Annotated in this window: 429 protein-coding genes, 6 tRNA genes, 1 other RNA gene, 3 pseudogenes and 2 other annotated features (1 of these 441 only partly in view); of the genes and pseudogenes, 186 read left to right on the top strand and 253 right to left on the bottom strand. The window is 54.6% G+C overall.

From position 1 onward, the window contains the following. Positions 1-1,052, top strand: partial view of a cyclic di-GMP phosphodiesterase gene (gene pdeR, locus AC6I8B_RS10635; protein ID WP_010244518.1) — the 3' portion only. Its footprint begins 934 nt before the window's first position; only the last 1,052 of its 1,986 coding nucleotides appear in the window; the start codon falls outside the window, past its left edge; it ends in the stop codon at positions 1,050-1,052. A gap of 11 nt (positions 1,053-1,063) precedes the next feature. Here pdeR and AC6I8B_RS10640 read toward each other — a convergent pair whose 3' ends face one another. From AC6I8B_RS10640 to araD, 3 genes are all read right to left on the bottom strand, one after another. After that, complete coding sequence (locus tag AC6I8B_RS10640) at positions 1,064-1,930, bottom strand: crotonase/enoyl-CoA hydratase family protein (protein WP_003853843.1); 867 nt, start codon at positions 1,928-1,930, stop codon at positions 1,064-1,066. A gap of 144 nt (positions 1,931-2,074) precedes the next feature. Beyond that, positions 2,075-3,058, bottom strand: coding sequence for a 2-keto-3-deoxygluconate transporter (kdgT, locus tag AC6I8B_RS10645; protein WP_497817430.1), 984 nt, complete (start codon positions 3,056-3,058; stop codon positions 2,075-2,077). A 218-nt stretch (positions 3,059-3,276) separates the two neighbouring features. Then, complete coding sequence (gene araD / locus AC6I8B_RS10650) at positions 3,277-3,975, bottom strand: L-ribulose-5-phosphate 4-epimerase (RefSeq protein ID WP_010244508.1); 699 nt, start codon at positions 3,973-3,975, stop codon at positions 3,277-3,279. Between the two features lie 347 nt (positions 3,976-4,322). Here araD and osmB point away from each other — a divergent pair, with 347 nt between their 5' ends. After that, complete coding sequence (gene osmB / locus AC6I8B_RS10655; RefSeq protein WP_003853848.1) at positions 4,323-4,538, top strand: osmotically-inducible lipoprotein OsmB; 216 nt, start codon at positions 4,323-4,325, stop codon at positions 4,536-4,538. 77 nt (positions 4,539-4,615) lie between these two features. Here osmB and yciH read toward each other — a convergent pair whose 3' ends face one another. The 5 genes from yciH to pgpB form a co-directional block, all read right to left on the bottom strand. Beyond that, entirely contained in the window at positions 4,616-4,939 is a 324-nt protein-coding gene (gene yciH, locus AC6I8B_RS10660; RefSeq protein ID WP_010244495.1) for a stress response translation initiation inhibitor YciH, read from the bottom strand. Continuing rightward, on the bottom strand, positions 4,939-5,658 hold the full coding sequence (pyrF, locus tag AC6I8B_RS10665) for an orotidine-5'-phosphate decarboxylase (RefSeq protein WP_022625580.1): 720 nt from the start codon (positions 5,656-5,658) through the stop codon (positions 4,939-4,941). The genes yciH and pyrF overlap by 1 nt, the downstream gene beginning before the upstream one ends. 198 nt (positions 5,659-5,856) lie before the next feature. Continuing rightward, entirely contained in the window at positions 5,857-7,026 is a 1,170-nt protein-coding gene (gene lapB / locus AC6I8B_RS10670; RefSeq protein ID WP_010244490.1) for a lipopolysaccharide assembly protein LapB, read from the bottom strand. Between the two features lie 6 nt (positions 7,027-7,032). Next, entirely contained in the window at positions 7,033-7,341 is a 309-nt protein-coding gene (locus tag AC6I8B_RS10675) for a LapA family protein (RefSeq protein ID WP_010670247.1), read from the bottom strand. A 134-nt stretch (positions 7,342-7,475) separates the two neighbouring features. After that, positions 7,476-8,234 (bottom strand): phosphatidylglycerophosphatase B, encoded by a 759-nt coding sequence (gene pgpB, locus AC6I8B_RS10680; protein ID WP_033769163.1) that lies wholly within the window; start codon positions 8,232-8,234, stop codon positions 7,476-7,478. A 227-nt stretch (positions 8,235-8,461) separates the two neighbouring features. Here pgpB and ribA point away from each other — a divergent pair, with 227 nt between their 5' ends. After that, positions 8,462-9,055, top strand: coding sequence for a GTP cyclohydrolase II (gene ribA, locus AC6I8B_RS10685; RefSeq protein WP_010244482.1), 594 nt, complete (start codon positions 8,462-8,464; stop codon positions 9,053-9,055). A gap of 343 nt (positions 9,056-9,398) precedes the next feature. Here ribA and acnA read toward each other — a convergent pair whose 3' ends face one another. The 5 genes from acnA to topA form a co-directional block, all read right to left on the bottom strand. Then, positions 9,399-12,080, bottom strand: coding sequence for an aconitate hydratase AcnA (acnA, locus tag AC6I8B_RS10690; protein WP_010670248.1), 2,682 nt, complete (start codon positions 12,078-12,080; stop codon positions 9,399-9,401). Positions 12,081-12,497: 417 nt separating this feature from the next. Beyond that, a complete protein-coding gene (locus AC6I8B_RS10695) occupies positions 12,498-12,677 on the bottom strand; it encodes a YciX family protein (protein ID WP_071778594.1) in 180 nt (59 codons plus the stop codon). A 4-nt stretch (positions 12,678-12,681) separates the two neighbouring features. Further along, positions 12,682-12,840 (bottom strand): YmiA family putative membrane protein, encoded by a 159-nt coding sequence (locus AC6I8B_RS10700; RefSeq protein WP_071778593.1) that lies wholly within the window; start codon positions 12,838-12,840, stop codon positions 12,682-12,684. A gap of 496 nt (positions 12,841-13,336) precedes the next feature. Further along, positions 13,337-14,311 (bottom strand): HTH-type transcriptional regulator CysB, encoded by a 975-nt coding sequence (gene cysB, locus AC6I8B_RS10705; protein ID WP_003853865.1) that lies wholly within the window; start codon positions 14,309-14,311, stop codon positions 13,337-13,339. A 184-nt stretch (positions 14,312-14,495) separates the two neighbouring features. Beyond that, a complete protein-coding gene (gene topA / locus AC6I8B_RS10710; protein WP_157352304.1) occupies positions 14,496-17,120 on the bottom strand; it encodes a type I DNA topoisomerase in 2,625 nt (874 codons plus the stop codon). A 371-nt stretch (positions 17,121-17,491) separates the two neighbouring features. Here topA and AC6I8B_RS10715 point away from each other — a divergent pair, with 371 nt between their 5' ends. Further along, positions 17,492-17,740, top strand: coding sequence for a YciN family protein (locus AC6I8B_RS10715; RefSeq protein WP_033757844.1), 249 nt, complete (start codon positions 17,492-17,494; stop codon positions 17,738-17,740). Between the two features lie 31 nt (positions 17,741-17,771). Here the strand turns inward: AC6I8B_RS10715 and sohB are convergent, their stop codons facing one another. Then, complete coding sequence (gene sohB / locus AC6I8B_RS10720; RefSeq protein ID WP_010244469.1) at positions 17,772-18,818, bottom strand: protease SohB; 1,047 nt, start codon at positions 18,816-18,818, stop codon at positions 17,772-17,774. Positions 18,819-18,991: 173 nt separating this feature from the next. Here sohB and AC6I8B_RS10725 point away from each other — a divergent pair, with 173 nt between their 5' ends. Both AC6I8B_RS10725 and cobO read left to right on the top strand, forming a co-directional pair. Next, entirely contained in the window at positions 18,992-19,753 is a 762-nt protein-coding gene (locus AC6I8B_RS10725; protein WP_010670249.1) for a YciK family oxidoreductase, read from the top strand. Further along, entirely contained in the window at positions 19,753-20,343 is a 591-nt protein-coding gene (gene cobO / locus AC6I8B_RS10730) for a cob(I)yrinic acid a,c-diamide adenosyltransferase (protein WP_010670250.1), read from the top strand. Before AC6I8B_RS10725 ends, cobO begins: the two co-directional genes overlap by 1 nt. 54 nt (positions 20,344-20,397) lie before the next feature. Here the strand turns inward: cobO and rluB are convergent, their stop codons facing one another. After that, complete coding sequence (gene rluB / locus AC6I8B_RS10735) at positions 20,398-21,288, bottom strand: 23S rRNA pseudouridine(2605) synthase RluB (RefSeq protein ID WP_010670251.1); 891 nt, start codon at positions 21,286-21,288, stop codon at positions 20,398-20,400. A gap of 779 nt (positions 21,289-22,067) precedes the next feature. Between rluB and AC6I8B_RS10740 the strand changes: the two genes are divergently transcribed. After that, the gene (locus AC6I8B_RS10740) at positions 22,068-22,715 is read left to right on the top strand and encodes a hypothetical protein (protein WP_010244455.1); all 648 of its coding nucleotides are present in this window, start codon (positions 22,068-22,070) and stop codon (positions 22,713-22,715) included. 10 nt (positions 22,716-22,725) lie between these two features. On the opposite strand, the gene AC6I8B_RS10745 is transcribed toward AC6I8B_RS10740, so the two are convergent. Together AC6I8B_RS10745 and rnm are read right to left on the bottom strand one after the other, a co-directional pair. Continuing rightward, positions 22,726-23,346, bottom strand: coding sequence for an L-threonylcarbamoyladenylate synthase (locus AC6I8B_RS10745; protein WP_003853883.1), 621 nt, complete (start codon positions 23,344-23,346; stop codon positions 22,726-22,728). A 12-nt stretch (positions 23,347-23,358) separates the two neighbouring features. Then, on the bottom strand, positions 23,359-24,243 hold the full coding sequence (rnm, locus tag AC6I8B_RS10750) for an RNase RNM (RefSeq protein WP_033757849.1): 885 nt from the start codon (positions 24,241-24,243) through the stop codon (positions 23,359-23,361). A gap of 153 nt (positions 24,244-24,396) precedes the next feature. After that, positions 24,397-24,498: a sequence feature (Trp leader region), on the top strand. Between the two features lie 23 nt (positions 24,499-24,521). Here rnm and AC6I8B_RS10755 point away from each other — a divergent pair. The 6 genes and pseudogenes from AC6I8B_RS10755 (at position 24,522) to AC6I8B_RS10780 (ending at position 31,549) form a co-directional block, all read left to right on the top strand. After that, positions 24,522-26,087 carry an anthranilate synthase component 1 gene (locus AC6I8B_RS10755; protein WP_157352307.1) on the top strand — a complete coding sequence of 522 codons (1,566 nt, stop codon included), beginning with the start codon at positions 24,522-24,524 and terminating at the stop codon, positions 26,085-26,087. Then, positions 26,087-27,681, top strand: a pseudogene (trpD, locus tag AC6I8B_RS10760) (bifunctional anthranilate synthase glutamate amidotransferase component TrpG/anthranilate phosphoribosyltransferase TrpD). The gene AC6I8B_RS10755 and the pseudogene trpD overlap by 1 nt, the downstream one beginning before the upstream one ends. Before the next feature lie 2 nt (positions 27,682-27,683). Continuing rightward, positions 27,684-29,045: a bifunctional indole-3-glycerol-phosphate synthase TrpC/phosphoribosylanthranilate isomerase TrpF gene (gene trpCF / locus AC6I8B_RS10765; protein WP_157352313.1), complete on the top strand. Its 1,362-nt coding sequence runs from the start codon at positions 27,684-27,686 to the stop codon at positions 29,043-29,045. Positions 29,046-29,091: 46 nt separating this feature from the next. Further along, positions 29,092-30,282 (top strand): tryptophan synthase subunit beta, encoded by a 1,191-nt coding sequence (gene trpB, locus AC6I8B_RS10770; RefSeq protein WP_010244436.1) that lies wholly within the window; start codon positions 29,092-29,094, stop codon positions 30,280-30,282. Beyond that, on the top strand, positions 30,282-31,085 hold the full coding sequence (gene trpA / locus AC6I8B_RS10775) for a tryptophan synthase subunit alpha (protein ID WP_010244433.1): 804 nt from the start codon (positions 30,282-30,284) through the stop codon (positions 31,083-31,085). The genes trpB and trpA overlap by 1 nt, the downstream gene beginning before the upstream one ends. A 149-nt stretch (positions 31,086-31,234) precedes the next feature. After that, on the top strand, positions 31,235-31,549 hold the full coding sequence (locus AC6I8B_RS10780) for a BON domain-containing protein (protein WP_010244430.1): 315 nt from the start codon (positions 31,235-31,237) through the stop codon (positions 31,547-31,549). 57 nt (positions 31,550-31,606) lie between these two features. Here AC6I8B_RS10780 and ompW read toward each other — a convergent pair whose 3' ends face one another. Then, entirely contained in the window at positions 31,607-32,242 is a 636-nt protein-coding gene (gene ompW, locus AC6I8B_RS10785; protein ID WP_029519099.1) for an outer membrane protein OmpW, read from the bottom strand. A 249-nt stretch (positions 32,243-32,491) separates the two neighbouring features. Between ompW and AC6I8B_RS10790 the strand changes: the two genes are divergently transcribed. From AC6I8B_RS10790 to yciA, 4 genes are read left to right on the top strand one after another with little or no spacing between them, the layout of a single operon-like run. Continuing rightward, positions 32,492-32,908 (top strand): YkgJ family cysteine cluster protein, encoded by a 417-nt coding sequence (locus AC6I8B_RS10790; protein WP_187506979.1) that lies wholly within the window; start codon positions 32,492-32,494, stop codon positions 32,906-32,908. A 27-nt stretch (positions 32,909-32,935) separates the two neighbouring features. Next, on the top strand, positions 32,936-33,670 hold the full coding sequence (locus tag AC6I8B_RS10795; protein WP_010244420.1) for a YciC family protein: 735 nt from the start codon (positions 32,936-32,938) through the stop codon (positions 33,668-33,670). Positions 33,671-33,721: 51 nt separating this feature from the next. Next, positions 33,722-34,261, top strand: coding sequence for a septation protein A (locus AC6I8B_RS10800; RefSeq protein ID WP_010244416.1), 540 nt, complete (start codon positions 33,722-33,724; stop codon positions 34,259-34,261). 58 nt (positions 34,262-34,319) lie between these two features. Further along, complete coding sequence (yciA, locus tag AC6I8B_RS10805; RefSeq protein WP_010670258.1) at positions 34,320-34,742, top strand: acyl-CoA thioester hydrolase YciA; 423 nt, start codon at positions 34,320-34,322, stop codon at positions 34,740-34,742. A gap of 36 nt (positions 34,743-34,778) precedes the next feature. On the opposite strand, the gene tonB is transcribed toward yciA, so the two are convergent. Next, positions 34,779-35,534, bottom strand: a complete 756-nt coding sequence (tonB, locus tag AC6I8B_RS10810; protein ID WP_497817431.1) for a TonB system transport protein TonB — start codon at positions 35,532-35,534, stop codon at positions 34,779-34,781. Between the two features lie 197 nt (positions 35,535-35,731). On the opposite strand from tonB, the gene AC6I8B_RS10815 reads away from it, so the two are divergent. Both AC6I8B_RS10815 and AC6I8B_RS10820 read left to right on the top strand, forming a co-directional pair. Continuing rightward, a complete protein-coding gene (locus AC6I8B_RS10815; RefSeq protein WP_010244407.1) occupies positions 35,732-36,028 on the top strand; it encodes a YciI family protein in 297 nt (98 codons plus the stop codon). A 77-nt stretch (positions 36,029-36,105) separates the two neighbouring features. Then, positions 36,106-36,291 carry a hypothetical protein gene (locus tag AC6I8B_RS10820; protein WP_187511963.1) on the top strand — a complete coding sequence of 62 codons (186 nt, stop codon included), beginning with the start codon at positions 36,106-36,108 and terminating at the stop codon, positions 36,289-36,291. A gap of 226 nt (positions 36,292-36,517) precedes the next feature. Here the strand turns inward: AC6I8B_RS10820 and ycgZ are convergent, their stop codons facing one another. Next, complete coding sequence (ycgZ, locus tag AC6I8B_RS10825; protein WP_010244401.1) at positions 36,518-36,760, bottom strand: regulatory protein YcgZ; 243 nt, start codon at positions 36,758-36,760, stop codon at positions 36,518-36,520. A gap of 448 nt (positions 36,761-37,208) precedes the next feature. On the opposite strand from ycgZ, the gene AC6I8B_RS10830 reads away from it, so the two are divergent. Then, entirely contained in the window at positions 37,209-37,436 is a 228-nt protein-coding gene (locus tag AC6I8B_RS10830; protein ID WP_228312651.1) for a hypothetical protein, read from the top strand. 54 nt (positions 37,437-37,490) lie between these two features. Here the strand turns inward: AC6I8B_RS10830 and AC6I8B_RS10835 are convergent, their stop codons facing one another. Continuing rightward, entirely contained in the window at positions 37,491-37,664 is a 174-nt protein-coding gene (locus tag AC6I8B_RS10835) for a YciY family protein (RefSeq protein WP_497817432.1), read from the bottom strand. Positions 37,665-37,834: 170 nt separating this feature from the next. Here AC6I8B_RS10835 and cls point away from each other — a divergent pair, with 170 nt between their 5' ends. Next, the gene (gene cls, locus AC6I8B_RS10840) at positions 37,835-39,295 is read left to right on the top strand and encodes a cardiolipin synthase (RefSeq protein WP_010244396.1); all 1,461 of its coding nucleotides are present in this window, start codon (positions 37,835-37,837) and stop codon (positions 39,293-39,295) included. Between the two features lie 45 nt (positions 39,296-39,340). Beyond that, positions 39,341-39,664 carry an HI1450 family dsDNA-mimic protein gene (locus AC6I8B_RS10845; RefSeq protein WP_003853921.1) on the top strand — a complete coding sequence of 108 codons (324 nt, stop codon included), beginning with the start codon at positions 39,341-39,343 and terminating at the stop codon, positions 39,662-39,664. Positions 39,665-39,712: 48 nt separating this feature from the next. On the opposite strand, the gene oppF is transcribed toward AC6I8B_RS10845, so the two are convergent. The 7 genes from oppF to AC6I8B_RS10880 form a co-directional block, all read right to left on the bottom strand. Continuing rightward, entirely contained in the window at positions 39,713-40,714 is a 1,002-nt protein-coding gene (gene oppF / locus AC6I8B_RS10850) for a murein tripeptide/oligopeptide ABC transporter ATP binding protein OppF (protein ID WP_010244389.1), read from the bottom strand. Next, positions 40,711-41,724, bottom strand: a complete 1,014-nt coding sequence (locus tag AC6I8B_RS10855) for an ABC transporter ATP-binding protein (RefSeq protein ID WP_010244386.1) — start codon at positions 41,722-41,724, stop codon at positions 40,711-40,713. Before AC6I8B_RS10855 ends, oppF begins: the two co-directional genes overlap by 4 nt. An 11-nt stretch (positions 41,725-41,735) precedes the next feature. Further along, a complete protein-coding gene (gene oppC, locus AC6I8B_RS10860; RefSeq protein ID WP_010244382.1) occupies positions 41,736-42,644 on the bottom strand; it encodes an oligopeptide ABC transporter permease OppC in 909 nt (302 codons plus the stop codon). A 14-nt stretch (positions 42,645-42,658) separates the two neighbouring features. Further along, a complete protein-coding gene (oppB, locus tag AC6I8B_RS10865) occupies positions 42,659-43,579 on the bottom strand; it encodes an oligopeptide ABC transporter permease OppB (RefSeq protein WP_010244379.1) in 921 nt (306 codons plus the stop codon). A 91-nt stretch (positions 43,580-43,670) separates the two neighbouring features. Then, positions 43,671-45,311 carry an oligopeptide ABC transporter substrate-binding protein OppA gene (oppA, locus tag AC6I8B_RS10870; RefSeq protein ID WP_010244375.1) on the bottom strand — a complete coding sequence of 547 codons (1,641 nt, stop codon included), beginning with the start codon at positions 45,309-45,311 and terminating at the stop codon, positions 43,671-43,673. Between the two features lie 156 nt (positions 45,312-45,467). After that, positions 45,468-47,093, bottom strand: a complete 1,626-nt coding sequence (locus tag AC6I8B_RS10875) for an ABC transporter substrate-binding protein (RefSeq protein WP_497817433.1) — start codon at positions 47,091-47,093, stop codon at positions 45,468-45,470. 582 nt (positions 47,094-47,675) lie between these two features. After that, a complete protein-coding gene (locus AC6I8B_RS10880) occupies positions 47,676-48,323 on the bottom strand; it encodes a YchE family NAAT transporter (RefSeq protein WP_010244367.1) in 648 nt (215 codons plus the stop codon). Between the two features lie 460 nt (positions 48,324-48,783). On the opposite strand from AC6I8B_RS10880, the gene adhE reads away from it, so the two are divergent. Next, positions 48,784-51,471, top strand: a complete 2,688-nt coding sequence (gene adhE, locus AC6I8B_RS10885) for a bifunctional acetaldehyde-CoA/alcohol dehydrogenase (protein WP_010670264.1) — start codon at positions 48,784-48,786, stop codon at positions 51,469-51,471. A 68-nt stretch (positions 51,472-51,539) separates the two neighbouring features. Here the strand turns inward: adhE and tdk are convergent, their stop codons facing one another. Then, positions 51,540-52,160, bottom strand: coding sequence for a thymidine kinase (gene tdk, locus AC6I8B_RS10890; protein ID WP_191919829.1), 621 nt, complete (start codon positions 52,158-52,160; stop codon positions 51,540-51,542). Between the two features lie 409 nt (positions 52,161-52,569). Between tdk and hns the strand changes: the two genes are divergently transcribed. Then, positions 52,570-52,977 carry a histone-like nucleoid-structuring protein H-NS gene (gene hns / locus AC6I8B_RS10895; RefSeq protein WP_010244359.1) on the top strand — a complete coding sequence of 136 codons (408 nt, stop codon included), beginning with the start codon at positions 52,570-52,572 and terminating at the stop codon, positions 52,975-52,977. A gap of 87 nt (positions 52,978-53,064) precedes the next feature. On the opposite strand, the gene AC6I8B_RS10900 is transcribed toward hns, so the two are convergent. The 5 genes from AC6I8B_RS10900 to rssA form a co-directional block, all read right to left on the bottom strand. Further along, positions 53,065-54,072 (bottom strand): NAD-dependent epimerase, encoded by a 1,008-nt coding sequence (locus AC6I8B_RS10900; protein WP_022625568.1) that lies wholly within the window; start codon positions 54,070-54,072, stop codon positions 53,065-53,067. Between the two features lie 14 nt (positions 54,073-54,086). After that, a complete protein-coding gene (locus AC6I8B_RS10905; protein ID WP_003852248.1) occupies positions 54,087-55,427 on the bottom strand; it encodes a UDP-glucose dehydrogenase family protein in 1,341 nt (446 codons plus the stop codon). Positions 55,428-55,449: 22 nt separating this feature from the next. Continuing rightward, entirely contained in the window at positions 55,450-56,358 is a 909-nt protein-coding gene (gene galU, locus AC6I8B_RS10910; protein WP_008925296.1) for a UTP--glucose-1-phosphate uridylyltransferase GalU, read from the bottom strand. Positions 56,359-56,551: 193 nt separating this feature from the next. After that, positions 56,552-57,568: a two-component system response regulator RssB gene (gene rssB / locus AC6I8B_RS10915; protein WP_010244345.1), complete on the bottom strand. Its 1,017-nt coding sequence runs from the start codon at positions 57,566-57,568 to the stop codon at positions 56,552-56,554. Positions 57,569-57,667: 99 nt separating this feature from the next. After that, on the bottom strand, positions 57,668-58,573 hold the full coding sequence (rssA, locus tag AC6I8B_RS10920; RefSeq protein ID WP_010244341.1) for a patatin-like phospholipase RssA: 906 nt from the start codon (positions 58,571-58,573) through the stop codon (positions 57,668-57,670). 96 nt (positions 58,574-58,669) lie between these two features. Between rssA and AC6I8B_RS10925 the strand changes: the two genes are divergently transcribed. From AC6I8B_RS10925 to xthA, 6 genes are all read left to right on the top strand, one after another. After that, positions 58,670-59,125 carry a YchJ family protein gene (locus tag AC6I8B_RS10925; protein WP_033771935.1) on the top strand — a complete coding sequence of 152 codons (456 nt, stop codon included), beginning with the start codon at positions 58,670-58,672 and terminating at the stop codon, positions 59,123-59,125. A 56-nt stretch (positions 59,126-59,181) separates the two neighbouring features. Continuing rightward, entirely contained in the window at positions 59,182-60,030 is an 849-nt protein-coding gene (gene purU, locus AC6I8B_RS10930) for a formyltetrahydrofolate deformylase (protein ID WP_003852258.1), read from the top strand. Positions 60,031-60,174: 144 nt separating this feature from the next. After that, positions 60,175-60,259, top strand: a tRNA-Tyr gene (locus AC6I8B_RS10935). 38 nt (positions 60,260-60,297) lie between these two features. Continuing rightward, positions 60,298-60,382: transfer RNA gene (locus AC6I8B_RS10940), tRNA-Tyr, on the top strand. A gap of 41 nt (positions 60,383-60,423) precedes the next feature. Then, positions 60,424-60,551, top strand: a non-coding RNA gene (locus AC6I8B_RS10945) — RtT sRNA. A 159-nt stretch (positions 60,552-60,710) separates the two neighbouring features. Next, positions 60,711-61,517, top strand: a complete 807-nt coding sequence (gene xthA / locus AC6I8B_RS10950; RefSeq protein WP_010260640.1) for an exodeoxyribonuclease III — start codon at positions 60,711-60,713, stop codon at positions 61,515-61,517. Positions 61,518-61,550: 33 nt separating this feature from the next. Here xthA and AC6I8B_RS10955 read toward each other — a convergent pair whose 3' ends face one another. The 3 genes from AC6I8B_RS10955 to AC6I8B_RS10965 form a co-directional block, all read right to left on the bottom strand. Further along, positions 61,551-61,862: a DUF1496 domain-containing protein gene (locus AC6I8B_RS10955; protein ID WP_033757861.1), complete on the bottom strand. Its 312-nt coding sequence runs from the start codon at positions 61,860-61,862 to the stop codon at positions 61,551-61,553. Beyond that, a complete protein-coding gene (locus tag AC6I8B_RS10960; RefSeq protein WP_157352328.1) occupies positions 61,859-63,775 on the bottom strand; it encodes a DNA topoisomerase III in 1,917 nt (638 codons plus the stop codon). The genes AC6I8B_RS10955 and AC6I8B_RS10960 overlap by 4 nt, the downstream gene beginning before the upstream one ends. 197 nt (positions 63,776-63,972) lie before the next feature. Continuing rightward, a complete protein-coding gene (locus AC6I8B_RS10965) occupies positions 63,973-64,524 on the bottom strand; it encodes an NAD(P)H nitroreductase (RefSeq protein WP_010260634.1) in 552 nt (183 codons plus the stop codon). A 173-nt stretch (positions 64,525-64,697) separates the two neighbouring features. Between AC6I8B_RS10965 and sppA the strand changes: the two genes are divergently transcribed. The 3 genes from sppA to pncA all read left to right on the top strand — a co-directional run bounded on the left by sppA (position 64,698) and on the right by pncA (position 68,284). Continuing rightward, complete coding sequence (sppA, locus tag AC6I8B_RS10970) at positions 64,698-66,560, top strand: signal peptide peptidase SppA (RefSeq protein ID WP_010260631.1); 1,863 nt, start codon at positions 64,698-64,700, stop codon at positions 66,558-66,560. Between the two features lie 85 nt (positions 66,561-66,645). Next, positions 66,646-67,659: an asparaginase gene (gene ansA / locus AC6I8B_RS10975; protein WP_157352331.1), complete on the top strand. Its 1,014-nt coding sequence runs from the start codon at positions 66,646-66,648 to the stop codon at positions 67,657-67,659. Between the two features lie 16 nt (positions 67,660-67,675). Then, a complete protein-coding gene (pncA, locus tag AC6I8B_RS10980; protein ID WP_010670268.1) occupies positions 67,676-68,284 on the top strand; it encodes a bifunctional nicotinamidase/pyrazinamidase in 609 nt (202 codons plus the stop codon). A 29-nt stretch (positions 68,285-68,313) separates the two neighbouring features. On the opposite strand, the gene AC6I8B_RS10985 is transcribed toward pncA, so the two are convergent. Together AC6I8B_RS10985 and msrB are read right to left on the bottom strand one after the other, a co-directional pair. Further along, positions 68,314-68,595 carry a YeaC family protein gene (locus tag AC6I8B_RS10985; RefSeq protein ID WP_003852750.1) on the bottom strand — a complete coding sequence of 94 codons (282 nt, stop codon included), beginning with the start codon at positions 68,593-68,595 and terminating at the stop codon, positions 68,314-68,316. A 5-nt stretch (positions 68,596-68,600) separates the two neighbouring features. Further along, positions 68,601-69,011 carry a peptide-methionine (R)-S-oxide reductase MsrB gene (gene msrB / locus AC6I8B_RS10990; protein ID WP_010670269.1) on the bottom strand — a complete coding sequence of 137 codons (411 nt, stop codon included), beginning with the start codon at positions 69,009-69,011 and terminating at the stop codon, positions 68,601-68,603. A 341-nt stretch (positions 69,012-69,352) separates the two neighbouring features. Between msrB and gapA the strand changes: the two genes are divergently transcribed. Together gapA and AC6I8B_RS11000 are read left to right on the top strand one after the other, a co-directional pair. Continuing rightward, on the top strand, positions 69,353-70,351 hold the full coding sequence (gene gapA / locus AC6I8B_RS10995) for a glyceraldehyde-3-phosphate dehydrogenase (protein WP_003852747.1): 999 nt from the start codon (positions 69,353-69,355) through the stop codon (positions 70,349-70,351). A gap of 74 nt (positions 70,352-70,425) precedes the next feature. Then, on the top strand, positions 70,426-71,325 hold the full coding sequence (locus tag AC6I8B_RS11000) for a D-hexose-6-phosphate mutarotase (RefSeq protein ID WP_062757780.1): 900 nt from the start codon (positions 70,426-70,428) through the stop codon (positions 71,323-71,325). Here the strand turns inward: AC6I8B_RS11000 and AC6I8B_RS11005 are convergent. Together AC6I8B_RS11005 and AC6I8B_RS11010 are read right to left on the bottom strand one after the other, a co-directional pair. Next, entirely contained in the window at positions 71,322-72,173 is an 852-nt protein-coding gene (locus tag AC6I8B_RS11005; protein WP_031592765.1) for an aldo/keto reductase, read from the bottom strand. The two genes, AC6I8B_RS11000 and AC6I8B_RS11005, sit on opposite strands and share 4 nt — an antisense overlap. A 72-nt stretch (positions 72,174-72,245) precedes the next feature. Continuing rightward, positions 72,246-72,995, bottom strand: coding sequence for a MipA/OmpV family protein (locus tag AC6I8B_RS11010; RefSeq protein WP_332837841.1), 750 nt, complete (start codon positions 72,993-72,995; stop codon positions 72,246-72,248). Positions 72,996-73,415: 420 nt separating this feature from the next. On the opposite strand from AC6I8B_RS11010, the gene yeaG reads away from it, so the two are divergent. The 6 genes from yeaG to AC6I8B_RS11040 all read left to right on the top strand — a co-directional run bounded on the left by yeaG (position 73,416) and on the right by AC6I8B_RS11040 (position 82,167). Then, positions 73,416-75,350: a protein kinase YeaG gene (gene yeaG, locus AC6I8B_RS11015; RefSeq protein WP_033757869.1), complete on the top strand. Its 1,935-nt coding sequence runs from the start codon at positions 73,416-73,418 to the stop codon at positions 75,348-75,350. An 89-nt stretch (positions 75,351-75,439) separates the two neighbouring features. Further along, the gene (locus AC6I8B_RS11020; protein WP_010260603.1) at positions 75,440-76,714 is read left to right on the top strand and encodes a YeaH/YhbH family protein; all 1,275 of its coding nucleotides are present in this window, start codon (positions 75,440-75,442) and stop codon (positions 76,712-76,714) included. 248 nt (positions 76,715-76,962) lie between these two features. After that, on the top strand, positions 76,963-78,690 hold the full coding sequence (locus AC6I8B_RS11025; RefSeq protein WP_157352334.1) for a potassium/proton antiporter: 1,728 nt from the start codon (positions 76,963-76,965) through the stop codon (positions 78,688-78,690). A 78-nt stretch (positions 78,691-78,768) separates the two neighbouring features. Continuing rightward, positions 78,769-79,002 (top strand): DUF1480 family protein, encoded by a 234-nt coding sequence (locus AC6I8B_RS11030; protein ID WP_010260598.1) that lies wholly within the window; start codon positions 78,769-78,771, stop codon positions 79,000-79,002. Between the two features lie 377 nt (positions 79,003-79,379). Beyond that, positions 79,380-80,846, top strand: a complete 1,467-nt coding sequence (gene wbaP, locus AC6I8B_RS11035) for an undecaprenyl-phosphate galactose phosphotransferase WbaP (RefSeq protein ID WP_029519111.1) — start codon at positions 79,380-79,382, stop codon at positions 80,844-80,846. A gap of 127 nt (positions 80,847-80,973) precedes the next feature. Further along, a complete protein-coding gene (locus AC6I8B_RS11040) occupies positions 80,974-82,167 on the top strand; it encodes a multidrug effflux MFS transporter (RefSeq protein ID WP_010260592.1) in 1,194 nt (397 codons plus the stop codon). Here the strand turns inward: AC6I8B_RS11040 and dadX are convergent. Both dadX and AC6I8B_RS11050 read right to left on the bottom strand, forming a co-directional pair. Further along, the gene (gene dadX, locus AC6I8B_RS11045; protein ID WP_157352338.1) at positions 82,160-83,230 is read right to left on the bottom strand and encodes a catabolic alanine racemase DadX; all 1,071 of its coding nucleotides are present in this window, start codon (positions 83,228-83,230) and stop codon (positions 82,160-82,162) included. The genes AC6I8B_RS11040 and dadX overlap by 8 nt on opposite strands. Before the next feature lie 19 nt (positions 83,231-83,249). Then, positions 83,250-84,551, bottom strand: coding sequence for a D-amino acid dehydrogenase (locus AC6I8B_RS11050; protein ID WP_010260588.1), 1,302 nt, complete (start codon positions 84,549-84,551; stop codon positions 83,250-83,252). 504 nt (positions 84,552-85,055) lie between these two features. Here AC6I8B_RS11050 and AC6I8B_RS11055 point away from each other — a divergent pair. Beyond that, positions 85,056-86,591 (top strand): SpoVR family protein, encoded by a 1,536-nt coding sequence (locus AC6I8B_RS11055; RefSeq protein ID WP_157352343.1) that lies wholly within the window; start codon positions 85,056-85,058, stop codon positions 86,589-86,591. A gap of 41 nt (positions 86,592-86,632) precedes the next feature. Here the strand turns inward: AC6I8B_RS11055 and fadR are convergent, their stop codons facing one another. After that, positions 86,633-87,352, bottom strand: a complete 720-nt coding sequence (gene fadR / locus AC6I8B_RS11060) for a fatty acid metabolism transcriptional regulator FadR (protein ID WP_010670276.1) — start codon at positions 87,350-87,352, stop codon at positions 86,633-86,635. 483 nt (positions 87,353-87,835) lie between these two features. Between fadR and dsbB the strand changes: the two genes are divergently transcribed. Continuing rightward, complete coding sequence (gene dsbB, locus AC6I8B_RS11065) at positions 87,836-88,366, top strand: disulfide bond formation protein DsbB (protein WP_010260580.1); 531 nt, start codon at positions 87,836-87,838, stop codon at positions 88,364-88,366. A gap of 632 nt (positions 88,367-88,998) precedes the next feature. Here the strand turns inward: dsbB and ycgN are convergent. The 3 genes from ycgN to AC6I8B_RS11080 form a co-directional block, all read right to left on the bottom strand. Beyond that, positions 88,999-89,445 carry a cysteine cluster protein YcgN gene (gene ycgN / locus AC6I8B_RS11070; RefSeq protein WP_010260578.1) on the bottom strand — a complete coding sequence of 149 codons (447 nt, stop codon included), beginning with the start codon at positions 89,443-89,445 and terminating at the stop codon, positions 88,999-89,001. Positions 89,446-89,510: 65 nt separating this feature from the next. Then, complete coding sequence (locus AC6I8B_RS11075; RefSeq protein WP_010260576.1) at positions 89,511-90,170, bottom strand: fumarylacetoacetate hydrolase family protein; 660 nt, start codon at positions 90,168-90,170, stop codon at positions 89,511-89,513. Positions 90,171-90,486: 316 nt separating this feature from the next. Next, positions 90,487-90,762, bottom strand: coding sequence for a YcgL domain-containing protein (locus AC6I8B_RS11080; protein WP_033757879.1), 276 nt, complete (start codon positions 90,760-90,762; stop codon positions 90,487-90,489). 155 nt (positions 90,763-90,917) lie between these two features. On the opposite strand from AC6I8B_RS11080, the gene minC reads away from it, so the two are divergent. The 3 genes from minC to minE are packed head-to-tail and all read left to right on the top strand — an operon-like array spanning position 90,918 to position 92,744. Beyond that, positions 90,918-91,625 (top strand): septum site-determining protein MinC, encoded by a 708-nt coding sequence (minC, locus tag AC6I8B_RS11085; RefSeq protein ID WP_010260571.1) that lies wholly within the window; start codon positions 90,918-90,920, stop codon positions 91,623-91,625. Between the two features lie 33 nt (positions 91,626-91,658). Continuing rightward, positions 91,659-92,471, top strand: coding sequence for a septum site-determining protein MinD (gene minD, locus AC6I8B_RS11090; RefSeq protein ID WP_010260569.1), 813 nt, complete (start codon positions 91,659-91,661; stop codon positions 92,469-92,471). A gap of 3 nt (positions 92,472-92,474) precedes the next feature. Continuing rightward, the gene (gene minE / locus AC6I8B_RS11095) at positions 92,475-92,744 is read left to right on the top strand and encodes a cell division topological specificity factor MinE (protein WP_008925314.1); all 270 of its coding nucleotides are present in this window, start codon (positions 92,475-92,477) and stop codon (positions 92,742-92,744) included. Between the two features lie 53 nt (positions 92,745-92,797). Here minE and rnd read toward each other — a convergent pair whose 3' ends face one another. The 6 genes from rnd to AC6I8B_RS11125 form a co-directional block, all read right to left on the bottom strand. After that, the gene (rnd, locus tag AC6I8B_RS11100; RefSeq protein WP_187514954.1) at positions 92,798-93,919 is read right to left on the bottom strand and encodes a ribonuclease D; all 1,122 of its coding nucleotides are present in this window, start codon (positions 93,917-93,919) and stop codon (positions 92,798-92,800) included. A 98-nt stretch (positions 93,920-94,017) separates the two neighbouring features. Beyond that, entirely contained in the window at positions 94,018-95,694 is a 1,677-nt protein-coding gene (fadD, locus tag AC6I8B_RS11105; protein ID WP_010260565.1) for a long-chain-fatty-acid--CoA ligase FadD, read from the bottom strand. Positions 95,695-95,903: 209 nt separating this feature from the next. After that, the gene (locus AC6I8B_RS11110; protein WP_157352352.1) at positions 95,904-96,500 is read right to left on the bottom strand and encodes a Slp family lipoprotein; all 597 of its coding nucleotides are present in this window, start codon (positions 96,498-96,500) and stop codon (positions 95,904-95,906) included. A 60-nt stretch (positions 96,501-96,560) separates the two neighbouring features. Further along, positions 96,561-97,259, bottom strand: coding sequence for a tRNA (adenosine(37)-N6)-threonylcarbamoyltransferase complex dimerization subunit type 1 TsaB (gene tsaB, locus AC6I8B_RS11115; protein WP_010260559.1), 699 nt, complete (start codon positions 97,257-97,259; stop codon positions 96,561-96,563). Positions 97,260-97,303: 44 nt separating this feature from the next. Beyond that, a complete protein-coding gene (yoaA, locus tag AC6I8B_RS11120; RefSeq protein WP_010260556.1) occupies positions 97,304-99,220 on the bottom strand; it encodes a DNA repair helicase YoaA in 1,917 nt (638 codons plus the stop codon). A 243-nt stretch (positions 99,221-99,463) separates the two neighbouring features. After that, positions 99,464-100,201: a carbonic anhydrase gene (locus AC6I8B_RS11125; protein WP_033771955.1), complete on the bottom strand. Its 738-nt coding sequence runs from the start codon at positions 100,199-100,201 to the stop codon at positions 99,464-99,466. Positions 100,202-102,057: 1,856 nt separating this feature from the next. Here AC6I8B_RS11125 and AC6I8B_RS11130 point away from each other — a divergent pair. After that, a complete protein-coding gene (locus AC6I8B_RS11130; RefSeq protein WP_157352354.1) occupies positions 102,058-102,732 on the top strand; it encodes a ClpP family protease in 675 nt (224 codons plus the stop codon). 382 nt (positions 102,733-103,114) lie between these two features. Here the strand turns inward: AC6I8B_RS11130 and AC6I8B_RS11135 are convergent, their stop codons facing one another. Beyond that, positions 103,115-103,282, bottom strand: a complete 168-nt coding sequence (locus AC6I8B_RS11135) for a hypothetical protein (RefSeq protein WP_497817434.1) — start codon at positions 103,280-103,282, stop codon at positions 103,115-103,117. A 350-nt stretch (positions 103,283-103,632) separates the two neighbouring features. Here AC6I8B_RS11135 and AC6I8B_RS11140 point away from each other — a divergent pair, with 350 nt between their 5' ends. After that, positions 103,633-103,992 (top strand): hypothetical protein, encoded by a 360-nt coding sequence (locus AC6I8B_RS11140; protein WP_157352358.1) that lies wholly within the window; start codon positions 103,633-103,635, stop codon positions 103,990-103,992. A gap of 67 nt (positions 103,993-104,059) precedes the next feature. Continuing rightward, the gene (locus tag AC6I8B_RS11145; RefSeq protein WP_497817435.1) at positions 104,060-104,404 is read left to right on the top strand and encodes a RidA family protein; all 345 of its coding nucleotides are present in this window, start codon (positions 104,060-104,062) and stop codon (positions 104,402-104,404) included. 11 nt (positions 104,405-104,415) lie between these two features. Here the strand turns inward: AC6I8B_RS11145 and AC6I8B_RS11150 are convergent, their stop codons facing one another. Then, positions 104,416-104,610, bottom strand: coding sequence for a YoaH family protein (locus AC6I8B_RS11150; RefSeq protein ID WP_010260545.1), 195 nt, complete (start codon positions 104,608-104,610; stop codon positions 104,416-104,418). A gap of 110 nt (positions 104,611-104,720) precedes the next feature. On the opposite strand from AC6I8B_RS11150, the gene pabB reads away from it, so the two are divergent. From pabB to pdeD, 4 genes are all read left to right on the top strand, one after another. Further along, the gene (pabB, locus tag AC6I8B_RS11155; protein ID WP_157352362.1) at positions 104,721-106,100 is read left to right on the top strand and encodes an aminodeoxychorismate synthase component 1; all 1,380 of its coding nucleotides are present in this window, start codon (positions 104,721-104,723) and stop codon (positions 106,098-106,100) included. Further along, positions 106,084-106,647, top strand: coding sequence for a CoA pyrophosphatase (locus AC6I8B_RS11160; RefSeq protein WP_033779035.1), 564 nt, complete (start codon positions 106,084-106,086; stop codon positions 106,645-106,647). The genes pabB and AC6I8B_RS11160 overlap by 17 nt, the downstream gene beginning before the upstream one ends. A gap of 182 nt (positions 106,648-106,829) precedes the next feature. Further along, positions 106,830-108,194, top strand: coding sequence for an L-serine ammonia-lyase (locus AC6I8B_RS11165; protein ID WP_010260538.1), 1,365 nt, complete (start codon positions 106,830-106,832; stop codon positions 108,192-108,194). Between the two features lie 225 nt (positions 108,195-108,419). Next, on the top strand, positions 108,420-109,982 hold the full coding sequence (gene pdeD, locus AC6I8B_RS11170) for a cyclic di-3',5'-guanosine monophosphate phosphodiesterase PdeD (RefSeq protein ID WP_033779032.1): 1,563 nt from the start codon (positions 108,420-108,422) through the stop codon (positions 109,980-109,982). A gap of 141 nt (positions 109,983-110,123) precedes the next feature. Here the strand turns inward: pdeD and AC6I8B_RS11175 are convergent, their stop codons facing one another. Further along, positions 110,124-111,704 carry a TerC family protein gene (locus AC6I8B_RS11175; RefSeq protein WP_010260533.1) on the bottom strand — a complete coding sequence of 527 codons (1,581 nt, stop codon included), beginning with the start codon at positions 111,702-111,704 and terminating at the stop codon, positions 110,124-110,126. Positions 111,705-112,211: 507 nt separating this feature from the next. On the opposite strand from AC6I8B_RS11175, the gene manX reads away from it, so the two are divergent. From manX to AC6I8B_RS11195, 4 genes are all read left to right on the top strand, one after another. Further along, positions 112,212-113,174, top strand: a complete 963-nt coding sequence (gene manX / locus AC6I8B_RS11180; protein WP_010260527.1) for a PTS mannose transporter subunit IIAB — start codon at positions 112,212-112,214, stop codon at positions 113,172-113,174. A 63-nt stretch (positions 113,175-113,237) separates the two neighbouring features. Beyond that, on the top strand, positions 113,238-114,038 hold the full coding sequence (locus tag AC6I8B_RS11185) for a PTS mannose/fructose/sorbose transporter subunit IIC (RefSeq protein WP_010670765.1): 801 nt from the start codon (positions 113,238-113,240) through the stop codon (positions 114,036-114,038). Between the two features lie 15 nt (positions 114,039-114,053). Continuing rightward, complete coding sequence (locus tag AC6I8B_RS11190; RefSeq protein ID WP_010260523.1) at positions 114,054-114,899, top strand: PTS mannose transporter subunit IID; 846 nt, start codon at positions 114,054-114,056, stop codon at positions 114,897-114,899. A gap of 91 nt (positions 114,900-114,990) precedes the next feature. Next, positions 114,991-115,449 carry a DUF986 family protein gene (locus tag AC6I8B_RS11195; RefSeq protein ID WP_022625541.1) on the top strand — a complete coding sequence of 153 codons (459 nt, stop codon included), beginning with the start codon at positions 114,991-114,993 and terminating at the stop codon, positions 115,447-115,449. On the opposite strand, the gene rlmA is transcribed toward AC6I8B_RS11195, so the two are convergent. The 4 genes from rlmA to AC6I8B_RS11215 all read right to left on the bottom strand — a co-directional run bounded on the left by rlmA (position 115,446) and on the right by AC6I8B_RS11215 (position 118,560). Continuing rightward, positions 115,446-116,255 (bottom strand): 23S rRNA (guanine(745)-N(1))-methyltransferase, encoded by an 810-nt coding sequence (rlmA, locus tag AC6I8B_RS11200; RefSeq protein ID WP_031591383.1) that lies wholly within the window; start codon positions 116,253-116,255, stop codon positions 115,446-115,448. The genes AC6I8B_RS11195 and rlmA overlap by 4 nt on opposite strands. A 137-nt stretch (positions 116,256-116,392) precedes the next feature. Beyond that, positions 116,393-116,602, bottom strand: coding sequence for a transcription antiterminator/RNA stability regulator CspE (gene cspE / locus AC6I8B_RS11205; RefSeq protein WP_003852684.1), 210 nt, complete (start codon positions 116,600-116,602; stop codon positions 116,393-116,395). Between the two features lie 656 nt (positions 116,603-117,258). Continuing rightward, positions 117,259-118,269, bottom strand: coding sequence for an MBL fold metallo-hydrolase (locus tag AC6I8B_RS11210; protein ID WP_033787654.1), 1,011 nt, complete (start codon positions 118,267-118,269; stop codon positions 117,259-117,261). A gap of 18 nt (positions 118,270-118,287) precedes the next feature. Next, on the bottom strand, positions 118,288-118,560 hold the full coding sequence (locus tag AC6I8B_RS11215) for a YebO family protein (protein ID WP_010258793.1): 273 nt from the start codon (positions 118,558-118,560) through the stop codon (positions 118,288-118,290). A 212-nt stretch (positions 118,561-118,772) separates the two neighbouring features. On the opposite strand from AC6I8B_RS11215, the gene AC6I8B_RS11220 reads away from it, so the two are divergent. Further along, a complete protein-coding gene (locus AC6I8B_RS11220; RefSeq protein ID WP_010258788.1) occupies positions 118,773-119,009 on the top strand; it encodes a YobH family protein in 237 nt (78 codons plus the stop codon). Between the two features lie 30 nt (positions 119,010-119,039). On the opposite strand, the gene kdgR is transcribed toward AC6I8B_RS11220, so the two are convergent. Further along, positions 119,040-119,831 carry a DNA-binding transcriptional regulator KdgR gene (kdgR, locus tag AC6I8B_RS11225; RefSeq protein WP_010670769.1) on the bottom strand — a complete coding sequence of 264 codons (792 nt, stop codon included), beginning with the start codon at positions 119,829-119,831 and terminating at the stop codon, positions 119,040-119,042. Between the two features lie 187 nt (positions 119,832-120,018). Here kdgR and AC6I8B_RS11230 point away from each other — a divergent pair, with 187 nt between their 5' ends. Continuing rightward, positions 120,019-121,389 carry an MFS transporter gene (locus AC6I8B_RS11230; RefSeq protein WP_022625538.1) on the top strand — a complete coding sequence of 457 codons (1,371 nt, stop codon included), beginning with the start codon at positions 120,019-120,021 and terminating at the stop codon, positions 121,387-121,389. Between the two features lie 262 nt (positions 121,390-121,651). Here AC6I8B_RS11230 and htpX read toward each other — a convergent pair whose 3' ends face one another. The 4 genes from htpX to AC6I8B_RS11250 all read right to left on the bottom strand — a co-directional run bounded on the left by htpX (position 121,652) and on the right by AC6I8B_RS11250 (position 126,135). Further along, positions 121,652-122,533: a protease HtpX gene (gene htpX, locus AC6I8B_RS11235; RefSeq protein WP_003852678.1), complete on the bottom strand. Its 882-nt coding sequence runs from the start codon at positions 122,531-122,533 to the stop codon at positions 121,652-121,654. Between the two features lie 244 nt (positions 122,534-122,777). Further along, positions 122,778-124,817 (bottom strand): carboxy terminal-processing peptidase, encoded by a 2,040-nt coding sequence (prc, locus tag AC6I8B_RS11240; RefSeq protein ID WP_031591391.1) that lies wholly within the window; start codon positions 124,815-124,817, stop codon positions 122,778-122,780. A 19-nt stretch (positions 124,818-124,836) separates the two neighbouring features. After that, entirely contained in the window at positions 124,837-125,538 is a 702-nt protein-coding gene (proQ, locus tag AC6I8B_RS11245) for an RNA chaperone ProQ (RefSeq protein WP_497817436.1), read from the bottom strand. 96 nt (positions 125,539-125,634) lie between these two features. Next, positions 125,635-126,135 (bottom strand): GAF domain-containing protein, encoded by a 501-nt coding sequence (locus tag AC6I8B_RS11250; protein WP_010258773.1) that lies wholly within the window; start codon positions 126,133-126,135, stop codon positions 125,635-125,637. Positions 126,136-126,349: 214 nt separating this feature from the next. On the opposite strand from AC6I8B_RS11250, the gene yebS reads away from it, so the two are divergent. The 3 genes from yebS to rsmF all read left to right on the top strand — a co-directional run bounded on the left by yebS (position 126,350) and on the right by rsmF (position 131,707). Further along, positions 126,350-127,594 (top strand): membrane integrity lipid transport subunit YebS, encoded by a 1,245-nt coding sequence (yebS, locus tag AC6I8B_RS11255; RefSeq protein ID WP_022625536.1) that lies wholly within the window; start codon positions 126,350-126,352, stop codon positions 127,592-127,594. Beyond that, positions 127,563-130,196, top strand: a complete 2,634-nt coding sequence (locus tag AC6I8B_RS11260; protein ID WP_010258767.1) for a PqiB family protein — start codon at positions 127,563-127,565, stop codon at positions 130,194-130,196. Before yebS ends, AC6I8B_RS11260 begins: the two co-directional genes overlap by 32 nt. Positions 130,197-130,279: 83 nt before the next feature. Continuing rightward, positions 130,280-131,707: a 16S rRNA (cytosine(1407)-C(5))-methyltransferase RsmF gene (gene rsmF, locus AC6I8B_RS11265; RefSeq protein WP_332837842.1), complete on the top strand. Its 1,428-nt coding sequence runs from the start codon at positions 130,280-130,282 to the stop codon at positions 131,705-131,707. A 1-nt stretch (position 131,708) separates the two neighbouring features. Here the strand turns inward: rsmF and AC6I8B_RS11270 are convergent, their stop codons facing one another. The 4 genes from AC6I8B_RS11270 to AC6I8B_RS11285 all read right to left on the bottom strand — a co-directional run bounded on the left by AC6I8B_RS11270 (position 131,709) and on the right by AC6I8B_RS11285 (position 136,531). Then, on the bottom strand, positions 131,709-132,356 hold the full coding sequence (locus AC6I8B_RS11270) for a metallophosphoesterase (protein ID WP_157352374.1): 648 nt from the start codon (positions 132,354-132,356) through the stop codon (positions 131,709-131,711). Between the two features lie 305 nt (positions 132,357-132,661). Then, positions 132,662-132,874, bottom strand: coding sequence for a DUF1272 domain-containing protein (locus AC6I8B_RS11275; protein ID WP_010258758.1), 213 nt, complete (start codon positions 132,872-132,874; stop codon positions 132,662-132,664). A 135-nt stretch (positions 132,875-133,009) separates the two neighbouring features. Beyond that, the gene (locus tag AC6I8B_RS11280; RefSeq protein ID WP_010670774.1) at positions 133,010-134,359 is read right to left on the bottom strand and encodes an MFS transporter; all 1,350 of its coding nucleotides are present in this window, start codon (positions 134,357-134,359) and stop codon (positions 133,010-133,012) included. A gap of 141 nt (positions 134,360-134,500) precedes the next feature. Further along, positions 134,501-136,531 carry a choline transporter gene (locus tag AC6I8B_RS11285; protein WP_010258753.1) on the bottom strand — a complete coding sequence of 677 codons (2,031 nt, stop codon included), beginning with the start codon at positions 136,529-136,531 and terminating at the stop codon, positions 134,501-134,503. A 255-nt stretch (positions 136,532-136,786) separates the two neighbouring features. Between AC6I8B_RS11285 and betI the strand changes: the two genes are divergently transcribed. The 8 genes from betI (at position 136,787) to AC6I8B_RS11325 (ending at position 143,741) form a co-directional block, all read left to right on the top strand. After that, the gene (betI, locus tag AC6I8B_RS11290; protein ID WP_010258750.1) at positions 136,787-137,380 is read left to right on the top strand and encodes a transcriptional regulator BetI; all 594 of its coding nucleotides are present in this window, start codon (positions 136,787-136,789) and stop codon (positions 137,378-137,380) included. Between the two features lie 14 nt (positions 137,381-137,394). Next, the gene (gene betB / locus AC6I8B_RS11295; protein WP_157352378.1) at positions 137,395-138,867 is read left to right on the top strand and encodes a betaine-aldehyde dehydrogenase; all 1,473 of its coding nucleotides are present in this window, start codon (positions 137,395-137,397) and stop codon (positions 138,865-138,867) included. 23 nt (positions 138,868-138,890) lie between these two features. After that, positions 138,891-140,573 carry a choline dehydrogenase gene (betA, locus tag AC6I8B_RS11300; protein ID WP_010258743.1) on the top strand — a complete coding sequence of 561 codons (1,683 nt, stop codon included), beginning with the start codon at positions 138,891-138,893 and terminating at the stop codon, positions 140,571-140,573. 429 nt (positions 140,574-141,002) lie between these two features. After that, a complete protein-coding gene (gene mdtJ / locus AC6I8B_RS11305) occupies positions 141,003-141,353 on the top strand; it encodes a multidrug/spermidine efflux SMR transporter subunit MdtJ (protein WP_061901376.1) in 351 nt (116 codons plus the stop codon). After that, positions 141,340-141,669 (top strand): multidrug/spermidine efflux SMR transporter subunit MdtI, encoded by a 330-nt coding sequence (gene mdtI, locus AC6I8B_RS11310; protein ID WP_010258739.1) that lies wholly within the window; start codon positions 141,340-141,342, stop codon positions 141,667-141,669. Before mdtJ ends, mdtI begins: the two co-directional genes overlap by 14 nt. 200 nt (positions 141,670-141,869) lie before the next feature. Continuing rightward, positions 141,870-143,012 carry an acyltransferase family protein gene (locus AC6I8B_RS11315; RefSeq protein ID WP_010258734.1) on the top strand — a complete coding sequence of 381 codons (1,143 nt, stop codon included), beginning with the start codon at positions 141,870-141,872 and terminating at the stop codon, positions 143,010-143,012. A gap of 181 nt (positions 143,013-143,193) precedes the next feature. Then, positions 143,194-143,454, top strand: coding sequence for a hypothetical protein (locus AC6I8B_RS11320; protein ID WP_122888806.1), 261 nt, complete (start codon positions 143,194-143,196; stop codon positions 143,452-143,454). A gap of 101 nt (positions 143,455-143,555) precedes the next feature. Beyond that, complete coding sequence (locus AC6I8B_RS11325; RefSeq protein WP_010258724.1) at positions 143,556-143,741, top strand: hypothetical protein; 186 nt, start codon at positions 143,556-143,558, stop codon at positions 143,739-143,741. A gap of 97 nt (positions 143,742-143,838) precedes the next feature. Here the strand turns inward: AC6I8B_RS11325 and AC6I8B_RS11330 are convergent, their stop codons facing one another. The 7 genes from AC6I8B_RS11330 to AC6I8B_RS11360 all read right to left on the bottom strand — a co-directional run bounded on the left by AC6I8B_RS11330 (position 143,839) and on the right by AC6I8B_RS11360 (position 149,896). Further along, complete coding sequence (locus AC6I8B_RS11330) at positions 143,839-143,976, bottom strand: hypothetical protein (RefSeq protein ID WP_010258717.1); 138 nt, start codon at positions 143,974-143,976, stop codon at positions 143,839-143,841. A gap of 213 nt (positions 143,977-144,189) precedes the next feature. After that, positions 144,190-145,212 (bottom strand): alcohol dehydrogenase AdhP, encoded by a 1,023-nt coding sequence (gene adhP / locus AC6I8B_RS11335; RefSeq protein WP_010258714.1) that lies wholly within the window; start codon positions 145,210-145,212, stop codon positions 144,190-144,192. 552 nt (positions 145,213-145,764) lie between these two features. Then, positions 145,765-146,205 carry a WapI family immunity protein gene (locus AC6I8B_RS11340; protein ID WP_033787634.1) on the bottom strand — a complete coding sequence of 147 codons (441 nt, stop codon included), beginning with the start codon at positions 146,203-146,205 and terminating at the stop codon, positions 145,765-145,767. A gap of 17 nt (positions 146,206-146,222) precedes the next feature. Further along, positions 146,223-146,897 (bottom strand): hypothetical protein, encoded by a 675-nt coding sequence (locus AC6I8B_RS11345; protein ID WP_223563859.1) that lies wholly within the window; start codon positions 146,895-146,897, stop codon positions 146,223-146,225. 610 nt (positions 146,898-147,507) lie between these two features. Beyond that, complete coding sequence (locus AC6I8B_RS11350) at positions 147,508-148,092, bottom strand: hypothetical protein (protein WP_497816286.1); 585 nt, start codon at positions 148,090-148,092, stop codon at positions 147,508-147,510. 11 nt (positions 148,093-148,103) lie between these two features. After that, the gene (locus tag AC6I8B_RS11355; protein WP_497817437.1) at positions 148,104-149,012 is read right to left on the bottom strand and encodes a hypothetical protein; all 909 of its coding nucleotides are present in this window, start codon (positions 149,010-149,012) and stop codon (positions 148,104-148,106) included. A gap of 41 nt (positions 149,013-149,053) precedes the next feature. Continuing rightward, positions 149,054-149,896 carry a phage repressor protein CI gene (locus AC6I8B_RS11360; protein ID WP_497816288.1) on the bottom strand — a complete coding sequence of 281 codons (843 nt, stop codon included), beginning with the start codon at positions 149,894-149,896 and terminating at the stop codon, positions 149,054-149,056. Positions 149,897-150,008: 112 nt separating this feature from the next. Here AC6I8B_RS11360 and AC6I8B_RS11365 point away from each other — a divergent pair, with 112 nt between their 5' ends. The 12 genes and pseudogenes from AC6I8B_RS11365 to AC6I8B_RS11420 all read left to right on the top strand — a co-directional run bounded on the left by AC6I8B_RS11365 (position 150,009) and on the right by AC6I8B_RS11420 (position 156,954). Then, positions 150,009-150,410 carry a hypothetical protein gene (locus AC6I8B_RS11365; protein ID WP_497816289.1) on the top strand — a complete coding sequence of 134 codons (402 nt, stop codon included), beginning with the start codon at positions 150,009-150,011 and terminating at the stop codon, positions 150,408-150,410. Between the two features lie 31 nt (positions 150,411-150,441). Next, a complete protein-coding gene (locus tag AC6I8B_RS11370) occupies positions 150,442-150,951 on the top strand; it encodes a phage regulatory CII family protein (RefSeq protein ID WP_497816290.1) in 510 nt (169 codons plus the stop codon). 75 nt (positions 150,952-151,026) lie between these two features. Next, positions 151,027-151,149 carry a hypothetical protein gene (locus tag AC6I8B_RS11375; protein WP_497816457.1) on the top strand — a complete coding sequence of 41 codons (123 nt, stop codon included), beginning with the start codon at positions 151,027-151,029 and terminating at the stop codon, positions 151,147-151,149. Then, positions 151,113-151,454: a DUF5347 family protein gene (locus AC6I8B_RS11380; RefSeq protein WP_425048376.1), complete on the top strand. Its 342-nt coding sequence runs from the start codon at positions 151,113-151,115 to the stop codon at positions 151,452-151,454. Before AC6I8B_RS11375 ends, AC6I8B_RS11380 begins: the two co-directional genes overlap by 37 nt. Positions 151,455-151,521: 67 nt before the next feature. Beyond that, positions 151,522-151,752 (top strand): DUF2732 family protein, encoded by a 231-nt coding sequence (locus tag AC6I8B_RS11385; protein ID WP_497816291.1) that lies wholly within the window; start codon positions 151,522-151,524, stop codon positions 151,750-151,752. Then, positions 151,752-151,976: a TraR/DksA family transcriptional regulator gene (locus AC6I8B_RS11390; protein ID WP_497816292.1), complete on the top strand. Its 225-nt coding sequence runs from the start codon at positions 151,752-151,754 to the stop codon at positions 151,974-151,976. Before AC6I8B_RS11385 ends, AC6I8B_RS11390 begins: the two co-directional genes overlap by 1 nt. After that, positions 151,976-152,992, top strand: a pseudogene (locus AC6I8B_RS11395) (replication endonuclease); the annotation flags it as partial. The gene AC6I8B_RS11390 and the pseudogene AC6I8B_RS11395, both read left to right, overlap by 1 nt. Positions 152,993-153,224: 232 nt before the next feature. Beyond that, the gene (locus tag AC6I8B_RS11400; RefSeq protein WP_497817438.1) at positions 153,225-153,788 is read left to right on the top strand and encodes a hypothetical protein; all 564 of its coding nucleotides are present in this window, start codon (positions 153,225-153,227) and stop codon (positions 153,786-153,788) included. Positions 153,789-153,791: 3 nt separating this feature from the next. Next, positions 153,792-154,319, top strand: coding sequence for a phage tail protein (locus AC6I8B_RS11405; protein ID WP_497816316.1), 528 nt, complete (start codon positions 153,792-153,794; stop codon positions 154,317-154,319). Continuing rightward, positions 154,316-155,491 carry a phage late control D family protein gene (locus AC6I8B_RS11410; RefSeq protein ID WP_497816317.1) on the top strand — a complete coding sequence of 392 codons (1,176 nt, stop codon included), beginning with the start codon at positions 154,316-154,318 and terminating at the stop codon, positions 155,489-155,491. Before AC6I8B_RS11405 ends, AC6I8B_RS11410 begins: the two co-directional genes overlap by 4 nt. 78 nt (positions 155,492-155,569) lie before the next feature. Continuing rightward, complete coding sequence (locus AC6I8B_RS11415) at positions 155,570-155,785, top strand: ogr/Delta-like zinc finger family protein (protein WP_187510714.1); 216 nt, start codon at positions 155,570-155,572, stop codon at positions 155,783-155,785. A 104-nt stretch (positions 155,786-155,889) separates the two neighbouring features. Next, complete coding sequence (locus AC6I8B_RS11420) at positions 155,890-156,954, top strand: phage integrase (RefSeq protein ID WP_497816318.1); 1,065 nt, start codon at positions 155,890-155,892, stop codon at positions 156,952-156,954. Between the two features lie 299 nt (positions 156,955-157,253). On the opposite strand, the gene AC6I8B_RS11425 is transcribed toward AC6I8B_RS11420, so the two are convergent. Genes AC6I8B_RS11425 through copC form a run of 3 tightly spaced genes read right to left on the bottom strand, consistent with a single transcriptional unit; the run spans position 157,254 to position 158,888 of the window. Next, a complete protein-coding gene (locus tag AC6I8B_RS11425; RefSeq protein ID WP_010258700.1) occupies positions 157,254-157,601 on the bottom strand; it encodes a YebY family protein in 348 nt (115 codons plus the stop codon). 28 nt (positions 157,602-157,629) lie between these two features. Then, complete coding sequence (gene copD / locus AC6I8B_RS11430; protein ID WP_332837843.1) at positions 157,630-158,505, bottom strand: copper homeostasis membrane protein CopD; 876 nt, start codon at positions 158,503-158,505, stop codon at positions 157,630-157,632. A 5-nt stretch (positions 158,506-158,510) separates the two neighbouring features. After that, complete coding sequence (gene copC / locus AC6I8B_RS11435; protein WP_022625524.1) at positions 158,511-158,888, bottom strand: copper homeostasis periplasmic binding protein CopC; 378 nt, start codon at positions 158,886-158,888, stop codon at positions 158,511-158,513. A gap of 151 nt (positions 158,889-159,039) precedes the next feature. Between copC and AC6I8B_RS11440 the strand changes: the two genes are divergently transcribed. Both AC6I8B_RS11440 and exoX read left to right on the top strand, forming a co-directional pair. Beyond that, positions 159,040-159,273, top strand: coding sequence for a DNA polymerase III subunit theta (locus AC6I8B_RS11440; RefSeq protein ID WP_010258692.1), 234 nt, complete (start codon positions 159,040-159,042; stop codon positions 159,271-159,273). After that, a complete protein-coding gene (gene exoX / locus AC6I8B_RS11445; protein WP_022625523.1) occupies positions 159,270-159,941 on the top strand; it encodes an exodeoxyribonuclease X in 672 nt (223 codons plus the stop codon). The genes AC6I8B_RS11440 and exoX overlap by 4 nt, the downstream gene beginning before the upstream one ends. Here the strand turns inward: exoX and AC6I8B_RS11450 are convergent. Continuing rightward, positions 159,935-161,998: a prolyl oligopeptidase family serine peptidase gene (locus AC6I8B_RS11450; protein ID WP_157352381.1), complete on the bottom strand. Its 2,064-nt coding sequence runs from the start codon at positions 161,996-161,998 to the stop codon at positions 159,935-159,937. The genes exoX and AC6I8B_RS11450 overlap by 7 nt on opposite strands. A 126-nt stretch (positions 161,999-162,124) precedes the next feature. Beyond that, a complete protein-coding gene (locus tag AC6I8B_RS11455; RefSeq protein WP_157352905.1) occupies positions 162,125-162,781 on the bottom strand; it encodes a tellurite resistance TerB family protein in 657 nt (218 codons plus the stop codon). 166 nt (positions 162,782-162,947) lie between these two features. Between AC6I8B_RS11455 and purT the strand changes: the two genes are divergently transcribed. Beyond that, the gene (purT, locus tag AC6I8B_RS11460; protein WP_157352383.1) at positions 162,948-164,126 is read left to right on the top strand and encodes a formate-dependent phosphoribosylglycinamide formyltransferase; all 1,179 of its coding nucleotides are present in this window, start codon (positions 162,948-162,950) and stop codon (positions 164,124-164,126) included. Positions 164,127-164,159: 33 nt separating this feature from the next. On the opposite strand, the gene AC6I8B_RS11465 is transcribed toward purT, so the two are convergent. Next, positions 164,160-164,798 carry a bifunctional 4-hydroxy-2-oxoglutarate aldolase/2-dehydro-3-deoxy-phosphogluconate aldolase gene (locus AC6I8B_RS11465; protein ID WP_157352385.1) on the bottom strand — a complete coding sequence of 213 codons (639 nt, stop codon included), beginning with the start codon at positions 164,796-164,798 and terminating at the stop codon, positions 164,160-164,162. 214 nt (positions 164,799-165,012) lie between these two features. Beyond that, entirely contained in the window at positions 165,013-166,488 is a 1,476-nt protein-coding gene (zwf, locus tag AC6I8B_RS11470; RefSeq protein WP_010258671.1) for a glucose-6-phosphate dehydrogenase, read from the bottom strand. Between the two features lie 364 nt (positions 166,489-166,852). On the opposite strand from zwf, the gene AC6I8B_RS11475 reads away from it, so the two are divergent. The 3 genes from AC6I8B_RS11475 to AC6I8B_RS11485 all read left to right on the top strand — a co-directional run bounded on the left by AC6I8B_RS11475 (position 166,853) and on the right by AC6I8B_RS11485 (position 170,598). After that, the gene (locus AC6I8B_RS11475) at positions 166,853-167,731 is read left to right on the top strand and encodes a MurR/RpiR family transcriptional regulator (protein ID WP_198346847.1); all 879 of its coding nucleotides are present in this window, start codon (positions 166,853-166,855) and stop codon (positions 167,729-167,731) included. Between the two features lie 107 nt (positions 167,732-167,838). Continuing rightward, entirely contained in the window at positions 167,839-169,281 is a 1,443-nt protein-coding gene (pyk, locus tag AC6I8B_RS11480; protein ID WP_033757915.1) for a pyruvate kinase, read from the top strand. Between the two features lie 84 nt (positions 169,282-169,365). Next, a complete protein-coding gene (locus tag AC6I8B_RS11485; protein WP_022625519.1) occupies positions 169,366-170,598 on the top strand; it encodes an MFS transporter in 1,233 nt (410 codons plus the stop codon). A gap of 120 nt (positions 170,599-170,718) precedes the next feature. On the opposite strand, the gene lpxM is transcribed toward AC6I8B_RS11485, so the two are convergent. The 3 genes from lpxM to znuA all read right to left on the bottom strand — a co-directional run bounded on the left by lpxM (position 170,719) and on the right by znuA (position 174,111). Next, positions 170,719-171,693, bottom strand: a complete 975-nt coding sequence (lpxM, locus tag AC6I8B_RS11490) for a lauroyl-Kdo(2)-lipid IV(A) myristoyltransferase (protein WP_022625518.1) — start codon at positions 171,691-171,693, stop codon at positions 170,719-170,721. Between the two features lie 125 nt (positions 171,694-171,818). Next, a complete protein-coding gene (gene mepM, locus AC6I8B_RS11495) occupies positions 171,819-173,150 on the bottom strand; it encodes a murein DD-endopeptidase MepM (protein ID WP_010258653.1) in 1,332 nt (443 codons plus the stop codon). Between the two features lie 13 nt (positions 173,151-173,163). Further along, positions 173,164-174,111, bottom strand: coding sequence for a zinc ABC transporter substrate-binding protein ZnuA (gene znuA, locus AC6I8B_RS11500; RefSeq protein WP_033757918.1), 948 nt, complete (start codon positions 174,109-174,111; stop codon positions 173,164-173,166). A gap of 77 nt (positions 174,112-174,188) precedes the next feature. Between znuA and znuC the strand changes: the two genes are divergently transcribed. Together znuC and znuB are read left to right on the top strand one after the other, a co-directional pair. Further along, a complete protein-coding gene (gene znuC, locus AC6I8B_RS11505; RefSeq protein ID WP_010258646.1) occupies positions 174,189-174,944 on the top strand; it encodes a zinc ABC transporter ATP-binding protein ZnuC in 756 nt (251 codons plus the stop codon). Next, positions 174,941-175,726 (top strand): zinc ABC transporter permease subunit ZnuB, encoded by a 786-nt coding sequence (znuB, locus tag AC6I8B_RS11510; RefSeq protein WP_010258643.1) that lies wholly within the window; start codon positions 174,941-174,943, stop codon positions 175,724-175,726. Before znuC ends, znuB begins: the two co-directional genes overlap by 4 nt. On the opposite strand, the gene ruvB is transcribed toward znuB, so the two are convergent. From ruvB to aspS, 6 genes are all read right to left on the bottom strand, one after another. Further along, entirely contained in the window at positions 175,727-176,731 is a 1,005-nt protein-coding gene (ruvB, locus tag AC6I8B_RS11515; protein ID WP_010258640.1) for a Holliday junction branch migration DNA helicase RuvB, read from the bottom strand. 8 nt (positions 176,732-176,739) lie between these two features. Then, positions 176,740-177,354, bottom strand: coding sequence for a Holliday junction branch migration protein RuvA (gene ruvA, locus AC6I8B_RS11520; RefSeq protein ID WP_010670803.1), 615 nt, complete (start codon positions 177,352-177,354; stop codon positions 176,740-176,742). A 96-nt stretch (positions 177,355-177,450) separates the two neighbouring features. Continuing rightward, entirely contained in the window at positions 177,451-177,978 is a 528-nt protein-coding gene (gene ruvC / locus AC6I8B_RS11525; RefSeq protein WP_003849205.1) for a crossover junction endodeoxyribonuclease RuvC, read from the bottom strand. Between the two features lie 37 nt (positions 177,979-178,015). Beyond that, on the bottom strand, positions 178,016-178,759 hold the full coding sequence (locus AC6I8B_RS11530) for a YebC/PmpR family DNA-binding transcriptional regulator (protein ID WP_010258633.1): 744 nt from the start codon (positions 178,757-178,759) through the stop codon (positions 178,016-178,018). 284 nt (positions 178,760-179,043) lie between these two features. Further along, the gene (gene nudB / locus AC6I8B_RS11535) at positions 179,044-179,475 is read right to left on the bottom strand and encodes a dihydroneopterin triphosphate diphosphatase (RefSeq protein WP_031591430.1); all 432 of its coding nucleotides are present in this window, start codon (positions 179,473-179,475) and stop codon (positions 179,044-179,046) included. Beyond that, positions 179,475-181,253, bottom strand: coding sequence for an aspartate--tRNA ligase (gene aspS, locus AC6I8B_RS11540; protein WP_010258624.1), 1,779 nt, complete (start codon positions 181,251-181,253; stop codon positions 179,475-179,477). Before aspS ends, nudB begins: the two co-directional genes overlap by 1 nt. A 211-nt stretch (positions 181,254-181,464) precedes the next feature. Between aspS and AC6I8B_RS11545 the strand changes: the two genes are divergently transcribed. From AC6I8B_RS11545 to cmoB, 4 genes are all read left to right on the top strand, one after another. Beyond that, positions 181,465-182,286 carry a DUF72 domain-containing protein gene (locus AC6I8B_RS11545; protein WP_332837844.1) on the top strand — a complete coding sequence of 274 codons (822 nt, stop codon included), beginning with the start codon at positions 181,465-181,467 and terminating at the stop codon, positions 182,284-182,286. Between the two features lie 69 nt (positions 182,287-182,355). Then, positions 182,356-182,751: an MAPEG family protein gene (locus AC6I8B_RS11550; RefSeq protein ID WP_497817439.1), complete on the top strand. Its 396-nt coding sequence runs from the start codon at positions 182,356-182,358 to the stop codon at positions 182,749-182,751. Positions 182,752-182,832: 81 nt separating this feature from the next. Beyond that, the gene (gene cmoA, locus AC6I8B_RS11555; protein WP_010258614.1) at positions 182,833-183,561 is read left to right on the top strand and encodes a carboxy-S-adenosyl-L-methionine synthase CmoA; all 729 of its coding nucleotides are present in this window, start codon (positions 182,833-182,835) and stop codon (positions 183,559-183,561) included. Then, positions 183,558-184,526, top strand: a complete 969-nt coding sequence (gene cmoB / locus AC6I8B_RS11560) for a tRNA 5-methoxyuridine(34)/uridine 5-oxyacetic acid(34) synthase CmoB (protein WP_010258611.1) — start codon at positions 183,558-183,560, stop codon at positions 184,524-184,526. Before cmoA ends, cmoB begins: the two co-directional genes overlap by 4 nt. A 4-nt stretch (positions 184,527-184,530) precedes the next feature. Here the strand turns inward: cmoB and AC6I8B_RS11565 are convergent, their stop codons facing one another. Continuing rightward, positions 184,531-185,151: a LysE family translocator gene (locus AC6I8B_RS11565; RefSeq protein WP_157352390.1), complete on the bottom strand. Its 621-nt coding sequence runs from the start codon at positions 185,149-185,151 to the stop codon at positions 184,531-184,533. 154 nt (positions 185,152-185,305) lie between these two features. Between AC6I8B_RS11565 and AC6I8B_RS11570 the strand changes: the two genes are divergently transcribed. Beyond that, on the top strand, positions 185,306-186,403 hold the full coding sequence (locus AC6I8B_RS11570; RefSeq protein ID WP_010670808.1) for a glycerol dehydrogenase: 1,098 nt from the start codon (positions 185,306-185,308) through the stop codon (positions 186,401-186,403). Between the two features lie 30 nt (positions 186,404-186,433). On the opposite strand, the gene AC6I8B_RS11575 is transcribed toward AC6I8B_RS11570, so the two are convergent. Both AC6I8B_RS11575 and cutC read right to left on the bottom strand, forming a co-directional pair. Further along, positions 186,434-187,282, bottom strand: a complete 849-nt coding sequence (locus AC6I8B_RS11575; protein WP_010258604.1) for a hypothetical protein — start codon at positions 187,280-187,282, stop codon at positions 186,434-186,436. A 421-nt stretch (positions 187,283-187,703) separates the two neighbouring features. After that, positions 187,704-188,456 (bottom strand): copper homeostasis protein CutC, encoded by a 753-nt coding sequence (gene cutC / locus AC6I8B_RS11580; protein WP_157352395.1) that lies wholly within the window; start codon positions 188,454-188,456, stop codon positions 187,704-187,706. A gap of 85 nt (positions 188,457-188,541) precedes the next feature. Between cutC and AC6I8B_RS11585 the strand changes: the two genes are divergently transcribed. Further along, positions 188,542-189,687, top strand: coding sequence for a MalY/PatB family protein (locus AC6I8B_RS11585; protein WP_157352398.1), 1,146 nt, complete (start codon positions 188,542-188,544; stop codon positions 189,685-189,687). Here the strand turns inward: AC6I8B_RS11585 and AC6I8B_RS11590 are convergent. After that, positions 189,684-190,244, bottom strand: a complete 561-nt coding sequence (locus AC6I8B_RS11590) for a VOC family protein (RefSeq protein WP_332837845.1) — start codon at positions 190,242-190,244, stop codon at positions 189,684-189,686. The genes AC6I8B_RS11585 and AC6I8B_RS11590 overlap by 4 nt on opposite strands. Before the next feature lie 314 nt (positions 190,245-190,558). On the opposite strand from AC6I8B_RS11590, the gene AC6I8B_RS11595 reads away from it, so the two are divergent. From AC6I8B_RS11595 to AC6I8B_RS11620, 6 genes are all read left to right on the top strand, one after another. Continuing rightward, on the top strand, positions 190,559-190,681 hold the full coding sequence (locus tag AC6I8B_RS11595; protein ID WP_009089698.1) for a hypothetical protein: 123 nt from the start codon (positions 190,559-190,561) through the stop codon (positions 190,679-190,681). A 209-nt stretch (positions 190,682-190,890) separates the two neighbouring features. Next, positions 190,891-192,621, top strand: a complete 1,731-nt coding sequence (argS, locus tag AC6I8B_RS11600) for an arginine--tRNA ligase (RefSeq protein WP_497817440.1) — start codon at positions 190,891-190,893, stop codon at positions 192,619-192,621. Positions 192,622-192,708: 87 nt separating this feature from the next. Then, on the top strand, positions 192,709-193,632 hold the full coding sequence (locus AC6I8B_RS11605) for a LysR family transcriptional regulator (protein ID WP_157352403.1): 924 nt from the start codon (positions 192,709-192,711) through the stop codon (positions 193,630-193,632). Between the two features lie 220 nt (positions 193,633-193,852). Then, the gene (locus AC6I8B_RS11610; RefSeq protein WP_157352406.1) at positions 193,853-194,851 is read left to right on the top strand and encodes an aldo/keto reductase; all 999 of its coding nucleotides are present in this window, start codon (positions 193,853-193,855) and stop codon (positions 194,849-194,851) included. Positions 194,852-194,925: 74 nt separating this feature from the next. Next, entirely contained in the window at positions 194,926-195,243 is a 318-nt protein-coding gene (locus AC6I8B_RS11615) for a type II toxin-antitoxin system RelE/ParE family toxin (RefSeq protein ID WP_010670815.1), read from the top strand. Between the two features lie 80 nt (positions 195,244-195,323). Next, a complete protein-coding gene (locus AC6I8B_RS11620) occupies positions 195,324-195,656 on the top strand; it encodes a HigA family addiction module antitoxin (RefSeq protein WP_010258577.1) in 333 nt (110 codons plus the stop codon). Positions 195,657-195,818: 162 nt separating this feature from the next. Here the strand turns inward: AC6I8B_RS11620 and flhE are convergent, their stop codons facing one another. From flhE to otsB, 18 genes are all read right to left on the bottom strand, one after another. After that, entirely contained in the window at positions 195,819-196,211 is a 393-nt protein-coding gene (flhE, locus tag AC6I8B_RS11625; RefSeq protein WP_061703855.1) for a flagellar protein FlhE, read from the bottom strand. Further along, entirely contained in the window at positions 196,211-198,304 is a 2,094-nt protein-coding gene (gene flhA, locus AC6I8B_RS11630; RefSeq protein WP_010258569.1) for a flagellar biosynthesis protein FlhA, read from the bottom strand. Before flhA ends, flhE begins: the two co-directional genes overlap by 1 nt. After that, positions 198,297-199,448 (bottom strand): flagellar biosynthesis protein FlhB, encoded by a 1,152-nt coding sequence (flhB, locus tag AC6I8B_RS11635; protein WP_497817441.1) that lies wholly within the window; start codon positions 199,446-199,448, stop codon positions 198,297-198,299. Before flhB ends, flhA begins: the two co-directional genes overlap by 8 nt. A 188-nt stretch (positions 199,449-199,636) precedes the next feature. Further along, on the bottom strand, positions 199,637-200,278 hold the full coding sequence (gene cheZ / locus AC6I8B_RS11640) for a protein phosphatase CheZ (protein WP_003849160.1): 642 nt from the start codon (positions 200,276-200,278) through the stop codon (positions 199,637-199,639). Between the two features lie 9 nt (positions 200,279-200,287). Continuing rightward, positions 200,288-200,677, bottom strand: coding sequence for a chemotaxis response regulator CheY (gene cheY / locus AC6I8B_RS11645; protein WP_010258559.1), 390 nt, complete (start codon positions 200,675-200,677; stop codon positions 200,288-200,290). Positions 200,678-200,716: 39 nt separating this feature from the next. Then, entirely contained in the window at positions 200,717-201,766 is a 1,050-nt protein-coding gene (locus AC6I8B_RS11650; protein WP_010258555.1) for a protein-glutamate methylesterase/protein-glutamine glutaminase, read from the bottom strand. Then, complete coding sequence (gene cheR / locus AC6I8B_RS11655; RefSeq protein WP_010258551.1) at positions 201,766-202,638, bottom strand: protein-glutamate O-methyltransferase CheR; 873 nt, start codon at positions 202,636-202,638, stop codon at positions 201,766-201,768. The genes AC6I8B_RS11650 and cheR overlap by 1 nt, the downstream gene beginning before the upstream one ends. 80 nt (positions 202,639-202,718) lie before the next feature. Beyond that, positions 202,719-204,395 carry a methyl-accepting chemotaxis protein gene (locus AC6I8B_RS11660; protein ID WP_010258548.1) on the bottom strand — a complete coding sequence of 559 codons (1,677 nt, stop codon included), beginning with the start codon at positions 204,393-204,395 and terminating at the stop codon, positions 202,719-202,721. A gap of 106 nt (positions 204,396-204,501) precedes the next feature. After that, entirely contained in the window at positions 204,502-206,064 is a 1,563-nt protein-coding gene (locus tag AC6I8B_RS11665) for a methyl-accepting chemotaxis protein (protein WP_157352410.1), read from the bottom strand. A 194-nt stretch (positions 206,065-206,258) separates the two neighbouring features. Continuing rightward, positions 206,259-207,932: a methyl-accepting chemotaxis protein gene (locus AC6I8B_RS11670; RefSeq protein WP_157352414.1), complete on the bottom strand. Its 1,674-nt coding sequence runs from the start codon at positions 207,930-207,932 to the stop codon at positions 206,259-206,261. Positions 207,933-208,093: 161 nt separating this feature from the next. After that, positions 208,094-208,591: a chemotaxis protein CheW gene (gene cheW / locus AC6I8B_RS11675; protein WP_010258541.1), complete on the bottom strand. Its 498-nt coding sequence runs from the start codon at positions 208,589-208,591 to the stop codon at positions 208,094-208,096. Positions 208,592-208,614: 23 nt separating this feature from the next. Continuing rightward, the gene (gene cheA, locus AC6I8B_RS11680) at positions 208,615-210,597 is read right to left on the bottom strand and encodes a chemotaxis protein CheA (RefSeq protein WP_022625500.1); all 1,983 of its coding nucleotides are present in this window, start codon (positions 210,595-210,597) and stop codon (positions 208,615-208,617) included. An 11-nt stretch (positions 210,598-210,608) separates the two neighbouring features. Further along, the gene (gene motB / locus AC6I8B_RS11685; RefSeq protein WP_010258536.1) at positions 210,609-211,550 is read right to left on the bottom strand and encodes a flagellar motor protein MotB; all 942 of its coding nucleotides are present in this window, start codon (positions 211,548-211,550) and stop codon (positions 210,609-210,611) included. Next, on the bottom strand, positions 211,547-212,434 hold the full coding sequence (gene motA / locus AC6I8B_RS11690) for a flagellar motor stator protein MotA (protein ID WP_003849139.1): 888 nt from the start codon (positions 212,432-212,434) through the stop codon (positions 211,547-211,549). The genes motB and motA overlap by 4 nt, the downstream gene beginning before the upstream one ends. Before the next feature lie 133 nt (positions 212,435-212,567). Next, complete coding sequence (gene flhC / locus AC6I8B_RS11695) at positions 212,568-213,146, bottom strand: flagellar transcriptional regulator FlhC (protein WP_010258532.1); 579 nt, start codon at positions 213,144-213,146, stop codon at positions 212,568-212,570. Beyond that, a complete protein-coding gene (gene flhD / locus AC6I8B_RS11700) occupies positions 213,143-213,496 on the bottom strand; it encodes a flagellar transcriptional regulator FlhD (RefSeq protein ID WP_010258528.1) in 354 nt (117 codons plus the stop codon). The genes flhC and flhD overlap by 4 nt, the downstream gene beginning before the upstream one ends. A 1,019-nt stretch (positions 213,497-214,515) precedes the next feature. Then, positions 214,516-215,952, bottom strand: coding sequence for an alpha,alpha-trehalose-phosphate synthase (gene otsA, locus AC6I8B_RS11705; RefSeq protein ID WP_010258527.1), 1,437 nt, complete (start codon positions 215,950-215,952; stop codon positions 214,516-214,518). Beyond that, on the bottom strand, positions 215,949-216,737 hold the full coding sequence (gene otsB, locus AC6I8B_RS11710; protein WP_022625498.1) for a trehalose-phosphatase: 789 nt from the start codon (positions 216,735-216,737) through the stop codon (positions 215,949-215,951). Before otsB ends, otsA begins: the two co-directional genes overlap by 4 nt. 453 nt (positions 216,738-217,190) lie before the next feature. On the opposite strand from otsB, the gene eptA reads away from it, so the two are divergent. The 6 genes from eptA (at position 217,191) to AC6I8B_RS11740 (ending at position 222,376) form a co-directional block, all read left to right on the top strand. Continuing rightward, positions 217,191-218,819 carry a phosphoethanolamine transferase EptA gene (gene eptA / locus AC6I8B_RS11715; protein WP_157352911.1) on the top strand — a complete coding sequence of 543 codons (1,629 nt, stop codon included), beginning with the start codon at positions 217,191-217,193 and terminating at the stop codon, positions 218,817-218,819. After that, a complete protein-coding gene (gene pmrA, locus AC6I8B_RS11720; protein ID WP_010670822.1) occupies positions 218,819-219,499 on the top strand; it encodes a two-component system response regulator PmrA in 681 nt (226 codons plus the stop codon). Before eptA ends, pmrA begins: the two co-directional genes overlap by 1 nt. After that, positions 219,496-220,554, top strand: a complete 1,059-nt coding sequence (gene pmrB, locus AC6I8B_RS11725; RefSeq protein WP_045139876.1) for a two-component system sensor histidine kinase PmrB — start codon at positions 219,496-219,498, stop codon at positions 220,552-220,554. The genes pmrA and pmrB overlap by 4 nt, the downstream gene beginning before the upstream one ends. Before the next feature lie 310 nt (positions 220,555-220,864). Further along, a complete protein-coding gene (locus AC6I8B_RS11730) occupies positions 220,865-221,431 on the top strand; it encodes a flavin reductase family protein (RefSeq protein ID WP_022625495.1) in 567 nt (188 codons plus the stop codon). Between the two features lie 59 nt (positions 221,432-221,490). Continuing rightward, on the top strand, positions 221,491-222,024 hold the full coding sequence (msrA, locus tag AC6I8B_RS11735) for a peptide-methionine (S)-S-oxide reductase MsrA (protein ID WP_010670823.1): 534 nt from the start codon (positions 221,491-221,493) through the stop codon (positions 222,022-222,024). 264 nt (positions 222,025-222,288) lie between these two features. Further along, positions 222,289-222,376: transfer RNA gene (locus AC6I8B_RS11740), tRNA-Ser, on the top strand. A 169-nt stretch (positions 222,377-222,545) separates the two neighbouring features. Here AC6I8B_RS11740 and phoH read toward each other — a convergent pair. The 5 genes from phoH to putP all read right to left on the bottom strand — a co-directional run bounded on the left by phoH (position 222,546) and on the right by putP (position 228,852). Then, positions 222,546-223,334, bottom strand: coding sequence for a phosphate starvation-inducible protein PhoH (phoH, locus tag AC6I8B_RS11745; protein ID WP_010258505.1), 789 nt, complete (start codon positions 223,332-223,334; stop codon positions 222,546-222,548). Between the two features lie 571 nt (positions 223,335-223,905). After that, positions 223,906-225,183, bottom strand: a complete 1,278-nt coding sequence (gene efeB, locus AC6I8B_RS11750; protein ID WP_033757967.1) for an iron uptake transporter deferrochelatase/peroxidase subunit — start codon at positions 225,181-225,183, stop codon at positions 223,906-223,908. Between the two features lie 2 nt (positions 225,184-225,185). Next, positions 225,186-226,301 (bottom strand): iron uptake system protein EfeO, encoded by a 1,116-nt coding sequence (gene efeO, locus AC6I8B_RS11755; RefSeq protein ID WP_010258498.1) that lies wholly within the window; start codon positions 226,299-226,301, stop codon positions 225,186-225,188. Between the two features lie 52 nt (positions 226,302-226,353). Further along, complete coding sequence (efeU, locus tag AC6I8B_RS11760; protein ID WP_010258496.1) at positions 226,354-227,178, bottom strand: iron uptake transporter permease EfeU; 825 nt, start codon at positions 227,176-227,178, stop codon at positions 226,354-226,356. A 189-nt stretch (positions 227,179-227,367) separates the two neighbouring features. Further along, positions 227,368-228,852 (bottom strand): sodium/proline symporter PutP, encoded by a 1,485-nt coding sequence (gene putP, locus AC6I8B_RS11765; RefSeq protein ID WP_010670826.1) that lies wholly within the window; start codon positions 228,850-228,852, stop codon positions 227,368-227,370. Between the two features lie 451 nt (positions 228,853-229,303). Here putP and putA point away from each other — a divergent pair, with 451 nt between their 5' ends. Further along, positions 229,304-233,251, top strand: coding sequence for a trifunctional transcriptional regulator/proline dehydrogenase/L-glutamate gamma-semialdehyde dehydrogenase (gene putA, locus AC6I8B_RS11770; protein WP_157352417.1), 3,948 nt, complete (start codon positions 229,304-229,306; stop codon positions 233,249-233,251). 1,257 nt (positions 233,252-234,508) lie between these two features. Here putA and AC6I8B_RS11775 read toward each other — a convergent pair. The 10 genes from AC6I8B_RS11775 to AC6I8B_RS11820 all read right to left on the bottom strand — a co-directional run bounded on the left by AC6I8B_RS11775 (position 234,509) and on the right by AC6I8B_RS11820 (position 244,851). Continuing rightward, positions 234,509-235,594, bottom strand: coding sequence for an acyltransferase family protein (locus AC6I8B_RS11775; protein WP_010247569.1), 1,086 nt, complete (start codon positions 235,592-235,594; stop codon positions 234,509-234,511). A 464-nt stretch (positions 235,595-236,058) separates the two neighbouring features. Beyond that, positions 236,059-236,811, bottom strand: a complete 753-nt coding sequence (gene tcyN / locus AC6I8B_RS11780) for an L-cystine ABC transporter ATP-binding protein TcyN (protein ID WP_010247571.1) — start codon at positions 236,809-236,811, stop codon at positions 236,059-236,061. Then, complete coding sequence (gene tcyL, locus AC6I8B_RS11785) at positions 236,808-237,476, bottom strand: cystine ABC transporter permease (protein WP_003854540.1); 669 nt, start codon at positions 237,474-237,476, stop codon at positions 236,808-236,810. Before tcyL ends, tcyN begins: the two co-directional genes overlap by 4 nt. Further along, positions 237,476-238,276: a cystine ABC transporter substrate-binding protein gene (gene tcyJ / locus AC6I8B_RS11790; protein WP_010670828.1), complete on the bottom strand. Its 801-nt coding sequence runs from the start codon at positions 238,274-238,276 to the stop codon at positions 237,476-237,478. Before tcyJ ends, tcyL begins: the two co-directional genes overlap by 1 nt. 113 nt (positions 238,277-238,389) lie before the next feature. Then, on the bottom strand, positions 238,390-239,376 hold the full coding sequence (locus AC6I8B_RS11795) for a D-cysteine desulfhydrase (protein WP_010670829.1): 987 nt from the start codon (positions 239,374-239,376) through the stop codon (positions 238,390-238,392). Positions 239,377-239,594: 218 nt separating this feature from the next. After that, positions 239,595-240,098 (bottom strand): flagella biosynthesis regulatory protein FliZ, encoded by a 504-nt coding sequence (fliZ, locus tag AC6I8B_RS11800; RefSeq protein WP_010247591.1) that lies wholly within the window; start codon positions 240,096-240,098, stop codon positions 239,595-239,597. A gap of 50 nt (positions 240,099-240,148) precedes the next feature. After that, a complete protein-coding gene (locus AC6I8B_RS11805; RefSeq protein ID WP_003854529.1) occupies positions 240,149-240,871 on the bottom strand; it encodes an RNA polymerase sigma factor FliA in 723 nt (240 codons plus the stop codon). 144 nt (positions 240,872-241,015) lie between these two features. Continuing rightward, positions 241,016-241,984 carry an HNH endonuclease signature motif containing protein gene (locus tag AC6I8B_RS11810; RefSeq protein ID WP_157352420.1) on the bottom strand — a complete coding sequence of 323 codons (969 nt, stop codon included), beginning with the start codon at positions 241,982-241,984 and terminating at the stop codon, positions 241,016-241,018. A 305-nt stretch (positions 241,985-242,289) separates the two neighbouring features. Continuing rightward, on the bottom strand, positions 242,290-243,492 hold the full coding sequence (gene fliB / locus AC6I8B_RS11815; protein ID WP_157352423.1) for a flagellin lysine-N-methylase: 1,203 nt from the start codon (positions 243,490-243,492) through the stop codon (positions 242,290-242,292). Between the two features lie 159 nt (positions 243,493-243,651). Further along, positions 243,652-244,851 (bottom strand): FliC/FljB family flagellin, encoded by a 1,200-nt coding sequence (locus tag AC6I8B_RS11820; protein WP_022625486.1) that lies wholly within the window; start codon positions 244,849-244,851, stop codon positions 243,652-243,654. A gap of 335 nt (positions 244,852-245,186) precedes the next feature. Between AC6I8B_RS11820 and fliD the strand changes: the two genes are divergently transcribed. From fliD to amyA, 4 genes are all read left to right on the top strand, one after another. Then, the gene (fliD, locus tag AC6I8B_RS11825) at positions 245,187-246,599 is read left to right on the top strand and encodes a flagellar filament capping protein FliD (protein ID WP_157352425.1); all 1,413 of its coding nucleotides are present in this window, start codon (positions 245,187-245,189) and stop codon (positions 246,597-246,599) included. Positions 246,600-246,610: 11 nt separating this feature from the next. Further along, on the top strand, positions 246,611-247,018 hold the full coding sequence (gene fliS / locus AC6I8B_RS11830) for a flagellar export chaperone FliS (protein ID WP_010247609.1): 408 nt from the start codon (positions 246,611-246,613) through the stop codon (positions 247,016-247,018). Then, on the top strand, positions 247,018-247,383 hold the full coding sequence (fliT, locus tag AC6I8B_RS11835) for a flagella biosynthesis regulatory protein FliT (protein WP_010247612.1): 366 nt from the start codon (positions 247,018-247,020) through the stop codon (positions 247,381-247,383). Before fliS ends, fliT begins: the two co-directional genes overlap by 1 nt. A gap of 101 nt (positions 247,384-247,484) precedes the next feature. Further along, positions 247,485-248,966, top strand: a complete 1,482-nt coding sequence (gene amyA, locus AC6I8B_RS11840; RefSeq protein ID WP_157352428.1) for an alpha-amylase — start codon at positions 247,485-247,487, stop codon at positions 248,964-248,966. A 100-nt stretch (positions 248,967-249,066) separates the two neighbouring features. On the opposite strand, the gene yedD is transcribed toward amyA, so the two are convergent. Further along, positions 249,067-249,540 (bottom strand): lipoprotein YedD, encoded by a 474-nt coding sequence (gene yedD / locus AC6I8B_RS11845; protein WP_010247616.1) that lies wholly within the window; start codon positions 249,538-249,540, stop codon positions 249,067-249,069. Between the two features lie 254 nt (positions 249,541-249,794). On the opposite strand from yedD, the gene AC6I8B_RS11850 reads away from it, so the two are divergent. Beyond that, complete coding sequence (locus AC6I8B_RS11850) at positions 249,795-250,118, top strand: DUF6388 family protein (RefSeq protein ID WP_008926858.1); 324 nt, start codon at positions 249,795-249,797, stop codon at positions 250,116-250,118. 202 nt (positions 250,119-250,320) lie between these two features. On the opposite strand, the gene iraP is transcribed toward AC6I8B_RS11850, so the two are convergent. Next, on the bottom strand, positions 250,321-250,620 hold the full coding sequence (gene iraP / locus AC6I8B_RS11855) for an anti-adapter protein IraP (protein ID WP_010247621.1): 300 nt from the start codon (positions 250,618-250,620) through the stop codon (positions 250,321-250,323). Between the two features lie 174 nt (positions 250,621-250,794). Between iraP and AC6I8B_RS11860 the strand changes: the two genes are divergently transcribed. Further along, positions 250,795-251,034 carry a DinI-like family protein gene (locus AC6I8B_RS11860; protein WP_003854508.1) on the top strand — a complete coding sequence of 80 codons (240 nt, stop codon included), beginning with the start codon at positions 250,795-250,797 and terminating at the stop codon, positions 251,032-251,034. A gap of 38 nt (positions 251,035-251,072) precedes the next feature. On the opposite strand, the gene AC6I8B_RS11865 is transcribed toward AC6I8B_RS11860, so the two are convergent. The 3 genes from AC6I8B_RS11865 to AC6I8B_RS11875 all read right to left on the bottom strand — a co-directional run bounded on the left by AC6I8B_RS11865 (position 251,073) and on the right by AC6I8B_RS11875 (position 252,202). Beyond that, a complete protein-coding gene (locus tag AC6I8B_RS11865; RefSeq protein WP_010670837.1) occupies positions 251,073-251,339 on the bottom strand; it encodes a hypothetical protein in 267 nt (88 codons plus the stop codon). Positions 251,340-251,490: 151 nt separating this feature from the next. Beyond that, positions 251,491-251,832 (bottom strand): hypothetical protein, encoded by a 342-nt coding sequence (locus AC6I8B_RS11870; protein WP_010670838.1) that lies wholly within the window; start codon positions 251,830-251,832, stop codon positions 251,491-251,493. Continuing rightward, the gene (locus AC6I8B_RS11875) at positions 251,819-252,202 is read right to left on the bottom strand and encodes a hypothetical protein (RefSeq protein WP_031593416.1); all 384 of its coding nucleotides are present in this window, start codon (positions 252,200-252,202) and stop codon (positions 251,819-251,821) included. Before AC6I8B_RS11875 ends, AC6I8B_RS11870 begins: the two co-directional genes overlap by 14 nt. A gap of 136 nt (positions 252,203-252,338) precedes the next feature. Between AC6I8B_RS11875 and AC6I8B_RS11880 the strand changes: the two genes are divergently transcribed. Next, a complete protein-coding gene (locus AC6I8B_RS11880) occupies positions 252,339-252,971 on the top strand; it encodes a helix-turn-helix domain-containing protein (protein WP_033758049.1) in 633 nt (210 codons plus the stop codon). 65 nt (positions 252,972-253,036) lie between these two features. On the opposite strand, the gene AC6I8B_RS11885 is transcribed toward AC6I8B_RS11880, so the two are convergent. Beyond that, the gene (locus AC6I8B_RS11885) at positions 253,037-253,285 is read right to left on the bottom strand and encodes a hypothetical protein (protein ID WP_010247633.1); all 249 of its coding nucleotides are present in this window, start codon (positions 253,283-253,285) and stop codon (positions 253,037-253,039) included. A 320-nt stretch (positions 253,286-253,605) separates the two neighbouring features. Between AC6I8B_RS11885 and AC6I8B_RS11890 the strand changes: the two genes are divergently transcribed. Then, the gene (locus AC6I8B_RS11890; protein WP_010247636.1) at positions 253,606-253,806 is read left to right on the top strand and encodes a hypothetical protein; all 201 of its coding nucleotides are present in this window, start codon (positions 253,606-253,608) and stop codon (positions 253,804-253,806) included. Positions 253,807-253,844: 38 nt separating this feature from the next. Here AC6I8B_RS11890 and AC6I8B_RS11895 read toward each other — a convergent pair whose 3' ends face one another. Then, positions 253,845-254,732, bottom strand: a complete 888-nt coding sequence (locus AC6I8B_RS11895) for a glycosyltransferase family 17 protein (RefSeq protein ID WP_157352433.1) — start codon at positions 254,730-254,732, stop codon at positions 253,845-253,847. A gap of 467 nt (positions 254,733-255,199) precedes the next feature. Here AC6I8B_RS11895 and AC6I8B_RS11900 point away from each other — a divergent pair, with 467 nt between their 5' ends. Further along, positions 255,200-255,556, top strand: coding sequence for a hypothetical protein (locus AC6I8B_RS11900; RefSeq protein WP_089414061.1), 357 nt, complete (start codon positions 255,200-255,202; stop codon positions 255,554-255,556). A gap of 177 nt (positions 255,557-255,733) precedes the next feature. Here the strand turns inward: AC6I8B_RS11900 and AC6I8B_RS11905 are convergent, their stop codons facing one another. Both AC6I8B_RS11905 and fliE read right to left on the bottom strand, forming a co-directional pair. Next, positions 255,734-256,075: a hypothetical protein gene (locus AC6I8B_RS11905; protein WP_031593409.1), complete on the bottom strand. Its 342-nt coding sequence runs from the start codon at positions 256,073-256,075 to the stop codon at positions 255,734-255,736. A 223-nt stretch (positions 256,076-256,298) separates the two neighbouring features. Beyond that, positions 256,299-256,610 carry a flagellar hook-basal body complex protein FliE gene (gene fliE, locus AC6I8B_RS11910; protein WP_003854485.1) on the bottom strand — a complete coding sequence of 104 codons (312 nt, stop codon included), beginning with the start codon at positions 256,608-256,610 and terminating at the stop codon, positions 256,299-256,301. A 232-nt stretch (positions 256,611-256,842) separates the two neighbouring features. Here fliE and fliF point away from each other — a divergent pair, with 232 nt between their 5' ends. The 15 genes from fliF (at position 256,843) to AC6I8B_RS11985 (ending at position 270,719) form a co-directional block, all read left to right on the top strand. Further along, positions 256,843-258,582, top strand: coding sequence for a flagellar basal-body MS-ring/collar protein FliF (gene fliF / locus AC6I8B_RS11915; RefSeq protein WP_033758166.1), 1,740 nt, complete (start codon positions 256,843-256,845; stop codon positions 258,580-258,582). After that, a complete protein-coding gene (gene fliG, locus AC6I8B_RS11920) occupies positions 258,579-259,571 on the top strand; it encodes a flagellar motor switch protein FliG (RefSeq protein ID WP_003854483.1) in 993 nt (330 codons plus the stop codon). The genes fliF and fliG overlap by 4 nt, the downstream gene beginning before the upstream one ends. Continuing rightward, on the top strand, positions 259,564-260,259 hold the full coding sequence (gene fliH, locus AC6I8B_RS11925) for a flagellar assembly protein FliH (RefSeq protein ID WP_010247652.1): 696 nt from the start codon (positions 259,564-259,566) through the stop codon (positions 260,257-260,259). Before fliG ends, fliH begins: the two co-directional genes overlap by 8 nt. Then, positions 260,259-261,620, top strand: a complete 1,362-nt coding sequence (gene fliI, locus AC6I8B_RS11930) for a flagellar protein export ATPase FliI (RefSeq protein WP_010247655.1) — start codon at positions 260,259-260,261, stop codon at positions 261,618-261,620. Before fliH ends, fliI begins: the two co-directional genes overlap by 1 nt. 28 nt (positions 261,621-261,648) lie before the next feature. Beyond that, positions 261,649-262,092, top strand: a complete 444-nt coding sequence (gene fliJ / locus AC6I8B_RS11935) for a flagellar export protein FliJ (RefSeq protein WP_003854478.1) — start codon at positions 261,649-261,651, stop codon at positions 262,090-262,092. After that, positions 262,089-263,357: a flagellar hook-length control protein FliK gene (locus tag AC6I8B_RS11940; protein ID WP_497817442.1), complete on the top strand. Its 1,269-nt coding sequence runs from the start codon at positions 262,089-262,091 to the stop codon at positions 263,355-263,357. Before fliJ ends, AC6I8B_RS11940 begins: the two co-directional genes overlap by 4 nt. A 127-nt stretch (positions 263,358-263,484) precedes the next feature. Next, positions 263,485-263,973 (top strand): flagellar basal body-associated protein FliL, encoded by a 489-nt coding sequence (gene fliL, locus AC6I8B_RS11945; protein WP_033778945.1) that lies wholly within the window; start codon positions 263,485-263,487, stop codon positions 263,971-263,973. Positions 263,974-263,977: 4 nt separating this feature from the next. Next, a complete protein-coding gene (gene fliM, locus AC6I8B_RS11950) occupies positions 263,978-264,985 on the top strand; it encodes a flagellar motor switch protein FliM (protein ID WP_003854473.1) in 1,008 nt (335 codons plus the stop codon). After that, positions 264,978-265,385, top strand: a complete 408-nt coding sequence (fliN, locus tag AC6I8B_RS11955) for a flagellar motor switch protein FliN (RefSeq protein ID WP_010247669.1) — start codon at positions 264,978-264,980, stop codon at positions 265,383-265,385. The genes fliM and fliN overlap by 8 nt, the downstream gene beginning before the upstream one ends. 11 nt (positions 265,386-265,396) lie before the next feature. Further along, complete coding sequence (fliO, locus tag AC6I8B_RS11960) at positions 265,397-265,795, top strand: flagellar biosynthetic protein FliO (protein WP_010247672.1); 399 nt, start codon at positions 265,397-265,399, stop codon at positions 265,793-265,795. Then, on the top strand, positions 265,795-266,526 hold the full coding sequence (fliP, locus tag AC6I8B_RS11965; protein ID WP_010247675.1) for a flagellar type III secretion system pore protein FliP: 732 nt from the start codon (positions 265,795-265,797) through the stop codon (positions 266,524-266,526). The genes fliO and fliP overlap by 1 nt, the downstream gene beginning before the upstream one ends. A 26-nt stretch (positions 266,527-266,552) precedes the next feature. Next, entirely contained in the window at positions 266,553-266,822 is a 270-nt protein-coding gene (fliQ, locus tag AC6I8B_RS11970; RefSeq protein ID WP_003854466.1) for a flagellar biosynthesis protein FliQ, read from the top strand. Further along, complete coding sequence (gene fliR, locus AC6I8B_RS11975) at positions 266,822-267,607, top strand: flagellar biosynthetic protein FliR (RefSeq protein WP_010247683.1); 786 nt, start codon at positions 266,822-266,824, stop codon at positions 267,605-267,607. The genes fliQ and fliR overlap by 1 nt, the downstream gene beginning before the upstream one ends. A 628-nt stretch (positions 267,608-268,235) precedes the next feature. After that, positions 268,236-268,871 carry a transcriptional regulator RcsA gene (rcsA, locus tag AC6I8B_RS11980; RefSeq protein WP_010247685.1) on the top strand — a complete coding sequence of 212 codons (636 nt, stop codon included), beginning with the start codon at positions 268,236-268,238 and terminating at the stop codon, positions 268,869-268,871. A gap of 141 nt (positions 268,872-269,012) precedes the next feature. Beyond that, positions 269,013-270,719, top strand: coding sequence for a methyl-accepting chemotaxis protein (locus tag AC6I8B_RS11985; protein WP_179256821.1), 1,707 nt, complete (start codon positions 269,013-269,015; stop codon positions 270,717-270,719). 108 nt (positions 270,720-270,827) lie between these two features. On the opposite strand, the gene dsrB is transcribed toward AC6I8B_RS11985, so the two are convergent. Further along, positions 270,828-271,022 carry a protein DsrB gene (gene dsrB, locus AC6I8B_RS11990; protein WP_010670857.1) on the bottom strand — a complete coding sequence of 65 codons (195 nt, stop codon included), beginning with the start codon at positions 271,020-271,022 and terminating at the stop codon, positions 270,828-270,830. A gap of 62 nt (positions 271,023-271,084) precedes the next feature. After that, entirely contained in the window at positions 271,085-271,243 is a 159-nt protein-coding gene (locus AC6I8B_RS11995; protein ID WP_010247691.1) for a YqaE/Pmp3 family membrane protein, read from the bottom strand. Positions 271,244-271,559: 316 nt separating this feature from the next. On the opposite strand from AC6I8B_RS11995, the gene AC6I8B_RS12000 reads away from it, so the two are divergent. The 3 genes from AC6I8B_RS12000 to AC6I8B_RS12010 all read left to right on the top strand — a co-directional run bounded on the left by AC6I8B_RS12000 (position 271,560) and on the right by AC6I8B_RS12010 (position 274,188). Then, positions 271,560-271,793, top strand: a complete 234-nt coding sequence (locus tag AC6I8B_RS12000) for a DUF2525 domain-containing protein (RefSeq protein WP_010247694.1) — start codon at positions 271,560-271,562, stop codon at positions 271,791-271,793. Between the two features lie 352 nt (positions 271,794-272,145). After that, complete coding sequence (locus tag AC6I8B_RS12005) at positions 272,146-272,937, top strand: mannosyl-3-phosphoglycerate phosphatase-related protein (protein WP_163798639.1); 792 nt, start codon at positions 272,146-272,148, stop codon at positions 272,935-272,937. Between the two features lie 30 nt (positions 272,938-272,967). Continuing rightward, positions 272,968-274,188 (top strand): glycosyltransferase family protein, encoded by a 1,221-nt coding sequence (locus AC6I8B_RS12010; RefSeq protein ID WP_010247700.1) that lies wholly within the window; start codon positions 272,968-272,970, stop codon positions 274,186-274,188. An 85-nt stretch (positions 274,189-274,273) separates the two neighbouring features. On the opposite strand, the gene AC6I8B_RS12015 is transcribed toward AC6I8B_RS12010, so the two are convergent. From AC6I8B_RS12015 to AC6I8B_RS12035, 5 genes are all read right to left on the bottom strand, one after another. Next, on the bottom strand, positions 274,274-274,453 hold the full coding sequence (locus AC6I8B_RS12015; protein ID WP_010247703.1) for a YodC family protein: 180 nt from the start codon (positions 274,451-274,453) through the stop codon (positions 274,274-274,276). 191 nt (positions 274,454-274,644) lie between these two features. Then, positions 274,645-274,776 carry a hypothetical protein gene (locus AC6I8B_RS12020; protein ID WP_003854444.1) on the bottom strand — a complete coding sequence of 44 codons (132 nt, stop codon included), beginning with the start codon at positions 274,774-274,776 and terminating at the stop codon, positions 274,645-274,647. A gap of 33 nt (positions 274,777-274,809) precedes the next feature. Beyond that, positions 274,810-275,721, bottom strand: a complete 912-nt coding sequence (locus tag AC6I8B_RS12025; protein ID WP_033758176.1) for a DUF808 domain-containing protein — start codon at positions 275,719-275,721, stop codon at positions 274,810-274,812. A gap of 10 nt (positions 275,722-275,731) precedes the next feature. Beyond that, the gene (locus tag AC6I8B_RS12030) at positions 275,732-276,007 is read right to left on the bottom strand and encodes a hypothetical protein (protein WP_010247711.1); all 276 of its coding nucleotides are present in this window, start codon (positions 276,005-276,007) and stop codon (positions 275,732-275,734) included. A 52-nt stretch (positions 276,008-276,059) separates the two neighbouring features. After that, positions 276,060-276,539 (bottom strand): very short patch repair endonuclease, encoded by a 480-nt coding sequence (locus tag AC6I8B_RS12035; RefSeq protein WP_010247714.1) that lies wholly within the window; start codon positions 276,537-276,539, stop codon positions 276,060-276,062. Between the two features lie 190 nt (positions 276,540-276,729). Here AC6I8B_RS12035 and dcm point away from each other — a divergent pair, with 190 nt between their 5' ends. Next, entirely contained in the window at positions 276,730-278,106 is a 1,377-nt protein-coding gene (gene dcm, locus AC6I8B_RS12040) for a DNA (cytosine-5-)-methyltransferase (RefSeq protein WP_122458246.1), read from the top strand. A gap of 278 nt (positions 278,107-278,384) precedes the next feature. On the opposite strand, the gene AC6I8B_RS12045 is transcribed toward dcm, so the two are convergent. Then, entirely contained in the window at positions 278,385-278,666 is a 282-nt protein-coding gene (locus AC6I8B_RS12045; protein ID WP_010247717.1) for an Arc family DNA-binding protein, read from the bottom strand. Between the two features lie 71 nt (positions 278,667-278,737). Further along, positions 278,738-279,442: a phosphohydrolase gene (locus tag AC6I8B_RS12050; protein ID WP_337036305.1), complete on the bottom strand. Its 705-nt coding sequence runs from the start codon at positions 279,440-279,442 to the stop codon at positions 278,738-278,740. Positions 279,443-280,053: 611 nt separating this feature from the next. On the opposite strand from AC6I8B_RS12050, the gene AC6I8B_RS12055 reads away from it, so the two are divergent. From AC6I8B_RS12055 to AC6I8B_RS12065, 3 genes are all read left to right on the top strand, one after another. Then, a complete protein-coding gene (locus AC6I8B_RS12055) occupies positions 280,054-280,731 on the top strand; it encodes an ASCH domain-containing protein (protein WP_497817443.1) in 678 nt (225 codons plus the stop codon). 178 nt (positions 280,732-280,909) lie between these two features. Beyond that, positions 280,910-281,686, top strand: coding sequence for a DgsA anti-repressor MtfA (gene mtfA, locus AC6I8B_RS12060; protein WP_010247723.1), 777 nt, complete (start codon positions 280,910-280,912; stop codon positions 281,684-281,686). Between the two features lie 103 nt (positions 281,687-281,789). Beyond that, a tRNA-Asn gene (locus AC6I8B_RS12065) sits at positions 281,790-281,865 on the top strand. Between the two features lie 245 nt (positions 281,866-282,110). On the opposite strand, the gene AC6I8B_RS12070 is transcribed toward AC6I8B_RS12065, so the two are convergent. After that, positions 282,111-282,368, bottom strand: coding sequence for a LysM peptidoglycan-binding domain-containing protein (locus AC6I8B_RS12070; RefSeq protein WP_157352446.1), 258 nt, complete (start codon positions 282,366-282,368; stop codon positions 282,111-282,113). A gap of 157 nt (positions 282,369-282,525) precedes the next feature. On the opposite strand from AC6I8B_RS12070, the gene AC6I8B_RS12075 reads away from it, so the two are divergent. Together AC6I8B_RS12075 and AC6I8B_RS12080 are read left to right on the top strand one after the other, a co-directional pair. Beyond that, positions 282,526-282,786, top strand: a complete 261-nt coding sequence (locus tag AC6I8B_RS12075; RefSeq protein ID WP_010670865.1) for a GlsB/YeaQ/YmgE family stress response membrane protein — start codon at positions 282,526-282,528, stop codon at positions 282,784-282,786. Positions 282,787-282,812: 26 nt separating this feature from the next. Beyond that, a complete protein-coding gene (locus AC6I8B_RS12080) occupies positions 282,813-283,193 on the top strand; it encodes a YidB family protein (protein ID WP_010247730.1) in 381 nt (126 codons plus the stop codon). 270 nt (positions 283,194-283,463) lie between these two features. Here AC6I8B_RS12080 and AC6I8B_RS12085 read toward each other — a convergent pair whose 3' ends face one another. The 4 genes from AC6I8B_RS12085 to AC6I8B_RS12100 all read right to left on the bottom strand — a co-directional run bounded on the left by AC6I8B_RS12085 (position 283,464) and on the right by AC6I8B_RS12100 (position 287,185). Then, on the bottom strand, positions 283,464-283,685 hold the full coding sequence (locus AC6I8B_RS12085) for a SymE family type I addiction module toxin (RefSeq protein WP_045139800.1): 222 nt from the start codon (positions 283,683-283,685) through the stop codon (positions 283,464-283,466). A 478-nt stretch (positions 283,686-284,163) separates the two neighbouring features. Continuing rightward, positions 284,164-284,319, bottom strand: coding sequence for a hypothetical protein (locus AC6I8B_RS12090; protein WP_010670871.1), 156 nt, complete (start codon positions 284,317-284,319; stop codon positions 284,164-284,166). 147 nt (positions 284,320-284,466) lie between these two features. Further along, entirely contained in the window at positions 284,467-285,579 is a 1,113-nt protein-coding gene (locus AC6I8B_RS12095) for a lactonase family protein (RefSeq protein ID WP_157352449.1), read from the bottom strand. A gap of 196 nt (positions 285,580-285,775) precedes the next feature. Beyond that, the gene (locus AC6I8B_RS12100) at positions 285,776-287,185 is read right to left on the bottom strand and encodes an EmmdR/YeeO family multidrug/toxin efflux MATE transporter (protein WP_157352452.1); all 1,410 of its coding nucleotides are present in this window, start codon (positions 287,183-287,185) and stop codon (positions 285,776-285,778) included. A gap of 465 nt (positions 287,186-287,650) precedes the next feature. Between AC6I8B_RS12100 and AC6I8B_RS12105 the strand changes: the two genes are divergently transcribed. Next, on the top strand, positions 287,651-289,105 hold the full coding sequence (locus AC6I8B_RS12105) for an AMP nucleosidase (protein ID WP_010670874.1): 1,455 nt from the start codon (positions 287,651-287,653) through the stop codon (positions 289,103-289,105). Positions 289,106-290,135: 1,030 nt separating this feature from the next. Here the strand turns inward: AC6I8B_RS12105 and AC6I8B_RS12110 are convergent. Continuing rightward, a complete protein-coding gene (locus AC6I8B_RS12110) occupies positions 290,136-291,434 on the bottom strand; it encodes an NCS2 family permease (protein ID WP_212685931.1) in 1,299 nt (432 codons plus the stop codon). A gap of 422 nt (positions 291,435-291,856) precedes the next feature. Between AC6I8B_RS12110 and AC6I8B_RS12115 the strand changes: the two genes are divergently transcribed. Next, entirely contained in the window at positions 291,857-292,600 is a 744-nt protein-coding gene (locus AC6I8B_RS12115) for a response regulator (RefSeq protein ID WP_033758242.1), read from the top strand. On the opposite strand, the gene AC6I8B_RS12120 is transcribed toward AC6I8B_RS12115, so the two are convergent. The 4 genes from AC6I8B_RS12120 to AC6I8B_RS12135 form a co-directional block, all read right to left on the bottom strand. Beyond that, positions 292,601-293,299, bottom strand: a complete 699-nt coding sequence (locus AC6I8B_RS12120; RefSeq protein WP_497816328.1) for a D-lyxose/D-mannose isomerase — start codon at positions 293,297-293,299, stop codon at positions 292,601-292,603. 44 nt (positions 293,300-293,343) lie between these two features. Next, on the bottom strand, positions 293,344-294,282 hold the full coding sequence (locus AC6I8B_RS12125; protein WP_010247755.1) for an ABC transporter substrate-binding protein: 939 nt from the start codon (positions 294,280-294,282) through the stop codon (positions 293,344-293,346). Positions 294,283-294,372: 90 nt separating this feature from the next. Continuing rightward, the gene (locus AC6I8B_RS12130) at positions 294,373-295,353 is read right to left on the bottom strand and encodes an ABC transporter permease subunit (protein ID WP_010247757.1); all 981 of its coding nucleotides are present in this window, start codon (positions 295,351-295,353) and stop codon (positions 294,373-294,375) included. A gap of 10 nt (positions 295,354-295,363) precedes the next feature. Beyond that, on the bottom strand, positions 295,364-296,878 hold the full coding sequence (locus tag AC6I8B_RS12135) for a sugar ABC transporter ATP-binding protein (protein ID WP_061703818.1): 1,515 nt from the start codon (positions 296,876-296,878) through the stop codon (positions 295,364-295,366). A gap of 147 nt (positions 296,879-297,025) precedes the next feature. Here AC6I8B_RS12135 and AC6I8B_RS12140 point away from each other — a divergent pair, with 147 nt between their 5' ends. Further along, on the top strand, positions 297,026-299,641 hold the full coding sequence (locus AC6I8B_RS12140) for an ATP-binding protein (RefSeq protein WP_157352460.1): 2,616 nt from the start codon (positions 297,026-297,028) through the stop codon (positions 299,639-299,641). On the opposite strand, the gene phnE (AC6I8B_RS12145) is transcribed toward AC6I8B_RS12140, so the two are convergent. The 15 genes from phnE (AC6I8B_RS12145) to fos all read right to left on the bottom strand — a co-directional run bounded on the left by phnE (AC6I8B_RS12145) (position 299,595) and on the right by fos (position 311,551). Beyond that, positions 299,595-300,479: a phosphonate ABC transporter, permease protein PhnE gene (gene phnE / locus AC6I8B_RS12145; protein ID WP_010247767.1), complete on the bottom strand. Its 885-nt coding sequence runs from the start codon at positions 300,477-300,479 to the stop codon at positions 299,595-299,597. The genes AC6I8B_RS12140 and phnE (AC6I8B_RS12145) overlap by 47 nt on opposite strands. Beyond that, positions 300,476-301,336 carry a phosphonate ABC transporter, permease protein PhnE gene (gene phnE, locus AC6I8B_RS12150; RefSeq protein WP_010670882.1) on the bottom strand — a complete coding sequence of 287 codons (861 nt, stop codon included), beginning with the start codon at positions 301,334-301,336 and terminating at the stop codon, positions 300,476-300,478. The genes phnE (AC6I8B_RS12145) and phnE (AC6I8B_RS12150) overlap by 4 nt, the downstream gene beginning before the upstream one ends. Before the next feature lie 93 nt (positions 301,337-301,429). After that, on the bottom strand, positions 301,430-302,356 hold the full coding sequence (phnD, locus tag AC6I8B_RS12155; RefSeq protein ID WP_010247773.1) for a phosphonate ABC transporter substrate-binding protein: 927 nt from the start codon (positions 302,354-302,356) through the stop codon (positions 301,430-301,432). 26 nt (positions 302,357-302,382) lie between these two features. After that, a complete protein-coding gene (gene phnC / locus AC6I8B_RS12160; protein WP_157352463.1) occupies positions 302,383-303,213 on the bottom strand; it encodes a phosphonate ABC transporter ATP-binding protein in 831 nt (276 codons plus the stop codon). 78 nt (positions 303,214-303,291) lie between these two features. Continuing rightward, the gene (phnP, locus tag AC6I8B_RS12165) at positions 303,292-304,062 is read right to left on the bottom strand and encodes a phosphonate metabolism protein PhnP (RefSeq protein ID WP_062758074.1); all 771 of its coding nucleotides are present in this window, start codon (positions 304,060-304,062) and stop codon (positions 303,292-303,294) included. 65 nt (positions 304,063-304,127) lie between these two features. After that, positions 304,128-304,664 (bottom strand): ribose 1,5-bisphosphokinase, encoded by a 537-nt coding sequence (phnN, locus tag AC6I8B_RS12170; protein ID WP_010670885.1) that lies wholly within the window; start codon positions 304,662-304,664, stop codon positions 304,128-304,130. Then, the gene (gene phnM / locus AC6I8B_RS12175; RefSeq protein WP_157352466.1) at positions 304,664-305,800 is read right to left on the bottom strand and encodes an alpha-D-ribose 1-methylphosphonate 5-triphosphate diphosphatase; all 1,137 of its coding nucleotides are present in this window, start codon (positions 305,798-305,800) and stop codon (positions 304,664-304,666) included. The genes phnN and phnM overlap by 1 nt, the downstream gene beginning before the upstream one ends. After that, positions 305,797-306,510 carry a phosphonate C-P lyase system protein PhnL gene (phnL, locus tag AC6I8B_RS12180; protein WP_022624938.1) on the bottom strand — a complete coding sequence of 238 codons (714 nt, stop codon included), beginning with the start codon at positions 306,508-306,510 and terminating at the stop codon, positions 305,797-305,799. Before phnL ends, phnM begins: the two co-directional genes overlap by 4 nt. Beyond that, positions 306,511-307,272, bottom strand: coding sequence for a phosphonate C-P lyase system protein PhnK (phnK, locus tag AC6I8B_RS12185; protein WP_013358336.1), 762 nt, complete (start codon positions 307,270-307,272; stop codon positions 306,511-306,513). Then, positions 307,262-308,110 carry an alpha-D-ribose 1-methylphosphonate 5-phosphate C-P-lyase PhnJ gene (locus AC6I8B_RS12190; protein ID WP_010247794.1) on the bottom strand — a complete coding sequence of 283 codons (849 nt, stop codon included), beginning with the start codon at positions 308,108-308,110 and terminating at the stop codon, positions 307,262-307,264. The genes phnK and AC6I8B_RS12190 overlap by 11 nt, the downstream gene beginning before the upstream one ends. Further along, positions 308,103-309,179 (bottom strand): carbon-phosphorus lyase complex subunit, encoded by a 1,077-nt coding sequence (locus AC6I8B_RS12195; RefSeq protein WP_157352468.1) that lies wholly within the window; start codon positions 309,177-309,179, stop codon positions 308,103-308,105. Before AC6I8B_RS12195 ends, AC6I8B_RS12190 begins: the two co-directional genes overlap by 8 nt. Next, positions 309,179-309,754, bottom strand: a complete 576-nt coding sequence (gene phnH, locus AC6I8B_RS12200) for a phosphonate C-P lyase system protein PhnH (protein WP_022624940.1) — start codon at positions 309,752-309,754, stop codon at positions 309,179-309,181. Before phnH ends, AC6I8B_RS12195 begins: the two co-directional genes overlap by 1 nt. Next, positions 309,754-310,200 carry a phosphonate C-P lyase system protein PhnG gene (phnG, locus tag AC6I8B_RS12205; RefSeq protein ID WP_010247802.1) on the bottom strand — a complete coding sequence of 149 codons (447 nt, stop codon included), beginning with the start codon at positions 310,198-310,200 and terminating at the stop codon, positions 309,754-309,756. Before phnG ends, phnH begins: the two co-directional genes overlap by 1 nt. Next, positions 310,200-310,913, bottom strand: coding sequence for a phosphonate metabolism transcriptional regulator PhnF (gene phnF / locus AC6I8B_RS12210; RefSeq protein ID WP_010247805.1), 714 nt, complete (start codon positions 310,911-310,913; stop codon positions 310,200-310,202). Before phnF ends, phnG begins: the two co-directional genes overlap by 1 nt. 239 nt (positions 310,914-311,152) lie before the next feature. Beyond that, positions 311,153-311,551: a fosfomycin resistance glutathione transferase gene (gene fos, locus AC6I8B_RS12215; protein WP_157352469.1), complete on the bottom strand. Its 399-nt coding sequence runs from the start codon at positions 311,549-311,551 to the stop codon at positions 311,153-311,155. A gap of 256 nt (positions 311,552-311,807) precedes the next feature. Between fos and AC6I8B_RS12220 the strand changes: the two genes are divergently transcribed. The 3 genes from AC6I8B_RS12220 to AC6I8B_RS12230 all read left to right on the top strand — a co-directional run bounded on the left by AC6I8B_RS12220 (position 311,808) and on the right by AC6I8B_RS12230 (position 315,286). Beyond that, positions 311,808-312,437: a Vat family streptogramin A O-acetyltransferase gene (locus tag AC6I8B_RS12220; protein ID WP_157352473.1), complete on the top strand. Its 630-nt coding sequence runs from the start codon at positions 311,808-311,810 to the stop codon at positions 312,435-312,437. Between the two features lie 140 nt (positions 312,438-312,577). Beyond that, positions 312,578-313,075: a P-loop nucleotide/nucleoside kinase family protein gene (locus AC6I8B_RS12225; protein ID WP_157352477.1), complete on the top strand. Its 498-nt coding sequence runs from the start codon at positions 312,578-312,580 to the stop codon at positions 313,073-313,075. Between the two features lie 570 nt (positions 313,076-313,645). Further along, entirely contained in the window at positions 313,646-315,286 is a 1,641-nt protein-coding gene (locus tag AC6I8B_RS12230) for a methyl-accepting chemotaxis protein (protein ID WP_497817444.1), read from the top strand. 184 nt (positions 315,287-315,470) lie between these two features. On the opposite strand, the gene AC6I8B_RS12235 is transcribed toward AC6I8B_RS12230, so the two are convergent. Continuing rightward, a complete protein-coding gene (locus AC6I8B_RS12235; protein WP_157352482.1) occupies positions 315,471-316,562 on the bottom strand; it encodes a mechanosensitive ion channel family protein in 1,092 nt (363 codons plus the stop codon). Positions 316,563-316,977: 415 nt separating this feature from the next. On the opposite strand from AC6I8B_RS12235, the gene AC6I8B_RS12240 reads away from it, so the two are divergent. After that, on the top strand, positions 316,978-319,164 hold the full coding sequence (locus AC6I8B_RS12240; protein WP_157352484.1) for a putative bifunctional diguanylate cyclase/phosphodiesterase: 2,187 nt from the start codon (positions 316,978-316,980) through the stop codon (positions 319,162-319,164). A 108-nt stretch (positions 319,165-319,272) separates the two neighbouring features. Here the strand turns inward: AC6I8B_RS12240 and biuH are convergent, their stop codons facing one another. From biuH to AC6I8B_RS12255, 3 genes are read right to left on the bottom strand one after another with little or no spacing between them, the layout of a single operon-like run. Further along, on the bottom strand, positions 319,273-319,959 hold the full coding sequence (biuH, locus tag AC6I8B_RS12245) for a biuret amidohydrolase (RefSeq protein ID WP_061703809.1): 687 nt from the start codon (positions 319,957-319,959) through the stop codon (positions 319,273-319,275). Further along, positions 319,940-321,256 carry a purine-cytosine permease family protein gene (locus AC6I8B_RS12250; protein ID WP_033778901.1) on the bottom strand — a complete coding sequence of 439 codons (1,317 nt, stop codon included), beginning with the start codon at positions 321,254-321,256 and terminating at the stop codon, positions 319,940-319,942. The genes biuH and AC6I8B_RS12250 overlap by 20 nt, the downstream gene beginning before the upstream one ends. Then, the gene (locus tag AC6I8B_RS12255; protein ID WP_157352487.1) at positions 321,253-322,689 is read right to left on the bottom strand and encodes an amidase; all 1,437 of its coding nucleotides are present in this window, start codon (positions 322,687-322,689) and stop codon (positions 321,253-321,255) included. The genes AC6I8B_RS12250 and AC6I8B_RS12255 overlap by 4 nt, the downstream gene beginning before the upstream one ends. Positions 322,690-322,969: 280 nt before the next feature. Here AC6I8B_RS12255 and AC6I8B_RS12260 point away from each other — a divergent pair, with 280 nt between their 5' ends. After that, complete coding sequence (locus AC6I8B_RS12260; protein ID WP_232526429.1) at positions 322,970-323,734, top strand: hypothetical protein; 765 nt, start codon at positions 322,970-322,972, stop codon at positions 323,732-323,734. Next, a complete protein-coding gene (locus tag AC6I8B_RS12265; protein WP_497817445.1) occupies positions 323,727-324,374 on the top strand; it encodes an RES family NAD+ phosphorylase in 648 nt (215 codons plus the stop codon). The genes AC6I8B_RS12260 and AC6I8B_RS12265 overlap by 8 nt, the downstream gene beginning before the upstream one ends. A 141-nt stretch (positions 324,375-324,515) precedes the next feature. Here AC6I8B_RS12265 and AC6I8B_RS12270 read toward each other — a convergent pair whose 3' ends face one another. From AC6I8B_RS12270 to AC6I8B_RS12385, 24 genes are all read right to left on the bottom strand, one after another. After that, entirely contained in the window at positions 324,516-325,358 is an 843-nt protein-coding gene (locus tag AC6I8B_RS12270; protein WP_157352489.1) for an oxidoreductase, read from the bottom strand. Positions 325,359-325,456: 98 nt separating this feature from the next. Continuing rightward, complete coding sequence (locus AC6I8B_RS12275; protein WP_497817446.1) at positions 325,457-327,238, bottom strand: thiamine pyrophosphate-requiring protein; 1,782 nt, start codon at positions 327,236-327,238, stop codon at positions 325,457-325,459. A gap of 62 nt (positions 327,239-327,300) precedes the next feature. Further along, a complete protein-coding gene (locus tag AC6I8B_RS12280; protein WP_122458193.1) occupies positions 327,301-329,259 on the bottom strand; it encodes a hydantoinase B/oxoprolinase family protein in 1,959 nt (652 codons plus the stop codon). A 1-nt stretch (position 329,260) separates the two neighbouring features. Next, on the bottom strand, positions 329,261-331,306 hold the full coding sequence (locus tag AC6I8B_RS12285; RefSeq protein WP_157352494.1) for a hydantoinase/oxoprolinase family protein: 2,046 nt from the start codon (positions 331,304-331,306) through the stop codon (positions 329,261-329,263). Between the two features lie 18 nt (positions 331,307-331,324). After that, positions 331,325-331,771: a GNAT family N-acetyltransferase gene (locus AC6I8B_RS12290; RefSeq protein ID WP_060680517.1), complete on the bottom strand. Its 447-nt coding sequence runs from the start codon at positions 331,769-331,771 to the stop codon at positions 331,325-331,327. 271 nt (positions 331,772-332,042) lie between these two features. Further along, a complete protein-coding gene (locus tag AC6I8B_RS12295; RefSeq protein WP_497817447.1) occupies positions 332,043-332,555 on the bottom strand; it encodes an Lrp/AsnC family transcriptional regulator in 513 nt (170 codons plus the stop codon). A gap of 290 nt (positions 332,556-332,845) precedes the next feature. Further along, on the bottom strand, positions 332,846-334,162 hold the full coding sequence (gene gabT, locus AC6I8B_RS12300; RefSeq protein WP_010670905.1) for a 4-aminobutyrate--2-oxoglutarate transaminase: 1,317 nt from the start codon (positions 334,160-334,162) through the stop codon (positions 332,846-332,848). A gap of 113 nt (positions 334,163-334,275) precedes the next feature. Continuing rightward, positions 334,276-335,409 carry a M20 aminoacylase family protein gene (locus AC6I8B_RS12305; RefSeq protein WP_111533997.1) on the bottom strand — a complete coding sequence of 378 codons (1,134 nt, stop codon included), beginning with the start codon at positions 335,407-335,409 and terminating at the stop codon, positions 334,276-334,278. Between the two features lies 1 nt (position 335,410). After that, a complete protein-coding gene (locus AC6I8B_RS12310; RefSeq protein ID WP_157352498.1) occupies positions 335,411-336,337 on the bottom strand; it encodes a 2-hydroxyacid dehydrogenase in 927 nt (308 codons plus the stop codon). Beyond that, positions 336,337-337,179, bottom strand: a complete 843-nt coding sequence (locus tag AC6I8B_RS12315) for a GNAT family N-acetyltransferase (protein WP_157352502.1) — start codon at positions 337,177-337,179, stop codon at positions 336,337-336,339. Before AC6I8B_RS12315 ends, AC6I8B_RS12310 begins: the two co-directional genes overlap by 1 nt. 11 nt (positions 337,180-337,190) lie before the next feature. Next, positions 337,191-338,522 (bottom strand): NAD(P)/FAD-dependent oxidoreductase, encoded by a 1,332-nt coding sequence (locus tag AC6I8B_RS12320; protein WP_157352507.1) that lies wholly within the window; start codon positions 338,520-338,522, stop codon positions 337,191-337,193. A gap of 135 nt (positions 338,523-338,657) precedes the next feature. Then, entirely contained in the window at positions 338,658-340,322 is a 1,665-nt protein-coding gene (locus AC6I8B_RS12325) for an ABC transporter ATP-binding protein (RefSeq protein WP_157352509.1), read from the bottom strand. Next, positions 340,319-341,170, bottom strand: coding sequence for an ABC transporter permease (locus tag AC6I8B_RS12330; RefSeq protein ID WP_010247873.1), 852 nt, complete (start codon positions 341,168-341,170; stop codon positions 340,319-340,321). Before AC6I8B_RS12330 ends, AC6I8B_RS12325 begins: the two co-directional genes overlap by 4 nt. Then, on the bottom strand, positions 341,167-342,123 hold the full coding sequence (locus AC6I8B_RS12335; RefSeq protein ID WP_010247875.1) for an ABC transporter permease: 957 nt from the start codon (positions 342,121-342,123) through the stop codon (positions 341,167-341,169). Before AC6I8B_RS12335 ends, AC6I8B_RS12330 begins: the two co-directional genes overlap by 4 nt. A 27-nt stretch (positions 342,124-342,150) precedes the next feature. Next, positions 342,151-343,758, bottom strand: coding sequence for an ABC transporter substrate-binding protein (locus tag AC6I8B_RS12340; RefSeq protein ID WP_033758289.1), 1,608 nt, complete (start codon positions 343,756-343,758; stop codon positions 342,151-342,153). Positions 343,759-343,840: 82 nt separating this feature from the next. Next, on the bottom strand, positions 343,841-345,118 hold the full coding sequence (locus tag AC6I8B_RS12345) for an NAD(P)/FAD-dependent oxidoreductase (RefSeq protein WP_154210400.1): 1,278 nt from the start codon (positions 345,116-345,118) through the stop codon (positions 343,841-343,843). Positions 345,119-345,128: 10 nt separating this feature from the next. Further along, complete coding sequence (locus AC6I8B_RS12350; protein WP_031591248.1) at positions 345,129-345,797, bottom strand: haloacid dehalogenase type II; 669 nt, start codon at positions 345,795-345,797, stop codon at positions 345,129-345,131. Between the two features lie 28 nt (positions 345,798-345,825). Then, on the bottom strand, positions 345,826-347,295 hold the full coding sequence (locus AC6I8B_RS12355) for an aldehyde dehydrogenase family protein (RefSeq protein WP_157352510.1): 1,470 nt from the start codon (positions 347,293-347,295) through the stop codon (positions 345,826-345,828). Between the two features lie 443 nt (positions 347,296-347,738). Next, positions 347,739-349,196 (bottom strand): NAD-dependent succinate-semialdehyde dehydrogenase, encoded by a 1,458-nt coding sequence (locus tag AC6I8B_RS12360; RefSeq protein ID WP_157352513.1) that lies wholly within the window; start codon positions 349,194-349,196, stop codon positions 347,739-347,741. 160 nt (positions 349,197-349,356) lie between these two features. Beyond that, positions 349,357-350,316 (bottom strand): HTH-type transcriptional regulator Cbl, encoded by a 960-nt coding sequence (gene cbl, locus AC6I8B_RS12365; RefSeq protein ID WP_010247887.1) that lies wholly within the window; start codon positions 350,314-350,316, stop codon positions 349,357-349,359. Between the two features lie 1,245 nt (positions 350,317-351,561). Further along, positions 351,562-352,479 (bottom strand): nitrogen assimilation transcriptional regulator NAC, encoded by a 918-nt coding sequence (gene nac / locus AC6I8B_RS12370; RefSeq protein ID WP_010247899.1) that lies wholly within the window; start codon positions 352,477-352,479, stop codon positions 351,562-351,564. 454 nt (positions 352,480-352,933) lie between these two features. Continuing rightward, complete coding sequence (locus AC6I8B_RS12375; protein ID WP_170933484.1) at positions 352,934-353,959, bottom strand: ABC transporter permease; 1,026 nt, start codon at positions 353,957-353,959, stop codon at positions 352,934-352,936. 23 nt (positions 353,960-353,982) lie between these two features. Further along, positions 353,983-355,467 (bottom strand): sugar ABC transporter ATP-binding protein, encoded by a 1,485-nt coding sequence (locus AC6I8B_RS12380; protein ID WP_033758305.1) that lies wholly within the window; start codon positions 355,465-355,467, stop codon positions 353,983-353,985. A gap of 32 nt (positions 355,468-355,499) precedes the next feature. Beyond that, a complete protein-coding gene (locus tag AC6I8B_RS12385; protein ID WP_010247907.1) occupies positions 355,500-356,423 on the bottom strand; it encodes a sugar ABC transporter substrate-binding protein in 924 nt (307 codons plus the stop codon). Between the two features lie 505 nt (positions 356,424-356,928). Between AC6I8B_RS12385 and AC6I8B_RS12390 the strand changes: the two genes are divergently transcribed. After that, positions 356,929-357,004 (top strand) — tRNA-Asn (locus AC6I8B_RS12390). 90 nt (positions 357,005-357,094) lie between these two features. On the opposite strand, the gene proR is transcribed toward AC6I8B_RS12390, so the two are convergent. The 3 genes from proR to AC6I8B_RS12405 form a co-directional block, all read right to left on the bottom strand. Then, entirely contained in the window at positions 357,095-357,397 is a 303-nt protein-coding gene (proR, locus tag AC6I8B_RS12395) for a transcriptional regulator ProR (protein ID WP_010247918.1), read from the bottom strand. 4 nt (positions 357,398-357,401) lie between these two features. After that, a complete protein-coding gene (locus AC6I8B_RS12400; RefSeq protein ID WP_010670918.1) occupies positions 357,402-357,755 on the bottom strand; it encodes a type II toxin-antitoxin system RelE/ParE family toxin in 354 nt (117 codons plus the stop codon). A 298-nt stretch (positions 357,756-358,053) separates the two neighbouring features. Continuing rightward, positions 358,054-359,142 carry a YncE family protein gene (locus tag AC6I8B_RS12405; RefSeq protein WP_029519393.1) on the bottom strand — a complete coding sequence of 363 codons (1,089 nt, stop codon included), beginning with the start codon at positions 359,140-359,142 and terminating at the stop codon, positions 358,054-358,056. 395 nt (positions 359,143-359,537) lie between these two features. Here AC6I8B_RS12405 and fhuE point away from each other — a divergent pair, with 395 nt between their 5' ends. Next, entirely contained in the window at positions 359,538-361,700 is a 2,163-nt protein-coding gene (gene fhuE / locus AC6I8B_RS12410) for a ferric-rhodotorulic acid/ferric-coprogen receptor FhuE (RefSeq protein WP_157352516.1), read from the top strand. Between the two features lie 76 nt (positions 361,701-361,776). Here the strand turns inward: fhuE and AC6I8B_RS12415 are convergent, their stop codons facing one another. The 4 genes from AC6I8B_RS12415 to AC6I8B_RS12430 form a co-directional block, all read right to left on the bottom strand. Continuing rightward, positions 361,777-362,178 carry a cell envelope integrity TolA C-terminal domain-containing protein gene (locus AC6I8B_RS12415; protein WP_010247930.1) on the bottom strand — a complete coding sequence of 134 codons (402 nt, stop codon included), beginning with the start codon at positions 362,176-362,178 and terminating at the stop codon, positions 361,777-361,779. Between the two features lie 98 nt (positions 362,179-362,276). Beyond that, positions 362,277-362,558, bottom strand: a complete 282-nt coding sequence (locus AC6I8B_RS12420) for a hypothetical protein (protein WP_010247933.1) — start codon at positions 362,556-362,558, stop codon at positions 362,277-362,279. 185 nt (positions 362,559-362,743) lie between these two features. Then, on the bottom strand, positions 362,744-364,057 hold the full coding sequence (locus AC6I8B_RS12425; protein ID WP_497817448.1) for an LLM class flavin-dependent oxidoreductase: 1,314 nt from the start codon (positions 364,055-364,057) through the stop codon (positions 362,744-362,746). A 47-nt stretch (positions 364,058-364,104) separates the two neighbouring features. Beyond that, on the bottom strand, positions 364,105-365,175 hold the full coding sequence (locus AC6I8B_RS12430) for an iron-containing alcohol dehydrogenase family protein (protein ID WP_192033246.1): 1,071 nt from the start codon (positions 365,173-365,175) through the stop codon (positions 364,105-364,107). 252 nt (positions 365,176-365,427) lie between these two features. Here AC6I8B_RS12430 and AC6I8B_RS12435 point away from each other — a divergent pair, with 252 nt between their 5' ends. Then, on the top strand, positions 365,428-365,973 hold the full coding sequence (locus AC6I8B_RS12435) for a GNAT family N-acetyltransferase (protein WP_022624974.1): 546 nt from the start codon (positions 365,428-365,430) through the stop codon (positions 365,971-365,973). A gap of 79 nt (positions 365,974-366,052) precedes the next feature. Continuing rightward, a complete protein-coding gene (locus AC6I8B_RS12440; RefSeq protein WP_157352520.1) occupies positions 366,053-367,363 on the top strand; it encodes an MmgE/PrpD family protein in 1,311 nt (436 codons plus the stop codon). A 5-nt stretch (positions 367,364-367,368) separates the two neighbouring features. Here AC6I8B_RS12440 and AC6I8B_RS12445 read toward each other — a convergent pair whose 3' ends face one another. From AC6I8B_RS12445 to AC6I8B_RS12460, 4 genes are read right to left on the bottom strand one after another with little or no spacing between them, the layout of a single operon-like run. Continuing rightward, complete coding sequence (locus AC6I8B_RS12445) at positions 367,369-369,654, bottom strand: molybdopterin-dependent oxidoreductase (RefSeq protein ID WP_157352522.1); 2,286 nt, start codon at positions 369,652-369,654, stop codon at positions 367,369-367,371. A 33-nt stretch (positions 369,655-369,687) separates the two neighbouring features. After that, entirely contained in the window at positions 369,688-370,449 is a 762-nt protein-coding gene (locus AC6I8B_RS12450; protein ID WP_157352526.1) for an amino acid ABC transporter ATP-binding protein, read from the bottom strand. Continuing rightward, the gene (locus tag AC6I8B_RS12455; protein ID WP_010247951.1) at positions 370,442-371,365 is read right to left on the bottom strand and encodes an amino acid ABC transporter permease; all 924 of its coding nucleotides are present in this window, start codon (positions 371,363-371,365) and stop codon (positions 370,442-370,444) included. The genes AC6I8B_RS12450 and AC6I8B_RS12455 overlap by 8 nt, the downstream gene beginning before the upstream one ends. Then, positions 371,362-372,240, bottom strand: a complete 879-nt coding sequence (locus tag AC6I8B_RS12460) for an ABC transporter substrate-binding protein (RefSeq protein ID WP_010247954.1) — start codon at positions 372,238-372,240, stop codon at positions 371,362-371,364. Before AC6I8B_RS12460 ends, AC6I8B_RS12455 begins: the two co-directional genes overlap by 4 nt. A 713-nt stretch (positions 372,241-372,953) precedes the next feature. Between AC6I8B_RS12460 and AC6I8B_RS12465 the strand changes: the two genes are divergently transcribed. Further along, complete coding sequence (locus AC6I8B_RS12465; protein WP_033767721.1) at positions 372,954-374,876, top strand: methyl-accepting chemotaxis protein; 1,923 nt, start codon at positions 372,954-372,956, stop codon at positions 374,874-374,876. A 431-nt stretch (positions 374,877-375,307) separates the two neighbouring features. On the opposite strand, the gene AC6I8B_RS12470 is transcribed toward AC6I8B_RS12465, so the two are convergent. Continuing rightward, entirely contained in the window at positions 375,308-375,568 is a 261-nt protein-coding gene (locus tag AC6I8B_RS12470) for a hypothetical protein (RefSeq protein WP_497817449.1), read from the bottom strand. A 116-nt stretch (positions 375,569-375,684) separates the two neighbouring features. After that, positions 375,685-375,987, bottom strand: a complete 303-nt coding sequence (locus tag AC6I8B_RS12475; RefSeq protein WP_154210388.1) for a hypothetical protein — start codon at positions 375,985-375,987, stop codon at positions 375,685-375,687. On the opposite strand from AC6I8B_RS12475, the gene AC6I8B_RS12480 reads away from it, so the two are divergent. After that, positions 375,977-376,675 carry an RluA family pseudouridine synthase gene (locus AC6I8B_RS12480; RefSeq protein ID WP_033758322.1) on the top strand — a complete coding sequence of 233 codons (699 nt, stop codon included), beginning with the start codon at positions 375,977-375,979 and terminating at the stop codon, positions 376,673-376,675. The genes AC6I8B_RS12475 and AC6I8B_RS12480 overlap by 11 nt on opposite strands. A 16-nt stretch (positions 376,676-376,691) precedes the next feature. Here the strand turns inward: AC6I8B_RS12480 and AC6I8B_RS12485 are convergent, their stop codons facing one another. Continuing rightward, complete coding sequence (locus AC6I8B_RS12485) at positions 376,692-377,231, bottom strand: DUF2058 domain-containing protein (RefSeq protein ID WP_010247968.1); 540 nt, start codon at positions 377,229-377,231, stop codon at positions 376,692-376,694. A gap of 151 nt (positions 377,232-377,382) precedes the next feature. Here AC6I8B_RS12485 and AC6I8B_RS12490 point away from each other — a divergent pair, with 151 nt between their 5' ends. The 3 genes from AC6I8B_RS12490 (at position 377,383) to AC6I8B_RS12500 (ending at position 380,324) form a co-directional block, all read left to right on the top strand. Next, complete coding sequence (locus AC6I8B_RS12490) at positions 377,383-378,015, top strand: TetR/AcrR family transcriptional regulator (protein WP_010247970.1); 633 nt, start codon at positions 377,383-377,385, stop codon at positions 378,013-378,015. Positions 378,016-378,098: 83 nt separating this feature from the next. Continuing rightward, positions 378,099-379,481, top strand: coding sequence for a D-arabinono-1,4-lactone oxidase (locus AC6I8B_RS12495; RefSeq protein ID WP_332837846.1), 1,383 nt, complete (start codon positions 378,099-378,101; stop codon positions 379,479-379,481). 12 nt (positions 379,482-379,493) lie between these two features. Next, complete coding sequence (locus tag AC6I8B_RS12500) at positions 379,494-380,324, top strand: glycosyltransferase family 8 protein (RefSeq protein WP_157352529.1); 831 nt, start codon at positions 379,494-379,496, stop codon at positions 380,322-380,324. 71 nt (positions 380,325-380,395) lie between these two features. Here the strand turns inward: AC6I8B_RS12500 and AC6I8B_RS12505 are convergent, their stop codons facing one another. Further along, complete coding sequence (locus AC6I8B_RS12505; protein WP_157352532.1) at positions 380,396-381,535, bottom strand: Gfo/Idh/MocA family protein; 1,140 nt, start codon at positions 381,533-381,535, stop codon at positions 380,396-380,398. 333 nt (positions 381,536-381,868) lie between these two features. Here AC6I8B_RS12505 and AC6I8B_RS12510 point away from each other — a divergent pair. The 4 genes from AC6I8B_RS12510 to AC6I8B_RS12525 all read left to right on the top strand — a co-directional run bounded on the left by AC6I8B_RS12510 (position 381,869) and on the right by AC6I8B_RS12525 (position 383,972). After that, positions 381,869-381,944 (top strand) — tRNA-Asn (locus tag AC6I8B_RS12510). A 368-nt stretch (positions 381,945-382,312) separates the two neighbouring features. Then, entirely contained in the window at positions 382,313-382,657 is a 345-nt protein-coding gene (locus AC6I8B_RS12515) for a helix-turn-helix domain-containing protein (protein WP_157352535.1), read from the top strand. Then, a complete protein-coding gene (locus AC6I8B_RS12520; RefSeq protein ID WP_124890102.1) occupies positions 382,642-382,953 on the top strand; it encodes a HipA N-terminal domain-containing protein in 312 nt (103 codons plus the stop codon). Before AC6I8B_RS12515 ends, AC6I8B_RS12520 begins: the two co-directional genes overlap by 16 nt. Further along, positions 382,950-383,972, top strand: a complete 1,023-nt coding sequence (locus AC6I8B_RS12525) for a type II toxin-antitoxin system HipA family toxin (RefSeq protein ID WP_157352538.1) — start codon at positions 382,950-382,952, stop codon at positions 383,970-383,972. The genes AC6I8B_RS12520 and AC6I8B_RS12525 overlap by 4 nt, the downstream gene beginning before the upstream one ends. A gap of 125 nt (positions 383,973-384,097) precedes the next feature. Here the strand turns inward: AC6I8B_RS12525 and katG are convergent, their stop codons facing one another. The 4 genes from katG to AC6I8B_RS12545 form a co-directional block, all read right to left on the bottom strand. Continuing rightward, positions 384,098-386,317 carry a catalase/peroxidase HPI gene (katG, locus tag AC6I8B_RS12530; RefSeq protein WP_033772171.1) on the bottom strand — a complete coding sequence of 740 codons (2,220 nt, stop codon included), beginning with the start codon at positions 386,315-386,317 and terminating at the stop codon, positions 384,098-384,100. A gap of 187 nt (positions 386,318-386,504) precedes the next feature. Continuing rightward, complete coding sequence (locus AC6I8B_RS12535; protein ID WP_157352541.1) at positions 386,505-389,600, bottom strand: efflux RND transporter permease subunit; 3,096 nt, start codon at positions 389,598-389,600, stop codon at positions 386,505-386,507. Further along, positions 389,597-390,694 (bottom strand): efflux RND transporter periplasmic adaptor subunit, encoded by a 1,098-nt coding sequence (locus tag AC6I8B_RS12540; protein WP_157352546.1) that lies wholly within the window; start codon positions 390,692-390,694, stop codon positions 389,597-389,599. Before AC6I8B_RS12540 ends, AC6I8B_RS12535 begins: the two co-directional genes overlap by 4 nt. Positions 390,695-391,118: 424 nt before the next feature. After that, positions 391,119-392,141 carry an LLM class flavin-dependent oxidoreductase gene (locus AC6I8B_RS12545; RefSeq protein ID WP_010247994.1) on the bottom strand — a complete coding sequence of 341 codons (1,023 nt, stop codon included), beginning with the start codon at positions 392,139-392,141 and terminating at the stop codon, positions 391,119-391,121. A gap of 208 nt (positions 392,142-392,349) precedes the next feature. Here AC6I8B_RS12545 and AC6I8B_RS12550 point away from each other — a divergent pair, with 208 nt between their 5' ends. From AC6I8B_RS12550 to AC6I8B_RS12565, 4 genes are all read left to right on the top strand, one after another. After that, complete coding sequence (locus AC6I8B_RS12550) at positions 392,350-393,312, top strand: fatty acid desaturase (RefSeq protein WP_497816339.1); 963 nt, start codon at positions 392,350-392,352, stop codon at positions 393,310-393,312. Beyond that, positions 393,305-394,078 carry a phosphate/phosphite/phosphonate ABC transporter substrate-binding protein gene (locus tag AC6I8B_RS12555; protein WP_157352555.1) on the top strand — a complete coding sequence of 258 codons (774 nt, stop codon included), beginning with the start codon at positions 393,305-393,307 and terminating at the stop codon, positions 394,076-394,078. The genes AC6I8B_RS12550 and AC6I8B_RS12555 overlap by 8 nt, the downstream gene beginning before the upstream one ends. A 185-nt stretch (positions 394,079-394,263) precedes the next feature. Beyond that, a complete protein-coding gene (locus AC6I8B_RS12560) occupies positions 394,264-395,178 on the top strand; it encodes a ketopantoate reductase family protein (RefSeq protein ID WP_062757983.1) in 915 nt (304 codons plus the stop codon). A 129-nt stretch (positions 395,179-395,307) separates the two neighbouring features. Then, entirely contained in the window at positions 395,308-396,369 is a 1,062-nt protein-coding gene (locus AC6I8B_RS12565; protein ID WP_033772861.1) for a LacI family DNA-binding transcriptional regulator, read from the top strand. 93 nt (positions 396,370-396,462) lie between these two features. On the opposite strand, the gene tmaR is transcribed toward AC6I8B_RS12565, so the two are convergent. The 3 genes from tmaR to dacD form a co-directional block, all read right to left on the bottom strand. Next, the gene (tmaR, locus tag AC6I8B_RS12570; protein ID WP_004571340.1) at positions 396,463-396,789 is read right to left on the bottom strand and encodes a PTS system regulator TmaR; all 327 of its coding nucleotides are present in this window, start codon (positions 396,787-396,789) and stop codon (positions 396,463-396,465) included. Positions 396,790-396,949: 160 nt separating this feature from the next. Beyond that, the gene (locus AC6I8B_RS12575) at positions 396,950-398,008 is read right to left on the bottom strand and encodes an FUSC family protein (RefSeq protein ID WP_010670945.1); all 1,059 of its coding nucleotides are present in this window, start codon (positions 398,006-398,008) and stop codon (positions 396,950-396,952) included. Between the two features lie 265 nt (positions 398,009-398,273). Next, on the bottom strand, positions 398,274-399,437 hold the full coding sequence (dacD, locus tag AC6I8B_RS12580; protein WP_022624996.1) for a serine-type D-Ala-D-Ala carboxypeptidase DacD: 1,164 nt from the start codon (positions 399,435-399,437) through the stop codon (positions 398,274-398,276). Positions 399,438-399,589: 152 nt separating this feature from the next. Between dacD and AC6I8B_RS12585 the strand changes: the two are divergent. Continuing rightward, positions 399,590-399,799: pseudogene (locus AC6I8B_RS12585) on the top strand (type VI secretion system tube protein Hcp); the annotation flags it as partial. A gap of 261 nt (positions 399,800-400,060) precedes the next feature. Continuing rightward, a complete protein-coding gene (sbcB, locus tag AC6I8B_RS12590; protein WP_033778828.1) occupies positions 400,061-401,488 on the top strand; it encodes an exodeoxyribonuclease I in 1,428 nt (475 codons plus the stop codon). 58 nt (positions 401,489-401,546) lie between these two features. Here the strand turns inward: sbcB and AC6I8B_RS12595 are convergent, their stop codons facing one another. The 5 genes from AC6I8B_RS12595 to ltnD form a co-directional block, all read right to left on the bottom strand. After that, positions 401,547-402,902 (bottom strand): GntP family transporter, encoded by a 1,356-nt coding sequence (locus AC6I8B_RS12595; RefSeq protein ID WP_033758358.1) that lies wholly within the window; start codon positions 402,900-402,902, stop codon positions 401,547-401,549. Between the two features lie 125 nt (positions 402,903-403,027). Continuing rightward, positions 403,028-403,813, bottom strand: a complete 786-nt coding sequence (locus tag AC6I8B_RS12600; RefSeq protein WP_061901290.1) for an HPr family phosphocarrier protein — start codon at positions 403,811-403,813, stop codon at positions 403,028-403,030. Continuing rightward, complete coding sequence (gene otnC / locus AC6I8B_RS12605; RefSeq protein WP_022625000.1) at positions 403,813-404,457, bottom strand: 3-oxo-tetronate 4-phosphate decarboxylase; 645 nt, start codon at positions 404,455-404,457, stop codon at positions 403,813-403,815. Before otnC ends, AC6I8B_RS12600 begins: the two co-directional genes overlap by 1 nt. After that, positions 404,450-405,712 carry a 3-oxo-tetronate kinase gene (gene otnK / locus AC6I8B_RS12610; protein WP_157352558.1) on the bottom strand — a complete coding sequence of 421 codons (1,263 nt, stop codon included), beginning with the start codon at positions 405,710-405,712 and terminating at the stop codon, positions 404,450-404,452. Before otnK ends, otnC begins: the two co-directional genes overlap by 8 nt. Further along, positions 405,712-406,617, bottom strand: a complete 906-nt coding sequence (gene ltnD, locus AC6I8B_RS12615; protein WP_332837847.1) for an L-threonate dehydrogenase — start codon at positions 406,615-406,617, stop codon at positions 405,712-405,714. Before ltnD ends, otnK begins: the two co-directional genes overlap by 1 nt. Positions 406,618-406,884: 267 nt before the next feature. Here ltnD and ygbI point away from each other — a divergent pair, with 267 nt between their 5' ends. Then, positions 406,885-407,646 carry a DNA-binding transcriptional repressor YgbI gene (gene ygbI / locus AC6I8B_RS12620; RefSeq protein WP_157352562.1) on the top strand — a complete coding sequence of 254 codons (762 nt, stop codon included), beginning with the start codon at positions 406,885-406,887 and terminating at the stop codon, positions 407,644-407,646. 48 nt (positions 407,647-407,694) lie between these two features. Here the strand turns inward: ygbI and AC6I8B_RS12625 are convergent, their stop codons facing one another. Together AC6I8B_RS12625 and AC6I8B_RS12630 are read right to left on the bottom strand one after the other, a co-directional pair. Continuing rightward, positions 407,695-409,053 (bottom strand): APC family permease, encoded by a 1,359-nt coding sequence (locus tag AC6I8B_RS12625; protein WP_010248042.1) that lies wholly within the window; start codon positions 409,051-409,053, stop codon positions 407,695-407,697. A 405-nt stretch (positions 409,054-409,458) separates the two neighbouring features. Next, positions 409,459-410,874 (bottom strand): glutamine synthetase family protein, encoded by a 1,416-nt coding sequence (locus AC6I8B_RS12630; RefSeq protein ID WP_010670953.1) that lies wholly within the window; start codon positions 410,872-410,874, stop codon positions 409,459-409,461. A 204-nt stretch (positions 410,875-411,078) separates the two neighbouring features. On the opposite strand from AC6I8B_RS12630, the gene puuD reads away from it, so the two are divergent. Genes puuD through AC6I8B_RS12645 form a run of 3 tightly spaced genes read left to right on the top strand, consistent with a single transcriptional unit; the run spans position 411,079 to position 413,692 of the window. Further along, positions 411,079-411,846, top strand: coding sequence for a gamma-glutamyl-gamma-aminobutyrate hydrolase (gene puuD / locus AC6I8B_RS12635; RefSeq protein ID WP_022625003.1), 768 nt, complete (start codon positions 411,079-411,081; stop codon positions 411,844-411,846). Next, a complete protein-coding gene (gene puuR, locus AC6I8B_RS12640) occupies positions 411,839-412,396 on the top strand; it encodes an HTH-type transcriptional regulator PuuR (RefSeq protein ID WP_010670955.1) in 558 nt (185 codons plus the stop codon). The genes puuD and puuR overlap by 8 nt, the downstream gene beginning before the upstream one ends. An 18-nt stretch (positions 412,397-412,414) precedes the next feature. Further along, entirely contained in the window at positions 412,415-413,692 is a 1,278-nt protein-coding gene (locus tag AC6I8B_RS12645) for an NAD(P)/FAD-dependent oxidoreductase (protein ID WP_010248052.1), read from the top strand. A 168-nt stretch (positions 413,693-413,860) separates the two neighbouring features. Here the strand turns inward: AC6I8B_RS12645 and AC6I8B_RS12650 are convergent, their stop codons facing one another. Further along, complete coding sequence (locus tag AC6I8B_RS12650; protein ID WP_045140280.1) at positions 413,861-414,688, bottom strand: SDR family oxidoreductase; 828 nt, start codon at positions 414,686-414,688, stop codon at positions 413,861-413,863. A gap of 179 nt (positions 414,689-414,867) precedes the next feature. Here AC6I8B_RS12650 and hisL point away from each other — a divergent pair, with 179 nt between their 5' ends. From hisL to AC6I8B_RS12710, 12 genes are all read left to right on the top strand, one after another. Next, positions 414,868-414,915, top strand: coding sequence for a his operon leader peptide (gene hisL / locus AC6I8B_RS12655; RefSeq protein ID WP_100396937.1), 48 nt, complete (start codon positions 414,868-414,870; stop codon positions 414,913-414,915). Further along, positions 414,891-415,011, top strand: a sequence feature (His leader region). It overlaps the preceding gene by 25 nt. A 48-nt stretch (positions 415,012-415,059) precedes the next feature. Beyond that, the gene (gene hisG, locus AC6I8B_RS12660) at positions 415,060-415,959 is read left to right on the top strand and encodes an ATP phosphoribosyltransferase (protein WP_004571317.1); all 900 of its coding nucleotides are present in this window, start codon (positions 415,060-415,062) and stop codon (positions 415,957-415,959) included. A gap of 3 nt (positions 415,960-415,962) precedes the next feature. Continuing rightward, the gene (gene hisD / locus AC6I8B_RS12665; protein WP_010670959.1) at positions 415,963-417,267 is read left to right on the top strand and encodes a histidinol dehydrogenase; all 1,305 of its coding nucleotides are present in this window, start codon (positions 415,963-415,965) and stop codon (positions 417,265-417,267) included. Further along, positions 417,264-418,340, top strand: a complete 1,077-nt coding sequence (hisC, locus tag AC6I8B_RS12670) for a histidinol-phosphate transaminase (RefSeq protein WP_157352564.1) — start codon at positions 417,264-417,266, stop codon at positions 418,338-418,340. The genes hisD and hisC overlap by 4 nt, the downstream gene beginning before the upstream one ends. Continuing rightward, positions 418,337-419,404 (top strand): bifunctional histidinol-phosphatase/imidazoleglycerol-phosphate dehydratase HisB, encoded by a 1,068-nt coding sequence (gene hisB, locus AC6I8B_RS12675; RefSeq protein WP_010670960.1) that lies wholly within the window; start codon positions 418,337-418,339, stop codon positions 419,402-419,404. Before hisC ends, hisB begins: the two co-directional genes overlap by 4 nt. Continuing rightward, entirely contained in the window at positions 419,404-419,994 is a 591-nt protein-coding gene (gene hisH, locus AC6I8B_RS12680) for an imidazole glycerol phosphate synthase subunit HisH (protein ID WP_157352565.1), read from the top strand. The genes hisB and hisH overlap by 1 nt, the downstream gene beginning before the upstream one ends. After that, positions 419,994-420,731: a 1-(5-phosphoribosyl)-5-[(5-phosphoribosylamino)methylideneamino]imidazole-4-carboxamide isomerase gene (gene hisA / locus AC6I8B_RS12685; RefSeq protein ID WP_031591331.1), complete on the top strand. Its 738-nt coding sequence runs from the start codon at positions 419,994-419,996 to the stop codon at positions 420,729-420,731. Before hisH ends, hisA begins: the two co-directional genes overlap by 1 nt. Then, entirely contained in the window at positions 420,713-421,489 is a 777-nt protein-coding gene (gene hisF / locus AC6I8B_RS12690; RefSeq protein ID WP_010248068.1) for an imidazole glycerol phosphate synthase subunit HisF, read from the top strand. The genes hisA and hisF overlap by 19 nt, the downstream gene beginning before the upstream one ends. Next, positions 421,483-422,094, top strand: a complete 612-nt coding sequence (hisIE, locus tag AC6I8B_RS12695; RefSeq protein ID WP_332837848.1) for a bifunctional phosphoribosyl-AMP cyclohydrolase/phosphoribosyl-ATP diphosphatase HisIE — start codon at positions 421,483-421,485, stop codon at positions 422,092-422,094. Before hisF ends, hisIE begins: the two co-directional genes overlap by 7 nt. 115 nt (positions 422,095-422,209) lie before the next feature. Continuing rightward, positions 422,210-422,686, top strand: a complete 477-nt coding sequence (locus AC6I8B_RS12700; protein WP_111534028.1) for a YbaK/prolyl-tRNA synthetase associated domain-containing protein — start codon at positions 422,210-422,212, stop codon at positions 422,684-422,686. 66 nt (positions 422,687-422,752) lie between these two features. Next, positions 422,753-423,544 (top strand): ABC transporter substrate-binding protein, encoded by a 792-nt coding sequence (locus AC6I8B_RS12705; protein ID WP_157352568.1) that lies wholly within the window; start codon positions 422,753-422,755, stop codon positions 423,542-423,544. A gap of 106 nt (positions 423,545-423,650) precedes the next feature. Beyond that, on the top strand, positions 423,651-424,949 hold the full coding sequence (locus AC6I8B_RS12710) for a succinylglutamate desuccinylase/aspartoacylase family protein (protein WP_157352571.1): 1,299 nt from the start codon (positions 423,651-423,653) through the stop codon (positions 424,947-424,949). Between the two features lie 32 nt (positions 424,950-424,981). Here AC6I8B_RS12710 and AC6I8B_RS12715 read toward each other — a convergent pair whose 3' ends face one another. The 23 genes from AC6I8B_RS12715 to AC6I8B_RS12825 all read right to left on the bottom strand — a co-directional run bounded on the left by AC6I8B_RS12715 (position 424,982) and on the right by AC6I8B_RS12825 (position 458,159). Continuing rightward, positions 424,982-425,416: a GtrA family protein gene (locus AC6I8B_RS12715; RefSeq protein ID WP_305820390.1), complete on the bottom strand. Its 435-nt coding sequence runs from the start codon at positions 425,414-425,416 to the stop codon at positions 424,982-424,984. Between the two features lie 23 nt (positions 425,417-425,439). Then, positions 425,440-427,485: a glycosyltransferase family protein gene (locus AC6I8B_RS12720; protein ID WP_157352573.1), complete on the bottom strand. Its 2,046-nt coding sequence runs from the start codon at positions 427,483-427,485 to the stop codon at positions 425,440-425,442. Positions 427,486-427,492: 7 nt separating this feature from the next. Further along, entirely contained in the window at positions 427,493-428,428 is a 936-nt protein-coding gene (locus AC6I8B_RS12725; protein ID WP_122888974.1) for a glycosyltransferase family 2 protein, read from the bottom strand. Between the two features lie 36 nt (positions 428,429-428,464). Further along, positions 428,465-430,975: an acyltransferase family protein gene (locus tag AC6I8B_RS12730; RefSeq protein WP_157352575.1), complete on the bottom strand. Its 2,511-nt coding sequence runs from the start codon at positions 430,973-430,975 to the stop codon at positions 428,465-428,467. A gap of 106 nt (positions 430,976-431,081) precedes the next feature. Continuing rightward, positions 431,082-432,491, bottom strand: coding sequence for an NADP-dependent phosphogluconate dehydrogenase (gnd, locus tag AC6I8B_RS12735; RefSeq protein ID WP_157352578.1), 1,410 nt, complete (start codon positions 432,489-432,491; stop codon positions 431,082-431,084). Between the two features lie 135 nt (positions 432,492-432,626). Next, the gene (locus AC6I8B_RS12740; protein ID WP_157352581.1) at positions 432,627-433,742 is read right to left on the bottom strand and encodes a glycosyltransferase family 4 protein; all 1,116 of its coding nucleotides are present in this window, start codon (positions 433,740-433,742) and stop codon (positions 432,627-432,629) included. Beyond that, positions 433,739-434,902, bottom strand: a complete 1,164-nt coding sequence (locus AC6I8B_RS12745; RefSeq protein ID WP_497817450.1) for a glycosyltransferase family 4 protein — start codon at positions 434,900-434,902, stop codon at positions 433,739-433,741. The genes AC6I8B_RS12740 and AC6I8B_RS12745 overlap by 4 nt, the downstream gene beginning before the upstream one ends. Beyond that, complete coding sequence (locus AC6I8B_RS12750; protein ID WP_122888701.1) at positions 434,878-435,780, bottom strand: GDP-mannose 4,6-dehydratase; 903 nt, start codon at positions 435,778-435,780, stop codon at positions 434,878-434,880. The genes AC6I8B_RS12745 and AC6I8B_RS12750 overlap by 25 nt, the downstream gene beginning before the upstream one ends. A gap of 1 nt (position 435,781) precedes the next feature. Beyond that, entirely contained in the window at positions 435,782-436,816 is a 1,035-nt protein-coding gene (gene gmd / locus AC6I8B_RS12755) for a GDP-mannose 4,6-dehydratase (protein ID WP_122888700.1), read from the bottom strand. A 14-nt stretch (positions 436,817-436,830) separates the two neighbouring features. Then, complete coding sequence (locus AC6I8B_RS12760; RefSeq protein WP_157352587.1) at positions 436,831-440,559, bottom strand: glycosyltransferase; 3,729 nt, start codon at positions 440,557-440,559, stop codon at positions 436,831-436,833. Further along, on the bottom strand, positions 440,559-442,310 hold the full coding sequence (locus AC6I8B_RS12765) for a GT99 family glycosyltransferase N-terminal domain-containing protein (protein WP_157352590.1): 1,752 nt from the start codon (positions 442,308-442,310) through the stop codon (positions 440,559-440,561). The genes AC6I8B_RS12760 and AC6I8B_RS12765 overlap by 1 nt, the downstream gene beginning before the upstream one ends. Before the next feature lie 55 nt (positions 442,311-442,365). Next, positions 442,366-443,652, bottom strand: coding sequence for an ABC transporter ATP-binding protein (locus AC6I8B_RS12770; RefSeq protein WP_157352594.1), 1,287 nt, complete (start codon positions 443,650-443,652; stop codon positions 442,366-442,368). Beyond that, a complete protein-coding gene (locus AC6I8B_RS12775) occupies positions 443,652-444,446 on the bottom strand; it encodes an ABC transporter permease (RefSeq protein WP_332837849.1) in 795 nt (264 codons plus the stop codon). Before AC6I8B_RS12775 ends, AC6I8B_RS12770 begins: the two co-directional genes overlap by 1 nt. Beyond that, on the bottom strand, positions 444,443-445,825 hold the full coding sequence (gene cpsG / locus AC6I8B_RS12780; RefSeq protein ID WP_157352597.1) for a phosphomannomutase CpsG: 1,383 nt from the start codon (positions 445,823-445,825) through the stop codon (positions 444,443-444,445). Before cpsG ends, AC6I8B_RS12775 begins: the two co-directional genes overlap by 4 nt. Positions 445,826-445,839: 14 nt before the next feature. Further along, positions 445,840-447,255, bottom strand: a complete 1,416-nt coding sequence (locus AC6I8B_RS12785) for a mannose-1-phosphate guanylyltransferase/mannose-6-phosphate isomerase (protein ID WP_122888695.1) — start codon at positions 447,253-447,255, stop codon at positions 445,840-445,842. Between the two features lie 547 nt (positions 447,256-447,802). Beyond that, entirely contained in the window at positions 447,803-448,816 is a 1,014-nt protein-coding gene (gene galE, locus AC6I8B_RS12790) for a UDP-glucose 4-epimerase GalE (RefSeq protein WP_010670976.1), read from the bottom strand. Positions 448,817-448,858: 42 nt separating this feature from the next. Beyond that, the gene (gene galF / locus AC6I8B_RS12795) at positions 448,859-449,761 is read right to left on the bottom strand and encodes a UTP--glucose-1-phosphate uridylyltransferase GalF (protein ID WP_010248118.1); all 903 of its coding nucleotides are present in this window, start codon (positions 449,759-449,761) and stop codon (positions 448,859-448,861) included. A gap of 278 nt (positions 449,762-450,039) precedes the next feature. Continuing rightward, on the bottom strand, positions 450,040-451,380 hold the full coding sequence (locus AC6I8B_RS12800) for a lipopolysaccharide biosynthesis protein (RefSeq protein ID WP_332837850.1): 1,341 nt from the start codon (positions 451,378-451,380) through the stop codon (positions 450,040-450,042). Then, positions 451,377-452,600: a glycosyltransferase gene (locus tag AC6I8B_RS12805; protein WP_157352603.1), complete on the bottom strand. Its 1,224-nt coding sequence runs from the start codon at positions 452,598-452,600 to the stop codon at positions 451,377-451,379. Before AC6I8B_RS12805 ends, AC6I8B_RS12800 begins: the two co-directional genes overlap by 4 nt. Before the next feature lie 4 nt (positions 452,601-452,604). After that, complete coding sequence (gene wcaK / locus AC6I8B_RS12810; protein WP_010248124.1) at positions 452,605-453,867, bottom strand: colanic acid biosynthesis pyruvyl transferase WcaK; 1,263 nt, start codon at positions 453,865-453,867, stop codon at positions 452,605-452,607. Between the two features lie 159 nt (positions 453,868-454,026). Beyond that, a complete protein-coding gene (locus AC6I8B_RS12815; protein ID WP_033772202.1) occupies positions 454,027-456,243 on the bottom strand; it encodes a phage tailspike protein in 2,217 nt (738 codons plus the stop codon). Positions 456,244-456,325: 82 nt separating this feature from the next. Further along, positions 456,326-457,360: a glycosyltransferase gene (locus AC6I8B_RS12820; protein ID WP_157352605.1), complete on the bottom strand. Its 1,035-nt coding sequence runs from the start codon at positions 457,358-457,360 to the stop codon at positions 456,326-456,328. Positions 457,361-457,406: 46 nt separating this feature from the next. Beyond that, positions 457,407-458,159: a glycosyltransferase family 2 protein gene (locus AC6I8B_RS12825; protein ID WP_010670978.1), complete on the bottom strand. Its 753-nt coding sequence runs from the start codon at positions 458,157-458,159 to the stop codon at positions 457,407-457,409. Between the last annotated feature and the right edge of the window lie 19 nt (positions 458,160-458,178).

Consider the following 458,178-nt stretch of genomic DNA (forward strand, 5'->3'; position numbering starts at 1 on the left):
GGCTGGGTGGCGATGAGTTTGTGGTGCTGGCTGAGCACACCAGCCAGGCTGCGCTGGAGGCGATGTCCTCCCGCATTCTTGAGCGCCTGCGTCAGCCTTTCCGTATCGGACTAATCGAAGTGTACAGCGGCTGCTCTATCGGGATCGCTTTCGCGCCGCTGCATGGTGAAGATCGCGAGAGCCTTATTCGCAATGCTGACACCGCGATGTATCACGCCAAAGAGAACGGTCGTGGCAAGTTCTGTGTCTTCGCGGCAGAGATGAACCAGCGGGTCTTTGAGTACCTGTGGCTGGATACCAATCTGCGTAAAGCGCTGGAGCTGGATCACCTGCTGGTGCATTACCAGCCGAAAATCGACAGTGATGGTGAAGTCCGCAGCGCCGAAGCGCTGGTACGCTGGAACTCACCCGAGCGCGGCCTGGTCTCCCCTGCTGATTTCATTCCCTACGCCGAAGAGTCGGGGCTGATTGTGCCGCTGGGACGCTGGGTCATGCTCAATGTGCTGAAACAGATTATCGTCTGGCGCCAGCAGGGCATTTTTCTGCGCGTCGCCGTCAACGTGTCGGCACGTCAGCTGATTGATCAAAGCATCTATACTGACCTGAAACAGGCGCTGCATGAGGCGAATATCACCGACTGTCCTATCGATATTGAGCTCACAGAAAGCTGCCTGATAGAGAATGAAGCTGAAGCCCTGCGGCTGATGAAGCAGTTTCAGGAGCTGGGCGCACAGGTTCATCTGGATGACTTCGGCACGGGTTACTCATCGCTTTCTCAGCTCGCACGTGTGCCGATCAATGCCATCAAGCTCGACCAAAGCTTTATCCGCGATATTAATAAACAGCCCGTCTCACAATCGCTGGTACGAGCTATCGTCGCCGTCGCCAAGGCGCTCGATTTGCAGGTGATTGCAGAGGGTATTGAGACCCCGGATGAAGAGAAGTTTGTCCTTAACAGTGGTGTCGATGGGCGTCAGGGCTACTACTACGCAAAACCAATGCCCGCGGAACAGTTTGGGCATTGGCTGGCTAAGCATCCTGCCCGCGTTTAACTCTAATTCAATTAACCCGCTTTACGCAGTGATGCGCTGTGGCGGTTTTGTAACTGAACCAGGCGTTCCATGTAAGCAATGTCTTTAGGTTCGATGGTAAAGGCGTAATCGACCCAATCTTCGGTAATATCCATCAGCTCAGCGCGTGACAATTGCAGCACGCGCTGACGCGCTTTCAGCATTGCACGCACGCCGTTGAGTTTAGGACGTAACGTATCGATAAAGGTGCGGGTGGCGCGGTAGCTGTCGCCAGGCTGGAAGACTTTATCCACCAGTCCGCGCGTTTCATACCACTCTGCGCTGTGGGACTCCCCTTCACAAATTAACTCCTCTGCCAGTTTCATGCCGGAACGACGCGCGACCAGTGAGTAGCCGCCCATGCCGGGAAAGAGGTTAAAAGCAATTTCCGGAAAGCCCATCCGCGCGTTGTTCTGCGCCAGAATGAAGTGATGCGCCAGCGCCGCTTCGAATCCGCCGCCTAACGCACTGCCCTCAATCATCGCCAGCGTCACCGCGCCGGTATCAAATCCCCGTGCTGCCGAATGGATGCAGTCAACGCAGGCACGGGCATAGGCCCGCAGCGCCTCACGGCGGTTATTGCGAATGCACTCGACAAAGAAGCGCAGATCGCCACCAGCGTTGAACATCTGTGGCACCAGAGAGCCGGTAACCCAGAAGTCGATCGGCAGACCGGAACGCTGAGCGGCGTAGCTCAGATTCATGATCTCCTCAATCAGTTCATGGTTGAAGCTCGGACGGGGCTGTGCACGCAACATCATCCACATAGTACGACGCCCTTCTTCGTAATAGGCGACTAACTGCGTGGTGTTGCCGACTTCGGTAAATAATCTGCACGTTGCTTGGTTAATAACTGTCATTGTCTCATCCTCTGTTTATATTTGATGCGTTAAATACGCCACATCAGCGTAATGCAGAGTGAGGCCAGACCAAATGAGAGATTGATTTACAACACAAAATCCAGAGAGATCCCCGACTCGCGCGTCGGGGATTGATTAGGCGGGTTACTTAATAGCGGCACGCTGCTCCACGGCAACATGAAGACGCTTAACACGTTTTGAATAGATGGCCGTGATGATCGGCACCAGCACGGAGGTCACAATCACGGACGTCGCCACCAGCGCCGTGGCAGCAGGGGCAATCGGTTTAAACTGCGGCAGCATCTCGGCAATCAGCACCGGTGTCGCCACCGCTGCGCCTGCCGTACTGGATGCAGCTATGCCAGCCGTGCCATCCCCGCCCCCAATCAGCCGATCGGTCAGAATGAGTGGGATGCCGGTAATAATGATCACCGACACGCCCAGCATGATGCCCAGCAGTCCGGTTTCCGCAATGACACCCAGGTTAATGGTGTTACCCAGAGCAAAGGCGAAGAAAGGAATCAGCGTATGGACCGCTTTTCCGAAGAAGTCGCGCAGCTCCGGATCAAGATTCCCTAATGCAAACCCCACAATAAACGGCAGGACCGCCCCCACAAACACGTGCGGCTCGAATGAGGCGATGCCGGCGGTGCCCAGGATAACCATGGTCATTAATGGCCCGGACTCCAGAGACATCAGCACAAACGCACCGGCCTCCTCTTTGGAACCATATTGCTGCATGATCGAGGCATAAAGGCCGCCATTGGTCATATCCATGGCAGCCACCAGCGCCAGCGTCGATAAGCCGGCAAACATCCCTACTTCTACGCCATTCTCCGGCATCACCCGTGAGGCGATGGCAGCCACAACCCAGGCGACGCCAATCTTGGTAAGCACCAGCGTGCCCGATTTACGCAGTACCGTCCCGGTGGCGCTGAGTTTAATCGACGCGCCCATACAGAAAAACCAGACGGCCAGAATGGGTACCGTGCCGGTCATCAGGCCGTTGGTGAAAGAACCGAAATATTTCCCGGCGCCTGGAGAAAACGTATGACAGAGTGCGCCGATAAAGAGCGGAATGAGCATCATACCGCCCGGAATTTTGTCTATAGCACGTTTGATATGCATATGGATGTCACCTTTGCTATGCCAGAGGGTGGAGCAGGAAGTGCCCGAAGGCGATGCAAGCAAAGTAGTGACTTGGGGTAATCAAAACAGTGATCGATTCGATAAAATGAAACGCTGTTTTATTTTTAATGACCTGTTGTTTTGATAACTATGATGGAGATCGCCATACCAGTCTCAGATGAGACTAAAAAAAACGGGACGCCATCGCGTCCCGCTCGCTATTTTTGCCCGTACCAGGCATTCTCGCCATGCTTTCGCAGGTAGTGCAGGTCAAGCAGCGTCTGGTTAATCGGCGGCAGATTAGCGGTCAGCTGCTGGCTGAACAGGCCCATATACGCCACCTCCTCCAGCACAACCGCGCTGTGTACCGCAGCATGAGCGTCTTTCCCCCAGGCAAACGGGCCATGAGAGTTGACCAGTACCGCCGGGATCGCAGAAGGAGACAACCCACGTTGCGCAAAAGTCTCGATAATCACCTCACCGGTGTTCCACTCGTAGTCGTGCTGAATCTCTTCATTGCGCATCGACCGGGTACAGGGGATCTCACCATAGAAGTCATCGGCGTGGGTGGTTCCCCAGGCAGGAATCGGTCGTCCTGCCTGGGCCCAGATGGTCGCATGCCGCGAATGGGTATGGACAATGCCACCCACCTCCGGCCAGGCGAGGTAAAGCGCGCGGTGCGTCGCCGTGTCCGAGGAGGGGCGTTTATCCCCTTCCACCACGTCGCCACTCGCCAGATCGACCACGACCATATCGTCGCGCTTCATCACTTCATAGCGCACGCCGGAAGGTTTAATCACCAGCAAACCCTGTTCGCGATCAACAGCGCTGACATTGCCCCAGGTGAAGGTCACCAGGTTGTATTTGGGTAGATCCAGATTCGCTTCCAGAACCTGTTGTTTCAGGTGTTCCAGCATCTATTTTCTCCTGCTGACAATCGTCCCTGAATTTTGCGGAGTCGGACGCGAAAGGGTTATGGAGCAAATGGCTATAAACGCAGAAGGAATGGCTGTGAATGCAAAAATGTGTCGTGATTTCAGAATTTTCTATCTTCGGAATTTAACCAGAACGCTTAGAATCCTCTCAGGCAATGCGTGGCCCTGTCGGGTTTGCATTGCGACTCTCCCGCTACAAACGGTTTGTCCATGGTGATCACATTTCCATGCCGACACGGATGCGGCAATGATGCGACACAAGCGGGCTGAGGAAATATCGGAGCTATACTAAGAGTGTTGCCTCTGTGAGCACATCAAAGGAGAAGTGTATGACAACAACAATGAAACGAATCACTGCCGTTGTACTGGCGACTACGTTAGCTGTTGCACTGAGCGGCTGTTCTAACTGGTCTAAACGTGACCGCAACACCGCTATTGGCGCGGGCGCGGGTGCGATTGGGGGTTCAGTATTGACTAATGGTAGCGCACTCGGCACAGTCGGTGGCGCCGCTGTCGGTGGTATTATCGGTCATCAGGTCCACTAAAGACCTTATTAAAAGAATAATCGGCTACGCTAAGCATCTACACAACAATCGGGCTACTTCGGTAGCCCGATTTTTTTTCAGCCACCCGCCAGTTTGACCTTCATGCCTTTGGCTTCCAGCAGGCTTTTCAGTAAATCGCGCTTATCCCCCTGAATCTCGATAACACCCTCTTTCACCGAACCCCCGCAGCCGCACTTCTTTTTGAGTTCGGCCGCCAGCAGCGTCAATGCCGCGTCGTCCAGGTCGATACCGGTAATCAGGCAGACGCCTTTTCCCTTGCGACCACTGGTCTGGCGCTGGATGCGCACAATGCCATCCCCTTTTGGCCGCTCCTTCGCCGGCTCCGGCTGGGTAATGCGACCGCTGTCGGTTGAGTAAACCAGTGGATTATCCTTCGCCATTATTGTGTCTCCAGACTGTGCAGGATCGCCTGCAGAGTGGCGGCAGGATCAGCGGATTGGGTGATCGGACGCCCGATAACCATATAGTCCACACCCGCCTGCTTCGCCTGCTCAGGTGTCATGATGCGACGCTGATCGCCAGCATCACTGCCTGCCGGGCGAATCCCCGGCGTGACCAGCGCAAACTCCTGACCTAAAACCTGTTTGAAGCGGACAGCCTCATGGGCGGAACAGACCACACCATCCAGCCCGCACGACAGTGTCAGCTTCGCCAGTCGCTCTGCCTGTTCGGCAGGAGAAAGCGTAATGCCCAGCCCTTTGAGATCCTCTGCATCCATACTGGTCAGTACAGTCACCGCAATAAGCAGGGGCGCCTCTTTACCAAAGGGAAGCAGCGCTTCACGCGCCGCGTTCATCATCCGAGCCCCACCACTGGCATGGACGTTGACCATCCAGACCCCGAGATCGGCAGCGGCCGCCACGGCATGAGCGGTGGTGTTGGGAATATCGTGGAATTTAAGATCGAGGAAGATTTCAAAGCCGCGCTGCTGCAGAGTGTTAACCAGCGAGGGGCCAAATAGCGTAAACATCTCTTTGCCTACTTTAAGGCGGCAACTGCGGGGATCGATCTGGTCGACGAAACGCAGTGCGCTGTCGAGGTCATGATAATCCAGCGCTACCAGAATCGGCGAAGCGGTCACGTTGTGGGGTGAAGGCATGGCATTTCCTCTGCAACAGGCGCCCGCAGGCGCAATAGACAAACGGCAAGCATTCTACCTGCGGTGTCTGACCATCACAATCGCCATTGCCCTCCTGCCTGGCAAATTATGCACTGTCGCTGAGGTCTGTAAGCTAACCTGCTCTCTAGTATGTTGTAACTATAATGGGCTATTAACAGTGCAGCTGTAACGGCCGGTTTACTGGCCGTCGAGGCCACGGATGGGCTTTACTGAAGACCAGGTGCGGCAGGATGGGCAGTGCCAGTAGAGTGCGTGGGCGGTGAAGCCACACTTCTGGCAGCGATAGCGCGGCTTGGTGCGGATCTGTTCGCCGACCATGTCACGCAACACCATCAGGCTCTCTTTCGCGCGGCCATCTTCCGCCTCATGCAGGTTTAAATCCATCAGGCGGTGGAACACCCGCATGGTAGGATGACGCTGCAGCTGACGGCTGATGTAATTCTGGGCCGCTTCGGGCCCCTGCTGCTGCTCAAGGATGTCAGACAGATAGAGCTCCGCAGCTGCGCCGGTGTTCTCTTCAACACAGCGATGAAGAAACTCTGACCAGGCGTCGGGCTGATTGAGCTGCTGGAAACAGGTCTCCAGCATCCCCAGCGTTTCACTCACCAGCTCTTTATCCTGGTCCAGCACCCGCTGCAGATGGCCCACCGCTTTAGCGTAATCGCCTTTTTCCATCAGGATACGGCCCATCATGATCGAGATACGTGCGCTGTTGCGATCGGCCGACTCCCCTTTCTTAAGCAGGCTCATGGCACGATCGAGATCGTCGCTGCTCATCGCCTGCAGAGCCAGCTCGCAGTAGAAGTGGGCTATTTCGCCTTTCTGCTTCTCTTTGCCAAGCTTAACCAGCCGTTCCGCAACCTCAATCGCCTGCTGCCAGTCGCTGGTTGCCTGATGGATCAGCAGCAGCTGCTGCAGCGCACCCACCCGAAAGTCAGTTTCATCAGTGAGTTGCTTAAACATGTCTTCCGCGCGGTCATATAAGCCCGCCGCCATATAGTCGCGGCCCAGTTGCTGTACGGCGAGCAGACGCTGCTCATAGCTCAGGGAGGCGCTTTCCATTAAAGCCTGATGGATGCGGATGGCGCGGTCGACTTCCCCGCGCGAACGGAACAGATTGCCCAGCGTCAGGTGTGCTTCAACCGTGCCGCTGTCCTCTTTCAGCATCTCAAGGAAGAGGTCGACCGCTTTGTCCTGCTGATTGGAGAGCAGGAAGTTTACGCCAGCGACATATTCACGTGACAGTCGGTTGGCTTCCTGTTGCTTATCCTGATGCGCGCTGCGACGGCCCATATACCAGCCATACGCTGCCGCCACCGGCAGTAACAGAAACAGCAATTCATGCATCAGGGATTATTCCCGGCCAGCCGGAGAAGATGGCGTGGTCGCCAGGGTAGTACTCTGCTCGATTTGGGTCTGCATACGCTTAATTTTCCGGTTGGCATTCGCCAGGGAGACGCGGGTCCGTAACCAGAACAGACCGCAGATGATCCAGCCAAGCACGAAACCTGCGCCAAACAGGGATGCCAGTAAGGTCGAGATGCTGAACTCACCCTGCGCCAGCAGATAGTTAAATGTAATGACCTGATCGTTATGCGCACCCAGGGTGACGGAAATAATGAAAATGACCAGTACCACTAAAAAAATCAGCAAATATTTCACAGTGCATCCTGTTGTGAGGTTGTCGGGTAGAATTATGCCAAAACTCCAGCAAAAATGCTGCTCCCAGCAGCATCGGGCGGGTCGCTTTTACGCAGGCCCGTCTAATAATATGGGGTCTTACGGGTGAATTACAATCAGGGCTCCCGCTGCGCCACCTCTTTTTGCTCTTCCGGCGGCAGCGTCAGCGGGCCACAGAATCGCTGCGCCAGCCAGGTGGCAATGGTGACCAGTAGCCAGGAGAGTATGGTTGCCATCGCCAGATCCCGTGGCCAGTGCATGCCCAGCAGCAGACGACTCGCCATTACGCCGGTGGCCCACAGAAAGATCACCACCACGGTTTTATAGTGCCGACGCGGCCAGAGCAGACCCAATGCCAGCAGCGCCCAGCTGGCGGCAAACATAGTATGTCCCGACGGGAACGCGAAACCGGTTTCAAACGCCCAGTGCCGTTTCAGCCAGCCTGGGAGCTGTGTCTCATCGGCAATCAGTGAGGTTACCATCTCGCCACGCTGTTTGCGCTTCAGCTCGTAGAAGGTCTTTTCATCCAGCCCGTGATGCTGTTCCAGCCAGATCACATAGGGACGCGGCTCCTGAATCTGCTCTTTGATATAGGATTTGGTGTATTGCCCGGCCAGAATGGTGGCGTTCATGATCAGCAGCAGTAAGATAGCTGGCTTCAGCCGAAAGCGCAGGCACCAGAGCATCCAGGCACTCAGCACGACGCTGGTAACAATGCCCCAGGGGTTGGTGACGGTCTCGGTCATCCAGAAGAGACCTTTCAGCAGCGCATTGCTTTCGCCTGGTTGCCAGCGCCAGCCGCTCAGCCAGACTGCAACCGGCATGATCAGCAGCAGCAGCATTCCAAAGGTGGTACGACGTGAAATCTTAAACATCCTCTTCCCTTATCCCGGCGTCAAAAGAGAGCAATTGCATAACTTTAGCTTAAAAAAGAATAACATAACCGTTGCCGATTGGATAATTGTGCTTTATCACTGCAATTGGTATCAGAGATTACCAGCCCGCTTGCGGGTTGTGGCACAATATTGCACGTTTGTCGGGCCACACTGGCCTGTGCACTATCATGATGATAGTGCATCCTCTGAAGGTTCTGGAGAGTCACATGCAGCTTAAACGGGTGGCAGAAGCCAAACTGCCCACGCCATGGGGAGATTTCCTGATGGTTGGTTTTGAAGAACTGGCAACCGGACATGACCACGTTGCACTGGTTTTTGGCGATATTAATGATAACGAGCCGGTACTGGCGCGCGTTCACTCTGAATGCCTGACCGGCGATGCACTCTTCAGCCTGCGTTGCGACTGTGGTTTTCAGCTGGAAGCCGCTCTCAATGCCATCGCAGAAGAGGGTCGCGGCGCACTGCTCTATCACCGTCAGGAAGGCCGTAACATCGGTCTGCTGAATAAGATCCGCGCCTATGCGTTGCAGGACAAAGGGTATGACACGGTAGAAGCGAACCATCAGCTGGGCTTTGCCGCCGATGAGCGCGACTTCACGCTGTGCGCCGATATGTTCAAACTGCTGGGCGTCAATGAAGTGCGACTGCTGACCAATAACCCGCGTAAAGTGGAGATCCTCAGCGAAGCCGGTATCAACATTGTTGAACGCGTGCCGCTGGTCGTGGGACGTAATCCGAAGAATGCGCACTACCTGGATACGAAAGCGGAAAAGATGGGGCATCTGCTGCCGAAGTCATAAATAAGCTGGGATTCACTGGCATCTGACCCTTGAAGAAGCCCAATCTGAGAGAATCCTCAAGCAACGGATTAGCTCAACGCGCAGGGGGCACGGTCAGAAGAAGAAAGCGTCCCGCCGCCCGGATAAAAACGCCGGGAGCGTTTTTGAACAACGCAAAGCGTTGGCCCGGTACGGGCGCACCTCAGGGATGAGGTGCGTAATTGCGCGGGCCGGGCATGTCATGGATCACGGCTTTTGCGTCTTTCCGATCTGACCGTGTTCCGTGTGCAGCCACGGTCTCACAGCTTCTTATTACAGACGTTGTAAGCCACATAAAAAAGCCGGGTTTTCCCGGCTTTTTTTATCAGTCCAGCATATTGCGGATAACGTAGTGCAGGATGCCGTCATTGCGGTAATAGGTCAGCTCATTACCGGTATCGATGCGACAGCGAGTGTCCAGCTCTTCCTTACTGCCGTCGGCACGGGTCAGCGTCACTTTAACGCTGCAGCCAGGCGTCAGTGCCTGAAGGTTTTCCACGTCAATGCGCTCCTCACCGGTCAGCCCCAGACTTTTGCGGGTCACACCCTGCGGAAACTCCAGTGGCAGGATGCCCATCCCAATCAGGTTTGAGCGGTGAATACGCTCAAAAGATTCCGCAATTACTACCCTGACCCCCTGCAGACGTGGTCCTTTCGCCGCCCAGTCGCGACTTGAACCAGAGCCATACTCAAGACCCGCGATGACCGCCAGCGGCACGCCTTCCGCCTGATATTTCATTGCCGCATCATAGATGGCCAGCTGTTCGCCACTTGGGTAGTGTCGGGTATAACCGCCCTCCACGCCGGGTACCATCTCATTGCGGATACGGATGTTGGCGAACGTACCGCGCATCATCACTTCATGGTTACCGCGACGCGAACCATAGGAGTTAAAGTCTGTACGCTCCACGCCGTGTGACAGCAGATACCGTCCGGCCGGACTTTCCGCTTTGATGCTGCCCGCCGGTGAGATATGGTCAGTGGTGACCGAGTCGCCCAGCATGGCCAGCACTCGCGCACCGCGAATATCCTGCACCGGCTTAGGCTCTTTCTCCATATCGTCAAAGAAAGGCGACAGACGAATATAAGTCGATCCCTCATCCCAGTCGTAAGTCGCGGCTTCACTCACCTTAATCTCCTGCCACTCTGGCGTACCGTCGAAGACTTCAGCGTACTCTTTGTGGAACATGTCGCTGGTGACCTGCTGCACGGCCGTAGCGATCTCTTCCGGTGAAGGCCAGATATCTTTCAGGTAGACCGGCTGGCCCTGACGATCGTGGCCCAGCGGCTCGGTCTGCAGGTTGATCTTCATGTTACCCGCCAGCGCATAGGCCACCACCAGCGGCGGCGACGCCAGCCAGTTGGTTTTAATCAGCGGATGAATACGGCCTTCAAAGTTGCGGTTGCCGGACAGCACAGCACCCACCGTAAGGTCGCCTGCTTTGATCGCAGACTCGATCTCATCTTTCAGCGGGCCGGAGTTACCGATACAGGTGGTGCAGCCATAACCAACCAGATTAAAGCCCAGCTCGTCGAGATAAGAGGTCAGTTGCGCGACGGCCAGGTAGTCTGAAACCACTTTAGAACCGGGTGCCAGCGAGGCTTTGACCCACGGCTGACGTTTCAGCCCCCGCTCGACCGCTTTCTTCGCCAGTAAACCGGCCGCCATTAAGACGCTGGGGTTGGAGGTGTTAGTACAGGAGGTAATCGCACTGATCACCACCGCTCCATCGGTCAGCTTATGCGTCAGCCCGGTATCACTGTCGGTATACTCAACGATTTTATGGGGTTTCTGCGCCTGATTCACTTCCAGCTCATTGCTGGCATCAAACGCGGCGGGCACATCGCCCAGCGACACCCGATCCTGCGGACGTTTTGGTCCTGCGAGACTCGATTCCACCTCATTCATATCCAGCGCCAGAGTGCTGGTAAAACGCGGCTCATCGCCAGGGTTGCGCCACAGACCCTGCGCTTTGGCATAGGCTTCCACTAACGCTACCTGTTCGGCATCGCGTCCGGTCAGGGTCATGTAGCTCAGCGTGACGTCATCAACCGGGAAGAATCCGCAGGTTGCGCCATATTCCGGTGCCATGTTGGCGATGGTCGCGCGGTCTGCCAGCGGCAGATCGGCCAGGCCATCACCGTAAAATTCAACGAATTTACCGACAACGCCGTGCTTACGCAGCATCTGGGTAACGGTCAACACGAGGTCGGTTGCCGTAATGCCGGCCCGCAGTTTGCCGGTGAGTTTGAAACCCACCACATCCGGGATAAGCATTGAGACAGGCTGACCGAGCATGGCGGCTTCGGCTTCGATTCCCCCTACTCCCCATCCCAGCACGCCAAGCGCGTTGATCATGGTGGTGTGAGAGTCCGTACCGACCAGGGTATCGGGCCAGGCGTACTCTTCACCATTCACGGTTTCATGCCAGATCGCCTTGCCGAGATATTCCAGGTTCACCTGATGGCAAATACCGGTGCCCGGCGGCACCACGCGGAATTTATCAAACGCCTTCTGGCCCCAGCGGAGAAAGACGTAGCGCTCATGGTTTCGCTCCATCTCCAGCCGGACATTCTCTTCAAACGCATCATCATTGCCAAAATGGTCGACAGTCACCGAGTGGTCGATAACCAGATCAACCGGTGACAGCGGATTAACTTTCGCCACATCGCCGCCTAGCCGATTCACTGCTTCTCGCATCGCAGCAAGGTCGACTACCGCAGGCACCCCAGTAAAGTCCTGCATTAATACACGGGCTGGCCGGTAGGCAATTTCACGATCGGCGTGGGCATCTTTTTGCCAGTCAACCAGCGCCTGGATGTCCTCCGTCGTAACAGAGTCACCATCTTGATAGCGCAGTAAATTTTCCAGCAGGACCTTGAGGGATTTTGGCAGGCGATCGATATTGCCAAGGTGTTGAGCAGCATGGGGAAGACTGAAGATGTGATATTTTTTGGTGTCGACCTGCAGTACTTCCTGACTCTGCTCGCGTAGGGTAGACGACATAGCTCCTCCTTTCATTCATGGTCTTTAAACCTCAGAGAGACAAAGGTTTATGTTAAAGATAGACCACAATTTCGTTAACGTTTTGATTACAACACAAATTGCTACAATCGATCGCAAACGAAAATGCCCCGTGAAGTCACGAGGCATCATGAAAAGGTGATTTTAATTCAAATTACAGGGTTATCCACACCGCCGCAGACCAGAACGCAAAGGAGAATGCATACGCGCTGAGCCAGGACATTTTAATAATATTCATTTGGTTCACTCCTTCGCCGGAATCGGGCGTAAAAGTTTTTGCGGTCACCTTATAGAAAGAGGCGACACCCTTTGGTCGTACAGGATGTGGTAAGGGCATTTATAGGCCCACCGGAAATTCCGGTTTTAAAAGAACAGTGACGAAGAAATGGTCTGACAACGTTATTTGTTTTTAGGGTCCAGAAACGACTCAATAAAAAGTCTCTGATTATCACTCAAATCCCATGAATCGGGGATAGACACTTTTTCGTCCTTTGCAAGGGGTTCTTTTCCTTTACAGGAGACCGTCTTGTGCTGACCCGAGGTCAGGGAACGTTTATGGCTGAGTGTATTTGCCCACATGGCTTTAGCCCCAGATACGCCAAATCATTAACGCGACAACTACCCAAAACAGCGCAGAGGCAGCGAATACGGTTAACCAGGCTTTGCGACGAGTGTTGCCGGTACGCTCAACCTTGGTGCTTTTTGCCGGGAAACCCGGTTGTACAGTCAGTCGTGTATTCATAGTTTTTGATAATCACTCTCAACAAAATGATTGATAACATCGATTAAGATTTAGGAGGAATCCTAAACGCGTTAAGGCCAAAAATCCAGTTATTTTTATTGAGTACAACGATTAACGGTATTAATCAATGAGCCCAGGTAACGTAAGAAATCATTAATACCGGAACTAATATTTAATTAAAAAACCCGCTAAAAAATTTGAGTTAATTTAAAAACAGATCCACTCAAAACTATAGATAACACTTAAGAACCTTATGTTTAGTGGCTTCCCACGTTAGCTCTTAACTGGAGTATGGGAATATTCCTGGCAAGCCGCAAAGTGACATAGTTAAAAATGTGTTGTAATTCGCATTTAAGAAAGCCCGATGAGGAAACATGTGATCAATGTTTCATTTACAAAAAAATCATAAAAACTTTTGAGTCTCATTTGGCGCTAAAGCCTGGAGACAAAAAAGGCTGCACCAGGCAGCCTTATGTTTACGCGGGGAGGTTAAATTCTATTTAAACGGCAGTTTGATATCTTTAAACATCGCTTCAATGTCTTCATTGGAGCGCAACGCAACCGCAGTATCTACCACATCGCGCGTCAGGTGCGGTGCAAAACGTTGGATAAAATCATACATATAGCTGCGCAGGAAGGTGCTGCGGCGGAATCCAATCTTAGTGGTGCTGTTGGTAAAAATATCGGCGGCTTCAATGCGAATCAGGTCAGGATCGGCCACCGGATCTACTGCCATGCTGGCGATAACGCCAACCCCCAGACCTAAGCGGACATAAGTTTTGATTACGTCGGCGTCGGTCGCGGTAAAGACGATGCGTGGCGTTAAACCTGCACGATTGAAAGCCGTATCCAGTTCTGAACGCCCGGTAAAGCCAAAGGTGTAGGTCACCAGCGGATATTCGGCCAGCTCCTCAATGGTGACCTGCCCTTTTCCTGCCAGCGGATGATCGGCAGTCACCACAATCGCCCGATTCCAGTGGTAGCACGGCAGCATGATTAAATCGTCATAGAGATGCAGGGCTTCGGTGGCGATGGCAAAATCCGCATTACCTTTGGAGACGGCTTCGGCGATCTGGGTTGGAGAACCCTGATGCATGTGCAAAGAGACGCGAGGATAGCGCTCAATAAATCCTTTGATCACACCAGGCAGCGCGTAGCGAGCCTGAGTGTGCGTGGTTGCGACATAGAGCGAGCCTTTATCAGGCCAGGTGTGTTCACCGGCTACCGATTTAATCGCATCCACTTTGGAGAGAACTTCACGCGCTATACGGATGATCTCTTCCCCTGCAGGCGTGACCTGGGTGAGATGTTTACCGCTGCGGGCAAAGATTTGCACGCCCAGTTCATCTTCCAGCATTCGCACCTGTTTACTGATGCCGGGTTGAGAGGTGTAGAGACCTTCCGCCGTCGAAGAGACGTTGAGATTGTGATTCACCACTTCAACGATATAGCGCAACTGCTGTAATTTCATATCTATTCCATCCCGGTAAGTTACAGAGTCGCATCCCCGGTTGACGTATAGTCGCGAGGGTAAAGAGATGCTATGCATCAGGAAAGGTCGGAAATGCTATAACAACTATATCAGTTTAAGTGAGAGAGTAGAACGGATTGATATAAGGCTCAGAAAAAGGCCAGCGAGCGCTGGCCTTCAGGGATTACTTTTTCGCTTCCTGCCATTTGCCATCTATATAGAAGGCGGACCAGCCGGTTGCCTTGCCCTCTTTTTCTGAGGAGACATACTGCTGTTTGGTCTTGCGGCTGAAACGCACCAGCGTTTTGTTGCCTTCCGGATCGGCTGCTGGCGCGTCGGCCAGATATTTCAGCTTCTCAGGCAGACGATCTTTGAAGCGCTGAAGCTCTTCCACCAGCGGCGCACGCGTCTCGCGTGATTTCGGGAAGGTGTTGGCCGCGAGGAAAACGCCCGCCGCACCGTCACGCAACACGAAGTAAGCATCTGACTTCTCACACGCCAGCTCTGGCAGCGGAACCGGATCCTCTTTCGGCGGAGCAACTTCACCACTACGCAGGATCTTGCGGGTGTTTTTGCACTCTTCATTGGTACACGCCATGTACTTACCAAAGCGTCCCATCTTCAGGTGCATCTCCGAACCACATTTCTCGCACTCCACCACCGGGCCGTCATAGCCTTTGATGCGGAATTCGCCCTTCTCAATCTCGTAACCATCACACTCCGGGTTATTACCACAGACATGTAATTTACGTTCGTTATCGATCAGGTAGCTGTCCATGGCCGTGCCACACTTCTGGCAGCGACGACGGGCACGCAGGGCGTTGGTTTCAGCATCATCCCCTTCCAGAATATTGAGAACTTCATTTTCCGGGATCAGGTTGATGGTCTGTTTGCAGCGCTCTTTAGGCGGCAGCGCATAGCCGGAACAGCCCAGGAAGACGCCGGTACTGGCAGTTCGAATCCCCATCGGACGGCTACAGGTCGGGCAGTCAATCGAGGTCAGCACCATCTGGTTCGGCTGCATCCCGCCCTCTTCAGGATCTTTCTCAGCCAGTTCAAGCTGCTGGGTAAAATCGGTGAAGAAGTGGTCGAGTACCGCTTTCCATTGCGCCTGGTTATTGGCAACCTGGTCAAGGTTGCTCTCCATGCGGGCGGTGAAATCATAATTCATCAGTTCGCGGAAGTTCTCTTCCAGACGATCGGTGACGATTTCACCCATTTTTTCCGCATAAAAACGGCGGTTTTCAACCCGTACGTAGCCACGATCCTGAATCGTCGAGGTAATGGCGGCGTAGGTGGATGGACGACCAATTCCGCGCTTCTCCAGCTCACGCACCAGTGACGCTTCGCTGAAGCGCGCCGGTGGTTTAGTGAAGTGCTGACCGGGCAGCAGTTGTTGCAGGTCCAGAACATCACCCACGCTTACCGCAGGCAGCGTACGATCTTCATCATTCTTACGCAGCGCAGGCATCACTTTGGTCCAGCCGTCGAAACGCAGAATACGGCCTTTCGCTTTGAGCCGGAAATCACCGGCGGCAGCAGTAATGGTGCTGGAGTCATATTTTGCTGGTGTCATCTGACAGGCAACAAACTGACGCCAGATCAGCTGATAGAGTTTCTGCGCATCCGCTTCCATATCTTTCAGCTTTTCCGCCACCACTTCCACATCAGAAGGACGAATCGCTTCGTGCGCTTCCTGGGAGTTCTCTTTGCTGGCGTAAGTTATGGCGTTTTCAGGCAGATACTTTTTACCGAAATTGCTTTCGATATAGCCACGCGCCATGGCGACCGCATCCTGACTCAGGTTAGTCGAATCGGTACGCATATAAGTAATGTAGCCCGCTTCATACAGCCGCTGGGCCATCATCATGGTCTTCTTGACGCCAAAGCCGAGACGGGTGCTGGCAGCCTGCTGCAGTGTCGAGGTGATATAAGGCGCGCCCGGCTTGCTGCTGGTCGGCTTATCTTCACGATCCACGATCTCATAGCGCGCTTTTTCCAGCAGCGCGACGGCGGCATACGTCTCGTCGCGGTTGACCGGACGGAAGGCTTTATCGCCTTTGTGCGTCACGTCCATCGACAGCTCATCGCCTTTCGGCGTGGTCAGCGCGGCATTAACTTCCCAGTACTCTTCGGGAACAAAAGCTTTAATCTCACGTTCACGTTCCACCACCAGGCGAACGGCAACGGATTGCACACGTCCGGCAGAGAGACCACGAGCGATCTTTTTCCACAGCAGTGGCGAGACCATGTAGCCCACCACGCGGTCCATAAAGCGACGCGCCTGCTGAGCATTAACCCGATCAATATTCAGTTCGCCCGGCTTTTCAAACGCCTGACGAATCGCATTCTTGGTTATTTCGTTAAACACGACGCGGCTGAAGCGCGAGTCATCACCACCAATCACTTCCCGCAGGTGCCAGGCAATGGCTTCCCCTTCGCGGTCAAGGTCGGTTGCGAGATAGATGTGGTCAGCATTGGCGGCTAACGCCTTCAGTTCGGCGACCACTTTCTCTTTGCCGGGCAGAATCTGATAGTCCGCTTCCCAGCCGTGATAGGGGTCAACACCCATGCGGCTGACGAGTGCGGCCTTCTCATCTTTTTTAACTTTTTTGACTTTCTTGTCAGTCGAAGTGTCTTTGACTTTCTTATCTGTCGAGGCGTCAGCACTTTTCTTCGCGGTAGAACCACTGGTCGGCAGATCCCGGATATGACCCACGCTGGATTTAACCACGTAATCACTACCCAGGTATTTATTGATTGTTTTAGCCTTTGCCGGGGACTCAACAATAACGAGTGCTTTACCCATATTTACCTTTACCTAATGAAAACATCCTGCTTAACGGGAGAGGATTGGATGCCCAAAAACCCAATGGGTTCAATATTGCTGCGCCTGTTTAACATTTCAAGGCGGAGGGGTCAATCTCAGATCAGATGATGTGGCGTTATGCAACTGCATGATAAAGAGTGCTTTTTCTATCTGAACTCATCGCACATCCTGGTGCAAAATCCCTGAAATCGGAATCGCCCACACTCTACCTGATAAAATCTGTTACGCAACTTAATTAGCACTCAGCCCGGACTTACGCCAGGTTTTCATCGATTACACCGATTTGTCACAGCGTGTGACTCGCCAGTAATATAGAAAGGATTGGAGTACTGTCAAACAGGAGTCAATAAATGCAGAGTTCAACTCAGGCTATTTCCCGCCAGGCGTTGCTGGAAAAGGCCAATGCGCTGATCAAAGAACATGATGATTATTTAGCGGGAATGCAGGCGGATGAGGTGATTCAGCAGGGAGAAGTGCTGGTATTTCGCGGACCGTTTTTTCTCGATGCCGATGGAGTGCCGACGGCTAAAACCACGGCGGTGTTTAACGTGTTCAAACACCTTGCCGTAGTGCTGTCGCCGCTCTACCACCTGGAATGAAAAAACCCGGCGCAGGCCGGGTTTCGCATCATCAGAGCAGGGGCTTTTCGCCGCGCTGCCAGAGTTTCAGCAGCAGGCGCTCTGCCACCGAGCCGGCGCTCTGCGTAAAGCGATCCATCACCTTACGGCGGCGGGCATAATGCACGCCGAGCACGCTGAACTTATCCATCTGACGGATGATCAGATCATCGCTGGTGCCGATTTCGTCAACCAGGCCGAGGTCCAGCGCCTGGCGGCCATACCAGTGTTCACCGGTTGCCACCTGATCGATGTCGAGTGACGGGCGCATCTGGTGGACAAACTGCTTGAATAGCAGGTGCGTTTCGTCGAGATCTTCCTGGAATTTCTCACGTCCCTCTTCGGTGTTTTCACCAAACAGCGTCAGCGTGCGCTTGTACTGTCCGGCGGTATGCAGCTCAATATCAATATCGTTCCGTTTCAGCAGGCGGTTGAAATTGGGGATCTGCGCGACCACGCCGATGGAGCCAATAATCGAGAAAGGTGCCGCAACAATACGATCGGCTACGCAGGCCATCATGTAACCGCCGCTGGCCGCCACTTTATCCACGGCCGCCGTGATGCGCAGACCCTGATCGCGCAGACGCTGCAGCTGCGAGGCTGCCAGGCCATAGCCATGAACCACGCCGCCAGGGCTTTCAAGACGCAGCAGCACTTCATCGCCAGGCTGCTTGACGGCCAGCACGGCTGAAATCTCTTCGCGCAGTGAAGTCACCTCATGGGCGTCCATGCTGCCTTTGAAATCAAGTACATAGAGCGTGGGCTTAGCACTGTCTGTCTGCCCCTGTTTCGCCGCCTGCTTTTCCGCTTTGGCTTTCAGCTTTTCACTTTTCTTATGATTTTTCAGCCAGACTTTTTGTGCCTGAGGCTTCATTTTTGCCAGCTGCAAATCCTCTTTCATCTGTTGATAGTCATCATCCAGATGAGTCAGTCGAAGCTGACCGTTTTGTGCCCGTTTGCGTAACGCGGCATTCATCACAATCATGACAATCACAGCGACGGCAACCACCAGTGTCACCACTTTCGCTAAAAACAGTCCATACGTTGAAATAAAATCCATAGGTCGCCTTAGTAAACAGAGAATCAAAAACAGTTCGCCAGTTTAGCCGTTTTGCCCCGCTTCGTCGCCTGAAATGCCAGCAGCTGGCACAGAATGGGTGGGTTGGCGATTGCGCCCATTCGTAAATTCAGGCATAAAGCGGAATCATGCTGTTTTCGCTGGAGGACCCCGCTGTGCATTATCAACCGAAAAGCGACCTGCTCAATCATCGCATTATCCTGGTCACTGGCGCTTCAGATGGCATTGGCCGGGAAGCGGCGCTGACTTATGCCCGCTATGGCGCGGAAGTTATCCTGATGGGCCGTAACCCTGAGAAGCTTCAGCAGGTCGAACAGGCGATCAATCAACTCAATCTCTGCCCGGCTCACACTGTGGTGTTCGATCTGGCCGAAGCGACACCGGAACGTTGCCAGCAGGTGGCAGAACAGCTGGCACAGCAGTTTCCGCGTCTTGACGGCGTGCTGCATAACGCCGGTATCCTCGGTGAGATTGTGCCGCTGGCTGAACTCGACCCACAGGTCTGGCAGCAGGTGATGAACATCAACCTGGACGCCACCTTCTTCCTGACGCAGGCGCTGTTGCCGCTGCTGTTAAAATCAGATGCCGGTTCACTGGTGTTTACCACCTCCAGCGTGGGCCGTACCGGTCGCGCGGGCTGGGGGGCTTACGCCGTCTCTAAATTTGCTACCGAAGGCATGATGCAGGTACTGGCTGATGAGTATAAGAACCAGTCGCTGCGGGTGAACTGTATTAATCCGGGCGGGACGCGAACCAAAATGCGTGCCAGCGCGTTCCCGCAGGAAGATGCCAATAAGCTGAAAACCCCTGCCGATTTGATGCCGCTCTACCTTTATCTGATGGGTGATGACAGCCGTCGTAAAACCGGGATCAGCTTTGATGCCCAGCCAGGCAGAAAACCGGGAGCCGCTGAATAATGGCTGACGATCGTCATCAACAGCGTCAGCAGCGGTTAAAAGAACAGGTAGATGCGCGTATTGCTGCAGCCACGGAGGTTCGTGGCATCCTGATGGTCTTTACCGGCAATGGCAAAGGCAAAACGACTGCGGCCTTTGGCACGGCACTCCGCGCCACCGGTCATGGCAAACGCGTGGCGGCTATCCAGTTCATTAAAGGTGACTGGCCGAATGGCGAGCGAAACCTGCTGGAACAGCATGGTGTTGAATTTCAGGTGATGGCAACCGGCTTTACCTGGGATACGCAGAACCGCGAAACGGATACCGCCGCCTGTCTGGCGGTGTGGCAGCATGCAAAACGGATGCTGGCCGATGAGCAGCTGGATCTGGTGGTGCTCGACGAAATCACCTATATGGTCAGCATGGATTATCTGCCACTGGAAGAGCTGATAGCGGCCCTGCAACAGCGCCCGGCGCATCAGAGCGTCATCATTACCGGACGTGGCTGTCATCGCAGCCTGACTGAGATGGCGGATACGGTGACTGAGATGCGGCCGGTTAAGCACGCTTTTGATGCCGGGATACAGGCTCAGCAGGGAATTGACTGGTAACAGAAAAAGAAAACGCAGCCCTGGGGCTGCGTTTTTAGCGATCGGGCAACGTGATTAACCGGAGTTACGTTTGCTGCCCGGATTGCGGCGTGGTGCACGTGGGGTGCTGCTCACTTTACTGTGACGTTTCACGGCACGACGAATCTGGTTCGCTTTGGTGCGACGACGATCTTTTTCGACCACCAGTTTGGTAACCGTTTCATCATCCATCTCCACCAGGTTACGCAGGTAGTTAACCGCAGGCAGATCCAGTTCGGTCCAGCCACCGCGTGGCAGGCCTTTTGGTAAGGTGATATCGCCGTAGCGAACACGCATCAGACGACTGACCTGCACGCCGACCGCTTCCCATAAACGACGCACTTCACGGTTACGTCCTTCGGTCAGGGTCACGTTGTACCACTGGTTGATCCCTTCTCCACCGCCAAATTTCAGGGTTTTAAAGGCAGCCGGGCCATCTTCCAGCTGAACGCCCTTGCTCAGCTGACGAATTTTATCATCGTCGACCTGACCAAAGACGCGCACCGCATATTCACGTTCCACTTCACGGCTCGGATGCATCAGGCGGTTCGCCAGTTCACCGTCAGTGGTGAAGAGCATCAGACCACAGGTGTTCACATCCAGACGGCCAACGGCAATCCAGCGTGAACCGCGCAGACGAGGCAGACGGTCAAATACCGTTGGGCGCCCTTCAGGATCGCTGCGGGTACAGAGTTCACCTTCTGGTTTGTAGTAAGCCAGCACGCGGCAAACTTCGGTTGCTGATTCAGCAATCGAGACCAGATGGCCATCAATACGGATTTTCAGAGATTTGCTGCTTTCAACGCGGTCGCCCAGGGTGGCGATCTTGCCGTCGACGCTGACACGGCCAGCGGCAATCATTGATTCGATTTCACGACGCGAGCCATGACCGGCACGCGCTAAGACTTTCTGTAACTTTTCGCTCATTGAGCTTCCTCTTTGTCGCCTTCCCAGGCGTCACGGTAGGGTGATAATTCTTTCTGAATCAACAGGTTAACCTATTAATTCGGCCCCATTATACAGGCATTTACCCCTGAAGTAACGCGCTTTATGAGTGGGTCTGAAGCGAATTAAGAAGGGTCAGCCTCTGATAGTTTTAGATCTGATAATATCTGACGCTGATTTAAATAATCCCCGTGCATCTGACAGGAATAAGATTAATAAAATGCATGTATTAAAAACTTTATAGCTGATGACAATTAAATTTTCTAACCACTTTAGTTTCATCAACGTAATGTTCTGGTGATAAAAACCTTAACACTATCTTACACTTTCGCTGGTTTTCCCTTGCTTTTATTCTTCTTAAAAAAACATTAAAGTTAGCACAAACAACTGTTTTAATGACTTAATCCATTATAACCGCTCGGTAAATACAAAAAACCCAGATTTTTTCTAACGCAGATTTATTTAAGGCCTTATTTTCAAGGACATTTGATTCTTATTAGCTTTAATAAATTGTACGACACTATTAAGCTGATATACTTTATTCCTGTAGCACAATAAAAAGCAGGACTCACGACAGAGGGGTCTTGCAACAATGAAGTCCGGCTTTTGTTATTCGTTTATAAAAATAGTCTTTTTAGATTAATCCAATAAACCGGCGCATCCGGAGTTGTTGCGTTAATACGGTTCAGTGATGAACCTTGCTTGCATGTCAAAAATCTTCACCAGGGATTTCCCGACATGCCTGAATAAAGAAACCCATCATGAAAAACCTGTTGCTGTGCCCGGTGCTTGCTGCACTGGTGCTGAGCGGGTGTTCTGTGGGCCACACTGAGTACAGTCGTACGGCGATGCAGCACGTAGATATGAGCGTGACTGGCATTCCGACGATCCTCGGTCTCGGCACACTGGGCACCAGCATTCCATTGACGCCTGAATATAGCCTGACAGCTGCGCACGTTGCCAAAACTGCCGTGCAGCGCGTCAAGTCTTATCACCCTTATTGCGACCTTGCGATTATTTATCACAAGAATGACGCCAGCACGCTGACTAAGTTCCGCAGCAGCGACATCGGCGATCCGGTTAAAATGTATGGCTACAGTTTTATTTCAGCGATGCCGGTTGAATCGACCGGAGTTAATTTAGCCCGTACGGCTATTCGGAATAACTGGAATAAAAGTCCCTGTATAGCCATGGCCTCCAATGCAGGTGTTGTTCAGGGAATGTCGGGCGGCGGCGTTTATAACCGTGATGATACGCTGGGCGGCGTGATTGTTGGCTATTCTGACTCGATTAAAAATGGGCGTAATAACAAAGTGATCCTGAAAGATGTGTCACTTTATATTCCTTACGGCCAGTTCAAAAGCTGGTTAGAGTCGAATCTGGCCCAGACACCGACACGCGGTGCCTGAGCCTGAGGGCTTACAGGAACGGGCGGGTATCGCCCACCCCTTCACGCACAATTTCCGGCGCATCGGTGGTCAGATCGACCACCGTGGTCGGCTGCTGGCCCAGCGTGCCGCCGTCGATAATCAGATCGACCAGCTTGCCGATGCTGTGCTGGATCTCTTCCGGATCGGACTCGGTGAAATCGTTGCCCGGCAGAATTAATGAGGTCGACATCATCGGCTGATTCAGTGCTTCCAGCAGCGCCAGCGCCACGGGATTAGAGGGCACGCGCAGACCAATGGTCTTACGTTTTTCATTCATCAGGCGGCGCGGCACCTCTTTGGTCGCCTTGAGAATAAAGGTGTAGTTGCCTGGCGTGTTGTTTTTCAGCAGGCGAAACGCTGAGTTGCCCACCTGCGAATAGACCGACAGCTCAGAGAGATCCCGGCACATCAGGGTAAAGTTGTGGTGCCCGTCGAGCTGACGGATACGACAGATACGCTCCATCGCGCCCTTCTCCTCCAGCCGACAGCCCAGCGCATAGCCGGAATCGGTTGGATAAACAATGACGCTGCCTTTGTTCAGGTAGTCAACCGCCTGATTAATCAGGCGGGGCTGCGGGTTGTCCGGATGAATATGAAACAATTGACTCATAGAAACCTCGTGTCACCTTTCCGTGATTGCCAGGCTGGGAGCCAGATCCGGGAAGCGTTCCCAGACCGGCTCAACCGCCGCGGGCAGCCAGAGTTTGCGGCCCAGTTCAATCCACGGACAGGGTTGATGAAAATCAGAACCTTGTGATGCGGCCAGTTCATTATCTCTGGCGTATTGCGCCAGCGTCGTGCGCTCATTAGGCGGCTGCTGGCACTGCGCGACTTCCATCGCATCACCGCCCGCTTCGCGGAAATGGGCGACCAGCCGTTTGAGCCACTTTGCCGATAAACCGTAACGGCCAGGATGCGCCAGCACGGCGCAGCCACCAGAATGATGAATAGCATCAATAGCTTGTTTAATTGTACACCATTGTGGCGGCACGTAACCGGTTTTGCCACGCGCCAGATAATTTTTGAACACCTGCGCCATATTCTCTGCTTTACCCTGCTCAATCAGGAAGCGGGCAAAGTGACCGCGGGTAATGATGCCGCCATCAGCCAGTCGCGTGGCTCCCGCCAGCGCATCCGGGATACGTGCCTTCGCCAGTCGCTCACCAATCTCTTCTGCACGTGCTTGCCGACAGGCATGTTGTCCGGCCAGAAACGCCACCATCGCCGGATGGCGGATATCAATGTTCAGTCCCACGATGTGAATCTCATGGTTTTCCCACAGGGTGGAGATTTCTGCGCCCGCCAGCACTTTTATCGGTAAATCGTAATCGATTGCCGTTTGCTGCGCTTCATCAACCCCTGCAACGCTGTCGTGATCGGTGATCGCCAGTACGCCGACGCGCATCTCAACCGCTCGCTGCACCAGGGCGGCTGGCGTCAGTAAGCCATCGGAGGCACGCGTGTGGCTGTGTAAATCATAAACCGGGAAACGGGCGATATCGCTCAAGAGAACTCCTGCAAAAACTAAACCGGCCAGCATGATAACGATTTTCACGGTCAGTGAAAAAGTGTATTGACATTTCCGCTCTGAACCCGTTAACTAGTACACAAGTTCACACGTAACGGGTATTCAATCATGGCTGTTGTAATCACGCATTTAAACGGTTGGCGCAATGTTCCCGAAAACGGGCGACAGGGTCGTGCACACTTTGCGTAAACGCTGTGCTAATACCTGAGCCCGCCACCGAGCGGGCTTTTTTTTGAGCGAAATTCAGAGAAATCATCATGCCAAATGCGAAACCTACAGTGAAGTTGATTACCGGCACCGCACCCTACCGCGAAGATCCGGCCGCAGTGTTTCACCAGCTGTGCGGCGCACGTCCGGCAACCCTGCTGCTTGAATCCGCTGACATCGACAGCAAGCGCAACTTAAAAAGCCTGCTGATTGTCGACAGCGCGCTGCGCGTCAGCGCAATGGGCAACAATGTCACCGTTCAGGCGTTGTCAGAAAATGGCCGCGCCCTGCTGCCGCTGCTGGATGAGGCCCTGCCTGCGTCGGTCAGCAATCAGGTTCGTCCCGATGGACGCGAGCTGACTTTTCCGCAAAGCACCGACCATCAGCAGGATGAAGATTCCCGCCTCAAGGCCCTGTCGGTGTTTGATGCTTTGCGTCTGATTCCACAACTGGTCAACTCCCCTGCCGATGAGCGCGAAGCCGTGCTGCTGGGTGGCCTGTTTGCTTATGATCTGGTTGCCGGTTTTGAAACCCTGCCGGAGCTGGATAATCAGCAACGCTGCCCCGACTACTGTTTTTACCTGGCAGAAACCTTACTGGTGATCGATCACCAGACCCCCAGTGCGCGTCTGCAGGCCAGCCTGTTCTGCCCGTCCACCAGCGAGTTCCAGCGCCTGCAGCGCCGCATCGAGCAGTTGCACGGCCAGATGCTGCAACCGGCACCGGCTCTGCCGGTCCAGCCGGTAGAACAGATGACGCTGACCACCAGCCAGAGTGATGAAGAGTATTGCGACGTAGTACGCACACTTCAACAGGCGGTTCGCATCGGCGAAATTTTCCAGGTCGTGCCGTCACGTCGCTTCTCGCTGCCGTGCCCGTCGCCGCTGGCTGCTTATGAGACACTGAAAAACAGCAATCCCAGCCCCTATATGTTTTTCATGCAGGATCAGGATTTCTCCCTGTTTGGCGCGTCGCCGGAGAGTTCGCTGAAGTATGACGCCACCTCCCGTCAGATTGAGATCTACCCGATTGCCGGTACCCGCCCGCGTGGCCGCCATGCTGATGGCTCACTGGACCGCGATCTCGACAGCCGCATTGAGCTGGAGATGCGTACCGACCATAAAGAGCTGGCTGAGCATCTGATGCTGGTGGATCTGGCGCGTAACGATCTGGCACGTATCTGCGTGCCCGGCAGCCGTTACGTGGCTGACCTGACCAAAGTCGACCGCTACTCGTTTGTGATGCATCTGGTTTCCCGCGTGGTGGGTACGCTGCGCGCGGATCTCGATGTGCTGCACGCGTATCGTGCCTGTATGAACATGGGCACGCTGAGCGGAGCACCAAAAGTTCGCGCCATGCAGTTGATTGCCGGGGCTGAACGCACCCGTCGCGGCAGCTACGGCGGCGCGGTGGGCTACTTCACCGCCCAGGGCGATCTCGATACCTGTATCGTTATCCGCTCCGCCTATGTAGAAGATGGCGTCGCCACCGTTCAGGCGGGCGCCGGTGTGGTGCTGGATTCTAATCCGCAGGCTGAAGCTGATGAAAGCCGCAACAAAGCGCGCGCCGTACTGCGCGCTATCGCGACTGCCCATCACTGCAAGGAGATCTTCTGATGGCCGATATTCTGCTGCTCGATAACATCGACTCTTTTACCTATAACCTGGTTGATCAGCTGCGGACCTTTGGTCACAACGTGGTGATTTACCGCAACAATCTACCTGCCGAACTGCTTATTGAACAGCTGCAGCGGATGGAGAACCCGGTGCTGATGCTCTCTCCCGGTCCCGGCGCGCCAAAAGATGCTGGCTGTATGCCGGAGCTGCTGCGGGTGCTGCGTGGTCGTCTGCCAATTATCGGTATCTGTCTGGGTCACCAGGCGATTGTCGAAGCCTATGGCGGCCATGTGGGCCAGGCAGGCGAGATCCTGCACGGCAAAGCCTCTTCAATCGACCATGACGGCGAGGCGATGTTTGCCGGTCTGAGCAATCCGCTGCCGGTGGCGCGCTATCACTCGCTGGTGGGCAGCAACACGCCGGAAGAGCTGACGGTGAACGCCAGTTACAACGGGATGGTGATGGCCGTTCGCCATGAAACCGATCGCGTATGCGGGTTTCAGTTCCATCCTGAATCGATTTTGACTTCTCAGGGCGCGCGCCTGCTTGAGCAGACGCTGGCCTGGGCGCTGGCAAAGTAACAGGGAGAATAAACATGCAACAGACACTGGAAAAACTTTACCAGGCGCAGACGCTGAATCAGGCTGAGAGTCACCAGCTGTTCAGCGCCATCATTACCGGACAGCTGGAGCCAACGCAGCTCGCTGCCGCGCTGATCGCCATGAAGGTGCGCGGTGAAACGCCGGAAGAGATCGCCGGAGCCGCCACCGCACTGTTGGAAGATGCCAAACCTTTTCCCCGCCCTGATTATGCGTTTGCCGACATTGTGGGCACCGGCGGCGACGGCAGTAACAGCATTAATATTTCGACTGCCAGCGCCTTTGTCGCCGCGACCTGCGGTCTGAAAGTGGCGAAGCACGGCAACCGCAGCGTCTCCAGCAAATCGGGCTCCTCCGATCTGCTGGCCGCCTTTGGCATCAATCTCGATATGCCCGCTGACCGGGCGCGCCAGGCGCTGGACGATCTGAATGTCTGCTTCCTGTTTGCGCCGCAGTATCACACCGGTTTTCGCCACGCGATGCCGGTCCGCCAGCAGCTTAAGACCCGTACGCTGTTTAACGTGCTGGGCCCGCTGATCAACCCGGCACGCCCGCCACTGGCAGTGATTGGTGTTTACAGCCCGGAACTGGTGATGCCGATTGCTCAGACGCTGAAAGTGCTGGGTTATCAGCGCGCGGCGGTGGTTCACGGTGGCGGAATGGATGAGGTGGCGCTGCACGATGTAACCCATGTGGCCGAACTGCGTGAAGGTGAAATTACGCGCTATCAGCTCTCGCCAGAGGACTTTGGTTTTGGCTTCCATCCCAAAGAGGCGCTGGCGGGCGGCACGCCGGAAGAAAATCGTGACATTCTGACCTCTTTACTCCAGGGTAATGGCCAGCAGGCCCATGAGGAGGCCGTCGCCGTCAACGTGGCGATGTTGCTTAAAGTATTCGGTCAGGAAGATCTGCGTGAAAACGCACAGCAGGCGCTTAACGCCATCCGCAGCGGACAGGCTTATGAGCGTGTTGTCGCACTGGCAGCAAGAGGATAATCATGAAAGGCACCGTGTTAGAAAAAATTGTTCAGGACAAAGCGATTTGGGTTGAAGCCCGTCAGCAGCAGCAGCCTCTCTCAACCTTTCAGAACAGCATTGAACCTGCCAGCCGTCATTTCTACGACGCGCTGCAGGGTGCAAGAACCGCGTTTATCCTGGAGTGTAAAAAGGCCTCTCCTTCGAAAGGCATTATTCGCGAGGATTTCGATCCAGCCGCCATTGCCGGGGTCTACCGCCACTACGCTTCCGCGGTGTCAGTACTGACCGATGAGAAATATTTTCAGGGCGACTTCGCCTTTCTGCCGATTGTCAGCGCGGCCATCACCCAGCCGGTGCTGTGCAAAGATTTTATCATCGACCCTTATCAGATCTATCTGGCCCGTTACTACCAGGCGGATGCGATTCTGCTGATGCTGTCAGTGCTGGATGATGAGCAGTATCGTCAGCTGGCCGCCGTGGCGCACAGCCTGAAGATGGGCATTCTGACTGAAGTGAGTAATGAAGAGGAACTGGAGCGGGCTATCGCGCTGCAGGCCAAAGTTGTGGGTATCAACAACCGCGATCTGCGTGACCTCTCTATCGATCTTAACCGCACCCGGCAGCTGGCACCGCGTCTGTCACACGGCGTCACAGTAATCAGCGAATCAGGCATTAACAGCTATGCCGATATTCGCGAGCTGAGCCATTTTGCCAACGGCTTCCTGATTGGTTCTGCACTGATGGAAGAAGCCGACCTGACCGCAGCGGTGCGTCGGGTCACGCTGGGCAGCAATAAAGTGTGCGGCCTGACCCGTGCCGAAGATGCGCGCGCCGCCTATGAAGCCGGGGCAATCTATGGTGGTCTGATCTTCGCGGAAGGTTCCCCACGCCAGATTGACACCGCTACGGCGCAGACCGTGATCGCTGCGGCGCCGCTGCGCTACGTCGGCGTGTTCCGCAATGCCGCTATGAGTGACATTGTCACGCAAGCCGGTGCGCTTTCACTCTCTGCGGTGCAGCTGCATGGTAACGAGACGCCGGCGTTTGTGGCTGAACTGCGTGCGGCTCTGCCAGCTGAGATTCAAATCTGGAAGGCGCTGCGCATTGAAGGCACCTTACCGGCGCGCGACTGGCCTCATATTGACCGTTATGTGTTTGATAATGGCGACGGCGGAACCGGACAGCGTTTCGACTGGTCGCTGTTGCAGGGGCAGACGCTCAACAACGTGCTGCTGGCCGGTGGCCTGAGCGCGGATAACTGTGTTGAAGCCGCGCAGCTCGGCTGTGCCGGACTGGACTTCAACTCTGGCGTGGAAAGCGCGCCTGGCATCAAAGATGCCCGTAAAATTGCCGCTGTGTTTCAGACACTGCGAGCCTACTGATTTGCCTGGCCTGCTCAACGGCGGGCCCGAGAAAGGAAGATAAAAAATGACGTTACTTAATCCCTACTTTGGCGAATTTGGCGGAATGTATGTTCCGCAAATCCTGATGCCAGCCCTGCGCCAGCTGGAACAGGCGTTTGTCGACGCCCAGAAAGATCCTGAGTTTCAGGCCGAGTTTACCGACCTGCTGAAGAACTATGCGGGTCGGCCTACCGCCCTGACGCTGTGCAAAAACCTGACTAAAGGCACCAAAACCCGCCTCTATCTTAAGCGTGAAGATCTGCTGCACGGTGGCGCGCACAAGACCAACCAGGTGCTGGGTCAGGCGTTGTTAGCCAAACGCATGGGCAAAAACGAAATTATTGCCGAAACCGGTGCGGGTCAGCACGGCGTAGCTTCAGCGCTGGCCTGTGCGCTGCTGGGCATGAAATGCCGCATCTATATGGGCGCAAAAGATGTGGAGCGTCAGTCACCCAACGTCTTCCGTATGCGTCTGATGGGCGCAGAAGTGATCCCGGTGCACAGCGGCTCCGCCACGCTGAAAGATGCCTGTAATGAAGCACTGCGCGACTGGTCTGGCAGCTACGAGACATCACACTATATGCTCGGCACCGCAGCGGGTCCGCATCCCTTCCCGACGATTGTGCGTGAGTTCCAGCGCATGATTGGCGAAGAGACTAAAAAGCAGATTCTGGAAAGAGAGGGTCGTCTGCCCGATGCGATCCTCGCCTGTGTGGGCGGCGGCTCCAACGCCATCGGCATGTTTGCCGACTTTATCGATGAGACCAGCGTGAAGCTGATCGGCGTAGAGCCTGCGGGCCACGGCATTGAGACCGGCGAGCATGGCGCGCCGCTCAAGCACGGTCGCGTCGGCATCTACTTCGGTATGAAATCGCCGATGATGCAGACCCATGATGGCCAGATTGAGGAGTCTTACTCGATCTCTGCCGGCCTCGACTTCCCGTCTGTAGGCCCGCAGCATGCGCACCTGAACAGCATTGGTCGTGCGGAATATGTCTCCATCACCGATAACGAAGCGCTGGCCGCCTTTAAACAGCTCTGTCGCGATGAAGGTATCATTCCGGCGCTGGAGTCATCCCACGCCCTGGCGCACGCCATGAAGATGATTCAGGCCGAGCCGGAAAAAGAGCAGTTGATTGTGGTCAACCTCTCTGGCCGCGGCGACAAAGATATTTTCACCGTTCATGACATTTTGACAGCGCAGGGAGAAATCTGATGGAACGTTACAATCAACTGTTTACGCGTCTGTCAGCGAATAACGAAGGGGCTTTCGTTCCTTTTGTTACGCTGGGCGATCCGTCACCGGAGCTTTCACTGCGTGTGATTGATGCCCTGGTTGAAGGAGGCGCGGATGCACTGGAGCTGGGTATTCCCTTTTCCGATCCCCTTGCAGATGGCCCGACCATCCAGAATGCGACGTTACGCGCCTTTGCGGCGGGCACCAACACCAGCCAATGCTTTGAAATGCTGGCCACTATCCGCCGTAAGTATCCGGATCTGCCGATTGGATTGCTGATGTACGCCAATCTGGTCTTCACCAACGGTGTGGATGAGTTCTATGCCCGTTGTGCAGAGGCGGGTGTGGATTCGGTGCTGGTGGCGGATGTGCCCGTTGAAGAGTCCGCGCCCTTCCGTCAGGCGGCGCTGCGTCATGGCATAGCACCCATCTTCATCTGTCCGCCTAACGCCAGCGATGAGCTGCTGCGCGAGATCGCTTCACACGGACGGGGTTACACCTACCTGCTGTCGCGCGCGGGCGTGACCGGTGCTGAAAACCGCGCCAGCCTGCCGTTGCAGCATCTGATCGACAAGCTGCGTGAATACCATGCAGCCCCGCCGCTGCAGGGCTTTGGTATCTCTGAGCCTGAACAGGTTAAGGAAGCGATCGCCGCGGGCGCTGCGGGCGCGATCTCCGGCTCTGCGATTGTCAGAATCATCGAAAAACATCATTCAGAGCCTGAGGTGATGCTGAGCGAGCTGAAGAACTTTGTCAGCCGTCTTAAAGCCGCCAGCCGTTAATCCTGCCAGCATGCCTTATCGCGCGATAAGGCATGATTTGTTTCCTTTTTTTTCATTCCCCCATTTGCCCTTTTTGCAAAATCTGCACCACAATGACAATGCGCCGTTACGGTAACGTCGCATCCATTTTGTGACAGGGAGAGAAAGCAATGAAATTCGTTAAACTGCTGACAGGTGCTGTACTGGCGGGCGTGGTTGCGCTGACACTGAGCGCCTGTGCGCCAACCGCAACCAAAGAGGGAACCGGTGGCTATATTGATGACACCGTGGTGACCACAAAAGTTAAAGGTGAACTGCTGAAAGATGACTCGCTGAAATCAACTGAAATCAACGTAGAAACCTTCAAAGGTAAAGTTCAGCTGAGCGGTTTTGTTTCATCACCACAGATGGCTAACCGTGCCGTTCAGGTTACGCGCAGCGTGGCGGGCGTGAAGTCCGTTGTTAACAATATGCAGATCAAATAACGTCTTAACAGACAAAAAAAGGCCGCTGATTCAGCGGCTTTTTTATTATCTTTATCCTCAGAAACGGTAACCCGCTCCGAAGAAGAAGACCCAGGGATCGATGCGCATATTGATATTCTGCTGCTCGCCACCCGCTTTAAACTTCACTTCCGTATCAATATCCATGTACCACACCGACGCATTCAGCATCCAGTCACGGTTAATCTGATAATCCAGACCGACCTGACCCGCCACACCCCAGGAATCCTTCACGCTGAGATCGGTCAGGCCCGCATCGCGGCCCGTCTGGTTGAAATCGGCATCGTAAAAGGTGGTGTAGTTGATACCTACGCCAACGTAAGGACGCGCTTTGCTCTTGCTGTCAAAGAAGTAGTACTGCGCCATCAGCGTAGGCGGTAACTGGCGTACCGTTGCCAGTGTTCCGGTCGGGCCCAGGCCCACCTTGTGACGGAACGGTGTGGCGGCCAGTAATTCGACACCAATGTTGTCCGTTGCCATGTAAGTAAAGGTCAGGCCCAGCTGCGTGTCGTTGGATGCGCTGAACTCGCCCATCCCTAACACATTATCGGAACCTTCGGTGGGCCGGACGGTGGCACTACCGGCACGCATAAAGAAGTCGCCTGCTTCGTGGGCCATCGACAGCTGAGGGAAAGCCAGAGCCAGCAGCATCGCGCATTTTGCCAGTTTCATCATCACTCCTTTGCTTAATGTTAATGTCGCGAACGTCATCGCTTTTTGCTGGCAAATATTTAACGTGATTTACAGAAAATTGCACTCTGTACCCTTCACATAAATTACTTAAAAAACAATGAATTGATTTAGATCAATTTCGGCTCGGGCTGGCGCAGCAAAATTCCCCTTGCTGAATAATTTCGCCAGGCCTATTTTGCTTATCTTCTCTGGTGATTTTGGTTCGATGCCCTGGGAGGGGCGGGTGATCAAATGAGTGAAATAACTAACCCTTGTGTCAGCTGTGGCGCCTGCTGCGCCCATTTCCGCGTCTCATTTTACTGGGCCGAAGCCGATGATGCCGGCGGCCCGGTGCCGACCGCATTAACCGAACCGCTCAGCCTGTTAATGCGCAATATGCGTGGAACGAACGATCGCGCGCCGCGCTGCGTTGCCCTTGAAGGCGACATTGGCGGCTGTGTCTCCTGCGGAATTTACGAACAACGTCCGACGCCCTGTCGGGAATTTTCGATGTCGGGCGAAGCGGGTATCCACAATGAAGCCTGCGATCGCGCCCGCGCCCGGTATGGTCTTCCCGCCCTTTTTTCCCCATCTTTACCTGTCATGACAGAAAGTTATGCCACAGCGGGTGCCCGCGAGCTGCCAGAACATGTACAATCGCCGGGTTAATTAACCCGGTTCCTCAAAGGAGTGTACATGTCTATCACGGCAAGCTCGTTATACCGTGACACAGGAAATTTCGCGCGCCATCAACTGGCTACGGTGCTGTTGATGTCGCTGCTGGCCGCTTTTATCACCGTCATGCTGGTGCATGTGCTGACGCCAGGTGCCGATCAGATGGCCCTCCTGCAACAGGGTGACGATAGCGCCGGTTCGCTGTTTGAGATGGTGCAGAATATGTCACCGGAACAGCAGCAGGTGCTGCTGCGCGCCTCGGCGGCCAGCACCTTCGCTGCGCTGATGGGGAACACGCTGCTGCTTGGCGGAATGCTCTATCTGATCCCGATGGTCTCTTCCGGCCAGCGTGTCAGTGCGTTGCGGGCGATTGGTGCTTCAGCGCCGCTGCTGCCAAAGCTGCTGCTGCTCACCTTCCTGATGACGCTGGTGGCGCAACTGGGCTTTATGGTGCTGGTGGTGCCAGGCATTCTGCTGACGATTCTGCTGTCGCTGGCTCCGGTGATGGTGGCCAGTGAGAAGATGGGTGTCTTTGCCGCCATGCGGGCCAGCATGCGGATGGCGTGGAAGAATGTGAAGCTGATTGCCCCCGCTATTCTGCTCTGGCTGCTGGCCAAAGTGGTGGTGATGCTGTTCTTCTCTTCGCTGACGGTTTTACCGCTGAATGTCTCGTCGGTGATTTTCACCGCGGCAGGCAATGTGGTTTCGGCGATGTTGATTATCTATCTTTATCGGCTCTATATGCTGTTACGTTGATTGACGATGTGCCTTCGGGCACATTTGCAGCCAACTCTGAATGGAAAAACTATGAAGCAGCTACTCGACTTTCTTCCCCTGGTGGTCTTTTTCATCTTCTACAAGCTGTATGACATTTTTGTCGCCTCGGGCGCGCTGATTGTCGCGACCGGTCTGGCGCTGGTTGTCAGCTGGGTGCTCTATCGCAAGCTGGAAAAGATGACGATTTTCACCTTTGTGCTGGTGGCGGTTTTTGGCACCCTGACGCTGGTGTTCCACAACGATGAGTTCATTAAGTGGAAAGTCACGGTTATCTACAGCCTGTTTGCCGCCGCTCTGCTCTACAGCCAGTGGTTTATGGAGCAGACGCTGATTCAGCGCATGCTGGGCAAAGAGCTGCAGCTGCCCGACGCGGTCTGGCGCAGGCTCAACGTTGCCTGGGCGCTGTTCTTCTTTATCTGCGGCCTGGTAAACATCTATGTCGCCTTTTGGTTATCTCAGGCGTTTTGGGTTAACTTTAAAGTGTTCGGTCTCTCCGGTCTGACCTTACTGTTTACCCTGCTCAGCGGGCTTTACATCTGGCGACAGATGCCGCAGCAGGAACAAAAATAATCATCTGCCCGGTCCGCCGGGCATTTTTTTAGCATTCACCTGCATAGAAGTGGAAGCAATGGGCGAAAAACATAAATTGCCGAAAGGCGAAATGGTGCTGCGTACGCTCGCCATGCCAGCAGATACCAACGCCAACGGCGATATTTTTGGTGGCTGGCTGATGTCACAGATGGATATGGGTGGCGCTATCCTGGCGAAAGAGATCGCTGAAGGACGCGTGGTGACGGTTCGCGTCGACGGCATGTCATTTATGAAGCCCGTCGCGGTGGGCGATGTGGTGAGCTGCCATGCGAGCTGTCTTCGTACCGGCAACAGTTCCATGACGATTAATGTGGAAGTGTGGATCAAAAAAGTGTCGTCTGAGCCGATTGGACAAACTTACATTGCGACGGAAGCGGTGTTTATTTATGTGGCGGTCGACAATGAGGGTAATTCCCGTCCTCTGCCAGCCGGTCGCGCTAACCAGCAACCCGGCGAATGAAAAACAGGTCAGGCTGTTTCAGCCTGACCTGACGCTTTATTCTATGCTGGCCCCACCATTAAGCTTAAACACGATATTCATGGTCAGACCCTGCCCAGGCTTTCCTTTCTCATAGCGCCAGGTTTTCATCGCCTGCTTAACGCCCCGCTCAAACATATTGCTCGGCTGAGCAGAGAGGATCTGGATGTTATCCACTCGTCCGTCACTATCCACATCAAACTTCACCCGCACCCGTCCTTCTATCCGCAATGCCAGCGCGCGCTGAGGATAACCAGGTTTACTCACGGTAAGAGCTTTTGGGCCGGTTGAGGCCGATGAGGTGGGTGACGGCGTAGATTTTGGCGCCGTGGTCGGTTTGTTCTGCGTCGCCGGGGCTTCCTGCTTAAACGGATCGGCCTGCGGTTTGCTCTCCTGACGCGGCTTCACCTCGCGTTTAGGCTGCTCCCGCTTGTGCTCTGGTTTCGGTTTGGGCTTTGGCTTAGGCTCAGGTTTGGGAATCGGCACCGGCTCCGCTTTCGGCGGTTCGGGCACGGGCTGAGGTTCCGGCACCGGTTCAGGTTCAGGCTGAGGTTCTGGCTGTGGCGCAGGCGGCTCCACGATGGCCGGTGCAGGCTCAGGCTGAACTTCAGGGGCAACCATGGTAACGCTGATGGGCTGCGACGCTTTGGGCACCTCAATCACCTGCTGGAATGAAGCATACAGAATTCCGGCTATCACGGCCCCATGCAAAGCAACAGACAACAACATGGAGACAGGCGTGCGTTTAGGTAATGGCATAGTCAGCGTGGTCATAACAGTCGCAGTGATTGAATGAAGCAGCGATTTTAAATGCAAATAGCAATCAGTTTCAATAACTCCCGCCATCCCGCCTGAAGAAAAGCGCTTTTTAGCCCTTTATGCTGAGCCATTAACCACTCTGAGGTTTCGTTTGCACTCTGAGGGGCAATCCCTTAACGTGTTGCGAAATTCTGGTTAATGGGAGTTCCTTAGTGCTTTACGTCATTTATGCAGAAGATACTGCAGATTCACTGGAAAAACGTAACGCCGTGCGCCCTGCCCATCTGGCACGGCTCAAACTGCTGCAGGAAGAGGGACGCCTGATCATTGCAGGCCCGATGCCTGCTGTCGACAGCAACGATCCTGGTGTAGCGGGCTTTACCGGCTCAACCGTGATTGCTGAATTCCCGTCATTAGAAGAAGCACAATCTTGGGCACAGGATGATCCCTACTTCGCCGCGGGCGTCTATAAGCAGGTTTCGGTTAAGCCGTTTAAACGCGTCTTCTGATCGTGACTCAGCATTGAAAATGGCTTCTGTGCCTGGCACAGAAGCCATTTTTATTTTGATCGTTCAAGAGAGGAAAGATGCAGATAATCATTCTGGGGCTACTGGCCATTATCGCTTTACTGATCGGCAGCGCGGTTTATCTCTGGCGAACTCAGGGCTGGCGTAATAAAAAGCAGTGGATTGTCATGCTGATCGTGCTGGCGGCGGCACTGCAGCTGGTGAACGTAACGCTGATGATAACGACACAACGTCTCGCTGGTTAATCAGACCTGAGGTTTCATTGCGACAGAGCAGCACATCACTCTCTGTCGCAGCAACCGGCCGGTCTGAATATTCTGCCTCGCGAATAAACGCAGCGACCAATTGATCTTAATAAATTAAAGCGTTGTTCTGAACGACATTGATAATAAACCGGCAGTACACCGGCCTGGTCTTTCAGTAATACACGCTCTCTTTATTATCCCGCCACTGGCTATTTTCAGCGATGAGTTAACCGCGATCCAGAATCAGGCCAATCAGCGCATGATAGTGCTGTTCTTCTTCCGGACTGGTGACATGCTGTAAACGGCCGATCAGTTTTGAGCAGATCGCTTTACGATTCAGACTACGACCCGAACTGATAATTTCCGTCACGACGGAGCCAAGAATGGCCTGTTGTGAGGGCTGCGCGGCGCTGTGTAAATACGCGGAGATGTCAGAGACTGAAGCGGGAATACGAACGTTAGTCTGCATGGTTGACCCTCATAGGATTCATTTAAGATTAATAACCGATGCGATAAAGTTATACAACAACGAGCTATCTGTACAGATATTTAGGTTAAAAAATCAGATCGTCTTGTTTTAATGAGAACAAACCCATAAATAACAGCACATTACAACACTGTAAAGTTGTACAACTTTTTAGCCTGCTGTTTTTATCCTGTTAATATTCCCTCTTTAGTCCGCGCCTGCATGACCTGTTTTACTATTAAAAAATGATCTTTCCGTCCTTTTTTTAGTATTAAAGAGGAATTATCTCGCAGAGCTGTCTACATTTACCCCTTGTGAGTTGAACCTCTGAATGGATGCACAGCACAGTCGCGGGCACATTATGCATAAAACTTATTCTGGCCAGTCCCTTACATTGCTCGACCCGCTGTTATCCCGGCTCCTTTCTATTGTTGACCCCAAAATAGAAGTAATGAGTGGTTACCCTGCTAATTGCTCAGTGTGGCTCACTGTCTATTATCAGCGTAAATCGCGTCAGTGGTCTTACGAATGGTACGATCGTGTGGGTTACCACAGGCCGACTGAGCTGGGCAGCTCAATGGAATGTCTGATGCGCGAAGTCAGCGATCGTGGCGCGTCGCATCAGGAGCACCTGATAGCGCGACGGGCGATGGCAGAATCGGTTTTTTTTGAAGCCTGATTTGAAGTCTGAATAGCCTGCTTTGTCCGACAGGCTGAATTCACCGGGCTTTCGCTATATTATCTGCGTAATAAACATAATCGAACGACGCTGCTGTTGTGCCAGCTGATGGCGAATGCAGTGGATACGCTTATACCGCCGCGACTGCCCTTCCAGCCAGCGTGAGCGGCGGCGATGCACCTGCCGTAACATTCTCCAGCGCGCCACTTCATTTCTGCTTCGTTTCATCACTTCCTCTCTGACGTCATACACACGAGATATACGCGAGGGCATTATAGAGATCTCTGCGGTAATGCCAAATCGGATCCTTCATCGAGGATGTCCGGGATAAAGGGTTCCGTTAGCCGTCATCTGCACGTAAACTTGCCGGACGAAAGCGCGAACGGGATGTCCACTTTATGACCACTTTTTATACCCTGATCAGCTGGTTGCTGGTGTTTGGTTACTGGCTGCTGATCGCCGGGGTTACGCTGCGCGTGTTGATGAAGCGACGGGCAGTGACATCCGCGATGGCCTGGCTACTGGTTATCTATATTCTGCCGCTGGTCGGGATTATCGCTTATCTCTCTTTTGGCGAACTCCATCTGGGTAAACGTCGTGCAGAGCGCGCCCGCACCATGTGGCCATCCACTGCCCGCTGGCTTACTGACCTTAAGCAGTGCCGTGAAATTTTTGCCACCGAACACAGCGACGTTGCGCGTTCGCTGTTTGAGCTTTGCTACCATCGTCAGGGCATCGCCGGGGTTAAGGGCAACCAGCTGCAGCTGCTCACCAGCGCCGACGACGTGATGCAGGCGTTGATTCGTGATATCCAGCTGGCTCGCCACAACATTGAGATGGTGTTCTATATATGGCATCCCGGCGGTCTGGCGGATGAAGTGGCGGAATCGCTGATGGCGGCATCACGCCGTGGCGTTCATTGCCGTCTGCTGCTCGACTCTGCGGGCAGTGTTACCTTTTTCCGCAGTCCCTGGGTCGGCATGATGCGCAATGCCGGAATCGATGTGGTGGAAGCGTTGCAGGTCAGCCTGCTGCGCGTCTTCCTGCGACGGATGGATCTGCGTCAGCACCGCAAAATCGTACTCATTGATAACTACATCGCTTATACCGGTAGCATGAACCTGGTCGATCCGCGCTTCTTTAAACAGAGCGCGGGTGTCGGTCAGTGGATTGACCTGATGGCGCGAATGGAAGGCCCGGTGGCGACGGCGATGGGGATTGTTTTCAGCTGCGACTGGGAGATAGAGACCGGCAAACGCATTTTACCGCCGCCGCCCGATCGCAACATTATGCCGTTTGAACAGGAGAGCGGCCACACCGTGCAGGTGATCGCCTCCGGCCCCGGCTTCCCGGAAGATATGATCCATCAGGCGCTGCTGACTGCGGTCTATTCGGCGCGTGAACAGTTGATCATGACCACGCCCTACTTAGTGCCGAGCGACGATCTGCTGCATGCTATCTGTACGGCGGCGCAGCGTGGCGTCAATGTCAGCGTGATTGTGCCTCGTCACAATGACTCGCTGCTGGTTGGCTGGGCCAGCCGCTCCTTCTTCAGTGAGTTGCTGGAAGCGGGCGTGAAAATTTATCAGTTTGAAGATGGCCTGCTGCATACCAAAAGCGTGCTGGTCGACGGACAACTGAGCCTGGTGGGAACCGTGAATCTCGATATGCGCAGTTTATGGCTGAATTTTGAAGTGACGCTGGTGGTTGATGATGCGGGTTTTGGCAGCGATCTCGCCTGTGTGCAGGATGACTATATCGCCCGTTCCCGCCTGCTGGATGGCAAGCGCTGGGCAAAACGTGCCTGGTGGCAACGCATCGTCGAACGACTGTTTTACTTCTTCAGTCCTTTACTGTAAAACGAGCCAGATTGTGTAAATGGCCGCAGGCCGACAGGACAGACTATGGATTTAAATAATCGCCTTACCGAAGATGAAACGCTGGAACAAGCCTACGATATTTTTCTCGAACTGGCAGTCGACAATCTTGATCCGGCAGACGTCATTCTCTTCAATCTGCAGTTCGAAGAGCGCGGTGGCGCAGAGCTGTTCGATCCCTCTGAAGACTGGAAAGATCATGTCGATTTCGATCTGAACCCGGACTTCTTCGCCGAGGTGGTGATTGGGCTGGGTGAAGCGGACGGTGAACCGATCACCGACGTCTTTGCTCGCGTGCTGCTGTGCCGCGAGAAAGACCACAAACTCTGTCATATCCTGTGGCGTGAGTAAGCGTCAGATTTGTTAAGAAAACGCCGGGCGATTGCCCGGCGTTTTGCATTATAGCGGGTCGACTTTCAGACAGGAGACCGCGTGATTGAAGCTGCCTTCCAGCAGCGGCCGGGTTTTCGCACACTCCGGACCGGCAATCGGACAACGGGTGCGGAACACGCAGCCTGATGGCGGATTGATCGGCGACGGCAGCTCCCCTTCCAGTAGCTGAATCTGCTTGTTCTTCTCCTTGTCCGGATCGGGAATCGGCACCGCGGACATCAGCGCACGGGTATAAGGATGCTGAGGATTGCTGTAGACCTCTTTGTAGGTACCCAGCTCCACCGCATGCCCCAGATACATTACCAGCACCCGGTCAGAGATATGTTTCACCACCGCCAGATCGTGCGCAATGAAGATCAGTGATAAGCCCATTTCGCGCTGCAGCTGCTGCAGCAGGTTAACCACCTGGGCCTGAATTGAGACGTCCAGTGCGGAGACCGGCTCATCACAGATAATCAGCTTTGGCTCCAGAATCAGCGCGCGGGCGATACCGATACGCTGACACTGACCGCCCGAGAACTCGTGCGGATAGCGGTTAATCAGGTTAGGCAGCAGCCCCACTTTCATCATCATATTTTTGACGCGGTCTTTCACTTCCTGACGCGCCATTTTTGGATGATAGGTACGCAGTGGCTCTGCGATGATATCGCCGATGGTCATACGCGGATTCAGCGACGCCAGCGGATCCTGGAATATCATCTGGATATCGCTTCGCGCCTTGCGCCACTCCTCTTCACTTTGCCCCAGCAGATCACGGCCTAACCAGGCGACCCGACCTTCGGTCGCCTTCACCAGCCCGATAATGGCGCGCGCCAGGGTCGATTTACCACAGCCAGACTCGCCTACCACGCCCAGGGTTTCCCCCTCATACAGACGCAGGCTGACCCCATCGACTGCTTTCAGGGTTTTTGATGGCTGCCAGAACCACTGCCTGCCATCTTTGATGTCGAAATGCACCTTGAGGTCGGCGATTTCCAGCAACACTCTTTTTTCAGCTACGGTGCTCATACTAACTCCTCCACCGGCTTAAAGCAGGCGCGCAGACGGCCTTCGCCAAAGGGTTCCAGCGGTGGTGCCTGGGTGCAGATATCCATAGCGTGCGGACAACGCGGCTGGAACGGGCAGCCCTGCGGCAGACGCAGCAGGTTGGGTGGATTACCCGGAATCGTCGTCAGACTTTCCCCTTCCGCATCCAGACGCGGCACCGCATTAAGCAGACCAATCGAGTAAGGATGTGACGGCTGATAAAAGACATCGCGGGCACGGCCATACTCCATGGTGCGTCCGGCATACATCACCAGCACTTTGTCGCAGATCCCCGCCACCACACCCAGATCGTGGGTGATCATGATAATGGCGGTGTTGAACTCGCGCTTGAGGTCGTTGAGCAGCGTCATAATCTGCGCCTGGACGGTAACATCCAGCGCAGTGGTCGGCTCGTCGGCAATCAGCAGTTTGGGACGGCACAGCAGCGCCATGGCGATCATGACGCGCTGACGCATGCCGCCGGAGAACTCATGCGGATACATCTTCATCCGCTTGCGCGCTTCCGGCATTTTCACCGCATCCAGCATTCTCACCGACTCTTCAAACGCCTGCGCGTTGTTCATCCCTTTATGCAGCTTAAGCACTTCCATCAGCTGCTCGCCCACCCGCATATAGGGGTTCAGCGAGGTCATCGGGTCCTGGAAAATCATCGCAATCTGTTCGGCGCGCAGTTTATTGAGCTTGTTCTCGGGCAGATTCAGGATCTCTTTGCCATTGAACATCGCCGAACCGCCAATGCGGCCATTTTTCGCCAGCAGCCCCATCAGGGCAAAGGCGGTTTGTGATTTGCCGGAACCGGACTCACCGACAATGCCCAGCGTCTCACCGGCGCGTAGCGAGAAGTTCAGGTCGTTAACGGCGGTAACATCACCATCGTGCGTGCCAAAGGTAACGCGTAAATCTTTGACCGTAAGTAGCTGTTCGCTTCCCGCGCGGGCCGCCATTGCTGGCTGGAATTCATGAATAGTCATCGGGAAACTCCTTAACGATCTTTCGGGTCGAGGGCATCACGCAGGCCATCGCCGATAAAGTTGAAACAGAACAGCGTGACCACCAGGAAGCCTGCCGGATAGAGCAGCAGCCACGGCGACACTTCCATCGAGTTTGCCCCGTCGCTGAGGAGTGCGCCCCAGCTGCTCAGCGGCTCCTGCGTACCCAGTCCCAGGAAGCTCAGGAAGGATTCAAACAGGATCATGCTCGGCACCAGCAGCGAGGCGTAAACCACTACCACGCCCAGCACGTTCGGCACGATGTGGCGCACCACGATTTTCCAGGTCGATACCCCGCCCACATGGGCCGCTTCGATAAACTCTTTGCGCTTCAGGCTCAGCGTCTGGCCGCGCACAATACGCGCCATATCGAGCCACGAAACCATGCCGATGGCGGCAAAAATCAGCAGGATATTGCGACCAAAGAAGGTCACCAGCAGGATCACGAAGAACATAAACGGGAAGGAGTTAAGGATTTCCAGAATACGCATCATCACCGAGTCTGTTTTGCCGCCGAGATAGCCAGCAATCGAGCCATAGAGCGTCCCGACAATCACCGCGATCAGCGCAGAAGCCACGCCCACCATCAGCGAGATCCGGCCACCGATAGCCACACGTACCAGCAGGTCACGACCCGAAGAATCAGTGCCGAACCAGTGACCAGAGGTGGTATCGGGCGGCGAGGACATCATAGCCCAGTCGGTATCGTCGTAAGTGAACTGCGCCAGCATCGGCGCAAAGATCACGAACAGGGTGATCAGGAACAGCACCAGCAGGCTGATGGAGGCAGCGCGGTTATGAATAAAACGACGACGCGCGTCCTGCCAGAGACTACGCCCTTCTACTTCCAGCTTCTCACTGAACGCATCAAGAGCTTCGCTGTTTTTCTTACTTAACATCATGGCGAACTCCGCAATCAGTAACGAATTTTGGGATCGATAACGGCATAGAGCACGTCAACAATCGCGTTAAATACGATGGTCAGCAAACCCACCAGAATGGTCAGGCTCATCACCAGTGAGTAGTCACGGTTCAGCGCGCCGTTCACAAACAGCTGACCGATGCCCGGCAGACCGTAGATCGACTCAATCACCATCGACCCGGTGATGATGCCCACAAATGCCGGTCCCATATAGGAGATCACCGGCAGCAGCGCCGGTTTCAGCGCATGACGCATTACAATGCGGCGCAGCGGTAAGCCTTTGGCGCGCGCGGTGCGGATAAAGTTGGAGTGCATCACTTCAATCATCGATCCACGGGTGATACGCGCGATACTGGCGATGTAAGCCAGCGACAGCGCCACCATCGGCAGCAGCATGTAGTTCCACTGCCCGCCGTTCCAGCCGCCGCCCGGCAGCCACTTCAGGGTGATGGCGAACAGCAGAACCAGCAACGGCGCGACCACGAAGCTGGGTATCACCACGCCGGTCATTGCCACCCCCATCACCGCAAAATCCCACAAGCTGTTCTGTTTGAGCGCAGCGATAACTCCGGCCGTGACGCCAAGTACCACCGCCAGCAGAAACGCGGCCAGGCCAAGTTTGGCCGAGACCGGGAACGCATGCGCGACCAGGTAGTTGACCGAATAATCTTTGTATTTAAAGGATGGGCCGAAGTCGCCGTGCGCCAGCTGCACCAGGTAATCGACATACTGCTTACCGATAGGATCGTTGAGGTGATATTTCGCCTCAATGTTGGCCATCACTTCCGGTGCCAGGGTGCGCTCGCCGGTAAACGGGCTGCCGGGCGCCAGTCGCATCATAAAGAAGGAGATGGTAATCAGGACGAACAGCGTCGGTAGCGCTTCAAGCAAGCGACGCAGGATGAATTTTAACATTGCCGTACCTACCAGGCTGTTGCTTCACAACATATGAAAAAAGTAAAAGGCGGCGCCAGAGGCGCCGCCACTGCTGATAGCCTGAATGCTATTAGTGTTTGATGATGTAGAAGTTTTTATCCAGGGTTTTATCCAGTGGATCTTTACCGGTATAACCGCCGACATAAGGTTTCACCAGACGGGTATTCACGTAGTAGTAAACCGGGACGATGGTGCTGTCTTTATCCATGATCTGCTCGGCCTGCTGATAGTCAGCTGCACGGGCTTTAGCATCCGGGGCCTTAATCGCGTCGCGAATCACTTTGTCAAACGCATCGCTCTTATAGTGCGAGGTGTTACTGCTGCTGTTGGACAGCATGGTGTTCAGGAAGGAAGTCGGTTCATTGTAGTCCGCACACCATGCCGCACGGGAAACATCGTAGTTACCCTGATGACGGGTATCCAGGAAGGTTTTCCACTCCTGGTTTTCCAGCTTGATGTTCACGCCGATATTTTTCTTCCAGATCGACGAGGCGGCAATTGCCAGCTTCTTGTGCAGATCGGAGGTGTTATAGAGCAGGTTAAAGGTCAGCGGTTTGTCGGCGGTGTAGCCCGCTTCTGCCAGCAGCTTTTTCGCCTCGGCATTACGCTTGTCCTGTGACCATTTGAACCAGTCTGGCGGCAGAATGTCCATGCCGTCGGTCGCTGGTGGCGTGTAGCTATAGGCAGGTTTCTGGCCCTGCGCCAGCACTTTATTCACCATGATGTCACGATCCAGGCCCAGCTTCAGGGCAGCGCGCACGCGCGGATCGGTGAATGGCGCTTTCTGGTTGTTGATTTCGTAATAATAGGTGCAGAGATATGGATCGACGTGCAGCTCTTTACCGTTGTCACGTTGCAGCTTTTTAAACAGCTCAATCGGCAGGTTGTTATAGGTCATGTCGCTGCCGTTCTCGGAGAAGTAGCGGTTAACGTCACTGACTTCTGAACTGATCGGCAGGAAGGTGACTTTGTTCAGCACCGTATGCTCATTGTCCCAGTAGTTCGGGTTACGCACCAGGGTGATACGTTCGTTAATCACGTGCGCTTCAAGCTTAAAGGCACCGTTGCCGACCCAGTTCTGCGGCTGCGTCCACTGATCGCCAAATTTCTCAATCGCCGGTTTGTAAACCGGTGACATGACGGAGTTAATCAGCAGCTTATCAAAATAGGGAACCGGCTCGCTCAGGGTGACTTCCAGCGTGTGGTCATCAATAGCTTTTACGCCCAGATCGGTAACTGGTTTTTTACCGGCGATGATGTCATCGACGTTCAGGATATGACCATACTGCGGATAGCTGGCATACGGTGAGGCGGTTTTAGGATCGACCAGACGCTCCCAGCTGTAGACGAAGTCCTGCGCGGTGACCGGCTCGCCATTGGACCATTTGGCATTTTTACGTAAGTGGAAAGTCCACACTTTGAAATCTTTATTTTCATAGCTTTCCGCTACGGCCGGGATCGGTTTACCGTTGCTGTCATTGACCAGCAGACCTTCGTAAAGATCACGCGCTACGTTGTCTTCCGGCACACCTTCAATTTTGTGTGGATCGAGCGACTGCACTTCATCGCCATTGCCGCGAACCAGCTCCTGTTTTGCGGCCAGCTCAACGCCCGCAGGCACTGTTGCTGCGAAAGCCGCATTCCCTGCCAGCGCACTCACTGCGGCGAAAACGCCCGCTGCAATCAGGCTTTTTTTCGTGATGTTGTTCATTATTACACTCCAGTTTTATTATCGTCACCGTGGCGATGCTCTGCCCCGGCGTCCCCCGTCTGCGGGCTCCCTGGCCTGTTACCAGGGAGATTGACCACAAAAAAAGGTCTGTTTGCTGATGCGTTTTCCGACTGTCTCGCCGAACGGGCGATCAGATCAGTGTTTTTTGATGAAATAGTACTTCAGGTCTGTCATGTCCTGCGGGTCTTTGCCCGTGAAGCCGCCAACCCAGGGCTTCACCAGGCGCACACTTACGCGGTAGTAAACTGGCACAATTGGTGAGTCTTTGTCGAGTTGTGTTTCAGCCTGCTGATACAGGCCGGCGCGCTGCGCCTCGCTGCCCGCCGTCAGCGTCTCCGCCATCAGACGATCAAAGGTCGCGCTGCTGTAAAACGCGGTGTTGATCGAGGCGTTGCTGATCAGCATGTTCAGGAAGGTTGAGGGTTCATTGTAGTCAGCACACCAGGTGGCGCGCACCACGTCATACTGCGCCTGATGACGGGTCTCCAGCATGGTTTTCCACTCCTGATTCTGCAGCGTCACCTTAGCACCCAGGTTTTTCTGCCACATCGACGCGGCCGCAATCGCCTGCCGTTTGTTCTGATCGGAAGTGTTGTAGAGCAGCGTAAAGGTCAGCGGATGGGCAGCATCAAAGCCGGCCTCTGCCAGCAGCTTCTTCGCGGCTTCATTACGCTGCGCCTGCGTCCAGGTGAACCAGGCAGGTGGCGTGAGTTTGATACCGGCGGTGAAAGGCGGCGTCAGGCTGTAAGCCGGAATCTGCCCCTGGGCCATGATCTTATTGGCAATGACCTCGCGATCGAGGGTCATCTTCAGTGCGGCACGCACCCGCGCATCGGTAAACGGCGGCTTTTTGTTATTAATCTCGTAGTAGAAGGTGCAGAGCAGCGGGCTGACCTTCACTTCATCGCCCAGCTCTTTGCGCAGCTTGCCAAACATCTCTGGTGGCACCGCACTGTTGGTAATATCCGTGCCGCCACTGCGGTAGCGATTAATATCGCTGTTTTCAGAGGCGATCGGCAGGAATGTCCCCTGTTCAATCACGGTGTGCCCATTATCCCAGTAGCGAGGATTGCGCTTCACGACAATTTTTTCATTCACTACCCAGTCGCTTAGCGTGTAGGCGCCGTTGCCGATGTAGTGACCTGGGCGGGTCCAGGCTTCGCCCCACTGCTTAATGGCTGGCGCATAAACCGGCTTCATCGCCGTATGCGCTAACATCGCCACCAGGTAAGGCACCGGCTCACTCAGGGTAATTTGCAGCCGATGGGCATCCAGCGCCTTCACGCCCAGTTGATCGGGTGACGCTTTGCCGGCAAGGATGGCATCGATATTGGCAAAATGGGCTGCCTGCAGATAGCTGGAGTAAGGCGACGCGGTTGTCGGGTCCACCAGACGGCGCCAGCTGTAGACGAAATCAGCGGCGGTAACCGGCTCACCGTTGCTCCACTTCGCATCCTCCCGCAGATTAAAAATCCAGACGGTGGGTTGCGGGTTTTCCCAGCTTTTAGCGACGCCAGGAACGACCTGCCCGCTGTTATCGGTATTGACCAGGCCGTCCAGCAGGTTGTGAATAATGTTGGATTCCGGCACGCCTTCGGTTTTATGCGGATCCAGCGAGGAGACTTCACTGCCGTTATTGATCACAATCTGTTGCTGCGCGGTCAGTGTTGTACCCGGCGGCACCGTGGCGGCATAGGCCGGAGAAAATGCCATTAACAAAACGACTGCGAGTTTTGACCGCTGCTGCTGCAAATTCTTCATCCCAATCATGCGAAACGCCAACCTTAAATTAAGTATCCCGACAGGCTTAAGCAAAAAGCGTTCTCACTTTGGGCTTTCGGAGAAAAAATTTTACGTTGGGCCAAAAATTATCAGAAGCCGCGAAGGCGCGCCAAAGCAAAATAGCTAAAATGTTAACTAATTCTCTTTTATCATGAGAAGTCAGGCAGCGGAAGTGTTAATTTTCGTCCTGAAAATATCATATCGATATGAAAAATAGACTATTTAGCTGGAAACCCCTCTTAAGAGCGGAAAGCAGCGACAAACAGCCTCTTTTTTGGCACTTATATTGGGTAATCTGGCTTCAGCGTGATGAAATTTAAGATAGCGTGATTATTCTGGCAGTTTGTGAGGCTTACACGAAAATAGAGAGCAGAATATCGTGTGAAAATAGTGACATTATTTTGCAGAAAAAAGTCTGTGAGCCAGCGCGCAGTAATGAAATTTATAATTGCCTGATTCTGTTAAGCGCAACGAATAATTGCATCGTAATGGTGCATAAAATGCCCCTCCTGCACCATTACGGATCATTATTTCACTTCACTCTCTGAAATAAGTGAGCGTTTAATTGAGTAAGCCGGGAAAAATGGACTTCATGCCGGTGACAACAAATTCGATGCCCAGTGCCATCAGTAACAGACCCATAATACGCGTAATGACGTTGATACCGGTCTGGCCAAGAATACGCACCATTAACGGCGCGGCCCGAAAGAGTAACCAGCAGCAGAATGCAAAAATGGCAATCGCCAGGGTGAACCCCAGCAGATTTATCCAGCTGTGGTAGCGGGTGCTCCAGACAATGGTCGAGCTGATAGCACCCGGCCCCGCCATCAGCGGCAACGCCAGCGGCACAACCCCCACACTTTCACGAATCGCCGTTTCTGACTTCTCCTGCTTATTCTGCTTATCTTCGCCCAGCTTGCCGCTGATCATCGACATCGCAATGGTGACGACCAGGATCCCACCCGCGATGCGGAAGGAGTCAATCGAGATGCCAAACACATGCAGAATCGCATCCCCAAGGAACAGTGACGTCCAGAGAATAATAGCAACCGCCAGATTGGCAGTGAGGTTGGTTTTGTTACGCTCAGCCACCCCCTGATAACGGGTCATGCTGATGAAGACCGGAATAATTCCCACCGGATTGACCAGCGCAAAGAGCCCGACAAAAAATTTTATATAGCCTGATAAATCTAACAGCGCAGGGTTCACGACTTTACTCCGTACCACAGGGGGGGAAAACGCGCCTAATGTATGTGAAAACAGGCACGGACGCCAGATGCTGACTCAGCTATTTATACTGTTGAATGACGGAGCATCCAGCGCTTTACCCCAGAGATTAAAAAGTGACTGGATTTAGCCGCTACCAGGCTGGTGACGTGAAGAGGTAACCAATTTGATAAACAAAGGGCGTAAAGGGGAGCTGAAAGGTGTCAGCTTGCGGTTAAATTGATCTGCATCAAAATTGCCCTACCCCAAACCAGGTAATCTTTTCGCAACGGAAGTATTAGCGGCAGCGAAGAAAATCTCACTGACTGCAACAGAAGACTAGTTCAGTAAACAGTTGAAAATCCGGGCGTTCTAATCCAGTCCAGCGCCTTATGGCAACGTGACTATACTCAGGGCGCAGGATTGTTTACTAAAAAAGTTTAACTTCCTTCAGGAGAACACCATGGCCGTAACCAATGTCGCCGAACTTAATGCACTGGTTGAACGTGTAAAAAAAGCCCAGCGTGAATATGCCAACTTTTCTCAACAACAGGTCGACGCTATCTTCCGTGCCGCCGCCCTCGCCGCCGCAGACGCCCGAATCCCGCTTGCCAAGATGGCCGTTGCCGAATCCGGTATGGGCATCGTCGAAGACAAAGTGATCAAAAACCATTTTGCTTCAGAATATATCTACAACGCTTATAAAGATGAAAAAACCTGTGGTGTGTTAGCCACGGATGATACTTTCGGCACCATTACCATCGCCGAACCTATTGGCCTGATTTGCGGTATCGTCCCGACGACCAACCCCACTTCAACCGCCATCTTCAAAGCATTAATCAGCCTTAAAACCCGTAACGGCATCATCTTCTCTCCTCACCCACGCGCCAAAGATGCGACCAACAGAGCGGCAGATATCGTGCTGCAGGCGGCGGTGGCTGCCGGTGCGCCAAAAGATATTATCGGCTGGATCGACGCACCTTCCGTTGAGCTGTCAAATCAACTGATGCACCACCCTGACATCAACCTGATTCTCGCCACTGGCGGTCCGGGCATGGTGAAAGCGGCCTACAGCTCCGGTAAACCTGCGATTGGTGTCGGTGCGGGTAATACGCCGGTCGTGATTGATGAAACCGCCGATCTGAAACGTGCGGTTGCGTCGATTCTGATGTCGAAAACCTTTGATAACGGGGTTATCTGCGCCTCTGAACAATCGGTGATTGTGGTCGATTCAGTCTATGACGCGGTGCGTGAACGTTTCGCCAGCCACGGCGGTTATATGCTGCAGGGTGCCGAACTGAGTGCGGTGCAGAATATCATTCTGAAAAACGGCGGCCTGAATGCGGCTATCGTAGGCCAGCCAGCGTTCAAAATTGCGGAGATGGCCGGTATCAGCGTGCCACCGAGCACTAAGATTCTGATTGGCGAAGTGAAGCTGGTGGATGAGTCTGAGCCGTTCGCTCATGAAAAACTCTCACCAACCCTTGCGATGTATCGGGCGAAAGATTTCCAGGATGCGGTCGCGAAAGCAGAAAAACTGGTCGCCATGGGCGGTATCGGCCACACCTCCTGTCTCTATACCGATCAGGACAATCAGACCGAACGCGTTCACTACTTCGGCGACAAAATGAAAACCGCGCGTATTCTGATCAACACCCCCGCCTCGCAGGGTGGTATCGGCGACCTCTACAACTTTAAACTGGCGCCGTCTCTGACGCTGGGTTGTGGTTCGTGGGGCGGAAACTCTATTTCAGAGAACGTCGGTCCAAAACATCTGATCAATACCAAAACTGTCGCCAAGCGAGCTGAGAATATGTTGTGGCATAAACTTCCAAAATCCATCTACTTCCGTCGGGGTTCACTGCCAATTGCGCTGGAAGAAGTGGCAACGGATGGCGCGAAACGTGCCTTTATCGTCACTGACCGCTTCCTGTTCAATAACGGCTATGCCGACCAGGTGACCCGCGTACTGAAATCACACGGCATTGAAACGGAAGTGTTCTTCGAAGTTGAAGCTGACCCGACGCTGAGCATCGTGCGTAAAGGTGCTGAGCAGATGAACAGCTTCAAACCGGATGTCATCATCGCGCTGGGCGGTGGCTCACCGATGGATGCCGCGAAAATCATGTGGGTGATGTACGAACATCCGGAAACTCACTTCGAGGAGCTGGCGTTACGTTTCATGGATATCCGTAAACGTATCTACAAGTTCCCGAAAATGGGTGTCAAAGCGCGCATGATTGCCATCACCACCACATCCGGTACCGGTTCTGAAGTCACGCCGTTTGCTGTAGTGACCGATGATGCGACGGGTCAGAAATATCCGCTCGCTGACTACGCACTGACGCCTGATATGGCGATTGTCGATGCCAACCTGGTGATGGATATGCCGCGTTCACTCTGCGCCTTCGGCGGTCTGGATGCCGTGACCCACGCGCTGGAAGCTTATGTTTCAGTGCTGGCGAATGAATACTCTGACGGACAGGCACTGCAGGCACTGAAACTGCTGAAAGAGAATCTGCCAGCCAGCTATGCCGAAGGCGCCAAAAATCCGGTGGCGCGTGAGCGCGTACACAATGCCGCCACTATCGCCGGTATTGCGTTTGCCAACGCCTTCCTCGGGGTTTGTCACTCAATGGCGCATAAGCTGGGTTCAGAGTTCCATATCCCACACGGCCTGGCCAACGCCCTGTTAATCTCTAACGTTATTCGCTACAACGCGAATGACAACCCGACTAAACAGACCGCTTTCAGCCAGTACGATCGCCCTCAGGCGCGCCGTCGCTACGCCGAGATTGCTGACCATCTGGGTCTGAGCGCACCAGGCGACCGCACCGCGCAGAAAATTGAGAAGCTGCTCGCCTGGCTGGATGAGATTAAAACTGAACTTGGTATTCCAACCTCTATCCGTGAGGCGGGTGTGCAGGAAGCGGACTTCCTGGCGAAAGTCGATAAACTGGCCGATGATGCGTTTGATGACCAGTGTACCGGCGCTAACCCACGTTATCCGCTGATTGCTGAACTGAAACAGATTATGCTCGATACCTACTACGGTCGTGAATTTGTCGAACCGTTCTCAAGCGTAGCCGAAGCCATTGCTGAGCAGCCGGTAAAAGGTATTAAGCTTGAGAAGAAAGCCAAAAAAGTCTGATAGTGCCGTTCTGACTGTCTGATAAAAAAACCCGCCCCGGCGGGTTTTTTATTGCCTGAACAATAGGGTTAATTCAGCGGAGTCTGAGCGCCGTGGATCGCCTGCAACGATCCCCGCTCTATCGCCTGTTTATAATGCTTACGGCAGACTGAGATATAACGTTCGTTACCGCCAATCACCACCTGCTCACCCTCACTGAAAGGTTTGCCCTCGCTATCCAGTCGCAGAACCATACTGGCCTTGCGCCCACAGTGACAAATAGTTTTGAGTTCAACCAGCTTATCTGCCCACGCCAGCAGATACTGACTGCCAACAAACAGTTCACCGCGAAAATCCGTTCGCAGACCATAACAGAGCACCGGAATATCAAGGTCGTCTACGACATCTGACAGCGCTTTAACCTGCTCACGGGTCAGGAACTGACTCTCATCAACCAGCACGCAGTGGACAGGCTGAACGGCATGTTCAGCAGCGATGTCGCTGTAGAGTGATGTCTCTGCGTTGTATAGCAACGCCGGTGACGATAGTCCGATACGGGAACTCACCTGCCCGGCACCAAAGCGATTATCGATTTCAGCGGTGTAAACCAGTGAACGCATGCCGCGCTCATGATAGTTATATGAGGATTGTAGCAGTGCGGTTGATTTCCCTGCATTCATGGCAGAGTAATAGAAATAGAGTTGAGCCATCGGCGCGTATCTTCATCAGGACTGAATGGAATGGCGCGCATATTACCACAAAGCGGCGGCAATACGTTGCGGTTGATGAGTGAATAAAGTGTAACGGCTGGCCGTTTATTCCTCTGCATGCCGTTTCCAGCGCCTGTTATGTGCAGTGCCGAACGGGATAAGTTTTGCTTATTTTACCCGCAACAAAAGCAATGACGTTTTTGTTGCTGACCTGAATACATTAAATTTATTTGATATCGGACTAAAGGAAAATATTTTTATTCTGCACAACTGTGCAATTTTCTGGTGAAAATTATTTTTAGTCACCTGGGTAATTAGTGATATGCATATTTTTATGATTGCAGTTATTTTATGTCGCCACTACTATTAGCGGGCAACACAACTTTTCCCTTATTAAGAGACCAGGACAATGAGCGAAGCACTAAAAGTTCTTAATAATATCCGTACGCTGCGCGCCCAGGCCAGAGAGTATTCCGTTGAAATACTGGAAGAGATGCTGGAAAAGCTGGACGTAGTAGTAAAAGAGCGCCGCGAAGAAGAGTCTCATTTTCAGGCAGAAAATGAAGAACGCACACGTAAACTTAATCAGTATCGTGAAATGCTACTGGCTGATGGTATTGACCCGAATGAACTGATTAACACGCTGACCGACACACGGACTGCGGCAAAAGGTAAACGCTCAGTACGTCCGGCTAAATATGGTTACACCGATGAAAAAGGCGAGTCCAGAACCTGGACCGGTCAGGGCCGCACACCGGCCGTGATTAAAAAAGCGCTGGAAGAACAGGGTAAAAAGCTGGACGATTTTTTACTGTAAAAACCCGCAGTGTCACTGCCTTCCTGGCAGCCTGATGCGCAATAAAAAAGGAAGCCGGAGCTTCCTTTTTTTCTTTTAATCAGATACTCAGACGCGGTAAAAGTCGCGGTACCAGTCCACAAAGTTTTTAACGCCCTCTTCGACCCCGGTCTGCGGTTTGAATCCAATTGCCTTAAACAAGGCTTCGGTATCCGCACTGGTTTCCAGTACATCTCCAGGCTGCATTGGCATCAGATTTTTCTTCGCAGTAATGCCCAGGGCTTTTTCAATCGCTTCGATATAGCTCATCAACGTGACAGGCTGACTGTTTCCAATATTATAAACACGATAAGGCGCTGAACTGGTTGCCGGCGATCCGGTTTCAACTGTCCAGTTGTCGTCCTGTTGTGGAATAACATCCTGCAGGCGAACAATGGCTTCAGCAATATCGTCAATATAGGTAAAGTCGCGTTTCATCTGGCCCTGGTTATAAACGTCAATCGCCTCACCGGCAATCATTGCACGGGTGAATTTGAATAACGCCATATCCGGACGGCCCCACGGGCCATAGACCGTAAAGAAGCGCAATCCAGTGGTCGGCAGCTGATAGAGATGCGAGTAAGTGTGTGACATTAACTCGTTGGCTTTTTTGGTCGCTGCATATAAAGAAACCGGATGATCAACGCTATCTTCGGTTGAGAACGGCATCTTGCGATTCAGACCATAGACTGAACTGGATGAGGCGTAGAGCAGATGTTCAATTTTATGATGACGGCAACCTTCAAGGATATTGAGGTGACCCGTCAGATTGGAGTCTGCGTAGGCATGGGGATTTTCAATGGAATACCGGACACCAGCCTGAGCGCCAAGATGGATAACGCGCTGGAATTTTTGCTGATCGAACAGTGACGCCATTGCGTCACGGTCCGCCAGGTCCATCTCAATAAAAGTAAAACCAGGATCGGCCTTAATTAAATTGAGACGGGCATGCTTGAGATTTACGTCGTAATAATCATTCAGGTTGTCGATACCGACAACCTGGTGACCGGCGGCCAGCAGACGCTGGCTGACATGAAAACCAATAAAACCTGCGGCGCCGGTGACCAGAAAGTTCATAAATCCCTCGTTAATTATGCAGTTTGAATAGACGCTCCGCGGCCGATTGCATAATAAACGAAACCGCGTTTGCTGATACGCTCTGGATCATACAGGTTACGACCATCAAAAATCACGGCTTCTTTCAGTGCATTTTTGATGATGTCGAAGTCAGGTGCACGGAAGTTTTGCCACTCCGTACAGATGACCAGACCGTCAGCGCCCTGCAGTGCGGCTTCTTTGGTACCCATCAGCTTAAGATCGCTGCGGTGACCGTAGATACGCTGTGCTTCATCCATCGCTTCAGGGTCAAACGCCTGAACAGATGCGCCGGCTTCCCACAGCGTTTCCATCAGCACACGGCTGGAGGCTTCACGCATGTCGTCAGTGTTCGGCTTAAATGACAGGCCCCAGAGCGCAAACGTTTTACCTTTCAGATCGTCACCAAAATGACGTTTGATAAAGGTTGGCAGTTTGTTTTTCTGGTTGTCATTCACATCTTCCACGGCCTGCAACAGACGTGGCTGATAGCCAATTGACTCAGCGGTACGGATTAACGCCTGCACATCTTTCGGGAAGCAGGAGCCGCCGTAACCACAGCCAGGATAGATAAAGTGGTAGCCAATGCGAGGGTCGGAACCGATGCCCTGGCGTACTTTTTCAATATCCGCGCCTAAACGTTCAGCCAGGTTAGACATCTCATTCATAAAGCTGATTTTGGTGGCCAGCATGCAGTTTGCTGCATACTTGGTCAGCTCTGCGCTGCGGATATCCATCATGATCATACGATCGTGGTTACGGTTAAACGGCTCATAGAGCTCGCGTAACAGTTCTACCACGTCGTCGTTGTCAGTACCGACAACGATACGTTCTGGACGCATACAGTCATTAACTGCAGCACCTTCTTTGAGGAATTCCGGGTTAGATACCACATCAAAGGTGATGTTGGCGTCACGCGCTTTCAGCGCTTCCGTCATTACCGCACGAACTTTGTCTGCTGTGCCAACCGGAACGGTTGATTTGTCGATAACCACTTTGTGATCGTTCATATGCTGCGCAATGGTGCGCGCTACGGCGGTCACATATTTCAGATCGGCAGAGCCGTCTTCATCTGGTGGAGTACCAACTGCAATAAACTGCATAACACCATGGTTTACGCCCAGCTCAGCATCAGTGCTGAACTTCAGACGACCCGCTTCGTAATTGGACATTACCAGCGGCGTTAAACCTGGTTCGAAAATAGGAATGATGCCTTTTTTCAGATTTTCGACTTTGTTTTCGTCGACATCAATGCAGAGAACGTCATGTCCGACTTCGGCTAACACCGCAGCCTGAACCAGACCGACATAGCCGATACCAAATACAGTGACTTTCATCGAGTTATCCTGTGTTTATGAATTACTTTTTGTTGCCAACTGCGCCATCGAGCCATTCAGAAAAATCTTTGCCCAATACCGGATGACGAACACCGTACTCAACGAAAGCCTGCATGTAGCCCAGTTTGTTACCACAGTCATGGCTGACGCCTTTCAGGTGATATGCTTCAACTGTCTCTTTTTCCATCAGCATTGCAATGGAGTCAGTCAGCTGAACTTCGCCGCCTGCACCTGGAGGCGTTTTAGCCAGCAGTGGCCAGATCTCTGAAGAGAGAACATAACGACCTACAACGGCCAGGTTTGATGGGGATTCTGACGCTTTAGGCTTCTCAACCACACCGACCATCGGTGCGCTGTCGCCTGGGTTCAGTTCTGCGCCCTGGCAATCGACAACACCGTATGCAGTCACATCGGCAACCGGCTCAACCATGATCTGGCTGCGGCCAGACTCTTCATAACGGCTCAGCATCTCTGCCAGGTTATCTTTGGTTGGGTTAGATTCATATTCGTCGATGATGACGTCTGGCAGGATAACCGCAAACGGCTCATCACCGATCAGTGGGTGTGCACACATTACAGCGTGACCCAGACCTTTAGCGATGCCCTGACGAACCTGCATGATGGTGACGTGTGGCGGGCAGATTGACTGGATTTCATCCAGCAGCTGACGCTTAACGCGTTTTTCCAGCATTGATTCCAGTTCGAAGCTGGTATCAAAGTGGTTTTCGATGGCATTTTTTGATGAATGCGTTACCAGCACAATTTCGTTGATGCCAGCAGCGATACACTCGTTAACGACATACTGGATTAACGGCTTATCAACCAGCGGTAACATTTCTTTAGGAATCGCTTTGGTAGCCGGGAGCATACGCGTACCCAAACCCGCTACCGGGATTACCGCTTTTTTTACTTTGGTATTATTGGCAGACATTAAGATACCTCTCTTATAGGCCGTTCAAGTTAATACTTGATATGTCGGTTTAAAATCGGAAATGAGTATATCAGTTAGTATCGAACGGATTTATCCTGGAAGGCACCAAACCGTCGAAATTAAGACTATTACCCAACTGTAAAGCTAAACTCTGGCCCTGTCCTCAGCGCCAGAATTCCTCTGTTTTTACGGCTTATTCTTCCGTCGATAGCATCAGCCGAATGCGCCCGCCCGCGCCCCAGACGTGGCATTGCCAGTTTTCTGCGCGCTGACTGATCTGGTTAAGATGGGTGCTGCCCATAGTGCCAAGGGGGACACCATTGCTGAGCTGAATCTGATGGGCATGAACATGAAGTGTGGCGTTCAATCCGGCCGAAACCAGAATTAAGTTCTTTAATCCGCGATGATAGTACCCAACCAGTAACGGGAACTGGCCGCTCAGGTTCGCCTGGCGCAGTAACAGATTGACCTGTCTGAGCAGCCCATTGAGCTCGGGCAGACGCTGTTTCTGCCCGGTCAGTTGCTCCTGCAGCAGGCCATTGAACAGCGCCCGCAGCAGCAACGCTGCCAGCACGCCATTATCACCGGCACGGGTCACGTCCAGACAGTAGAACGCCAGATCTTTATCGGAGAGCGCCGCGATATCAAGCACCAGCCCAGGCTGCTCGGCCATCGTCAGCTGACGATAGTTAACCCGGCAGTTGGCAATAGTCTGTTGCACTGGTGGCTGGAGTTGCTTGAGCAGCTTGGCAGCCGCTTTAGGATCACGAACCAGCGCATCCCAGTCCTGGAACAGTTGTTCATCCTCTTCCACTTTCGAAGTGAACATAGAGGGATAGAGACACTCATAGACCGCTTCACGGAAGCGCTCAAAGTTTTTAAGTGGTTTAAGCAGCACATCCTGCACCCCAAGACGCAATACATGCGCAATATCCGACATGTTCTCGGTAGCTGAGATGATTAAAATCGGCACGATGTTGCCGCGGGTACGAATGTGCTCAACGAACTGGATGCCGCTCATGCGGGGCATTTCCAGATCGCAGATAATCAGGTCGACAGTATGCTGTTGTAGTTGTGCAATTGCTTCCAGACCATCTTCCGCTTGTAACGTCACAGCACCCATCGATAACAAAAATTGGTCCAGCAACGAACGGAAAACAGCCTCATCTTCGACAATGAGTATCTTTTTGCCGAGTAGTGGTTTTTCCATTCTTTCCCCCTGCGTACCAGATATTTCAATAGTGGTTCATAAAACGCAGTTGCGCCTTTAAGAATTGGCTGAAGTCACCGCTTTGAATGAACAACCTGATTATCTGCCACGGACCAGTGGTAATAGTTCATCCATTTTCTTCTCTACGGCGGCCTTGCCTGCTTCAATGGCTTCCTCAGCACGATGAAAGTCCAGCGTCGAAATTTGCGGACAGACCGGCTGAATCAAAACATCGGGCGGATCGCCTGCCATGCGATTCCGCTTCAGGCGATTTTCCAGCACCTGGATAGAGGTGGACATAATCTCCATCGCGCCAGGTGACTGAGACGCACGGCGCTGGCTGAAATTCACCAGACGCTGACGCAGCTTCCCACCCCAACTCAATGCCGCTGCGGCGGCTTCTTCTTCGCTATTCTGTGGTGTCACGGAAAAGAGATCCTGCTGCATTAAATGCGCGTCATGCTGTAAGTCAACGGCGATAACAATGTCTGCCCCCAGGGCACGGGTAAGTGAAATCGGCACCGGGTTGACCACGGCACCATCCACCAGCCAATACCCATTGTAGCCCACCGGCGGTAATAAACCTGGCATACTGCATGAAGCGCGTACTGCCTGATGCAGATCGCCCTCTGTCAGCCAGAGTTCACGACCGGTACTGAGGTTGGTCGCCACCACGCCAAAGGGTTTATGACAGTGCTCTATCGTGTCATTGGGGATCAGCTGACGAACATGGCTAAAGACCCGCTCACCGCGCAGCAGTCCGCCACGCTGCCAGGAGACATCCATCAGGCGAATAACATCCCAGTAGCGAAATGCACTGACCCATTTTTCCATCAGCGGCAGGCGGTTATTCACATAGGCAGATCCGACTAATGCCCCAACAGAGCAGCCCGCAACGACGTCGATCTCAATACCTGCACGCTCAAGCGCGTTGATCACGCCGATGTGCGCCCATCCTTTGGCCGCTCCAGAACCCAGAGCCAATCCAATTTTTACCTTTCTCATTTCTGTCTGGTCCTGCCGTCAATACGTAGCATCACAACACGGGGTCAGCTAACATAGCGCGCTTGTAAAACCGACCCATCATTCCCGGGAGATAATGTGTCAGAAACCTGCCCATGTTGTAGCGGAGAGCAGTATAGCGTATGTTGCGAGCCCTTTCTTCAGGGTAACCAGATTCCTGTTACAGCTGAACAACTTATGCGATCCCGTTATTGCGCTTATGTGCAGCATAATGCGGACTATCTGGTTGCGACCTGGCATCCTGAGAAGCGTGATCCGGCGCTGTCAGGGCTTTTATCTGAAAGTTTTCCAGGAACCGACTGGCTCAGTCTGAATGTAACCCGTTGTAATCATGGAAGCCATGAGAACGAAGCTTTCGTTACCTTTTTTGCGCGATACCGCGAGAAAACCAACATTCAGGCCATTCATGAATGTTCACGCTTTCTTCGCGAGGATCAACGCTGGTACTATGTTGACGGTACAGCACCGCCCGTGGGGCGTAACGATCGCTGCCCGTGCGGCAGTGAAAAAAAATACAAAAAATGTTGTGGTTAAGCTGACGGCTACCCCAGCGGTTTTACCCCTAATGCTTTGACAGGACTCTGATTGAGATGCAAGCGCAAACCATGCAAAGAAAAGTTTTACGAACCATTTGTCCCGATGCAAAAGGTCTGATCGCCAAAATCACCAATATTTGTTACAAGCACGAACTTAATATCGTGCAGAACAATGAGTTTGTTGATCATCGCACCGGGCGTTTTTTCATGCGTACCGAACTGGAAGGGATCTTCAACGACAACACCCTGCTCGCCGACCTCGACAGCGCCCTGCCCCAGGGTTCAGTCCGGGAACTGCACAGCGCCGGTCGTCGCCGCGTGGTGATTCTGGTCACTAAAGAGGCGCATTGCCTGGGCGATCTGTTAATGAAGAGCGCGTTTGGCGGCCTGGATATGGAAATTGCGGCGGTAGTGGGTAACCACGACACCCTGCGTTCGCTGGTTGAGCGTTTTGACATTCCCTTTGTGCTGGTGAGCCATGAGGGACTGACGCGGGAAGAGCACGATAACCGCATGGTGGAAGAGATTGACCGCTATCAGCCCGATTACGTGGTGCTGGCAAAATATATGCGCGTCCTGACGCCTGCTTTTGTGCAGCGTTATCCGAACCAGATTATCAATATTCACCACTCCTTCCTGCCCGCCTTTATCGGTGCCCGTCCCTATCATCAGGCTTATGAACGTGGCGTGAAGATCATCGGTGCCACCGCGCACTATGTGAACGACAATCTCGATGAAGGCCCAATCATCATGCAGGATGTGATAAACGTTGATCACAGCTACACCGCCGATGAGATGATGCGCGCCGGTCGCGACGTAGAAAAGAATGTCCTGAGCAACGCACTGTATAAAGTGCTGGGGCAACGCGTGTTTGTTTACGGCAACCGCACGATTATTCTTTAATCAGCCAGTGCGCTGAATTGTCTGCAGATTCAGCGCTACGCGTAAAAAGTGGGCAAACAGTTGCGGTTTTGCCAGTGGGCGCTTTACACCCTTATCGCATTTGGTATGATGCGCCCCGCTTTAAGAGAGAAAGATTCAGGCCATGGTGGGATTCCCGAGCGGCCAAAGGGAGCAGACTGTAAATCTGCCGTCACAGACTTCGAAGGTTCGAATCCTTCTCCCACCACCATCTGAATCTGAATCATCTTAAGCCACATCACTATCCCAGGTGGGATTCCCGAGCGGCCAAAGGGAGCAGACTGTAAATCTGCCGTCACAGACTTCGAAGGTTCGAATCCTTCTCCCACCACCATCTCGCATGTTGCACATCATCCCCAAAATAATACCTAAGCTTCCTGTTCTGCGGGGAGAGGGATGAGAACCTTCGATTAAGGTTCGGGTCGAGCATCGCGAGACAACGCGCTTCAGCGCGGCCCGCAGGGTGAGGCGCAACGCGCCGAATAATCCTTCTCCCACCACCATCTCGTATGTTGCACATCATCCCCAAAATAATACCTAAGCTTCCTGTTCGCCCCCACACTCCTGCCCGCTTTCACACAATCTCAGCCTGTTCCGCCATGACTTTTTCAGCAAAAATCGCTACCATCTCCGCCTGACATTTCTGAACAACGGTCGATCTCATGAAATTTGTTTCATTTAACATCAATGGGTTGCGTGCCCGCCCGCATCAGCTTCAGGCACTTGTCGAACAGCATCAGCCCGATGTTATCGGTCTGCAGGAAACCAAGGTCCATGACGACATGTTCCCGCTGGAAGAGGTGTCAAAGCTCGGCTATCACGTCTTCTATCATGGACAGAAAGGTCACTACGGTGTTGCCCTGTTAACCAAAGCTGAGCCAGTGTCAGTAAGCCGGGGTTTCCCGGGTGATGACGAAGAATCCCAGCGCCGCCTGATCATCGCGGAGCTTCCCAGCCCGATTGGCGACATCACGGTAATTAACGGCTATTTTCCGCAGGGCGAAAGCCGCGACCATCCCACCAAGTTTCCGGCTAAAGAGAAATTCTATCGCGATCTGCAACGTCTGCTGACCGAGGATCTGCCTGCTGATAAGCCGGTTCTGATTATGGGCGACATGAATATCAGCAGCACCGATCGGGATATTGGTATTGGTGAGGAGAGCCGCAAGCGCTGGCTGCGCACCGGCAAATGCTCCTTCCTGCCGGAAGAACGCGAGTGGATGGACCGCCTGCTGGGCTGGGGACTGGTTGATACCTGGCGTGAGCACAATCCGGAGGTTGCGGATCGCTTCTCCTGGTTCGATTACCGTTCGAAAGGGTTTGATGATAATCGCGGGTTACGCATCGATCTGGTGCTGGCGAGCAAAACCCTGGCGTCGCACTGCGTTGAGACCGGCATTGATTATGAGATCCGGGGCATGGAAAAACCGTCTGACCACGCACCCATCTGGTCAACCTTCCGCTTTTAACTGACGGTCGCGTGGCAGAGCGCCACGCGACGGCTATTTCACTATTTTCCAGATCAGGTTATTGGTGCCGATGGAGTGTTCATCACGGGCACATTGCAGCAACACCCCCTCTGATTTCACCACCGCGCCTTCTGTGTAGTTACGGTTCTCAAAGATACAGCAGCGGAGACAGTCTGGCTGACGTCTCTCTGCCTGTGTCCATGCCTCGGGTGGCATATCCACCACGACATCGGTGTTGCCACCGTTGCTGCCCTGCTGTGGCATCGACTGATAACGACTGTTGGCCTGCGCCACGCTGGTCGCCAGCGACAGGGCCACGACCAGTAATACTGAATAACGCCTCATTCCGTCTCCTTCACTTTACGCCTGGTTTTGCGCACCGGACGTTTCTGTCCGGTGGACGGTAATCCCCGAAATGCATGCGCCGCAGGCTGCTGTCGCGCCTGCTGGATCAGACCGGTTAAGGTCTGCACCAGCGGCTGCATGAATTCATCATAGCGGCAGGCCTTTTCGCTGATACGCGTCAGTGTCGATTCCCACTGCGCCGTCATATCCGGGCGTGCTGCCAGATCGGGCAGGGAGTGGATCAGGGCGCGTCCGGCATCTGTAGAATTGATATAGCGGCCCTTCTTCACCAGGAAGCCACGACGAAACAGTAATTCGATAATGCCGGCGCGTGTGGCTTCCGTTCCTAAACCATCGGTCGCACGCAGTACTTTCTTTAATTCTTTATCCTGAACGAAACGGGCAATGCCGGTCATTGCAGAAAGAATGGTGGCATCGGTAAACGGGCGTGGCGGCTGGGTTTGCTTCGCCAGCACCTCTCCGTGCTCACACAGCAGCTCATCCCCTTTCGCTACCACCGGCAACGGCATGCCGTCGTTCTCTTCATCACGCTCTTTGTTGCCCAGCAGCGCACGCCACCCCGCTTCCGCCAGGAAGCGCGCTTTCGCCACGAATTTTCCGCCGGCAATATCGAGATCGATGACACATTTGCGGAATACCGCATCCGGGCAGAACTGCATCAGATACTGGCGCGCCACCAGTTCATAGATATGCTGCTCGTTTTCACTGAGTTTCACCGCGCTGGCACGGGCCGTTGGAATAATGGCGTGGTGGGCATCCACTTTTTTATCATCCCAGCAGCGATTTCTGCGATCGGCATCGAAATCTGCCGGTGGGGTCAGCTGTGACTGATGCGCCTGTATCGCCTTTAACACCGCATGACGACCGGCAAAATGCTCTTCAGGCAGATAGCGGCTGTCCGAACGGGGATAGGTAATCAGTTTGTGGGTTTCGTAAAGCCGCTGGCAGGTATCCAGCACCGTCTGCGCACTCAGCCCATAACGTTTAGCGGCCTCAATCTGCAGGCTGGATAAGGAAAAGGGCAGCGGCGCCACCTCATTTTCGCGTTTGTCGCTGTAAGCGGTGACGATCGCCGGCTGGCCCGTGATACGCGCCACCACATGCTCGGCCAGCGCGCGTTTGAGCAGGCGGCCCTCTTCATCCTGCCACGGTTCACAGGCCTCACTGGGGATCCAGCTGGCGATAAATCGGGTACCGTCAGGCGTGAGGATGTGCGCTTTCACTTCGAAGTAATCTTTCGGCACGAAGTTCTCGATCTCTTCATCGCGCCGGACCACCAGCCCAAGCACCGGCGTCTGCACCCGGCCCACCGACAGTACGCCATCATAGCCTGCATTGCGTCCCAGCAGCGTCCAGGCGCGGGTCATGTTAATGCCATAGAGCCAGTCCGCCCGGGCGCGGGCCAGCGCCGAGACGCACAACGGAATAAACTCGCGATTTTCACGCAGGCGGTTTACTGCCCGGTCCACCGCCTGAGGATTGAGATCGTTAATCAGACAGCGCTGCACCTTGCTGCGTTTTTCAGCCGGCAGGTTCAGGTAGTCGAGCACCTCATCCACCAGCAACTGCCCTTCCCGATCCGGGTCACCGGCATGCACCACTTCATTCGCCTGCGCCAGCAAGCCTTCAACCACTTTCAGCTGCTTAGCGACCGAGGGACGCGGTTTTAGCTGCCATTTTTCCGGAATGATGGGTAAATCCGCCAGCGACCAGCGCGCATAACGGCTGTCATAACTGTCGGGTTGCGCCTGCTCCAGAAGATGGCCTACACACCAGGTGACGATCTGATCGTTGCCGCAGGCAATGAATCCATCACCGCGTCGATGCGGTTTCGGCAGCACATCTGCGATAGCACGCCCCAGGCTCGGTTTTTCCGCAATAAACAAACGCATTGAATCAGGTAATCCTTAACATCAGGGGGAACGCAGTGATAACCGGTTGTCCGCTGTCGGTTTGAATACTGGGGCTATGTTAGCCTGGCAGGCCCGCTGGCGTAAGTGTGATGCGCGGCGTTAGCGATCGTTCGCACAGGAACCGTGCAAAAAGCAGGGCTGAAATGCACCCTGCCGGAACCGGACAAGCATTGTAGTCAGAAGTAACGGACGAAAGGCGCCGTGTCAGGTGGGAGCACCGTAGTGCTGGATTTCAGTTGCGGGGTGCCCAGATAGAGAAAGCCGACGATGGCATCCTGTTCGCGGCAGCCAAACCCCTGGCGTACCTGCTCGTCATCGGTCCAGGGACCACTGCGCCAGATACCGTTGTAACCCTGAGCGACGGCCGCCATCTGCATGGCCATCACTGCACAGCTTGCCGAGGCGATCTGCTCCCAGCGCGGCACTTTGTGGTGCGCTTCACAATGTGCCACCACCGTAATGATCATCGGTGCGCGAAACGGTGACTGGCTCGCTTTGTTAATCGCTTTTTCATCCAGCTGTTTATCGCGTGCTGCCTGCTCCAGCAGCTGGCTCAGCCGGTCGCGACCCTCATTTTCCACAATGATAAAGCGCCAGGGTTGCAGCGTGCCGTGATCCGGGGCGCGCATACCAGCCCGCAGGATATTTTCCAGTGCGTCACCCGCAGGTGCCGGCTCAGTCAGGCGTGAGGCCGAACGTCGGTTGACCAGTAACTCCAGTGCGTCCATGTTTCTCTCCCGATCTCTGTAATGTTGCAGTTATCCTGGCACAGGCAGATTTTTTGTAACAGTGCGCAGTGATTTCCTGCTGACTTTTAACACGCCGCTCTTTAGGATGAGCTCGTCGGGGAAGTCTGGTCCGCGCGGCGGCCACTTCCTGCTACATATTTATGGAGAGTCTGATGCGCACATTGTGGCGAATAATTGCAGGTCTGTTCCGCTGGAGCTGGCGGGTACTGAATTTTATCAGGGAATTTATTCTGAATATTTTCCTGATTTTGTTGATTGTGGTGGGTGTAGGGATCTGGCTGCAGGTCAGCGGGTCGGGCGGCAGTTCAGCGCCGATTCAGCAAGGCGCACTGAAAGTGGATCTCAGCGGCGTGCTGGTGGATAAACCGTCGGTAAGCAACCGTCTGAGCAAAATTGGCCGCCAGCTGCTGGGTGCCAGCAGTGACCGTTTACAGGAAAATTCGCTGTTTGATGTGGTCGACGCTATTCGTCAGGCAAAAGATGACAGCAACATTAAAGGCATGGTGCTCGATTTACGCGAATTTGCCGGTGGCGATCAGCCTTCACTGCAATATGTGGGTAAAGCGCTGCGCGAATTCCGCGACAGCGGCAAGCCGATTTATGCACTCGGCGACAGCTACAGCCAGGCGCAGTATTACCTTGCCAGCTACGCCACCAAAATCTATCTGTCGCCACAGGGCACCGTAGATCTGCATGGTTTCGCCACCAACGGACTCTATTACAAAACCTTGCTGGAGAAGCTGAAAGTCACCTCACACGTCTTCCGTGTCGGGACTTACAAATCAGCGGTTGAGCCGTTCCTGCGTGACGACATGTCCCCTGCCGCACGGGATGCAGACAGCCGCTGGGTCGGTCAGCTGTGGCAGAACTACCTGAACACCGTGGCAGCGAACCGCCAGATTACGCCGGAGCAACTCTTCCCCGGTGCTGCTGCGATTATTGCCGGATTAAACGCCGTGAAAGGCGATACCGCGCAATATGCGCTGGATAACAAGCTGGTCGATGCCCTGGGTTCACGTGCGGCAGCCGATCAGGAGCTGGTAAAAACCTTTGGTCTGGATAAGCAGAGCAACGATTACCGTAGCGTCAGCATCTATGACTACAGCGTGAAAACCACCTCCACGCAGCAGGATGGCAACATCGCGGTAGTCATGGCTAGCGGTGCCATCATGGATGGTGAAGAGACGCCGGGCAACGTCGGTGGCGACACGACGGCGGCGCAGATCCGCGATGCGCGTCTCGATCCGAAAATCAAAGCGATTATTCTGCGGGTGAACAGCCCGGGTGGCAGCGTCACCGCCTCGGAAGCGATTCGTGAAGAGCTGGCGGCAGCGCAGGCGGCCGGTAAGCCGATTGTGGTCTCGATGGGAGGCATGGCGGCGTCCGGCGGTTACTGGATCTCAACGCCTGCCAGCTACATTGTGGCGAACCCCAGCACGCTGACTGGCTCGATTGGCATCTTCGGCGTGATCAATACGCTGGAGAACAGCCTGGACAGTATTGGCGTGCACACCGACGGTGTTGCGACCTCACCGCTGGCGGATATCTCAACCACCAAAGCGCTGCCAACAGAAGTTCAGCAGCTGATGCAGCTGACCATCGAAAATGGCTACCGCAACTTTGTCGGTCTGGTGGCGAAGTCACGTCATAAAACGCCAGAGCAGATTGATGCCATTGCACAGGGCCACGTCTGGACCGGCAGCGATGCGAAAGCCAATGGTCTGGTTGATGCACTGGGTGACTTCGATGATGCCGTGAAGAAGGCGGGCGAGCTGGCGAAAGTCAGTAATCCGCAGCTGAGCTGGTATCAGGATGACCCAAGCTTCCTGGATATGATGCTGAGCCAGATGAACGCGTCGGTGCAGGCTGTCCTGCCTGATACGCTGAAAGCCTGGCTACCAGCACCGATGCTGGATGTGATGAGTGCTATGAAAGCCCAGCCTGGTCTGTTCGACAAGCAGAACGATCCTCAGAACCGTTATGCATTCTGCCTGAACTGCGGCGAAGTGCGATAAACCTCGCAGCCCGGCCGCTGGTCGGGCTGCTTTTCCCCGCTATTCCCCTTATACTGCGCGTTTTATGGCGAGTCTGAGTTCTCTAATGCAAAAGAAAAACATCTACGTAGCCTACACTGGCGGGACGATCGGTATGCAGCGTTCGGCGCAGGGTTATATTCCCGTCTCCGGACACCTGCAGCAACAGCTGGCTAACATGCCGGAGTTCCACCGCCCTGAGATGCCTGATTTCACTATTCATGAGTATCAGCCGCTGATCGACTCTTCCGACATGACCCCGCAGGACTGGCAGTCTATCGCAGAAGATATCCGTCAGAACTACGATCGCTATGATGGTTTTGTGATCCTGCATGGCACCGACACCATGGCATTTACCGCCTCAGCACTCTCCTTTATGCTGGAAAATCTGGCCAAGCCGGTTATCGTCACGGGCTCGCAGATTCCGTTAGCGGAATTACGTTCAGATGGTCAGCAGAATCTCTTAAATTCGCTCTATGTGGCGGCCAACTATCCGATCAGCGAAGTGTCGCTGTTTTTCAATAACACGCTCTATCGCGGTAACCGGACCACCAAGGCACATGCAGACGGCTTCAACGCCTTTGCTTCGCCCAACCTCTCTGCGCTGCTGGAAGCGGGCATTCATATTCGTCGCCTCAATACACCGCAAGCCCCAGCCGGTCAGGGCGAACTGAAGGTTCACACCATTACGCCTCAGCCCATTGGCGTGGTCACCATCTATCCCGGCATTTCAGCCGACGTTGTGCGTAACTTTCTGCGTCAGCCAGTCAAAGCATTGATCCTGCGCTCCTATGGTGTGGGTAATGCACCGCAGAACAAGGAATTTCTGGCAGAATTGCAGCAGGCCAGCGAGCGTGGCATCGTGGTGGTAAATCTCACCCAGTGTATTTCCGGCAAAGTGAATATGGGCGGATACGCTACCGGCAATGCGCTGGAACATGCTGGTGTCATCAGCGGATTTGACCTCACCGTGGAAGCGGCGCTGACAAAGCTACACTTTTTACTCAGCCAGGATCTTTCGGCCGATCAAATCCGAGCCAGAATGCAGCAGAATTTGCGCGGCGAACTGACTGAAGACTGAAACGGAGCGATATGTAATGAAGCGGGCACTCATCATTATTGATATTCAGAACGATTTTTGCCCCGGCGGCCCGATGGCAGTCCATGAGGGCGACCATACGGTCGAGGTGGCAAATCGTTATGCGCGACTGTTCCGTGAAAACGGTGAATGCGTACTGGCACTGCAGGACTGGCATCCGGCGAATCACGGCAGCTTTGCCTCGGTTTCCGGCGAGCCGGTCTACACGCTGGGCGAGTTAAATGGTCTGGCCCAGATCTGGTGGCCCGATCACGGCATTCAGGGCTCAACTGGCGCTGATTTTCATCCGGGTCTCGATCGCTCACTGTTCGATGCGACGTTCCATAAGGGCCAGGATCAGGATGTCGACAGCTATAGCGCCTTTTTTGACAATGGCCATCGCCGTAAGACCGAGCTGGACAGCTGGCTGCGTGAGCGTGGGATCACCCATCTGGTGATGCTGGGACTGGCGACGGATTACTGCGTAAAATATAGCGTGCTGGATGCGCTGGAGCTGGGTTATCACGTTGAGGTGGTTAAAGAGGGCTGCCGGGGCGTCAATCTGAATCCCGAGGACAGCGAAATTGCCTTTGCCCAGATGACCGCTCAGGGCGCGATTCTGATTTAAAATGGAGCTGGCATGACGCCAGCTTTTTTTTAATGCAGATGGATGCGGGTCACGTCAGGGTCAATTCCAAACTCTTCTTTGAGCTCTTTTTTCGACTTCATCACCATTTCGCCACCTTTGCCAATGGTCATGTGCTGCGGCGCGTCGTTGTGCCGCGCCTGCCACATCATGACCAGCTGCAGGCAATTGTCGCGCTGCTCCTGGGTCAGTGCCACGCCATCCGGCCATTTGCCAATCTCAACCGCCGTGGCAAGACGCTGATAGACTTCAGGCGTCATCGATGCAAGCATTGCTTCAAGCTGTTCCTTCATCGCCATTACCCTTTGGTCTGTTCGCCCTGCTCGTCGGTGAAATTCAGCGAGGCGGAGTTAACACAATAGCGTTCGCCGGTCGGCTGCGGGCCGTCAGGGAAGACATGTCCCAGGTGCGCATCGCAGCTGCCACAGCGGATCTCAATACGCTGCATGCCGTGTGAATCATCTTCAATATAGCGAATCGCATCATCACTGACCGGCTGGTAGAAACTGGGCCAGCCACAGCCAGAGTCATACTTCGTCTCAGAGAGAAAAAGTGGCGCCTCACAGATCAGACAGTGGTAGATCCCTTCCTGCTTGTTGTGCAGCAGTGCGCCGCTGTAAGGCGGTTCCGTTCCGCGTTGCTGAGTGACGTAGCGTTGCATTTCGGTCAACTGTGCAATTTTTGCTTCGGGTGCGGTGTCTTTAGCCATTTTAGGATTCCGGGCAGTGCCATTCTGAAAAATTCGACTATTATTCTAACAAATGATCAACATAACCCGGGTCTTTTTTTGTGCTCACCCTTTCAGCCTGCTCTCTGCTAAGCGGATTTGTGACATCGATCACCTTTTATCCGGAGCATCCCTATATATTCGGCGATTGATTCAACGAAGCGCGATATCATTGGCGGCGCGCAAGCGGTTGCGCATCGAATAATTCCTCTCAGGCGAATTGATTTGTCGCAACAATTGACACGATTCCGCTTGACGCCTGGTAAGGTTTTTGTAATTTTACAGGCAACCTTTTATTCACTAACCAATAGCTGGTGGAATATATGACTATCAAAGTAGGTATCAACGGTTTCGGCCGTATCGGTCGCATCGTTTTCCGTGCTGCTCAAAAGCGTTCTGACATCGAAATCGTTGCTATCAACGACCTGCTGGACGCGGATTACATGGCGTACATGTTGAAGTATGACTCTACTCACGGTCGTTTCGACGGTACCGTAGAAGTTCAGGATGGCGCACTGGTGGTTAACGGTAAAAAAATCCGTGTTACCGCTGAACGTGATCCGGCCAACCTGAAGTGGGATGAAGTGGGCGTTGACGTTGTTGCTGAAGCAACCGGTATCTTCCTGACCGACGAAACCGCGCGTAAACACATCACCGCAGGTGCTAAGAAAGTCGTTCTGACCGGTCCATCTAAAGATGACACCCCAATGTTTGTTCGTGGTGCAAACTTCGACAAATATGATGGCCAGGATATCGTGTCTAACGCATCCTGTACCACTAACTGCCTGGCACCGCTGGCAAAAGTGATCAACGACAAGTTTGGCATCGTTGAAGGTCTGATGACGACCGTTCACGCCACCACTGCTACCCAGAAAACCGTTGATGGCCCGTCTCATAAAGATTGGCGCGGCGGCCGCGGCGCATCGCAGAACATCATTCCTTCATCAACTGGCGCAGCTAAAGCCGTTGGTAAAGTTCTGCCAGAGCTGAACGGCAAACTGACCGGTATGGCATTCCGCGTACCAACCCCTAACGTTTCCGTTGTTGACCTGACCGTGCGTCTGGAAAAAGCGGCTTCTTACAAAGAAATCTGTGCTGCAATTAAAGCGGCTGCAGAAGGTGAGATGAAAGACGTTCTGGGCTACGTTGAAGATGACGTGGTTTCTACCGACTTCAACGGCGAAATCCTGACTTCAGTGTTTGACGCTAAAGCCGGTATCGCGCTGAACGACAACTTTGTGAAACTGGTTTCCTGGTACGACAACGAAACTGGCTACTCAAACAAAGTTCTCGACCTGATTGCACTGGTTTCTGCTAAATAAGGCAGCCAGACATCATTGAGAATAAGGGCGACTTCGGTCGCCCTTTTTTTGATCCGCTCAGGAAGGAATCGAACATGCAAGATAAACTGTTTTCTCTGCCGGTGGTCACGCAGATCTCCCCTTACCTCACCCAGCGCCAGATAGGTGAACTCCCCGCCATTGTTGTGAGTCACCCTAAAGTGCGGGCAGCCATTACGCTTCAGGGCGCGCACCTCATCGCCTGGCAACCCAGCGGCGAAAAGCCGGTACTCTGGCTGAGTGATAAGAGTCTCTTTGCACCGGGTAAGGCGATTCGTGGCGGCGTTCCGATCTGCTGGCCGTGGTTCGGCCCGGCGGGCGAACCGGCACACGGCTTTGCGCGGGTTCAGCCGTGGAAGCTCACGGCGCATGATGAAAATGAAGAGGGCGTCATGCTGACGCTGGTGCTGGAGAGCAACCCTCAGACGCTGAAGCTCTGGCCGCATGAATTCACCCTGATTGCCCGCTTCCGGCTGGGCCAGCATTGTGAGATTGAGCTGGAAGCCTATGGTGACTTTGAAGCGACGGCGGCTCTGCACAGCTACTTTACCGTCAGCGACATCAACGGTGTGGAAGTCTCGGGTCTGGGCAATAGCTATATCGACAAAGTCAACAACGGCGAGGTGGCCAGCAGCGACGGCAAACAGCGTTATCCTGGACGCATCGACCGTATCTTTACCGCAGCAGAAGATTGCTCAGTGATTAATGATACCGCGGGTGAGCGGCAGATCGAGGTGTACCACCATCATCATAGTGACGTTGTCACGTGGAATCCGGGTGTGGAACTCTCCTGCAGCATGACGGATATGGCGAATGAGGGCTATAAGACCATGGTCTGTGTGGAGACGGCGCGTATCAGCAAACCGTTACGCAGCGCGGGAGAGAAACCGGCACGACTGGCCACGACGTTCCGCCTCAAAAAGAAAGCCGCAGCCAGCGACAACGTTAACGGCTAAACAATATCCAGCGGCAATTTATGCTGTGGCGCTGGCCAGGCGCGATCGATGAGCTGCAAATCCTCATCGGTCAGTTCCACCTCCAGCGCCGCCGCATTTTCCTGAACGTGGGCCACGGAACTGGCTTTAGGAATGGCAATCACCCCTGGCTGACGAATCACCCAGGCCAGCAGTAATTGCGCCACGCTGATGCCCTTCTGCTGTGCAATCTGAGTCAGCTGAGGATCGGTAAAGAGTGAGTCACGTAGCCGTCCGGCCTGGGCCAGCGGACAGTAGGCCATGACCGGTACGCCACGCTGCTGACATGCCGGCAGCAGATCAAATTCAATGCCGCGTGAAGCCAGATGATAGAGCACCTGATTGGTCGCGCAGGCCTCGCCCTTCTCTTCATCCCACAGTTCGGCCATATCATCGGTGTCAAAATTCGATACGCCCCAGTGACGAATTTTGCCCTGCTGCTGCAGGCGTTCCATGGCGCGCAGTGTCTCTTCCAGCGGAATATTGCCGCGCCAGTGCAACAGGTAGAGATCGAGATAATCGGTTTGCAGACGGCGCAGGCTGCGCTCACAGGCTGCAATGGCATCCACTTCGCCCGCATTCCACGGATAAACTTTGGAGACCAGCAGCGCCCGGTCGCGACGGCCCAGCAGTGCCTGTCCGACCACCTCTTCAGCTCCGCCATCTGCATACATTTCGGCGGTATCAATAAGCTGTAATCCGCACTCAAGACCCGCCTGCAATGCAGCGACTTCATCAGCCCGCTGCGCCGGGTTTTCACCCATATACCAGGTGCCCTGACCGATCACAGGCAGATCGCTAAAACCGGCAAAGTTAATCGTGTTACGCATTCTGCTCTCCCGCCCCATTCTGAGGCCCTGTAAAAGAACAGAGGGCATTAAATGCCCTCTTTTGGTGCGTTATCAGAAGGTATAGCTGACACCCGTCCAGATTAACGCCTGCCCGCTTTTATCAATCATCGGGCTGTCTTTGATTTCGCTGTCGAAGCGGACGTAACGTCCCATAACGCTGGCATTCCACTGCGGCGCAATCTGATAGCTGGCGCTCAGTTCCACATAAGGTGACCAGCTGTCATCCGGGTTGTAACGGCTGATGCCGGTACGGGCGCTTTCATGCCCGGAAACCCCATAGTAATAACGGTTTTGATTGGCGCTGTTCCACGTGGCCCCGATGCCCGGCGTCAGGCTGAAGTCACCCATCTGGAAGCGATAGAGGTACGTCAGGTCCCAGATCATCCCGTTGCTGTTATTGAGCACATCCCCCAGCAATGAGGTACGGACAATCCCCCAGTCAGCGGTGTGACGATAGGTTGCACCACCCATCAGCGTCATGCGGCGTTTATCCAGCCCTTTCATGTCGCCCAGGTCGTTGTCGCTGGGTTTGTACTCCTGCGGTGACCCCAGCAGCGTCAGTGACAGCTGGTTCTGGGGATCTTTCCACAGGTAGTAGCCGCCCTGCAGGCTGCGGAACCAGAAGTCTTCACCCTCATAATTGATAACCGGAACGGGGATATACCGCTCCTGGCCGCCGCGATAAGGTGATTCGGCATAGATGACCGATGCGCCAATGGAAAGCGGTGCGGCATTCACGTGCGTGGCCAGTAAATAACAGGGCAGAAGTGCAACAAGCGTCTTAAATTTGAATTGGTTCACAATTTATTCATTCCATAAATATAACAATCAAACAGGAAGTCTAACGTTTTTTCACGGCTGGATTAACTTATATCGAAATCCTTTAAGTGACTGATCGATGAAAGTGGCATTAAAGGTTAAAAACACGTTAAGTTAAAGCATCACCCATATGAACGCATCTCACAACAGACCCGCTGTACAGTTGATCTTCCCCTCATTAACCCAAACCCGTGGAGGAAATTTCCTAGAAGCCATCTACAGTTAGAAGTAACAGCAGACATTTTGTACGAGCAGAGTAACCACAAAAGTTGTGTATCCCGATAAGAAAGATCAGGTTGGCATAAGGGTTGCTGTACTCAACAGAGAATATCTTCCGGGAGCTGCTATAAGCCTCTAATTACGCTCCTTACCTGTGCTAAAAACGAAAGGACGGGCATCGCTATGAATATATTCGATCACTATCGTCAGCGTTATGAAGCTGCCAAGGACGAAGAGTTCACACTGCAGGAATTTCTTGCTATCTGTAAGCAGGATCGCAGTGCATACGCCAACGCTGCAGAGCGACTGTTAATGGCTATCGGAGAGCCGGTAATGGTCGATACTGCTCAGGAGCCACGCCTTTCCAGAATATTCTCCAACCGTGTGATGGGACGCTATCCGGCGTTCGAGGAGTTTTACGGCATGGAGGAAGCGATTGAACAGATCGTCTCCTACCTGAAACATGCCGCTCAGGGACTGGAAGAGAAGAAACAGATCCTCTATTTACTGGGGCCGGTAGGTGGCGGTAAATCCTCACTGGCGGAACGGCTTAAGTCGCTGATGCAGCGGGTACCTATCTATGTACTGAGCGCCGACGGGGAACGCAGCCCGGTTAATGACCACCCTCTCTGCCTGTTTAACCCGCAGGAAGATGCGCATATTCTCGAAAAAGAGTATGGCGTGCCGCGCCGTTATCTCGGCACGATCATGTCGCCGTGGGCCGCTAAGCGACTGCACGACTTTGGCGGCGATATCTCGCGTTTCAAAGTGGTGAAAGTCTGGCCGTCAATCCTGGAACAGCTGGCGATTGCCAAAACTGAACCGGGTGATGAGAACAACCAGGATATCTCCGCGCTGGTCGGTAAAGTGGATATCCGTAAACTGGAAAACCACGCGCAAAACGATCCTGATGCCTACGGTTACTCCGGCGCACTTTGCCGTGCCAACCAGGGGATCATGGAATTCGTTGAGATGTTCAAAGCGCCTATCAAGGTGCTGCACCCCTTACTGACGGCGACGCAGGAAGGGAACTACAACGGCACCGAGGGGATTTCGGCGCTGCCGTTTAACGGCATTATTCTGGCGCACTCCAACGAATCAGAGTGGGTGACGTTCCGTAATAACAAGAATAATGAGGCGTTCCTTGACCGTGTCTATATCGTCAAGGTGCCCTACTGCCTGCGGGTCTCTGAAGAGATCAAAATCTACGACAAGTTACTTGATCACAGTGAGCTGGCGACCTCGCCCTGCGCACCGGGTACGCTGGAAACCCTGGCACGCTTCTCTATCCTGTCACGACTCAAAGATCCGGATAACTCCAGCATCTATTCCAAAATGCGGGTCTACGATGGTGAAAGCCTGAAAGATACCGACCCTAAGGCGAAGTCATGGCAGGAGTATCATGATTACGCCGGTGTGGATGAGGGGATGAACGGCCTTTCAACCCGCTTTGCCTTTAAGATTCTGTCGCGGGTGTTTAACTTTGACCACGCCGAAGTGGCGGCCAACCCGGTGCATCTGTTCTACGTGCTGGAGCAGCAGATTGAGCGCGAACAGTTCCCACAGGATCAGGCCGAGAAATACCTTGAGCACCTCAAAGGCTATCTGATCCCCAAATATGCTGAATTTATCGGCAAAGAGATTCAGACCGCCTATCTGGAATCTTACTCTGAATATGGTCAGAACATCTTTGACCGCTATGTGACCTATGCCGACTTCTGGATTCAGGATCAGGAGTATCGCGATCCGGATACCGGACAGCTGTTTGATCGTGAATCGCTCAACGCGGAACTGGAGAAAATCGAGAAGCCCGCTGGCATCAGTAACCCGAAAGATTTCCGTAACGAGATCGTCAATTTCGTGCTGCGCGCCAGGGCACACAATAACGGTCGCAACCCGAACTGGACCAGTTACGAGAAATTACGCACCGTGATCGAGAAGAAAATGTTCTCGAACACGGAAGAGCTGCTGCCGGTGATTTCGTTTAATACCAAGACCTCCACCGATGAGCAGAAAAAACATGATGACTTTGTCGATCGCATGATGGAAAAAGGCTATACCCGCAAACAGGTTCGCCTGCTGTGTGAATGGTATTTGCGTGTGCGTAAATCGTCCTGATAAGAGTCTGTAAGCTTGCCGGTAAGTGATACCGGTCTGACGAGGTCGGGTTCGCCCGGCCTGCTTACAATGTAGTTTGGGGGAATACCATGGCCTATTTCATCGATCGCCGACTCAACGGCAAAAACAAGAGCGCGGTAAACCGCCAGCGCTTCTTGCGCCGTTATAAGTCGCAAATTAAGCAGTCGATCTCCGAGGCCATCAATAAACGCTCGGTGACCGATGTAAGCAGCGGTGAGTCTGTCTCTATCCCGATTGACGACATCAATGAGCCGATTTTCCATCAGGGACGCGGCGGCAACCGCCATCGGGTCCATCCGGGCAACGACCATTTTGTGCAGAATGACCGGGTCGAGCGACCGCAGGGTGGCGGCGGTGGCGGCAGTGGCCAGGGCAATGCCAGTCAGGATGGTGAAGGTCAGGATGAGTTTGTCTTTCAGATATCGAAAGATGAGTATCTGGACCTGCTGTTTGAAGATCTCGCCCTGCCTAACCTGCGCCGGAACCAGCATCGCCAGTTGAATGAGTATAAGACCCACCGTGCCGGTTTCACCTCTAACGGTGTGCCTGCCAATATCAGCGTCGTACGTTCGCTGCAGAACTCGCTGGCGCGTCGTACGGCGATGACGGCGGGTAAACGCCGGATGCTGCACGAACTGGAAGAAACGCTGCTGGAGATTGAGAACTCTGAACCGGCTCAGCTTCTGGAGGAGGAGCGGCTGCGCAAAGAGATCGCCGAGTTGCGGGCGCGTATCGAACGGGTGCCTTTTATCGACACCTTCGACCTGCGCTACAAAAACTTTGAGAAACGGCCGGAGCCTTCCAGCCAGGCGGTGATGTTCTGTCTGATGGATGTATCCGGATCCATGGATCAGGCCACCAAGGATATGGCGAAACGCTTCTATATCCTGCTCTACCTGTTCCTGAGCCGCACCTACAAGAATGTCGATGTGGTTTATATTCGTCATCACACGCAGGCCAAAGAGGTGGATGAACAGGAGTTCTTCTATTCTCAGGAGACCGGTGGCACCATCGTTTCGAGTGCGCTGAAACTCATGGATGAGGTGGTGAAAGAGCGCTATGACCCGGCGCAGTGGAACATCTATGCTGCACAGGCGTCGGATGGCGATAACTGGGCCGACGATTCACCGCTCTGTCACGAGATTCTGGCGAAGCATATTCTGCCGGTGGTGCGTTATTACAGTTATATCGAGATTACCCGCCGTGCACATCAGACGCTGTGGCGCGAGTATGAGCATCTGCAGTCGACGTTCGATAACTTTGCTATCGAACACATTCGTGAGCCGGAAGATATCTACCCGGTGTTCCGATCGCTGTTCCATAAACAGGCAACGGAAGCCTGATGCACTAAGCCGGCTCATCGCCGGCTTTTTTTATCTTCCGAATAACCTGCTAAAACAGTCTGTTTTCTGCCGCTTGCCTGCCAACCCCCTCATTCTTCACATTAATCTGATTCCATACGCTGTTAAGCAATTCGTATAATGATCATTTTCACAATGACAACTCCTTGATAAAACATTATCTTTCAGAGATAGCATGGATATTTGTCACCAGTCGCTGCACCGCACTGTCATATCTCAGGAGATCGGGTTTGAACCACACTATTGTCTACAGTCTGTTTATCATCGGTTCCGTGCTGGTCGCATCGAGCATTCTGCTCAGCTCTTTCTCATCCAGACTGGGTATCCCCATTCTGGTGATCTTCCTCGCTCTCGGCATGCTGACCGGGGTTGATGGTATCGGCGGCATCGCCTTTGATAACTATCCGGCGGCTTACTTAATCTCGAACCTGGCGCTGGCGATTATCCTGCTGGATGGCGGCATGCGGACCAAAGCCAGTTCATTTAAAGTCGCCCTGGGGCCAGCGCTGTCGCTGGCGACCGTCGGGGTCATGATTACCGCAGGCTTAACCGGTGTGGTCGCCGCCTGGTTGTTTAACCTGGATATGATGCAGGGCTTCCTGATTGGCGCGATCATCGGCTCCACAGATGCCGCCGCCGTCTTCTCCCTGCTGGGTGACAAAGGTCTGAATGAGCGCGTCAGCTCCACGCTGGAGATTGAATCGGGCAGTAACGATCCGATGGCGGTGTTCCTGACCATTACGCTGATTGAGATGATCGAACAGGGCCGCAGCGGCCTTGACTGGATGTTCCTGGTACATCTGGTGCAGCAGTTTGGTCTGGGTATCGTGCTGGGCCTGGGCGGCGGCTGGGCGCTGCAGCAGCTGATTAACCGTATCAGTCTGGCCGGTGGGCTCTATCCGCTGCTGGCGTTGAGTGGCGGCATTCTGGTGTTCGCCCTGACCACGGTATTAGAGGGCAGCGGCATCCTGGCGGTCTATCTGTGCGGCTTTTTACTGGGCAACAGGCCGATTCGGAACCGTCACGGCATTCTGCAGACATTTGACGGCATGGCGTGGCTGAGTCAGATTGGCATGTTCATCGTGCTGGGACTGCTGGTAACCCCGTCTGATTTGTGGCATATCGCGGTTCCGGCGATGATCCTCTCACTGTGGCTGATTCTGGTGGCGCGCCCACTGTCGGTGTTTATTGGTCTGCTGCCGTTTCGCAGTTTTACCACCCGCGAACGCGTCTTTATCAGCTGGGTCGGTTTACGCGGCGCGGTGCCGATTATCCTTGCGGTCTTCCCGATGATGGCCGGATTAGAAAACGCGTCGCTCTATTTTAATATCGCCTTCTTTGTGGTGCTGGTCTCCCTGATGTTGCAGGGCACCTCGCTGGGCTTTGCAGCGAAAAAAGCCAAAGTGGTGGTGCCTCCTACCGCATCGCCTATCAGCCGTATCGGTCTGGATATCCACCCCGAAAATCCGTGGGAGCAGTTTGTCTACCAGCTCAGCGCTGACAAGTGGTGCATCGGTGCCGCACTGCGTGACCTGCAGATGCCGCGTGAGACCCGCATCGCCGCCCTGTTCCGTGACAATGTGCTGATGCATCCAAATGATGGAACGCGGCTCAGGGAGAACGACGTCATCTGCGTGATTGGCCGTGAGCGCGATCTGCCGGCGCTGGGTAAGATGTTCAGCCAGTCGCCGCCGGTTTCCCTCGACCAGCGTTTCTTTGGTGACTTTATTCTGGATGCTGAAGCTCGCCTGCGCGATATTGCGCAGATTTACGGACTGGAACTGGATGAGAACACCAACGATCAGCAGTCGCTGGGACAACTGGTGCTGAGTATGCTGGGCGGCGCGCCGGTGGTTGGCGATCAGGTTGAGTGGAATCAGCTGACGTGGACCGTCGCGGAGAAAGAGGATAACCGTATTGTGAAGATTGGTGTCCGTCCGGCTAAAGAGAAGGAATAATCCTAATCATTCAGCCACGTTATTTTCTGTCGATACGCTAAGCTTAAAAGTCTATGCCAGCAAAAACGGGAGAAATGAATGGGACACGTGGTTAAAATTGGTCGTTATGAGATTGTTGATGCCGATCTTGACAGTGAGAACCTCGACACCGTCAGCATCCCCTGTCACACCAATCCCGGCTTAATTACCCAACTTGATGGCTGGGATCGCGATACCAGCGTTCCGGCATGGATTGACGGAGAACCGGTGGATCTGCAGATTGGTCATTACGATAAACAGCAGGACCGCTGGATTTTAAAAAAACCTGCCTGAGTCCGTTATCACGACCGCCAGTCGTAAGATGTGGCGGTAATTCCTAAAAAGCGTCTTAAACAGTTTGGTTATAACCAACTCCCGCCTTATTTTATCCAGTAAAAACCAAAACTTAGCCATTTAAAACTTTAATCACTTTTGATGTTTTCAGATTTTTTCCGTATTAACTCTGTCAAATAACTCCTGCATACTCATTCTCAATGCTGCAACATTTCGTGAGTACTATCACGCTTTAGCCGTTATCTTTTTTGCAGCTGCACTGGCTTTACTGACTGCAACAGACTGAAAATTATTTTTTAATTTTTCAGAAGCCCACCCCTGAGCGTGTACATGATTCTGGTCAGGCCATCTTTTACTTGAGAAAGAGAGCAGGTTTTATGGCAAGTACATTGATAATGAATAGCCCGAGCCGCTCGTGGAGCGGCACGCGTAAAAATATCATCGTGAAATTCGCCCTGAGCTTTTCCGATCTGATTGCACTTAACCTCGCACTGTTTTTATCTGCCGCGACGATACAGGGTATTTGGGGCGAGCTGGATACCTTTATTCCACCTCATCAAATTGAATATCGTTTTGTGGCACAGTTTATTATGTCAGTCATGTGTACCGGCTGGTTCTGGGTACGCCTGCGTCACTATACCTATCGCAAACCCTTCTGGTTTGAGCTGAAAGAGATCATTAAAACATTATTTGTTTTCTCGCTGCTCGACCTCGCGTTGATTGCCTTCTCTAAATGGGATTTCTCCCGCATGGTGTGGGTCTTCAGCTGGACTTATGCCCTGCTGCTGCTGCCGCTGATGCGTGCTCTGGTTAAACGTGCCATTCACAAGGCGGGTCAGTGGCAGAAAGAGACCATCATTATCGGCTCCGGCAGAAACGCCACCGAAGCTTACGCGGCGCTGCAGAGTGAAGAGATCCTGGGCTACAACGTACAGGCCTTTATCTCGGTCGATGATGTCCCGGCTCAGCAGAGCGTGAATGGCGTGCCGGTGATCACCTGGAAAGATATCAACTGGCAGACTATTGACCGTGACAACGTGCAGTTTATTGTGGCGATGGAGTATGAGCAGCAGCCGATGCGCGATCGCTGGCTGAAATTCCTGTCGAAGATGAACTGCCGTTCAGTTTCAGTGATCCCAACGCTGCGCGGCGTGCCGCTTTACGGCACCGACATGTCCTTTATCTTCAGCCATGAAGTGATGATTCTGCGTGTCAGCAACAACCTGGCGAAACACTCCTCCCGCTTCATGAAGCGCGCCTTTGATATCGTGGTGGCGTCGATGCTGCTGCTATTCCTCGGCCCAATCTTCGCCCTGCTCTGCTATATGGTGAAACGTGATGGCGGTAATGCCATTTATGGTCACGAGCGTGTGGGCCAGAATGGCAAAAAATTCAAATGTCTGAAATTCCGTTCCATGGTGACCAATTCCAAAGAGGTGCTGGAGAAATTACTGGCGACCAGCGAAGAGGCGCGGATTGAGTGGGACAAAGATTTCAAACTGAAGAATGACCCGCGCGTGACCCGGATTGGTAGTTTCCTGCGTAAAACCAGCCTGGACGAGTTGCCGCAGCTGTGGAACGTGATTCGTGGCGAGATGAGCCTGGTTGGCCCGCGTCCGGTGATTGAAGCTGAGCTGGAGCGTTATGCCGGTGATGTCGACTACTACCTGATGGCCAAGCCGGGTATGACCGGTCTGTGGCAGGTCAGCGGACGTAACGATATCGACTATGATACCCGCGTCTATTTTGACTCCTGGTATGTCAAAAACTGGGCGCTCTGGACCGATATTGCGATCCTGTTCAAAACCGCAGGCGTGGTGTTACGCCGCGACGGCGCTTACTAATCAGACCTCTGCGATGCCTGTTTACAGCAGGCATCGCACTTTCCGCACGACTTCCTCTATCTTTTTTGCCGCTGAATCATTACCCTCTGCGATCGTTTTTAAACAGAACGCTTACCCTCTGGTTGTTATGCAAAAATTTACTCTGCTGTTATTAAGCCTGGTGCTGCTGGCACCCTTAGGCATCGATCTCTATTTGCCCACGCTGCCACAAATCGCAGAAGGGCTGGATACGCCGGTTAATCTGGTGCAGACCACCATTCCCCTGTTTCTGCTGGTCATGGGGCTGGGACAACTGGTGACCGGCCCGCTGGTGGACAACTATGGCCGTAAGCCGATTGCCCTGCTGGGCCTGGCGCTTTACATCACGGGGAGTGCCATCGCCGCCACCGCCACCTCATTCCCGCTGTTCGTCCTTGCCCGCCTCGTGCAGGGCTGTGGCGTCTGCTGCAGCGCGGTCGTGGCCTTTAGCGGCGTGCGTGACCGCCTGAGCGGTGATGATGCCGCCCGTGCATATGGCTTTCTGAATGGCGCATTAAACATCGTCCCGGCCCTGGCTCCGCTGCTGGGCGGTTTACTGGCCAGCGCCTTTGACTGGCGCGCACCCTTCTGGTTTCTCTGCGCCTACGGCGTGCTGATTACGCTGCTGGTGATTATCTGGCTGCCAGAGACGCGCCCGGCGGATACCCTGCGGGTGAAAGGATTACCGATTAAACAGTATGCCGCGATCCTGCGTCAGCCGCGCTTTCTGGCGTTCGCGTTCGCCAATGCCGGTGCGCTGGGCATGGTGCTGACCTACGTGTCGCTGGCACCGCAGGTATTAATGACCGAAGGCGGGCTGACGCCAATCCAGTTCTCTTTTGCTTTTGGCGCCAACGGTTTCTGGATCATGTTTGTCAGCATGTTCGTCAATAAAGCGATTCGCAAAGCAGGTCGCCCTTTCTGCCTGGCGATGGGGTTTTTCACTATGCTGCTGGGCGCGGTGCTGCTGGTAGCGGGGATGCAGATCTTCCCGGCGGAGATGCAGACGCACTGGGCGCTTTACATGTTCCCGGTGGCCGTTTCAGTTGCCGGGCTGGCCTTTACGGTGGGACCGGCCACCAGCTATGCGCTGGAGCCCTATCAGCAACAGGCGGGCGTGGCGTCCGCCTTGCAGGGATTCATTCAGATGGCCGGTGGCGCGTCAGGCAGCCTGGTCATTGTGGCGCTGCCGGTGGCGGAGAAGCTGTCGTTGAGTCTGATGATGCTGCTGGGTGCAGCGCTGGCCTTTATCGCCTGGCGCTGCAGCAGAAAGATGCGCGGCAGCCTGACCGCGCTTAAATAACCGTGACCGGAACGCGGGGTGCCAGCGCACACATCAGCTCGTACCCTACCGTTCCGGCCGCTTTTGCCACCTGATCGATTTTCACCTGCTCACCCCACAGCTCCACGGCTGAGCCAATACCGGCCTGGGGACAGGGGGTCAAGTCGACGGTGATCATATCCATCGAAACCGCACCAACCACCTGAGTCATCACACCATCGACACAGACGGGCGTACCCGTCGGGGCATGCCGTGGATAGCCATCCGCGTAGCCACAGGCCACCACACCAATTCGCTGCGCTGCACTGGCGTGATAGCGGTAGCCGTAACCCACGCCATCGCCCGCCTGTAGCTGCTGGACCGCAATAATCTCACTGCTTAAGGTCATCACTGGCTTCAGGCCACTGCCTGCAATGTCCTGCCAGTCACCGCTGGGCGACGCACCATACAGAATGATGCCGGGACGGACCCAGTCAAAGTGCGCTTCAGGATGCCACAGGGTGCAGGCGGAGTTGGAGAGCGATCGCGGGCAGTTCAGCCCCTCAGCCGCCTGCTCTACGCGCTGCAGTGGCGCAATCAGACCCTGCGGATTTTCCGCATCGGCAAAATGGGCCATCAGCGTCATCTCACCTACCGTGCTTAGCGCCCGCAGCTTTTGCCATGCACCGTTGACCTGTTCCGGGCGAAAACCCAGCCGGTTCATCCCGCTGTTCATTTTGAGATAGATATCAACCGGTGCTGCAAGTCTGGCACTGGCCAGCGCGTTGATTTGCCAGTTACTGTGTACGCTGGTGGTGAGACGATAACGGTCAATCAGCTGCAGATCCTCTGGCTGGAAGAAACCTTCCAGCAGCAGAATCGGCTTTTTCCAGCCCTGTTCGCGCAGCTGGATCGCCTCTTCCATATTAAGAAGCGCGAAGCCGTCAGTGGCAGATAACGCCTCGCGCACGCGATCAATGCTATGGCCATAAGCATTAGCTTTCACCACTGACCAGACGCGGGAGGCGGGTGCCGCCTGGCGAACAACAGTCAGGTTATGACGTAACGCCTGCTGGTTGATGGTAGCGACAATCGGACGTGACATCCTCTCTCTCCCTGAATACTTAACGAGTTGCGTTGGCGTTACGCAGCGGCGATGAGGTCGCCGCGAAACCGGGTAAGTAGCGGAACACCGCTAAGTCATCCGCCGCAATGGCCGGCTTTTTACCGGAGATGAGATCGGCCAGCAACTGACCAGAACCACACGCCATCGTCCAGCCCAGCGTACCGTGACCGGTATTGAGCCAGAGATTAGAGATCGGTGTGGCGCCCACAATCGGCGTACCGTCTGGCGTCATCGGACGCAGACCGGTCCAGAAACTCGCCTGCGCGAGATGACCGCCTTCAGGATAGAGATCACTGACCACCATCTCCAGCGTTTCCCGCCGCGCTTCGGTGAGTTTGGTGTTAAAACCAACAATTTCCGCCATGCCGCCGACACGAATACGATCGTCAAACCGCGTCACCGCCACTTTGTAGGTCTCATCCAGGATAGTTGAAACCGGTGCGGCATCAGGATTTTTAATCGGAATAGTGAGTGAATAGCCTTTCAGCGGATAGACCGGAATATCGATGACATTTTTTAACAGCGCGGTCGAGTAGGAACCAAACGCCACCACATAGCTGTCCGCCTTGATGATCTCATCACCGCACTTCACGCCATAGATGCGATTGCCATCGCGCAGCAGGTGGTCGACCGGAGTATTAAAGCGGAAGACCACGCCCGCCTCTTCGGCCATTTTTGCCAGCCGCTGAGTAAAGAGCTGACAGTCGCCGGTTTCATCATTGGGCAGGCGTAATCCGCCGGTGAGTTTATGCTGGGTTGCCGCCAGTGCCGGTTCAACGCGAGACAGTTCATGCGCCTGCAGCAGCTCATAGGGCACGCCCGCGTCGCGCAGCACCGCAATATCTTTGCTGGCGCTGTCGAACTGCTGCTGGGTACGGAACAGTTGCAGCGTCCCGCCCTGACGGCCCTCATAGGCGATGCCGGTTTCACTGCGCAGCGCTTTCAGACAGTCACGGCTATATTCGGCAATCCGCACCATGCGGCTTTTGTTCTGCTGATAGTGATTGATGTCGCAGTTGCGCAGCATGTGCCACATCCACTCCAGCTGAAAACTACTGCCATCCAGGCGGATAGCCAGCGGCGCGTGACGCTGAAACATCCACTTCACCGCTTTCAATGGCACGCCGGGCGCTGCCCAGGGTGCGGCATAACCCGGTGAAATCTGACCGGCATTCCCCGCACTGGTCTCCATCGCTGCGGCGGGCTGACGATCAATGACCGTCACCTGATGTCCGGCACGCGCCAGATACCAGGCACTTGCCACCCCGACCACACCACTTCCAAGAATTACAACGTGCATAGCTCCCCCACCCGACCTGTAAAAGCATAATTCACTGTTCAACTGATGATAGTCAGCGGATTTACACAGCAGACACCACCACAGAATTTCACCATCCATTTCACATCTTTTTTACTTTTCAGGTAACTAAAATCTTGTCGCACGGCCAATTTCAGCGCTTTATGCGTCTTAATCCTTAAACACAGAAATAAATGACAACGAAGGCAGTTAAATCTGCCTGTTGCAGGAGATTCATTCAACCCCATACATTCCGCTTATAAACAGGATTAGATTCCGCAATTTATAATAAGACCAGTATTAAAGGCTGTTAAATTCTCTGCCGCACCACTCTTAATGATTTTGTGCCAAAGAATTCGTTTGAGTTCGCATTTCGGATAAGCGACAGTGGGCTATCATTGTTGTGTTCGCTCAGTTTTTTTCGGGTTCCCTTTTTCAGGATGAAGCCTTAAATAACCAGAACGGGTTGTCTTTCGGGTCAGCCGGTTTGCAAAAAAGAGGTGCGCTATGACGACAATCTTTGACGAAGCCATCAGAGACAGCAAACGACTCAATGACGGACCAGACTGGACATTCGAACTGCTTGATGTCTACTTAGCCGAGATCGACCGGGTGGCTAAACTCTACCGGCTTGATACCTACCCGCACCAAATCGAAGTGATTACCTCTGAACAGATGATGGATGCCTACTCCAGCGTCGGCATGCCAATCAACTATTCACACTGGTCATTCGGCAAAAAGTTTATCGAGACCGAGCAGCGCTATAAGCATGGTCAGCAGGGTCTGGCCTATGAGATTGTCATCAACTCTAATCCCTGCATCGCCTACCTGATGGAAGAGAACACCATGACCATGCAGGCGCTGGTGATGGCGCATGCCTGCTATGGCCACAACTCTTTCTTTAAAAATAACTATCTGTTCCGCAGCTGGACGGATGCTGGATCGATTGTCGATTACCTGTTGTTCGCCAAAAACTATATCAGTGACTGCGAAGAGCGCTATGGCGTCGAAGAGGTAGAGCGGCTGCTAGACTCCTGCCATGCCTTAATGAATTATGGCGTCGACCGCTATAAACGCCCGCAGAAGATCTCTCTGCAGGAGGAGAAAGCGCGGCAGAAAAGCCGTGAAGAGTATCTGCAAAGTCAGGTGAACACGCTTTGGCGAACGCTGCCACGGCGTGAGAAAGAGGCCGTGACCTTTGAAGCCGCGCGCTACCCCTCTGAGCCGCAGGAAAACCTGCTCTATTTTATGGAGAAAAACGCCCCGCTGCTGGAGTCATGGCAGCGTGAGATCCTGCGCATTGTGCGCAAGGTGAGCCAGTATTTCTATCCGCAGAAACAGACCCAGGTAATGAATGAAGGCTGGGCAACATTCTGGCACTACACCATCCTCAATCACCTCTATGATGAAGGCAAAGTGTCGGAACGCTTTATGATGGAGTTCCTGCACAGCCACACCAACGTCGTGTTTCAGCCGCCCTATAACAGTCAGTGGTATAACGGCATCAACCCCTATGCTTTAGGGTTCGCGATGATGCAGGATATCAAGCGTATCTGTCAGTTGCCGACCGAGGAGGATCGCTACTGGTTCCCGGATATCGCCGGTTCCGACTGGCTGGAAACGCTGCATTTTGCGATGCGCGAGTTCAAGGATGAGAGTTTTATCAGCCAGTTCCTGTCGCCGAAAGTCATGCGTGATTTCCGTCTGTTTACCGTACTGGATGATGACCGCAACAATTATCTCGAAATCGCCGCGATCCACGATGAGGCGGGCTACCGGGCAATTCGCCAGCAGCTCTCTGCGCAGTACAACCTGAGTAATCTCGAACCGAATATTCAGGTCTATAACGTCGATCTGCGCGGTGACCGTTCGCTGACCCTGCGTTATGTGCCGCAGAGCCGCACGCCACTGGATAAGAGCCGTCGCGAGGTGCTGAAGCATGTGCATCGTCTGTGGGGATTTGATGTGATTCTGGAACAGCAGAACGAGGATGGCAGCGTAGAGCTGCTGGATCGTAATCCACCACGCGGTTCATCACTCTGATGGAATAAAAACAAAAAACCGGACGCGATGTCCGGTTTTTTTTAACGCTTACTGCCGAGATCGTCGGGCAGATTCTTCTGCATACTGTGCCAGATTTCACCGCTGCGGCGGCCGTAGTTGCGCACCACGTCCACAATCTCATCCTGTCCGGGCTCTTTGTCGCACAGTTCCAGCAGTTTAAGATAGAAATCGCGCGCGACCTGACGGGCTTCCGGATTAGAGAAGTAGTGGCGGCCAACGCGGGTATAGAGCCCTTTCAGGCCATTCAGGATCAGACCGTAAATCGGGTTACCTGACGCAAACGCCAGACCGCGGAACACCCGGTAGTCGAGCTCGGTATAGGCATCAGCCTGATCGGCAGCCGCGCTGACCGTTTCCAGCACTTCGCGTGCTTTGTCCGGATGATGGCGCAGCGCCCGGCTGATAAAGATCGATGAAATGTTGCTGCGTACCGACAGCAGGTTGTCGATCAGCACCGGAACGCTGTCGTGATCGAGACGGGCCAGCGTTTCCAGAATATTCAGGCCGGACGTCTCCCAGAAATCGTTCACCCGCGTTGGTTTACCGTGCTGAATAGTCAGCCAGCCATCGCGCGCCAGGCGCTGCAGCACTTCACGCAAGGTGGTGCGCGTCACCCCAATCAATTCAGAAAGCTCACGCTCAGCAGGAAGAATCGACCCTGGCGGAAAGCGACTGTTCCAGATGCTTTCAATAATATACTCTTCAGCAAATCCCGCTGGACTCTGAGCCTTTATAACCATAGCAATGTGTTCTCGTTGCTTTTCTAATCATGATGGGCACTCATCATACCAGACGCCCTATAGCGGATATAGCCTGCGTAACCATTAAAACCGGGCGCAGGCGCATATTTCAGCATGGCTGACCGCAGTATCAGCGGCTTCGGGATCACGGGTGGGCTGAACGATTTTCTGCGCTGAAATGGCGCGTGCCACAGCATCGCTGAGTGTCAGCGTTCAGCCGCCCTGAAAGCGCAGGACGTTGGCAGCATATAACCCGCGCCTGCCGTTTCGCCTCCTGCCGCATGCGATCGCCTCTGTCGCCGCTGCGGATCTCCCCGCTCTTCACTGACGTTCGTTCTGCAGATAAGGTCCGGCTTATCCTCATTTAACCTGCTCTGGATCAGAATCAGGTCATGTTTGCACACGATTTTTCCCTGCCCCTGGCTGGTTTGCAAACGCTTTTGGTTTACACTGCGTGGCATTAACGTTTACAGGGAATGCAATATGTTGCGATATCTGAATCAATGCTCACGTGGTCGCGGAGCCTGGTTACTACTGGCACTGACTGCACTTGCACTGGAATTAACAGCACTCTTTTTTCAGCACGTAATGGGCCTGAAGCCCTGCGTGATGTGTATTTATGAGCGCAATGCGCTGTTTGGTGTGCTGGGCGCGGGTCTGGTCGGTGCGATTGCGCCGAAATCGCCGTTGCGTCTGGCGGCGCTGGCGTTGTGGATCTACAGTGCCTGGGAAGGTCTGCGTCTCTCTTATGAACATACCATGATTCAGCTGCACCCTAACCCCTTCACCACCTGTGATTTTGCTGCCCGCTTCCCCAGCGGCTTACCGCTGGATAAGTGGCTGCCGTCGGTGTTTCTTGCCAGCGGTGACTGTGCAGAACGCAGCTGGACTTTCCTGACGCTCAGCATGCCGCAGTGGATGATTGTGGTGTTCGCCGGTTATCTGCTGGTCGCGGCGCTGGTGCTGATAGCCCAGCCGCTGAAACCTAAACGCCGCGATCTCTTTGGTCGCTGAGATCAAAAAAGGCTGCCACTGGCATAATGCTGGTCAGTTAAGATTAGAGTTGTAAAGGCTGTCACGGTCAGACGTGGCAGCTTTTTTTCTGTGCGAGCGAGCCGCAGTGCGGGCCAGCGCACCTCTGCTGCTGCCGGGCCGTCCTCGCGCCGCTCACGCGGTACCTTCGGCTTTGACGGCGCGCCGACGAACCGTTCGGGGATCGGCCCTCCCTGGCCGGCCCCGAACTGTCCACGCTTCCCGGCGTGGACTTCTGGCCCACCGTCACGCCTCAGCGCTGCGGATAGCCCTTTCAGCAGCAGAGGCGCTCAGGCCTCCACTCTCGTGCCCTTTTTAACAATTCACACTGAAGTTTCAGAGCAGGCCGGGGCCGGGCAGGAGCAGGCAATCCGCAGCGCTGAACAGAATGAGTCTGCCAGGAGAGCCCGCAGGACGCGGGCGAAAGGCGGGGCGGCACAGGATGTGCCATCCCCGGCGGTCCGTCAGGCAGAGGAATGACGTGAAGGAACCGCGAAGCGGCGCGAGGACCGCCAGCCCCTGCCCGGGACCAGACTGCGTTATCACCTGTCGCTTAACTGACCAGCATTATGCCACTGGCAGCCTTTTTTCTGTTCCGATTGATAGCGCGGCACTCAGCCGTTGCGATCGGGGCGATCAATGATGTGATCTTCCCAGTCCCGCACTTCACTCTCACGCACCGCAATATAACGCACCGAAATACGCTGCGCATGCATCGCTGTTTTCGAACCGGCCCGCAGCGGATGCCATACGGGTAAATCTTTGCCCTCACCCAGCAGCCGGTAGGCGCAGGTGCGCGGCAGCCAGTTGAAGGTCGTCAGATTTTCGCGCGTTAACTTGATGCAATCCTCTTCAAGCTCGAAGCGGCGCTCATAGTTGCGGCACTGGCAGGTTTTAATATTGAGCTGATCACAGGCAACATTGGTGAAGTAGATCTCATCGGTGTCGGCGTCCTGCAATTTGTTCAGGCAACACTGTCCACAACCATCACACAAGGATTCCCATTCCTCATCGCTCATTTGTGCCAGGCGTTTTTGTTGCCAGAAAGGGGTGTCAGTCATGATGATTTGTCCGGATTGTGCCTAAACCGCACCTTATAAAGCCTATGCGACGGTGATGCAAGTTTTTAGAGTACGCGCGTGCTGATGCCGTGACCCGCCAGTGAAACTTCCAGCTGATCACCCGAGCGCATCGGGCCTACCCCTTCTGGCGTACCGGTCAGAATCACATCGCCTGCACGCAGGGTAAAGTAGTGGCTCATATGGGCAATCAGCGGCAGGATTTTATGAATCATGTCTTCGGTGTTGCCGTGCTGACGCACTTCACCGTTCACCAGCAATTTAAGCTCGACGTTCTGCGGATCGCCACTGAATTCCGTCACCGGGATAAAACCAGAGACAGGACAGGCGTTATCAAAGCCTTTGGATTTTTCCCACGGCTGGCCCGCTTTTTTCAGCCCGGCCTGCAGGTCACGCAGTGTCAGATCCAGCGCCACACCATAACCTGCAATCGCCTTAGCCACATGCGCATCGGTCGCCTGCTTCAGTGTCGCGCCGATCAGCACCGCCAGTTCAACTTCATGATGGACCTCGCCGAACGCGTCGGGAATAGAGAGCGGCTGACGTAAATCACACAGCGCCGTTTCCGGCTTGATAAAGATCACCGGCTCGGTAGGGGTTGCGCTGCCCATCTCTTTAATGTGCTTTGCATAATTACTCCCGACGCAAACCACTTTGCTGACCGGAAAATCTAACAGAGCGCCTTGCCAGTTACGATGCTGATACATGCTCATCCCCTGTTCAGGTTAGGTGTGATGCCAGCGCTGCTGGCGGGTTGATGTTTGCTCATGCGTTGATCGAAATGCCAACCTCATAGCGTGATAATAAGATCCTTTTAACGGTCCGGGGTGCGTAATTTGTCAGAAAGCGTAAATGCAGGCGTTGAAGTGCTGAATAATCGTACAAATCAGGAGAAAAAATTGAGCAGGGAATTTAAAAAGGGGTGAAACAGATAAGCTGCGCCGTTAATTTTGCGCAGCATCAGGGCAATATTATCCTGCCAGGATCGCACCGACAGGATTTATATTTACAGAAGAATCCGAGTTAAAGTTTTTTATCGGTCTGTAAATGAATGTTGAGGAGACTTTCAATCGGCGGAGGGAGCTGTAAATAATAGCCCTGCTCGCTCAATCCCTGCTTAACTTTATTGATATCCGCATTAGCCAGCCTGTCCCGCCCCGCCAGCTTAAGCACCATCGCCAGCTGCGGCTTGCCAAAGCCTTTCAGCAATTCTTCCGGAACGCGCGAGAAATCGTCCTTTTTTTCAACATAGAGATAAGTCTGGTCACGTAACGGGCTTCTGTAGATCACACAAAACATATTTTTTACTCGAATTAACCGGCGTTGAGGCTTGTCTGAATATAGCTGTAACTATAACATGCTTGCAGAACTTCGAATATTCACCGTTAGCGCTTCAACGATGATTTTATCATCGCCAGGCTTTCGGTAGTGAAAACAGGACTGAGTCGGGACAGATGTCGCAAACGCCAATCGAATTCAAAGGTAGCAGTTTCACCCTGTCTGTCGTCCATTTGCATCACCATGACCCTGCGGTGATTCGCAAGGCACTCCAGGACAAGATTGACCAGGCTCCAGATTTCCTGAAAAACGCGCCGGTGGTACTTAACGTCTCGACATTAAGTGCCGATGTTAACTGGAAACTGTTGCAACAGGCGGTTCTCGCCACCGGTTTACGCATTGTCGGCGTAAGCGGCTGCAAAGACGAAGCGCTGAAACGTATGATCGCCCGTGCCGGCCTGCCCGTGCTGGCAGAAGGTAAAGAGGCCAGACCGCAAGCCGCCGCGCCGCAGCCGATACCTGAACCTCTGCCGGCTGTAACCGAAACGGTAGCAACGAAAACCCGCATCGTGAACACCCCGGTGCGCTCGGGCCAGCAGATTTATGCGCGTGATGCCGATTTGATCATCACCAGCAGCGTCAGCGCCGGCGCCGAACTGGTCGCCGATGGCAATATTCACATTTATGGCATGATGCGCGGTCGCGCCCTGGCGGGTGCCAGCGGTGACCGCAACTGCCAGATTTTTTGTACCAACCTGGCTGCCGAGCTGGTCTCGATTGCCGGAGAGTACTGGATCATGGATCAGATCCCGCAAGAATTTTTTGGTAAAGCTGCGCGCCTGTGCCTGCAGGATGGCGCGCTGACTATCCAGACACTTAATTAGGCCCCTTTTCTTTTGTTAAGGAAATCAACATTTATGGCACGCATTATTGTAGTTACATCCGGTAAAGGGGGCGTTGGTAAGACCACGTCAAGCGCGGCCATCGCCACCGGTTTAGCGCAGAAAGGCAAAAAGACAGTTGTGATCGATTTTGATATCGGTCTGCGTAACCTGGATTTGATCATGGGCTGTGAGCGCCGTGTGGTCTACGACTTTGTTAATGTAATCCAGGGCGATGCCACACTGAACCAGGCGCTGATTCGCGACAAACGCACGGAGCAGCTCTACATTCTGCCTGCGTCGCAGACCCGTGATAAAGATGCGCTGACCCGTGAGGGTGTTGAAAAAGTTCTGAACGATTTGGCTAAGATGGAGTTCGATTTCATCGTCTGTGACTCACCGGCAGGGATTGAAACGGGCGCACTGATGGCGCTCTACTTTGCCGATGAAGCCATTATTACCACCAACCCGGAAGTCTCTTCTGTCCGCGACTCCGACCGCATCCTCGGCATCATCTCATCCAAATCCCGTCGCGCTGAAAACAGTCAGGACCCGGTGAAGGAGCATCTGCTGCTGACCCGCTATAACCCTGGCCGGGTGAACCGTGGCGATATGCTGAGCATGGAAGATGTGCTGGAGATCCTGCGCATTCCTCTGGTCGGCGTGATCCCTGAAGATCAATCGGTGTTACGTGCCTCTAACCAGGGCGAACCGGTGATTCTTGACGGCGAATCTGATGCTGGCAAAGCCTATGCCGATACCGTTGAACGGTTGCTCGGTGAAGTACGCCCCTTCCGCTTTATCGAAGAAGAGAAGAAGGGTTTCCTGAAACGCCTGTTCGGGGGATAAACCATGGCATTACTTGATTTCTTTTTATCCCGGAAGAAGAACACTGCCAACATAGCCAAGGAAAGGCTGCAGATTATCGTGGCAGAACGGAGAAGGGGCGACAGTGAGCCCCACTATCTTCCGCAACTTAAGCGCGACATTCTGGAAGTGATTTGCAGATATGTGAAGATCGATCCAGAAATGGTAACGGTTCAGCTCGACCAGAAAGGTGATGATATCTCGATTCTGGAGCTGAACGTGACGCTGCCGGAAACGGATGAAGTGACTAAATGACGCTGACCGTTTGCTGAATTTCCCCTGCGCTCTGGCAGGGGAAATTTAACCGGTTAACAACCCGCCAGAATCTCCTCAATGCCGGGTTTCAGCAGTTCTCCCCGCCATCCGGTGAGTAACTCCGGCTGACGGCCCTGTGGCTTCAGGCCCCAGTGCTGACTTAATACCTGATTAATCTGACGTCGTGACGCCAGCAGCTCCTGACTGAATCCACTCTGCTCGCTCACCTGCTGCACCAGCGCTTTCATCGCTTTAAACACCGGCTTGTAGTGCGGATGGTCAATCAGATTGCCCAGCGGAGCCGGCAGTTCGCTCTCATCCAGCGCCTCAGCTTCTGCCACCAGCGCCACCAGCGCTTTGCCGTGGAAACGAATTTCGTGGCCTGACAGCCCCAGATGATCCAGCTCGCCCAGTGAGCCGGGCATAAAGCGCGCTACTTTCCACAGATGCTCTTCGCGCACCACAAAGTTAACGGCCATATCTTTTTCACGCGCCAGCTTCAGACGCCAGGCCGCCAGTCGCTGCAACGCCGCCAGCTGACGCGGGCGCAACTGCCAGGCATTGGTAATATCCCGCCAGGCTTCTTCCGGCGACAGGCTATCCAGACGACGCTGACACAGGTTATCGCACTCACTGAGGGCCGCCGCCATATTGCCGGCCTCTTCCGTATTGATCATCAGCTGACGCGCAATTGGCAACAGATAGTGAACGTCCGCCGCCGCATACTCGCACTGACGCTGGGTCAGAGGGCGTGCCAGCCAGTCCGTGCGTGATTCACTTTTATCGAGTTCGACCTGAGTGAAATGCGCCACCATTGAGGCAAAACCCCAGGAGAGCGGCTGGCCTGAGAATGCCGCCAGAATCTGGGTATCGATCATGGGTGTCGGCAGCACGCCGAAACGGTGCAGGAAGACTTCCAGATCTTCACCCCCGGCATGCAGGAATTTGGTGACGCTGGTGTCGGTCAGCAAGGCAATAAAGGGTGACCAGTCACGGATATTCAGCGGGTCAATCAGCACCAGTTGCCGATCGTCGAACAGCTGGATCAGGCCAAGCTGAGGGTAGTAAGTGCGGGTGCGGACAAATTCGGTATCCAGGGCCACCGCCGCGTGCTGGCGCGCTTTCTGACACACGTCTGCCAGTTGATCATCCTGGTCGATAAGGGAATAGTTCACGTCTGATTTCCACCGCAGCCAACAACGCGCGGCGCTCCATGTTAAAAACAATAAAAACGCCGGACATGCCGGCGTTCAACCTCAATTTCTGCCCGGATTCAGCTCGCGCCGGGTTTCGCCTCGTCGCGCAGCTCACGCCGCAGGATCTTGCCGACGTTGGTTTTAGGCAACTCATCACGAAACTCAATGATTTTCGGCACCTTGTAACCGGTCAGCTGACGGCGACAGTGATCGAGCACCTCTTCTTTGGTGAGCGATGCATCTTTTTTCACGATGCAGACTTTTACCGCTTCGCCAGAAAGATCGCTGGGGACACCGATAGCCGCGGCTTCACGCACTTTAGGATGCTGCATCAGCACGTCTTCGATTTCATTCGGATAGACATTAAAACCTGATACCAGAATCATATCTTTTTTGCGGTCAACTATGCGAATAAAGCCTTCCTGGTCAACGGTAACAATATCACCGCTGTGGAGCCAGCCATTTTTCAGCACTTCCGCTGTCGCTTCCGGATGCTGCCAGTAGCCCAGCATCACCTGCGGGCCGCTGATGCAAAGTTCGCCCGGTTCACCCGGAGGAACTTCATTGCCGTCGTCATCCAGAATCAGCACATCGGTCGAGGGCACCGGCAGACCGATACTGCCGGTATGACAGCTGATGTCATAGGGATTGACCGACACCAGCGGAGAACACTCTGTCAGGCCATAGCCTTCCAGCAGATAGTGTCCGGTCAGTTTTTCCCAGCGCTCGGCCACCACTTTCTGCACCGCCATTCCGCCACCGGCGGAAAGACGCAGCGTTGAAAAATCGAGTTTATTAAACTGCTCATCGTTGAGTAGCGCATTAAACAGCGTGTTCACGCCGGTAATGGCGGTAAACGGAAATTTCCCCAGCTCTTTAACAAAGCCGGGAATATCGCGCGGATTGGTGATCAACAGATTCTGACCGCCCAGCTCCAGGAACAGCAGGCCATTCACCGTTAAGGCGAAGATGTGATAAAGCGGCAGCGCGGTGACGACACACTCTTTACCGTCGCGCAGCACTTTGCCGTAGGTCGCGCGGGTCTGCTCAAGATTCGCCTGCATGTTGCGATGGGTCAGCATCGCCCCTTTGGCCACGCCAGTGGTGCCACCGGTATATTGCAGGAAGGCGAGATCGTCATTGGAGACCGTCGGGCGTTGATAATTGAGCGTTTCGCCGACTTCCAGTACGTGACGAAATGAGATTGCCCCCGGCAGATGGTATTTGGGCACCAGCTTCTTCACATACTTAACGACAAAGTTAACCAGTGTCGCTTTTATCGGCGCCAGCTGATCGCCCATCCGGGTCAGGATGACGTGCCGCACAGCGGTTTTCGCCACCACTTTTTCCAGCGTATGCGCAAAATTCGAGACAATGACAATCGCACTGGCCCCACTGTCATTGAGCTGATGCTGCAGTTCGCGCGGCGTATAGAGCGGATTCACATTGACCACGACCATACCTGCACGCAGCACACCAAACAGGGCCACCGGATACTGCAGTAAATTCGGCATCATCAGTGCCACCCGGTCACCCGCTTTCAGGCCCAGCTGTTGCTGAAGATAGGCGGCAAAAGCGCGGCTCTTCTCTTCCAGCTGACGATAACTCATCTTCTGACCCATGTTCAGGAACGCGGGTTGATCGGCGTAGCGTTTTGCGGCCTGCTCAAACAGATCCACCAGCGAGGTGTAACGATCTGCACTTATTTCGGCAGGCACATCTGCCGGGTAGCGTTTCAGCCAAACCTTATTCAAGGATCCACCCCGATAATTATGTTGTATTTCCATCGCTGCCTCAGCCAATCTGGTTTGTTAACAATATTTTAACTGATTGTACCAGTTTGCCTGTTTTGGCATGTTGAGGTTGCGAAGTGCATCACTAAATTTCGTGCTGATAAAACAGGCAAATAAAAAGCCCGGCAGCGAGCACCGCGACCGGGCTGATACTTAAATGTTTTTTGCACTTACTCAGTCAGAATGGTCTGCACCTCTGTCGGCCCACTGTTCATCATTCCCCAGTAGGGATTCGGGCCCCAGTATCCGCCGCGATGGCGGGTCGGACCATACCAGATCCAGGGATCCATCGGCTGGGGTGGTGCTGTCACCTGCTGGGTAAGTCGCCAGCGCTGATAACCGCGCACATCGATGACCGCAAATTTGTAATCTGCTTCGCCAATTTTGCCCTGCTCTGTCCCTTTCAGGGTACCCAGCACCGTCACATACTGATTTCTGACATCCACCGGATCAACAAAACCGCGGATATCGGCATAAATCCGACCGACCGAGGCCGCACCCAGACGTGGTCTGGCGCTTTCATCCAGCGGCTGCGCAGCAATCTCAAGCCGGGTTTTGCCGTTCAGGTTAGTGACATTCACTACCTTGCCGCCAAAGCGCGATTCCTGCCCGACAAAGAGCGAAGGATTGCTCATGACCCGCAACAGATCCTGCTGCGGCTGAGGTGAGCTGCCCTGCAGCGTGTCAGGAATTGAGACACAACCGGTTAACGCCAGCACACAGGTCAGCAGCAGACCTGAAAGCCCTTTACCACACATTGACGACATAGACGTTCTCCCGTTAGGTAAAGAGTTAGACTGGACGCATAACAATAAGTTGCGAGCATTTTACCGGCCAGGTAATTTTTTCCAGGCGACTTCATTACGCAGATAAGTGGGCTCCGCCGTTTCCGGCAGCAGCGTCTTCCCCTGTGCCAGCGCAAGGGTTGCCAGCGGCAGCATATCTTCTGCAGCGGGCAGCGTAACGTCACTGGCGTTCAGGGTAAGTTCGTGTCCCTGCTGCAGGGCAGGATAAGCCTGCCAGCCGGTGCCTGCGGTCATCCATTCGCCAGAGAGCGCCTGCATCCGGGCCAGTGCCGCTTCGGGCGACAGCACGCTTTCGCTGGCCTCACCCTGCCAGGCACCCTGTTCATCACGCTGATATTCGGCCCAGTAGACCTCGCCCATCCGCGCATCAATAGCGGTTAATACGCGGGTAGCACCGTGCAGACGCCATGCGCCTTCCGCCAGCGTTGCCAGCGTGGAAACCGCGATCATTGGCAGAGAAGCGCCCAGTGCCAGTCCCTGCGCAATACCAATGCCAATCCGCACGCCGGTAAAACTGCCAGGGCCGCGACCAAAGGCGAGCGCGTCCAGGTCGGTCAGTTCCAGCTGCTGTGCCAGCAGTAGCTCTTCGATCAGCGGTAAAATACGCTGGGTGTGATCGCGCGGGGCAATTTCGAATCGGGCATCAATCTGTTGCTGATTCAGCAAGGCGGCTGAACAGGCTTCTGTCGCCGTATCCAGCGCTAAAATTCGGGCTGACATGACTACCTCAGAAGAAAGAAAACGGCGCGCATCTTAGCATAAAATTACGCGTCTGGTTCGGGTTGCTGGCGGATAAAGGCGATGGCGCGGGCAATGTCCCGGGTGCGCGGCGTCGGTGGCAGGCTATTGAGAAACAGCGCGCCATAAGGACGAGAAACCAGACGCTGATCGCAAATGACCAGTACGCCACGATCGTCGGTATCGCGGATTAAACGTCCCACGCCCTGCTTCAGGGTGATCACCGCATCCGGCAGCTGCACATCCGTAAAGGGATCGCCGCCACGAATCCGGCAATCTTCCATTCTGGCTTTCAACAGCGGATCTTCCGGTGAGGTGAACGGCAGTTTATCGATGATCACCAGCGACAGCGCATCACCCCGCACATCCACGCCTTCCCAGAAGCTGCTGGTCGCCACCAGCAGGGCATTGCCCTTATCGATGAACTGTTTCAGCAACTGACCCTTGCTGGTTTCACCCTGCACCAGCACGGGCAGCGTCATTGAGGCGCGAAATTCTGCGGCCAGCTCACGCATCATCAGGTGCGACGTGCACAGAAAGAAACAGCGGCCTTTATTAGCATCAATCAGCGGCTTCATCATTGCGGCCAGCTGGCGTGCACCACCCGGACGGTTAGGCTCAGGCAGATTGCGCGGAACGCAGAGCAGCGCCTGCTTCGCAAAATCGAACGGGCTGTTCAGAATCAGGCTTTTTGCTGCATTCACACCCAGCCGTTCGGCGAAGTGTGCCATTTTCTCATCCACCGCCAGGGTGGCTGAGGTGAAGATCCATGCAGCCTTACGATTATCCATTACTTCACGGAAGCGTTCTGCCACCGAGAGCGGCGTCAGCGCCAGGATAAAGTGACGTGAGGTACATTCATACCAGTAGCTGTAGCCCGGCTCGTTAATCGCCCGCAGCCGTTTTAACCGGCCACGGTAGAGCGCGGCCCGCTCGAAGGCGGCATCCAGCAGGGCTGAACGGCCCAGTGAGAGTTTGATAACGTCGTAACAGAGCTCAAGCGCATCATCCAGCAGCGTAAACATCCGCAGGATGTTGTTATCGCTCAGCAGTTCACGCAGGTTACCGCGATAGCCGGGATCGCCTAATGACAGGCGAAAATCCTGCGCGCACTGCGCCAGGCGGTCAGCGGATTTCTGCAGCTGCTGAGCATCACGCACCTCGGTGCGGTAGGCGGTAATAATATCTTTGGCGAGATCGAGTAACTGGCGGCTGGAGAGCTGCTGACCAAAATACTGACTGGCGATATCGGGCAGCTGATGGGCTTCGTCGAAGATCATCACATCAGCTTCGGGAATGAGTTCGCCAAAGCCGCCCTCTTTCACCACCAGATCGGCAAGAAAGAGATGGTGGTTCACGACCACTACATCGGCGTCCATAGCGCGCTTACGCGCTTTGACCACAAAGCACTCTTTATAGCGCGGGCAGTCAGTGCCGAGGCAGTTATCGTTGGTGCTGGTGACCAGCGGCCAGACCGGGCTGTCTTCGGTCACGCCCGCACAGCTGCTGATGTCGCCATCTTCCGTCTGCGATGACCAGCTGCGCAGCGTCACCAGATCGGTCAGCCCCTGCGCGGTGAGATCGCCGCCCGCCATCGATTGCTGTTCCATGCGTTCCAGGCAAAGGTAGTTGGAGCGTCCTTTCAGCAAGGCCGTTTTACCTTTGAAATCCAGCGCCTTGATCATCGTAGGCAGATCGCGGCCATAGAGCTGATCCTGCAGCGCCTTGGATCCGGTGGAGACAATTACTTTTTTACCGGCCCGCAGAGCGGGAGCCAGGTAGGCATAGGTTTTTCCGGTGCCGGTACCGGCCTCGACCACCAGTTCACCCTGCTGTTTTACGGCTTCAGATACCGCCTGCGCCATCTCACGCTGTGCTTCACGCGGCTTAAAGCCTGCGATCGCCAGCGCCAGCGCGCCATCCACTGCAAAATCGTCTGCCACATACCCTCACTAAGAACGGCAAAAACACTGTAATTATGTCAGTATTGGATCAACAAAGCAAAATTGATAACTATCAATAGCTTATCTATTTCCGGCCGTTGGGGGCGTGGCAGCTAAAGACTCTGGATCGCGTCTGCAAGATGGGGAAAAAGGCGGCACGTGGCCGCCTGAAGAGAAGCGCTCGCAGCACCGGGATTCCTGATGGAAAAGTTGCACCGCGAAAGGCAGCAGAAATCGCTGTGACTACTCTACAATCATGCGCCCATTGAGATGCTGCAACGGACGATTATTGGTGGTTTTCAGCGCCTGTTTAAAGGCGTCGAGCTGCGCCTGAGAGAGCGAAACCGGCTGTTTCAGCACCAGCCAGCGAATCCCTTCGCTGCAGGGTGGCGTCGTCAGGGAGCCGCTGAAACGATAATAGTGCAGATCTTCCGGGAAGAGATCGCGTAAATTTACCTGGCGATTAATGGTTACCTGCTGGTTTTCCTGTTTCGGCATAGCGTCGATCAACGGTGCCAGCGCCGGATTCTCTTCACCGACCTTAAACATCACCGCGACCACGGCCAGATCGCCATCCTCTTTGCTGTGTACAAAGTGGGCTTCAAGGGGAAAGGTGTGCCCATTGATCTGGTTCTCACTCGGCGTATGGAAGTGATACTGACGCAGCGTGAACTTTTCCCGATCCAGTACAAAATCATCTTCTTCATCAACGGTCACCTGAATCGTGTGGCCGTTGTTGATCACCTTCTCAGCCGACGTATGGTAGGCCAGATCGAGTGCCTGTAAATGTCCCTCAATCGGATCTTTAATATTGATAGGCGACTGGGACTTACCTTCGTGGCAGATGTGGAAGTCGCTGGTCAGTTCGCTCCAGTGTTCCGGGCCAGCTTTGCCTTCGTACGTCCAGTGCGGTTCCGCCGCACCGGCTACGTTGAGGGTAGAAAGCGCCACAACCAGACTTAACATTTTTGGTAATTTCATTTTTATCCCTGCTTTATAAGCTTATTTGCGGCAGGGATACTATTCCGCTGACTACTGAATCAGCAAGGTGACAAAATGCGTTAAATCAAAATCAGAACGAATAAAGAGTTTATAATTACAATCAATGTTAATTTAATTAACAAACATCACGATATGACGTTTTTAAGCACTTCAGGAAAGGGTTGATATCAATCTCTCTGAATAAAAGAGTTTCATTTTTCTGTATTTATCATTTTGATCGTCGAAACGAGCCGGGAGGGAAATTTTGCACTAAATTCAGGCGACGTAAGAAACCGCAAAACTGCACGCAGGCGGTTTTGCGGTGCAACGCGATAAAGCGTCATAAAAGACTATACAGGTGACGCTAGACATCCTTTTCTAATGGCTCCTCTTCTTCATCTTCTTCCTCATCTTCAGGATAAATCTCAGCGTCATCGGGCAGCGGTTCATCGTAATCAGGGCGTTCAGACATAATTTCCTCCAGTGTCAGATAGCAATTTTGCTATGCCCTTTGAGTGTAGCTTACTCCTGCCATCTGTTTTGCAAGGCTCGCAAAAGATATCAGAAATGCGGGCGCTGCCGCAGACTCTGCTTCGCCACTGCGTGAAACAGCCTTGCGTCACAGCCGGTGCTGATAGCGTACCGGTTAATCGGATGCCCATTCGCCTCCTCCAGCCGCGTTATCATTGACGTCAGTCGGATAGCGGGTTTAATAATTCGCCGCTGAAAAAACTGTGTTTTCAAAAAAACCTCTTACTCGTTTAATGAATAAAAGGCCGGAACTTAACTGCTATAATACAGGGACACGAAAAGTTAATGATGCGATTCAAAGCACAATTATGCACAAAGAAAGGTAACATTAAATAAAAACTCAACAGGAGTAGCATTAAACATCGTTATGTTGTTATAAGAAAAAATCCCTGATATAAAAGAGACAGAATTTAAACGTAACCTGTGAGCATTAGCGGATTGAATATTTCCTCTGATGCAGTCAGGCTGACTTAACATATGGTAGAGAGGGAATTAAAAATTCAGAAATTATGTTATCTCTCACAGGCAATAAAAAATTGTCGCTGGATGAGTCACATCACAATAGAAACCATGCCCCACGGCATCCGTCCTCTTTAAAAGGCCGTTTAAGACTATCTCGCTAAAGATATCCGTTAATGTAAATGAAGTGGGGTTTTATATTATAAGTTAAATGGGATGTAATCTGGCTGTTGCTACCCTGTTGCATCTATCCGTCAAAATGGACACCATTACCTCAACAAGGAGAAATATCATTGTTCCCTAAATTACCCCGGTATAGCTTAGTGATTCTGACGCTGAGCGGTTGCGTTACCAACGATGAGGTCAAACTTAACCCAGTTGGTCAACATAGTGAACCTGTCATGCCGCATAAAAACCAGGGAATCAGCCCTGCACAGCGGCGCGCGATTATGTCCGGCGAACAACCAGACTGGTCTGACGTTTATCCTCAGCGAATCAATAAAAACTCGTCAGCTGTCAGGAAATGATCTGCACGTCGTAGCGGTTAACGTCGTTACTCCACCACTCACATAGCGTAAAAAACACTGTGGAAAATAATCAACACGTCGATGATGTCTCCCTATGGGATTGGATTGTCACATTAATTTTAACTGGCATACCCGTATTAAATCTTTTCATGCTGCTTTACTGGTCCTTAAACCGAAGGACTAAACGTTCAAAGAAAAACTACGCCAGAGCGAGTTTATTATTGATATTCATCGTACTTATCTTCTATATCATCACCCTGGAAGTTACAACGGGCTATTTTCTTTTTAAACATTACTGATCCTTAAACTGACAGCGTCACACCCTTAAATGGAGTTTTTATGGTGCGTTATTTCACTTTTCTATTATTGGGCGTCACTTCCGCTTGCTGCATAGCAAAAACGTCAGTGGTGGTGAATAACACCCTGAAAGCGCAAGAGATAAAATCGGCAAAAATTGTTTACATTGGCGAGGTTAATGGCACTAAAGTGGCAGAATTGATGGCAGGCATCGATGATATTAATGCAAGTTACCCTGCTGTAAAAGAAATATCGCTTTATATAAACAGCTTTGGCGGCGACATGGAAGCTGGCTATATGGGCGGCCAGGCCGTCAGGGGGTCAAGGATTCCGATAAAAACCATCAATGCCGCAATGACGGGTTCGGCGGCTACCCTGATTTATTGCTCAGGGGCGCAAAGGGAAGCATTACCCAGCGCAACATTTTTAATCCATCCTGCAGCGAGTCAAAACATTCAGAGCAACTATCTGAAAAAAAATGAAGTCATTTTACTCAGCAGAGATATCGATAATGTCAGTAAACTATTCAGGGACACCTATGCATCCTGTTTCAAAGATGACGGGAAAGAGATAGATAAAGCCTTATTCAGTGAAGACAACCGTATTTACCTGCGTTTTCCAGAATCTGTAAAACAGGGTATTGCACAAAAACGTGTTGAAGGAATCGCCCCCGCTGATATCGCTTATTACATTTTCACTTCAGAGGCCAGCGGCTAGCAAAAATAACGTTATTTATGCCTGCTGGACGAATACTTTTTATCAGATATGCGCCGCCTGGACAGATGGGCGTGCTGGCGGGGAGACATATCGAGCCGTTAGCGGGTAATCCAGAGCAGAACATAATGCAGACGACGTTCAGATGAGGCGCCGCAGGATCTCACCATCAATATCACGGCGGATTTTCGCAGTAAGCGCTACCCTTGCATGGTGAGTTTTTTGAGCAGCAATAGCAGGGTTGATTCAACACTGGCCAGATAAAAAGCGGCAAATAAAGCAGGCCGCTCAGCCAGATACGGCTTATTCTGGTACAGGGCGTTTATCTGTTTCTGGCTGGTGACCTGATATCACGATCATTGGTGACGCTGCTGTTGCGACCTGCTTATAAGCGGACGTACAACGCGCCCGCCAGCATAACGATGAACAGAATAGCGAAGGTAATAAAGCCCTGCTTACTGCCACGGGACAATCCAACAAATACCGAAACCACAATAAACAGCAGCGTCAGTGCGCCGACCATCACCCAAAAAAGATACTGCGTATTCGCCATGCCTGAATCCTCATCCGTAGCGCGATTTATCTGCTGTTTTATAACATTTTTATGCCGCGCGTGCCCTCACTTCTCCCGCTCTTTCGACGCTTTATGCTGCTTTAGTGCAGCAGGGCTGCAACAGTGACAACGTCCGCGGCTCATTATCATAATGCAGACAGTGTGATGCAGTTAGCAAATGCAGAGGAACGCAGCGAGTAAACAAACGCGCGGATTATAATGATTAAATCAGCTTACCGTTGGGATGTGGCACCCGTAGGCTGACGTGCTGAGACTGGTTTAACATTGCCGTTCAGGCGGTGTAAAACAGATGGCCTTAACCCGACTGCCTGACTCAGGCGGAGGAATGTATGAACTGTTTCCGCATCGCCTCTCTGGCTGGCGTGCTGCTGCTCTGCGGCTGCCAGGCACCCACGCCTGATCAGGCTCGTCTGCAGCAGCCTGTTTTTCAGGGTCAAAGCACCCGCACCGTCCCTCAGCTCAGCGACTGTATTTATCGCGGCTGGTCCACCACCAGCGTCATTGCCAGAGATAACACCACCCACACCCAGCCCAACGGCAGCGAGATCAGCGTTTTTACCTGGGAAGATTCGATTTTTGCGGATGTGTCGCCCCGCCGAAAAGGGGCTGAGGTGAAATATTTCACGACTTTCCGGATGGCGCCTCAGGTGATGGCGGACAGACAGGCGATTGTTGAGCGCTGCCTGTAAAGCGTAAGGGGTGACAGCGATGTCGGGAGTGTGCCAGGCTAATGCGCAATTAACCAGGGAGAAACCGATGAGTATTACCCGCATTGACCCGGAACACCGTATGTCCGAAGCCGTGATCCACAACGACACGATCTATTACACCAGTGTGCCTGAGAATCTGGATGCCGACGCAGAAGCGCAGACAGCCAATGCGCTGGCAGTGATTGATGCGATTCTGACACGGCTCGGTAGCGATAAAAGCAAAATCCTTGATGCGACGCTGTTTCTGGTGGATAAGGCCGATTTCCCTGCGATGAACCGCGCATGGGACGCATGGGTCTCTCCAGGTAATGCGCCGGTGCGCTGCACGGTACAGGTCGGGCTGTTGAATCCGAAGTACAAAATCGAAATTAAAATTATCGCTGCACGTTAAAACGCCGGGCGTTATTCCTCTTCGTTTTCTTCATCTTCGTCTTCGAATAGCGCCCGAATCCGTTCGCCCTTGAAATTTTGTCGGATCTCCTGCGCCACCTGGGTGATCGCTTCACCGCTCGACAAACCTCCCGCCATCAATTCCTGAATACGTTCGACGGCCTGCTGCTGCTGCTCATGAGAGAGAGCCGGTATTCCTATAAACATGTTTCACTCCTGCGTTGGGGCAGACAGTATCCCACGCGGAACTAACAGGTGCCAGTCAGGAAAAAATATGGCAGTCTGACCGCCTCTTTGCTCTCTGATTTCTCTGCCCGATGATTGTTGAAACCCTCAGTCTTGATTATACCCCGGATGCGCTGACTCAGCGTTTTGCCCCGATTGCCCATCTGCCCTGGGCGATGCTGCTCTCCTCCGCGCAGGCGAACCACAGCGACAACCGCTTTGATATTCTGACCGCCGATCCCCGCGCTACTCTGGTGACCCGCGGTGCGATGACTACGCTCAGCGACCCGACCGGCACGACCGAATCAACCGCCGATCCCCTGCTGCTGGTGCAGCAGCAGTGTGATGCGCTGGGCGTGACGCCGGCTGCCAGCGATGCCCTGCCGTTTCAGGGCGGTGCGCTGGGCCTGTTTGGTTATGATCTGGGCCGCCGGTTTGAGTCCCTGCCTCAGCAGGCCGCAGCCGATCTCACCACGCCTGACATGGCGGTGGGTATCTATGACTGGGCACTGATTGCCGATCATCATCAGCAGACCCTGACGCTGGTGGCGTTAAAGAACGCAGAAGAACGCGCCGCCTGGCTGGCGCAATGGCCCGCGCGTGAGGCCGTACCCTTTTCACTGACCAGCCGCTGGCGCTCCAACCTGAGCTATGAAGATTACGCTGCGCGTTTTGCGGCGGTTCAGGCCTATATTCAGGCGGGTGACTGTTATCAGGTTAATCTGGCGCAGCGTTTTCAGGCCGGTTACCAGGGTGATGAGTGGCAGGCGTTCAGTATACTCAATGCGGCTAACCGCGCGCCGTTCAGCGCTTTTCTGCGTCTGCCCGAGAGCGCGATCCTCAGCCTGTCGCCGGAGCGCTTTCTGTCGCTGAATAATAAGCAGATCGAAACCCGACCGATCAAAGGTACCCGGCCACGCTGTGACGATCCGATTGCTGATGCGCAACAGGCTGAGTCGCTGCGCCATGCGGAAAAAGATCGGGCCGAAAACCTGATGATTGTCGATTTGCTGCGCAACGATATTGGCCGCGTGGCGCTACCCGGCTCGGTCACGGTGCCGGAACTGTTTGTGGTTGAACCCTTCCCCGCCGTGCACCACCTGGTCAGCACGGTGCGGGCGCAGCTGCCTGACACCCTGCAGGCCACCGATCTGCTGCGCGCCTGTTTTCCGGGCGGCTCGATTACCGGTGCGCCCAAGATTCGGGCGATGGAGATTATTGATGAACTGGAGCCGCAGCGGCGCAATGCCTGGTGCGGCAGCATCGGTTATCTCAGCCTGTGTGGCCGGATGGATACCAGCATCACCATTCGCACGCTGATCGCTGAAGGTCAGCAGCTCTACTGTGCGGCGGGCGGCGGGCTTGTTGCAGACAGCGATCCCGAAGCGGAGTATCAGGAAACACTCGATAAAGTCAGCCGGATCTTACCGGCACTGGAACAAACCGGAGGTTCAGTTGGCCCTGACGCTTGATGATTTTCGCAGCCGTTTTCTGTTGCAGCAGCCAGCCCGCAGCACACAATTGCTATCCGGGCGCCATGCGGCGGTGCTGGTGCCGATTGTGGCACGGCCTGAACCCGGTCTGTTGCTGACGCAGCGCTCACACGCCCTGCGCAAACATGCCGGACAGGTCGCTTTTCCCGGCGGGATGCAGGATGACACTGACGCATCGCTCATCGCCACAGCACTGCGTGAAGCACAGGAAGAGGTTGGCATTGAGCCGCATCAGGTCGAGGTATTAGGCGCACTGCCCGCCGTGACCAGCAGCACCGGCTTTCAGGTGACGCCGGTACTGGGGATCATTCCGGCCGATCTGCAATTAACGATTAATCCGGATGAGGTGAGCAGCGCCTTTGAGATGCCGCTGGCCGAGGCTTTGCAGCTCAGCCGCTACAGCGCGCTGGAGGTGCATCGGGCTGGCGTTCGCCATCCGGTCTGGCTGTCGCGCTATCAGGATTATCTGGTGTGGGGCATGACCGCGGGTATTATCCGCTCACTGAGTGCTCAGATCGCATTCTGAGACCTTTCTCGTTTTTCTCTCTCCAGCCCGTCAGGTTACTGGCGCGCTGCACTATAATTTTTTCTATGAGTTTTGATAAGTTTATTTCATGCGAAAAGCTGCTCTTTCCTGGTGCATGACCATTACTATGGGCGCCATAAACTGCCCCGGCAGACTGAGAATAATTGTGAGGAGTGTCACCTGTGATTAGTGTTTTTGACATGTTCAAAGTGGGCATCGGCCCCTCAAGTTCGCATACTGTCGGCCCGATGAAAGCAGGTAAACAGTTTGTGGATTTGCTGTGCGAACAGGAAAAGCTGCAGGAGGTCACCCGGATCGCCGTGGATGTTTACGGTTCTCTCTCTCTGACCGGCAAAGGCCATCACACTGATATCGCCATTATTATGGGTCTGGCGGGTGAATCGCCGGATACGGTGGATATCGATGCGATCCCCGCCTTTATTAAAGATGTTGAGCAGCGTGAGCGACTGCTGCTGGCGAAAGGCGCACACGAAGTGGATTTCCCGCGCGAAGGCGGCATGGTATTTCGCAGTGAGAACCTTTCGCTGCATGAAAATGGCCTGCGCCTGCTCGCGTTTGCGGGCGACCTGCTGATCCTGTCAAAAACCTATTACTCCGTTGGCGGCGGTTTCATTGTTGATGAAGAGCACTTCGGGCAGTCGGCACTGGATGAAGTCTCTGTGCCCTGGCCGTTCCACTCCGCTAAAGATCTGCTGGCTCACTGTCGTGAAACCGGCCTGTCACTCTCAGGTCTGGTGATGAAAAATGAGCTGGCGCTGCACAGCCGCGATGAGATCCATGCCTATTTCACTAACATCTGGCAGACGATGCAGGCCTGTATCGATCGCGGTCTGAATACCGAAGGCGTGTTGCCAGGGCCACTGCGCGTGCCGCGCCGTGCTGCCTCCCTGCGTCGCCTGCTGACCTCCTCTGACAAGCACTCCAGCGATCCAATGATAGTTATCGACTGGATCAATATGTATGCGCTGGCCGTCAACGAAGAGAACGCCGCGGGAGGCCGCGTGGTGACCGCGCCCACTAACGGTGCCTGCGGTATCGTGCCTGCGGTGCTGGCTTACTACGATCACTTCATTGAGCCGGTGACACCCGACATTTTCCTGCGCTATTTCCTCGCCTCTGGCGCCATCGGCGTGCTGTACAAAATGAACGCCTCTATTTCAGGCGCGGAAGTGGGCTGTCAGGGTGAAGTGGGTGTCGCCTGTTCTATGGCGGCGGCCGGTCTGGCTGAACTGCTGGGCGGCAGTCCGGAGCAGGTCTGCGTGGCGGCTGAAATCGGCATGGAACATAACCTTGGTCTGACCTGTGACCCGGTAGCCGGTCAGGTTCAGGTGCCCTGCATTGAGCGCAATGCTATCGCCTCGGTTAAAGCGATTAATGCGGCGCGCATGGCACTTAGGCGCACCAGCGAACCCCGCGTCTCGCTGGATAAGGTTATCGAGACAATGTATGAAACCGGCAAAGATATGAACGCCAAATACCGTGAAACTTCGCGTGGCGGTCTGGCGATTAAAGTTCAGTGTGATTAAGCGAAACGATTAACTGACTAAAAAACGTGCAAACGTAATAAAATCCGCATCCTGCGCTATCTCAGCGCAGGTTTAACCGGTAGAGTGATTTCCGCGCAGCCGTCCGGCTTACGCAACTTTCCAGACCCGCTTTTCTGCATTCCGGCCTCAATGTTGATCTGACCGTGCCGATACTCACCCCGTTGTGTTTTGCTTTTTACTGGCTTTTTGGGAAGGTGAATACAGATGTTTATGGCCCAGCAATCTGTTGGACAATTCAGACGCAAGCGTGTGCTGATAGCGCTGTCGATCGCCACCGTGGTGCTGATATTAACCCTGGCCTTTCGCTATATCGAAGAGAAGTCACGTATCGAGCAGCAGGCGATGGATTTCGCCGATAAAGCGATTATGCGGTTTGACCGGATGTTTTCACCGCTGGAGGTTTCAGCCAATAATACGCTGGGTCTGGTCGGCGTTCCCTGTCAGGATGTTCGCTTTCCACTCATCGAAAAAATCTCTTCCCTGCAGACGGTCCGGGCGATTCTGCTGGTGGATAACGACGTGCTCTACTGCTCCAGTATCTACGGGCCACGCACCATCCCCTTTAGCCAGACTTACCCTGACTTAGCCTTTAACAGTCAGCGCATGACGCTGGCAACCGATGAGTACCTGCTGAAAGGCTCGCCCATTTTACTGCTGTGGACGCCAAAGAGCCTGGATAACCGCTCCGGGATTTTGCAGGTGATCAACATCGAAATGATGAGCAATTATCTGCTGGAGCCGCAGTTGCCCTGGGTGGAACGCGCTGTCTTTAACGTCAACGGGGAGAGCCTGGAGTATGGCAATCCGCTGATCGAGCCCACGGTGCCGTCAGAAGACGAAGTAAGCTATGAGCAGGGCTCGCTGCGCTATCCGTTTACGCTGACCCTCTATGGCCCCTCTCCGACCCGCCTGGCGCTGGCGACGCTTCCCTCACAGCTCCCGCTGGCGCTGCTGCTGAGTCTGCTTATGGGTTACATCGTCTGGCTGGCGACCGCAAATCGTATGAGCCTGAGCTGGCAAATCAGTTATGGCATTACGGCCCGTGAGTTTATGGTTTATTGCCAGCCGCTGATCAACACCAAAAGTGGTGAGTGCGACGGTATTGAGTTACTGCTGCGCTGGCATAATCCCCGTCAGGGCTGGATTGCACCGGATGTCTTTATTCCCCTGGCCGAGCGACAGAACCTGATCAAACCGCTGACGCGCTTTGTACTGAATGAGGTGGTGAGACAGTTACCGCAGTTGCCCGACGATCCCGCGTTCCATATCGCCATTAACGTTGCCGCCAGCCACTTCCGCGACCACGCCATTCTGGAAGATCTGCACAACCTGTGGTGGCCTGCCAATCCGGTGCCGAAACTGGTGGTGGAGCTCACCGAGCGCGATGCCCTGCCGGTCGTGGACCAGTCGGTGATTGCGCAACTGCATGACATCGGTGTCCGGCTGGCGATTGATGATTTTGGCACCGGTCACAGCTCGCTCTCCTACCTGAAAGATCTGCAGCCAGATGTGCTGAAAATCGACAAGATTTTCACCGCAGCCATCGGCACTGACGCGATTAATGCCACGGTGACGGATATGGTGATTTCGCTGGCCCAGCGCCTGAATATCAGTCTGGTGGCCGAAGGCGTGGAGACGGCTGAGCAGGCGGCCTATCTGCGCGAACGCGGCGTGGATCATCTGCAGGGCTACTATTTTGCCCGCCCGATGCCGCTGCAGGATTTCCCGGCGTGGCTGGCGCAGCATCAGGCTGATGCCCGCAGGTGACAATCGCCTGAGCCCCGTTTCGCCCTGCCTGATGACCTTACGCCACAGACAAAAAAACAGCCGCGGCAATGAGCCAGCGGCTGTCAGAGAAATTCAGCGCGGCCGGTAAACCCGGCAGTGCCTGTGCATCAACGAGAACGATTAGCCCTCTTCATCCTCGTCATGCGGTTTATCTTTAGTGACCCGCACCAGATCGATACGGTAGTCGGTCGCTTCGATAATCTGGAAGTGCAGCGGAGTGATATCAATCACATCGCCAGGAAGCGGTAACTGCCCTTTCTGCTCAATCAGCAGGCCCGCCAGCGAGGCGTGGTCTTCTGTCGGGTCGACCAGCTCATGGAAGTCGAGCAACTGCTGCAGCGAGTGCAGATCGGTCCCCCCTTTCACTAACCAGCCATCACCATCCGCAATGATATCGGGCGTTTCATCTTCATCCGGGAATTCACCCGCAATCGCTTCCAGCACGTCCAGCGGCGTAATCAGACCCTGAACCACACCAAACTCATTGGTGACAATCACGAAGCTGCCCTTGGCACGACGCAGCACGCCAAGCAGGTTTATTGGATCCAGCGTCTCCGGCACCACGATGGTGGGTGTATTGGCCGCAAAAGTCGCCACATCCACACCGTGCTCCAGCGCCACCAGCAGCTCTTTGGCTCGCACTACGCCGACAATTTCATCCAGTTCACCCCGACAGACCGGGAACAGGCTGTGTGGCGTATCAAGCAGCTGACCGCGAATCTCATCTACCGGACGATTCGCATCGACCCAGGAGATTTCACCGCGTGGCGTCATGATGCTGCGAATCGAGCGGGAAGCCAGCGTCAGCACGCCATTAATCATATAGCGCTCTTCATCTTTAAACGCTTCCTGCGGCATCGCTTCCGCCAGTGCAGCCTCTTCGCTGCTGCTGGTGTTGCCATTGCTGGCGGTCTGGGCACGGTTGCGGCCCCCCATCAGGCGTAAAATCGCTTCGGCGGTGCGTTCACGCATCGGGCGATTTGACTGATGGCGGATAAAGTTACGACGTGCAACCTGGTTGAACAGCTCAATCAGAATCGAGAAGCCAATCGCCGCATAGAGGTAGCCTTTAGGAATATGGAAACCAAAGCCTTCTGCCACCAGCGACAGACCGATCATCAGCAGGAAGCTCAGACAGAGCACCACTACAGTCGGATGCGCGTTAACAAAATTGGTTAACGGCTTAGATGCCAGCAGCATCACACCCATCGCAATCACCACGGCGGTCATCATCACCGGCAGGTGGTTCACCATACCTACGGCGGTAATCACAGCATCCAGCGAGAAGACGGCGTCCAGTACCACAATCTGCGTCACGACAGCCCAGAAACTGGCATATCCCCGATTACCGGATCCGTCGAGCTGCCGGTTCTCCAGCCGCTCGTGCAGCTCCATGGTCGCCTTAAACAACAGGAACAGACCACCCGCCAGCAGAATTAAATCACGACCGGCAAAGCTGAAACCGCCTACGCTAAAGAGAGGCGTCGTCAGCGTCACCATCCAGGAGATCAGCGACAGCAGACCCAGACGCATGACCAGCGCCAGTGACAGGCCAATCAGGCGTGCTTTATCACGCTGCTTCGGCGGCAGTTTGTCGGCCAGGATGGCAATAAAGACCAGGTTATCAATGCCGAGTACGATTTCCAGCACCACGAGCGTCAGTAAACCCGCCCAGATTGAGGGGTCGAATAAAAATTCCATTATTTATGACTCCAGAACAGGGAACAGATCGCGGTGCCGCTTATCAGCGCAGCAATGCGTGACATGCAGGTAGTCGGGAAAGCGGTGAAAACGCCGTGAGGCGAAGGGTGACGCGCCAGCAGGCGCAAAGAACAGATTAAGCGACGTCGGTGACGATCCATAAAGGTGGGCTGAAGCCCGTTACTCCTGAGTAATAAACAGAACGTTAATGTATCAGGTCGGCGAATTGCGTCAAAAAATTTTCTTATTTTTACAATCTGCCTGACGGATGATCAGGCGCATAAAAAGGGTTACTGGCCGCTTCACAGGATGAATAGCTGACAGACATCACATAATTTATTTTTTCGATCACTAAAATAAATCGCGACTTTACCGCCTTGACGTAGTTAACCCATGTTTTTTCGACGCTATACCGATAATTCGAATCATCCGGTTAAACAGATCATCAAAGCACTTCAATACAGTTCATTGACTCAGATGAGCATCTCTAGCGAACGGAGGTAGCACGTGACCATTGCGATAGTAATTGGTACACACGGCTGGGCAGCGGAACAACTGCTGAAAACAGCAGAAATGCTGTTGGGCGAGCAGGACAATGTCGGCTGGATAGATTTTGTCCCCGGTGAAAATGCAGAAACGCTGATTGAAAAATATCAGGCACGACTGGCAGAACTTGATACGACGCAGGGAGTCCTGTTTTTAGTTGATACCTGGGGTGGCAGTCCGTTTAATGCGGCCAGTCGCATCGTGGTCGACAAACCGCAGTATGAGGTCATCGCCGGGGTCAATATCCCGATGCTGGTCGAAACGCTGATGGCGCGCGATGACAATCCCGGTTTTGACGAGCTGGTCGCAGTGGCGGTGGAGACCGGCCGTGAAGGCGTCAAAGCCCTGAAAGCCAAAGAAGAAGCGCCGGCGCCAGCCGCGGCAAAACCGGCCGCTGCGGCGCAACCGGCTAAGCCGATGGCGCCCGGTGACCACATGAAAATCGGGCTGACACGCATTGATGACCGTCTGATTCATGGGCAGGTGGCAACGCGCTGGACCAAAGAGACCAACGTTCAGCGCATTATCGTAGTCAGCGATGAAGTGGCCAACGATCATGTGCGCAAGACTCTGCTGACGCAGGTCGCTCCGCCCGGCGTCACGGCCCATGTGGTGGATGTCGATAAGATGGTGCGGGTGTGGAATAACCCGAAGTATGGTCAGGATCGCGTGATGCTGCTGTTTACCAACCCCACCGATGTACTGCGCGTGGTGGAACAGGGTGTCGATATTAAAACCGTCAACATCGGCGGTATGGCGTTCCGCCAGGGGAAAACTCAGGTCAATAATGCGGTCTCGGTCGATGAAAAAGATATTGCCGCATTCCGCAAACTCAATGAACGCAATATTGAACTGGAAGTGCGTAAAGTTTCCAGTGACCAGAAACTGAAAATGATGGATCTGATCGCGAAAGTTAACGCGTAACAGAAGCACTTATGCGCCTGCGTTTCCGGGCTCCTGGTTATCCTGCTGAGGACAAGAAGTATGATGGAAATAACCTCGCTACAAATTATTTTGATTTTTATTGTCGCCTGTATTGCCGGTATGGGGTCGATTCTGGATGAGTTCCAGTTTCACCGTCCCCTGGTGGCCTGTACCCTGATTGGTATGGTGCTGGGTGATATGAAAACCGGCATTATTATCGGCGGTACGCTGGAGATGATTGCGCTGGGCTGGATGAACATCGGTGCCGCCGTTGCGCCTGATGCCGCCCTCGCCTCCATTATCTCGACCATCCTGGTTATCGCTGGCGGTCAAAGTGTGGGTGCCGGTATTGCGCTGGCGATTCCGCTGGCCGCCGCCGGACAGGTACTGACCATTATCGTGCGTACGCTGACCGTCGCCTTCCAGCATGCGGCTGACAAAGCCGCAGAGAAAGGTAACCTCACGGCCATCTCCTGGATCCACGTCTCTGCCCTGCTGTTACAGGCGATGCGTATCGCCATCCCGGCGCTGATTGTGGCGATTTCGGTCGGCACCAGTGCGGTTCACGCCTTACTCAGCTCTATTCCGGACGTGGTGACCAACGGCCTGAATATCGCCGGTGGCATGATTGTGGTGGTCGGTTATGCGATGGTCATCAACATGATGCGCGCAGGCTACCTGATGCCGTTCTTTTACCTGGGCTTCGTCACCGCGGCCTTCACCAACTTTAACCTGGTGGCGCTGGGCGTCATTGGCGTGGTCATGGCGGTGCTCTACATTCAGCTCAGCCCGAAATACAACCGTGTGGCGGGAGCACCAACAGGTGCTGCGACCGCAAACGATCTTGATAACGAACTCGATTAAGGAACAGGTGAGCACATGGTTGATATTACGAAAGTCGAAAAGAAACTGACACCCGGTGATGTTCGCGCCGTCTTTCTGCGCTCTAATCTGTTCCAGGGTTCATGGAACTTTGAACGCATGCAGGCGCTGGGCTTCTGCTTCTCAATGGTGCCGGTGATCCGCCGTCTCTATCCTGAGAACAATGATGATCGTAAGCAGGCGATCAAGCGTCATCTGGAGTTCTTTAATACCCATCCTTATGTGGCCGCGCCGGTTCTGGGCGTGACTATGGCGATGGAAGAGCAGCGCGCTAACGGCGCCCCGATCGACGATGGCGCGATTAACGGCCTTAAAGTCGGCCTGATGGGACCGCTGGCCGGTGTTGGCGACCCGATCTTCTGGGGTACGGTGCGCCCGGTGTTTGCCGCGCTGGGAGCCGGTATCGCCATGAGTGGCAGTCTGCTGGGTCCGCTGCTCTTCTTTGTGCTGTTTAACCTGGCACGCCTGCTGACCCGCTACTACGGCGTGGCCTATGGCTATCGCAAAGGGATCGATATCGTCAGTGATATGGGCGGCGGTTTCCTGCAGAAACTCACGGAGGGGGCGTCGATTCTCGGCCTGTTTGTCATGGGGGCGCTGGTCAACAAGTGGACACACGTTAACATCCCGCTGGTGGTGTCACGTATTACCGACTCGACCGGTAAAACCACCGTCACCACCGTACAGTCGATCCTCGATCAGCTGATGCCGGGCGTGGTGCCGCTGCTGCTGACCTTTGGCTGTATGTGGCTGTTACGCCGTAAAGTGAACGCGCTGTGGATTATCGTCGGCTTCTTTGCTATCGGTATCTTTGGTTACTGGATCGGCCTGCTCGGTCTGTAATTTCACCCGGCCGGGAGCCTGCGCTCCCGGCTTTTAAGCGTGGTGAGCTGAGCCACAACCGGCTGAGCTCACCCTGTTTGAGGTAGATGTGATGTCATTAACCGACGCGCTGATTGCGTGTTGTATTGCCGCCCTGATGGGGTTTGCCATTTATCACGAGGCGATTCTGCCGCGTCGCCACGGTCCGACCCGCTTACGGGTTGCGCTGCGCAGGCAGCATAAGCTGGATAGCCTGATTTTCATCGGCCTGCTGCTGATCCTGCTGTGGAACAACGTCAGCCATCACGGCCCGCAGCTCACCACCTCACTGCTGATGGTGCTGAGTTTTCTGGCGTTCTGGCTATTCTGGCTGCGAAAGCCAACGCTGCTGATGAAAAGTGAGGGGTTGTTTTACGCCGGTGTCTGGATCGATTACCGGCGAATTCAGGGCATGAATCTCTCTGAGGATGGCATTCTGGTGATTCAGCTGGAACAGCGTCGGCTGCTGATCGCGGTACAGCAACTCGACGATCTGGAGCGCATCTATAACACCCTGGTCGAGGCGCGCTAGTCGCGCTGCCACACAGTCAGGGTAAAGTCTGCGTCGCAGCTGAACTGCTCGCTCTGCTGCAGGGTCTGCCAGACCTCTTCACGCGCCCGCCAGGCGAACGGCGTCATCTGAAGCAGGGTCGTCGCGGCTGCGCCGGTTAATGCCATCGGGTAACGCAGCGCATGCTGCGCCACCTGGCGGAATCCGGGATACGCTTTCTGCTCGGGCACATGCAACTGCACTTCGCGGTAAATCAGTGCCTTGAACTGCTGCAGATGATGCGGGCCCGGTGTCACGGTCAGTACCAGGCCACCCGGCTTCAGCACGCGCGCCAGTTCCGCTTCATTGCAGGGTGCGTAGATTCGGACAACCGCATCCAGGGCGTGATCGGCAAAGGGTAAGCGCTGGCTGGAGGCGACGCAGAAGCGCACCGCCGGATAGCGCTTTGCTGCCAGCCGGATCGCCATTCTGGCGACATCCAGTCCATAGACCTGCCCGGCCTCGCCTGCTGCGTCAGCCAGTGCGGCGGTGTAGTAACCTTCGCCACAGCCGATATCCAGGATTTTGCACTCCGGCTGGCTCAGCGCGGGCGCAAGCAGGCTGACGACCCGATCACGCAGCGGCTGGTAGTAGCCTGCCTCAAGAAATTCGCGTCGTGCCTGCATCATCTCTGCACTGTCACCCGGTTCACGCGACCGTTTATGCTGAACGGGCAGCAGATTGACATACCCTTCTTTCGCCTGATCAAACTGATGGCGATTCTCGCAGCACCAGCTGCGCGCAGTAAAGGCGAGAGGAGAGTGACAAAGAGGGCAAATCAGGGACATAGGGTGCTCCGGCATCAGATAACGCGGCGCAGTGTAACCTTAACGTTTACGCATCGGAAGCATAAAGAAAGCCCCGGCTGAGAAGCCAGGGCTTTGAGATTTCATGTCAGGGTGCAATGCACCGAGGCGGAGTTGAATCAGATAGCCGTAACGTTAACGGCTGCCGGGCCTTTCTGGCCGTCCTGAATTTCGAACTCAACGCTCTGGCCTTCAGCCAGGGTTTTGAAACCATTGCCCTGAATAGCGGAGAAGTGTACGAACACATCTTTGCTACCGTCAGCAGGGGTGATAAAACCAAAACCTTTAGACTCGTTGAACCACTTAACCTGACCTTTAATCTTTGCCATTTTGCAAATTCCTTTAGATGTTTATTTAGCCCGAAGGCTGTCGTACAGAAAAACCAGAGACATTACTGCATGAGGCACTAATTAAGGTTCGGCAAGGAAGCGGTATTCAACGTCAACGTCTTTACTCGTTCTTCTTTACAGACTTCTTTACAGAAGATGCCATGCATAAACAGAACTGTACCTCGTTTAACTCAGGATTTGTTATCACATATCCTAAAAACAATGGCAAGCCATTTTTAAGGGCCTCAGCCAGCCTGCGCACATAATTGCCAGAAGGCTCACATTGCCTGTTCTGTGGCGTTTACAAATGCCGATGCAAATTAAGCACGCTCTCCGGCCAGACCCCTCTCCGGCCTCTGTTGCCGGGTCTAACCCAATGGATACCATAAGAAATTAATATTTCACAAATATGGCAATAACAGAATGAATAAGCGAAGCGCGAAAAGTTGAAAATATCAATAATCCGGCGTCAATCCTGTACAGCGCCTTTTATTTCGTACAGATAACACTTTTTTTGCACCAAAAGCAGGAGCCAGACAGTCGTCCTGCTCCAAATAAAAGCATTGAGCACGATTTTACTTATTAAGAATTTAACTTTTGATTTGAAAAATTGATATCAGATAATAAAAACGGGCTTTTGTTTTAACTCTGAGGTTTTAGGATAATTCCTGGGCATCCTTATTCAGCCCGCGGCTTTCGCCTATTCGCCACGGTGCGAAACCGCCCTTTTGCTCGTTTGCCCGCAGCAGCGCATCCGCCAGTTCTTTGGGTGGCGCATCCAGCGACTCATCGGCCAGTTCGAACACGCCCCAGTGGATGGGCAGCGTCAGCGGCCTGCCTGCTGCCTGCCACAGCGCCACCGCCTGATCGGGATTCATATGTTGGCCAGCCATGAACCATTCAGGTGCATAAGCGCCAATCGGCAAAGCCGCCAGGCTGAACGGGCCGAGTCGGGCAGCAATCTCCGGCAGGCTATCGCTGTAGCCGCTGTCGCCCGAGAACCAGAAGCGCACGGAGGCAGAACGCACGACCCAGCCGCACCAGAGCGAACGGTTTCGATCGCGCGGCGTTCGCATACTCCAGTGACGTGCCGGCACCGCATCAAAACAGAGGTCGCCGACAGTAAACTGTTGCCACCAGTCGAGCTGATGGACCTGTTTCACGCCCCGCGCCCTGCACCATTTTTCCAGGCCCAGCGGCACAATGAAGGTCGCCTGCGGAAAACGCCGGACGATCGCTTTAACCGTTGGCCGATCAAGATGATCGTAATGGTTATGTGAAATAAGCACGACATCCAGACGCGGCAGATCAGCGATGCTAAGCGGTGCTGGCGTTTTTCGCTGCGGCCCGGCAAAAGAGAGTGGCGAGGCGCGTGACGAGAGTGCGGGATCGATCAGGATATATTGCTGGTTCAGTCGCAGCAGCACGGCGGCATGTCCCAGCCACCAGATGCGATCGTCACTGCCGCTGATATCAGCGGGCTGCCACCACTGTTCGGTGAAAGCCCTGTAGCCCTGCTGCGGTGGCAGCGGCAGTCCCTGTGCTTTGCGCTCCCTGCGCCAGCGCTGCAGATCGCCCGGCTTGCGCCGTTCCGGTTCAGGATTGCAGAATCCCTCGGGCGTGTGATGCGCTTTGCTGCTGTCATACCACGGATTTTTCCAGACCATCCCGCCTCTCTGCTGTGATTATCGTTCCGGAATCAACCGGATAAAGTCGCGTTTCTCGCGATCGTCATCGGTTTTTTTACTCTCTGCCCCTGGCTGCATCTCAATCAGACGGCGCAGCAGCTGATTCTGTTTCTTCTGCTCTTCCAGCAAAGATTCCAGTAAGCGGATTTGCTCACCGGCGCGCACGCTGGCGCGGTTGACAAAGAACCAGGCGATAAACGCCACAATCAAAATAATGACCAGCAGGCCATAGCTGACCAGTGGGCCCGAATTTGCGGCTAACTCATTCATAACTGCCTCGTAAAACTCAGTGGAAACGCCAGAACATGGCAACCGCCCATTCTACCTGTCGCCATCGCAAAAGATAATGGGGTTAACATCAATGCAGAATTTGCCGTTTCAGTTATCTCTGATCGATCCCACCAGAAAAGCGAGGCATGCTGATATCATCATAACCGGCGGCACCAGGTGGAGCGCTGAGTTATCTTTCACAAGGAGACATAATGAAACTGTTTATTCGTACGGTAGGCTTGCTGGCGGTGATCTGGCTGGCGATGCTGTTTACCGGCTATGGCGTATTAACCGGCAGTACTAAAAATGCCGCCGGCCTTGGCCTGCAGTGCAGCTATCTGACCGCTCGCGGTGTGATCAGTGCGCAGTATCTGCATACTGACAGTGGCGTGGTGGGCGTGACTGATTGTCCGTTGCTGAAGAAAAGCGGAGAAGTGATCGATAATTAACAAAACAGCGGGCCACATGGCCCGCTGTTTTCAGAACGGATAGTCGTGATAGCCCATCTCTGAGGAGAGCGTGCGCGCCGCCCGATGCAGCATGGCCACGTAATCCTGGCGGGCATCTTCTGAAAAGCGAATGGTGGGAAAAGAGATACTCAGTCCCGCAATCACCACACCAAAACGGTCAAAGACCGGCACAGCGAGGCAGCGTAAACCCTCTTCCTGCTCTTCGTTATCTTCACCATAGCCCTGCGTTCTTACCTGATCCAGCGCCGTAATCAACGCCTCCGCGCTTAACAGCGTATTGGCCGTGCTCCGTTTGAATTCGACATCCCGCAGGATCTCCTCAACCTCGCTGCGATCGCGCCAGGCGAGCAGAACTTTCCCAATTGCGGTGGTATGCAGCGGATTACGACGGCCAATGCGCGAATACATACGCAGGTTGTAGAGGGAGTCGATTTTATGGATGTAGACAATACTGTCCTCTTCCAGCGCCCCCAGATGAATGGTTTCTTTGGTCAGACGCGAAAGCTCACGCATCTGCACATCCGCACTGCGGATTAAATCGACGTTCTGCAGCGCTTTAGCGCCCAGTTCAAACAGCTTCAGTGTCAGTGAGTACTTCTCGCTCTCACCTTCCTGCGTGACATAACCCAGCGACTTCATGGTCTGCAGGAAACGGTAAACGGTGCTTTTTGACATCATCACGCGCTGCGCGAGCTCAGTAATACCGTGATCGCGCTCTTCACCCAGCGCCTGCAGAATGCCGAACACTTTAAGTACCGAAGAGACGGAATCGGGCTGTTTATCATTTTCAGCAGAGGACATCGCGCACCTTGTTAAACCTGTTTCAAAAAAAATGGAACGGACTGTCAGTATAGAGTGAGGCATACGAAGGCAGCAATGCTTTAACCATTACGTCATATTTAAAGACAGTTTTTTCTCCGTCCGATCGCTGTATTTCAGCGTTAATTTCATTAGCATGATGATATTCACCCTCTTTAGTAATTAACTTATGACACTCTCCCCTCCTCAGGATGGATTACCCGCGCGTCAGCGCTATATGGCAATCGTCACCATCGCGCTGGGTCTGACCATGGCGGTGCTGGATGGCGCGATAGCCAATGTCGCCCTGCCCACTATCTCACGCGAACTGAATGCCAGCCCGGCGCAGTCGATCTGGATAGTGAACGCCTATCAGATTGCGATTATCGTCTCGCTGCTGTCGCTCTCCTTTCTGGGCGACATGCTGGGTTATCGCCGCGTCTATCAGGCGGGCCTGGCGCTGTTTATTGCCACTTCGCTGTTCTGCGCCTTCTCCACCACCCTGACCATGCTGACTTTCGCCCGCGTGCTGCAGGGGTTAGGGGGTGCAGCGCTGATGAGTGTGAATACCGCGCTGATACGCATTATCTATCCGCAGCGTCATCTGGGACGCGGCATGGCGATCAACTCGCTGGTCGTGGCGGTTTCAACCGCGGCAGGCCCGACGGTTGCCGCAGCGATTCTTTCGGTGGCAAGCTGGAAGTGGCTGTTTCTGATTAACGTCCCGCTGGGTGCCATTGCGCTCTGGCTGGCGCTGCGCACGCTGCCTGATAATCCGCAGAAAGCGACGGCGCAGAAATTTGATGTTCCCAGCGCGATCATGAACGCCCTGTTCTTTGGTCTGATCATCTCTGCGCTGAGCGGGTTTGCACAGGGACAGAGTCATCTGCTGGTGCTGTCGGAGGTCATTGCTCTGCTGGTTGTGGGCTGGTTCTTTATTCGTCGTCAGTTAAACATGGCGGTGCCGCTGCTGCCGGTTGATCTGCTGCGTATCCCGATTTTCAGCCTGTCGATGGGAACGTCTGTCTGTTCGTTCTGTGCGCAGATGCTGGCGATGGTGTCGCTGCCCTTCTTTCTGCAAAACGTCCTGCAGCGTGATGAGGTGGCAACCGGGTTACTGCTGACGCCCTGGCCGCTGGCAACCATGGTGTTTGCGCCGATTGCCGGCCGGCTGATTGAACGGGTGCATGCCGGGCTGCTGGGCGGCATCGGGCTGGCTATGTTCGCCCTGGGGTTGTTTCTGCTCGCCTGGCTTCCGGCTAACCCGGGTGATGGCGATATAATCTGGCGCATGATGCTCTGCGGTGCCGGTTTTGGGCTGTTTCAGTCACCCAACAACCACACTATTGTCACTTCCGCTCCGCGTCATCGCAGCGGCGGCGCCAGCGGCATGCTGGGCACCGCGCGCCTGCTGGGCCAGAGTATGGGTGCCGCGCTGGTCGCGCTGATGTTTAATCTGTTTGATGAACGCGGGACGCACGCTTCGCTGCTGCTGGCGGGCAGCTTTGCCGCCGTGGCCGCGCTGGTCAGTGTGTCACGGATGACGCAGACCCGCGCCTGATGGCAGAAACAGAAAAGGCGACCACCTGACAGAGTGTGACCCGATTCGCTGTAAGGCCGAGCCTTCACAGGGAACCCGGTCAGATCGGAAAGACTTCTGTCATCCATGACGGTCGGCCCGCACCATCCATGGCGCGGGACGCTTTCCTCCTCTGCCCGGGTTCCCTGCATGTTGAGCTAAGATATTGCTGTCAGATTCAGTCTGATTATGGTTTCTAAACAGAAAAGGCGACCCAGGGTCGCCTTTTTTGCTCTGCTTAACGCTACTTCAGATACTGACCGCTGCGCAGTGCTTCAATACGCTTATCTAACGGCGGATGCGACATAAACAGCTCGCTGAACGATTTGCCCTTACCGTTGATACAGAACGCCATCATGCTGCTCGGCTCCTGCGGTTCGTAGCTGGTTTTCAGGCGCTGTAACGCCGCAATCATCTTCTCACGACCTACCAGCTTCGCTGAACCGGCATCGGCATGGAACTCACGGTGACGCGAGAACCACATGGTGATGATGCTGGCGAGAATACCAAACACCAGTTCCAGCACCATCGACACCGCAAAGTAGACCAGCGGGTTGCCGTTGCTGCTCTCCTCACCATCGCGGTTGCCGGACATAAAGCCCGCCGCGATCTGCGCCAGAATACGTGAAACGAAAATCACAAAGGTGTTCACCACACCCTGGATCAGCGTCATGGTGATCATGTCGCCGTTGGCGATGTGTGACACTTCGTGTGCCAGCACCGCTTCCGCTTCATCACGGCTCATGTTCTGCAGCAGACCGGTTGAGACAGCAACCAGTGAGGCGTTACGCCGTGCGCCAGTCGCAAAGGCGTTGATGTCAGGTGCGTGATAGATCGCCACCTGTGGCATCGCAATACCCGCCTGCTGTGCCTGACGGCCAATTGTATCCACCAGCCAGCGCTCGGTTTCGTTGCGTGGCTGTTCAATCACTTCACCGCCAACCGATCGCAGTGCCATCCACTTCGACATCAGCAGTGAAACAAACGCACCGCCGAAGCCAAACAGGCCTGCCATGATCATCAGGCCCTGAACACTGCTTGACTGGATCCCTGTCAGGCTGAGAATCAGCCCGAATACCAACATCACAGCCAGGTTGGTCATCAGGAAAAGAGCAATACGCATCATTTTTGTTAATCTTCCTCAGTAGTTCACGCGCCTATACGCGGATCCATATCCTATGGGCATTGGGCTGCTTTTCAAGCAACCTTAACGTTTAAGTGCCTAAAAAGACATAACTTTACATTCTGACACGCCTGATGAGGAGCCCAGCCTTCAGGCACCTTCACCAGCGCTAATCATTGCTTACTGGAAACTTTTCTGAGTACAAAAAAAAGCACCGCTGAGCGGTGCTTTTTCTGGCAACAGCGGATTATTTAGCCGCTGGCGCCTCTGGCTGGGATTTCTCCAGCTGCGCAAGATCGTTAGCGATCTTCACCGTCTCATCAAGATAGGGATCCGGCTCTTTATAATCTTTCGGCAACTCATCCAGGTTTTTCAGCGGTTTTTTGCCTTCGGCCTGATAGCGCGCATTGATCCGCTCCAGACGAGACGCATCATCTTCGTGATTCTCTTTCTCGCGCTGGGCAAGATTAAGCGACACGATGTTGCGCTTATCTTTCAGGGCATTGTAACGGGCAATGTCCTTCATGATGTACTGGAACTCGCGATCCTGAGCGATGCGGTCAGCATGCTGCTTAGTCAGTTGCACTACCAGCGGTTTCACATCACCAGTTTTGACATAGGTCGCCGCTTTGATGCTGTCCCACGGCAGTGCGTTATCTTCAAATTTCTCACCGGTTTCAGCCGCTTCAACGCCGGTTGGCATCAGCAGATCCGGCGTAACGCCTTTACGCTGTGTACTGCCGCCGTTAATGCGATAGAACTTCTGAATAGTGTAAGAAACGGAGCCTAACGCAGGCCACTCCGGACGCAGCATCTGATCGTAGATGCGGTTCAGGGAGCGATACTGCTGAACGGTGCCTTTACCAAAGGTTGGCTCGCCAACAATCACCGCGCGACCGTAATCCTGCATCGCGGCAGCAAAGATCTCAGAAGCTGAGGCGCTGAAGCGATCGACCAGCACCACAAGCGGTCCTTTGTAGTAGACAACGCCGTCGTTATCGCTGTCTTCACGAATCCGACCATTGTTGTCGCGTACCTGAACCACCGGACCACTCGGAATAAACAGACCGGAAAGCGAGACTGCTTCGGTCAGCGCGCCGCCGCCGTTAGTACGCAGATCGATTACCACACTGTCGACGTTCTGTTTCTGCAGTTTCTGCAGCTGTACTTTCACGTCGTCGGTGAGGCCGACATAGAAACCAGGAATATCGAGCACGCCCACTTTCTGCTTGCCGACATTTTTGATGGTCAATTTAACCGCGCGATCTTCCAGACGGATTTTCTCACGCGTCAGCGTCACAGTACGGGTTTTGGTGCCCTTACCGGCTGGCAGAACTTCCAGGCGCACTTTGCTGCCCTTAGGTCCTTTAATTTTTGCCACGACATCATCCAGACGCCAGCCGATCACATCTTCCATCGGCTTGCCTGGCTGACCCACACCGACGATGCGATCGCCAACGGTAATGGCTTTGCTTTTCGCGGCCGGGCCGCCTGCGACCATCGAGTTGATCACCGTATAGTCGTCATCCATCTGCAGAACCGCACCGATGCCTTCCAGTGACAGGCTCATTTCGGTGTTGAACTGCTCGGTGTTACGCGGCGACAGATAGCTGGTGTGCGGATCGATTTCGCGGGCAAAAGCGTTCATCACCAGTTGGAAAACATCTTCACCGTTGCTCTGGGCCAGACGACGAATAGCGAAGTTGTAACGCTTGGTCAGAACGTCGCGGATCTCGTTATCATCTTTGCCCGCCAGCTTCAGACTCAACTGATCATATTTGACCTTGGCATCCCACAGCGCATTCAGTTCAGACTGATCTTTCGGCCAGGGTGCTTTCGCGCGGTCAATGTCGATAGTGTCATTGCCGCTGAAATTCATCGGACGAGCCAGCACCGTCAGCGCATATTGATAGCGCTCAAAACGGCGTTTCTGCGCCAGATTATAAATATCGTAAAAGAGATCCAGCTTGCCACTGCGCAGCTCATCGCCGACGGTGGTTTTTTTGCTGGCAAACTGCGCCACATCTGACGCCAGCAGCACGTTGTGGCTGTAGTCGAGCATGTTCAGATAGCGATCAAAAATTTTCGCTGAAAAGTTCTGATCCAGGTCGAACTGGCGATAGTGGGAACGGGTAAAGCGCGAGGTTACGCGCTCACTGACCGTCGGATCCTGCGGATCTTCGTGAAGCTGGGGAATCTGATCGGCGCGGGTAATGTTCTCCGCGCCGAAGGTTGGGCCTGCTAATAGCAGGCCCGCAATAAGTCCAACTTTAAAAAGGGTGTTCATGCCGGGGTTAGCCTCCGTTTCAGAACTGCAAGTGTTCTGCGCGCACAATCATTGCCATGCCGGAAGCGAGCTGGACCCGAACGCCGTCTTTTGATACTTCAAGAACGGTAGCGTCCATCGCACTTTTGCCTGCTTTAACTTTAATACTCTGGCCGGGTTGCAAAGTTGAGGTATCAGTGATGGGTCGGGCTTCCTGCTCCGGACGTGGGGCTGGCTTGCGATGCTGTGAGGCGGTCGCACGCGGTGCAGTGGTCTGCGGACGCGGTTTACGCGCGGCTTCGCCTTCTGCAGGCTTACGTGCCGCGGGCTTGCGTGGACGACGCGGTGCCGCGCCCTCTTCGCTTTCGCCTGCTTCACGACGCGCGGCGCGCTGCTGGTCACGCTGCGCCTGGACGCGTGCTTTCGCTTCTTCCAGCTGCTTACGTGCATGCTCAACGTGTTGCTCATCCAGCACGCCACAGGCGTTACCGTCGAGATCGACACGGATAGCACCGGCTTTGATGCCGTACAGATAACGCCAGCTTGACGTATAGAGACGCAGCGCGGAACGCAGCTGTGTTTTGCTCAGACCCATTTCGCCCTGAACACGCTCGACCAGATCCTGAAAGATACCGATTTTGAGCGGACGCGCTTCACCTTCAGCGCTAAAGCAGTTCGGAAAGCGCTCCGCCAGAAAAGTGATGACTTCTTTACTGCTATTCAACTTAGGTTGATTTTCCATGAAATTTCCTGATTACAACGGGTTTGCCGACCAGCGCAGGCATGAACAGGCGACATTATAATGACAACATCGCTAAATGCCATGTGATCCAGTCGATTAGCTGCGCGTCAGCTGCAGATATTTTTCTAAGTCGCTGTTCGCAAGCACTTCACAAAGCCCATCAGTCAGTGTGACCAGCCCCGATTCGTCGTCGCTGTCAAAGCGATTGTACGCCACGCTGTCGATGTCCAGCACCCCAACCACAGTGCCATTCACTTTCAGAGGAATCACAATCTCAGCATTGCTGGCAGCGTCACAGGCGATGTGGCCCGGGAAGGCATGCACATCATCTACGCGTTGCACTTTTTCTTCTGCCAGCGCCGTGCCACACACACCTTTACCGACCGGAATGCGCACACAGGCGATTTTGCCCTGGAACGGGCCCAGCACCAGCGTATCCGCTTCCGTCAGCAGGTAGAAACCAGCCCAGTTCACGCCATCGAGACGTTCGTACAGCAGCGCGCTAAAGTTTCCCATCGCGGCGAGGAACGCCGTTTCTCCCGCCAGTAAGGCGCGCATATCGCGATTCAAATCGGCGTAAAAGGCAGTTTTGTTCATTATTTAACCGTTACCAATGACATCTGAACGGGGCATTAAAGACCGTTCGTTAAAAATAAGTTTTAAATATCCAGAGCCACAAGGTGAATCATAGCGTTAGTTGCTATACCCTTAGCATTCTGTGGATCGAAGCGTGATGCCCGAGACAGGCACACAGACAATGTCTTTATGACCGATATCTGTTACTTCTGAAGAGCGAAGATTGCATCACCCTATGAAAATTCACGCTATCAGCCAGACATTGCCTCACGCACGTTATCAGCGTTGCCCGCAATGCGATACCCTTTTTTCCTTACCGGATGTGAAATCGCATCAGTCGGCACATTGCCCACGCTGTAACGCCGAAATTCTCAGTGGTCGCGACTGGCCGATGACCCGTCTTATGGCGATGGCCGCCACCATGATTGTGTTAATGCCCTTTGCTTTTTCCCTGCCGCTGGTAGATATCCGGCTGCTTGGCATGCGCATCAATGCCAGCGTACTGGAAGGCATCATCCAGATGACCCAGCAGGGTGATGTACTGACGGCCTCAATGGTGGCGTTCTGCACCATCGGCGCGCCGGTGACGCTGGTGGCGGGTATCTGTTATCTCGGTATCGGCCACCGGCTGGGCATGAACCTGCGTCCCGTGCTGCTGATGCTGGAGAAGCTGAAAGAGTGGGTGATGCTCGATATCTATCTGATCGGCATCGCCGTGGCGTCAATTAAAGTGCAGGACTATGCTTCGCTGGAGATTGGCTACGGGCTGGCGGCTTACATCGCCCTGACAGTGCTGAGCGTGCTGACACTGATCCATCTGAATATGGAGCAGCTGTGGGAGCATTTCTACCCACAGACGCCTGGCAATATGGCCCGTGACGATATGCAGGTCTGCCTGAACTGTCACAACACCAGCATACCCGATGAACGGGGCCGCTGCCCGCGCTGCCACACGCCGCTCGACTTCCGACGCCGCCACAGCCTGCAGAAATCCTGGGCCGCGCTCATCGCATCGATTGTGCTGTTGATCCCCGCAAATCTGATGCCGATCTCCGTGGTCTATCTTAATGGCTCACGGCGTGAGGACACCATCTTCTCCGGTATCCTGGGGCTGGGCGAAGGCAATATTCCGGTGGCGGCGATTGTTTTTATCGCCAGTATTCTGGTGCCGTTTATCAAGGTGCTGGTGATGCTGACTCTGCTGCTCAGCATTCATTTTCGCTGTGAACAGGGGCTGAGAACCCGCATCCGCTTGCTGCGGTTTGTCACCTGGGTTGGCCGCTGGTCAATGCTCGATCTGTTTGTCATTTCGTTAACCATGTCGCTGGTCAACCGTGATCAGCTGCTGGCTTTTACCATGGGACCGGCGGCGCTGTTTTTTGGCGCGGCCGTCATCCTGACCATTATGTCTGTTGAGTGGCTGGACAGCCGCCTGCTCTGGGATGCACATGCAACAGGAAACGCCGACTACACCGACTAACGCAACGCTGCGCAATAAGCGCAAAATTTCGCCCTTCTGGCTGCTGCCGATTATTGCGATGCTGATCGCCTGCTGGCTGCTCTGGACCAATTATCAGGAGCGCGGCACCACCATCACCATCAATTTCCAGACGGCGGATGGTATCGTGCCGGGTCGCACCCCGATCCGCTATCAGGGCGTGGAAGTGGGCACCGTGCAGGGCATTAATCTCAGTGATGATTATCGCAGCATTCAGATTAAAGCCAGCATCAAGAGCGACATGCGCGATGCGCTGCGTGAAGATACGCAGTTCTGGCTGGTGACGCCTAAAGCCTCGCTGGCGGGTGTGTCGGGGCTGGATGCGCTGGTCGGTGGTAACTACATCGGGATGATGCCGGGTAAAGGTAAACCCAGCGAGTCGTTCACCGCGCTGGATACGCAGCCCAAGTATCGGGTGAATACCGGCGAATTGATGATCCATCTGCATGCGCCCGATCTCGGCTCGCTCAACACCGGCTCGCTGGTCTATTACCGCAAAATTCCGGTTGGCCGGGTCTATGACTACAGCATTAACAGCAAATCCGATGGCGTGTCGATTGATGTGCTGATTGACCGTCGCTTTATCAATCTGGTGAAAACCAACAGCCGTTTCTGGAATGTGTCAGGCATGAATGCTGACGTCAGCCTGAGCGGGGCTAAAGTGCAGCTGGAGAGTCTGGCGGCGCTGGTCAATGGCGCGATCGCGTTTGACTCGCCACAGGGTGCGGAAACGGCCAAAGCTGAGCAGAATTACCGGCTCTATCCCGATCTGGCACATAGTCAGCGCGGCGTGCAGATCACACTGGATCTGCCTAACGGCAACAATCTCAAGGCGGGCAGCACCCCGCTGATGTATCAGGGACTGGAGGTCGGCACGCTGACCAAACTGAACCTGCAGGATGGCGGCAAGGTCACCGGCGAGCTGACGATCGATCCCTCTGTTGTCGGTCTGATGCGCAGCGGCACCCGCATTGAGATGCACAGTCCGAAAATCAGCCTGACGGATACAAGCCTTAGCGCGCTGCTGACCGGCAACACGCTGGAACTGGTGCCGGGCGAAGGCGAGCCGCAGCAGCACTACACCGTGCTGGCGTCCAATGAGACTCTGCTGCAGAAGCCCAATGTACTGACGGTAAAACTCAGCGCGCCAGAGAGCTATGGTATCGATCAGGGCCAGCCGCTGATGCTGCACGGCATGCAGATTGGTCAGGTGATGTCGCGTACGCTGGATGAAAATGGCGTGAATTTCGTGGTAGCGGTCAATCCTGAAAATCGCAATCTGGTGCATGGCGACAGCAAATTTATCGTCAACAGTCGACTGGATGTGAAGTTCGGCCTTGATGGCATGCAGGTATTAGGTGCCAGCGCCCGTGAATGGGTGGATGGCGGTATCCGGCTGGATCCGGGCAAAAAGGGTGAGCCAAAAAGTGCCTATCCGCTGTTTGCCGATGCTGAAAAAGCGGAAGAAGGCATTACCGGCGATGGCCCTTCTACCACGCTGATGCTGACCGCCAACAGTCTGCCTGACGTGCAGGCCGGCTCTGTCGTGCTTTACCGCAAATTTCAGGTGGGTGAGATCGTCAAAGTCACGCCGCGCGCTGACGCGTTTGATATTGCGGTACATATTCAGCCGGAATATCGCAAGCTGCTGACCAGCGAAAGCGTGTTCTGGGCGGAGGGTGGCGCACGCGTCAGCCTTAACGGCAGCGGCCTGACGGTGCAGGCATCGCCGCTTAACCGCGCACTGAAAGGCGCGATCAGTTTCGACAATATGAGTGGAGCACAGTCGGCCAAAGGGGCCAAACGCGTCCTCTATCCGTCTGAAACCGCCGCCCGCGCGGTGGGTAGCCAGATTACGCTGCACACCTATGACGCCAGCAAGCTCTCTGCCGGGATGCCGATTCGTTACCTGGGTATTAATGTCGGCCAGGTGGAGTCACTGTCGTTAAGCAAAGATAACAATCAGGTGGTAGCGAAAGCGGTACTCTATCCGGAGTATGTCAACGATTTCGCCCGTCTCGGCAGCCGTTTCTCGGTGGTTTCACCGGAGATTTCCGCTACCGGCGTGAATCATCTGGAAACCCTGTTGCAGCCTTACGTCAACGTGGATCCCGGTAAAGGTGGCGCCGCGCGCACGTTTGAGCTGCAGGAGAGCACCATTACCGACTCCCGCTACCTTAATGGCCTGAACATTTATGTTGATGCCACTGAGGCCGGTTCACTGTCGCTGGGTACGCCGGTGCTGTTCCGTGGTGTGGAAGTGGGTACCGTGACCGGCACTTCACTGGGTAATATGGCGGATCGTGTGCAGATCGCCCTGCGCATCAGTAAGAAGTACCAGCATCTGGTGCGTAATAACTCGGTGTTCTGGCTGGCATCCGGCTATAACCTGGACTTCGGTCTGGTGGGTGGCGTAGTGAAAACCGGGACCTTCCAGCAGTTTATTCGCGGTGGCATTCAGTTTGCGACGCCGCCGACGGTGCCGCTGGCGCCACAGGCGAATCCGGATAAACACTTCCTGCTGCAGGATGAAGCGCCGAAAGATTGGCGTAACTGGGGAACGGCGATCCCGTCTCCGCGCTAAAGGCTATCTCAAACGGGCAGCCTGGCTGCCCGTTTCCTTTCCTCATGATACACTGCCGCCTTTGCCTTAACTGGAATGTGCCCGTGTCAGATGCTTCTTCGCTTTTCCCCGCCGATTTTCTCTCGTTAATGCGCCAGAGCCTGCCCGATGAGGCGAGCCTCGCGCAATTTATTGCGTATAGTCAGCAACCCCTGCGCCGCAGTATTCGCGTCAATACCCTGAAGATCAGCGTGGCTGACTTTCTGAGTCAGACCGCGCGTTATGACTGGCAGCTGACGCCGGTGCCGTGGTGCGAAGAGGGATTCTGGATCAGTCGGGAAGATGAGAGCCTGCCGCTGGGCAGCGTGGCTGAGCATCTCAGTGGCCTGTTCTACATTCAGGAGGCCAGCTCCATGCTGCCGGTCACTGCCCTGTTTGATGCTCAGCCAGAGGTCAGCGCCGTGATGGATATGGCGGCGGCACCGGGTTCTAAAACGACCCAGATTGCTGCGCGGATGGGCAATCAGGGCGTTATCCTGGCTAACGAATTCTCCTCCAGCCGGGTAAAAGTATTGCACGCCAATATCAGCCGCTGCGGCGTCAGCAACAGTGCCTTAACGCACTTTGACGCGCGGGTCTTCGGGCCAGCCCTGCCGGAACAGTTCGACGCCATCCTGCTCGACGCTCCCTGCTCCGGCGAAGGGGTGATTCGCAAAGATGCTGATGCGCTGAAAAACTGGTCGCTGGCAAGTACGCATAAGATCGCCGCGACCCAGCGCGATCTGCTCGACAGTGCCTTCCACGCCCTCAAACCCGGCGGCACGCTGGTTTACTCCACCTGCACCCTGAATCAGATTGAGAATCAGCAGGTCATTGTCTGGCTGCTGGAGCGCTATCCGGACGCTGTTGAGGTTGTAGCGCTCGATGGGCTGTTTGAGGGTGCCCGACAGGCCGCGACGCCCGAGGGCTATCTGCATGTCTTCCCGCAGATGTTCGACAGCGAAGGCTTTTTCGTTGCCCGGCTGCGTAAAACCGCGTCGGTCGAACCCTTACCGCTGCCGGGCTACAAAGTGGGTAAACTGCCCTTCTCCCACCTCAGCCGCAAGCTGGAAAGTGAGATAGCCCAGGCCGCCGCCGCTGTCTCTCTTAAATGGGATGCGTCGCTGGAACTGTGGCAGCGTGATAAAGAGATCTGGCTGTTCCCGAAGGCCGTTACTCCGCTGCTGGGCAAAGTGCGGTTCTCGCGCATCGGCCTGAAGCTGGCAGAAACCTTTGCTAAAGGCTATCGCTGGCAGCATGAAGCGGTGATTGCGCTGGCAAAACCGGATGCGGCGCAGACTTTTGAGCTCACCGCAGCAGAGGCGGAAGAGTGGTATCGCGGCCGGGATATCTACCCGGAAACGGAACCTACCCGTAATGAGATGATTGTCACTTATCAGCAGCAGCCGCTGGGGCTGGCTAAAAAAGTCGGCAGCCGTATCAAGAACAGCTATCCGCGGGAGCTGGTGCGCGACGGACGCCTGTTTCGCTGAGTCACTTTATTTGCAGCATCGTCAGATGATTGCCAAACACTGCGCCGGTATCGATGTAATGCAGATTGGCAATCGTCAGCGACTGTTTCAGCGGCGTATGTCCGAAGTAAAAGGCGTCTGCGCCACGGATGCCCGCCCGTTCGCCTGACTCCATCGCCTCCAGCCGCTGACGGCTCCAGACCACCTGCTGCCAGTCGAGTGGCTTATTCAACGCATATTCCCGGGCCGGATAATCAGCATGAGCAATCACAATAATTCGCTCATCGAGTTGCAGATGGAGAATCAGCGGCAGCTCACGGCAACGCTGCAACGCGTGACGCGCCGCAATCAACGCTGCACCACGCAGCCGAAAGAACCAGTCGCCACCGTTCATCTGCCAGAGCGCCATTTCCTGCCCCTGTAATGCTGATAGCGCCATCTCCTCATGATTCCCCCGCACGCAGCGAAACCAGGGCTCCTCCAGCAGCGCCAGACAACCCAGGCTGTCGGGACCGCGATCGATGATGTCACCCACCGAAATCAGTAAGTCCAGCTGCGGGTCAAACTGATGCTGCTGCAACAGCGCATCCAGTTCGCAGCGGCAGCCATGCAGATCGCCGACCACCCAGATCCGTCGCCACGCTGCGCCATTCAGGGATTGGTAATACATCGCTGCACCCGGCCTTTGTCTGCTGAAAACATCTTCAGAGTATAGTCAGTGCTGACCCTGTACTGGCGTGACGCGCTGGAAAGCAGAATGCAAAGGAGGCTGGCTGAAAGGGAACAAGGGAACAAGGGAACAAGGGAACAATGAGGTCGGGCCAGGCGATTAAAGAGAGGTGAAAGGTGCGTCCCTCCCGGCGCTTATCTCCGGCACTCAGTAAAGGTGGTAGCTCTGTCAGGGACGAAATACATCATAATGCGATCAGGCGCGCCAGGCTATTCTGCCCCCACCATATCTGTAGTAATTTGGGATCAGCTACGCATTTTAGCCGGATATTTCTGCAGTTTCTCTGCCGGACGCACCGGGCGGCGCACCAGCTCACCGCCGCAGTTGGGGCAAAGATGAGTGAGATGTTCAGCACAGTCAGCGCAGAACGTGCATTCAAACGAGCAGATGCGTGCCGCCAGAGAAGATGGCGGCAGATCAACGTCGCAGCGTTCACAATTGGGGCGAAGTTCCAGCATGGTGTGACTCCTCAAAAAAGCGGTATGCGCCAGCTTCGAGGTTGCTGACCCGAATGTCGAGCCAGCAACCGGACAAGAGTGTGTCAGATACGGACATCCTGCTTTAACGGTGCAGTCAGCGGTGCTTTGCCGCTGCTATTTGTCCCGCTGATCCTCAGGAAGGTCATCGGGCAAATCCTCTTCGTCAGCTGTGTCATCGAACTCAGCACTCTCCTCTTCCGGCTCCTGACCGCCCATCGACGCATGAATCACCTCCTCTTCCAGCGTCGGGATCAGCGCGGCACCCAATGGCGAGGTCGCCAGACTGTCAGGCATCACCACATGCGGCAACGGTACTTCGGTCGTCGGAAGCGGACCCGGCGCACGCACATAACTCAGTCCGCCAATCACCAGCGCACAGAGCATAAAGAAGAGATAGAGCATATTGCTGCCCAGCGGCTGCATCAGCGCACCGACCACTAGCGGGCCGATACTGGCGCCAATACCAAACGCCATCAGCAGACAGGCGGTTAACGAGACACGGCGATCGGCGGCGACCTGATCGTTGGCCAGCGCCACCTGCAATGGATAGAGCGCAAACTGCATCATGCTGGCGGCAAAGGCGATACCAATCATCCAGTGGAAGGTCAGATGCGGCAGCACCACCAGCGGCACGCAGGCCACGGCAAAGAGCATGGCAATAATGAATAACAGCCGCTGGCGGTCGTAGCGGTCAGAGAGCCAGCTTAGCGGAAACTGCGACACCAGCCCGGCAAAAATCGTGAGACTCATAAAATAACCGGTCTGGCTGGTGGTGAAGCCTTTGCTGCTGCCATAAACCGGTGCCAGGCCATAGAACGCGCCAATGGCCATGCCGGTCACCAGGGTGGTGCCGAGCAGTTTGGGAATAGTGCGGATAAAATAGCCCAGCTCCATCGGCGCCGGTGTCATGGGCCGGACGTGAGTGCGGGTGGTCAGTGCAATCGGCACCAGACAGAGCGCGAAACAGAGCGCCACAATCAGCAGCGTGCTCACCCCAAACCCCGATTGCAGGCTCAGTATCACCTGTCCGCCACTGAGTCCAAGGTAGGTGGCGACCATATAGAGGCCGAAAATCATGCCGCGCTGGGAAGATTCCGCCTGATCGTTGAGCCAGCTCTCCAGCACCATGTACTGGCACATCATGCAGAGCCCGATAATCAGACGCAGAAAGACCCACAGCGGAATAAAGTCTGTCAGCCCGTGACCTACAACCGAGGCGGTAATGATCCCGGCACAGGCCACGTAGGCACGGATATGGCCGACGCGGGCAATCAGGTTGTGCCCCACCTTGCCGCCAATCACCAGCCCGATGTAGTTGGCCGCAATAATCGCGCCGATCAGCGCACCATTAACCTGCTCACTGGCCAGCCGTAACGAGACGTAGGTAGTCAGTAAACCGGAACCCAGGAGCATCAGAAGCGTAGTGGTATAGAGCGGCAGAAACGTACTGAATATTTTTCCCATATGACTCCCTGTCTACGCTTTTCAGGCATCAGGCCAGCAAAGCCCTAAAGATAGTCGATTTCGGCAGGTGAAGCGGTATTGTTCATGACGACGGTAGCGAAAAAAAAGCCCGCCAGCAATTGCTTACTGACGGGCCCTGATTTAAGCGCTTGGGAAGCTGATGTTGCTGCCCGGCGCTTCACGGTTGAGATGGATGAAGTTCAGGTGTCGCTCATACTGATCCAGTATGTCGATGATCACCTGCTCTTTGCTGTAATCCATTAAGTCGTTACCCTGGCTGCCTTCCATCAGGAAGGTTTCCAGCCGGTAGTAGGTCGACTTACCGCTGCGAGCGCGATAGGTAAAGCCCGGAATCGAATATTGCTGCGGCCAGACCTGATAGATAAAGTCCTGCTCCTCGCCCAGATGGACGCGCAGATCCAGATAGCCAATCGGATTGCTTTCATCCGCCTCAACGCTCTCCAGCGTGACCCGGCCATCCCGCAGCTCCAGCTCTTTCGCCACTTCCTGCATCGCCGGATAGATGGTTTTTTCCATCATCTGCTGGGTATAACGCGAGCCAGGGTAGTTCATCAGGCGCGACAGACGCTTCTTCCAGGTCAGGCGATCGGTCGCATGAGCCAGATAGGGCGCGGTGTCGCGCGTGGCGCTGGCCCGACGGTGATCTTCAATCTTCAGGGATTTAAACAGCCCCGCCATGACAAAGAAGATAACAAAGCTGAACGGCAGCCCCATGATCACCGTGGTGTTCTGCAAGGCAGTGATACCGTTGGTCATCAGCATGCTCAGGGTCAGTACCCCAATCGCCACAGACCAGAAGATACGCAGCCAGTTCGGTGCATCACTGTTGATGTCTTTCAGTCGCGAGGTGAAGTTACCCAGCACCAGCGAGCCGGAATCCGCCGAGGTGACGTAGAACAGCATACCGGTGATCGTCGCGACCGAGGCGCTGAGTTTAAACGCCGGATACTGCGCCAGCAGGCTGTAGAAGCCGCGCTCCGCATGGTTCATCACTTCCTGCGCAAACTCCGTATTGCCGTGGATGATCTGATACAGCGCGGCATTACCGAACACTGACAGCCACAACAGCGTAAAGGTGAACGGAATAATCAGCGTGCCCAGCACGAACTCGCGGATGGTACGACCGCGCGAAATACGCGCCAGGAACAGGCCGACAAATGGCGACCAGGCCACCCACCACGCCCAGAAGAAGAGCGTCCAGCTGTTCATCCACTGGGTCGGACGATCAAAGGCAAAGGTATTGAGCGTCATGCCCATGAAGCGATTGATGTAATCCCCGACGTTCAGCACCAGCGCATTCAGCAGGAACTCGGTGTTGCCGAAGAACAGCACAAACAGAATCAGGCCCAGCGCCATCACCACGTTCAGCTCAGAGAGAATACGGATCCCTTTATCGACGCCCGACGTGACAGAAATGGTGGCGATCACCACGGAGAGGACAATCAGCGCGGCCTGCGCGGTCAGGCCTTCCGGGATATCAAACAGCACTTTGAGGCCATAGTTAAGCTGCACGACCCCGATGCCGAGCGTGGTGGCGATACCAAAGATGGTGCCGACCACGGCGGCGATATCTACGGTGTGGCCAATCGGGCCATAGATGCGTTTACCAAAGATAGGATAGAGCGCGGAACGGATGGTGAGCGGCAGGTTATAGCGATAGCTGAAGTAGCCCAGCGCGATGCCCATCAACGCATACATTGACCAGCCGGTCAGTCCGTAGTGGAACAGCGTCCAGACCATCGCCTGGCGGGCCGCTTCCATCGTCTGCCCTGCCCCCTCCGGCGGCTGCATATACTGCGTCACCGGCTCGGCGACCGAGAAGAACATCAGGTCGATGCCGATCCCGGCGGCGAACAGCATGGCAGACCAGCTAAGGACGCTGAACTCGGGTTTGGAGTGCTCTGGCCCGAGCTTGATCGAACCAAAGCGTGAGCAGGCCATATACAACACAAAAACAATATAGAGCGTGGCAGCCAGCATGTAGTACCAGCCGAAGGTGGCGGAAACCCAGTTTACCGCCTTGAGGATCCAGCTCGCGGCCAGTTCACTGTAGAGAATCGTCACAAGTGAAAACGTCAGAATCAATCCGGCAGAGGTATAAAATACAACGGGATTGAGTCTGTCTTTTTCACCGGCAGGTGGATTATTCATCGGTTACCTCTGGTTAATGTCCTGAAAATACGCAATGGATAAGTCTTGCCGTCCACGGCTTTCCGGCCTTGCGGCCCTGTTTCGTTCTGTCACTTCCTGTTAATCGCTCAGGCAAACCAGCCTATTTTAGCACTCATTGCCGTTTCGCTTTCGCTACATTTAAAGAACAGCATCCTAACAAAGTTTCTTTTTATATTGAACGTGCAATCAAAAAAAGTTTAAATAGGGGCTCGATTTGAGGGTGGAGCTGGAGCTATGCCAAAGGTAGGGATGCAGCCGATACGTCGTCGGCAACTGATTGATGCGACCCTGAGCACGATTAATGAAGTGGGCATTAATGATGCCACTATCGCCCAGATCGCCCGTCGGGCGGGGGTATCCACCGGCATCATCAGTCACTATTTCAAGGATAAGAACGGCTTACTGGAAGCCACGATGCGTGATGTGACGCGTCAACTGCGGGAGGCGGTACTGTCGCGGTTAGAACCGCTGGCCGGTGCCTCTGCAGAACAGCGGTTGTGTGCCATCGTTGAGGGGAATTTTGATGATACCCAGGTGCACACGGCAGTGATGAAAGCCTGGCTCGACTTCTGGTCGAGCAGCATGCATCAGCCCCAGCTTAATCGCCTGGAGCGGGTCAGCAGCCGGCGGCTCTACTCAACGCTGGTGGTCGAATTCCGGCGTGAACTGCCGCTGGAGAAGGCACGTCTGGCCGCACACGGGCTGGCTGCCCTGATAGATGGTCTGTGGCTGCGCGCCGCGCTGAGCGGTAAGCCATTTAACCCGGTCATCGCCCTCACACTGACCACCCAATTCATCCGTCAGCAACTGGCTGGCGAGCACGAATAACTGAAGGAGAAAACATGTCCCGATTCACCGAGCAGAAACTCTACATCGATGGCGCTTATGTTGCCGCAACGTCTGGCGAAACGTTCCAGACGATTAACCCGGTCAACGGCGAAGTGCTGGCAGAGGTTCATGCCGCCGGCCAGGAAGATGTCAATCGCGCCGTTGCTGCCGCCAGAAAAGGCCAGAAAGTCTGGGCCGCGATGACCGCCATGGAGCGCTCGCGCATCCTGCGTCGCGCCGTCGATATTCTGCGTGAGCGTAATGATGAGCTGGCAGAGCTGGAAATGCTCGATACCGGTAAGCCTTACAGCGAAACCTCAGCGGTCGATATTGTCACCGGCGCAGACGTACTGGAGTATTACGCCGGTCTGGTTCCGGCGCTGGAAGGTCAGCAGATCCCACTGCGTGAAACCTCCTTTGTTTACACCCGTCGCGAACCGCTGGGCGTGGTAGCTGGTATCGGTGCCTGGAACTACCCGATTCAGATCGCCCTGTGGAAATCCGCGCCTGCGCTGGCAGCGGGTAACGCGATGATTTTCAAACCGAGTGAAATGACCCCGCTCACTGCCCTGAAGCTGGCGGAAATTTACACCGAGGCGGGCCTGCCGGATGGCGTATTCAACGTGCTGCCGGGCATCGGTTCGGTCACCGGTCAGTTGCTCACTGAGCATCCTGGCATCGACAAAGTCTCCTTTACCGGTGGCGTCGTCAGCGGCAAAAAAGTGATGGCCAATGCAGCAGGTTCAACGCTGAAAGAGGTCACCATGGAACTGGGTGGTAAATCACCGCTGATCATCTTTGATGATGCCGATCTCGATCTGGCCGCCGACATCGCCATGATGGCGAACTTCTACAGCTCCGGTCAGGTCTGCACCAACGGCACCCGCGTCTTTATTCCTGCAAAACTGCAGGCCGCATTCGAGGCGAAAATCAGCGAACGCGTTGCCCGCATTCAGGCAGGCGATCTGCGTGACCCGGCGACCAACTTTGGTCCGCTGGTCAGCTTCAGCCATCGCGATAATGTGATGCGTTATATCGAATCCGGCATCGCTGAAGGCGCTCGCGTACTGTGCGGCGGCAAACGTCTGACCGGTGGCGATTTCGACCAGGGTGCCTGGGTTGCACCAACCGTGTTCACCGACTGCCGTGATGAGATGAAGATTGTGCGTGAAGAGATCTTCGGACCGGTCATGTCGATCCTGAGCTACGAAAGTGAAGATGAAGTGATCCGCCGCGCCAATGACACCGAATTTGGTCTGGCCGCCGGACTGGTGACGCAGGATCTCAATAAGGCGCACCGCGTGATTCATCAGATCGAAGCAGGAATCTGCTGGATTAATACCTGGGGCGAATCAGCCGCAGAGATGCCAGTGGGGGGTTACAAGCACTCCGGCATTGGCCGTGAGAATGGCCTGATGACGCTGCAGAGCTACACCCAGGTGAAGTCCGTGCAGGTTGAGCTGACGCGTTTTCAGTCAGTCTTTTAATCACTTAACCTGAGGAACGATGAATGGAATTTGATTACATTATTATTGGAGCCGGATCCGCAGGAAACGTTCTGGCTACCCGTCTGACCGAAGAGAGCAACGTGAGCGTCCTGTTGCTGGAAGCGGGCGGCCCGGATTACCGCTTTGATTTTCGCACTCAGATGCCTGCGGCCCTCGCCTTCCCGTTACAGGGCAAACGCTATAACTGGGCTTATGAAACCGAGCCAGAGCCTTACATGAACAATCGCCGCATGGAGTGTGGTCGCGGCAAAGGTCTGGGCGGTTCATCACTTATTAACGGCATGTGTTATATCCGCGGCAACGCGATGGATCTCGATAACTGGGCCAGCGAACCTGGGCTGGAGAACTGGAGCTATCTGGACTGCCTGCCCTACTACCGTAAAGCGGAAACCCGCGATATCGGCCCGAACGATTTCCACGGCGGCGACGGCCCGGTGTGTGTTGCGACGCCTAAAGCGGGCAATAACGTGCTGTTTGAAGCGATGATTGAGGCGGGCGTGCAGGCAGGTTATCCGCGCACTGACGACCTTAATGGCTATCAGCAGGAAGGTTTCGGTCCGATGGATCGTACCGTCACACCAAATGGTCGTCGCTCCAGCACCGCGCGTGGCTATCTCGATATGGCCAAAGGCCGCGCCAACCTGAAGATCATCACGCATGCCACCACCGATCGCATCATCTTCGATGGCAAGCGTGCGGTCGGCGTGGAGTATCTGCAGGGCGACAGCAACACCATCAATAAAGTGACCGCACGCCGTGAAGTGCTGCTGTGTGCCGGCGCTATCGCCTCGCCGCAGATCCTGCAGCGTTCTGGCGTGGGTTCTCCTGAGCTGCTGAAGCAGTTCGACATCCCGCTGGTTCACGACCTGCCGGGCGTGGGTGAAAACCTGCAGGACCATCTGGAGATGTATCTTCAGTATGAGTGTAAAGAACCGGTCTCAATCTATCCGGCTCTGAAGTGGTGGAATCAGCCGAAAATTGGTGCGGAGTGGATGTTTAACGGCACCGGTATTGGCGCCAGCAACCAGTTTGAAGCGGGTGGCTTTATCCGCAGCCGCGAAGAGTTCAGCTGGCCGAACATTCAGTATCACTTCCTGCCGGTGGCGATTAACTACAACGGTTCCAACGCGGTTGATGCCCACGGCTTCCAGTGTCACGTTGGCTCGATGCGTTCTCCAAGCCGCGGTCATGTACGCCTGAAGTCACGCGATCCGCGTCGTCATCCGGCCATTCTGTTCAACTACATGTCGCATGAGCAGGACTGGCATGAGTTCCGCGATGCAATTCGCATCACGCGCCAGATCATCAATCAGCCGGCGCTGGATAAGTACCGTGGCCGTGAAATCAGTCCGGGACTGGATTGCCAGACAGATGAGCAACTGGATGAGTTCGTGCGTAACCACGGCGAAACCGCCTATCACCCGTGCGGCACCTGTAAGATGGGTAACGACCCGATGTCCGTCGTTGATGGCGAAGGTCGTGTGCATGGACTGGAAGGCTTACGCGTTGTGGATGCGTCGATTATGCCGCTGATCATCACCGGTAACCTGAACGCCACCACTATCATGATTGGCGAGAAAATTGCCGATAAGATTCGTGGACGCGATCCGTTGCCACGCAGCACCGCCGCTTACTATGTCGCGGGTGATGCGCCCGTTCGCACGGTTCCGCAGCGCGCTGAATAATACGTGACAGCGTCACTTAATAATAGCCGGGCACTTTTATTGCCCGGCTATTTTTTTTATTACGGTTTACCACACATCCTTTTCCACACTTCATCATTCTCAAACCATCAAACCTTAACAGACATCAAACAAAGCAGCATCTGCTGTTGATTTGGTGATGTGCAGAATGCTATAAATCCAGCGTCTATTTAACCGGAGGCACTATCCGTCCACTGATGAGAAGCAACAATGTGGATGTGTTGTAAATTTTATGAGCAGAATGTTCATGTCAAACCCCCTGCATTCCCCCTCTTGCCTTTCTGGCTGGAACGCCGCCGATCAGCACTGGCGTAACGCCCTGTAGTCCCCTCACCACTTCGAACTGTTCTGAGTCTGCCCGCACGTTGTGCGTTGTTGCAGGTCGTCATTTATCGTTGCTGGAGAGCACCCATGCGCGCCTGGGTTTTATTATCACTCGCTATTGTTACTGAAATTATTGGTACCCTTTTTATGAAATGGTCCAGCCTCAATGGCAGCCATTCCGGCTACCTGATGATGCTGGGCATGATTGCCTGTTCTTATATTCTGCTGAGTTTCGCCATTAAACGTATCGCCCTGGGCGTGGCTTATGCGCTGTGGGAAGGTATCGGCATCATGCTGATTACGTTATTCAGCGTGCAGCTGTTTGGTGAAACGCTGTCAGCGCTGAAAATTTGTGGTCTGGTGACGCTGATCGTCGGAATTGTATTGATCAAAACCGGCACCCAATCATCAGCGGAGATTAATCATGCTCATCGCTGATCTTGTTCATGCGTCCTGGCTGGCGCTGGCTATCGTGCTGGAGATTGCCGCCAACATATTCCTTAAATATTCTGATGGGTTTAAGAAACCGCTTTACGGTCTGCTTTCACTTTGCTGTGTCCTGCTCGCGTTCAGCGCACTCGCTCAGGCGGTCAAAGGTATCGATCTCTCGATCGCCTATGCGGTCTGGGGCGGTTTTGGGATTATCGCCACTGTCGCGGCCGGATGGGTGTTGTTTGGCCAGCGGCTGAACCGCAAAGGCTGGGCCGGCCTGACCCTGTTGCTGGCCGGTATGATCCTGTTAAAACTGGCCTGATCCACCATTTCAATCAGTGATATTGATTAAGGGTTTGCCACTGCACGCCCTTAACTTCCTGTGCTTTCCCACCCTGTTTGGGTTGATTTCCCCCACTTACCTGTGCTCGGAATCTTCTTACTTTTGTAAAGGCCCGTTTACATATCTGTTGCCTTGAGGCTTAGTGAGCGCCGAAGGTCGGATAAAAACGAGGAATAGTTATGTCTGCAACACGAGGTTGGTCTACGGAGCTGGAGGGATTACGCGGCATCGCTTCTCTCTGGGTATTAGTTGGCCATATCAGCTTACTGGTTCATTGCCATATCACGCTTATTTCATCCCCTGGCATCGGGGTCGATCTGTTTATTCTGTTATCGGGTTATCTGATGGCGAAAAACTACGTCGAGCGTCAGCAGAAAGAGCCGTGGCAGAGCACAGAGACCATCAAGAAGTTCTGGATCCGGCGCTTCTTCCGCATCGCCCCGCTCTACTATCTGCTGTTAATCATCGCCCTGATTTATGGCCCGTGGTTTGGCGAGATGCGTGACACCATTGCTCATTTCTATTCCGGCACCGCCACAGAGTCGTCGCGTTACAACGACCAGTCGCTGGCAAACATCCTGACCCACTTCAGTTTCCTGTTCGGCCTGCTGCCCGAATATGGTTTTAATACTGTGCTGCCTGACTGGAGCATCGGACTGGAGATGCAGTTCTATCTGCTGTTCCCGTTCATCATGTTGGTGACGCTGCGCTTTGGTTATGCCGCATCGCTGATTGGCATCATGGCGCTCTGCTGCGCTGGCCGGTATGTGCTGGCAGATTATTATGAGGCGTTTGAGATGCCTTCAATGATCCTGATAAAGCTGAATATGTTCCTGTCGGGCATGCTGCTGGCCGAGGCGATCCGCCGTAAATCCCTGCTCTACGTTGCCTTTGCGCTGCTCGGCCCGGTCGCCAGCGTGGCGATGGGCCTGGGTGCGATTAAGCTGCAGGTGATTATGGAAGCGCTGATGATCGTCGGTATGACGGCGATTCTGTGGCAATACCCGCAGGGCAGCCTGATGGCAACGCTGATTGCTCTGCCGCGTAAGCTGCTGAACAACCGTCTCAGCACCTGGCTGGGCGACGTGTCGTTTTCGGTCTACCTGCTGCATCTGCTGATTGTAATCCCGCTGATCGCACTGCTGCTCAATCACACCGACATCGAGTTTAAGAGCGACATGATGCGTTTCCTGATTGTCTGCGTCTCTGCCATCCCGGTGACCTATGCGCTGGCCTCTTTACTCTATAAGTATGTTGAGAAGCCCGGCATTCAGATTGGTAAGCGCGTGCTGAAGCCGAAGCTGGCCGATCAGACCAGCTGAGTTTTTAACGCAGGCCATCCCTTTCTTAAAAGCCCCCGACTTCGGGGCTTTTTTTTTGCCAGGAAAAGCGCAATTGGCTGTGATAACGAGCCTGCTCAGGCATTGATTAAGCCCGTCGCCAGCACACCCGCTGAGGTGAACTACACTTTGCCGGTTAGCAATCTGACTCAGAGGAGAGAACATGAGCATTCAGCATCTGCTGCTATCCACCGACGGTGGCGCAGTGATCATTGAAGCAGAACAACTCGAAAGTGAGCTGGTTATCCCGCCCCACCTGCAGACCCTGACCGGCGGTGAAGCTGACAGCGATACCGGCCATCGGGTGGCGGTAACAAAGCACTACTGCAAGGGACGCTACTATGCGGTTGCCCTTGATCGCCATGCGGCCAGCAATGAAATTGATGACGTAATCGACCTGCTGCATCCGACCCCGCTTGATTAGTCTTTGTCGGACAGAACCAGTTATGTTCAGCTGATTCCCTGGCGGAAAAACTCAGTATTGCCGGTGCGCGGCATTTACCTATTCAGAAGAGGATAAGCAATATGCAAAAGAAGAAGTGGTTTGTTTCTTACGTGATTAAGCCCAAAGGTGAAAATCATGTCACGACTCACGCCTTTATCGAGGGCGACGATGTCGAGGAGGCGCTGGAAGCATTTATGTTCGAAACCAAAAAAAGCCTGTCGCTCGAAACCGAAGAGCTGACTCTGCTTTCGGTGAGCCTTGTGTAGACTCTGATTAACCTCGCGATTGCGGGGTTTTTTATGTCCTGTATCAGGATCAGTTATCTATTTATATTATTTATAATTTCCCTGGTGCGGCACTCAATTACTTACTGGGATACGGCCAGGCGTGATCAACGCCAGTTGATGACAGCAGACCGGTAACCGCCAGATACGCCAGTATCAGGACAAACAGCACAATCGCTGCAATTTCAATGGATTTGAGTAAGTGATGCTTAGCCATAAATAACCCTCCTTCAGATGTGTGTAATCAGACTTCACCCCATAAACTATAATGTTACCGGTAAAGTTCAAGTGAAAATCACATCATGAAACATAAAGCCGCGCTTATTAATGCTTTAACGGAATGTGCTCTTACGCATTCAGAGGGAGGGAACTGGCCTTACAGGCATAAAAAAGCCCGCACGGCGCGGGCTTCTGCGATTATCAGCACGGATTATTCAGCAGACTGACCGCTAAAGTCGATTACCATCCTGCCGCGGATCTTGCCCTGAATCATCTCATCGAAGATGGCATTGACCTCACCAATCTTCCTTTTGGTCACCTTCGGCACCACCTTCCCTTCTGCCGCAAACTGGAAAGCTTCCGCCAGATCGTTACGCGTCCCGACCAGCGATCCCACCACCTGAATGCCATCGAGCACCAGACGCGGAATATTCAGGCTCATCGCTTCCGGCGGCAGTCCGACAGCCACCACCCGACCACCGGCCCTGACCGCATCGACAGCAGAGTTAAACGCTGCTTTGGCAACCGCCGTTACCACAGCCGCATGCGCCCCACCGGTTTGCTCCTGAATAAAGCGAGCCGCATCTTCGCTGGCCGAGTTTACGACCAGGTCGGCGCCCATCTCTTTCGCCAGTGCCAGTTGCCCATCACTCACATCAACCGCGATCACTTTGGCGTTAAAGACGTTTTTCGCATATTGCAGAGCGAGGTTTCCCAGCCCGCCAAGACCGTAAATCGCCAGCCACTGACCCGGTTTTACCTCGGACACTTTCACCGCTTTATAGGTGGTGACACCGGCGCAGGTGACACTACTGGCGGCGTAAGGATCAAGCCCGTCGGGGACTTTGACCGAATAGTCTGCAACGACGATACACTCTTCAGCCATACCGCCATCGACGGTATAACCGGCATTAACGACCTCTCTGCAGAGCGTTTCGTTACCGGAGTTGCAGTATTGGCAGTGCCCGCAGCCCTTAAAGAACCATGCCACGCTGGCACGATCGCCTGGCTTAAGTGAGGTCACATCTGGCGCGACTTCCTCAACAATACCGATACCTTCATGACCCAGCGTCACGCCGGTTTTATCACCGAAATCCCCGTTCTTCACATGCAGATCGGTATGGCATACGCCACAGCATTCCATCCTGAGCCGTGCTTCGCCCGTTTTGAGAGGACGCAGCGTCTTCTCAACCACTTCAACCTTGTGTTCACTGTTAGCAATTGCCGCTTTCATAAACGATGCTCCTTTTGATTGAAGCTTTAAGGATAAGCCAAACCGCGGTGATGACAAGATGACAGGTAAGCTTTGGGTGCGAGGCTGGCAGGGTTGTTTCTGCTTTTGCAGAGTGGAGTGGGTTTTTGGGATGCAGACCGGGCACCTTAAGCTAGTAGGGTTATTTTGCGTTCGCTTTTCCACTCAAATTTTAAGCTCACTAATATGTCAGGATTTTATCAATACCATCGGTTAAATTTAATATACACATAAGAAACTACGATAACCCATGCAAAACTAAGAAGTGCTGCATACTGCGGAACAAAGCAGATGAAGATATACACGCCAGCCACAATAACTGCAGCAGGAACTAAATATAAAAATGACTGAATCAGCCATAAAATAGCACGCTTCATTTATTCATAATCTCATAAAGAGCGTCAGCAATTTCCCCCTGTTTGGCAGTACAGGTGCTGATACTGCCGCATCGAATATTGCATGGACGGAAAAACCTGAATAAAGACCCATTTTATGCCCAAAGCTTTCAGTTAAAACTTTTCAATGGCTAAATGTTTAATTCTGCCATTGAATCATTTCATCCAGCCTCTTCAGAATGTCGGGGAAATAGCTTTCATCAAGGCCAAAGCTGCCTTTAACCTGAACGCTGTCGGCATGAGGCTCCGGTCGAAGGATAAAATCAATAGTTACGCTATCAATAGTATTTTCATTTGTCAGTATCATATCAAGCTGATGAATATCGCTCTGATATTTAAACGACTTTAACTTTTTCTGAGCAATTATCGCCTGATGAAAAGCTGAAAATTCTTTTTTCAACATTTTCAACTCTCCAACAGTGAACTCAGTCTTAAATGCCACCTTCAGGCCGCTTACAGAGAATTCTATCCAAGACTGTATCCAATCCCAGTGATGGTTAACAGGATCGGCTTCGTTATCCACTATGCGTTCAAAAGGTGCGATTGCGAAAGTAAATTCTTCACTCCTGATATCAAACATGGAAATGTTCCTGTTAATTAATGAAAATATTGAAAATGAGATATTGTCCAGTCCGATTCTCTGACAATCACCTCAAATTTGTACTTCTGATAGACATACTCTTGAAGCTGCTTATCGAAGCGCAGCTTATAAATTTCCGTTTCGTATCGGAACATTCCCTTACCTTCACGAGGATCTGGCATTCGCTTGCCATAACGAATAGCCCTTTCCTGAATTTGCAAAGGAACATATCGAGCGGGTTCGTACATATGGCTTGCGGCTGTTTGCGTCATTTTAAGTTTGCGCGCATGTAGCCCGAATTTCAGCCGCCCACGCAAAATAGATACCGTACCCTGACTAATTTTTGCTGAGATTGCCGCACGTGAGCCAGCTTCAAATAGTACCCGTCCGGTACGAAGAATACGAAAAACACCTAACGCCAATAATGCAATATCAGTTGGATCAATTAGCGGTGTTTCAAGCGGTGCTTCTTCAAGGTGAAGAAAATGCCCCTGAACATCATAAATCTGCCACAAACCCGGAGCCTGTGCGACCGAGTAACCGATACACATACCGCTGGTTTCATCTGTTACGGGCTTTGCATTTCCTGGCAAATGGCTGGGGCGAATCTCAAAAAAAACGCCCTGAGGCAATCTCGACTCAAATGTGTAGTAACGTCCAGGCTCCTGTTTTGCTGCTGTTCCTGATATCATTCTCAATCCCTCGTTCATGATAATGGCTGTATTATAGTGCCACACTAAGATAAAACGATCACTCTCCGAAATTTACCCATCCGTCCGTCAGAGAACTATAAATACGTGAATCCCTCGGCACGAGCTGTGTCCCCTAACATACCTTCAATCAATGGACATCAGATGAATGATTAACGTCACTGTTTCTGCGTTATCGATATCAATAACGCCATACTTACCATGAAGACCTGATCCAACGTAACGCCCCAGATGCATTAATGAGAGTATTAGTCGAAGCGCGCGAAATGAGAGGTATTAAGATTGGGCCAGACCTGCCGAATTTTCATGAGATGAGACGCGCTGAAAGTCGACTATTTGATGTGAGAAGCGAAGAGGTTTTTTGTAAAGGCCATTCGACCATAAAAAACTTTTCTATGAAGAAAAAACAATCGTGATTCAAGCGATCAGGAATATGTGATGGCATAGATTGAATATTGTGATTTCGGGATTTTTCGTAACAATCACATAAAATCTTTATAAATCATAAAGCAAAAAAAGACCGAATACTATTAAATATCATATTAATCAACACCTTAAGTATTGCATTGGCGATAGATTGGCTACATTGGATTTAATGGCACGGATTGTTGTTGATCAGGATGAGATACAATCTTTTAACTATCATGACAATTGTTAGAATAATGTTTATTGTGACGACTACAATTAGAGGTGTAACAAGTGTGGTTGCCCAAGACAATTTCAAGGTGGCAGTAATACCAGGAATGTCAATGCTTGTAAAACTTGGAGTTTGTGGAAGGATGGAGTGAATGAATGTGGTAACAACAAGCATCAGGGAGCACAAGATGGCATATGAAATATTATGATAAAGTTCTTTCAACAATTTCAGCTTTGCGTAAGTCGGTGCCCCGATCTGATTTGGATGAGACGCAATTTTTTCTAATATTCGATTTTCTTGATCATAAATTAATACTATAACTGATAGCAGGAGCGCTGTAAAAATGGCTCCAAAATTAACTAATAATGAATCTAAGTCTTTATTTAAGTTAAAAGAAAAATATGCACATAACAATGCAACTCCCACAGGAAGAATAATGAATGTCAAAACATCCATCTTTGATATCTTATTATCCTGCACTCCTTTTAAAGACTTGAAATGTGCTTCGATGATACATGCAATATTTATCTTTCCGCTCATAAACAAATCTCCTACAAATTAATCGTCCGTATTATGTCAGACATTATACCACGCGACCATTTATCAATCGAATCAAAGTCAGGATTACCTGCGACAATGTCTACTTCTTCGAGGTCTATCTCAATTTGGCAAAATGCCTGCTTCCCATTATGACCGACAACAAAGGTTTTTTTACTTCCATTCATAGTTACGGTAGCTTTGACATGACTTGCTTGCTCTTCCAATAGCCCGATCAAATTATATTCGTCGGTATTTCTTCGCATAAACGCACCGAGCTTACCTAACGTCTTGTTTCTTTTTGCTTTTATAACATATTCATGTTCGATATCACCTAACTCGGCAATTTGATCTTCTATATTTTGAGGTGGTCTGAAACCAAATACTTTTATTTCTTTCATATCAGCTTCTAACCATCTGACCATAGCCTTTTCGTACGAAAGAATCTGCATTTGTACGTTTTTAGTAGTTGCATTTCTAAAGTAAGTCGAAAATTCAGATAAGAATAGAGATTTAACACCGTCACTTTTGAACGTATACATTAGGGCAATACCCTTCCTAGATTCCTTAGGAAGATAAAAATTAAAGTAATAGTTTCTGACATCTGCATGTATAGTTTCTTTTTCAAAAGCAACCTGGCTATCAACAGTGTTAATAATGTCGTTTTTAAACCCATAATCCCCCACACACATCCAGCCACTTATGATTCTTTTTTCAGCGTCTGACTTAATATTTAAGAATTTATAAGTCTGCTGTTTCTCTTCCACTTTCTTAAAGGTTTTATGTTCATCTATGAACCTCACCAATAAATCATACATATCATATTGACCAATTCGATCAATGAAATCGTATCTATTTTCAGGGTTGGCACTTTCTGAATGAGGATTGAAACAACGAATAAAGTATGGAGCTAAAGCATACATAATAAAATCCTTCTCATAAAAATGAATAATATTGCAATTAATTAATTGTCTAACTCAAGCGTTGCAATAACTTTCCCTGCAGGTTCGACTTCATCCACAGAACATGCGAAACTCGAGTTGCTTTTAGTAACATTAATTTTTTTACCCGGCAAAATTACGACATCATAAATATCATATTTACCGTCAATCGCTAGTAACCATCGGCCATTGCTAACGCTACGAATTCCGGTATCTACTATCCAAGCAGCATGATTACTGTTGATAAATATAGGCGTGGTCGGTTGCTGACTCAAAAATGAAAAATCTACATACCAAGATCCATCGTCCTCAAGAATTCCTGAGTTTAGATTTTTTTTAGGTATTGATTCTGATTGATTTTCAGGAGTAGTTTCGCGCTTATCACTTCCCTTGCCAGTAGCAAGCCACTTTAAACTCACTCCTGTATCTAGCGCACAGGCCACAACTACGTCGCCGGGGAAATAATTGCGTCTTATCCAAGTGCTTACTGTGCCAGAAGAGATATCAAGCAATTCGCAAAGCTGTTTCTGCATCGTAAATCCATAGGCATCTAGAATCCTACGAAGCACCGCTTTTCCGCCATTAGATATAACTTCTTCGTAAAGTGCTTTACCCTTGAGGTTTTCAGCTTTCACTGCTGAGCTTGCTTTTTCAAGCTCACCGGTAACTAACCAACTAATTTCAGCACCAGTGTCTAATGCGCATTGCACTATCGCATTGCCAGGCACTTGCCCCCGCTGCATCCAGCCAGCAACGTTGCTTTTAGCAATACCAAGATGCTCCGCCAGCTCTTTCTGCATGCTAAACCCGTAAGCTGAAAGCATCCGCTCCAAAACATCCGCACCAACAGCCTTTTCGATACGCATTGCACACCCTGAATTTGATTTTCTTGTTTACAGATAAGAAAAACGGATCTAGAGTGTTAACACACCACATGTAACACCATAGAACATACTTACTAACTGGAGATACTGCTTTATGCACACTGAAAATGCAAACAGTCAAATCGCATTTGACTTAGTGCAATCTCAAGATTTTATTGCCAATGTCGCAGCGATTTTGATGCCAGCTATCAGCGAAGCAGTAAACGACGCTGTAAACAAAGCTGTCACGCTGGCAACATCCCCAACAATGTCTAAGCAGGACTTTGCTGCAGCCAACCGCATTAGCCTGTCAGTGCTAGAGAAATGGATTGCTAACGGGGTTGTTCTGCTCGCCCCTACCCCATCTTTCACCTACACGCAGAACCGCACTAATCGTAAGACAGGCGAAGTAGTAGAAACCACCATGACGAAACATGGCAATCCGCTTATCAATGTTGCTGCATGGCGTGAAAAGAACCGCCAGCAGGCAATCAAATGCCGCTACATCAAACCCTAACTTGATTTTGCAAGTTAAGAAGGATCTGAGCATGTTTGATTTCAAGGTTTCTACCCATACCCATTACGACGATGCATGTCGCAAATTCGCGTTAGTTCACAACATGGAAGACGTCGCGAAGCAGTCCGGAATGCGTGCGCAAACTCTGCGTAATAAGCTGAATCCAGACCAGCCGCATCAGCTTACCGTCTTAGAGGTTTTAGCTCTTACCGATGTCACTGAGGATGCAACGTTAGTTGATGGCTTGCTGGCGCAAATCCAGTGCCTCCCCTGTGTGCCGGTAAACGAAGTCGCTGATGAAAAATTTCCCCTGTATGTCATGAAAGCTACTGCAGAAGTGGGCCAATTAGCAGCAGGCGCAACCTCTAAAGAGCCTATGACAGCCAACTGTAAACGTGGCCTTCTGCAAAACGTTAATAGCGGTATTCGCTGCTTAACACTGGCCGCAATGGCTGTACAGGCGCGTATTCAGGCTAATCCGGCCTTGTCCTCAACTGTCGATGCTATCAGCGGCATCGGTGCATCATTCGGTATGAGTTGAGGTGTAATCATGATCTCATTGGCAGCAAGACTCACACGCCAAAGCCCATCCATGTCATACGGACACGGCTGGATCATGGGAGAAAACGGTAAGCGCTGGAATCCGGCAACGCCGTCAGCTTCAGAAGTAAAAGCACAAGCATTACCTAAGAGGAACAAATCATGGCTATCGAAGGCGATTCCATGTTGGTTGAACTGACAGCCGGTCAACGTGTTGCCGCGCTGAATCATGTTGCTCTACTTCGGGCTCAACTGATGGGCGGAAATTGCGAAAAAGATGTAGCCCGTTTTATTGCTGAAATGCGCGATGTTACTGACAGCAATTATCAGGATAACAAACGAGCGTTAAGCGCTATCTTTTTCCTGGCGCACATAGGTAAAGACCGGCACTCAGCCGATTTTACTGATCTCACTACTGATGAAAGAAACGCGTTGATTCGCGCAATGAACCACCTGAAAGCCGTTGTGAGTTTGTTCCCCAAACGAATGACTATTACGAACTAAATAATCCAAAGCAATTAATTGGCGTAGACCCGCCGGGATTCGCTTTGCCTGAAGAAAGGAAAATTAGATGCTGAATAAATTACCTGGTACCAGTAAACCTGCTTCATATATTGAACTCGATATGATGCTGAATGATGCGCGCAAGGAAGAGCGTCTTGCTCGTGCAGAACTTATGGCCTCACGCCTCAATGTATTGGCATGGAAGATCCGTAGTGATGGAATGACACACATCGAAGCAGCCGAGCTACTTAATCAGGAAGCGGAAAAAATTCAGGCTCAGATTGAGGAGGCGCAATAATGGCTGACTCAATGGACATCGTGCAGCAGCGCACCGATGAAATGCTGGCTCGCAATATCGCCAATATCGTCAATCGCGCGCCTGCTATAAGCGCCTCATTTTGTGAAGACTGTGATACCCCAATTTCTGAAAAGCGCCGCCGCGCATATCTGGGTGTAACTCGCTGCCTTTTCTGCCAGGAAATTGAGGAACAGCGCAATAAACACCGGCAGGGTAATTCCTGATGCATGAGGAATTTGCTTACCCGTGGAATGCTCCACGGGAAGCCATCGCCAGCCCGTACCCCACCTATGAGGAAATGCAAAGCCGCAGTCAGACGATTGCGGCTTTAGTGCGTGCGCAGGAGCTACTTGAAAAGCAGCCGACTGTGATTCAGCTCGACGTTAAACGCCGCGTTAGTGATCTGGAAAAGACACAGGGAACAGCCCGCGCCAATGCGTACTTAACCAAAACATTTGTTGAGAGCACATTGCCACGCGTTGAAACCGTTAACGCTCAATATCGTGTAGGCGTAATGAAGGGGAGCACATTAAAGTTACTCGGCGGTAACGCAACTGAGCGTGACAATACGGCTGTAGCAGGTGGTCAGCTTTACAACCTAATGCGCCGCTTTAACCGCCTGCCGGATATGGCTCGCGCCGACGTTGATCTGCTTGCCGGGGATGTTGCTAATTTCATCCTGGCCGAGCTGGTACAGGCACACGCGCAGGCCAGTGACGAATCAGATTACAAATACACGCACCGCATTTACATGACCGCCGCCACCATCACCCGCGAGATAAGCCAGACGCCTCCACTGTGGGAAAAGGTAACGTCGCGCCTTTTTGACCCGGAGGAAGTTACTCCGGCAATCCTGCGTATGCAGACGGAAAAATGGTGGAAAGGCCGGCTGCGTCGCGTCGCCGCATCATGGCGTGAACATCTCCAAATCGCACTGGCTAACGTCAGCAAAAAGCATACCCCCTATGCCAGCAGCATGACTGTTTCTGAGTGGCGTGAGCAGAAGCGCCGTACCCGTGAGTTTTTAAAGGGAATGGAGCTGGAAGACGAAGAAGGCAATCGCATCAGCCTGATTGAGAAATACGACGGCAGCGTGGCTAACCCGGCGATCCGCCGCTGCGAGCTGATGACCCGCATTCGTGGCTTTGAAAACATCTGCAATGAAATGGGCTTTATAGGCGAGTTCTACACGCTGACCGCCCCGGCGCGCTATCACGCCACGATAAAAACCGGTCATCGGGCTGGTAGCCTGGCCGGTGATTGCGGGCGTGAATACCCTGATTGCCGGGGCGGGCTTTCTCGGCACGGCATTCAGCATCGCGGGCGGAGCTATTGCGGCCGCGCTCAGCGCTATTACGCTGCCGGCGGTGGCCGTCGCGGCGGCAATCGTGGCCGGGGCGCTACTGGTGCGCAAATACTGGGAGCCTATCAGCGCCTTTATAGCAGGCATGGCCGAAGGGTTTACCGCAGCGATGGGGCCGATCAGTGATTCCTTCGGTTCGCTGAAGCCGGTTTTTGAGTGGGTAGGTGGCAAGGTCAAAGAGCTGTGGGACTGGTTCGGCAAACTGCTGGAGCCGGTGAAATCCACGCAGACCGAACTTGCCGCCGCCGGAGACATGGGTAAGAAGTTCGGCAACATGCTGGCCGAGGCGCTGAAAATCCCGAGCCACGCGCTCGATCAGCTTATGGGCGGCATCAACTGGGTGCTGGATAAGCTCGGCATTATCGACACGAAATCCGATAGCCTCAAAGACAAAGTCCCGTCCCCGGATCCGGTAGCAACCGGTGGCGCGGGCGCAGATACCGGCGGGCTGCAATACAACATCGCCTATGGTGGCGCACCTTACCGCCCGGTTTCAGCCCCGTCAGCCGGGGGCGGATTCACCGACCGCAGCCAGAATACTTATCAGTATGAAATCAACATGCATGAGGGTATGACCAAAGACGACGCAATGGCGCTGATGGCGCAGCACCAGGCTAAAGAGCAGCGCAACCGCCAGGCACAGAACCGCAGCAAAATGGGCTGGGAGGATTAACCGATGATGATGATTTACGGCATGATGCCGTTTATGCGGCAGACCCTGCCTTACGGGGATATGCAGCAGAATATCGATTACCGCTGGCCCACTAACAGCCGGTTCGGGCAGCGTCCGTCGGCGCAGTTTATCGGTCCGGGCGATGAAAAAATTACGCTTTCCGGTGAGCTGCGCCCGGAAATCACAGGCGGCTCGGTGTCGCTGATGACCGTCCGCCTGATGGCCGACGAGGGGATGGCATGGCCGCTGATTGGCGGCAGTGGCATGATTTACGGCATGTACGTGATCGAGAGTATTTCTAACACCTTCAGCGAGTTCTACCCCAACGGAACGGCCAGCAAAATCATGTTTACCCTGAGCCTTAAGCGCGTGGATGAGTCGCTTACCTCTATGTTTGGCGATCTGAAGAAACAGGCTGACGGGCTTATCAGCGGCTCAAGCAATCTGCCAGGGCAGCTCACGTCAGCAATTGACGGCGTGAAGTCGGCGGCAGGTAGCCTGATTTCAACTGCAGGGGAGCTGCTCGGATGATCGGGATAAGCAGCCTGCCGGTGCAGGCCGGGGCGCAGCTGACGCCGGATTTCATGCTCAAGGTTAACTCCAAAGACGTCACAACCAATATCCGGGATCGCCTTATCTCGATGACGCTGACCGATAATCGCGGCTTTGAGGCTGACCAGCTGGATATTGAGCTGGACGACGCCGACGGGCAGCTGGCTATGCCGGTGCGCGGCGCAGTGATAACGCTGTTTCTCGGCTGGAAAGGCCAGACGCTTTTCGGTAAAGGTAATTTCACCGTTGATGAGGTTGAGCACCACGGCGCGCCGGACATCATGACCATTCGCGCCCGCAGTGCTGATTTCCGTGGCTCACTCAATTCCCGCCGGGAGGTGTCCTATCACGACACAACCCTGGGGGAAGTCGTGACGCAGATTGCCGGACGCAATAACTTAAAGCCCATGCTAGCCGATGGATTCGCCGGAATTGCCGTGGCTCACATCGACCAGACGCAGGAGACTGACGCCAAATTTCTGACGCGGCTCGCCACGCTGTACGGCGCGGTTGCTGCAGTGAAGGCCGGGCGGCTTCTGTTTATAAAGCCCGGTAATGGAGTCACCGCCAGCGGCAAGCCAATTCCGCAGATGACGATCACGCGGCAGGATGGCGACCGGCACAGCTTCAGCATTGCCGACCGTGGCGCATACACCGGCGTCTCGGCGAGCTGGCTGCATACCAAAGACCCTAAGCCTAAGAAAGTTAAGGTAAAGCGCAAGCCGAAAGAAAAGCACCTGCGCGCGCTGGAGCACCCGGAGGCTAAAAAGAAAAAGGCGGCTACGGTTAAAACGCCGGAGGCCAGAGAGGGTGATTATCTGGCAGGCACGGAAGACAACATATTCACGCTGACGACCGTGTATGCATCGAAAGCGGCAGCGATGCGGGCGGCTAAAGCGAAATGGGATAAGCTGCAGCGCGGCGTCGCTGAGTTCTCGCTCACGCTCGCAATGGGCCGCGCCGACCTGTACCCGGAAACACCGGTCAGGGTGAGCGGCTTTAAATCGGTGATCGATGCACAGCCGTGGATTATCAGTAAGGTGACGCATAGTCTGAGCGGCAGCGGATACACAACCACGCTTGAGTTTGAAGTGCTGCTTTCAGATATTGAATATCAGTCAGAAACAGAGGGTGAAACGGAAACAGCTTAATTCGGGTGTAATTTGCAAATTGTAATTTGCATATTCAAACTAAGTGGCTCTCCCCTGCCCTTTTTGAGGATATTAATCATGATGCACTGCCCTTTATGCCAGACAGCAGCCCACGCAAAAAGCAGCCGCTATGTTTCAAAAGAAACAAAAGAACGTTATCACCAGTGCCAGAATATTAATTGCAGCTGCACATTCAAAACGCACGAGACCGTGACTGGAATGATTGTCTCGCCTGGGCAAATCAATAAGGTGCCACTCTACACCAACCAACAGCAACCTTCCCTTCTGCATTAATTTAGCCCGCTAAGCGGGCTTTTTCATGTTTGAAAATCCATAATCAAACATTGAATACTGTTTTTATATACAGTAATTTAATCCCCTTTTATCAAGGGGGCTGCATGGCAATAAGGAAATTAAATACAGGTAAGTGGCTCTGCGAGTGCTATCTCAATGGAAGGGATGGTAAACGAGTGAGAAGACAGTTCAGGACCCGTGCCGAAGCCATTGCCTTTGAGCAATACACTCAGGACGAAATGAAGGCTAAACCCTGGCTGGCTGAGAAAGAGGATAACCGCAAGCTTAGCGAGCTTATCGAGCTATGGTACAAACTGCACGGTTGCTCGCTAAGTGACAGAAAAGGCCGACTCGGCAAACTCAATATTATTTGCAATGGCATGGGAAACCCCGTTGCTGCCTCTATCACTTCAAAGGATTGGGCACATTATCGGGAGCGGCGTTTACAAGGCCTCATACAAAACGGATACAAAACCAGTGATAAATCTTTAAAGGTCTCACCGGGTACCATTAACTGTGAACATGCATTCCTTCGCGCTCTTTTCAATGAGCTGGAACGGCTTGGCGAAATCAGCTACCCCAACCCACTTAAAAATATACGCGAGTTTGATCAGCCAGAGAAAGAAATGGCATGGTTGACTGAAGCCCAGATACAAAAGCTGTTTGCTGCCTGCAAAGTTCACGATAACCCTGATCTGACGCTGATTATTAAAATATGCCTTTCAACCGGATGCCGTTGGAGTGAAGCCGCGAATCTTAAAGCCTCACAATTGTCTCCAAACAAAATCACCTTCATCAATACTAAAGGCAAAAAGAACCGCTCGGTACCCATAGACAACGCCCTGTATAACGAATTAAAAGACAAAGAGGGCCGTTTTTTTGCAGAGTGCTATCGCCAGTTTTATCGGGTCATTCGCCTGGCCGGTATTGAATTACCCGAAGGCCAGATGAGCCATGTACTACGCCATAGCTTTGCCAGTCACTTTATGATGGCCGGTGGAAATATCATTGTGCTGCAGCGTATTCTCGGGCATTCCGATATCAGGGTGACGATGCGTTATGCGCACTTCGCGCCTGACCACCTTGAGGATGCAATTCACTGCAATCCGCTGGCGTTGATGGCGAAGAAAAATGGCGACAAAGTGGCGGCACAGAGTCCAGCAGAGTAGAACAGAAGGCAACAGGGTGGCATTTAACTCTTTGATTTTAATCTAAGATGTTGTTTTTAAATGCCAACCAAAAAAAGACCGAATACGATTCCTATATTCGGTCCAGGGAAATGGCTCTCAAGGAGCCGTGCGCTAAAAGTTGGCATTTATGAAGGCGATGTCGCCTTGCCATTTAACATTAGAACAGCACGGTGGAATTGCCAGCAAACGGGAGGCGCAGGACCATAAACCGGATCAGTTTGTGATCGCAACGGCAAAAAAGAGGGGTTGGGCGCAGCGCGGTGCTGCACCCGACAGGTTTATTTACCGCACAGCGCCTGGGTGCGCTCAACAATCGGCTGCAGACTCATCATCTGGCCCGGATGCGCTTTATCTTCAACCTGAATCACGCTGATCGGCTGCGCTTTCACCTGTTTGTTTTTGAACAGTGTGTCGGCGATATCGTTCAGGGGGTATGTCATCAGCGTGCTCGGGTTGATGGCAAACATCGCACCATCTTTCTCACAGGTCAGCATCACCTCTTCACGGTTAAACGGCCACTTCTCTTTACCGATCTCAAAGCGGCTGACGGTAATGATTTGTGCCGCCAGCGCCTGGCCGCATACGGATAACAACAGGATTGCGGGGATCACTTTCTTCAGCAACATAACTACCCTTTTCTCTCTTAAACCACATTCAGGCTGGCGACAGCGTGGCAAATACGCTGACCAGCCCAACCACTCCACACGCCAGCAGCAGTTCAAGCTGCGTCATGCGAATAAATTTTTGCTGCGTCCCGCTGCCAACCAGGCGGAATCGCGGCACCAGCCAGTATCGGTTAATCAGCGCCACCAGCACCATCAGGGCAACCAGCAGCACTTTAAACAGCAACAATACAATGTAGCGTGAATCGTGCCACGTCAGCGGCCAGCCCGCGATCATCACGCTGTTTATCAGGCCGCTCAGCAGCGTTAACGCCACCGCCAGATGACCATAGCGCGAAAAGCGCATCATGGTGCGGATAGCGTCGGTGCGGCGATCGATCTGGCGCGCCTCCCGCATCAACAGCAACAGAGGCACTAATCCGCCCGTCCAGAACGCCGCGGCAATCAGATGCAGTGCATGATTGAGCTGCTGAAACAATCCCGGCCAGCCATCGCGCATCGCGGCATGACCAATCAGAGCCATGCAGGCCAGTTGCAGCACGCCCGCCAGCAGTAACACCTGCTGACGCAGCCGCCCGGTCAGTAGCAACCCGGCAACGGCCAGCAGGCTAAACAGGATTTCCCACAGCCACACGCCACCGAAGTGCGTGCCAATCACCGCCAGCCAGATATCGACATCGGCCAGATTGGCGCTGTCGCCGCTCATCAACACATTCTGGCAGGCCAGCATCGCCAGCGCACTCAGCAGCGCCAGCCAGGCGCTCCCTTTCACCAGCGGGTTTAATCGTCGCGCCAGCAGGGGTCGATAGCGTCCGGGTGCCAGCAGCGCACTGTAACAGGCGCTGCCGGTCAGCAGCATCACGGCGGCAAAATGCAGCGCGCGCAACAGGATCCAGAGGGTGGTCACCGGAGTTACTTCACGCTAAAGCGATAGCTTCCTGCGGTTTTATGTCCATCCACCGACAGCACATGCCAGTTAACCTGATAGCTGCCCGCTTGCAGCGGCTGAGACAGGCCCACAATCAGCCGGTTTTTCTGGCCAGATTCAACGCGGGCTTTAGCGGTGGCGACGGGCTTCTGTGCACTATCCAGCAGCGTGACGCCGCTGAATGCCGCTTCAATATCTTCACTGAAGTTCAGCGTCAGCGCATCGGTGGATGTCATTACCTGCGCTTTGGCCGCCGGGATAGAAGACTGGAGATGCGCATGCGCCGCTGCCAGCGAACTGAATGTCATCAGTCCGGCTGCCGCCAGCGCAATAACCATGCGGGAAATCAGTTTTTTATGCATAAGATCATCCTTTTAACCGCCGCCAGGGCGATAAACGTGGCAAAAGGATACGCTGCTGTATTTGCACTGTCGAGGCCAGCGATGCGATCCTTTATCCTTGATTCAGACCGCCGAAAACATTACTTTTGCCCGCTATCGTCAGGAGAATATTATGAGCCATAACCTTGCCCTGCTGTCCCAGGAAGAGAAAGACAAAATTAATGTCGATTTGGCGGCAGCGGGTGTGGCGTTTAAAGAGCGCTATAACATGCCGATCGTCGCCGAAATGGTGGCGCAGGAGCAGCCCGAAGCGCTGCGTGACTGGTTTCGTCAGCGTCTGATGCACTACCGCCAGGCGTCGCTCAGCCTGTCGCGCCTTCCTTATGAACCGAAGATGAAGCAATGATATTTCGCGTTATTGATACCGAAACCTGCGGTCTGCAGGGTGGCGTGGTCGAAGTGGCGTCCGTGGATGTGGTCAACGGCCAGATTGTGAATCCGATGAGCGATCTCACCCTGCCCGACCGCCCTATCAGCCGTCAGGCGATGGCCGTGCATCGCATCACCGAAGCGATGGTCGCCGGTAAGCCGACCATTGAAGAGGCGATCCCACGCTATCACGGCAGTGCTTTTTACGTGGCGCATAACGCCAGTTTTGATCGCCGGATGCTGCCGGAAATGTACGGAGAGTGGATCTGCACCATGCAGCTGGCGCGTCAGCTCTGGCCGGGCATTAAATATGGCAATCAGGCACTGCGTCATTCGCTGAAGCTGGATGTCACGCCGCCCGCCGACCTGCATGCCCACCGCGCGCTCTATGATTGCTATGTTACGGCGGCGCTGCTGATTCGTATTATGGAGACCTCCGGCTGGAGTGCCTCCGAGATGATTGTGCGGTCACAACCGGCAGCCCAGCGCGACGACGTTCTGCCCTTTGGCAAATACCGCGGCCAGGCGATCGCGGTCGTTGCGCGCAAGGATCCGGGCTATCTGAAGTGGATGCTGGATAACGTCAGCGATCTGCGCCCGCCATTGCGGCAGGCGCTGCGTAAGTACCTGACCGAATCTCAGTAATCCTGGGCTGGCGGTAAGGTGCCCTGCGCCAGTCCCAGCAGGAAGGTGTATTCCATCGCGATCCCTTCATAGGCTTTGTAGCGCCCCGACTTGCCGCCGTGACCCGCATCCATGTCGGTGCAGAGCAGCAGCAGGTTATTGTCGGTTTTCATCGATCTCAGCTTCGCCACCCACTTGGCTGGTTCCCAGTACTGCACCTGCGAATCATGCAGGCCGGTGGTGACCAGCAGGTGGGGATAGGCTTTCGCCTCGATGTTGTCATAAGGGCTGTACTGGCGGATATAGCGATAGTACTCCGGATCGTTGGGGTTGCCCCACTCGTCATACTCGCCGGTGGTCAGCGGAATCGACTCATCCAGCATCGTGGTGACCACATCCACAAACGGCACCTGGGCAACCACGCCGTGGAACCGCTGCGGTGCCAGGTTAATTACTCCGCCCATGAGCAAGCCACCCGCGCTGCCGCCCATGGCATAGAGTCGTTCCGGGTGTCCGATGCCACGCGCCACCAGCGCGTTAGTGACATCGATAAAATCGGTGAAGCTGTTCATTTTGTTCAGCAGGCGACCGCCGTCATACCATTGCTGCCCCAGCTCACCGCCGCCGCGCACCTGTATCAGCGCATAGACAAAGCCGCGATCCAGCAGGCTCAGGCGGCTGACGCTGAAATCGGCATCCATACTGCTGCCGTAGGCACCGTAGCCATACACCAGCATCGGATTCTGACCGGGCTGATAGTGTTTGCGCTGATAGACCAGCGATACCGGCACTTCGGTGCCATCGCTGACTTTGATCCAGTGGTGCTCGCTTTTGTAATCTTCCGCGTTAAAGCCTTTCACCGCGCTCTGCTTGAGGATGCGGCGTTCGCCGGTATCCATATCCAGTTCAAACAGCGTGGTCGGCGTGGTCATCGATGAATAGCCGTAGCGCAGTTTGCTGGTGCGCGGCGTCGGATTGTAGGCCAGCCAGGTCACATAGGTCGGGTCGTCGAAGGCGATGCCGCTGGTTTCACCGCTGGCCCAGTTGATCTGCCGCAGGCTGGTTAAGCCGCGCTGGCGCTCCTCGACCACCAGCCAGTCCTGAAACAGCTGAAAATCTTCCATCACCACCTGTTCCCGTGCCGGGATCAGGGTTTCCCAGCGTGACTCGTCCAGATAGCGGCTGCGGTACAGCCCGAAGTTCTCGCCTTCCCGGTTGGATCGAATGAAGAACTGATGATCGTAGTGGTCGATGCTGTACTCATGATCGCGGCGGCGCGGCAGAAACACATGCGGCTGCGCATCGGGGAAGTTCGCATCAATCAGCTGAATTTCGCTGGTGTTGGTGCTGTAGAGCGCAATCATGATGAACTGCTTGGAGGTGGTCTTATGTACGCTGAGATGATATGTGTCATCCTGCTCTTCATAGACCAGCTGATCGTCGAACTGCGGCGTACCCAGTTCGTGTCGCCACACCTGATAAGAAAGCAGCGTCTGCGGGTGTTTTCGCACATAGTAGAGGGTGCGCGAATCATTACCCCACGCGAAGCTGGAAGAGGCGTTGCTCAGCACTTCAGGGTACCAGCTGCCACTCTTCAGGTTACGGAAGCGGATGCCATATTGCCGGCGAGACAGGAAATCTTCAGCCAGCGCCATGACCCGGTTATCCGGACTGATATGCAGCGCGCCCATGGTATAGAAATCACTGTGCGAGGCGCGCTGGTTGGCATCCAGCAGCAGGCTCCACTCGCCAGACTCATCGCTCGCGGCGGGCTGGCGGTAATAGGCCGGGTATTCGTTACCGCTCTGATAACGGCTCTGATAACGGTAGCCATTTTTCACATAGGGCACTGAGTGATCTTCAGGCGGCAGCCGATCGATAATCTCTTTTAATACCCGGTCCTGCAGTGGCTGCTGTGACGACATGATTTTTTTGCCGTAGTTGTTTTCGGCACGCAGGTAATCAAGGACCTCGCTGTTTTCGCGCTTGTCGTCGCGCAGCCAGTAGTAGTCGTCAACGCGCGTCTCGCCGTGCAGCGTCATCTCATGGGGTATTTTTTTTGCGATGGGTGCTTTCATCCATCCGTCTCCGTGAACGTAATGATCTGTAAGCGTAACACTTCAGCAGCGGGAAGCCAGGTATAGGTTGAGAAGCAGCCGCTGGCGGATCACATCCTGTGACCCACCAGCGGAATATCAGAGGGATTAACTGGCGGGTAAACGGGCTTTCTCAGCCTCAAGATCCTGCTGGATACCGTCGCGAACATCCTGGGGGATTTTCAGCGCGTCGCCCAGCGCGGAGAGATAACTGCGCTCCATGAAGTGATCAACGTCGATGGCGGCACAGCTCAGGAAGTAGAGCTCCAGCGCCTCCTCCTCGTTTTTCACATCGGCGGCCAGCCACTGCGGATCCAGCGGGCGGTTCATCGCTTTCTGGATCAGCTGTTCAGCTTCCTGACCGTAGCCAGACTGATGAATATTCTGCTCAATCGCTGCCCGTTCCTGATCGTCAATGTGCCCGTCGCTTTTGGCGGCAAACACCAGCGCCGTCACCAGACGTTCGGCCCGCAGGTTAACCGGCGTTTGCGCCACGCCAAAGTCAGGTTCATTCTGGTGTGCTTCGCTGACCCGCTGCTTGTATTTGTTCCATAGCACCGCGCCCGCAGCCGCACCACCGCCGATAATCAGCGCCTTGCCGCCATATTTAGTCAGCAGTTTGCGCGACGATTTATTGGCAATCAGCATACCGGCCAGGCCGCCCAGCGCACCCGGCGCCAGCATGTCGCTTAAGCCGCCGCCCGATTTGCCCTCACCGCCCTTCTTCGTCAGTACCGACTGAATTTGTTGCAACCAGTTATTCATCATCCACTCCTTTTAAGATGTCAGTCCGCTATCCTGACGAAAAGGATGTCAGGAAACGTCAGAGCGGGAAAAGTAAGGCAAAAGGTCGTGCCAGATGGACGAAAGATGAGAACGCAAACGTTTTCGTTTATACTTGCGCGCGAATTTTGACTGCTTAGGTGAAGAAATGACGACTCTCGGAACAGCGCTGCGTCCGGCAGCAACGCGTGTGATGCTATTGGGTTCAGGTGAACTGGGTAAAGAGGTGGCGCTGGAGTGTCAGCGTCTGGGTGTGGAAGTGATCGCGGTTGATCGTTACGCCGATGCCCCGGCGATGCACGTCGCCCATCGCAGCCATGTGATTAACATGCTGGATGGCGCGGCGCTGGCAGCGCTAATCGCTGAAGAGAAGCCTGATTTTGTCGTACCGGAAATCGAAGCCATCGCCACGGAGACCCTGGTTGAGCTGGAGCAGCAAGGCCAGCGCGTGGTGCCGACTGCCCGTGCCGCGCGGCTGACCATGAACCGCGAAGGCATTCGTCGACTGGCGGCTGAAGAGCTCTCTCTGCCGACCTCCCGCTATCGCTTTGCCGACAGCAAGGCGCGCTTTGATGAAGCGGCTACCGAAATCGGCTTTCCCTGCATTGTGAAGCCGGTAATGAGTTCATCCGGCAAAGGTCAGAGCTTTATCCGCGACGCCAGCCAGCTCGATAACGCCTGGGACTATGCGCAACAGGGTGGCCGCGCGGGTGCCGGACGCGTCATCGTCGAAGGCGTTGTCGACTTCGATTTCGAGATCACCCTGCTCACCATCAGCGCAGTCGATGGCATTCATTTCTGTGCGCCGATTGGTCACCGTCAGGAGGATGGCGATTATCGTGAATCCTGGCAGCCGCAGCAGATGAGTGATGTGGCGCTGCAGCGGGCGCAGGAGGTTGCCGCGCAGGTGGTTAAGGCGCTGGGAGGCTATGGTTTGTTTGGCGTTGAGCTGTTTGTCTGCGGTGATGAGGTGATATTCAGCGAAGTTTCGCCGCGTCCACACGACACCGGCATGGTGACGCTGATCTCGCAGGATCTGTCAGAGTTTGCGCTGCACGTGCGGGCGTTTCTCGGTCTGCCGATTGGCGCGATTCGCCAGTATGGTCCGTCAGCGTCCGCCGTTATTCTGCCGCAACTGACCAGCCAGAATGTGCAGTTTGTGAATGTCGAAGAGGCGCTGGGTGCCGGTCTGCAACTGCGTCTGTTCGGCAAGCCGGAAATCAGCGGTCAGCGTCGTCTGGGCGTGGCACTGGCAAGCGGTGACAGCACCGATCAGGCGATTGCGCGTGCCGTTGCCAGCGCAGCAGCGGTCACGGTTCAGGGGTAAAGGTGTGCGGTGAGCAGACGCTCACCGCATAACTTACTTTGCGCCTTCAACAGCTTCGCGTGCCAGGCGGGTGATGCGATCCCATTCGCCTGCTTCCAGTGCGTCGTTGGGCACCAGCCACGAACCGCCGATGCACAGCACGCTTTTCAGCGCCAGATAGTCACGGTAGTTCGCCGGAGAGATGCCGCCGGTCGGGCAGAATCGCACCTGCGGGAAGGGTCCGCCAATCGCCTGCAGCGCTTTAACGCCGCCGTTTGCTTCTGCCGGGAAAAACTTGAACTCGCGCAGACCGTAGTCCATACCGGTCATTAACTCAGAAACGGTGCTGATGCCGGGAATCAATGGCACCGGCCCTTCAACGGCCGCTTTCAGCAGCGACTCGGTGACGCCAGGGCTGATCACAAACTGCGCACCTGCATCGGTCACTTCCTGTAACTGCTGCGGATTAATCACCGTTCCCGCACCGACGATCGCATCCGGCACTTCTTTAATCATCGCACGTAAGGCATCCATCGCCACTGGCGTGCGCAGCGTCACTTCCAGCACTCTGACACCGCCTGCCACCAGCGCTTTTGCCATCGGCACGGCGTGTTCCAGTTTGTTCACAACGATGACCGGCACCACAGGTCCGGTGGTCAGAATCTGTTCTGCACTCGTTTTCCAGTTTTTCATCAGTTCCCCTTGCTTGATAACACCGGGATTGCGACCCGGTCATGGAGCATCGGCTCCTGCCCTGTAAATTGCGTCACTACCATACATGATCAACTTCCTGAGCGTCTATCATCCTGCGACCATTTTGAAACGGCAGTTCAATTTTATTCGTGTCGGTTGGCCCGGTTTAAGGGCGAAAAAAAAGCCCGCGTTGCGGGCTTCATCATCACTTCCGTTATTCGAACTCGTTCCACGAACGGCCATCGCGGGTAATCATCGCCACTGAGGCCACCGGGCCCCAGGTGCCCGCCTGATACGGCTTGGAAGAGTCACCATCCGCAGCCCAGGCGTCGATAATGGAATCGACATAGGTCCATGCGGCTTCCACTTCATCGCGGCGCACAAACAGCGCCTGGATACCACGCATGCTCTCCAGCAGCAGACGCTCGTAAGCATCGGCAAGGTGCGACTGGTTAAAGGTCTCGGAGTAGCTCAGATCCAGCTTGGTGGTCTGCAGTTTGTGCTTGTGATCAAGGCCTGGCACTTTGTTCAGGATCTCGATATCAACCCCTTCGTCCGGCTGCAGACGAATCGTCAGCTTGTTCTGCGGCAGCTCTGAGTAGGAGTCTTTAAACAGGTTCATTTCCGGGTTTTTGAAGTAGACCACGACTTCTGAACACTTGGTCGGCAAACGCTTACCGGTGCGCAGGTAGAACGGCACGCCCGCCCAGCGCCAGTTGTCGATATCGACACGTATTGCCACGAAGGTCTCTGTGGCGCTCGACTTATTGGCACCCTCTTCTTCCAGGTAGCCCGGCACTTTTTTGCCCTGCACAAAGCCAGCGGTGTACTGGCCGCGAACGGTTTTCTCACGCACGTTGGTCTGATCGATGCGGCGCAGCGAGCGCAGCACTTTAACTTTTTCGTCACGGATGCTGTCGGCGCTGAGATCGGACGGCGGCGACATGGCGATCATGGTCAGAATCTGCAGCAGGTGGTTCTGGATCATGTCGCGCATCTGGCCCGCTTTATCGAAGTAACCCCAGCGGCCTTCGATACCCACTTCTTCGGCCACGGTAATCTGGACGTGGTCGATGGTGCGGTTATCCCAGTTATTCACGAAGATAGAGTTAGCAAAGCGCAGCGCCAGCAGGTTAAGCACGGTCTCTTTGCCGAGATAGTGGTCAATACGGAACACCTGGCTCTCATCAAAGTACTCACCAACGCTGTCGTTGATCTCCTGCGAGGTTTCCAGTGAGGTGCCCAGCGGCTTCTCCATCACTACGCGCGCCGGTTTAGCATTCAGCTTCGCGGTGCCCAGACCCTGGCAGATGGCGCCAAAGGTGCTGGGTGGCATGGCGAAGTAGTTGATGGTGGTGCGATTTTTCTGGTCCAGCATCTTGCCCAGTTTCGGGAAGTGCGTGGTGTCGTTGACATCGAGGTTGCAGAAGTCGAGACGATTGCTGAGTTTGTCCCACAGCGCTTCGTCAATCTTCTCCTTCATGAAGGTTTCCAGCGCTTCACGTACCACTTTGGTGTATTCCGCTTTATCCCACTCGGCACGGCCGACACCAATAATGCGGGTTTCCTCGTGGATCTGCCCCGCTTTCTCTAACTGGTACAGTGAAGGCAACAGTTTACGGCGTGCAAGATCGCCTTTGGCACCGAAAATCACCAGATCGCATGCCTGGGCTGTTTGTGTTACCGCCATTTTCCTCTCCTCGTTGCAGGATAGTCCGGTGGTGATGCATCCTCTGCCACCGGGTCCAGGTTATTATTTTCTTTGAGCACAATGTACTTTTTTCCCCGCGCCAGGTAAACCGACTCGCCGGGTCAACCGCATTAACTCTGTACCGGATGTGCTAAGCGCGTGTGATGACACGTGCGGATTGCCGGTTTTTTCTGTGTCTGTTGGTGTCAGGAAAATCAGGCACCGGTCAAAGTATCCCAAAAAAAAGGGCAATCGACTTGTCCGCCGTTGCGCCTGGCAGGTGCTGACACGATATAGTCTCTGTTAATCGACTCTGACGACAGGGATAATTGAAATTGGTAAAAGTGATTATGGTCATCGGCTTATGAATATGCTGGAAAAAATTGACGCGCAGTTCGCCGCGCTCAGCAATGCGGAACAGAAAGTCGCCCGGCAAATTCTGGCTGCGCCGCAGGCGGCGATGCACTCCAGCATTGCGACCCTGGCGCGCGAAGCGTGCGTCAGCGAACCCACGGTGAATCGCTTCTGTCATCGACTGGGCGCACGCGGCTTTCCCGACTTTAAGCTGCAACTGGCGCAGAGCCTGGTGAAAAGCAGCAACTGGGTCAGCCGGGGCGTGGAGGACGATGACAGTGTGGAGAACTACAGCCACAAAATCTTTGACTCGGCGCTGGCAGGGCTGCAGCGGGTGCGGGATCAACTGGATAGCGCCCAACTGCAGCAGGCCGTCACCCTGCTTACTCAGGCTGACAAACTTGCCTTTTTCGGGCTGGGGGCTTCCGCTGTGGTGGCGCATGACGCCTTTACCAAATTTCTGCGCTTTAATCTGCCGGTCATCTGGTCAGACGATATTGTGATCCAGCGCATGAGTTGCATAAATAGTCGAGCCGGTGACGTTTTTGTTCTCATTTCGCATACTGGACGCACAAAAAATATGGTAGAACTGGCTCGCCTGGCCCGTGTAAACGGTTCCACCGTTATAGCCATCACCTCTGCCGATTCTCCCCTTGCCCATGAAGCAGCGATAGCTTTAGTGCTTGATGTACCGGAAGATACGGATATCTATTTGCCGATGGTATCGCGCCTGGCGCAGTTGACCGTGATCGATGTGTTGGCGACCGGTTTCACCCTGGAACGGGGTGCGCCCTTCCGGGAAAACCTGAAACGCGTGAAAGAGGCGTTGAAAGCGTCGCGTTACGAAAAGCACTCCATTCGGGAAAAGGATGATCAGCAAAAAAATTAACATCACATTTACAATGTGAGTCGTATCACAACCCGTCGATCATATAGAATAGATAACCATGCTGTGTCCACAGACCAGGGCACGCTTAAATGTTTACGGAGTCCTCGATGTCAAGACGTCTCAGAAGAACCAAAATCGTTACAACCCTCGGCCCGGCCACCGATCGTGATAATAATTTAGAAAAAATCATCGCTGCCGGCGCGAACGTTGTACGACTCAACTTCTCTCACGGCACGCCAGAAGATCACCAGATCCGCGCCGATAAAGTGCGTGAGATTGCCGCAAAACTGGGTCGCCACGTGGCCATCCTCGGTGACCTCCAGGGTCCAAAAATTCGTGTTTCAACCTTCAAAGAAGGCAAAGTTTTCCTGAATATCGGCGACCGTTTCCTGCTGGATGCCAATCTCGGTAAAGGCGAAGGCGATAAAGAGCGCGTCGGTATCGACTACAAAGGCCTGCCTGCAGATGTGGTGCCGGGCGATATCCTGCTGCTGGATGATGGCCGCGTGCAGCTGAAAGTGCTGGAAGTTCAGGACATGAAAGTGTTTACCGAAGTCACCGTGGGTGGCCCGCTGTCGAACAACAAAGGCATCAACAAACTGGGCGGCGGACTCTCAGCTGAAGCGCTGACCGAAAAAGATAAAGCGGATATCATCACTGCCGCCAAAATCCGCGTCGACTATCTGGCCGTCTCTTTCCCACGCTGTGGTGAAGATATGAATCTGGCACGGCGTCTGGCGCGCGAAGCAGGTTGTGACGCCAAACTGGTCGCAAAAGTGGAACGTGCTGAAGCGGTCGCCAGCCAGGAAGCGATGGATGACATCATTCTGGCCTCTGATGTGGTGATGGTGGCGCGTGGCGATCTGGGCGTTGAGATTGGCGATCCGGAACTGGTCGGCATTCAGAAAGCATTGATTCGTCGTGCCCGCCAGCTTAACCGCACCATCATTACCGCGACCCAGATGATGGAGTCGATGATCACTAACCCGATGCCGACCCGCGCAGAAGTGATGGACGTGGCGAACGCAGTACTGGATGGCACCGATGCCGTGATGCTCTCTGCGGAAACCGCAGCGGGTCAGTATCCGGCTGAAACTGTCTCCGCGATGGCGAAGGTCTGCCTGGGCGCGGAGAAGATCCCGAGCGTCAACGTCTCCAAGCATCGTCTGGACGTGCAGTTCGACAATGTCGAAGAAGCGATTGCTATGTCATCCATGTACGCCGCGAACCACCTGCAGGGCGTCACCGCGATCATCACCATGACCGAGTCGGGCCGTACCCCGCTGATGACCTCACGTATCACCTCAGGCCTGCCGATTTTTGCCATGTCACGCCATGAACGCACACTGAATCTCACCGCGCTCTATCGCGGCGTAACGCCGGTGTTCTTCGACAGCAATAACGACGGTGTGGCTGCCGCACACGATGCGGTTAACCTGCTGCGCGACAAAGGCTTCCTGGTCTCTGGCGATCTGGTCATTGTGACGCAGGGCGATGTGATGGGCGCCACCGGCACCACCAATACCACACGTGTGCTGCGCGTGGATTAATTGAGCCCGGGTTTACATTGTCGGTGTAGAATAAACGACGCGACTGCCTGGCAGTCGCGTTTTCTTTTCTGACAAGGAGGCCAGATGGCCCGTTTCCACCCCATCAGCCAGCTTACCGGCCGAATTTTACTCTTTCCTCTGGCGTTAGTGCTGTTCGAGTTTGCCACCTATATTGCTCATGACATGATCCAGCCTGGCATGCTGATCGTCACCAGCGAATTTTCCGTCGGCCCTGAATGGGTCTCCACCTCCCTGACCGCTTACCTGATTGGCGGCGTGGTGCTGCAATGGCTGCTGGGTCCTCTCTCTGATAAGTTTGGCCGGCGACCGGTGATGCTCTTCGGCATCCTGTTTTTTGCCGTCGCCTGCATGCTGATGCACTGGGTCAGCTCGATTGAGGAATTTGTCAGCCTGCGCTTTATTCAGGGCATCAGCCTCTGCTTTATCGGCGCGGTCGGCTATGCCGCAATTCAGGAAGCCTTCGATGAGGCGCTGGCGGTGCGCATGATGGCGCTGATGGCCAACGTGGCGCTGCTGGCTCCGCTGGCGGGTCCGCTTGCTGGTGCAGCCTGGCTCACCATTGGCAGCTGGCGCAGCATGTTCTGGCTGTTTGCCGCCTGCAGCCTGGTCGCCTTTGTGGTGCTGTGGCGTGTGATGCCCGAAACCGCAGGTGACCGCAGTCATTCCATCGCCCTGCCCAATCTTGCACGCAACTATGGCCGGCTGATGAAAGACCGGCTGGTGATGTTTGGTTCCTTCGCTATCGGGCTGGTGTTTATCCCGATCCTCACCTGGGTTGCTCTTTCGCCGGTGATCCTGATGCACGACGAAGGTCTGTCACGCATGCAGTACGCCCTGTTGCAGCTGCCGGTATTTCTGGCGATGATCGCCGGTAACCTGACGCTGAGTAAGCTGGCGGGACGCGTGCCGATTGAGCAGCCGGTGAAGTTCGCCGCCTGGCCGATTCTGATTGGTCTGAGCCTGGCGCTGGTGGCGAGCCTGATGAACAGCCACGGTTATCTGCTGATAACCGCTGGCCTGAGTCTCTACGCCTTTGGTGCTGGCATGGTCAATGCCGGACTGTATCGCCTGACGCTCTACGCCAGCAACGAAGGCAAAGGCAGCGTGGCAGCGATGCTGGGAATGATCAGTATTATGACGCTGGCGGTGGGAATTGAGCTGGCGAAAAGTGGCTACTTCAGCGGCGGCACGCTGTGGTTCTGCCTGGTCAACTTTATCAGCGGCGTGCTCTGGTTTGGCCTGGTGATCCTGTTTATGCGCGAGCGCAAACGTCGCAGCAGGCTGGAAGCGTTATAAACAGGCAGCCCAGCCACAGGTTTGCCCTGAGCAGGCCGCTCAGAAGCTCAAAGCGACGGTAGCATAAGCCTGTAGCCAATGATTAAGAGATAAGAAAAGGCCGCTTTCGCGGCCTTTTTGCTATTTGCGCGGATAGAGATCTTTGCGCGAATAGGGCTCGATGTCACCCTCTTTACGGGTCTTCAGCAGCTTGAGGATCCAGGTGTACTGCTCGGGATGCGGGCGGACAAACACTTCCACTTCTGCATTCATCTGGCGAGCCAGCTGGTGATCGTCGGCTTCCAGCAGATCGTCCATCGGCGGACGCACATAAATCTCAAGCTTATGCGTTTTGCTGTTATAAACCGGGAACAGCGGCACCACACGCGCGCGGCAGACTTTCATCAGTCGCCCTACCGCAGGCAGCGTCGCTTTATAAGTAGCAAAGAAATCGACGAACTCACTCTGCTCCGGGCCATGATCCTGATCGGGCAGGTAGTAGCCCCAGTAGCCCTGGCGGATTGAACTGATAAAGGGTTTGATTCCGTCGTTGCGCGCATGCAGCCGTCCGCCATAACCGCGGCGTGCGGTGTTCCACGCATAGTCCATCAGCGGATCGCTCTGGTTATGGAACATCGCCGCCATCTTTTGACCTTCTGACGCCAGCAGCATGGCGGGGATATCCACCGCCCAGCCGTGCGGCACCAGGAAAATCACATTCTGCTGCTCCGCTTTCATCTGGTCGATAATTTCACGACCATGCCACTCTACACGTTCACGGATACGTGCCGGATCGCGCAGCACCAGCTCGGTCATCATTGCCATCGCCTGCGGTGCCGTCGCAAACATCTCATCGACCAGCGTCGCACGCTGCGCCTCGCTGAGTTCCGGCAGACAGTAATAGAGGTTAATCAGCGCACGGCGCCGTGCACCCTTTGCCAGCTTACCGGCGAATTTGCCTAACCGACCCAGCAGAGGATCGCGCACTTTCGGCGGTAGCATCGCCATCGCGGCCAGACCACCAATCGCCAGCCAGCTGCCCCAGTATTTAGGTTTGAGAAAAGAACGTTCAAAAACGGGAATAAATTCAGTGTTATTTTTTTTACGGGTTTCCATGCACTCGCCTCAAGCAATGACCGGCTAATGATAGTGACGACCTGAAAATTTGCAATCATCCTGCGCCATATAGCAAAAAACCGACGGGAAACCCGTCGGTTTTTGCGCGATATGACGAAATTCGCTTACTTCAGACCCAGCTGAGGCAACCAGGATTTAACCTGTGCCATGTAATCGCTGCGATCTTTACCGGTCAGGCCTTCCATGCGCGGCAGTTTCGCCGTTAATGGGTTGACCGCCTGATTATTGATCCAGATTTCAAAATGCAGATGCGGCCCGGTAGATCGTCCGGTGTTGCCTGACAGTCCAATACGGTCGCCACGCTTCACTTTCTGACCTGGCTTCACCAGCACTTTCTTCATGTGCATATAGCGCGTCATATACTGACGGCCATGACGAATCGCGACATAGTTACCCGCGGCACCGCCGTTCTTCGCCACCACTATTTCACCATCACCCACTGCCAGCACCGGCGTACCGATCGGCAGCGCAAAGTCGACGCCTTTATGAGGCGCTATGCGGCCGGTAACCGGGTTGAGACGACGCGGATTAAAGTTAGAGGAGACACGATACTGCTTAACCGTCGGGAAGCGCATAAAGCCGCGCGCCAGACCGGAGCCGCTGCGATCGTAGAACTTGCCATCTTCGGCGCGGAAAGCGTAATAGTCTTTACCCCCGCTGCGCAGGCGCACACCCAGCAACTGGCTTTGCGCACTCTTGCCATCCAGCATTTCGCGTGACATCAGTACGCTGAACTGGTCACCCGCACGCAGCTTACGGAAGTCCATCTGCCACTGCAGCGCTTTGATCACGGCGCTGGCTTCGGCACTGCTCAGTCCGGCACGCTGGGCGCTGGCGGCAAAACTGCCGCGTACTTCGCCCTGCATCACGCTGTTGCGCCATTCGCCCTTCTGCATCTCCGCATCCATCTTAAAGCCACCTTTAGGGGTGCGCTCATAGGTGCGGGTTTCACGGCGGGAAATTTCCCAGCTCAGGGTTTTCAGGCCGCCATCATCATCCAGCGTCCAGCTCAGCTGCTGACCAACCTGCAGATTACGCAGATCGCGGTCGCTCATCACCAGCGCATTAATGTCACTGATGTCGATGCCATACTGATTCAGGGCACTGCTCAGAGTATCGCCGGATGAAACGGTGTAGTCGTGAACACCGGCCGTTTCGGGCACGTCGGTGTCCACATCGTCCGCAGGCAATTCTTCTTCCGGTTCCGGTGTGCTCTGATCGATAGGCTCACTGGCTTCCGGCAACAGCGTGCGGAACGTGTTCTTATCCAGTTCAATGTTTTTGACGATGGGCGTCACATCATCCGAAGGATGATAAACGTAAGGCCGCCAGACAGCGACGGCCAGAGTGACTACAGTTAAAGAACCCAGCATTACGCGGTGGGGGCGCGGCAAATTATTAAATGCGAGGGCGACAGAGCGGGCTATCTGCTGCACTTTTACCTATTCCTCATGCTCCATTCAGGCAGCTTTCATACTGGCTCGACAGTTGTGAGAGGAATTTCACATAGCTGTCTTTGGCTAAGCTGATGTCTGTTCCCAGAGGATCGAGCGTGCCTTTACGCACCTGCGTTCCGCGGGCGACAGCATCGATGACTGCTGGCCTGAATTGTGGCTCAGCAAAGACGCAGACCGCCTTTTGCTCAACCAACTGTGTTCGTATCTGATGTAAACGCTGAGCGCCCGGTTGAATTTCAGGATTGACGGTAAAGTGCCCGGTGGGCGAGAGACCGTATTGTTTTTCAAAGTACGTGTAAGCGTCGTGAAAAACGAAATATCCTTTATTTCTGACCGGAGCGAGTTGTGCGCTAACGCGTTTGTCCGTGTCCGCCAAAGCTACCTCAAACTGCTGGAGGTTGGCGTCAAGTTTGGCTTTATCTTGCGGCATAAGTTCCAATAATTTTCCATGGATTGCAACCGCGGTCTTGCGCGCAATCTCTGGCGACAACCACAGGTGCATATTAAACTCGCCGTGATGATGGTGATGGGCATCGGCCTCCTGTTCTTCGGATTTTTCCGCTGTGTGTTCATCTTCATCTTCACCACCGCTAATCAATAACGGTTTTACCCCGTCGATGTTCACCATCGCGAGGTTTTTTTGGGCCGGAAGTTCAGCCGCAGACTTCGCCATAAAGGCTTCCATTTCAGGCCCGACCCATACAACTAAGTCCGCGTTTTTTAAGCGTTTTGCATCTGAGGGCCGCAGGGAATAATCGTGTTCAGAGGCACCGTCCGGTAGCAGAACATCAACCGGTGTGACACCATCGGCAATGGCCGCAGCGATAAACCCTACCGGTTTGAGTGAAGCCACGACATTCGCCTGAGCTGGAAGGGTTAACGAAGCTGTAACGGAGAAAGCAGTTAAGGCGAAAATTGCGCCCTTTTTATTATGTAACATATTGCGTCATTCCATCGTGACCATGAGGTGGAATGTGATATTATAACATTCGAAATTCTGTGCAACCTGTAAATACTATGACCTCACTTGTCACACTCGATAATGTTTCGATAAAGTTTAACCAGCGCAATGTGTTATCCGGTGTCAGCCTGGCACTGCAGCCTGGCCGCATCCTCACCCTGCTGGGTCCTAACGGTGCCGGAAAATCAACGCTGGTGCGTGTGGTGCTGGGACTGCTCGCTCCCACCACCGGTAGCGTTCAGCGTGATCCCGGCCTGCGAATTGGCTATGTGCCACAGAAGCTGCACATCGACCCGACCCTGCCGGTGACGGTTGAGCGCTTTATGCGTCTGACCCGTGGCAGCAAAAACGCCGAGATCCTGCCGGCACTGAAACGCGTGCAGGCGGGTCACCTGCTCAACGCCCCGCTGCAAAAGCTTTCCGGTGGTGAAACCCAGCGTGTGCTGCTGGCGCGCGCCCTGCTGAATCAGCCTCAGTTACTGGTACTCGATGAGCCTACCCAGGGTGTGGATGTGAATGGTCAGGTGTCACTCTATGACCTTATCAATCAGTTACGCGTTGAACTGAACTGCGGCGTACTGATGGTCTCCCACGATCTGCATCTGGTGATGGCCAAAACCGACGAAGTGCTCTGCCTTAACCATCACATCTGTTGTTCCGGCACCCCGGAAGCGGTATCGCAGCATCCGGAATTTATCGCCATGTTTGGTCCGCGCGGCGCGGAGGAGCTGGCGATTTATCGTCATCATCATAATCACCGTCACGACCTTCAGGGACGTATCGTTTTACGCAAAGGACAGGGTCCATCATGATTGAGTTGTTATTACCGGGCTGGATAGGCGGTGTGATGTTAGCGCTGGCTGCCGGTCCGCTGGGATCGTTTGTTGTCTGGCGCAAGATGTCCTATTTCGGCGATACCCTGGCGCATGCCTCTCTGCTTGGCGTGGCATTTGGCCTGCTGTTTAACGTGAATCCTTACTACGCGGTGATTCTGGTTACGGTCTGCCTGGCGCTGGGACTGGTCTGGCTGGAGCGTCGTCCACATCTGGCTATCGATACCCTGCTGGGGATTATGGCACACAGCGCGCTGTCGCTGGGCCTGGTGGTGGTCAGCCTGATGAAGAACGTTCGCGTCGATCTGATGGCTTATCTGTTTGGCGACCTGCTGGCGGTGACGCCAGACGATCTCTGGATGATGGGTGGCGGCGTGGTGATCGTGCTGCTGGTGATGGCGTGGCAGTGGCGGTCGCTGCTGTCGATGACCATCAGCCCGGAACTGGCCCAGGTGGACGGCGTCAATATCCAGCGTACCCGTCTGATCCTGATGCTGGTAACGGCACTGACTATCGGAGTGGCAATGAAGTTCGTGGGTGCGCTGATTATCACCTCACTGCTGATTATCCCCGCTGCGACCGCTCGTCGCTTTGTGCGTTCACCGGAAGGCATGGCGGCCGTCGCCGTAGTCATCGGGGTGATTGCCGTCACCGGCGGCCTGACCTTCTCCGCCTTCTACGACACCCCTGCCGGGCCGTCAGTGGTGCTCTGCGCCGCCATCCTGTTTATTTTCAGCATGGTCCGGAAACCAGCAGTCTAATTACTCTTCGCGCGTAATGCCGAAGTGACGATAAGCGTGCTGCGTGGCCATCCGGCCACGCGGTGTGCGCTGAATGAAGCCCTGCTGAATCAGGAAGGGTTCAATCACATCTTCGATGGTTTCCCGCTCTTCACCAATGGCCGCAGCCAGGTTATCCAGCCCCACCGGCCCACCCATAAATTTGTCGATGATCGCCAGCAGCAGTTTACGGTCCATATAATCGAACCCTTCGCTATCTACGTTAAGCATATCCAGCGCGCTGCAGGAGACTTCACCGCTCAGGTCACCGTTTGCCCGCACCTCTGCGAAGTCACGAACGCGGCGCAGCAGGCGGTTGGCGATACGCGGTGTGCCGCGGGCGCGACGGGCGATCTCTAACGCCCCTTCGTCACTCAGCGCCAGACCCAGACAGGCGGCGCTGCGGCCCACGATGTGCTGCAAATCTTTAACCTGGTAGAACTCAAGCCGCTGCACAATGCCGAAACGATCGCGCAGCGGCGAGGTCAGCGAGCCAGCACGCGTAGTGGCGCCAATCAGGGTAAACGGCGGCAGATCGAGCTTGATTGAGCGCGCAGCCGGGCCTTCGCCAATCATGATATCCAGCTGATAATCTTCCATCGCCGGGTAGAGTATCTCTTCCACCACCGGTGAGAGGCGATGGATTTCATCGATAAACAGGACGTCATGCGGTTCAAGGTTGGTCAGCATCGCCGCCAGGTCGCCCGCCTTTTCCAGCACCGGACCTGAAGTAGTGCGAAGATTGACACCCATCTCGTTGGCCACGATGTTCGCCAGGGTGGTTTTACCCAGTCCCGGCGGACCGAAGATCAGCAGATGATCGAGCGCATCGCCGCGCAGTTGCGCTGCCTTGATGAAAATCTCCATCTGCTCACGCACCTGCGGCTGACCGACATACTCGGTCAGCATCTTCGGGCGAATAGCGCGGTCAATAACCTCTTCTTCGCTGATACTGGCAGCGGAGATCAGGCGGTCGGCTTCTATCATGACTTACCTCAAATGGCGGCGCGTAGCGCTTCGCGGATCAGGGTTTCGCAATCCGCATCCGGTCGACCGACTTTACTGATCATACGGCTCGCTTCCTGCGGTTTATAACCCAGTGATACCAGCGCTGCAACCGCTTCGGCTTCCGCATCATTGGTTTCCGGCTCGGCGCTCGGCGTGGTCAGCGTAAAGGCAGAATCGCCGCCAAACAGGTCGCCGTGCATTCCTTTGAAGCGGTCCTTCATTTCGACCACCAGACGCTCAGCCGTCTTTTTGCCCACGCCTGGCAGTTTCACCAGTGACGCGATCTCCTCTTTCTCAACAGCGGTCACAAACTGCTGCGCCGACATGCCGGAGAGGATCGCCAGCGCCAGCTTAGGTCCGACGCCATTCACTTTAATCAGTTCGCGAAACAGCGCGCGCTCCTGCTTGCTGTTAAAACCAAACAGCAGCTGCGCATCTTCACGCACCACAAAGTGGGTAAAAATCACCGCTTCGTGCTGAAGTTCAGGCAACTCATAAAAACAGGTCATGGGCATATAAATTTCATAGCCGACGCCGTGTGCCTCAAGCAGTACCAGTGGCGGCTGCTTTTCCAGAATATTGCCCCGTAAACGACCTATCACCTGAACGCTTCCTTAACTAACGAATGTGGCGGATTTTATAACATAAAAAAGGCTGGATGAATATCCAGCCTGTGAGTGCGACCTGAGCGATGACGGCTAACCTGAGCGTAACCGTCCGCGCGTCAGCACCAGCTTGCTGTCACTCATGCGAGCCGCATTCTGAGCCACATGACAGTGCGTAATGGCAATCGCCAGCGCATCGGCGGCATCTGCCTGTGGGTTCGCCGGCAGCTTCAGCAGGGTTCGCACCATGTGCTGCACCTGACTTTTCTCGGCGCTGCCGATGCCAACGACGGTCTGTTTTACCTGACGGGCGGCATACTCAAACACCGGCAGATCGTGGTTAACCGCGGCAACAATCGCGGCCCCGCGCGCCTGGCCGAGCTTCAGTGCGGAGTCTGCATTCTTCGCCATAAACACCTGTTCAATGGCGAAGAAGTCGGGTGAAAACTGCGTAATGATTTCACAGACGCCCGCATAAATCAGCTTCAGACGGGCGGGCAACTCGGTGGTATTAGTGCGGATACAGCCGCTGCCCAGATAAGTGAGCTGACGGCCAGTCTGACGAATAACACCATAACCGGTGATGCGTGAGCCGGGATCGATACCCAGGATAATCGACATTACGCCTCTTTGGTTAAAGTGATTACGGTAGACGCCATTACAGCGTTTCCGCTACCTCGTCGGAGATTTCACCGTTGTGATAGACCTCCTGCACATCGTCGCAATCTTCCAGCATGTCGATCAGACGCAGCAGTTTAGGTGCGGTTTCCGCATCCATCTCTGCTTTGGTGGTCGGGATCATTGCCACTTCTGCAGTGTCCGCTTTCAGGCCGAGCGCTTCCAGTGCATCACGCACCGTGCCCATCTCTTCCCATGCGGTGAAGACATCAATCGCGCCGTCGTCATAGCTGACCACATCTTCTGCGCCCGCTTCCAGAGCCGCTTCCATCACCGCATCTTCATCCTGACCCGGCGCATAGGAGATCACGCCTTTTTTGTTGAACAGGTAAGCCACGGAGCCGTCGGTGCCCAGATTCCCGCCGGTTTTGGTGAAGGCGTGACGCACTTCGCCCACGGTACGGTTACGGTTGTCACTCAGGCATTCAATCATGATGGCCGAGCCGCCAGGACCGTAGCCTTCATAGATGATGGTTTCCATGTTGGCATTGTCATCGCCGCCTACACCGCGCGCAATAGCGCGATCCATGGTGTCACGCGTCATATTGTTCGCCAGCGCTTTATCCATCGCTGCACGCAGGCGCGGGTTTGAGCCCGGATCGCCGCCGCCCAGCTTGGCCGCTGTCACCAGTTCACGAATGATTTTGGTGAAGATTTTGCCGCGCTTGGCATCCTGCGCCGCCTTACGGTGTTTGGTATTTGCCCACTTACTGTGTCCTGCCATTTTAAATTTTCTCCGATCTTTTACAGGGTGCAGGCTATCCTGCTTGCGAGCCTGTTTACCGTCCGTACGCATACAGGTGACTGACAACCTGAATACCCCGAGGGCGAGCGTCGCGAAGCATCCTCACGTACAAGCGTACGCTGACGACGTCGCGCGGGCGGTGAACAACCTCACGGTGCCGATTACGCCTGACTGTTCAATATGTTGGTGAAGTCCTGTTAAAACTCACCAGATTCATAAAATTTAATCTATCCGCCGCCGGAATACCGGGCGATGGCGAGCATTCAGATAAATTCTTCAATTGCCTGGCGGTTACTCCATGATCGGGTTAATGCTGCAGCGTCAGCGGGTGCCAGCCAGCGAAACGCCAGATGCTCGGTGAGCATCACATTGCGCTCCGTTGGCAGTTGCAGGCGAAACCAGTGCTCGTGATTATGGGTGACATCAGGGGCATAGCGATGGCGGAAATGGGGAAAGATTTCAAAGTCGATCTGACGCTGACAATCCTCCACCTCCAGCCGCTCGGCCAGCACGTCGATGCCGATTTCCTCATTCACTTCACGACACGCGGTCGCCAGCGGTGACTCTCCTGCCTCCAGGCTGCCGGTGACCGACTGCCAGAACGTGGGATCGTCACGCCGCTGCAGCATCAACACCCGGCCAGTATCGCGCGCCGAAATGACGACCAGCACTGAAACCGGGTGTTTATAGCCCATTATTTATTCTCAGGCTTTTCTTTTTTAACGACCTGAATGCCGAGCTCCAGCAGGGAAGCCGGATTAGCTTCGCTTGGCGCTTCGGTCATCATGCAGGCGGCCGCCGTGGTTTTCGGGAACGCAATGACGTCACGAATATTATCGGTGCCGGTCAGCAGCATGGTCAGGCGATCCAGACCAAAGGCCAGGCCCGCATGCGGTGGCGTACCGAACTTCAGCGCATCCAGCAGGAAGCCAAACTTCTCACGCTGCTCATGCTCTTCGATACCCAGAATGCTGAACACCGTCTGCTGCATTTTGCCGTTGTGGATACGCACTGAACCACCGCCTACTTCATAACCGTTGATCACCATGTCGTAGGCATTCGCCACGGCACGGGTTGGATCGGCGGCCAGCTCTTCTGCGCTCATCTCTTTTGGCGCCGTGAACGGATGGTGCATCGCAGCCAGACCGCCCTCTTCGTCCTCTTCGAACATCGGGAAGTCGATTACCCACAGCGGTGCCCAGGCTTTCTCATCAGTGATGTTCAGCTCGCGGCCCACTTTCAGACGCAGCGCACCCAGTGCATCCGCGACTACTTTGGCGCGATCGGCACCAAAGAAGATAATGTCGCCATCCTGAGCGCCGGTGCGGCTCAGAATGCCTTCTACAATCTCCGCATTCAGGAATTTGGCAACCGGGCTCTGCACGCCTTCCAGGCCGTCAGCACGGACGTTAACCTTCATCCACGCCAGACCTTTGGCGCCGTAAATCTCCACGAACTTGCCATATTCATCAATCTGCTTACGGCTCAGCTGTGCGCCGGTCGGTACGCGCAGCGCGGCAACACGGCCCTTTTCATCGTTAGCCGGGCCAGAGAAGACCTGGAACTCCACGTTTTTCAGCAGGTCGCCGACGTCCACCAGCTCCATCGGGTTACGCAGATCCGGTTTATCTGAACCGTAGCGATGCATTGCTTCCGCAAAGGTCATTTGCGGGAACTCACCGAGATCAACGCCCTGCACGTCCTGCCACAGATTGCGGATTAAACGCTCCATGATTTCACGCACCTGTGGCGCGGTCATAAAGGAGGTTTCCACGTCGATCTGGGTAAATTCTGGCTGACGATCGGCGCGTAAATCTTCGTCGCGGAAGCATTTAACGATCTGATAGTAGCGGTCAAAACCGGACATCATCAGCAGCTGTTTAAACAGCTGAGGTGACTGCGGCAGCGCATAGAATTTGCCTTTATGTACCCGGCTTGGCACCAGATAGTCACGCGCGCCTTCCGGCGTCGCTTTGGTCAGCATTGGGGTTTCGATATCCAGGAAACCTTCGTCATCCATAAAGCGACGAACGAAGCTGGTGATTTTTGCGCGGGTTTTCAGACGCGTCACCATCTCAGGGCGGCGCAGATCCAGATAGCGGTACTTCAGGCGCGCTTCTTCGCTGTTGGTCTGATTCGAGTCCAGCGGCAGTGGCTCAGAGCGGTTAATAATAGTCAGTGCCTGGGCAAACACTTCCACTTCACCGGTCGCCATGTCGCTGTTTTTGTTCTTCTCATCACGCGCACGCACGGTACCGGTGATCTGGATACAGAATTCGTTACGCAGTTCAGAAGCCAGCTTAAATGCGTCCTGGCGATCGGGATCAAAAAACACCTGCACGATGCCTTCACGGTCGCGCATATCGATAAAAATCAAACTGCCCAGATCGCGACGGCGGTTTACCCAGCCGCAAAGCGTGACTTGCTGACCCACATGAGACAGATTGAGCTGTCCGCAATATTCTGTACGCATAACACTATCCTTTTAACTTCGCCGCTGCATCTGACAGCATCCGGCCGCGTTACCTGTTGCGATGCTGTCGCAAAAATGGCGGTCATTATAATGGAAAAAGCCAGACAGGATAAGCAGATCCGCGCCAAAGCGCCGATTTCCTGTGTGCATTTGCCCCCCAGCCTGACCATAGCGGATAATGGGGTATCTTAATCTGCAGCCAGGAGCGCGCGTGACACTTCGTATTGGCCTGCCCCAGTGGCAGCATTCACACTGGAAACGCTGGGGCATCGAAAGCCTGGCGGACTATGCCCGCTATTTCCATTGTGTAGAGGGAAATACCACGCTCTATGCGCTGCCGAATCCGGAAACGGTGATGCGCTGGCGCGATATGACGCACGATGCGTTTCGCTTCTGCTTTAAGTTTCCCAATACCATCAGCCATCAGGCGGCGCTGCAGCACAGCGACGACCTGCTGACCGATTTCCTGCGCCTGATGGAGCCGCTGGCCGATCGCATCGGTCAGTACTGGCTGCAACTGCCTGCCAGCTTCTCTCCGACGCAGCTCGACGACCTGTGGCGCTTTCTCGACAGCCTGCCGCGCCGTTTTCACTATGGCGTCGAAGTCCGCCATCCTGCTTTCTTCGCTAAAGGGGATGCTGAACGGGCGCTGAATCGCGGCCTGCTGGCGCGCGGCATCAATCGCGTGATGCTCGACAGCCGTCCGGTTCACGCCTCTACCTCGCAAAGTCCGGCCGCGCTGGTGGCCCGCGCGCAGAAGCCCCGGGTGCCGCCTCATGCATTGCGAACCGGCTCACAGCCGATGGTGCGGTTTATCGGCAGCGATAGCGTGAAAGAGAGCGTGCCGCTGTTTCAGATCTGGCGTGACAAGCTGACAGAATGGCAGCAACAGGGCGACGCCATGCTGTTTCTGCACACGCCCGATATGGGCCAGGTCTTTCCGCTGGTGCAGGCACTCTGGCCGCAGCTGCAGCAGATCGATCCCGGCATAGGTAGCGGACCGGACTGGCCGCAGCAGACGTCACTGTTTTGATTCCTGCCCAGGACAGCGGGCTGCACGCCCGTTAGAATAGAAGCATTATGGACAGTCGCAGGGGTGGCTATGGTTAGCGCGTTATATGTGGTGATGGGTGCATTACTGGTGATGAAATTCACGCTGGACGTGGTCCGCTATCGCCGATTCTACCGTGTGGCGTATGGCGATGGCGGCTACCACGACCTGAAAATGGCGATTCGCATTCACGGCAACGCCATCGAAACCATTCCGCTGGCGCTGTTTCTGCTGGTGATGATGGAGATGAACGGCGCCGATATCTGGATGGTGCATCTCACGGGTCTGCTGTTCTTTATCAGTCGTCTGCTGCACGCCTGGGGTTTGCACAGCAGCGCAATGGCAGGCCGCAAATATGGCATGCTGCTGACGCTGTTTTCCCTATGCGGCATGGTGATTTTTAACCTGATCTATATGCCGTGGGAACTGGTGCTGACGCTGCATTAAGCTGGCCTGGGTTAAGGGGTGCAGCCCGCCCCACTTTCTGCGAGAATAGCGCCCTTTCCGTCGTCTCTTCGGATTTTCGATATGTCTGACCGCGATCAACTCTTCTCAGCGCCCATTGCAAAACTGGGCGACTGGACTTTTGACGAGCGTGTAGCTGAAGTCTTTCCAGACATGATTCAGCGCTCGGTGCCGGGCTACTCCAACATCATTTCGATGATTGGCATGCTGGCAGAACGTTTTGTTACCCCGGACAGCAAGGTTTATGACCTGGGCTGCTCGCTGGGCGCGGCCACCCTGTCGGTGCGCCGCAATATTCAGGTGCCGGGTTGCCAGATCATCGCAGTGGATAACTCCCCGGCGATGGTGGAGCGCTGTCGTCGGCATCTTGATGCGTTTCGCGCGGACACGCCGGTAACGGTGCTGGAAGCGGATATCCGCGACATTGAGATTGAGAACGCCTCTCTGGTGGTACTCAACTTTACGCTGCAGTTTCTGGAACCGCCTGCGCGTCTGGCGCTGCTGGAAAAGATCTGGCAGGGACTGAAACCGGGCGGCGCGCTGGTGCTGTCAGAAAAATTCAGTTTTGAAGATGCCGAAGTCGGTGAGCTGCTGTTTAACATGCATCACGACTTCAAGCGCGCCAACGGCTACAGCGAACTGGAAATCAGCCAGAAACGCAGCATGCTGGAAAATGTGATGCTGACTGACAGCGTTGAAGCTCATAAAGCCCGTCTGAAACAGGCCGGTTTCTCGCACGCCGAACTCTGGTTCCAGTGCTTTAATTTTGGATCTCTGGTGGCGTTGAAATGATCGACTTTGGCCGTTTTTATCAGCAAATTGCGGTGGGACCGCTGGCGAAGTGGCTGGAAGTGTTACCGGCGCAAATCAGCGAGTGGCAGCGTGAAAACCTGCATGGGCACTTCCGCGACTGGTACAAGTCGCTGGAGTATCTCCCGCTGCTGGAGCCTCAAAAGCTTGACCTGCTGCACAGTGTTACTGCCGACCGCGATGACATCAGCGATCGCCATCGTCAGGGTATTGAGAAATTACTGCGCAACCTGATGCCGTGGCGTAAGGGGCCCTATTTCCTTTATGGCACCCACATCAACACCGAATGGCGTTCGGACTGGAAGTGGGAGCGCGTGCTACCGCACATCTCTCCGCTGGCCGGCCGCACAGTGCTCGATGTGGGCTGCGGCAGTGGCTATCACATGTGGCGGATGATTGGCGCGGGTGCACATCTGGTGGTTGGCATCGATCCAATGCAGCTGTTCCTGGTGCAGTTCGAAGCGGTGCGTAAGCTGCTGAACGACGATCGCCGGGCGCATATGCTGCCGCTGGGCATTGAGCAGTTACCGGTGTTGCAGGCGTTCGATACCGTGTTCTCGATGGGCGTGCTCTATCACCGCCGTTCGCCACTGGATCACCTGTTACAGCTTAAGAATCAGCTGGTCAGCGGTGGTGAACTGGTGCTGGAGACGCTGGTGATTGAGGGCGATGTGAATCAGGTGCTGGTGCCCGGTGAGCGATATGCGCAGATGCGCAATGTCTTCTTCATTCCCTCAGCTGAAGCGCTGAAAAGCTGGCTGGAAAAAAGCGGCTTTGTGGATGTCCGGATTGTCGATTTCGCCCTCACTACCACTGAAGAGCAACGCCGTACTGACTGGATGACCAGCGAGTCTCTGGCTGAATTCCTCGATCCCGATGACCCCAGCAAAACGGTCGAGGGCTATCCGGCGCCTCTGCGCGCCGTGCTGGTCGCCACCAAACCGTAATGCCCTAGCGGCGAGACAACGCCAGTTTCGCCGCAAATCCTATAAACACGCAGCCGGTCAGGCGATCCATCACCTTCAGCACCCGCGGTTTTCGCAAATGACCGGCGAAATAGTGGCTGCCGCCAATCAGTACCGCATTCCAGATCAGCCCCAGCAGCATGTGTGCCAGCGCCATCAGACTACACCAGAGCGCCACCGACGCCCCCGCCGGGATAAACTGTGGCAAAAAACTCACATAGAAGATCCCCACTTTGGGGTTTAGCAGATTGCCCAGCAGCCCGCGGCTGAAGCAGGCAAGATAGCCCTGCTGCAGCGCCGGTTGTTGCGTGTCGATTGCTGTCTGGCGGGGTTTCAGCAACAATTTCAGCCCCAGATAAAGTAACCAGGCGGCACCCAGCCACTTAAGCAGGTTATAGGCCATTTCGGAGGCCAGCAGCAGCGCGCCTAAACCGAATCCCACCGCGACACCCCAGACCAGACAGCCGAGCGTGATACCCAGTGCCGTCACGCTGGCGCACTTTGCGCCCTGAGCGACTGCAGAGCGCAGCACCAGCGCGGTATCAAAGCCCGGCGTCAGCGTCAGTATGGTGATGGCAAACAGAAATGAAAACAGCGTGGTGGTCATGGCGTTCTCCCTGGAGGTAACAGCCGGTCAGCAGCGTATGGGTGTCCTGCCAGCGTAACAGGCCCGTCGAATTATCTCACCCTTGTCACTCTCCCTGTTCGTCAGCGTGTGCCAGGCTAAGGGCGGTTTAACTTCATATTAAGGAGCTGTGATTATGAGTAAATTTATCTTCTCTTCACCCCGTAAATATGTGCAGGGCGCGGGCGTGCTGGACGAGCTGGGCCCCTACGTGGCCGAACTGGGTGATAACGCTTTCCTGGTCGCGGATGATGTCGTCTGGAAATTGATTGGCGAACGCGCCCAACAGGCGCTGCAAAAGGCGGGCGTTACCTTCAACTGGCACCAGTTCAACGGCGAGGCGTCGAGCAATGAGATCACCCGCCTGAGCCAGCTGGCAAAAAGTCAGGGCTGTAATGTGGTTGTCGGACTGGGCGGCGGCAAAACGCTGGACACCGTTAAGGCGGTGGCGGATGAGCTGAAGCAGCCGGTAGCCATCGTGCCTACTATCGCCTCCACTGATGCCCCTTGTAGCGCGCTGTCGGTCATCTATTCTGATAGCGGCGTATTTGAGAGCTATCGCTTCTACAGTAAAAATCCTGATTTGGTGCTGGTGGACACCGCAGTCTGCGCCAGTGCACCAGCACGACTCTTTGCCTCCGGCATTGCCGATGGACTGGCGACCTGGGTTGAAGCGCAGGCGGTGGCGCGTTCGCATTCAAAATCGATGGTCAATGGTGATCCGACAATTGCCGGACTGGCGATTGCCCGTGCCTGTGAAGAAACGCTGCTTACCTGGGGTTACAGCGCCTATGTTGCCGTCACCCAAAAACGAGTGACGCCCGCCGTGGAAGCGGTGGTTGAGGCGAATACGCTGCTGTCAGGGCTGGGCTTTGAAAATGGAGGGCTGGCAGCTGCGCACGCTATTCATAATGGTTTCACTGCGATTGATGGTGATATCCACCATCTGACCCATGGCGAGAAAGTCGCCTACGGCACACTGACGCAGATGGTGCTTGAGAAGCGTCCGGATGAGGACATTGCGCGCTATATCCGCTTCTATCGCTCGATCAACATGCCGACCACGCTCCGGGAACTGCATCTGGAAAATGAGAGCTGGGAGAATCTGGTCAAAGTGGGTGCACTGGCGAACAGTGAGGGCGACACGCTGAAAAACCTTAATCCAAACCTTTCACCGGAAGATATTGCAAACGCACTGCTGGCGCTGGATGCCTTTAGTCAGACGGTTAAATAGTCACACGACAGGCGATCATCCGATCGCCTTTTACTCCGCCGCCGCCGGCTGGTCCCAGTACTCATATTTGTAGGCGGAACTGAGATGGCGCTCAATAGTGCCGCGCGTGAAGATTTCGGTCTCATGCAGATAGCTCAGGGTACAGTTACCCACCTGATCCCAGGACTGACACTCATCTACTGACCGGATGGTGCTCAGCGGTGTGGTCGCCGTGCCGTTCAGCCGCACTTCACGCCATTGGGGATCGTAGGTATAACTGTCGGTGCTGCGGGCCGATGTGGTGCGGGTCACCAGACCCTGCGGATTCCAGTGGTAATGATTTTCACCGTTGGTCAGGGGATCGCTGCCGCGTGCCACGCTCTTCTCCAGCCGGAACTGCCGATCATAACGGTAAGTCGTGTCGGTAAAGCCGCTTTTACCCATGCTGGTAAACCTGTCTGAGGCGCTGGTAATGTTGCCATGCTGACCTTTCTGCCAGTTAATCGTCCCCTGTCGGTTATCGACCACCACCTCTTTGCCCTCTTTCAGCACTTTTACCAGATACGCATATTCCGCCACCCAGCCGCCCTGCACGCGGGCAATGTGTTGCTCCATGCTGAGAATAACGTTGCGCTCACTTTTGTCATAGCTGACGTCGGCAACCGTCAGATCGCCACAGGCGTCAAACTGCCCCAACACCCGCTTTTGCGAGTTCACATCTTTACCAAACTCGCCCGCAACCACCTGCTTGACCGCGCCTTTCGCATTCCCGCCCAGCAAAATCAGGTTATTGCTGTTAGCCACAGCAGCGTTGTTCGGGCTGCATGCGCTGGCCGCAGCGCTGCCACTGCAGAGAGCAGTCAGGATCAGAGTCAGGACAGCAATCGGATTGGGTTTCATAGGATACTTTTCCAGGCGACGTTGCTTTCAGTGTAAACGCTGCGGTGATGAACAGCGGCAATCTGTGAAGATTTCAGCCTGCATCGCCTTTTAAGGTTTTAAGGACCGGAGAGGCAACATGGCATCAGCATAACGAATAAAGCGGGTGATTACGTTGCTGCCGGGCCTGAAAGTCCTGGATGACATGTAATGATTAATAAGGGGCAGGTGATTTTTATCGAGCCAGGCGAAAGAGTGATAATTTCGCTGCAGCCAGATTTAGATCCCTCTGACATCAATAACATGCCAGAGAAGCGCAAAACAATTTAACCGGGACGGAGTGTGTTTTACACAAAAAGAACCCCAGCAAGGATACTGGGGTTTGGTACTTGCAAACACCACGTCAATGATCGGCGTGCTGCGCGGCAAAATCTGTTGTAGTTCAGGCGACCCGAACGGTGCTCATCTGCATCACGCTTTTCATCGCCTCAACCACATCGCCGTCTACACAGTAGCGGCTGAACTCGTCAGTCTCGGCTTCTGAACACATGGAGACCCCCGCTTTGCGGTAGCGCATCGGCGACGCGACAAGGCGGCTGGCCGAGCTGTGAACTTCATCAATCCCCATGTCGAGAAACTTTTGCAGGTTGCTGAGACGTACCCCGGCACCCGCCATAATAATAGGACCGGTGCTGGCCTCATTTAGTTCCCTGAGTAATGCAATTCCGTTTTCAGCGCTCTGCTGCTGACCGGATGTCAGAATACGCGCCACACCCAAATCGGTTAGTTCTTCCAGCGCACGCTTAGGGCTGTGACAGAGATCGAAGGCGCGATGAAAGGTCACGGCCAGGCCGTCACACAGCGCCATAATCTGCCGCATCTGACCATGATGAATGTGAGCATCTTCATCCAGCATCCCAATCACCAGACCAGGAAAACCGAGGTCACGGATTAACGCCACATCCGATTTCATCGCTTCAAATTCGCGTGCGGTGTAACAAAAATCGCCACCACGTGGCCGGACAATAGGATGAACCGGAATCGAAACTTCTTGCCTGGCGGCATTCAGCATCCCCGCTGATGGGGTCAGGCCGCCTTCACGCGGTGCGGCACAGAGTTCAACCCGATCGGCGCCCGCCTGTTGTGCGGTCACAGCGCAATCCACGCCATAGCAGCAAATTTCCAGTGTGGTCATTCTCTTCTCCTTTACATGACTCTGGTTCAAGGCAGATTCATCAGTTAGTCTGGCTGCTGGAATGAGTTTACCGGGAAAGTTAACTATGGCATTCAATTTCGACCAACGGATAGACCGTCGTCACAGCGATAGCCTTAAATGGAACAAATATGCGGACCAGGACATTCTGCCGTTGTGGGTGGCAGACACCGATTTCCGATCGCCTGACTGCGTCATCGATGCGATTAAAACCCGTGCCGAACATGGGATTTTTGGCTATGGCGACACGCCAGTTGAATTTATCGATAGTGCGATAGCCTGGCTCGCCTCGCGCTATCAGTGGCACGTTAATCCGGAATGGATTGTGGTTTTGCCGGGTGTCGTAAGCGGGCTCAATCTGGCAGTGCGCGCTTTCACCGCGCCTGATGAGCTGACGATTGCGCCAACACCCATCTATCCGCCGTTTCGCGGTGCAGCAAAACTGGCAGAGCGCGGTCAGATCACGCTGCCACTGACGCTGCAAGAGGGACGCTGGCTGCTGGATCTGGATGCGCCGGAAGGTCAGCTGGACGATAAAGCGCGGCTGTTAATGCTGTGCAACCCGCAGAATCCGGGCGGCACCGTCTATCGCCGCGAGGAACTGCAGGCGCAGCTGGAATTTGCGCAGAAGCACAATTTGATTGTCTGTTCCGACGAGATCCACAGCGATCTGCTGCTGGAACCCGGCGTTAAGCACATACCCTTTGCTTCACTGAGCGAAGATGCAGCCCAGCGTAGCGTGACGCTGATGTCGCCCTCAAAGTCCTTTAATATTGCCGGTCTGGGGGCTTCCATCGCCATCATTCCCAATGCCGGGCTGCGCGCGCGCTTTAACCGGGTACGACGCGGCATTGTGCCAGATGTTGATATTCTGGCACTCACGGCAGCAGCAGCGGCATGGCGCGAGGGTGAGCCCTGGCTGAATGCGCAGAATGCCTATCTGCGCAGTAACCGTGACTGGCTGGTGTCGCAGGTCAATAAGATGACCGGCCTGTCACTCGCCTCGCCGGAAGCGACCTACCTGGCCTGGATCGACGCCAGCGCGCTGGGTGTGGCCAGCCCGGCGCTCTATTTTGAAAAGCACGGGCTGGGCTTAACCGCCGGACGTGAGTTTGGCAATGACCAGTTTGTCCGGCTCAATTTCGGCTGTACCCGCGCGCTGCTCGACGAAGCCGTTGCGCGCCTGAAGCGTGCGTTAGCTGCCCGCCTTTAGTTCTGTTCGCTGGCGACAATCTCCTCCAGTCGCCACGGATGGAACTTGATTGTCGTCTGCCCATCCGTAACCGCCAGGGTCGGATTGGGCAGGCGCTCATTCTCGCCCTGCGGTGAACTGGTTTTAAATGAAATACCCGGCTGCGTCAGCGCCTCATCTGACAGCAAGGCCATCGCGCGCACGCCCAGCGTCTGATGATCGCCCCGTAACACCACCTCAATATGCTCCCAGCCTTCATGGCGATAACGCTTTTCACCCGGCCATGGCAGTTCAACCACATCAATCTGCCTGCCTGCGACAATCAGCGGGTCATAGAGTTTAAACAGACAAATCTGTCTGCCGTTGATCATCGCCGCCGAAAACTGCGTGCCAATCTGCTGCAAACCTTGCTGCCAGCGCATCGCCGTCGTGTCCTGATGGCAACGCACCGCGATATGGTCCACTTCCAGATCGGTAAGACGCAAACCGAGCCGCTGCGCAAAACTTTGCAACGATTCTTCAAAACGTCCTAAATCTGTCTTTAAATCATCCAATTCTGCCGGAAAAGTTCTCGTCACTACCCCAGTTCCTCTCAATTTGTTTAGCATTTATAACCCGCCTGGCTTTTGGCGCGCCGCGTGCTGAGCATCACATAATGATAAGATTCATCTTATTTGGCCCGAAATTTAACGCTAATCCTTATAATAACATCTTTCATTTCGGATTTATCTCCTGTTTAGGACCATGAGTTCCTTGATGAAAGCATGTTAAATATATGATTTATATCAACTTCTTTAATACAATAAGATAACTCTCATTTACCTGGCAAACAATTGCAGCCCACCCCGCCTTCCTATAAATTTGACCTAACACAACCAAAAGGAATGGCTCTATGTCTATGCTCATCGTTGTCGCTGTCCTGATCGCACTGATGGGATTTGCAATCTCCCGCCATTGGAAGGTGCGTGAAGATAAAAGCGTAAAGAACCCACGCCGTCATCTGCGACGTCGTTAATGCTTCAGGGAAACATCTATTAAGCTCTGTTTCCCCGCTTCATCCAACTGCTGACGCCCACTGACATTTCACGTATACTTTTCCCCTCATTTTTTTCCGTTTTGTCTGCCCCATCCGTTTCTGCCTCTCCGTGACGCGATGCGCTCAGGCAAGATGATGACAGCCCGGCTTTCTGGTCCGGGCGTTGCTCAGCACATGAAGGTAACTCGGTGAATATTCAGGCACTTCTTTCCGCAAAAGTCAGTCAGGCAATGGTTTTAGCCGGCGCACCCGCCGATTGCGAACCCCAGGTTCGTCAATCCGCCCGGGTTCAGTTTGGAGACTATCAGGCCAACGGCATTATGGCCGTGGCGAAAAAGCTGGGACAGGCACCGCGACAATTAGCGGAAACGGTGATTCAGCACCTCGACCTGACCGGCATCGCCAGCAAAGTCGAAATTGCCGGGCCGGGCTTCATCAATATCTTCCTTGACCACAACTGGCTGGCCAGTCATGCCCGGGAAGCGCTGCGTCTGCCGCGCCTTGGCGTGCAACTGGCCGAGCCCCAGACTATCGTCGTCGACTACTCTGCGCCTAACGTTGCGAAAGAGATGCATGTGGGCCACGTCCGCTCCACCATCATTGGTGACGCGGCGGTGCGTACGCTGGAGTTTCTCGGCCATAAAGTGATCCGTGCGAACCACGTTGGCGACTGGGGAACACAGTTCGGTATGCTGATCGCGTTCCTGGAAAAACAGCAGAATGAAGATCATGCAGAGATGGCGCTGGCCGATCTCGAAGGCTTCTACCGTGAAGCCAAGCGCACCTATGATGAAGATCCTGAGTTTGCCGAGCGCGCGCGCAGTTATGTGGTGAAATTACAGGGCGGCGATGACTATTGCCGCCAGATGTGGAAGAAGCTGGTCGACATCACCATGAGTCAGAACCAGAAAATCTATGACCGCATGAACGTCACGCTGACGCGCAACGATGTTATGGGTGAAAGTCTCTATAACGATATGCTGCCTGGCATCGTCTCCGATCTGAAACAGAAAGGCTTAGCGGTAGAGAGTGAAGGTGCGACCGTGGTGTTCCTGGATGAATTCCAGAACAAAGAGGGTGAACCGATGGGCGTCATCATCCAGAAAAAGGATGGCGGCTACCTCTACACCACCACCGATATCGCCTGTGCGAAATATCGTTACGAAACGCTGAAAGCCGATCGTGTACTCTATTACATCGACTCACGTCAGCATCAGCATCTGGTTCAGGCCTGGACTATCGTCCGTAAAGCGGGTTATGTGCCGGAATCTGTTCCGCTGGAGCACCATGCGTTCGGCATGATGCTGGGCAAAGATGGCCGTCCGTTCAAAACCCGCAGCGGCGGCACCATCAAGCTCTCCGATCTGCTGGATGAAGCCTATCAGCGTGCCTACACGCTGGTGCGTGAGAAGAACCCGGAGATGAGCGAAGCGGAAGTGAAAACGCTGGCGGAAGTGGCTGGCATCAGCGCGGTGAAATACGCCGATCTGTCAAAAAGCCGTACTACCGATTACATTTTCGACTGGGACAACATGCTGGCGTTCGAAGGCAACACCGCGCCTTACATGCAGTATGCCTATACCCGCGTTCTCTCCGTGTTCCGCAAGGCGGGCATTGATGCCGATTCGCTGGATGCGGAGATTGTGATCAGCGAAGAGCGTGAAGCGCAGCTGGCCACCCGTCTGCTGCAGTTCGAAGAGGTTATTACGCAGGTCGCTCGTGACGGCACGCCACACGTGATGTGTGCCTATCTCTACGATCTGGCTGGTCTGTTCTCCGGATTCTACGAGCACTGCCCGATTCTCACCGCAGAATCAGACACAACCCGTCTGAGCCGACTGCAGCTGGCCGCACTGACCGCGAAGACGCTGAAGCAGGGTCTGGATACGCTGGGCATCGACACCGTCGAGCGCATGTAATCTCTGAAACGGAGAGGGGTTTCCCTCTCCGTTGCTGAATTCGTATATCCGCTCTGATCCCCCAAATCTTCGCAGCAGGATGGTGTTATGTCTGTAGCCGCGCACCTCATCAGCAGCCACCTTCCCACCATAAAACAGTTACAGTGCTTTCTGGCTGTTGCGCACGAGCTGAATTTTCGCCGGGCCGCAGAACGTCTCAGCATGACGCAACCGCCGCTGACCCGTCAGATTCAGAGTCTGGAAGATCTGCTGGGCCACTCGCTGTTCAGCCGCACGACCCATGAGGTAACGCTCACCGATTCTGGCCGTGCGCTGGTCGCGAAGGCGGAAGCGATCCTGACTGCGCTGAATGCCCTGAAGCAGGATGCGCAGCCCGCAGCGGCACGGCTACGCATCGGGCTGACCCGCACGCTGAACTTTGAACTGATTGCGCCACTTAACCGGCTGCTCGCCGCTTTTCATGCCAGCGAAGAGATGGAGATGCCCCGCCTGACCTCCCCTCAGCTTTTGCAAAGCCTGGCCAAAAACAGTCTGGATTTAATACTCACCGGAGAAAAGGGGTCGGATACGGAAGAGACCGTTCAGTACACCTGGGTTTACCGTGAGCCGCTGCTGATTGCCATACCGTCGGCGCATCCTGCCAGTGTGGCGGAACGGGTCTCGCTGGAAGCGCTGGCCGATCTGCCGCTGTTCTGGTTTGCCCGCAGCGCCAATCCGCTGTTTTACGATAAATGCGAGCGCTACTTCGCCACGCTCAGCGTCACGCTGAAACGGGTGAGAGAGCCGGACGATTCCCTGCTGATGCTGTCGCATATCGCCAGAGGAAAAGGATTCGCCCTGATGCCGCAGTCAAAATGCACTTTTAATCAGGCAGGTCTCTGTTACCGCCCGCTGACAGAAGATGCGGCACAGCAGCTGGCGATTGATGTTTACGCGGCGATTCGCGCCGATGAAAAAAATGAGGCCGTTCTCAATGCGCTGAGAGAACTCTCTATCCCGGGGATGCGATAAAGTCCGCATGATGCCGCGCCGCTGAAACAGAGCGAAGCATCCCCCTCTTCTTACTTGTTAATCCCCGCTCAGCCTGTTGCTGCGAGCTTAGTGTATCGGCATGCCGGATATATCTCTGAAGCCCTTTCATCCGCCTGATACCTTTTTTGCATGACGGAAAGAGCAATTCATTGCATTCACGCGGAGTGAAACAATCGCGTCTCACTTACGAGGAGCGACAATGAAAAAGCGAACGTTAACTCAGGGTCTGGACGTCAGCGCAATCGGCTATGGCGCGATGGGGCTCAGCGAATTTTATGGTCAGACCGATGACCGTCATTCCCTGCAACTGCTCAATAAGCTGCGCGATCTGGATATCACCTTTATCGATACCGCCGATCTTTACGGTCGCGGTCACAACGAGCAGTTGATAGGTCAGTTTCTTGCCGGGCTCAATCGGGCCGAACGGCTGAAGTTCACCGTGGCCACCAAATGTGGCATTGAACGTCCTGCTGACGAGGCCTATGCCCGCACCATCAACAACCAGCCGGACTACATTACCCGCTGCTGCCATGCATCACTGAAACGGCTGGGCGTTGAGCGTATCGATCTCTTTTATCTGCACCGGATCAGTCCGGCGACACCGATTGAGGAGAGCATGCAGTGTCTCAGCCGTCTGGTGCAGGAGGGAAAGATTGCCCGGATCGGGCTGTGTGAAGCGTCGGCTTCAACGTTGAATCGGGCGCAGGCGATCCATCCGCTGGCCGCGCTGCAGACGGAGTATTCACTCTGGACGCGTGACATCGAAGAAGAGATTCTCCCTATGGTGAAAAAGCTCAGTATCGGACTGGTGCCCTATTCGCCGCTGGGCAGAGGATTCCTGACGGGTAAATACCGTAAAAACAGCGATTTTGCCGAGGGTGATTTCCGCAAAAATAATGACCGTTTCCGGCAGGAAAATATCGATCACAATCTCCAGCTTCTTAACGCGGTGACGCCACTTGCTGAGAAATATCACGCCACCACCGGGCAGATTGCGCTGGCCTGGCTACTGGCACAGTATGAAAAAATTGTGCCGATACCAGGCACCAAACAGATCGCTTACCTTACTGAAAACGCGCAGGCCGCAGATATCGAGCTAGAAGAGGAAGATATCGCGATGCTGAACGCTGTTCATCAGCAGATTGAAGTTAAAGGCGGTCGCTACTCTGAGGAGGGAATGAAGGGGGTGAACGCCTGAATACAAACTACGCACTTGCGCACTGTGCATCGGTGCGTTAAATTGTCTTCAGTGTGATACAGGGAGGTAATGAGGTGGCAACGTTAAGGAATATTGAAAGTTTCAGGGATGACTGGCTTAAGGATTATTTTTTATATGGCAAATTTTCCAAAAGAATACCGTCAAGCCTCTCATCAGCGCTGGCGCGAAAGCTCGACATCATCAATGCGGCGATTAGCTATAAGGATTTAAAGTCGCCGCCAGGCAATCGTTATGAGGAACTAAACCCGCCTCTCAAGGGATATGCTTCAATCAGGGTCAATGAGCAATATCGGCTGATCTTTAAATGGATAGAAGGTAAGGCCGTTGACCTTTATCTGGATGCTCATAGCTATAAAACGCACAAGCGATGAAAACTGAGCCTGGCTGCATCAGGCGCTGTAAGACAGCATGTAACACATCAACCTCTGTCAGTAATAAAGAGAGCAAGACTATGAACCAGGCGACCCGCAAACCGACCACTGTCGGTGACGTATTACTTTACGAATATCTGGAGCCAACCGGCCTGAAGATTCTCGACTTAGCGGAGATGCTAAAAGTGCACCGCAACACCGTCAGCGCCCTGGTCAACAATAACCGGAAGCTGACGCCGGATATGGCTTTCAGGCTGGCTGCAGCCTTCGAAACCAGCGTTGAGTTCTGGCTTAATCTGCAAAACAGTGTCGATATCTGGGAAGTGATGCATGATGCCAGGGCACAGGAGGAGATCAGTCGCGTAACACCGTTGAAGGATTTTCTGGTGCAGAAAGAGAATCAGCTGGCGTGAAAAGCTTTATAACGCACTGGTCATGACGGGATTTGAAACGGGTCAATTATCTGTCAGCCGCTGGGTCAGGGTTAGCATCGGTTTACAGCCAGGGTCATCACGTAACAAGGGAGCCAGGAGGCGATCTCTGGCTCGCCTTCAGTCAATTCAGCAACGATATCCTTACTCGTAATTGACCATCACTTCACTGCTCACCACCCGTAATCCGGGTGGCAGCGCCCCGCTTCCGGCGAAACCAAACACCATATGCAGGGTCTCACTGGCGCTCAGATGTGCCAGCCCGCGCGTGGTGCCGCTGGCCCCCTCCAGGGAAGTGCAGCGCTGTTCGCCGCACAAGCGCACCTGCAGGCCAGACGGGGCCGGTCTGCTCAGCTGATAACGCCAGTTAACGACGCTGACCTCCCCGCCAATGTCGGCAGGCGGCGTCAGCGGCTGCGCCCGTTGCCAGCTGCCGCGGTTCGCCAGCAGCGGCCCATTGGCCGTGGCGCTCCAGGCACCACCGGCCGCCTGCGCCATCAGTGGCAGCATCACGAATGCCATCACCAGCCAGCGCATTATTTGCCTCCGATGGTGGCAGTCATACGGATCTGGCGGTTGTCGCTCAGCTCCAGATTAGAGAGCACCACCAGCTGTGGCAGATTGCGGCGCAGGAAACGCGCCAGCAGCGCACGCAGCGGATGATTGACCAGCAGCACCGGCGGCGCGCCCAGCATCTCCTGACGCTGTAATGCCGCCTGTGCCTGACTTAACAGCCGATCGGCCAGACCCGGCTCCAGTCCGCCACCGCCCTGCAACGCCTGTAACAGCAGGCGCTCCAGCGTGGAATCGAGCCCGATAACCTGCACTTCGTCATTACCCGGGAACCACTGCTGAGTAATCGCACGGCCCAGCGCCACACGCACCACGCTGGTCAGCTCCTGCGGATCGCTCTGCACCGGCGCATGTTCCGCCAGCGTTTCGATAATGGTGCGCATATCGCGAATCGACACCCGCTCCACCAGCAGGTTCTGCAGCACCTTGTGCAGGGTGGTCAGCGAGATCACACCCGGCACCAGATCTTCGGTCAGCTTCGGCATCTCCTGAGTCACACGATCCAGCAACTGCTGCGCTTCCTGACGGCCAAACAGCTCGCTGGCGAACTGGCCAATCAGATGGTTAAGGTGGGTTGCCACCACGGTACTGGCTTCAACCACGGTAAAGCCCTGAATCTGTGCCTGCTCTTTCAGCGCGCTATCAATCCAGACCGCCGCCAGTCCAAAGGCGGGATCAACGGTCGCTTCGCCTGGCAGACTTCCGGCAGCCGTACCCGGGTTAATCGCCATCCAGCGGCCAGGATAGGCATCACCGCTGCCAATCTCCACCCCTTTCATCAGGATGCGATAGCGCGCCGGTGGCAGCTCCATGTTGTCGCGGATATGCACTACCGGCGGCAGGAAACCGACATCCTGAGCGACTTTCTTACGGATACTGCGGATACGTCCCAGCAGCTCACCGTTTTGCTGATGATCGACCATCGGAATCAGGCGATAGCCCACTTCCATGCCCAGCGTATCTTCCAGCTGCACATCGGTCCACGACGCTTCAGTGGCGGCTGGCGTGTCCGCCGTTTTGGCGATGCCGCCCGTGACTTCTACTTTCTTCTTCGGCTGCATTTCGCGGCCACGCAGCCACCAGGCCAGACCCAGTAAGGCGGCGGTGAACAGCAGGAAGACGAAGTTCGGCATGCCCGGCACCAGACCGAGCAGACCAATCACGCCGGCGCTCAGCATCAGCACGCGCGGATCTTTGAACAGCTGGGTGACCATCTGTTCGCCGACATCCTGATCGGTGGCAACGCGCGTCACGATAACACCGGCTGCGGTAGAGATAACCAGCGCCGGGATCTGCGCGACCAGACCATCACCGATGGTCAGCAGCGTATAGGTCTCTGCGGCATGACCCACATCCATACCGTGCTGCACCACGCCCACCAGCAGGCCGCCGATGACGTTGATCACCATGATCATAATACCGGCGACGGCATCACCACGAACGAACTTACTGGCACCGTCCATCGAACCGTAGAAGTCCGCTTCCTGGGTCACTTCGGCACGGCGGCGTTTGGCGTCATCTTCACCGATCAGACCGGCGTTGAGGTCGGCATCGATCGCCATCTGCTTACCGGGCATCCCGTCCAGCACAAAGCGCGCGCCCACTTCGGCGATACGGCCGGCACCTTTGGTGATAACCATAAAGTTGATGATGACGAGGATGATAAACACCACGATACCGATGGCGAAGTTACCGCCCACCAGGAAGTGGCCGAACGCTTCAACCACCTGTCCTGCCGCGGCGGCACCCGTATGCCCTTCCATCAGGATGATACGGGTTGAAGCCACGTTCAGCGCCAGACGCAGCAAGGTAGAGAACAGCAGAATGGTCGGGAACGCCGCAAACTCCAGGGTCCGCTGGGTGAACATCGCCACCAGCAGGATCATGATCGACAGCGCAATGTTAAAGGTGAACAGCAGATCGAGGATGAACGGCGGTAATGGCAGAACCATCATCGACAGGATCATCAGGATCAGTACTGGCCCGGCCAGCACCTGCCACTGCATATCTTTAAAGTTGCCCGGTAAACGTAGTTTTGCGGCCAGGTTATTAGCCATCGTTTTTGCTCTCTCCTGCAAAGTCCATCTCTGCCGGAACCGGCAGGTTTTTTGGTTTGGTTGGGATCAGGCCGCCTTCGCGCTTCCAGCGACGCGACTGCCAGACCCACGCCAGCACCTCGGCCACGGCGGCATAGAGCGCGCCGGGAATGTGCTGACCAATTTCAGTATGTCGGTATAACGCACGCGCCAGCGGCGGTGCTTCCAGAACCGGGATGCGGTGTTCGGCAGCCAGTTCACGAATTCTCAGGGCGATCTCACCTGCGCCTTTCGCCACCACTTTCGGCGCACTCATCTTCTTCTCGTTGTACTGCAGTGCCACCGAGTAGTGCGTCGGGTTGGTGACGATGACATCGGCTTTCGGCACATCCGCCATCATTCGGCGTCGCGCTGCGGCGCGCATCTGCTGCCGGATGCGCCCTTTAACGTGCGGGTCACCTTCCTGCTGCTTATGCTCGTCGCGGATCTCCTGCATCGACATTTTCAGCTTTTTAAAGTGGCTGTGCAGCTGCCAGAAGACGTCATATCCGACCATCGGGATCAGCCCCAGCATCACCAGCGAACAGCAGACTGCGATCATCTCCATGCCGTGAATCAGCGCGGTGACGGGCGCTTCGCTGATCAGCCGCAGCATCTCGGGCCAGTGGCTCCAGATGTACCACCAGCCCACCGAGCCGACCAGAATAGTCTTAAGGATGCCTTTAAACAGTTCGGTCCAGGCCTGCGCCGCAAACATTCGCTTGAACCCAGCCATCGGGCTCATCTTCTTCGAGTCGAACTTGATCGATTTACCGCTGAAAACGATACCGCCCAGCAGCATGGGCGCGGCGATTGCCACCAGCACCAGACCGCCCATCAATGGCAGCAGCGCCATCAGTGCCTGCGTGATCAGGCTGCCGATGTGGCTGACGATAATTTTGTCATCTCTGACCATGCCGTGATCAAAACGGAGTCCGGTGGCGACCATCGCCGCCAGCCGGTGCGCCATCATGTTGCCGCCCATCCACAGGATCATGATGCCGGCCAGCAGCATCAGTACGGATGTGAGTTCGCGCGAACGCGGAATCTGGCCCTCTTCACGCGCTTTCTCAAGTCGGTGGGCCGTGGGCGATTCTGTTTTGTCTTCGTCGCTATCTTCAGCCACGACAAACCTCGGTTGGCAGGAATTCTGAGCATAGGATGCCAAATCTGGCTTAAGTTAAAGCGGAGATAAGATGAAGAAAACAGGCGTTCTTTCGGGGATGGGTCTGACAATGCGGAACGGGGCCACCCGAAGGTGACCCTGTTTATTATAACCTGCAGCTGTTTCACCCGCCCGCAGGCGGACGAAACCTAGAACCCTAAGCTGTCCAGCAGGTCATCAACCTGATCCTGGTTCGCCACCACGCCCGGTGCATCGGCGTGAATCTGCGGACCGTTCAGCAGGCTGGTGCCTTCCTGACGCTTCTCAGCGCTGACTTCTGGCATATTCTCCAGCAGCACCATTAACAGCTGGCGCTCAATTTCCTGGATCACATCCATCATGCGCTTGATCACCTGACCGGTCAGGTCCTGGAAATCCTGCGCCATCATGATTTCAAGCAGCTGCTTGTTGGTAAAGGCGGTATGCTCTGGCACGGCGGTGAGGAATGCGCGCGTATCCGTCACCAACTCCCGCGCATCACCCAGTTCAATCGGGTTCTCAAACCACTCATCCCAACGCCCTTTCAGCTGGGTTGCCCCGGCTTCCATCTTATCCTGATGGGGTTGTGCTGCTTCAACACAGTTCAACGCACGGTCGGCGGCCTGCGCCGTCATCTGCACAACATAATCCAGACGGTCGCGGGCATCAGGAATGGCTTCAGCCGCATCGGCTATGGCTTTATCCAGCCCCAGCTCGCGCAGGCTGTCGCGCAGCATGCGCGTCAGAGAGCCAATACGTGAAATGATGTCGTGTGCCGCGGCATCCTCAGTTGGTTTCGGAAAGTCGCTCATCACATCCCCTTACATGCCCAGTTTTTCGAAAATTTTACCCAGCTTTTCTTCCAGGGTTGCCGCAGTGAATGGCTTCACGACATATCCGCTGGCACCGGCCTGGGCGGCGGCGATAATGTTCTCTTTCTTCGCTTCCGCGGTCACCATCAACACCGGCAGCGAACTCATTGCCGCGTCGGCACGAATGGTCTGCAGCAGCTGCAGGCCATCCATGTTTGGCATGTTCCAGTCGGAAATCACGAAGTCGAAACCACCCGCTTTCAGTTTGCCGAGGGCGTCCACACCATCTTCCGCTTCTTCTACGTTATTGAAGCCCAGCTCTTTCAGCAGGTTACGCACAATACGACGCATCGTATTGAAGTCGTCTACTACCAAAAAGCGCATGTTTTTATCAGCCATATCTACTCCTGAGTTGTCTCGCCCGGCGGGACGGGCCTGTTAAATACGCAATGCCTGTCCGGCGCTAATTTTCGCCAGCATATGCTGGCTGATGTTGCTTAAATCCACGACTTCGCTCACGCCGCCTGTGGCAATGGCCTCACGCGGCATGCCAAATACCACACAGCTGGCTTCGTTCTGGGCAATAGTCCAGGCGCCTGCCCGATGCATTTCCAGCATCCCGGCGGCACCGTCGTTGCCCATGCCGGTGAGGATGACCCCCACCGCATTTCGTCCGGCGTAAGTTGCCACCGATTTAAACAGCACATCCACAGAGGGTTTGTGCCGGTTAACCGGTGGTCCTTCATTCAGTTTCACCACATAGTTGGCGCCACTTCGGGCCAGCTCCATGTGCATTGCGCCTGGCGCGATGTAGGCATGGCCTGGCAGAATACGCTCACCATCTTCAGCTTCCTTCACCGTGATCTGACACAACTTGTTCAGACGCTCGGCAAAAGAGCGGGTAAAGCCTGGCGGCATATGCTGGGTAATCAGCAGTGCCGGGCTGGTCGCCGGTAACGGCTGCAGCACATGGCGAATCGCCTCGGTACCCCCGGTTGAGGAGCCAATCGCAATCAGCTTCTCACTACTCAGCAGCGGGCCCGCTTTCAGCGTCGCCGGCACCGGCATCGCTGCACGGTTGTGCAGTCGGGCACGGGAAGCGGCACGAATTTTGTCGCCAATCATCTGGCTGTAAGACAGCATCCCTTCGCGGATACCGAGCTGTGGCTTGGTGACGAAATCCACCGCTCCCAGCTCCAGCGCGCGCAGGGTAATTTCAGAGCCTTTCCCGGTCAGCGATGAAACCATCACCACCGGCATTGGCCGTAACCGCATCAGTTTTTCCAGGAAATCGAGGCCATCCATGCGCGGCATTTCCACATCCAGCGTCAGCACCTGCGGATTGAACTGCTTAATCAAATCGCGGGCGACCAGCGGATCGGGCGCCGTAGCGACCATCTCCATATCCGGATGGCTGTTGATGATTTCAGTCATCAACTGCCGCATCAGCGCAGAGTCATCTACGCACATCACGGTGATTTTGCTCATCATCTTTCCTTCGTCAGTCCATAGACGGTTTGCCCGCGCAGCCAGAACTCTTTACTGATCTGACTGAAGTTTTCTGAGTGCCCGGCGAACAGAATGCCGCCCGGCTTCAGGAGCGGGACAAACCGACGCAGAATCTTCTCCTGCGTCTCTTTATCGAAATAGATCATCACGTTGCGACAGAAAATAGCGTCGAACTGACCCGGCAGCGCCCAGTCATTGGCCAGCAGGTTAAGCTGCGCGTAAGTGACCATATTGGTCAGCTCGGGACGCGCCCGCACCATACCGGCATGAGGACCGGTGCCGCGCAGGAAGTAGCGCTGCATTTGTGCGGGTGACAGCGTGCGCAGCTCCTCCTGGCGATAAACACCCGCCACCGCTTTTTCCAGCACCTGGGTGTCGATATCGCTGGCATGAACCTGGAACTTGCCCGGTCCGGTGCCCAGTGCTTCCGCCAGCGTCATGGCGATGGAGTAAGGCTCTTCGCCGGTTGACGCTGCGGTACTCCAGACGCTGAAGTTGCCCTGTCGCTTACGTGCATGCTCCGCCAGAATCGGGAAGTGATGCGCTTCGCGGAAGAACGCGGTCAGGTTAGTGGTCAGGGCATTGATAAACGCCTGCCACTCGGCACTGTTCGGATCGGACTCCAGCAGCGCCAGGTAGCGACCGAAATCATCGATATTCAGCGTACGCAGGCGACGAACCAGACGGTTGTAAACCATCTCACGCTTGTGATCGGCCAGTACGATACCGGCACGCTGATAGATCAGCTGGCTGATACGACGAAAATGCGTATCGGAGAGCGGTAAACGCTGCACCATTTGCGACAGCAGCGTTGTCGTCTCATTTTGATCTAAAATTGTCGATTTTTTCATCTCTGCACCTGGCCCGAACTCAATACATTATTTGTCTGCTGCGATGCCCGGCGGCTCAATGGCGGCCGGGCCACGGGCGATTAAAAGGTTTCCCAGTTGTCGTCGCTGCGGGTAGCAGGCGAACGACCAACGGCTAACGGTGCATCTGACTGGAGAGTTTTCATCGCCGTTGTCTTGTTAACGGCCTGAGCGACAAATTCTTTACCAATATTGAACACTGATACCGCTTGTTTTAAGTGACTTGCCTGATCTTCGAGCGCTGCAGCCGCTGCCGCTGACTCTTCGACCAGTGAGGCGTTCTGCTGGGTGACGCGATCCATCTCGGTCACGGCAAGCCCCACCTGGTCAATGCCACGGCTCTGCTCGTCTGACGCTGAGGCGATCTCACCCATGATGTCGGTGACGCGGGTGACTGCGCTGACGATGTTGCTCATGGTGTCACCGGCGCTCTCTACCAGCACCGAGCCGGTATTAACGCGGCTAACCGAATCTTCAATCAGACCTTTAATCTCTTTGGCGGCCTGGGCGCTGCGCTGCGCCAGGCTGCGCACTTCACCGGCAACGACCGCAAAACCGCGACCCTGTTCACCGGCACGTGCCGCTTCAACCGCCGCATTCAGCGCCAGAATGTTGGTCTGGAAGGCGATGCCATCAATCACACTGGTGATATCGGCAATCTTTTTGGAACTGCCGGCAATTTCTTTCATGGTGGTGACCACGCCATCCACCACTTTGCCGCCCTGCTGCGCGGTTTCAGAGGCAGTCAGCGCCAGCTTGGACGCCTGACGGGCGTTTTCGGCATTCTGCTTCACGGTCGCGGTGAGCTGCTCCATGCTGGCAGCGGTCTGCTCCAGCGAAGCGGCCTGCTGTTCGGTACGCGAAGAGAGATCGTTATTGCCGATGGAGATTTCGCTGGCACCGGTATAGATGGCATCAGAGCCGTCTCGTACGGTTCGCACGGTACGGACCAGCTCCTGCTGCATGTGCTGCAGCGAAGTCAGTAACTCACCGATTTCGTTACGTACGCTAATCTCAACCGGCTGGGTCAAGTCGCCCCGTGCGATGTGCTGGATATGCTCAATACTCTGACGCAGCGGACGGATCAGCACCGAGCGCATCACGTTCCACACCAGGATAATCATCAGCAAGGTCACTGCCAGCGTGGCGATAACGATAGTGATGGAGCGGGTATACGCGTGCTGGTTAGCTTCCACACCCTGCTGAGACAGCGCTTTATTGTGCTCAAGCCACTCGCTGTAATCTTTCTGGAACTTGTCCTGGTAGCTCTGGGTCGGCTGATCCACAAAACCTTTGAAATTGCCGGCGGTGAAGAAGACCATCAGCTCCGCCAGCGCATCGTGATAGGCCTTGTAGTTCGCCTGTAACGCCCGGACGTTTTCGGCCGTTTTGCCTTCTTCTGACAGGTTATCGTTGAATATCTGATAGCTGACTTCAGCCTGCTTCAGCTCCTCGCCCGCCAGGGCGACCAGCTCTTTCACGCTGGCACCCGAGCCCGACATCTGTGCATCCTGCAGAAAACGGATACCGGCGCGGTTAAGGGTGTTGCGCGCCTGAACCAGCGAAACCCATGAGGTGCCCATCGCCTGTTGCAGAGTATTCAGGCGTTGGTTGTAGGCAAAATTCTCTTTATCTGAACTGACAGTTTTGAAAAACATTCCGCCGGAAAACAGCTGCAGCAGCGCAAACAGCGCCAGCACACACAGCAGGCCGGAGACGACTCGTACTCGACTAAACATAAACACCTCATTGGTTGGCGATTCGTGTGTATTTATCGGCGGAGACGGGGGGAACTTTATGCATGGCGACGGCTTTACGCCGCCGCCATGTTGAAAGAGGAAAAAATCAGGCGCGGGAAATTTTGAAAACGGAGACGGCCTGGGTCAGGACGCTGGCCTGCTGCTCCAGTGCGGCCGCAGCGGCGGCAGACTCCTCAACCAGCGAGGCGTTCTGCTGGGTCACGCGATCCATTTCGGTAACGGCCAGACCGACCTGCTCGATACCGCGGCTCTGCTCATCGGAAGCCGAGGCGATCTCACCCATGATGTCGGTAACGCGGGTCACGGCACCCACAATCTCATTCATGGTGCTGCCGGCGCTTTCAACCTGCAGTGAACCGCTGTTGACGCGTGACACCGAGTCTTCAATCAGGCCTTTAATCTCTTTCGCGGCCTGGGCGCTGCGCTGGGCCAGACTGCGCACTTCTCCGGCCACTACCGCAAAACCGCGACCCTGTTCACCGGCGCGTGCCGCTTCAACCGCCGCATTCAGCGCCAGGATGTTGGTCTGGAAGGCGATGCCGTCGATCACGCTGATAATGTCCGCGATTTTCTTCGAGCTGCCGGCAATCTCTTTCATGGTTGTGACCACGCCATTCACCACTTTACCGCCCTGCTGCGCGGTTTCGGAGGCGGTCAGCGCCAGCTGGGATGCCTGACGGGCGTTGTCAGCATTCTGCTTCACTGTGGCAGTGAGCTGCTCCATGCTGGCGGCGGTCTGCTCCAGCGAAGCGGCCTGCTCTTCGGTGCGGGCCGACAGGTCGTTGTTACCGGCGGCGATTTCGCTGGCACCGGTAAAGATGGCATCAGAGCCGTCACGCACATTCCCCACCGTCATCACCAGCGACTGCTGCATCTCATGGATGCCTGCTGCCAGCTGGCTCATCTCATTACGCCCCTCAACCACAATCGGCTGGGTCAAATCGCCGGAGGCAATAGCGCGAATCTGTGCCAGCAGCTGTTGCAGCGGCTGAATCAGCACCTGACGCAGGCCAAACCAGCAGGTAATAATCACCGCAAGCACCGCAACACCAATCGCGGCCAGCAGCCACATCATCTGTTTAAAGGCTTTATGGTTCTGCGCCATTCCCTGATCGGAAAGCTCAGTCTGACGCGCACGCCATTTGTTGTAACTCTCCTGCATCGCGACCTGTTTCTGCTCAATGTTCTGTTTAAACATCCCTTCCAGGTCGCGCGCCTGCAGACTTTTTACCATCGCCTTCAGGCCGTTTTCGTAGTTAGCGTAATCCGCTTCAAGCGTGTCGCCCATGGTTTCGTCAAGACCTGACGTGGTTGGCAGATGGTAATAAATTTTAAAGTGGCGATCGGCTTCCGCTAACTGGGTATTGGCTTTGTTGATCAGCTCATCAAGCTGACCGCCGTTCATCTGCGAGGCCATGCTGGTCTGTAAGCGCAGCATGCCGCGGTTCAGCGTGGTACGGCTGTTGTTCAGTGAAATATAGGCGTCAGTCATCTCGGTGACATTGCGATTAGAGACCTGTGACAGCGCAAAGGACTCTTTGTCTTTATTGAGGGCTGACCAGAAAAGGCTGCCAGCGACTAGCTGGAGCGCGCCGAAGATGACCAGTACTGCGATTAAACTGGTCACCACTTTTATTTTTTTTAACATCTTGTTCCCCTGCAGGTTAATTTAGGTGCAGCGGCTATATCGGCGATGTAACAGGATTAATTAACGCTATTCAGCGCTTTCAGGAGAGAAGTGGCTTTTGTAATTATTTTTATCAGCATGAGCTGCTGAGTTTGGCTTTACGCAGAGGAATCGCGAGGGGTTGCTGCGCATCCCGCAGGATGCGCAGCGTGACATCAGAAGGTTTCCCAGTGAGTATCACTGACCGGCGCCGTCAGGGCTTTGCGTGGTGGCAGCGCCGCCGTAGCGGGTGCGGCAATCGGCAGATGCTTTGTCAGCGTCTGCTGCAACGCGCCGCGTTTAATTTTGAAGACCGACACTGACTGACTTAACCGGCTGGCCTGATCTTCCAGCGAGGCGGCTGCGGCAGCGGACTCTTCCACCAGCGAGGCGTTCTGCTGGGTAACGCGATCCATCTCAGTGACCGCCTGCCCGACCTGATCGATACCGCGACTCTGCTCGTCCGACGCCGAGGCGATTTCACCCATGATGTCGGTGACGCGCGTAACCGCACTGACGATATCGCTCATGGTTTCCCCGGCGGTGCCGACCAGTTGCGAACCGACATTGACCCGGTTCACTGAGTCGTCGATCAACCCTTTGATCTCTTTTGCCGCCTGGGCGCTGCGCTGCGCCAGATTACGCACCTCGCCCGCGACCACGGCAAAACCGCGACCCTGCTCTCCGGCACGCGCCGCTTCAACGGCGGCGTTAAGCGCCAGAATATTGGTCTGGAAAGCAATGCCATCAATCACGCTGGTGATATCGGCAATCTTCTTCGAGCTGCCGGCGATTTCGCTCATGGTTTTCACGACACCCGCCACCACGTTGCCGCCTTTTTCTGCGGTTTCTGAGGCGCTGAGTGCCAGCTGTGACGCCTGGCGGGCGTTTTCGGCGTTCTGTTTCACCGTGGCTGTGAGCTGCTCCATGCTGGCCGCCGTCTGCTCCAGTGACGCAGCCTGCTGTTCTGTGCGGGCAGAAAGATCATTGTTTCCGGCAGAGATCTCGCTGGCACCGGTGAAAATCGCATCCGAGCCGTCACGCACATTGGTCACCGTGCGCACCAGTGACTGCTGCATGTCATGCAGACTGGCCGCGAGCTGAGTCATCTCATTGCGCCCTTCCACCACAATCGGCTGGGTTAAATCGCCCTGGGCGATATGCTGGATGTGATTAATGCTGCTGTTGAGGGGTGTCATCACGATTTTGCGCAGTCCAAACCAGCAGAGCACGATCACGGCGACCACGACGGCCATGATGGTGGAGAGGATCCACATCATACGGCTGTAAGCAGAACTGTTCTCTTCAACACCAAGCGTAGTCAGGCGATTCTGATCGGCTCGCCATTCACGGTAAACCGTCAGAAACGCACTCTGGCTTGGCGCCACCGGGGCTTTACCGGCCGCAATCAGATCGTTTGCCTGTAGCGCCGTCTGCAACTGATCCAGCGCAGCGCCATAGTCGCTGTAGCGCTGCTCCAGCTGGTTGTTTAACTCACTATTCTGTCCCGGCGTATCGGGTGTCTCTTTAAAGACTTTGAAAAAACCGGCGGCCGCCTGCTGAAAGTTTTTGCTGTCGTCAAACAGCGTGGCGACATCGGCCGTTTTGCCTTCCAGCTTACTGGTGGCGAAACGCAGCTGAATACGGGTCAGCAGCACCCGGCTCTGGTTAAGACTCATATAGGCGTCGTTGAGCGACTGCGTATTTTGCATCGCCAGCTGCGACACGGCGAAGCTTTGCTTGTCGTGGCTTAATGCGGAGTAGAAAACAGAACCGGAGAAGGCCTGTAACAGCCCAAACACCAGCAACACCAGTAACAGGCTGGTGACAACACGGATTTTCGTTAACATGAGTAACCCTGAAGAAAGTAGGTAATTAAAGTGACTGAGGGATTATCGGCAGGTGACAGCGGGAAATTAGAGTGCAATGCGGCTTTATTCTATGAATAGAAAGGAATTATCGCTCAGTGAAACTATCACGGGCCAGCCATAACCGGCCCGTGATGATTCAATTACGCGCTACGCAGGTTATCCACCAGCGCCATCTCGTCGCTGCTCAGCAGCTTCTCAATGTCGACCAGAATCAGCATGCGATCGCCCAGCGCACCCAGACCGGTCAGGTACTCGGTGGACATGGTCACAGCGAACTCTGGTGAAGGACGGATCTGATCCTGGGTCAGCGACAGCACATCAGAGACGCCGTCAACCACGATACCGACCACGCGATTTTCCAGATTCAGCACGATAACCACGGTGTTTTCATTGTACTCAACATCGGGCTGCGCAAACTTCACGCGCAGATCGATAATCGGCACGATAACGCCGCGCAGGTTAGTGACGCCGCGGATAAATTCAGGGGTATTTGCGATACGCGTTACCTGATCGTAACCGCGAATTTCCTGAACTTTGAGGATATCGATGCCGTACTCTTCGTCGCCCAGCGTGAAGACCAGAAACTCCTGACCCACGGTTTCGCCAGCGATTTTTGTCACGGTTGCCATTCCATTCATGTTATTTACCCTTTCGTTATCAATCAGGCGGCAGCGCCAGCCACACGTTTTTCACGGTTAAGTGATTGCAGTGCTGAAACATCAACAATCAGCGCCACGCTACCATCGCCAAGAATGGTGGCGGCGGAGATGCCCGGCACTTTGCGATAGTTACTTTCCAGGTTCTTCACCACCACCTGATGCTGGCCAATCAGCTGATCGACCAGTAGCGCGTAACGTTTGCCCGCGCTTTGCAGGATTACCACGATGCCCTGAGTGGCCTCGGTTTTGGCATCCTGCACATCAAAGACGTTCCACAGCTCGACCAGTGGCAGATATTCGCCACGCACTTCCAGCACGCACTCGCCACCGGCCAGCGGTTTCAGCTCTTCGGCGCGCGGTTGCAGCGACTCCATCACCGCATTCAGCGGCAGAATAAAGACTTCATCGGCCACACGAACGGACATCCCATCAAGGATGGCCAGGGTCAGCGGCAGCAGGATACGAATGGTGGTGCCTTTGCCCTGCTTCGAGGCGATCTCGACGTGACCGCCCATCTCCTGAATATTTCGTTTCACCACGTCCATACCGACGCCGCGTCCTGAAACATCTGTCACCTGCTCTGCGGTGGAGAAGCCCGGTGCGAAGATCAGCATGCCGACCTCTTCGTCGCTCATGTTCTCGTGAACCGGCAGGCCCGATGAGAGGGCTTTAGCCAGAATACGTTCACGGTTCAGACCGGCACCATCATCAGACACTTCAATGCAGATGTTGCCGCCCTGATGTTCCGCTGAAAGCGTCAGGTTACCGGTTGCCACTTTACCGGCCACCAGGCGTTTTTCTGGCGTTTCGATACCGTGGTCAAGACTGTTACGCACCAGGTGCGTTAATGGATCGATGATGCGTTCAATCAGGCTCTTATCGAGTTCGGTTGAGCTGCCCAGCAGCGTCAGTTCGACCTCTTTGCCGAGTTTGCTGGCCAGGTCACGCACCAGACGCGGGAAGCGGCTGAAGACATATTCCATTGGCATCATACGAATCGACATCACCGATTCCTGCAGATCGCGGGCGTTACGCTCCAGCTGACCCATGCTGTTCAGCAGGTCACCGTGCGCGACCGGATCGAGTTCGCCGGAACGCTGAGCGAGCATTGACTGGGTAATCACCAGTTCGCCCACCAGGTTGATCAGCTGATCGACCTTCTCCACCGCAACACGGATGCTGGTGGATTCGCTCGATTTGGCAGGGGCCGCGACGCGCTTACTTTCACGCTTCACTGCGGCCACCGGCAGTTCGGTGACGGTGGCGGTGTGAACGTCTTCCACCACCGGTTCGGCCTCGGCTGCAACAGCAGCTGGCGCGGCAACGGCTTCGTCTGCTGCCGGGAAGCGGATCTGTGCTTCGTCGATGACGAAGCAGAGCACCGCCACGATGTCATCTTTACCGACGCCATCAATGCAGACATCCAGCGTGGTGCTGCCTTTCTGTACGTTTGTCAGGGTGCCGAGATTACTCATCTCTTCCAGCATCAGATCGACCTCTTTCTCTTTGAGATCGATCAGCTGTACACGCAGGCCGCTGGTGCTGGCCGGTTCTGCGCTGGCAGTGGCAACACTGGCCGGAACATCAACCGGCAGACCTTTGGCCTCTAGCGCCAGCTGGCGCAGCGCTTCACAGATATATTTGAAGCTCTCCGCGTTAGGCTCCTGCGCGGTTTTATAAGCATCGAGCTGTTCCTGCATAATATCTTTGGTTTCCAAAAACAGGTTGATGATGTCGGTGCTGAGCTGCATCTCGCCGCGACGAGCACCATCCAGAATGTTTTCCAGGATATGAGTCGTTTCCTGTAATACCGTAAAACCAAAGGTTCCGGCCCCACCCTTAATGGAGTGAGCGGCACGGAAGATGGCGTTAAGCTGTTCCGAATCTGGCTCCTGCGGGTCTAAGCCCAACAGGTGTTGTTCCATATCCGCTAATAGCTCATCGGCTTCATCAAAAAACGTCTGGTAAAAATCGCTGATGTCCATACTCACGGGAATCACCTCGGCTGTGAGGGGGCTGCTGTATTCACCGCGCCGCCTGGTGTTGCAGGTGCGGTAATCTGTTCAATGGCCGCCGGATCGCTGATCTGGACGGCATCACTTTCTGCGTTCTCTTTTTCTATTGCCGCTTCGGTGTCGTGGTTCAACACCAGCAGGCTGATGCGGCGGTTAACGGCGTCATTACCGCCACGATTTTTCAGGCGCATGGTGTCGGCCATACCCAACACCCGTAAAATTTTTCCGCTGTCTAAGCCGCCCATCACCAGTTCACGGCGTGAGGCGTTAGCACGGTCTGTCGACAGTTCCCAGTTGCTGTAGCCTTTGTCACCGCTGGCATACTGAAAATCATCGGTATGTCCGGCCAGGCTGATGCGGTTCGGAATGTCGTTAAGGACTGGCGCTATCGCACGCAGAATATCGCGCATATAGGGCTCAACCTCGGCCCGACCGGTCTTAAACATCGGGCGATTCTGGCTGTCGATAATCTGAATACGTAGCCCCTCTTCCACCATGTTGATGATCAGATGCGGGCGCAGCGCTTTCAGACGCGGATCCGCTTCAATCAGCTGGTCGAGCTTTTCACGCAGCCGGTTAAGACGAATCTCATCCAGCTTGCGTTTCTGGGCGTCCATATCGACGACTTTGTTCACTTCGCCAATCTTTTTGGTCGGATCATCACCGCCGCCGGGGATCGGGCTCTCGCTGTCGCTGCTGCGCGCCCCGCCGGTAATCGCTACCTTCAGCGGTGTTTTGAAGTAGTCTGCTATCTGCACCAGCTCCTGCGGGTTGGCAATTGAGAGCAGCCACATCACCATAAAAAAGGCCATCATCGCCGTCATAAAGTCGGCGTAGGCAATCTTCCACGATCCGTGGCTGCCTTCATGGCCTTTATGTTTGCGCTTTTTGATCAGCACAATTGGGCGATTGCCGTGTTTCATGAAGCCTCGTCTGAAGTCTGTTTAGCCGGGTTCTTGGCGTTACGTACGTGCTCTTCCAGTTCGCTGAACGACGGACGCTCGGCGGAATAGAGCGTCTTACGACCAAATTCCACCGCAATCTGCGGCGCGTAACCATTCAGGCTCGACAGCAATGTCACCTTAATGCACTGCATCATCTTGGTGGTTTCCGCACACTTCTGACGCAGCACTGACGAGAGTGGAGAGACAAACCCGTAGGCCAGCAGGATGCCCAGGAAGGTGCCCACCATCGCATGCGCGACCAGCGCACCGAGTTCAGCGGCTGGACGATCGGCCGAAGCCAGTGCATGGACCACGCCCATTACCGCGGCGACGATACCGAATGCCGGAAGACCATCACCCACTGCAGCAATACTTTGCGCTGGTACGTCACACTCGTGTTCGTAGGTCTCAATCTCTTCATCCATCAACGCTTCGATTTCAAAAGCGTTCATGTTGCCGCTCACCATCAGGCGTAAATAGTCAGTAATAAAATCCACTAACTGTTTATCGGCAAGAATGCGGGGATAATTAGCAAAAATTTCACTCTGGCTGGGATCTTCAATATCGCGTTCCAGCGATAACATACCCTGCTGACGCGACTTCGCCATCAGGCGATAAAGCAGCGCCATCAAATCCATGTAAACCGCTTTGTTGTACTTGGAGCCGCGAAATAACTTAGGCAGCGCCTTCAGCGTTTTTTTAATCGACTTACCGTTGTTGCCGACTAAAAAAGCACCGGCACCGGCACCGCCGATCATTAATAATTCGGCTGGCTGATAAAGCGCGCCCAGATGGCCACCTACCAGCGCATATCCGCCCAACACGGAGCCTAAAACAATCAGGTAACCTATAATTATCAGCACAAAAAAATCCTTACGTCCGTAACGTGTTGGTGGAAGTTAAGCCAGAGAGCCGCAGATGTTATTCCTGAACCGCAAGCAAAAAAAAAGCAGCGGTATTAACCGCTGCTGGATGGCTTCCACAGTGCGAACAAACTTAAACGGCGTGTTTAACCTGTTCATCCAGCAGTTGTGGAAACATATCGGCAGGTTCTGCAGAAAGTTTACGTCTTTTTACTGCCCGTGATGGTGGCTGGCACAGGCTGCAGGTAAAGCTGCCAACCGGCTGATGCGCATGATTAATAAAGCTGCCGTTGCAGCTTTTACAATCTGCCAGTTCCAGCATACCGCTATCAACGAATCGGACCAGGGTCCAGGCACGAGTCAGCGCCAACAGCGGGCCCTCGTCCGATTGAGGACACTGTTCAAGATACAGGCGGTAAGCTTTAATCACGGCATCGACGCCGCTGCACAACCCGGTTTTCAGTAAAAACTTCCAGGCGTTACAGAACATAGAAGCATGAATGTTCTGCTCCCACGTCATAAACCAGTCCGTAGAGAACGGCAGCATACCTTTCGGTGGCGGACTGCCACGTAATTCTTTATAGAGCTTGATGAGACGACCGCGGCTCAGCTGGGTTTCGCTCTCAAGCATCTGCAAGCGGGCACCTAATGTAATGAGCTCCATCGCGAGATGAATATCACGTGCTTCCTGAACAATACTTTTCTCACTCATGACATTGCTCTCTTTTTAGCAGGTGCATCATCTTTAGACGCATTACGCAGTAAACGGCTCGATAATAAAATGCCGGTGTGGATTTGTTGTAAATCATCCACGCGTGATTCCTGCGTCAGGCGATTAATGGTGCTGCTATCGGTAAAACGAAACTGGCAAACCAGTTGATTGGTTTCCGCCATTTTTACCATCTCAGGCAATGTTAATTCAGATAATGCATTCGCCATTTTCTCGTCAATTCCGAGGCGAAACATTGCAGAAGCTTTATCCTGGTTAATTAAACGCTGCGCAAGCAGTAAATAAGACAAGTTGAGATCGTAAATATGTTTCAGTACTTCAGAGGTGCCCATTATTTTTCCATCCTGAGAGATGCGACGTAACTGTATCGCAGAATAAATCTGCGGTTCGAGCTGCTGTTTGTTAAATCAAAAGATGGCAAAAAAAACTTTATGTAACGTTAATGTCACCGTTTTCGCCTTCCATTTTTGTGTGGGTTTCAGACCCACCGAAGGTCGAAAATCCATGCCATTTTATTTTCGAGTTCTGGACATCTTCCGTGACGTCTTCTTACATTTTTTAGGACTATTCCGAAAACAACGCAAATCTATATCGTCTGATTTCGACATACAACGACAGTGATGTGAAATTTTAGATAAAGTGTGACGCAGATCACACTTTTAACGCAAATTTCTTCAGCAACCCTTTACCATTACTTACCGACTGGTCATTTTTTGAGCAAAAAAGCCCGATTTTAAGTCCAATTGGTCCTGAGAAAGGTTTAATAGGGGGTAAAAGCATCGCTATTCGACGCTTTGCGCAGTCCGGAATGAATATCGGGTGTTAATCGTTTTAACACCCTATTTAGAACCACCCAAAGAAAGGTTATCAGCATATTATGCTACCGAGTCGTACAGGTATTTGCTTTTAAATTAGTTACTTAAGGGGAGTATCGCAGAGGGTGAGTAATGAAATCGTTAAGGTTTATACGGCAGCAGGTCAGATTTCTGGCAACCTGACGTTAACAGTGGTGGCGGGTTGTACAGACTCTGATTCCCACTGTAACAAGGGGTTATATAAGAAAGTCGAATGAATTAACGAAGGGTTATGCGTTGGCACTATCACTATCGGCAGCCTGAAGAGAAACTTGAGTAAAGAAGGTAAAGAAAGCGGCAGGGGCTGACAGGACGGGGATTTCCGGGCTTACCTGCATTTATCGGGCCACTCCGGGCAGCCACTGACGTTATCAGCGTAGAATCGTAACAAACGGTCATTAACAGATAGCAGGCGAGTTTTCTGTGACCTGGGCCGAAAAAAAAGCAGCGACGCCGTAGAGGCGCCGCTGCTTTCATAACCTGAGTCAGAACAGATATCAGGCGAGTTTTGGGAAGGTCGCGACCTTGTTAACCGTGTTGTGGTCAACGCTGCGCGGTTCAATGCGTTCCAGGTCTTTCAGGAAGCCTTCACGCCAGGCGGTAATATCATTTTTACGCAATACCGCCATCATGTCGTTGTAGCGTGAAATCCTTTCGGTACGCGGCATAGTAATCGCCTTATCCAGCGCGGCGGCCACTTCATCACGGTCATACGGATTCACAATCAGCGCGGAGGTGAGCTCGTTAGCCGCACCCGCAAAGCGCGACAGCACCAGTACACCGGGATCATCAGGGTCCTGCGCAGCCACGTACTCTTTCGCCACCAGGTTCATACCGTCACGCAGCGGCGTAACCAGACCGACATCGGTCAGACGGAAGATTTTCATCAGCAGTCGACGGTCAAAATGCTGGTTAAGGTAGTAGAGCGGGGTCCAGCCCAGCGTACCGTATTTACCGTTGATGCGCCCTGCTTCGGTCTCCAGCTGATGACGGATATCCTGATACGCCTGCACATCGCCGCGCGAGGTCGGTGCAATCTGCGAGTAGCGAATTTTGCCGCGATGCTGCGGGAAGTTCTCCAGCAGCGCTTCATAGGCAAGAAAACGCTCAGGCAGACCTTTGGAATAGTCGAGACGTTCGCAGGCAATAATATTGCGTGCATCGCCCAGCTCTTTCTTCATGGCGGCCATTTTCGGTGGCAGCGGCCCTTCGGCCATCTCTTTAATACTGTCTGGCTCAATCCCGATGGGATAAACCTCAGTCATAAAGGTGTTGCCAAAGGCGCGATGTTTTTTGTCGCCCTTATTCTGCAGCTGAGTGAGCTGGCTGACGCTGTCGAGGAAGGCCACCCGATCCGATTCGGTCTGGAAACCCAGCAGGTCATATTCGCACAACATTTCCAGAAGCTCTTTGTGCGGCGGCAGCGCATTAAATATTTCAGGCGTCGGGAAAGGAATATGCAGGAAGAAGCCGATACGGTTATTAATGCCCGCCCGACGCAGCGCAGCTGCAAACGGTAAAAAGTGATAATCGTGGATCCAGACAATATCATCCGGCTTGATCAGCGGTTTTAAACGCTGTGCCACCGCATCGTTAACGTCGCAATACCCTTCCCAGGCTTCCCGCTGGAACTGCACCAGGTCAAGGCGATAATGGAATGCGGGCCAGATGACAGTGTTTGAGAACTGGCAATAGTAGAGATCGTAATCGTTCTGGCTCAGCGGGAACGAGGCATACTCAATACCCTCATGTTCCTGAACCGTGACTTCTTCTACCTCTTCGCCTGTGTACTCGCTGATTTCACCGTTCCAGCCAAACCACAGTCCACCGGTGCTTTTCAGTGCATCGAGAATACCGACGGCCAAACCGCCAGCGCTGGTTTTTGACCCATCGGGCATGGCGACACGGTTAGATACAACCACTAAACGACTCATAACCTAAACTCCTTACCGACGTTGTCTTGATCTGATAGTAATAATGTTCTTTCCAGCCAGCCGTAAACCGCATCGACATCATGAAGCCGATAATGGGCCTGGGTGGAACCTTCTCCGACTTTGATCGAGACGCCCTGCCGTGCGTTCACGGCCAGAAAGCCCTTTTCATCCGTCAGATCGTCGCCAATAAAGACCGGCGTACGTCCGGCAAAAGGGGGCTGCTGCATAAAGTCGCTGATTGCGGCGCCTTTATCGATACCTGCCGGTTTAATCTCTACCACACATTTCCCCGGCTGAAGCGCCAGTCCGGGAAAACGTTTTACTGACTGTTCAGCCAGTCGCATCACATCCTGCTCATGCTGCATCGCCTGGCGGTAGTGAAGTGCGAAAGCCATGCCTTTTACCTCCAGCTGGGTGCCAGGCCAGGATGCCATGGCATCCTGCAATTCCGCCCTGAGCGATTGCTCCACCTCGACCGGCAGGCTGATGCGTTGCAGATTACCCTCTGCATCACGGCGCTCAGCACCATGTACGCCCGCAGCCGGGCCGTACCAGGGAGCGGCCAGCGCATCGAGTTGTTCTATGGGTCTGCCGGAGACCAGCGCAAGCGCGCCCTGCGAGAGTGCAGAGAGCTGCTGCAGTTGCGCGATGACCTGCTCAGGAATAAATACCGCTTCGGGACGGGACTGAATCGCTGCCAGCGTGCCGTCGACATCAAAAAAGAAGGCGTACTGCCCGCCGCTTAATGTCGGGTACCTGGCATGGGTGTCTGCCGCTTGGGTCACGTTACTTCTCCTGAAAATCGAATTTTAATAGAACATTGAGTTAAAACAAGAATGTCCTGACGCAGTCAGGTCAGCAAGCGGGAAATTCTGATAAAGCGGTGATTGAGGGATAAAACGCGGTAACGGGATAGGTCACTCTCCTCAAACTTGCAAGCGCATTGCTGACAATACTGGCTAACTGAGAACATCTTCACAGTAAGTGTAGTCATTAACAGGGGTTATGCCAGAAAGATGCAGGTTTCATGCCAGCCGCTGCGGTTAAGTCAGCATAAAAGCACCATTCAATTCTGCTTCGCTTCCGATGATCAGGCCAGACACGATCCGCTGCTGACTGGAGTCACGCACGTATCGCACCCGGCAGAGTCGGCCCCCCCAAAGCTTAAGGCTCTTAAGGTATTCCTAATATTGAAAGCGCATTCTCGTGACACTTTTATTACTCTGGTTCCTGCTCACATGGCGTTTACCCTGAAGAGGCCGCTGATTAGCCGCCTTACGTTGCTGATTCTGGCTGCGGTTTACATCGCGGTTTTCCTTAACGTTGCCTATTACCGTCAGGTGCTGGCGGTGATGCCGCTGAACGACCTGCACACCACGCTGGTCTTTTTATCGATGCCGCTGGTCGCCTTTAGCGTGATCAATATCGTGATTACGCTGGCCTCGTTTATCTGGCTGGATCGGCTGCTGGCCGCGCTGTTTATTCTGCTCTCCGCCTCGGCACAGTTCTTTATTCACACCTATAACATCGTGGTCGATCGCTCGATGATCACCAACATGATGGATACCACCGCCTCGGAATCCTTTGCGCTGATTACGCCACAGCTGCTTGTAACCCTGCTCACCTCGGGCGTGCTGATGACGTTGCTGCTGTTCTGGCCGCGAATCAAAAAGCAGCAGTGGCGCGGCGTGCTGGCGCGACTGCTCAGCGTATTGCTGTCAGCGGCGCTGATTGTGCTGATCGCCCTGCTCTTCTATAAAGATTACGCTTCGCTGTTCCGTAACAACCGCGAGCTGGTAAAAGCGCTGAGCCCCTCTAACAGCATCGCGGCGACGCTCTCCTGGTATAAGCATGAGCAGTTACAGAACGCGCCGCTGATGCGTATCGGTGAAGATGCGCACCTGCAGCCCAGCCGCAGCAGTGGCAAACCTAACCTGACTATTCTGGTGCTGGGTGAGACCTCGCGTGCGCAAAATTTCTCGCTGGGCGGTTACGGTCGTCTGACCAATCCCTTGCTGGCGAAAGATGATGTGATCTATTTCCCGCACACCACCTCGTGCGGAACGGCGACGGCGGTTTCCGTGCCCTGCATGTTCTCCAACATGCCGCGCGCCCACTATGATGATGTGCTGGCCGCCCATCAGGAGGGATTGCTGGATATTATTCAGCGCGCCGGGATCAGCGTGTTGTGGAATGAGAACGATGGGGGCTGTAAAGGGGCCTGCGATCGCGTTCCGCATCAGGACATGACCAGCCTGAACCTGCCCGGCATGTGTATTGATGGTGAGTGTTACGACGACGTGCTGTTCCACGGTCTGGATGAGTATATCAGTCAGTTAAAAGGCAACGCGGTGATTGTGCTGCACACCATTGGCAGTCATGGCCCGACTTACAGCCATCGCTATCCGCCACAGTTTCGTCAGTTTGAACCGACCTGCGACACCAACCAGATTCAGGACTGTTCGCAACAACAGTTGATCAACACCTATGACAATACGCTGGTCAATGTGGATCACATCGTCGATAAAGCCATTAACGTACTGCGTGCACATCAGGACCGCTTCACCACCAGCCTGGTCTATCTGTCTGACCATGGTGAATCCCTGGGTGAAAATGGTGCTTACCTGCATGGCCTGCCCTATGCTATCGCGCCGGATACCCAGAAACATGTGCCGTTGCTGATCTGGCTTTCCGATGATTATCAGAAACGTTATGCGGTTAATCGCAGTTGCCTGAATAAACTGGCGGCGACAGACGATTTTTCACAGGATAATCTGTTTTCAACCATGCTGGGATTAACCGGCACCGCGACCCACGAATATGTGCCTGCGGATGATATTTTGACGTCGTGTCGGAGCCAACCTTAATGAAGATACTGATTGTTGAAGATGATGCCCTGCTGCTGCAGGGTCTGATGCTGGCGCTGGAAGGTGAAGGCTATGTCTGTGATGGCGTCACGCGGGTGCGGGATGCTGAAGCGCATTTCGCCAGCGGCCTGTATAGTCTGGTGGTGCTGGATCTTGGCCTGCCGGATGAAGATGGACTGCATTTTCTGATACGCCTGCGGCGGCAGAAGAAGATGACGCCGGTGCTGATCCTGACCGCACGCGACACCATCAGCGAACGCATTGCCGGACTCGACGCTGGCGCGGACGACTATCTGATCAAACCGTTCTCGCTGGATGAGTTGCTGGCGCGGATCCGCGCCCTGATTCGCCGCCACGTCAATCAGGGCGACAGTCATGTCAGAGTGGGTGCGCTGGCGCTGGATATGACCCATCGCCAGATTACGCTCAGCGACGTACTGCTGGATCTGACACCCAAAGAGTTTGCCATTCTGTCACGGCTGATGCTCAAGGCCGGGAATCCGGTTCACCGTGAAATTCTCTACCAGGATATCTATAACTGGGAGACCGAGCCTTCTACTAATACCCTGGAAGTGCATATCCATAATCTGCGCGACAAAATTGGCAAAAGCGCTATCCGCACCGTGCGCGGTTTTGGCTATGCGCTGGTGACGCAGGATGGCGTTCGTGAGGCAACATGATAAGACGTTTCGATCATCGCAGTATGCGCTTTCGTCTCATCCTGACCATCGGTCTGATCCTGCTGGTTTTCCAGGTGATCAGCGTGGTCTGGCTATGGCATGAGAGCAAAGAGCAGATTCAGTTTCTGGTGGAAGCGCAGCTGCAGAAGCGCAACATGGACAGTCACGTTAAGCGTGAAGTGCATGAAGCGGTAGCCAGCCTGGCGGTGCCAAGTCTGGTGATGATTACCCTGACGCTGCTGCTCTGCTATCAGGCGGTGAAATGGATTACCCGGCCGCTTTATCAGCTGCAGCGTGAACTGGAGAGTCGCAGCGAAGAGAATCTTGATCCCGTCGCCTGCCACAGTCAGGTTCAGGAGATCGATGCGGTGACGCAGGCGATAAACCAGCTGGTCGCGCGTCTGAACAGCAGTCTGGAGCGCGAACGGTTGTTCACCGCCGACGTGGCACATGAGCTGCGCACGCCGCTGGCGGGATTGCGGCTGCATCTGGAGTTAATCGAACGTAACAGCGATGTCAAAGTTCAGCCGCTGGTGCAGCGCCTGGATCAGATGACGCACAGTGTGTCGCAACTGCTGAATCTGGCGCGTGCAGGACAGTCCTTTACCTCTGGCACCTATCAGAACGTGGGGCTGATTGAAGATGTGATCCTGCCAATGGAGGCAGAGCTGAGTATCATGCTGGAGGCGCATCAGCAGACGCTGGTGCTCGATCTGCCACAGGAGCAGTTTGTGCGCGGTGATGCCACGCTGCTGAAGATGTTGCTGCGTAACCTGGTGGAGAACGCCCATCGCTACAGCCCGGATAACAGCACCATCAGTGTGCAGCTGGTGTTAACTCCTCAGCCGATGCTGGTGGTGGAAGATCAGGGTCCGGGAATTGATGAGAGTAAAAGTGGCGAGCTGAGTAAAGCGTTTATCCGGATGGACAGCCGCTACGGCGGTATCGGACTCGGGCTGAGCATCGTCAGCCGTATCGTCCAGTTACACCGGTTTCAGTTTTTCTTAGAGAACCGCCGCGACCGAAGCGGTTGTCGTGCCGTGGTGAAGTTTTAAGCGCTGAACCAGGCGGAGAGGAACAGAACGACCGTGGCTGCGGCAATCAGCAGTGCAGCATATTCACTCATCGGACGCGGAGCAGTCACAGACAGGGCAACAGGAGCAGTTTTCATAGCATCATCCTCAGTTAAAGCAGGCAGTATCGCGATTGCATATTAAGGAAACCTTAAGCTCGCGATACTGCCGCTAAAAATGTCTGCGCTGCCAGACGCCGCCATCAACCTCGCATTTCTGCCCGCTGACACGCCTGCTGCATCCGCCCGGTGCTCTACACTTAATGGCTACGTTCCGTTACAGGAGTTACGCCATGAGCCAACGCATGCACAAATATGCTTTTCCGGTCAGCAAAGCCCGCAAATACCTTGAGCCCGGACCGGTGCTGCTGCTCAGTTCGCAGTACAAAGATCAACATGACATCATGACGCTCGGCTGGCACACGGTGCTGGAGTTTTCTCCGTCACTGGTCGGCTGCATGATTGCCGGTATGAACCACAGCCATGAGCTGATCCGCAACAGCGGTCAGTGCGTGCTGAACATTCCTTCTGCCTCGCTGATTGATGAAGTTGTGGCAATCGGCAACAGCCACGGCGACAGCATTGATAAGTTTGAGGCATTTGGCCTGACGCCGGAACCCGCTCAGGTGGTTGGCGCGCCGATGATTGCCGAATGTTTTGCCAGCTTTGAGTGTCAGCTTTATGACGATTCGATGGTCGCTAACTACAACCTGTTTATTTTTGAGATTGTTAAAGCGCACGTTGCCGAGCAGCCGGAATATCCCACTACCCTGCACTACACTGGCGAAGGCCGGTTCAGCGTGATGAGCGACAAAATTCTGGATAAGAGCGGCGATTTTAAACCGGAGATGCTGATTTAGTTGAAAGCGGTCTGCCGCGCCCCCATTCACCTCTTTCGACCTGACAGGAGTAAATTATTATGGCAATCGAATACGCAGTTATCGCTGGCGGCTGTTTCTGGTGTACCGAAGCGGTATTTAAGGATGTGATCGGCGTAGAGTCGGTAGAAAGCGGTTATACCGGCGGTGCCCGGCCGAATCCGACTTATGAGCAGGTCTGCAGCGGTGCGACCGGTCATGCGGAAGCGATCCGCATTGGCTTCGACCCGGATAAAGTCAGCTTTGGCGATCTGCTGGATATCAGCTTTGTGACGCATGATCCGACCCAGCTTAACCGTCAGGGTAATGATATTGGCACCCAGTATCGTTCCGCCATTTTCCCGGCCAATGCAGAGCAGGAAGCGGAAGCACGCGCCGCCATTGCCCGCGCTCAGGCTGACCATGATGTGCCGGTGGTGACCACCATTGAGCCGCTGAAAGAGTGGTATCCCGCTGAAGCTTATCATCAGGATTACTGGGAAGGCGCGGGCCAGCGCAACGGCTACTGCATGGCGGTCATTCCACCGAAATTGCAGAAGCTGCGGAAAAGTTTCGCTAACAGAGTAAAGAGCTGATTCCGGCATCAGTCGGGGCAGCGTCTGACCAGTAACGAGGGTGAGAACGCCGCCCCGGTTTATTTGCTGCCATAAAACTCACCTGACCGGGCTCATCAGGATGACGGGATGTGGCCGGTAAAACGGCGGGTTTTATGCCGCAGTAAATCGATTCGTTCAGAGCTTAAGCGAATAGATCAAAAGAGAAAAATAGTGCTTGACCGTTTTCAGTCGACTCCCTATAGTACCGCCCCGTTGACCCATCGCGGTCAGCGAAGTAAATCTGGTGAGGTGTCCGAGTGGCTGAAGGAGCACGCCTGGAAAGTGTGTATACGGCAACGTATCGAGGGTTCGAACCCCTCTCTCACCGCCATCTTCAAAAAAGAGCCTGAACTTTTGTTCAGGCTCTTTTTTTTGCATATTTCACTCTGAGAGAGTGTGATAACTCCCGCCGGGGAACGACCACGGGCGCAGCCCTGTCCCACAATAAGAAAACCCGGCCGGAGCCGGGTTTGGGCGCTACACTTCTACTCAATCAAACGCTAGCTATACGCGTGCAGGGTGCGCTGACACAGCGCAGAACGCACACAATCTTCTTTGCCGAAGCGTACAATGCCAACCATCTCGTCCTCTTCGAAACGCGCCAGCGCGTCTGCGAGACCGGAAGGCACCCCAGCGGGCAAGTCGCACTGGGTAATATCGCCGTTAACAATGACCGTGACATTTTCGCCCAGTCGGGTCAGGAACATTTTCATCTGCGCGGCGGTGACGTTCTGCGCCTCGTCCAGAATTACCACAGCATTTTCGAAGGTGCGACCACGCATATAGGCGAACGGTGCAATCTCTACCTTGGCAATTTCCGGACGCAGACAATATTGCATAAAGGATGCGCCAAGACGTTTAACCAGAATGTCATAAACCGGGCGGAAATAAGGCGCGAATTTCTCAGAAATATCGCCGGGAAGGAATCCCAGATCCTCATCTGCCTGCAGTACCGGGCGCGTAACGATAATCCTGTCGATATCCTTATTAATCAGGGCCTCAGCCGCTTTTGCGGCACTGATCCAGGTTTTACCGCAGCCGGCTTCACCGGTTGCGAAGATCAGCTGTTTTCTCTCTATGGCGTTAAGATAGTGCGCCTGAGCTTCATTACGGGCTTCAATCGGCAACCGGTCACGCGTATCGCGCGCCATGCCAATGGCATCCAGTCCACTCATATGCACCAGCGAAGTGACCGACTCTTCTTCACGCTGACGATGACTTCTTGAGTCACTACGAAGCACTCTTCTTGCTTCACGACGCGCTTTGATCACTGCTTTCTGTCTTCCCATAGTGGCACCTTTCAGTTGGTTTCATTTCCTGCGTCAGGCCGGTGGCCCGTTGCGATAACGTGAACGCTTTAGAGGTTTCAGTTGGCTTCCTTTTGAGCCATGACAGGACAGGATAGTGGGTATGCAGCAGCGCAATAGCGTAGCTGAACACCGGATAAAACAGGATGCGATAAGACAAAAGAGATGGTTGAAGGAAGGAAGAAATAACGAGGCAGAATTGCCCTCGCGGTCAGGCGCAATCTATTTACTGACAGTGACTTTCCATTAAAGACTCGACCCATGCGCGAACTCCAGTGTGATACATCAACACATCCGATTACGCCTGTTTAATAAAGTGCACCATTTTGTTGGGCCTTTGCAATAGTAATTTTACCTGCTGGGAAAAGAATTGCTAATCACGTGTATGTATTTCTTTTAAGGCAAAATGTAAAAGCGTTTTATTACAGTGAATTAGCTTATTTTATATATGCCAGACAACCGCTAAAACTCAGTTTAACCTCAGTCAGCAAAGCACGAAAACCGTAAAACGTGGGCGACCAGAACAGGGACGCCCACAGTGGTTGAATTTTAATCAGGCTTCCAGCAACGACTGCGCTAAATAATGGCTGGCGTCTGGTACACCGGGCAAAACAAAAAAGTAACCGCCGCCAAAAGGCCGGATATATTCTTCCAGCGCTTCGCCGTTCAGGCGCCGCTGCACCGTGAGAAAGCCGCGTTCCAGATCGTGCTGATAGCAGACGAATAGTAACCCCATCTCCAGTTGTCCCGATGCAGAGATACCCGCGGAGTAACTGTAGCCGCGCCGCAGCATCAGGCTGCTTGCCGTCTCTGGCGTGCGGGGATTGGCAAGACGGATGTGCGCATCCAGCGCAATTACCTCACCGTCCGGATCACGGGCGTAATCCGGAACGTCGCGCTCATGCTGCATCCCCAGCGGCGCGCCACTTAATTTCTCACGACCAAAGATAGTCTGTTGCTCGCCCAGCGGCGTGCGATCCCACATTTCGACGTGAAAGCGGATTAACCGTACAGCCTGATAGCTGCCATTGCGCGCCCAGACCGGTTCGTCCTGATCGTCTGTCACCCACAGCAGTTGATTCATCAGAGCAGGGTTGTGGGTATCCGGATTGGCGGTGCCATCTTTGAACCCCAGCAGGTTGATCGGGGTCTCCTGCCCCTGACTGCGCGCGGCGTGATCGGAGATAAAGCCTTCACGCCGCCAGCGTACGCCAAGCAGGTCAGGCGTATGCTTGATGATATCCCGCAGGGCATGAATCACCGTATCCTGAGTGTTGGCACAGAGCTGCAACAGCAGATCGCCATGACACTGACTGGCATCCAGCGAATCATTGGGAAAGCGAGTCATCGGCTGCAATTTTTTCGGTTTGTGCGGCGCCAGACCAAAGCGTTCATCAAACAGTGAATTGCCGACCGACACGGTAATCGTCAGATTATCAGGCGCGATAGTCGCCCCAAGAATGCCGGAATCCATTGGCGGCAACCGCGGATTGGTGACTACCGGTGCCGGACCGCCCGTGGTCAGAAAGGCAATACGCTGGGTCAGCAACCGGAACAGACGCACCAGCTCCGTTTTATCGCTGCTGAGCAGATCAAACGCCACCAGCATCATCGATGCCTGCTGTGGCGTCGTGATACCTGCCTGATGCTGACCATAAAACGGCTGCATCTGCTGTCGGGCCTGCGGCGTAACCGTCCCCGGCGAAAAGCTGTCGGCGGCGGCTGCATGGAACGGACAGCCGCCGCCCAGCGCTGCCGCGCTGCCCAGCAGCCCCAGCCCTTTTAGTAACCGACGACGCGCAGGCTGCGCGTCATCTTCCTTGCGACTCATGATTAATCCAGACCCAGGGTGCCACGAAGTAATGAAAGATCTTCCGCCAGTGCGGTGATCGGTCCTTTCAGCGCGTTACGGTCGGCGCTGGTCAGTTTCTCATAGGATTCAAAACCGGTTTGGGTGCGGTACTTACTCAGGATCGCATCCACTTTTTTGAAGTTGGCGTCAACCTTGGCCAGCAACTGAGGATTGGCTTTGCTTACCATGGGTCGCAGCAGCTCAACGATTTTCTGCGCGCCATCAATGTTCGCCTGGAAGTCCCACAGGTCAGTCCGGCTGTAGCGATCTTCTTCACCGGAAATTTTGCTGGAAGCGACCTCTTCAATCAGGCCGGCTGCGCCGCCGACCACTTTGGCTGGCGGGAAAGCCAGTTCGCTGATGCGCACCTGCAAATCTTTCACATCTTTATTCAGCTGCTCAGCGTAGTCCGCCATGCCTTTCGTGCTGTTATCAGCAAACAGCGCTTTCTCCAGACGGTGGAAACCGGTGAACTTAGGATCGGCCGCTTTTTTCTCATAGTCATCTTCACGGGCGTCAATGCTGCCGTCGAGATCGGAGAAGAGCTCAGCAATCGGCTCAATGCGCTCATAATACTGACGGGTCGGAGCAAACAGCGCTTTGGCTTTTTCAACATCACCCGCTTTAACGGCGTCAGTAAAGGCCTGGGTGTTGCTCACCAGCTGGTTCACCTGGTCGGTCACATAGGCTTTATATTCGGTGATCGGGCCTTCCAGCTGCATACGTGCTGAGGTGCCACTTTTTGCCGCACCCTCACCGGCTTGCACAATCAGCTTGCCTTTTGGATTGCTCAGCAGCCCACAGGTCATCTCATATTCGCCCGCCTCCAGATTGGCGGTCAGTTTCTGACTGAAGCCCGGCGCGATATTCTCACGCTCTTCAACCACCATCACGCCTTTGAGGATCTCCCACTCCAGCGCTTTCTGGCTGTTGTTTTTAATCAGGAACTGGGTCTTACCGGCCTTGACCGTTAAGCTCATCGGCTCGCACTGCTTGTCGGTGACGCTTACGGTAACCTGAGGAACCGCCGCGGCCGCCGTTGCGGAGATTGCCAGCAGAGGAAGCAGCAGTGCCTTGCGGCGGAAACGCATTGTCATCTCTCTTTCCCTATCATGTTGCAGGCGTAAGATGCGCCCGTTAAATGTCAAATTACACAGTGGCCGACGCAGCAGAACGCGCAGGCATAAAGAACAGAATCAGCGCCGGAATCAGGTAAGCGAAGTAAACGGTCACTTCACTGACGCTTGGGGACTCCTGATAACCCAGCACCCCTTCCAGCAGGGTGCCGAACAGCGAATGGGTCGATAAGGTATTGCTGAGATCGAAGGCGACATCCTGAAAGCGATTCCATAAACCCGCTTCGTGGAAGGCGCGGATGGCACCCGCTGCCAGACCCGCGGCGACAAACAGGATGAATACGCTGGTCCAGCGGAAGAAATGGGCCATGTTAAGACGGATACCGCCCCAGTAGAGCAGCATGCCCAGCACGACCGCGGTTGCCAGACCCAGCACCGCGCCAATCGGCGGCGCATAACCGACATCCTGGGTAAACGCCGCCAGCAGGAAGAACACCGACTCCAGCCCTTCGCGCGCCACGGCAAGAAACACCATCAGCACCAGTGCCAGACCGCCACGACCTGAGCGTTGCAGCGCCTGATCGACCGCCTGTTCAAGCTCGACCCTGATGTTGCGGGCGACTTTGCGCATCCAGAAAACCATTGAGGTGAGGATCACCACCGCAATCAGCGCCACGATGCCCTCAAACAGCTCCTGCTCTTTCTGCGGGAACTCACCGGTGGTGGCATTGATGAACAGACCCAGGCCCAGACAGAGCCCGGCGGCAATAAACACACCGGCCCACATCGCGGGAAACCATTGGGTGCGCTGGGTGCGTTTGAGATAGCTGGCTATCAGGCTGACTATCAGCGCGGCTTCAAGCCCTTCGCGCAGCATGATGAGAAAAGGAACAAACATCGCCAACCTCTTGAATGTTAAGCAGCGTCAATAAACAGTAAAATAAGGTAAAGTGTAAACGATACCGATTATCATTATCGCTGAGAAAAAAACAAGTTGCCGGTGGAGATAATTTCATCTTTGAGTGGTTTATCTTTGTAACAAAAAAGCCCGCCCCTTTCGGGACGGGCCAGCCGATTAACGCCTCGCTTATTTTGTCTGGAACTCCGCCTCTGCAGCGGCAAAGCGCTGCTGCGCTTCTGCTGATGGCTCACGGCCCATCAGCGTGAACACTACAATGGCGATGCTGGCGAAAATGAAGCCCGGGATGATTTCATACAGTCCCAGCCAGCCATATTGTTTCCACACCAGCACGGTCAGCGCACCGACGATCATGCCCGCCAGCGCACCGTTGCGGTTCATCCGCTTCCAGCAGACACCAAACAGTACTACCGGACCAAACGCCGCACCGAAGCCCGCCCAGGCGTAGCTCACCAGGCCCAGCACGCGGTTTTCCGGGTTAGCCGCCAGCGCGATCGCAATCAGCGCCACCAGCAGCACCATCAGACGCCCTACCCATACCAGCTCTTTCTGGCTGGCATTTTTACGCAGTAAGCCTTTATAGAGATCTTCGGTCAGGGCGCTGGAGCAGACCAGCAGCTGACAGCTCAGCGTTGACATCACGGCTGCCAGGATCGCTGACAGCAGAATACCGGCAATCCACGGGTTGAACAGGATACGCGCCAGCTCGATAAAGACCCGCTCCGCATTGGCGTTAACGCCAACCGCCAGCGTCGGGTTGTTCTGGAAGTAGGCAATACCGAAGAAGCCCACCGCCACGGCACCGGCCAGACAGAGCACCATCCAGGTCATACCGATACGGCGAGCGGTACGGATTGAACGATGCGAATCCGCCGCCATAAAGCGCGCCAGAATATGAGGCTGCCCGAAGTAGCCCAGGCCCCAGCCGAGCAGGGAGATCACCGCGACGAAGTTCAGTCCCTTCAGCATGTCGAGGTTTTCCAGGCTCTTCGCTTCAATCACCGCCAGCGAATCAGACCAGCCGCCGACCGCGATAATCACAAACACCGGCGTCAGGATCAGCGCAAAAATCATCAGGCTCGCCTGAACGGTATCGGTCCAGCTCACCGCCAGGAAACCGCCCACCAGCGTATAGAGAATGGTCGCCGCTGCCCCCGCCCACAGAGCGGTCTGGTAACTCATACCAAAGGTGCTTTCAAACAGACGCGCACCGGCTACCACGCCTGAGGCGCAATAGATGGTGAAGAACACCAGGATCACAATGGCGGAGATCACGCGCAAAATTTTACTGTGGTCCTCAAAGCGGCTGGTAAAGAAGTCCGGCAGCGTCAGGGCGTTGTTGTGATGTTCAGTCTGAACCCGCAGGCGACCGGCCACGATTTTCCAGTTCAGCCAGGCACCGATCGTCAGGCCAATCGCAATCCAGCTTTCAGAGATACCGGAGATGAAGATCGCACCCGGTAAGCCCATCAGCAGCCAGCCGCTCATATCGGATGCACCAGCAGAGAGTGCCGTAACCACGCTACCCAGACTGCGGCCACCGAGGATGTAATCATCAAAGTTTTTGGTTGAGCGATAAGCCACAAACCCGATTAATACCATCCCAAGAATATAAACCAAAAAGGTCACCAGCAAAGGTGTACTTACACTCATCTGTCTCTCCACTTATTATTTGATATCCCAGAGAAATCGCCAGCTACCCGCCTGCCGGAACGGGGCAAAGCGGGCCGATTTTCTTCGTCAGGGCGTCACTCATTTCCCAGCGGCGCGGTATCCTGCCGGAAAGGCGTTGTGCGCACAATGGATTTAACACAGGCGTTACAGTGATTTCACTAACCGTTTGTGAAAACGTGCTCATAGGTTGCACTCGCTCACAGTTATCCGGTTGCACCATCGTATTACCTGCCTGAAACCCGCTTTTCATCGGGTCTGCCAGACTGGCGAGGATCTTGCAGCAATATCCGTGCCGCATTGCGGGATTTAACAATCGTCGACGTTAAAAGGGTGTTAACTGGCTCACATTTAACACGGTTGCACAAAGTTGCAACTTAAGTGATAGTGCAGCCAACGCCGTATCGAACCACTATCAAGGAGCTCTGGAGTCATGGCTACAACCACCATGGGTGTAAAACTGGATGACGCAACACGCGAGCGCATCAAACTGGCTGCGCAGCGCATCGATCGCACGCCGCACTGGCTGATTAAACAGGCGATCTTTAACTACCTGGGCCAGCTGGAAACCGGCGATACCGTGCCGGAGATCCCGCTTTCTGCTCAGGCGGCCGCGGAGTCCGACGACACCCAGCCAGAGGAGACGCACCAGCCGTTCCTTGATTTTGCAGAGCAGATTTTACCTCAGTCCGTGACTCGTTCAGCGGTGACCGCCGCATGGCGTCGTCCGGAGACCGATGCGGTGCCAATGATGCTGGAACAGGCACGTTTACCGGCGGCGCTGGCAGAGAAAACCCATCAGCTGGCTTACCAGCTCGCCGACAAGCTGCGGCACCAGAAAGGGGCAACCGGACGCGCTGGCATGGTGCAGAGCCTGCTGCAGGAGTTCTCTCTCTCCTCCCATGAAGGTGTGGCGCTGATGTGTCTGGCTGAAGCGCTACTGCGTATTCCCGACAAGCCAACGCGCGATGCGCTGATCCGCGACAAGATCAGCAACGGCAACTGGCAGTCACATCTGGGACGCAGCCCGTCACTGTTTGTCAACGCGGCGACCTGGGGCCTGCTGTTTACCGGCCGCCTGGTCTCGACCCACAACGAGTCGAATCTCTCAAGCTCGCTTAACCGCATTATTGGTAAGGGTGGCGAACCGCTGATCCGCAAAGGCGTGGATATGGCGATGCGTCTGATGGGCGAGCAGTTCGTCACCGGTGAAACCATTGCCGAAGCGCTGGCTAACGCCCGCAAGCTGGAAGAGAAAGGCTTCCGCTACTCCTATGACATGCTGGGCGAAGCGGCCCTGACGGCAGGCGATGCCAAAGCCTATCTGCTCTCTTATCAGCAGGCGATCCATGCCATTGGTAAAGCGTCGAATGGTCGTGGCATCTATGAAGGTCCCGGCATCTCTATCAAGCTCTCAGCACTGCATCCCCGCTACAGCCGCGCGCAGTATGAGCGCGTGATGGAAGAGCTCTACCCTATTCTGAAATCGCTGACGCTGCTGGCCCGCTCCTATGACATCGGCATCAACATCGATGCAGAAGAGGCGGACCGGCTGGAACTGTCGCTGGATTTACTGGAGAAACTCTGTTTCGAGCCAGAGCTGGAAGGCTGGAACGGCATCGGTTTCGTGATTCAGGCCTACATGAAACGCTGTCCGTTTGTGATTGATGAGCTGATCGATCTGGCGCAGCGCAGCCGCCGTCGCCTGATGATTCGTCTGGTGAAAGGCGCGTACTGGGACAGCGAAATCAAGCGCGCCCAGATGGAAGGCCTGGAAGGCTATCCGGTCTACACCCGCAAGGTTTACACCGATATCTCTTATCTGGCCTGTGCCCGCAAACTGCTGGCCGTGCCAAGCCTGATCTATCCGCAGTTCGCTACCCATAATGCCCACACCCTGGCGGCGATTTATCAGCTGGCGGGCAACAACTACTATCCCGGTCAGTATGAGTTCCAGTGCCTGCACGGCATGGGCGAACCGCTCTATGAGCAGGTGGTCGGCAAAGTGGCGGACGGCAAACTTAACCGCCCCTGCCGTATCTATGCGCCGGTCGGTACCCATGAAACCCTGCTGGCCTATCTGGTGCGCCGCCTGTTAGAAAACGGGGCCAACACCTCCTTTGTAAACCGCATTGCCGATACCTCGCTGCCGATTGATGAACTGGTGGCCGATCCGGTGAGCGCGGTGGAGAAGCTGGGTGCCAGCGAAGGTGCCATTGGTCTGCCGCATCCGAAAATCCCCCTGCCGCGCGATCTGTATGGCGATAACCGCGTTAACTCTGCGGGTCTGGATATGGCCAACGAACACCGTCTTGCCTCACTCTCCAGCGCCCTGCTGAGCAGCGCCGCACAGCCCTGCCTGGCCGAGCCGATGATCGACGGTGAAGCGGGTGCCGGCGAGTTGCGCGACATTCTGAACCCGGCAGCGCCTGGCGACCGTGTAGGTCAGGTCCGTGAAGCCACAGAGCAGGAAGTTTCTGTGGCGCTGGATGCCGCGGTGAACAGCGGGCCAATCTGGTTTGCCACACCACCGCAGGAGCGTGCCGCCATTCTGGAACGCGCCGCACAGATCATGGAAGGCCAGATGCAGCAGCTGCTTGGCATCCTGGTGCGTGAAGCGGGCAAAACCTACAACAACGCCATCGCGGAAGTGCGCGAAGCGGTTGATTTCCTCTATTACTACGCCGGAATGGTGCGTGACGATTTCGACAACGAAACCCATCGTCCGCTGGGCCCGGTGGTCTGCATCAGTCCATGGAACTTCCCGCTGGCGATCTTTACCGGTCAGATTGCGGCTGCACTGGCAGCGGGCAACAGCGTGCTGGCCAAACCGGCCGAGCAGACACCGCTAATTGCCGCACAGGCGGTTCAGATCCTGCTGGATGCGGGTGTGCCGCCAGGCGTGCTGCAACTGCTGCCTGGCCAGGGTGAAACCGTTGGTGCACAGTTGACCGGTGACGTTCGGGTACGTGGCGTGATGTTTACCGGTTCAACTGCGGTGGCGACACTGCTGCAGCGTAATCTGGCGGGTCGCCTTGACCAGCACGGTCGTCCTGTGCCGCTGATTGCTGAGACCGGCGGGATGAATGCGATGATCGTCGACTCTTCCGCGCTGACTGAGCAGGTGGTGATCGATATCGTCGCCTCTGCCTTCGACAGTGCCGGACAGCGCTGTTCTGCCCTGCGCCTGCTCTGCATTCAGGAAGATGTCGCCGACCATACCCTGAAGATGCTGCGCGGCGCGATGGCCGAGTGCCGCATGGGCAATCCGGAGCGCTTTTCGACCGACATCGGTCCGGTCATTGATGCCGAAGCGAAAGCCAATATCGATCGCCATATTCAGGCGATGCGTAATAAAGGCTTCACGGTCTATCAGGCGGTGCAGGATAACCCGCAGGACAGCAAAGAGTGGAATAGCGGTACCTTTGTTAAACCGACACTAATTGAGCTGGGTCAGGTCAGCGATCTGGATAAAGAGATTTTTGGCCCGGTGCTGCACGTGGTGCGTTTCACCCGCAATAACCTGCCGCAGCTGGTTGAGCAGATCAATGCGTCCGGCTATGGCCTGACGCTGGGCGTACATACCCGCATCGACGAAACGATTGCACAGGTCACGGCGAACGCCCGAGTCGGCAATCTCTACGTCAACCGCAATATGGTGGGCGCGGTGGTCGGCGTACAGCCGTTTGGTGGCGAGGGCTTATCCGGTACCGGTCCGAAAGCGGGCGGTCCGCTCTATCTTTACCGCTTGCTGGCGCATCGTCCGGATAGTGCGCTGCGTCTGACTTTTGATCGTCAGGATGCAGAACGCCCGGCGGACAGCACGCTGCGTCAGTCACTGCTGGCACCGCATCTGGCACTCAGCAACTGGGCTAAGGATAAGCCTGAACTGGCTGAACTCTGCCAGCACTATGGCGATCTGGCGCAGGCGGGCGTGGTCCGTCTGCTGCCTGGCCCGACAGGCGAACGCAATACTTTCTCACTGTTGCCGCGTGATCAGGTGCTCTGTCTGGCTGATAACGAGCAGGATGCGTTAATCCAGCTGGCCGCGGTGACCAGCGTCGGCAGTAAAGCATTGTGGCAGGATGATGAGCTGCATCGCGCCCTGCTGGCCTCGCTGCCGGATGCAGTGAAAGCGCGCATCACGCTGGCGCGTGACCCGTTAGCAGCAGAGTTTGATGCAGTGATCTATCACGGCGATGCCGATCAGCTGCGTACCCTGTGTGAACAGATTGCCGCACGTGAAGGTGCGATTGTGTCGGTGCAGGGCTTTGCCCGCGGCGAGACCAATCTGCTGCTGGAGCGTCTGCTGATTGAGCGTTCGCTGAGTGTGAATACCGCTGCGGCAGGCGGTAATGCGAGCCTGATGACCATAGGGTAGCGCTGAAGCTTAAGAGGGTTGTTCGCTGCGCGAACTGGCTGAGGTGCGGCGCTGAGGCTGGGATTGTTCGGTGCGCGAACGGGCTGGGGTGCTGTGCTAAGGCTGGGGTTGTTCGCTGCGCGAACGGGCTGGGGTGCTGTGCTAAGGCTGGGGTTGTTCGCTGCGCGAACGGGCTATGAGAAGGTTTCGTTCGCCTGGTAAGCCAGGCAGTTTCAGATTCGCCTCTGCAGGCGACCGACAAGGGGGCGCCAGTCGCCGCGCCCCCTTGACCCCGGGCTCCGGCCTGCTTCACCGCCGCTTCGCGGTTCCTTCGCTACTTCAGGATTTCTCACGGACCAGCGGGACGCGCCATCCCTGGCGCGAGCCCGCCTCTTCGCGACATCCCTGTCGCTCGTCCTGAAATCCCTCATCCGCTCAGCGGTTCTGACGGCCTCCCCACCCCCTCGCTGTTATCTTTTCTTTTTATGTTGAGTTCGCTGTCGCTGTGAGTTTGGGAATTGCCTCTGACTTTCGGCTCAGCACACAGAATGGCATTCCACCCGCCCGCTGTTATCTTTTCTTTTTATGTTGAGTGCTTTATCGCTGTGGTTTTTTGGGATTGCCTCTGAATTTTTGCTCAGCAGACCGAATGTTATTCAACCCACCCGCTGTTATCTCTGCTTTTTATGTTGAGTGCTTTATCGCTGTGGTTTTCTGGGATTGCCTCTGACTTTCGGCTCAGCATACAGAATGGCATTCAACCCTAACCGCTGTTATCTCGTTTTCAGGTCACTAAGAGTGTTGCGGTGAGATTCCGGAATTGAGACTGGCTTTCGGATCACCAGACAACGCTGCACTAAAGAAAACACAAAGAAATCACCGGCAGGGGTTTACCAGAGGCGTCCGGAGCGCTGAGGAACAATCGGAGGCCAGGATGAGCCGACAGGACGTCGGCGAAAGGACGGTACGAGCCAGGGATGGCGAGTCCGGACGGTCCGTCGGCCGCAGGGCGTGACGAAGGCACCCCGCACAGCGGGGCGCGCAGGCAGCCGGACGCCGGGATTGTTAAGGGGCGGGCGTCAGCCCCTTGACGCGTCCGCCTGCACAGGCAACCTGAAACTCCCCATCGCCTGGCGGGCGAAACTTACTCAGAGCATACCTGCTGCTAAGGGATCTCAAACCCCCCCTCGGCTGGCGGGCGTAACCCGCTGAATGTCAGCCCGCTGCCAAGCGAAACCTACTCATTGCCAGCCCGCTGCTAATGCTGCTAAGCGTAACTTACCCACCGCTCGCGCCGCCAGGCGCCCTTTTCATTAACGTCGGGAACACAAACAGCGACTGCCCGACTCCGCGATTGGTCAGCGACCAGATTGCCACTGAACAGAGCGAGCAAAGCCCCACAATGGCCACCGGATAGAAACAGGCCCAGAGAAACGAAAACCACGCCTGCTCGAACAGATGATGCCGCTGCGCGAACAGAATCGCAGACATACCAAAGAACTCGATAAAAATACGGTGGATGACGTAAATCTGCAGCGTATTGCGGCCAACCCAGTTGAGATAGCGCATGCTGAAGTGCTGATTCAGCCAGCGACAGGCCGCGATACTGAATAACACCGCCAGTACACACAGGAACAGACTCTTATCCAGACCGAATAGCACATGAATCCCGGCGGCTGCCGCCAGTAGCGCCCAGGGCATCAGATTCTCCCGCCGCCATTCACTCAGGCGCAGCATCGTCTGGCTCCAGAATGCCCCTAACAGGAAGAACACAAAATATTGGGCCAGGCTCTGTGGTCCCCAGAACGGGATCACTTTTTCTGCCGCCAGATAATTCAGCAGGATCGCCACCGCCACCAGGGCCAGCTTATATTGACGGAAAACTTTAGCACAGAGGAAATAGAGTCCCAGCCCATACAGATACCACGAGGTGCTCATAGCCATAAAGGTCAGCTTGAGAAACTCGAATAGCGAACCCGCATAGGCGGCATTAAGGTTCTGCGAAATACGCTGGCCGGTAATTTCAGTAGAGATACCGATAATTGACCACCACTGAATAAACCCCCACAGAATATAGAGATAAAAAAGATTGGTGATGCGACTGGTAAATACCTGCTTCCAGGGCCGGTTCAGAATGCCATTGGTCGCCAGTAATCCCGAGACAAAGAAGAAGGCGGGCATGCGCAGCGGCGACAGTACCGTATTAAACTGTATCCATATTTCGGCGGGGATCCATCCGGCAGAGAGATATTTCATCGTCCCTTCAAAGCCGGGTAAAACTGTGTGGTACAGGACCACCAGTAATATGCAGGCGCCCTTCAGGGTATCTACCCACAATATCTGATCTGACTTAGTCTGGTTCATTCAATGACTCCTGCTGTGTAGGTCAGAATGCTGGAAAGTAAAAGCGAGGAAATCAGTATTGCTTTTATGATTATCCGGCAATTATTCGCCATTGAACCGGTGATGAATGTAGCGAAACTCTTAAAAGCCGCTGAGTGGCCCTGTTACCACAGTTATTTACTTAGCAGAACGTTTCCTTACACTTATTAATATCGACGCAACACACTAATTAGCAGTGCCGCAGCCTGTTTAAAGGATAATATTGCTTCATAATTCAGAAAATATAATTAAGAGAAAGTGGCAACGGGAAAAGCCAATATATTCCCGATGAAAAGAAAAGATTTGTCAGATGTGCCAAAAGGTTTAACAGCGGCAGAGTTATTTATGATACTGCGCCTGCTAATAGCGTGACCATAGCCATTTGCAGCTTAAAAAATGAGGGTTTTAAAGAGGTTAAAACTGCCTTCCTGGGAAGGCAGTGTGGATTACTGATTCAGAAATTTATCAAGGAACTGACGGGTGCGCGGCTGCTGAGGGTTACTGAACAACGCTTTCGCTTCGCCCTGCTCCACAATGCGCCCCTGATCCATAAAAATGGCGCGGTCAGCCACATCGCGGGCAAAGCTCATCTCATGCGTGACGATGACCATGGTGCGTTTCTCTTCGGCCAGCGCGCGAATGGTGCTGAGCACCTCACCCACCAGCTCCGGATCCAGCGCCGAGGTCGGTTCATCGAACAGGATCACCTCCGGCCGCATCGCCAGCGCACGCGCAATCGCCACGCGCTGTTGCTGCCCGCCCGACAGACGGCGCGGATAGCTCTCTTCTTTGCCGTGCAGCCCGACCTTCTCCAGCAGCGTGCGGGCGCGGGCTACCGCATCCGCTTTCGCTTCGCCTTTGACGATAACCGGCCCTTCAATAATGTTCTCCATCACTGAACGATGCGGAAACAGATTGAAGTTCTGGAAGACAAATCCGACCTGCTGCCGCAGACGACGCACCTGCTCTTTTTGCTTGCTCTGTGCCAGCGCCGCATCAACGGTAATCTCTCCAACGCGGATGGTGCCGCTATCCGGCACTTCCAGCAGATTGATACTGCGCAGCAGCGTGGTTTTACCTGATCCGCTGGGGCCGATAATGGCCACCACTTCACCGGCGGCCACATCAAGGTCGATGTCGTGCAGCACCGTCTGGCCGTTAAAAGACTTCACCAGCTTTCTGACTTCGATGGCGCTCATTTCGACTCCGAATCCTGACGATTAACATGCTGTTCCAGCCGGTTCTGCAACGCAGATAACACCGTTGCCATCACCCAGTAGATCAGCGAGGCTGCCAGATACATGGTAAAGACTTCCAGCGTGCGTGAGGTAATCAACTGCGCCTGACGGAACAGCTCCGGCACCTGAATGGTCGCCGCCAGCGAGGTATCTTTTACCAGGCTGATAAAGCTGTTGCCCAGCGGGGGCAGCGCGGTGCGGGCTGCCTGTGGCAGGATCACCCGGCGCAGGGTTTGCCAGCGCGTCATGCCGATACTTGCCGCCGCTTCCCACTGCCCGCGCTCAATCGATGAAATCGCGCCACGCAGTGACTCTGAGGCATAGGCTGCGGTATTCAGGGAAAGACCAATCATCGCAGAGGGGATCGGATCCAGTTCAATGCCAAACTGCGGCAGGCCGTAATAGATCATAAACAGCTGGGCGATCAGCGGCGTGCCACGAAAGATCGAGACATAGATTCGTGCCAGCCAGCGAACCGGCCAGAAGCGCGACAGACGCATCAGCGCCAGAATAAAGCCCAGCAGCAGGCCAAAGAACATGCCGCCGATGCTGAGCTGCAGCGTAAACAGCGCGCCTTTTAATAAAAAAGGTGCTGAATCCAGCACCAGTTGAAGACTTTCCTGCATTATTTCGTCACGTCCGCGCCAAACCATTTCTGAGACAGCTTGCTCAGCGAGCCATCTTTCTGCATGTCAGCAATGGCCTGATCGATCGCTTTCAGCAGGTCTTCGTTGCCTTTACGTACAGCCACGCCCGATTCCTGACGGGAGAACGCATCACCCGCGACCGCCATGGTATCGCCCGTTTTCTTCACCAGATCCAGCGCAGCCAGACGGTCAACCAGAATGGCATTCAGACGGCCAGAACGCAGATCCTGATATTTCGTCGGGTCATCATCATAGGTACGGATGTCCACGCCCTTCACATTCTCACGCAGCCACTGCTCGTAGTTGGTGCCCAGACCGACGCCCACTTTTTTACCGGCCAGGTCCGCAGGTTTGGTGATGGTGTTCGCATTGGCTTTCATGGTCAGCGCCTGAATGCCGGAGACCGTGTATGGCGTGGAGAAGTCATACTTCTTCTTACGCTCATCAGAGATGGTGACCTGGTTAATGACCACATCGATGCGCTTCGCGTCGAGTGAGGCCAGCATGCCGTCCCACTTGGTCGGTTTCAGGCTCGCCTTGACGCCCATGTGCTGTGCCAGCTGTTCCGCGAATTCCACTTCAAAGCCGGTCAGCTTGCCCTTTTCATCCTGGAAGCTGAATGGCGGATAGGTGCCTTCCAGACCCACCAGCAGCGTGCCGCGCTCTTTAATTTTGTTCAGCAGATTTTCCGCTGCAAAGGTTTTAACGTTGACGCCAGCAATCAGCGCCACGGCCATGACGCCCATCATCATCTGACGACCTGCACGAGAAAAGGACATATTCACCCCATTATTGACAGTATTGTGTGTGTGTTCTTATAAGGGCAGCACGGCTTGTCGCTGCCAGTCCAGTAGGATAACCCACGGAGTATAAACTGTTTTATTCGCTTGTCTCAGACCGAAGGATGATAAGCAAATAACGCCGGTGCGCCGCCCGTATGAATAAACAGCAAAGGACCTTCACGGCGGAAACGATTCTGGCTCACGCCATCCAGCAGTCCGGCCATCGCCTTGCCGGTGTAGACCGGGTCCAGCAGGATCCCTTCCAGCCGCGCCAGCAGTTTCACCGCAGCCATGCCTTCATCATTGGGTTCGCCGTAGCGCGGCGCAAAGTAGTCATCCCACAGGGTAATCGGTGCCTTAGCCTGCACTTCCAGCGTCTCCGCCAGCGACTGACGCAGCCGCTCCACCAGCGGCAACTGCGCCTCAACCTGGCGTGAAACGGTGACGCCCACCAGCTCGGTCTCCGGCAGCAGATGCTCCAGACCCACCGCCAGTCCGGCATGGGTACCGGCACTGCCCGAGGCCACGACCACGGCGGCGAAATCGACCACGCCTTCGCTCTGATGAGCAATCTCCTGCGCGCACTCTACATAGCCTAGTGCACCCAGCGCATTTGAGCCGCCGACCGGCACGATGTAAGGACGATAACCCTGGGCTTCCAGACGCGTGGCCTGTTCAGCCAGCTGTTCCGCAGGGTTATTCAGCGCATCCACCATGATCACTTCAGCGTCCATCAGATCCAGCAACAGACGGTTGCCGTTGCTCAGGTAATTTTCAGCGTGGGTGCCAATCGGGTTTTCCAGCAATGCCACGCACTTCAGGCCAAGCCGGGCCGCGACTGCCGCCGTCTGACGCACATGATTGGACTGGATAGCGCCCGCGGTCAGCAGCACATCGGCGCCTTCACGCAGCGCGTCCGCCGCCAGAAATTCCAGCTTGCGCAGCTTATTGCCGCCCATCGCCACCGGCGTGAAATCATCGCGTTTGATGAAAATATCGCGGCCCAGATAGTCAGAGAGCCGAGGCAGATGTTCTAACGGCGTGGGTGCACCCAGCAGTTCAAGACGTGGGAATTGGTGTAACAGATGTAAAGACAATGCTGCCTCCGTTCGGGCATTCAATTTATCCTTACAGTGTTGCAGAAGATGCGAAAAGGATCACCCTGATTCAGGTGTCAGCAGATGCGGTGAGACAGATGTGTAGTGAAAGTTGCAGGAGAAAGAAGCGCCGTGCTCCCCCTTCCCTTCTACCCGGCTGGCGGGCAAAAGGGGAACGTGCCGCAGGCACGCGGGGGAGCAATCGGTGCAGATCAGGGTTAACCCTGCTGCCAGCCTAAGAACTGATCGTACTTGCGCAGCGCGATGCGGTAATTGTTATTACCGGCATCGGGCAGATCGCTTTCCAGACACTGATGCCAGCTATTTCCCTGAAGCCTGTCGGCCGGGAAATTTCTGGCTTTCAGCATCTCATCCAGACGACGCAGCCGCACCACATATTCACGAATCGTGCTGGGGCTCATCTCTGTCTGTTCAAACAGATACTGTTTAAACGCCATTATGTCGAAGTAATTAGGATGGGTATTACAAAAAATATCACTGCAAAAACGACAAAGCGCGGTCAGTTCGGGCTGAAGTTTCAGCCACAGCTGCTCATCAATCATCTGGTCCATCCGAGCGATGGCCTCTTTATTGATGATCTGGCCACGAAAAACGAGCGCCATTCGATCTAATACCTTGCCACAGTGTGAACAGTTGCTCTGGCTGTGTTTATAGTCTTTAAGATAACGACTTAACGGTCTGGCCTTGGTCTTGGCTCCCATTACTGAGTCCCCGGTTTTTTATAATTTTGAATCGCCAGGAACTGATACTGCTAGCGCGCTCCCGCAAGTCGGGCACGCAGGCGTTTAATCGCCTGACTGTGCAGCTGGCTGACACGGGATTCACCCACATCAAGCACCGCCCCAATCTCTTTCAGGTTCAGTTCTTCCTGGTAGTACAGTGTCAGCACCATCTTTTCACGATCGGGTAATGCTTCGATCGCTTCAATGACGCGCTCACGCAGACTCCCTTCAAGCAACTGATGAAGCGGATTAGCCTCTTCATGGCCTTCCGTTACCAGCTCCGCGCTGTCGCCGTGCTCTTCCCGATACTCGTCGTAGGAGAAAAGTTGACTGTTGTTGGTGTCCAGCAGGATCTGCCGGTACTCCTCCATGGAAACATTCAGCTGCTGCGCCACTTCCTGCTCAGAGGCAGAACGCCCCAGCGACTGCTCCACTCTGTGCATTGCTCCGGCCACCTCGCGTGCATTACGACGCACACTGCGCGGTGCCCAGTCCCGACTACGAAGCTCGTCGAGCATGGCGCCACGAATACGCTGCACGGCATAGGTGGTAAAGGCTGTACCCTGGAGCGCGTCATAACGCTCTACGGCATTTAACAGCCCTATCCCACCCGCCTGCAGCAAGTCGTCAAGCTCAACACTGGCCGGCAGGCGAACCTGCAGACGCAACGCTTCATGGCGCACCAGCGGCACGTAGCGCTGCCAGAGCGAATGCTTGTCCATCACGCCTTCGGCGGTATAGAAATCGTTCACGTTGACTACCCTGCGTTAATGAAGTTATCGGCATGATTATCCAATTCTGTAGCGTTTTCGATTGGCTGAATAGGCGGGGTAAAACGAGGCTATTTCATTTTTGTTACCTCAGAGTGCAGATCCTTCTGCACTCTTCAGTGAAGATTAACGACGGGCACGCAGCCGTTGCCGGGTGGCGGGCGGCACTGCCGCCCACAGGCTGCAGACGCGACCTTCCAGTTCCTGATACCAGGGCGCAAGATGCTGCTGCGCCTCCTCGCCAGGATGCACCAGAATCTCGCCCGATTCACCATCAATGCTAATCAGTCGGTTAATAAACAGCCGCTGCAAATCACTGCGTAAAAACAGGCCGTTATCGATGCTGTTATCTGCCAGTACACCGTCATCCCCTTCCTGCGTGTCGATATGGCAGGCTTCCACCCACGGCCACTTATGCCGTTCGGTCAGCTCGGTGCCGGTCATCACACAGGCGCCGTAGCGGGCTTTGACACCGGCGCTGAATTCCGCCTGGCTGGCGCGCTGCAGCACCCGGGCTTTGACACGACGCCCGACCTCAGTTCCGGGCATCACCGCCGCCGGGACTTTGTGCTGCGGCGTACTCAGCACCACGATGAACTGAATGCGCTGCGACTGCGGAAAACAGGGATCCGCCTGTGGATTGAAAAGCTGCCAGTAAGCGTCTTCATCATCCTGATGCATCAGCACCAGTTTGTAGCCGCGACTGTTCAGCAGATTCTGTGCCGTGGCGGATTGCGGATCGATCATCGCGAAGACCTGGCTGCTGCCCATCACCTTCCACAGGTTGTCGCGCTTTTCGCTATCGCTGCGACGGAAATAGAGGAAGGAGAGATTCTGCTTAAGGTAGTGCTCAAAGCGGCGCAGGTAATTTTTACGTTCGTTGTCATGGGAGATGAACAGCAGGTCCTCCAGCGGGCTGTTGCTCTCTTCCTGCGCGAACACCGCGCGGATTTTCAGCGTGCGCAGGCCGGTTGACGGACTCAGCAAGGCGCGCGCCGTCAGCTCTTTATCATCAGGGTATTGCAGAGCATAACGCCGGGCGATCTCTTCAAAGGTCAACCGCTCACCCGGTAACAGGTCATAATTGAAGCGCATAGACACTCCACAAAGTTAAAATCAAAAATGATGTTGTTCTGTGAGGAGTTATCGGCAGTCTGGAGGGGAACTGTAACGGGCTGGGGGGATTGCCTGGGATTGAGAGACATTTAGCCTGCAAGGTTGTGGTCAGGAAACCAGTTTGAAGGAAGCGGGTGTTAAATTACGTTGCATTGCCTGGAGCTGCTGGCATAAAAATAAGCCAGCACACCAGCTGCAATTCTTTCAGCAATTAGCTAATGCCCGCCCGTAGCTATCAGGGACAAATGGGCGATGCCGATGATGCGAAGCTGCATCGCCTCAGATTATTTAAGCAGGTAAATCAGCGACAAATCGTCATTGACCTTGACCTTATCAATCTCGGCCAGAAACGCCATCACCGATTGTGGCGTATGTTTTGTTATTGAGTGGTAGCTGTAGATGATATTAATAATATCCTCTTCACTGACGGTTCCGACCAACTCAACATTGGCCGCAATCAGTGATTTAAGCAGGAACCATTCTGCCGTCAGAAGATATAAGCTCAGTAACGGGCTGCGATTTTCGTTATTAGGGAAGAAATCATCATAAATGCGGTACTGAATATAGTTATTCATTATCCACGGCCGTTCAGCAAGCCAGGGCATAACCTGCTTCTGCCAGACGTTGTCCAGCCGGATCATTGGCTGACTGACGTCATCGGTTTTGGCCCCTTCGGCCTGAATGTAAATCAGCTTATTAACGTAGTGATTCAGGGTAGGAAAGGCGCGCTTATCGGCCATGGTGCTGAACCAGCTTTGCAATCTCAACAGTAAAGACCATTGCAGGTTATAGTCAGGTTTAACCTGATCAAGCTGCCGCCTGATTTCACCCTGTGTCAGGTTGTTGAGGACATCAGAAAAATGATGCTCCATCTGGACCAGCCAGTCTTCTTCAGGGCTTACTCTTTCCGCACCCAGCAGAAAGCTGGCAAGCGCGTAAAACCCTTCATCAAGATGAATGCCGCTGAATTTAATGATGTTAAGACACATCAGATTCAGCAATTTCTTTTGTTGATCGAGATCTTTAGCTTTATTGCCGTAAGGTTGTTGCCTGATGCTCTCCCCGAACAGCATCGCGTCAGGTGAGGCTAATAATTGCCGGGTCGCCTCCGGACAGGAGAGCGCCAACGTTTTTTGCTGTTCATATTTAAAGGTGTTCGCCGCTCGGGGATAGGTCGCACAGGTGTTGCTCAGTGCGGCAGCACCCAGCCGGGAATGCACTTTGCACAGGCGATTTTCATCCATAAATGCACAGTTGCCAGAAGCATTAAGCTTCATAGTTCCCCAACTGGCAAAGCTTTTGCGGGTGGTGGTGATGTTTTCAACTGCCAGCGTTTTGATTTCAATCAGCGAGGATTTTAAATAGCGATTGACCGTGGGCTTATCCAGGTGGATATCCCAGCCCTTACAGCAGTGATCGCGACACTCACTGCCAATACATTTGAAGGCGCTGACAAAGAGCGGTTCCACGACAGTAATATTTTTCATTATTTACCTGCTCAACAAAGGCATTTAAAAAAGAGTCTTACTGTGAGGATAAAGTAACGCGGGGAGATTGATTGGCAGAGAAACAGGGCAAAAACAGGCTAATCGCAGGCATAAAAAAAACCCCGCCGAAGCGGGGTTTGTCTTTTATAAGTTGGGTGATTAGCCCTGCAGCAGAGACAGAACCTGCTGTGGAACCTGGTTAGCTTTAGCCAACACTGAGTTACCAGCCTGCTGTACGATCTGCGCTTTAGACATGTTTGAAACTTCAGTTGCGTAGTCAGCATCCTGAATACGAGACTGTGCTGCAGACAGGTTAGTGGTGGTGTTGTTCAGGTTAGTCACGGCTGAGTTCAGACGGTTCTGAATCGCACCCAGTGAAGAACGGAACTTATCAACGCTGGCAATCGCTTCGTCCAGCTTTTTCAGTGGATCAGAAGTTGAACCCGAGGTCACGTTAGACAGGCTCATGTTAGCCGTATCCAGTGTGAACGCAGCGGTATCGCCACCAGCAGTCGTTACTGCAGCCTTCGCATCAACTGCAACGTAGAAGTCCTGGTTTGCACCGTTAGCAATGTCAAAACCGTTCGCTTTCAGGCTGTTGGTTTCTGCATCGCTGGCTGATTTCACGTTAACTTTAGCGAACAGGTTGCCGTTGTCATCTTTATACACTTTATCTGCAGTAACAGTGACGTTAGCGGCTGCAACACCCAGGCGAGTTGCCAGGCTATCAGCTGTGCCTTCAGCAACAGTGGCTTTAGATACGTTACTGGTAGAACCGTAAACGCTCTGGAAGTCAGCCGCTGCAGCAGCAGTAGGTGTACCCTGTGGACCATTCACGTTGAAAGTGTTCAGTTTCAGCGTAGAAGAGTCGATTTTCTTCAGGTCGATGGTGATAGTTTCGCCATCGTTAGCGCCAACCTGAATTTTCATTGAGCCATCTTTAGCCAGCACGTTCACGCCGTTGAACTGAGTCTGACCAGATACGCGGTCGATTTCGCTCAGACGGGATTTGATTTCGTCCTGGATTGAAGATTTGTCAGAAGCTGAGTTGGTACCGCTTGAAGCCTGTACAGTCAGTTCACGAACACGCTGTAAGTTGTTGTTGATTTCTGACAGTGCGCCTTCAGTAGTCTGCGCAGCAGAGATACCGTCGTTAGCGTTACGAGCAGCCTGAGTCAGGCCCTTGATGTTAGAGGTGAAACGGTTGGCAATTGCCTGACCAGCAGCGTCATCTTTCGCGCTGTTGATACGTAAACCAGAAGACAGACGCTCCATTGAAGTAGACAGAGCTGACTGGTTCTTGTTGATGTTGTTCTGAGTGATCAGCGAGAGGCTGTTGGTATTAATGACTTGGGCCATGATGAATTTTCCTGTTAATCAAGTCTTTCGGTTAAGGTGTGGGCTTCAACCCGCCGGCTTCAGCGCCGTCAAAGTTGTTATCGTCTGCCGTTTAACAACCTTTAGAATTTTTTTAGTACCAGGCGAATTTTTCTGCTTCAACCTGTCACGTTTTAAGTTATCGCCACCCGCCCGAACTTCTTTAGGCTTAATTCATTAATTTTCTAGCCGCTGAATTACCCTTCTCTATAGTGCTTATTTACCTCATTACCCTAAGGCAAATAACCTTAAACTTTCCTTATTCAAGGCCGATAACCCAGGTATCAATTTTCTGTCGACCTTATAAAGGAATTAATATGGCTAGTATAAGCAACCTCGGTGTGGGTTCCGGCCTGCCACTCAGTACCATGCTTGACAGTTTGACCACCGCTGAAAAAGCTTCACTCAAACCTATTTCTACTCAGCAGACAGCTTATACGGCCAAGCTCAGTGCTTACGCCACCCTGAAAAGTTCACTGACAACTTTCCAGGCTGCTAATACCAAGCTGAACAGTGCTGACCTGTTTACCGCTACGACTGCGGCCAGTAGCTCCACAGCGTTTAGCGCCACCACTTCTGGCAGCACCGTGGCCGGTAAATATGCCATTAACGTCACGCAGCTGGCACAGGCGCAGGTTCTGACCTCAGGAGTACAGAGTAGCAACACCGCCGCGCTGGGCGACAGCTCCGTGGCCAGCCGCAGCATCGCAATTACCTTAAAAGATGGCACCAGCAAAAGCGTAACGCTCTCCAGCGATCAGACTTCGCTGACCGGCATGCGTGACGCCATCAACGGCGCCAATGCCGGCGTCACCGCCAGCATCATTAAGGTATCAGACGGCAGCTTCCGCCTCTCAATGAGCGCCAATAAAACCGGCAGCGACAATGCGGTGGCAACCATCGCCGTCACTGGTGACAGCACGCTACAGGGGATTGTGGGCTTTGACGCCAGCGCCAGCAGCAACGTGATGACCCAGAGCGTCGCTGCGCAGAATGCCAAACTGACGGTCAACAATGTTGCGATTGAAAACAGCAGCAATCAGATTAGCGATGCGCTGGAAGGGATTACCTTAAATCTGACCGCGCAGACGGTTGGCGATCAGACGCTGACGATTACCAAAGACACCTCAAAATCCTCCAGCGCCATCAGTGCCTGGGTGGATGCCTACAATACGTTGCTGGATCAGTTCAATACCCTGACCAAATTCACCAAAGTCGATACCAACAGCGATGCACAGGACTCCAGTAATGGTGCCCTGCTGGGTGACAGTACGTTACGGACGATTGAGACGCAGCTGAAAAGCATGCTCACTAATTCGCAGAGCACATCTACCTTTAAATCACTGAGTCAGATTGGTGTCACCACCGATCCCACCACCGGTTCATTAAAACTGGATTCGACCAAGCTGAACAGCGCACTGGATAAAGATGCTGCAGGTGTGAAAGCGATGATCGTAGGTGACGGTAAAACCGGTATCGCCGCTAAAATCGACAGCAAGCTGACTGACTGGCTGGCTACTAAAGGGATTATTCAGTCCGCCACCGATGGCGTGAGTAAAACACTGAATAGGTTAACCACCCTCTATAACACCACCAGCGATCGTATTGATGCCGATATCGCACGCTATAAAACGCAATTTACTCAGCTGGATATGGCCATCAGTAAACTCAACTCGACCAGCACCTATCTGACGCAGCAGTTCGACACGTCCGATTCGTCTAAAAAATAACAGGAGTGACCATGTACAGCGCTACAGGCACCAAAGCCTATGCAAAAATTGGCGTAGAAAGCGCCGTGATGAGCGCCAGCCAGCAGCAGCTGGTTGTGATGCTGTTCGACGGTGCACTGAGCGCGTTAATCCGCGCCCGCCTGTTTATGCAGGATGGCAATATTGCAGGCAAAGGCAACTCGATCTCCAAAGCGATCAATATTATCGAAGCGGGCCTGAAAGAGGGCCTGACTGAAAACCGTGGTGATGAGCTGGCCGATAATCTGCTGGATCTTTACAACTACATGACGCGTCGCCTGTTGCATGCCAACCTGAACAATGATGTTGCAGCGGTCGAGGAGGTCGAAGGCCTGCTGCGCAACATTGCTGACGCGTGGAAAGAAGTGGTTCAACCTAACCTGATTCAGGACGCCGTTTAATGACTACTGCACCGCATCTGATTACCGTTTACCAACAGTTACTCGATCTCAGCCAGGGAATGCTGCGTCATGCAGCACAAGGCGAATGGGATGAATTGATCAGCAGGGAGATGGAGTATGTCAGTGCGGTGCAGAACTTAGCCCAATCGACAGAAGCCGTGTCGCCGTCGGCACAGACTCAGGAGCAATTACGTCCGGTGCTGCGCCGTATTCTCGATAACGAATGTGAAGTGAAACGTCTGCTGCAGGCGCGGATGGATGAGCTGGCCTCACTGGTGGGTCAGAACAGCCGCCAGAAATCGGTGATGTCCGCTTATAGCAATCAAGGCGGCGTTGTTATGGTGCCGCACGAAACCCTCTCCTGATCCCCTGCTCTTTCACGCCGCCAGATTTATTTTTCTGCGCGGCGTCTCTTTTTTGCCGCTTACTCCATACTTGATTTTCATCATCCCCTGGAGTGTGGTACATGCAAAACCCAACGTTATTACAGTTTTTCCATTGGTATTACCCGGATGGCAGCAAACTGTGGCCGGAAGTCGCCGATCGTGCGGCCTGGCTCAGCGAAATAGGTATCACCATGGCGTGGTTGCCACCGTGCTACAAAGGGGATTCGGGGGGCTATTCTGTCGGTTACGACAGCTACGATCTGTTTGACCTGGGTGAATTTGATCAGAAAGGCAGCGTTGCCACCAAATATGGCGACAAACAGCAGTTACTGGCGGCAACAGAAGCCCTGCGTAGTCACAACGTTGGGGTGCTGCTGGATGTGGTGCTGAACCACAAAATGGGTGCCGACGAAAAAGAGACGATCAGCGTTAACCGCGTTAATCCCGATAACCGCGATGAAATCTACGACGAGGTGGTCGGGTGCGAGGCCTGGACGAAATTTACGTTTCCGGCACGCGCCGGGGAGTTTTCGAAATTTGTCTGGGACCACAAATGCTTTAGCGGCGTAGACCACATCGAAAATCCGGACGAAAACGGCGTATTCAAAATCATCAATGACTACACCGCCGAAGGCTGGAATGACCAGGTTGATAACGAACTGGGTAATTTCGACTATCTGATGGGTGCCAACATCGATTTTCGCAACAACGCGGTCAGGGAAGAGCTTAAATACTGGGCGCGCTGGGTGATGGAACAGGTGCCCTGCACCGGCTTTCGTCTCGATGCGGTAAAACATATCCCGGCCTGGTTCTACAAAGAGTGGATCGACCATATTCAGGAGGTTGCTGAGGAGCCGATGTTTATCGTCGCGGAATACTGGTCGTTTGAAACGGAGAAGCTGCAGGAGTATGTGCATCAGGTAGAAGGCAAAACCATGCTGTTTGATGCGCCACTGCACATGAACTTCCACCAGGCCTCAACCGCGGGCAGCGCCTACGACATGAGCCAGATCTTTGCTAACTCGCTGGTGGTCGCTGATCCGTGGCATGCCGTGACGATCGTGGCTAACCACGACACCCAGCCGCTGCAGTCGCTGGAAGCACCGGTAGAAGCCTGGTTTAAACCGCTGGCCTATGCGCTGATCCTGTTGCGTGAGCAGGGTGTGCCTACCATCTTCTATCCCGACCTGTTCGGCGCGACCTATGAAGATGAAGGCGGCGACGGCGAGAAGTACAAAATTGAGATGCCGGTGATCCCTGAACTGGAAGGATTAATCCGGGCGCGCCAGCAGTATGGCTGGGGTGTGCAGACCGACTATTTTGATCACCCAAACTGCGTGGCCTTCAGCCGCAGCGGCACCGAAACACAGCCAGGCTGTGTGGTGATCATGTCGAACGGCGATGCCGGTGAGAAAAGCGTGCCGATGGGTGAAGGTTTTGCCGGTAAGGTCTGGCGCGATCATCTGGGGAATCGGGAAGAGACCATTACTGCCGACGAGCACGGCACGGCGGTCTTTGTCTGTAACGGTGGCAGTGTCAGCGTCTGGGTGGTTGCAGAATAAGGTCGTTGCCGAAGAAATGACTCAAAACTAAACCCGCCCCGGCAGGCAGAAGCGTGAAGTGCGCTCTGCCCGTCGGGGCGGTTTTGTTATGGTCCGGCTGTTATGACTTCGCGTTGTTTTCTGTAATCGGTGTGCGCAGCAGTTGCGGTTCGATGTTCTGAATCACGGCGGCTTTCGGCTGTTTCGCCACCTCTTCCAGCGCCTGCTGACACTCAACGGTCGGACGCGCCACTTTACGCAGAGTCATCCTGTCATAGCTAAGCTCGCCATTCTCCACGACCAGCGGCATCACCCGCACCTGACGCGTTACGTTGACATAATCGCCGCTTAACCGGGTCAGTTTGCCCGGCTTCGCAATCACCCGCATCCACTGACGGCAGTCCAGCGTGCTGCCATCCGCATTGATGATCACACTGGCTATCGCCTTGTCGCTGATCAGGCTGCTCTGTGGACCGACGGTTTGCCAGGTTCCCTGCAGATCAGCGGGCGCCGGCGTTTGCACCGCATTTTCATAATCGTTGATTTGTGCACAGCCACTCAGTGCCAGCGCGGCAATCAGCATCCACTTTTTCATGTTTAATCCCTAAGATCCCATCAATGGCGGCTACGTTATAATTTTTCCACCGCGTTGCGCAAGGTATCTGGGTGTTCAAACACCACGCAGACCCTGATTGCGCCAGAATTTATCCCGCAGTGAGCTCCACGGTCAGGTTTTTGACCGGAAGTTCAGAGGCTGAACTGATGCAAACTCCGTCTTTTGTCACGCCTGACAAGCGGAAGACAACCCGCTACACTGACGCGCTGCAACAGACTTTCAGGAATATGAATATGAAAACGCCAGAAGCCTACTATGCCCAGGCGCGCGAGATGTTTTTTACCGCGCATCCCGACTTTCAGTCTGCACTTGATGAATTAACGGAGAGCGACGCCCGTGCAGCTAACCTGTCACTGCGACAGCTGCGCGAATGGCATGCCGAACGCATCTATGCGGCCTTTTTGCGGCAGAAGAATCTGGATGGAATGATCTTTTCTATTCAGCTCGCTGAGCCGGATAAAGCGGTGGCGGCTGAAGCTATCGAGACTTATCTCAAATCTCATGCTGAGTCGCTGGGGATGAGCTGGGAAGAGTTTTGCATCAAAAACGAGCTTTAATCAGGGCCGCGCTGAAGTTGTATATTGCAAACACCTCCAACCAGTTCCGGCACTGCAGATAAAATTGTACTAACCGGGGGAAAGTGTATAACTTCGGCGTGCGACTCAGGTCGTGATTGTCCTTTAACGAATAGTGCTGATGCACTGCCTCTGCAGGTGTTGTCTCAATTCCACCTCCAGAGGCGAATTTTTTTATCCGCCCCTACCCTTCACCTTCCGTCGCTTTACCCTTTACTTCAACATAACTCGCTACCGCCAGCAGACGATTAATATGCGTCAGCAGCAGATCCACATCAGACTGCAGAAACTCGGTCGAAGATTGCGAAGCGGTAACAATGGCATCCTGCACCGTTTCTGAAATAGTCAGCGAGTTGTCCTGTTTCGCCTGCACCAGCAGCGCCGCAACCAGCAGGGACTGCGCTTCAAGCTGCGCCGTCAACTCTTTTGCATCGACGTCCATCTTTGCCAGTTTTAGCAGAATATCAATTACCAGTTGTCGCATCGCGGACCTCCTAAAAGTAAGCCGCCATTATGTCGCGATGCGTGCGCATTTTGCTAGTCGAAGATTGAGGTTTATGCGAGATAAAAATTTACACGAAATCAGGCGCGCTGCCTTGCTACTGTTTTTATTTACAGTATTATATGTCAGCGATTTTGCCCTGAATGGATTGCCATCATGTTTGTTGAGTTGATTTATGACAAGCGCAACGTTGCCGGTTTACCGGGTGCTCGCGAGATGATTCGTGAGGAGCTGGAAAAGCGGGTGCATCGGGTGTTCCCTGACATTGAAGTTAAGGTCAAGCCGATGGAACGTAACGCGATTGATACTGATTTGAGTAAGAACGATAAAGCGACGGTTGCGCGGATTGTTGAAGAGATGTTCGACGAAGCGGAAATGTGGCTGGTGGCCGATTAATCCCTTAACGGCCACCACATCAGTTAGCAGGAGATGACTTAGCTCTCCTGCTCGCTGTGATTAACTTCAATCTCGATGTCCTGAATCGCGGCATCCAGATCTTCCAGCAGTTTACCCTGCTTATTCAGCAACGCATCGATTCGGTCGGCGTTGGTCTTGTCTTTATACTCACCCGCATCAAACGCTAACCATTGGCTGGAAAGGGTTTCGGTGTTGGTCTGAGCATAGTGACGCATCTCTTTTAGCTGAGAAGTCACGTCACGCAGATATTCAGTTTTGGTCTTGGTTTCTGTTGAATCGCTCATGCTAAATTTCCTTCTGGTCATCTATCCAAAGTGAGTAGGCTTAGCGGTTCATCAACCGGCCAATCAGCGGGCCTGCATTCAGGTACAAAATGTTGCCCGGATATTTAAAACTAGTCGATAATAGCGAAGCCGCATTAAGAATAATCGGAAGTTATGGTTTATGACCGGATTTCACGGCTGGCACCTCACTCTCAGTGACGACCTCTTTGACTTTTATGACCGTTTTGTCGGCTATGCGATCCGGTATTGCATCCAGCTTGTGCTGTATTGCTGCAACCTGATCGGTCAGCAGCTCCACTCTGTCATCACGCCGCGCCGCAATTAAGCGGTAATCCGCCCGAATCTCCTCGACCCGCTTGTTTGCGGTGTTACTGACGTAGAGAAAAATGATCGTCATCAGGATGCAAATCATCGAACAGCTCAGTAATACGCAGCCGAGGATAACTTTGCGCCGGTAAGACATAGGTGCCTTAGTGCTATTAATCGTGGCCATCACTGCGATCCTCCAGAGTTGAGATAAGCCGATCAATCTCATTACGAAATTTATCGTTCTGATCGGTTTCGGTCATTGCCAGTAAAATCCCTACCGCATTCTTGATTAACCGAAGATCCGTTTCGAGTGTCGAGATACGCCGCAGATTCCTGTCGTGCCGTTCGCGTAATTCATCGTTCTCCTCCCGTATCAGCACGTTGCTCTCTTTCAGCAACACCACCTGCTCTTTGTAGCTGGTAATAATTTCGCCGCCGGCTCGATTACTGGTAACGATTGACGCAATTCCCGCCAATAACGGTTTCCAGAACAGTGCTGCTGCCCCCCCACCCAGAACTAACGCACCCATACTGGTAATCAGACTACTTTCCATGCCACACCCCTTTGTACGGTAAGGTCTCTGGAACTTACTGCGTGCTGCTTAGCCACGTCCCGCGCATGAAATTTAAGATTGCTTAAATACCAGGCTTAAGTATACTTAAGTCACTCTCAACCAAAAAGTCAAGCTTATGAAAAACGAAACGCTGGGTGACCGCATCCGACTCCGACGTAAATCGCTGCAGTTAACGCAGAAGCAATTGGCGCAACAGGTAAAAGTGTCCCATGTGGCGATTTCGCAATGGGAAAAAGAAGAGACGCTGCCGCGCGGTGAGAACCTGCTGCGGCTCGCCGAAGCGCTGGGCTGCGCACCGGCTTTTCTGATAGATGGGGATGGTCCTGTTTTCAGCGAAAGCGCCTGGAGTGGTCTGCACCAGATCCCACTGCTTGCACAGCGCGACGTGCCGCGATGGCTGAGCGAGGCCGGTTCCGTCCGGCATGAACTGCTGATGCACAACGACATGGCGCTTTCACAGCAGAGCTTTGCCATCCGGGTGGAAGAACAGGCGATGACGCCCGCGATTCTGCGGAATGATGTGGTGATCATCGATCCCACGCAGTCACCTCAGCCCGGCGACTGCGTGCTGGCATTGCAGCAACAGGTCGTGCTGCTACGCACCTGGCGTCAGCGCGGCAGTGAAAATGGCGTCATGCAGTTTGAACTGGCACCGGTCAATATCAATTTCCCTGAGCTGCAATCCAGCCGGGACAGCCTGAAGCTGATTGGTACGCTGGTGGAACTGCGACGATACCGCCAGCCATAAAAAAACCCGCCGTGCGCGGGTTCACTTTTCATCGTACAACAGTGGCTGAGTTTATAACCGGACAGTTACAGGGCATCGGTCAGTTGATCTACCACCACTTTGCCCTGCAGATCGGTCTGCATAATGCGGTAATTGACGGGCCATGAGCGGCGGGTACTGAGTTTATCGAACAGGGTTACGCCGCCTTTTTTAACTCCCTGGCTATTTACAATAATCCATTCGGTGACCTCTTCCTGACCACGATTTTTCAGGCTCAGCGAGCGTTGTTCGATTAACTGATCTTCAGCTTCAATCTTTAAATAGTCTCTTAACATAATTTCTATCTCCTGGTAACGCAGGCCACTATATGCCTTTTGCTAATCCGTTCAATCGAATTTATTTATCGATCTGTTTATCGACGGGAATGTGACCTGCCGCAAGCGACATGGCAGGTTTGTCCATTACTGCATCAGGGATTCCCGGTTAGCATGAACCTGCTGTACACACCCAAACATCGAAAAAATGACGTGTTCAGTATGAGAGAAACTCCGATTAGCCCGCCGCTGGCGGGCTTTTTTTTCTTCTTTAATCCGCTGCGCATGCGGGATGTCAGTGCTGGTCTAAACTTAAGAGACTGGAATAAAAGGAGAGAGTTATGTTTAAACACAATACGAATGAAGAACGTAAGAAAGAAGGTGATGTCAGCAAAAGCCTGCCCGAAGCCGCGCCAAACGCTGGTAATGCTTACGAGGAAGATGATCATCCCGCCACTGATGCGCCGAAAGATCATGGCGAAGTGCCGCGCAAAAATGATGACAGCCAGGATGACAAAAAAGATCCTTACAAGGCAAGCTGATGTGCGAGAGGCGCGCCCGCTGGGCGCGCTGGTCAGCGTTAAGATTTAATGAGATCGGCAAGCTGGTACTGATTTTCAACCAGCCAGGCTGGAAAATGTTCGGATGTTACCGGCACTATCTCCATCCTTCGCGGACGATTCCAGATATCAATATTGTTCTCAACGCAGCGCCGTATGTGATCCGGATTATTAAATTCGGGACAGTTACGTTCGGTATGAGAAATCGAAGACATTTTTTCACTGATGCGCTCATCGCTCATTACCCAGGAAAAATGCCACCCTGCGTTCTTAATGGTTTTTGTCCGGAAATTTAGCCAGTTCCAGCGCAACCAGTTCTCGCGTATCGGTGTACCACGACGCTTAACATTGCGAAGCAATTCCGGTTGCCCCATAAAAAAGTCTCGCAGCGTTTTACAGGTCACCATTTTTGCCAGGGTGGCACAGCGCGGTGTGCCGTCGTCATTTAAAACCCGGACATTAAATTTAAAATTGAAATATTGCTGATGCAGCGTCGTGCAAAGATGTTGATGACTGAATGCTTTTATCGCCTCGGGTCGGGGAATTTCATCGACGTCTGACACAATAACAATATCATCATCCTGCGCGCCGGCCAGCCCCTGCATAATCTGATTACGTGCAGTGGCTTCATTTTCCCAGGGATCAGTCTCACCCGCATTAACCAGAGAACTATTCGATTTAAAGGCTTCCTGATAAAATCTGGGCGCAATATCGTTAACAATATAAATAATTTTATCGCGGAAACGATCGAACTTCTCAATATCAAAATGAAGCTTTTCCCGGCGTTTTCCGGTAAAGGTATAGCGCGATTCCACAATGACAAACCGATCAACAACATGCTCAAGCGTGTTCAGACGCATCTCAAGCAAGATATCTTCATCGTAGTACAAAAAACAGTCATAAATCATAATATTCAGAGGCACTTAAGTAGTAAGGATTTTCATCAGGACACCTCAACATGCGTAACACAACAGAGGTATAACGCCTTTTGTTGAGGCCGATTTTTAATGAACCTGATGTGTGTGTAATGTACTGCGTAAAACTATCCATGTTTATAATAAACTGGCTAACAAAGGCTGCAGGCAATGATTTTCGGGCATCCACCTCAAAGCAGACTAACGATATTATGAGCAACCATTCAGAGTGATATTTACCTGACATTCACCTGACAACGGTTAACACCAGCAGACAGCATGAGTCACCTGATGCGGGCTACTGAGTTCCTGTCCGTTGCTTACATCATAATGCGTTGCGCAGAATGTTACATATAGTCCGTAACGCCAGCAATATTAAGCGCAGATTTTTGATTAAAATGAGCGATACGATCAATATCCGGATATTATTGGTCAACAAAATAACTATGATGGTTTAGTTCATGAAGAAGATCATTATTGCCCTGAGCATAAGTCTGATGGGCGGATGCGTAGATATGGGACGGGTTGGATTACACCCGACAACAAAAACCGCTTATTTCAACGGTCATCCTTTTCAGGTTGAATCCTGCCTTAACGTAGCGGCACAGGATCAAAAACTCTATCTGGAGCAGGATGACCCCCTGCCGGATGGCACGAAGCGATATAACCTTGAACAGGATGATGAAACCGTGGCCTGGGTTGAAATTGCAAAGTTCAGCCATCATCAGACTAGTGCGACATTTTACTATGATCCAAAAGCATCAGATATCAGCACAGCAGTTTCAGGGATGATCGCGCGGTGCAAAACATCGAGTTAGAGGCATCGTCGCCATGTGCGTGATGCAGAATGGATGATCAGGAGTTGGCATACGTTGTCAGGCCAGCCAGAGCACAAGCGCTTGCCTGACAACCTTTCGCACTCTTCTACTCAAAGGCTTTTATCAGGCCCGCTTCCGGGCTATGCCATGTTCAGAAGTGGGCAGTCGAAGCTCAGCCTATTTAGCCGGTTCGCAATCATAGGCGCCTCGTATGCGGATCTGACTCTGGCTGGTGCGGACGATTTCAGCTCTTAACAGCCCTTTACCCTCACGGTTCGTCAGCTCCATATCCACCATCCCCGGCGCTTTGCTGTTTTTCACCAGCAGTTTGACCGTCGCGTTGTCGTAATCGCCCTTCTCTTTCGCAAAGGTGACTTTCTGCGTTTTAGCGCGTTCTCCATTCACCGAGAACCAGCCGCTCTTATCAGGTTTAAGAGAGAACGGCCCGCACTGCGTGGCAGCAAAGGCTGGGAGAGATAAGCTGATTAACGATGCGATAAGGATAAGTTTTTTTAGCATTGGGCTGGCGTCCTGCTGATAGGTGATGAGGGGTCGGGTCGTCTGCACCGAAGAGTGAGTTCCCTGCTGCACGGCTCGTAATAAAGAGCAGTATAGTCAATGACACCTGCATTATCGCCAGCACAGGGTCATAGACTCAGCAAAGGGATCGGCCTTGATGCTGGCAACGCACTACCCTAATCCACTGCCACGCAGGCGTGCCTTGTTCAGCGGAATCAGCTCACTAAACCTGCATATTCATAATTTCGCTATACGCCGACACCAGCTTGTTCCTGACCTGAATACCCATCTGCATTGAGATTGATGATTTCTGCAGATCGACCATCACATCATTAAGCGCGATACCGGGTTTACCCATCTCAAAATCCTGCGCCTGGGTGCGGGCGGTGGTCTGCGTCTCGCTGATCTTATCCAGCGCCGCTTTCATAGTTGCACCGAAATCGATCTGATTAGGGGCTTCACTGCTGCGGTTGCTGGCCTGCAGTGAGGTCGCCTGAAGCTGCTGCAGTACGCCGTCAATTGCCTGAATGGACATGAACGATACCTTATAAAGGAGGATGATATTTTTTCTGTGGGGAAAAGTTAGCACGTTGTCAATGAGACAAAGCCGCTAAATGACAGCAAAAAACCTACCTTATCCAGCCATCGAATTTTCCTTATCACCTAATAATGCCTGGCATTGAAGTGGAAATTTTATCTACGCAGGTCAGGGAGTCTGTTTTGCCATCTCAACTTACCCGGTCAATTACGTCAGGCAGGAATCGGTCATGAATGCGAGTACAGCCGCCACAACAGAACAAGAAAAGAAAGGCTTCGGTGACCTGCTCGCTCGCCTGCGCGCAAATCCGCGTATTCCTTTAATCGTCGCTGCCGCCGCCGTTGTGGCGATAGTGATCGCGATGGTGCTCTGGGCGAAGCAGCCCAGCTATAGCGTCCTTTATAACAACCTTACAGATGAAGATGGCGGTGCCATCGTCACGCAGCTGACGCAGATGAACATCCCTTATCGCTTCGCCGAAAATGGCGGCGCGCTGATGGTGCCGGAAGCGAACGTGCATGAGCTGCGTCTGCGTCTGGCTCAGCAGGGTCTGCCGAAAGGCGGCTCGGTGGGTTTTGAGCTGCTGGATAAAGAGAAGTTCGGTATCAGCCAGTTCAGCGAGCAGGTTAACTACCAGCGCGCGCTGGAAGGCGAACTGGCTCGTACCATCGAATCACTCGGCCCGGTTAAAAGCGCCCGTGTTCATCTGGCGATGCCAAAACCCACCTTATTTGTGCGTGAGCAGAAAGCGCCATCCGCTTCTGTCACCTTAACCCTGCAGCCTGGCCGTGCACTGGATGAAGGCCAGATTCAGGCCATCGCCCACATGGTCTCAAGCAGCGTCGCCGGTTTACCGCCGGGCAACGTCACCGTGGTCGATCAAACCGGTCGCCTGCTGACCCGCTCTGATTCCGCCGGTCGCGACCTGAATGATGCACAGCTCAAGTATGCCTCTGAAGTTGAAGCACGCTACCAGCAACGTATCGAAGCGATCCTGAATCCGATTCTCGGTCAGGGCAATGTGCATGCGCAGGTTACCGCGCAGATTAACTTCGATACCGCCGAGCAGACCGACGAGAAATATCAGCCTAACGCTAACCCGTCGAACTCAGCGATTCGTTCGCGTCAGACCAGCACCAGCGACCAGTCAGGCAGCCCTTATCCGGGCGGCGTGCCGGGCGCGCTCTCTAACCAGCCTGCGCCAGCTAACACTGCGCCGGTGACGACGCCGAACAACAATGGAGCCAATGGCCAGAACGCCAACGGTCAGAATGCTAACGGTCAGAACAACGCGGCGAATAACGCTAACCAGACCACCAGCACCGCAGCGGCCAGTGCCGGACCGACCAACTCGCGTCGTGACGACACGGTGAACTACGAGCTGGATCGCACCATTCGTCATACCAAGGTCAACGTTGGCGACGTACAGCGTCTGTCGGTTGCGGTCGTGGTGAACTTCCGTGCAGATGATAAAGGCAAAGCGGTTGCGCTGAATGAACAGCAGCTGAAGCAGATTGAAGATCTGACCCGCGAAGCGATGGGCTACTCCCAGAACCGTGGCGACAGCATCAACGTGGTGAACTCGCAGTTCAACACCACTGAACCGGTGACCACCGATCTGCCCTTCTGGCAACAGCAGTCGTTCTTTGATCAGCTGATGAATGCCGGTAAGTGGCTGTTGATTGCCCTGGTCGCTTTCATCCTCTACCGCAAACTGGTTCGTCCGCATCTGGTTCGCAAGCAGGCCGCAGAGAAAGCCGCCGCGGAAGCCGTTGCCGCCCGAGCGACTGAGCAGCCGGAAGAAGAAGCCTTTAATGTGCAGCTCAGCAAAGATGAGCTGGATCAGGAACGTAAGTCTAACAACCGCATGAGCGCAGAAGTGCTGAGTCAACGCATCCGCGACATGTCAGAAAACGATCCGCGCGTTGTAGCGCTGGTAATTCGCGAATGGATGAGTAAAGAGCTATGAGTCTGACCGGAACCGAAAAAAGCGCCATCCTGATGATGACTATTGGCGAAGAGCGCGCCGCGGAAGTTTTCAAACACCTGAACCAGCGTGAGGTCCAGCACCTGAGCGGCGCGATGGCCAACATGCGTCAGGTGTCACATAAGCAACTGACTGAAGTGCTGCGTGAGTTCGAAGCGGATGCTGAGCAGTTCGCGGCGCTGAGCCTGAACTCCAACGAATACCTGCGTTCGGTGCTGACCCGTGCGCTGGGCGAAGAGCGCGCCTCCAGCCTGCTGGAGGACATTCTCGAAACGCGCGAAACCACCAGCGGCATGGAAACGCTCAACTTTATGGAGCCGCAGGCCGCTGCCGACCTTATTCGCGACGAGCATCCACAGATCATCGCCACCATCCTGGTCCACCTCAAGCGTGCCCAGGCCGCCGATATTGTGGCGCTGTTCGACGAACGTCTGCGTCACGACGTGATGCTGCGTATCGCCACGTTCGGTGGTGTCCAGCCAGCCGCGCTGGCCGAACTGACCGAAGTGCTGAACGGCCTGCTGGATGGCACCAACCTCAAGCGTGCGAAGATGGGCGGCGTGAGAACCGCAGCCGAGATCATCAACCTGATGAAAACGCAGCAGGAAGAGGCGGTTATCGAAGCCGTACGCGACTTCGATGGCGAACTGGCGCAGAAAATTATCGACGAGATGTTCCTGTTCGAAAACCTGGTGGCAGTGGACGACCGCAGCATCCAGCGTCTGTTGCAGGAAGTGGAGTCCGAGCAGCTGCTGGTTGCACTGAAAGGTGCCGAACAGCCACTGCGCGAGAAGTTCCTCAAAAACATGTCAGCCCGTGCGGCGGATATCCTGCGCGACGATCTGGCCAACCGTGGTCCGGTGCGTATGTCCGCAGTGGAAAACGAACAGAAAGCGATCCTGCTGGTGGTACGCCGCCTGGCCGAGTCAGGCGAGATGGTGATTGGTGGTGGCGAGGAAACTTATGTCTGATGCATTTTCTGCGCGCCCCTGGCAGCTGTGGCAGCCCACTGATTTAGGCCGTTTCGATGAGCCTGCTGAACCGGAGCTGCAGCCAGAAATTTACGAAGCTGAAGATGGCGTTGATGAGCAGCAACAGCAGCTCGAACGCCTGCAGCAGCAGATGCGTAAAGAGGCACAGGGCCAGGGTTACAACGAAGGCTATCAGCAGGGTGTGACCGAAGGCCAGAAAGCCGGTTACGACGCCGGTTTTCAGCAGGGTCTCGCCGATGCCCAGCAGCAGCAGGCGCCACTTCAGGCGCGTATGCAGCAACTGGTAACGGAGTTCCAGAACACGCTGGAATCGCTGGACAGCGTGATTGCGGCCCGTCTGATGCAGCTGGCGTTGGAAGCGGCACGTTCGGTGATTGGTCAGGCGACCACGGTGGATGGCACCGCCCTGCTGCGCCAGATTCAGGGTTTACTGCAGCAGGAACCGATGTTCAGCGGCAAACCGCAACTGCGCGTTCACCCGGATGACTTACAACGCATTGAGCAGACCCTGGGTCCGACGCTGGATCTGCACGGCTGGCGGCTGATCGCTGACAGCACCCTGCATCCTGGCGGCTGTAAACTCAGCGCAGAAGATGGTGACCTGGATGCCAGCGTCGCGACGCGCTGGCAGGAACTCTGCCGTCTTGCCGCACCGGGAGAATTGTAATGACCACTCGTCTGAATCGCTGGCTCGGCTCGCTCGATGCCTTTGAGAAACGCATCGCCCAGGTGCAGCCGGTGCGCCGTTATGGCCGTCTGACCCGCGCCACCGGCCTGGTGCTGGAAGCGACCGGCTTACAGCTGCCGCTGGGTGCAACCTGCGTAATCGAACGCAACGATGGCAAAACCATCAGTGAAATCGAAAGCGAAGTGGTGGGATTCAACGGTCAGAAGCTGCTGATGATGCCACTGGAAGAAGTGGACGGCATTTTACCGGGTGCGCGGGTCTATGCGCGCCAGAACGGAGAGAACCCGCAGGCGGGCAAACAGATGATGCTGGGCCCGGAACTGCTGGGCCGCGTACTCGATGGCAGCGGGCGTCCGCTGGACGGCCTGCCGTCTCCGGATACCGGCTATCGCGCGCCGCTGAACACTCCGCCGTTTAACCCGCTGCAGCGTACGCCGATCACCGACGTACTGGATACCGGCGTGCGGGCGATCAACGCCCTGCTGACGGTCGGTCGCGGACAGCGTATGGGCCTGTTCGCCGGTTCGGGCGTGGGTAAAAGCGTGCTGCTTGGCATGATGGCGCGCTACACCAAAGCGGACGTCATTGTGGTCGGTCTGATTGGCGAACGTGGCCGCGAAGTCAAAGATTTTATCGAGAACATTCTCGGCGCTGAAGGCCGCGCCCGTTCAGTCGTGATCGCCGCCCCGGCCGATGTTTCGCCTCTGCTGCGTATGCAGGGTGCCGCTTACGCCACGCGTATCGCAGAAGATTTTCGCGACCGCGGCCAGCATGTGTTGCTGATTATGGATTCCCTGACCCGCTACGCCATGGCGCAGCGTGAGATCGCGCTGGCGATTGGTGAGCCGCCGGCCACCAAAGGCTATCCGCCTTCCGTATTCGCCAAACTGCCTGCGCTGGTTGAGCGTGCCGGTAACGGCATCGACGGCGGCGGCTCAATCACCGCCTTCTATACCGTCCTGACCGAAGGCGACGATCAGCAGGACCCGATCGCCGACTCCGCGCGTGCCATTCTCGACGGCCACATTGTGCTGTCGCGTCGGCTGGGCGAAGCGGGTCACTATCCGGCCATTGATATAGAAGCCTCGATCAGCCGTGCGATGACCTCGCTGATCGATGAGAACCACTATGCGCGGGTGCGCCAGTTTAAGCAGTTGCTCTCCAGCTTCCAGCGTAACCGCGATCTGGTCAGCGTCGGTGCTTATGCCGCGGGCAGTGATCCAATGCTTGATAAAGCGATTACGCTCTATCCGCAGATGGAAGCCTTCCTGCAACAGGGCATCTTTGAGCGCAGTGATTACGACGACGCCAGCCTGCATCTGCATGCGCTGTTTGGCTAGTCACACGAATTAACGCGAGGTAACGGCAATGAAAACTGCAAATGCCATCGATACGCTGCGCGACTTAGCGGAGCAGGATCTCGAACGCGCTGCCATCTATTTAGGCGATATGCGTCGCGGCCAGCACGCCGCGAACGAGCAGCTGACGATGCTGCTCGACTATCAGGACGAATATCGCAACAAGCTCAACGATGACATGTCGTCGGGCATCGCCAGCACCCGCTGGACCAACTACCACCAGTTTATTCAGACGCTGGAAAAAGCGATTGAGCAGCACCGCAACCAGCTTAATAACTGGAATCAGCGGCTGGAACAGGCGCTGATCAACTGGCGTGACAAACAGCAACGGCTGAACGCCTATCAGACGCTGATTACGCGCGCAGCGGAAAATGCATTACGACAGGAAAACCGTCTCGATCAGAAACGGATGGACGAATTTGCCCAACGGGCCGCATCGAGGAGAGGTGAATGATTACGCTGCCAAACATTGCTATGAAAGCGACGGTAAAAACCGACGCAGAACCCTCAGTCTCAACTGACCTTGCTGCGGGTGCCGATGCCCTGCCGCAGGACTTTCTGACCGCACTGGGAAACCAGTTACTCGGCCTGGCTAAACAGCACGGAAAAGCGGCGCAATCCGCTGACGTCAAAGCAGAAATTGCCGATGACGCCCGCCCGAAAGCCCCGCTGAATGCCCTGATGGCAGCACTGGAAAATCCTGCTGCGCTGACCGCTCTGTTTAAGCCGGAAAATATTAAAGGTGGGTCAAAATCAGCCGATGATAAAGACAAGCCGGACGTTGCACCCTTAAGCGCCAGCGATATGCAGAATATGCAGGCGCTGTTCGCCATGTTACCGGGTGTAGCGGCTGTTACAGCCACCACGTCGACCCCGGTCAGCAGTGAAGCGGGCGAGATGATCGCCCAGACCGATACCGGCCGGAAAAGCCAGAGCTCGCTGACGCAACTGCTGAACAGCGCGCAGCAGAGCCACGCACCGGGCGAAGATGAGAAGTCTGATGCCAGAAGCGACGTACAGAGCAAACCTGCCGTCACCACTGCCGCCAGCCAGAGTAACAACGCCGCGCAGGGTGCGACCAGCAGCGGCCTGACGCTCGACAGCAGTTTCCAGCAGGCGCTGAGCAACATGGTTAAGCAGGATGATCAGGCTGCGATTAAAGCCAGCGCCAGCGATAACGCGATCAATGCTACGCCAATCGCCACCGCCAGCAGCCTGCCTGCGCCGGTGACCGCCTCCGCGACCACCAGCACGCCGTCAACGCCGATGCTGAACTCACAGCTGGGCAGCGACGAGTGGCAGCAGGCGCTGAGTCAGCAGATTGTGATGTTCAGCCGCAACGGCCAGCAGAACGCGGAATTGCGTTTACATCCGGAAGACCTTGGCGCTATCCAGATCAGCCTGAAACTGGATAACGACCAGGCACAAATTAATCTGGTTTCCAGCCATAGCCACGTCAGAGCAGCACTGGAAGCCGCGATACCGCAGCTGCGCAGCGCGCTGGCAGAGAGCGGTATCAACCTGGGCGAGAGTCAGGTGAGCAGTGACAGTTCCGCGCAGAGCCAGCAATTCCAGCAGCAGCAGGAGGCGCGCCGCGATGGACAGCATGGCCGCTTCTCCCTCACCCAGGACAGTGACACCGACATTACGCCGATCGCCGTTCCCGCCGCCCTTCAGGCTCGCGTTAACGGCAGCAGCGCCGTCGACACTTTCGCCTGACAGCGGCAAACGCTGAAGGTAAGCGTAAAACCCGCGTCTTTTCTACCCATTGGTTTGACTTAAGACGCGGATAATCTGTCTCGTGAGCCGAGAGGCTTGCCCATAATTCACAGGAAGTAACTGCACCATGTCTGATAACGCGAAAGCCAAAAAAGGCAGCAAACGTAAACTCTTAATACCAGTGTTGCTCATTTTGACGCTGGCCGCTTGCAGCGTGGCAGGCTATGCAGTCTGGCGAATGATGAATAAACATGAGGGCGATAAGCCTGAGGTGGCGAAAGTTGAACCGCCTCCCGCTCCGGTCTTTTTTGCACTTGATACATTTACGGTTAACCTGGTCAATCCCGACAACGATCCCGACCGCGTGCTTTACGTAGGCTTTACCCTGCGTCTGGCCGATGAGGATACCCGGCGTCGGATGAACGACTATCTGCCTGAGGTGCGCAGCCGTTTGCTGCTGCTGCTCTCGCGTCAGAGCGCTGCGGCGCTGGCGACAGAGCAAGGAAAGCAGGCGCTTGTTGAACAAGTCAAACAGGCGCTGACACCCCCGCTGGTAAAAGGTCAACCTCCGCAGGCTGTAAACGATGTGCTGTTTACTGCCTTCATTTTGAGGTGAATCAATGGGCGATAGCATTCTCTCCCAGGCTGAAATTGACGCCCTTTTAAACGGCGACAGCGGCAGTGCGGAAGAAGAAAAGAAACAAAACGGACCGGAAGGCGATATTCGTCCTTACGATCCGAACACCCAGCGCCGTGTGGTTCGCGAGCGTTTGCAGGCGCTGGAGATTATTAATGAGCGTTTTGCCCGTAGTTTCCGTATGGCGCTGTTTAACCTGCTGCGCCGTAGCCCGGATATCAGCGTCGGGGCGATCAAGATTCAGCCGTATCACGAGTTTGCCCGCAATCTGCCGGTGCCAACCAACCTGAACCTGATCCACCTGAAGCCGCTGCGCGGCACCGCGCTGGTGGTGTTCTCACCGAGCCTGGTGTTTATCGCTGTCGACAACCTGTTTGGTGGCGACGGACGTTTTCCGACCAAAGTCGAAGGCCGTGAGTTTACCCATACCGAGCAGCGCGTTATTCGCCGCATGCTGAAGCTGGCGCTTGATGGTTACAGCGACGCATGGAAGGCCATTTATCCACTGGACGTCGAGTATGTACGTTCAGAGATGCAGGTAAAGTTCACCAACATCACCACTTCACCGAACGACATCGTGGTTAACACGCCGTTCCAGGTGGAGATTGGTAACCTGGTGGGTGAGTTTAATATCTGTATCCCGTTTTCAATGATTGAACCGCTGCGCGAGCTGCTGGTGAATCCACCGCTCGAAAACTCACGTCAGGAAGATAACCACTGGCGCGATAACCTGGTCAAACAGGTGCAGCACTCTGAGCTGGAACTGATCGCGCACTTTGCCGAAACCTCACTGCGTCTGTCACGGATTTTGCAGTTGAAACCCGGTGATGTGCTGCCGATTGAGAAGCCGGAACGCATTATCGCCCATGTCGATAGCGTCCCGGTCTTAACCAGCCAATATGGCACGATGAATGGTCAGTACGCGCTCCGTGTCGAACACCTGATTAACCCGATTTTGAATTCGCTGAACGAGGAACAGCCCCATGACTGACAGTAATAAACCGTCTGACGATATCTCTGCGGACGATCTGTGGGCTGAAGCGATGAATGAGCAGGTCGGCAGCGGCAGTGCGCCGCAGACCGACGAAGTCTTTAAATCATTCGACAGCGGCAACGTCGCTGGATCGCTGCAGGATATCGATCTGATTATGGATATCCCGGTGAAACTCACCGTGGAACTGGGTCGCACCAAAATGACCATCAAAGAGCTGCTGCGTCTGGCGCAGGGTTCAGTGGTGGCACTGGATGGCCTGGCGGGTGAGCCGCTGGATATCCTGATCAACGGTTATCTGATTGCTCAGGGTGAAGTGGTGGTGGTGAACGACAAATATGGCGTGCGCATCACTGACATCATCACCCCATCTGAACGTATGCGTCGTCTGAGTCGCTAAAGAGTTACATTATGAATAGCCAGAATCAAACGCTGCAACCGGCTGCACCGCACGCTCAGGCGATCTCGACCGGCTCCATGCTGGCCCAGGTCAGCAGCGTGTTAGCAGTGATTATCTTATTGATTCTGGCCTGCGCCTGGCTGGCACGCCGTGTCGGCTTCGCGCCGAAAAAGGTCAGCGGCCAGGAGCTTAAACTTACAGCCAGCGTCTCAGTGGGCCAGCGCGAGCGGGTGGTGATTGTCGATACCGCTGATGCGCGTCTGGTGCTGGGCGTCACCGCACAGCAGATTACCCATCTGCATACTTTGCCGCCGGGTGAACCGGTCTCTGTGACGCCGGTTAACAGTGCGCCACAGGATTTTCGTCAGCTGTTACAGAACCTGGTTAAACGTCCCGGAAAACCACAATGATGCGTCGACTGCTTCCTTTATTGCCACTGTTGTTACTGGCACCGGTTGCCCATGCCCAGTTGCCGGGTCTGGTGAGTCACTCGCTGCCGAATGGCGGTCAGAGCTGGTCACTGCCGGTACAGACGCTGGTCTTTATCACTGCGCTGACCTTTATTCCGGCCGTGCTGCTGATGATGACCAGCTTCACCCGTATCATCATTGTGTTTGGTTTGCTGCGTAACGCCCTGGGCACGCCCTCTGCGCCGCCTAACCAGGTGCTGCTCGGACTGTCGCTGTTTCTGACCTTCTTTATTATGGCGCCGACCTTCGACAAGATTTATCAGGATGCTTATCTGCCGTTCAGCCAGGACAAGATCAGCATGGAAGTGGCGATTGATAAAGGTGCCCAGCCGCTGCGCGAGTTTATGCTGCGTCAGACCCGTGAAGCGGATTTAGCCCTGTTTGCCCGTCTGGCGAATACCGCCCCGATTGCCGGTCCTGAAGCGGTGCCAATGCGTATTCTGCTGCCCGCCTATGTTACCAGCGAGCTGAAGACGGCTTTCCAGATTGGCTTTACCGTCTTTATCCCGTTCCTGATCATCGATCTGGTGGTTGCCAGCGTGCTGATGGCGCTGGGGATGATGATGGTCCCGCCAGCGTCCATCGCGCTGCCGTTTAAACTGATGCTGTTTGTTCTGGTCGATGGCTGGCAACTGCTGGTCGGTTCACTGGCGCAAAGCTTCTACTCCTGATCCCCCTTTTCTTACCGGAGCAACACATGACACCCGAATCAGTAATGGTAATGGGACAGGAAGCGATGCGTGTCGCCCTGATGCTGGCCGCCCCGCTGCTGCTGGCCGCACTGGTCAGTGGTTTGCTGATCAGCCTGATCCAGGCCGCGACCCAGGTCAACGAACAGACCTTATCCTTTATTCCTAAGATTCTGGCGGTTGCCACCACCGGTATCATTGCCGGCCCGTGGATGCTGAATCTGCTGCTGGACTATATCCGCACCGTCTTTACCAACCTGCCTTACATCATCGGCTGATGATTACTCTCGACAGCAGCCAGCTGGTTCAATGGGTCAGCCAGTTCTTCTGGCCTCTGGTGCGCATCATGGCGCTATTCGCCACCGCACCGATCCTCAATGAACGATCCGTCAGCAAACGTGTCAAAATCGGTCTGGCGGTAATGATCACCTGGCTGCTGATGCCGCTGTTACCTGCGGTCAATGTCACCCTGTTTTCCCCTGAAGGCTTCCTGCTACTGATTCAGCAGATGCTGATTGGTATTGCACTCGGCTTCACCATGCAGTTCGCTTTTGCTGCCGTGCGCCTTGCCGGGGAAGTGATTGGTTTACAGATGGGCATCTCGTTCGCCACCTTTTTTGATCCTGGCAGCCGTCTTAACATGCCGGTTCTGGCCCGTTTTCTCGACATGCTGGCGATGTTACTGTTCCTGACCTTTAACGGACACCTGTGGCTGATCTCGCTGCTGGCGGACAGTTTTCATACGCTGCCGATTGGCGGTCAGCCGCTAAATGCCAATGCGTTTATGGCGCTGGTGAAATCTGGCGGATTAATTTTCCTTAATGGCATGATGTTAGCGCTGCCCTTAATCGTTTTGTTACTCATGGTAAATCTGGTACTGGGTTTGTTAAACCGTGTTTCACCACAGTTATCAATCTTCGCAATTGGCTTCCCGATTACCTTATCAGTCGGAATTTTAACCATCAGCTTGCTGATGCCTCTGCTAGCCCCGTTCTGTGAGCATTTGTTCGGTGAAGTATTTGATTTACTCGCCGTGTTCCTGACAGAACTATCCCGTCCCTGAACATTAAGTTTCTAACTATCTTTGCATAACGATACTTAAGTATCGCAAAACCATCCGTGCATTTTCCGAACCATGTTTTCCAGAATGCAACTAAGGAAATTCTGATAAACGTGCGGAGAGTCTGAAAATAATTCTTATTAAACCGGGCTTCGCGTATTTTAGTGGGGTGGTTCACAGGAGCGGTCAGACTGTGAATGTGCAGGCAAAATCGACAAGACACTGAATTTACAAGAAAAAAATCTTTAAGTGATTTTTCTTGTTAAAAAATGTTTTTTCCGGCATTGTCAACGCACGCTGAGACATCACACTTTCGTAAAACAAATGTTTTTGAGAATTGTCCTATCAGAAAACTCCTCGTTTTCAAGGATAGTGACCTGGCTCCCAAAAAAATGAGTCTTACTTAACCTCCGACATTTCACTGGCATTCCCCGCCATGGCCGGAGAATGTGTGACGTCATGGCAGCACAAATTTTTTGCAGAACGGGTCAGGGATGAAGACTTTTACGGGCGTTTGCCTGTTGCCAAACTGCACGAGCAGAATAAAAAAGTACCTAAGAAATCTCTCTCGTACCGCAACGCGTATTCATCGTTGATTTAAACGGATAACAAATTGGTGAGGGTCGCTATTATGCCAACTATTATTATGGATTCCTGCAACTACACACGCCTGGGATTATCAGACTACATGTCTTTAAAAGGAGTTAAGAAGAAGAATATCTCTTCTGTCTCCGATATTGAGCAACTACAGCAAAAATGTGAGCAATTAAACCCTGGTGTCGTCTTTATTAATGAAGATTGCTTCATTCATGAATCCGATTCCAGTGAACGTATCCGCAGCATTATTACGCAGCATCCTGATACGCTGTTCTTTATATTCATGGCGATTAGCAATATCCATTTTGAGGAATATCTCTACGTTCGTAAGAACCTGATTATTACATCAAAATCGATGAAGACATCGACCCTGGATTCCTTACTCAGCACCTATTTGCAGAAGAAGCTTAACCAGTCTGCGCGTATCTCTTCGGGCATGGATGTACATCCATTAACGCTGAGCCAGACTGAGTCAAACATGCTGAAGATGTGGATGTCAGGTCATGATACCATCCAGATCTCAGATAAAATGCAAATTAAGGCCAAAACGGTATCGTCACACAAAGGTAATATTAAACGCAAAATCAAAACCCATAATAAGCAGGTTATTTATCATGTGGTGCGTTTAACGGATAATGTGACTTCAGGTATTTACGTTAATATTCGCTGATCATAACATCTGAAGAACCGGCCTCTCTGGCCGGTTTTTTTTTGCCCGGAATTGCGATCCAGGTCTCACTCTTACCGCTAAGCCTTTACGCTCTTTTGCCGATGTTATGCCTTATAACAACAGCCTCAAGAGAGCAAGGATATGAACACTGCACGAGATAATAATGGACAAAAAAGCGCAGGCATCTGGCAGAATCTCCGCCTGGTGCCGCTGTTTAGCCTGATCTTCGGCGGCATTTTGCTGCTGTTCGCACTCTGTATTGGTGTCGCCAGTTACTTTCTGATTTCCGGCAATCACTCCCTCGATGATGCCACGGACGAAATTCAGGTTCGTATGGGCCTCTCTAACAGTTCAAACCACCTGCGTACTGCGCGCCTGACCATTATTCAGGCCGGTGCCGCCGCGCGTATTGGTGAAATGGACGAGTTTCGCGCCAATATTGCCGCCGCCGAAAAACGGATCCAGCAGGCAAAAGATGGCTTCGCGATTTATCAGGCACGTGAAGTTAAGACGCCCGCGGATATGGAACTGGATGCCACGCTGCAGGCTCGCTTCAACGATTACATTACCAAAGGCCTGATACCGATGATTGAATCCGGTAAACAGGGCAGCTTTGAGGGCATCATCGCTCAGGAGACCGATGTAACCCGCAAGCTGGATGACGACTATAACGCGGTGTTGCTGAAGGCGATCAAGATCCGAACTGATCGCGCCAATGCCATTACCGCCCAGGCCGATCAACAGTCGCGCATCGGCTTTATCTCCATGGCCGTGGCATTCAGTGCCGCCCTGGTGCTGGTGCTGTTGACCTTCGTCTTCCTGCGCCGCGTGGTGATTAGTCCGCTGCGTCAGTCGGTGCTGCGTATCGAACGCATTGCGCAGGGTGATCTGACCTCCGCTCCCCTGCCCCATGGCCGCAGCGAGATTGGTACGCTCATCCATAACCTGCAACTGATGCAGCAGGCGCTGGTAACCACCGTTGGTACGGTGCGTGAAGGCGCCGTCGCGATTTATCAGGGCTCCAGCGAAATTTCAGCCGGCAACACCGATCTCTCTTCACGCACCGAGCAGCAGGCTGCGGCACTGGAGCAGACCGCAGCCAGCATGGAACAGCTTACCGCTACGGTGAAGCAGAACGCCGAGAATGCGCATCACGCCAGCCAGCTGGCCGCGGATGCCTCGGGCAAAGCGCGCAGCGGTGGCGAGCTGGTGAACAGCGTCGTGAAAACCATGACCAATATTTCCGGCAGCTCGAAAAAAATCGCTGAGATCACCAACGTCATTAACAGTATTGCGTTTCAGACCAACATCCTGGCGCTGAATGCGGCGGTAGAAGCGGCGCGTGCCGGTGAGCAGGGTCGTGGCTTTGCGGTGGTGGCCAGCGAAGTGCGTAATCTGGCCCAGCGCAGTGCACAGGCGGCGAAAGAGATTGAATCGCTGATTGCTGAGTCCGTCACGCTGATCAATGACGGTTCGCATCAGGTTGGCGCAGCCGGTAGCACCATGGGTGAGATTGTCGAAGCCGTACGTCGCGTTACCGATATTATGTCGGAGATTGCGGCGGCGTCAGACGAGCAGAGCCGCGGTATTCAGCAGGTGAGCCAGGCGGTCACCGAAATGGATAACGTCACCCAGCAGAACGCCTCGCTGGTGGAAGAAGCCTCCGCTGCAGCGGCCTCGCTGGAAGATCAGGCGGGTAAACTGACGCAGGCGGTCGCGGCATTCCGCCTGCAGGACACGCCTGCAACCACAGGTGTGGCTGCACGTGTCTCTTCACCATTAAAGACACCGGCTCTGGCCCCCCGTCCGGCGCTGGCAGGCGGCAGCGATAACTGGGAAACCTTCTGAGGTTATAGCGGTTAACCGTCAGCGGCTGATGTCAGCCGCGTAATCTCCGACAGCAAAAAGCCGCCTTTCCGGCAAACGGAAAGGCGGCTTTTTTATTGCGCGTCAGATTCAGGCTTCGTGGTAAGGCTCAACGAAAATGCCATCCGGCTGGTGCGTCTCGTTAAAAAACCAGATGCCCAGCGGATAATCTTCCAGCGCCACCAGGAACATGGTGCCTTCATTAAACGGCTCCATAGCCAGAATGGTGCCAACACGACGCGGGCCGCCATCGGTTTTGACGCTGACGCGGTCATTTACCTTCATTTCGGTTCTCCAGATTATTGACTGAGTACAGTCTAAACGAAGAACCGTGGCGATGCAGCGCGTTAGCGGCGGGCAATGACCCAGACGGCATGGATGATACCGGGGATATAACCACAGAGTGTCAGCAGGATATTCAGCCAGAAGGCGCCGCCAAAACCAACCTGCATAAACACGCCCAGTGGTGGCAGCAGAATAGCGATAATAATTCGTAAGATGTCCATAACCATTCCTTTAGGTATTGATAAAAATCAGCTTTATCGTTAACTATAGCTGAATCTGCTCTGTTTAGTCGAAAAGTCAGGTAAATCTGAGTAAGGAGAAAATTTTGCAATTCCTTAACATTTCACCGCAAGACTTCTTACGCGTCAGGCCTTTAAACTCTTCTCACTGCGCCACCCCATAGGTGCAGCCAACCTGAAAGTAACAAGGATTTTGCCCGCGCAGCGCGGGCTTTTTTTTTGCCTGCGATCTCTTCGCTCCCGCCTTTCTGCCCTGCGTTCTATACTGATTACTCTGTTTGCTCTCAGGAGTCAGAAAATGACAGACGAAAAACAGCACGGCGATGCTCAGCCATCCGATCTGCAGATTGATGTCGAAGGTTTACTGGCGGCGATTCAGGCCAGAACGTCGGGAGAGGTACGGGAGTATATGGAGCAGGATCAGACGCCACGGCTGGAAGTAGAAGGCCGGGTTTTCCACTCCTATAGCGAACTGGCGGAGGCGTTTGAAATTGATATTTGTGATTATCGCGCCTATGAAGCGAACCGCTGAAATCGATTTCAAAAAAAACCCGGCGGGAAGGCCGGGTAAAAATTCAATTCGTTACACCAGGGAATTCTTAACACCTCTGCAGATTACCCTTTCCCGACTCCGAAACAAGCATCAGATATGCACGTTTCTGCAACCGATCGGGTAATTATGGAGCGGCTGTTACCAAAAACACCGCGCCCGCCAGTCACTTAGCCCTGCACACTTCTTGCATACTCACTTTTACTGCGGTTTCGTTTTAAGAATTATCCTGGATTTCCAGCCAGCGTGGCAGGAAAAAAAGTGTGAGCCATATTCAACTATAATATTGAAAAATCGCCGCTTTAGCCGCGAATGTGATGAAAGGAGCCTGTAAATGCCCGATCTCCACCAGCCGTTAATGATAATTACCGATCTGGATGGTTCGTTACTCGACCATCATACCTATCGCTGGGATGCGGCCACCGAATGGCTCACCACGCTCAGGCAGTACGCTGTTCCGCTGGTGATCTGTTCCAGTAAAACGGCAGCCGAGATTATTCCGCTGCAAAAAAGGCTTGGCATCAGCGGTTCACCGTTTATTGCTGAAAACGGAGCCGTGGTGCAAACACACGATCAGCAGCGTATCCGCCTGCCCGATAACACCCTGACCTATGACGCTATCTGCCAGCGGCTGGCTGCCTTGAAAACAGCGTACCGTTTTACCGGCTTTCGTGACTTCTCTGATCCGGAAGTGGCCGCAATGACCGGCCTGAGTGAGGCGGATGCAGAACTGTCGCGTCAGCGCGATGCGTCAGAAGTGATTGTCTGGCGCGACAGTGACGAGGCGTTTGACCAGTTCCATGATGCGTTGCATGCAGAGGGCCTGGCGCTGACCCAGGGCGGGCGTTTCTGGCATGTGATGCCTGCGGGCAGTGGCAAAGGTGAAGCCCTGCGCTGGCTGCTGGCGCATTCACCCGGTGAGGCACGCGTGACCATTGGACTGGGTGACGGCCCTAACGATGCGCCGATGCTGGATGCGGTTGATTATGCGGTCGTAATTAAGGGATACAGTAAAACACCGGTGACACTCAGCCGGTCCGATCAGCAGCAGATCTATCACACCGCTCACCATGGCCCTGAGGGCTGGCGTGAAGGGCTGGACTATTTTTTGACTCAACCTCAATGAGCTGCCCACGGGCATTAAAAGGATGATGCGATGAGTGACTTTTATCAGAATGGCGTAATCACCAACTTTCACAACCTCACCCACCGTAGCGTGGAGTCGCTGGAAAAAGAGATGGTACGCTTTGCCCGCAAACGCAAAATGGGGCTGATCCTGCCATCGCTGTTTTCCGAACTTGAAGGCCCGGCGCTGACGAAAATCGTCGATGAACTGGCTAAAGTGCCCTATCTGGATGAAATTGTGATTGGTCTGGATCGTGCCGACCGTGACCAGTTCCTGTTTGCCCGCGAGTTTTTCTCCCGTCTGCCGCAACGGCATCGCATTCTTTGGAACGATGGCCCGCGTCTGAAGGCGATTGATGCCGAGCTGGATAAAGAGGGTCTGTCACCCACTAATCCCGGCAAAGGTCGCAACGTCTGGTTCTGCACCGGCTATACGCTCGCGTCAGACCGTACCAGCTGTGTCGCGCTGCATGACTGCGATATCGTCACCTATGAGCGCGGAATGCTGGCACGCCTGCTCTACCCGGTGGCGAACCCGGCATTTCAGTATGAATTCTGTAAGGGGTTCTACGCGCGCGTCGCGGATGGCAAGCTTAATGGCCGCGTGGGACGTCTGCTGGTCGGGCCGCTGCTGCGATCGCTGCAGAAAGTTTATGGCCATTCAGAATATCTGGAATATCTGTCGAGCTTCCGCTATCCGCTCTCCGGGGAGTTCGCCATGCGGACGCATGTGCTGAACGGGATTAAAATCCCCGGCGACTGGGGGCTGGAGATTGGCGTGCTGTCAGAGATTTATCGTAACTACACCACCCGCCAGTCGTGCCAGGTTGAGATCGCCGATAACTACGATCACAAGCATCAGCCGCTGGCTGAAGATGATGGCACCGGCGGCCTGAAGCGCATGAGCAGCGATATCGTCCAGTCACTGCTGCGTAAGCTCGCCACCATGGGTGTGCCGCTGACCAGCGACTCGTTCCGGGTGCTGAAAGCAACCTATTATCGTAATGCGCTGGATATGATGGAGACCTATAACCACGAGGCGGCGATGAACGGGCTGAAGTTTGATCAGCATGTGGAAGAGGCAGCGGTAGAGATGTTTACCCAGTCGATTCTGGAAGCGGGTCAGGCGTTTATTGAGCGTCCTAACGATAAGCCGTTTATACCGAGCTGGAGTCGCGTCCAGTCAGCCTTCCCGGATGTGCTGCAGCGGATCTATCAGGCGGTTGAAGAAGATAACGACGGTAACGTCTGAAAACAGGGCGGCACAGGGAGTGTGCCGGGCCAGAAAAAGCAGAAACCGGGCCTGGCGGGTCGCAGAGCCCACAGGCCTGATGCTGTCAGCCCGCCAGTTGCTGCGCGGGATTCAAAGCGCAGAGTTCATCGCTGCGAAAGGCTTCGCTGCGCACGGCATAGCCATCATACCAGCGGCACTCCACCATGCCACTCGCGTAGCCGGTCACCACCATCGTCTGCCCCTCTTCCTTATGCTGTACTTCTTCACTGATTGCGAAAACCATGATGCGCTCCTTTTATTAACCTGAGTGTTATTAACCTGAGTGATTATTTTCTTTATAGCAGGCGAATAACGTTCCTGCCTGTTAAGGCACGCAAAAAAAGGGCAAATTCGGAATTAATCAGCTGGATATGCGGAAAATAAAAAAAGCGGATAAAAAAACTTATCCGCTTTGATGAAGTAGTGACGCTGACGTCAGATTTTACAGCCTTCGCAATCGGCTTCGTCGCCGAGATCATCCGGCACTTCGCTGGCTTTTTTCTCTGCTTTCGCTTCAGCCTGCTCCAGTTGTGCGTCGATATCAAATTCAAACATGTCGTCGTTCATCGTCATTCTCCTGACCGTAAATCACAGTGCGCTTTATACCGATTTTCCGCGCACTCTGGCAATAAGGTTGACCACTAACAGCACGATCGACCCAATGATAAAGCCGAGCACCAGGTTTGCGCCGTTGCTGAGCAGCATAGCGATCCAGCCGCTGAAGCCACTGCTGACTTCCTCGATCAGATGATGCAGCGGTGCGATACCGTGCACCACAATACCGCCGCCGACCAGGAACATGGCGATGGTGCCGACCACCGAGAGGATCTTCATCAGCCAGGGCGCGGCAGTCAGCAGCACGCTACCCAACCCCTGGGCAAGGCGTGACGGTTTTTCACGCAGCCAGAATCCGAAGTCATCAATTTTGACGATGGCCGCCACGATGCCGTAAACGCCCACCGTAACCAGAATAGCGATGCCCGCCAGGATAATTACCTGGTTGAGCAGCGGCGATTCCGACACGATGCCTAAGGTAATCGCGACAATTTCGGCTGACAGAATGAAATCGGTGCGCACCGCGCCTTTGATCTTCTTCTTCTCAAACTCTGCCGCATTCTGATTCGCCAGCGAATCGAGTCGCTGCTGACGCGCTTCCGGTGATTTGCTCTGCTTGTCATGCTGCAAACTGTGCATCACCTTCTCCACGCCTTCGTAGCAGAGATAGGCACCGCCAATCATCAGCAGCGGCGTAATCAGCCAGGGCGCAAACGCGGAGATAATCAGCGCCAGTGGCACCAGGATCAGTTTGTTAAGAAACGATCCTTTGGCAACGCCCCATACTACCGGCAGCTCACGGTTGGCTTTCACGCCGCTGACCTGCTGAGCATTCAGCGACAGATCATCGCCCAGTACGCCAGCGGTTTTTTTCGCCGCCACTTTCCCCATGACGGAAATATCGTCCAGAAGTGTTGCAATATCATCAAGTAAAGTCAGTAAACTGGTTCCCGCCAAAATCTTATCCTTAGTCTGGTTCGTTATGTTGACAACATGGGCAGCGCTCAATTTCCGTAACGGTCATCTCGGCGATGCCCTCACAATCCCACTCTACCCGCACCGTCTCGCCTGCTGCTCCTTCAGCATGCAGATATTTGCTGACCGGGCTTTCGGTCATGCCGGTGATCTCCTCCGTGGCGACAAGCCTGTCACCGCAGTAAACCCGCGCGGTCGCTTTGGTATTCACCATCCGCTCGTCACGAATCTGGTAAAGGCGTTTTACCGTCAGTTTTATGCTGCTCATTTCAGGCTCCTGGCCACGGAGAAAGCGCAGATCTAACCAATTATGTCTGTGATTAGCAATCGGCGTTGTAATGATGAATGCCCTGATGGTCGACTTCGGCACTCTCCGGCATCGCCAGCAGCCACTCCTCCAGCCGTTCCAGCAGGTCCTGATCCGTCAGGCGCAGTTTGCCACGTAGCGCACACTCCCAGATGATCAGCACTTTCCAGCCGCTCTCCTGCAGCTGGCGCACATAACGCCGATCACGTTCAACGTTGCTGTTGATTTTGCCGGTCCAGAATTCTGTGCGTGTCGCCGGCAGTTTAAACAGATAGCAGTGATGACGATGCCAGAAGCAGCCATGAACAAAAATAATTGCCTGATGTTCTGTCAGAACGAAATCGGGCCGTCCCGGCAGGTTTTTATCCTGCACTCGAAAGCTGAATCCCCGATCTTTCAGCAGCAGCGCAATACGTTGCTCGATGGCCGTATCCTGAGCGCGAATGGCACGCATATTTTTACTGCGTATTTCGCTGGAGTGAACATCAGCCATAACCTCTCCTTTTTTGCTGGTACTTCAACTTTAGTCTGCGTCACGAAAAGCGAAAGCCGCCGCACGACGACTTCACACAGTGCGCCGCAAAAACAGAACATTCCGGGGGGCTGGCACAGGGCACATCCAGGCAATTTCCTCACAGCGTCTGGAGTGATAGCATAGGCGCCTTACTGTTAAGGAAAAACGCATGCATCCCGCCGCCCTCGCTGAACCACTCTCTGCTGCACTTTCATCTGCTGATGCGTCTGAACTCTTTCAGCAGGTGCTGGCAATCTATTCGGTTCGTGATCTCACGTCCCGCCTGCAGCAGGCAGGATTTTCCTGCTGGACGCCGGCACTCCTGAACCGGATTCGTCAGGGTAAAACCGCCCTGCCACCGCTGTGTGAGGCGGAACTGTCGCTGTTACAGGGGCTGCTGCCGGCCCGCCCCGCCCATTATGATAATCCTGAATTTCGTTTTATCGATCTCTTTGCCGGTATTGGCGGCATTCGTAAGGGATTCGAGGCGATCGGCGGCAAGTGCGTGTTTACCAGTGAATGGAATAAAGAGGCGGTCCGCACTTACAAAGCCAACCACTACAGCGATCCGCTGGAGCATCACTTCAATACCGATATCCGTCAGGTCACCCAGCCGGAAGGTCTGACTGACGATGAAGCGATATACCGCGCGATTGATGCGGCAATCCCCGATCATCAGGTGCTGCTGGCCGGTTTTCCCTGCCAGCCCTTTTCGCTGGCGGGCGTCAGCAAGAAAAATGCGCTGGGTCGTGCACATGGCTTTGAGTGTCAGGTACAGGGCACGCTGTTTTTCGATGTGGCCCGTATCCTGGCTGCCAAGAAGCCGCCGTTCTTTGTGTTGGAGAATGTGAAAAACCTCAAGAGTCACGACAAGGGCCGCACCTTCGCCATTATCATGGAGACGCTGGATGAGCTGGGGTATGACGTTGCGGATGCGGGAGCCAGCAGCCCGGATGCCAAAGTGATCGATGCGCGTCACTTCCTGCCGCAGCATCGCGAACGCATTGTGCTGGTGGGTATTCGCCGTGATCTGAAAAAGCAGGATTTTACACTGCGCGATATCCGCCGTTTCTACCCGGCGCAGGTACCCAGCCTGCAGAGCCTGCTGGAGAGTGCGCCGGACGACAAATATATCCTGTCACCGGTGCTGTGGCGCTACCTCTATCAGTATGCGAAAAAACATAAAGCCAAAGGCAATGGCTTTGGCTTTGGCCTCAACGATCCGCGTAATCCTGACTGCTGCGTGCGTACGCTGTCAGCACGTTACTACAAAGATGGCTCAGAGATCCTGATCGATCGCGGCTGGGACAGTGCGCTGGGCGAAGCGGAGTTTCAGGATGCCGATAACATGGCGCGTCGGCCACGCCGCCTTTCCCCGCGAGAGTGCGCCCGTTTGATGGGCTTTGATGTGCCAGGACGCGAGCCGTTCCGCATTCCGGTTTCGGATACCCAGGCTTATAAGCAGTTTGGTAACTCGGTGGTAGTGCCTGTGTTTGCAGCGGTGGCTCAGCTGTTACTGCCACATATTCGTCAGCTGAAGTCGTAAGCATCCTGAAATAAAAAAACCCGTCTGGCGACGGGTTTCAGGCTGATGAAGAACTCACATCAGGCGAGTCTCACAGCAACAAATAAGCTCAACTCGCAGGGAACACGGTCAGAATAGGAAAGCGTCCCGCGCCAGGGATGGCGCGGGCCGAGCATGTCATGGATGACGGCTTTTGCGTCTTTCCGATCTGACCGTGTTCCCTTCGCAGGCACAGTCTCACAGCGAAAAGGTCCAGCCTTTCTCCAAAGTAAAAACCCGTCTGGCGACGGGTTTCTGTTTTATTTCTTCTTCTTGCTCTGCTTCTTCAGCAGCAGCCGAATCTGCTTCAGCTCTGTTGCACTTAGTGCATCGGTCTTCACGTCAGCGGCACTGGATCCCTCAGTCCCTTCTTCTGTGATGTCCTGATTATCAATCGCCGGATGTGGATGCGTTTCCAGACTGGCCTGCAAACGTTGCACAATCTCCTGGCTCATCGAAATCTGATTTTCCAGCGCCAGCTGTTTAATCGTTTCTTTCAGCTCAGGATCAATTTTAATTGTTAAATTAACAGTTTCAGTCATCGGGCAGCTCCTTTTTGTTATTGCTACAAGCTACCGGATGACCGTTTCGATTAACATACTGTCATAAAAATTTAATATTCAGTTTGCAAAGGTGTGAAGTCCCGCAGCACACCCTCATCCATTCCCACCAGATTGCCCTGCAGCTCGGCATAAAGCTTCGCCATATAGCGCACCAGGAAATCGGCGTTATGCTCAGCCAGCATGCGGCCGGTTTCGGTGTGCATGGTTTCCGGCAGACGCAGCAGCTTCTTCTGGAAATGATCCAGCGTCCACTTAACATCATTCAGTTCGCGATCTTTACCCAGCGGGTCCTGGCTATCGAACAACGGCCGATTCAGCGCACCGGCGGTATAGAAGACCCGCGCCAGCCCGATCGCGCCCAGCGACTCCAGCCGGTCAGCATCCTGTACAATTTTAGCTTCCAGCGTCTGAGGCGGTATGCCGGCGCTGAAACTGTGTGTTTTAACGGCATGCATCACGGCATCAATCTTTTCAGCCGGGAAATCGAGAAAATCCTGCTGCAGAATGCGCCGGGTTTCCGTCGCGGCATAGGTAGAGGCGAGATGGCGTTCCGGATGATTCTTCGGCAGGTTCACCACATCGTGAAAATAGCAGGCGGTCAGCACTACCAGCGGATCAGCGGGCGTGCCATTCATGATTCGCTGCGCGCTCATCCAGACACGCCGCAGATGGGCGATATCGTGCGCGCCGTCGTCGTGGATCCAGTTCGCCTGAAACCAGCTTTCATAGCGAGATTGCCAGAGTGTGAGTGACATAATCTATCTCCCTGTAGTGATCGACAGCAGTTTTTCTGTCGCGATCAGTGCGCAAACGGCAAGCCATCATAGCGACTGGCTAATGACACTTTTTTTACAGTGCAGTTGAAAAGAGCAGCGCTGCCAGCAATTCCGGGCAGAAAAATGAGATCTGGATCATCTGTATAGCATCTCTGTTACACAATAACCGCAATTTCGGCTGTTTTCAGTCTTTCCTCAGTGAATTGCTGCTAAGAAAATTAGTTTAACAGGCGTAATGTTTGGTTCGATCTTAACCAACTTCCTGCCTCATGCTCAGCGTTTTTTTGTCACGCGATTAAGTGTAAAACTGCACGTTATGACAGGTGAAAAAGTCTGAAAAGGTTCCTATTTTTACGGTTATAACGTACTGTATCCGGGCTATTCGTCGCTTTTTGCCAGTTGCGTGATAAGCTTTGGTGCGCTTTTTGCATTTTGCTGGTTTTTAACTACTAAAGTGACAATTATACAGTGACAGTCAGCCTACAAATTATTAAGCAAAATGATTTAAAGCTTTTATGATAACTCTCAGATGTGAAGCAAATGGACTTTTACAGCAGTAACCGGGTTCTACTAATAAAAAGAGGTAATCCATGAAAGAACGGCCGATTCTTTTTTTCGAACAGCGTGTTCGTGCCCTGTTGGTTGGCCAGCAAACGCAAACCCGGCGCATTATGAAAACTCAGGCTTTCGGTCCGGGACAGGATCATCACGAGGGCGTACACGCTTTCGATGTGAGTGCTAATCATCTGCATGGTTATAAAATGATGTCGATGACGGACATCAGCTATCAGTGTCCTTACGGTAAACCGGGTGACGTGCTCTGGGTGCGTGAAACCTGGCGTGGCCCGATGGTACCCGAGCAGTATCTGGCCGATTATGAACGCGACCCGACGCCCTTCCGCCAGCCAGAATATTGCCAGTATCGTGCAGACAGCAACGAGCTGGGCCAGCATGCACTGAGCACGCCGGAAGCAGAACAGTTTGGCTGGCAAACCGCCATTCATATGCCGCGCTGGGCCAGCCGCATCAAACTGGAGATTACCGGCGTGCGCGCCGAGAAAATTCAGGACATCAGTGAAGATGACATTATGGCGGAAGGTGTGCAGACCGATTCGCACTTCCTCAACAACTTCTTCACCATGAACGTCAATTCTGAATCGCCCAAAGAGGCGTACCGTAAAGCCTGGGAAAAACAGTATGGTGCGACCAGCTGGGAAGTGAATCCCTGGGTGTGGGTGATTGAGTTTCATCGTATTGAGCGCAACTGACGCCCCGGCCCCACGCTTTGCGGGCTGAATCACAGACAACGACCGTGCTAACGGGTTGAATAGACGGCCCTTAGCCCTGTCGCCAGATGAACAGTGCCAGCATGGTGTTTCGATGCTGGCATTTTTATGTCTGGCGCGTCAGGATAGCGAAATAGTCCGGTTCTGTGCGGGAGTTGCGATGTTTAAATGGCCCTGGAAAACGCATAACGACGCCACCCTGGCCGCGCTGCCATGGCAGCATGGGCTGGCGCAGCCGATATTCAGCCAGCTGGATGAGGCTGAACAGCAGGCGCTGGTTGAGCTGGCGCAGCGCTTTCTGCAACAGAAAAAACTGGTGCCGCTCGACGGTGTTCAGCTGGATGAATTGCGCAGTGTGCGGATCGCCCTGCTGTTCTGTCTGCCGGTGCTGAAACTGGGCCTGGAGTGGCTGGACGGTTTCCACGATGTGTTGATCTATCCCGAGCCGTTCGAGGTCAACGATCAGTGGCAGGATGACGATGGGCTGGTTCACAGCGCGCCTGCGGTTCACGCCGGACAGAGCTGGACGCAGGGGCCGGTCGTACTCAACTGGCTCGATATTCAGGACTCGTTCGATCTCTCCGGCTTTAATCTGGTGATCCACGAAGTTGCGCACAAGCTGGATGCCCGCGGCAGCGGTTACACCAGCGGTATTCCGGTGATGTCGCTGCGTGACGTCGCCCTTTGGGAGAAGGATTTGCGTGCCGCGATGGCGGAGATTGAGAGTGAAGTTGAACTGGTGGGTGAACAGGCCGCCACGATCGATCCCTACGCCGCCAGCGATCCCGCTGAGTGCTTCGCCGTGCTCTCTGAATATTTCTTTACGGCTCCGGTTCTGCTGGCCGAACGCTTTCCCGCCATGTACCAGCATCTGCGCCAGTTTTACCAGCAGGATCCCCTGGCCAGAATCGCCGCTGACACTGCGCAAACTGCTTAAATCACGATCGCTTTGCGTTAAAGCTAGCCAGTTGAATGATAATGTATTTTTTGCTGTTGACACCTTAGAGCGACGCCGTTAATATTCGCCTCGTTCACACGATTCCTCTGTAGTTCAGTCGGTAGAACGGCGGACTGTTAATCCGTATGTCACTGGTTCGAGTCCAGTCAGAGGAGCCAGATTAGAAAAACCCGCTCATGGAAACCTGAGCGGGTTTTTTGCTTTTCAGCGATCCCCGTTTTCTCTTCCTGTCTGACTGTTTATCTCAACTCGTCTGCGGCTGCTATTACAGAGACCACCGTTAAGTCTGGATCAACGCAGGCTGTCTGGCGCAACCCTGTCATGGTGTTGTGACGAGATGACTTTAAATGAAAAACCAGCCGGGCAATATTTGCGCCAGCTGGCTCATACTAATGACGAATTATTACTCAGGAATGGTCAGTACCTGTCCCGGCGCAATTTTATCCGGGCTGCTGAGAAGGTTTTTATTCGCCTCAAAGATTTTCATATACTGGGACGCATCATTGTAAAACTGCTTTGCGATGGCGCTGAGCGTGTCGCCTGATTTAACCGTATATGTACGATTACTCCCTGCGCCGGTGACAGACTTATCTTCAACATTTTTATCCACAGCATGTAACAACTCATCGCCTATATTTTTAATACTATCCAGAATGCTCATATTTACTCCCCTATCGTTTCTGATACGTTTAGTTTAATAAAGAAAACAGGATTGCCAGACAAACACTACGCGGCGTACGATACACCTGCTTCTAATTCATGGGTTAAACCACTGCTAAACGTTGCTGTAATTAATATAAAAACAGAGGATATTAATGATGGGTATATTGTCATGGGTTGTATTTGGATTACTTGCCGGCATTATCGCCAGATGTATTATGCCAGGCAAAGAACACATGGGCATTTTCATGACCATTATTCTGGGTATTATTGGTGCGCTGATTGGCGGTGTAGTCAGTACCGCTCTGGGTTTTGGCAAGGTCGATGGCTTCAATATTTACAGCATTGGCATTGCCACCGTAGGTTCAATTATTGTGCTGTTTGTCATTCATAAAATCAGAGCGTGTAAACAGTCTTAATAGATTACGTTATAGGGGATAACAGAATGAGTTTACTGGAAACAGTACTGGCCATGTGCGGCCTGAATAATCAGACCAGTCAGGAAGTGAAAGGTGTGCTGGAGTGGGTTGAGCAGCAAGGCGGTTTACATACTATCGTGAGTCATCTGCAGAGCGGCGAGTACAGTGAGGTGGTTAACTCCTGGCTGGGTGATGAGCAGAACGTGGCGCTGAGCAGCGACCTGGTGCAGAAGATGATTAACTCTGAGGCGATTGAGCAGCTGGCTGCGCGGATGGGCATCAACACCAGCGATGCACTGAATCTGCTGGCGAAATATCTGCCGCAGCTGGTGGATAAAGCGTCAACGGCGGGCGTCGTGGATAAAAAAGCCGATCTTACCGGTCTGGTGAGTCAGTTAATGCACTAAGCGTGATGCCATTTAAAGATAAAAGCCTGCTACTTAAGTATTGGGCTTTTATCTTTTAGATTAGTCAGGATGAATTAATACGAATGCTGGAAAGCTCTTTTAAACGTTGATAGAAACCCTTCAGATGTTCCTGTAGAAAATATCAAAAATAGATTTTACAACTTCTCTTATATACCCTGACTGATAAACTCTAAAAACAAGCGTCACCACGCGATTGAATTAAAGTGATTAACATTATCTGAATCATTTCCCTATATCAGGAAATTATATTTAATCATTTTCCGGAACCAGCACAAGACAACCCTGCTCAATTTTCACCGTAATAATGGTTCCGGTATCAAATCCTGCCTCACGCAGCCATTTTCCGCTCAGATGTATTGCAGGTGTACTGCAATCACCGCGTTTAGGCTGATAGCCGATGGTATAGCGACGTTGTGTTTTAGATGGGGCGACTTCAGATGAGAAGTGGCATTGATCGCGGTTCGTGGTCATGGGGATGTCTCCAGTATGCTTTTAAACCGCCACCTGAGGTTCCAATCTCATGGGTGGCAGACTGAACGAGGTTGGAACTACCGGGCATACTGAACCGGCGCACCCTAAGGTGCCCTCGCCCAGCCCACCATTGAGGTGTAGCGAGACGTACGACAATAATACATTGTCGCCAGTATGATTAACCGGAGTTCCAATTCCGTCGCCTGATTTTGCAGGCGCAGAAAAAGAATACGTCGATTAACGCTGGACGACAACAGGCAGAACTGGAACACAACTCGCAGATATTAAACGAAGTTTCCTGAGATGCCTATCAGAGATCTCTACCCTGTATTAATCGGAGAAATGAAGTCCACACTCTATCCTGGCCCAAACACAAAAAGGCCCGCAACGTTGGACTGCACCTTACTGAGTTGGGTGTCCAACTTTTGGGGTGCAGTCCAACGTAGCGGGCCTTTAACCAGACAACACACAACAACCATTATTTTTCATGGTAGCGATGCACTGCCGGATAATATTCCAGTCCATACAGCTGGCTCAGCGGCAGCAGCAGTTCTACGTTAATATCATGCACACGTTCACTCGCCACAGGGCCGCTCAGCAGCTGTTCAAACCAGGCTATAAGTTTCTGTTTCATCTCAGGCTCTCCGCATCAGTTGATGCCCTGAGTAAACCCGCTTACACGCCCGATCAGAACCAAAAATTTCTGCGCTGCTTATGCCGGAAATGGCATAAGCAGCCCCCATCTGTTTAGCCAGTGCCAGACACCGGCTGCTCAAAACGGTTACTGCGTTATCAGCGTCACCCAGTTCGCGCCTTTACCAGCCGGGGCTTCAGCAACCCGTTTGAGTTCGCCGCTGGCGGGATCGATAGCGTAACTGCCAATCACCGCGCTCTTCTCCCCGCTGGCGATCAGCCATTTACCCTGCACATCAATCGCAATACTGCGCGGCTGTTTTTCCACCGGCCAGCTGCCGATAAGTGTTAACTCACCCGACTGTTTATCAACCCGGTAGCCGCTGACGGTGCTGGAGGTGCGCTCGGTGACATAGATAAAATGTCCGTCCGGGGTGATTTTAATGTCTGCCGCCCAGATGCGCGGCGTGGGATCGCTGTAGCCCGCCGGTCGCTGCTCGCCATGCTGCAGGTTATATTTCTTCGCCACCGCATTCGGCCAGGTTTTCAGCTCCGTCAGCGACCCATCCGCCGCGCGCCGGAACTGCGTAATGGTGCCGCTCATCTCCGCGAGGTTATAGAGGAAGCGATTGTCGGGCGAAATCACCGAATGTCGTGCGCCGCTGTTCTTCTCGCCCTGAACAAATCCGGTTCCCAGCGGCGTTATCGCGCCGTTATCGGCAAACGCATATTGCAGCACGCGATCTGCGCCAAGGTTGCCGACGTAGAGGGAATGATTGCTGACGTCGGTGATCACCGAATGGGCATGCGGCCCGGTTTTCACCTCGCCCGTGACCTGTGGTGTCACAATGCCTTTCTCATCGATTCGGTTACTGGTGACGATATCGCTGTCATAGGAGGCAGCCAGCAGATAGCGCCCACTTCTGTCGGTGGTGATCCACGGAAAGCTGGCTGCAACCGGTGTCACCGCCAGTTTCTGCAAGTCACCGTGCGAACCCGAGACGCGCCAGCTGATGATCGAGTAAGGCAGACTCCGCAGCGCACCATAGAGCCGTTTACCATCCGGGCTGGCCGCCAGCGGCATAATCTTTTTACCGGCAGGCGTATCGCCACGCCATTGCAGGCTGCCATTCGCCTCGCTGAGCTGATAGCGGGAAACGGTGCCGGATTCGGCATTGGAGACATAGACAAAGGTTGTCGCCCATAACGGGGCGCTACACAGCAGCGGCAGGAGTGCCAGCGCCGTTTTCAGACGGATCATAGGGTCACCTTGATAAGTAGTGTCTGCATCATTGCGCAGCAGGCATTACGCTAACCCTGTCTGAGAAGACTGGCTTTGTGCAACTGTCTGAAATTCGGTTCGAAAGTCTGGAGATGTGACGGAGATGTTATTTTTAATGGTGCTGAAAGAGGTATGACGCCTTTCCCCACGGCGGGGGAAAGGCGTTAACAACGCGCTAACCGGTTTTCTCGATCATTTTTCGATAGCGGTTGAGCCACTTGCCGCTGTTAAGTCGCCACCAGAAGAAGATGCCACGCACCGTCCAGTCGAGGAACATCCCCAGCCAGACGCCGGTCACGCCCATCCCCAGTTCAATCCCGAGCAGGTAGCCGACCACCACGCGGGCGCCCCACATGCTGAACATCGACACATACATGGTGTAACGTGCATCGCGTGCGCCCTTGAGTCCGGCAGGCAGTACCCAGGAAGCGGCCCATAACGGCATAAACAGCGCGTTAAGCCAGATCAGCTGCTTCGTCACGTTAATCACTTCCGGATCGCTGGTATAAAACCGCGCCAGTAATCCGGCCAGCGGCACCGTCAGCAGGGCCATCGCGGTCAGGCAGACCGTCGCCAGCCAGAATACATGCCGCACCTGGCGTTCCGCCTGAAACACCTGATTCCTGCCCAGACGGGTACCGGTGATAATCGTTGAAGCCGAACCCAGCGCATTGCCTGGCAGGTTGATCAGTGAGGCGATAGAAAAAGCGATAAAATTCCCGGCAATCTCGCTGGTGCCCATTCCGGCAACAAACACCTGTGTCAGCAGTTTACCGCCGTTGAACAGCACCGACTCGATACTGGCAGGCACGCCTATACCTAAAACTTCCATCAGAATGCTGCTATTCCAGCGCCGGAAATAGCTCGACAGCGTGATTTTCAGTGAGGCGTTGAAGCCGATCATCAGCACGTAAATCACCGCGATCGCCCCGATATAGCGGGTGATGGTCAATCCGAGCCCGGCACCGATAAACCCTAAACCGTCCCACGAGAAGCAGCCATAAATCAGCACGCTACTGATGATAATGTTGAGGATGTTCATGCCGCCGTTAATCAGCATCGGAATTTTGGTATTACCTGCACCGCGCAGCGCCCCGCTGCCAATCAGGGTGATGGCGGCGGCCGGATAGCTCCAGGCGGAAGTCTGCAGATAGCTCAGCGCCAGCGCTTTGACTTTTGGATCGGCGGCACCGGCAATCGCATCGACGATCAGATGGCCCCAGAACTCAATGGCGATCACCAGCACAAAGGCGAGTATCGTCATCATGGCCAGCGACTGACGCGTGGCGGCACGGGCGCGCTTGCCGTTGCGTTTTGCCAGACTGAACGCCACCACCACCGTGGTACCAAGATCGATGGCAGCAAAGAACGAGATGATCACCATGTTGAAGCTGTCTGCCAGGCCGACGCCCGCCATCGCCTCTTTACCCAGCCAGCTGACCAGGAAGGTGCTCAGTACGCCCATCAATAGCACACAGGCGTTCTCGAAAAAGATAGGCACTGCTAATGGCGATATCTCACGCCAGTAGAGCGTGCGATACGAACGGCGTTTCGGGTACCACGCCGTGCGCTTGATCGCCTGCATCACTGCTACGCCGGGATTTTGCAAAGGATTACCAAATCAGAAGAGACTGGACAGGAGTTCTAATGATGATAGTGGGCAGGGAAATATGCAAAGTCTTTCCGGTGCAAATTAATCATGGTTACAAACTTTTTAATGCCGCCACGGCACAATCTGCCTCACTGCCCCGCCCGCTGTAGCAAACCTGATTATTTCCCTGACGTTATGATCGGTTGGCCATGCTTTGCTGCTGGCGGTTTTTCCGCCATCTCCTCATCGGTAACGCATTCAAACGTGGCGAACCACCCCTTCTGATAGTAAAGATTTTCTTACTGTTTTTCAGAGCAGCAGATCTTCACTTAAAACAGCACTGCTCAGAATTCCCGCTTCGCTGGCGCAAAAAAACGGCGATCACAGATTCTTCAACAATCTCCGCAACAAACCCGCTAAGCTTGGGGCAAATTGCGGAAAAAAATGGAAGGAGAAACCATGCCGACACTACGGAAAAACCTGACCAGCCAGCAGGCGCTGGATGAACTCGAACGCCTGTACGATGGCGCCGTTGATGCGCTGCGCGAGGCGATTAAAGCCTTTACCGAAAACGGCACGCTGCCCGATGCCACCGCACGGGCGCAGGGACTATTTGTTTACCCGGAGCTGCGCATCACCTGGCGCGGCGACGGTCCGCAGCAGAACCGCACGCGTGCCTGGGGACGCTTCACCCACACCGGCAGTTACAGCACCACCATCACCCGCCCGGCATTGCTGCGCCACTATATTTCGGAACAGCTTCAGATGCTGGAGAAGGAGTATCAGCTGGAGATCGACGTGGGGCCCTCCAGCCAGGAGATCCCCTACCCTTACGTGATCGACGGTTCCGACCTGTCACTGGATCGCACCATGAGCGCCGGTATTGCGCGCCACTTCCCGACCACCGAGCTGTCACAGATTGGCGATGAGACCGCCGATGGCCTGTTCCACGCCGATGCAAAATCCCCTCTGTCGCACTTCGACGCGCTGCGAACCGACTTCTCGCTGGCCCGCCTGCGCCACTACACCGGCACCAGCGTAGAGCACTTCCAGCCGTTTGTGCTGTTCACCAACTACACCCGTTATGTTGATGAGTTTGTGCGCTGGGCGATCGAGCAGGTGCGCGATCCCAGTACCCCTTACGACAGCCTGGCCTGCGCGGGCGATGTGGTGCTGACCGCCGACACCGCTGACAGTGAGTCGATGCTCTCGGATCTGGCGTGGAAGAAGCACCAGATGCCTGCCTGGCATCTCACCTCCCCAAATCGTCGCGGTATTACGCTGATTAATATTGGTGTTGGCCCGTCGAATGCCAAAACCATCTGCGATCATCTGGCGGTGATGCGTCCACATGCGTGGCTGATGATTGGTCACTGTGGCGGGCTGCGCGAGAGCCAGCGGATCGGTGATTATGTGCTGGCCCATGCCTATCTGCGCGACGATCACGTGCTGGACAGCGTGCTGCCGCCTGATATCCCGGTACCCAGCATTGCCGAAGTGCAGCGCGCGCTGTATGACGCCACCAAATCAGTGAGCGGCATGCCAGGCGAAGAGGTGAAGCAGCGGTTGCGTACCGGCACCGTGGTGACCACGGACGATCGCAACTGGGAACTGCGCTACTCCGCTTCGGCACTGCGCTTTAACCTGAGCCGTGCGGTGGCGGTCGATATGGAAAGCGCCACTATTGCCGCACAGGGTTATCGTTTCCGGGTGCCATACGGCACGCTGCTGTGCGTTTCAGACAAGCCGCTGCACGGTGAGATTAAGCTGCCCGGTCAGGCGAACCGTTTCTATGAAGGGGCGATTTCGGAGCATCTGCAGATTGGTATTCACGCGGTTGAGTTGCTGCGCGCCGAGGGCGATAAGCTGCATTCGCGTAAGTTGCGTACCTTTAATGAGCCGCCTTTCAGGTAAGCGTTTAACCGCCTGATGCGAGGGTTGTTCGCTGCGCGAACAGGCTATGAGAAGGTTTCGTTCGCCTGGTAAGCCGGGCAGTTTCAGATTCGCCTCTGCAGGCGACCGACAAGGGGGCGCCAGTCGCCGCGCCCCCTTGACCCCGGGCTCCGGCCTGCTTCACCGCCGCTTCGCGGTCCCTTCGCCTCTTCAGGATTTCTCACGGACCAGCGGGACGCGCCATCCCTGGCGCGAACCCGCCTCTTCGCGACATCCCTGTCGCTCGTCCTGAAATCCCTCATCCGCTCAGCGGCTCTGACGGCCTCCCCACCCCCTCGCTGTTATCTTTTCTTTTTATGTTGGGTTCGCCATCGCTGTGAGTCTCCAGGATTGTCTTTGCTATCGGGTCGGCATACAGAGTGGCATTAACCCCCCTCCCGCTGTTATCTCTGCTTTTTATGTTGAGTGCTTTATCGCTGTGGTTTTTTGGGATTGCCTCTGACTTTCGGCTCAGCACACGGAATGGCATTCAAACCTACCCGCTGTTATCTCGTTTTCAGGTCACTAAGAGTGTTGCGGTGAGCTTTCGGAATTGAGACTGGCTTTCGGGTCACCAGACAACTGTGCACCAAAGAAAACACAAAGAAATCACCGGCAGGGGGTTTGCCAGAGGCGTCCGGAGCGCTGAGGAACAACCGGAGGCCAGGATGAGCCGACAGGACGTCGGCGAAAGGACGGCACGAGCCAGGGATGGCGAGTCCGGACGGTCCGTCGGCCGCAGGGCGTGACGAAGGCACCCCGCACAGCGGGGCGCGCAGGCAGCCGGACGCCGGGATTGTTAAGGGGCGGGCGTCCGCCCCTTGACGCGTCCGCCTGCACGGGCAACCTGAAACTCCTCATCGCCTGGCGGGCGTAACCCTCTCAGCGCTAACGCGCGGCTAAGTGATCTAAAACGTTCCATCGCCTGGCAGGCGTAACCTGCTCATAGCCAGCCCGCTGCACAGCGAAATCCGCCCGCTGCTAAGCGACCTTCCCTGCCGCCAGGCAACAACTAAGCACTCAACCATCCCAGCTTAATCACAAACAGAATCGACAGGATCACCAGCGCCGCATTCACCTCTTTCGCGCGTCCGCTCAGCAACTTCACCAGCGTCCAGGTAATAAAACCAAACGCGATGCCGTTGGCGATCGAATAGGTCAGCGGCATGGTCAGCGCGGTGACGGTGACCGGCGCGGCGGTGGTGATATCTTTCCAGTCAATCTCTGCCAGACCCGATGCCATCAGCACCGCCACAAAGAGCAACGCAGGCGCGGTGGCATAAACCGGAACACTGGAGGCCAGCGGCGAGAAAAACAGGGCCAGCAGGAACAGCACGGCGACCACAATCGCGGTCAGGCCGGTACGGCCACCGGCACTCACGCCCGCCGCCGATTCCACATAACTGGTAGTGGTCGAGGTGCCGAGCAGCGAACCAAACAGCGCAGCCGCACTGTCAGCAATCAGCGCACGGCCCATCTTCGGCACGTTACCCTGCTCATCCGCCAGACCGGCGCGTTTGGTCACACCCAGCAGCGTGCCCGTGTTATCAAACACGTCAACAAACAGGAAGGCAAAAATCACGCTGATCAGGCCGACGTTAAACGCGCCGGCAATATCCAGCTGCATAAAGGTCGGTGCAATCGACGGCGGTGCAGAGAAGACCCCGGCAAAGGGCGACAGACCAATGCCCATGGAGATAAAGGTCACCAGCAGAATACCGATCAGCACTGCGCCCGTAACCCGACGTGCTTCCAGTACCACAATAACCACAAAGCCGAGCATCGCCAGCAGCGGACCCGGTTTAGTCAGATCGCCAATGCCCACCAGCGTCGCCGGGTTATCGACCACAATGCCCGCCCCTTCCAGCGCAATCAGCGCCAGAAAAAGCCCGATACCGGCACCAATCCCGGCGCGCAGCGGCAGCGGAATACTGGCAATAATCCATTCACGAATCTTAAATAGCGACATCGCGAAGAAAATCACCGCCGAGAGAAACACCGCGCCCAGCGCAATCTGCCACGTATAGCCCATGTGCAGCACAACGGTGTAGGTGAAAAAGGCGTTCAGTCCCATACCCGGAGCCAGCGCAATCGGATAGTTGGCGATCAGCCCCATCAGCACGCAGCCAATCGCCGCCGCCAGACAGGTGGCGACAAATACCGCGCCCTTGTCCATGCCGGTCGCGCCCAGAATGCTTGGGTTCACAAACAGAATATAAGCCATCGCCAGGAAGGTGGTGATCCCGGCGATAATCTCAGTACGAACCGTCGTGTTATGCGCTTTGAGTTTGAATAGTTTTTCTAACATCATCATCTCTCGATACAGGAGACATCAGTCTCACTTGCCAAAGGGGTTTGCATGCTGATTATTCTGTTTCCGGGACACTGATGCCGGCCGCTGCATCCTTGCGTGCCAGAATCGCCTGAAATCCCTGACTTACCCACTGCCCAAAGCAATTGCCATGCCATCTACCGACGCAATCGATTACCTGGCAGAGCCGGGTACGCCTAAGAGAATTCCGAACCAAAACGAGGCGCGATTATGGTGCAATGCACCGATGCCGCGCAATCGTTTTCCTGCGGCAAACAGGCAGCCCCGAAAAACTCTGCGCCAGCGCACGCTTCCGCACTCTCACAGGCGAAGCTGGTCACGTTTCAGCACGCTGCCTCAGCAACCTTTTCTGGCCTGTGTAGACTCCTGAATTAACTCTTTCGTAACATTGAGGCCGCGCAATGAAGCCAGCAATTTTGGTGGTGGATGATGATCCTGCAGTCTGCGACGTCTTGCAGGATGCGTTAAGTGAACATCTGTTAACGGTCTACCGCTGTCATCAGGGACGCGAGGCGCTATCGATGCTCAGCGAGCACCCTGAGATCTCGCTGGTGATGCTGGATATGATGCTGCCCGATACCAACGGGCTACTGGTGTTGCAGCAGCTTCAGCGTGAGCGACCCGAAGTGCTGGTGATTATGCTGACCGGTATGGGTTCTGAAGCGGAGATGGTGGTGGGCCTTGAGATGGGCGCAGATGATTACATCGCCAAACCCTTTAATCCACGCGTGGTGGTGGCGCGAACCCGGGCGGCCCTGCGTCGCAGCGGACGCATTGCCCAGGCCGACCCTGAACAGGAGGGCTGGCGTTTTGGCGGCTGGCAACTGGACGATGGCCGCTGCCAGCTGTTTAATCCGCAGCGCGAGCTGGTGCCGCTGACCCAGGGGGAATATAGCCTGTTACGCGCGCTGGTTCGCCACGCCCGAAAAGTGCTGACCCGCGATCAGTTGCTGGAGCTGACCCATAGCGAAAGTCTCGACGTGTTTGATCGCACCATCGACGTGCTGATCATGCGGCTGCGCCGTAAAATCGAAATCAACCCGCACCAGCCCGACCTGATCCGCACCATTCGCGGGCTGGGTTATGTCTTTTCAGCCGATGTGGTGAAACCCGATTCGACAACGCGTGCCAGTCAGATTGCCTGATTACGCCTGCCGCGCGCAGGATAGCCAGTGCGCGTAATCGTTGCACAGCAGCCAGCGCGGCGCTTCATCCTCCTCCAGTGGGTTGAAACGAGCCAGCGGCGTCAGAAACACATTGTCGTTTTCGTCATCGTTGGTCATCGACACCTCGCCCACCAGCACGTCGCCGAAGCCACTTTCACCCCAGAAACTGTGCCAGATGCCCGCCTCCAGCGTCACGCTTTCACCCGGTGAGAGCCGTAGCTGTGAACCGGCGGCATGGGTCTGGCGCAGGCCATCCAGCGACACCGCCACCAGCGAGTCAGCCAGCCCGTCACCGTTGCGGTTATGCAGTTCGACAATCAGATTCCCGCCGCCGCGATTAATGATGTCTTCCATCTTGCGCGGATGGTAGTGCATCGGCGTCTGCTGCCCTTCCCGCACATGCATTATTTTCTCGGCGTAGGGTTTATGCCACGGCTGCCCGCCTGGTGAACCGTTGCGCAGAGTAAACAGCGTCAGCCCGGTCTGCAGAAAATCAGCTGCGCCAAAACTGGTGAGATCCCAGCCCAGCCGCAACGCCAGAATCTCCTGCGCTACCTCACGATCCTGAGCCCGCCACTGGCTCACATCGAAATCGGCCCACGGCGGCAGATGCACATCCTGCTGTCGGAAAAACTCGCGCGTATGTTGCAGGTAATAATTAACCTCTGAACGTTGCATGGTGGCCTCCTGAGAGCGGCACCCTAAAGGTGCCGCACTAAAGCTTATTTCACCGTCCAGCCCTGGTAGCTGCCGATATTATTACGATCGATCAGTTTCACCGGGATTAGCACCGGTTTGTCCGGTGCCGGTTTGCCCTGCAGGATGTCATAACCAATCTCGACCGCTTTGGCGGCCATGACCTGCGGGTCCTGCGCAGGCGTCGCGACGAACAGTGAATTCTTGCGCTTCAGCGCCTCTTCACCGTCCGGCGAGCCATCGACGCCAACGATAAAGAACTCACTGCGCTGCGCCTGTTTCGCCGCTAAGTCTGCACCAATCGCTGTGGGGTCGTTGATGGCAAACACCGCATCAATTTTTGGATTGGCAGAAAGCAGACCGGTCATGACTTCCAGTCCGCCTTCACGACTGCCTTTGGCGTTCTGGTTGTAAGAGAGCAGCTTGATGTCCGGATGGGTTTTCAGTTCGGTCATACAGCCTTCAACGCGGTTCTGCACCGCAGAGACCGGTGGTCCGTTGATGATCACCACGTTGCCTTTGTTCTTCAGGCGGTCAGCAATATATTTACAGGCCATCGCGCCCGCCTCGGTGTTATCGGAGGTGATGGTCGCATTCGCGCCATCGGCCGCCACGTCGACCGCCACCACTACAATACCGGCATCACGCGCCCGCTTCACCGCCGGGGCGATCCCTTTGGAGTCGGCGGCGTTGAGAATAATCATGTCGACTTTGGCCGCAATAAAGTTATCAATCTGGCCCACCTGCTGACCGAGATCGTAGCCGCTGGAGACCAGCGTCACATTCACCTTATCGCCCGCCAGCTGACGCGCCTTCATCTCTGCGCCTTTGGTGATCTGCACGAAGAAGGGGTTTGCCAGATCGCCGACCGTTACGCCGATAGATTTGAGTTCTTTTGCCTGAGCCAGGCCGGTACTGAACAGCGTCGCCGCCAGCAGCCCGGTTACAATCGGATTAAAACGCATAGACCTTCTCCTGCTGTTTTCAAGGTGCCAACCACTTAATGGCGTTTTTTAGGTGGCGGAGGTGAAATGGCACAGCCGCCCTTTTAAGACTCAACTCACATGATGACGGGTACGGTATTTGTCGATCAGAACCGCGATGATGATGACCGCGCCCTTGATCACCAGCTGCCAGAAATAGGAGACCCCCATCAGCGTCATGCCGTTATTCAGCGTGGCGATAATCAGTGCACCAATCAGGGTGCCGGTGATGGTACCGATGCCGCCGACAAAGCTGGTACCGCCGAGGATCACCGCCGCAATCGCATCCAGCTCATAGCCCACCCCAAGGTTGCCGTTGGCGCTGTATAGCCGCGAGGCGCTCATCAGACCGCCCAGCCCCGACAGCAGGCCGCTCATGCCGTAGACAAACAGCAGCACCATTCCGACCTTGATCCCGGTGAGACGCGCCGCCTGGATATTGCCGCCGACCGCGTAGATATGGACGCCCAGCGTGGTGCGGCGCAGGATGAACCAGCAGATGGCGATCACTGCAAAGGCAATCACAATCAGCCACGGCACCGGTCCGAGATAGCCGTTGCCGATCCACTCAAAGTTAATATCGGAGTTGATTACCGTGGTGCCATCCGCCAGCAGGTAAGCGGCTCCGCGCAGCGCGGTGTAGGTGCCAAGCGTGACGATAAAGGGCGGCAACCCGGCCCAGGCGACCAGGATGCCGTTGAACAGCCCCATCACCAGGCCTGCGCCCAGCGCCATCGGAATGGTCATGGAAGCCAGCATCGGATCCAGCGACGCTACCAGCGCTACCACCGCGGTGGTCCCCAGCATTGACCCCACCGACAGGTCGATGCCGCCGGTGAGGATCACAAAGGTCATGCCCGCCGCCAGCACGATGTTAATCGACGCCTGACGGGTAATGTTGAGCAGGTTTGCTTCGGTAAAGAAGTTCGGCGTGACGAAACCAAATATCGCCACGATCAGGATCAGAATCGGCAGGATACCCACCGTTTGCAGCAGATCGCCCATCAGGGCGCGTTTCAGCGTCGGTGCTTTGGTGCGGGCCAGTTGTGTCATGGTGGTCTCCTTAAATTTCGCCTGCTGACGCGCTATGCGCACCGGTTGCCAGCGTCATAATATTTTCCTGACTGATGTGGCTGCCCTCCAGCTCACCGACGATGGTGCCTTCGTGCATCACGTAAACGCGGTCGCTCATCCCGACCACTTCCGGCAGTTCGCTGGAGATCATCAGAATCGCCACACCCTGCCGCGCCATCTCCTGCATCATCCGGTAGATCTCACTTTTCGCCCCGACATCGACGCCGCGCGTCGGCTCATCGAGGATTAGGATGCGCGGGCCAATCGCCACCCAGCGTGAAATCAGCAGCTTCTGCTGGTTACCGCCCGACAGACCGCCCGCCCGGACCTGAGCGTGAGGAACGCGAATATTGAGTGAAGCGATCGCCTCATTGGCGATGGTCTGCCCTTTGCGGCGGTTCAGCATCCCGTAACTGGCGTCACGTTCCAGCGTCGCCATCACGATGTTCTCCTGCGCCGCCATCTCCAGAAACAGTCCCTGCTCTTTGCGGTTTTCGGTGAGGAAACCGATGCCGCGTGCAATCGCATCGCGCGGTGAATGGATGGTGACCTTCTCGCCATCGATCCAGATCTCGCCCTCTTTCGGCTTGTGCACGCCAAAAATCAGCTGTGCCAGTTCGCTGCGGCCTGCGCCCACCAGCCCGGCCAGGCCGACAATCTCTCCGGCCCGCACTTCAAGACTGCTGGGATGCACTTTGCCGCCGTCGGTAAGGTGATTGACCGCCAGCCGGATATCGCCCAGCGGGATAGCACGGTCTTTGTTAAACAGGTCGCTGAGCGGCCGTCCGACCATCATCCGCACCAGTTCGCTGGCGTTAAGCTGGTCACGGGTCAGGCTGCCCACATACTCCCCGTCGCGCAGCACGCTGACGCGGTCGGACAGCTCATATACCTCCGCCATGCGGTGGCTGATATAGATGATCGCCATGCCTTCGCTGCGCAGCCGTTTGATCAGCGCGAACAGCTGTTCGGTTTCGCGGTTGGAGAGCGCGGCGGTCGGCTCATCCATCACCAGAATGCGGCTGTTGCGCTGCAGCGCGCGGGCGATCTCCACCTGCTGCTGCTCGGCGATGCTCAGACGGCTGACCAGATCCCAGGCGCTGAACTGCGCGCCGAGCCGGTCAATGACCCGCTGCGCCTCTTCGGCCATCTGCCGCCGCCTGACCAGCCCGCCGGGCGCGATTTCGCTGCCGAGAAAAATGTTCTCCGCCACCGTCAGGTTAGGTGCCAGGTTGATCTCCTGATAAATCAGGGTGATCCCGGCGGCCAGTGCCTCTTTCGGCCCTTTCAGCGCCCAGGGCTTGCCTTCAATTAAAATTTCCCCGCTGCTGGCGGTATAGGCACCGGCCAGAATTTTCATCAGTGTGCTTTTACCCGCGCCGTTCTCCCCCATCAGCGCGTGGACCTCACCGGGATAAACCGTGAGATCGACGCCCTTCAGGGCATAAAAACTGCCGAAGCGCCGGGTAATTCCCCGCATTTCCAGTATCGGTGTGGCTGTCATCGCCTCGCTCCTGCGGACTGTGGATAGCCGTCAGTAAAGCAACGCCAGATAAACGGAAAATGTCAGCGGCCGTTCATATTTGTCATAAACGCCCGCCTGCACGCTCCTATACTCGGCCCATCGTTGCAGTGAATAAGAGGTCGTGGGATGCAGCGCACTTATCCGTGGCAGGCCGGGGCGCGTGGACGCCTGTTGATGTTCAATCTGCTGGTGGTGTCGGTCACGCTGATGGTCAGCGTGGTGGCGATCTTGGGCTTTCGTCATGCCGGGGCGATTCAGGAGCAGGCGCAGGCGCAGACCCTGGCCGACATGAACGGCAGCCTGGCGCTGGCGCGGGATACCGCCAACGTGGCGACAGCGGCAGTGCGGCTGTCACAGGTGGTGGGCGCGCTGGAGTATCAGAGCGAATCACAGCGGCTGCAGCAGAATCAGCAGGCGTTGCAGCAGTCGCTGAGCCTGCTGGCCAGTGCGCCGCTGGCGGCACGTCAGCCGGAGCGCATCGCCCGGATCCGCGCCCGCAGCCTGATGCTGGAACAGACGATTAACAGCCTGCTGCTGACCGGCCACCAGCGTCATCTGCAGCGCAACAACATGCTGAGCGACCTGTGGCAGACACAGATTCTGCTCAGCCATATCGACCAGCTGGTGCAGCGGGAACAGCGGACGCTGCCGGATGCCGCGCTGCGGGAGCAAACCGAACGGCTGATCACCATCGCGATCCGCACACCCTCGCCCATCGCCGTCATCGAACAGCTCCAGCAGGTGATGGCGCAGTGGCGCAACGTGCCGCTGACGGGCGTGACCGGCGAAAACGTGCAGCGACTGCTGGCCACCCAGCAGCGCCTGCTGCCGCTGGCAGAGGCGCTGGAGCAGAGCGACCTGGCGATCGCCTATGCCACCTACCGGATTAAAGCGCTGGTGGCAATGCTGAATGAAGATATCAGCGCCTCGGTGCAGCAGGTGGCGTTACAGAGTGAGGCGCGCACCCTGGCGACCCACCGTGAGCTGGATTCCATCATCGGCTTTATCGCGCTGTTTGCGCTGCTGGCGCTGGCGATCACCGGCTATGCCGGTATCTACATCTACCGCAATCTCGGGTCGAGCCTGACGGCGATTGCCGGGGCCATGACTCGGCTGGCGCAGGGCGAGCAGAACGTCAGCGTGCCAGGGCTGCAACGCCGCGACGAGCTGGGCGAGCTGGCGCGGGCATTTAACGTCTTTGCGCGTAATACCGCCTCGCTGGCTCACACCTCACGGCTGCTGAAAGAGAAGAGTAATCAGCTGGAATCCACCTTTCTGGCGATGCGCGACGGCTTTGCGCTGTTTGATAACAACGGTCAGCTGGTGGTGTGGAACGCCCAGTATGCGGAGCTGCTCGGCATCGCGCCGCATGAACTGCATCGCGGCGTTCCCTGGCAGCAACTGCTGGCGCCGCTGGCGGTGGATCTGCACGATCCCGGTGAACCGCAGGAGATCCGGCTGGCCGATGGTCGTACGCTGGAGCTGCGCTTCAGCCCAATCCCGCGGCGCGGTATGGTCAATACCGTGCTGGACCGGACCTCGCGTAAAACGCTGGAGGAGGCACTGCAGCACAGCCAGAAAATGAAGGCGGTCGGCCAGCTGACCGGCGGACTGGCGCATGACTTCAACAATCTGCTGGCGGTGATTATCGGCAGTCTGGCGCTGACCGAAGGCCAGCTGACGCCCGGCCCGCTGGCCAGCCGGATTGATCGGGCGCGACAGGCGGCCGATCGCGCTGCCCAGCTGACCCAGCGCCTGCTGGCGTTCTCACGCAAGCAGGCTCTCTATCCCCGTGCGGTGTCGGTGGTGACGCTGGTGGATAATCTGCAGGGGCTGCTGCAGCACTCGCTGCTGCCCGGCCAGCAGCTGATTATTGATGCGCAGCGTCCCGGCTGGCCCGCCTGGATTGATGCCAGCCAGCTGGAGAATGCGCTGATGAATCTGGTGGTGAATGCCCGCGATGCGATGCATCAGCAAAGCGGTGAAATCCGGCTGCGCATCTGGAATCAGCGTCGTCTGGAGGGGGATGAAAAGCGTGACAGGGTCACAATCGAGGTGATAGACCACGGCTGCGGCATGTCGGCCGGGGTTCGTGAGCAGGTGTTTGAGCCTTTTTTTACTACCAAGGCTACCGGCAGCGGCAGCGGGCTGGGCCTGTCGATGGTTTATGGTTTTGTACGGCAGTCTGGCGGCCAGATCGAGCTGGAAACCGCGCCAGGCCAGGGCACCACGGTGCGGCTGCTGTTGCCACGCGCGCCGGAAGCCGCCGTCGCCGCAGTGATCGCCCCGCCATCGCCTGTGCACATTGAGACGGACATTGCGGCGGCCAGTAACCGGCTGGTGCTGGTGCTGGATGATGAACCGGCGGTGCGCCAGACACTCTGTGAGCATCTGCATCAGCTGGGTTATCTGACGCTGGAGTGTGGTGACGGTGAAGAGGCGCTGGCGCTGCTGCGCCAGACACCCGATATCGACCTGCTGATCAGCGACCTGATGCTGCCCGGCGAGATTAACGGCGCGGAGGTGATCCGCCAGGCGCAGCAGAACTGGCCGCAGCTGGCGACGCTGCTCATCAGCGGTCAGGACCTGCGCCACCAGCCGGTGACGCTGCCGCTGTGCGAACGGCTGGCGAAACCCTGGCAGCAGGCACAGCTGGTGCAGGCGTTACAGCGCGCCTGGCAGCGCAGCGAACGGCTTAATCGCGCGCAGCAGGCTGCCACAACGGCACCGGCTTCCCACTGATGTAGCGCTTGCGCAGGCGGCTGGAGATCACATCCATCACCATCACTACCACCACCAGAATCAGCGTCAGGAACATCACCACATCCCAGTTCCACAGGCGCATATTCTCAGCGTAAACCAGGCCGACGCCCCCGGCACCGACAAAGCCCAGCACCGCCGCTGAGCGGGTATTGGACTCTATCTGGTAAAGGCTCAGCGCCAGAAACTGCGGGAATGACTGGGTGAAGATGCCGAAGCGGTGTTTCTGCAGGCTGTTGGCGCCGACGGCGCCCAGTCCGCGACCCGGTGAACGCTCCACCGCTTCGTGCCCTTCGGCGTAGAGTTTGCCGAGCAGACCGACATCCTGCAGGATAATCGCCAGCACCCCGGCCAGCGGCCCCATGCCGACCGCCCGGACGAAGATCAGCCCCCAGATCGCCATGTCGATGCCGCGCAACACGTCAAACAGACGGCGCATCAGAAACGCCAGCGGTTTCGCGGTTCGGCTGTGCATCACGTTGCGCGCCGCCAGAAACGACAGCGGCAGCGCCAGCAGCGAGGCAGTCAGCGTGCCGGCAAAGACAATCCCTAAGGTGATGCCGACCTGCGACAGATAGTAGCCAAACGGCCAGTTCAGGAAGTCGTGCCAGACAAACATCCGCAGGAAATAGCGCCCCAGCTGCTGGCAGCCCATCAGCAAACGCGACCACTCCAGACCAAACACCGAAAAGAAAAAGAGGTAATAGAGCAGCACCGCCAGTGTCATCAGCGCCAGGCGACGCAGATAGCGCGGCTGTGCGGCGAAGAGTTCACGATGCTGCTGCTTCATTAGCGCGATATCGGGAACGGTGCTTATCATGTCCTGTCTCCTGTCACACGGCGACGAAGCTGGCCGGAGAGCGTATCCAGCAGCGACACCACAATCAGGATCAGCAGCAGCGTAATACTGACCTGATCGTAGCGGTCCAGTTTGATGTTGGTCATCAGCTCCTGGCCGATGCCGCCCGCGCCGACCAGCCCAAGGATGGTTGAGGAGCGGAAGTTAATCTCCAGCCGCATAAAGCTGTAGGAGAGAAAGACCGGCTTAACCTGTGGCCAGAAAGCGAAACGCATCCGCTGCAGCTTGCTGGCTCCGCAGGCGGCCAGGCCGCGTACCGGCTTATCCGACGCCGACTCAATCGCCTCGTAAAACAGCTTGGTCAGGCTGCCCACGGTGTGCAGCGCCAGCGCCAGAAAACCGGGGATCGCCCCGATGCCAAAGGCCATCACAAACATCACCGCCCACGCCAGCTCCGGCATGGTGCGCAGGAAGGCGACAAAGGCGCGAATCGTCATCCGCACGCTGACCGGCGTCTGGGTATTGTCGGCGGCGAAAAAGGCCAGCACCGCGGCCAGTGCCACCGCCACCAGCGTCGAAGCCAGCGCCAGTTGTAGTGTTTCCCAGATCAGCGGCAGCTGGATCGGCAGGCGATAGCCCCAGTAAGCCAGCGAGCCTTCGGTTTTGCCGTCGGCAAACAGCAGCGGCAGATGCAGCACCGGCAGGATTTCGTGCAGGTAGTCAAAGAAGTGCGGCAGCGACTGCCAGACGGTAAGCAGATTAAATTCTGCCACCCTGCCCGCCGCCAGGTAGAGTGCCACCAGCAGCAGTGACCAGAGCAGCGTGTCTCGTTTCTGCTGGCGGCGGATGCGTTGGTAGTAGTGTTCGAATTCGGTCAAAGGGGATCTCCGGCGCTAAAGCAGCGGGACGCAGGCGAGTTTGCCGCGTCCCGCTTTCCCCGCCTGAGCGGAGAAGGTAAGGAGTGGCTGGATTTAGCCGCGGCTGCCTTTCATCAGGTCGCGCTTCATATCGATGATGTTCTGATAATCGGCGACCGTCGCCTGACCGATATGCTGCTCGCCGCCCACCGCTTTCACGAAGCAGGCGTGATCTTCCTTATCCAGCTTTTTAATTGCCGACACCACTTTCGCTTTAAAGTCAGCGGGCAGCTTGTTGCTGACCAGCACCGGACCGTTGGGGATCAGCGGTGACTGCCAGATAATGCGGATCTGCTTCATCAGATCAGGATGGTCCATGCGGATCAGACGGCCAAACGCGCCAGAGGTATAGCCGCTGTTGTAGTCACCGACCAGTGAGGTCCAGGTCACTGCGCCATCAAACTGGTTGTTCAGCACGCCCAGAATGTCCTGCTCATGGCCGCCGGAGAAGGTGACGCTGGAGAAGGTGTTGTTATATTTGTCATCCACTGAGCCGCCGAACATCTTCTTAAATGCCTGGTTCGGCATCAGGAAGCCGGACGTCGAGTCGGGATCGGCCATACCGAAAGATTTCCCTTTCAGGTCTTCCAGTTTTTTGTACGGGCTGTCCGCTTTGACGATCACCACCGAGTGGTAGCCGCGTGACTGATCTTTGTCATCCACCACAATGCCAACCACATCCACCGCTTTCGGGTCCTGAATGTAGACCGACGCAAACGAGGCTGGCGACATGCTCAGCACCATATCAATCTTGCCACCCAGCAGACCCTGAATCACGCCAGAGTAGTCGGAGGCGTTGCGCATCTGGGTATCCACACCCAGCTCTTTATCAAAGAAGGTCTTCACACACTGATTATCGCCAATCTGCTGGGTGGCGTTCTGACCGCCCAGAATCCCCAGATTAAGCTGTTTCGGCGCATCCGCTGCGCTGACACCAAACGCCATTACACTGGTCAGGAGTGCTAAAGAAGTCAGTTTCATTCGGGGTTGTTCTCTTGCTGTGGAAGTTAATGGATTTGGTTAAGTTCATCGCCGTACAGCTGGTGCAGCAGGCTGTCGGTCAGTCCTGAAGGATGGCCGTCAAACAGCACCACGCCGCGCTGAATGCCGATCACCCTGGTGCAGTAGCTTTTCACCAGCTCAATCGAGTGCAGGTTGACCATCACGCTGATGCCCTGCTCGCTGACCTGACGCAGCACATCCATGATGCGCTTGGTATTTTTGGGATCGAGTGACGCCACCGGCTCATCGGCCAGCAGGATTTTGGGGTTCTGCATCAGGGCACGGCAGATCGCCACACGCTGCATCTGCCCGCCAGAGAGGTTTTCCGCCCGCTGCAGCGCCTGCGGCAGCATGTTCATCCACTGCAGCAGTTCGATAGCGTGCGCCCGGTCGTTGTCGGAAAAAATTTTGAAGAAGGATTTCAGCGTGCCGGTCTGGCTCAGACGGCCCAGCAGCACGTTGGTCAGCACGTCGAGGCGTGGCACCAGACAGAAATCCTGAAAGATCATGCCGCACTGGCTGCGCCATTCGCGCAGCTGGCGGCTGTTGAGCGTAACCACGTTACGATCCGCTTCGCCATGATGCAGACTGATAATCGCGCCGGAAGTCGCTTCAATCGTGCCATTGAGCATGTGCAGCAGGGTCGATTTACCTGCGCCAGAGCGGCCAATCACCGCCACCAGCTCACCGGCGTGCAGGTCGAAGCTGACCTGATCCAGCACCTGAGTGTCGCCGTAGGCTTTTCTCAGTTTCTGCACCGACAACACTTTTTGTCCGCTAAGGCTGGCCGGTGGCAGGTCGTTGTCGACCACCGTTTTCAGAAGTGCCTGTGCCATGGTTTCTCCGTCATCGCTGATTGCGTTCTGCGGGTTATTAAGGCGTGACGCGATGAACACGAGATGACAGTCAGATGATCAAACCGTGACAGGCCAGTGCGCGCCGCACAGCAATGTCTGGCCGTCACGGGCAGCCAGCACGCCGTCCGGCAACGGGTTCTCAGCTAACCAGTTATCCATCTCATGACTGAGATGGGTGAGCCAGGTCTGACGCGGCTGGAGCATCTCTGCTATCGCCAGCGCCTGGGTCACATCATTATGGTTACGCGGCTCTGGGCGCGGCGGATCGTTGCAGTCAATCACCAGTTGATCCAGCGGCTGGCCGCGCAGGAAGTCGGCGGTGTCGGGTGGCAACCCGCAGGTATCACACAGCCAGGCGAGCCGGGTGCCGTGCCAGTCGAACAGATAGCCATGCGTCAGCTTCGAGTGTTGCAACGGCAACGGCGTGACCTGCAGTTCTCCAAAGGCGTGCGCTACAAACGGCGTTAAGGCGGGACGGAAATCGAGCAGGCCAGGATGTTTATAGAGATCGTCACAGCCTCGCGGATCGGGTGGACCCCAGACCGGAATCGGCGCACCCACTCCCCAGCGCAGTGCAAACAGCCCCTGCACATGATCCATGTGGTAGTGGGTCAGCAGAATGCGCGTCAGCGTGCCGGGCGGGAAGCGCGACGCCAGCAGCGGCAAGCCGGCATCCAGCAGGATGCGCTCGCGACCAAACTCAATCAGCGCGCTGCAGGGTGCACGCGCGTAGCCGCTGTTGAGCTGCGCACGCTGACAGGCGCGACAGTCGCAGCCCGGCAGCGGTGCGGCAGTGACCCCGCCAGTACCCAGAAAAGTGAGTTTCATTGATGCGCCTTTGGTAGCGGATGTCGATGCCGGACTGTCACCGCCGGTGCCAGGATAAGAGAGTGTCATTGATGCGCCTCCAGTATCTGACGCAGCAGGCACACGGTATCCGCCAGCGCGCCGTCGTTGTTGAGGATAAGGCAGCCATCGGGCTGTGGCTGTGCGGCGCGCGCCAGCCGCCGGGCGATCTCCGCCTCATCTTCCCGTCCGCGCTGGCGCAGCCGCGCTGCCAGCACGGCGGGTGTGACCTGCAGACAGACCGGGAGCAGCTGCGAGCCGAAACGGGCCTGCGCCTGCGCCAGATGCAGCCGCGAACCATTCACCACCACATTCTGCCCGCGCAGCAGCCACTGCTCCGTCTCACAGCCAATGCCATAGCTGAAACCGTGCGCCTGCCAGCTCACCGCGAACAGTCCCAGCGCGGCGCGGCGGGCAAACTCCGCCTCGGTCAGCGCCACATGGTTTTCACCGCCCGCATCGGCGGCGCGGGTAATGTAGCGATGGGCGATCAGGAGCCGTGGCGGAGGTGCTGCCCGCAGCGCATCCAGCAGGCTGTCCTTACCCGAACCCGAAGGACCAGTGAGCCAGATCAGCCGCGCCATCAGTACACCTGCCGGCCTTTGCTCCAGACGTGCCGCACGTGTGGGTAGCCGTGTGCGGTATGCGCCAGCACCAGATCGGCGCGGCAGCCTTCGGCGATTACCCCGCGATCTTCGAGCCCTAAGGCGCGCGCCGGGTTACAGGTGACCAGTGAGATCGCCTGCGCCATGCCGAGGCTGTTGCGCTCATCATCTGCCAGCCGGAACGCCGCATCCAGCAGGCTCGCCGGGTAGTAATCAGACGAGAGAATATTCAGCAGGCCGTGTGACGCCAGCTCCCAGGCAGCGACGTTGCCGGAGTGCGAGCCGCCGCGCACGATGTTAGGCGCGCCCATCAGCACCTGCATATTGCGATAACGCGAGGCGCGTGCCGCCTCCAGCGTGGTAGGAAACTCCGCGATGCGGCTGCCCGCGGCATGAGACTCTTCAACGTGCGCCGCGGTGGCATCATCGTGGCTGGCAATGGCGATGCCATGTTCCCGGCAGAGTCCGGCAATCGCCTGACGATTGGGCTGTGACCATGCTGCTGCCAGGGTGAGCTGGTCATGCTCGAACTGATCCATCTCCGCGTCGTTGAGCTGATATTTGCCCTGATAATATTCGCGATACTTCGTCAGGGACGCGTACTGACGCTGGCCCGGTGAATGGTCCATCAGCGACACCAGCGCCAGCTCCGGCGTGCCCATCAGCGCTTCAAACAGCGGCGCAGTGGTGGGATGCGGCAGTTCACAGCGCAGATGCAACAGATGCTCGGCCCGGTTCAGTCCTTTGCGGTTGCTGTCGCGGATGGCGTCGATCATCTTGCTGAGGTTATCCAGCCGGTGCCCGCCGTCGCGCACATCCCCGACGCCAATCGCATCCAGCACCGTGGTAATGCCGCTGGAGACCATCAGCGCATCGTGGCTGCTCATCGCCGAGTGTGCCGGCCAGTCCACTTTCGGACGCGGCGTGAAAAACTTATCGAGGTTATCGGTGTGCAGCTCCACCAGACCCGGCAGCAGCCAGGCGCCCTCGCCATCCAGCGCGCCCGGCTGCTGGCTGGTGGTTTCGCTGAAGCTGCTGATGCGCTCGTCGCGAAACTCCAGCGATCCGGTTACCACTTCGTTTTCCAGCACCAGTCTGACGTTATTGATGATCATGCCTGCGCTCCTGTCTCGATTGGGTGCATCAGGTGCAGCCGGTCCGCTACCCGCTCGCGCACCGCCCGATCGTGAAAAATACCGACGATGGCGGCACCACGGGCGCGCGCCTGTTCAATTAAGCTCACTACCGCCTCGCTGTTGACACTGTCGAGCGAGGCGGTGGGTTCATCCAGCAGCAGCACTGGATAGTCGGCGATAAAGCCGCGGGCGATATTCACGCGCTGCTGCTCTCCGCCAGAGAAAGTGGACGGGGCCAGCGACCAGAGACGCTGCGGCACGTTGAGCCGGGTCAGCAGTTCGGCGGCACGCGCCTCACAGAAGGCGCGCTCGACGCCGCGCTCCAGCAGCGGCTGCATCACAATCTCCAGCGTCGGCACGCGCGGGATCACCCGCAGAAACTGGCTGACCCAGCCCAGCGTGTCGCGGCGCAGGGCGATAATCTGGCGCGCCGATGCCTGCGCCATGTCGATCCACTCGCCCTGATGCGCGACCCGGATATGGCCGCTGTCGGGCTGATAGTTGCCGTAAAGCGCGCGCAGCAGTGTGGATTTACCGCTGCCGGAGTGACCGTGCAGCACGACGCATTCGCCCTCGCCTGCCGTCAGGCTGGCGTTGTGCAGCACCGGCAGCGCCGCGCCGTTCTGGTTATGCAGCACAAAGGTTTTACACAAATTCTCTACCCGCAGGCGCGGAGTGATAGTTGTCATTTAATTGAGCACCGAAGAGACCAGCAGTTGAGTGTAAGGATGATGAGGATCGTCCAGCACGCGGTCAGTCAGACCGCTCTCCACCACCCGCCCCTGCTTCATCACCAGCAGGCGATGCGCCAGCAGTCGCGCCACGCCGAGATCGTGGGTGACAATCACCACCGCCAGATTCAGTTCGCGCACCAGCGTCCGCAGCAGATCCAGCAGTCGCGCCTGCACCGACACATCCAGTCCGCCGGTCGGCTCATCCATAAACATCAGCTGCGGCTGCGTCACCAGGTTCCGGGCGATCTGCAGCCGCTGCTGCATACCGCCGGAAAAGGTGGTGGGCAGATCGTCGATGCGACCGGCATCGATCTCCACCGCCTGCAGCCAGCGGCTCGCCTCGGCGCGGATGTCGCCATAGTGGCGCTGTCCGGTCGCCATCAGACGTTCGCCGATGTTGCCGCCCGCGCTGACCTGTGAACGCAGACCGTCCATCGGATGCTGATGCACCACGCCCCATTCGGTGCGCAGCAGGCGACGGCGATCGCTTTCACTCATCTGATAGAGGTCGCGATTCTGATAGAGGATGCTGCCCTGCTGCGGCGTCAGACGCGCCGACAGGCTCTGCAGCAGCGTGGTTTTACCGGAGCCGGACTCGCCGACAATGCCCAGCACTTCACCGGGCCAGAGATCAAAACTGACCTGCTCAAACCCTTTGCCCGGCGCATAAAGGTGGGTGAGCTGGTTCACCGCAAGCAGCGGCTGTTCACTGTGCATGTTGCTGTTCCTGCTGCTGATGGCAAAAGTCGGTGTCGGAGCAGACAAACATCCGCGTTCCCTGATCGTCCATTACCACCTCATCGAGATAGCTATGGCGCGAGCCGCACAGCGCGCAGGGTTCATCCCACTGCTGCACGGTGAACGGATGATCGTCGAAGTCCAGGCTTTCCACGCGGGTGTAAGGCGGCAAGGCGTAGATGCGTTTTTCACGCCCGGCACCAAACAGCTGCAGCGCGGGCATCATGTGCATCTTCGGGTTGTCGAATTTGGGAATGGGCGATGGATCCATCACATAGCGATCGTTGACCCGGACCGGATAGGCGTAAGTCGTCGCGATGTGGCCGTAGCGGGCGATATCTTCATACAGCTTCACCTGCATGATGCCGTACTCCTCCAGCGCATGCATGGTGCGGGTTTCGGTTTCGCGCGGCTCGATAAAGCGCAGCGGCTCCGGAATCGGCACCTGGAAAATCAGGATCTGATCCTCTTCCAGCGGCGTTTCCGGGATGCGGTGCCGGGTCTGGATCAGGGTGGCATCGGCGGTGCGCTCGGTGGTGGCAGCATTGCTGACCCGCTTAAAGAACTGGCGGATCGACACCGCATTGGTAGTGTCATCTGCGCCCTGATCGATCACTTTCAGCACATCCTGATCGCCAATCACGCTGGCGGTGATCTGGATGCCGCCGGTGCCCCAGCCGTAGGGCATCGGCATCTCACGTCCGGCGAACGGCACCTGATAGCCGGGGATCGCCACCGCTTTCAGGATGGCGCGGCGGATGGTGCGTTTGGTCTGCTCATCAAGATAGCCGTTGTTATAGCCGGTGAGTTCAGCCATGGTTGCGCTCCTGATAATCGTGCTGCAGCTGTTTCAGCAGTTCCAGTTCCGCCTGGAAATCGACGTAATGCGGCAGCTTGAGATGCGAGACAAAGCCTGCGGCTTCCACGTTGTCGGCGTGCGACAGCACAAACTCCTCATCCTGCGCCGGGCTGGTAACACGCTCATGCTGTTCGCGGCTTTGCAGCGCCCGGTCCACCAGCGCCATCGCCATCGCTTTACGTTCGGCGCGGCCAAACACCAGCCCATAGCCCCGGGTAAAGTGCGGCGCCGTGTCGTCGCTGTGGGCAACGCCGTTGACCATTTCACACTCTGTCAGTAGCAGCTCACCGATCTCCAGCTCAAAACCCAGCTCTTCGGGACAGATACTGACGCTGAGAGTGCCGGTGCGGATCTCGCCGGCAAACGGATGGGTGCGGCCATAGCCGCGCTGGGTCGAATAACCCAGCGCCAGCAGAAAGCCTTCGTCGCCACGCACCAGCTGTTGCAGGCGGGCGGCGCGTGAGGCGGGAAAACTCATCGGCTCGCGAGTGATATCGACAGGCTCGCTGCCGTCATCCATCTCGGCGGCGGCCAGCCCTTCATCGCTCATCATGCTGAACATGTGCGGGCACCGATCAGGCACCGAACGATCGTCACGCGGCGCGGCGGGCGTTTCGCCATTGGCCAGCAGGGTGAAGTCGAGCAGACGGTGGCTGTAGTCGTAAGTTGGCCCCAATACCTGGCCGCCCGGCAGATCTTTATAGACCGCCGAGATGCGGCGTTCGATGCGCATCGCACCGGTCGCCAGCGGCGTGCTCTCCGCCAGGCGTGGCAGCGTGGTGCGATAGGCACGCAGCAGAAAGATCGCCTCCACCAGATCGCCGCTGGCCTGTTTAATCGCCAGCGCCGCCAGTTCAGGATCGTAAATTCCGCCTTCGGTCATCACCCGATCCACCGCCAGTCCCAGCTGCTGCGCCACCTGATCGCAGCCGAGTTCGGCTACCGCTCTATCGCCGCGCCGCAGATCGGCCTGCAACTGGTGGGCATTTGAAATGGCTTTTTCGCCCCCTTTCACCGCGACATACATCAGCACACCTCCACAACGGTGGTGCGCGGCACGGCCATGATCGCTTCGCCACAGGTGAAGATCAGGTCCACGCCCTGTGGAAACGGATGCGGACGAGTGCGCAGATATTCCAGCACGCTTTCGGGCAGCTGTGGCGCGATGGCGCGGGTTTCCCGCAGGCCAGGGCCGGAGAGGCGCAGCGTCAGGCCGCCATTCAGCGACGGCACTTCGATAATCAGCGTGGTGCTTTTTTCTGGTGAAATGTTGTCACCGGCCGCGAACTGCGTCGGGTCGGGCTGCGCCGCCGCATGGCTCAGGGCAAAAGGCGCATCCTGCTGCGTGGTGATCGGCGCACCGGTATGGAAGCGCAGATTGTTGCGCAGCTGTTCGTTGTCGATTTCCGCATCCAGCCAGACCGGGCTTTCCTGATCGACCAGCGTCAGCAGCAGCGCCGTGGCCGCCGGTGACAGTGCGCCCCAGCCCTGTTGCAGCGGCAGCGAGACCATCACGCCCGGTTCGCTCATCGCTTTCAGAATGCGGCGAAACGCGCGCTGCGCATCCGCCACCGGATGGTTAAAACTTGCCAGTAAAGTCATCAGTTATCTCCGCGAACCAGCGTAAAGAAATCCACTTTGCTGCTGGCGATCTCGCGGGCGCGCAGCTGTCGCTGCTCATCGCGCCACGCCGCCAGCGGGGTAATAATCTTCTCTTCCAGCAGTTGCCGGGTTTCCGGCTGCTGTAAAAGCGCATCCAGCAGGGCACAGCGTTCGGCATGGGCTTTGTCGCGCCCTAACAGGTAGCTGTAACCCAGAGTGCCGTCGCTGAGCTGCACCACCGCGCGCGTCACCGTGGCATCACCCATCACAAAGCGTTTGCCGGTGGCACCCATCCGCGCCTGCAACCGCGTCAGCCCGATCTCTGCCGGACGGATCAGGGTAAAGGCGGGCTGGAGGTTAAGCGCCTGCCAGTGCGTCTCAAGCAAGGCGGCGCTGCTGTGCGCCAGCACCGACAGCCAGCGCTGGCGATCCGTTTGCTGTTCCATTAGTGCTCCAGAGTCAGTTCAATCATGTCGCCGCGCGTCAGGCTGACGGAGTATTCCGCCACCGCGCCATCACTGGTTTTGTTCAGGGTCCGCACGCAGAGCAGCGGCGAATGCAGCGCGATGTCGAGCTGCCGACACTCTTTGGCCTGCGCCCGGCGGGTGCTGATGCGGGTCTGGGTGCGTACCAGTTGCTTGCCGGTGTGCTCCACTAAGAAGTCGTGTAGCGACCCGCTGTTAAATTGCTGAAGCTGTGGCCACCAGCTGAGGTCGGCGAGGAAATGGTTAATCAGGCAGAGCGGCACGCCGTTGGCGCGACGCAGGGTGCGCAGATGAATGACGTTGTCGCCCTCTTTCACGCCCAGCGCATTGGCAACGTCGTTGCTGGCCGGACGCAGCACCGCCAGCAGCCGTTCGCTGGTGGGATGACTGCCCTGCTCAAGCAGGTTCTGGCTGAATCGCGCCTGAGCATGCAGCGGATAGTCATAAGGGCGCATCAAAACCAGGATGCCGACGCCGTGACGGCGCTGCAGCAGCCCTTTGTGCACCAGCTCATCCACCGCCCGACGCAGCGTGTGGCGATTCACCTCATAGTGATCGGCCAGCTGTTGCTCGGAAGGAAGATAGTCGCCGCAGCGGTAGCGCTCTTTCAGCGCCTGCTCCAGTTGTGCGGCAACAGCCTGATAGACAGTGGTCGGATGTCTGGATAACTCCATCACGATGAAATCCTCACGGGTTACAGAGTGGGAACGCAGTGAAAAGACGCTGCGGGATGGTGTTAGCTTGAGGGGATCAGATGACAGAACCGTGACGCGGGGGTGAAGGAGAGGTGAATGTGGTGGCTGGAAAATGAGGAGTATTTGTCAGGGTGAGTGGCTGGCAGGAAACCGCCGGGCATGGGGTGATAGCCCCCGCTTCAGCGGTCATTCCCTCTGCCGGGCCGGGAGTCAATCAATCAGAAGAACGTCATTCCCTGATAAGGCTGAGCAAGGCAGGCTCTGATACGGCTCTCAAGATCGCCATCATGGATCTCAAGCCTGTGGCCATCGGGGTCCAGAAAGTAGAAGGAGTTCCCCTCGCTTTTATTGCGCTTCCACTCTGTCACACCCGCTGCTCTCAATCGCTCAACGAACGCATCAAATTCGTCACCAGCAATAGTGAATGCATAGTGTGTGTAATCATTTCCAGCAGAGACGGTATCAACAGAGAGACAGAGCCAGAGTTCACCCAGCGAAAGATAAGCGCCGTGATCCCATGCCGCTTTGGGGATGAATCCAAGGGTCTCCGTATAAAAATTCAGGCTTCTGGCCAGGTTGCTAACTGCGAGTGTGAGGTGATTGAGTCCGGTCAGCATGTAAAACTCTTTATCAGAATGCAGAAGAATTTAATTTACAGGAATCAGATTTCTTTGCACACAAACAGAATTAACAACCGTTTATATATCTGCTGAATCTCTGCCGGGCCCATCCCGGAAAGAGGAAACTGGAGTGGGCAATACTGCCGGGGCCGGCACGCGATGAGCAGATAATGAAGACCGGGCTTGCACGTAAGGAACGACGGGCTTGATGGTGTACACTGGAACGAACTAACGTTGCGCATAAGGAGAGAATATGTACGGACCGGATCCCGCCAATCCCCATCCAATGGAAGGCTTCCCACAGGTTTGTTTTATCAAAAATACGGTGAATAACCCCAACATCATAATCGGGGATTTTACTTATTATGATGATCCTGAAGACTCAGAAAACTTCGAGCGCAATGTCCTTTATCACTTCCCCTTTATTGGTGACAAACTGATCATGGGTAAATTCTGCGCGATAGCCAGGGGCGTTCAGTTCATCATGAACGGGGCAAACCATAACATGGCAGGTTTCTCCACTTTTCCGTTTTACATTTTCGGAAATGGATGGGAAACAGCCCAGCCTCAGGCCGGCGATCTGCCCTATAAAGGCGATACGGTGATTGGTAATGATGTATGGGTGGGTTATCAGGCGCTGATTATGCCAGGCGTTAAAATCGGCAACGGCGCAATAATCTCGTCACGTTCTGTTGTGACGTCGGATGTCCCGGCCTATTCGATTGTGGGTGGCAACCCGGCCAGAGTGATCAGGCAGCGTTTTACCGATGAAACCATATCCCGACTAGAGAAGCTGGCCTGGTGGGACTGGCCGGTAGAAAAGATTACTCAAAACCTACCGGCAATTATCTCCGCAGACCTTGAAGCACTGCCAGATGAATAGCCGGGCAGAAGTGGAATAAACGCTGTCCGCTGCTGACATAGGGCGGCGATCATCCGACACGGGTTCGCATAATTTCGCGCAGATTGATGTATCAATGTGTCTGCTTTAGCACTGGAGCGCAGGTTAAAACAGGAGTTGTTATGCTCTACATCTTTAGTGGCCTTCCGGGTTGCGGAAAAAGCACTATCGCTAAAATGTTATCTGAAAAATTAAAAGCGGTGTATTTACGCGTCGACACAGTTGAACAGGCTCTGCGTAATAGTTCAGTAACTTTCAGGGATATTGGCCCTGAAGGCTACTTCATCCTTTATGAGCTTGCGCGGGACAATCTCAGACTGGGATCACCTGTTGTCACTGACTCGGTGAATGATCTTAACCTGGTGCGCGATAGTTTTCGTGATATCGCACTATCATCAGGTGTTCCCTTTCTGGAGATAGAAATCCTCTGTTCTGATCCAGAACAGCATCGTGCCCGTGTAGAGAACAGAATCTCAGATATTCCTGGTTTAAAAGTGCCTGACTGGCAGGCCGTTGTGGATCGTGTTTATGAACCGTGGAGCAGAGAGCATCTGCAATTAGATACCGCGGAATTATCGCCTGCTGAGTGCGTTGATATCATCCTCCAGACGAGCATTTAGCCCTGATCGCGTTTGGCCCGCACCCTTAACGGCAAAATGTTTTAATCCCTGAGGCTGCCTACCCTCAGGGATTAAAACCGGTAAAACAGAAGTAGCCACGCTATTCCCTCAGCTTAAGCGGCAATATCAGCACGTTCTGGAGAGGATTAATGAGGTAACCAGGGTCAGGTACTCAATGAGAGAAAACGGACGTAATTCCTGAACAGTTGATCATGTCCCAAAGGCTTTTTCAAAAACTGAAAAAGAGTAGAAGTCGCAGATAATTGAATCAAAAAGCATCCCGGCTGGCAAAATTCTGATGCCCTTTTGATGGTATTCCATCATTCCCTCTCAAATTAACATTGTAATTTCCCACTATTTTTTAAGTTAATCTGAATATTCAAAACCTTAAAAAATAAATAAACCATCTGATTCAACATCATAATTTTAAATTGTCATTTTATTTTTACTGAAGCCTGCCTTCTTAAATTTATGCGCGATTTTTGCACTGCCGTTGGTTAATAACCGTGAGTAATCTCTGGCTGCTCCAGGCCGATAATCGTAAGACATCTTACCTGGAGCTTTACTGCCATGCTGAAAAATACACGTCTCACCACGATCCTGACGTTATCCGGACTGTTTCTGTTTTTTGTCTTTCTTGCTTCTTCATTGCTGAGTGTGATCTATCTGAATCGCAGTGCGGAATCTCTCAAAAATCTCAACCATGAAGTTTCTGCAACCCTTGGCGTCGCTGACACGACGAACTGGATACGTGCCGCTCGCACCACACTGCTGGCCGCTGTTCCTTATGCTGACGGCAGCAATCCAGAGGCGTTTAATACCGCGCTGGCCCAGGCCAGATTTTACTATGATGGCGGCTTGCGCTTTATGCAGGCCTATCAGGCTGCACCAAAAATGGCCGGTGAAGCGGAACTGTCACGGGAGCTGGCCGCACGCTACAACGATTACACTCAGCAAGGCGTTGGTGCCCTTTTCACCGCGCTGCAGAAAAGGGATGTACCCGCTTTTCTGATGCTTGCCGGCACAAAAGTCGTGGCACTTGATGAGGCTTACCGCGTTCCGCTGGACAAGGTCATTGCCATACATAAGCAGTCAGCCGTAAATATCACCCAACAGGCCGATACCGATACGCACATTGCTTATGCTGCTGCGGGTGTGTCGGTCATACTCTTTATCCTGGCTTCAGTCACTGTGGCGGTGGTGCTGAAAAATGTGCTGATCAAGCCCCTGCGCCGTGCTGGCGAAGTAACGGCAGCCATTGGCGCCGGCGATCTGACATCGGAGTTCCACAATCTCCGCAACGATGAAATGGGCAGGCTTCTGCAGGGGCTTGAAAATATGCAGCTTGGCCTGAAAACGATGGTGAGTGAAATCGTCAATGGCGTAAGCGAAGTGGCCCGCGTTACCACGCAGATAAGCGACGGCAACCACAGTCTTTCCAGCCGCACGGAGCAACAGGCGGCAGCGCTCGAAGAGACCGCGGCGAGCATGGAGGAGCTCTCGTCTACTGTCTCACTCAACGCCGGTAATGCCTCAGTCGCCAGCGACGCGGCCTCTGCGGCTTCCGGAACCGCTTCGGAATGCGGCGCGGCAATGCGGGAAGTGGTGCGCACGATGGCAGACATCAAAACCAGCGCAATGGCCATCAGTGAAATTACCTCCGTAATAAACAGCATTGCCTTTCAGACAAACATTCTGGCACTGAACGCAGCGGTAGAAGCAGCACGTGCAGGCGACCAGGGTCGCGGTTTTGCTGTGGTTGCTAACGAAGTTCGCACGCTTGCACAACGCAGCACACAGTCTGCGCGGGAAATTGAAAAGCTGATTGCTGAATCCAATCTGAACGTCGGTCTGGGTGAGCAGAAAGTGGCTCAGGTTTCGCTGACAACAGAAAAAATTATCAGCGATGTGACCGGCGTGACCTCGCTGCTGGGAGAGATTGCGGCGGCGTCTTCTGAACAGAGTAAGGGAATAAATCAGATCGGCACGGCTGTAACCGAAATGGACAGTGTGACTCAACAGAACGCCACGCTGGTTCAGGCTTCTGCTGCTGCTACGGGTGTACTGGAGGAACAGGTTAAATCGTTAAGTGCGATTACCAGCCGGTTCAGGTTGCAGACTGGTGCGGTCGTGACAGACTTACGCTCCCCGGCCATACCGTCTGTTCAGGTAAAAGAAAAAGTTTCAAGCGATCCGTGGGTGAGCTTTTAACTGAGTCAGGCTGATGTCTGCAGCTTCTTCTGCAGACATCGGGCCTACCAGAAGATGGCCAAAACAATTATGTCCGCTTCAGACACCAGGCGGACAAACACGCCATCGCCTGCCCTGAAAGAACAACGGAGCAACAGCCATCAGGATGCACACACCCACGCAGACTGCCGCTCCCAGCTTGCCCCTATTCTGCCGTCCCTATTCCCACCTTCTCACGCCCGGTATCCGTCAGTGATGCTCTCACCTGCGGCAGGCTTTCCGGGTAATTATGCTGAATAAACTCAATCATCTTCTCACGCACGTAACAGCGTAAATCAAAGGCGATCGGCGAGTTCTGCGCGGTCATCAGCATCCTGATGGTCATGGTTTTCTCGGTGGTGTCGGTCACCTGCAGCACAGAGGTTTCCTGATCCCAAAGCTTGGTTTCGCTCAGCACCTTTTCAAAATGCTTGCGCAGCGGCTCCAGCGGCATGGAGTAATCCACGTAAAGAAACACCGAGCCTAAGATCTGGGCGTTATTACGCGTCCAGTTCTGGAACGGATTTTCGGTAAAGTAGGTGATCGGCAACACCAGCCGACGCAAATCCCAGATGCGCACCACCACATAGGTCAGGTTGATCTCTTCAATCCAGCCCCACTCTTTTTCTACCACTACCGCATCATCAATTTTAATAGGCTGGGTAAAGGCGATCTGAATACCGGCGAACAGATTGACCAGCGACTTTTGCAGCGCAAAACCAATAATGATACCGGCGACACCGGCACCCGCCAGGATGGTGGTGCCGAATTTCCGGACGCCAGGGAAGCTGAGCAGAATCAGCGAAACACAGAACAGAACCAGGATAACAATAACCACTTTTTTGACATAGATAATCTGCGTGCGGATTTTACGCGCACGAAGGTTATTGGAAATATTAATGTCATAGCGGATATAAAGCATATCCTGCGCCACGTTGGTCAGCCGGATTAAGACCGAGCAAAATGACATAATAATAAAGACATTGATGATATTGGTAATTAAAGAGAGAGATTCCGGTTGAAAATCGATGTAATTAACGCCGACATTAATCATTAATAACGGAATAAAAAAGAACATCGAGCCGCTAAGATGCTTCTCAAGAGATTTGAACAGCTTTCTGTCACGAATCTGCCAGTAGCGGATGAACCGGAGCAGGATAAGGCGGGCCAGAAATCCCAGCACAAAAGAGAGCGAGACGAGTAATACAACAGGCACCCATGACGGGAAACCAGATAACTCACCGAATAACAATGGCATTATTTTCCCTTATAGTAAGCTGACAACCTCAGGCTGTCAGATAAGTGACAAACTCAGTAACCGTTGTCTTCACGGCTATCCGTTCGTAACACAATCAGCGCACATGAGTATGAACCATCGCGGCGAAGTTAACAGGAAATGCACGGTGATGCGTCCAGAGAGGCTGTCGCGCGCCAGCCTTATGGCTACTGCTACAGAGGCCGAATGTTGGCCCTCATGTCACCGTCCAGCCAGCTAACCCCATTAAAATATCTGATACAACACGGCCACTTTTTCACTCCCCATTATTTAGCCTGCCCTGGCCATCCGGCAACAAAAAATTGCCAGAATCACTAAGCGTAACGCTTTGCGTGGACGATCTTGTGCAATCTGCTAATTTTTAAGCTGTTCCCCTGCTGCTGAGAAAAACAACAATATGATTAACACCCTTAAACTTTCCTCTGATTTTCGTCGCAGTTTCCTGCGTGAAGTCCTGGTGCCGCTGGTCGCTATCTTATTGCTGACGTTTGTAGGTGCAGGCGCTGCGCTCTTTGTTGGTACCTCACTCACCAATACGGAGGCCCGCCATCAGCAGCAACGGATGATTGAAGCCTCTTTTTCACAGAGTCTGAATGAGCATCTGCGCCAGCTGCGTAGCCTGTCGCGCTGGGGACCCTTTGAGCAGCATCTGGCAGAGGGCAACAGCAGCAGGTGGCTGGATGAGAACATTGGGCTGTGGCTGTATGAGATGTTCGGCCATCAGCTGATTCTGGTGCTGGACCAGCAAAATCAAATCGTCAGAGTCTGGCGCGAAGGCCAGCCGGTCTCTGCCCCTGAAGATGACCCGCTGATTGGTGAGGTGCTGCAAAGCCCGCTGGTCAACGATCCGGCGCGCCACGATAACGCGGATTATGCCCGTGTGACAAACCGTGCCGCCGCGCTGGCAGTGGGTAACATCCAGCGGGATGATAATGCCCTGCCGCGTTTCCGGCTGGTGAGCCTGAAATTTCTTGATGACGGCTATCTGGCGGGTCTGGCGGAACGCAATCAGCTGCAGGGACTGCACTTCTCCGACGGCACGCCACAGCCGGGAACCGGCGCGCGCTATCTGCTGATCGCCCAGGCGGGTGAGGCGGTTGGCTATCTGAACTGGATCCCCTCCCGTCCCGGTGCGCAGATGCTGCGCACCATCGGGCCATCTACCGGGCTGGCGGTACTGGCGATATCCCTGCTGTGCCTTTATATGGTGCGGCGACTCTGGAACTCGTCGGTGAACCTCTCGCAATCCATGCTCAGGCTCGGCGCGTCGGAGGCTCAGGCACAGCACCTGGCGTTTCATGATGTGCTGACCGGCCTGCCGAACCGCGCACTGGTCGAAGACCGCTTAACCCAGGCGCTGGCTCTGGCGACGCGCCACGATCAGCGTGTGGCGCTGCTGCTCATTGACCTCGACCGCTTTAAAACCATCAACGATACCCACGGTCATCACGCCGGAGATGAACTGATCATCGCGGTCGCACAGCGCCTGAGCCGTATCGTGCGGGCCAGCGATACGGTAGGACGCATCGGCGGCGATGAATTTATTGTGGTAATGCCGGACGTCGATAATATCGGCCAGGTGCAGAGCCTGGCGCAGCGCATTATTGATGAACTGAGTGAGCCTTTTACACTGTTTGGCAGCGATGTCTGGAGTGGCGCCAGCATCGGACTGGCGCTGGCACCCAAAGATGGGGTCGATCGGCTGGAGTTGATGCGCAAAGCGGATATTGCGCTGTATGAAGCCAAAAGCGGCGGGCGCGGCACGTATCGTCAGTTTGAACGGGCGATGGATGAGTCGGTGCGGACCCGACAGACCATCGCTGCCGACCTGCGTACGGCGCTGCATACCCATCAGGGGCTGGAGGTGTGGTATCAGCCCCTTATGGATATTAGCGGCCAGCAGATGGTAGGTATCGAAGCGCTGCTGCGCTGGCACCATCCGACCCGCGGCCTGATTGCGCCCGCTGAATTTATCGCGATTGCCGAAGAGACCGGCCTGATTATTCCGCTGGGCGAATGGGTGCTTGCTGAAGCCTGTATCACTCAGCAGCGTTTTCCCGAGCTGCTGGTGGCGGTCAACGTCTCGCCGGTGCAGTTCCGCTCTACCGGCTTTGTTGAGCGGGTGATGGCGATTGTCAGCCAGAACGGCGGCGATCCGAAACGCCTGGAACTGGAGATCACCGAAGGGGTGTTAATCGAAGATGAACGTGAAGCACGCGCCATTATTGTGGAGCTGCGTGACGCGGGCTTCCGGATTGCGCTGGATGACTTTGGCACCGGTTACTCCAGCCTGAACTATCTCAGCAACTTTCCGGTGGATAAAATCAAAATCGATCGCTCATTCACCCAGTCGCTGGGCGTGGCGGAAAATTCAGTGGCGATTGTTGAATCGGTGGTGAAACTGGGTCATGCCATGGGTCTGATGGTGACAGCAGAAGGCGTCGAGACGCCAGGGCAGATGTCTGCGCTGGCAGATGCGGGCTGTAATCAGTTGCAGGGCTATCTGTTCAGTCAGGCGGTGCCCGCAGATCAGCTCGCGGCGCTGATGAAAACTATTGCGCCAGATAACGCGCAGCACGAGTGATCGCTGATGTGGAAAGCCTGAGCACAGAGCTGCGCTCAGGCTTTCCGGCTGCGTGATGCACCTGAGATCAGAAGATCAACATCACCCTTCACCCGTTGTTGCGGGAAATTAAACCCCCAGGCTATCCAGCAGCGCGGCAGAATGGGCGACCGCACCAAAGATGCCGCCCTGCATATGGATCATGCTCAGCGCCGCTTCATGATGACGCTGCTCGGTCGCAGCACAGCAATCGGACAGCACCAGGCACTCAAAGCCGCGATCGTTAGCTTCGCGCAGCGTGGTGTGGACGCAGACGTCCGTGGTAATGCCGGTGAGGATCAGATTACGGATGCCGCGACTGCGCAATATCAGCTCCAGATCGGTGGCATAAAACGATCCCTTACCCGGCTTATCAATCACCACTTCACCCGGCAGCGGTGCCAGCTCCGGGATTATCTCCCAGCCCGGTTCACCGCGCACCAGAATACGGCCGCACGGTCCCTCATCCCCGATCCCGGCGTTCATTCGCCGCGAGCGCCAGCGTTTGTTGGCGGGCAAATCACTGAGATCGGGCCGGTGCCCTTCGCGGGTATGAATAACCGGAAACTGCCGGGCGCGCATCGCCGCCAGCACCTGTTGCAACGGCGCGATGGGCGCGCGGGTCAGACTCACGTCATAGCCCATGCTGTCGACATAGCCGCCCACGCCGCAGAAGTCGGTCTGCATATCAATCACGATCAGCGCGGTGTCAGCCGGCGTAAAAGTGCCGTCAAACGGCCAGGCGTAGGGGGTTGAATTAACGCTGTAGTCGGGCATTGCTGTTCTCCATTACCGGGCGCGGCATGCGCATTCTGCTGATCACGCTGTAGCTGATGGCGGCAGTCACCAGACCAATAACCGCTTCACCGAATTGAGGGAAAGCGACGTGGGCGATCACCGCACACAGGCTGCCAATCGCCCAGGCGGCAAACGCAGTACCACGAAAACGCTGCGCCGGACGCTGCTCGCTGATGCGCGCCATAAAAATTAAATCCACGATCATCACGGCACCAAACGGTGGCACCACAATGCCAAGCAGACTGAGCCACTCCAGGAAGTAAGACCAGACACCCGCCAGCGCAAGCACGCCGCCAATGGCACCCAGGATCAGCGTCCAGAGCCGCATTTTGCTGCTGAACAGATGACTGAAGCCCACCGCCCCGTTGTAGAGGCAGTGCGTGCAGACCGATCCGAGATTGATAAAGACAAACAGGCAGGCCACTACCGACAAAAAGGCGCTGTGCCCCATTAGCATCGGCAGGAAGTTACCGCCATTGGTCAGCGGATCAACCGCGGCGCCCACGGCCACAATCACCACACCGAACAGATAGGAGATGACGTTGGCGACGGGGAAGGCAGAGAACGCGGCGATCACCGCCGAACGACCATTCTTCGACCAGCGGGTAAAGTCAGCGGTCATAGTGCCGGAGTCAGCAAAACCGGCCACCACCATGGTGACGGCGGTGCCCATGCTCATTGCACCGGCTGCGCTGGCGCTGCCCTTCCACTGCGTCACCACGGAGAAGTCGTGCTGTTTGCTAATCAGCCACAGCGCTACCATTCCCAGCACCACAAACAGCGGCGCGGCGATCATCCCCAGCACCGACAGCGCCCGCACGCCCAGGAAAGTAATGCCGGTATAGAGGATCATGGCGAAGGCCGTCACCGCCAGCGCATTCCAGCCAAAGGTCTGATTAATGACCGTGCCGGTAAGGCCGGTCTGGAAGGCGTACCAGCCGATCACCACCGTCGAGAGAAAACCCGAGACCAGGATGTAGCCTTTGCTGCCAAAGGTGCGTCTGGCCTGTAAAGCAAAGTTCATTCCGCTGTTACCGGCGTACCAGCTCAGCGCGCCGACATAGGCGAACAGCACCAGGTTTCCCAGCAGAATGGCGATCAGCGCGGGCCAGAACCCCAGATGCCAGGTGATGATGCCGCCAAACAGCGCATTGGTGAGGATCATCGGAAATCCAAACCAGACGGCCGAGACGGAGCGGGTAGAATGACGGTGCGACAGCGGTACCGGCTCATGTTCAAACTCCTGCTCCAGCGCAGGCGTAGTAGACGTTTTCATAGGGTGATTCCGGGTTGAAGGTGATTCCACGGCTGAATGCGCTCGAAAGCGGCACTGGCAGCCAGCACTAAGGCATCATCAAGATGACGTCCGACAATCTGCAGACCGACGGGCAAGCCGCTGGCGGTAAAACCGGCGGGCACGGACGCGGCGGGCTGACCGGTGAAGTTGAACGGGTAGCAGAACGAGAGCCAGTGATCGCTGCGGACCATGCGGCCATCAATGATCTCCGGTCCCTGCATCCCCAGCGGAAACGGCGGTACCGCCAGCGTCGGGGTAATCAGCAGGTCAAAGCGCTGCATAAAGCGCCACAGGCAGTTGCTGACCGCTTTTCGGGTGGTGATGGCATCGGTGAAGTTTTCCGCCCGCCATTCGCGCTGCAGCATGGCGACCAGATGCGGCGACATCTCGCTGCCCTGCTCCGCCAGCATCCGGCGCATACCGGTGAGATCGCTCTCCATCGCCACCAGCGCGCCAAAGGCCGCCGACTGATCACTGAAGCCGGGATCGGCCAGTTCCAGTTCAGCACCGATTTCAGCGGCAAAACGCTGCACCGCCGCGCTGACCACTGCCCGCACTTCCGGGTCAACGGCCACATAGCCAAAATCCGCGCTGAAGGCGATGCGCAGTTTGCCTGGCAGATGGTGTGGCGCACCCAGCCAGTCGACATCGCTGCAGGGAATCGAGTGGCGATCGCGCATATCCGGTCCCGCCATCAGCGACATCATCAGCGCGGCATCGCGCACGCTGCGCGTCATCGGACCGATGTGCTCCAGTGACTCCCAGCTCGACACGCCGGGGTAGCGTTCATCACGACAGCCGGGCCACAGCGGCACCCGGCCCATCGACGCCTTGAAGCCGAAAATACCGCAGTGCGCCGCCGGAATGCGTACCGACCCGCCGCCGTCGCTGCCCAGTGCAATCGGGCAGAGCCGCGCCGCCACCGCCGCACCCGAACCAGCGCTGGACCCTCCTGGCGTCATGCTCAAATCCCAGGGATTCCGTGGCGACGGAAACAGCGGATTGTGCCCGACCCCGCTGTAGCCAAACTCCGGTGCGGTGGTTTTGCCAAGCAAAATGGCGTCGGCGGCCAGCAACCGTTCCACCGTGATGTCATCATCTTCCGGCACGAAATCTTTGTACGCCGCCGAACCGGAGGTGGTTCTGACGTTTGCGGTGCAGATTAAATCCTTCACCGCCAGCGGTACCCCCGCCAGCGCGCCCAGTGTTTCTCCGCGTGCCCGTCGGGCATCCACGGCTCTGGCCTGTGCCAGCGCCAGTTCAGGCGTCGGAGTACAAAAAGCCTGTATCGCCGGTTCCCGCTGTTCCATCCGTGCCAGCGCCGCCCCGGTCAGCTCATAAGCCGACACGTCCCCGCTGCGAATCAGAGCGGCCATCGTGGTGGCATCTTCGTCTAATAAGGAGTCAAGCATGGGTTACCTCGCCAAAAGTGTACCTGTCGGCTAGTGCATGAAGCGTGCCAGTTAGCGGTGATTCATCCGGTCTGAAACGGGGATGCCAGATGGAATACGGGCTGGGATACAAGATCGAATTCTTATGATGCCAGGTGGAGGCGACTGTTTATTTTTCCAGCACGATGATGGCGCAGGGCTGCGCGATAAGGGGGCGTGTGGTTCCTGAGCTCGTTTCATGCCAAAGCTCAGTCAATCGCTGGATGGTTTTTGATCAGTAAATGTAGAGAATTCTCGCTACATGCGATATATTGGCGATATTCGATATTTGTATTTTGCCAGCAGGAGTAAAATCATGATCAGGTCTGATAAAACCACTGGCTTCGACGTTATTCCAGTGCCGGCAGGCAGCATTTCCTCTTCCCGGTCTCAGGGTGGGCAAGCAGAGATCACAGTCTCAGTCCCGCACTGCCATGATGAGCCAGCGCAATACTATGTGGTAAAACGGCCAGTCTCTGTGGATGAAGCCGCCTTTAAAATCGCACTGGATGCCGCATTCCGGGCCGTATCGGGCGTAAGTCAGCTCGCCAGTCACGGTAAGTCGCCTTTCAGCGCTGTCGACATGGCGACAGCAGAACAGACCAGACAGCCTGTCACGATTAATAACACCGCAAAGCTGGAACAACTCAGGAAGCATATTCTGGACGACAGCGAGTGGTTGCCTGCGCAGGAAGTTTCACGCCGTGCCGGGAGCAGCGCCACTGTGAAAAATCCAAGCGGATTACCTAACCGGTGGAAGCGAACCGGAAAGATTTTTGCCCTTTCCTTTGAAGGCAGGGATCTCTATCCGGCCTATGGGCTGGACGTTGGCGGGCAGCCATTGCCGCTGATGAAAAAAATCATCGCGCTGTTTGGAGAATCAAAAACGCCATGGACCCTGGCCGTCTGGTTTGGCACGCCAAATAGCTGGCTTGGTAATGAAAAGCCTAAAAATCTCATGACGTTCGAACCGGAAAAAGTACTGGAGGCGGCACAGCGGGCAAAGGAAGGTCCGGTTCATGGCTAAAAAGATCAAAACACCCTGCAAAGATGATGATTTATCGGCCTCTCTGGTCACCTGGCCGAAAGGTAAAACTATTGACCGCATTCACTGGTCGCAGTATGGCGCCGCGGAGTTCAATCTAGGAAAAGGCGTGGGACGTTTCAGCCCAATTACTGACCATGCGGGTCGCATCATCCCGACGCTTTATGGCGGTAAAACGCTGTCGGTTGCTCTAATGGAGACGGTATTACACGATCTCCCTACGCCTTGTGAAAATGCGCCCGTTGACCTCACAGTTCTGAATAAGCTGTCCCACAGTCAGCTCACCCCTAAAGTAGAGATTAAGCTGGTGGACCTCAATCCACGCTTTATGAAAAGACATGGCATTACGCAAGGTGAGCTGCTGGGTTCAACTGCTGATCACTACCCTGAAACCCAGCAATGGGCAGAGCAAATACATCATTCTAATCCGGATGCACAGGGGATTCAGTGGTCTTCCAGGCAGCATGGCGATAAGGCGTTAATGCTTTTTGGCGATCGTATCTGTGCTGAAGATTTGGACATTACGCTTAACGCTCAACCTGCTTCGGAGTCAGCAGATGTCGAACATGAACTCAGCGCACTGGCGAATGAGATGGCGCTGATTCTGCTCACTGGATTTTAGCGTAATGCCCTGAAATGCTATGTCCGGAATTTTAATACTCTCTCAACCAGGCAAAACACGCGTAGTTGGCATTAAAGGATCGGCCGTGCTCAATCGGTTTTTCAGTTCGCCTGCAGAAATAGCATTCATGCCCTGTCACCTCTACTCCGGAAAATCCGTCTCCACCGACGTCTGTTTCCACGCTTCGATCTCAGCCAGCCGCTCTTTAAGCTTACTGGTTACGGCATCATGGCCCCAGGCGCCCATCACCAGATGGCGTGGCGGGTTGTCATGCTCAGTGATGGCAATCATCGCCGTGGCGGCCCGCGCCGGATCGCCCTTCTGCGTGCCGCTGTATTCGGCGGTGGCTTTCATCCGTGCGGCTGCGGTCTCTGCATAGTCCGGCAGCGTGCTCGGCGTCTGATGCAGGGAGCGTCCCGCCCAGTCGGTGCGGAACGGACCTGGCTCAACACAGGTGACGCGAATGCCCAGCGGTCCCGCTTCCAGCGCCAGCGAATCTGACCAGCCTTCCACCGCATGTTTACTGGCAGAGTAGTAGCCTGAGCTGGCAAAACCAATTAAGCCTGCCACCGAGGTAATGTTGATGACGTGGCCGCTGCGCGCCTTTCTCATCGCGGGCAGCACGGCGCGGGTCAGGGCAAACAGGCCAAAGACGTTGGCGTCAAACTGCGCGCGGATTTCGCTTTCCACACCCTCTTCCACCGAGCTCTGATAGCCGTAACCGGCGTTGTTTACCAGCACATCAATGGTGCCGAACCTGTCCAGTGCCGCTTTGACGGCCTGGTCGATGCTCGCCTGGTGGGTCACATCCAGCGCTACTGCCAGCGCGTTGTCGTGTCCCTCAACCAGATCGGCAATGGAAGAGGTATCACGTGCCGTCACGACGACCTTAAAACCACGCGCGATGGTCTGCTGCGCCAGTTCACGACCAAATCCGGTCGAACATCCCGATATTAACCAGACAGGGCTGGAGTGAGCAGTCATGGTAAGACTCCCGTTGATGATGATGAAGTGACTGGAGACCCGGACGCGAGTGCATCCGGGATTTAAGGTTAGCGAGGCGCGACCGCCCCACTTAGCCCTTAATGCTTTTTATTGAACAGCTGGCTGGCGGTGTCGCTGATGATCTGTGCCGCACCGCGATCGCCTTTCACCATCGACGCCATAAAAGCTTTCGCCTGTTTAAAGGTGATGTGCGGCGGTAACGGGGCAACTTCCGGATCGGTTTTCACCTCCAGCAATACCGGGCGATCGGCGCTGAGCGCACGCTGCCAGGCCGCCGCCAGATCGTCAGGATTATCGACAAAAATACCGACCATCCCCAGCGACTGCGCAAACTCGGCATACTTCACGTCCGGCAGTTGCTGCGAGGCGTCAAAGCGGGGATTGCCCTCCATGACCCGCTGCTCCCAGGTAACCTGATTGAGATCCTGGTTGTTGAACACGCAGACGATCAGGCGCGGATCGGCCCACTGCTGCCAGTATTTCTGGATGGTGATCAGCTCCGCCATATTGTTCATCTGCATGGCGCCGTCACCCACCAGCGCCACCACCGGTTTATCGGGATGGGCAAATTTTGCGGCAATCGCATAAGGCACCGCCGCGCCCATACAGGCCAGGCCGCCGGAGAGCGAGGCGCGCTGACCCTGCTTAACCCGATAGTCGCGGGCGAACCAGTTGGCACAGGAACCGGAGTCCGAGGTGACAATGGCGTTATCCGGCAGTTGTGGCGACATCTCCCACACCACCCGCTGCGGGTTGACCGGATTAGCCGGTGCCATGGCGCGCTCTTCCATCAGCGTCCACCAGTCGCGCACCTGAAGCGCAATATCTTCCTGCCAGCTGCGATCCTCTTTGTGCTCCAGCAGCGGCAGCAGGGCGCGCAGGGTTTCAGCCGCATCGCCATGCAGATTCACTTCGCTGGGATAGCGCAGGCCGAGCATGGCGGGATCGATGTCGATCTGCACCGCACGCGCCTTGCCCTCTTCCGGCAGGAACTCTGTCCACGGGAAGCCGCTGCCGATCATCAGCAGGGTGTCGCAGTTCTGCATTAAATCGGATGAGGGCTTCGTGCCCAGCAGGCCAATCGAACCGGTCACAAACGGCGCATCGTCCGGCAGCACATCTTTGCCCAGCAGCGCTTTTGCCACGCCCGCACCCATCACATTGGCGACCTGTACCACCTCGACGGCGGCGTTACGTGCGCCTGCGCCAATCAGAATCCCCACTTTTTTGCCGGCGTTAAGCACCTCAGCGGCGCGTTGCAGATCCGCTTCATAAGGGATCACTTTGGGACGCTGATAGCCGCTGCCGGAATGGGTAAAACCGTGCAGATGCTGCGGCGGCTGCCACTCTTCATCCTGAATATCTTTAGGGATGATGATCACCGCCACGCCGTTTTGCGCTTTGGCGATGCGCACGCCCCGGTCGAGCAGATGGCGAACCTGGGTTGAACTCGAAGCTTCCTGAACGAAGTTGGCAACGTCCGAGAAGATGCGATCCAGGTTCATCTCCTGCTGATAACTGGAGCCGCGCGCGGTCGCTTCCGCCTGTCCCGCAATCGCCAGCACCGGAGCATGATCCATTTTGGCATCATAGAGTCCGGTCAGCAGATGGGTCGCGCCCGGCCCGCCGGTAGAGAGGCAGACGCCCAGCTCACCGGTGAATTTGGCGTGTCCTGCCGCCATAAAGGCCGCCATCTCTTCGTGGCGTACCTGAATAAATTCGATGCCGTCGCCTTTGGCGTTAGCACGCTGAATGGCGCCCAGCACCCCATTGATGCCATCTCCCGGATAGCCATAGATGCGTGTGACGCCCCACTCTTTCAGGCGCTGGACAAAAAAATCACTGGTTTTCATGCTCATCGTCGCGTTTCCCCTTGTAGTCCATGCAGACTTAAAGCGTAGTAGACGATGGGCAATCGCCGTTAATTGTTCGCCATTGCCGGGTATCGCTGACGCAAATCACTGAATATTTGTGCCATATCCGCCGTTTCGCCTATCTCTGCCACCGCCCGGAATACCTGGGTTTTCAGGAAGTGACGCCAGCTCACCGGCGCGCTTGCCAGAAAGGCGGTCAGTAACTGATAACGCTGTGGCGTCCAGAGCATTTCGAAGCGACTCCGTGCTTCGCCGTGCTCAAAATGGTGCGCAGCCTGCTGCGGCATCGTGGCGCGCAGGTGCTCCGTTGCTGCCCGATCCACGTGGTGATCAACCACTACCACGCCATACTGCGTCCTGGCTGCCGCGACGCTGAGATAACCGCAGCGCACATCCTGCATCACCGCGTCGGCATCGCGCTGTGTTGGCAGGCCATAACCGCCCGCGCCGGGTCCGCGCACTTCGACCACGTCACCCGGCAGGCAGTGGATCACATCAGTGTTACCGTGATTGATGACCTCACCGTCACGCCGGGTACGGAAGTAAGAGAGCGCCCCACTCTGGCCGCCGACTACGCCCGCCGAGGCAAACACCGATCGGTTACGGTTGCGCGCGGTAATGGTGGTATTGGGCGAGAAAATCTCAAACGCCATTTCGGTGGCTAAACCGCCGCGATAGCGACCGGCTCCGGCGCTGTCCTGAGCCAGTCCGTAGCGATGAAAGCGGATCGGTACTTCCGCTTCGTTGATCTCAATCGGGGTATTTTTCAGAAAGGCTGAAAGACCGCCGGAGCCGTCAGGCCCGTCGTGACGCGGCGTGCCACCCGCGCCGCCGCCCACCGGACCCAGCGAGGCGACCACGCTGCGATTCTGCGTCTGGGTACGGATGTTCATGATTGAGTTGCCGCCCGGTGAATTCGCGGGCAAACGCTCCGGCATCGCCAGCGAGAAGACGCCGATAGTGGCAATCTGCGACAGTGCACAGGTCAGCGAGCGCATCCCTACCGCTGCGGGCGCTTCACAGTTCATTACCGTGCCAGGCGGCAGGATTGCCCGGGTGGGTCGCAGCGTACCGGCGTTAAGCAGCAGTGAGCGGTCCAGCGTAGAGAGCACATAGGTAACACCCACCAGCGCCAGCGGATGTCGCTCACGTCCGCCAGTCGGCATATTCAGCGACGAGGCCAGCTGCGGATCGCTGCCAGTGTAGTCCAGCTCCAGTTGATCGCCCTGCACCCGCAGAGTAATGGCGATACGGCAGGGATAACCGCCCTCGCCATCTTCATCGGCGTAGTCGGCATAGAAGTATTCCCCGTCGGGAATGGTTTTGATAATGCTGCGCGCCTGCGCTTCGGCGTAATCGAGAATGCCCTCAATGCCCTGCAAAAAATCGGCGATGCCAAAGCGGGCAATAATGTCGTGGATTTTACGCTCGCCGACGTTCACCGACGCCAGCTGGGCTTTGAAATCGCCCCAGTTCTGATCCGGCACCCGCACATTGAGCCGCATGATGCTGGCGACCTCTTCGTTGAGCTGACCCTGCCGCATGATCTTCAGCGGCGGGATGCGAATCCCCTCCTGCACGATATCGGTCAGCGAGCGCGACAGCGAGGCAGGCACCGCGCCGCCGACGTCGGTGTTATGAATGTGGCCCACCACGAAGCAGACAATTTCACCCTGGTGGAACACCGGTTTCCAGATATGGATATCGGGCGAGTGGGTCGCCACGTTGCCGGCGTAAGCGTCGTTGGTAATGCAGATGTCGCCGTCAGCGTACTCTTCAATCAGTGCCAGCACCGGCGCATAGTCGATGCCGCTGTACCAGGGGGCGCCGAAGCTGCGCGGCGAGGCAAACGCCAGGCCGCTGCGGCTGACAATCTGGCAGGAGAAATCTTCCGTCTCTTTAACAAAGGTGGAGTGCGCTGTGCGCATCAGCGTAAAGGCCATCGCATCGGCAGCGGCGGCGCAGTAGTTCGCCAGGATCTGTAAGTTACGTCCATCAATCGCCATGTTATGCCTCGTTCGCCGTGATCAGCAGATTACCGAATGAATCGACCGTGACGCCCATGCCGGGCGGCACGCAGGTGGTGCAGTCATCCTGGGCGATGATGACCGGGCCACTGAGCTGATGGCCGGCACGCAGCACTGAACGCAGCACTAAATCAACCTGATGCCAGCCGCCGTCGATCCACGCCCTGGTCTGTTTCAGTACCGGCACTTGTTCCGTGGCCGGAGCCAGTGGGTTAATCACCGGTTTCGGCGTCGGTGATGCAATCACCAGCCGCAGGTTGATCAACTGCACCGGCGCCTGCGGGTCACAGTGACCAAACAGCTGCTGGTGCTGGCGATCAAAGGCGTCATGCAGCGCAGTGAAATCCGCCTGCGCCAGCCAGTTCGTCTCCAGCGGTACATCGATCTCAAACGACTGACCGCGATAGCGCATATCCGCGCTGAACTGCAGGCTGTAAGGCATATCGCTGCCGTGCTCCTGGGCCAGCCAGCCACAGGCGCGCTGCTGTAATGCTTCGGCTTCACTGGCCAGGGTGTCGGCCAGGGCGGGTGTCAGATCGCCGTAGAGCGTGCGGATAAAATCGTTGCGGATATCTGCTACCAGCCCGCCCAGCGCGGACAGCACGCCCGGCGTCGGCGGCACAATCACCCCTTTCATATTCAGTTCGCGGGCCAGAAAGCAGCCCATCATCGGACCCGCTCCGCCAAAGGCGAGGAACCAGAATTCACGCGGATCGAGACCAAAGCGCGACAGCAGCCCGCTGGTGTCGCTGTACATGCTGGAGATAGCCAGCTGGATGGCGGTTTCCGCCGTTTCCTGCACCGTGACGCCAAGCGCATCGGCCAGCGGCTGCCAGGCCGCACAGGCGGCGTCCACATTAACAGTGACGGCGTTATAACCCAGCGCGCCATGGCCCATCATGCCGCAGGCGGCAAACGCATCGGTGGCGGTGGGCTGCGTGCCGCCGCGCTGGAAGCAGACCGGGCCAGGCAGCGATCCGGCACTGTCCGGGCCCATCTGCAGCACGCCCTGACCATCGATCCACGCCAGCGAGCCGCCGCCCTGCCCCACCGAAGTGACGGCGACAGAAGGAATAAAGATCGGGAAATCCCCGATGATTTCGCCGTTGCCCTGCGCCACTTTGCCGTCGATGATCACCGCCACGTCGGCGCTGGTGCCACCGATATCCAGGCTGAGGATTTTGTCAAAACCACAGGCGCTGGCGAGATAGCTGGCACCAATCACCCCGGATGCGGTGCCGGAGAGCACCATCTGCACGCATTCGCGTTTCGCCTGATCGACGCCCATCACCCCGCCGTTGGATTTGGTGATGCGCGGCGGCGGCCTGACGCCGAGCCGTTGCAGCGCCTGCTCAAAGGATTCCAGGTAGTGGATCACCATCGGCTGCACGTAGGCATTAATGGTGGCGGTAATGGTGCGTTCATATTCACGGATGATCGGCCAGATGTCAGCGGAACAGGAGGTCAGCAGCTCGGGTGCCACCTCGTCGATAATCGCCTTCACCGCCGCTTCATTGTGCCGGTTGCGATAGCTGTGCAGCAGCGACACCACAATGCCCTGACAGCCTGCCGCGCGTGCCTGAGCGATTGCGTCGAGCACGCTCTGGCGATCAGGCGCGTGCAGCACGTTGCCGTGCGCGTCACTGCGTTCACGGATGGCAAACACCCGATCGCGGGTGATCAGCGGAGCAGGACGCCGGGAGAAAAGATCGTGGATATGCGGGATTTTAAGCCGGGCCAGCTCCAGGACATCGCAGAAGCCCTCCGTGGCGAACAGCGCCAGCCGCACGCCGCGCCGCTGGATCACCGCGTTTATCCCTACCGTGGTGCCGTGGGTGAAGTAGCCAATCTCAGCGGGATCAATGCCCTGATGCTGCTGAAACTGCGCCAGTCCGGTAACGATTTCGCTGCCTGGCTGATCCGGTCGCGACAGGACTTTCAGGGTGTGAATCTGGTTCGTTTGCTGATCGAGCACGGCGAAATCGGTAAAGGATCCACCAATATCCACGCCAACGCGGTATCGCATATCGGGGTAACTCCAGTGTCAGGAAGGGGGAAATTCCATCAGCGCCTCGGGATGTTGCACCACACGCCAGCCGAGCCGCTGATAGACCTGATGGGCATCCTGGGTTGAGAGCATCCAGCGATGCACCGTTTGCAGCTCCGGGTGTTCACGGACGCAGGTTGCCAGCCAGCTGCCCAGCCCGTGACCGCGCCAGTTTTCATCAATCATTACGTCACACAGCCAGCCAAACCGGGTGTAGTCAGTAATCAGTCGGGCAAAGCCAATCTGGCTCTGCTGGTGATAGAGGCCAAACGGCAGCGAACCGGCAATCGCCCGCACGGTTTTGGCCAGCGGCTGGCCTTTGGCCCAGTAGGATTTCTCCGCCAGCTGGATGTGGATCCACGCCAGGTCGAGCCGCTGGCGGCTGGTGGAGACAGTGAACGCCTCGCGCTGCCACTGCTGGTCAGCAATCTGCAATGAGTCCATGACAACTCCTTGTATCGGTTGAAAACAGTGTAAAAGGGTTCGCCCAACGGTTGAGGCTGTAGCGCGCCACAGAACCGGCTGTTGCGACTGAATTTTGCGTCATGAAGAAATTTTATGCTGAGGGGGCGCCTTGCAGATTAACGGGAGAAATGAAGCGGATGGGCGAACATAAGTGCGGCTGGTGTGAATCGCGAAAGAGCAGACAGATACAAGACAGGTGACGGCCCTCTCTCCACCGGTAAACATGGCGAGGGCGACGCCTGGCCGCCCGTTACACGCCGAACTCCACCGAATTGTGCTTGCCGATCAGCGATCGCAACGGCACGCTGCTTTTCAGGATCGGGGATTTGATCACGATATAGCTGAAGTACTTATCGATGCCGATCTGAGCGTCGAGCATCTTCTCAATCACTTCCTGGTAATGTTCAATGCTGCGGGTAATAAAGCGCAGCAAATAGTCATAGCCGCCGGTAATCAGATGGCACTCCATCAGCTCATCGACGTCGCGCATCGCACTTTCAAATTTCATAAAGTCTTCGCGGCGATGGCCTGACAGGGTGACTTCGGTAAAGACCGTCACCGAATCGGTAATGCGGGTGAGATTAATGTGCGCTTCATAACCGGTGATAAAACCGGCCTGTTCCAGACGTTTGACCCGTTGCAGACAGGGACTGGGCGAAAGGCCTACGGCGTCGGCGAGGTTAACGTTGCTGATACGGCCATCTTTCTGGAGTTGCACCAGGATGTTGATGTCGATGCGGTCGAGTTTCATTAAGCCGTTCATAGCACCCCCCTCATTGTCAGAGCCTGTCCCGCCAGGCGTCATTGTTGCAGGCAGTCTGGAGACGGACAGCGCGGAACAACCGGCGCGTACATGGCGTACGTGAGGATTGTAAGCACTGACCAGTTTCAGACTGACAAATGAAATAGCCTGATGGGATAGACGCTTAATTAAATGTGCAGAACCTCCCGAAGGTATATCACGCTTTACCGTAAACGCGCCAGCGCTTCGCAGTGGTTATACCAGCGGGAGATTTTCAAATTACTTTAACAATATCAATGAGGAATCGCACTTTACCCCAACCGGCCTGTGGCGCGGGCCAGCGCAATATCGAAGATATGTAGCGCCTCTTCCAGCTGTGAGTCGGTAGTGACCAGCGGCGCCAGGAAACGGATGGTGTTGCGATGCAGGCCGCATTTGATCAGCAGCAATCCTTCCTGACAGGCGCTGTCGAGGATCTTCTGGGTTAAGGCCGCATCCGGGCGGCCGGTTTCGAAATCGAGGATCTCCACCGCCTGCATAAAGCCCACGCCGCGGACGTCACCGATGCAGGCATATTTATCCGCCAGTTGCCGCAGTCGTGCATTGAGTTGCTCACCAAGCTGGCAGGAGCGCTGCAACAGGTTTTCCTGCTCAAACAGATCCAGTACCGCCAGCGCCGCCGCACAGGCCAGTGCGTTGCCGCCATAAGTACCGCCTAACCCGCCAGGCGTCGGTGCATCCATGATCTCCGCACGCCCCACCACACCGGAAATCGGCAGACCGCCGCCCAGGCTTTTCGCCAGCGTGACTAAATCGGGTTTGATACCCAGTTGCTGGAAGGCGAACATCGTGCCGGTACGCCCGAAGCCGGACTGGATTTCATCACAAATCAGCAGAATACCGTGCTGGCTGGTGATGCGACGCAGCGCCTGCATAAATGCCGGGCCAGCGGGCAGGAAGCCGCCGTCACCCTGAACCGGCTCAATGATAATCGCCGCGACCCGCTCCGGCAGGATCTGCACCGCAAACAGCTGATCCAGCGCTTTCAGGCAGTCCGCTTCAGTAATACCGTGCAGCGGGTTCGGGAAGGGAAGACGGTAAATATCGCCGGGGAACGGGCCAAAATTCTGTTTGTAAGGCGCGGACATGCCGGTCAGAGTGATACCCAGCAGGGTGCGGCCATGAAACGCACCATCAAAAGCGATAATGCCAGAGCGCTGGGTGTGTGAGCGGGCAATCTTCACCGCATTTTCCACCGCTTCGGCGCCGCTGGTAAAGAAGACGCTTTTGTACGCCTCATCGCCGCCCACCAGTTTGTTCAGCCGCTGCGCCAGCTCGATGTAGCCCGGATAGGCCACCACCTGAAAACAGGCGTGAGACACCAGGCCGAGCTGGCGGGTCACCGCATTGACCACCGCCGGGTGATTGTGGCCGACATTCAGCACCCCGATGCCGCCGACAAAGTCGAGATAGCGATTGCCCTCCACGTCCCACACTTCACTGCCTCTGGCGCGTTCGATCACCAGCGGATGGGCGGTAACTACGCCGCGCGGCACATTCTGCTCGCGTGCATCCAGTAACAGGCTGTTATCGGAGTATGCTTGCTGCTCTGCCATGACATTCTGCATTTTAAACCCTCATCCACGTAACGTTCGGTTGGCTCAAGTATCGCAACCCGCTGGTTTGTCACGCTGCCGTAATTCCCCAGACAGCGGCATTTCCTGTCAAAATCCTGCGGCATTCAGCAGGGAAATTTCTCTGCCAGCGCCTGACGAATCAGCGTGACAAAAACGTTAACGCCATGCGGGATCAGCGCATCGTTGAAGTCGTATGCAGCATGATGCAGCGGCTTGCAGGGTGCCGATCCCAGCCACAGATAGGCACCGGGCCGCGCCTGCAGCATAAAAGCAAAATCTTCTGAGGTAAGTGCGGGCTGGGGCGCGGCCTCAGCCTTAATGCCCGCCTGCGTCAGCGCCTGCAGGCAAAACTGCGCTTCAGCATTACTGTTCAGGGTCGCCGGGTAGTAGCGCAGATAGCTGACCTCTGCGTGCAAACCGTGGGCGGCGGTGATGTGCTCCGCCATCTGACGCAGTCGTGCTTCAATCGTCGCCTGCGCTGCAGGGCTGAAAGTGCGCACCGTGCCGGTGATGTTCGCCTCCGCCGGGATCATGTTGTGCGAAAAGCCGCCCTGCATCCGGGTGACGGTGAGCAGCGCCGTTTCGCACGGATCCAGGGCGCGTGAGACCAGAGTATTCAGCTGCACCACCAGCTCGCTGGTCGCCAGCAGAGTATCGCGCGTCAGATGCGGCTGCGCGGCATGACCGCCTCCGCCCAGTACCCGGATATCAAAACGGTCAGCCGCTGCCATGATCGCGCCAGGGCGGGTCTGTACCTGGCCGAGCGGCAGTTCCGGCCAGTTGTGGATGGCGTAGACCGCCTCACAGGGAAAACGGCTGAAGAGGCCATCGTCAATCATCGCCTTTGCGCCCGCCAGCCCCTCTTCGGCGGGCTGGAAGATAAAGCAGACGCTGCCATCAAAGCTGACGTCGCGCGCCAGTTTTTCTGCGGCTCCCAGCAGCATCACGGTGTGACCGTCGTGGCCGCAGGCGTGGCTCACCTGCTCCGCGCGGCTTTGCCACTCGGTACCGCTCTGATCCTGCATTGGCAGCGCATCCATATCAGCCCGCAGGCCGATCATGCGTTCACTGCTGCCCTTTTTCAGTATCCCGACCACGCCGGTTTTACCGATGCCGCGATGCACCTCAATGCCCAGCTGTTGCAGAAAGTTCGCCACGATGTCGCTGGTGCGCTGCTCCTGAAAGCCCAGTTCCGGGTGCGCATGCAGGTCGCGGCGCAGTGCCACCAGATGTTCCATCTTAATATCCTCGCGAACGATCAATCTCACCGTGCAGCGGCTCGCCACGCTGATGGCGCCGCAGGTTTTCCAGCAGTGCCGCAATGGCGCTCTCATTCTGCGTCTGGCTGGCGATGTGGGGTGTGAGCCAGATGGCGGGATGGTGCCAGAAGGGATGACCCGCCGGTAACGGCTCCGGGTCGGTCACATCGATCACGGCGGCACGGAGCTGACCGCTCTCCAGCGCCTGCAGCAGATTGTCCTGATTCAGCTGGGGGCCGCGCCCGGCCTGCACCAGCGCCGCGCCCTGTGGTAGCTGATTAAACAGGGTGCGGTTAAGCAAACCCTGTGTGGTGTCAGTCAGCGGCAGCAGGCAGACCAGAATCTCGCTGTGCGCCAGAAACGCCCCGAGCTGATCGTCACCGTGCCAGCAGCGGACGCCGGGAATCTGGCGCGGTGTGCGGCTCCAGCCAGCGCAGTCAAAGCCCAGCGCCACCAGCTGTTGCAATGCGGCCTGGCCCAGTTCGCCCAGCCCCATGACGCCTACCCGACGCTGCGCGGCAGGTAATGCCGCGTGTGCCAGCCACTGCTGCTGGCGTTGCTGATGAAAATAGCGCGGCATGTCGCGATGCAGGCCGAGTACCGCGAAGGTGACATACTCCACCATGCCCTGGGTCAGGCCTGGCTCGATCATCCTGATCACCGGCAGGTCGGGCGGCAGCGCGCCAAGGTCAAACTGATCGGCCCCGGCACCCACGGAGAACAGCAGTTTCAGCCGGGGGAAAAGCACTGTGATGTCAGCCGGTGGCTGCCAGGCGACCAGCGCCTCAACCTGCTCTGGATCGCCGGTCTCAGGCCAGATATGCAGCTGAATGTCAGGCGCATGCGCTGCCAGCCAGCGCTGCCAGATCCGGCCACGTTCCGGCTCCGATTTATAGACGATATGCATCAGGCCATCGCCTGCGTCATCAGTCCAAACGCCTGCATACCCTGCGGTGTCCAGGGCGTGCCGCGCACCATAGTCGCAGGCGCATCGACCTGAGGGATGCCGAGGCTCTGTAGCCAGGCGGCCATCGGCAGCGCGGCATCGGTGTCGATGCGCAGGAATTCCCCCTGCAGCGACTGCATCAGCGTGGCGACCAGCGCTTGCGCGACTGAAAAATCTGCCGCGATCACCGGGCCAATCGCCCAGCCGTGACCAAAGCGACGCAGGCTGGCGAAGCCCTGAATTTGCTGATGATCATCCTGCAACAGCACCGTCTGGCAGTCGCGCAGCAGGTGGTCGAACAGTGCCGGACGATGCATGCCGTGCGCCTGCTGATCCAGCGTCACCAGTGTGGCGTGATCGGCCAGTGTTGCCGGACGCAGCTGCAGTCCCGCCGGGATCACGACGTCTGGAAGGGTGGTCACTGCGCGGGTCTGGTGCTGGCGAATCTCACCGCAACTGACAAACCCGAGTTTTTCATACAAACCTTTGCCCATCTCGGTGGCGTGCAGACGCACGTTACAGTCGGGTAATTTTTCCAGTTGCGCCAGCATCAGCTGTTTGCCCAGGCCACGCCCCTGCTGCTGGTTATCGACGATCACCAGCCCCAGCGTGGCGGCGCGCTCGCCCCAGCGCCAGAGCACCGCGCTCGCTATCAGCTTGCCCTGCTCTTCAATCACCGTACCCTCGCCCAGCTGCAGCGCCAGCGCCCAGTCTTCACGTCGGTGGGGCCATTTCAGTGCCTGCGTTAAGGTGAAACAGTGGTCGATATCGTCCGGCGTCATTGCGCGTATTTTCAGGCTCATTGCAGGTCTCCTTACATCATGCCTGGTGTTTCAAGTCCGCTGCCGTCAACCAGACGGCTGTAGCGATAAGGAGTGGGATCAACAACTGGCGTGGCTTCGGTCGCCAGATCGGCTGCCAGTCGTCCGGCACCCGGTCCGATACCGAAGCCGTGGGCGCTGTAGCCCGCCGAGAGCACCAGCCCCGGCAATTTCGCCACGGTGGAGATCACCGGAATCGCGTCCGGGGTGCTGTCAATCATGCCGCCCCAGGACTGCGCCAGCCGCAGGTTCGCCAGCGCCGGATATTCACGCCGCATCGCCGCCAGCCCCTCTTCCACGATCATTGCATCGGCTGCCGGATCGAGTATGCGCATGCGCTCAAACGGCGACTCGCGGTCAAATGCCCAGCCACCCATCGCTTCCGGGCCATTGAAGAACGGCGACAGGCCAAGATTCAGGGTGAGATTCTTGCGGCGACTTTTAAAGGTCGGATAGAACTGGCGGGCATAGCGCAGCCCCTGCGCGCCAGGTTCCAGACGCCCGCGACCCGAGACGGACACGGTGTAGCTGCCGTCCATCTGTGGCCGACAGGCAAATCCCGGTGTGTAGAGTGGCATGGCAATCGCCTGCTCAATGGGCTGCGTGCGGAAGGCGGTGCCAATCACGTTGCCCAGCGGCAGATCGATACCGTGACGACGGCAGAACATGGAGGTCCAGGCCCCGGCGGCACAGATCACCCGGCTGGTTTTGATCAGGCCGCGCTCGGTCCAGACGCCGCTGACCCGTCCGGCGGCGATATCCAGCCCGCGCACCGCGCATTGCTGAAACAGCAGCGCCCCTTTTTTCAGCGCGCCCGCCACCAGCCCGGGCGCGGCCAGCCGTGGTTCGGCGTGACCGTCGGTAGGCGCTGAGAGACCGCCCCGCCAGCTTGTGGTGCTGCCGGGCGTCATCGCTTTGGCCTGCTCCGCCGTGAGGATCGAACTGCGCACGCCATAGCCTTTTGCCATCTGGATCCACTTATCCCAGGCCGCGATGTCCGACTCTTCCTGCGTGGCGTAAACCAGCCCGCTGCGGCGGAAACCCAGCTCTTCGCCGGTTTCATCGTTAAGCTCACCCCAGCGTTGCAGCGCATAAATAATCAGCGGCAATTCACGTTCATCACGGTTCTGCTGGCGACACCAGCCCCAGTTACGGCTCGACTGCTCCGCCCCTACCAGGCCTTTTTCGATTAAGACGACCTTCAGTCCCTGCTTCGCCAGCTCCCAGGTGGCGGCGGCTCCGGCGATACCGGCGCCAATCACCACTACATCGGCGGAATCGGGAAAATTCGCACTATCCTGTACATAACGAATCGGTGCAGGCATAACAAGACTACCTCTGTTGTCAGTATCTGGTCTGGCACAGGGCGATATCACCGCTGTGCCTTGACCCGTGCCGCCCGCGCATTACATCAGTGCTGTGCAGGCGGATTAATCAGGGTGCCCGTTGCTTCAGGCAACTCACTCTGCTTTTAAAATCTCTTCATGCTCATCCAGCCAGCCCTGACGCAGCTCCGGCACCGCGCGTTTCAGCCGCTCGAAGTACAACTCGCTGGTCGGCTTGTCGTAGTCGCTGCGCGCCAGCTGGGTGACGATGCGACCGCTCTTCATCACCACGATTTCATCACACACCGCGCGTACCGCATGCATGTCATGGCTGATGAAGATCACCGAGAGTCCCAGTTCGCGGCGCAGTTCGCTGATTAAGTCGAGGACGGCGGCGGCAACCACCGTATCCAGTGCCGAGGTCACTTCATCACACAGAATCAGATCCGGCTCAGCCGCCAGTGCGCGCGCCAGATTGACGCGCTGCTTCTGCCCGCCGGAGAGCGCCCAGGGACGCCGCCACAGCACGCTGCGCGGGAGCTGCACCAGATCCAGCAGCTGATAAAGCCGCTGCTGTCGGGCCGCACCGCTCAGACCGTGAAACAGCGTCAACGGACGCGACAGGATGCGTTCAACGCTGTGGGCCGGGTTCAGCGCGGTGTCTGCCATCTGGAACACATACTGAATGCGGCGCAGCTCATTGTCAGGCCGTTTTTGCATATCGCCCGAGATGTAGTGGCCGTTAAACAGAATATGGCCGTGGCTTGGAGCGTTGAGTCCGGCTATGGCATGCGCCAGAGTGGTTTTGCCTGAGCCTGACTCACCGATGATGCCAATCGCCTGCCCTTTCCACAGCCTGAGATTGATATCCTCCAGAATGCGTATTTTCGGGTAGCCATCGCTGCCGCGCGGACCATAACCTGCGCTGAGGTCGCGCACCTCAAGCAGCGGCTGAATATCGGCGGCAACCGGGCACCAGTTGCTGGGCCGCTCTTTCTGCCGCGCCGCCTCCATCAGTAAGCGGGTGTACTCCGCCTGCGGTGCGCCGATCAGATGCGCGGTGCTGCCATACTCCGCCATTTTGCCGCGCAGCAGCACCAGTATCCGGTCTGCCATCTGCGCCACCACGGCTAAATCGTGACTGACGTAGATGGCGGTGACGCCGCGCTGCACCACCACGCGGCGAAACGCCTTCAGCACTTCCACCTGCGTGGTCACATCCAGCGCGGTAGTAGGTTCATCAAGGATTACCACGTCAGGATCGCCAATCAGCGCCATCGCCGTCATCAGACGCTGTAACTGACCACCCGACACCTGGTGCGGGAAGCGGTCGCCAATGGTCTCGGGGTTGGGCAGCGCCAGTTCGCGGAACAGCTCAATCGCTTTGGCTTTTGCCGCTTTGCGGGTCAGGGTGCCGTGGATAACCACCGGCTCAATCACCTGGTCGAGGATCTTCATGCCCGGATTAAACGACGCTGCCGCGCTCTGGGCGATATAGGCGACTTTGTTGCCACGGAAAGCGCGCAACTGCCCCGGCGTCAGGCTGTTAACGTCGGTGCCGGCAACGTGAATGTTGCCGTCGGCGATGCGGCAGCCGCTGCGGGCGTAACCCATCAGCGCCATCGCGATAGTGGTTTTACCTGAGCCGGATTCGCCAATCAGCGCCAGCACTTCGCCCTTCTGCACGGTAAAGTGAATGTCGGAAACCAGGTCGATCTCTTCGCCGCGATCGGTCTGCGCAGTGACGCGCAGTTTATCCACCGAAATCACCGGCAGGGCGGTATGTGGTGTCACGTTCATGCTCCCTCCTTCGCCAGCGTCATCGGACGCATCGCCTGCAGGCTGTCAATAAACAGGTTGGCGCCAATGGTCAGGCTGGCAATCGCCAGCGCGGGCATCAGCACCGCAGGCGAGCCGTCAAACAGCCCCTGCATATTTTCACGCACCAGCGTGCCCCAGTCGGCGTAGGGCGGCTGAACACCCAGACCGAGGAAGCTCAGGCCGCTCAGCAGCAGCACGATGTAGACAAAGCGCAGACCAAAGTCAGTCAGCATCGGGTGCACCATATTGGGCAGGATATCGTGAATGGCGATATACCAGCGGCTTTCGCCCCGCAGCCGTGACGCCCGGACGTAATCCATGCTGCGCAGCGAGCTGGCCATGGCAAACGCGATACGAAATGCGCCCGGCCAGTAGGTGAAGACCGCCGTGAGGATCAGCATCGGCAGTGAGGAGCCAAATACCGCAACTATCATCAGCGACAGCACTTTGCCCGGCAGTACCAGCAGCGCGTCGTTGACGCGGCCCAGTACCTCCTCCAGCCAGCGCCCCGCCACCGCTGCCAGCAGCGCCAGCAGCGTGCCGATCAGGCTGGCCAGCAGCGCCGCACTTAGCGCCAGACCGATAGAGAACTTCGCGCCGTAGAGAATGCGGCTCAGCATGTCGCGCCCAAGGTAGTCGGTGCCCAGCAGGTTATCAGACGTCAGGCCGCCCATCAGCGGGCCGCCGCCGATGTCATCAATGCTGTGCGGGGCCAGCGGGGTGCCGAATACTGCCATCAGCAGCCAGAACAGCGACATTATCAGACCCAGCCGTCCCGACCAGGAGAGCGACTGTAAGAAACGCCAGGGCAACGAGAGAATATTCATGCGCTTCTCCATTTCGGGTTAAAGGCGATAGTCAGAATGTCTGCCGCCAGCAGCAGGACCAGATAGCAGGCGGCGAACAGCATCACGCAGAGCTGCACCACCGGCAGGTCGCGGTTACTGACCGCATCCACCAGCTGGCTGGCGAGACCGGGATAGCTGAAGATGGTTTCGATGATGATCACCCCGCCAAACAGATAGGAGAGGCTGAGTGAAATGGCATTGGCGATGGGGCCGACCGCGTTAGGCAGTGCGTGACGCAGCACCGCTCTCAGCGGTGAAACCCCTTTCAGCAGCGCCATCTCCAGATAAGGGCTGTCGAGCTGGTTGATAATGGCTGCCCGCGTCATACGTGCCATCTGCGCCACCAGCACGCAGCAGAGTGTCAGCACCGGCAGCGCATAGGCTTTGAGGTAACTCAGCAGGTCGCTATCCGGGCTGCCGAACGACATCGCCGAGACCCAGTGCAGCTTGACGGCAAAAATCAGCACCGCCACCGTCGCCACCAGAAACTCCGGCACGGCAACCGTCGCCATGGTGCCGATGACCAGCGCCCGATCGAGTCGGGAACCGCGATTCATCGCCGCAATAATGCCGATAATCAGCGCCAGCGGCACGCAGATCAGCGTGGTGATACCCGCCAGTTCAAAGGTGGCGGGAATGCGCTGCGCCACCAGCTGCGAGACCGGCAAATGGCTGGCAAACGAGGTGCCAAAGTCGCCCTGCACCATGCCTGTCAGCCAGTGGAAGTAGCGCATCAGCAAAGGCTGATCGAGACCCAGCTGCTGCCGTAACGCCGCCACCGTTTCCGGCGTGGCGTTCTGGCCGAGGATCATCTGCGCTGCGTCGCCCGGCAGCAGGCTGGTGATGAAAAACACCACCGCCGAGACGATAAGCAAAGTCAGGATGCCGGCACCAATTCGCCGGGCAATCAGGAACAGCATGTATCGGTTCATCGGCGTACTCCTTCCTCAAATAACGTATCAGGCGCTCAGCCACGCAAATTCATGGAAGCGATAGCCCATCATCATGCCCGACGGCCAGGCCTCCACCCCTTTGACCTTTTTGTTGTAGCCATCCGTGGAGCTGATAAAGGTCGGGATAAGGGTGCCGCAGTGGTCATAAATCAGCGTCTGCATATCGCCATACATCTGCTTGCGTTTCGCCTGATCGCGCTCACCGCGTGCCGCGACCACCAGTTGATCAAACTGAGGATTTTTCCAGCCCGATTCGTTATTCGGTGCGGTAGAGAGATAAAACTGTGAGAAGAGCATGTCGAGCGTCGGACGCGGGTTTATCGAGCCATATCCCACCGGATCTTTCATCCAGTGCGAAGACCAGTAACCGTCATACGGCACACGTCGCACTTTGATGTTCAGCCCTGCCCCGCGCGCCATCTGCTGGATCATCTGACCGCCTTCATTTGCCCCTTCGATATTCGGCGTGGTGATAATCTCCACCGTGGAGCCGGCCATGCCCGCTTTTTTGATGTGGAACTTCGCTTTTTCAATGTCCAGCGCACGCGGTTTGAGATCGGCGTTATAGAGCGGATGCCACGGCGGCACCGGGGTGTCATTACTGACGTCGCCGTAACCCTGCAGCACCGTTTTCACCAGCATTTCACGTGGCTGCAGATATTTCATCGCCAGCACGAAATCTTCATTGTTACCCGGCTTCACATCGGTGCGGATAATCAGGTTGGTGTACATGCCCGATTTACTCTCCAGCACGCCAAATTCGCTGCTGGCTTTGATGCGTTTGCAGTCGGCAGCGGTCAGCGTGGAGACCATCTGCAGATCGCCTGACATCAGGGCATTAACGCGCGCTGCGCCGTCGGTGACGCCGATGAGTTCTACCTCATCCAGATGTGGCAGACCAGGTTTGTAGTAGTTGGGGTTTTTGGTGCCGATGGTGCGCGTACCCGGCATAAATGTTTTGCAGACAAACGGACCGGTGCCGATGCCTTTGCTGAAATCTTTGGTGCCATCCGGTACGATCAGAAACGGCGGTGTTGCCAGCATATAAGGGACGTCGAAGTTAGCGCTGCTCAGCTCCAGCTGCACCTCGTTATCATTGACCGCGCTGAAGGTTTTGAACTGATCGGCCAGCTTAAAAGCGATAGAGGCGATGGCCGGATCTTTGTGACGGCTGAGCGAGTAGATGACATCTTTGGCGGTCAGCGGTTTGCCATCATGGAAAGTGACCCCCTTACGCAGTTTGATATGCCAGGTAATGCCATCGCTGGATTCCAGCGATTCGGCCAGCGCCGGTTGCGCCATCAGGTTTTTATCCAGCTCGGTCAGGCCGCTGTAGAACATGAACTGGCGGGTGTAATCCGCACTGTTGTTACTTTTGGCCGGATCAAGTGTATCGGTGGCCGAGGCATTCGACATCGCTGCCCGCAGTTTACCGCCCCTGACCGGCTTGTCATCCGCCAGTGCCGCCCCTGAAAAAGTGATCAGGCCGCTGCTCATCACCGCACCGGCTGAGAGCATTTTCATCAGGCTGCGGCGTGACAATGAGCCTTCGGTGATCATGCGCGTCAGTGCCGGATTTACCGCATCAGCGTCGTTATTATCAAATTTACTCATCTCTGTACCCTCAATAGTCAGGCGAACCGGGGATCATGTTCTGGTGGTGCTGATAACCTGGCGGTCAGCACCCGACGGGACGTTATGAAAGGCGATCCTTTGCTTTGTAATAGAGTCCTGCGAGCGGTAAAAACCATGGTTTGCCGTGATAACCGGGCAGCGCGGGCCATGTGTCGCGCTGCCAGGGATTTTCAGTGCGCTTTTCAGCCAGCAGACTGGCCATGACGCGTCCCATCCACACCGACATCTGGGTGCCGTGACCGCTGTAGCCCAGCGAATAGAAGAGGCCATCCTGTTCACCCGCGTGCGGCAGACGGTCGGCGGTCATGTCGACCATACCGCCCCAGCAGTAATCCACCTGCGACTGGCCAAGCTGTGGCAGCATCTGCGTCATCGCCCGGCGCAGGATCTCGCCGCTACGTGAATCTGACGTCGGGTTGCTGACGGCAAACCGGGCCCGCCCGCCAAACACCAAACGGCGATCGGCCGTGGTACGGAAGTAGTTGCCGATATTCAGTGAGGTAACATAGGTGCGATCGTTTGGCAGCACCTGGCGCAGCAGCGCCGGGTCGAGCGCCTCAGTCACCACGATAAAGCTGCCAACCGGCACAATGCGGCGCTGAAACCAGGGAAAAGGGCCGTCGTTGGAGCAGCCGGTCGCCATCAGCACTTTGTCCGCCAGAATGGTGCCCTGCGCGGTCTCTACCCGATGCTGATAACCCTTCAGGCGTTCTAACTTCGTCACGGCGTGGTGCGGGAAAATCTTCGCGCCGCTGCGGGCGGCGGCCTCAGCCAGCCCGACGCCGAACTTGCCCATGTGCATCTGACCGCCACGCTTCTGCAGCAGGCCGCCGTAGAAATCATCGCTGGCGATCTCGTCACGCACTGCCGTTTTGTCGAGCAGTTCGATCTCCGGGTCAACGGTGCGGCGCATCAGTTCATACGCTTCCTGCAGCCCGGCCACATGCGACGCTTTGCTGGCGAGCTTAAGTTTGCCGCACAGCCGGAAATCGCAGTCGATCGCTTCATCCTGGATCAGTTGCTGGACATAGCTCACCGCCTCATCAAATGCCCGGTAGAAGCGGCTGGCCTGCTCCAGACCCTGGCTCGCCACCAGCGAGGCGAAGTTCTGCGCCACACCGGTGTTGCAGTGGCCGCCGTTGCGCGCCGAGGCCTGGCTCATCACGTCGCCACTCTCCAGCAGCACCACGCTGATGCCGCTGCGCGCCAGGTTCAGGGCCGCCGAGATGCCGGTGAAGCCACCGCCAATCACCACCACGTCCGCCTGTGCCGGCAGCGGTTCGCGTGCGGCACCGGTAAAGGCCGGAGCGGTAGCCTGCCAGAACGATTCCAGTTTCATGGGGTGTTCCTCAGAGTCCGACGACGCCAGGCAGGCCGCCGATATCGTTGATTTCGGTGTACTGGTAATACGGATTCGCCGGTTCATGACCGCGATTGACCCAGACTTTGTTTTTGATGCCGAGATCGTGGGCAGTCATCAGGTCATAGCGGAAGCTGGAGGAGACGTGCAGGATCTCCTCCGGGCCGCAGCCGAGCTTGTCCAGCATGTACTCGAAGCCCTTCATCTGTGGTTTGTAGGCTCCCGTCTCTTCTGCCGTGATAGCCATATAGATTGGTGCACCCAGACGCGGTTCGTGATGCGGGATCAGGTCTTTCATTGAGTTGGTCAGCAGCACCAGCGGAAACTCCTTAGCCACCTTTGCCAGCCCGGCGGGCACGTCGGGATGCGGACCCCAGCTGGCGCAGTCGGTGTAGATAAAGTCGCTGTCGGCTTTGTCCCAGCGGACGCCCCACTTTTTGCAGGTGCGCTGCAGGGCATTACTCACCACGTCGTAATAGGGTTTCCACGCGCCGAGCACCTCATCCAGCCGGTAGCTGGAAAAGTCGGTGGTAAAGGCGAGCATTGCGTCAGGGTCGACGCGGTCGCTGAAACAGCGCTGTGCGGCACCCGCCATATCGAAGCGAATCAGCGTGCCGTAACAGTCAAACGTGATGAATTTCGGTTTAAACAGTGCCATGTAACACCCTCGTCATTGTCAGTTGCGCTTAGAAATCGATGAGTACACTCTTCTGGCGCTGGCAGGCCTGAAACGCCTGGCGGCCTAAATCTTTACCAATGCCGGAGCCGAGAAAGCCACCGGTCGGAATGATGAAGTCGCCGGAGCGGCCATAGCGGTTGATCCAGACGGTGCCCGCGTCGATGGCGCGCATTGCCCGCAGCGCGCGCGGCAGACTCAGGGTGTGAACACCGGCGCAGAGGCCATAGGTGTCATGGGCGGCCATCGCCAGTCCCTGCTCTTCATCATCAAACGTCTGCACCGTCAGCACCGGACCAAAAATCTCCTGCTGGACTGCCGGGTTATCCTGCGCCACGTGACTCAGCAGCGTGGGCTGCCAGAACCAGCCGTCGTCGGTGTCGGCAAAACGCTCACCGCCCACCAGTACTTCTGCGCCCTGCGCTTTTGCCGCTTCAATAACCGAGCAGACTTTGTTGCCCTGTCGTTCGTCGATCAGCGGCGCGTAGCGGCTGCCCTCCTGCCAGGTGACGCCCGGTTTAACCTCCCGGCAAAGTTGAGCCAGCCGCTCAACCAGCGGATCGGCTATGTTGCGCTGCACAATAAGTCGGGTGCCCGCCACGCAGGCCTGACCGCCGTTGGCGGTGAAGCCGCGCAGAATACGCTGGGCCAGCACCTCAAGGTCACCCGCGTCATCAAACACCAGTTGCGGACTTTTGCCGCCCAGCTCCAGCGTCACTGGCTTCATGCCGTTTTCCGCGGCATCGCTCATGATGCGCGCGCCAGTCAGGGTCGAGCCGGTAAACGAGACTTTGCGCACCAGCGGATGTTTTACCAGTGCACTGCCGGTCACCGCGCCACTGCCCTGGACAATGTTCAGCACGCCCGCAGGCAAGCCCGCATGAATGGCCAGTTCGGCCATGCGTACGGTAGAAAACGGGGTCAGTTCAGAGGGTTTAAGCACCACCGCATTGCCCGCCGCCAGCGCCGGTCCGCATTTCCACGACGCCATCGACAGCGGGAAATTCCACGGGGTAATCGCGGCGATAACGCCATAAGGTTCGGCAATCAGCATGCCCAGGCTGCTGTCGCGGGTGGGAAAGAGATCCCCGCTGTATTTGTCAGCGCATTCGGCATAGAAGCGAATCGCTTCGGCGGTAAAAGGAATTTCGTGCAGCACCACGTCATTGATCGGCCGGGTCGAGCCCAGCGCTTCCAGCTGTGCCAGCAGCGCGTCCTGCTCAATCAGATCGGCCCAGCGGCGCAGTACCCGTCCGCGTTCGCGCGGCGGACAACCGGACCAGCCGCTGCTTTTCAGCGCCTGATGCGCCACAGTCACGGCACGATCGACATCCTGCGGCGTGGCGTCCTGCAGCGTGGCATAGACCCTGCCATCGGAGGGACGTTTAACCTCAAAGGATGCGCCCTGGCTCTGGCAGTGCTGGCCGCCAATATAATGGCCAGCTGGAAGAGAAACTTTTTCCGGGTCGAAACTTAACATGGAAGAATTCCTTATTTGTTACACCCATCAGTTGCTGGTTTATTAGCGTTTAAAACTGCCGGTTTCTGCGCTGTTAATAAGCTAATGCAGAAAGTATGCCAGCCGGGCAAAAAATAAAAATGCGTTTAAAACAGCGCAAAAAAATTTTCTGCCGTATTGGCGGTAGATTTTTTGTGGAATTGCCGAACAATTAAACAGATGATTTACTTCACAAAATTTATGCGCCCTGCTGGTGCAACCTGCACGGAAATTGCACCAAAGCGGATATTTCGGGTCAGGCGGCTCATTCCGGTTCACATGATCCGCCGATTTAACGACCCGCTTCACATCCCTGATAAATTCTTTAATTTTTCAGAACAATTATTTGACGCCGGTAAGTTTTTACGGAGCCTCAGGCAAAAAAAAGCCAGCCGGATTATCCGGCTGGCTTTTTTCATTTTTAGTTACAGACTGCCAATGTGAAATGTTTTCTGTTCCAGATATTCATCAATTCCGTAGAGGGAACCTTCCCGGCCAATACCGGAGAGTTTCACGCCGCCAAACGGCGCGACCTCCAGGGAAATAGCGCCGGTATTAAAGCCGACCATGCCAAACTCCAGCGCCTCCGCTACCCGCCATGCGCGCCGGATGTTCTCGGTAAAGAAATAGGCACCCAGGCCGTAAGGCGTGTCATTTGCCATCGCGATTGCCTCCTCTTCATCATCGAAGATAAACAGCGGCGCGACCGGACCAAACGTCTCTTCATGGGCGATGCGCATGGTGGCGGTGACCTCACCGAGCACCGTGGGCTGCACAAAGGTCCCGTTGCCCTGGCTGATGCCGCCGGTCAGCAGCGTTGCACCCTGACTGAGCGCATCATCGATATGACCGTTCACTTTCTCCACCGCGCGGCTGTTGATCAAAGGACCAATAGTGCTGTCGGGCGCAAAACCATCGCCCACTTTCAGGGTGGCGACCGCCTCCAGCAACCGGGCGGTGAAACGCGGATAGATACTTCGCTGCACCAGGATGCGGTTAGCGCAGACGCAGGTCTGCCCGGCGTTGCGGAACTTGCTGAGCATGACCCCCGCGACGGCAATCTCAATATCGGCATCATCAAACACGATCAGGGGCGCGTTGCCACCCAGCTCCAGACTCAGGCGCTTGATGCTGTCGGCGCTCTGTTGCATCAGCAACTGCCCGATGCGGGTTGAACCAGTAAAGGAGATTTTACGTACCGTGCGGCTTTCAGTCAGCGTCGCGCCAATCTCCGTGGGCAGGCCGGTCAGCACCTGCAGCACGCCGGACGGGAAGCCCGCGCGCTCTGCCAGTACCGCCAGTGCCAGCGCCGACAGCGGTGTTAACTCGGAAGGTTTAACAATAATCGGGCATCCGGCGGCCAGCGCGGGCGCCACCTTGCGGGTGATCATCGCAATCGGGAAGTTCCACGGCGTGATTGCGGCGGCAACGCCTACCGGCTGTTTCAGCACCAGGATGCGCCGGTCCTCGCTGGGCGCGGGAATGGTGTCGCCATAGATGCGGCGTGCCTCTTCCGCGAACCATTTCACGAAGCTGGCTCCATAGAGCACTTCGCCTCTGGCTTCCGCCAGCGGTTTGCCCTGCTCGGCGGTCATGATAATCGCCAGGTCGTCAGCGTGTTCAATAATCAGTTGATGCCACTTTTCCAGCAGCGCGGCACGGCTGGCATTGGTAGTTTTGCCCCAGCTGATGCGCACAGTTTCCGCATAAGCTATCGCCTGCCCGGTTTCTGCCCGACCCAGTGCCGGAATCGTCGCCAGGGTTTCGCCCGTGGCGGGATCGGTAACCGGCAGCGTGGCGCCCTGATGCGCATCCTGCCAGCGTCCATTAAACAGCGCCTGCTGGCGCAGCAGATCGCTATCGTTAAGTTGTAGTCGCGACATATCATCCCCTTGTGGTCAGCTGATTCCACTTTATCGCGCCGGGTCAGCGCAGGATGTTGTTGTGCGGGGTGAGAGAGGTCGATAGGGGAGATTTTCGCAATGATTTGAAATTTTATGCCGTGCGGAAACAGGCGCGCATCCGGGTGGATGCGCCGTGTGCTTAAATCTGGAAGTCGATAACCGGTTCGTCGTCATTGCTGTAGGAGAGCGCCTGACGCTTGATCTCTTCCAGCGACAGGTTGGCGTTGCAGAGTTCCAGGAACTGCCAGACGTAGTTGCGTTGCAGCTGGCCGCGCTTGAGGCCGAGCCATACGGTGCTGGCATCGAACAGATGCGTGGCATCGAGGCGCACCAGCTCTTCACTCTCTTCAGTTTCACACGCCTGATCGGCCAGTATCCCCACGCCTAAACCGAGTTTGACGTAGGTTTTCACCACATCGGAGTCCTGAGCGCTGAGCACGATATCTGGTTTTAAACCGGCCGTCTGAAACGCACGGTCAACCCGCGAACGTCCGGTGATACCCTGCCGGTAGGTGATCAGCGGATAGCGGCTGAGCGTGCTCAGTGAAACCGGCTGGTTCTGCACCAGTTCATGCCCTTTCGGCACCAGTAAGGCGTGATGCCAGCTGAACCAGGGGAACGCCGCCAGGCTGCTGTTGTTGACCAGTAATTCACTGGCGATGCCAATGTCCGCCTCACCCGCCAGCAGCATGGTGACAATTTCCTGCGGCGAACCCTGATTAAGTTCAAGCCGGACGTTAGGATAGAGCTGACGAAACGCTTTGATCACTTTCGGCAGGCTGTAGCGCGCCTGAGTATGGGTAGTGGCTATGGTCAGGATGCCGCTGGTTTCATTGGTAAAGACATCGGCCAGACGTCGCACTTTGCCCGCTTCATCCAGGATACGCTCAGCGATGGTCAGCAGCGCTTTGCCCGGCTCGGTCATCCCCAGCAGGCGCTTGCCGCGACGGATAAAGATCTCAACCCCGAGTTCATCTTCCAGGTCACGAATGTGCCGACTTACTCCCGACTGGGAGGTAAACAGCGTGTTAGCGACTTCCGTTAAGTTAAACTCACAGCGGGCCGCCTCGCGGATGATTTTAAGCTGCTGGAAATTCACGGTATTTACCTCCCTTTACATAATCTGATTATCTGATGGTAAGAACTATTATTGATAACCGGAAATACTAAAAAATTCGGATTTATGACTTTAGGGAATAACGGGGTGGGTTTTGGGGGGGCGGGCTGGCGCTGAAGAGGTTTTGTTCGGTGCGCGAACGGGCGCTGAGAAGGTTTTGTTTGCTGCGCGAACCGGCTATGAGAGATTTTCGTTCGCCTGGTAAGCCGGGCAGTTTCAGATTCGCCTCTGCAGGCGACCGACAAGGGGGCACCAGTCGCCGCGCCCCCTTGACCCCGGGCTCCGGCCTGCTTCACCGCCGCTTCGCGGTCCCTTCGCCTCTTCAGGATTTCTCACGGACCGGCGGGACGCGCCATCCATGGCGCGAACCCGCCTCTTCGCGACATCCCTGTCGCTCGTCCTGAAATCCCTCATCCGCTCAGCGGTTCTGACGGCCTCCCCACCCCCTCGCTGTTATCTCTGCTTTTTATGTCGGATACTTTATCGCTGTGGGTTTTTAGGATTGTCTTTGCTATCAGGTCGGCAGACAGAGTGGCATTCGTACCCCTCCCTCTGTTAGCTCTGCTTTTTATGTTGAGTGCTTTATCGCTATGGTTTTTGGGATTGCCTCTGACTTTCGGCTCAGCAGATAGAATAGCCTTCGACCCCACCCACTGTTATCTCATTTTTAGGTCACTGAGATTGTTGCGGTGAACTTCAGGAATTGAGACTGGCTTTCAGGCCACCAGACAACTCAGCACCACAGAAAACATAAAGAAATAAAAGGCGGGGGTTTACCAGAGGCGTCCGGAGCGCTGAGGAACAACCGCAGGCAAGGATGAGCCGACAGGACGTCGGCGAAAGGACGGCACGAGCCAGGGATGGCGAGTCCGGACGGTCCGTCGGCCGCAGGGCGTGACGAAGGCACCCCGCTACGCGGGGCGCGCAGGCAGCCGGACGCCGGGATTGTTAAGGGGCTGGCGTCCGGCCCTTGACGCGTCCGCCTGCTCGGGCAACCTGAAACTCCTCATCGCCTGGCGGGCGAAACTTCCTCAGTGCATACCCGCTGCTAAAGGCTCACAGCCTCCATCGCCTGGCGGGCGTAAACCGCTCAGTGCTAACGCGCGGCTAAGTGACCTGAAACTCCCGAACGCCTGGCGGGCGAAACCCGCTCAGTGCAGCCCGCTGCAAAGCGAAACTCACTGCAAAGCGAAACCGGCTGGTTGCCAGCCCGCTGCAAGCGCCCTCTTAACTCACTAACATCAACTCCCGCTCCTCACTCAGCGGCTTATTCAGCAGCGACAGCAGAATGTTCTTCACTGCCTGCGCTGAAGGTGACAGTGGCAACCGGGCGGAGACGTTCAGTGACAGCGGCAGACTCAATGACGGGCTGTTGATGCGTGACATCCAGGCATCGGTGGAGCCCACCAGCGAACGGGCGGCGGACTCAGGTAATACGGTCACGCCCATGCCGCTGGAAATGGCTGCGGTCAGGGTTGAAATCGATTCGATCTCACCGATGATGCGTGCACTCAGACGACGCAGCGAAAAGGCCTCATCGACCCGCTTGCGTACTGCGCTGTAATCACGCGGTAAGAACAGACTCATCTGCGCCACATCGGCCAGATCGACGCTGGCTCCCGGGTAATCGGTGGCGCCTACCAGAAAGAGATCCTCTTTCATCAGCGGCATGCTGGTGATCCCGGCAGTGGGCGCGCGATCGTACAGCACCGCCATATCCAGCTGACCGTTCATCACTTTCTCATTCAGCACGCTGCCGCTATTTTCGTGCAGGTAAACCAGCACTTCCGGAAATTGATCGCGCACGGTCTGCAACAGCGGCATGGTCAGCGATGAAGCCGCCGTGCCTGGGGCAAGCCCAATCGATACCTGTCCACTCAGCACCTGACCGGCGTTAATTACCGCAGTCTGGGCCTGCTCACACTGGCGCAGAATGGTGCGCGCATGACCATAGAGAATCTTACCCGCCTCAGTTGGCGTAACGCCGCGCTTGGTACGAATCAGCAACTGCTGATCCAGTTCATTTTCCAGCGTCGCGACCTGCTGACTGAGTGCAGGCTGGGCGATGTGCAACACTTCTGCTGCCTGCGTCAGACTGCCGATATCGACGATTTTCACAAAGTACTTCAGTCGTCTTAAATTCATCTTGCCTCCGTCACTCACCCCGAATAGCGAAATGGGTCTGATCCCATCGCCCTGATAACAGAGATTTTGCAAGATGCAGGCCAGGTTTAAAAAATTCAGGCCATCAGGCAGCCAGATTTTTCCTAACGGCCCGGAAAACAAGCGTTTCTGATTACCTCTTATGGGTTAATAAGGATCAGGAATGGCTGAGAAGAGAGAGTAAAGCCGTCAGGCGCACTGTGACAGTGCAGACGCTGCGAGTCAGACGTGCAGAAAAGTGATGACAGGCTGTACAGTTTGAGTGCAGTGGAAACGCCTTGCACCTGTTGAAGGCTTGCAGGGCCTGAACAGAGGAGTGAAAAACAGGAAGAAAATGTAACCGCTATCAGCGGGATTTCTTATCGCTGGCGAATGCCGGGTGATAAAAAGCAACCGTTGCCCTCTCCCGCATCCGGAAGAAGGCAACGCCTGCTGATTAACGTTTTTTGCGGTTACGGTGCATGTCGATAGAGACCGCAGCCACAATAATCATCCCTTTGATGATGTCCTGAATGTACGCATCGACACCAACGAAGGTGAATCCGCTTTTAATCAGGCCAAGGATCACTGCGCCAATTAATGTACCGGTGATACGGCCTACGCCACCCATCAGGCTGCTGCCACCGATAACGGCTGCGGCAATCGCATCCAGCTCGTACGACATCCCCATGCTCGACTGACCGCTGCTGACGCGCGCCGCCAGTACTACACCCGCCAGGCCAGAGAGCGCGCCTGCAATGGTGTAGACGATAATCAGATACTTATTAACGTTGATACCGGAGACTTTCGCCGAGGTCATGTTGCCGCCGATGGCGTAAACATATTTACCGTAGCGGGTATGCTTCAGGGCGATATGGAACAGCAGCGCCACCACCAGGAAAATCACTACCGGCATGGCACCCTGTCCGATTGAGGTGAAGCCATCGGAAAGGAAGCTGATCGGATTGCCCTGGGTGTAATACTGCGCCAGACCGCGTGCCGACACCATCATGCCCAGCGTAGCAATGAAGGGCGGAATACCGGTGCGGGTGATCAGCACACCATTGACCACACCCGCCAGCAAACCTACGCCGATACCGGCCGCAATAGGGATCACCGCAGGCATATTCACCAGCGACGGATACATTGGCGACAGGCTGTCAGAGGTCTGCGCCAGGCTCGCGGCCACCACCGCCGCCAGGGCGATAACGGACCCGGAGGAGAGATCGATACCGGTGGTGATGATGACCTGGGTCACGCCGACGGCGATAATCCCGATAATCGCCACCTGCAATACAATCAGGATCAGACGGTTGGTGTTGAGCAGGAAAGACTGGTCACGCACGTACCAGCCGAACATTTCAAAAATTAACGCAATCCCCACCATCACCACGAAAATGCCGGTATCTTTCGGCAATTTATGACGCAGGCTGGCAAAAAAAGAGGGTTGCTGCGGGGCTGCCGGGGTGGCAGTAGCTTTCATATTGCTCATAGTGGTCTCGCGCCTCACTCGGATGCCAACGACAGAATGGTTTCCTGATCGGCTTCTTCTTTATCGAGGATGCCGGTTATACGCCCGCCGTGCATGACCATTACCCGGTCGCTCATGCCAAGAATTTCCGGCAGTTCAGAGGAGACCATGATGATAGCCACGCCACGGTTGGCAAGTTCACTGATTAAGCGGTAAATCTCCGCTTTCGCGCCGACGTCAATGCCGCGCGTCGGTTCGTCCAGAATCAGAATCTTCGGTTGCGCCAGCAGCCAGCGGGCAATCAGGACTTTCTGCTGATTACCGCCGCTGAGGTTATTGATGATTTGATCCATGGTTGGCGTTTTAATGTTGAGACGACGGATTTGATCCATGCAGTCCTGCGCCATCTTCACATGGCTGACAAACCCGCTTTTGCCGCTGTACTCCGGCATGTTAACGATGCTCATGTTCTCCATCACCGATAGCACCAGAAACAGGCCGGACTTTTTACGGTCTTCGGTGAGGAACGCCATGCCCTTTTCAATCGCGGTTGAGGGTGAGTCGATCGTCACCGGCACGCCATCAATTAAGATCTCGCCGCTGTCGAAGCTCTCCATGCCGAACAGGCTCTCCATCACCTCGCTGCGACCCGCACCCACCAGTCCGGCGACGCCGAGGATCTCCCCCCGGCGCACACTGAAACTGACGTCGGTGAAACGATCTTTGCAGGTGAGATTGCGCACCGTCAGCACCTCTTCACCAATTGCGCTGTTGAATTTCGGGAACAGCTGGGTCAGTTCGCGTCCCACCATCTGGGTAATCAGCGACTGGCGGGTATATTTCGACGTCTGATCGCTGGCGATCCAGTTGCCGTCACGGAAGATACTGACTTCATCGGTGATGGTGAAAATTTCATCCATCTTATGGCTGATGTAGATGATCGCTTTGCCCTGCTCCCGCAGGTCACGAATGATGGTAAACAGATGCGCTACTTCGGTTTCTGTCAGCGCGGAGGTGGGCTCATCCATGATCACGATGTCTGAATCCCATGAAACTGCTTTGGCAATCTCAACCATCTGCTGCGACGCGATGCTCAGCTCGCCCACCATCCGATCGGCTTTCAGGCGGATATTCAGGCGGTTGAGCAGTTCCTGCGTCATCTGATTAAGTCGGGCGTGATCGACAAAGCCAAATCTCATCGGCTCGCGACCCAGCCAGATATTCTCGGCGACGGTCATGTAAGGCACCAGGTTGAGTTCCTGGTGGATCATTGAAATGCCGGAACGCAACGCGTCCATGGTGTCCTGAAACTGCACCGGCTCCCCTTTAATTTTGATGGTGCCCTGATCGGGACGATACATCCCGATCAGACACTTCATTAAAGTGGATTTGCCCGCGCCATTTTCGCCCATCAAGGCATGTACCGTTCCCGGACGCACCCGCAACGAGACGTTGTCGAGGGCTTTAACGCCGGGGAAGAACTTGCTGATGCCTTCGGCTTCAAGCGCAAAAGCGTTCATACATCACCTCCGTACAGCTGGGTCGGGAACGACTATTTCAGGTTACGCTTGGTAAACTGTTCCATGTTTTCTTTGGTAATCAGCTGGTAGGGGATATTGATGACTTTCTGGACTTTCTCGCCATTCACCAGTTTGATTGCCGTCTGCACCGCACCTTCACCCTGGCCCTGCGCATCCTGGAATACCGTGGCGACCATCTTGCCCTGCTTCAGCATCTGCAGCGCATCGGGTGTGCCATCGACGCCAGCGATCAGGATTTTGTCCGGGTTTTTACCCAGTGCCTGCAGCGCACCGATTGCCATTTCATCGTTGTTAGAAGCGATGGCATTGATCTCATCACCGGCGGTCATCCAGTTACTGACTACGTCTACCGCATCGTTACGGGTAAATTTGGCGGTCTGTTTCTGAACAATTTTGATGCCAGGGAATTTAGCCGCAACCTCTTCCACACCTTTGGTACGGTCACGGGTCGCTTCATTCGCCAGGTCACCCATCAGGATGGCAACGTTGCCTTTGCCGTTCATCGCTTTAGCCAGCGCTTCCATCTGTAAGCGTCCGGCCAGTTCAGAATCTGACCCGACATAGGCCATTTTGCCGGTCAGCTCAGCCTGTGGACGGCGGTTGACAAAGATCAGCGGGATACCCGCTTTGCTCGCCTGGTCCATAATCGGTTTCACCGCATTGGTATCGACCGGGTTGACGATCAGCGCATCAACACCCTGACCGATAAAGTTCTGAACCTGCTGCAGCTGCTGTGAAACGTCGCCTTTTGCATCCTCAACCTGCCCTTTAACGCCATCTTTCTGCATCTCTTTCTGCATAGAGGTACGCAGAATGGTGAGGAAGTTGTCATCAAACAGCGCCATGGAGACGCCAACTGAGATATCTTTTGCCATAACCGCGGCAGGTAACATGCAGGCTAACAGTGAGGCGACAATCGTTTTTTTAATGTTCATAGGGACCCTTCTTATTTGTTAACTTGCTCAGCGGCTGTGACCGCGAATGAAAAATATCTTTTACATTCACCCAGCCTGTCTGGCGTCTGTTTCGGGAAATTTGAGGTAAGACTTCAGGTTCTGACTATTTTTGTGATCGACCACTCCTTTTCACAATCACTTGATCTGCAAACAGTTAACTTCAAAATAGCGTTTCACTTTCAGACGATAATGACGACCGTGATGATAAGCAGTTTATTTATTCCATATAATCACGTTTTGAAATTTTTATCATAAAAGCACTGAAACGGTTGTTTTAACATCGGCAAACAACAAAACTTTGACATGCCTCTAACATCTGCGGAGAAATGCCCGCAAAGTGAGATCCTGTTGGCAGTTTGAAAATCCAGCAGAATCGGGTAAAAATCGCCAATCCGCTGCTTTTACGAGCATCTGAACGCAATTCGGTAAACAGGGCTTTGACAAGCGGGATCTGCGCCGCTAATATTCGCCCCGTTCAAGCGATTCCTCTGTAGTTCAGTCGGTAGAACGGCGGACTGTTAATCCGTATGTCACTGGTTCGAGTCCAGTCAGAGGAGCCAGAATTAGAAAAGCCCGCTCAGGGAAACCTGAGCGGGCTTTTTGCTTTTATGTTTTCGGTCAAGGCGGCATGACATCCCCGCCTGAATGGCTTACACCTCAAACCCGTAGTGCGAGCCGTCCGGCAGTTCCACCACCAGCCGCAGCTTACCCCCTGCCGCATCGATATAGCGCTTGAGCGTGGAGAGCTTCAGATCGCGGCCCGGCTTCTCCATACCCGCCACGGTAGGCTGTGTAATGCCCAGCGCCTTTGCCATTTCGACCTGTGTTTTCTGCACTTTCTCGCGCAGCTCGGCAAGGTGAATGTTGAGCAGGATATCCGTCGCCATCGCCTGTGCATCGGCAACGACTTCCGGTTTTTCATCCGCAATAAGCTGTTCAAGCGTTCTGCCCATCTGGTTACTCCTCATCTTTAAAACTATTCAGCCAGTGTGTAAATTCCCGATCGGCAACCGGAAGCATCTCCTGATAAAAACGCTTTTCATTGCCCACCTTATTTCCGGCACAAAGCACAATCGCCGTTCGGTTTGGGTCAAAAGCAAAGAAAGCCCTTATCGGATCGCCGCGACTCTGAATACGCAGCTCTTTCATGTTGATATAAACAGAGCCTTTTAGCGTATCCGCGTATGGCCTGGACAACCCCGGCCCCTTTTCGCGCAACACCATTAATGCTGCCAGTACGCAGGCGCGATCGCTCTCATTAAGCAAGGTAAACCAGCGATCAAACCTCTCCGTCGTTTTAATCATCCACACGGGATCTCCTTATTAATATAGGTCAAATACTATATAGGTGTAAAGCGATAATCGAGTGTGATACAGGGGGATTTCAGATGCCTGTGCTTTTAGTGCAAAGTGAGAGAAGCGTTCAGTCGGGTCAGTGATGAATCCACACAACCTTCATCGTTTTGCGAGCTGTACCGGATTGGTTATGGGGTGAGATGATGTGAGGCGTTGTTCTCAATAAGAAAGCCCGCTCAGGCTTCCCGGAGCGGGCTTTCACTTTGTTCGCATCGCTTCCCTGCCAATGCAGAGTGACGCTTTTAGCGCGTGATTACGGCAGCGCGATACGGGCAATCTCGTCAGTGCCTTTGGTGGAGGAATCTTTGTTGAATTCCGCCTTAAGCGTGACATAGAGCGTGTTGTTGTCCGGGCCAATCAGCAGGCTGTTTGGGTTCTTGTCAAACGACCAGCTGTTTTTCACCGCGTAGGTGGTGGCATCCAGTTGCAGCACTTTCTTCGATTCGCGCTGGCTGATGTAAAGCTCATTGCGTTTAGCGTTGAACTTGATGCCCATCGCATCACCTTCGATACGCTTGATCACTTTGCCGGTGCGCTCATCAAAGATCAGCGTGGTTTTGCCTTTGGAGTCGTCAGTAACAAACAGGCGACCGGTAGCAGGATCTTCCGCCATGTTCAGGAACAGATACTCTTTGCCATCGCCTGCGGTCCAGCGCTTCTCGATTTTATGGCTGCGTGGATTGATCACCAGAATTTCACCCGAGCCGTTAGCCGCATAAATGCGCTCAGTCAGCGGGGAATAGATGATACCGGTGACCCATTTCCCGGCGTTTTTAATCTCGGTTTTCAGCTTAAAGGTTCGGGTATCTACGACGGAGATATAGCCCGGTTCGGCTACGCGACCGACATAGAGCTCGTTGCCGTGCCACAGGACTTCACGCGCACCCGCCGGATAGCCCTCTTTACTGATCTTGCCCGGGAACACCAGACGCTGCAGCACTTTGCCACTCTGGGCATCCACTTTGGAGATCGCGCCATCCAGTGAGTTGGTGGTGTAGAACACCTGACCGTTTTCATCGATAGCGGTACCGAAGTTTTTCATGTCGGTATGCGTTTCGCCTTTGGTCGTCAGCGTGGCCGGATCGAGACGATAGATCATGCCGCCGTTCACATCCTTAAACGCCTGCGCGCTGGCGACAAACAACGCTTTTGACGCAGGGGAGTAAGCCATTTCGTACAGACCATCACCCAGAGCGCGTTGTGTCACTGCGGTATTAACCGGTTTTGGGGCTTCAGCGGCAGGCGCATCGGCTTTTTTAGCTGGTGCCTGACACGCTGTCAGGCTAAAGGCAGCGGCAACTGCCATGGCAACAGCGGCTTTGCGCGGGCTTAACGATTTCATGCTGAACTCCGTCAGGGAATAAAGAATGAGAATCATACGCATTAACAGCCAGTAATCAAATGACGATGCTGCTATCCATGCCTGTCCGGTCATTTAACCCGCATTAAACCGCTTAACTGCCCCGTGAAATTCCACCTGAATGCCCCTTTTCTGCTTTCAAATCTGATAAACACCAGCAACTAAAAGGCTTTAAATTTTCCTATCACATTGAATTATAAATAATTAACATAAGGTTACACTTTCGATTGAATCCTTTGAAGAATATATAAAGCAAATGATTATCATTGGCGTTCTCATGACTGGCTGAGCGTCTTTCTCCAGAAGATGAGTGGATAAAAAATAACAACCAAAGACACAACGGTTTAACTCAATACCAATTTTTAATGGAAAATTTTATGGCTCGTAGTGGCAGGGAATCAGGTTTCAGAAACAGCTTTAGCGTCTCATTACTGACACTGGCGATACACGCCCTCTTCCACCCCGCCCTGGCGGCGGCGGAGATATCGCAGGATATGGTGGTCAGCGCCACGACTGACGAAACCAGTGACAGCGGTAAGCAGAATTACGCGGTGCAGACCACCCGCGCGGGCACCAAATTAATGCTGACACCGCGAGATGTGCCTCAGTCACTCAGCGTGGTGACGCAGCAGCGAATGCAGGATCAGGATCTGCAATCGGTTAATGATGTGCTGACCAACGCCACCGGTATCTCCACCAATCTTATCGACAGTGAACGCTCCGAGTACTATTCACGCGGCTTCAAAGTCAGCAACTTCACTTTCGATGGCATTCCGACCTCGGTTAACGATACATGGAATTACGGCGATGCGGCGTCCGACACGGCAATCTATGACCGTATTGAAATCGTGCGCGGTGCGACCGGCCTGATGACCGGAGCGGGCAGCCCTTCGGCCTCGATCAATATGGTACGTAAACATGCTGACAGCAAAACCGCGACCGGCACGCTGAGTGCCAGTTATGGCAGTTGGAACAAGCAGCGCTACGTGGCGGATCTTTCTGCCCCGCTTAACAGCGATGGCAGCCTGCGCGGCCGCGTGGTGACCGGTTATACCGATCAGGAGAGCTGGCTGGATCGCTATCAAAAAACCAAAAAATTCATCTACGGCGTGATTGATGCAGACCTTACCGACAAGACGACGCTGTCACTGGGCTACGACTATGAAGATGACAACACCGGCAATCCAACCTGGGGTGGCCTGCCGATGTTTTACAGTAATAACGCCACGACACATTACGACCGCAGCCTGAATTCATCAGCTAACTGGGCGCGTTACAACACTAATTCGCGCAAAGTCTTTGCGGATATCGACCATAACTTCGATAACGGCTGGAATATTCATATTAATGGCACGCACGCCGAGAATACCTTCAGCGATAAGCTGCTCTATGTGATGGGCAATCCCGATCAGGAGAGCGGTGAAGGCACTACCGGTTATGGCAGTATGGATCGCGGCAAGCGTAAAATGGATTCAATCGATGGCTTTGCCAGCGGCCCGTTTGAACTACTGGGTCGTCATCACCTGTTGATGGCCGGGGCAAGCTACAGCCGCCAGCATAATGCCGCCTACAGTCAGGATGGATTCAGCGATGCGGAGGCGGGTGAAATCACTGCCGCCGATATGGGGATTTTCAATAATAGCTGGAGCGGTAACGTTGCGGAGCCTGAATGGCAGGGCTGGTATCTCAACGATGATGACACTGTTCGTCAGAAATCGGTCTATAGCGCTGCACGGCTGTCGCTGGCCGATCCGCTGTCGCTGATTATTGGCGCTCGCTATACCCAGTGGAGCACCCATGGCAGCAGCGGAGAGATGACTAAAAATAACACCACGCCTTATGCAGGGCTGGTGTATGACATTAATGACACCTGGTCCGCCTATGGCAGCTACACCGCCATTTTCCTGCCGCAGACTTATCGCGATACTCACGGCAGTTACCTCTCACCAGTGACCGGTAAAAGTTACGAGACCGGTCTGAAATCCGCCTGGAACGATGGCCTGCTGACCGCCAGCGTAGCAATTTTCCGCATCGAGCAGGATAACGTTGGACAGGCAATTGATGGCGTTTATCTGAGCGGCAATGAGCAGGCCTATGACGCCGCCAAAGGTGCAGTGAGTAAAGGTGCCGAGTTCGAGCTGAATGGCGCGCTGACCGATAATCTGCAGCTGACCTTTGGCGCAACCCGCTATGTGGCACGCGATAAAAGTGGCCGGTTCAACAGCTATCAGCCGCAAACCTCATTCAAGCTTTTCACCCGTTATCAGCTGGACGCAATCCCCGAGCTCACCGTTGGTGGCGGAATTAACTGGCAGAACCGGGTGTTTAAAGATGTGACCAATGCCAGCGGCGACAGCGTACGGGTATATCAGGGCAGCTACCCGCTGGCCTCGTTGTTTGCCCGCTATCAGGTGAATAAGCAGGTTGCCGTACAGGCCAACGTCGATAATCTCTTCGACCGTGAATATTACAGCTATATGAACAGCTACGTTTACGGTGAGCCACGTAACCTGAATGTCAGCGTGTCTTATCAGTTCTGATAATGGTGGTGCTGGGAGGCCAGACAGCCCGCGATTGCGGGCTGTCTGAGGGCTGATTTAACGGGCAGGATGCGTGTCAGGGCTGTCCTTCCATATTCCAGCGCGCTGATCCCATCACATCGAAAACATGCTGGTCGGTGAAAGCCGGAAATCTGGCGCGTTTTGCCGCCACTTTGAGCGCGTTGCAATAATCTTTATCGCCCCCTTTGATAATAAAATTATCCAGGGTGCCATCAATTTTGAAATCCAGATGGGCATTACAGCGTTTCCCCTTCCAGGCGTGCGGCTCTGATAGTGCAGCATCCAGCGCTTTTTTTATGCCAGATGCCTGCTGACCATAGATATCGTTGTCCCCGACTTTTCCTGAACGGTTATAGCTGCAGGTTTCGAGTGCGCTTTTTTTAATGCATTCGTGTGGAGTGAGAGGCGCACAACCGGCTAACAGGGCACAGCAGAAAATGGGAATGATCTTTTTCATGGATAAGTCCTTTTAGGTGAAAAGGGAACGGCGTCCTGCTCCCTGGTTATTCTGATATCAGGCTAAGCTAAACCCCTGCAAAGTGAATCAACACAGGGTTATTTTCCCGTTTTTTTTCGCCAGAAGAGAGAGAAAGCAATCGCTGTTAATACGCCAATCAGGGGCATCGTGGCCGCGCCCGCCAGAAAGTTGTGCTGGTCGATGCGTTTGTCCCTGCGGATATCCGCGAAGCGTGCGAGTGCCTGTTTTTCATCTGAGGCACGAACTTCCTCGAACTGTTTTTTATAACCCTGCTCTGTCAGATCGAAAGCTCGTGTTACGTCCGATCTTTCAAGTGCAACAGTGTATTTGCCTTTGGTATAGAACCTGTATTCTGACATTCAGCGATCTCACATCCCAGAGGATAGATTTGCACTATATCGGGTATGAATGGGTTTGCAGAACGCTTTTGGAAAATAGTGCGGCACAATACAGGCTCCAGCCTCCCTGCTGAGTTAACCGCATCTCCTTTTCCAGCAAACTGCATGCAGTATTGCGGTAATATTTCCCGTGATGACCGTGGCTGTTAACTCTCTTCGGTTATCACTTTAAGCCCCAGATTCTCCCGCAGCGTGGCAAACTCATACTCATCGCGAAACAGTCCGCGACGGCGCAGTTCCGGGATCACCAGCTCCACAAACAGATCCAGCTGTTCCGGCATAATGGCTGGCATGATGTTAAAGCCGTCCGCGCCGCCCTGCTCCAGCCACTGCTGGAAGTCGTCGGCGATATCTTCAGCGGTACCGACAATCACGCGGTGTCCGCGTGAACCGGCGGCGACGGCGGCCAGCTCACGCAGCGTCAGATTCTCGCGCTTTGCCATATCGGTCATCAGCTTAATGCGGCTCTGATTACCTTCGCCCAGCGGAACCTCCGGTACCGGGCCATCCAGTGGATATTGGCTGAGATCCATACTGAACCGCAGTGAGAGCTGACGAAGCCCGTTCTCGATATCCACCAGCGTATTCAGCTTTTTCCACAGCGCCTTCGCCTCCTCACGCGTGCGGCCAATAATCGGCATGACACCGGGCATGATCACGACATGATCCGGGTTACGCCCGGCGGCAATGACCTGCTCCTTTTGAGTGCGATAGAACGCTTGCGCTTCCTCCAGACTGGCGGAGGCGGTAAAGATCACTTCCGCTGTCTCAGCCGCCAGTTTCTGACCATCAGCAGAAGAACCTGCTTCTATAATCACCGGACGTCCCTGTGGCGAACGCGTGATGTTCAGGGGGCCTTGTACCTGAAAATGCTCGCCCTGATGGTTGATCGGTTTGATCTTCTCATCAACAAAATAGTCCCCGGTCGCTTTATCAGGCTGCACTGCCCCCGCTTCCCAGCCCCGCCACAATTTGTCTGCCACCTCAAGGAACTCCCGCGCACGGGCATAGCGGGAAGCGTGGTCGGGCATATCGCTGCGGCTGAAGTTACGTGCAACGTCAGTGGAAAACGAGGTCACGACGTTCCACGCGGCCCGGCCACGGCTGATGTGATCCAGTGACGAGAAACTGCGCGCCAGCGTAAAGGGATCGCTGAAGGTGGTAGAGGCGGTTGCGGCCAGGCCAATACGTCTGGTGTTGACCGCCAGCGCCGCCAGCATCGTCAGCGGTTCAAGGCGTGCCATGGTCGACGGCAGACGATACATGCTGGTTGCCAGTGCATCACCCACAAAAAACAGGTCGAACTTACCCGCTTCGGCTTTTTTAGCCAGCGTGATCAGCCAGTCGATATCAGTGGGATCGCCCAGCTGTTCCGTCAGACGCCAGCCGCTCACGTGCTGACCCACCGGTTGAACAAACAGGCCGAGCCGCAGGCGACGTGATGGAGTGAAATGATTCATGAACGATTCCTGGTCTGTAAGGTGTAAAGGCGCGCCGCAGCGCGCGCTTAAAAAAGGGTGTCCGTCGCCAGCAGCGCCTGCTCCAGCGCGCGGGCGGAGACGCTAAACGGCAGCCGTTCTGCGCAGGCCTGGGGGAATTTAACCTGCTGCGCGATGTTGCGCAGCGCGCTATGGCGATCGCCGCGTAACACCGGCAGCTTCAGCGGCATATCGTAGTGACGCAGCAGCGCAAGGAGTTCTGCATCCGCGACACCGTCATGTTCCATCAGCGACTGCATCAGCAGGCTGAAGCCGACTTTCTCACCGTGCAGCCAGTGATGCAGCTCCGGCAGGTGCGTCAGTCGATTGTGAATGGCGTGCGCAAAGCCCGGCGTCGGCAGCAGGTCGCGCACACTATTCGCCAGCCCGGCGAGCACGATAGTGGCATCAATGACTCTGACCAGTTCAGGCGTGACCCGCTGCTGCTGGCAGGCCAGGATCGCGGCGTCTCCCTGCTGCCGAAAAGTGTCCAGCGCCTGCCGCGCGGTCATCACCTTAAGATCCAAAGCCAGATCATCAGGGTTGTGCTGCTGATAAGGCCGGAATTCATAATATTTGGCCAGCGCATCCACAATACCCGCTTTCAGGTAGCGCACATCGCTCCGGGCGATCACTTCACTGTCCACCAGCACCAGCTCCGGCATTTTCCCCAGCGGCTGGCTGTGCAGATGGCCGCCTTGCTCGTTATAGATGATGGCAATCGGTGACCAGGCCGCGCAGGTTGCCGCCTGGGTCGCAAAGTTAACCAGTGTGACCGCCGGCAACTGGCTGGCAGCGGCTTTAGCCGCATCCAGCACGCGTCCGCCCCCAATCGCCAGCAGCAGTTCTGCGCCCTGCTGTTCGGTATGGTGTTTTAAGCTGGCGATGGCCTGATCGGTACATTCGCCCTCTAAATAGTCGAGCTGCCAGCGGATGCCATTCTCTTCAAGACTCTGGCTTAATTCCGGATTAACCGCCTGCCACGCCTGAGGAGAGGTAAAAATACGAATATGGGTGGCATAGGGTTTAATAAACTGACCGGCGCGGATGCGCAGGCCCGCCTCATGCGCATAGGCTCGCGGAGATGTAATGGCTAACACAGCAGCATCCTGATTATATAAAATATAAAAAGACTTTTATTACAGTGAGTTAATAGCGCTTCATGGAATTTAATTTCTTTTCTGAATACTACGACAAATAACAATTTAAGCAATCAAAAACCGGCCATTTCATATTCACAAATCCGCATTAGGTTAGTTATTTTTCACACATAGCGACCCGGCTTTTACTGTTAATCTCTCATTCTGGCTGAATGAATTAACTGCCTGCCTGGCAGTTTTCCGGGAAATATTATGCAACTCGATTTTCGTCAGGTCAGAGAAGATGAGGTAGATGTTTATCTGGCACTGATGCATGCCGCCTATGCACCCGTTAAAGCACTGGGCATTAAATTTGATGCCGCCACGGCTGACCGCGCTACAGCATTACGCCACCTGCAGAATCATGGTGTGTATGCGCTCTACATGCGTAACCAGATGGTTTCATCAGTGACCGTTCGCTATCCCTGGGGGCCGCTGCCCGGCCCGTTTGGGCTGCCGCATATCGGCTGGTTTGGCGCGCATCCCGACTATCCCGGCCACCATTTTGGTCGCCAGGTTCAGGATCGGTTAGAGCAGGAAATCCTGATCGATCAGTTGCATGCCCCTGCGGTCTCGCTGGGCACCGCCACCCATCACCCCTGGCTGAAAGAGATGTATCTGAAACGTGGCTTCCAGCCGATGCATACCCGCGATCTCGGTAAAGGTCACATCACCCTCTATATGAAAAAAGTACTAGACCCGGCGGCACATGATGCCTGGCTGAGCCGCCAGACAGCAGCAGAAGGAAACCCGCTATGAGCAGCGATAATCCCGCATCACTGGGCGAACAGCCGATCGCGTTTCGCCACGAACTACACCGTTTTCCGGAGCGACCGCAATGAACCTGAGCGTAATGCTGGCTGAACATATCCTTTATGGTCAGCCGGATGAGTCAGCGCACCAGCACGCGCGTGAAGGTGTGCGGGACTTCCTGGCGGTGAGCTGGCCGGTGTTACAGGGCAAGGTGCCAGATAGCGGCTTACCGGCACTGCGCACAATCTACCGCGACGGCAGCGTGCGCTCGCAGGCGCTGCTGCTGGGCTATGCCGGACATGCGCTGGACTACGATGATTTTCATGCCGATTTTCGCGGTCACCCCAGCGTAGTGATCCTGCCCGCCCTGCTCGCCTGGCAGCAATATCAGCCAAAGCGCCTGAACCGTTTTCTGGATGCTTACGTCACGGGTGTGGAAATGGCAGGTCGCCTGGGACTGGCTGTCAGCCAGCAACATTACGCGCTGGGCTATCACAACACGGCAACGCTGGGCACCCTGGCAGCGGCGGCGGCACTGGCGCGTTTGCTGGCGCTGGAGAGTGATGCAACCGCGACCCTGCTGGGGATCGCTGCCACCCAGGCCAGCGGGCTACGCGCGCAGTTTGGTTCGGCGGTGAAACCACTGCACGCTGGTTTTGCCGCAGAACGTGCGGTGTCAGCGGCTCTGCTGACACTGGCCGGAATAGATGGCCGTCAGGCGGGTGTGATTGAGGCTTTTCTGGCAGCCAGCAGTTCGGGTCAGGCGCAGCCGGAGAAATTGCTGGAAAACTGGGGCCGCCCCTGGCGGATTAGCGCGCCCGGACTGGAGTTCAAACCTTTCCCAACCTGCGCGGGTACCCACAGCGCAGCGGAAGCGGCACAAATGCTGCGCCAGCAGTGGCTGGCAGCCGGCAAACCTCTTGATGCGCTGCTGAGCCAGATTGTCGATATCACCGTCGCCTTCCCGCCAGGCGGTGACATCGCCGCTTCCATATCCGTTCCGACGCACGGCATTGAAGCGCGTTTCAGCCTGGAATATGTGATTGCTGCGATGCTGATCTACGGCGATCTGCGTTTGCAGGATTTCGCCGAAGGCGATCTCAATCATCAGATTATGCCACTGGCCGCCCGCGTCCGTCGTACTCCCGATAACAGCGCGCCGCCCGATGCGATTAATCCTGCCCTGCGCTTCCATGACGTCACGCTGACGCTGAGTGATAGCACAAAGCTGCATCAGCGCCGCACGCGCCAGCAGTCACTGGCAGAGAGTGTGGATGTAAACAGGAAACTGCAGCTGGCGCTGAAGGCGTCGTCGCCCGATCTGCTGGCAGCCAGTGAGCTGCGTTCAACGGCAGATTTGCAGGCGCTGGGCCGCGCAGTGCTGAGCGCCCTGTAACCGACTCATAACGGGGGAATAAAGGCCTGCACCGGCGTGACTTCCCCGGCAAATTTACGCACCTGCACCACCGTAATCTGCCCGCTACATCCCTGTGCCAGAGATGACGTCCCGATATCCAGCGTCAGCACATTGGGATTACCGTGACGACAAAGCGGACGGGCGGCAGTGGCGTCGACCGGATCGTACCAGGCACCGGTTGGCAGCTGTACCACGCCAGGCATAACCGTGTCGGTGAGACGTGCGCTGGCGAGCACATGGCCCCGATCGTTATAAAGCTCAATGATGTCGCCATCCGCGATAGCCCGGGCTGCCGCATCCTCGCTGTTGAGGCTACAGACTTCACGCCCTCCACGTTTGCCACTCTGACTGAAATCACCAAAATCGAGCTGACTGTGCAGGCGCGTCGCGGGCTGATTGGCAATCAGCCAGAATGGGTAGTCGGCGCTGGGTTTTTGCTGGGGTTCACGCCATACCGGATGGCCGGGACAGTTGTCATAACCAAAGCTGGCGATAGTGGCGGAGAAGATCTCAATTTTGCCGCCTGCTGTGGGCAGCGGTGCGGCGTCAGGGTCAGCGCGAAACGCATTGATCATCCGTCCACCATCCTTCACCTGCGGCAACGCCAGGATGCCCTGCTGCCAGAACTGATTGAAATCCGGTGTCTGCACCTGATGCGCCGCCAGTTTTTCCTGTAGCTGATGGTAAAGATGCTGCAACCAGCCTCGCGCATCGCGCCCTTCGCTAAACGCTTCTTCCCGGCCAAGTTGCCGGGCCAGCTCACGGAAAATCGTGTAATCGTCCCTGGCTTCGGCGTAAGGCTGTGCCACTGGTTGCATGGCGATTAAATGGCGATCGGTCGGCGCACCGCCGATATCCTCACGCTCCAGGGTCATGGTGGCGGGCAGGACGATATCAGCATGACGCGCACTGGCGGTCCAGACGCTCTCATGCACGATGAACGTATCCAGCTGGCAAAACGCCTGACGCAGCCGGGCCAGATCCTGATGGTGGTGAAACGGATTGCCGCCCGCCCAGTAAGCCAGCCGGATATGAGGATAAGTAAGCTGACGGCCATTGTAGTCAAACCTGGTGCCAGGATTGAGCAGCATATCGGCAATACGGGCTACCGGAATAAAGCGGTCGATGCCATTTTTGCCCTGCGGCAGGGACGGAAAGCTGACCAGATTGTGATGTTTGCCATAATGGCCCAGCGCACCCAGTGCATAGGTATAGCCGCCGCCGGGCAGCCCGGGCTGTCCGAGTGCCGCCGCCAGCACCAGGCCAAGCCACACCGGTTGTTCGCCATGCTCGGCGCGTTGTAAGGCATGGGCGACCGTAACCAGTACGCGCTTGCCGTGCAGCTGTCGGGCGAACTGCCTGATCAGGTCGCTGCTGACGCCACAGATCGCGGCCGCCCACGGCGCGTCACGCACCACGCCATCCTCTTCACCCCGGATGTAGGCCACCATCTGAGGCCAGCCGACACAGTAGCGCGCCAGAAATGCCTCATCGGTTAACCCTTCGGTGATTAATACCGCCAGCAGGCCGAGTATAAACGCCGCATCCGTTCCGGGTCGCAGCGCCAGCCACTCACCCTGTGCTTCCTCTGGCAAATCGCTTTTCAGTGGGCTTACCGAGATAAAACGGGTGCCGCGCTGTGCTGCACGCTGCATAAAACCGCGCTCGGTATGCTCACTCAGGCCGCCGCTGGCCACCTGGGCATTTTTCAGCGCCAGCCCGCCAAACGCCAGCACCACCTCGCTGTGACCGGCAATCTCTTCCCAGCTCACGCCACGCCGGGCGACTTCATTCATGTCGCCCACAATATGCGGCAGCAAAACCGATGCCGCGCCGGAGCTGTAGCTGTTAACTGAGCGAACATAGCCGCCCAGCGTGGTGTTCAGGAAACGGTGCACCTGACTTTGGGCGTGATGGAAACGGCCTGCGCTTGACCATCCGTAAGATCCGCCAAAAATCCCCGCCGGGCCGTAAGCCTCACCGACCCGCTTAAGCTCCAGTGCAACCCGATGACTGGCTTCCTCCCAGCTAACCGCGACATATTCATCTGCCCCACGACGCCGATCCGGGCCAGGCCCGTTTTCCAGCCAGCCACGCCGTATCATCGGCCGTGCGACGCGTGCCGGGTGATTAAGTGAATGACGGAAGTTTTGCAACAGCGGACTGGGGTCGGGATCGCCCCCGAACGGCTCAATAAGCAGTTGATCGCCGCTGCGCTCAGCGTGAAAAGCGCCCCAGTGGGCGCTGTGCATTACCGGTTTTTGCGTCATCCTGCTTCCTGGTTATCACAAAAGAAACGGTGCTCAGAGCACCGTTGCGATAAAGTTTCTGACGCGTCCGTTGTCCGGATCGTCGAGTACCTGCTGCGTCGGGCCAGCCGCCACAATTTTGCCGCTCTCCATAAAGACGATGTTATCGGCGACCTCGCGGGCAAATCCGATTTCATGGGTGACAACCACCATGGTGATACCGGAATGCGCCAGCTGTTTAATGACCTGCAGCACTTCACCCACCAGTTCCGGGTCAAGCGCCGAGGTCGGTTCATCAAACAACATAACGCCAGGATCCATCGCCAGTGCGCGGGCAATCGCAACGCGCTGCTGCTGACCACCGGAAAGGTTTTGCGGCCACTCATCTTCGCGACCAGACAGCCCCACCTGTTTCAGCAGCACCAGTGCTTTGCTGGTCGCCTGATGGCGACTCTGCTTTTTCACCCGCATCGGCGCATCCGTGATGTTCTGCAACACTGTACGGTGCGGGAACAGGTTAAATTGCTGAAACACCATGCCGATTTCCGCCCGCTGGCGTGCAATGGCACTGCTGTTGAGTTCGTGCAGCGCCTGGCCTTTTTGTCGGTATCCCACCATCTGGCCGCCGATACGGATGGTGCCACCATCCAGCTTCTCAAGGTGATTAATGCAGCGCAGCAGCGTGGATTTACCGGAGCCGGATGGCCCCAGAATCACCGTGACCGACCCGGCAGGTATATCCAGGTTAACGTCGTCGAGGATGGTTACGCCAGAGAAGCGCTTGGTGACCCTGCGCAGTGCAATTGCTTCAGCCATTGCTCACACTCCTTTGCGTTTTCGGCAGCGAAAAGCGCGGCAACGACGGCCAGAGGCTGCGCTTTTCACGCCGCGTGACACCGCGGCCAAAATAACGCTCCACGTAATACTGGCCCACCGACAGCACTGAGGTCATCAGCAGATACCACAGAGTGGCGACCAGCAGCAGCGGGATCACTTCATAGGTGCGCTGATAGATAATCTGCGCCGAAAACAGCACATCCTGCAGAGAAATCACTGACACCACTGCCGTGGTTTTCAACTGGCCAATGATCTCGTTACCCGCTGGCGGCATAATGGCGCGCATCGCCTGCGGTAAAACGGTATGACGGAAAATCTGAGCCGGGCGATATCCAAGCGCTCGTGCCGCTTCAATCTGCCCATTACCCACGCTCTGGATACCCGCGCGCACAATTTCTGCGGCATAGGCGGACTGATGCATGACCAGCGCGATCACTGCCGCACTAAACGGGCTGACCAGCGCGTTGGATTGTGCACTCCAGATCTCACCTAAACCGGGAATCGACAACGCTATTCTGGGATAGAGCGCCGCGATGTTGTACCAGAGAAACAGCTGCACCAGCATCGGCACACCACGGAAAAACCAGGTGTAGGCCCAGCTCACCGCAACCAGAACCGGGTTTGATGAGAGACGCATCAGCGCCAGCACCGTGCCGAAGGCAAAGCCCAGCACCACTGAAATGGCGGTGAGCTGCAGCGTCATTAACACCCCCTGCAGAATGGAGGGCGCAGTGAAGTTTTCTGCGATGATCCCCCACTCAAAGCGCGGATTGTTAATCATCGAATGTGCCATCGCCACCACGCACAACAGCACCACCAGCGCACTCAGCCAGCGTCCGTAGTAGCGTTTACTGACGATTTTCAGATCGTCAGTGTGGTTCTGAATCTCACTCATTTAAAAATCTCTTCGTTGCGTCGGGCTTCGGTCACAGCACCAAATCCGATTCCCCAGTTATCGAGGATTTTCCGGTAGCTGCCATCTTTGATTAATGAGTTCAGCGCGGCCTGCACGGCAGGTTCAAGCGGAGAGGCTTTTGGGAAAGCGACAGAGACCGGTGCATCGTTAACGGTGATTTCGCCGCTCATGGTCAGCGGTTTGATTACCTTAACCTGCCACAGAAGCCCCTCATAGGGACCCAGGAACAGCGGTACGCGCCCGCTGACCACCGCCTGCACGCCAGCCGGACGATCCGGGAATATCGCTACCTTGATGGGCTGCTTACCTGCGGCCTCACAGGCTTTACTGGCTTCTTCCAGCCGCGTAACCTGGGTGGTACCGGAACCGGCGCCGACCTCTTTGCCGCAGACGTCACTGAGTGATTTAAACGGGGCGATACTGGCGTCTTTTCGGGAAATAATTCCCAGCAGGCTGGCGTTGTAGTAGCCGACAAAGTCGATCTGTTTCAGGCGGGTCGGTGTGGCATTTATGTTCGACAGCGCCACATCGTAACGTCCGGTTTTCAGACCGGGAATGATGTTGTCGAAGCCGCCCGTGTCGCGCCACTCTACCGCGATACCCAGACGTTCACCCACCGCATTCATGATGTCGATTTCGCGACCGGCCAGCGTCTTATTATCTTCTTTATAAAAGGTAGTTGGCGGCGTATTCGGGTTTGTTCCTGCCACAATGTAGCCACGCTTGAGGATATCCGCAGGAATCAGCGTTTTCAGCGCCGGATCGGCTTTAACATGTATGCTGCTGTCAGCAGGCACTGAGGGTTCTGCCGCAAAGCTGACGGATGCGTTGAGCACGAGTGTGAAAAGGGTCATTCTTTTTATCAATTTCACCGGAACCTTTCTCCTGATATTTAAAATGTTCCCCCAGAGGGAAAAGCGATCGTGACCTGTTGTCAGCGCTGAAAGAAAGCCAGATAAGCGGCGGGCTCCAGAGCTTTTATCATCCTCGTAACGTTCTGTTGTCATTCTCAGTGAAGACCGGCGGCGATCACAAATGCTAAAACCGGGAATATTTTGCTGGAATATGGCAATGGCGCGCGTTGCGAGGCTGTTGAACAGGCGCTGGCATCCTGTGACCGAAGAGATGAGCAGTTTGGTAAGGATTGGCGAGGCGAGAAAACGTCATACTGCGGTTAATTAATTGGCACAGCCAGGCTCTGATGATTAATAAAAATATAATTTCATTGATAAGTATTTATTGAAAAATCATCCCTCTGCGCCTGACCGATTCTTTTATCCGGGACTTATTTGATCAAAATCAATAACTATTTATTCAGGTAATGTAAAGACTGCAGCAGGCACGGGAATCATAATTTTAATCAAAATTATCAATACATTACACGAAGTAAATCAAAGATTAGCAGGCAGATAGTTTCCCTTGAGAATAATGAAAGCCTCAATAATCAGATCATTGAGTAAGCATAAATAATATTAAAGATTAGTCTGGCGCTGACGATAAGAAGATTATCTTTGAATTATTTAACAGCCTCTTCTCTGCTTCTGATATCTCACTAAAGGTGAACCTTATGGGCCTTGCTCAACGCATCTCCGATATTAAAATTGGGAAAAAACTGGGCGTCGGTTTTATCGTCGTCATTGCTGCCTCCCTCGCCATTACTTTTATCGCTTTCGATTGTTTTCGCAGTATTAAAGACAACTCCGCCCGGCGCACGATTACCGTGGAGATGGTAAACACGTTAAGCAAGGCACGCCTTAACCGCACCCTCTACCAGTACACCAAAGATCCCAAATTTGCCACGCAGAACGTTCAGGCCCTGAAGGAGTTAGATGCCCTTTATAAACGGCTGGATGGATTCAAATGGGATGAGATGGGCCAGCAGAAAGTCGCGCTGATGGGGCAGTTACTTAACGATTATCAGAATCAGCGCCAGACATTCGTGACGGCTGCGCAGGCGACAAGCAGCGCCTTTGATGCCATTAAACCGGGTGCCCTGATTGCGCTTGCGCATCAGTTTGAATCACTCGATATGGCTCTGACACCCGATGCGGCGCTGCCGGTCATGCACCTGGCCGCAGCGCTGTTTGATGCGGCCAATGTTGAAAAAGCGTTTCTCGATAAGCCGTCTGAGGCCAGCAGAGAGGCGATTCTTGAAGAATACACCGCTATCAACACCCTGAGCGAGCAACTGGATATTTTCGCCCAGCCGAATATTAATGACGTAACGCGAAATGTGCTCAGCACTCTGACGCAGCAACGCCAGGCTTTAACGCGCTATGTCGATGCGACAGAGAAAGAAAAGAGCGAATCGGCGGGCCTGACCACCACCGCAGAGCGGCTCAATGCGGTGGTCTCCGATACCTTTGCCTATCAGTCCCAGCTATCCTCTGAATTTATCAAACAGGCGGAGTGGCGCATTGCTTTTGCCGCGCTGATTTGTGTGGTGCTGAGTCTGCTGATTGCCTGGCGGATCACCCGCAACATTACGCTGCCATTGAAAGAGACGCTGAACGCAGCGCAACGTATTGCCAGCGGTGATTTAACAACCTCACTGAAAACCACACGTGGTGATGAGTTAGGTCAGCTGATGCAGGCGGTAGATGCAATGAACATCAGCCTGCAGAATATCATCACCAACGTGCGTGATGGCGTCAGCAGCGTGGCGCGTGCCTCGGCGGAAATCGCGGCAGGTAATACCGATCTTTCATCCCGCACAGAACAGCAGTCTGCCGCAGTGGTTCAGACCGCGGCCAGCATGGAAGAGCTCTCTTCAACGGTGAAACAGAATGCGGAGAACGCTCACCATGCGAGTCAGCTGGCGACAGACGCGTCAGTGAATGCCGGACGTGGTGGCGAGATTATCCGTGACGTTATCGAAACCATGAACAACATCAGCCAGAGTTCTGGCAAAATCGGCGAGATCATTCACGTCATCAACAGCATCTCTTTCCAGACCAATATTCTGGCCCTTAACGCCGCCGTCGAAGCGGCACGAGCCGGAGAGCAGGGTCGCGGATTTGCGGTGGTTGCCGGTGAAGTCAGAAATCTGGCCCAGCGCAGTTCACTGGCCGCCAAAGAGATTGAAACGCTGATACGCGAGTCACTTGATCGGGTTCATGATGGTTCTGAGTTTGTGGAACGCGCCGGTACCACCATGGATGACATCGTCCGCTCTGTCAGTCAGGTTAAAGATATTATGGGTGAAATTGCTGCCGCCTCTGACGAGCAAAACCGCGGCATTTCTCAGATCGCCACGGCAATGGCCGAGATGGATACCACGACGCAACAGAACGCCGCGCTGGTTGAAGAGTCCTCCGCCGCAGCCAGCTCACTGGAATCTCAGGCTGATGAACTGGAAAAAACAGTGGCCGTATTCCGTCTCTCTCCCGGACAAAGCAGCGTCAGCCGGGGCGCACCTGCCCTGTCGCCGCGTTTAGTGCCCGCAGTGCCCGTTAATGCATCAGCAGACTCAAGCTGGGAAAGCTTTTAACGGTTAGCGAAGCGTTAATTCTGTCTGACCGTAAATAGAGCCAGCCTTAATTGATTGAGGCTGGCTGAAATAACAGCCCTCTTCAGACAAATAAGTGATCTGATTAATCAGAAGATAATAAGCCGTAGCGGTTAACGCGGGAATGACAGGGTCAGGCGAGCATCCGGAAACTGAGGGAAGGTCATATTTCGGCCACGACAGCTGAAACAAGCTGGCTCGTGCCTGATGATTCCGGTTTATATCCCGGCTGGCTTTGAAATGAGGATAGAAAAGAATCGCGATCGGTCTGTACAGAAAGCGATGGAGAGAGAGTTGTCGTCCCTGACAGCTTCTCCGGCCGGTCTACGCTTTCGCGCAACCGATGAGGTCATCCGCTTCGTCGTTTTCCGGCCGGAGCCGGACTACGTCCATTGGCATCAGTTCCGTTACTGCTAGTTCAGCTCTTCGTTCAGGCTTGCAAGCGTCTGCAGGTACGGCACCTGCTGTTGAGCAATCGCCGATGACTCAAAACTACTCAGCCAGCTTCTGGCTTCGGCGATTTTCGTCAGCCGATCCGCGTTGCTTTCAGATTTCGCCATATAACCCAGTTGGGTAAAGAGTGTTGCGATACTGATTTCTTTTTCACCCAGGGCAAGGCTTAGTGCCGCTTCGCCAATAATGACGTGGCCTTTCTCGTCGTTTTGAAATAACACAGAAAATCCTCCATTAGATACGAATTGATGACAACCTCACCAGAGACTGTAGTCGTAAAAGAGAGAACTGCCCGAATTTATCACTAAAAATCGCGCAACTTGCTGAACAAATGTACTTAATGTTTTTTTTCCGGATTGTTCTGTTTGTCTCTGCCGCCCTTCCTGTCAGACTTGCTTTTAAATTCACGATGGGATGTCACCATGAAACTTTCCATTCTCCTTACGCTGCTGGCTGCGACGGTCTGCTCCGTTTTTGCTGCCCATGGCAAATTTGAAACGCAGCAGGCTGGCCAGTCACTCTTCACGCAAAGCGGGGAAACGATCAGCGAAGAATAATGGCTGCGCGCAGCATCGTCAGTGACCGGCCAATCGGTTATGATCCGTTGCCATTTACCTGCCGGTTGCCCGATGTCTGCCATTATCGATACGTTTATCGCCCCGCCCTGCTTTGATGAGATAACCCTTCTCTTTCAGGACGACCATCTGCTGGTGATCAATAAACCCAGCGGTTTGCTGAGCCTGTCAGGCAAAAATCCGCAAAACCTCGATTCGGTGCATCATCGGCTGGTGAAGCTTTTTCCTGGCTGCGCGCTGGTTCATCGGCTCGATTTTGGCACCTCCGGGCTGATGGTCGTCGCACGCAGCAAAACGATTAATGCGGCACTCTGCCAGCAATTCAGCCAGCGCAGCGTGCGTAAAGCTTATCAGGCGCTGCTGTGCGGGCACCTTGCCGATGACGAAGGCGTCATTGATGCCGCGATAGCGAAAGATCCGGCGCAGTTTCCCCGGATGGTGATTTGCCCGATCCAGGGGAAACCTGCGCGCTCACGCTACCGGGTCATAGAACGCGGTTATTATCAGGAAAAAAAGGGAAAGGGATTGCCGGTCACGCGGGTTGAACTGATGCCGGAAACCGGGCGCACCCATCAGCTGCGCATTCACTGTCAGCAGCTGGGGCACCCGATTCTGGGCTGTGATCTCTACGGCGGGCTTTTGCTGCCTGGCGCAGATCAGGCAGAGAGACTGATGCTGCACGCCAGCGGATTGACGTTTGTTCATCCTGTCAGCGGCAGCACGCTGCAACTCTCTGCCGACAGCCCGTTCTGAATGCGTCAGCGCGCTGTTACCACATCAAATCATCGGGCACTTTGAAATCAGCATAAGGATCATCTTCGTCCTGTGCTTCTTCACTTAATGCACTGTTTAATACGATGGCACTGGCATCACGCTGCGCAATTTTATCCGCTACGCTGGCCGGGATGATGGCGTACTGGCTCTCGCCATTATTGTCAGCCGCCAGGCGGGCAATGGCGAGACGCCCATTGATCAGCTGAGTCTGCGTCAGCTTATCCACCATAATCTTTTTGATCAGGTTATTGTCGGTGAAGTTGAAGCTGATGTTGCCTCTTGCCACGTCAATTTTGTTCATTTCGATCAGCTGTTTGACCTGCGCTTTGTACTCTTTAGACAGCACAGCCAGCTTCTGCTGCTCGTTCAGCTGCTTATCCCGCTCAAGCTGCGCTTTTTTGTTATCTTCCACCGCCGCTCTGGCTTCACGTGCCTGAACCCTGGATTTCTTCGCTGTCCGCTGAACCTTGTCCATTTTTTTGCTGGATACTAATCCCGCTTTCAGCATCTGCTCTTGCAAGGTGAGTTTTGTCATTGTCGTCTCTGAACCTGTGAAATAATGTCCGGGATTATACCTGTAATCGTCCGGGCTGTACCAGGTTGCCGCATCTGCCGCGCCCGCGATTGCGGGCAGCCTCTCAACACTGTGCTAACATTCCCCGGTCAAAATCACCTTATTGAGCACCATGTCAGAGCTAACAAAACGTAAAAATGACCCTGAAGGGCTGAAAAAACGCATTATCGCAGGCGCACTGAAAACCTTCGCGGAGTTTGGTATGCAGGGTGCCAGGCTGGAGCAGATTGCTGAGCATGCGCAAACCACTAAACGCATGGTGGTCTATCACTTTGGCAGTAAAGAGCAGCTTTATATCCACGTGCTGGAGCAGGTTTATCAGCAGATACGTCAGCATGAAACCGGCCTGAACCTGGCGGCGATGGAGCCGGAACTGGCCATGACCCGCCTGGTGGAAGCCAGTTTTGATTACCATGTCGAGCATCCCGATTTTATCCGGCTGGTCTGCAGTGAGAACCTGTTGCGCGGGCGCTACATCACCCAGTCGCCGCAGATTAAAGCCCTTAACCGCAGCGCGCTGGATCTGCTGGATGACATCCTGGCACGCGGTCAGCAACAGGGCGTGTTCACTGCCGATGTGCAGACCATCGATGTCCATCGCCTGATCAGCAGTATCTGCGTTCATCACGTCTCAAACCGCTACACCTTCAACGCCCTTTTCAGCCCGGACAACAGCGAAGCAGAGAGTATCCGCCGCAATCGTCAGCTGGCTGTAACCGCAACGTTACGCTATATCCGCAAATAATTGCCCGCAGGCCGGGCTGCGCTTAGCCATAGTCTACGCTTACTGATACTTGTCACTAAAATGCAATAATAAGGAATGCTGTTGTGAGCAGAGATGCACGCCTCTATCCGCTTCGTCAGACCCATGTTGAACCCGATGATGATGCGCTGTGGAACTGGGCGCAGAACGCGCAAATCGGCAGCCGTCACCAGGTTCAGCGTCCCGCCAGTGAAGCGGAATTACAGAGACTTATCCGGGAGTCACACGGCCAGATTCGGGTGATCGGCAGCAAGCTGTCGCCTGGTCGTATGCTGCATGTCAGTGATGACGATGTGCTGCTCGATCTCAGCGCCCTGAGCGGCCAGCTTGCCAGTGATGAACAGAGCGTGACCTTTGGTGGCGCGACCCCGCTTGAGCAGGTCTATCGCAGCCTGACCGAAATGAACCGCATGCTGGCTTCATCACCAGGCGTGATTGCCATTCAGACGCTGGCGGGCGCGATGGCGACCGGAACGCACGGCCAGGGATTGCAGCAGAGTTCGATTGCCGACGAAGCGCTGGCAATCAGAATGGTGCTGGCTGATGGCAGCGTGCGCGAATTTGTTCGTGGCGAAGCTGATTTCCCGGCAGCGCAGGTCTCACTGGGCGCATTAGGCATTGTTACCGCGGTAACCCTGCGTACCCAGCCGTTTAGCATCTTCACCTGCCACAAAAATGCCGTCTCCGCCGATACCCTTGAAGAGGATCTGCTGTGCTGGAACAACGACTATCCGCTGAGCAAAGCCTGGTGGTTTGTCGATGACAACCTGATGCACGTCTGGAACGCCCATGAGGCGAGTGATGAAGAGCGTCAGCGCTACGAAGCGCAGGGTCGTCAGGTGGTGGAACATGACGGCGAAGTTGACGAAAGCCTCAACGACACCATCGACCAGACGCTGGCGCATATGCACCGCGATACGCAGATTGAGGGCAAAGGGGGAAAACAGTTTCGCACCGTCACCCGTTTTCGTGATTTCACCGATGTTACCGGTGATATTTACCAGCTCTTCTGCCGCGGCATTGCGGTGCCGCAGATCAATGTGGAAATCGGCGTGCCGCTGGCAAAAACCCCGGCCATCATTCGCCGCATTAAGCAGTGGTATGCCGGGAACCGCCCGCATATGCACTACCCGATTATCCTGCGCTGCACCGGTGCATCATCGGCCTGGCTCAGTCCGGCCGCTGACCAGCCAACCTGCTTTTTCGGCTTCGTGGTCTATTACGCCGACGATGGTTCGCTGTCACAGGAAGGCCTGCACTTCCTGACGGAAGTGGAAAAACTGCTGGCCGAAGAGGGCGGACGCCCGCACTGGGGCAAATATTACGATGAAGAACGTTACAACTGGCGTGAGATCTATCCGCAGTGGGACGCCTTCCGCGCCCTGCGCAGCCAGCTCGACCCAAATGGCCGACTGGGTAACGACTACATCACGCCACTTTTTGACTGATTGAGGAAAGTTATGTTTGCCTGGGTAACGCTGTTAACTCAACCCGATTATCTGGTGGGCGTGAAAGCGCTGCACCGTTCGCTGCAACAGAGCCACAGCCAGTGGCCGCTGGTGGTGATGACCACGCCGGCGATTTCAGCGTCTGACTGTCAGATTTTGCAGGATGAGGGCTGTGTCATTAAACCGGTCGAGCCCCTCTATCCGCGCGACGATCTGGATCAGCACTACGCATCGGCGCAGTTCGGCGAAGTCTGGACCAAGCTGCGCGCCTGGCAGCTAACCGATTATGAGCGCGTCGTGTTTCTGGATGCCGATATGCTGGTCCTTCAAAACATGGATGAGCTGTTTACCCTGGATCTGGGCGATAACCCGCTCGCCGCCTGTCACGCCTGCCGCTGTAATCCCAACCAGATTGCCTCTTATCCGGCAGAGTGGCAGCCTGAGCAGTGCCACTATACCTGGCAGGCGCGCGGAGAGAAGGCGCCAGAGAGTGTGGATCTTTACCTGAACGGCGGTTTTCTGGTGTTGAAGCCCGATAATGCGATGTTCGACGCACTGGAAAAGCGTATTGCCGCCATTGATGATCTCAGTAACTATCCCTTCTCCGAGCAGGATCTGCTGAACGAAGTGTTTGCCGATCGCTGGAAGCCGCTCTCTTACATCTACAATGCCTTGAAAACGCTGCCGTTTCAGCATAGCGGTCTCTGGCACGATGATGAGGTGAAGAACCTGCACTATATTCTGGCAAAACCGTGGAAACGCGATCTCAGCCAGCCCGAGAGTCAGCGCGATCGCTTTTATGCGCTGGATAAATTGTGGTGGGAAAAAAGCGGTCTGATCTGATTGGCTGTGGGCGGGAAGCCAACGTTTCCCGCCCTGCCCGCCAGTGTTAATCAACACATCGGCAATACCCTCTATCCCTCTGATTCTGCCTTTACCTCAATCCAGCGGCGTTGCACTGCTGAGTGAGCAATCGCTTCCAGCACCTTCTGAACCTGCAATCCCTCAGCAAAATCGGGCCACATGCGGTCGCCCGCTGCGATGCCGTTGATCAGGTCGCGAATCTCCACCGTTTTCTGATCGTTAAAACCGATGCCGTGCCCGGCAGAAACGCAGAAGTTCGCGTAATCAGGGTGTGCTGGTCCGGTCAGGATAGTTTTAAATCCCTGACGCCCGGCCGGTTCGTCATGCAGATAAAGCTCCAGCTCCGCCATGCGCTCCTGGGTGTAGCGCAGTGTGCCTTTGGTGCCGGTGACAACGTAAGTCAGTCCCATCTTTGCACCACAGGCGATGCGTGAGGTTTCAATCACGCCGTGCGCACCGTTATGGAAGCGAAGCAGCGCGCTGGCCTGATCTTCGTTTTCGACCGGTAACTGCCGCGCAGGCTCTTTCGGGTCGGGCCGGGAGGCGATCACCGTCATCATGTCGCCGCTGACCTCAGCAATGTCACCAACCAGGTAGTGCGCCATATTAACGATATGCGCCGCCAGATCGCCAAGCGCACCGAGGCCTGCCAGCGCTTTCTGACAGTGCCAGTCGAGCGGCGTTTCCGGTCTGGCGAGATAATCCTCGTTATGGGTGCCGTAGAAATGCACCACGTCGCCTATCTCACCATTGGCAATGATCTCTTTCGCCAGCTGGCTGGTGGGGTTTTTCATATAGTTGAAGCCTACCAGCGTTTTAACCCCTGCCGCATCGGCTGCCGCCACCATCTCCTGCGCATCCGCCACGCTTAACGACAGCGGCTTTTCTGAATAGACGTGTTTGCCGTGGCGTATCGCCTCCAGCGCCATCTCTTTATGCAGGAAGTTGGGGGCGCAGATATCCACGACATCAATCGCCGGGTCGCTGACCAGCGCGCGCCAGTCACCCGTCGAGCGCGCGAAACCAAAGGTCGCCGCCTGACGGGCGGCCAGCTCGGGGTTCACTTCAGCCAGCATCTCCCGCACGATTTCGCCTTTTAGTGCAAATACGGTGGGGGCCTGCGCATAAGCAATCGCGTGGCAGCGTCCGATATAGCCGCTGCCAATCATGCCGATTCTGACTTTGTTCATTTCAACTCCAGAGATTCAGTTCAGGGTTGAAATGGAATCTACGTTTCGTTTTTATTGCTGACAAAGCCAGAATCCACACTTTGTGACGCCCGTAAAAAACTATCCGGTTAAATCACGCGCCTGGCCGCCTGACAAGGGCTATACAGCGCCATAACACCTCATAAAAACCTCAGTTTTACACGTGCCGTTTTGCCGGATGAGTCAGCTGCACAGGCCGCTCTTTCAGTGCTTAAAACGCCATAGTGGCGACTATTTCAGCAGCCGCGCTAATTTATGAAAAAGAGCTTTGACATGGCCCGGCGTGGCCGTTACTATGCGCCCCGTTCAAACGATTCCTCTGTAGTTCAGTCGGTAGAACGGCGGACTGTTAATCCGTATGTCACTGGTTCGAGTCCAGTCAGAGGAGCCAAATTTGAAAAGCCTGCTTAGGAAACTAAGCGGGCTTTTTGCATTTTATACTTCTTATAAAATTTCTGCGTCTTACTCAGTCTGTTTCCTCTTCAAATTCCCCGTTCTTTTCGTTAGTGCCTGATACTTAGACATTCGGTTCCGCCCTCACTTAAAGGTTCATTTCTGACCCCTACATCTCATGCTCTCTTTAACAAATGCATTAACAGTGGCTTAAAGTGTCATAAATGACCTTTCATCCGCATATTTCACACTCTGGCTGTAAGCTGAGAAGATGCTGCCGTTAATAGGTTCAAAAATGACCCTTTTAGTACTATAGTCGGACCATATCGTTTCAAAAACGTACTGAAATTGCAGAAAAGGTCAAAAATGAACCTTGATGAGATTAAATCTTCGCTGCTAAGCCTTTCTGAGTCAGATCGGCAAAAGGTATTGGCGGGGTTCGCTTTGAGTAGAGAAGCCACAACAGAAGCAATAAATGCGGACAAACCGGACACCCGATCGGAGCTGAGAGATCTGACGTTTCCGACACTGCCACAACTACTGGCCAATGAACTCAAACGACAAAACATCACCTATGAAGAGATGGCGATTCAGATTGGTGTATCACTCTCAACATTTAAACGACTGATTGCCAGACCATCTTCTGCAAAGGCAATAAATCTTCACGCCTTACTTAAAGAACTGGGTATAAAAGTATGGCTCGAAAAATAGAGGTGTGGCTTTACAACACGCTGGCAGGGACGCTGAGTGAAGGGCATAACGGTTATACTTTCTGCTACCTGCCTACTTATGTCGGCTGTGCGATATCTCTCAGCATGCCGGTAAGACCTGAGCCCTATTTAAGTGAAGAGCTACATCCCTTCTTTAAAGGTTTAGCGCCGGAAGGCTGGTTGCGAAAACGCTATTCTGAAATTCAAAAAATTGATGATAAAGATCTGTTCGGCTTACTGATGGAAAATGGCAACGATTTGCTTGGGGCAGTCGTCTTTAAAGAGATAACATCATGAATTCAGAACGCTGCCTGATCACATTAAAACGGCTTAAAGAATCTGAGCTAAAAACTGGCTACTCAACAAAAGGCATCCGGCATCTGCTGGGTAGTCTGAATGTGGCTCTTAGCCTGCCGTTTACGCGCAGTCAGTTTATTCAGGAACTCCCTGAACGTCAGAAAGGCATGAGCATTTCAGGCTATCAACCCAAACTGTCGCTTCGCCTGGCAAAGGGAGAACTGGTGGTCGTCAGCAATGATGGCACCTATATCCTGAAACCCTCTCCGGAAGAATACCCACACCTGGCAGAAAACGAGCATGCCACTATGTGCGTCATGCAGCGTCTGAAATTTGACGTCCCCCCGTTCGGGCTGATGCCATTCAGACACGATGAAAATCGGCCAGAAGAACTGGCGTTTGTCATTAAAAGGTATGACCGGACAGCGTCAGATAACGCGAGATTACATCAGGAACAGCTGGATGGCGCGATGGGTCTCGGCGATAAATATGGCAGGATTGATAATCATAAGGCCATCAGTTACGAGAAAGCCGCTAAATTCCTGAATACCAGAGTGAACAGCAGTTTAAGGAGTAAACGTGACCTCTTTTTGCGCATCGTGTATGCCTATGTGCTGGGAAACAATGATTTTCATCTGCGCAATATCGGGATTATCCTGCCTCCGCAGGGTTCACCCTGGCTGGCCCCGGTTTATGACTTTATCAGCGTTGTGCCCTACCCTGCAGCGTTTGGAGAGTATTTATCTTTGCCCCTGCTGGAACGTGAAGAAAATGATGCAGGAAACGCACCGGGGATCAATTCAGAGTACGGAGAATATCTGGGTGCAGACTTTATCCTGCTTGCCCAGGGTATGGATATTAATCCGACACTGGCACGAAAATGGCTTTCCGAGGTGGTGAGTTATCATCAGCTTATTATCGATACTTATAATGAAAGTCATATGCCTGAATCGCAGCGGGAAGCCGTACTTGACTACGTGGCCCGAAGAATCACGTTACTGGCAGTGACCGAAATTTAAATGATGCCATTAACCTGTTGTGCCTGGGTTGTAAAAGGATAGTTAAGCGGTCGAATAACTCACCTGCTCTCATAAAAAAACCCGCTAATATCAGCGGGTTTCAGGTTTTACAACGTCAACAGCAATCAGAGTTCAAACCGATCCAGATTCATCACTTTGGTCCAGGCGGCAACAAAGTCTTTAACGAATTTTTCACGGGCGTCGCTGCTGGCGTAGACTTCCGCCGAGGCGCGTAACACCGCATTGGAGCCAAACACCAGATCGGCGCGCGTGGCGGTGAAACGGGTTTCGCCAGTGACGCGATCCCGTCCAATGAATTTCTCATTGGTCGAATCAGCGGCTTTCCACTCGGTGCGCATATCCAGCAGATTCACGAAGAAGTCTGTGTTCAGCGTCCCTGTGTGGTGCGTGAAGATGCCGTGCTGGCTGCCATCAAAGTTAGCACCCAGCGCACGCATCCCACCAACCAGCACCGTTAACTCCGGCACGGTCAGGGTCAGCTGCTGCGCTTTATCGATCAGCAGATTTTCGGTGGTGGTTTTGCCGAAGCCAGTACCGTAGTTACGGAAACCATCTGCACGCGGTTTCAGCAGATCGAATGACTCGATATCAGTCTGATCCTGACGCGCATCAACACGGCCCGGAGTAAATGGCACGTCAATTTCAACGCCAGCTGCTTTCGCCGCCTGCTCAACGCCGACCACACCCGCCAGCACAATCACATCTGCCAGTGAAGCCTTGTGCGCTTCACGCTGCACCGCTTCCAGCGTCGGCAGCACGCGTGCCGCGACGGCATTGACGTCCCACTCACGCTGCGGCAGCAACGCCAGGCGGGCACCGTTGGCACCACCACGTTTGTCGCCGCCACGGAAGGTTGATGCCGAGGCCCAGGCAACCGAAACCAACTCGCTGACGCTGAGGCCGGTTGCAGCGATTTTCTCTTTCAGCTGCGCGATATCCGCCACGGTTGGATGATAAACCGGTGCAGGCAGCGGATCCTGCCAGATCAGATCTTCCTGCGGGACTTCAGGTCCGATGTAGCGCGCTTTTGGCCCCATATCACGGTGAGTCAGTTTAAACCAGGCACGGGCAAAGGCTTCGTTGAACGCCTGCGGATCGTTGTGGAAACGACGCGAAATCTTTTCAAACTCCGGGTCAAATCGCAGCGTCAGATCGGTCACCAGCATGGTCGGCTTGTGTTTCTTCGCGGCGTCAAACGCATCCGGGATAATATCCGGGGCATCAGCTGCCACGAACTGGATGGCACCGGCCGGGCTGCGCGTCTGAACCCACTCATATTTGAACAGGTTCTCGAAGAAGTAGTTACTCCACTGGGTTGGCGTCTGAGACCATATTACTTCCAGACCGGAGGTAATCGCATCTGCGCCAACGCCCGTGCCGTGGCTGTTGACCCAGCCCAGGCCCTGCGCCTCAATCGGTGCAGTTTCCGGATCGACACCGACGTGGCTGGCCGGTGCGGCACCGTGGGTTTTACCCAGCGTATGTCCACCAGCAATCAATGCCACGATCTCTTCGTCGTTCATGCCCATGTTGCCGAAAGTGGCGCGAATAGCCGGGGCCGCAGAGGCAGGATCGCCGCTGTGTTCCGGACCTTCCGGGTTCACGTAGATCAGACCCATTTCGGTAGCGCCCAGTGGCGACTGCGCCAGGGATTCCGGGTGACGGTGTTCCAGCCAGGCGGCTTCTTCACCCCAGTTCACATCCATATCCGGTTCCCAGACATCTTCACGTCCGGCACCAAAGCCGAAGGTACGGAATCCGGAGTTTTCCAGCGCGACGTTGCCCGCCAGAATGTAGAGGTCGGCCCAGGAGATCTTCTGACCATATTTCTGTTTAACCGGCCACAGTAAGCGGCGCGCTTTATCCAGACTGACGTTGTCTGGCCAGGAGTTTAGGGGTGCGAAGCGTTGCTGACCACGACCTGAACCACCGCGTCCGTCCACGGAGCGATAGGTTCCGGCGCTGTGCCAGGCCATACGAATAAACAGGCCGATGTAGCTGCCCCAGTCAGCGGGCCACCAGGCTTGTGACTCGGTGAGCAACCCTTTGATGTCAGCTTTCAGCGCTGAGTAATCTAATTTGGCAAATTCTTTACGGTAATCGAAGGATTCATCAAGCGGGTTCGAACGGGATGAGTGCTGGTTCAGCAGGTCAACCCGGAGTTGATTAGGCCACCAGTCGCGGTTGGTTGTTCCGCCTCCCGGCGCCTGATTTTCCTGAGAAGGCTTACCGGCATGAAAAGGACATTTGCCCTCGGGCGCTTCGCGATCGGCTTCGACAATAGGCTTTGCATCTTTTGCATCTTCATCAATGGAATTGCTCATGGTCACACCTCTTTTTTGTATTTTCATCGCTACTCTATAGAGGATTTTCAGGATCGCACACCTGTCTCATCCTATCTGTTTGATAGCTTTTACCTTTTTATACACCTTCTTCAAAAGCTTAAAACAATGAATTGACGGTTACTGCCAGGCTGCAGAGAGCAGCGAAGCGGCAACCGTCACCCTGAGACTATTCCGACAGCGCCGGTTTCACAACTGCCGTTTTGCTGCCCGGCAGGCGGATGCGGAACCAGATAGCGTACATTGCGGGCAGGAAAACCAGCGTGATCAGGGTGCCGCCCAGCGTCCCACCAATCAGGGTATAGGCCAGCGTTCCCCAGAACACCGAGTGGGTCAGTGGAATAAACGCCAGAATCGCCGCCATTGCCGTCAGCAGCACCGGACGGGCACGCTGCACTGTCGCTTCGACCACTGCATCAAAGGGTGCCAGACCCTCCTGTTCATTGTGGTGGATCTGCCCTATCAGAATCAGCGTGTTACGCATCAGTATGCCCGACAGGGCAATCAGCCCGACCAGTGCATTGATACCAAAAGGCTGACTGAACAGCAGCAGCGTCGGCACGACGCCAATCAGCCCGAGAGGCGCAGTCAGAAAGACCATGATCATCGCCGACAGAGAACGCACCTGCAGAATGATGATCAGCAGAGTGATCGCAATCATGATCGGGAACAGCGGGGCCATCGCCTGGGTCGCTTTACCGGACTCCTCTATTGAACCGGCCAGTTCAATGCGGTAGCCCGCGGGCAGCGTCGCGATGATCGGTTGCAAGGCTTTGTTCAGCGCCGTCGAGACGTCAGGCGGCTCCAGGGAATCGGCGATATCACCCCGAACGGTGATGGTCGGCGTGCGGTCGCGCCGCCGCAGCACGGGATCTTCCATTTTCACCTGCACATCACCAATCTGCGATAAGGGGATACGCTGACCCGCGGTGCCCACCAGCGTGAAGTCGGCGATTTTAGCCGGATCGAGGCGGGCTTCTCCGGCCGCACGCCCCACCACCTGGACCGAGCGGATATCTTCCCGCACGGTAGTGACAGGCACGCCCGACAGCAGAAACTGTAATTGCCGGGCGACGTCACTGGATGTCAGCCCCACAGCCTGCAGCCGGTTCTGATCCAGTGAGAAATGCAGCGTCGGCACGGGGGCGCCCCAGTCGGTATTCACCGTCCTCATCATCGGGCTGGCCCGCAGGACCGCTTCCACCCGATCGGCAATCGCGCGCAGATGGGCCGGATCAGGCCCCATCACCCGCCACGCCACCGGATAAGGGGAGTATGGGCCAAACACCAGCTGCGTTACACGAACCTGCGCTTCAGGCACCAGACCGCTGGCAATGGCGGCGCGCAGCTGCGTTTTCAGTGCCTCACGCGCGTCCTGACTGTCGGTCAGTACCACCAGCTTAGCAAAGGCCGGATCGGGCAGTTCCGGTGCCATCGCCAGATAAAAACGCGGTGGCCCCTGACCAATATAGGTGGTGACGATTTTTGCCTGCTGCTGCTGTTTAAGCCATGTCTCAACCTTTTCAGCCGCTGCGCGGGTCTGTTCTATGGCGCTGCCGTAGGGGAGCTGAACTTCAACCAGCACTTCAGGCCGGTCTGAGGTCGGGAAAAACTGTTTTTTCACCAGCGCCATACCGAGCACAGCGGCGATAAACAGGGCAATCACCACGCCTGCCACCCAGCCTTTACGGGCAATCACGCGGGTCAGCAGGCGGCGAAAGCGGTTGTAGTGGCGGGTGTTGTAGATCGCTGTGTGACCGCCTTCTACCGTTTTGATGGCTGGCAGCAGCTTTACGCCGAGATAAGGGGTGAACACCACCGCGACGATCCAGGAGGCGATCAACGCGATGCCGACTATCCAGAACATATTGCTGGTGTACTCGCCCGCCGTGGACTGCGCAAACCCATTGGGCATAAACCCGACGGCCGTAACCAGGGTGCCTGCCAGCATTGGTGCCGCCGTATGACTCCAGGCATAGGCAGAAGCCTTAATGCGGTCGTAGCCCTCTTCCATTTTCACTACCATCATCTCAATGGCGATAATGGCGTCGTCCACCAGCAGGCCCAGCGCCAGAATCAGCGAACCCAGCGTGATGCGGTCAAAGTTTTTGCCGGAAGCCTCCATCACCACAAACACCACCGCCAGGGTGAGCGGCACCGCAGCCGCGACCACTACCCCGACACGCCAGCCCATGCTGACAAAGCAGACCACCATCACCACCAGCAACGCCACGACGAACTTAACCATAAATTCATCAACCGCCGAGCGGATATTGACGGACTGATCGGTGACCTGAGTCAGTGAGAGCCCCAGCGGCATCGCCTGGTTAATGCGGGCGGTTTCAGCCGCCAGTGCCTTGCCGAGTTCCAGACCGTTCCAGCCTTCACGCATTACGATACCCAGCAGCAGCGCCGGTTCGCCCTGATTGCGCACCATAAAGGTGGCGGGATCTTCGTAACCCCGGGTCACCGTAGCCACGTCCGCCAGCTTCAGGCTTCTCCCCTGCGCCACAATCGGCGTCTCACGGATTTTTTCCAGTCTATCGAACGCGCCATCCAGGCGGATAAAGACCTGTGGCCCCTGCGTATCAATCGATCCCGCTGGCGTCAGGACATTCTGATCGTTCAGCGCAGCAAAAATTGCCTGCGGGGTGATGCCGAGTGTCGCCAGTCGATCGTGTGAAAACGACACATAGATGCGTTCACTCTGCTCACCGATGATATTGACCTTTTTCACGCCAGGCAGATGCAGCAGTCGCTGACGCAGTGATTCCGCTTCACGAACCAGCAGGCGCTGCGGCTCCCCTTTTGCCTTCAGCGCCAGCAGTGCAAAGGTCACGTCGGAGAACTCGTCGTTGATCATCGGCCCGATGACCCCGGCAGGCAGATTTCTGCTCTCATCACCCAGCTTCTTACGCGCCTGGTAAAACTCCTCCTGAACCTGGGAAGGCGGCGTTTTGTCCTGCAGGGATAACATAGTGAAAGCCAGACCGGGGCGCGTGTACGTCTCGCTACGGTCATACCACCTCAGCTCCTGCAGACGCTTTTCCAGCGGCTCGGCCACCTGATCCTGCATCTCCTGAGCCGTCGCACCCGGCCAGGCGGAGATAATCGTCATCTGTTTTACGGTGAACGGTGGATCTTCTGCCCGTCCCAGTTCGAAAAAGGACAAGACGCCCGCCACGGTAATCAGGATGATCAGAAACAGCGTAATAGCGCGCTCGCGCACGGCCAGCGCTGACAGATTAAAGCGTCCCTGGCTCATGGCTGGCTCCCGGCAACGGCAGCGTCATCGGGGCGCACGCGCTCCCCCTGCTGCAACAGATGCGCGCCCAGCGCCACTATCTGATCGCCAGCATTAAGCTGACCCGTGACGGTGGCCGCCTCGTCACTTATCGACACCACCGTCACCGGCCGCCAGGCAACGGTAGCGGGCTGGCCGGTAATATCCCAGACGCCTGGCCCTTTACCGGCATCGTAGATCGCCGCCAGCGGAACCTGCAGCAGCGGTTGCAACGGTTTATTCGGCAGCGTGATTGTGACGGTGGCTCCCAGCGGTGCGCTGGCCAGTGCGCCCTCCAGCACATATCTCGCCTCAAAGGTGCGCGTCATCGGATCGGCCACATCAGCCAGTTGGCGCAGCCGGGCAGAAACCGGCGCACTGCCCGCACCATACAGCGTTGCCTTTGCCTCACTTCCCACTGCCGGGCGCAGGGTCTCTGGCAACTGAACACTTGCCTCGCGCTGTCCGGCTCTGGCCAGTCTGATGACAGCCTCACCGGCACTCACAACCTGACCCGGCTCCGCCAGCGTTGCCATCACCACGCCATCGTCATCAGCCAGGAGCAGCGCATATCCGCTGGCGTTACCTGCCACGCTGGCCTGCGCCTGGGCGGCTTTCAGCTCAGCCTGAGCGGTGGCCGCAGCGGCCCGAATCTGGTCGTATGCCGACGCAGAAACTGCCCCGGTTGCCACCAGAGTGCGGTAACGCGCCTGATCGGCGCTGGCCTGTCTGACGCGTGCCTGCGCGGCGGCAACGGCCTGCTGCTGAGCCTGGGCCTGCAGCCGGAGATCTGCCGGGTCGAGCCGCATCAGCGGCTGACCGCGCTTCACCCGCTGGCCGCTATCCACCAGCCGTTCGAGGATTTTTCCTGAGACCCGAAAGCCGAGGTCGCTCTGAACCCGGGCAACCACGACGCCACTAAACACACGGCTGCCATCGGTGGCGCTGATGACCTTTGTGACCCTGACCAGCGGCGGCTGCGTGCGCGGATCGTCTTTGGGTGAATTATCCCGGCAACCCGCCAGCGCCAGTGGCAGCAGACAAACAACCAGAATGGCAGGATTGAACCTGAGCATAGATTACCTTCAACAGTAAGCAGGAGAGTGCCGCCATTCTCTTATCATGTGACCAATACTGTCAATAGTCACAAATTGCGTAAAGGCATTGTCCGTTCATACAGGTTATGAAAACACGTTAAACCAGGGAAATGCGTTGATGAAGGGTTCAGGCCTACCCTGAGCAGAGGAAACATCCCATTCAGCAACAAGTGACGAAATAAATCATAAGTCACAAAACCTGCATATTCCGGACATTAGAAACAGAGTGACGAAAAGGCTCTGCCAGGGCCTGGAATGGCTCGCCAGAGAGAAGTTCAGAGAGGATAAAGCAGAAAAAACGGGGAGTGATGACGCGCGTTTACAGCAGAATCACCGCAGGCGCTATGTCATCTGCGCCTGCGGTGGATCTCACAGCGCCCTGCTCTTCAGGGCGCTCTGTCACTTAACGCCAGCCGAGTTCCGGGGCGACATACTTCAGGATCGCCTCAATCACATGGGCGTTGTAGGCGACACCAAGCTGGTTAGGCACGGTGAGCAGCAGGGTGTCGGCTTCGGCAATCGCCTCATCCTGCGCAAGCTGCTTAATTAACGCCTCTGGCTCTGCGGCATAGCTGCGGCCAAAGATAGCGCGGGTTTTCTCATCGAGAAAGCCCACGGAATCCTGGTCGTTACCGCTGCGGCCAAAGTACGCGCGGTCCATATCATTCACCAGCGCAAAGATGCTGCGACTGACCGAGACGCGTGGCGCATGCTGATGCCCCGCCGCTTTCCAGGCCTCACGGTAGGCGCGGATCTGTTTTGCCTGCTGAATGTGGAACGGCTCGCCGGTTTCATCATCTTTCAGGGTTGAACTTTGCAGGTTCATGCCCATTTTTGCCGCCCATTCTGCGGTGGCGTTGGAGCCGGATCCCCACCAGATGCGGTCGCGCAGGCCTTCAGAGAGCGGCTCAGGACGCAGCAGGCCTGGCGGATTGGGGAACATGGGCTGTGGATTGGGCTTAGCAAAACCTTCGCCGCGCAGCACCTCCAGAAACTCTTCGGTGTGACGACGGCCCATATCCGCATCGCTTTCTCCCGCTTTCGGTTCAAAGCCGAAGTAACGCCAGCCATCGATTACCTGCTCAGGTGAACCGCGGCTCAGACCCAGTTGCAGACGACCATTGGAGATCAGGTCTGCCGCGCTGGCGTCTTCCACCATGTAGAGCGGGTTTTCGTAGCGCATGTCGATGACACCGGTGCCGATCTCAATCGTTTTGGTGCGCGCTGCAACGGCAGCCAGCAGCGGAAACGGCGAGCTGAGCTGGCGGGCAAAATGATGGACGCGGAAGTAAGCGCCATCTGCGCCCAGCTCTTCGGCGGCGACCGCTAAGTCGATCGATTGCAGTAACACATCCTGCGCGGTACGGGTGGCGGACTGAGACGAAGGCGTCCAGTGACCAAAGGATAAGAAGCCAATATTTTTCATCTGTATTTCTCCTGACAGGCGGTAAACGCCCGTGGATGCAAGGCGATTTCTGATAGAGAAAGGTTACGCCCCCGGAGCCGCCACTGATAGTCAATATCTTTCAGCGCCATATTCAGGAATTTCGACATAGCTAAGCAGATTATCCACTTTGCCTTTGCCCGCCCTTTCTTTCACTGTTCAGATTCCCGCTTCCGCTGTCAGGTGAATCATGCACACCGGTTATCTCTCTCTACAGCAGCGCGCCTGGCTTAAAGCGCGCGCACGCAGCTGGCTCTGGCGCAGCGAACTGCCGACCTGGCTGCTAATCGGTGTGATCTATGGCGGCTGGTTTTCGGTGATGCTGAACGCGCAGACGCTGGGACGGCTGCCCGCCACCCTGCTGCTGATCGTCTTCACTGGCTGGTATATGTCGCTGCAGCATGAGCTGATCCACGTCCATCCCACGCGCTGGCCGCGGGTGAATCAGCTATTTGGCACTCTGCCGCTGGCGGTCTGGTATCCCTACGGACTCTATCGCGATTCTCATCTGGCCCATCATCGCAATCACACCCTGACCGAGCCGGATGAGGATCCGGAAACCTACTACCTCTCCGCTGCTCGCTGGGCGAAGTTACCGCGCTGGCAGCAGCAGCTGATTCATCTGCGTAACACTTTTTTGGGACGGTTGCTGCTCGGCCCGCTGCTGGATGTGGCGGCGACCTTCGGCGGGATGTGGCAGGCACTGCGCGGTGGCGATCGATCCGCGATAGCGATGTGGCTGCTGCACGGGACGCTGCTGGCACTGCTGTTTTTCTGGATGGCGCGGCAGGGATTTTCACCGCTGTGGTATCTGCTGGCGGTGAGTTATCCGGCGCTGGCGCTGACCAAAGTGCGATCCTTCTATGAGCATCGTGCGGCGGACGATCCGCTGGCACGGTCGGTGAATAATGAAGCGGCGTGGCCGTGGCGCATGCTATTCCTGAATCTGAACTACCATTCAGTGCATCACGACCTCCCCGGCGTCCCCTGGTATGGCCTGCGCCGCCTCTATCTGCGCGATCGCGAGCATTACTACCACCGCAATCACGGCTTTCGCGTGGCGGGCTATCGGGTCTGGCTGCGTCAGTTCTGGGTCAGACCGGTCGGGGTCAATGTCCATCCGGGACGATCAGCGGAGAAAACGCATGAATAACCTGCTCGCCTTGCCGATGTATGCGATTCACCCGCCCGCCACACGGGCACTGATGCAGGCTGTGGTTGCCCTGCTGACGCAGCACGGCATCGCTACGCAGCCGGTCTGGCCTGAGGACCTGCTGACACACTGGCAGGATAACCGGTTGTTGCTGAGCCAGACCTGCGGCTATCCGCTGGTCAGCCAGCTTCCTGCGGTTCAGCTGGTCGGCACCTTTCACTATCAGGCCACAGGCTGCACCGGCCGTGACTATCGCAGCTGGCTGGTGGCGCGGGACAAACAGGCGACGCTGGCCGATTTTAACGGCCAGCGGGCCGTAGCTAACAGCCTGGACTCTCACTCCGGCTATAACGCGCTACGGTTTGTGGCTGCGCTTCAGGGCGTGAGGTTTTCGCAGCTGCTGCTGAGCGGCGGGCATCGTCAGTCGCTGGCGGCGCTGCGCGATTCACAGGCGGATATCGCGGCTATCGACTGCGTCAGCTGGGCGCTGCTGGCGCGCTATGAGCCGGATGCGCTGCGCGGCCTGCATATCATCGGTGAGACGCCAGCCGCACCCGGATTGCCGTTGATCACGGCAGCCCCGACGTCAGTGGACCGGCTGGAGAGACTCCGCACGGCACTGCATCAGCTGGTGAACGATCCCACCTGGCGCACCGTCTGCGACGATAACCTGATCGGCGGATTCAGCCCGGTGCAGCGAGACGATTATCAGGGCGTGCTGGCGTGGGAACAGCAGGCTGCCGCGCTGGGCGTCACCCGGCTGTAACACACCCCTCTGTTTCGCCCTGCTGACCGGGCAGGGAAAATCTGATTTCTCTGCATCGTCCCCTCCCTGCCCGCGCTTTCCCGGCCTCTCATTTCATGCTCCCCGATGCGCTCTGACCGCGGCTAAGACTGGTAAGCCCGGTCACGGCGTTCTAAGGTAGAGGTTTTCAGCAGAGGGAGAGTGGGATGCGCATTCTGATGGCAGGCGCCGGCGCGACCGGTGGATATTTTGGTGCACGGCTGGCTCAGGCGGGCCAGGACGTGACTTTTCTGGTCCGTGAACGGCGTTATCAGCAGCTTCAGGCCAGCGGTCTGGTGTTGCAGACGCCACAGGGCACTGAAACGCTAAAACCGCAGCTGGCTCAGGCGAGCAGCCTGACGGGCCACTATGATCTGATTATCGTGACGGTGAAGAGCTTTGCCCTTGATCAGGTGATGGAGGATATTGCACCTGCAGTGGGTCCGGAAACGCTGATCATGCCGATTCTGAACGGATTGCGGCACATCGCGACGCTGCAACAGCGTTTCGGCGAAGATAGGGTGATTGGCGGCCTGTGCAAAATCAACGCGACGCTGGGTGACAATGGCGAAGTTATCCAGATGACGCCGCTGCATCAGCTCTATTATGGCGCGCTGGACGGTAACAACGATGCGCGACTGCAGCGGGTTGATGCGGCGCTGCGTGACTGTCAGGTCGATACCCGATTCAGCGATAACATCATGGATGAGCTGTGGGAGAAGTGGCTGCTGCTGAGCACGCTCGGCGCGGTTTGCTGCCTGGCGCGCGGAAATACCCAACAGATACTCACCTCGCGCGGCGGCGAAGCGCTGTTACAGGGTGTTTTCTCGGAGATTCTGTCAGTCATTACTGCCGAAGGCTATCAGACGCGTCCGGCGGCCACTGCCCGCATTCTTGAGCTGTTAAGCGATCCGGCCACCCCGATGACCTCCTCAATGTACCGCGATTTAACCCAGGGCTTTGATATCGAAGCCGATCAGGTGATAGGTGACCTGCTGCTGCGGGCGAAACGCCATAGTCTCGCCACGCCACTGCTTAACGCGGTGGATGTGAACCTTCAGGTCTATCTGCAGCAGCGTTAATGGCCCTGCCAGATACCGTGACCGGGTGCCGCAACGGACCCGGTTTTTGTGGTCGTGAAAGTGTGGTGTGCAGCAGCAGTGCGGCAGGAAAATTTGCTACACTCGTCGCTTCATCTTTTGGAGAGTTCAATGACTTCCCGCTCCGTGACCCTCGATGATGTCGCTCAACTTGCCGGCGTCTCATATCAAACCGTTTCACGTGTTTTAAACCGTTCTGAACAGGTGTCAGCCCGCACGCGGGAAAGGGTTGAGGCGGCGATGCTGCAGCTCAATTATGTGCCCAATCGTGTGGCGCAGCAGCTGGCCGGTAAGGCGACGCGCACGCTAGGTCTGGCCACCAGCGACCTGGCCCTGATGGCTCCTGCGCAGATCGCCTCGGCGATCCAGCAGCGCGCCGCCGGGGCGGGTTATCATCTGGTGATCGCCATGGACAGTGGTAACGATGCGGCAGCAACGGTGAATGAACTGCTGGCACAGCGGGTCGATGGACTGCTGATCAACCTGCCACTGGAGGCAGATGAGGCGCAACAGATCCAGTTGCTCTGCGGCAGCAAACCGGTGCTGTTTCTGGATGTCGAACCCCAGGCGGCGGTAGCGCAGTGTCAGTACCCGAATGAGTCTGGCGCCCGTGCCGCCGTTGAACATCTGGTGGCGCTGGGTCATCGTCATATTGGTTTGTTAAACGGGCCGCAGCGCTCGGTCTCGGCCCGTCAGCGTGAAAATGCATGGCGTCAGGCGCTGGCCGATCATCAGCTGACACCGCACTGTTCTTTACGCGGGGACTGGAGCGCGCAGTCGGGTTATCAGGCGCTGCTGGCGCAGCTTCCCGACGATCTGCCGCAGGCGCTGCTGGTGGCGAACGATCAGATGGCGTTGGGTGCGATGCGGGCGCTGCATCAGTATGGCGTAGCCATTCCTGGCGAGATATCGGTGATTGGATATGATGACACCGCCGAGAGTGCGTGGTACCAGCCGCCGCTGACCACGGTGCGGCAGGATTTGCAATTTCTCGGCGCGCAGAGCGTCGAGCGGATGCTGGCCCGGCTTCAGGGAGCAGAGGCGTCAGACAACGCGCTGGAAACCACGCTGGTGATCCGGGAGACCACCGCCCCGCCTGCTGATGAGCGGATCAATTTAGTGGCGCTGTCACAGCAGTTACAGGTGATCGCCCGCAGGCTGGCGGGAAAATAACCCTGCGCTGACGCAGGCAATAAAAAACCCGCCCCACCGGAGTGGATGCGGGTTTGCATAGGACGTCTGGCGCTTGCGCGCTGCTATCTGCCCTTACGCTTTCGGGTGTTCGCCCACGCCCATCGCTTTGATCTTTTTCGACAGCTCGCGACGCTCTTTAGACAGGTCGGCGTTTTTGATGATGTACTCATCCACGCGATCTTCATAATCCACACGCATGCTGGCGATGATTTCCTGAATAGCCTCAACGCTCATGCCGGGTTTGATATATTCGCTCAGGTTGTCGAGCAGCAGTACGCGCTTCTGGTTGTCGCGAATTTTCTTCTCGTTGTCGACAATTTCACGCTGCAGTTTGTTTTTGCGGCGGAACATACGCACGAACTCCAGTACGTCCTGAAATGATTGCTTGGCATTTTCCATGATGGCACCTTTCTTTGAGCCTGCTGACGCAGGGAGAGAGTCAAAACGATCAGCTTAGCGGCTAGCCCGCCAGGTAAGCAATTTTCACAGCTAAATTCAGACTGGCTCTTATCTTAGCGCAAAGAAACCCTGTTTCACATTAAGTCATTGTCTGAGGTGATTATTTGCGCAGCGCCATCCGCATCAGGTCGGTCATCCGTTCCAGCTGTTTTGCCAGTTCCAGTGTCAGCCAGACGTAGCCGTAGATCGGCGTCTCCTCCAGACCTTCGCTGCCCGCTTCCGCGATCAGTCGCCGCAGTTCGCCACTGATTTCGGTCAGCTCGTGACTGTTAGCCACCACCTCTTCCGTTTCCCCTTCAATCGCCATGACCGACAGCGCCCGCAGCGTGTTCTCAGTCATCTGCTGGGTGCGGCGCAATGCAGGCGCGTTAAGCATAATCAGATGGCTCTCGCGCGATGCCCACCAGGCATTAATCTGCATCTCAATGGTGTAAACCATATTACGGTTGATGGTCTGGATCGCTTCAAGCACCGATTTTGGAATGCGCGTCTCTTTGCTTGACGGCTCCAGCAGCGCCCGCATTTTGATCACGCTGCTCAGCAATTTGCCCAGCGGCTTGTTCAGGCGTGGCTTTTCAACCAGGTTGGGTGAGAAACCGGCGTGATAGATTTTTGCCATTTCCGCCAGCGCGTCGGAGAGCTGAATGCGCCAGTGTGTATAGGCACGCTGCGCCCAGATAGCGGTAAACAGCAGCGCCATCAGCGAGCCCAGAATCACATCACCGCCGCGCCACAGTGCCATCGTGAAATCGCCGGTTGGTGCGCCCACGACCACGCTCAGCGTAATCCCGATCAACAACGCCATGTAGGGATGTTTGCCCAGCGTCAGGTAGCCGCTGATCATCATGATGATGCCGCACCAGGCCAGCATCATCGGCATCGAAATCAGCTCCAGTTTCAGGGCAATCAGACCGGATATTGACCCGGCGACCGTGCCGCTGATGCGCTGCAGTGCGCGCGGAAAGACATTCCCCCAGGTGGAGATGGGCCCCATCACCACCACCAGCGTAATCAGCGGCCAGGTGCCTTCAGGGATATCGGTCGCCCGCACAAAGATAAAGCAGAGCAAAAAGGCGATGGCAATACGCACACCGTGGACGGAGCGATAATGGCGATAAAACCAGAACTCCAGTTTTGATATGGGCTTATCGGGACGCAAAATGACTTTCCGGTTGCGGGAACATGGTGTGGCTATCTTAACGCTGAACGCGGCTCAGGCTTAGCGCGGGCCGGATATTTAAAACAGTTTTGACGTTCGCTTACAATTATCAACATCCGCCTCACATACTTTCCCGGTAGTTAAAAACAACTTAATGCGATTTTTTAACCTTTATCGGCTCTCAGTAACACGCTCAGAGCAGCCAGCGTGCAAGTAAAAACGGGCAGCCCGCAGGCTACCCGTTTTAGTGCTGACAATCGGCTAATCAGAACTTCTGCCTGAGATAATCCGTCAGGCGGGTAATCACACCTGCGGGTTCAACCGCACTCAGCGCCACCAGCGGATAGTGGGCAATCTGCTGATCTTTATCCATCACCTGAATTTCACCAATGACTTCGTTGGCTTTCAGCGGGGCTTCCAGATCTTTGCGATCGATAACATACTTCGCCTTCACGTTCTGGACTTCACTGCGCGGCAGTGACAGATAAACATCTTCTGCGGTACCCACATCCACCTGATGAGGATTGCCGTACCAGACGTTTTCGCTGCCAATCTTCTTACCGGCATGGAACAGTTGAACGGTATCAAAGGTGTTCTGTCCCCAGACCAGCAGTTTACGCGCCTGCTCTTCGCGGCCTTTCGGGCTTTTACCGCCCATGACGACGGCGATCAGGCGATGCTTGCCCACCACATTCGAGGCGATGATGTTAAAGCCCGCGGTCTCAGTGTGACCGGTTTTCAACCCATCAACGTGGAGATTATTATCCCACAACAGGCCATTACGGTTGTTCTGGGTGATGCCGTTCCAGGTCAGGGTCTTCTCACTGTACATGGCATAAAAATCAGGCTCACCATCAATAATGGCGCGTGACAGTTTCGCCATATCCAGCGCGCTGGAGAACTGACCCGGCGCATCCAGACCATGAACCGTTTCAAAATGGGTATTCTGCAGGCCGAGCTTCTCAACGTAGTGATTCATCATGCCGACGAAGTTCGCTTCGCTGCCCGCCACATAATCAGCCAGGGCAACGCAGGCGTCGTTACCGGAGTCGATGATGACGCCACGGCTTAAATCCCGGACGCTCAGCTTATCGCCTGGCTTCAGGAACATCAGCGAGGAGCCTTTGAACACCGGATTACCCGCCGCCCAGGCATCTTTTCCGACCGTAACCATGTCGTCACGGCTGATTTTCTTCTGGTCAATGGCGCGATCGACCACGTAACCGGTCATCAGTTTGGTCAGGCTGGCGGGATTACGGCGTTCATCGGGATTGCCAGCAGTCAGAACCTGTCCTGTGGTGGCATCCATCAGCACCCAGGAAGCCGCATCAATCGCCGGAGGCGTCACAGGAAAGGGAATCGCATCAGCCTGCGCCAGCGAGGCCCAAAAAACAGTAGCGGTAACGGTGAACAGCAGACGCCTTTTCAACACTTCATCCTTAATTGCACGGGAGAGAAAATTTCTAAAACGAAACGGAAACAGCCGCACGTTTTACGGCAAAAGCGTTGTGAAGGTTTGAATAAATTGAAAAAAAGTATGAACTGCGACGAGTATGGCTGATGCCTGCAGGGGGGTGGTAACGGCTAATTGATGCAGGAAATGAGACCGAATATTTCAATATCATCCTGGAAAACGTTAAGGTCACTACGGTATCGCCCTGCCTTGCACCCAGCGGCATGAGCAGCACGCATCTGGAAACACCGGAATTACGCTATGCAGCAATAACCTGGAAATATGTCGAAGGGAATATTATCTATCGTGACTCATGGAATGAGCGAGCTACAGCCTGAGAGGTAAAAAGTCCGCTTTACTCCTTGCCCCTGACCGCTCAGTCAGATACTACGCCCCCCCGCTACCATCCGAAACTTCAGGCCAGTGGGATTATGGTTTACCATGTAGTAAGTGAAGCCTGAGCATGAATGACCTTGCCCGGCAAAGGCACCGCTCTCGCACCAGCAGCCAGGCGCCGATGAAGAAAGGCATCCAGCGAACGGGAAGCCTGATGACTTTCTGTTCATCAGTTTAGTGAACGCAATGAACGGATATGAAATTTGAATAACGACCGCGTACAGCCCACTTTCCTCTTCCACGATTACGAGACCTTCGGCACCAGCCCCTCTCGTGACCGGCCAGCCCAGTTTGCCGGCCTGCGCACCGACAGTGAGTTTAATCCGGTCGGCGAACCCGAAGTGTTTTACTGCCGTCCGCCTGATGACTATCTGCCACAGCCCGAAGCGGTGATGATCACCGGCATTACTCCGCAGATAGCGATGAGTCGCGGCGTGATCGAAGCTGAGTTCGCTGAACGCATCCACGCGTTGTTCACCACGGAGCAAACCTGTGTGGTGGGCTACAACAACGTGCGTTTCGATGATGAAGTGACGCGCAATATCTTCTATCGCAACTTTTACGATCCCTATGGCTGGGCCTGGCAAAACGGCAACTCACGCTGGGACCTGCTCGACGTGATGCGTGCCTGCTACGCGTTACGGCCAGAAGGGATCAACTGGCCGGAGAATGAAGAAGGTTTTCCCAGCTTCCGGCTGGAGCATCTGACCAAAGCAAACGGCGTCTCCCATGAAAATGCGCACGATGCCATGTCCGACGTTTACGCCACGCTGGCGATGGCGAAGCTGGTGAAGGAGAAGCAGCCAAAACTGTTTGAGTTTTTGTTTACCCATCGTAACAAAAACAAGCTGATGAACCTGATTGATATCCCGCAGATGAAACCGCTGGTTCATGTCTCCGGCATGTTCGGTGCCGCGCGCGGTAATACCAGTTGGATCGTACCGCTGGCCTGGCATCCCGATAACCGCAATGCGCTGATTGTGGTGGATCTGGCGGGCGATATGTCACCGCTGCTGCAACTGGATGCCGACACGCTGCGTGAGCGTCTTTACACGCCGAAAAACGATCTCGGCGATCTGCCTGCGGTGCCGGTCAAACTGGTGCATATCAATAAGTGTCCGGTGCTGGCGCCTGCCAGTACGCTGCGGCCGGAAGATGCGGCCCGGCTGAATATTGATCGTCAGCACTGCCTGGCGAATCTGGCGCTGCTGCGTCAGCAGCCCGACGTGCGGGAAAAACTGGTCACGCTGTTTGCCGAAGCGGAGCCGTTTACACCGTCAGATGATGTGGACACACAACTCTATGATGGCTTCTTCAGTGATGCCGACCGGGCGGGGATGAATATTATCCGTCAGACCGCGCCCGCGAATCTGCCTGCGCTGGACCTGAGCTTTGAGAGTGCACGGGTAGCGAAACTGCTGTTCCGCTACCGGGCGCGTAACTTCCCCGGCACGCTGGACGATGCCGAGCAGCAACGCTGGTTGCAGCACCGTCGTGACGTGCTTAATGCCGATCGGGTGCAGGCGTTTATGCAGGAACTGGAAGCTCTGGCGAATCTGCATGAAGCGGATGCAGAAAAGGTTGGGCAGCTTAAAGCGCTCTATCTCTATGCGCAGGAGTTGGTTTCCTGAAGCACTAAGAGTCTGACCCGGTATCGCCTGCCGGGTCAGACTTTCTGATGCTGCTTAATCAGAGCAAGGTCCACGCCAGCCAGGTCAGCGCAAAGCCGCTCAGCCCCATTAGTGTTGTCAGCACCGTCCAGGTGCGTAAACCGTCGGCCACCGAAAGTCCCAGATAACGGGTCACCACCCAGAATCCCGCATCATTGACATGCGACAATCCCAGACCACCAAAACAGGCCGCCAGGGTGACCAGTACCCGTTGCATATCCGTCACGCCGGTCACCGCCTGCGTCAGCAGCCCGCTGGTGGTCAGGATCGCCACCGTGGCGGAACCCTGTGATGCACGCAGCGCCAGCGACAGGATAAATGCCGCGGGCACCAGCGGCAGATGCAGCGTTTCAAGGGTGACCGCCAGCGCTTTACCCACGCCCGACTCCACCAGCACTTTGCCGAATGCACCACCGGCCCCGGCCACCAGAATCACGCTGGCTGAGGTGGGAATGGCCCGGCCGGTCAGATCTTCCAGCTTATCTTTGCTCCAGCCACGCCGCACGCCCAGCAGCCATGCCGCCAGCCCTAAAGCAATCAGCAGGGCAATCGGCGGTGTGCCGATCACGGTCATCACGCTACGCAGCAGGCTCCCTTCAGCCAGCAGTGTGTGTGACAGAGTTCCCAGCACGATCAATACAATCGGGACCACAATCAGGCCGCTGATGGTGAGCGCACCGGGTGGTGCCGGTTCATTCTTCTTTTCCTGCCCTTCCGGCTTCGCCATCTGCAACTGTTCCAGCACCTCCACCGACAGGGGGTAGCGGCGACGGTTCATGAATTTCGCTACGTAGTAGCCGATGATCCCGACCGGCACGGAAATCGCGATCCCCAGTATCATCAGCCATCCCATGTCGGTGTGCAGGATCCCGGCTGCCGCCGCTGCGCCCGGATGGGTCGGCAATGCCACATGTACCGTCAGCATCACACCCGCCATCGGCAGGCCAAACTTCAGCGGCGAGACCCGCGCCACTTTGGTAAAGCCATAAATCAGCGGAATAACAATGATAAAGCCGACTTCAAAAAATACCGGGATGCCAAGGATAAAGGCCGCCATGGTTAATGCCGCAACGGTACGCTTCAGCCCCAGCGTTTTACTGAAACGCTGCGCCAGCGACTCGGCACCGCCCGAGGCTTCAATGATCGCCCCGAGCATGGCACCAAGCACGATGATGATGGTGATGTGACCAAGCAGGCCGCCCATCCCGGTGATAATCGTCTCCATGATTTTTTCAGCCGGAATGCCGGTGGCGATGGCCACCAGCAGACTGACAATTAACAGGGCGACAAAGGGATGAACTTTGGCTTTGATGACCAGCAGCAGCAGGATCACGATGCTGGCGGTCGCTATGGCTAATAGCAGTGCGGTGGACATAGTAAACCTCAGAAATTGTTATATTTTTTAGGTTATCGCCGTACAGAATAAACAGGTGCAGGGTCAGAAAAAGGACGAAAAAATCTCAACCGGTGCCGAAACACCGGTTTTTTTAGCCCGTTAAATCAGGTTTTTCTCGCCCAGGGCGCAAACCAGCCAAGACCAGCGGTAGTGTTGCCGCGCGGGATATATTCGCAGCCCACCCAGCCGGAATAGCCGACCTCATCCAGCAGTGAGTAGAGATAGGGGTAGTTGATTTCACCCTCATCCGGTTCATGACGATCCGGTGCCGAAGCAATCTGCACGTGCCGATAGCGTCCGGCGTAGTGGCGAATCAGATGGCTGAGGTTGCCATCCACCCGTTGCGCATGGAACAGGTCGAGCTGAGTGAAGACATTGGGTCGATCGATCTGTTCGACCATCTCCAGCGTCTGATACTGGCTGGCATAAAGATAGTTGGGTTTGGTTGTGGGATTCAGCGCCTCAATCAGCAGGATGATGCCGTGCGGCGCAAAGCGCTCAGCCGCATAACGCATATTGCTGATAAAGGTCTCAACGTAGCGCTGACGGTCAGCGTCGGGCGGCACCGTCGCCGCCATGATGTGCACCTGCGGGCAGTTCAGCGCCAGCGCATAGCTCAGGGCGCGATCGATATCCGCCTTTGCTTCCGCTTCCCGTCCGGGGATGGCCGAAACGCCCCACTCACCCGCTGCGACGTTGCCGGGTGCGGTATTGAACAGCACCAAGTCCAGCTGGTTATCATCAAGCCACTGCTTGATCTGCGTGGCGGGATAGTCATAAGGAAACAGAAATTCGACGGCGGTGAAACCGGCTTCTGCCGCTGCAGCGAAGCGTTCAGCAAACGGCAATTCAGTAAATTGCGTCGAAAGGTTAGCAGCAAACTTCGGCATTATCGGCTCCTTAATTCTGCCACTTCGGCATCATTGAGATAACGGATCGGGCGGTCGCCCAGGGTAAAGATCAGCCGGGCGGTCTCCTCCAGCTCTTCAGTGTTGTCTGCCGCTTCCTGCAACGATTTCCCCACTACTACCGGGCCATGATTCGCCAGCAGGAAGGCACGGTAACGTGGAGCCAGCGCCGCGAGATCCTCGGCCAGTCGCCCATCACCCGGCTTGTAGTAAGGCACAACCGGCACATCACCGACACGCATCACCACATAGGGGGTAAACGGACGGATGCAGTTGTCCGTGTCCAGCCCCTGTAAGCAGGAGAGCGCCGTCAGGTAGTGGCTATGCAGATGCACCACCGCCCTGCAGTCGGGATTATTCAGATAGAGCGCGCGGTGAAACGCAATCTCTTTGGAGGGTTTATCACCGGAGAGCCATTCGCCGTCAGGCGTGACTTTTGCCAGCCGGTCACCCTGTAATTCACCCAGGCATGAGCCGGTGGGTGTCGCCAGCAGATTGCCATCCTCCAGCAACATTGAAAGGTTGCCCGCCGAGCCGGTGGCATAGCCGCGCTGAAAAAACGATGCGCCAAGACGCACCATCTCGTCACGCGCCTGCTGTTCCGTTAAAGAGAAAGATTCAGACATCAGTAAACTCCGTTTGCGCGCGGCGGAAGAAATCTTCATCGCCAAAATTGCCCGATTTCAGTGCCAGAGAGAGCGGCTGATGAATGTCGCGCACCCAGGGCACGCCGGGCGAAATCGTCGGGCCGATATGAAAGGCCGTCACACCCAGGCTCTGCGCGACCACGCCGGAGGTTTCGCCACCCGCCACGATAAAGCGCTGCCATCCGCGCCGTTTCAGCTCGCGGGTCACCGCGGCAAACAGCTGCTCAACGGCTTCGCTGCTGCGCTGAGCACCATAACGCTGTTGAATCGCCTGCAAGTGTTGCGCGTCAGCGGTGGCAAACAGCAGGGGTGCCAGCGTCTGATCGCTGTTCGCTTCCACCCAGTCGCATAACTGCCGGGCATAAGCCCCGGCATCGTCCAGACAGCGTTCAGTCTCAACTTCGCAGGCCGGTGCCAGCTGGCGGTACGCGGCGACCTGACGATTGGTCATCTGTGAACAGGAACCGGAAAGCACCACGGCGCGATCGCCCTGCGGACGGCCTGCCTGCTCCGCTTTTGCATCACTTTCAGCCGTCGCCCACTGCCGTGCCAGACCGATGGCCAGCCCGGAACCGCCGGTGACCAGCCGCAGATCGCTCAGTGCTTCGCCCAGCGTCAACAGATGTTCCTGATGCAGGACGTCAGTTACGACGTAGTTGATCCCCTGCGCCGCCAGCTGACCCAGCGCCTGCCGTACTGACTCAGCGCCCTGATCGACCTGTGCCGCAGCGATCAGCCCGGCTTTGCCCGTCGCCTGTGATGTCATCAGCCGCAGCAGGTTGCTGTCGTGCATCGGTGTGACGGGATGATGCCGCATACCAGACTCTGACAGCAGCTGATCGCCGACAAACAGGTAGCCCTGATAAACGGTGCGGCCATTCACCGGCAGCGCCGGACAGATCACCGTCTGCGTTTCACCCAGCGCCTGCAGCAGGGCGTCGGTTACCGGACCGATATTGCCCTGCGCGGTGCTGTCGAAGGTGGAACAATATTTGAAGTAGAAGCGCTCACAGCCTTGCTTCTGCAGCCATGCCAGCGCAGCCAGTGACTGAGCAACCGCCTGGTCTGCCGGACAGGAGCGGCTCTTCAGGCTGACCACAATCGCCTGCGCCTCTGTGATTTCCTCGCTGTCAGGAATGCCGTTGAACTGAATAGTGGTCAGCCCGTTCTGCACCAGAAAACTGGCGATGTCAGTCGCACCGGTAAAATCGTCCGCTATCACGCCAAGCCGCATCAGATTTTCTCCTCTGCCTGCGGCAGCGTGATGCCGCTGAAGATTTTAATCACTGCACTGTCATCTTCCCGGCCGTAACCGGCGTTGCTGGCTTCGGTGAACATATTGAGGGCGGTTGAGGCCAGCGGCAGCGGGAAGTGCAGGGATTTCGCGGTATCGGCCACCAGGTTGAGATCTTTCACAAAGATATCGACCGCCGATTTCGGGCTATAGTCGCCGTCCACCACATGCCGCATGCGGTTTTCGAACATCCATGAATTGCCTGCGGCGTTGGTGACCACTTCATACATGGTTTCCAGCGGGATGCCGGCACGCGCCGCCAGCGCCATCGCTTCTGCCCCGACCGCGATGTGAACACCTGCCAGCAGCTGATGGATAATTTTGACGGTTGACCCGAGGCCGATCTCACTGCCCACGCGATACACTTTGGCTGCCACGGCATCCAGTACAGATTGCAGTTGCGTAAAGGCCGCGTCGCTGCCGGACGCCATCACCGTCATCTCACCGCTGGCCGCTTTAGCGGTACCGCCGGAGACCGGTGCATCCAGCATCAGCAGCTGATATTGCGCCAGCTGTTGTTCAATCTGCTGCGCATCCCGGGCGGACAATGTGGATGAGACCATGACCACGGTGCCGGGACGCAGTTTTGCGGCCAGGCCCTCTTCTCCGAACAGAATGGCGTTAACCTGCTGCGCATTTACCACCAGCAGCAAAACGGCATCAAGCTGGTCTGCAAAGGCGGATGCTGAAGCCTGCGCATCACGCGCGCCTGCCTGGCGTAAGTTCTCAAGCGCGGCGGGATTCAAATCGACACCCCAGGTATTGAGACCGGCACGCAGGCAGGATTTCGCGGCACCCATGCCCATGGAACCTAACCCGATAACGCAGATATTTTCAGCTGGCACGATACGCCTCCACTGTTAATTTAAGTGATTATTTGTTTGTTACTGTTAATCCTGCCAGTTTACTGTCGGCAAAAATGTGTTGTCGCTCACAAAAAAATATTCCCAATGTGAACCAGAACAATTTTTAACATTACCAGATTGGCAGCAGTGGCCCTGCCGCAGTGCAGTTAGCGCCGCCGTTGCCGGGATTAAAGCTGTTATTATTTGTTCTGGTTAACTGGCAGATACTTTATAATGTGAAAAAATGGTAATCATCAGGGAGCCGATATGATTCCGATTGAACGTCATCAACAGATTCTTGCGCTGGTGGCCGATCGTGGCGTGGTGAGCATTGCAGAACTCACTGAACGGCTGGGTGTGTCACACATGACCATACGCCGTGATGTGCAGAAACTGGAGGAGCAAGGGGCCGTGCTGTCGGTCTCCGGCGGCGTGCGCTCAGCCGACCGGCTGGCCGCTGAGCCGTCACACCTGACGAAAAGTACCCTCTACAACGAGGAGAAGCGCGCCATTGGCCGCACCGCCGCCCGACAGATCCCCCGTAACAGCTGCATCTACCTGGATGCCGGAACCACGACGTTAGCCCTGGCAAGAGAAGTGGTGGATCGCGATGATTTACTGGTGGTGACCAATGATTTTATGGTGGCGAATCTGCTGATGGAGGCCAGTCAGTGCCGGGTTATTCACACGGGCGGCACCGTATGCCGGGAGAACCGCTCCTGTGTCGGCGAGTCGGCGGCACGCAGCCTGCGTCATCTGGCCATTGATATTGCCTTTATTTCCGCCTCCTGCTGGGGGCCGCGTGGCTTGTTTACGCCGGATGAAGATAAAGTGATGGTGAAGCAGGCGGTGAGTGAGGTGAGCAGTAAGCGGGTATTGCTGAGTGACAGTTCGAAGTACAACAGGATTGCGACGTTTCTGGCTTTACCGCTGGAGAGCTTTGATCGGGTAGTGACAGACACGCATCTGAGTGAGTCGGCGCGGGAGTTGTTAAGTGCGGGGAGCTGTGAACTGGTACTGGCTGGTTAAGCTGTCGCCGCCTTCCCTGAGACCGGGAAGGCGGCAACGTGAGCGTGATTAAACTTCTTCGCTGAACTGTGGCACCGGATTACGGAAGCTGCGGGTTACGAACGCCAGGTAGATAATCCCGATGGCGGCCCAGATCAGGCCCAGCTCCATAGAACTCTCTTCCAGGTTCACCCACAGCGCACCCACCGTCAGCGCGCCAAGCAGCGGCAGCAGCAGATACTGAACGTGATCTTTCAGCGTGCGGTTACGCTTCTCACGAACCCAGAACTGCGCGATCACCGACAGGTTAACGAAGGTAAACGCCACCAGCGCACCAAAGTTAATCAGCGCGGTTGCGGTCACCAGGTCGAAGTTAATCGCCATCAGCGCAATCGCACCCACCAGCAGCACGTTGAGCGACGGGGTACGCCATTTCGGATGGATGTAACCGAAGAAACGCTCCGGGAACACACCATCACGGCCCATCACATACATCAGACGCGAGACGCCAGCGTGCGCCGCCATACCGGATGCCAGCACCGTGACCACCGAGAAGATCAGGATGCCGACCTGCAACGCTTTACCGGCCACGAACAGCATGATTTCAGGCTGCGATGAGTCCGGGTGCTGGAAGCGTGTGATGTCCGGGAAGTAGAGCTGCAGGAAGTAAGATGCCGCGATAAAGATCACCCCACCAATCAGCGCGGTCAGGAAAATAGCGCGCGGAATGGTGCGTTCTGCATCTTTGGTCTCTTCCGACAGCGAACTGATGCCATCAAAGCCGAGGAACGAGAAACAGAGTATCGTCGCACCGGTAATCATCGGCACCACATGCGCATTCTCAGACCAGAATGGACGGCTGCTCACCAGCGTGCCGGAACCTACGCCGCTTGCCACACCGTAGATTACCATCGCGGTAATCCCGACCATGACCACCACCTGCAGCACCACAATCACACTGTTGAAGTTGGCGACGGTTTTGATGCCCTTGAGGTTAGAGAGCGTCATAAACCCGACCAGCAACACCACAAAAATCCACGACGGGATGCCCGGCACCAGCGATTCGAAATAGTTTTTAGCCAGCAGGATGTTGATCATCGGCATGAACAGGTAGTCCAGCAGTGATGACCAGCCGACCATAAAGCCGACGTGCGGACTGATCGCCTTCTGAGCGTAGGTATAAGCGGAGCCCGCAGAGGGGAAGCGGCGTACCAGCTTACCGTAACTCACGGCAGTGAACAGAATCGCAATCAGCGCGAAAGCATAAGCGGTGGCGACGTGACCTTCGGTCAGCCCGGAAACGATGCCAAAGGTATCGAACAGGGTCATAGGCTGCATGTAGGCTAAGCCCATCATGACGACCGGAAGTAACGTGAGTGTTTTTTTGAGTTGCGCACGCTGCGGTGCGGCGGAGGTATTAAGCGACATGCTTCAGTCCCCCATGTGCGACAACCTGGCTGGGCTGGGTCACAGGGCAACTGCGCATTAAGCGACAGGGAGTAAGGTTAGCGGTTAACGCGGCGCCGTAGTCATCACGAAAACGCGTACCAGCGTTGGCTGGCAGAGTGTAAAACATCCCCATCTTTGTAATCCTCAATCTCACGCTTATGCGTGTTTTCAGTGTTTATCTATCCGGGTGCGTGCCCGGCCTCGGTTAAGTCAGCAAAAAACGCTCTAATAAAACTGGATGCAAAAAAATAACCGGCGCGGTTAGCGTCGGTTATCATCTGATTTTGCAGGCCGCGTATTCTGCCCTAACCCGTGGCAGGAATACAAGCCATCGGGGCATCTTATGCAAAAAAAAGCGCGTCAGGTGACAGGTAAAAAAACCTGTCAGGCATTTTTCAGCATCCAGTCGATCTCGGTCGACGTAATCAGCCGTTCAAACTGCATCAGTTCATGATGCTTACAGCTGTGCCAGACACTGGCAAAGCGTTCGCCCAGTAGCTTCTGCAGCGGATAGCTGTTGTCAAACTCATACAGCGCATCGCTCTGGCGGATCGGCAGTGCCAGACCCTCGGCATGGTGACCGTTGCCGGTGACCGGATGGGGCAACGGCAACTGGGTATCCAGCCCATGCAGCATCCCGGCAAGAATAGCCGATACCACCAGGTAGGGATTAGCATCCGCGCCCGCAACCCGGTACTCAATACGATGATTGTCGATATCCCCGCACGGCACCCGCAGCGCAACGGTCCGGTTGTTATGGCCCCACGATGCCTGCAACGGCACATAGGCGTCCGGAACAAAACGGCGATAGGCATTCACATTGGGTGCCAGCAGCGCCATTGAGGCGGGCATCAGATCGATCATCCCGGCCAGCGCCCGTTTCATCAGCGGCGAATCACTGCCGTCATCGCAGGCGAAGGCGTTGTGATCGGCGGCATCCAGCATGCTGATATGCACATGCATGCCGCTGCCCGCGTACTCCTCATAGGGCTTCGCCATAAACGTGGCGGTCATACCGTGGTTTTCTGCCACCTGACGAATCAGGCGTTTCAGCTGCACCGCATGGTCACAGGCCCGCAGCACGTCGCGGGTATGATGCAGGTTAATTTCAAACTGTCCGGGCGAGGCTTCCGCCAGCGCGCCATCGGCCGGGATGCCCTGCTGACGGGCCAGATCGTCGATGTCACGCAGCACATCGGCGAAATGATCGAGGTTATCTACCGAGTAGACCTGGCTCTGCATATTGCGCTCATCACTGCCGGGCGAACACGGCGGCTGGATAAAGCCTTCGGCATCGCGCTTTTTGTCCACCAGATAGAACTCCAGCTCTACCGCTACCACCGGGAACAGACCTCGGTTACGCAGCTGTTGCCACAGCCGGTTAAGGACATTTCGGGGTTCAACGTCAAAGGGAGTGCCATCTTGGTTGCACATGGTTAACAGCAGTTGCGCAATGTGCTGAGGGTCAGACGCGGAGGGAACTAAAGTACCGGTGACGGGCAGGCAGAGATTATCGGGTTCGCCCAGTGACTGGCCGAGTCCCGCTTCTTCTACTGTGTTGCCGAGGATATCCATGGCAAACACCGAGGCGGGGAAATAACACCCTTTTTCCAGCTTAGGCAGCGCAGAGACCGGAATGCGCTTGCCGCGGAACACACCATTTAAATCATTTAACAGGATGTCGACATACTGCGTGTCAGGATGGCGCTCCAGCCAGGTTTTCACCTCAAGCTGGAACGCGCTGGTTCGTTTCTCTTCACTGTGAAGCGTGAAATCTTCCACTTCTACCAGGTTAGTCATGATCTCACCCGCCCCTATTAGGTTTGCGTAATGCTCAAAATAACAGCCACACCACTAACATAGCGCCAACATAAAAAGTGTGCAAATGTAACAAATCTGTTTGAAGAACAAACAGCAGATTGCTAGATTGAAAAAATATTGCACACTTAACCGCCAGACGTGCCCTTTCGGTAGATATTTCGAACAGCGATGCGAGGACGTGAGATGGGCATTATTTTTGACAAGCCGTTGATTGGCGTAGTGATGTGCCAGAAGGATCTGGGAGGCCATCCGAGCCAGACGGTTCACAATAAGTATACCGATGCGGTTGTCCTTGCGGGTGGCGTACCACTGGCCCTGCCCCACAGTCTGATGAATGCGCCTCATCTATTAGAAAACGCTATGGCTGTTCTGGATGGCCTGCTGCTGACTGGCAGCCCCAGCAATATCGAACCCTGGCATTATGGCGAGGCGGGCGAAGAGCTGCATGCCGATCCGGGCCGTGACCATCTCGCCTTTCAGCTGATCACCTGGGCCACCAGCCACAAGATGCCGATGTTCGGGATCTGCCGTGGGCTGCAGGAGCTGGTGGTGGCGAATGGTGGCGCGCTGTGGCGAGAGCTCAGCGGGCAGCCGTCGTTTCAGCGTCACCATGAAGATGAGACGCTGCCGCTGGAGCAGCAGTATGCTCAGGTGCATCCAATCACTATTGAACCCGACGGCCTGCTGGCGACGCTGCTGGACAGCAACAGTCCGCTGGCGGTCAATTCACTGCATCATCAGGGGGTACGCGAACCGGGCCCGCAGTTGCGCGTTGAAGCGCGCGCGCCGGATGGCCTGATTGAGGCGGTGAGTCTGCGCCATCATCCCTTCGCCCTGGCGGTGCAGTGGCATCCCGAGTGGCAGCCGGAACACACGGCGGGATCGCAGGCGCTCTTCAGTGGCTTTATTCAGGCCGCCATTCGTTATCACAAGGAAAAAGAAAATGAGTGATGCCACGCTGGCGCCGGGACGACGGCTGGCGCAGATCCGGCAGACACTGGGGCTGTCGCAACGCCGTGTCGCCGAACTGGCCGGACTGACCCATAGCGCCATCAGCACCATTGAACAGGATAAGGTCAGCCCGGCGGTCAGCACCCTGCAGAAGCTGCTGAAAGTCTATGGGCTCTCGCTGTCAGAGTTCTTCTCGGAACCCAAACCGGATGCGGAACCTAAGGTCATTGTCCGCGCCAGCGACCTGCTGGAGATTGGCAGTCAGGGGGTTTCGCTGAAGCTTATCGACAATGGCCGTGCACAGCGCACGCTGGGCATGCTGCTGGAAACTTATCAACCGGGTGCCAGCACTGGCGAGAAGCTGCGTCATCCGGGCGAAGAGACCGGCACGCTGCTGGAAGGAGAGATTACGCTGGTCATCAACGGAGAGCACTATCATCTCTCCGCCGGAGAGAGCTACGTCATTGATACGGGCTTACCACACAGTTTCACCAACCGTGCTGAAATCCCCTGCCGCATTGTCAGTGCCCATACGCCAGCCAACTTTTAGGCGCTTCCGGAGGTTGTTATGAATTACGTGGAGAGTTATTACGCAGCGACCGCCAATCCGCATGCGCCCTGGCCGACATTACAGGAGAGCATTCAGTGTGACGTCTGCATTATTGGCGGCGGTTTCACCGGTCTTTCGGCGGCGCTGCATCTGACCGAGGTAGGCTATGACGTGGTTGTGCTGGAAGCGGCGCGGGTCGGCTTTGGTGCCAGCGGGCGTAACGGTGGTCAGGTGGTGAACTCCTACAGCCGCGACGTGGATGTGATTGAGCAGCGCTACGGTAAAGAGAGCGCCCGTATGCTGGGCAGCATGATGTTTGAAGGCGCTGAAATCATCCGCGATCGCATTAAGCGGTACGCGATCGACTGCGATTACCGGCCTGGCGGCGTTTTTGCGGCCCTGAATGCGCGCCAGATGGCGCATCTGCGAAAACAGAAAGCGTTATGGCAGCAGTATGGGAATCATGATCTGGAACTACTGGATGAGCGAGCCATCCGCCGTGAAGTCGCCACCGAACGCTACGTTGGCGGGCTGCTGGATCGGCGCGGCGGCCATCTGCATCCGCTGAACCTGGCGCTGGGGGAAGCGGAGGCGATCCGTCGACATGGCGGACGCATCTATGAACAGTCCGCGGCGACCAGTGTGGTTTATGGCACACCAAACCGGGTAAAAACCGCCCAGGGCGAGGTCAGCGCGACCTTTGTGATCTTCGCCGGGAATGCCTATCTGGCCCCGCAGCTGGAACCGCGACTGAGCAGGAAGAGCATGCCGTGCGGATCGCAGATTGTGGCAACCGAACCGCTGTCAACCGACCAGGCGTTGTCGCTGATGCCGAACAACTACTGTGTGGAAGATTGTAACTATCTGCTGGATTACTTCCGTCTGACGGCGGACAACCGGCTGCTCTATGGCGGCGGCGTGGTTTATGGCGCACGGGAACCGGCCGATATTGAAGCGTTGATCCGGCCCAAGCTGCGCCGCACTTTCCCGCAGTTGCAGAACGTGAAGCTGGACTTCAGCTGGAGCGGCAATTTCCTCCTGACGCTGTCGCGCATGCCGCAGTTTGGCCGGCTGGAGAAGAATGTCTATTTTATGCAGGGTGACAGCGGTCATGGCGTAACCAGTACGCATCTTTCCGGCAAGCTGATCAGCGAAGTGTTACGCGGCGATGCCGAGCGTTTTGATGCCTTCGCCCGCCTGCCTCACCTGCCGTTTCCCGGTGGGCGACGGTTTAAGGTGCCGCTGACGGCGATGGGCGCGGTGTGGTATGCGTTGAGGGATCGGTTAGGGGTGTGAGGCTGAGGGCCAGACCTGGCTGTCTGGCCTGATGAAAACAGGTCTTTCAGCGGGGCACATTCTGCCCTGTTGTTTAAACTGTTATAGTATGTTGTAACTACAGGAAGAGCAGAACTTTCACCTATCAGAGCGGGAGCACTCAGCCCCCGCAACAGCGCCAGCCGCGTATCACTCCAGCGGCATTTTAATCGGGTCGTCATAGCGGTACTCAAAACCGAGTTCGCTACAGATGCGGGAACCATCAATCAGCTTGCCGCTATTCTTTTCCGGCTCGGGTGCGAACTGCGGCGGCTGCAGCCCAAGCTGGTGCGTGACCGCAGGATAGAAGGTGTCACGCGAGGGATGTTTCGAGGCACACAGATTGTAGACCCGTCCCCCTTTGGGCGACTGCAGTAGCAGCGTGATCGCCTCCACCACATCATCCAGATGCACCAGATTCACGCCCTGCGAGCCATTGGCCACATCCTGCTTGCCGGCGAGGAAGCGTCCCGGATGGCGCTTTGGCCCGACCAGACCGGCCAGCCGCACAATATCCACGCTGGTGCCCGGTAGATCGTGCAGCCAGTTCTCCAGTTTAACCAGCGTCTTTCCGGCCACCGTTTCTGCGTCCAGCGGGCTGTTTTCCCGCTTAGCGCCGGCGCTGCTGCCATAGACTGAGGTGGAACTGGTAAAGATAATGCGCGGTACCTTATAAACCAGCGCCGTATCGACCACATTCTGCACCGCCTGCAGATAGGCTTCGCCCCCTTCCGCAGTGCGGCTGGCGGGCAGTGTAACGATCAGCGCATCGACGTTGAATAGCGGCTCAATATCGGCGGCATCACAGAGCAGTTCCGGCGTCAGTTCCAGCTGGAACGCCTCAATGCCGCAGCGGCGTGCCGCGTCTACACCGTCTGGCGTGGTTTTGCTGCCGGTGACCTGCCAGCCTCGCGCAGTTAACGCCGTGGCCAGCGGCATGCCTAACCAGCCCAGTCCCACAATCGCGACCTTCTTCATTTTGACTCCTGACGTGAAACATCAACCCTGACTTCACCGTAGTTTGCCCCCGGATTGCAAACCAGAACAACCTGTTTCAGCGCTTTCCGAACCGCCCGTTTAAAAAAGTGTTGCCAAGCGCAGCCATCTTCGCTAGGTTAAACCCCACAAATGAATACTCATTCATCGACGAGATTATTATGACACGCGTTCAGTTCAACCATCATCACCACCATCATCCTGACTAGTCTTTCAGGCGATTGGTGCTGGAAGACTTTCAAGATCTTCCAGTGGTGTGAACGCAAGAGAACCCCCGGAAGATCGTCTTCCGGGGGTTTTTTTATGGGCTGACGTAACCACACATTCAGGACCGAATTAAGAGGACAGGAACCATGTTAGATAACACCCGTTTACGCATAGCTATGCAGAAATCTGGCCGTTTAAGTGATGATTCACGCGAACTGCTGGCGCGCTGCGGCGTTAAAATCAACCTTCAGCAACAGCGCCTGATTGCGTTTGCGGAGAACATGCCGATCGACATCCTGCGCGTGCGCGATGACGATATTCCTGGCCTGGTAATGGATGGTGTGGTCGATTTAGGCATCATCGGCGAGAACGTGCTGGAAGAAGAGCTGCTGTCGCGCCGTGCCCAGGGTGAAGATCCGCGCTACTTTACGCTGCGCCGCCTCGACTTCGGCGGTTGCCGTCTGTCACTGGCGATGGCGACAGATGCCGAGTACACCGGCCCGGAATGCCTGGATAAATCCCGTATCGCCACCTCCTATCCGCACCTGTTAAAACAATACCTCGACAAAAAAGGCGTCAGCTTTAAGACCTGTTTACTGAACGGTTCCGTAGAAGTGGCGACCCGTGCCGGTCTGGCTGATGCCATCTGCGACCTGGTCTCTACCGGTGCTACGCTGGAAGCCAATGGCCTGCGCGAAGTTGAAGTAATCTATCGTTCAAAAGCGGTGCTGATCCAGCGTGACGGCGAGATGCCTGCCGCGAAGCAGGAGCTGATCGACAAAATGATGACCCGTATTCAGGGCGTGATTAAAGCGCGTGAATCGAAGTACATCATGCTGCACGCGCCGAGTGAGCGTCTGGAAGAAGTGATCAGCCTGCTGCCTGGTGCAGAGCGCCCGACCGTGCTGCCGCTGGCAGGCGATGTCAGCCGCGTGGCGATGCACATGGTCAGCAGCGAAACCCTGTTCTGGGAAACCATGGAAAAACTGAAAGCGCTGGGTGCCAGTTCGATTCTGGTGCTGCCTATTGAGAAGATGATGGAGTAAGCCATGGCCTTTTCTACCCCGATTGAGTGGCAGCAGTGCACCCCCGAACAGCAGCAGGCGCTGCTGTTACGTCCTGCTATCGCCGCCTCTGAAAACGTGACGCTGACGGTGCGCGATGTGCTGGAGCAGGTAAAGCTGAACGGTGATGACGCCCTGCGCCAGTTCAGCGCCCGCTTCGACAAAGCGCAGGTGGATAACCTGCGTGTTACCGCGCAGCAAATCGCAGAAGCCAGCTTACGTCTGAGTGACGAGCTGAAGCAGGCGATGGCCGTCGCGGTGGGCAATATCGAAACCTTCCACAACGCGCAGATCCTGCCGCCGGTGGATGTGGAAACCCAGCCGGGCGTACGCTGCCAGCAGATTACCCGCCCGGTGAAATCGGTCGGACTCTATATTCCTGGTGGTTCCGCCCCGCTCTTCTCCACCGTGCTGATGCTGGCGACCCCGGCCCGTATCGCTGGCTGTGGCCGCGTCGTGCTCTGTTCGCCGCCGCCGATTGCCGATGAGATCCTGTATGCCGCCCAGCTGTGCGGCGTAGAAGAGGTGTTCCAGGTGGGCGGCGCGCAGGCCATCGCCGCGATGGCCTTCGGCACCGAAACCGTGCCACGCGTGGATAAGATTTTTGGCCCGGGCAACGCCTGGGTGACAGAAGCGAAACGTCAGGTAAGTCAGCGACTCGATGGCGCGGCGATTGATATGCCAGCGGGTCCTTCTGAAGTGCTGGTGATTGCGGATGAAGGCGCCACGCCCGCGTTTGTCGCGTCTGATTTGCTTTCACAGGCAGAGCATGGTCCCGACTCGCAGGTGATTCTGCTGACGCCTTCATTAAAGCTGGCCGAGGCGGTCGCGGTCGCGGTTGAGCAGCAGCTGGCGCAGTTGCCGCGGGCTGCCACAGCGCGTCAGGCGCTGGAAAGCAGCCGCCTGATCGTGGCGCGTGACCTTGAGCAGTGTGTCGCGATCTCTAATCTCTACGGCCCGGAGCACCTGATTCTGCAAACGCGCCAGCCGCGCGATCTGGTGGAGTCGATCACCAGCGCCGGCTCGGTATTTTTAGGCGACTGGTCGCCGGAGTCCGCGGGCGATTACGCCTCTGGCACCAATCACGTGTTACCGACCTACGGTTACACCTCGACCTGTTCCAGCCTGGGCCTGGCCGATTTCCAGAAACGCATGACGGTGCAGGAGCTGACGCCGCAGGGCTTCCTGAACCTGGCCGCCACCATTGAAACCCTGGCCGCCGCCGAGCAGCTGGATGCCCATAAGAATGCCGTCACCCTGCGCGTTGCCGCACTGAAGGAGCAAGCATGAGTCAGGATATTGAGCAGCTGGCGCGCGCCAATGTGCGCGCACTGACGCCCTATATGTCGGCGCGTCGTCTGGGTGGCAACGGAGATGTCTGGCTCAATGCCAACGAGTTTCCGCTGCCGGTGCCGTTTGAGCTGTCGCAGCAGACGCTGAACCGCTATCCGGAATGTCAGCCTAAACTGGTGATTGAGCGCTACGCTGCTTATGCAGGCTTAACGCCGGAGCAGGTGCTGGTGAGCCGTGGCGCGGATGAAGCCATCGAGCTGATCATGCGCGCCTTCTGTGAGCCGGGTCAGGATGCGATTCTGTTCTGTCCACCGACCTATGGCATGTACAGCGTCAGCGCCGAAACCATCGGCATTGAATACCGCACCGTCCCGGCCCTGACCGACTGGCAGCTGAACCTGCCTGCTATTGCAGAGCAGCTGGATGGCGTCAAAGTGGTTTACCTCTGCAGCCCGAACAACCCGACCGGCAACCTGATCAATCAGGACGACATCCGTCAGCTGCTGGCAATGACCGCCGGTAAAGCGCTGGTCGTCGCAGATGAAGCCTACATTGAGTTCTGCCCGCAGGCGACCCTGACCGGCTGGCTGAAGGATTATCCGCATCTGGTGATCCTGCGTACGCTTTCTAAAGCCTTTGCGCTGGCTGGCCTGCGTTGCGGCTTTGCGCTGGCGAATAAGCCGGTCATCGACCTGCTGATGAAGGTCATCGCGCCCTACCCGCTGGCCACACCGGTTGCCGATGTCGCCGGTCAGGCACTGAGCGACCAGGGAATTGCGCTGATGCGTGAGCATGTGGCACAGCTGAATGAGAATCGTAGCTGGCTGCAGGCTGAACTGACTCAGCTGGCCTGCGTTGAGCAGGTTTTCTCCAGTGAAACCAACTATGTGCTGGCGCGCTTTACCAATTCACCAAAAGTCTTCAAAACCTTATGGGATCAGGGCATTATCCTGCGTGATCAGAACAAAAATCCGGGCCTGTCGGGATGCCTGCGCATCTCTATCGGCACGCGTGAAGAGTGCGAACGAGTGATCGCCGCGCTGCAAGCCTTTTCTGTGGAGCAAGCATGAGCCAGAAGACCCTTTTTATTGACCGCGACGGTACGTTAATCTCTGAGCCGCCTGAAGATTATCAGGTGGACCGCATGGATAAGCTGGCGTTTGAGCCAGACGTTATCCCGGCGCTGCTGGCGCTGCAGGCCGCCGGTTATCGCCTGGTCATGATCACTAACCAGGATGGTCTTGGCACCCCGGGTTTCCCGCAGGCCGATTTCGATGGCCCGCACAATCTGATGATGCAGATCCTGACCTCGCAGGGCATTGCGTTTGACGATGTGCTGATCTGTCCGCACATGCCGGACGATCACTGCGACTGTCGCAAGCCGAAAACCCGAATGGTGGAAGCCTGGCTGGCCGAAGGCGCGCTGGATACCGCCAACAGCTACGTGATTGGCGATCGCCTGACCGATGTTCAGCTGGCGGAGAACATGGGCATCCAGCCTATCCGCTACGGTGCTGACGGCCAGAACTGGCAGACCATCCAGCAGCGTCTGACCCAGCGTGACCGCCATGCGCTGGTGCAGCGCAACACCAAAGAGACACAGGTGCGGGTAGAACTGTGGCTGGATCGCGAAGGCGGCAGCAAGATTAATACCGGCGTGGGTTTCTTCGACCACATGCTGGACCAGATCGCGGTGCACGGCGGGTTCCGCATGAATATCGAAGTGAAAGGCGATCTCTATATTGACGATCACCACACGGTGGAAGATACCGGTCTGGCACTGGGCGAAGCGCTGCTGAAAGCGCTGGGTGACAAGCGTGGCATTGGCCGTTTTGGCTTTGTGCTGCCGATGGATGAATGTCTGGCGCGCTGCGCGCTGGATATCTCCGGCCGTCCGCACATCGAGTTCAAAGCGGAGTTCAACTATCAGCGCGTGGGCGACCTCAGCACCGAGATGGTCGAGCACTTCTTCAGCTCGCTCTCCTACGCCATGATGAGCACCCTGCATCTTAAAACTAAAGGCAAGAATGACCATCACCGCGTCGAGAGCCTGTTTAAAGCCTTTGGTCGTACGCTGCGTCAGGCGATCCGCGTTGAGGGCAATACGCTGCCAAGCTCGAAGGGAGTGCTGTGATGAACGTGGTGATCATGGATACCGGTTGCGCCAACCTGTCGTCAGTGAAATGGGCGATTGAACGTCTGGGTTACTCCCCGGAAGTGAGCCGCGACCCCGATGTGGTGCTGCGTGCCGACAAACTGTTTCTGCCCGGCGTCGGCACCGCACAGGCGGCAATGAATCAGCTGGAAGAGCGTGACCTGATCGATCTGGTGAAAGCCTGTACCCAGCCGGTGCTGGGGATCTGCCTGGGTATGCAGCTGCTGGGGCGAGGCAGCGATGAAAACGGCGGCGTGCCGACGCTGGGAATTATCGATGAGCCGGTGTCGTTAATGGACACGCACGGCCTGCCGCTGCCGCACATGGGCTGGAATCAGATTACCGCGCAGGCGGGCAATCATCTGTTCCGTGGCATCGACGAAGGCTGCTATTTCTACTTCGTCCACAGCTATGCCATGCCGGTCAACGCCAGCACTATCGCCCAGTGTCACTACGGTGAAGCTTTCACCGCCGCGGTGCAGAAAGATAACTTCTTTGGCGTCCAGTTCCACCCGGAACGCTCGGGCAAAGCGGGCGCGCAGCTGCTGAAAAACTTCCTGGAGATGTAATGATTATCCCCGCGTTAGATTTAATTGACGGCAAAGTGGTTCGTCTGCATCAGGGCGATTATGGACAGCAGCGCGATTACGGCAGTGATCCGCTGCCGCGTCTGCAGGATTACGTTCGCCAGGGCGCGACCGTGCTGCATCTGGTGGATTTAACCGGCGCGAAAGATCCGGCGAAACGCCAGATCGCGCTGCTGAAAACCCTGCTGGATGGCGTTGATGTGACGGTGCAGGTCGGTGGCGGCATTCGCAGCCGTGACGATGTTCATGCACTGCTTGAAGCCGGAGCGAGTCGCGTGGTGGTTGGTTCCACCGCGGTGAAACAGCCTGAAGAGGTAAAACGGTGGTTTGCGGAATTTGGCGCAGAGGCGATTGTGCTCGCGTTAGATGTGCGCATTGATGCCAGTAACCGCAAAGAAGTGGCAATCAGTGGCTGGCAGGAAGCGGCGGGTGTCACGCTGGAAGAGGTGATTACCGACTTTCAGCAGGTGGGCCTGAAGCACGTGCTGTGCACCGACATTTCTCGCGACGGCACCCTGAGCGGCTCCAATGTTGCGCTCTATCAGGAAGTGACGGCGCGCTTCCCGACGATTGCTTTTCAGTCCTCGGGTGGCATTGGCGACCTCAATGATATCGCCGCCCTGCGCGGCAGCGGCGTTCAGGGCGTGATTGTTGGACGTGCGCTGCTGGAAGATAAATTCACTGTTTCGGAGGCGATCGCATGCTGGCAAAACGGATAATTCCCTGCCTGGACGTACGTGACGGCCAGGTGGTCAAAGGCGTACAGTTTCGCAATCACGAAATCATCGGCGACATCGTGCCGCTGGCGCAGCGCTATGCCGCCGAAGGTGCCGACGAGCTGGTGTTCTATGATATCACCGCCTCATCCGATGGCCGGGTCGTCGACAAAAGCTGGGTGTCGCGGGTTGCGGAAGTGATCGATATCCCGTTCTGCGTCGCGGGCGGCATTAAAACCCCGGAAGACGCGGCGCGCATTCTGGAGTTTGGCGCAGATAAGATTTCGATTAACTCGCCCGCGCTGGCCGATCCCACGCTCATTACCCGCCTCGCAGATCGTTTTGGCGTGCAGTGTATTGTGGTCGGGATCGATACCTGGTTTGATGAAGCCAGTGGTAAATATCAGGTGAATCAGTATACCGGTGACGAAGCGCGCACCCGCGTGACGCAGTGGGAAACGCTGGAGTGGGTGCAGGAAGTGCAGAAGCTGGGCGCAGGCGAGATCGTGCTGAACATGATGAATCAGGATGGCGTGCGTAACGGCTATGACCTGGTGCAGCTGAAGAAAATGCGTGAAGTCTGCAAAGTTCCCCTGATCGCCTCTGGCGGCGCAGGCACCATGCAGCACTTCCTGGATGCGTTTACCGAAGCTAACGTGGATGGTGCTTTAGCCGCCTCGGTATTCCATAAGCAGATTATTAATATTGGTGAGCTGAAGAGCTTTCTGATCGACAACGGAGTGGAGATTCGCGCGTGCTAACTGAACAACAACTGGCCCTTCTCGACTGGGATAAAACACAGGGCATGATGCCGGTCATTGTCCAGCACTTCGTCTCAGGCGAAGTGCTGATGCATGGCTACATGAACCCGGCCGCGCTGGAGAAAACGCTGGCAGAAAGCAAGGTCACCTTTTTCTCCCGCACCAAAAATCGCTTGTGGACCAAAGGCGAAACCTCCGGCAACTTTTTGCAGGTCGTGAGCATCACGCCTGACTGCGACAATGACACCCTGTTAGTGCTGGCGGATCCTATTGGCACGACCTGCCATCTGGGCACCACCAGTTGCTTCTCACCGGCGGTCCCTGAGTGGACGTTCCTCTATCAGCTTGAGCAGTTGCTGGCCTCGCGTAAAACCGCCGATCCTGAAAGCTCCTACACCGCACGACTCTACGCCAGCGGCACCAAACGCATCGCGCAGAAAGTGGGTGAAGAAGGCGTTGAAACCGCACTGGCCGCCACGGTCAACGATCGGGATGAACTCACCAACGAAGCTTCTGACCTGGTCTATCACCTGATGGTGCTGTTGCAGGATCAGGATCTCGACTTCCGCGCCGTGATCAACAACCTGCGCGACCGCCATAAGTAACTGTGCAATATGCTGCTCAGAATTTCGTTTTTTATGCGGATTCTGAGCAGTCTTCAGCTCATTCCTCACGTCCAGCCTGCACAATGACGGCAACTCAAACCTCAGGGAGAGAACCGTGACCACCCATGAGAAATTAATCGCCCTGCTCGACCAGCACCAGGCACGCTATCGCCTGATGGAGCATGAGGCGACCGGTAAATGTGAAGCGGTCGCGGCGATACGCGGCACCGAAATCGGCCAGGGTGCTAAAGCGCTGGTCTGTCATGTGAAAGGCAACGGCGTTAAACAGCATGTACTGGCGGTTTTACCTGCCGATCATCAGGCCGATCTGGGCAAAGTCGCGGTAGCTGTCGGGGGAAGACGCGCCTCACTCGCCAGTCCGGCGGAAACCGATCTGTTGACCGGCTGCGTATTCGGGGCGATTCCGCCGTTCAGCTTTCATCCCGACCTCAGACTGGTTGTTGACCCCGCGCTGTTTGAACGTTATCCGGAGATCGCGTTTAACGCTGGTCTGCTGGAACGTTCAGTGATCCTGAATACCGAAGATTATCGCGCGTTATGCGCGGCTGACGTGGTGAAGATTACGCAGTAATTGCCATCCCGGCAGCCCGGCGATACTCTGCATAATCACTCATCACGACAGAATAAGAGCAAAATCATGAACATTTTCACTCAACGCCTGCGTCAGACGCTGGCTGTGGCGGTTATGGCAGGCTGCGCTTTTGGCGCGCAGGCAAAAATCGAACAGGTGCGTTTCGCGGTCGATCCGACCTATCCGCCATTCGAATCGAAAACGCCACAGGGCAAGCTGGTCGGCTTTGATATTGATCTGGGCAATGCGCTTTGTACTCAGATGCAGGCAAAATGTGTCTGGGTTGAAAGCCAGTTTGACGGCATGATCCCGGCCCTTAAAGCGCGTAAATTTGATGCCATTCTCTCCGACATGGGCATTACCGAAGAGCGCCTGAAGCAGATTGATTTCACCGCGCCGCTCTATGACACCCACACCCAGCTGATTGCCCGTAAAGGTGCTGGCATATTGCCCACCGTTGAATCCCTGAAAGGAAAAACGGTCGGCGTAGAACAGGGAACGGTTCAGGAGCGCTATGCGCTGGCAAAATGGCAGCCTTTTGGGGTGACCGTAGTGCCTTATGGCGATCAGGCACAGGTTGAAAGCGATCTGGTTTCAGGACGACTGGATGCGGTATTCACCGATGCGGCACAGGCTGCCATCGGCTTCCTGAAGCATCCGCAGGGCAAAGATTTTGAACTGGCTGGCCCGATTATTCAGGATCCGATCATCGGCCCCGGCACGGCGATTGGCTTGCGCAAAGGCGATACCGAGCTGAAAACCGCACTGGATAACGCCTTCGTCGAAATCAAAAATAATGGCACCTTTGACCAGATTCAGAAGCGCTACTTCGCTACGGATATCTCTATCCAGCCTTAACCTCGCGGTCGCCCTTTTTCATCCTCACCGCGATCCGGCACTATACTCTAACTATTTCGGGACGGCGCGCTGTCGTCCTTTGCCGATTAAAGGACATTAACACGGTATGCATCAACAACATCATCCACTGTTAAGCGCCTCTTTAGGCACCCAGCGTGAAATCATCAGTTTCCATTTCGCAGAAGACAACGAGCGTCAGGTCTACATTCAGGCTGCGCTGCATGGCGACGAACTGCCCGGTATGGCAGTGGCGTGGTTTTTAAAGCAGCGACTACAGGCGCTTGAGTCCGCCGGTCAACTTAAAGCCGCCTTTACCCTGGTGCCGGTTGCTAATCCCCTGGCGCTGGGACAGCACTGGCATGGCACCCATCTGGGCCGATTCCATACGCTCTCTGGCCAGGACTTCAACCGCCGTTTCCCGTCACTGGGCGCAACCCTGGCGGCCGGGCTGGCTGAGAGTCTGACCCAGAGTGAAACGCAGAATAAGAGCCTGATCCGCGAGGCGATTGATCGTCACTATCGCGATACCGTGCCAAAAACCGAGCTGGATGCGCAACGCCACACGCTGATGCGGATGGCCAGTCAGGCCGATCTGATGATTGATCTGCACTGTGACTGGGAAGCCGTGCCTCACCTCTACACGACGCCGCACGCCTGGCCGGACATTGAGCCGCTGGCGCGCTGGTTAGGCAGCGAGGTGCAGCTGCTGGCGCAGATTTCTGGCGGTGAACCGTTTGATGAAGCCTGTTGCGAACCCTGGCTGACGCTGGCGGAACGGTTTGGCAAAGATTATCCGATGCCACGGGGATTGCTGCCGGTGACGCTGGAGTTGCGTGGCGTGCGTGATGTGTCGCCTGAACAGGCAGAGAAAGACGCGGAGGCGATTATTTCAGCGCTACAGGAAGGCGGTTATATCAGCTACAGCGAGCCAGCGATTTCCGTGGAAGTGGCTGCGCCCGTGATCGGTGGCGACGAACTGGTCCCGGCGAGCGCGGGCGGAGACGATATCGTGGCTATCAATGACGGCCCGATTGGTTTAAACGTGCCAGATATCGCTGAAGCACCTGGAGAAGCTGGCGTCATCAAAGAGCGCCACAGCGAAGGATCGGCGGCGGCCTCCCCTTCCCTGAAAAATCCACCTACGCCGTTAGCGGGCTGTGAATATATTCATTCGCCGGTATCCGGTCTGATCCTGCATCGTAAACCGCTGGGCGCAAAGATTCGGCCGGGAGAAGTGGTGGCGGAGATTGTTGACCCGATAACTGACCAGATTACGCCGCTGGTGACGGAACATGGCGGTATTCTCTATGCGAGACACTGGGCTAAGTTTGCGACGGCAGGCATGCTGGTGGTGAGGCTGGCAGGTGAGCGAGAGATTCGGAGCGGGGATTTGCTGGTGATGTAGTCAGCATCACCAACTGGCGTGTCACTTCGCAATCAGCTTTGCTCGCGTCGATTTTTGAACACAAAGAGAGACGATGTTGTGAAGTTGACCGCCAGCCCGCATAGACTTCCGATGGCTACGGCAACCACTGGGTATTGCGCAATCCAGGAGGAATTGTAAACAGCAATACTGTAGGCGATATAGTTCACAGCCCCGCCAAAAAGCATAAAGAAAAGATAATTTAAGAACTCTCTTTTCTTATTTAATGACGAAGACATGCTTCTGAAAGTAAGTTTCCGGTTAAGCAGCCAGGTTGCAAAAACTGCCGCCAGAAATGAAATCAGCCTGGCAATATACAGCCCTAAGAAATCTTTTAAAAGATAGAGCACAAGGGCGTCAACGATAAAACCAGCAACACCGACAAATGCAAATAATATTAATTTTTTCATACGAGAATCAGAACCAATTTTATTTTTATGACCAGCCACAGAATAATAGCTGGTCATCTTGATTAAAAAGAGACAACCAAGGGTTCTACGCCCTGCTTATCTAACCAAGCGATTCCCTCTTCAACCGGGACAATTTGAACACGGCTTCTGTCACTAACCTTCCCTGGTAATTTGAGAGTTACATCAGCATGGCCGCCTTGCGCAGCAACGTAAGGCATAGCCACGCGCAAAAAGTCCTGATTAATGAGCGCTCCATCCGGACTATATAGTCTGACGCCTAAATTCAAAGGATAAAATGTATTTTTGCCAACAGCGAAATCACTGTTGTTAATAACAGTGACCGATAGCGTCTGACCAGAATTATCGCTTGCAGATTTTATTTGTGACCTAAGCTTTAAGGATAAATTCCCTTGAACTTTTCCAGAGGTACCTGGCTGCTGAGATGAGGAAAAATAAGTCCATTTAAGCCGGTTTAAATCAAATTCACATAGTCCCTGACGAATACCATGAGCATCAACATATTTAAGAACTCTGGGTATATAGGTATTTAACGGGTTTTTAGCAAAATCCCAATCTTTGGGGTTGAAAGTTGAAAAGCCGTTGATTGTTCTCAGGTGAAAAATCTCAGCAATAAACATCGCATCGACATTATGTGGATAGAGATCAAAGTCAATGTTTGTGTTATTTATATCGAACTCACCGAAACGCTGTCCTAAAACATAGAATGATTTGCACTCTTTAGGAGGAGCGGGCACGTCATTTAAGAAGGCAAGGCTAGCTTTACGGTTAAAATCACTACTTTGTGACAGATTAATCTGCTCAGTAATAAGCAACACACCAAGAATAAACCCAATAGGTTTTGCGATCTTAACGATTCTTCCAGAAAGAAATAATGTTGCTAAAAGGGCAAGCGGAAAGATAAGGAAGAGCGCATAGCGTGAAGTAACCCTCATTCCTTTAGCGCCGGGAACAAACTTCCAGATATACTCCCAAAGAAAGAAATCGCCCTGTTTTATCATTACTGCCAGAGAGATGAACAACGCAAAAATCAAGCCAGCAATTAACTTAATCCCGACATCTTTCTTTTTTATAAAAAGAATTGAAAGTAAAGAAAAAACAAACACAAGTACAATGAACGGCGGAAAACCAACATTTAACTCTCCGACTCGCTGTACAGACCCAAAGTGGTTCCCAAAAACAAAATCGGCAAGTTTTCCAAAAAGCAGGTTAGAAGAACCAGGATCCAGCAGGTTGCCTATTTTTGGCGCATAATAAGTAACTGAGTAAAGATTTTGCCCGCCCGTTTCTTTTGCTTTCGGCAAATAAACCATCAGAAAAGGGATTATAGAAGCAACGAAAAAGAGAACAGGCACAAAAAAAGAATAAATATCAACTCTACTAAAGAGAGATTCTCGCAAAGCCATACTGAATAAAATGGAAGGTATAATACATATTATAAAAATAAGTGAAAAAAGCAGATAGAACCAAGCCATATAAAAAGAGGTTATCAGCCATGCCGATAAAAATACAGCTGAACAACTTCCTAAGATGATGGAGTTCTTTCTATCACCTGCGATAACCGAAGAAAAATATTTGAGAAGTAGAGCCGTCAACAGCGGAGCAAAAGTAAGACTTAGCAATTGTGCATGATGCATTTGCACAGTCAGAGAGTTGCTGAGGCTAAAAATCATGGCCCCAGCGACTGCTGCGTAAAAACCCACCTTTAAAACATGACGCGCAAGATAGAAAAAAGATATAAAGCCAATCGCTTTCAATGTTATGTTAACAAATTCAGATGCCAGAAACACATCCAAACCTAAAAACTTATAAATTGAAAAAATCATCCCAAAGATTAAATATCCATCATTATAGCCCAAGGTATCTTTGTAGGGATAGAAATAGGCTACCTGATTCCATTTAGCCTGCCCCGTAAAGAAATTGTACCAGTGCTGTAAAATACTGGTTTCTATCATTCCATCGAAACGACTACCAATAACAAATTCAAAGCCTGTTGAGAATTGTCTGGAGAAAACAATCCCCAACGTTATGATAAATGCCAGAATGAATAATAGAATTCTGACATTTCTGTTGGATATTAATTTCATCATATTAAAATCAAATACGCTTTACAGGAACTGAAAGATAGGAAAGACGCTTAAGTTCACGCCGACCTACGGTCACACTTTCTAAAATCAATCCGGTCACAAACGAAATTGATGCTAACAGAATCAATCCTGTTGAGAGTAATGCCGTAGGCAAGCGAGGAACGAGCCCCGTTTCGAAATAGTAGGTGGCCAAAGGAAATGCTAAAACGAATCCGGTAATACTGAACAAGAGTGCTAAGATGCCATAAAACATCAGAGGCCGTTCAGTTGCATATAACCTAAGGATCATTTTTGCGATGCGAATCCCATCTCTGTAAGTGTTCAACTTACTCGCTGACCCTTCCATCCTTGCACTGTAAGGGGTATCCACTTCACTGTAAGGCATCCGGAGTTCGAGAGCATGCACAGTGAGTTCTGTTTCAGTCTCAAAACCTTTTGCCATTGCCGGGAATGATTTAACATAGCGACGTGAAAAAACACGGTACCCCGATAACATATCCGAAAACTTGCCACCGAAAATACTTTTCACGCATCCGGTAAGCATCTTATTACCTAAAGTATGCCCCATACGATACGCTTCTTTATCTTCATGTTTTCTGACGCCGACAACCATATCAAGGCGTTCATTGATTAATCTCTCAATCATTTTGGGGGCACTTGCCGCATCGTAGGTTGCATCGCCATCTACCATTATGTAAATGTCAGCAATGATGTCCGCGAACATGCGCCTGACGACATTACCTTTTCCCTGTTCTTTCACGGTAAAAACTTTAGCACCTGCCGCAAGTGCTCTATCAGCAGTATCGTCATTTGAATTATTGTCAAACACATAAATTGATGCTGAAGGTAGATGTTGTTTGAAATCCTTAATCACTTGTGAAATTGAGACACCCTCATTATAACAAGGCACAACAACTGCAATATCATATTCTTTCTGTTCAATCATCATTAGCAATCCATTTCTATTTGAAATTTAAATTCACTATTTCACTTCATTAATATCCAGACTGACAAAACCCACACCCAGCATTCGTTTATCTTCTCCGAGATTTAGAGATTGAGGTGTCGTTGGTGCAGGAGGCATGATAACAATTTCATTTGACTGTTCATTTGAATTGAATTCAATCGATTGGATAGTATCATCCTGTTGCAACCTCACTGTACGATATACACCTGAATAGCTGATTTTAATATCCTTGCCTATATTAGGCCCAAAAGCATGTCCCTTAAGCGTAATAACAAAATGCTTAGGTAAATTAGCTTTGAAGCTGATCGATACTTTTTCGGCTTCAGTCTGATCTGACCATCTTCCCCATGCCTCATGCTGTGAAAGCCCTTCAATATCTTCGACATATGAAGGATAGGTTGGCTGAGTAAAATCAATAGTTAGTTTTTTGCCAGATAACGTAATTTGCTGACGATTCCCGCTTTCCACTGAGTTAACAAAGCGCGTAAAAGAAGGAAACAGCGTTTTATTTCCGTAGCCGCTCAGATGATCTCCATCAAAAAAGAGTGGTTTACCATTTTTATAAGCACTACATTTACTTTCACCACATAAAGTCGGGAGCGGATCCCAGACATCTAATGGGATAGTTTTACCTAACTCCGAATAGCTAGCTAAAATAGGTGCCCGATAGTTTTCAATGACTTCACGTGAGATTGAATCTCCACCCTTACAGATAGGATTGCTTTTGTTGAACCAGTCAGCACATCGATACACTGGAATCTTAAACAGAGGTTTTGGTGCTTCGAAAATGATGTGAACCCCCTTATCAACAAAGGGTTTTAAGGCCTCTTTTGCATAATCTACTGTACGTTCGCGCCCTTTTTCAGCCCGCTCACTAAACAGAATATCCGCATGTTGCCTGTCTCCGAAATAGGCCCACTGATCAACGAATCTCGGCAATCTCAATGAAGCCAGGAAGAGAATGTCTCCAGGCTTCACTCTTTTAATAATATCCTGAAGTGACGAATCTGAATATTTCTGACATTGAGGGACATCCATATCTCTTTCTGGCGTAAAGCTGAGGAAAGGACAGCCACCATTATTGTATGCAAAAATTGTCGTCTGCGTTTTGATTGCAAAACTTTTAAATAATCCAGAGTATGCCAGGGCATGCGAATCCCCGATAACGAAAATCTGATGTGGATTAGGCGAAGCTGGTTTATCACAACCTTTCACCTTATAAATCAGTAACAACCCACCGTTTACATCAACATGTTCTGGCTCTGCCTGGCAGCCAGGATAGCCCTCAACAACACCACTGCCTTCAGGATACCAATCCTGTGGGAATTTAGTCAGTACGCTTTGCGAAATTTTCCCTACGCGGGAATCGATTTTTGCAGCAGCTAAGTATGAAATCCCTATAACCACAACACCTGTAAATAGTACGATCCAGTTATTTCTTTGTGCAATAAAGTGCGCGTTTCTGACAGGTTTTTCGATAACCAGATAGGAGAAGAGCGAAAACAATACTGCTATCAGCAATGCTAATAATTGTTGTGAAATCTTTTCGAGGCCGTAAGTCCAGCGAAAGAGAACGAATACCGGCCAGTGCCATAAATAAAGCGAAAAAGACAATTTACCAATAAATCTAAGGAATCTGTTACTTAGCAGACTGTTGACGATTGATGGCGCAACGCCATCATAGAGACTAAACAATAGCCCAAGTGTACTTACTGTGGCGAGTAATGCACCTGGCATCGGGAAGCGATTGGTATCAGTGATGATGAAAGAAATCAGTAAACCTGCCAGAGAGATAACACTGATAATTCTTCTGAACCAGATTACCCGATGTTGTGAGTTAAGTTGCTGTCTGAACGCAGACATGAACTGGTATAACAATACACCTGAAGCCAGTTCCCAAAAACGACTAGCTGTAAAGTAATAAGCCTGTGTAGGTTCTGTAGCTGATAGTTTAAATGAATATACCAGAGAAGCCACGCCTAAGCACAAGTATATAACTGAAGACAAATACCGCTTTTTTGATGACAACCAGAAGATGTAAAGAAATGGAAATATTAAATAGAACTGTTCTTCAACACCTAGTGACCACGTATGCGTGAACGGATTAAAATCTGTGGTTGGAGCAAAGTAATCTCTTCCTGTTGAAGCGAGGATGAAATTACTGAACCCGAAAAATGCATAATAGCCTGTAGACTGATTAACCCAACTTAGCCATGAGCCGGGAATAAAGGCTGTTGATAACAAAAAAACAACCAGCAGCATAAATATTAACGCAGGAAATATACGCTTTATTCTTCGACTATAAAATATTGCAAAGAACTGTCGGATGGTTGCGCCTTTAAAAGCCGCTACTGAAGCACTTACGATGAAACCTGAAATAACGAAAAAAACATCTACGCCAACAAAACCGCCAGGCAATAAATTTGAATTCAGGTGAAAAAACACCACTGCTAAAACTGCCAGAGCACGTAAGCCATCAATGAAAGGATGATATGGAATATGCTTTCCTGCTAACTTATTATTCATTCGCCAACACCATTTAAAAAGTATTCTTATATTTATAAAAGCAATAATTCATTTTCGGCAAAAGAAAACCCGGCCAAGCCGGGTTTTTTTTAAACCTGGGTAACAGCTATTCTAACCACTCGGTGTGGAACACACCGTCTTTATCAATGCGCTTGTAGGTATGCGCACCGAAGTAGTCACGCTGCGCCTGAATCAGGTTAGCAGGGAGCACTTCTGAACGGTAGCTGTCGTAGTAAGCGATCGCCGCAGAGAAGGTTGGCGTCGGGATACCGTTCTGAATCGCGTAGGAAACTACATCACGCAATGCCTGCTGATACTGATCAGCGATATCTTTGAAGTACGGAGCCAGAAGCAGGTTAGCGATGCCTGCATCTTCTGCGTATGCATCAGTAATCTTCTGCAGGAACTGGGCACGGATAATGCAGCCAGCGCGGAAGATCTTCGCGATTTCGCCGTAGTGCAGATCCCAGTTGTTCTCTTCAGACGCGGCACGCAGCTGTGAGAAGCCCTGAGCATAAGAAACGATTTTACCCAGATACAGAGCGCGACGAACTTTTTCGATGAATTCCGCTTTATCACCGGTGAAGGCCTTCGCCTGTGGACCGCTCAGTACTTTAGAGGCTGCCACACGCTGGGTTTTCAGCGAGGAGAGGTATCGAGCGAACACAGACTCAGTGATCAGTGACAGAGGTTCGCCGAGATCCAGTGAGCTCTGGCTGGTCCATTTACCGGTGCCTTTGTTCGCTGCTTCATCCAGAATCACATCAACCAGGTATTTACCTTCTTCGTCTTTCTTGGTGAAGATATCTTTGGTGATGTCGATCAGGTAGCTGCTCAGTTCGCCGTTGTTCCAATCAGTGAAGGTCTCAGCCAGCTCTTCGTTGTTCAGACCCAGCGCGCCTTTCAGCAGAGCGTAGGCTTCTGCGATCAGCTGCATGTCGCCATACTCGATGCCATTGTGAACCATCTTCACATAATGGCCCGCGCCGTCCGGACCGATGTAAGCCACACAGGCTTCGCCATCTTCTGCACGTGCAGCAATTTTATCCAGAATCGGAGCAACCAGCTCGTAGGCTTCTTTCTGACCGCCAGGCATGATAGATGGGCCTTTCAGTGCGCCCTCTTCACCACCGGAAACACCGGTACCGATGAAGTTGAAGCCCTGGTCAGAAAGCTCTTTGTTACGACGGATAGTATCTTTATAGAAGGTGTTACCGCCATCGATCAGGATGTCGCCTTTATCCAGGTGTGGAGTCAGGGAGGCGATAGTCTTATCGGTCGCTTCACCCGCCTGAACCATCAGCAGGATACGACGAGGTTTTTCCAGCGATTCGACAAACTCTTCAACGGTGTAAAAAGGAGCAAGTTTCTTGCCCTGGTTCTCGGCGATGACTTCATCAGTCTTTTCGCGTGAACGGTTAAAGATAGAAACAGTGTAACCGCGGCTCTCAATGTTAAGAGCCAAATTGCGGCCCATTACTGCCATACCTACAACGCCGATCTGTTGCTTGGACATTACATACTCCTGTCTGTGGTCTCGCATGGTGTTACCCGTAACACCACTTTGTAAGTGATCAGTATGTTAACTCAGGATAGCGGATTAAAGGTAATGAATGGTGCGGTCGTGCAGATGAAATTATCTGAAAATAAATCACACACTTAACAAGGATTTATAAAGCTTTGTATAGCTTTGAATCATTCTATCTGCTGTGAAAAGGGATTCAAAGCGTGCCAGCGCAGCCGCACCATAGGTCGTTGCCAGCTCGGGGTTCTGCCAGATTTCATCCATCGCCCGTCGTAATGCTGCGGGATCAGATGGAGGGACGACTAATCCTGTGACCCGATCAATATTGATAAAGGTTGTTCCCGTTCCGATCTCGCTGGAGATTAGTGGTTTTGAATAGAGAGCACCTTCCAGTAAAGAGATACCGAAAGCTTCTGAACGTAAATGAGACGGGAAAACCAGACAGGTACATAACTGTAGCAAGGCAGATTTTTCGCTGTCTTCCAGCGCACCCAGGAAATGAATATTGTTCACGCCTAACTGCTGCGCCTGCGATTTCAGCTCAGCCTCAATAGGTCCTGCACCAACCACGACGATTGGATAACGGCTGTTCTTTGCCGCCTCGATTAAGATATGCAGGCCTTTGTAATAGCGAAACGTTCCAATAAAGAGAAAGAAGCCATCCGGAAATCTTGCCTGCCATTTTTGCAGAACGGCAGGATCGTTATTTTGATAAAACTGTTTATCAAGACCGTAAGGAATAACTTCAACTTTATCTTTGAACTGCTGCAGGACCGGGCTACTTTCAACATAGTTTGGCGACGCGGCAACGATACGGTCTACACTGGAGAGAAAACGGTTCATCAACGGCGTATAGAGCCTTAACAGCACCTTCTGTTTAACAATATCAGAATGATAACTCACTACTGATGGCTTTTTGATGCCAGCAGCAAAATGCATAAAGTCCATAAAGGGATACGGGAAGTGGTAATGGATGATATCCGCCTTCTGAGCCAGTTCCCTGAACTCTTTTATCGCTGAATAAGAGAATGGCGTGGAAGCAAACTCACACTGCGTTTTTACCCGATGAATCTGATGATTATCCAGCGTGTTTTGTTTGGTTTCAAATTGCGGACTATGAGTAAAAACAACAGACTCAATACCTGATTTAAAACCACCTTCTGCGAGCTGATAAATAACCTGCTCGATGCCGCCAAAAGTATCAGGGTAGTAGGTTTTGTAACAGTGTAGAACTTTAATCATATATATCTTGCGACCTGCTCATAAGCTTCAATGGTTTTATCCGCACACAGTGACCATGAAAATTCGCGGGCACGCGCTAATCCCGTATCAATCATACGGCGCTTTTCATCAGCGTTTTCAATCATCATCTGGATGTAATTTGTCAAAGCATGAACGTCCTGAGGTTCATGCATTAATGCTGCATCTCCAGCGACTTCCGGAAGTGATGTTGCATTTGAGCAGATCACGGGCGTTCCTGATGCCATCGCTTCAAGAACCGGCAAGCCAAAACCTTCATAGATTGAAGGGAAAACAAAGCTCGTTGCAGCACTGAATAAAAACGGCAGATCTTTACCGGGTACAAAACCTAAATATTTTAGCCACCCTTCTCTCTCGCCCTTGTCAAAGAGTTTAAAGAGTTGCTCATTTTCCCAACCCTTATAACCACTAATGACTAACGGGAAAGCAGTTTTTTCCTGAGCGGGCAGACGATCATACGCCTGAAGCAATGTCAGGATATTCTTTCTTGGTTCAATCGTGCCGGTATACAGAAAGAAACGTCGCCACTTAAGATTGTATTTTTCAAGAACATGTTGTGTTTCTGCTTCATCCCGGGGATGAAAATGTTCATTACAGGCCAGAGGAGCTACGGCAATCTTATGATCTTCAATACCAAAGAAATCAATTAACTCATTCTTTGTGTAATAAGAGTCAGTAATCAACATCGATGCACGCGAAACGGTATTCCTTAACTCTTTTTGCATCAGGTGAACACGTCCAGCCGGATGAAATTGAGGCCAATGGAATACTGATAGGTCATGAAAGGTGGCAACACAATGTTTCACGCGAGGAGGTAGATAATAGTTTGGACTATGAAATATATGATTCTTAAAATGCCTCAGCGCCATCATTTTCATTACCGGGAAAGTCAAACGGTATATTTCACTTACTGTTTTGCTTCTTTGTAACTTACGCTTTAGAGATTGAACCGATTGAGCAGACTCACTCGCGACTGCAAGTGAGTCGCGAGTCTTAGTGCCATGAAGAAACGTCAGCGCGACGTTATCTCTTTCCTGAAGCTGTTTAGCAAGCTCAAACGCATAACGGCCAATACCGGTTAAAGGATATTTAATACAGTCCGTAGAATAAACGACGTTTATTGCTTTGCTTCCAGCATCCATTTCAGGGTATCTCTAAGAGGGATTTTAGACGAAGTCTCACCGACTAAGCTACTGAGCAAAGTGATATCGCCACAAAGTTCTTTAATTTCATTAGGCCGTATAAAATCAGGATTAACTTCAATCTTAATATCATGGCCTGTCAGGGATTGGCAGAGATCAACGACTTCCCTCAATGAATGCATTTTACCTGAAGCGACATTGACAGTCTGACCAGATGAGCGGGAATGAAGTAATGCGGAATAGCTTTTAACCACGTCACGCACGTCGGAAAAATCACGCCATACATCTATGTTGCCCAGCTCAATGACATCTTTTCTCTCACGAAAATGTTTGACGATTTTCGGAATCAGGAAATTTTCTGCCTGACCGGCGCCGGTGTAATTGAATGGCCGGGTAATAATAATCGGCAATTTTTCATAAAACAGACTGGTCATATACTCCATTGCCAGCTTGCTTACCGCATAGTCATTTGCAGGTCTGGCAGGAACTGACTCTGCTAATTTTCCCGGTGTGTTATTACCGTAAACATTAGCACTGCTGGCGATCAAAACTGCATCCGGCATTTTTGCTGATTCGCTAAGAGCCTGTAATAGATTACGCGTACCGCAAAGGTTTACACTATAGAACGCATTCGGGTCGGTATGACCAACAAAAGCGATGGCTGCAAGATGAACAACGACGTCAGGCTGAATACTGTCAACAGCATTTTTTACCTGTGCTGCATTAGTAAGATCAACCTGAAAATAGCGTGAGGAATTCTGGGCGGGAGTTGAACCGAAACCATAAACTTCATATCCGGCAGCGGATAAATCCGCTGCCATATATTGGCCGGTAAAGCCCTTGATCCCAGTGATCAATGCTTTTTTGCCATTAGTCATATCAGAAGGAGAACCCTTGTTTATTGCGGCGCAGATCTTCTTCTACCATCATCGCACACAACTCTTCGAGCGTGGTTTTTGGTTCCCAGCCCAGAATGTCCTTCGCGCGCTGTGGATTACCAATCAGTAATTCTACTTCAGCAGGACGATAGAACTTAGGATTGACCTTAACCACCACTTTATTAGTGGCTACATCGATGGCAACTTCCTGGTCATCTTTGCCTTCGAAGCGCAATTCAATGCCAGCAGCTTTGAACGCCATTGAAACGAAGTCACGGACTGTTTCAGTGCGGTTGGTTGCCAGGACAAATGTATCTGGCTCATCAGCCTGCAGCATACGCCACATGCCTTCAACATATTCCTTAGCAAAGCCCCAGTCACGCTTGGCGTCCATGTTACCTAACTCAAGCACATCCAGCTTACCGAGCTTAATTTTGGCTACAGAATCGGTGATCTTACGGGTCACAAACTCCTGTCCACGCAGTGGTGATTCGTGGTTAAACAGAATGCCGCTTGAGGCGAAGATGTTGTAGCTCTCACGGTAGTTAATTGTCATCCAGTGGGCATACAACTTTGCAACGCCATACGGGCTACGCGGATAGAAAGGTGTATCTTCTTTCTGCGGAATAGCCTGCACTTTACCAAACATCTCTGAAGTAGACGCCTGATAGAAACGAATTTTAGGGTTAACGATGCGAATAGCTTCTAACAAGTTTACCGGACCAATACCTGTAATTTCAGCTGTGGTCAGCGGCTGGTCAAAAGAAACACCTACAAAGCTTTGAGCCGCAAGGTTGTAGACTTCGGTCGCTTTGCTTTCCTGAAGTAAACGAATGCTTGATGACAGGTCAGTCAGATCATATTCGACCAGATGAAGATTAGGATTTTGTTTAATTCCTAACTCTTCGATGCGCCAGAAGTTTACTGAACTTGTACGGCGATAAGTACCAAAGACTTTATAACCTTTATCAAGTAACAATTCAGCTAAATATGCGCCATCCTGACCAGTGATGCCTGTAATAACTGCACTTTTCATTTATAGATAACCTTTTAATCAAAGAGTTTTTTTACAAGATTTTCTGCACTTTGCGCCCAACTTAACCAACTAATCTCAGCTGAATCAGGGTGTGCATTGTTTTTGAAGAGTTCGATCCACTCTTCTATAGCTCGAGCTAATACCTCAGGCCGATTGGATTGGAAATAAAAAGCGCCCTCACCAGCAACTTCACGAAGCACCGGAACATCACGTGATATCAATGGTTTGTTATGCTGTGAGGCTTCAATTAACGGAAGACCAAAACCTTCGTCTTCAGATGGATAAAGTAAGCAGTCAGCGTTCTGATAAAGCTCATTAAGTAATTCATCGCTGGCGTTATCAAACCAGAAGAGTTTTTTGTTTAACAACGGATGATTTTTAATCGTATCGACAATCTCAGGGATCGTACGCCTCGCATCATCTGGCAACCCCTTCCAGCCTTCTTTACCCACGATAACCAGGTGGGATTCATTACCTGCTGCCCAAAGCAGTTCGAAAGCAGCCACAGTCTGCAAATGCCCCTTACGTGGCTCCAGTGTACCAACCATGAGGAAAGAGAGATTCTGTTTAATCAGGTTAACCTTGTCAACATCGCCCGAATTAATGCCACCTGAAGGTATTGTTGAGGAAATATCCGCACCATGATGAGAATACTCTAGCTGCAAACGTGGATTATCTAGCTTTTTGGACAAAATATATTTTTTAACTTCGCTAACAACAGCATCAGTAACGCAAATTATTTTATCAGAATACTCGATTATAATATTAAGCCATGCTGAAAAACTTTCATTACTTCCAGGCGGGAAGAAATGATTTTTGGTAACAGGTAAAATATCATGAATCATGAATGTGACATTAACACTGTTTTTTAAGAGATGGTCATAAAATCCATTTTTTTGGGCATCTATGACTAAATCGCAGGCTAACTCGGATGAAAAGTAAACATCGCCTGAGTTAAAATCGACACATCTATCGTAATCAATATAAGGTGCAATACCAGGATAGAGTTTTGCCATGAAACTATTGGCTTCACGTAAAGTATAACCACTTTGCTCTTTATTCAGATATACAGGCACTACGCTAAAACGATTATCTGATAGCTTGGTCAGCTCAATCAGCAGGGCTCGGGTAACACGCTCAATCCCGGTCCATAAATCAGAATCTTTAATGAGGGAAACATCAAAAAATAACTTTCTGTTTGATTTCATGCGGGGAAAGTTATTGGCTATAAGATTAGCGTAAGGTTCATACTGTTTTTCCGGAATATCCAGCTTGTTGATAATCTGATTAACAGTAAGATTATTTTTACTATATGCAGCCTCTATATGATTAAAACATGACTCAGCACATCTTTCGGGGCTATGCTCTGCTGAGATATAAAGATGCGCGCTATCGCCAAGATCTTCTCTGAATTTTTTATCCTCGCACAATTTATCAATAGCCGTGATCAAATCGCTCAGCATGAACTCGTCAGCGAGCTTAATAACTTTGTCATCAGGGAGCTCAGCCATTGAACCATTAGCGTTGATAATTGTTGCTAAACCATAATTCATGCAATCTAAAACAGCGGCAGAGGTTTCCCCCCGGGATAAAGCACGGAGCTGAACACCAATATCAGCGGCAACCAGATACTGCCGGTAAAGAGCATCAGAAACCCACCCGGTGATCTCGACAGCTGACTCAAGATGATACTCTTTTATTAATGACTCAATCCGATCTTTATAGCTACCACCAAGCTCTCCAACAAAAACCATTTTGATCTTATGTTTTAGCTCATTATTTAAAGCTCCTAACCCCTGAATCAAAAGGTGGTTGAGTTTAGAAGCATCAAGAATACCAAATGAGCAAATCAATATTTTATCTTCAGAAATATTAAGTTCTTTTCTGACCTGTTGCTTATCCTGAGAAACGGGTTCAGCACGCAACAATGGAATACATTCCCAGTCAAGCGCGCGACTGTTTGAATACCATTGTTTTGCTAACTTCCTCGAATAATCGGAATGCACTATAACGGCCGTAGCATTACTCAGCACATTAAAGTTTGACGGGTAATGATACATTACCTTCTCATCGTCATTAATATTCGCTCTTTGAATAAGCGCATTATAACCATGAGAATCAAATAACTGTTCGCTCCATGAACGTTCATGACCAGCAAAGGTTTCTTTATAGCGGAAATAGTTACTGAGATAAAAATCATGCATACAAACAATGCCGGGATAAATTTCCAGAATCTCATGCATATAATCATGAAATATGGAATTACCCATTTGATAAATGATGCGATCATAAATTTTTGAGCTGTTTAAAAATTCGCTCGCTGTAATGAAAGAATAATAACTATTCTCTCTTATATCAGACTGGTTTTCATCAATAACCACATCAATATCATAAAATTTTGATAGCGCTGGAAGTAACTCTTCGCTATATAATGAAATACCTGATCGCGCAGGACTTAAAGGTGTAAAAAATGCTAACGTCTTCTTAAGACTGCCAGCATCCTTCAGGACAGTCGTTTCTTTACTTTCAATGACTTCTTCAAATGCAGAAAGCGCAATAGCAGCAGAAGTATCCCATGAAAAGGCTTGAGCTCGCGACAAGCCTTTTTCTTTCAAAGAAGAATAAAGTGATTCATCCGTAAGCACATTGGTAATCTTCTCTCTGATGTCTGACACGCTTAGCGGATCAAACAACGCCTCTTCGATACCAATTACTTCAGGTAAACTGGTATTGCCTGCACCAATCACAACGGCGCCGCAAGCAAGAGCTTCCAGAGCCGGCAGGCCGAATCCTTCATGCCAACTGGGAAAGACAAAGAGTTTACAGGTGTTATAAAGCTGAACCAGCTCTTCATCAGTAATATAACCAGTCATGATCATCGACATGTGTTCTAACTTACACTGACGAGCATGGTGATTGAGTTTATCGATGTCAAATTGCGATAATTTTCCTGCTAATACAAAATCATACTGTTTCTGTAGTTCAACAGGAAGCTCACTGAGTGCTGTTATCAGAGCAGGAAGGTTTTTCCGTTCATCTGCTCCTCCAGAATACATAATAAATGGTTTAGTTATTTTAAATTTAAGTTTGAGCTCGTTGATTTTATTCTGGTCTGATTCTATAACTCTGAAAATATCGTCACAGGCTGTAGAGACATTAACAATATCTTCAGCTTTATCTTTAAAATACTCTTGTCCTTCATGTCTTGAAAAAGCAGAGATAGCCAGTAACTTTTTACATGCCTGCAAATAAGAAATCTTCTCAAGATAAAACTTCTTATAATTGGGGTTAGGTTCCAGATATTGTGCAGGATTGTGTAGCGGAATCAGATCATAAAGGGTTGTGACAACGGGTGTATCCGTATCGAATTCATTAACGCTTAAGACGCTATCATCTTGATAGCCTTCGAACATAGCCGGTATATAGATGATGTCAGGCTTATGGCTTTTAAAAAATGCTTCCCGAATAATTTTTGCATTTGAATTATTATGATGATTGGCGGGGTTTTCAAATGCACAGGGCCCTGCCGGGTACCAGAACTTAATAGCATTACGGCCAACCAGTGGAGAAAACTCATTGACTAAATCTTTTACTGGGAAAGCACCATTACCTATTAAAATAACTTCATATTTTTTATTAAATGCCAGTTTAGCCAGAGACTTAACTATCGCACGAGTATACCGGCCAATACCTCTGAACCGACTCTCTGACTGCAAACCCTGCATATCAATTGCTATGCGCATCAATCGTTCCCTCTTTGACTTTTAAGCATCTTGATTTTTTTAATATTGATAACAGTGTCTTTGGATTTTTGGCTTTCATTTGAAACATCGACTAATGGTGAGGCGACTGGAACTGTACTTTGTAAATAAATGCTTTTTAATTTACCGTAAAGGCCAATCTTTTTTGTTACAGCTATAGCTAATTTTCGAGCCTGATAGTTGGCAAGCACTTTTCTGGCAATTGGTAAAGCCAGCGCAACAACTTTGCGTTTCAAGGGAAATGTTGTTTTTTTCGCAGATTTTAGACTATTTATAACTCTTAATGGTTTTGTAAGTCGCCATGACTTACTTGCATAGATGTTTTCAATAAGATGCTGGTGACACCATAATTCATCTGCCAGATGTTTCTTTTTATTGACCGCACTATCAAGCTCTTGGTTCTTTTTACTCAGTTCCGAATTAAGCAAATCCCTTTCTTTCGCCCTGTCGGAATTAAACTTCATTAATTTTTTAGTTAATTCTTCGGCCTCAGAACGAAAATAATTTTCATTTTCAACGAATTGCAAATTAAGATTTCTGAAAAAAATATTCTCCAGCTCAATAGGAATCGTATCGATGTTTATATTTGTTTTATTCCAGCCGTGTTTTAAGTTCAGATAATAGAACAGATGCTTATCCCTGATACTATCTTCATCAGGCATCGTGATGCGCCAGTCGTAATATTCTTTGTTGAAAAGGAAATCGAATGGGACCAGATAGTTAAGCAATGCGAATCTTAGCGCATCGACAAACCCGGCGCTGTCACGGCTAATGAATGAAAATGGAGAATCGCCTAATATCTCACTTGGTTTTCCCCATAACAATGCTTCGAAACCTACACTCGAATTAATAGTAATTATTTTTTCGCATAAAGCGATAAATTCCTGAGGCGTTAAATCCTCACTTCCATTTTCTATATCTTTATAATTAACACGTCCGTAAGGGTGTTTGCGGATCAAAACTCTGCTGGTTTTACTTTTGACGTAGTCAATAATTTTGGGATTATCAAACCCGTTATTATAAGCAATAATATTTGAATCATCTTCAACCTGAAGAGGCACACCAATTTCGTAATTATCAAATTTACGAATGGGTTTTACGACTTTAAGAAAAAGACTTAGCAGCGCTACACGTCCAAAATTTGCATATCGATCGTTGCTTATGTGATAATTTTCAAACCGACGGGCAGCCTCAGTATTCCCATTAACACCACTAAAATCAAAATAGCAAGTCGGTAAATAAACAGGTTCTCGTAATGGTCCTAGTTCATTATGAATAACAGGAATCTGATGTTTGTGTGCAATTTTTTTTACTGAAGGACAGTTTGACCATAATACTACAGCTTTAATATCAAACGTTTCTTTGATTCTGACAATTTCAGATTCAAACAGCTCCATCAATGGCTCGTACTCTTGGGTAAGAATATGCTGCCATACGATGTTTTTAGATTTATGCTTAACTTCCAGAGCAGAAAAAACATCGCTGCTCCAGATAATTTTATCCAGATTTCTTAACTCTTCATTGTCTGGCAAGGAAGTATTAAAATCTGCCAGCCAGTTCTCAGGTAAATGCGGTGGCACATCCTGAAAAATCTTCTCATGTCCGATATGTATCGCGTCATTACAAGAGAAACGCTTAACACTCAGGTAAAAAGCGGTTAGAAATGTTTCATAGGAATATTTGACGTCATAGGGAAGCCAAAAAAATAGATATTTGGATTTCTTATTTGACATTACTCGCATTCACCTCATGTGATTAACACATATTTCCTGAAATTTCAGACTGGATTTATTTTTTTATGACTTTCATTTCTGCCGGGATATGGAGCATACCACCAAAGTTTTCTTTCAGAAGCTCAACTGGCGTATTCACAGTGAAAACTTTTACGCAGAAGATCCGATCATAAAAATCAGACGAATAAGGTTCAGGCTTGATGCCAATATCGATGCGATATTCTCCCATATAAAAGGGAATGACAAAATCCCAGCTGATGATGACGTGTTCACCAGCTTTCAGACTCTCCAGGCGAGTATCATAATAGTTGGAATTCATGCTCAACACAGGAAAACCATTTTTGTCACCGATCAGCATGCCAACACATGCCTCAGCAGGTACATCTCTGTTGCATCTGATAACAGCCTGAACGGTAACTTTATCTTTCGCGTAAAGGGTAGCAATTTCCTCCCCCTCAGCGTTCAACATTTTGAAATCCAGAAACTCCAGAGCCAGGCTCCCGGCATTCTCCTGTAGGGAATTCTGGCGGAGATTAGGATTAACTGTAATATCAGGATCGAGTTTGTGATTAACAATTAATCCCGTATTTTCCTGCTCTTTAATAGAAATTTTATTTTCCACCAGAGAGTTTTGATAGAGGTCGCAAACTTTTGCCGCGGCACCAAAAGCTTTTACTTCCCCGTCTGCTATATAGACTGCACGAGAACAAAACTGCCTAACCTGGAAAAGTGCATGACTGACAAAAAGGATAGTCACATTGTCTTCAAGCATCTTATTCATGCGTTGCATGCATTTAGCCTGAAAAGCCAGGTCGCCAACGCTGAGTGCTTCATCGACAATCAATATATCAGCTTTAACTGCGGTCGCTACTGAGAATGCTACACGGGCTTGCATACCACTTGAATATGTCCGTACAGGAGAATCGAAGTATTCACCTATACCAGCAAAATTTTCTACATCACGGATGACTTCATCCATATCTTCTTCAGTGATACCCAGGAGTTGGCCCGCTATTACAGCATTTTGCCTGCCGGTAAAATCAGGGTGGAATCCCATACCTAATTCAAGGAGTGCAGCAATACGCCCCTGTGATTTCACCTGTCCTGATGTCGCTGCTGTGGTACCCGTGATGATTTTTAATAAGGTACTTTTACCAGCGCCATTGACGCCAATAATACCAACAGCTTCCCCTTTTTCAATTTCAAAAGAGACATTGTTTAAAACATGTTTTTCATGAAAACGTTTTTTTTTGCCTGGTAAAACCCACTCTAATAGCCGATCAATTTTTCGCGGGTATTGTTTATAACTCTTACTGACGTTTTCAACTTTTATGCTGTACATTATAATTCATCCACCATATCAGCCGCGTGTTTCCGAAAGAGATAAATACCCAACACACAAAATATAACCGCGATAGCAACAGTCCATTTCATAGCAAAAAAGTCTGGTACGGTGTTATGTACAAAAACCTCATGATATCCGTTTATTATGGCTGTCATTGGATTGTAATTTAACCATCTCTGAGCCCAGACAGGAAGTGTTGTATAGACGTACACCACCGGCGTGAACCAAAACCAGAATTGAAGCAGAACGGTGACAAACTGCCCCACATCACGGAAAAAAACATTCAGTACGCCAAGCGTAATGCCAAGCCCGCTCGCGAATAATACCTGAATGATCAATATTGGAATAATATAGAAAAAGTCAACTCCGGGAAAATTCCCCGTCACTGCCAGGAAAAACAAAAACAGTGAGAATATTATTAAGAAGTTAAGTATGCATGATAAAACAATGATGACCGGCAAACAGATTCTTGGAAATGTAACCTTTTTCAACAAATTAGCATTTTCAATAAATACTACCTGCATTCTGGAAAGTATTTCAGCGAATAAACCCCAAGTAAGAATACCGGAACAGAGGTATATACTGTATGCAAAAGGTCCGGTTGCCTGAGGCAACCTGGCCTGCATAAGTTGCGAGAAGATTACGGTATAAACAGTGATCATCGCGAGAGGCTGCAAGACTAACCATGCTGCTCCTAATATGCTCATTTGGTAGCGAGACTGAAAGTCTCTTTTCACACTACTCCATATAAAGCCACGATACTTTAATATCGCTATCAGTATCTCTCTCACTTCTGGACTCCATTTAGTAAAGCTAGAATGTCTGCTGTTTTCTCATTCATTAACGCTGAATTGTTTTTAGATTCGACGTTCAATCTGACTAAAGGTTCTGTATTAGAAGTTCTTAAATTGAAACGCCAGTCAGAGAAATCCACACTGATTCCATCTGTCAGATTTAATACACTTTCTTCAGATACATAGCGCTCTTTAATGATTTCAATCTTTTCTTTTGTATTGGCAACTTTAGAATTAATCTCACCACTGCAGGGAAACGCCTTCATTCTTTCCGAAACCAGCCCGGAAAGCGTCTCTCCTTTCACTGCCAGCAGTTCTGCCACCAGCAACCATGGAATCATACCGCTGTCGCAGTAAGCGAAGTCACGGAAATAATGGTGCGCACTCATCTCACCACCGTAAACCGCGTCTTCTTCACGCATGCGCTCTTTGATAAACGCATGACCGGTTTTAGACATCACCGGAATACCACCCGCTTTGGTCACCACATCAATGGTGTTCCAGGTCAGACGTGGATCGTGAATGATTTTCGCTCCTGGCTCTTTCTTGAGGAACGCTTCGGCTAACAACCCAACGATGTAGTAACCCTCAATAAACTCTGCATTCTCATCAAACAGGAAGCAGCGATCAAAGTCACCGTCGAAGGCGATACCCATATCGGCCTGATGCTCACGCACAGCATCAGAAGTGTCTTTGCGACACTCCGGCAGCAGCGGATTTGGAATACCATTCGGGAAGTTACCGTCAGCTTCATGATGTACTTTGATGAACGTTACTGGCGCATTCGCCTGCTTAAAGCGTTTTTCAATTTCATCAATGATATGACCTGCTGCACCGTTACCGGAGTTGATCACCAGCTTCATTGGTTTAGTGAAGTTGCTCAGGTCGATGTAACCCATCAGGTGATCGACATAGGCATCCACCACAGAAATCTGTTTATAGCTGCCGCGCTTACTCTCTTCTACCGGAGCAAAGTCATTCGCTTCAGCCAGGCGCTGCACGTCACGCAGACCGGTATCACCACTGACCGGGCGAGCACCTTCCCGTACCAGTTTCATGCCGTTGTAGTTCATCGGGTTGTGGCTGGCAGTCACTTCAATGCCACCATCAATCCCTAAATGAAACGTGGCGAAATAGATCTCTTCTGTTCCGCTCATACCAATGTCGAGCACATCGGTGCCCGCATCCCGCAGTCCATTAGCCAGTGCCAGCTTTAACGACTCGCTGGTCAGTCGGACATCACCGCCCACCACGATCGTTTTTGGCCGGATAAATTCACCATAGGCGCGGCCAATGCGGTAAGCGATGTCTTCATTCAGTTCAGTGCCTAACTCGCCGCGGATGTCATAAGCTTTAAAACAGGTCAGTGCTGCCATGATCGTGTCTGTCCTTACTTACTTGCAAACTGTTGTTTAATCAAAATGAGGTCGTCATCACCAAGGTAAGAACCCGACTGGATTTCCAGAAGTTCCAGGGGAATTTTGCCTGGATTTTCTAACGTATGCGGGTGACCGATTGGAATAAAGGTTGACTGGTTTTCTGTCAGCAGCAGGGTTTTATCCTGAATAGTGACTTTCGCTGTGCCTGAGAGGATCACCCAGTGTTCGGTGCGGTGATAATGCATCTGCAGTTCGAAGGCTTCACCCGGCTTAACCGTGATGCGGTTAACGTTAAAGCGGCCAGTGTTAACCACCAGATCGCAACGTCCCCATGGCCAGTAAGTTTCACGATGGCGGCGATATTCGCTGCGGCACTCGTTTTTCAGGAACTCAACCACCCGCTTAACATCCTGTACCTGGTCTTTACGTGCAACCAGCACAGCATCTTTGGTGTTCACAATGACCAGGTTTTCAACGCCGATGGCGGCAACCAGTTGATCTTCACTGTTGATGTAGCAGTTTTTGGTGTTGTGCAGGAAGGTATCGCCCTTCAGCGAGTTGCCGTGAGCGTCTTTGTCGTTTACTTCCCACAGTGCAGACCATGAACCGACATCACTCCATCCGGCTGCCAGCGGGACGACCACAGCGGCATCGGTCTGTTCCATTACTGCGTAATCCACTGACTCGTCAGGACAGGCGATAAAGTCATCTTTATCAATACTGATGAAATCATTGCCTTCTTTCACGTTAGCCATAGCGCGACGGCAGGCTTCCAGAATATCCGGACGGAATTTCTCCAGTTCCTGCAGATAGCGTTTAGCCCGGAACATGAACATGCCACTGTTCCAGTAGTATTCACCGGACTCAAGATACTGCTCAGCGGTGCTCTGATTCGGTTTTTCAACAAAGCGCTGAACCTGATAAGGGCCGCTTTCTGCGCCTGGCAGTGCTTCGCCACGCTGAATGTAGCCATAGCCGGTTTCCGGACCGGTTGGCACGATACCAAAAGTCACCAGCTTGCCCTGTTTGGCATAGGCGGTGGCGACTTTGATAGCCTGATGAAACGCAGCACGGTCTTCAATTACGTGATCGGCGGCCAGCACCAGCAGAACCGGATCATCACCCTGCTCTACGGCGTTCAGCGCAGCCAGCGCGATGGCCGGAGCAGTGTTACGCCCTACCGGTTCGAGAATGATGTTATGGGATAGCTTGTTAATTTGTCGCAACTGCTCGGCAACCAGGAAACGATGCTCCTCGTTACAGATGACCATCGGTGCGCGCGCTTCGACGCCGCTCAGACGATTAACCGTCTCCTGCAGCATGGAGTGCTCACCGTGCAGACAGATGAACTGTTTTGGGTAAAGTTCGCGGGAAAGGGGCCATAAGCGGCTGCCGGTTCCTCCGGCCATGATTACGGGAAGTAACATTCCACATCCTCTAACAAATTTAAACATGCTATGCATATAAGCGGGTCAATTTTTATTCATTATGAATAAACAGCCACGCTACCGCCCCTGGCTTGCAGCAACCAATGCGCTGTGTGATAGGAATCTTACCTTCACAGGTTAGCTTGTCGATGCGCTGATTATATTTTATTCAATCGCATACGGGTTCCGGGATAACACCAAATAGTACATTTTGTGCGGCAAAAATAATATGCCTAATCTTTCATTGCCACTGACAAAACTTAAGAGTGACTAAACATTGATCTCATCCTGCATGAGTAAATGTAATCACTGGCAAAACAGCATAGTAGCGTATGAAGAATCGCGCTTTGCGCCTCTTCACACAGTCGGGTTAGCCGCTATTGTGATTAAACGCTACAGAAGCCAGACCAGGATAATTCCGTATTAAGTCATCAGTCAGTCACAATCTGGCATTGAGGTGAGGAGAGTGAGCAGGAATATGCAATTTCTCTTAACGCAGGCACAAAAAAACCCGGCCTGAGCCGGGTTTTTTGAATTTCATCGCAGACTACCGAAACCCATCCGGGTTCTTGCTCTGCCAGTTCCACGTATCGCGCATCATCTCATCGATGCCGCGCGTCACGCGCCAGTCGAGCGTGGTGTTTGCCAGTGACGCATCGGCCCAGAACGCAGGCAGGTCGCCATCGCGACGTGGCTTGATCTCAAACGGGATCGCCTTGCCGGACGCCTTCTCAAACGCTTTGATCATCTCCAGCACCGAGAAGCCTTTGCCGCCGCCCAGGTTAAAGGCGGTGTAGCCCTCAACTTTGCTCAGATAATCCAGTGCTTTCAGATGCCCTTCCGCCAGGTCAACGACATGGATGTAGTCACGCAGACAGGTGCCGTCTGGCGTATCGTAATCACCGCCAAACACGCCCAGCTTCTCCAGACGGCCAATCGCAACCTGTGCAATGTACGGCAGCAGGTTGTTTGGGATGCCCGCCGGATCTTCACCGATTTCGCCTGACTCATGCGCGCCAACCGGATTGAAGTAACGCAGCGCAATCGCCTTGAACTTCGGCTCAGCTTTGGCGAAGTCGCGCATCACGAATTCGGTCATCAGCTTAGAGGTGCCGTATGGACTGGTGGTGCCGCCAATCGGGGTGGTCTCAACGTAAGGAACCGGGGCATCTGCGCCATAAACGGTTGCTGATGAGCTGAAGATAAAGTTCCAGACGCCGGCATCACGCATCTCTTCCAGCAGCACCACGGTGCCCGCGACGTTGTTCTCGTAGTACTCCAGCGGCATACGCGTAGATTCACCGACGGCTTTAAGCGCAGCAAAGTGGATTACGGCTGAAATGCTGTTGGATGCAAACAGGTCACGCAGACAGGCGCGATCACGGATATCGCCTTCAACGAAGGTCGCTTTTTTGCCTGCCAGTTTCTCAACGCGGTTAATCGCTTCGCGTGAGGCATTGCAGAGGTTATCCAGAACCACAACATCATCACCGCGCTGCAACAGCGCCAGTACCGTATGGGAGCCGATATACCCTGCTCCGCCCGTGACTAAAATTGCCATGTGAGCTCCTTTCAATCTGCCGCGCAGGACGCGGCAAATAAATTACTGTTGTTTTGCGAGGATGGTCTGGATAGCTTCGCGGAAATCGCGACCCTGCGCGTTGCTGCGCAGGCCGTAAGAGACAAACGCCTGCATGTAACCGAGCTTACGACCGCAGTCAAAACTGTGACCGGTCAGCAGCGAAACATCAACGGTTTTATGTTTGCTCAGGCTGGCAATCGCATCGGTCAGCTGGATACGGCCCCATGCGCCTGGCTCAGTGCGCTCCAGTTCGGCCCAGATATCAGCAGAGAGGACATAGCGGCCTACCGCAGCCAGGTCAGAGTTCAGTCCGGCGGTATCTTCAGGCTTCTCAACGAAATCGGTAATGGTGCTGATGTCGCCAGGGTGATCAATCGGCTCAGCAGTGGTGATTACCGAGTACTCAGTGAGATTGGACGCGGGCATATGCTGTGCCAGGACCTGGCTGTGGCCGGTCTCTTCAAAACGGGCAACCATTGCTGCGAGGTTGTAACGCATGTGGTCAGCGGTAGAATCATCCAGCAGCACGTCTGGCAGCACGACCACGAACGGATTATCACCGATCATCGGACGGGCACAGAGAATCGAGTGGCCCAGACCCAGTGGCTGCGCCTGGCGCACGTTCATGATAGTCACGCCTGGCGGGCAGATAGACTGCACTTCGCTCAGCAGCTGACGCTTCACGCGCGCTTCAAGCAGCGCTTCGAGTTCATAGGTGGTGTCGAAATGGTTTTCTACGGCATTTTTCGATGCATGCGTGACCAGCACAATCTCTTTAATACCCGCGGCAACACACTCGTCAATGATGTACTGGATCATCGGTTTGTCGACGACAGGCAGCATCTCTTTCGGAATGGCTTTAGTCGCAGGGAGCATATGCATACCGAGGCCCGCAACCGGGATTACTGCTTTAAGCTTGGTCATATTTATTCCGTTTAATAAAATGAAGATGTGGGTCGATTATGCAGGATCGGCCGGAAGAGCAAGTATAATCTTTATCTGAAAATCGGACAGTAACTCTCTGTCATAACTTGGAAATTCGGCATTTTGCCCATTGCCAGCAACGGCATAAACTGAATAAAGACAATCAGTAATCGAATATCGCCTCTGTTATTTCAACCCCTGGTCGCCGCACGGCTGAGACCAGCCATAAATGAAAACGGGCGACCCTGAGGCCGCCCGTTGATATAACGCAATTATGATTACAACCAGCCTTCAAACCACTCTGGCATCACAAACAGATTAAAGTGATTGACCAGCAGCATTATGCCGACAAATACCACCGATACCACCACCCACTGCCGGGCATAAGGGATAAACCGAATGCCAATTACCGGCTTAATAAAGAACGGATGAGCCAGTGCCGAGATCAGAATCTGCGAGATGGAAAGCGTCAGCGCCACATAGAGCACGTTCGGCCAGATAAAGGTGGTTGCCAGCACCGCCAGAACCACAATACTCGCCACGATGTTCCAGTAGAACTCAACGTTGGTCCGTCCGTTGGCCTGGGAAATTGCCCCGGTCAGTCCGCCCATCGGCCGCAGCATACCAAACAGCAGCATCAGCGGAATCAGATGATAGACCTGCTCGTGGGATGCGCCGTAGAGCACACGAACGATAACCGGCGAGAAGATGCCAATCACCAGGTACATCGCGCTGCTGAACAGCATGATCCCCAGTGTGCCTTTGAGGAACAGCTTCTTCAGCTGCTCGGCATCGTGCTGCTTCTCTGCAAAGCGCGGCAGTGCCAGTCGGTTAATCACCGGCGTCACCAGCTTCAGCGGTTGCAGCACCAGCTCTTTCGCCAGCGAGTAGACACCCAGCATCTCGGCGCCCATCACTTTACCGACCACCAGTGCATCGGCCTGGGTTCGCAGCTGGTTAATGGTCTGCGAGCCGAGCTGATAGCTGCCGTAGCGAATCGCACCGATAAAGGTCGCTTTGTCGAACTCCCAGGTCGGACGCCACGACTTCTCACCCAGCGCAATCATGCAGAGGATGCGGGTAAAGGCGTTGATAAACAGACCGAGAATCGCCGCCGCTACGGTGAGCGAGGTGAACTCCAGCATCGCCACCACACAGAGGAAGGCAAACAGCTTGGTGCCCATCTCAATCTTCGCCAGCGAAACCATCCGCTTGGTTTTGATGTAGTGCGCCTGATACTGCGACAGATGCCCCAGCACCAGGAAGTTGAGGCTGGTCAGCATGATCAGACCCACCAGCTCCGGCAGATGATAGAACCAGGAGACCGGGAAGGCGATCAGCAGCATGATCAGGCCAGTACACAAGCTGAGTGAGACGTTCACCCAGTAGATAGTGCTCTGCTCACGACGGGTAATGTTCTGGCGATGCACCAGATAACTGCTCATCCCCATATCCTGCAGCACACCCGCCACCGCCAGGATGGCGTTGATGATGGCTAACAGACCCAGCTCGTGGGTTTCCAGTTTGCGGGCGAGAAAGCTTAGCTGTGCAACCTGCAGCACTGCCGAGAAGCAGGTGCTGCCGAACAGCCAAATCGCCTGTGACTTAAATCCACTCACACCAGTCGCTCCAGAATCTGTGCCAGTTCGCCGTAGGCGATATGCTGATTAAATTCAGTCTCAACTTTGTGACGGGCGGCCGCGACCACGGGCGCCACATCCACTTCACCCTGAGAGAGCTTCAGCAGCGTCTCCGCCAGCGCCTCAGGATCGTCCTCTTCCACCAGCCAGCCAGAAACGTTGTTTTCGATCAGCTCCGGAATGCCGCTGTGGAAGGTTGAGACCACCGGCAGGCCGACCGCCATCGCCTCCATCAGTGCAACCGGAATACCTTCCATATCGCCATCTGCGGCGGTTTTGGAGGGCAGCAGGAAGATGTCAGCCTCACTCAGCGCGCGACGGATCTCCTCCTGCGGTTTAAAGCCCGGCATGCTGACGCAATCTTCCATCCCCTCGCGGGCGATGAAATCACGCATCATCTCATCCTGATCGCCGTTACCGATAATGGTGTACTGAAACTGACCGCCACGCTGCTTCAGGATGGCGCTGGCTTTGACCGCCACATCCAGCCCTTTCTTCTCGGTCAGACGTGCCACCGAAACGATACGCAGCGGCGTCTGAAACGCCTGGCGCGGCTGGAAGTTAAACTTCTCCGGCTCAATGCCCATACGCGTAACGTGAATTTTTTCCGGCGGGCAGCCCATCTCAATCAGCTTGTTCTTCCACAGATTGCTGATAGGCAGCATCAGCTCACTCTGGCGGAACAGATTCACATAGTCGAGTTTGTGCTCTTCCAGAATGTGACGACGGGAAATATCGGCGCCGTGAAACACGGTCGCCTGTTTACCTTTGAGCACGCCCAGCTCACGCAGCTTGTTCGCCAGCGCACCGGCATAGCCGAAATGCACCAGGAACACATCTGCGGTGAAGGTCTGTTTTGCATTCGCCACAATCGACGGCAGCAACAGTTTGCTGGACTGTGCGCCATAACGGAGCACATTCAGCGAACGCAGCAGCGACGGCTTCGTCACTTTTGGCAGCACCAGCTTGAGGCGCTGGTTCAGCTTATCGACAATCGAGATCTTCTCTTCCGGCAGCAGATAATGCGTCTTCGCCGCCAGACCATACTCATCAAAAGCGGCATGCCGGTTCACTAAATCGCCGGGAAAGACTGAAATAATCTCCACCTCGTAACCGGCATCAATAAAGTGGGTTACCTGATTTAATACGAATGTCTCAGAGGCAACCGGGAAACGCATGGTGAAAAAAGTCAGTTTCATCACATTACCCTAATACTTTGAGAATCTCTTCAGTGATCCGGTTGCCAATTTCCCTTTCATTCGCAACGGCCGTGTCGACCTTGAGCTTGATGTTGTCGTAATCGGCAAGCACAGTTTTCACTTTGTCGATTAGCGAGCCATCCATCAGGCTTTTCACATCGGTTGCCATCTGCGGCAGACCAAGCTGGTTCATCACACCCATCGACTTGTGCTCGTAGTTAATCGCCACAGCCGGGGTGCCAAAGTTCATGGAGATAATCGCCGAGTGCAGGCGGGTACCAATGGTCAGATGGCAATGATTCAGCAGGATGCCCAGTTCCAGGTCATTAAACTCATCCATAATGACATGGTAATGTTCAGGCTGCGTCACGTGGTCACGCAGGGTCAGTGCAACCATGCGGTCATCTTTGGCATAGCTGTCGATGCCGGTACAGGTTGAGAACGCCACAACCTGATAGCCTTCAGCAATCATGGCGTTGATCACCCGGCCAAATGCCGCTTCATACTCTTTCTGCGTCACACCCAGACGTTTATCAAACGGTGCCAGTTCACGCACGGTGATCGCGATGGTTTTACGGCCATCGATAATGCCCTGCCAGTAGAGCAGGTTATGGCTCGGATTTTCGACTTCGCGTGCACGCACCAGGAAAGCGGTATCAACGCCAGACGCGACTTTAGAACTGGTCACGCCATCGCGCTTCATCAGGTCAAGACTGACCGATTCACGCAGCACCAGGCTGTCGACCCGATCAAAGACAAAGTTTGCCAGCGCATTGACGCGCGGGTTCTGGAACGGCCCCACCGAGTGACCGATCAGGTAGATCGGCTTTTTCGCCATCAGTGCACAGAGGGCATGGTCAAACTGGGTCACACCATAGAGGTCAACGAAGAACGATCCGCCAACCTGAATAATCGCATCATATTTTGCCAGACTGTCAGTAAACGCCTTCAGGTGCGGGGGTACAGCGAACGACTTAAAGATCCCGCCCTTGCCCAGATGCGCCATCATGATATCAGGCATCAGGCGGTTCGCGACTTTACGCTTGAACGAACCGACCAGACCTTTACCTGATTTGCTGTTGTGCAGATACAGCGCATCCTGCTTAATATCCTGCTGAAGCAGATAACCGGAGCTGGTTGGATAACGGCTTATAACATCAATTTCTAAATCACTGCGTGCAGACTTCATTGAATCAATCAGTCCACGAAGAATCGCGCCATCCCCGCGATTTCCACACGTATGGTTACCCACCAATAAAATTTTCATAACAACTCCGAATGAATTTTTTTAATTCTGTAAGCCGCCCAGATCCGCAATGGGCAAAATGAACTCTGTTTAAAGTAATGCTTTACGGGATAACGCACCCAAAGGTAGTGCTCCTGTTAAAACCGGCCGCCTCCATTGTGGCGGCCGTGATGCAAGGGATTACGACTTGATTGCGAAGTAAGGCAGTGCGACCTGTTTGCCGTTGATCACGACGGAAACAAAGCCTTCAGGCTTGCTAGTATCGACCTGATCGGCGGAGAGCGGACGGGAAGCCATCAGCAGATCGCCCTGCTCGTTGGCACCCACGCCCGCTTTGCCGTTGTGCAGGCTGAAGCGCTGCGGCGCGCGTTTAGTCGCGTCGCCCGCCGGAGGATTGCCCTTCTCCATCTTCGCGTTAACGCGCGCACAGCGACCGGTGACAAAGCGATCTTTACCGGTGGTTTTCACCAGCACGGCCACCGACGGCGTCCAGCCCGCCAGTTTGACGAAGATGCGGACATCGGTGTCATGCTCAGCCACATAGCGCACATCGACAATCGGGCTGCTGCCTTCGGCCGACCAGCTCGCTTCAGAGCGATCTTTTTTGCGCTGTACGTGGATCATCGCGCGGCCACCGGTGGTCTTGTCACCGATCAGGTCCATCAGCGGCTTATCGCCACTGCCGTTACTGAACTGCGACTGACCAAAAATTTCGATCTCCCACGAATCACCCACGGTCGGGGAGTAGAGACTGCCGAGATCAAACCAGGTTTCCTGATTCGTGTTGTTCTCTAAACGCCAGCGCGAGGTGATGTAGTTGTACTTCAGGCTGCCATCGAGCGCGACGCCATAGGACTCCACACGGGTCGATCCCATCTCCCAGATGCTGAGCAGACGGTCGCCCTGCATGGAGTTGTCGATCCAGCTGCCCGACTGCAGGCTGGTCTGGCGCATATTCAGGCGCGTGTTATGCGCGATCAGCGGATTTTTACAATCTTCCAGGCTCAGCGCATCGACAATCCACTGACCATTGGAGAGATCGCCCGGGTTATCACAATGCTCAATCCAGCCGTTATGGATAATCGACTGGCCGCAGCGCGGCAGGTTGAGGACTTTGCCACCACGACAGTACTGCGCATTGAAGTTCGACAGCTCAATCGCGGTGCTGTGGTCCCATTTGCCCTGCTTCTGACCTGACCAGCCCGATTTGATCACATCGCCGCTGCAGCGTGAGGCGTACCACTGGTCGATTTTACAATCGAGGGTATCCTGCAGGCTGATGGCGGTGCCGCCGACTGCGTTAAAGCGCAGGCAGGCACCACGGAAATATTGTCCGCCAGGGCAGTTGTTATGGAAAAAGCCCTGCTTGTTGGGGCTTTTATCGCTGTTGCCGTTAAAATTCAGGTTGGAAAGCTCAACCCGACGGGCATTCATCTCAAAGACGAACTCTGACTTACCATCCGAGACAATCGTGGTCGCCGGGAAGTAGCCGAAGTTTACCATCGCACCGGACATGCGGAAGAAGTTGAGATACTTATCGCCAAGGTTACAGGCTGAGACCATGAAGGTACCGGCCGGGAACTGGACACAGATCTGCTGGTTTGCCTGCTGTGACCACTGGAACATCGCCATAATGGCGGGTGCCGTATCGGTTTTGCCATCGGCAATCGCACCGAAATCAAACAGGGTCAGGCGGTTAAAATCGTCTACCACGCGACGCCAGGAAAAGCCCTCACCGGCAAAGTTTACGCCGCCATCATTCTGCGCGGGCTGGAAGCTGCCGACAAACTCGCCGCCGCCGACTTCCCGTCCTTCATGCCAGCTTTTCAGCTTAACCTTGGCCCCTTCAAACAGCGGACGGGTTTTGCGTAACTCCGCTACGGACGGGATCTCACCAATCAGCTGATAACCCGCTGGCTGCGCCAGACGCTGGCTGAAATCTGCAGCGCCCGGACGGCTGACATCCGCGATGTTGAACAGCGTCTGACCATTGCTGTCTTCAACTGCCATCGAATGCGACGGATTGGCAATCAGCGCAGCATTGTCCTGAATAAACTGGGCAAAGTTACCTTTGTTCAGCGCGATAGGCTGAGCAATCTCCGACACTTTGCCGCTGGCATCACGCAGGAAGACCGGGATCTGGTTGCCCGGTTTGCTGGCATCTGCACCTGCTTTACCAATCCAGAGTTTGCCTTCAAAACCCTGCCAGAACTGCGGTGGCATGGCGTAGACATTTTCCGGGGTCAGAATTGGCACGTCGCCTTTAGGCACGTCAGTGGCATCAACCGGCTTCAGGGCGATACCGTTACTTTTTGCAGCGTAGCTGGAAAAGGTGCTCACGGAGAGAGCCCCCACCAGAGCGGAGGCGGCGGTCTGTAAAACTTCTCTTCTTTTCATGCATCAATTCCCGTAGTCAATAAGGCCATTGGCCATGGCGGTGTCCCTGAGGCACGTCGCAAGTGAGCTTTTCCAGCTCCGGTTAAACCAGTGACAGCCAGCTTTGCTTAATCTGATTACCGTCGAATTTCAGCGCGGTCTGTTTCGTTTTTTCGCTCATGGCATAGAACAGCGCTTCATCGCTGGCGAGCTGCTCCATTCGGGCCAGAAACGTGGCTTTGTCGTTCATCGGAACCAGGAAACCATCTTCACCGTGATTGATGATCTCCTGTGGACCGGTCGGGCAGTCATATGCCACTACCGGCAGTGACCAGGATTTTGCTTCCAGCAGCACCAGTGGCAATCCTTCATAGCGCGAGGTCATCAGCGCCATATCGCTGTCGCGATAGTAGTCGTTGATATTGCTGACCTTACCGACAAACTTCACGCTGTCGGTGATGCCCAGCACCGCCGCCTGGTCATGCAACTGTTGACGCAGTTCACCGTCACCGGCAATCACCAGCGTCCAGTCAGGATGGCTGCGGGCGAAGTCGCGCCAGATATCCAGCATCAGGTCAAAGCCCTTCTGGTTATCCAGTCGGCCAACTGCCAGCGCCTGGCGATGACGTGTCTGGCGCTGATAGTCTTTGTAAACCACCGGGTTGGGGATTTGCTTGCTGGGAATGCGCCAGCGGCTGAACACCTGATGATCTTTGTCGGTCAGAACAATCACGCGGTCGTAGTAGCGCAGCAGCAGAAACTTGAGGAACTTAATCGGTTTGCTGAAGGAGTTAATGGCGATGTGTTCGCAGGCGTAGGCTTTGCCCCGCTTCTTCTTCATCGCCAGCAGATTCCAGAAAGCGAACATCACGCTCAGGCGACCCATGCTGATCAGGAAGACGGTATCGAAACCCTCTTCGTGAATCCGGGCAACCGCGCTTTTGATCGGATTGCTCTGCCCTTCAAAGCTGACGATCTGTTTGACGTGCTCAAACGGGTAAAAGGTTTTTCCACTGCCTTCCAGCGAGTAGATGGTGACTTCATGGGTCTCGCCAAGACACTCTGACATGAAGTTACAGATGTTCTCGGTGCCCGCATACGAATAAGCATCTTTGATCACCAGGACAATTTTTTTCATGAAACGCTATCCACCTCAAATTTTAAAGACAATCCTGCCGACAGGCTTAACGATGCTTAAGGGTAAACAGCACACCATTCACCATATACCAGGCGTAATAGTAATAGATTTTTAAAGGATTGTTTTTATAGATAATTCTTAATAATTCAAGGTGCCACTGGGCCGCTTTGTTCTTATTACGGGAAAGGGAATCGCCTAATTCGTAATAGTTGACCAGAATCGTCTGAATTACGCGCGCCTGCTTATAGCGGGTGAATAATTCATACAAAAACAGGAAATCTTCGTGGCCTTTGCGCTGGAAGAAAAGCCCCTGCGGCGGACGGCGGAAACAGACGGAGGAGAAGCAGACGCGATACTGCTTCTTCACAAAGTTTTCCTGCTGCAGGTAAGGTTTGCCGTAGGTAATGTCGTGCTCAGCCTTGCGGGTTTTATAGTGATATTCGGTAATCACAAAATCATCGCCGGCCGCGATGGCAGCGACCTGCTGGGTCAGTTTATCCGCATGCCACTCATCGTCGCTGTCGAGAAAGGCGATAATCTCTTCAGTGGCCGCGCGCAGCCCGACATTTCGGGTCTCTGCTGCGCCCATGTTGACCGCGTTATCCAGAATGGTAATGCGCGGATCCTGACAATGCTCACGCACAAATTCCAGCGAGTCATCGGTCGATTTATCGTTGACCAGATAGAGATGCCAGTCGGTATAGTGCTGATTGATAACCGATTGCACCGCGCGTAACACCGTCTGACGTGCATTATACATAGGCATGACAATGCCAACGGTTCCAACAGAAGTATTCATCTTCAACCCTGAATTAATC

This window comes from Pantoea sp. X-Soil-ISGK-285 (genome assembly GCF_059730815.1).

Excerpts from the sequence above, each read along its gene's own strand:
- AC6I8B_RS12260 (WP_232526429.1), top strand. The coding sequence starts at position 322,970 with ATGCGATATATTGGCGATATTCGATATTTGTATTTTGCCAGCAGGAGT.
- fliH (WP_010247652.1), top strand. The coding sequence starts at position 259,564 with ATGTCTGATGCATTTTCTGCGCGCCCCTGGCAGCTGTGGCAGCCCACT.
- AC6I8B_RS10780 (WP_010244430.1), top strand. The coding sequence starts at position 31,235 with ATGAAATTCGTTAAACTGCTGACAGGTGCTGTACTGGCGGGCGTGGTT.
- AC6I8B_RS11375 (WP_497816457.1), top strand. The coding sequence starts at position 151,027 with ATGGGAGAAAACGGTAAGCGCTGGAATCCGGCAACGCCGTCAGCTTCA.
- AC6I8B_RS12110 (WP_212685931.1), bottom strand. The coding sequence starts at position 291,434 with ATGATGTTAGAAAAACTATTCAAACTCAAAGCGCATAACACGACGGTT.
- AC6I8B_RS11020 (WP_010260603.1), top strand. The coding sequence starts at position 75,440 with ATGGCCTATTTCATCGATCGCCGACTCAACGGCAAAAACAAGAGCGCG.
- mtfA (WP_010247723.1), top strand. The coding sequence starts at position 280,910 with ATGTTTAAATGGCCCTGGAAAACGCATAACGACGCCACCCTGGCCGCG.
- mdtJ (WP_061901376.1), top strand. The coding sequence starts at position 141,003 with ATGCGCGCCTGGGTTTTATTATCACTCGCTATTGTTACTGAAATTATT.
- AC6I8B_RS12275 (WP_497817446.1), bottom strand. The coding sequence starts at position 327,238 with ATGAGCATGAAAACCAGTGATTTTTTTGTCCAGCGCCTGAAAGAGTGG.
- AC6I8B_RS12420 (WP_010247933.1), bottom strand. The coding sequence starts at position 362,558 with ATGTCAGAATACAGGTTCTATACCAAAGGCAAATACACTGTTGCACTT.
- fliP (WP_010247675.1), top strand. The coding sequence starts at position 265,795 with ATGCGTCGACTGCTTCCTTTATTGCCACTGTTGTTACTGGCACCGGTT.
- eptA (WP_157352911.1), top strand. The coding sequence starts at position 217,191 with ATGGCGTTTACCCTGAAGAGGCCGCTGATTAGCCGCCTTACGTTGCTG.
- AC6I8B_RS11860 (WP_003854508.1), top strand. The coding sequence starts at position 250,795 with ATGTTTGTTGAGTTGATTTATGACAAGCGCAACGTTGCCGGTTTACCG.
- betI (WP_010258750.1), top strand. The coding sequence starts at position 136,787 with ATGCCAAAGGTAGGGATGCAGCCGATACGTCGTCGGCAACTGATTGAT.
- yciA (WP_010670258.1), top strand. The coding sequence starts at position 34,320 with ATGGGCGAAAAACATAAATTGCCGAAAGGCGAAATGGTGCTGCGTACG.
- AC6I8B_RS12650 (WP_045140280.1), bottom strand. The coding sequence starts at position 414,688 with ATGAAGAAGGTCGCGATTGTGGGACTGGGCTGGTTAGGCATGCCGCTG.
- AC6I8B_RS12075 (WP_010670865.1), top strand. The coding sequence starts at position 282,526 with ATGGGTATATTGTCATGGGTTGTATTTGGATTACTTGCCGGCATTATC.
- AC6I8B_RS11730 (WP_022625495.1), top strand. The coding sequence starts at position 220,865 with ATGAGCCAACGCATGCACAAATATGCTTTTCCGGTCAGCAAAGCCCGC.
- AC6I8B_RS11595 (WP_009089698.1), top strand. The coding sequence starts at position 190,559 with ATGTCTATGCTCATCGTTGTCGCTGTCCTGATCGCACTGATGGGATTT.
- AC6I8B_RS12375 (WP_170933484.1), bottom strand. The coding sequence starts at position 353,959 with ATGAAAGCTACTGCCACCCCGGCAGCCCCGCAGCAACCCTCTTTTTTT.
- AC6I8B_RS11865 (WP_010670837.1), bottom strand. The coding sequence starts at position 251,339 with ATGAGCGATTCAACAGAAACCAAGACCAAAACTGAATATCTGCGTGAC.
- AC6I8B_RS10955 (WP_033757861.1), bottom strand. The coding sequence starts at position 61,862 with ATGAGGCGTTATTCAGTATTACTGGTCGTGGCCCTGTCGCTGGCGACC.
- fadR (WP_010670276.1), bottom strand. The coding sequence starts at position 87,352 with ATGGTTATAAAGGCTCAGAGTCCAGCGGGATTTGCTGAAGAGTATATT.
- hisH (WP_157352565.1), top strand. The coding sequence starts at position 419,404 with ATGAACGTGGTGATCATGGATACCGGTTGCGCCAACCTGTCGTCAGTG.
- AC6I8B_RS12330 (WP_010247873.1), bottom strand. The coding sequence starts at position 341,170 with ATGAATATTCTCTCGTTGCCCTGGCGTTTCTTACAGTCGCTCTCCTGG.
- tcyL (WP_003854540.1), bottom strand. The coding sequence starts at position 237,476 with ATGCAGGAAAGTCTTCAACTGGTGCTGGATTCAGCACCTTTTTTATTA.
- AC6I8B_RS10700 (WP_071778593.1), bottom strand. The coding sequence starts at position 12,840 with ATGAATACACGACTGACTGTACAACCGGGTTTCCCGGCAAAAAGCACC.
- AC6I8B_RS11360 (WP_497816288.1), bottom strand. The coding sequence starts at position 149,896 with ATGCGTATCGAAAAGGCTGTTGGTGCGGATGTTTTGGAGCGGATGCTT.
- AC6I8B_RS12045 (WP_010247717.1), bottom strand. The coding sequence starts at position 278,666 with ATGACTGAAACTGTTAATTTAACAATTAAAATTGATCCTGAGCTGAAA.
- AC6I8B_RS12625 (WP_010248042.1), bottom strand. The coding sequence starts at position 409,053 with ATGTCGCTTAATACCTCCGCCGCACCGCAGCGTGCGCAACTCAAAAAA.
- cobO (WP_010670250.1), top strand. The coding sequence starts at position 19,753 with ATGGCTGACGATCGTCATCAACAGCGTCAGCAGCGGTTAAAAGAACAG.
- oppF (WP_010244389.1), bottom strand. The coding sequence starts at position 40,714 with ATGAGCACCGTAGCTGAAAAAAGAGTGTTGCTGGAAATCGCCGACCTC.
- oppB (WP_010244379.1), bottom strand. The coding sequence starts at position 43,579 with ATGTTAAAATTCATCCTGCGTCGCTTGCTTGAAGCGCTACCGACGCTG.
- AC6I8B_RS11270 (WP_157352374.1), bottom strand. The coding sequence starts at position 132,356 with ATGTATTACCAATCCCTGAATGGCGCAGCGTGGCGACGGATCTGGGTG.
- AC6I8B_RS12600 (WP_061901290.1), bottom strand. The coding sequence starts at position 403,813 with ATGCCGAAGTTTGCTGCTAACCTTTCGACGCAATTTACTGAATTGCCG.
- AC6I8B_RS12720 (WP_157352573.1), bottom strand. The coding sequence starts at position 427,485 with ATGATGAAATTAATATCCAACAGAAATGTCAGAATTCTATTATTCATT.
- AC6I8B_RS12380 (WP_033758305.1), bottom strand. The coding sequence starts at position 355,467 with ATGAACGCTTTTGCGCTTGAAGCCGAAGGCATCAGCAAGTTCTTCCCC.
- AC6I8B_RS12345 (WP_154210400.1), bottom strand. The coding sequence starts at position 345,118 with ATGAAACTGGAATCGTTCTGGCAGGCTACCGCTCCGGCCTTTACCGGT.
- ansA (WP_157352331.1), top strand. The coding sequence starts at position 66,646 with ATGCAAAAGAAAAACATCTACGTAGCCTACACTGGCGGGACGATCGGT.
- xthA (WP_010260640.1), top strand. The coding sequence starts at position 60,711 with ATGAAATTTGTTTCATTTAACATCAATGGGTTGCGTGCCCGCCCGCAT.
- msrB (WP_010670269.1), bottom strand. The coding sequence starts at position 69,011 with ATGGCTAAAGACACCGCACCCGAAGCAAAAATTGCACAGTTGACCGAA.
- topA (WP_157352304.1), bottom strand. The coding sequence starts at position 17,120 with ATGGGTAAAGCACTCGTTATTGTTGAGTCCCCGGCAAAGGCTAAAACA.
- AC6I8B_RS12195 (WP_157352468.1), bottom strand. The coding sequence starts at position 309,179 with ATGTATGTCGCGGTGAAAGGGGGCGAAAAAGCCATTTCAAATGCCCAC.
- AC6I8B_RS11110 (WP_157352352.1), bottom strand. The coding sequence starts at position 96,500 with ATGTCGTCAATGTGTGGTAAAGGGCTTTCAGGTCTGCTGCTGACCTGT.
- flhD (WP_010258528.1), bottom strand. The coding sequence starts at position 213,496 with ATGGGCACCTCTGAAGTACTGAAACATATTTACGATCTCAACTTGTCT.
- AC6I8B_RS11380 (WP_425048376.1), top strand. The coding sequence starts at position 151,113 with ATGGCTATCGAAGGCGATTCCATGTTGGTTGAACTGACAGCCGGTCAA.
- wcaK (WP_010248124.1), bottom strand. The coding sequence starts at position 453,867 with ATGAAAATTTTATTGGTGGGTAACCATACGTGTGGAAATCGCGGGGAT.
- cls (WP_010244396.1), top strand. The coding sequence starts at position 37,835 with ATGACCACTTTTTATACCCTGATCAGCTGGTTGCTGGTGTTTGGTTAC.
- znuB (WP_010258643.1), top strand. The coding sequence starts at position 174,941 with ATGATTGAGTTGTTATTACCGGGCTGGATAGGCGGTGTGATGTTAGCG.
- AC6I8B_RS11215 (WP_010258793.1), bottom strand. The coding sequence starts at position 118,560 with ATGAATGAGTTAGCCGCAAATTCGGGCCCACTGGTCAGCTATGGCCTG.
- AC6I8B_RS11850 (WP_008926858.1), top strand. The coding sequence starts at position 249,795 with ATGAAAACGCCAGAAGCCTACTATGCCCAGGCGCGCGAGATGTTTTTT.
- AC6I8B_RS11260 (WP_010258767.1), top strand. The coding sequence starts at position 127,563 with ATGCAACAGGAAACGCCGACTACACCGACTAACGCAACGCTGCGCAAT.
- AC6I8B_RS11465 (WP_157352385.1), bottom strand. The coding sequence starts at position 164,798 with ATGAAAAACTGGAAAACGAGTGCAGAACAGATTCTGACCACCGGACCT.
- AC6I8B_RS11885 (WP_010247633.1), bottom strand. The coding sequence starts at position 253,285 with ATGTTAAGAGACTATTTAAAGATTGAAGCTGAAGATCAGTTAATCGAA.
- tdk (WP_191919829.1), bottom strand. The coding sequence starts at position 52,160 with ATGGCTCAACTCTATTTCTATTACTCTGCCATGAATGCAGGGAAATCA.
- AC6I8B_RS10845 (WP_003853921.1), top strand. The coding sequence starts at position 39,341 with ATGGATTTAAATAATCGCCTTACCGAAGATGAAACGCTGGAACAAGCC.
- AC6I8B_RS11450 (WP_157352381.1), bottom strand. The coding sequence starts at position 161,998 with ATGAAAGCACCCATCGCAAAAAAAATACCCCATGAGATGACGCTGCAC.
- AC6I8B_RS11365 (WP_497816289.1), top strand. The coding sequence starts at position 150,009 with ATGCACACTGAAAATGCAAACAGTCAAATCGCATTTGACTTAGTGCAA.
- AC6I8B_RS12005 (WP_163798639.1), top strand. The coding sequence starts at position 272,146 with ATGCCCGATCTCCACCAGCCGTTAATGATAATTACCGATCTGGATGGT.
- AC6I8B_RS12280 (WP_122458193.1), bottom strand. The coding sequence starts at position 329,259 with ATGGCGATTGATGGACGTAACTTACAGATCCTGGCGAACTACTGCGCC.
- AC6I8B_RS12385 (WP_010247907.1), bottom strand. The coding sequence starts at position 356,423 with ATGAACATTAAAAAAACGATTGTCGCCTCACTGTTAGCCTGCATGTTA.
- AC6I8B_RS12505 (WP_157352532.1), bottom strand. The coding sequence starts at position 381,535 with ATGAACAAAGTCAGAATCGGCATGATTGGCAGCGGCTATATCGGACGC.
- ygbI (WP_157352562.1), top strand. The coding sequence starts at position 406,885 with ATGATTCCGATTGAACGTCATCAACAGATTCTTGCGCTGGTGGCCGAT.
- puuR (WP_010670955.1), top strand. The coding sequence starts at position 411,839 with ATGAGTGATGCCACGCTGGCGCCGGGACGACGGCTGGCGCAGATCCGG.
- AC6I8B_RS12285 (WP_157352494.1), bottom strand. The coding sequence starts at position 331,306 with ATGCGATACCGCGTTGGCGTGGATATTGGTGGATCCTTTACCGATTTC.
- AC6I8B_RS12805 (WP_157352603.1), bottom strand. The coding sequence starts at position 452,600 with ATGAAACTGACTTTTTTCACCATGCGTTTCCCGGTTGCCTCTGAGACA.
- AC6I8B_RS11605 (WP_157352403.1), top strand. The coding sequence starts at position 192,709 with ATGTCTGTAGCCGCGCACCTCATCAGCAGCCACCTTCCCACCATAAAA.
- AC6I8B_RS11410 (WP_497816317.1), top strand. The coding sequence starts at position 154,316 with ATGATCGGGATAAGCAGCCTGCCGGTGCAGGCCGGGGCGCAGCTGACG.
- AC6I8B_RS11030 (WP_010260598.1), top strand. The coding sequence starts at position 78,769 with ATGGGACACGTGGTTAAAATTGGTCGTTATGAGATTGTTGATGCCGAT.
- AC6I8B_RS12105 (WP_010670874.1), top strand. The coding sequence starts at position 287,651 with ATGCCGACACTACGGAAAAACCTGACCAGCCAGCAGGCGCTGGATGAA.
- AC6I8B_RS12305 (WP_111533997.1), bottom strand. The coding sequence starts at position 335,409 with ATGGAACATCTGGTGGCACTGCGCCGCGACCTGCATGCGCACCCGGAA.
- fos (WP_157352469.1), bottom strand. The coding sequence starts at position 311,551 with ATGCTGACCGGACTCAATCACCTCACACTCGCAGTTAGCAACCTGGCC.
- AC6I8B_RS12645 (WP_010248052.1), top strand. The coding sequence starts at position 412,415 with ATGAATTACGTGGAGAGTTATTACGCAGCGACCGCCAATCCGCATGCG.
- AC6I8B_RS12825 (WP_010670978.1), bottom strand. The coding sequence starts at position 458,159 with ATGAATACTTCTGTTGGAACCGTTGGCATTGTCATGCCTATGTATAAT.
- ycgZ (WP_010244401.1), bottom strand. The coding sequence starts at position 36,760 with ATGCAGACTAACGTTCGTATTCCCGCTTCAGTCTCTGACATCTCCGCG.
- AC6I8B_RS12445 (WP_157352522.1), bottom strand. The coding sequence starts at position 369,654 with ATGACGCAAAAACCGGTAATGCACAGCGCCCACTGGGGCGCTTTTCAC.
- ruvC (WP_003849205.1), bottom strand. The coding sequence starts at position 177,978 with ATGTCGATTATCCTGGGTATCGATCCCGGCTCACGCATCACCGGTTAT.
- AC6I8B_RS12360 (WP_157352513.1), bottom strand. The coding sequence starts at position 349,196 with ATGTCGCGACTACAACTTAACGATAGCGATCTGCTGCGCCAGCAGGCG.
- AC6I8B_RS11870 (WP_010670838.1), bottom strand. The coding sequence starts at position 251,832 with ATGGCCACGATTAATAGCACTAAGGCACCTATGTCTTACCGGCGCAAA.
- AC6I8B_RS12465 (WP_033767721.1), top strand. The coding sequence starts at position 372,954 with ATGGGCCTTGCTCAACGCATCTCCGATATTAAAATTGGGAAAAAACTG.
- AC6I8B_RS12475 (WP_154210388.1), bottom strand. The coding sequence starts at position 375,987 with ATGGCAGACATCGGGCAACCGGCAGGTAAATGGCAACGGATCATAACC.
- cheY (WP_010258559.1), bottom strand. The coding sequence starts at position 200,677 with ATGGCTGATAAAAACATGCGCTTTTTGGTAGTAGACGACTTCAATACG.
- AC6I8B_RS10985 (WP_003852750.1), bottom strand. The coding sequence starts at position 68,595 with ATGAAGGAACAGCTTGAAGCAATGCTTGCATCGATGACGCCTGAAGTC.
- hisA (WP_031591331.1), top strand. The coding sequence starts at position 419,994 with ATGATTATCCCCGCGTTAGATTTAATTGACGGCAAAGTGGTTCGTCTG.
- AC6I8B_RS11985 (WP_179256821.1), top strand. The coding sequence starts at position 269,013 with ATGAACACTGCACGAGATAATAATGGACAAAAAAGCGCAGGCATCTGG.
- fliF (WP_033758166.1), top strand. The coding sequence starts at position 256,843 with ATGAATGCGAGTACAGCCGCCACAACAGAACAAGAAAAGAAAGGCTTC.
- AC6I8B_RS10790 (WP_187506979.1), top strand. The coding sequence starts at position 32,492 with ATGAGTGAAATAACTAACCCTTGTGTCAGCTGTGGCGCCTGCTGCGCC.
- AC6I8B_RS10715 (WP_033757844.1), top strand. The coding sequence starts at position 17,492 with ATGCAGAGTTCAACTCAGGCTATTTCCCGCCAGGCGTTGCTGGAAAAG.
- AC6I8B_RS11150 (WP_010260545.1), bottom strand. The coding sequence starts at position 104,610 with ATGTTTATAGGAATACCGGCTCTCTCTCATGAGCAGCAGCAGCAGGCC.
- AC6I8B_RS11000 (WP_062757780.1), top strand. The coding sequence starts at position 70,426 with ATGCAAGATAAACTGTTTTCTCTGCCGGTGGTCACGCAGATCTCCCCT.
- AC6I8B_RS10830 (WP_228312651.1), top strand. The coding sequence starts at position 37,209 with ATGAGTGGTTACCCTGCTAATTGCTCAGTGTGGCTCACTGTCTATTAT.
- AC6I8B_RS11665 (WP_157352410.1), bottom strand. The coding sequence starts at position 206,064 with ATGTTAAAAAAAATAAAAGTGGTGACCAGTTTAATCGCAGTACTGGTC.
- AC6I8B_RS11050 (WP_010260588.1), bottom strand. The coding sequence starts at position 84,551 with ATGCACGTTGTAATTCTTGGAAGTGGTGTGGTCGGGGTGGCAAGTGCC.
- rssB (WP_010244345.1), bottom strand. The coding sequence starts at position 57,568 with ATGGAAAAACCACTACTCGGCAAAAAGATACTCATTGTCGAAGATGAG.
- hisB (WP_010670960.1), top strand. The coding sequence starts at position 418,337 with ATGAGCCAGAAGACCCTTTTTATTGACCGCGACGGTACGTTAATCTCT.
- AC6I8B_RS12350 (WP_031591248.1), bottom strand. The coding sequence starts at position 345,797 with ATGGCACTGTTTAAACCGAAATTCATCACGTTTGACTGTTACGGCACG.
- fliB (WP_157352423.1), bottom strand. The coding sequence starts at position 243,492 with ATGAAAAATATTACTGTCGTGGAACCGCTCTTTGTCAGCGCCTTCAAA.
- AC6I8B_RS12340 (WP_033758289.1), bottom strand. The coding sequence starts at position 343,758 with ATGAGTAAATTTGATAATAACGACGCTGATGCGGTAAATCCGGCACTG.
- cheZ (WP_003849160.1), bottom strand. The coding sequence starts at position 200,278 with ATGAGCGACTTTCCGAAACCAACTGAGGATGCCGCGGCACACGACATC.
- pgpB (WP_033769163.1), bottom strand. The coding sequence starts at position 8,234 with ATGTTTAAGATTTCACGTCGTACCACCTTTGGAATGCTGCTGCTGCTG.
- AC6I8B_RS12235 (WP_157352482.1), bottom strand. The coding sequence starts at position 316,562 with ATGCCATTGTTATTCGGTGAGTTATCTGGTTTCCCGTCATGGGTGCCT.
- AC6I8B_RS12435 (WP_022624974.1), top strand. The coding sequence starts at position 365,428 with ATGCAACTCGATTTTCGTCAGGTCAGAGAAGATGAGGTAGATGTTTAT.
- AC6I8B_RS10900 (WP_022625568.1), bottom strand. The coding sequence starts at position 54,072 with ATGAACTTTCTGGTCACCGGCGCCGCAGGTTTTATTGGTTTTCATGTC.
- AC6I8B_RS11995 (WP_010247691.1), bottom strand. The coding sequence starts at position 271,243 with ATGGACATCTTACGAATTATTATCGCTATTCTGCTGCCACCACTGGGC.
- mdtI (WP_010258739.1), top strand. The coding sequence starts at position 141,340 with ATGCTCATCGCTGATCTTGTTCATGCGTCCTGGCTGGCGCTGGCTATC.
- putA (WP_157352417.1), top strand. The coding sequence starts at position 229,304 with ATGGCTACAACCACCATGGGTGTAAAACTGGATGACGCAACACGCGAG.
- cpsG (WP_157352597.1), bottom strand. The coding sequence starts at position 445,825 with ATGGCAGCACTGACCTGTTTTAAAGCTTATGACATCCGCGGCGAGTTA.
- pncA (WP_010670268.1), top strand. The coding sequence starts at position 67,676 with ATGAAGCGGGCACTCATCATTATTGATATTCAGAACGATTTTTGCCCC.
- AC6I8B_RS12705 (WP_157352568.1), top strand. The coding sequence starts at position 422,753 with ATGAACATTTTCACTCAACGCCTGCGTCAGACGCTGGCTGTGGCGGTT.
- AC6I8B_RS12500 (WP_157352529.1), top strand. The coding sequence starts at position 379,494 with ATGTTTGCCTGGGTAACGCTGTTAACTCAACCCGATTATCTGGTGGGC.
- otsA (WP_010258527.1), bottom strand. The coding sequence starts at position 215,952 with ATGAGTCGTTTAGTGGTTGTATCTAACCGTGTCGCCATGCCCGATGGG.
- yebS (WP_022625536.1), top strand. The coding sequence starts at position 126,350 with ATGAAAATTCACGCTATCAGCCAGACATTGCCTCACGCACGTTATCAG.
- AC6I8B_RS11075 (WP_010260576.1), bottom strand. The coding sequence starts at position 90,170 with ATGTATCAGCATCGTAACTGGCAAGGCGCTCTGTTAGATTTTCCGGTC.
- flhC (WP_010258532.1), bottom strand. The coding sequence starts at position 213,146 with ATGAGTGAGAAAAGTATTGTTCAGGAAGCACGTGATATTCATCTCGCG.
- AC6I8B_RS11475 (WP_198346847.1), top strand. The coding sequence starts at position 166,853 with ATGAATATGCTGGAAAAAATTGACGCGCAGTTCGCCGCGCTCAGCAAT.
- AC6I8B_RS12125 (WP_010247755.1), bottom strand. The coding sequence starts at position 294,282 with ATGCGTTTTAATCCGATTGTAACCGGGCTGCTGGCGGCGACGCTGTTC.
- AC6I8B_RS11175 (WP_010260533.1), bottom strand. The coding sequence starts at position 111,704 with ATGGAATTTTTATTCGACCCCTCAATCTGGGCGGGTTTACTGACGCTC.
- kdgT (WP_497817430.1), bottom strand. The coding sequence starts at position 3,058 with ATGCATATCAAACGTGCTATAGACAAAATTCCGGGCGGTATGATGCTC.
- AC6I8B_RS11280 (WP_010670774.1), bottom strand. The coding sequence starts at position 134,359 with ATGGGAAAAATATTCAGTACGTTTCTGCCGCTCTATACCACTACGCTT.
- minC (WP_010260571.1), top strand. The coding sequence starts at position 90,918 with ATGTCGCAAACGCCAATCGAATTCAAAGGTAGCAGTTTCACCCTGTCT.
- adhE (WP_010670264.1), top strand. The coding sequence starts at position 48,784 with ATGGCCGTAACCAATGTCGCCGAACTTAATGCACTGGTTGAACGTGTA.
- phoH (WP_010258505.1), bottom strand. The coding sequence starts at position 223,334 with ATGGGAAGACAGAAAGCAGTGATCAAAGCGCGTCGTGAAGCAAGAAGA.
- galE (WP_010670976.1), bottom strand. The coding sequence starts at position 448,816 with ATGGCAATTTTAGTCACGGGCGGAGCAGGGTATATCGGCTCCCATACG.
- cmoA (WP_010258614.1), top strand. The coding sequence starts at position 182,833 with ATGTCTGACCGCGATCAACTCTTCTCAGCGCCCATTGCAAAACTGGGC.
- sppA (WP_010260631.1), top strand. The coding sequence starts at position 64,698 with ATGCGCACATTGTGGCGAATAATTGCAGGTCTGTTCCGCTGGAGCTGG.
- AC6I8B_RS12535 (WP_157352541.1), bottom strand. The coding sequence starts at position 389,600 with ATGAGCCAGGGACGCTTTAATCTGTCAGCGCTGGCCGTGCGCGAGCGC.
- AC6I8B_RS11900 (WP_089414061.1), top strand. The coding sequence starts at position 255,200 with ATGAAGAAGATCATTATTGCCCTGAGCATAAGTCTGATGGGCGGATGC.
- AC6I8B_RS12730 (WP_157352575.1), bottom strand. The coding sequence starts at position 430,975 with ATGAATAATAAGTTAGCAGGAAAGCATATTCCATATCATCCTTTCATT.
- osmB (WP_003853848.1), top strand. The coding sequence starts at position 4,323 with ATGACAACAACAATGAAACGAATCACTGCCGTTGTACTGGCGACTACG.
- acnA (WP_010670248.1), bottom strand. The coding sequence starts at position 12,080 with ATGTCGTCTACCCTACGCGAGCAGAGTCAGGAAGTACTGCAGGTCGAC.
- AC6I8B_RS10855 (WP_010244386.1), bottom strand. The coding sequence starts at position 41,724 with ATGACTATTCATGAATTCCAGCCAGCAATGGCGGCCCGCGCGGGAAGC.
- AC6I8B_RS11650 (WP_010258555.1), bottom strand. The coding sequence starts at position 201,766 with ATGAGCAAAATCACCGTGATGTGCGTAGATGACTCTGCGCTGATGCGG.
- AC6I8B_RS11355 (WP_497817437.1), bottom strand. The coding sequence starts at position 149,012 with ATGTATGCTTTAGCTCCATACTTTATTCGTTGTTTCAATCCTCATTCA.
- dsrB (WP_010670857.1), bottom strand. The coding sequence starts at position 271,022 with ATGAAGGTAAATGACCGCGTCAGCGTCAAAACCGATGGCGGCCCGCGT.
- hisC (WP_157352564.1), top strand. The coding sequence starts at position 417,264 with ATGAGTCAGGATATTGAGCAGCTGGCGCGCGCCAATGTGCGCGCACTG.
- msrA (WP_010670823.1), top strand. The coding sequence starts at position 221,491 with ATGGCAATCGAATACGCAGTTATCGCTGGCGGCTGTTTCTGGTGTACC.
- proR (WP_010247918.1), bottom strand. The coding sequence starts at position 357,397 with ATGGGCAGAACGCTTGAACAGCTTATTGCGGATGAAAAACCGGAAGTC.
- gapA (WP_003852747.1), top strand. The coding sequence starts at position 69,353 with ATGACTATCAAAGTAGGTATCAACGGTTTCGGCCGTATCGGTCGCATC.
- cheR (WP_010258551.1), bottom strand. The coding sequence starts at position 202,638 with ATGAAAAAATCGACAATTTTAGATCAAAATGAGACGACAACGCTGCTG.
- AC6I8B_RS12425 (WP_497817448.1), bottom strand. The coding sequence starts at position 364,057 with ATGAATCATTTCACTCCATCACGTCGCCTGCGGCTCGGCCTGTTTGTT.
- prc (WP_031591391.1), bottom strand. The coding sequence starts at position 124,817 with ATGAACACCCTTTTTAAAGTTGGACTTATTGCGGGCCTGCTATTAGCA.
- AC6I8B_RS11905 (WP_031593409.1), bottom strand. The coding sequence starts at position 256,075 with ATGCTAAAAAAACTTATCCTTATCGCATCGTTAATCAGCTTATCTCTC.
- AC6I8B_RS12760 (WP_157352587.1), bottom strand. The coding sequence starts at position 440,559 with ATGCGCATAGCAATTGATATGCAGGGTTTGCAGTCAGAGAGTCGGTTC.
- minE (WP_008925314.1), top strand. The coding sequence starts at position 92,475 with ATGGCATTACTTGATTTCTTTTTATCCCGGAAGAAGAACACTGCCAAC.
- ompW (WP_029519099.1), bottom strand. The coding sequence starts at position 32,242 with ATGATGAAACTGGCAAAATGCGCGATGCTGCTGGCTCTGGCTTTCCCT.
- gabT (WP_010670905.1), bottom strand. The coding sequence starts at position 334,162 with ATGCAGAATGTCATGGCAGAGCAGCAAGCATACTCCGATAACAGCCTG.
- AC6I8B_RS11040 (WP_010260592.1), top strand. The coding sequence starts at position 80,974 with ATGCAAAAATTTACTCTGCTGTTATTAAGCCTGGTGCTGCTGGCACCC.
- AC6I8B_RS11210 (WP_033787654.1), bottom strand. The coding sequence starts at position 118,269 with ATGGTCTGGAAAAATCCGTGGTATGACAGCAGCAAAGCGCATCACACG.
- betA (WP_010258743.1), top strand. The coding sequence starts at position 138,891 with ATGGAATTTGATTACATTATTATTGGAGCCGGATCCGCAGGAAACGTT.
- cspE (WP_003852684.1), bottom strand. The coding sequence starts at position 116,602 with ATGGCAAAGATTAAAGGTCAGGTTAAGTGGTTCAACGAGTCTAAAGGT.
- AC6I8B_RS11055 (WP_157352343.1), top strand. The coding sequence starts at position 85,056 with ATGACGACAATCTTTGACGAAGCCATCAGAGACAGCAAACGACTCAAT.
- sohB (WP_010244469.1), bottom strand. The coding sequence starts at position 18,818 with ATGGATTTTATTTCAACGTATGGACTGTTTTTAGCGAAAGTGGTGACA.
- AC6I8B_RS12035 (WP_010247714.1), bottom strand. The coding sequence starts at position 276,539 with ATGGCTGATGTTCACTCCAGCGAAATACGCAGTAAAAATATGCGTGCC.
- AC6I8B_RS11145 (WP_497817435.1), top strand. The coding sequence starts at position 104,060 with ATGAGTATTACCCGCATTGACCCGGAACACCGTATGTCCGAAGCCGTG.
- AC6I8B_RS12265 (WP_497817445.1), top strand. The coding sequence starts at position 323,727 with ATGGCTAAAAAGATCAAAACACCCTGCAAAGATGATGATTTATCGGCC.
- otnK (WP_157352558.1), bottom strand. The coding sequence starts at position 405,712 with ATGCGGCTTGGCGTGATAGCGGACGATTTTACCGGTGCGACTGACATC.
- AC6I8B_RS12050 (WP_337036305.1), bottom strand. The coding sequence starts at position 279,442 with ATGTCACTCACACTCTGGCAATCTCGCTATGAAAGCTGGTTTCAGGCG.
- fliT (WP_010247612.1), top strand. The coding sequence starts at position 247,018 with ATGACTACTGCACCGCATCTGATTACCGTTTACCAACAGTTACTCGAT.
- AC6I8B_RS12190 (WP_010247794.1), bottom strand. The coding sequence starts at position 308,110 with ATGGCTGAACTCACCGGCTATAACAACGGCTATCTTGATGAGCAGACC.
- phnP (WP_062758074.1), bottom strand. The coding sequence starts at position 304,062 with ATGAAACTCACTTTTCTGGGTACTGGCGGGGTCACTGCCGCACCGCTG.
- AC6I8B_RS11620 (WP_010258577.1), top strand. The coding sequence starts at position 195,324 with ATGAACCAGGCGACCCGCAAACCGACCACTGTCGGTGACGTATTACTT.
- AC6I8B_RS12010 (WP_010247700.1), top strand. The coding sequence starts at position 272,968 with ATGAGTGACTTTTATCAGAATGGCGTAATCACCAACTTTCACAACCTC.
- AC6I8B_RS11185 (WP_010670765.1), top strand. The coding sequence starts at position 113,238 with ATGGAAATAACCTCGCTACAAATTATTTTGATTTTTATTGTCGCCTGT.
- AC6I8B_RS12740 (WP_157352581.1), bottom strand. The coding sequence starts at position 433,742 with ATGATTAAAGTTCTACACTGTTACAAAACCTACTACCCTGATACTTTT.
- AC6I8B_RS11275 (WP_010258758.1), bottom strand. The coding sequence starts at position 132,874 with ATGCTGGAACTTCGCCCCAATTGTGAACGCTGCGACGTTGATCTGCCG.
- phnN (WP_010670885.1), bottom strand. The coding sequence starts at position 304,664 with ATGGCGCGGCTGATCTGGCTCACTGGTCCTTCGGGTTCGGGTAAGGAC.
- AC6I8B_RS11670 (WP_157352414.1), bottom strand. The coding sequence starts at position 207,932 with ATGTTAACGAAAATCCGTGTTGTCACCAGCCTGTTACTGGTGTTGCTG.
- AC6I8B_RS12725 (WP_122888974.1), bottom strand. The coding sequence starts at position 428,428 with ATGATTGAACAGAAAGAATATGATATTGCAGTTGTTGTGCCTTGTTAT.
- AC6I8B_RS12270 (WP_157352489.1), bottom strand. The coding sequence starts at position 325,358 with ATGACTGCTCACTCCAGCCCTGTCTGGTTAATATCGGGATGTTCGACC.
- dadX (WP_157352338.1), bottom strand. The coding sequence starts at position 83,230 with ATGTCACGTCCGATTGTCGCTACCATCAACCAGCAGGCGTTACGTCAT.
- AC6I8B_RS11570 (WP_010670808.1), top strand. The coding sequence starts at position 185,306 with ATGAGTAAATTTATCTTCTCTTCACCCCGTAAATATGTGCAGGGCGCG.
- AC6I8B_RS11585 (WP_157352398.1), top strand. The coding sequence starts at position 188,542 with ATGGCATTCAATTTCGACCAACGGATAGACCGTCGTCACAGCGATAGC.
- AC6I8B_RS11130 (WP_157352354.1), top strand. The coding sequence starts at position 102,058 with ATGGTGCGTTATTTCACTTTTCTATTATTGGGCGTCACTTCCGCTTGC.
- tcyJ (WP_010670828.1), bottom strand. The coding sequence starts at position 238,276 with ATGTCCTTTTCTCGTGCAGGTCGTCAGATGATGATGGGCGTCATGGCC.
- AC6I8B_RS11880 (WP_033758049.1), top strand. The coding sequence starts at position 252,339 with ATGAAAAACGAAACGCTGGGTGACCGCATCCGACTCCGACGTAAATCG.
- AC6I8B_RS12545 (WP_010247994.1), bottom strand. The coding sequence starts at position 392,141 with ATGAAAAATATTGGCTTCTTATCCTTTGGTCACTGGACGCCTTCGTCT.
- AC6I8B_RS12820 (WP_157352605.1), bottom strand. The coding sequence starts at position 457,360 with ATGAAAAAAATTGTCCTGGTGATCAAAGATGCTTATTCGTATGCGGGC.
- rcsA (WP_010247685.1), top strand. The coding sequence starts at position 268,236 with ATGCCAACTATTATTATGGATTCCTGCAACTACACACGCCTGGGATTA.
- ribA (WP_010244482.1), top strand. The coding sequence starts at position 8,462 with ATGCAGCTTAAACGGGTGGCAGAAGCCAAACTGCCCACGCCATGGGGA.
- AC6I8B_RS11195 (WP_022625541.1), top strand. The coding sequence starts at position 114,991 with ATGTCATTAACCGACGCGCTGATTGCGTGTTGTATTGCCGCCCTGATG.
- AC6I8B_RS12135 (WP_061703818.1), bottom strand. The coding sequence starts at position 296,878 with ATGACAGCCACACCGATACTGGAAATGCGGGGAATTACCCGGCGCTTC.
- phnK (WP_013358336.1), bottom strand. The coding sequence starts at position 307,272 with ATGCACAGTGAACAGCCGCTGCTTGCGGTGAACCAGCTCACCCACCTT.
- galF (WP_010248118.1), bottom strand. The coding sequence starts at position 449,761 with ATGACCAAGCTTAAAGCAGTAATCCCGGTTGCGGGCCTCGGTATGCAT.
- AC6I8B_RS12320 (WP_157352507.1), bottom strand. The coding sequence starts at position 338,522 with ATGCCTGCACCGATTCGTTATGTACAGGATAGTGCGAATTTTCCCGAT.
- biuH (WP_061703809.1), bottom strand. The coding sequence starts at position 319,959 with ATGCCCGACTACAGCGTTAATTCAACCCCCTACGCCTGGCCGTTTGAC.
- AC6I8B_RS11820 (WP_022625486.1), bottom strand. The coding sequence starts at position 244,851 with ATGGCCCAAGTCATTAATACCAACAGCCTCTCGCTGATCACTCAGAAC.
- AC6I8B_RS11775 (WP_010247569.1), bottom strand. The coding sequence starts at position 235,594 with ATGAACCAGACTAAGTCAGATCAGATATTGTGGGTAGATACCCTGAAG.
- AC6I8B_RS12100 (WP_157352452.1), bottom strand. The coding sequence starts at position 287,185 with ATGCAGGCGATCAAGCGCACGGCGTGGTACCCGAAACGCCGTTCGTAT.
- trpB (WP_010244436.1), top strand. The coding sequence starts at position 29,092 with ATGACGTTACTTAATCCCTACTTTGGCGAATTTGGCGGAATGTATGTT.
- amyA (WP_157352428.1), top strand. The coding sequence starts at position 247,485 with ATGCAAAACCCAACGTTATTACAGTTTTTCCATTGGTATTACCCGGAT.
- AC6I8B_RS12315 (WP_157352502.1), bottom strand. The coding sequence starts at position 337,179 with ATGAGCCTGAAAATACGCGCAATGACGCCGGACGATATCGACCACTGT.
- AC6I8B_RS11405 (WP_497816316.1), top strand. The coding sequence starts at position 153,792 with ATGATGATGATTTACGGCATGATGCCGTTTATGCGGCAGACCCTGCCT.
- betB (WP_157352378.1), top strand. The coding sequence starts at position 137,395 with ATGTCCCGATTCACCGAGCAGAAACTCTACATCGATGGCGCTTATGTT.
- fhuE (WP_157352516.1), top strand. The coding sequence starts at position 359,538 with ATGGCTCGTAGTGGCAGGGAATCAGGTTTCAGAAACAGCTTTAGCGTC.
- rssA (WP_010244341.1), bottom strand. The coding sequence starts at position 58,573 with ATGAGAAAGGTAAAAATTGGATTGGCTCTGGGTTCTGGAGCGGCCAAA.
- cutC (WP_157352395.1), bottom strand. The coding sequence starts at position 188,456 with ATGACCACACTGGAAATTTGCTGCTATGGCGTGGATTGCGCTGTGACC.
- rlmA (WP_031591383.1), bottom strand. The coding sequence starts at position 116,255 with ATGTCCCTGATTTGCCCTCTTTGTCACTCTCCTCTCGCCTTTACTGCG.
- efeB (WP_033757967.1), bottom strand. The coding sequence starts at position 225,183 with ATGAGTCGCAAGGAAGATGACGCGCAGCCTGCGCGTCGTCGGTTACTA.
- AC6I8B_RS12355 (WP_157352510.1), bottom strand. The coding sequence starts at position 347,295 with ATGTTAAGTTTCGACCCGGAAAAAGTTTCTCTTCCAGCTGGCCATTAT.
- tmaR (WP_004571340.1), bottom strand. The coding sequence starts at position 396,789 with ATGGAAAATGCCAAGCAATCATTTCAGGACGTACTGGAGTTCGTGCGT.
- AC6I8B_RS10835 (WP_497817432.1), bottom strand. The coding sequence starts at position 37,664 with ATGAAACGAAGCAGAAATGAAGTGGCGCGCTGGAGAATGTTACGGCAG.
- AC6I8B_RS12555 (WP_157352555.1), top strand. The coding sequence starts at position 393,305 with ATGAATAACCTGCTCGCCTTGCCGATGTATGCGATTCACCCGCCCGCC.
- pmrA (WP_010670822.1), top strand. The coding sequence starts at position 218,819 with ATGAAGATACTGATTGTTGAAGATGATGCCCTGCTGCTGCAGGGTCTG.
- ruvB (WP_010258640.1), bottom strand. The coding sequence starts at position 176,731 with ATGATAGAAGCCGACCGCCTGATCTCCGCTGCCAGTATCAGCGAAGAA.
- AC6I8B_RS12595 (WP_033758358.1), bottom strand. The coding sequence starts at position 402,902 with ATGTCCACCGCACTGCTATTAGCCATAGCGACCGCCAGCATCGTGATC.
- katG (WP_033772171.1), bottom strand. The coding sequence starts at position 386,317 with ATGAGCAATTCCATTGATGAAGATGCAAAAGATGCAAAGCCTATTGTC.
- AC6I8B_RS10755 (WP_157352307.1), top strand. The coding sequence starts at position 24,522 with ATGCCAAATGCGAAACCTACAGTGAAGTTGATTACCGGCACCGCACCC.
- cheW (WP_010258541.1), bottom strand. The coding sequence starts at position 208,591 with ATGAATGGAATGGCAACCGTGACAAAAATCGCTGGCGAAACCGTGGGT.
- AC6I8B_RS11390 (WP_497816292.1), top strand. The coding sequence starts at position 151,752 with ATGGCTGACTCAATGGACATCGTGCAGCAGCGCACCGATGAAATGCTG.
- phnC (WP_157352463.1), bottom strand. The coding sequence starts at position 303,213 with ATGGCACAGGCACTTCTGAAAACGGTGGTCGACAACGACCTGCCACCG.
- AC6I8B_RS12295 (WP_497817447.1), bottom strand. The coding sequence starts at position 332,555 with ATGAACGGCTTAATGAAACTCGACCGCATCGACATCAACATCCTGGTG.
- AC6I8B_RS11285 (WP_010258753.1), bottom strand. The coding sequence starts at position 136,531 with ATGAATAATCCACCTGCCGGTGAAAAAGACAGACTCAATCCCGTTGTA.
- dcm (WP_122458246.1), top strand. The coding sequence starts at position 276,730 with ATGCATCCCGCCGCCCTCGCTGAACCACTCTCTGCTGCACTTTCATCT.
- AC6I8B_RS12250 (WP_033778901.1), bottom strand. The coding sequence starts at position 321,256 with ATGAAAACGTCTACTACGCCTGCGCTGGAGCAGGAGTTTGAACATGAG.
- proQ (WP_497817436.1), bottom strand. The coding sequence starts at position 125,538 with ATGGAAAATCAACCTAAGTTGAATAGCAGTAAAGAAGTCATCACTTTT.
- aspS (WP_010258624.1), bottom strand. The coding sequence starts at position 181,253 with ATGCGTACAGAATATTGCGGACAGCTCAATCTGTCTCATGTGGGTCAG.
- AC6I8B_RS12405 (WP_029519393.1), bottom strand. The coding sequence starts at position 359,142 with ATGAAATCGTTAAGCCCGCGCAAAGCCGCTGTTGCCATGGCAGTTGCC.
- AC6I8B_RS11230 (WP_022625538.1), top strand. The coding sequence starts at position 120,019 with ATGACACTCTCCCCTCCTCAGGATGGATTACCCGCGCGTCAGCGCTAT.
- AC6I8B_RS12325 (WP_157352509.1), bottom strand. The coding sequence starts at position 340,322 with ATGAACGTGACACCACATACCGCCCTGCCGGTGATTTCGGTGGATAAA.
- AC6I8B_RS12710 (WP_157352571.1), top strand. The coding sequence starts at position 423,651 with ATGCATCAACAACATCATCCACTGTTAAGCGCCTCTTTAGGCACCCAG.
- yciH (WP_010244495.1), bottom strand. The coding sequence starts at position 4,939 with ATGGCGAAGGATAATCCACTGGTTTACTCAACCGACAGCGGTCGCATT.
- flhE (WP_061703855.1), bottom strand. The coding sequence starts at position 196,211 with ATGCGCTGGCTGGTGATGGCATTCGTGATGCTGCCACTGATGGCGCAG.
- phnH (WP_022624940.1), bottom strand. The coding sequence starts at position 309,754 with ATGACTTTACTGGCAAGTTTTAACCATCCGGTGGCGGATGCGCAGCGC.
- AC6I8B_RS11320 (WP_122888806.1), top strand. The coding sequence starts at position 143,194 with ATGAGCATTCAGCATCTGCTGCTATCCACCGACGGTGGCGCAGTGATC.
- AC6I8B_RS11315 (WP_010258734.1), top strand. The coding sequence starts at position 141,870 with ATGTCTGCAACACGAGGTTGGTCTACGGAGCTGGAGGGATTACGCGGC.
- tcyN (WP_010247571.1), bottom strand. The coding sequence starts at position 236,811 with ATGAGCGCCATCGAAGTCAGAAAGCTGGTGAAGTCTTTTAACGGCCAG.
- AC6I8B_RS12515 (WP_157352535.1), top strand. The coding sequence starts at position 382,313 with ATGAACCTTGATGAGATTAAATCTTCGCTGCTAAGCCTTTCTGAGTCA.
- hisD (WP_010670959.1), top strand. The coding sequence starts at position 415,963 with ATGGCCTTTTCTACCCCGATTGAGTGGCAGCAGTGCACCCCCGAACAG.
- AC6I8B_RS11125 (WP_033771955.1), bottom strand. The coding sequence starts at position 100,201 with ATGAAATTACCAAAAATGTTAAGTCTGGTTGTGGCGCTTTCTACCCTC.
- motB (WP_010258536.1), bottom strand. The coding sequence starts at position 211,550 with ATGAAACACGGCAATCGCCCAATTGTGCTGATCAAAAAGCGCAAACAT.
- yedD (WP_010247616.1), bottom strand. The coding sequence starts at position 249,540 with ATGAAAAAGTGGATGCTGATTGCCGCGCTGGCACTGAGTGGCTGTGCA.
- phnD (WP_010247773.1), bottom strand. The coding sequence starts at position 302,356 with ATGAAACTGACTTCTTTAGCACTCCTGACCAGTGTAATGGCGTTTGGT.
- AC6I8B_RS11425 (WP_010258700.1), bottom strand. The coding sequence starts at position 157,601 with ATGTTGCTGAAGAAAGTGATCCCCGCAATCCTGTTGTTATCCGTATGC.
- galU (WP_008925296.1), bottom strand. The coding sequence starts at position 56,358 with ATGTCTGCCAATAATACCAAAGTAAAAAAAGCGGTAATCCCGGTAGCG.
- tsaB (WP_010260559.1), bottom strand. The coding sequence starts at position 97,259 with ATGTCAGCCCGAATTTTAGCGCTGGATACGGCGACAGAAGCCTGTTCA.
- fliR (WP_010247683.1), top strand. The coding sequence starts at position 266,822 with ATGATTACTCTCGACAGCAGCCAGCTGGTTCAATGGGTCAGCCAGTTC.
- AC6I8B_RS12225 (WP_157352477.1), top strand. The coding sequence starts at position 312,578 with ATGCTCTACATCTTTAGTGGCCTTCCGGGTTGCGGAAAAAGCACTATC.
- AC6I8B_RS12000 (WP_010247694.1), top strand. The coding sequence starts at position 271,560 with ATGACAGACGAAAAACAGCACGGCGATGCTCAGCCATCCGATCTGCAG.
- AC6I8B_RS10745 (WP_003853883.1), bottom strand. The coding sequence starts at position 23,346 with ATGAGTCAATTGTTTCATATTCATCCGGACAACCCGCAGCCCCGCCTG.
- pdeD (WP_033779032.1), top strand. The coding sequence starts at position 108,420 with ATGTTTATGGCCCAGCAATCTGTTGGACAATTCAGACGCAAGCGTGTG.
- rluB (WP_010670251.1), bottom strand. The coding sequence starts at position 21,288 with ATGAGCGAAAAGTTACAGAAAGTCTTAGCGCGTGCCGGTCATGGCTCG.
- AC6I8B_RS12460 (WP_010247954.1), bottom strand. The coding sequence starts at position 372,240 with ATGACCCTTTTCACACTCGTGCTCAACGCATCCGTCAGCTTTGCGGCA.
- znuA (WP_033757918.1), bottom strand. The coding sequence starts at position 174,111 with ATGTTACATAATAAAAAGGGCGCAATTTTCGCCTTAACTGCTTTCTCC.
- fliL (WP_033778945.1), top strand. The coding sequence starts at position 263,485 with ATGTCTGATAACGCGAAAGCCAAAAAAGGCAGCAAACGTAAACTCTTA.
- AC6I8B_RS10695 (WP_071778594.1), bottom strand. The coding sequence starts at position 12,677 with ATGTGGGCAAATACACTCAGCCATAAACGTTCCCTGACCTCGGGTCAG.
- AC6I8B_RS12565 (WP_033772861.1), top strand. The coding sequence starts at position 395,308 with ATGACTTCCCGCTCCGTGACCCTCGATGATGTCGCTCAACTTGCCGGC.
- fliS (WP_010247609.1), top strand. The coding sequence starts at position 246,611 with ATGTACAGCGCTACAGGCACCAAAGCCTATGCAAAAATTGGCGTAGAA.
- ycgN (WP_010260578.1), bottom strand. The coding sequence starts at position 89,445 with ATGACTGACACCCCTTTCTGGCAACAAAAACGCCTGGCACAAATGAGC.
- AC6I8B_RS10875 (WP_497817433.1), bottom strand. The coding sequence starts at position 47,093 with ATGAAGAATTTGCAGCAGCAGCGGTCAAAACTCGCAGTCGTTTTGTTA.
- AC6I8B_RS12085 (WP_045139800.1), bottom strand. The coding sequence starts at position 283,685 with ATGACCACGAACCGCGATCAATGCCACTTCTCATCTGAAGTCGCCCCA.
- AC6I8B_RS11550 (WP_497817439.1), top strand. The coding sequence starts at position 182,356 with ATGGTTAGCGCGTTATATGTGGTGATGGGTGCATTACTGGTGATGAAA.
- AC6I8B_RS12540 (WP_157352546.1), bottom strand. The coding sequence starts at position 390,694 with ATGCTCAGGTTCAATCCTGCCATTCTGGTTGTTTGTCTGCTGCCACTG.
- AC6I8B_RS12015 (WP_010247703.1), bottom strand. The coding sequence starts at position 274,453 with ATGGTTTTCGCAATCAGTGAAGAAGTACAGCATAAGGAAGAGGGGCAG.
- fliN (WP_010247669.1), top strand. The coding sequence starts at position 264,978 with ATGACTGACAGTAATAAACCGTCTGACGATATCTCTGCGGACGATCTG.
- AC6I8B_RS12095 (WP_157352449.1), bottom strand. The coding sequence starts at position 285,579 with ATGATCCGTCTGAAAACGGCGCTGGCACTCCTGCCGCTGCTGTGTAGC.
- efeO (WP_010258498.1), bottom strand. The coding sequence starts at position 226,301 with ATGACAATGCGTTTCCGCCGCAAGGCACTGCTGCTTCCTCTGCTGGCA.
- AC6I8B_RS12335 (WP_010247875.1), bottom strand. The coding sequence starts at position 342,123 with ATGAACCGATACATGCTGTTCCTGATTGCCCGGCGAATTGGTGCCGGC.
- fliE (WP_003854485.1), bottom strand. The coding sequence starts at position 256,610 with ATGTCCATTCAGGCAATTGACGGCGTACTGCAGCAGCTTCAGGCGACC.
- pyrF (WP_022625580.1), bottom strand. The coding sequence starts at position 5,658 with ATGCCTTCACCCCACAACGTGACCGCTTCGCCGATTCTGGTAGCGCTG.
- pyk (WP_033757915.1), top strand. The coding sequence starts at position 167,839 with ATGTCAAGACGTCTCAGAAGAACCAAAATCGTTACAACCCTCGGCCCG.
- araD (WP_010244508.1), bottom strand. The coding sequence starts at position 3,975 with ATGCTGGAACACCTGAAACAACAGGTTCTGGAAGCGAATCTGGATCTA.
- AC6I8B_RS12550 (WP_497816339.1), top strand. The coding sequence starts at position 392,350 with ATGCACACCGGTTATCTCTCTCTACAGCAGCGCGCCTGGCTTAAAGCG.
- AC6I8B_RS12560 (WP_062757983.1), top strand. The coding sequence starts at position 394,264 with ATGCGCATTCTGATGGCAGGCGCCGGCGCGACCGGTGGATATTTTGGT.
- AC6I8B_RS11895 (WP_157352433.1), bottom strand. The coding sequence starts at position 254,732 with ATGATTTATGACTGTTTTTTGTACTACGATGAAGATATCTTGCTTGAG.
- AC6I8B_RS12070 (WP_157352446.1), bottom strand. The coding sequence starts at position 282,368 with ATGAGCATTCTGGATAGTATTAAAAATATAGGCGATGAGTTGTTACAT.
- AC6I8B_RS12630 (WP_010670953.1), bottom strand. The coding sequence starts at position 410,874 with ATGACTAACCTGGTAGAAGTGGAAGATTTCACGCTTCACAGTGAAGAG.
- dsbB (WP_010260580.1), top strand. The coding sequence starts at position 87,836 with ATGTTGCGATATCTGAATCAATGCTCACGTGGTCGCGGAGCCTGGTTA.
- AC6I8B_RS11250 (WP_010258773.1), bottom strand. The coding sequence starts at position 126,135 with ATGAACAAAACTGCCTTTTACGCCGATTTGAATCGCGATATGCGCGCC.
- oppA (WP_010244375.1), bottom strand. The coding sequence starts at position 45,311 with ATGAACAACATCACGAAAAAAAGCCTGATTGCAGCGGGCGTTTTCGCC.
- pmrB (WP_045139876.1), top strand. The coding sequence starts at position 219,496 with ATGATAAGACGTTTCGATCATCGCAGTATGCGCTTTCGTCTCATCCTG.
- AC6I8B_RS12520 (WP_124890102.1), top strand. The coding sequence starts at position 382,642 with ATGGCTCGAAAAATAGAGGTGTGGCTTTACAACACGCTGGCAGGGACG.
- zwf (WP_010258671.1), bottom strand. The coding sequence starts at position 166,488 with ATGGCGGTAACACAAACAGCCCAGGCATGCGATCTGGTGATTTTCGGT.
- nac (WP_010247899.1), bottom strand. The coding sequence starts at position 352,479 with ATGAATTTAAGACGACTGAAGTACTTTGTGAAAATCGTCGATATCGGC.
- flhA (WP_010258569.1), bottom strand. The coding sequence starts at position 198,304 with ATGGCTAATAACCTGGCCGCAAAACTACGTTTACCGGGCAACTTTAAA.
- AC6I8B_RS12120 (WP_497816328.1), bottom strand. The coding sequence starts at position 293,299 with ATGCAACGTTCAGAGGTTAATTATTACCTGCAACATACGCGCGAGTTT.
- cysB (WP_003853865.1), bottom strand. The coding sequence starts at position 14,311 with ATGAAATTACAGCAGTTGCGCTATATCGTTGAAGTGGTGAATCACAAT.
- AC6I8B_RS11330 (WP_010258717.1), bottom strand. The coding sequence starts at position 143,976 with ATGGCTAAGCATCACTTACTCAAATCCATTGAAATTGCAGCGATTGTG.
- AC6I8B_RS11135 (WP_497817434.1), bottom strand. The coding sequence starts at position 103,282 with ATGGCGAATACGCAGTATCTTTTTTGGGTGATGGTCGGCGCACTGACG.
- adhP (WP_010258714.1), bottom strand. The coding sequence starts at position 145,212 with ATGAAAGCGGCAATTGCTAACAGTGAACACAAGGTTGAAGTGGTTGAG.
- exoX (WP_022625523.1), top strand. The coding sequence starts at position 159,270 with ATGATATTTCGCGTTATTGATACCGAAACCTGCGGTCTGCAGGGTGGC.
- AC6I8B_RS11940 (WP_497817442.1), top strand. The coding sequence starts at position 262,089 with ATGATTACGCTGCCAAACATTGCTATGAAAGCGACGGTAAAAACCGAC.
- AC6I8B_RS11345 (WP_223563859.1), bottom strand. The coding sequence starts at position 146,897 with ATGATATCAGGAACAGCAGCAAAACAGGAGCCTGGACGTTACTACACA.
- AC6I8B_RS12440 (WP_157352520.1), top strand. The coding sequence starts at position 366,053 with ATGAACCTGAGCGTAATGCTGGCTGAACATATCCTTTATGGTCAGCCG.
- AC6I8B_RS12310 (WP_157352498.1), bottom strand. The coding sequence starts at position 336,337 with ATGCATATCGTCTATAAATCGGAGCCGGAACGTGGCCGGATCTGGCAG.
- AC6I8B_RS11325 (WP_010258724.1), top strand. The coding sequence starts at position 143,556 with ATGCAAAAGAAGAAGTGGTTTGTTTCTTACGTGATTAAGCCCAAAGGT.
- AC6I8B_RS11530 (WP_010258633.1), bottom strand. The coding sequence starts at position 178,759 with ATGGCAGGACACAGTAAGTGGGCAAATACCAAACACCGTAAGGCGGCG.
- AC6I8B_RS11610 (WP_157352406.1), top strand. The coding sequence starts at position 193,853 with ATGAAAAAGCGAACGTTAACTCAGGGTCTGGACGTCAGCGCAATCGGC.
- AC6I8B_RS11420 (WP_497816318.1), top strand. The coding sequence starts at position 155,890 with ATGGCAATAAGGAAATTAAATACAGGTAAGTGGCTCTGCGAGTGCTAT.
- AC6I8B_RS11370 (WP_497816290.1), top strand. The coding sequence starts at position 150,442 with ATGTTTGATTTCAAGGTTTCTACCCATACCCATTACGACGATGCATGT.
- AC6I8B_RS11875 (WP_031593416.1), bottom strand. The coding sequence starts at position 252,202 with ATGGAAAGTAGTCTGATTACCAGTATGGGTGCGTTAGTTCTGGGTGGG.
- AC6I8B_RS12490 (WP_010247970.1), top strand. The coding sequence starts at position 377,383 with ATGTCAGAGCTAACAAAACGTAAAAATGACCCTGAAGGGCTGAAAAAA.
- phnL (WP_022624938.1), bottom strand. The coding sequence starts at position 306,510 with ATGACAACTATCACTCCGCGCCTGCGGGTAGAGAATTTGTGTAAAACC.
- AC6I8B_RS10965 (WP_010260634.1), bottom strand. The coding sequence starts at position 64,524 with ATGGACGCACTGGAGTTACTGGTCAACCGACGTTCGGCCTCACGCCTG.
- AC6I8B_RS11140 (WP_157352358.1), top strand. The coding sequence starts at position 103,633 with ATGAACTGTTTCCGCATCGCCTCTCTGGCTGGCGTGCTGCTGCTCTGC.
- AC6I8B_RS12450 (WP_157352526.1), bottom strand. The coding sequence starts at position 370,449 with ATGGCTGAAGCAATTGCACTGCGCAGGGTCACCAAGCGCTTCTCTGGC.
- AC6I8B_RS11220 (WP_010258788.1), top strand. The coding sequence starts at position 118,773 with ATGAAACTGTTTATTCGTACGGTAGGCTTGCTGGCGGTGATCTGGCTG.
- AC6I8B_RS12055 (WP_497817443.1), top strand. The coding sequence starts at position 280,054 with ATGAAAGAACGGCCGATTCTTTTTTTCGAACAGCGTGTTCGTGCCCTG.
- fliD (WP_157352425.1), top strand. The coding sequence starts at position 245,187 with ATGGCTAGTATAAGCAACCTCGGTGTGGGTTCCGGCCTGCCACTCAGT.
- efeU (WP_010258496.1), bottom strand. The coding sequence starts at position 227,178 with ATGTTTGTTCCTTTTCTCATCATGCTGCGCGAAGGGCTTGAAGCCGCG.
- lpxM (WP_022625518.1), bottom strand. The coding sequence starts at position 171,693 with ATGGAAACCCGTAAAAAAAATAACACTGAATTTATTCCCGTTTTTGAA.
- AC6I8B_RS12290 (WP_060680517.1), bottom strand. The coding sequence starts at position 331,771 with ATGGACTCATTGCAGATTGCTGACCAGCAGTGGCAGCGCGAGGCGTTC.
- AC6I8B_RS10795 (WP_010244420.1), top strand. The coding sequence starts at position 32,936 with ATGTCTATCACGGCAAGCTCGTTATACCGTGACACAGGAAATTTCGCG.
- AC6I8B_RS12525 (WP_157352538.1), top strand. The coding sequence starts at position 382,950 with ATGAATTCAGAACGCTGCCTGATCACATTAAAACGGCTTAAAGAATCT.
- AC6I8B_RS10905 (WP_003852248.1), bottom strand. The coding sequence starts at position 55,427 with ATGAAAGTCACTGTATTTGGTATCGGCTATGTCGGTCTGGTTCAGGCT.
- AC6I8B_RS12230 (WP_497817444.1), top strand. The coding sequence starts at position 313,646 with ATGCTGAAAAATACACGTCTCACCACGATCCTGACGTTATCCGGACTG.
- fliJ (WP_003854478.1), top strand. The coding sequence starts at position 261,649 with ATGAAAACTGCAAATGCCATCGATACGCTGCGCGACTTAGCGGAGCAG.
- AC6I8B_RS11350 (WP_497816286.1), bottom strand. The coding sequence starts at position 148,092 with ATGAGCGGAAAGATAAATATTGCATGTATCATCGAAGCACATTTCAAG.
- AC6I8B_RS11340 (WP_033787634.1), bottom strand. The coding sequence starts at position 146,205 with ATGTTTGATATCAGGAGTGAAGAATTTACTTTCGCAATCGCACCTTTT.
- trpCF (WP_157352313.1), top strand. The coding sequence starts at position 27,684 with ATGAAAGGCACCGTGTTAGAAAAAATTGTTCAGGACAAAGCGATTTGG.
- minD (WP_010260569.1), top strand. The coding sequence starts at position 91,659 with ATGGCACGCATTATTGTAGTTACATCCGGTAAAGGGGGCGTTGGTAAG.
- phnG (WP_010247802.1), bottom strand. The coding sequence starts at position 310,200 with ATGGAACAGCAAACGGATCGCCAGCGCTGGCTGTCGGTGCTGGCGCAC.
- AC6I8B_RS11400 (WP_497817438.1), top strand. The coding sequence starts at position 153,225 with ATGGGGCCGATCAGTGATTCCTTCGGTTCGCTGAAGCCGGTTTTTGAG.
- AC6I8B_RS11385 (WP_497816291.1), top strand. The coding sequence starts at position 151,522 with ATGCTGAATAAATTACCTGGTACCAGTAAACCTGCTTCATATATTGAA.
- AC6I8B_RS12080 (WP_010247730.1), top strand. The coding sequence starts at position 282,813 with ATGAGTTTACTGGAAACAGTACTGGCCATGTGCGGCCTGAATAATCAG.
- fliQ (WP_003854466.1), top strand. The coding sequence starts at position 266,553 with ATGACACCCGAATCAGTAATGGTAATGGGACAGGAAGCGATGCGTGTC.
- znuC (WP_010258646.1), top strand. The coding sequence starts at position 174,189 with ATGACCTCACTTGTCACACTCGATAATGTTTCGATAAAGTTTAACCAG.
- cmoB (WP_010258611.1), top strand. The coding sequence starts at position 183,558 with ATGATCGACTTTGGCCGTTTTTATCAGCAAATTGCGGTGGGACCGCTG.
- AC6I8B_RS11190 (WP_010260523.1), top strand. The coding sequence starts at position 114,054 with ATGGTTGATATTACGAAAGTCGAAAAGAAACTGACACCCGGTGATGTT.
- AC6I8B_RS12455 (WP_010247951.1), bottom strand. The coding sequence starts at position 371,365 with ATGAGTGAGATTCAGAACCACACTGACGATCTGAAAATCGTCAGTAAA.
- AC6I8B_RS11485 (WP_022625519.1), top strand. The coding sequence starts at position 169,366 with ATGGCCCGTTTCCACCCCATCAGCCAGCTTACCGGCCGAATTTTACTC.
- AC6I8B_RS12480 (WP_033758322.1), top strand. The coding sequence starts at position 375,977 with ATGTCTGCCATTATCGATACGTTTATCGCCCCGCCCTGCTTTGATGAG.
- phnE (WP_010247767.1), bottom strand. The coding sequence starts at position 300,479 with ATGATAAGCACCGTTCCCGATATCGCGCTAATGAAGCAGCAGCATCGT.
- AC6I8B_RS10820 (WP_187511963.1), top strand. The coding sequence starts at position 36,106 with ATGCAGATAATCATTCTGGGGCTACTGGCCATTATCGCTTTACTGATC.
- AC6I8B_RS12020 (WP_003854444.1), bottom strand. The coding sequence starts at position 274,776 with ATGAACGACGACATGTTTGAATTTGATATCGACGCACAACTGGAGCAG.
- AC6I8B_RS11660 (WP_010258548.1), bottom strand. The coding sequence starts at position 204,395 with ATGTTTAGTCGAGTACGAGTCGTCTCCGGCCTGCTGTGTGTGCTGGCG.
- oppC (WP_010244382.1), bottom strand. The coding sequence starts at position 42,644 with ATGATGTTAAGTAAGAAAAACAGCGAAGCTCTTGATGCGTTCAGTGAG.
- phnF (WP_010247805.1), bottom strand. The coding sequence starts at position 310,913 with ATGGAGTTATCCAGACATCCGACCACTGTCTATCAGGCTGTTGCCGCA.
- AC6I8B_RS12765 (WP_157352590.1), bottom strand. The coding sequence starts at position 442,310 with ATGTCAAATAAGAAATCCAAATATCTATTTTTTTGGCTTCCCTATGAC.
- purT (WP_157352383.1), top strand. The coding sequence starts at position 162,948 with ATGACGACTCTCGGAACAGCGCTGCGTCCGGCAGCAACGCGTGTGATG.
- AC6I8B_RS11005 (WP_031592765.1), bottom strand. The coding sequence starts at position 72,173 with ATGCGTAACACGATTAACTTTGCCGGTTTTAGCGATCTGCCTGTGATC.
- hns (WP_010244359.1), top strand. The coding sequence starts at position 52,570 with ATGAGCGAAGCACTAAAAGTTCTTAATAATATCCGTACGCTGCGCGCC.
- AC6I8B_RS12255 (WP_157352487.1), bottom strand. The coding sequence starts at position 322,689 with ATGCTTGACTCCTTATTAGACGAAGATGCCACCACGATGGCCGCTCTG.
- htpX (WP_003852678.1), bottom strand. The coding sequence starts at position 122,533 with ATGATGCGTATTGCTCTTTTCCTGATGACCAACCTGGCTGTGATGTTG.
- AC6I8B_RS12815 (WP_033772202.1), bottom strand. The coding sequence starts at position 456,243 with ATGAAAAGAAGAGAAGTTTTACAGACCGCCGCCTCCGCTCTGGTGGGG.
- phnM (WP_157352466.1), bottom strand. The coding sequence starts at position 305,800 with ATGATCATCAATAACGTCAGACTGGTGCTGGAAAACGAAGTGGTAACC.
- AC6I8B_RS12240 (WP_157352484.1), top strand. The coding sequence starts at position 316,978 with ATGATTAACACCCTTAAACTTTCCTCTGATTTTCGTCGCAGTTTCCTG.
- AC6I8B_RS10640 (WP_003853843.1), bottom strand. The coding sequence starts at position 1,930 with ATGACAGTTATTAACCAAGCAACGTGCAGATTATTTACCGAAGTCGGC.
- nudB (WP_031591430.1), bottom strand. The coding sequence starts at position 179,475 with ATGGGCTATAAACACCCGGTTTCAGTGCTGGTCGTCATTTCGGCGCGC.
- AC6I8B_RS11575 (WP_010258604.1), bottom strand. The coding sequence starts at position 187,282 with ATGAAACCCAATCCGATTGCTGTCCTGACTCTGATCCTGACTGCTCTC.
- AC6I8B_RS11440 (WP_010258692.1), top strand. The coding sequence starts at position 159,040 with ATGAGCCATAACCTTGCCCTGCTGTCCCAGGAAGAGAAAGACAAAATT.
- gnd (WP_157352578.1), bottom strand. The coding sequence starts at position 432,491 with ATGTCCAAGCAACAGATCGGCGTTGTAGGTATGGCAGTAATGGGCCGC.
- AC6I8B_RS11890 (WP_010247636.1), top strand. The coding sequence starts at position 253,606 with ATGTTTAAACACAATACGAATGAAGAACGTAAGAAAGAAGGTGATGTC.
- AC6I8B_RS12485 (WP_010247968.1), bottom strand. The coding sequence starts at position 377,231 with ATGACAAAACTCACCTTGCAAGAGCAGATGCTGAAAGCGGGATTAGTA.
- fliO (WP_010247672.1), top strand. The coding sequence starts at position 265,397 with ATGAATAGCCAGAATCAAACGCTGCAACCGGCTGCACCGCACGCTCAG.
- AC6I8B_RS12090 (WP_010670871.1), bottom strand. The coding sequence starts at position 284,319 with ATGAAACAGAAACTTATAGCCTGGTTTGAACAGCTGCTGAGCGGCCCT.
- AC6I8B_RS11565 (WP_157352390.1), bottom strand. The coding sequence starts at position 185,151 with ATGACCACCACGCTGTTTTCATTTCTGTTTGCCATCACCATACTGACG.
- copC (WP_022625524.1), bottom strand. The coding sequence starts at position 158,888 with ATGCATAAAAAACTGATTTCCCGCATGGTTATTGCGCTGGCGGCAGCC.
- trpA (WP_010244433.1), top strand. The coding sequence starts at position 30,282 with ATGGAACGTTACAATCAACTGTTTACGCGTCTGTCAGCGAATAACGAA.
- fliI (WP_010247655.1), top strand. The coding sequence starts at position 260,259 with ATGACCACTCGTCTGAATCGCTGGCTCGGCTCGCTCGATGCCTTTGAG.
- AC6I8B_RS12750 (WP_122888701.1), bottom strand. The coding sequence starts at position 435,780 with ATGACTAATGGCAAAAAAGCATTGATCACTGGGATCAAGGGCTTTACC.
- AC6I8B_RS12140 (WP_157352460.1), top strand. The coding sequence starts at position 297,026 with ATGCAGCGCACTTATCCGTGGCAGGCCGGGGCGCGTGGACGCCTGTTG.
- AC6I8B_RS11810 (WP_157352420.1), bottom strand. The coding sequence starts at position 241,984 with ATGCGCTTCAATTATGACCTGTTACCGGGTGAGCGGTTGACCTTTGAA.
- otnC (WP_022625000.1), bottom strand. The coding sequence starts at position 404,457 with ATGTCTGAATCTTTCTCTTTAACGGAACAGCAGGCGCGTGACGAGATG.
- AC6I8B_RS12745 (WP_497817450.1), bottom strand. The coding sequence starts at position 434,902 with ATGGATGCTGGAAGCAAAGCAATAAACGTCGTTTATTCTACGGACTGT.
- fliG (WP_003854483.1), top strand. The coding sequence starts at position 258,579 with ATGAGTCTGACCGGAACCGAAAAAAGCGCCATCCTGATGATGACTATT.
- AC6I8B_RS12030 (WP_010247711.1), bottom strand. The coding sequence starts at position 276,007 with ATGAGCAGCATAAAACTGACGGTAAAACGCCTTTACCAGATTCGTGAC.
- fliZ (WP_010247591.1), bottom strand. The coding sequence starts at position 240,098 with ATGGGAGCCAAGACCAAGGCCAGACCGTTAAGTCGTTATCTTAAAGAC.
- hisF (WP_010248068.1), top strand. The coding sequence starts at position 420,713 with ATGCTGGCAAAACGGATAATTCCCTGCCTGGACGTACGTGACGGCCAG.
- purU (WP_003852258.1), top strand. The coding sequence starts at position 59,182 with ATGCAAGCGCAAACCATGCAAAGAAAAGTTTTACGAACCATTTGTCCC.
- AC6I8B_RS10740 (WP_010244455.1), top strand. The coding sequence starts at position 22,068 with ATGAAAAACCTGTTGCTGTGCCCGGTGCTTGCTGCACTGGTGCTGAGC.
- AC6I8B_RS11455 (WP_157352905.1), bottom strand. The coding sequence starts at position 162,781 with ATGAATAACTGGTTGCAACAAATTCAGTCGGTACTGACGAAGAAGGGC.
- lapB (WP_010244490.1), bottom strand. The coding sequence starts at position 7,026 with ATGCATGAATTGCTGTTTCTGTTACTGCCGGTGGCGGCAGCGTATGGC.
- putP (WP_010670826.1), bottom strand. The coding sequence starts at position 228,852 with ATGAGTGTAAGTACACCTTTGCTGGTGACCTTTTTGGTTTATATTCTT.
- AC6I8B_RS12220 (WP_157352473.1), top strand. The coding sequence starts at position 311,808 with ATGTACGGACCGGATCCCGCCAATCCCCATCCAATGGAAGGCTTCCCA.
- puuD (WP_022625003.1), top strand. The coding sequence starts at position 411,079 with ATGGGCATTATTTTTGACAAGCCGTTGATTGGCGTAGTGATGTGCCAG.
- AC6I8B_RS11080 (WP_033757879.1), bottom strand. The coding sequence starts at position 90,762 with ATGTTTTGTGTGATCTACAGAAGCCCGTTACGTGACCAGACTTATCTC.
- hisG (WP_004571317.1), top strand. The coding sequence starts at position 415,060 with ATGTTAGATAACACCCGTTTACGCATAGCTATGCAGAAATCTGGCCGT.
- tonB (WP_497817431.1), bottom strand. The coding sequence starts at position 35,534 with ATGACCACGCTGACTATGCCATTACCTAAACGCACGCCTGTCTCCATG.
- iraP (WP_010247621.1), bottom strand. The coding sequence starts at position 250,620 with ATGCGACAACTGGTAATTGATATTCTGCTAAAACTGGCAAAGATGGAC.
- gmd (WP_122888700.1), bottom strand. The coding sequence starts at position 436,816 with ATGAAAAGTGCAGTTATTACAGGCATCACTGGTCAGGATGGCGCATAT.
- AC6I8B_RS12785 (WP_122888695.1), bottom strand. The coding sequence starts at position 447,255 with ATGTTACTTCCCGTAATCATGGCCGGAGGAACCGGCAGCCGCTTATGG.
- pabB (WP_157352362.1), top strand. The coding sequence starts at position 104,721 with ATGATTGTTGAAACCCTCAGTCTTGATTATACCCCGGATGCGCTGACT.
- wbaP (WP_029519111.1), top strand. The coding sequence starts at position 79,380 with ATGGCAAGTACATTGATAATGAATAGCCCGAGCCGCTCGTGGAGCGGC.
- AC6I8B_RS12115 (WP_033758242.1), top strand. The coding sequence starts at position 291,857 with ATGAAGCCAGCAATTTTGGTGGTGGATGATGATCCTGCAGTCTGCGAC.
- AC6I8B_RS10800 (WP_010244416.1), top strand. The coding sequence starts at position 33,722 with ATGAAGCAGCTACTCGACTTTCTTCCCCTGGTGGTCTTTTTCATCTTC.
- AC6I8B_RS10960 (WP_157352328.1), bottom strand. The coding sequence starts at position 63,775 with ATGCGTTTGTTTATTGCGGAAAAACCGAGCCTGGGGCGTGCTATCGCA.
- AC6I8B_RS11415 (WP_187510714.1), top strand. The coding sequence starts at position 155,570 with ATGATGCACTGCCCTTTATGCCAGACAGCAGCCCACGCAAAAAGCAGC.
- yeaG (WP_033757869.1), top strand. The coding sequence starts at position 73,416 with ATGAATATATTCGATCACTATCGTCAGCGTTATGAAGCTGCCAAGGAC.
- kdgR (WP_010670769.1), bottom strand. The coding sequence starts at position 119,831 with ATGTCCTCTGCTGAAAATGATAAACAGCCCGATTCCGTCTCTTCGGTA.
- AC6I8B_RS12770 (WP_157352594.1), bottom strand. The coding sequence starts at position 443,652 with ATGTACAGCATAAAAGTTGAAAACGTCAGTAAGAGTTATAAACAATAC.
- cheA (WP_022625500.1), bottom strand. The coding sequence starts at position 210,597 with ATGGACATCAGCGATTTTTACCAGACGTTTTTTGATGAAGCCGATGAG.
- fliM (WP_003854473.1), top strand. The coding sequence starts at position 263,978 with ATGGGCGATAGCATTCTCTCCCAGGCTGAAATTGACGCCCTTTTAAAC.
- AC6I8B_RS12415 (WP_010247930.1), bottom strand. The coding sequence starts at position 362,178 with ATGAAAAAGATCATTCCCATTTTCTGCTGTGCCCTGTTAGCCGGTTGT.
- AC6I8B_RS12130 (WP_010247757.1), bottom strand. The coding sequence starts at position 295,353 with ATGACACAACTGGCCCGCACCAAAGCACCGACGCTGAAACGCGCCCTG.